Source organism: Flavobacterium sp. M31R6, from assembly GCF_013284035.1.
GTDB lineage: Bacteria > Bacteroidota > Bacteroidia > Flavobacteriales > Flavobacteriaceae > Flavobacterium.
The window spans coordinates 3,690,972-4,152,344 of sequence record NZ_CP054141.1; the positions used below are offsets into that span (position 1 = coordinate 3,690,972).

Below are 461,373 nucleotides of genomic sequence, written 5' to 3' on the forward strand. Positions count from 1 at the left end.
CCAAATTGTTTCATTGGAAAAAACAGGAAAAGAATATGTATTTGTAAAAGGAATTGGAACAGATGAATTGGAACGTGTTTTATTAGTGGCACATTCCGATAATACCCAAATTTACCTCAATGGCAATGCTACACCATTCAAAACACTTAACGAAGGAGAATACATTGCTCTCGATGGGAGCCAATTCATCAATGGAAATTTATATATTACCGCAACCGAAAATCTGTTTGCTTATCAGAGTATTGGAGGATCGGATTCTCCTGCCAATCAAAACTTATTTTTTGTTCCTCCCATAAATTGTTCTACACCCAATACCGTCGATAATATTCCTCAAATTCAATCTATAGGAAATACAACATTTAATGGAATCTTAAATATCGTAACCGAATCCGGAGCCACTGTTTTATTAAACAACGGCCCCATTACTTCTCCTCCAATTGCTATTACAGGAAATTCAAAATTCGTACGATACACTATATCAGGCTTATCTGGAAATATAGCGGTAAAATCAACCAAACAAGTATATGTATCCTATTTTGGAACAAATGGTGCGGCAACTTATGGAGGGTATTATTCTGGTTTTGATTTGAAACCAGAAATTGTATCCAGTAAAATAGCCGTTGCCAATTCCTCCTGTATTCCAAATGTATCTTTAAAAATAAATTCATTATCATCCTATGATACTTTTCAGTGGTATAAAGACGACCTCCTGATACCATCAGCTACCAACATCAGCTATACTCCTACAAATCCAGGTTATTACCAAGTACGAGGAAGTATATCCGGTTGTTTAAGTGATGTATATTCAGATAAAATACCTGTTAGTGACTGCCCGCTGGACTCTGACAATGATGGAGCCAATAATAATATAGATATTGATTGGGATAATGACGGAATTCTGAATACTGACGAAAGCAACTTTATTTTTGTAACTCAAGCAAATCCTTTATTGGGCAGCAACTTTAATGGATCAGTTACTGGAAACGGAACGGTAAGTGGTTATCCAACTTATGGTTTTGTTTCTACTATTCCCGAAGGAAAAAACAGTTCAAACACTTATACAGTCAACTTTACCAAACCTGAAAAAATATTTTTTCAGTATATTATAGATGGAAACGTACAAACTACACCAATTACTGACCTTGCCAATTCAGAAGGTGATTTTGTTGTATCTGTTCCTTCCAATGAGACATTAACAATAACCGACCCAAATAATCAACTACTCATCGATACTAATTTTGATGGGATTTATGAAAGTGGTGTCAAAGAATTTACTTCTTTTGAAATTCGTTTTCGTCTAAAAAGTACTGTCCCTGCACCAGCCGGTTCATTGACTTTTAAAATCGAGGGATATGACATCACTTCGTTAATTTTTAAACACAACAATCTTTCAGACACAACAACTAATAGTGCTTCATTCAGCATCAATACAAAAGATCCTTTTGATTCCGATTTAGACGGTATACCAGATGCCTTCGATATTGACAAAGACAACGATGGAATTCCTGACTATATTGAAGGACAAGGAAAAGGCTTTAAATCGCTTTCAGGTGTAGACAGCAATAAAGATGGATTGGACAATAATTTTGAACCTGGATTAAACCCAGTTAATTCTGATGCCGATCTTAATGGTAGCTATTATTATGTGAAAGATGTATTGGATTTAGATAGTGACAATGACGGCATTTATGATGTTGTCGAAGCAGGACACAACGCTTTGGATAGCAATAATGACGGAAGAGTTGATGGCAATGTTGGAACGAATGGCTTATTAGATATTTTGGAAAGCGCACCTGATAGCGGAGTATTAAAATACTCCATTGCCGATTCAGATGCTGATGGTGAATTAAATTATATTGAAAAAGACAGTGACAATGATGGCTGTAATGATGTAATTGAAGCTGGTTTTACTGATCCAGATTTTGACGGTCAATTAGGAAATACTCCAATTGTAGTGGATTCAAAAGGAATCGTAACCAGCAGAACAAACGGCTACACCGTTCCAAATACTAATTATATTGTAGCAACTCCAATTCTTGTTACAACACAACCTCAAAATCAATCTGTTTGTGAATTACAAAATGGCTCTTTTACAATTGAATCTAATGCCGATGGTTTTAAATGGCAATTATCTATAGATAGCGGAAATACTTGGAACACTCTCGTAAATGATCTTGTTTATTCAGGAACAAATACTAAATCATTAACTATTGCAAAAGTGATTCCTAGTATGAATGGGTATCAATATCGCGTTGTTTTAAGTAAAAACAATAATGTATGTGGACTAACTTCTGCAATAGCCGCTTTGGCTATTTACGCTTTACCCGTTTTAAATTCTCCAATTACCCTCGTGCAATGTGATGACGATACAGATGGGATTTCCAACTTTAATGTAACCGAAAAAAATAGCTTTATTTCGGCTAATTCTACCATCGAGACTTTCACCTATTACACCACGATGGCAGGAGCAAATACAAAAGATGCTTCGGTATTTATAACAAATCCTATTAGCTTTACTAGTGGCAATAAAAGTATTTGGGCAAGAGTCGAAAATTCAAATGGCTGTTTTAGTATAGCACAGTTGAATCTAATCGTTTCCACAACCCAGATCAATTCCAACTTCAAAAAAATCCTTGAAACCTGTGATGATTTTATTGATGCAACAAATGACGACAAAGATGGTATTTCATCCTTTGATTTCAGTAGTGTAATAACTGACATTCAAGCCTTGCTCCCATCTCCTAGTTCGAATTATATCATAAAGTTCTACCCTAATGGAGCTGATGCCTTGGCTGAAACTAATACCATTCCAAACCCTTCTAATTATAGAAACACAACACCGAACCAACAAGAAATTTGGGTACGAATAGACAGTAATCTCGACAATGCCTGTTTTGGATTAGGATCTTATGTTACACTTCAAGTAAACCCAAAACCAAATATTGATACCAACGACAATCAAAATGCCAATCAATTAGTCTGTTCCAATTTACCAAGCTTTTTTGTCAAACTTGATGCTGGAATAATTGACAATACACCAACCAGCGATTACAAATACATTTGGTCAAAAGACGGCAGTATCATTCCTAGCGAAAACAATTACACATTAAATGTCAATGAAGAAGGTATTTATACGGTAACCGTTGCTACAGCAAAAGGCTGTGAAAGAACCCGAAGTATAACAGTAACTGCTTCAGATATTGCACATCTTAACTCGATTGCGATCTCAGATTTATCAGACTCCAATACGGTCACTGCAAACATTTCAGGTCAAGGAAATTATGGATACAGCATAGATTTACCCAACGGTCCCTTCCAAGAATCTAATATATTGGAAAATGTGTCCCCAGGCATACATGAACTTTATGTCCATGACAAAAATGGATGTGGTACCCTTCAAAAAACCATCGCAGTTTTAGGAATTCCTAAATTTTTCACGCCTAATAATGATGGCTATAATGATTATTGGAATATTAAAGGAGCTAATGAGACATTCAATAGCGGAGCAAAAATTCTAATATTTGATCGTTATGGAAAACTAATCAAACAAGTTCTGGCCGCAACTGAAGGCTGGGATGGAACTTTCATCGGGAACCCAATGCCTGCAGATGATTATTGGTATACCATAAAACTGGAAGATGGCCGAGAAGCCAAAGGGCATTTTTCATTACAAAGATAAAAACAAGAGTTTGGGCATGCCCCCGTTGAGCAAAGTGGCTAAATATTGATACCGCCTATACAGCCACTTTACACAACGGGGTCGGGCTATCCGTGTTACTTCGGTAACTTACTCCTATCCCTCACGCAAAATGCATTGAACCAACAGAATATTTTTATTCAAAGATCTTTTTCCTAAACGCCTTGGGTGTCATCCCTTTTTTCTTCAAAAAAACACGATTAAAATAACTTAAATTTTCAAATCCACATTCAAAAGCAATACTATTTATAAGCTTATCTGTTTGCAACAGTAATTGACAGCTTCTGTTTATCCGAATAGCATTCAAATAATCTGAAAAGGTCTTTCCGGTAGCTTTTTTAAAAAAATTACAAAAATTATTTTCCGTCAATGGAATCAAATCGGCAACTTGCTTCAATGTTATGGATTCGGCAAAATGATTTTCCAAAAAATTACAAACTACATTGATTCTATTTTCACTTTCCGCAGAATTCACTGTTTGAAATGGATTCGAACACAATACCTTCTGTTCACAAACTGTCAATTGATTCAAAATTTTAATCAAATCAATGATCCGATTAAAACCATTAGAATCTACCAATTGTACCAAATCAGCTTTTAATTCCAAATTTTTTGCCGGAAAAAACAAACCTTTTTTGGACTTCTCTAGCAGCGACTTTAAGGCAATACTCTCTTCAAATCCTAAAAAAGAATCAATAAAAGTGGGTGAAAATTGTATTACAACAGCATCAAAATCTTCAAAATCATTTGATTTACCAACCCAAGTATGTGGCAAATAGGAACCTGACAAAACCAAATCACCGTCTCCAAAAGTCTCATGACTATTCCCAATCAATCGATATCCACTCCCTTTTATAATATACGTCAATTCAAATTCAGGATGATAGTGCCATTTAAATTCAAAATAAGGAATTTGAAATCGGTAAGCATAAAAACTAGCAATGCCTTGATGTGAATTTATGTCTTCATAAATGGGTTTCATACACTATACTTTCAATTTATAAGTAAAAATAATTAAAATAATTGAGTATAGTATCATAAATTAATAATTCCGAATTATAAAATCCAACGAAAAGGAATTAATTTTGAATAAAATAACTTAAAAATGAAACACTTAGCAATTACAATCTGTTTATTTACCTTTAGTTTTATGAATGCTCAAGAAAAAGTAGCCGAAAAATATCAATTATTACCTTTTGGCAGCATAAAACCAAATGGTTGGATTAAAGTACAAATGCAAAAAGATATAAACGGATTTGTGGGTAATTTGGATCAATTGGTGCCTGACTTAATTAATGATCCAATTTATGGCACAGGAAGGCTTCAAAAACATTCTAAAAACAAAGAGTTAGGAAATCTAAAAGAAGGTGATGCCGAAGGAAGCGAACAATATATGTGGTGGAACAGCGAAACACAATCCAATTGGTGGGATGGATATATTCGGAATGTAATACTGCTTGATGATAAAGCGGGTATAGAAAAAACAAAAAAATATGTTTATCGTATTTTGGCCACACAAGATGCTGATGGCTATCTCGGAATTTATGATCCCGAATTGCGTTATAAATTCAATTCAGAAAATGGAGAACTTTGGTCAAAAGCTACATTATACAGAGGGCTGCTCGCCTACTATGACTATTCTAAAGACCAAAAAGTTTGGAATGCATTGGTTAAAGCAGTCAATAATGTAATGGAAAATTATCCAATAAATGCATCGAGTCCATTTTCATCAGGTGAAAAATTCAACGGTGGTGTATCGCACGGACTAACATTTACAGATGTATTGGACAAAATGTATCAAATGACTGGAGACAAAAAATACGTGGATTATGCTTTGTTTCTGTATTTAGATTTTTCTAAAACCTATCAATCCGAAAAGGATGTTCAATTAGCCAATATTCTTAATCCAAATTACAAGTTACAATCTCATGGTGTTCATACTTTCGAACATTTACGTCCATTGATTGTGGCCACTTATGCAACTGAAAATCCAGAATTGAAAAAAGCCTTAGCCATTTATATACAAAGAATTGAAAATGCAACAACCCAAACCGGTGGAGCAATTGGCGATGAATGGATTGCAGAAAGAAATGCAAATGCAACGCATACCGGTTATGAATATTGCTCTTTGCACGAATTACTGGATAGTTATACGGTATTAATGCAAAAAGAAGGTCAAATAAAAACTGCCGATGAAATTGAGACCATTTTCTACAATGCCGCTCAAGGTAGTCGGGACCCCAAACATTCTTGTATTGCTTATCTCAAAACCGATAATTCGTATGAAATGTTAGGCACCAAAAATGGTGAAATAGAACCCGACCGCAAACAAACCCGCTATAAATATTCACCCGCGCATCAAGACGTAGCCGTTTGTTGCAATCCAAATGCAGGAAGAATTACACCTTATTTTTTAGAAAAATCATGGATGAAAGAAGGAAATAATACATTGGTCGCTACAGTACTTTCTCCAAATGATGTTGAAACAACGATAGACAATAATCCTATTCGAATTGAAGAAATCACTGAATATCCTTTTAAAAACAAGTTTACATTTAAAATTTACAATCCAAAAAACGGTAACTTTAAACTAAAAATTAGAAAACCCAGTTGGGCAACACAAGTTGAAACCAAAGAGAAATTTACACAAGAAAATGGATTTATTGTTCTAGACAGAAAATTCAACAAAGAAGACCAAGTACAAATTGAGTTCAAGGCTTCAATCATAGTGAAAGAAGATGCCAATCAAGAAAAATATTTCACTTATGGCGCACAAGTTTTTGCTAAACCAATTAAAGCAAACGAACTTAAGGGTAAAATATACAAGGGAGATTTTTATGATGTAACTTATAGTCCGATAGAAAATACAAAATATCAATTCATTGAAAATAACAATGCAAAATTTGAGAATGATACAATCAACGTAACCTTAAAAAACACCGCTACCGATCAATTAGAGAATGTTGTTTTAGTTCCTTTTGGACAAACGGTATTAAGACAGGCTTCTTTTTAATCTAAAATATTTTAAATCGACATTTACAATTTAAAAAATAAAGTAGATCAAATTATATCAACGAACAAATTCTAAATAAATGAAAAAATTTGCAATCCTATTTTTAATTATAGCAAATAGCCTAAACGCACAAATCAGTCGTATTGAACCCGGAAATTGGTGGGTTGGAATGAAACTAAATCAAATAACCCTTTTGGTTTACGGAACTAATATTCATAATTTAGAACCTGAAATAAAATACCAAGGAGTAAAAATTGTAAAAACTGAAAAGGTAGAAAACCCTAACTATTTATTTGTAACGATAAATATTAGCCCAGAAACTGTTGTTGGGACTGCCAAAATAAATTTCAAAAACAACAATAAAACCATAATCACTAAAGATTTTCCATTATTGCCGAGAGAAATCAATAGTGCAAACCGAGCTAGTTTCGCTCCAAAAGATGCTATTTTATTACTAATGCCCGACCGTTTTGCCAATGGAGACCCTAAAAATGACAATACAACTGGTAGTTTAGAAAAATCCAATCGCTCTGATGAAAGCGGCAGACACGGCGGTGATATTCAAGGAATCATAAATAATTTAGATTATATAAAAACCTTAGGCTATACTCAAATTTGGAACACACCTCTTGTAGAAAACAATATGCCAAAGTATTCCTATCACGGTTATGCTGCTACCGATTTTTACAAAATAGACAGCCGTTATGGTACTAATGAAGATTTCAAAAGACTGGTTAGTGAAGCAAAAAAAAGAAACATTGGTGTAATTTGGGACGTAGTTCTCAATCATTGTGGATCCGAATATTATTTTGTCAAAGATTTACCTATGAAAGACTGGCTTAATTTTCAGGAAACCAAGACAAGAACCAATCATATCAAATCAACTTTGTTAGACCCTTACGCAACCGAACAAGATAAAATTGGTTATACGGATGGCTGGTTTGATACTTCCATGCCCGATCTCAATCAGAGAAATCCTTTTATGGCGAGTTTCCTAATTCAAAATACGATTTGGTGGGTAGAATATGCAGGACTATCTGGCTTTAGAGAAGATACTTTTTCTTATGCCGATAAAGATTTTTTGGCTAAATGGACGAAGACTGTTTTGGACGAATATCCTAATTTTAATATAGTGGGAGAAGAAATGACCACAGTAACTGAGCTTTCGGCCTATTGGCAAAAAGATAAAGTGAATGTTGATGGTTATAAATGCTATTTACCAACTTTGATGGATTTTGCTTTAACAGAAAACTTAGTAAAATCCCTCACTACAAAAAATGATTGGGAATCTACTTGGAAAGAACACTATAAAGGAATGGGGCAAGATTATCTCTATCCAAATCCTAACAATTTATTGATTTTCCCGGACAATCATGACATGGATCGTATATTTTCTAGGCTGAATAAAGACCTTGATAACTGGAAAATCGCCATGGCACTATACACCACAATGAGAGGAATTCCTCAATTTTATTACGGAACCGAATTATTATTTACCAATGAAAAATCAGGAAATGACGGTCAAAGACGAGCTGATTTTTATGGAGGCTGGCCTGGAGACAGTAAAAATGCTGTTACAGGAAAAGGACTTGACACCAAAGAACTTGAAGCCCAAAAATACTTGAGTAATTTACTCAATTGGAGAAAAAATGCAGCTGTCATTCATAACGGTAAATTCATCCATTATGCTCCAGAAAAGAATGATGTTTACGTCTATTTCAGATACAATGACAAAGAAAAAGTAATGGTGATTTTGAATAAAAACAAAGAAAAAGTAAATCTCGATATGAATAAATACAATAAAATGGTACCTAATACATTCAATGCCAAAGAAATTATTAGCAATAACGACATCACCGTAAATAATACTTTAGAAATCGCTCCAAAAAGCGCCATAATTCTAGAAATAAAATAAACATAATAGTTTTAAAATGAAAAAATCTATAATCTTATTCATTGTAGGAATGCTTAGCTTCCCTTCAAACGCTCAAGAAGTCAAAGTTACTTCCGGAAAAGTACAACGCATGGCAAATTTTCAATCCAGACTAATTGATGCCCGAAACATCGATATTTGGTTACCAGACGGATATTCAAACAAAGAAAAATATGCCGTTTTATACATGAATGACGGTCAAGCCTTGTATGATGCCGAAAGTACTTGGAACAAACAAGCTTGGGAAGTTGACGAAGTTGCAGGAAAATTAATCGGAGAAGGCAAAACTCAAAAATTCATAGTTGTCGGAATTTGGAACAATGGCGCCAAACGACATCCCGAATATTTCCCCCAAAAACCTTATGAAAGTTTAACACAAATTCAAAAAGACACGGTCACTGCTCAATTACAAAAAGCAGGAAGAACCAAAGAAATCTTCACTCCCTATTCGGATTTGTATTTAAAATTTCTGGTAAACGAATTAAAACCATTTATTGATAAAAATTTCTCGACAAAGACCGATCAAAAGAACACATTTATAGCGGGATCCAGTATGGGAGGACTAATATCTATGTACGCCATTTGCGAATATCCAAAAATTTTCGGTGGTGCAGCCTGCCTGTCAACGCACTGGCCAGGGACATTTTCTGCTATCAATAATCCTATTCCAGATGCTTTTGCCAATTATTTAAAAGCAAATCTCCCAAACCCAAAAGACCATAAAATCTATTTTGACTATGGAGACCAGACCCTTGACGCCATGTATAAACCTTTGCAAGAAAAAATAGATATTGTAATGAAAGCCAAAGGTTTTACTAACAAAAACTGGGAAACTAAATCCTTCCCTGGAGAAAATCATTCAGAACAAGCATGGGCTAAGAGATTGGATATTCCACTGTTGTTTTTATTAAAAAAGTAAAATATGCAAAAATTATCAATCTTATTTTTTTTACTATTTCTTTCCTTAGAAAGTTGTTCAAGTAAAGAAGAATCTAAAGATTTTACCCAATTTGTCAATCCCTTTATAGGAACTGATGGAACAGGTCATACTTTTCCTGGTGCTTGTTTGCCTTTTGGAATGGTACAGCCCAGTCCAGACAATGTTGATATAGGTTGGGATTACACTTCGGGTTATCAATATAAGAATCCTGAAATTCTAGGCTTTTCCCAAACCCACTTGAGCGGAACCGGCATTAATGATTTAGGGGATGTTCTATTACTCCCGTTTGTAGAAAACAAAACTGAAAATTTCAAAACTAGTTATAACAAAAAAACTGAAAAAGCCAGTCCAGGTTTGTACTCGGTTACATTAAACGACAGTATAAAAGTAAATCTAACAGCAACTGAGAGAGTAGCCTTTAATCAATTTATCTATCCCACAAACAAAGCTAAATTATTGATTGACATTCAACACGGATTGCGTTTTTTAACGGACTCATTGGTATTGGACAGTAAAGTTAGCATTGAAAGCAACACAACTATTTCAGGCTATTGTCATAACAAAAACTGGGTAGAGCGAAAATATTTCTTTACATTGACATTTGATACTCCGTTTTCAAACGCAATAGAATTACCTAAAAAACCCAAAGAAAAAGCGCCTAGATATATTGTTAATTTCGAATTAAAAAACAAAACGTTACAAGCCAAAATTGCGTTTTCAACGGTAAGCATTGAAGGAGCTAAAAATAATTTAAAAATGGAATTGCCCCATTGGGATTTTGAACAAACGGTAGCCAATGCCAAAGCCAAATGGAACAGTTATTTAGCTAAAATCGAAATTGAAGCTCCTCAAAAACAAAAAGAAATATTTTATACTTCCCTGTACCATTTATTTACTCAACCCAGCAATATTGCCGATGTAGACGGAAAATACCGTGGTGCCGATGATAAAATTGCAACAGCACCCAACAGAGAATATTATTCGACACTTTCGCTTTGGGATACCTATAGAGCTGCAAATCCTTTATACACTATACTTGTTCCAGAACGTGTAAACGGTTTTATAAACACAATGCTCCTTCATCATAAGGCTGCGGGATATTTGCCTATTTGGACAGTTTGGGGACAAGAAAACAATTGCATGATTGGCAATCATGCAATTCCAATAATAACAGATGCTTACATCAAAGGATTCAAAGGTTTTGATGCTAATGAAGCTTTGCAAGCTATGATTGAAACTACTACCAAAAATCACCCCAATAGCGATTGGACTTTATACAGTAAATATGGGTATTATCCATTTGACAAAATAGATAACGAATCCGTTTCCAGAACATTAGAAAGTGGTTATGACGATTACTGTGTGGCGTTATTAGCCGAAAAGTTAGGCCGTAAAACGGTTGCCAAAACTTATTATAAAAGAGCCTCTTATTACAAAAACATATTCGACAAAGAAACGGGATTAATGAGAGGAAAAGATACTCAGGGTCATTGGAGAACGCCATTCGACCCTTTAAAACCGACCTCTCCTATGAATAATCCTGGAGATTATACTGAAGCCAACGCATGGCAATATTCCTGGGCTTCTACTCAACACGATATTACGGGAGTTACAAACTTATTAGGGGGAAAAGAACAATTCACCAAACAGTTGAATACTTTTTTTACACTAAATGGTGAAAAAGACAACAGACATCTTGGTCAAGAAGGAATGATTGGTCAATATGCCCATGGAAATGAACCTAGCCACCATATTTCCTATTTGTATGCCTACTCGAACGAACCTGAAAAAGGTAAAAAATTAATTACTCAAATCTATAATCAGTTTTACAATAATACCCCAAACGGAATTACAGGCAATGACGATTGTGGTCAAATGAGCGCATGGTATATTTTCACCACTTTAGGTTTTTATCCCATAAATCCTGCTACTGGTGCATTTGTTTTTGGAATGCCACAGGTCAAAAAAGCAACTATACATCTCGCTGAAAATATAACTTTAAGCATTATTTGTGATGAAAAATCTTATAAAAAAACTACCTTGAACGGAACCAAAATTAATGGAATCGAAATCAATTACAAACAAATTATGCAGGGTGGTGAGTTGAAATTTGAGTAAAATATAAAAAACAAGCTGCTTTTCAAAGTCTAAGAAAACTTCTAAAATGAAAAATCCCAAATTCCAGTACTTAGGAATTTGGGATTTTAAATATTGAAATTTAAATCTTTTAGATTTTAAATCTTTTTCTATCTGTTTCTGTCAAATAAATTTTTCTCAAACGAATAGATTTTGGAGTTACCTCAACATACTCATCTTTTTGAATATATTCTAAAGCTTCTTCAAGAGAGAAAATGATTGGAGGAATAATTCTCGCTTTTTCATCATTCCCAGAAGAACGAACGTTAGATTGTTTTTTCTCTTTAGTTACGTTTACACACATATCATCACCACGAGAGTTTTCTCCAATTACCTGACCTTCGTAAATTTCGGCATTTGGTTCAACAAAAAACTTACCACGATCTTGTAATTTATCGATAGAATAAGGAATAGCTTTTCCTTTTTCCATAGAAATCAATGAACCTTTGTTACGTCCAGCAATTTCTCCTTTGTAAGGTTCGTATCCTATAAAACGGTGTGCCATAATAGCCTCACCTGCAGTAGCAGTAAGCAATTGATTACGCAATCCAATAATTCCACGTGATGGAATATTAAATTTTACAATCATACGCTCCCCTTTAGTTTCCATACTCAGCATTTCACCTTTACGCATAGTAACGAACTCAACCGCTCTACCTGAAAGAGTTTCTGGTAAATCAATTGTCAATTCCTCAATTGGTTCACATTTTTTACCATCAATTTCTTTAATGATAACCTGTGGCTGACCAATTTGCAATTCGTAACCTTCTCTTCTCATTGTTTCAATAAGAACAGACAAGTGAAGTACACCACGACCAAAAACCATAAACTTATCAGCAGAATCAGTTTCACCCAATTTCATTGCTAAGTTTTTCTCTAATTCCTTTGTCAAACGCTCTCTAATATGACGAGAAGTTACAAATTTACCCTCTTTTCCAAAGAAAGGAGAATCGTTAATTGTAAACAACATACTCATTGTAGGCTCATCAATATCAATTGTTTTCAACGCTTCTGGATTTTCAAAATCAGCGATAGTATCTCCAATTTCAAATCCTTCAACTCCAACAATCGCACAGATATCTCCAGCAATTACTTCTAGTACTTTTTTACGTCCAAGACCTTCAAAAGTATGAAGCTCTTTAATTCTTGATTTTATTATTGTACCATCTCTTTTAACCAATGAGATTGGCATACCTTCTTTTAAAACTCCTCTTTCTAGACGACCAATAGCAATACGTCCTGTAAAAGCTGAGAAATCTAAAGATGTAATCAACATTTGTGGAGTTCCTTCGGAAACCTTAGGAGCAGGTACATTCTCAACAACCATATCCAACAATGCTTCAACATTATCAGTTACGTTTTCCCAGTGATCAGACATCCAGTTATTCTTAGCTGAACCATAAACGGTTGGGAAATCCAACTGCCATTCTTGAGCACCTAATTCGAACATTAAGTCAAAAACTTTTTCATGAACTTCTTCAGGAGTACAGTTTTCTTTATCTACTTTGTTGATTACAACACAAGGCTTAAGACCTAAATCAATAGCTTTTTGTAATACAAAACGAGTTTGTGGCATTGGACCTTCAAAAGCATCCACCAAAAGACAAACACCATCAGCCATGTTCAAAACACGCTCTACCTCACCACCAAAATCGGCGTGACCAGGAGTATCGATAATATTGATTTTGGTACCTTTATACTGAACCGAAACATTTTTAGAAGTAATAGTAATACCTCTTTCGCGCTCTAAGTCGTTGTTATCAAGGATTAAATCACCTGTGTTTTCGTTGTCACGAAATAATTGACAGTGATACATAATTTTATCAACCAAAGTTGTTTTACCGTGATCGACGTGGGCAATAATTGCAATGTTTCTAATAGCTTCCATCTGTGATTTTTAATGGGTGCAAAGGTACACTTTATTTTGATATAAAAAACCTTTACGCAATAGTTTGCTATTTTGTTAACACATAAGCACTTATTGTAAACTTAAAATTATGATGTCCGAATTTATTTAAATCGATGTTTTAAATTTTAACATTTATTAATTATATTTGATTAATGAAAAACAAAGCCAACCAAATAACCTTAATCTACACCCTTTTCGCATTATTTTTAGCTATCATTAGCTTTAAATTAGCCAAACAATATTCTTCGCATTTGGATTGCTATAATTTCAGTTTCATCAAAGACATATTTTTCATCACTATTACAGGAATTCTCTTTAGATACATCTTGTCCAAAAACGACAAAAGAAATACTGAAATCAATAAAAGTCTCAGACAAACTAATGATAAATTAAAAGAATCAAACGACAAATACGACATCGTTGCCAAAGCCACTAGCGACACTATTTGGGACTGGAAAATCCCAGAGGATCACATCACCTGGAATAAGGGAATCAAAGGAATATTTGGTTACAGCCAAGATCAAGTGGGAAAAAATTCCAAGTGGTGGTTTGATAATATTCATCCTGAAGACAGTATAAAAATGTCGGTTAAACTTTATTCTTTTTTGGAACAAAAAACAGAAAAATGGCAGGATCAATATCGCTTTAAATGTGCAGACGGCACATACAAATATGTATTGGACAGAGGTTTTATTCTAAAAGACGAAAATGGAAAAGCCGTCCGAATGATTGGTGCTATACAGGACATCACCAAACAAAAGGAAGAAGAAAATCGCTTAAAATTACTTGAAACCGTTTTTACCGAAGCCAAAGATTCTATCATCATCACCCAAGCATTCTCAGACGACAATCAAATTCCAAAAATAGTTTTTGCCAACCCTGCTTTTAGCAAAATGTCAGGTTATGAGCATTCCGAAATAATAGGCAAATCCCCTAATTTCTTTATGGGTAAAAATTCCGACTTGCAAGAAATTGAAAAACTGACAGACTCCATAAAAAACAAAACAGAATGTTTTCTGGAAATCATCCTTAATAAAAAAGACCAATCCGAATACTGGGTCAGACTATCCTTTATTCCAGTTTATAATCTTGAACACGATCTTTCCCACTGGATTTCCATACAAAGAGATATTACAGAAGAAAAAAAATTAGAAAAAGAAAAAGAAATACTCATAAGAGAATTAACCCAAAACAACAAAGACTTAAAACAGTTTTCTTATATCACCTCTCACAATTTAAGAGCCCCCCTATCCAACTTGACTGGATTATTGAATCTAATTGAAGACTTTACAATTGAAGACGAAGAATTAAAAGAAATCCTTAGAGGCTTTAAAATATCAACACACTTACTCAATGAAACCATTAATGATCTCGCCAAGGTAATTACCATAAAAGACAGCACATCCATACAAAACGAAGAATTACAGATACGAGACATTTTCAAAAACATTCTTAACCAACTCCATATACAGCTCGAGAGCATAAAACCACAATTAAATATCATTTACGGAAATGTTGTTAAAATAAACACAAACAAAGCCTATTTTGAAAGCATCTTTATCAATTTACTCACCAATTCTTTAAAATACAGATCAAAAAACCGAGACTTAGTAATTGACATTATAATAGCTGAAGAAGAAAACGACACTATAAAAATCCTTTTCAGAGACAATGGCATAGGCATCGATTTAGAAAGAAATAAAAATAAAATTTTCGGACTATACCAAAGATTTCACGATTACCCAGACAGCAAAGGATTAGGCTTATTCTTAGTCAAATCACAAATAGAAACCATGGGAGGCACTATTAGTATACAAAGCGAGGTTGAAAAAGGAACTGAATTCACACTAACATTTAAATCCTGATAAAATGTTGGAACTTATCATGTGCATTGATGACGACCCTATCACATTGATGCTATTCAAAAAAGTAGTACAAAAAGCTTCTTTTGCAAAAGAAATAACAAACACTTTTAATGGCCAGGAAGCTATTAATTTAATCAACACAATTAACAACAATCCCAATCAAGAAAAAAAGCCACAATTAATCTTTTTAGATTTAAATATGCCTGTCATGGGTGGATGGGAGTTTCTCGATTTGTTTAATGCTTCCAATTATTTTAACCTAAACAATACAAAAGTTATCATTTTAACGTCAACCATAGATCCAGAGGACATCAAAAAATCGAAATCATACCCCAATGTCATTGGATTTCTATCCAAACCCATCACTGTTGAAATGTTGGATTATTTAAATAGCAAACTTTAAAAATATTTCAAAATTTAAGAATTTGATTCACCAAGAATCAGACATAAAAAAAAGCCCCTTAAAAAGGAGCTTTTTTTTATATAAATTATATTACTTACAATTTAGCAACATGCTTAGTTAACTTAGACTTCAAGTTTGAAGCTTTATTATCATGAATGATGTTTTTCTTTGCTAATTTATCGATCATAGAGATTACACTTGACAATTTTGAAGTCGCATCAACTTTATCAGTTGCAATTCTTAATGCTTTAATAGCATTACGAGTCGTTTTGTGTTGGTATCTATTTAATACTCTTCTCTTTTCGTTACTTCTAATTCTTTTTAGAGCTGACTTATGATTTGCCATTTTGTTATCTTTTTATCTTAATTATTTCATTTTTTGTAGTCCGTAAGGGAATCGAACCCCTGTTACCAGAATGAAATTCTGGCGTCCTAACCCCTAGACGAACGGACCATTATCCCTCTAAGTTCTGGAACATTCTAGATCAAAAAAAATTGTAGTCCGTGGGGGAATCGAACCCCCCTTACCAGGATGAAAACCTGGCGTCCTAACCGATAGACGAACGGACCGTTGTTTTTTTATTCTCAGAAATTTTTCAATCTAAATACTTCTTGTAGTCCGTGGGGGAATCGAACCCCCCTTACCAGGATGAAAACCTGGCGTCCTAACCGATAGACGAACGGACCCTACTTCTGTAATGCGGATGCAAAAATACAACTATTTTTGAGAAGCGCAATAGTAGAGGCAAAAAAAATTTATTTTTTTTAATATGCCTTAGCAAACAGCACCCTTCCAACCGAACTTTTACCAGTAAACACACAGCTTCCCGCCTGTTCAACCCTATCCAAAGGAATGCATCTTATCGTTGCTTTTGTCAATTCTTTAATTTTCTCTTCGGTCTCCGCAGTACCATCCCAATGTGCTGAAACAAAGCCTCCTTCACCATCAAGAATAGCCTTAAACTCGTCAAAACTATTTACTTCTGTAATGTGAGTATTTCTATAATTTAATGCTTTTTCGAACAAATCTTTTTGAATTTGCTCCAATAAATCGCTTATATAAGTTGTGATTCCATCTTTTAAAACCACTTCTTTGGTCAAAGTATCTCTTCTAGCTACTTCAAAAGTTCCGTTTTCCAAATCTTTTGGACCTACAGCTATTCGCACAGGCACTCCTTTTAATTCCCATTCAGCAAATTTGAATCCTGGTTTTTGAGTTGTTCTATTATCGAATTTTACCGAGATATTTAATTTTCTTAACGCTTTAACCAAAACATCCACTTCGCTTGAAATAACTTCCAATTGTTCATCACTCTTATATATAGGAACAATAACAACTTGAATCGGAGCTAAATTAGGAGGCAACACCAATCCTTGGTCGTCAGAATGCGTCATTACCAGCGCTCCCATCAATCGGGTCGAAACACCCCATGAAGTTCCCCAAACGTGTTCTTGCTTACCTTCTGCATTAGCAAATTTAACATCAAAAGCTTTTGCGAAATTTTGACCCAAAAAGTGAGAAGTTCCAGCCTGCAAGGCTTTTCCATCCTGCATCAAGGCTTCGATACAGTAGGTTTCTTCAGCACCGGCAAAACGTTCTGTTTCTGTTTTCAATCCTTTTATAACTGGAATTGCCATAAAATTCTCGGCAAAATCAGCATACACATGCATCATTTTCTCTGATTCTTCTACAGCCTCAGCTTTCGTTGCATGTGCCGTATGTCCTTCTTGCCATAAAAACTCAGCAGTTCTCAAGAATAATCGGGTTCTCATTTCCCAACGCACCACATTGGCCCATTGGTTAATTAACAATGGTAAATCTCTGTAGGATTGTACCCATCCTTTATAGGTAGACCAAATAATAGCTTCACTAGTAGGACGGACAATTAATTCTTCTTCCAGTTTTGCATTGGGATCCACCATTAGTTTCCCAGGTTTATCCGGATCATTTTTCAATCTATAGTGAGTAACAATGGCACATTCCTTGGCAAATCCTTCAGCATTTTTCTCTTCGGCTTCAAACATGCTTTTAGGAACAAATAAAGGGAAATAGGCATTTTGATGTCCTGTTTCTTTAAACATTCTATCCAATTCTGCTTGCATTTTTTCCCATATAGCATACCCATATGGCTTAATCACCATACATCCTCTAACTCCTGAATTTTCAGCTAAATCGGCCTTAACAACCAACTCATTGTACCATTTTGAATAATCTTCTGCTCGTGTCGTAAGGTTCTTGCTCATTTTGAATAATTTGGCATAATATTTGTTTATATATAATTTAACTAAATAATTACGCAAAACTAACTAAATTTGTATTGTCCAACAATAAAATAATCTACCGAAATGAAAACAAATGCATTAATTACTCGGAAAACACCACTTTATTTCTTAATCGGCTTTTTGAGTTTAGTAGTAACCTCTTGTGGCTCTTACCAAAATAGTTCCTATTACGATAATGACGGAGTTTATAGCACAAATGGAGAGAAAATTGTGATAAAGGACAACCAACCCAATTCAGCTTCAATTCAATACAAACAATACTTCAGTTCATTACAAAGCACTGGAGGTTCTGGTGAAATATTTACAGATGTAAATAGTTATGGCAGTAACTATAATACCGAAAATGATTCTATACAAGCACCATCAACAGGCTATGCATCCTGGGGTAGTTCTCCTCAAGAAACAACTGTAGTTGTATATCCCGACAGTTATTGGTCAATAGGATTTGGTTGGGGTTACCCTTATTATGGTTATGGATATGGATACCCATATTATGGCTGGGGATATCCTTATTATGGTTGGGGATACCCGGGTTACGGATGGGGATATCCAGGATACGGATGCGGCTATCCCGGTTATGGTTATGGATATGCTCACGCAACACCTTATGCTTATAATTACAGTAGAAGAGGTTCCTCTTATGGCGGAAGTTATAACAATTCAATTTACAACAATAATAGAGTTAGCGCCTATAGCAGAAACGGTATTACAAGCAGAAATAGTACTTACAATAGAAACAGTACTAGCATAAGTAGACAGGCTCCTACTTTCACGAACCGAAATAGTAATACTTCATCGAGAAATTACACTCAAAATCAATCAAGAAGTTCTTACACACAAAGCCGATCCAACTCCTCCAGCAATTACCAACGATCAAGTTACTCTCCTAGTAGCAGTAATAGTTCATACAGAAGTAGTGGTAGCAGCAGCAGTATGTCTAGCGGTGGAGGTGCCAGAATGTCTAGCGGCGGCGGCGGTGGCGGTAGAATGGGTGGTGGCGGCAGAAGATAGAAAAATCACTGAACTAGAAATTAACCAACCCTAAGACCAACCAAATGAAAAAGAACCTATTGTTATTTTTAGTAGCAGGGCTAACGTTCTCTACAATACACTCACAGGAAATTAAAGATGCAATGCGTTATACACAAAGCGAATTGCACGGAACAGCTCGTTTTACAGCTATGAGCGGTGCTTTTGGAGCACTGGGAGGAGATTTATCATCCATCAATGTAAATCCAGCGGGTTCGGCGGTATTCAACAACAATCAATTTGCCACTACAATGGGGAGTTACAGCACCAAAAACAATTCTGATTATTTTGGTACTGGCACTTCGGCAAGTGATAGCAATTTCGACCTAAATCAAGCAGGAGGTGTTTTCGTTTTTAAAACCAGAAACCCTAATAACGATTGGAAAAAATTCTCGATGTCCATCAATTATGAAAATACTAATAATTATGACAATTCATTATTTTCAGCTGGAACAAGCCCTGTAAATTCAGTTGCAAATTATTTTATAAGTTATGCAAATGGAGTTCCTTTAGATTTACTCGAAAATGGTAATTATGCTAGTTTAGACAATGGAGCACAGCAAGCTTTTCTGGGCTATCAAGGCTATATCATCAACCCAGTAAGCAACACTCCCACTAATACATTATACACATCAAATGTTCGCTCAGGAGGCAATTACCATCAAGAAAACAGTACTTATTCCCATGGTTATAACGGGAAACTTATTTTTAACAGCGGATTACAATACAAAGATTTCTTGTATTTTGGTTTTAACCTGAATTCTCACTTTACTGATTACGTACAGAACACTAACTTCTATGAATCCAACAATAATCCTTTGGATGCAAATTATGAAGTTAAGAGCTTGAATTTTTCAAATAGTTTACATACTTATGGAGCAGGTTTTTCATTCCAAGTAGGAGCTATTGCAAAATTAACTAATGAAATGCGTTTGGGTTTTGCATATGAATCACCAACATGGTATAATTTACAAGACGAACTTTCGCAAAGATTAACAGCCATTAGCAGCAACATCGCAGAAACACTTCCTCCTGATGTGGTCGATCCATTTGTTATTAATTATTATGCTCCTTATGATTTACGCACTCCCGGAAGTTTAACCGGAAGTTTTGCCTATATTTTTGGAAAATCGGGGTTAATAAGTGTAGATTACAAATACAAAGACTATAGCTGTACAGAATTTAGCCCAACAAACGATCCTTATTACAGAGGTTTAAATAGTGCTATGCATAATGCCCTTGGTAGCAGCAATGAAGTAAGAGTGGGTGCCGAATATAAAATACAAAACTTCAGACTAAGAGGCGGATATCGTTTTGAAGGAAGTCCTTATAATAATTCGGCTACTGTAGGCGATTTAAACAGTTTTTCTGGTGGTTTAGGATATAGTTTTGGCTCCATAAAGCTTGATTTTTCGTATGTGAATGTTCATTCCACATCACAAAATCAGTTCTTTTCGCAAGGTTTTACAGAAAGCGCCAGAATCAATACGTACAAAAACAATTTCACTATGACTGTCATATTTGAAATGTAAAAAACACTCACTCCATATAACTGAACCACTTTTGAACATACTCAAAAGTGGTTTTCATTTTTTATGGTAAAAATGATTTAATATTGAATATAATAAGGAAGAGTTTTTGATTCATGTTATGAAAAACTAAATAACTAGTCAAGCCCCGATAGAAGTAAAAATCCTTATAAGCCGGGGTTCGGCTTATAAGATTGCAACGAATAGCGGGATTAATGGTCTTGAACACATCAAATGTGCTGCTCCAAATTATTTTTATGCTATCAAAAACAGGCATTTTGAGAGGAAACAGGCAGGGTTTGCCCAAAAAATTGTAATTTTGCAAATTCCTAAATTATCAAGGATATAATACTATGAGAACGAAGTCTTTAAAAAAGAACAAAATAAATGTGATCACGTTAGGGTGTTCCAAGAATGTGTATGACAGTGAAGTGCTAATGGGACAACTCCGTGCGAGCGGAAAAGAGGTAACCCACGAAGCCAAAGCAGAAGATGAAGGGAATATTATCGTGATTAACACTTGCGGTTTTATTGATAATGCAAAAGCCGAATCGGTAAACATGATTTTGGAATATGCCGATAAAAAAGAGAGAGGACTTGTAGATAAAGTTTTTGTTACGGGTTGTTTATCTGAAAGATACAGACCGGACTTAGAAAAAGAGATTCCAAATGTGGATCAGTATTTTGGAACTACTGAATTGCCTGCATTATTGAAGGCTTTGGGTGCCGATTACAAGCATGAATTATTGGGAGAACGTTTGACAACCACTCCAAAAAACTATGCTTATCTAAAAATTTCAGAAGGTTGTGACAGACCTTGCAGTTTTTGTGCTATCCCGTTAATGAGAGGAAAAAACGTTTCCCAAACCATTGAAAAACTGGTAAAAGAAGCCGAAGGACTTGCTAAAAACGGTGTGAAAGAATTGATTTTAATTGCTCAAGACTTAACTTATTATGGTCTTGATTTATATAAAAAAAGAGCGTTGGGCGAATTGCTTGAAGCCTTGGTAAAAGTCGAAGGAATTGAGTGGATTCGTTTGCATTACGCCTTCCCTACCGGTTTCCCAATGGATGTTCTTGAAATCATGAAACGCGAACCTAAGATTTGTAATTATATTGATATTCCGTTGCAACACATATCGGATTCAATTTTAAAATCAATGCGTCGCGGAACTACTCAAGAAAAAACCACACAATTATTGAAAGACTTTAGAGCAGCGGTTCCTGGAATGGCTATTCGTACGACTTTGATCGTTGGTTATCCTGGAGAGACTCAAGAAGATTTCAACATCCTGAAAGATTTTGTCCAAGAAATGAAATTTGACAGAATGGGTTGTTTTGCTTATTCCCATGAAGAAAACACGCATGCTTATTTACTTGAAGACGATGTTCCGGACAACGTAAAACAAGACCGTGCCAATGAAATAATGGAACTGCAGTCTCAGATTTCATGGGATTTGAACCAAGAGAAAGTGGGTAAGACTTTTAGATGCATTATTGACAGAAAAGAAGGAGGCCATTTTGTGGGAAGAACAGAATTTGACAGTCCAGATGTGGATAACGAAGTTTTAATTGACGCTACAAAACACTATGTTAAAACTGGTGAATTTGCAATGATTAAAATTATTGAAGCAACAGAGTTTGATTTATACGGAGAACCAGTTTAGTTTTTAGATTGCAGATTATTTGGTCAGTCCGCCCTTTGGGCTAATGTGCAGAATTTTAATTTTTTAAATTTTTATAATTATGAAAATATTTAAAACAGTACTTTTTATAGCTTTTTTATTCTTGTCAGCTAATACCATTTCGGCTCAATACGGAAATGGATACGGCGGAAACGGTTATGGCGGCGGCGGATACGGCGGCGGCGGATACGGTGGGAATGGTTATGGCAGATCCAACCAAATGTCACAAATGTCACAAAGCAATCAACAAAACAAACCTAAAGAGATTCCGGTGGAAGTAACTGCAGCCAAAATTGTAGATTATTACAAAAAGGAACTTAGTTTGGATGATCTTCAAGTAATAGTACTCAATAATATTTATACCAAATCACTCAAAAAACAAGAGGCTCTAATCAAAAAAGAGAGCAGTGACGAGGAGAAAGAAAAAGAATTTAAGGTTCTTGGCGAAATGACGGATTTGGAAGTAATGGAAATATTGAACAAAGACCAAAAAGCAAAATATCAAATCTTGAGTGAGGACCGAAAAAATAAAATAGAATCTAGAAAACACTAAGAGTTTAGTATAAAACTTTTTTGAAATGCCTACCTTATGAAAAAGCACTTTTACAATATCATTCTTCTTCTTTTTATTGCTTCCTGTGCAACAAAAAACCCTCATAAAGCAACCGAAAAGGAATACAATGCTCAAATAAAAAACTTAAAAGAAACTATATCCGCAAAAGAAGCTATTCCATTAAAAAGTGAACCCAATGTAGTAATTGACAGTGTTGCGTATCGATACAAAAATCAATTACTTAACTATAAGGATACACTTTCTAAAACTGATACCAATATTCTACAAAATGGCATTGCCTCAGAGTGGGTGGGTACAGTCAATTTTAATTTAAGAAAGCCTAATTTCATAATTCTCCATCACACAGCGCAGGATTCGATACAGCAAACTATAAAAACTTTTACTTTAAAAGACACTAAAGTGAGTGCACACTACGTGATTGCCAGAGATGGAAAAGTAGTTCATATGCTCAATGATTACCTAAGAGCTTGGCATGCCGGAAATGGATCCTGGGGAAAGGACACAGACATAAACTCCAGTTCCATCGGAATTGAATTAGACAATAATGGCTCTGAACCCTTTTCGGATTTACAGATAAATACTTTATTGGCACTTTTGACCAAATTGAAAAAAGACTACAATATCCCTACACAAAACATAATTGGTCATGCAGATATTGCGCCAACTAGAAAAAAAGATCCGAGCGCCTTATTTCCATGGAAGCTTCTAGCCTTGAATGGTTTTGGAGTTTGGCAAGACGACACTTTACCTTGTCCACCCAGTGACTTTAATGTGGAACAAGGTCTACAAGTAATAGGATACAATACCAAAAATCTTTCGGCTGCCATAATGGCCTTCAAACTTCATTACATCCAAACTGAAGTTAATGATATTTTGGACGAAAAAACGATTAGCACTATCTACTCGATTTACAAAAAATAAAATTTTCACTTAATCTATAAAAAACGCTTTTTGGTCGATTCAAAAGGCGTTTTTTTGTGTTTCTACGTCAACTTTCAACATTTTTTTATACATTTAATCAATAAGTATCAGATGTTTAGCCCAAATTCTACTTTTCAACTTCTCTATTTTGAACCTAAAAATGGGAGTTTGAAACGCGGAGCTATGAGATACAGTTCGTGAAATTTAAATAATCAAGACCTCAAAAATCATTAAAACTATTTTCCTTTTTAAAAAGCGTATTTGATGATAAAAAAGAAAAAAGTAGCTTTTATAATTCCCTCTCTAGAGGCTGGTGGTGCCGAACGGGTTGCAGTCACACTAGCCAATAAATTTATAAATGAAAATGAAGTTTTTCTCCTTGTTTTGAATAAAACAAAAACGATGTACACTGTTGATAACAGCATTCAAATTCATTTTTTAAAAGAAGCTTACATTCCAAGCGTAAATTGGTTCATAGCGCTAAAAAACAATTTCAGGTTTATCAAACAACTGATAAAAATAGTAAGGCACAATAAAATTGATATACTTATAAGTTTTACCACAACAGCTAATATCTTAGTTATTTTAAGTAATTTTTTTATAAAAAGTGCTTCTTATATTAGCGAGAGAAACAATCCCGAAGTATATCAACTTTCTTTGTTCCGAAAAATTTCCGTACGCATTCTTTATCATTTTACTGATGCACTTATTGTTCAGGCCTCTTTTTCAAAAAAATACTTTCAACATTTTTTGAAACCAAAAAAAATTCAAATTATTCCGAATCCAATTGATGAAAATCTTTTATCTAGACGGGAAGAATATGGAAAAAGAGACAATATTATTTTGACAGTAGGTCGATTGGATGCCAATAAAAATCAGAAACTACTTTTAGAAGCTTTTGCCAATTTGAACACAAAGAATTGGAGACTTGTACTTGTTGGAGATGGTGTTTTAAAAACGGAATACCAAATGTTAGCCAAAAGATTAGGCATTGCAAATAAAGTTGACTTTATTGGAACAGTAAGCAATATTGAGGATTATTACAATAGTGCTAAACTATTTGTTTTTACATCCCAATCCGAAGGTTTCCCAAATGCTTTATTGGAGGCCTTATCTTTTGGAATTCCATGCATCGCTTCAGATTGTAATTCTGGTCCATCCGAAATGATTAAACATACAGAAAATGGTTTTCTGTTTGAAAACAACAATCAAAAACAATTGGAAAAACAAATGTCTAAATTAATGGAAAATGAGGAGCTGCGTTTAAAATTTAGCTCGAATGCCATACAATCAACGGCTAAATATCATCCAGATGAGATATACAAACAATGGAAATCATTAGTATTTCAAGGAACCTAAAACATTATAAATGCAAAGTTTCATTTTGAAAAAAAAAAACATTTCCCACTTCATTAAAAACCCAATATTAATAAATGTTTTCACTGTTGGATTTATGACTCTAATAGTGAAAGGAATGGGTTTTTTTAAAGAGATGGAAGTCGGGAGTACTTTCGGCCTTTCCGAGATACTGGATACTTTCCTCATCGCGACATTGATACCAGGGTTTATAAACACTGTTTTCATGTCCTCTTTCCAAAACGTTTTTGTACCCAATTACATTGCCGAAATGAAAACTTCATCAACAGCTGCCTCTTTTCTTAGTGCCTGTGTTATCCTTACTTTTGGTTTGGGAATAGTCCTTATGCTTGTGTCCTATCTTTTTACCGATTTATTCCTGGAATCTGTTTTTAAAAATCATAGCTTACAGTATTATCATCTCATTCGGTCTCAATTTTATGTTGTATTGCCTTGCATTCTTTTTTGGTCCTTCTCTTCTTTATTCAGTTGTCTTTTAGAAATAAAGGGACTATTTGGTTTTTCTTCCATTTCGTCCGTTTTTACTTCAATCGTAATTTTGGGTTGCTTGTTTTTTTTCAAAAATCAAATGGGCTATACCCTTCTGGCAATCGGAATGCTCGTGGGAAGTTTTCTGGAATTGGCTTATGTTTTGATAGTATCGGTTTATAAAAAAACCTTACAATTTGCAAAGCCCAATTTCAATTCATCGAATATCAAAATGATTTACAAACAATTGCCTTCAAAAATAGGTTCTGGTTTTTTAACCGGCTCCACTGGTTTTGTCAATCAGTTTTTTGCAGCTCAGTTGGCAGTAGGTTCTATAGCCTCATTCAATTATGGTATGAAAATTCCATCCTTTCTGGCCACCGTTCTAGTGATCTCGATAGGAAATGTTATATTACCTTATTTTTCAAATCTAGTGCAGGATAACAGGCAAAAAGCCTATCGCGTTTTATACCAATCCATAACAACTGTTTTCTTTACCTCATTAATTATTGCTGCTTTTCTATTCATTTTTTCAGAAACCACTATTACACTCTTATTTGAAAGAGGGAATTTTACTGCCCAAAATACATTGGTAGTATCTCAAATTCAAAAAATAATTTTGATATACGTTCCATTTTATATTGCTACTATTATCATCATAAAATTCCTAACCAGCATCAACAAAAACATTCATATGTTTTATGCTTCAATAATCAATCTGGTTTTGAATGTAATACTCAATTATTATTTTGCCAAAAAGTATGGCATTTATGGACTCGCAATTGCCACCACTCTAGTATATAGTATCAATTTTATAGTTCTTTTTGTATTCGTTAGATACCAACAAAAAAAAGATCTTTCACTATGACATATTTAAAAATAGTCATTCTAACATTACTCTTTTGTAATCTGCCTAGCTTTTCCCTGGTACATCTGGATGCTACTACCGGAGCTTTTTTGAGTTATGGGACTTTCTTTCTTATTATTATTTATTTTCTCCATAAAAAGGAAATGCCAATTGTCCCTTTGGTTATTCTTGGACTATCGTATTTCTTAATTTCGATCCTCATCGATTCTCAGAATTCAGAAGGGTTCATGGCTACTTTTATCAAATATTTAATTTTTGTAACCATGGGGGCCAGTGTGATAAAAGATGTTACAAAAAATGAAATATTCACTTTGCTATTGATTGGCGCATTCAGTATCATATACGAATCAATCTTTGTAATAGATATCGGAGGCCGTTATAGTGGTTTTTACTTGAACCCAAATTTTGCCGGTTGTATCTGTATTCTTGGCTACTGTTTTAGTTTTTCAATTTCTGACAAAAAAATAAAAATTATTGGGCAAATCTTGTTTTCCTATGCAGGTTTTGTAACCTTTTCAAGAACTTTTTTATTGCTTTGGGTACTCGTTAATATTCTTTCCTTATCCATCAGTTATAAAAATTCCTACAAAATTATTTTAGGAATTGTATTGATTAGTTTTTTTGTTTCTTTTGGAAATAAATTTGATTTTAATACAAAACGTCTTGAGGCATTCGCCACTATACTCGATGGAAAAATTAGTCAGGATTTAGCCGAAAATTCAAGAACATTAACTTGGGCTAAATATTATGATCGGATTTTAGATCATCCATTTTTCGGAAATGGATATTTGAGTTTTAGTGGAAAAACATACGGAGAAGATGACAAAGCCTACGGAATAGAGGGTGTGCACAACACTCCGCTTTTAATAATTGGCGAAGCTGGGATATTTGTTTTTCTATATTTTTTATGGCTTTACGGAGGGTTCGTTTTGAGTGGCATTCATTATTTCAAACAAGACTTTTTACTTTTATTAGTCTCTTTTTCTCTATTTATTTATATGCTAACGACCCATAATTTTTTCAATAATTACATTTTGTTGTCCATATCCATATGGCTTTTTCAACAGATAGAAATAAAGAAAACAGAAGAATATACATGTTTGGAAACCCTACTTCATTAAAACCCCAAATAATATGTGTGGTATTTATGTAACTAATATTCCCTTTGTAGAAGAAGAGGTCAAAAACAAACTAGCATCCATACAATTTAGAGGCCCTGATAATACCGGAATCCAAAAAAAAGGTGATCTGACCTTTGGACATCTACGTTTAGCTATTGTCGATTTGGATGTTCGTTCCAATCAACCAATGCAATTTGAAGAATTTACAATCGTTTTTAATGGCGAGATATACAATTTTGCAGCAATAAAAGAGGAATTAATTGCACTTGGTCATACATTTCGCACCACTGGAGATACAGAGGTTTTATTGAAAGGGTACCGACAATGGGGAGAAAAAATAGTCCCAAAATTAAATGGAATGTTTGCATTTGCCGTCTACAATGCAACTTCAAATAAGCTATTTTGCTCGCGAGATCGTTTGGGTGTCAAACCTTTTTATTTTTCTTGGAGCAACGGAAAATTCGAAATTTGCAGTCAGTTACGTCCCATTTGCCAAAATAAAAAATTGAATGAAGCAGCTATTTCTATGTATTTGGATTGTACTTATATTCCAAGTCCATTTACCATTTTTCAAGATGTACACAAATTACCTCCAGGAAATAATTTAGAAATTGATTTAACAACAAAACGGTATTCCATATCAAAATATTGGGATTTAGAGCCTGTCAAAATATCGAAATTAACATACGACGAAGCCAAAGAAAAGCTACACGAGCTAATACAAGATGCAGTAAAAATTAGGTTGCAGGCTGATGTTCCTTTCGGGACTTTCCTTTCGGGTGGAATTGATTCCGCATTGGTTTCCAGTATTGCTTCAAAAATTTCAAAAGAACCGATTCATACTTTCACCATTGGCTTCAAAGACCCAAAATATGATGAAAGTAAAATTGCTAGTCAATTTGCAACAATTATCAAATCCCAACATTTTGAGACCATTTGTAAACCAGAAGATATCATGAAACTAATTCCTAAGTTAGTTTCCGTTTATGATGAACCTTTTGGAGACAGCTCGGCATTGCCTTCCCTATTATTGAATAAAATGGCCAAGCAACAGGTAACGATGGCTTTGTCCGGTGACGGGGGAGATGAAAGCTTTTTGGGTTACAATCATTTTGATTGGGTTTCCAAATTCAAGATGCTTCTTAAAATGCCTTATTACTTAAGAGTTTTGACAAGCCACCTGTTGATTTTTGATGTTTTAGGAAAAAGAACCGAACCCTTGAAACGAATTTTAAAAACAAAATCCAAACACGATTTTATAGCAGGAATATTTGTTGGTTATAATTCGCTTTTAAAAAATCGGAATTTAGATTGGCTTTCTTTTTATAATGGATTTAAAAAAAAATCCGAAGATTTACATCAAGCCACAGCCGACTTAAATATCAAATTATGGTTGGAGAACGACAGCAATGTAAAAGTGGATCGAGCCAGTATGGCCTATTCAGTCGAAATTCGCAGTCCCTTTTTAGACTATAGAATTATAGAATTGGCCAGAACATTGCCTGTTTCTTATCGGTACCAAAAAGGGAGAAAGAAACGAATTCTGAGAGATATTTTGAAGGAGTATATACCTGAAGATGTTTTTGAACAGCCCAAAAAAGGATTTTCAGTTCCAATGGATTCTTGGATCCGCAATGAATTAAAAGAAGAATTTCTTCAAAATTTACCTGATGCTTTTTTGGAGCAAGTTCCCAATTTGAATGTTCCAAAATTCAAAAAAATGCTTCAAAACCATCTTAACGGAAAACAGGATTACTCCTCCTATATCTGGCGGGTTTATGTGTTATCCAAATGGTATCAGGAATTTGGCTATTTTAAAAAATAATGGATAGAAAAAAAATACTATTTGTTGCTCCCACTTTGAAAGCAGGTGGAGCTGAACGCATAACTGCTTTTCTGGCTCAGAATATAAACACAACTTTATTTGAAGTAAAATTAATCGTTATTGGTTTTGAGAAAGATGCTATTTATGACATTCAAAACATCGAGACCCATTTCCTTAACAAATCCAGATATTTAAAAGCCATTCCTTTATTGTTACAAATGATAAAAAAAGAAAAACCAAATATTGTTTTTAGTTCCTCTGGTCATATCAACAGTACAATGGGGCTTTTTAGTTTATTTTTTTCCAAAATAAAATTCATCATCAGGGAAACCAATATCGTTTCTGTAGTGAATGAATTTCCGCAGGAAAAAAATCGTCTGTTGTTTTTTTTGATGCAACAATTGTATCCATATTTGGATGTCATCATTTGCCAAAGCCATGATATGAAAACTGATTTGGTTCAAAAACTGGCCATTGATTCATCCAAAATCACCGTTATAAACAACCCAATTATAAACGAAATCCAAACCGTAAAACCTAAAAATAAATCGGGTACCATACGCTTCATTACTGTTGGGAGAATGAGTTGGATCAAGGGACATTTGCGTATTTTAAAAATATTATCCCAACTAAAATATGATTTTCAATATACCATAATTGGAACTGGATTGGAAAACGAATGTCAGATTATTCAAGAAGAAGTCCTGAGACTAAAATTGGAAGAGAAAGTTCATTTTATTCCTTTTACATCTAATATTTTAAGTGAAATGCAACAGCATGATTTCTTTTTGCAAGGTTCCTATGTAGAAGGTTTTCCAAATGCATTACTCGAAAGTTGTTCTGTGGGAACTCCTGTTTTGGCCTTTGAAGCTCCTGGAGGAACAAGAGAAATTATCCAAAACGGTATCAATGGCTATTTGGCAAAAAATGAAACTGAAATGCTTTCGATTTTAAATAATTTGGAACTCATTCAAAAAATAAAAGCAGAAGACGTCATCCAGAGTGTCTCCAAAAAATTCGACAAATCAAGTATTCTAAATCAATACGAAACTTTGTTTTTATCTGCATGACGATGAAAGCATTAACCATTTTTACGGCCACTTACAACAGAGGATATTGTTTGTACCAACTTTATGAAAGTCTGGTAAGACAAACCCATTCTAGTTTTATTTGGATGGTTATTGATGATGGCTCAACCGATAACACAAGTTCATTAGTACAGTCGTGGATTAAAGAAAATAAAATAGAAATTCTGTATATCCATCAAGAAAACAAAGGGATGAATGGCGCTCACAATACCGCTTATGCCAATATAAGAACATCGTGGAATGTCAGTATTGACTCGGATGATTATATGCCAAATAATGCTGTGGAATTAATCTTGAAAAGCATTCCAAATTTAGATTCCAAATTCGCAGGAATTGTAGGATTGGACAGTGATTTCAAAGGAAATTTAATTGGTACCAAATTTCCGAAAAACATAATTCAAAGCACCCTTTCAGATTTATACCATAAACATGGTGTAAAAGGAGATAAAAAAATAGTCTATCGCACCGAAGTCATACAAAAATACGCACCATATCCAATCATTGAAGGAGAAAAATTCATTCCTCCTGGCTATTTGTATCGATTAATTGATCAAGACTATGTTCTCAAACCCATTAACGAAATATTTGTCATTGTTAATTATCAAAAAGATGGTTTTACAAAAAACCTATTTTCGCTGTATCGCAATAATCCGAGAGGTTTTGCTTTACATCGAATCCTTAAAATTAATTTAAGCACTAATATGAAAGAGCGATTTAAGAATATGGTTCATCTGATTTCTTGCTCCCTTTTTGCAAAAGATATCAACTATTTAAAACAAACCAAGAGTCCTTTTTTGATTGTATCTGCATTCCCATTTGGCCTGCTTTTGAATGGTTACATTAGATTAAAACAAAAATAATCTGATTTTATTAAATGAAAAAAATACTGATCATTTTACCCAACGACACTTTAGGAGGCGCCGAGCAAATCTTAAAGATGATCGCTCAGTATTATTCGGATGCATTGGTAGAAGTACAATTTTTGAAGCACAAAACGAATAAGGAATGGACAATAGACAATCGATTTATCCAATTAAAATATCAAAATACAGACTCAGAATATTGGGGTGCTTTATTTTATGCTTGGAATCTTTTGATAAAACCTAAAAAAAAGTACGATTATATATTTACCTCACACGTTTTTGTTACCGGTATGGTAGGAGTTTTTGTTCGTTTGGGACTCATTCAAAAAAAACATTTTATAGGGAGAGAATCTACTCGAATATTTGAGCGTTTTAATGGTTACAAACTCTTTTTATATGAAAAAATGTACCAATTGGGTTATCCGAGTCTTGACTTATTAGTTTGTCAAACCCAACAGATGAAAAAGGATTTGATTACCAATTTGCCTTGGATTGATCAAAAAATAAATATTAAAGTTATTCCCAATCCGGTTAATTTAATTCCAATAAAAACAGCCGAAGCTTTACATATCGAGTTTCCATTCATTGTAAGCGCCGGAAGATTAATACCAGAAAAGGGATTTGATATTTTGATTAATGCTTTCAAAGAAATCGCAAAAACACATCCTGATTTACTATTGATTATTTTGGGGGAAGGCAAAGAAAGACAAAATTTAGAACTTCAAATAAAAGAACTCCATTTAGAAAGCTCAGTAATTTTAAAAGGTCATGTTTCAAATGTTTATCCTTATTTTAAAGCAGCCAAAGTTTGTGTGGTTTCGTCAAGAATAGAAGGTTTTCCGAATGTTTTATTACAAATGATGTCACAAAATAATCATGTGGTTTCGACAAAATGCACAGATGAGATCGATTTGATCCCTGGAATTTCAACTGTCGAAACTGCAAATGATATAAATTTAAGCAAGGCAATATTAAAATCGTTGAGTGATGATCACTCCAAAAACAGCATTCTTTTTCAATCCTTTCTTCAGGAAAGATCCATAGAAAATTTCATTGTAACTATAGAAGTAGAACTTCAATAATGAAAAAACTCACCCGCATCACTACCGTTCCAATTTCTCTTGAAAAGCTGTTAAACAATCAACTGCTTTTTATGAAGGATTATTATGAAGTTACTGCAATTTCATCAGATAAAGAAACCTTAGAAAGAGTGGGAAAATCACAAAATGTTCCTGTTTATGTAGTAGAAATGACCAGAAAAATAACGCCTTGGCAAGACTTAAAAGCGTTGTGGCAACTGTATCGTTATCTCAAAAAAGAACAACCATTAATAGTTCATACACATACTCCTAAAGCCGGAACAATCGGGATGATTGCCTCAAAATTGGCCGGTGTTCCGCATCGTTTACATACTGTTGCAGGTCTGCCTTTACTGGAAACTAATGGTGGTAAACGAAAACTATTGAATTTTGTAGAGAAAATAACCTACTCCTGCGCTTCCAAAATTTATCCTAATTCCAAAGGGTTGAAAAATATTATTATTCAAGAAGGTTTTTGTAAACCTGAAAAAATAAAAATTATCGCGAACGGCAGTACCAATGGGATAGATACCCAATTTTTCAATCCAGAGAAAATATCAAATGAGGTTTTGTTCCAATTAAAAAAAACTTTAGGAATAAACCCCGATGATTTTGTTTTTGTGTATGTTGGTCGATTGACGGGTGATAAAGGCATAAATGAACTGGTGGTTGCTTTCCAAAAAATTATATCAGAATTTAATCATGCTAAACTGTTATTAGTTGGTTTTTTCGAATCAGAATTAGACCCACTCCATAATGACACATTATTTGAAATCAAAGATAATGAGCGAGTAATTTTTGTACCATTTCAAAAAGATATCCGTCCCTATTATGCAGTTTCAAATGTTTTGGTTTTTCCCAGTTATCGCGAAGGTTTTCCCAATGCCGTTTTGGAAGCAGGTGCAATGGGTTTGCCAAGCATTGTAACAAATATCAATGGTTGCAATGAAATAATTGAAGATTACAAAAATGGAATTTTAATTCCTCCCAAAGATACTGTTGCACTTTTTATGGCAATGAAAAAAGTAATCTCAGACACTAATCTGCGAAGTTATTTACACCAAAATGCAAGACCAATGGTTGTTTCTCGATTTGAACAAATTGTGGTTTGGAAAGCCCTTTTAGATGAATATCAAAAACTGGAAGGTCATGTATAATCCTTTTTTCAAAAGAATAATTGATATAATTCTAGCAAGCATAAACCTAGTGTTACTTGCACCATTATTTTTAATTATTACAATTGTGCTTTTTATTGCAAATGAAGGAGAACCTTTCTTCATTCAAAAAAGACCTGGAAAAAATGGCCAAATATTCCATATCATTAAATTCAAAACTATGACTAATAGAAAAGATGCTAATGGAAACTTACTTCCCGATTCCAGAAGAATGACCAAATTAGGCAACTTTGCCCGAAGAATGTCACTAGATGAAATCCCTCAACTCATCAATGTAATCCGAGGTGACATGAGTCTTGTGGGACCAAGGCCTTTATTACCCGAATATTTGCCTTTATATAATGAAACTCAAAAACGACGCCATGAAGTGAAACCTGGTATGACTGGATGGGCTCAAGTCAATAAAGAAAATATCACTTCTTGGCAAACAAAATTTGAATATGATTTATGGTATATTGAAAATAAAAGCTTTTTTTTGGATTTAAAAATTGTATTTTTAACTCTAAAAAAGGTACTTATACCACTGAAAACCAATACAACAACGACAGAATCGTTTAACGGTAAAAATTAACTATGAGTAACATCTTAATCACTTGTGCAGGAAAAAGAGTCTCCCTTGTTCGTTCGTTTAAAACTGAACTGAAACTTATTTTTTCGGATTCAAAAGTATATACCACTGATTCCTCACCTGAAAAATCAGCTGCTTGCAGAGTTTCTGATGGTTACTTTAAAGTATCCCCAGTTACCCATTACAATTATATTGACGATCTGCTTCAAATTGCAATTGACAATAACATTAAACTAATCATACCAACGATTGATCCTGAGTTACTTGTTTTATCTCAAAACATAGATCTATTCAAAAAACACCATATCGAAATCCTAATTTCGGATTATGAGAATATCGAAACATTAATAAACAAAAGGCTTACCAATGTTTTTTTTAAAAAATTAGGAATTAATTATGCCAAAGAATTTGACAAAGACAATTTCACTTTACCGCTTTATATAAAGCCAATCGACGGTAGTCGAAGTATTGATAATTATATTGTAAAAAAGGAATCAGAATTGACAGCTTATCATTTCTCAAATGAAAAATTATTATTTTTTGAGTATTTGGAGCATACCGATTTTACAGAATATACCATCGATATGTATTTTGACAAAACAAATAATCTAAAATGTTTGATTCCTAGGGAGAGACTGGAAATTCGCGCAGGTGAAGTCAATAAGGCCATAACAAGAAGAACTTGGTTTATTGATGAAATTGCCTCAAAGTTCAAACACATTTCAGGATTAAGAGGATGTATATCTTTACAGTTATTTGTCAATAATGAAACAGAAATACTTTATGGTATCGAAATTAACCCCCGGTTTAGCGGTGGATTTCCGTTAAGCTACCTTGCAGGAGGAAACTATCCAAAATGGATTATACAAGAATATATACTGGGAGAATCCCAATTAGCTTATCATGAAGATTGGGAGGAAAATCTAATGATGTTACGCTATGATGATGAAATTTTGATTCGAGATTATGATTCTGTTCGTGAAATAAAATTCAATACCAACAAATCCGAAAAAATAACAATTGATAAAAAAACCCTTTAACGTTACTAACTACCATCTTGTTTATTTTAGAATTTTAATGAATAAAATATCAACAAAAAATGGATATAATTAGAAGACTTTTTCTAAAAACACTTAAGGCTACAGCTATAAATACAACTATTACCCATCACTATACAAATAAAAAATTCCTCATAAACACCTATCATCATAAAGGCTATTGGTACTTTGGGAAAAAAAGAGAAGAAAACACTATCCGAATATTTCAAAAATGGATTAGAAAAGGTGACTATGTTTTGGAAATTGGTGGACATATTGGTTATTTCACTACTTTATATTCCATATTAGTTGGAGAAACAGGAAAAATTGATGTTTTTGAACCCAGTGAGCTTAATTTATTTTATTTAAAAAAAAACATTGGGTTTCTGAAAAAAAAAACACAACAAATCATAGCTGTAGAAAATGTCGGAGCCGGAAATGTCAATGGAACTTTTGATTTTTATATAGACCCCATATCTGGCCAAAATAATTCATTCATTAAGAACTTCGATGGGTTTTTATCCAGTCGAAAATTATCCGCCGAAACTTCTTCGGAGATGATTGTTACTCAAGCAAAAGTAATTACTTTAGACAGTTATTATGAAAAAGCTATTCGTTTACCCGATTTTGTGAAAATTGATGTTGAAGGATATGAATGGAATGTATTACAAGGATTTAAAAATACTATTGCTAATCATCGACCAAAAATAATGGTAGAGATCCAAAATGAAGCTAAAAATATTTTAACTTTTTTTAAAAAATATGATTATACGATCTACAACGACAAATTAGAAGAGATTATTGACTATAATGATTATCTAAATAAAAAAACCCCGAATATATTCTTCCAATATTACCATTAAAATGAACAACCAAAAAATATGGCTATCATCCCCACACATGGGAGGAACTGAACTCAATTACATTCATGAGGCCTTTGACACTAATTGGATTGCACCATTGGGAGCAAACATAACCGAATTTGAACATGATTTAGAAAAATATCTATCCCATGGTCTTTTTGTAACGGCTCTCAGCTCAGCAACTGCAGCTATCCATTTGGGTCTAATTCTCTTGGGAGTAAAGACAGGTGATGTTGTTATCTGCCAATCACTCACCTTTTCGGCATCGGCAAACCCTATTCTTTATCAAGGTGCAACTCCCGTATTTATCGACAGCGAGCTTGAAACTTGGAATCTTTGCCCGATTGCTTTAGAAAATGCTATTGTGGACTGTATTTACAAAGGACAAATACCAAAAGCAATCATTACTGTTCATTTATATGGTATTCCATATCAAATAGAAAAAATAAGAGCTGTTGCCGACAAATACAACATCCCTATTCTTGAAGACAGTGCAGAGGCTTTGGGCAGTAGCTACAAAGGAAATAAATGTGGCACTTTTGGAGACATCAGCGTTTTTTCATTCAATGGAAACAAAATCATAACCACTTCTGGAGGTGGCGCAATTGTTACCTCAAATCATCAATTAAAGAAAAAAGCTCAGTTTCTAGCCTCACAATCAAAGGATGAAGCTCCTCACTATCAACACAGCGAAGTAGGATATAATTACCAGATGAGCAATATTTGCGCAGGCATTGGTCGAGGACAGATGAGAGTATTGGATGAACATATTACTTTAAGGAGGGCAATGCATGATTTTTATGTATCCCTTTTTGAAAACATTCCCGGAATTACTGTTTATTCTACAACAAATCCAGATTACTTCGCCAATTACTGGTTGACTTCCATACTTGTAAATCCTAAGGAAACCAAAAATGGAATCGATCGGGAGACCATCCGATTGACGTTGTTGGATTCCAATATAGAATGCAGACCCTTATGGAAACCCATGCATCTGCAACCGCTCTATAAAAACTATCCTTTTTATGGAAATAAAATTGCCGAAACACTGTTTGAAAACGGACTGAGTTTACCCTCAGGTTCTAATCTAACTGATTTGGATAGAGATCGAATAGGCACTGTTTTGCAAAAATTATTGGGATAATTCGGTTAGAATTATTAAATATTGACTTCGAAAAATAGATCAACATATGGATTCAACTTTATCATTTAAAAAAATATCTTTATTATGTCTAACCCTACTCCTTTTTTCCTGTGCTTCTCGGAAAGATATAGTTTACTATCAAGATATTGATAAAACTTCTTTACAAGAAAAAACCAATTCATATGAAATAAAAATACAACCCGATGATTTGCTTATGATTATCGTTTCTGCAGAAGATTCCGAAATTGCAGCTCCTTTTAATTTAAAAACTTACACAACTGTAAATCCAAACAAACAAGATGTTGCCGGTGCTCAAACTACCCAATTGTATTTGGTCGATTCCAATGGATTTATTGATTTCCCAATTTTAGGACGATTAAAAGTAAGTGGAATGGCAAGGTCGCAAGTCATACAACTTTTGCAAGACAAAATTTCGGTCTATATCAAGAACCCCATCATCAATCTTCGCATCATGAATTTTAAAATTTCGGTACAGGGAGAGGTAACATTACCAGGCACATATACTATTTCATCGGAACGCGTGACCCTAATTGAAGCTTTATCGATGGCTAAAGATTTAACCATTTATGGAAAACGTGATAACATCTTAATTATACGAGAAATTGACGGCGTAAAAACCTATAACAGAATTGATATTACAAAAGCTGATTTCATGAATTCTCCTTTTTACTATTTGGCACAGAATGATGTTGTTTATGTAGAACCCAATAAAAATAAGATTAACGGATCGGCAGTAGGTCCAAACACAGGAGTCATAATTTCAATCACTTCCTTATTGATTACATTAATAACTTTGATCGTAACGACCTCAAAATAATCCTTCTATGGAAAGAAATCCTTCAAATGAAAATCAGAATAGAGAATTTCTATTACGAAACTTCATAGATCACTATTTAATTCACTGGAGATGGTTTTTAATTGGAACCCTTATAAGTTTTATTATAGCCTTTATTTACTTGCGCTATACAACACCTCAATTCAAAGCTACAGCCATAATTTTGGTAAAAGATGAAAAAAAAGGCGGTATGTTATCTGAACTTTCCGCTTTTTCGGATATGGGAATTGAAAGCGGTTTAAAAAACAACCTCGATAACGAAACTGAAATTTTAAAATCAAGAACGTTAATAGAAAATACAGTAAAAAAACTGCATCTGAATATTTCGATATTCATCAAAGGGAACATTATTTATTCTGAAATGTTTAAAGAAAAACCCATTAACATTCATTTTATCCCAAAGTCGGTTCAATTTTATGAGACCAATACAACGCTTCGCTTTATAGAAATTTCACCCACATCTTTTCAATTAGAAAACCAACTTGACAGTGAATCATCTAAAAATAGCTTATTAAATAAAAATGAATTTCAATATGGAGAACTTATAACAACTCAAAATTGGAATTTGGTCATAACTAAAAATCCAAGCAAATTATTTAAAGCAACCAATCGGGAAATTACCATACAAGTAAATCCAATGGATGAAGTTGTGGACGGTTTTAGGAATAGACTTACTATAAATCCGCTCAGTAAAACCAGTAGCGTCGTAGAATTATCATTGGTCGATCCCGTATATGAAAAAGCAGAAATTTTCTTGGATAATTTAATCCAAATTTACAATCAAGATGCCATTACCGATAAAAACCAAATTTCCGAAAACACCTCAAAATTCATAGCCGAAAGGCTGTCGTTAATCACACGAGAATTGGACGGTGTAGAACAGGATGTTGAAAGTTTTAAAAAGACTAATAACCTAACCGACATCGATTCGGAAGCCAAACTTTTTATAGAAGGATCAAATACTTATGACAAAAAAGCAGTAGAAACGGAAATACAACTTAATGTAGTCAACTCAATGCTAGACTACATCAAAAAAAGTAACACTACCGATTTGCTTCCTACCAACCTTATAGGCGGGGAAGAGGATGCCGCAAGCATAATCAATATGTATAATGAGTTGGTTTTGGACCGCAATAGAATCTTAAAATCGGCAACTCCTGCCAATCCAACCGTTTTGAAAATGGATCAACAAATTGTATCTTTAAAACAAAACCTTCTCGCGAGTCTAGACCGTTTAAAATCCAGTTTAATTATCCAAAAAAGAGATTTAGACAGCCATAAAGGAATTATGGATACCAAGATTGAAAAAATTCCAGTTCAAGAACGTCAATTTAAAGTCATTGCCAGGCAACAGAAAATAAAGGAGGAACTCTATTTATATCTCCTTCAAAAAAGAGAAGAAACAGCTATTTCTTTATCAGCTACAGAGCCTAACGCAAGAGTAATAGACGCTGCAAAAGCCTCCCATCTTCCTGTAGCACCCAAGAAAAAAATCATCTACTTGGTTGCTTTTTTAATTGGAATTCTAATTCCTTTTGGAATTATATACCTCATCGATTTATTGGATACCAAAATAAAAAGTCGCCTCGATTTAGAAGGAAAAACTACGATTCCATATCTCGGAGATATCCCAACATCCGATGCAAATACCCAAATCATAAAGTCAGAAAGCAGAACCAGCTCTGCCGAGGCCTTACGAATCATTAGGACCAATCTGGAATTCATGCTCAGTAAAGTTCCAGAAAATCAGGCCAAAACCCTGTTCCTAACCTCGACATTTTCAAAAGAAGGTAAAACGTTTGTATCAGTGAACCTAGCGGCAACCTTTGCATTATCCGGTAAAAAAGTATTGCTTATAGGAATGGATATTAGAAACCCAAAACTAGACGATTACATTTCCTTACCAGATCAAGGACTCACCAATTACCTCTCAAACAAAGACATACCCTTGGAAGATTTAATCATCAAACAAAAAGGTTACGAACACTTTTATATCTTACCGGCAGGTTTAATTCCGCCCAATCCGGCCGAATTATTATTGAGCCAAAAAGTCGATACCTTATTCAAAACCATCAAAGCCCAGTACGATTACATAATTGTTGATACCGCTCCCGTAAGTCTCGTAACTGATACCCTCTTAATAGCAAAACATGCCGATTGCTTCTTATTTGTCATTCGAGCCAATTTTCTGGAAAAACGAATGTTAAATATAGCCAATGATTTATATATGGAAAAAAAGTTGCCTAATATGTGCTTACTACTCAACGATACTGATTCAACAAAAGGTTATGGTTACGGTTACGGTTACGGCATAAAAGCCAAAAAAAGACCTTGGTACAAAAAATTATGGGCTAAATAAAAAACAAAAAATCAATAAAAACCTTTTACTTCCTCAGTTATTTAAGCTAGTGTGGGAGTGTCACCAATAAAAAAAGAGGCCAACTCGCCACACGTGCTAGTTGCCTCTTTTTTTATTGCTGTCGGGCTATCCGTGCTACTTCGGTAGCTTACTTTTATCCCTCACTCACAAATCAACAGCTTCATGTTTGGAAAGATATTTTGCTTTAAATTAAATAATTACAAAAAAAATAAACCCTACTACATTCTAAAAAACTGATTATTCGATATCACTTCTTTGAGTGCTGTCACATCTTTCAGTTTTACTTTTTCCTCAAAAGAAGCTATGTGCTTACTATGATGAACATCCGATCCCACAAAATCATACATACCTTTTTGCAGTAATTGTTCGGCCATTTTAGCGATTGATTCCCCATAATATCCCACAACCGCCAACAGATTTAGCTGAAACAAACAGCCGACCCGTTTCAATTTTACATATTCATCAAAATTATTATGATAAAAAGTATACCGTTCGGGATGAGCCAAAACAGGAATATAGCCCGCCACCTGCAAATCAAAAAGTATATTATACAATTGCATCGGTGCATTTATATATGACATCTCGACCAATACATAATTATCTTTCAAAGTCAACAACTCTCCTGTCTGAAAAAGTTTTACAAATTGAGTATCCATCAAATACTCTGAAGCCGCACGAAAAGGAACTCTTATTTCATTTTTTTCCAGCTTAAATATTGTTTGATCTTTAACTGCAAGAATACTTTCTTTTGTGTTGTCCCAAACTTGGTACATAATATGAGGAGTGGTAATAAACTGTGAAACTCCAAAACTTTGAAGTGCTTGAACCAACTCAAGTGTTTGCTCAAAAGTGCGAGCACCATCATCAATATCTGGCAGTAAATGAGAATGAATATCTACATGATTCGACGGAATCAAATCTTTTAGCACAGCTTTATTTTTGAAAAATAAAAACAATTGAACCTATTTAAAAATGAACTACAAAGGAAGTAAAAATTAAACAAACCATAACTAATAAGTCCTAAACAAAAAAAGCTGCCAAAACCACTAAGGATCTTGACAGCAAAAAAAAAATATTTTTTAATATTTATCAGTCTAAACTCACTTGAGAATAGCTTTCAATTAGAATCCGTAAACTACGGCCAAAAGTACTTGAGAAGCAGAACTAGTAGGAGCCAAATCCGAATTAACAAACATAACATCATCTGAATTGGTATCAATTCTAAACTCAGGAATAATAGTCAATCCACTTACTTTATAGTTACCTGATAAAGTAAAAGCTGTTACATCAGTATCTCCAGAACCTTCTTTGTATTTAAAATATTCAGCACGTATTCCCAAAGCGAAAGCATCACTAAACGCATAAGATGGGTATATCGCAGCTCCTGTGTAACCTACGTCGCCTTCGTTTGAAAAATCAGCTCCGTTTAAACCTAACTTGAATTTATCGGTAAGTTGGAATGTAGCTGTTAAATCAAAAATAGTGCCACTTACAGAACCATCCATAAAGTTAAGATAAACACTGCTTGCTCCAGAAGCATAAGACAATTGACCTCCTACAGCATTTAATCCTTTTGCTGGATTGGCTTTGTATGAATTCCAAGAGTCATTAAACACCCCTAACATTGCACCAAATTTGTCTGTTATCTTATAATTGGCTTTAACACCCGCATTTTGAAATGGTCCATTGGTAAACAAATATGAAGTTGAATAAGAGAAATTACCTACAGGTGAAATTACCTCATAACCAATATAAGTTCCCATATATCCAGCGGTAAAACTTAATTTATCCGAAACTGCATAAGAAGCATATAAATTTTGAATATGGAAGGAATTTGCATCGATTCCATCACCATTTGGGATTGATTGATATTGCCCTCTTGGACCGAAAGATATTTCTCCAACAAAAGACACTTTTTTTATGGTTTTCTTCAAAGCAATATCCAGCATTCCTAAAGAAACTGAATTTTGGTCTGTTCCAAAACTTGTTTTAATATTTGCTGTTTTTGCGAAATCATACTTGTAATACAAATCTCCAGAACCTGAAATTTGCAACGGAGTAGTTTCTGGAGCATCTTGTGCAAATGCAAAATTTGTAGTCAAGGCTAACACTAAAATAGTAATTACTTTTTTCATATTTAATCTGATTTTTAGTTAGTAATTCAATTAGGGTAATTGAATCGAATTTGGTTATTTTTTCTTTTTTCTTGGAACGAAATTATTAACTTTTCGTTAACAGAAAAATTTTTTTAAAACTTTCAGAGAAGAATTATCGATATCCAAAAATCATCTAAAAATAATATGTATTTCCTATTTTTTTTAAATTATATTATAAATTCAATAATCATGTTTTTGCAAAATACTACCAAAATTTAAAGTAGTTTTAAATTTTAAAGTTAAAAAAACATAGTTTTAGACTAAATTTTAAAACAAAAAAAATACAACCCCTATAAAAAATAGGGGTATAAATAAAAATGTATAAAAATAAAAATTAAGACTAATAGCAAAATAAAAGCATTCCTTTAAATCGATAAAACAAAAAAAACCTTAAACTCACACACTAATAATAAGTATGAGTTTAAGGTTTTTAAAATCGACAAAACAAAACTTCCTTGAAAATTTATTTCATTCCAAATATTCCTTTATTAGAAATAAAATAGTTTACTAATTTCTGTATTCATAAAAATCATTATTCAATAATCAATGACTTCATATTCATAAATTCTTTGATTCCAATCTCGGATAATTCCCTTCCGTATCCCGATTTTTTTATTCCTCCAAAAGGAATCCTAGAATCGGATCGAACCAAAGAATTAACAAAAACATTACCTGCTTCAATTCTTCTGGCGAAAGCATACGCCCGTTCTCTATCTTCGGTCCAAATCGCCGAAGCCAACCCATATCGGTGATTATTTGCTATTGCAATAGCATCATTTTCATCCCTGGCTCTAATAATAGTAGCCAAAGGACCAAAAGTTTCTTCTTTAAAAGCAATGTTATTAGTATCCACAAAATCAATTAGCGTAGGCTGAAAATTGCAATGATCACGCTCACCTCCCATTACCATTCTTGCCCCTTGCCTTAAAGAATTTTCTAGTTGATAGCTTAACTTCTCGGCCAAATCAATTCTCGCCAAAGGCCCCATATCAATTCCACTCTGCAATGGATTCCCTTGTTGCAGAGCAGTTATTTTATTAGCAAAAAGTGCAGTAAATTCATCAGCGACTTTTTCAGTAACGATAAAGCGTTTTGCACAAATACAAGCCTGTCCCGCATTTAGCATTCTGGATTTCGTAGCCACTGTAGCTGCTTTTTCTAAATCGGCATCATCCAAAACAATAAAAGCATCCGATCCTCCCAACTCCATCACTGATTTTTTGATATATTTCCCAGCCAATGCAGCAACCGAAGAACCTGCCATTTCGCTCCCCGTCAAAGTAATTCCAGAAACGATATCTGAAGCAATCACACTTTCCACTTGTGAAATATCAATGCTTATTTGTTGAAAGACACCTTCTGGAAAACCAGCTTCCAGAAACATATTCTCTATAGCTTTCGCACAACCAATAACATTTGGCGCATGTTTTAAAAGAGTGACATTCCCCGCCATAATTGCTGGTGCTGCATAACGTAATACTTGCCAAAAAGGATAATTCCATGGCATAATAGCAAACACAGCACCCATTGGATCATAAACCGACATGCTCTTGAAAGGCGTGTCATAATATTGATCTTTGAGCATTTTCTCTATATTTTCAGCATAGTAATCACAATTTCCAGCTGATTTTTCAACCTCAGCAATTGCTTCAGGAAGAATTTTACCCATTTCATTGGTAATAAGCAATCCCAATTCGTTTTTGTTCTCTCTAAGTATGCCAGCCAAATTTTTCATTTTATCAGCTCTTTCCATAAAAGTCGTATTTCGCCAACTCTTGAAAGCCAATTGAGACAATTCCAGTTTTTGAGCCAATTGAGAATTGGTTAAAACTTCATGCTCCCCTATAATGGATCCCGTAAACGGATTTATAGATTTAAATATTTTATTTGTATTATTCATTTTGTTAACTTGATAATTTTGTTAATTCCAAATCAGGTTGTGGTATTTTGTAAACCTTCATATACTTATTGCTTTTAGCATCAAAACATATATTTCACTTCCACTTATTACATTCAAATTTAGTCAATCATTTACACTAAACTATAATTATATAGTCATAACACCAATATTCAATTTTGTTTCTTTTACTCCAATTTTCAGGCAATCACAGTATCATTTTTTTCCAGAGATATTATTGCTTAAATGTTTTTTACCAAAAATCAGCTTATTACAAAATCACAGAACTTTCCGTATATTCAGGATTAATTGTTAAACCTCTTCCGGAAGATAGTAGATTTAGATTTTTTAGAAAATAAACAAACTAAAAAAAAATTCACAAATTAAGATTGGAAACTAAACTTCAATATCCTTAAAGTAAAGTTTTTTTTGTAAATTTAGTTTTCCAACCACTAAAAGCCAACACATTATGATACGAAAAGCTACTACTCAGGACTTAGATCAATTGACGAATCTCTTTGATCAATATGCTGTTTTCTATAAAAATCCATCCAATTACGAAAAACATTATGCCTATCTAAAGGAACGATTAGAAAACAATGAGGCTACCATTTTTGTCGCTTCCGATGAAACAAATGAAGATAAACTTATCGGTTTTGCTCTAATTTATGTAACTTTTTCTTCATTGGCACTCAATAGAATACTTATTCTTAATGACTTATTTGTGGACTCTTCTGCCCGAAAAAAAGGAATAGGTGAAAAATTAATTTTACAAACTGTTGAATTAGCCAAAGAGTTAGGCGCTCATGACATACGATTAAGAACTGCCAAAAACAACACTGTAGCTCAAGGATTGTACCATAAAATGGGCTTTATAAGGGAGGATTTTTTATATAGTTACGACCTTGCAGTGAATTAATAACAAAATGCAAAAATCAATTATTTAGCAAGTTTTGACTATTCCTGATGAACATTTGGTATAAAATTATAGAGTCAAAAAGAAAGAGGATTTCAACACGAAATCCTCTTTCTTTTTTCGAATAAGATCAAACTTAACAAATGGCCTTATTTTGAAATACTTGATTAATTAATTCGAATATTTTTTCTTTATCAAGAGGTTTGGTGATATAACCTGAAAAACCAGCCTTCATAATACTTTCTTTCACTTCGCCTGAAGAATGTGCTGTTTGAGCTATTACAATTCGATCTGGATTGTCTTTTTTTATCATTTCAAAAGCTTCATAACCGTCCAAAACAGGCATCTTTATATCCATGAAAATTAAATCAATATTCGAATCCGATGCGCTCATATCAACAACTTCCTGACCATTTTTAGCTCTCAAAACAATATGGTTTTTCTTTTCCAATATGGTTTTCAGCAACAGAAAATTAATATTATCATCTTCAGCCACCAAAATGGTTTTGCTTTCAGACTCATTATATGCTATTTCTGGCACGCTATCATTTTCCTCATGAACCGTTTCGTCATAACACAATGGAATAGTGAATTTAAAAACTGATCCACCCCCAAAAACCGATTCTACTGTAATTTCTCCACCGAGCATTTCTACATAGGCTTTGGAAATTGACAATCCCAATCCTAAACCACTAAGCGAAATAGAATAATCATCTTCAACCCTTCTGAAGCGGTCAAATATGACTTTCAAATCCTTTTTACCAATTCCAATCCCAGTATCTTCAACCCTAAATTCCAAATAATTATTATTTGGACAAATGCTATACCCAAATGCAACATGACCGCTATCCGTAAATTTTATGGCATTGGTCAATAAATTAACAATGACTTGTTTCAATTTAATTTCGTCAGTCAAAACATCATTCGGTAGTTTAACGCAATTTTCCAGTTGATAGAACTTTATGTTTTTATCATCTGGTATTGTAACTTTTAGCGTATTATATAATTCGTTTAAACATTTTTCGATGTTCAATCCTTTAAATTTTGGTGCAATTTGTTTGGCATCAATTTTGGACATCTCTATCAAATCTTCAATAATAGACACCAGACTTTTACCACTGGTATTTATGATTTTCAGATACTTATTTTTTAATTCATCACTTAATTTATCATCCATCAGTAAATCCGAAAAACCAATAATTGCATTCATGGGAGTTCTTATTTCATGTGATAAATTGGCCAAGAAAGTTGATTTGAGTTTATCGCTTTCTTCGGCTTTTTCTTTTGATTTTTCCAATTGAAATCGATTCTTTCTGTGATCTTCAAACAAATTACCAATATAACCAAATTCACCAGGCTCCTTTTTCAGGAGACTGATTGAAATTTCACGATCGCTTTCTAAAATAGTAGTAACCAATTTCAAAGGTTTATACACCCATTTTCTGGAATAATGAACAGCAGCAATAAGACTGATTAAGGTTACAATTACTATAATCAACAACAACTCTTTGGTTTTTTCAAAATTAAGATGAGAAGGTCTTTCAAACAATAATTTGGCTACTACCATATTATCTGCATTTCTCAATTTTACTACAGAAGTTACTTTTTTGTTCCCAATGGTATCCATATCTACTTTATCCAAAAGTTGAATTTTGGAACTGGAGATATCTTCTAAATTTTTAAAATATTTTTGATCCAGTAGACGCGCCATAAACATATAACCTGATGGCTTCGTTTTTACTTTTTTAGGATCATTTGAAGCGTGGATGGTTCCACCAAATACTTCAACCACCCCTTCGGGAACCCGCATATAAAACCGAGAAAACTTGGTTCTATACAAATGCATCATTGCTTGACTTGGTACAAAATCTTTGGATTTAAAATTAGATTTTGATGTATTGACAATAAATTTTTTATTTAAATTATAAACCCCAATATAATCCACTTCGTAAGTAGGAAATTCATTTACTATATACCTATTAAACCAAGTTGTATCTTTTGACTTTGTAAAATTGACCAAAGCATCCCAATACGTAAGATCATTTATGGTAACAATCTGTGTTTTTGAATTAAAATCAAATAACCGATTTACTTCCGTTCTATACTGATCAGAATTGGCTTTAAAGACGTCCTTTTCTTGCTGAACAGTGTATAAATAAAGAGATATAAACAGTAATAAAAATAACGAGCAAATCCCTATGATCAACAATACCAATTTAGAATAAGTCGTTAATTTTAATGTCAACTTCATTTATTTACAAGTAATTATGTCAAAAACAGTGTTGCAATATACTGTTTTATTTTACAACATAAAAAAAATCCAACATGTCGAAGAGTTGGATTTTTAAGTTAAACAAACTAATTCTTGCCATTGTATTTTCTTAAAAATTTACGTGTTTTCAACCCAGACTCTTTAAGGTCTTCATCCTTCCAATTTCCTTCTGAACTTGCAGATTTCTTTACCATCGAACAGGTTTCGTCTTTATCCGAAATGGACCAAGTAATCCAACTTAATTTTCTCGCTTCCATCCAATCGATGTATTCTTGCCAAGCTACATAATTCATTGGTCCATCACCAGAAGCTTCCATCCCAGCCGATTCAGAAACAAAAATTGGCAAGCCACTTTTTATTGCTTCGTCAGTTTTGTCTCTAAGTTCTTTTTTATGTGTCGCCGCATAGAAATGCATGGTATACATTAAATTAGTATAGCCTTTTATGGGATCCGCAGCTGGTAAATTGACGTCTTGATCCCATCTCGGACTTCCTACCAAAATAATATTGTCCGGATCATTGGCTCGAATCACTTTGATTACTTCCTCGGAATAGGCTTTTACTTCAGGCCACGTTTCATAGTCCGGTTCGTTAAAAACCTCATAGATTACATTTGGGTACTTTCCGTATTTCTTGGAGATTCCATCAAAATATTCCTTGGCTTCTTTCAAGTTAATATTATGGCTGTGCCAATCGATGATTACATAAATATCAGATTTGATGGCTCCTTTTATAACCGCTTCGATTTTATCTTTAGAAAAATCGGGTTCCTTCATATAAGGATGCTCCCCAATTTCGATTCCCATTGCAGCCCGAACAATCGTGCAATCGAAATCTTTTTTTAACCAAGCTACCGTTTTTTCATTATAAAACCTTGGCCAAATGCTATGCCAGCCAAGACTTACCCCTCTCAAAACAATTGGCATTTTATTTTTATCTACCAATTGAGTTCCTTTTACGCTAAGCTGCCCGTGCTTTTTGACGAATTGTGCGTTTGCTATGCTAAAACTTAATGCCAGCAGAAACAAGATAATTTTAGATTTTAATTTCATATCTCTAAATTAAGGAATTAGTCTTAGTGTAATTGCATCATGTGAAGCAATATCGGCAGTGAAATTCTTTTTGGTCGTTCCTACTTCTTTGTTTTTCCAAAGGTCTTTGATTTTGAAGTTTGTTTTATTGAAATCGGCTTCAAAACCAAAATCAGCATCTTTGATTGGATTTTTCTTCCAATCGTAGTTGATTTTTCTCGGTGCATCGGTTCTGTTTAAAAAGGTGATTGCCCAATTTCCATCGGATAAAGGTTTTACCCAAACTTCCAATCCGTCTTCGGCAGAAAGCTTGAATCCTTGTATTCCCAATTTATCCTGATTCACGGCAATCAACTCTTTATTGGTCAAAATAGCCAATGTTTCTTTGGACATTTTTCTGAAATCATTTCCGGCAATCAAAGGCGAAGCCATCATACACCACATCGAAAAATGGGTTTTATCTTCGGTATTGGTCATTCCGTCACCCACTTCCATCATATCAAAATCGTTCCAATGATCCGGCCCGGAAAATTTACGGATGTCTTTGCGCATTTCGGCAATTTTCATGAATCCCCAAGACGACCAATTCCCTTCCTCGTGATGGAACTCGCAATCAAAACATGGATAAATATCACCCGATATTCTCCAAAGGTTTCCTATTGGTTTTCCCCAATCCCAAGGTTTGTTGTCACCCCATTCGCAAAGACTGAAAACAATAGGTCGCCCTGCGGTTTTAAGAGCGTTACTCATCGTGGCATAAGCCTCGGGAGCGTTGATTCCTGCAGTATTACACCAATCGTATTTTAAGAAATCAATTCCCAAATTGGCATAAAAGCGTGCGTCTTGGTACTCATATCCTCGCGTGCCTGGGTAACCTGCGCAAGTGTGGGTTCCGGCACAATTGTACAGACCAAATTTTAGTCCTTTAGAATGTACATAATCGATTAAGGATTTCATTCCGCTTGGGAATTTGATTGGGTCTGGGACTAGATTTCCATCAGTATCACGCTCTTTTGTCATCCAACCATCGTCGAGAACAATATAATTGTAGCCTGCCGCAACCATTCCTGAGGCAACCATAATATCGGCGGTTTCTTTGACTAATTTTTCATCGATGTTCGTTTCGAAGGTGTTCCAAGAATTCCAACCCATTGGTGGTGTCATCGCAAGGCCTTCGAATTTTCCAGTGCCTTGTTTATAAACATTTCCTTGAGAGAATCCCTGAATTACGATGCTTCCTAAAAGAAAGCTGAGAAGTATTTTTTTCATTTTTATTTTTTTTAATTCTATTGTTTTAATCACTAAATTTCTTGTTCTGCAGAATTTGCGTGAGGGCTATCGGGATTGTGGTCACGCCCTAAATATTTTTATGGTTTTGTTGCATTTATTTTTATTTCGGCTTTTTTGAGCCCGTTGCTGGTCGCGGTCAACGTAATTTCGCCAGTTTCTCCAGTTGATTGCACAATGACTTGTGCCAAACCACTGAACAATGTGCGTTTCCATGCGGGCGCCGGCGTTAGGATTTGAATTGTTCCTGGATTGGTGTTGACAGTTCCCCACTTGTATCTGTAAATTAAAGGTACGGCAACAATCGCAATGGTGTTTTTCCCTGCACGGAGATTGGATTTGTCGAGTACGAAAGTGTCTCCTTTTTTGTTTTCAGGAATAGCATTTGCGATTAATTTTCCGTTGATGTAAATGGATTGCGATTGACCGATGCTATTATAAAACAGATTGATTTTGGTCTCTTTGTAGTTTTTGGGCAAATCAAAATCGGTCCGATACACCACGGCTTTAGTTTTCTTGCCAAAAATGGTGTCACGGCTGTCTTTGAAAGCCTTGTCCCAATTGGAAACATCGAGATTATCTACTGTCTCGGCAGTTTCTGAAATAGAATTGACGATTTTTTCTTTTAAGTTCGAAATATTGATAACCGCGTTAGTTTCCAAAAATTGGTCAGGTTCTACGGAAGTGGGCTTCCCGTTTCCAATACCGATTATTTTTCCCGGACCTGAAATGGTAAAGGCGATTTCGTTTTCGGAAATGAGTACTTGCAGGCCTGATTTGTCTTTGGTATCGACGGTAATCATCGCAATATCCACGTTATTTGCCTTAATAGTTTTTGTATTGGATTGCAGACCAATGGCGACTGCATCGGAAGTAGTTTTTACGGTTTCGGTTAGGGTTTTCTTTCCATTTTTAAAGCCAATCGCTTCCAAAGTTCCGGGTGCATAATTGACTTTCCATTCCAAGTGACCATTTTTTTCCATCGCCTTTTTTCCTAAACTTTTTTTGTTTAGAAAAAGTTCCACTTCATCGCAATTACTATAAGCCCAAACGTCAATGGGCTGTCCTTCTTTTCCGTTCCAGTTCCAATGCGGCAAAAGGTGCAAAACGGGTTCGGTTCCCCACCAAGATTTTAGGTACCATGCGTTGTCTTTGTAAAAACCACATTGATCAACCATTCCAAAATAGGAACCTGTCGCCGGCCACACATACGGAGTGGGTTCGCCACGGTAATCAAAGCCTGTCCAGATAAACATTCCGCCTAGATATGCTCTTGAATCATAGTGTTTCCAACCTTGTTCGATGCTATGCGCATTGGCCGATTGCGGAAAATCGTAGGCAGGTTTGTATTGTTTTTCGTTGTCTTCAAAATAAATGCCACGAGTTGCAAAGGTCGAGCCTTCCTCGGTTCCCCAACTGGCCAGATTAGGAAATTCGCGATGGTGTTTGTCGGTGGTCTCCTTGCCTCCGTGTTTGATGTAATTATAGCCTACTACATCAACAGCTGTGGCAATTCCGTTATCCCAATTACCACTAATTCCTGCCGTTATTCCTCTTGTAGTATCAATCGTTTTGGCAAAATCCTGCATGGTTCTGGCCATTCGGGTGCCAATGATATTTCCTTCTACGCCCCATTCTTCATTGGCGATGGACCAACTTATGATGGACGGATGGTTTCGGTCGCGGAGCATCATCCGTTTTAATTCACCCAACTGTACATTAGTAATTCCCATCAATCGGGTTTCGTCTATTACTACCATTCCCAAACGGTCGCAGGCATCTAGTAATTCGGGTGTTGGTGGATTGTGAGAACAGCGATAGGCATTGGAACCAAATGATTTTAAAATGGCGATTCTGAAATCCTGTAAACCATCGGGCATTGCCACTCCTACTCCCGCGTGGTCTTGATGGTTATTGGTTCCTTTTATTTTTAGGTGTTTACCGTTTAAGAAGAAGCCTTCGTTGGCATCAAAACGTAAGGTTCGGATTCCGAAAGTAGTTGTATGCGTATCGACTAATTCTGTTCCAACATAGATATTAGTCACCATTTTATGCAAATACGGATTATCTACCGACCACAATATCGGATTAGTCACCGCCAATTCTGCACTGAATTCTTTGGTTTCCATTGGTCTCAAATTCAGATTATCGATAGTTGCCGTGGCGATTGATTTTCCTGCACTATCGACAACAGTCTGAACTATTTTGAAATCTTGAAATTTATCTCCCTCATTGATTACCGAAACTTTAGAAGTCAGTTCGCCAGTATTTTCATTGAGTTTGGTTGTGCTCACAAAAGTTCCGTCTGCGGGTACGTGCAACGAACTGGTTTTGTTTAACCAAACGTGACGGTAAATTCCTGCGCCTTCGTAAAACCAACCTTCTTCCATCATGGCATCTACCCGAACGGCAATTGTATTTTCGCCCCCATAATTAACATAATCGGTAACATCGTATTCAAAACCCAAATAACCCGACGGATTATTTCCCAGATAATGCCCGTTGAACCAAACTGTCGAATTACGAAAAACGCCATCAAAAGCAATGTGTATTCTACGTCCCAAATCTTCTTCTGGAATCGTTATTTTTTTGCGATACCAACCAATGGTGGCTTCAGGAAATAATCTACCTATATTTTTGAATCCGTGGCTGTAACTCGCTTTTTCGCTAAATCCCTGCTCTATTGCCCAATCGTGCGGCAAATCTAATTTTCGCCAAGAGCGATCATCAAAATCGGTAGCAGCAGCTCCATCTCCATAAGTGGTTTTTGCCAAATAGGAGAAATAACCGGTTCCTGTATTAAAATCTTTGGCTGTATCGAAAGGATGACCAAAGGCAAATACCCAATTTTTATCTATGGAAATATGCTCCCGATTCCTGCTGTTTGAAGTCGATTGTGAAAAAACAGAAAAGGAAAAACTAAAGGATATAAAAAGCAGAAAAGGTATTGTATTGGGGTTTTTCATTTAATAATTTTTACAAAAAAAAGAAGAGTTCAACTTACAAGGATACTCAATAGAAACTAAAGATAGTGATACTTTTTTTTCAAAATATGCTTAAAAAACAGCAAAAAAAGAAAACACAAACTGTTCTAAAAAAAATATTCCCCAATTTTTCAATTAGGGAATATCTTAAACTAACTCAATAAACAAAAACCAAATTTTATTTTAATACAAAACCAATATTGTCAATATAGAATGTGTTCTCAACACCATCGCCTGCTGCATTTTTAGACATATTTTGGAATGTAATATTTTGAACATGATCTGCGTTGCCCAACTCCGCCCAGGTAAATACAAAAGTATTCCACCCAGTTGTAACAGCCATCATGTTTCTTTCAGACCAATCTCCATTAAAACATAACTTAAGTGTTCCTGGATTATCTGCTTTTATAGAAAGTCTAATTCCTTTATAATCGGATATTTGATCATACCAAGACCAGTTTCCTTGTACATTGTCCCAAGCGGCCATTTTCTTTTTGATATTAATTAAGCCTTGATCAGCTTTACCATCCGACTCATAGGTAAGATTATTCCAATCTGGAAAATCAAAACCATAATAAGCTATATCATCATAAATTGCGGTACCAATGGCATACTTAGAAGTTGCAGTACCCGAAATATTGGTTACTGAAATATACTTTTTATCAGCACCAGCAGGTAGCTTCACTTTAATTTCAGTTAAAGTAGAAGAAATTACAGGTACAGTTTCAGTTCCAATTTTAACAATCGGATTTAAGAAATAATTTCCATAAATTGTGATTAGGTCACCTTCTGCCGCATTAACTGGTTGAAAACTTCCAAAAGTTGGTGATGGCGGAGATACCACAAAATCGTAAACTATTGTACCCAATTTTGTAACAACTTTTAATTTATTACTTGCACCTGCATAAGGTGTTTTTTCATCTATTAATACAAATATTTCAGTATCTGTAACTAGTACAGGATTAAAATAAGTGTCAAAATCATTAAAGTAAATTTTTTCAACAGTCGTAAATCCAGAACCTCTAATAATATAGTAATTTTTTGGATCACCTTGTGTAACCGGAACTAAATCTCCTTCTTCGGCTTTGGCCACACTAGTAATTGCCAATGTCCCTGAACCTGAATTGGAACTATCATCACTACATGAAGAAAAAACACCCAGTACCAAAAGGGCCATTGAAACAATGGACAATAGGTATTTTATTTTTATATTTTTCATAATATCAATTTTAAATAATTATTTAAAGGTATATGGAACTGGTGGCTCTAGTAATTTTGGATTCTTTGCCACCTCATTATCTGGATAGTCCATATAAAAATCATTTGTTGCATGATCCTCGCTATATACCGGCGTATAGTAACGTGCTCCGTATCTGTCTCCTCTGTTTTGTGCTGACATAATTGCGATTGCTTTTGTTTTATCGATACGTCCTAAATCGAACCAATAGTCTCCTTCGAAACACAATTCTTTTCTTCTTTCAAGAAAAATATCATCAAAAGTTACACTTGTCAAATTACTCAATCCAGCTCTTCTTCTAACAGCGTTAATTGACTTCAAAGCTGCTGCATCAGTAGTGCTTCCTCCACCTGCCAAAACAGCTTCGGCATGAATTAACAATAACTCGGCATAACGCATTATATAAGTATTGTTGTCCATCATGGCCCAAGCATCTGCTGAACCTGTAGCAGCTCCGTTTACAACACCAATACAATATTTTTTGATTGCTCCACCAGATCCTTGCGCTAAATCTTTTCCGGTAGGCACTGTAAAACCAATTCCTTCGGTTGTTTTCATGTTTGGATAAGTATCTCCTGCAACCATGATCGTTTCATGTTTTCTTTTATCTGTAGCATCATATAAAGTAAAGATCTCTTGACCTGGCCCAAAAACTCCCGCATATGAAGCATTTGAAGTAGACAAATCTCCGTCTTTAAATCCAAATTGTGTATTACAGTTATTGGCAGAACCATAAGAACCATCACCTTTCCACTGAATGGCAAAAATAGATTCTTCGTTATTGTTGTTTGCATAAGTAAACAAGTCGGCAAAACTTTTTGATGGCAATTCATCACCACCTAGCAATTTAAATTCACCGCTATTAATAACTTCCTCAGCCATCGCTCTAGCATTAGCATAATCTTTTTTATACAAATATACTTTGGCTAACATTGCTTTTGCAGAACCTTTAGATACATGTCCGTTACTGGCATAATTAGCACCTCTAGTTTTGGCAACCAATAAATCAGCCGCTTTTAAGTAATCACTAGTTATCAATTTATATATGTCATCGACTGTATTTGTATTTACATAAGGATTACTTGTGAAATCTAAAGGGTTTTCAATAATTGGAACTGGCCCCCAAAGTCTTACTAAATCAAAATAAGCAGTAGCTCTCATAAAATAAGCTTCTCCAATAGCATTGTCCAATACATTTTTATCAACATCTGGCCCAACTCTACTGGCCAAAAAGTTAATAATCATATTAGATTGTTGCACATTGGCCCATAATGCCGACCAACCGTTTACCAATTCAGGATCACTTCCATTCAAAGCAAAAGTTCTTAATCCACTAACATCAGGAGATCCCGAGTACATGTTTCCTGAACCTACTTCAATAGCCCACCAAAATTTGTTATACATCTGAAACCAAGTTCTGCTGTACATCCCATTGGTTGCCGAACTTACTTGATCATTTGTGCTGTAATAAGAATCCAAACTTATCCCATCTTCTGAAGGTCTTTCTGTAAAATCTTCCTGACACGACCCAAACACAAGGAACGTTACCGCTACGAGCAGTAAACTATATCTATTTAAAAACAATTTCTTTTTCATTTTATCTTTTTTTAAAATTCTACGTTAAGTCCAATTGTAAATGTTCTGGCTACTGGGTATCTTCCATTATCAATTCCTGACAAAAGCACATTCTGATTAAATGAACCAATCTCTGGATCATAACCTGAATAATCAGTAAACGTAAGTAAGTTTTGAGCTGTACCGTATAATCTTAATCTTGTTACTTTAAATTTAGAAATAACGTCAGAAGGCAAAGAATACCCTAGTGTAACGTTTTGAATTCTTATATAAGAACCATCTTCAACATAACGATCTGAAATCAATAAGTTATTATTTGCTGAATCCGCAATAGGTCTTGGATTATTACTTCCTGTATTCGTAGCAGAATAATAATCCATAGCATCTACAAGCTGATTGTCATATAAAGACGCATTTGTTGTTCCCGCTCTTTTTGTCAAGTTCATTACATCATTACCGTACGATCCTTGCAAGAATATAGAACAATCAAAGTTTTTATATTTGAAATTATTTGTAAATCCAAAAGTCAAATCCGGATGAGGATTTCCAATAAATGTTTTATCATTTGCATCTATTTTACCATCTCCATTAATATCTTTGTATTTTACATCTCCCAAAGAAGTCTCTCCTGCCCCTGTTCCAACTGGCTGACCAAACTGAATTGGAGCACTGTTTAAAGTTGCTTGATCTTTGAATATTCCATCCGTTTTATATCCGTAAAACATTCCGATAGGATTATTAACCGTTGTATTGGTAACAACGACAGGTTGGTATCCATTAGTATTAACTTCTTGCGTCAAAATAATTCCGTTGGCAATTTCATCTAAATTATTTTTGTAATGTGATACAACCAAAGAGGTATCCCAATTAAAATTGCCTGAAGATTTAAGATTATATCCTAAAGTAATATCATATCCTTTATTACTCATCGTACCTAAATTAGAATAGGGTGCAGAAACCCCTCCGTATTGATTTCCACCTCCAGTTAAGTATAGAGGTAATGGCACTTGAAACAAAAATCCTTCTGATTTTTTATCGTAAAAATCGACGCTACCAAACAATTTAGATTCCAACATTGTAAAATCAATACCAAAGTTAGTTTGATTCAATGATTCCCAAACTAAATTAGGATTTGGATAATTCGCCGGTAAAAACCCGCTTCCCAATCCTGAGTTTTGAACATTCAACATCGCAGAATAGCTATTGTTTGGAATCTGTTGGTTACCAGTTTCTCCATAACCCAGTCTGAATTTAATATTATCCACATATTGACGCGTTCCCTCCATAAAAGACTCATTAGAAAGTTTCCAAGAACCAGAAATTGCGTTAAACACCCCTTTTTGGTTGTCTGTTGTAGGGTCAAATTTAGACGAAACGTCTTGTCTTGTAGAAGCTGTGATACTGTACTTGTCATTAAAGTCATAAATTACACGAGCAAAAAGAGACGAAAGAGAAGCGCTTCCTTTATATTGGGTTACTGTATTATTATCAACATCGGCCAAATTTAAGGTATGAATAGAATTTGTTTTAAAACCTTGCGCAGATGCTATTAATCCTTCCCAATGCGAATCATTTGCTTCTTGACCTAATAAAATTGTAAAATGATGTTTATCGAAAGTTTTATCATAAGTCAGTAAGTTTTTAATATTCGTAGAATACCAATTTTGTCTTCTAACATCTAGATCTGCTAATAAATTTTCTTGACTGCCCCATTTATAAGAAGGTCTAAAATCGTCATTTTCAGAAAATTCAGTATTTGCAGCAATCTCTATACGATATTTCAATCCTTTAAAAAGATCTGCCTCGGCATACATATTTCCTAAGAAATTTTTTCGAACCAAAGTATTTTCTCTAGTCAAAGCTTCTGCAACCGGGTTATAATAGGTAACACTTTGTTCTGATGACGGTGGTCCTGCAAATGTTCCATCAGCATTTCTAACTGGTATATCTGGAGATTGCAATAAAGTATTCGAAATTAATCCAGAAAAACTTTGGTTTACTGTAATATTCTCATTGGTAATACCTCCAGACATATTTCCTCCTACTCTTAACCAACTTTTAATTTTAGAGTCCAAATTTAATCTTACAGTATATCTTTTTAATCCAGAATTAATGATAGTTCCCTCATTATCCAAATAACTTCCAGATAAATAGTAACTAGTACCATCTTTAGCACCTGAAAAAGATAATTGGTGACTTTGTGAAATGGCTGTTCTATATACTTCATCTTGCCAATTTGTTCCAGGTCCTAATAATTCAGGATGTGAAAATTCCTGACGCGTTTGAAATCCCCATAATTTAGCCAAATCTGTTTTTAGAGTAGCATACTCCGGCAAAGTCAAAACATCTAATTTATTGGTAACATTACTAATTGAAGTGAAATTTTCATAAGCAACTCTACCTGTACCCTTTTTCCCTGATTTGGTAGTAATAATAATAACTCCATTAGCACCTCTTGAACCGTAAATTGCTGTTGCAGAAGCATCTTTCAAAATATCCATAGATTCAATATCACTAGGATTGATCATTGATAATGGGCTAACTGCATTGTTTCCGCTTCCTCCTGATGAAGAAAATCCATCTCTACCGGCCAAAGGACGACCACTTGTAGATTTTCCTGTAGCATCTCCAGAAACAGGAACACCGTCAATTACATATAAAGGTTCATTAGTTCCAGATATAGAAGTTGTCCCTCGAATCCTAACAGAAGCAGCACTTCCAGGAGCACCTGAGTTATTCGTTACACTTACCCCTGCAGCCTTACCTTGAAGCATCTGGTCAACACTTACTACTTTTAGGTTCTCAATATCTTTGGCTTTTACAGTAGAAACAGATCCATTAAGATTACCTCTTTTTTGAGTTCCATAACCAATTACAACGATTTCTTTCAAGTTTTCAGAAGCAGATGTCATAGTAACATTTAGCTTAGAACTTCCTTTTACCCCTACTTTTTTGCTGTCAAAACCAACAAACGTAAATGTCAATATAGCATTTGCAGGTACATCGATTGAGTATTTCCCGTCAAAATCAGAAGAAACTCCTTGTGCAGCACCTTCTGCTTTAATATTAACTCCAGATAACGGCAGATTATTAGCATCTGTAACAACACCTTGCACCTTAAGCTGTGCATTCATGATACCACAGGTAAATAGTAAGAACATCAATGGAACCTTTCTGTGGTTTACTTTCCAATGAATCAAGTCGGACAATAATTTTTTCATAATTAAAATTTGTTAGTTAAGTTTAATAATTTCCGAAAGGGTAATTCGGCTATTATTATTGGCATTAATAAATATGATTTATAATTAACAAATTTATAACAGTAGTTAACATCAAATTAATATTATTATATCATTTCATGATAATATATTTTCAAAATGAAAAATTTAATTACACATAACAAAATTATAATCAGAATTTTTTAAATTATTACTATTTAATACCTATAATATATGTCATATAATTAATTTTAAAATAAAAAATGCTTCCTGAAAGACTCTCTCAGGAAGCATTTTAACAAAAAAACTGAAGTGCGTTACAGGATTCTCTTTAATCCTGAAAAATCATCTCGGTATTGACTAGGGGTACATTTTTTAAAAGCCTTGAAACTTCTATTGAAATTGGCTATGTTATTAAAGCCCGACTTGAAGGCAACCTCCGAAACACTAAGGTCTTTCTCCACTAACCATCTGGCCGCATAACCGATCCGAATGTCATTAATATAATTGACAAATGTTTTTCCGGTGCGTTTTTTTATAAATCTATTAAAAGAAATCGTCGTCATGTTCGCCACGCCCGCTACTTCTTCCAGTGATAATTTTTCTGCAAAATTCTTTTGGATATAATCATAGATCAATTTCATTTTGTCATACTCTTCAAAAGTATCATTTTCAACGGTAAAAGTTGATAAAAGTCTTTGATTACGGGAGTTTGCGAGATCATATAATATGGAGATGATTTCCAAGAAATAATCCATCCCATCCAATTTGGATATCTTTATTAACCTCGGGGTGAGCATTTCGGCTACTTGATTTGAAAATAAAATACCATGTACCGAACGATTAAACATCTCCTTTATAGGTGTCATAATTCGCCTGGACAATAAAAATTCATGAAAAAGATCATTATGAAACTGGATTGTTATTTCGTGAATATCTTTGTTTTTACATTTATGCTGTTCCCAGCCATGATACAAATTAGGCCCAACCAATACCAACTCTATATCGTCAATCTCTTCTATATTGTCACCTACAACGCGTTTCACCCCTTTTCCGTTCAATATAAAATTGATTTCAAATTCGGGATGATAATGCACCGGATAATCAAATTCATCTTTAACTCTATCAAAAACCAAAAAACTATCTTGTGCTGCAAGTGGAACTATTTCTCTATGAAAATTTTTAAAAGCGCTCATAATTCATTTTTTTATTTGCAATAATAAGATATAAAATTGACAAAATAATATTAATCCAAAAGATGTTATTACTATATCTTTGAAAAATGGATTTATGTATTTTAAACTAAAAATATCATTAAAAAATACAAATCATTTTAAAGAGGTTATTTTTTTAATATTTTGACAAAAAATTAATAAAAACATAAAATTTTAACTTTAAAATTTTAATCATTTGATATTCAATTCGAATCGATCTTGATTATATTTTAAGCTAATAAAAACTCATTACAATAGATATGACAAAAACGAACTATATATTCTCACTTTTTTTAACTTTTAGTACATTTTACTCCTCTTACTCACAGAGCAGTGATACTAAATTATCATTATCTGACAAAAAAGCTACAAAAAATACCATACAGTTATATCAAAATTTATACAAAACAGCCAATAAAGGAATATTATTTGGTCATCAAGATGATTTGGCTTATGGTGTAAACTGGAAATACGAAGAAGGAAGAAGCGATGTAAAAGATGTTGTTGGAGACTATCCAGCAGTTTATGGATGGGATTTAGGAGGACTTGAAACTAAGTCAGATAAAAACATAGACGGTGTTCCTTTTGACAAAATGAGACAATACATCATTGACGGATACAACAGAGGAGGCATTATCACTATTAGTTGGCATTCTAATAATCCTTTAACAGATGGAAATGCTTGGGACACTACTCCAAAATCATTAGCTTCGGCTTTACCTGGAGGTCAAAGTCATGAAAAATACAAAGCTTGGTTAGACGAAGCTGCAAAATACATCTTAACTTTAAAGGATAAAAAAGGCAATTTAATTCCTTTGTTGTATCGCCCGTTTCATGAACTTACCGGAACTTGGTTTTGGTGGTGCAAAAACAATGGAAGTCCGGAAGAGTTTAAAAAACTTTGGAAATTCACTATTGATTATTTCCAAAAGAAAGGCGTTCATAATTTAATATATGTGTACAATACCGCCGATTTTAATTCTAGAGAAGATTTCTTGGAATACTATCCGGGTCCCGAATATGCTGATATTTTAAGTTTTGACAAATACATTTACAACGACCCTTTGAAGGATAATTCGTTTGTGGAAAATTGCCAAAGACAATTTGGAATAATAGACCAAATTGCCAAAGAGCAACATAAAATCATTGCTTTTGCAGAAACAGGTTATGAGGCCATTCCTTATGACAAATGGTGGACAGACACTTTGATGAAAGCAATGGGATCCTACAAAATATCCTATGTGTTAGTTTGGAGAAATCACGGCTGGCAAGAGAAAGAACAAAAAATGCATTATTATGCACCGTTCAAAGGACAAGTAAGTGAAAAAGATTTTATTCAATTTTACAATCTAGATAATACTCTTTTTGAAAAAGATGCCGCAAAAATAAACCTTTATAAAAAATAAAACCATGACAACAAACCCCAAGAAAGTAATGGATAGTAAAATCAGTTTAAAAGAAAAAGTTGGTTACGGATTAGGAGATGCCGCTTCCTCCATGTTTTGGAAAATTTTCAGCATGTATCTTATGTTTTTTTACACCGATGTCTTTGGGATAGCGCCTGCCGTGGTTGGAACCATGTTCTTGATTACCCGTATCTGGGATTCCTGCTTCGATCCATTGGTTGGAATTATTGCAGACCGTACCAAAAGCCGTTGGGGAAAATTCAGGCCTTATTTATTGTGGACGGCAATTCCATTTGCCATAATTGGAGTACTGACTTTTTACACTCCAGATTTTGACGAAAAAGGAAAAATAATATATGCATACGTTACTTATTCCTTAATGATGATGATCTATTCTATCATTAATGTGCCATACGCTTCCTTGCTGGGGGTAATGTCTGGTGACCGAAAAGAACGCACAACCCTTTCCTCCTATCGTATGGTTTTTGCCTTCGGCGGAAGTTTATTGGCTCTTTGGTTAATTGAACCATTAGTAAATCATTTTGGTGGAAGTTTAAGCTCCAAAACAGGCTGGTTATATACCATAATCGTTTTTGGAATCATTACTACGATATTCTTTTGGTCTTGTTTTTTCTTAACAAAAGAAAGAGTACTCCCTATAAATGATGAAAAACCAAATTTAAAAGAAGATTTAAACGATCTTCTTAAAAACAGACCTTGGTGGATTTTATTAGGTGCGGGAATTGGCGCTTTGGTATTCAATTCAATCCGTGATGGGGCTGCAGTTTATTATTTCAAATATTATGTAAGCAGTACCGTGAGTTATAGTTTCAACATTTTGGGAGAAAATTTTGCAATGACTCCAACCACACTTTATCTGGTATTGGGACAAGCCGCAAACATCATCGGTGTGATTGCAGCCACTCCGATTGCTAACAAAATTGGTAAAAAGAAAACTTTTTTTGGTGCTATGGCACTTGCTGCAATCTTAAGTATCTTTTTCTATTATATCGGAAAAGAGAACATCGTACTTATCATGGTTTTCCAAGTAATGATTAGTATTTGTGCAGGTTGCATCTTCCCATTAATCTGGTCTATGTATGCTGATAGTGCTGATTACTCCGAGTGGAAACAAGGAAGAAGAGCTACTGGTCTTATCTTTTCGGCTTCCTCAATGTCTCAAAAATTTGGTTGGACAATCGGTGGGGCTGCAACAGGATGGCTTTTAGGGTACTTTGGCTTCCAAGCAAACGTAGTGCAAACTATCACTGCACAAAACGGAATATTATTAATGCTGAGCATTCTTCCGGCAATTGCTGCAGCACTATCTGTACTTTTCATCCTATTCTACCCATTATCCGAAGAAAAACTGCAGACCATTGAAGACGAACTTAATCACAAAAGAAATTTAAACAAATAATACTTGATTTTAGAAAATTCAGTTATGAGCACTACAAAAATAAATGACGATTTAAAACATATAAAAATCGAACTCGACAAGCAATTCAATACTTTAATTCAAACAAAAAACGAACCACAAGACGGTATTGGAAACGGAATATACACTCGCTACAAAAACCCAGTTTTAACAGCCGCACACACACCGCTGGAATGGAGATTTGATTTTAATCCAAATACAAATCCATTGTTTTTGGAGAGAATTGCCATAAACGCCACATTCAATGCCGGAGCCATAAAATGGAATGACAAATACATCCTTGTTGCCCGCGTGGAAGGTGCCGACAGGAAATCATTCTTTGCTATTGCCGAAAGCCCAAATGGTGTTGACAATTTCAAATTTTGGGATAAACCTTGCGTGATTCCGCAAACGGAAGAACCAGACACCAATGTGTATGACATGCGCTTAATTGCCCATGAAGACGATTGGATTTATGGAATTTTCTGCACCGAAAGAAAAGATCCATCAGCGCCAAAAGGCGACACCAGTACTGCTATTGCCAATGCCGGAATTGTACGCACCAAAGATTTAATCAACTGGGAAAGATTACCCGATTTGATTTCGAATACAGGACAACAAAGAAATGTAGTTTTGCATCCAGAATATGTAAACGGAAAATATGCTTTATACACTCGTCCACAAGATGGTTTCATTGATGTAGGAAACGGTGGGGGAATTGGACTTGGCTTCGTGGAAGACATGACCAATCCTGTCGTAAATGAAGAAAAAATCATTTACGGAAAACAATATCATACTGTATATGAATTGAAAAATGGTCTTGGACCAGCTCCTATCAAAACTGAAAAAGGTTGGTTGCATTTAGCCCACGGTGTTCGTAATACTGCCGCCGGTTTGCGCTATACACTGTACATGTTCATGACGGATTTGAATGATATTGCAAAAGTAACACATGCTCCTGCCGGACACTTTATGGCACCAGAAGGCATTGAAAGAGTTGGAGATGTTTCCAATGTTTTATTTTCTAATGGATGGATTGAAGATAAAGATGGTACTGTTTATATCTATTATGCTTCTTCAGATACCAGAATGCACGTAGCGGTTTCATCTGTGGATAAACTGGTGGATTATGTTATCAATTCTCCAGAAGACACTTTTACATCTGCAGGTTCTGTCAATACAATTATCAAGCAAGTGAATAAAAACAAAGAAATTTCATAATTGTGCAAACCGATTTAAAAAATCTAAAAATAGAACTAAAGTTGGAGCTTCAAAGTATTCTTTCCTATTGGATGGAAAATACAATTGACACTAAAAATGGAGGTTTTATTGGTCAAATAGATTACAATAACACTAAAAATGAAGAAGCAGAAAAAGGGTCTGTATTAAATGCAAGATTGCTATGGACCTTTTCTGCTGCATATAAAATTTCAAATAACAAAGAACATTTAGAAATCGCAAAACGTGCTTTTGAATACATTTCGGAACACTTTTACGACACTGAATTTGGAGGCATTTTTTGGAGTATCAATTATGACGGGACTCCAAAAGACACCAAAAACCAAATTTATGCTTTGGCCTTTACCATTTATGGATTGAGCGAATATTATTCAATTTCCAAAGATGATAAAGCCTTGCAAATAGCCATTTCCTTGTATCAAAAAATTCAAAAACACAGTTACGACTCCTCAAAAGGCGGTTACCTTGAAGCTTTTACCCGTGACTGGCAACCTATTGAAGATTTACGCTTGAGCGAAAAAGACGCCAACGAAAAGAAAACAATGAATACCCATTTGCATATCGTTGAAGGATATGCTAATTTATATACGGTTTGGAAAGACGAATCGTTACGAAAGGTCATTATTGAATTATTGGAAACCATCGAAAAATATTTCATCAATACCGAAACAGGTCATTTACGATTGTTTTTTGATGAAAATTGGATAGAAAAGAAAGACGTTATCTCCTATGGTCACGACATTGAAGCAGCTTGGCTTTTATTGCAATGTGCCGAAATTTCAGGAGATTCAACATTAATTGCCAATTATAAAAAACATGCCATTCAAATTGCTGAAGTTACCAAAGAAGGAATTGACTCAGATGGCGGATTATGGTATGAATACAATCCAGAAACCAAAGAATTGATGGCCGAAAAACACTGGTGGCCACAAGCCGAATTGATGATTGGCTACTTTACTGTCTGGCAACTTTCCGGAGAACAAGAGTACCTGAACATTGTTTTCAAAAACTGGGACTTCACACAAAAGTATATTATTGACAAAGAAAAAGGAGAATGGTTTTGGGGAGTCTATGCTGATTATTCAACCATGGAAAAAGACAAAGCCGGATTCTGGAAATGCCCTTATCACAATAGCAGAGCATGCATTGAATTAATTCACAGAATTTAAAAGACAACATGAAAAACCTATTTCTTAAAAGCATAGTCTTCAGCACAATAATAGCATTAAGCAGTTGTTCCAAAGACGATCCGGCACCCGATCCGGTTGTGGTCATTCCACCAGTAGTGGTTACTGATGTGCTAACAACACAGAACGTAAAAACTTATATGGTCGACAAAAATGCGACTGCAGAAACTACTGCGTTATTTTACAACTTAAAGAAATTGGCTAAAACCAAATTTGCCATTGGTCAGCAAGATGCTTTTAATGGTTTTTACAATAATGGTTCTTCATCTGAATCAGACATAAAAAAAACAACAGGTTATGACCCCGCGCTCTTGGGTTCTGATTTTATGTTTATTACCGATAAAAGTAATAATAGTCAGGCCGATAATTGGTTTTACCAACAGGAAATTATTATAACGAATGATGTCAAAGAAGCCTATGCCAAAGGAATGATTAACACTTTTTCTTGGCACATAAGAGAACCTAATAAAGAGGATAGCTTTTATGCCGCCGATATGACCACGGAACAAAAAACTACAGCCTTCAAGAGTATTTTACCTGGTGGTGTAAATAATGCTTGGTATAAAACGAAACTGGATAAAGTAGCCAGTGTGGTATCCAATTTAAAAGGTTCCAAAGGAGAATTGATTCCGATTATTTTCAGGCCTTTTCATGAATTTGACGGAAGCTGGTTTTGGTGGGGAGCTGATTTCTGCTCGCAAGAAGATTACAAAGCTGCTTATCAATTTACCGTTGAATATTTAAGAGATACCAAAGGAGTTCATAACATTTTATATGCCTTTTCTCCTGATAACTCCTATGCTACCTCGACCAATTATTTGAACCGATATCCCGGTGATGCTTATGTAGATGTTTTGGGTATGGACAATTATGGCGATTTGAACAACCAAGGTCAAACAGGAGCTGACAAGGCTACTGCCAAGTTAAAAATGCTATCAGATTTAGCCACAACCAAAGTAAAAATTGCCGCAATGACCGAAACAGGTTATCGAGTTACAGCAACTATTGCACCTGTGACCAATTGGTTCTCAACTTATCTGTACAGTACGCTAACAGCAAATAGCATCCAAATAAGTTATGTTATGTTTTGGAATAATAATCTAGATGGTTATTATGTTCCTATTCCGACAGCATCGAATGCGGCAGATTTTAAAACTTTTGCAACCAAATCAAAATCGGCTTTGGTGAATACGTTACCAAGTATGTATGTTTTACCAAATTAATCCAAGCAACATATTTTAAAAAATTTGCAGTAAATAAGATCCAAAACGGAATGCCCTAGCCCTGATAGCAGTGAAAATCCTTTTTTGAGGTTTTTTCAACCGAGAAAAAGATTGCAACGAATAGCAGGAAACAGCTCCTAAAAATTAAATTAATTATGAAGAAATCGGCGTTAAAAATAGTTTTGGCTCTTTTATGTTTCGCGAGCTTTTCTTGTGAAGCTCAAAAACAACAAGCCAGAATCACTGTGAAAGGAACTCAATTTTACAAAGGTAACAAGCCGTATTCCTATATTGGAACCAATTATTGGTATGGAAGTTTGTTGGCTTCGAAGAAAGTGGGAGACCGAAAAAGACTGATTCGAGAACTGGATTTAATGCAGAAAAACGGTATTGATAATTTGAGAATTCTCGTTGGTGGTGATGGTGGAAAATACGATTATACTGTTCGCCCAGCTTTGCAATATGAACAAGGTAAATACGACCAAGATTTACTTGACGGCTTAGATTTCCTTATCGCCGAAATGGGAAAACGCAATATGTACGCGGTTTTATTTTTGACAAATAACTGGGAATGGTCCGGCGGAATGTCGCAATACCTGGAATGGAATGGAAAAGGTGCAATTCCGGTTCCTGCCATCCCACCAAATACTTGGCCACAATTCATGAGTTATACCGAGAAATTTCATAGTTGTGAACCGTGTATGGAAGCGTTGAACAATCACGTGAAATTTATTTTGGGCAGAACAAACGCCTACACCAAAAGAAAATATACCGAGGACAATACGATTATGGCGTGGCAAGTTGGAAATGAACCGAGGCTTTTTACTGTCGAAAATGAAGCAAAATTTACTGTTTGGCTCAACAACATTGTCAATTTGATTGATAGTTTGGATAAATACCATTTGATTTCAACTGGTTCTGAAGGAAAAAACAGTTCCAACGACGATATGGGAATTTTTGAAAGAACGCATCTGAATCCGAATATTGATTATTTAACGATGCACATTTGGCCAAAAAACTGGAATTGGTACAAAGCCGAAGATGCCGAAAAAACATTGCCAACAACGCTAGAAAATGCAGGGAAATATATTGATTTACACGTAAAGGTGGCCAATGATTTGAAAAGGCCAATCATCATCGAAGAATTTGGCTTACCAAGAGAAAACGAAGGTTTGGTTTCGACAACTTCTGTAGCCAACAGGGATGTTTTTTACAATTATATATTCCAAAGAGTCTCGGAGAGCCATAAAAATAACGGGGTGCTGCAAGCAGCCAATTTTTGGGGATTTGGTGGTGAAGGAAAAGGGGTTACCAAAGACGGAAAATGGAAACCAGGTGATCCTTTGACTACAGACCCACCGCAAGAACCACAGGGTTTAAATTCGGTTTTTTCGACTGACAAATCGACTTTGGAATTGGTGAAAAAGTATAATCTGGAATTAAAAAAATGATAGTCTGAAATAAAATAAAAACACAACATAAATTAACAAATTAAAGACAATGAAAAAGAAATATGCTGTGGGATTGGACATCGGCGGAACTCATATTACCGCCGGAGTCATCGATACTACCAATATGAAAGTCCTTAAATCTTCGATGCACAAAGAGTCTTTTGATTCTAATCTGCCGGTAGACCAGGTTTTGGATATCTGGGAAAAAACGATACGCACTTCATGGAATAATTCAGGTGCAAAAAGCCTGGCTGGCATAACGGTATGCATGCCTGGCCCATTTGATTATGAAAATGGCATTTGCTGGATAAAAGGCCAATCTAAATACGACCATTTCTATGGACTAAATATTGCTGATTTACTTCGGAAAAAACTCAATCTTTCGGATGATTTTAAGATTCTTTTTGAAAATGATGCCGTTTGTTTTGGCAAAGGTGAAGTCTATAAAGACAAAAATAACCTTTCGAAAAAAGTAATGGCCATTACACTAGGAACAGGATTAGGTTCTTGTTTTATCGACAAAGGAACCTCAGTTAGTTCCGGAAATCAAGTACCTACGGATGGTGAAATATGGAATCTTCCATTTAAAAATGGAATAGCCGAAGATTATGTGTCATTAAGAGGACTTATCGCCAAGTATTCCGACTTTAAAGAAACAACAGTAGAAAGCGGATTAGAGCTTTATAATCTTGCTATTTCCGGAGACAAAATAGCGGTTAAAGCATTTGAAAAAATGGGCGAAGATTTAGCTGAAATTGTGATTCCGTGCTTTAAAAATTTTGCTGTTGAACATTTTATAATAGGTGGCAAAATCGCCGATTCAAACGCACTATTTTTACCAGCTTTCAACAAAAAAATTAAAGATGCAGGTTTAGAGATTACCATACAAATCTCTGAGGACAACGAAAATGCAGCTTTATTGGGTGCAGCAAGTTTATTGTATCATAACACTAATTTAGAAACTACATTGATCGGGTAAAAAATTGTAGATCATGTACAGAGACCCACTGCAGTGCCTATCTGTACATGATCCAAAACAATTTATTTTAAAATAGTTTCTATCGCAACCAATTCTTCTTCCGAGAAATCCAGATTCTGCAACGAATCTATATTATTATTTAATTGTCCCACAGAACTGGCGCCAATCAAAACAGAAGTAACTCTGTTGTCTTTTAGTAACCAAGCCAAAGCCATTTGTGCCAAAGACTGATTTCTTTGTTTTGCAATATCATTCAGTTTAATTATTTTTTGGATTCTGTCCTCAGAAACCTCATCTTCCTTTAAATGCCCATTTGGATTGTGAGCACGAGAATTTTCTGGAATTCCTTTTAAGTATTTATCGGTTAAAAGTCCTTGTGCCAAAGGTGAAAAAGCAATACAGCCCAACCCTTTTTCTTCAAGAACATCAAGCAATCCCTCTTCGGGAGTTCTTACAAACATCGAATATTTTACTTGGTGAATCAAACAAGGTGTTCCCAATCGTTTCAGAATTTCAGTAGCTTCTCTCGTTTGCTCTGGATTGTAATTAGAAATTCCGGCATACAAGGCTTTTCCGCTGCGAACAGCATAATCCAATGCCATCATTGTTTCCTCCAAAGGTGTTTCTGGATCAAAACGATGCGAATAGAAAATATCTACATATTCCAAATTCATTCGTTTCAAACTTTGATCCAAACTCGATAGCAAATACTTGCGGGAACCCCAATCACCATAAGGTCCATCCCACATGGTGTAACCTGCTTTGGTTGTGATTACTATTTCATCGCGAAGATTTCCTTTAAAATTATTTTTAAGAATGGCACCAAAATTAGTCTCCGCCGAACCCGAAACTGGACCGTAATTGTTGGCCAAATCAAAATGAGTTATTCCCTTATCAAAAGCTGCTTTAGCAATGCTTTCCGCATTTTCAAAACTATCTACTGAACCGAAGTTGTGCCATAATCCCAAAGAAATTTGAGGCAATAACAAGCCGCTTTTTCCACATCTGTTGTATTTCATTTTTTATTTTTTTATACTAATAGTACAATTTAACTCTTAATTTATTTTAAAAATACCTACGTACTTTTTTTGTAAATTTGTATCAAACGATAAAAATATGAATAATAATTGGCAAAATTCAATTTCAATAGACTCCAATATTCGATTTGGCAAACCCACAATAACTGGGACTAGAATTTGTGTATCTGACATTTTATCCTGGCTTTCTCAAGGTATGTCCATTGAAGAAATTCTTTTGGACTTTCCAGAACTAAAAAAAGAAGACATTCTTGCTGCTTTAGCTTTTGCGGCTAATAGGGAAAATATCACCAAAATAATTGCAGCTTAATGAAACTACTTCTTGATGCCAATATTTCTTGGAGAATTATAAAAATCATTGAAAATGCATTCCCAAATTGTTTACATTCCAAAGACATAAATATTGAACAACCTGCAAAGGATAATGAGATTTGGAAATTTGCAAAAAAACACAATTTCACCATACTCACACACGATGAAGATTTTGAAAAACTATTACTTTTGAACGGTGTTCCTCCAAAAGTAATAATCTTAAAAACTTTCAATCAAAATACCAAACAACTTGCCCAAACATTAATAGATAAAAAAATAACTATTGAATCTTTCATTCTGAATAATGAACTAATGATTCTTGAAATTTATTAATTATTTCAGTTCAAAACCACTTTCCAAACCTGTGTCTGAGCTTCCTCCCACCCAAATTTTGAAAACTCCTGATTCTACCAAATAATTGCCTTCATTATCAAAAAAACCTAATTCCTTGTCAGTCAAAGTAAACGTTACGGTTTTGGTTTCACCCTTTTTCAGGACTACCATTTCAAAACCTTTTAATTCTTTTACAGGTCTGGCCAAACTTGCAGCAACATCCTGAATATACAATTGTGCCACTTCTTTACCGTCATAATTACCCGAGTTAGTAATATCCACAGTAACTACAACCGGCTCCCCTTTTGCAAAAGCGGTTTTATTAAGTTTTAAATTTTTATAATCGAAAGTAGTGTAACTTAACCCAAATCCGAAAGGATACAAAGGCGTTTTTTCTACATCGCTAAAATGCGACCAGAATACATTTTTATCACTATTTACAGGTCTTCCCGTATTGTAATTGTTGTAATAAATAGGCACTTGACCAACATTTCTTGGAAACGACATTGGCAATTTTCCACTTGGATTGTAATCACCGTACAACACTTGCGCCACAGCATTACCCGTTTGGGTTCCCAAATGCCAAGCCTCGACAATAACTGGAATATGTTCTGCTGCCCAAGGCAAAGCCAGTGGTCTTCCGTTGTTTAAAACCAAAACAATATTTGGATTCACTTTGTAGATTTCCTCCAATAATTCTTGTTGAACTCCTGGCAAATCAAGATTTGTTCTACTGCGTCCTTCTCCCGACTGAAAACCGTGTTCTCCCAAAACCATCACAACAACATCAGCATTTGAAGCTACTTTTTTGGCAGCATCAAATCCGCTTTTGTCTGTGGTATTAAAAACTAATTCATCCACAAACGCCGTTTTACCAATAGTCAAATCAGCTCCTTTTTCAAACATCAATTGATTGTCTTTGTACTGTTGCATTCCTTCCAGAACCGAAACTGCAGTATTATCATCAGAAGCAATTCTCCAACTTCCCAATGGGCTGTTTTTGTCATTTGCCAAAGCCCCGATCAAAGCAATTTTCTGTCCTGATTTTTTTAGCGGAAGCAAATTTTTATCATTCTTCAACAACACAATAGATTTTTTGGCCATATCCAAAACACCGTCATTGTTTGCTTTGTTACCTATCGTTGCTTTTTCTCTTTTCTCGTCACAATATTTGTATGGATCGTCAAATAATCCCAATTCAAATTTCACGCGCAATATTCTTCGAACGGCATCGTCAACCAAAGCTTCTTTTACTTTACCGTCTTTCACCAGTTTCACCAATTCGGAAACATACAAATGTGATTCCATATCCATATCAGAACCTGCAATAACTGCTTTGGCAGTCGCATCCGCACCATCTTTGGCAAAACCGTGGGCAATCATTTCTCGTACCGAAGCCCAGTCCGAAACCACAAAACCATCAAATTTCCATTTCCCTTTTAGAATATCTCTTTGCAAAAAAGAATTTCCGGTTGCAGGAACTCCATTCAAGATGTTGAACGAATTCATCATAGTACGAACGCCAGCATCAGTCGCCGCTTTAAACGGAGGCAAAACCGTATTGTACAATTTTGAATTACTAATATCCACCGTATTATAATCCCTTCCTGATTCTGCAAAACCGTATGCTGCAAAATGTTTGGCGCAGGCCGCAATCGTATTTACTTTTTGCAAATCGGCTCTCGTATCACCTTGAAAACCTGTAATTCTTGCCTTTGCAATTTTACTTCCCAAATAAGGATCTTCTCCCGCACCTTCCATCACACGACCCCAACGCGCATCCTGAGAAATATCGACATTTGGCCCAAAAGTCCAGTTGATTCCAGATGCCGAAGCCTCGTCTGCCGCGATCTGAGCCGATTTTTTAATCGCTTCCAAATCCCAACTCGCCGCTTCAGCCAGCGGAATCGGACTCAACGTTTTGTACCCGTGAATCACGTCAAAACCTATAATCAACGGAATTCCCAATCGGGTTTCCTCAACTGCAATTTTCTGAACTGCTTTTACTTCTTTCACTCCACGAACCGACAACATTGAACCTACCCAACCGTCACGCAAATGTTTGTATTTTAATTCGGCATTACCACCTTTTGGCGCTGGGCCGGTTACTTCCCAAAACCCATTGTATTGATTCATTTGCCCGACTTTCTCTTCCAGTGTCATTTGTTTCATCAACAAATCAATGCGTTCCTCAATCGGTTTTGTTTTTTCTAAATGTGGTAATTTTTGTGCAATCATATTTCCTGTGCTAATCAGGGCAAAAATCCCTGCAATAATTAATGTATTCTTTTTCATAATTTGTAATTTCTTTTTGGGCGTGCCTCTTGTCCTGAAGAAAAATCAGGACAAGAGTCGGGCTATACGGCTTTATCTCTCCGCTACGCTGCGAGGATACCGCCTACTATCCCTCACGCATAATATGATTTTTGAATAAAGATTAACGATTTTTGATTTCTGATTTTACGTTAGTAAATAAAAAAAATCGATTCTTTTTAAGATTTCACACATCTAAAATCTTCAATCTAAAATTTTCAAAATTATTCACTTATAAAACTCGAAGCGGGTAAATTCGCTTTATTGAAAAGAGTCGACTGATCAGTATTCTTCCAAGAATAACGCACTTTTACAGGCAATTTCACCTTATCCGATTGTAACACTATTGCATTGTTTTTGATGACAGCTGTCGCTTTATAAAACATATTGTCAGCTCCTGCAACTTCAAACAAATCAGCTTTCTTGTCTTTAAAATACAGCCCCTCAGCAAAATCAAAAATCACTGTCACTTTATTTTTATTAATGGCAATTCCTTTATAAAGCGGCCCGTTTACCAATGAAGTATTGGTTTTATAAGTATTCGCCAAAGCCAAATTTGCCAAACGAATTCCAACCGATTTTTTATCTTTTGGATGGATTTCTTCAACAGGCGAAATATCACTGGTCATCACCATTCCCGTGTTCGAAACTTCCTTCAATACTTTGCGTTGTGCATCACGAATAATGGCTCCTCCAAAATGGTCTTCCCCATATTTATAGGGCGCGATCTGAACAAAATAAAACGGGAAATCATAGCCCCATAATTTTCTCCACGAAGTGATGAGTGCCGAAAGGGTTTTGTCATAAACCGTCGAACCCACATTACTTTCTCCTTGATACCATAATGAGCCGGCAATTTTGAATTTAGTCAAGGGATAAATCATTGCATTAAAAGCACGCGCTGGTTGGTTTGGACCGTAGATTTCTTCTTTCCTCGTTTTCGCCGATTCCAATAAAACAGCATCGTTTTGAATCACTTCTTCCGGCATCCAAATCTCAGCCGGTGTTCCTCCCCAATTGGACGAAATCAAACCGATAGGCACATTTTTCAATTCTTCCTGCAAGCGCTTTCCAAAGAAATACCCCACGGCACTAAAATACTTCATCGTTTCAGGCGAGCATTCCGTCCAAGTTCCTGATATATTATTTTGAGGAGTAGTGGCGGTTAATTTTGGAACCAAAAACAATCTAATATTAGGATTTGTTGCATTTTTGACTGCTTCATCACCGTTTTCAATTCCCCAACTGGCATTCATTTCCATATTAGATTGCCCGGAACAAATCCAAACCTCACCAATCAGAATGTTTTTCAAGACAATTTCATTATACCCTTTTATCGTAATGGTATATGGCCCTCCTTCTTTTGGTGTTGGAATTGCAATTTCCCATTTCGCTTGATTGCTGGCTTTGATTTTGTACGTTTCATTATTCCAACTTGGCGTAATTACCACTTCTTCCTGTGGATTTGCCCAGCCCCAAATGGTAACTTCTGTATTTCGTTGCAAAATCATATTATCCGAAAACACATTCGGCAGCGTAACATTTGCGAAAGCGGCATTCGAAAGTATCAGGAAAAGAACAAAAACAATTATACTATTTTTCATTGAGTAACTTTTTAAAGAAAGGAATTAATTGTTCAGCCATCACTTTATCATCGGCAATATCGGGATGATAGCCACAACCTTTTGGACTCATCGGCTGGAATTCGAACAATTCAATTGGCTTATGAGCTTTATCACTTTTAAAATTATGAATCACTTTTTTCAGGCATTTTACCAAAGTCACATTTCTTTCTCCTGAAACCATCGGACTGTTCAACAAAACTATTTTGGTATTGGGTGCGTGTTTGTAAACTGTTTTAATGAAAGCAATATAATTCGTAACGTATTTATCTTCATTAAACGGCAATCTCGTTTTTTTACCATCACCATCTGAAAGGTCATTGGTCCCCAAACAAATACTCACTAAATCGGGTTGAAAAGCAAAATCATAGGGTTTGGAACTGTCTCTATTCAGATATAAATTTTCGTAAACATCGGGAATATTAGGCTCGTCAAGATGATCGTCATTCCAGTTGCGATACATTCCGTATCCAGAAACGGAACTCAATACAAAATCGATATTCAACGCTCTTGAAAGTATAGGCCCGTAAGCCCAATACCCATTATGCTGATCATACCAATCTCCGCTGCCACAAGGAATCGTGGACGCATCGTTTCCATAACCACAAGTTATCGAATCACCTATGAGTTCTATCTTCTTTCTGTTTTTGGGCGCAGTATTTTCAACTAACTTCGCTAAAGTTCCTGCAAATAAAACGCCTCCATTGGCAGCTTCTGTCGCTTTATAAATGGAAAGATGATGTGTTTTTTTGTTATTGGTGGCTACTATCGGAAAGGATTTTACATCTCCTTTTTCAATTCGAACTCTCCCAATATATTTACCGTCAAGTTCAAAAGAAACATAGTTTTGATGATTTTCAACACTTTGCAAAGAAATGAAACAGGAATTCCCTTTAAAATCGAATGACACTGAAGAAGCAGAACCTATGAGAACAACTTTATCGTCTTGCATTTTTTCAATTCTTCCTTGATACTCAAAAAGTGATTTGGCATCTGCCTTTTTTTGGGCAACCGAAACACACGAAATGGAAATCAGTAAAAATAAAAGGCATTTTTTTATATAATTCATAATCTTTTGGGGCTTTTCACAATAGTATAGATAGCAAATATAAAACGATTGCGATTCAGGATTAGATACTATTTTTTCAAACTATAATCAAAAATTTACATAGCTCTTAATACAAACAAAAAAACCACCTTTTCAGGTGGTTAAAGATCATTTAATGATTCTAAAATTAACTTTTTACTGCAGTAGATGCAGCAACAACAGTTCCTTTTATAGTTAAAACGTTAGGTGCAGTTTCAATATTCGTAGTTACCGATACTGTTTTGGTAAATGCTCCAACATTCGCTGCATTATAGGTCGCAGTAACTATACCTGATTTCCCAGGAGCAATTGGTGTTTTGGTATAATCTGTTGCCGTGCATCCGCAAGATCCCAGCACATTGGTAACTATGACAGCCGTTTTTCCGGTATTTTTGAATTCAAATACAATAGGTTTTGGAGTATTTTGAGGAATAGTCCCTACATCTATACTTTCACTTTTCCATACTATTGAAGAGGCAGTTGCAGCCAATTTTGATACTAAATTTTTCACGGGAGCAACAGCCGAAAATGACATTAATCCTAGAGTTAATGCCAACATTGAAATTTTAATCATTTTCATATTATTGTGTTTTAAAGGTTATCGTTTGAATAATCCAAAAGTAGATTAGAAACACACACCCCTTTGTTAAGCGGTATTCAATCTTTGTTAACGACTTGTTAATGCAAAAAAGACTGCTAAATTTTGATTAATATTACATACAGAAATTGTTTTTATGAAACTAACAAAACTCAATAGTTGCATCTTAATTGGATTAATCGCAATTATTGGAATCCTAATAGCACAATTGCTTTGGACTAAAGAAGCCTTTACTATTGAAGAAAAAAAGTTTAGCCAAAAAGCACACGTAGCCTTACTGGAAGTAGCAAAAAAACTATATAAAGGAAATAATCAAGAACTTCCTGGTAAAAACCCAGTCCGAAAAATATCCAATGATTATTATATTGTCAATATTGATAACGATTTTGAACCCGAAATTTTAGAATTTTATCTAATCTCCGAATTCAAAAAAATGAATATCACAACGGATTTTGAATATGCCATGTACAATTGCCAAAGCGATGAAATGGTATATGGCAACTACATATCGCTATCAGAAAAGAAACAAACCAAGCATTCCGTACATTTTCCAAAACATAAAAATTTGGTCTATTATTTTGCTATTCGATTTCCTAATGAAACTAGTTATTTATTCAGTTCATTACGATTTTGGTTTGTGCTTTCAATAGCTTTGATTATTATTTTACTGGTCTATGTGTATTCTATTTTTACGCTTTTACAGCAAAAGAAATACTCCGATTTGCAACGTGATTTTATTAATAATATGACCCACGAATTCAAAACTCCCTTGTCATCCATACTAATTGCTTCCAATTACCTCATCAAACAAAATCCAATTCTGCAAGATGAAAAACTGGAAAAGTACACCCATCTCATTATTGACCAAAGCAACAAATTAAATCAGCATATCGAGAAAATTTTAGCCGTTGCAAAATCTGACAATGCTCCTTTAGTGCTAAACAAAATTCAGCTGAATGTTTTACCTATTTTAGAGTCTGTAATTGAAAACAGTAAACTAAAACATCCCGAAACCCAAATCGAAATTAAGACCGATTTAGCGTCCATAATTATTGAAGCTGATGAATTTCATTTCACCAATTTGGTTTACAACTTGCTCGATAATGCGATAAAATATTGTGAAAACAAACCCGAAATCAGTATTGCTATTGGAAAAATTGGAAAGCATTTACAATTAAACTTTACTGACAACGGCATTGGAATTTCCTCCAAAAACATTCCCTTTGTATTTGATAAATTTTACAGAGTTCCGAGTCAAAAAAGTAATGAAGTCACTGGGTTTGGGCTGGGTTTGTATTATGTCAAGAAAATTTGTGATCTTCATCACTGGAAAATAACTTTAAAATGTAATCTAGAAAAAGGTTGTACCTTTTCACTACTAATTCCACAAAATTAATGAGTACTGTTCGAATATTATATACCGAAGATGATGCAACCTTAGCATTCCTGACCAAAGATAATTTGGAACAAAATCATTATGAAGTGACGCATTGCGAAGATGGAAAATCTGGTTTTGAAGCTTTCAAAAAAGGAACTTTTGATATTTGTATTTTGGATATAATGATGCCAAAAATGGATGGATTTGAATTGGCAACCGAAATCAGAAAACTCGATACCGATGTTCCCATAATATTCCTCTCTGCCAAAACCCTAAAAGAAGATCGTATTAAAGGTCTCCGATTGGGAGCCGATGATTATCTCATAAAGCCTTTTAGCATAGAAGAATTACTTCTTAAAATTGAAATATTTTTGAGGCGTTCCCTTAAGAATAAGGCAATTGAAAAATCAATTTACGAAATCGGAAAATACCAATTTGACACCAAGAATTTCATCCTTTTTAATGAAATCGAAAAGATAACCCTCACCCAACGTGAAGCCGATCTATTGAAATTATTTCTCGACAATAAAAATGTAGTTTTAAAACGGGAACAAATCCTAACCTCACTTTGGGGTGACGATGATTATTTTATGGGTCGCAGTCTCGATGTTTTTATTTCCCGCTTGCGAAAAATTTTGGCAAACGAAAAAGGAATTGCCATTGAAAATTTACACGGGATTGGGTTTCGTTTTACAATAGCATAAAAAAACTTCATCGAGTGTATCTAATTCTATTCGCCTAATAAGATTTCAACTTCTCTTTGCAAAATCGCCAGATTTATTATTACAATCCCCCAAATTACTTCATCAGAAACAGAATCATAACCATGTATTATTCTATTTCTAACATCAACAATTTTTCTTGAATTTGAGATTTCAATTTCGTTATTTTGTTTTAATATACGACTCATTGCTTCTCCAATAATTTCGATATTTCTTTCAACGGCTCTTTTTGTTCTTAAATCATTTTGATAGATTTCAAATATCTTTGGAGTATCAACAAAATAACTTTCAATTTCATTTATTGAACTTAAAATATCAAACAACCAAGTTTTGACATTGTTATCCATAAATCAATTTTTTATTTTGATTTATGGATTTTCTGAAGTAAGGATTTTTTATTGCTTTTTCTTCTAATAAGTCAATGTTCCTTTTTAAAATATTCTCCAATGAAAATTTTAAATCGTAGTAATTATCTCCGTAATCGAGGACATCCAATTGTTCAAAATCAACAATAAAGTCAACATCGCTTTCATTATTGAATTTATCTGTTAAAACTGAACCAAAAGCATACAAAGATTTTACTTTATGCGTTTTACACAAGTTTAATATATCTTTATTATTCCTTTCTATTATGTTCATTAGCTAATAAATTAGACTCAAAAATACATAAAATAAATTAGATTTCATTTTTCTAAAAAAATAGCTCTCGTCAATTATACATTAGCTCTAAACAGATAGTTTTCGATTTCATAAAACAACTACAAAGGAATATTCCCGTGTTTTCTATCAGGAGTTACACTCACTTTATTCTCTAGCATACTAAACGCTTTTATCAATTTGCGTCTCGTGTCTTGTGGTAAGATTACCTCATCCACAAAACCACGTTGGGCTGCGGTGTACGGATTCGCAAACAACTCAGCGTACTCAGCTTCTTTTTCCAAAAGTTTGGCTTCGTGATCTTCAGCATCGTGGATTTCTTTTTTAAAGATAATTTCAGATGCGCCTTTAGCTCCCATTACGGCAATTTCTGCAGTAGGCCAGGCAAAATTCATGTCGGCACCAATGTGTTTGGAGTTCATTACATCGTAAGCACCACCATAAGCTTTACGTGTGATTACAGTTACTCTTGGAACAGTAGCTTCGCTTAACGCATAAAGTAGTTTTGCACCGTGAACAATGATACCATTCCATTCTTGATCGGTTCCCGGCAAAAAGCCTGGTACGTCCACCAATACCAACAACGGAATATTAAACGCATCGCAAAAACGAGTAAAACGCGCCGCTTTTATCGAACTGTTTACATCCAAACAACCAGCCAAAAACATTGGTTGGTTCGCTACAATTCCTATGCTTCTACCTCCCAATCGGGCAAAACCCACAAGGATATTTTCGGCATAGTTTTTATGAATTTCAAAAAACGAATCTTCGTCAATAATCCCTCCAATCACGCTGTGCATGTCATAAGGTTTATTCGGATTATCCGGGATAATATCTGCTAATTGCAAACGCACTTCATCTTTAAGTTCATAAGGCAAATTGCGTGCTGTTTCTTTGTTGTTTTGAGGTAAATAACTCAACAATCGTTTCAGGTCTTCTAGACAAACCACATCATTTGTCGAAGTGCAATGGGCCACACCCGACTTGGTAGAATGTGTACTTGCCCCTCCTAATTCCTCCGAAGTAACGGATTCGTTGGTTACTGTTTTTACGACATTCGGACCTGTAACAAACATATAACTAGTGTCTTCAACCATCATCGTAAAATCGGTCATAGCAGGAGAATATACTGCTCCACCGGCGCAGGGTCCCATAATTGCTGAAATTTGAGGTATCACACCACTAGCTTGTACATTTCTGAAAAAAATATCGGCATAACCACCCAACGAACGAACGCCTTCCTGAATACGTGCTCCCCCCGAATCGTTCAGTCCAATCATAGGCGCACCCATTTTGACAGCCATATCCATAATTTTACAGATTTTCTCGGCATGTGTTTCGGAAAGCGAACCTCCAAAAACCGTGAAATCCTGAGCAAAAATATAAACCAATCTTCCGTTGATGGTTCCATATCCTGTGATGACTCCATCACCATAATACATTTCGTTTTCCATTCCAAAATCGGTGGTTCGGTGCGTCACCAACATCCCGATTTCTTCAAAAGAACCTTCATCCATCAAATAATTGATACGTTCCCTTGCAGTCAGTTTTTTGTTCGAATGCTGTTTCGCAATACGTTTTATTCCTCCACCCAAATGAGCTTCGGCAATTTTATCATTTAGTGTTTTTATTTTGTCTTGCATACTTTTTTAACCGCTAAGTTTTTTAGTAATCCTTTTCTTTTTTGGCTAAAGCCAAATTATTTTTTTAAACCATTAAGATATTAAGAAAATTAAGCTTTGTCTTTCTTAATAAAACTTAAATCCTTAATAGTTCAAATATTTTTCCCTTTTTGGCGAAAGTCAACTTAATTTTAAACCATTGAGAAATTAAGAAAATTAAGTTTTGTCTTTCTTAATGAAACTTTATTCCTTAATAGTTCAAATATTTTTAATTCGGTAATCGCACTATTTTTTGATCTTCAAAATACTGCTTAAATGCCACCAAAGCAGCAATTTCAGCTTCTTTACTAGCTTGCTCTTTTAAAATTTCGGGGCTGTAATATTGCTTCACAAAATGCGTGTCGAATTTCCCCGAGCGAAAGGCTTCATGCTCAAAAACAAACTTCCCGAAAGGCAAGGTCGTATGAACTCCTTCCACCTGATAACTTTCAATGGCTTTAATCATTAATTGAATCGCCTCTTCACGAGTTTGTCCGTAGGTGATTAATTTGGCCAACATCGGGTCATAATAAATCGGAATATCCATACCTTGCTCAAAACCGTTATCCACACGAATCCCTTCTCCAACCGGCAATTGATAGACATCCAAATGACCAACACTCGGCAAGAAATCATTCATCGGGTCTTCGGCATAGACACGTAATTCCAATGCGTGTCCCTTTATTTTCAAATCTTCTTGTTTGATTGTCAACTCTTCTCCCCTTGCCACTCTGATTTGCAATTCAACCAAATCAGTACCGGTAATCAATTCCGTAACCGGGTGTTCTACCTGCAAACGTGTATTCATTTCAAGGAAGTAGAAATTATTGTTTTCATCCAATAAAAACTCAACTGTTCCCGCTCCAAGATAATCACAAGATTTAGCAACTAGAACAGCTGCCTCACCCATTTTCTTACGCAATTCTGGCGTTAAAACTGCCGAAGGCGCTTCTTCAACCACTTTTTGGTGACGACGCTGAATACTGCATTCTCTTTCAAACAAATACAAAATATTTCCGTGACTGTCTGCCATAACCTGAATTTCAATATGTCGTGGAGAACCCACATATTTTTCGATAAAAACCGACCCATCGCCAAACGCAGCAACCGCTTCACTTATGGCGCGATTCATTTGAGATTCAAAATCGGCTTCGCTTTCTACCACACGCATACCTTTTCCTCCACCTCCAGCCGAAGCTTTAATCAAGATAGGGAAACCAATTGTTGTTGCAGCTTGCTTTGCTTTTTCGATATCGGTAATCGCTTCGTCAATACCGGGAACCATTGGAATATTATAGGCTTTAACGGCATCTTTGGCAGCCAATTTACTTCCCATAATTTTTATGGCATGTGATTTTGGACCAATAAATACAATACTGTTTTTTTCGCATTCCAGAGCAAAATCTGCATTTTCACTCAGGAATCCATATCCTGGATGAATTGCATCAACATTCAAAGATTTAGCTACTTCAATAATTTTACTTCCCAATAAATACGATTGGCTAGAAGGCGCTTCTCCAATCCAAACAGCCTCATCAGCAAATTTTACGTGCGGTGCATTTCTATCGACAGTAGAATATACTGCCACGGTTTTAATACCCATTTTCTGTGCGGTTTTCATCACCCTAATGGCAATTTCCCCTCTATTGGCAACTAATATTTTCTTCATATTTTAAAATAAATAAAAGAGGAAAGATCGCTTCGTTGCTAGAGTCAAGATAAAAGAATTCTAACATTCTTTATTGCTCTTGATTCTTGTCTCTTTCTTCTTGATTCTTACTTGTCCTCCTTATTCAAACTCAATTAACAACTGCCCTTTGTCTACTGCATCTCCCGTACTCACCGAAATGGATTTGATCACACCATCACGAGGCGAAAGAAAACTGTTCTCCATTTTCATAGCGCCCAAAATGATTAGATTATCATTCTCTTTCACGGTTTGCCCGACAACAACGCTAATTTCCAAAATTAATCCCGGCATAGGCGCTTTGATTGCGTTAACTTGTTTGGTCAACCCAACTTCAAACCCCATTTCCTTAATCAGAATATCCAGTGGATTTGAAATCTCCACCCTATAATTTGTATTGTTTACCTTAACCGTATAGCTTTTTTGATTGAAATCCGAAGTGGTGATTTCCGTTTTATAAGGTAAATTTTGATGCAGTATATGAAATTCATTTACTCCCGTAGGTATTGCATCCAGTTGAGAAATACTTTCCTTTTCAAAATCAAAATAGAAAGCATCGTTTACAGTTACTTTGTAATTATCACTCATTCTTGGTCTTTTTAGGGGAGTAAAAGTATGAAAAGAAAACGTTTTCGTAAACAAAAAAACAAATTCTAGACAAAATCGTCCGAAGTGGTATTACTAGGGCGTGCCTCCAGTAGAAAATGGGCCTACTTTACTTTGCGCATATACGGCCCATTCTCTACTGGAGTCGGGCTATCCATGCTACTTCGGCAGCTTATTTCTATCCCAATGTCATTAAGTTTAAGGAATTGCTATTTTTATTTTCACGCAGATTTCGCAGATTTCCGCAGAAAAATGAGTAAAAAAATCTGCCGAATCTGCCAAATCTGCGTGCTGTTTTTTTATTTTTTTCCTTAACTTAATGACATTGATTTCTATCCCTCACGCAAACCAATTGAAAAAGAAAATTAAGTGGTAAAATGGACTTTACTTTAAAAATAAAAGAATCCGTGCTAATCAGTTTCATCCGTATAATCTGTGGCCAATTCAAAGTATGCTACAACACCAACAACCCGAATTCCCTCAACGTATTCACAGGTTTTGAATACCAGAACAACTCAAAATCTTCTAGCTGCTGTTCAAAATCAGTTTTTACTTCCTGAAAAGAATAAGTTTTACTATTCGAAACTGACATTTTCTGAAGCATTTCAACAAGCCATTCTCCTTCTGTTTTATTGGTCTGAATAGTGAAGCTTTCCTTTTTGTCGTGAAAAGTCAAAGTCATCATTTCCCAAGAATTCCCTTTTTTGGATTTAGTAAAATGTTCTACAGTTGGTTTTCCACCTAGCCAAACTATTTTAGCAGTAGGTTTGGTATTAAAATTAGTTTCTTCCTGTAGCGCGTCAAAAATAAAATCAGCACCAATTTTTGTCTTCGGAATTTTGAAATCAAACCAATCCTGCAATTCATAGTCAAAACAAATTCCGTGCATAAAGTTGAACAGCGATTTCTTAAGTCCAAAACTAAATTTATCGTGATCGATTCCTGTTGAATCAACAAAATTAATATCATTATTGGCAAATGTCCCAATGGCTTCCGTTTCCTTTACGGCTCCAAATTGCTCTGGAAACATACCCACCGGACTGTGTGCCGTCATCGCAAATTGATGCCAAAACCCTGATTGCAACACTCCCGCTTCAAACAATTGACGCACCATTTCGAGACTGTCCACCGTTTCCTGAATTGTTTGTGTTGGGTAACCGTACATCAAATAGGCGTGTACCATAATCCCAGCTTCGGTAAAATTCCGAGTAACTTTCGCCACTTGTTCTACAGTTACGCCTTTGTCAATCAGTTTCAATAATCTGTCCGAAGCTACTTCTAGTCCACCTGAAACAGCAATACATCCCGAAGCTTTGAGCAACAAACACAAATCTTGCGTAAAACTTTTTTCGAATCGAATGTTTGTCCACCAAGTCACTGCCAATTTTCGACGAAGAATTTCAAGTGCCAAAGCCCTCATCAACGCTGGTGGCGCGGCTTCATCGACATAATGGAAACCGTTTTCTCCCGTTTGGGCAATCATTTCTTCCATTCGGTCGCACAACAAACTCGCCGCAACGGGTTCGTATACCTTGATATAATCTAGAGAAATATCACAAAATGTGCATTTACCCCAGTAACAACCGTGCGCCATCGTGAGCTTATTCCAACGTCCGTCGCTCCACAAGCGGTGCATCGGATTCACAATCTCGATAACCGAAATGTATTTATCCAAAAGCAAATCCGAATAATCCGGCGTTCCCACTTGGGATTGTTTGTAATCTGGTTTAGTGGAATTATTTTTGTAAACTACTTTTCCATCTTCAAGAAGAAATGTTCTTTTATAGGAATTGTGATGTGGATTTTCAATACTGGCGATTAATTCTTCAATTGGCGTTTCACCATCATCCAAAGTGATATAATCAAAAAACTCAAAAACCCGTTCATCCGAAAGCGAACGCAATTCGGTATTCGGGAAACCGCCACCCATCGAAATTTTGATATTCGGATAGTGTTTTTTCACCCATTGAGCAGAGCGAAAAGCAGAATATAAATTTCCGGGAAACGGAACCGAAATCAAGAATAAAGTTGGCTGAATCGTTTCTATTCTCTCTTTTAAAATCGAAAGCAAAATCTCGTCAATATAAGTAGGTTCTTGTTGCAAAGCTCCGTACAATTCATCAAAAGAATTGGCGCTTCTTCCCAGTCTTTCCGCATAACGGCTGAACCCAAAATTTTCATCTACACATTCCACTATAAAATCCGAAATATCCTCGAGATACAAAGTCGCCAAATGCTTAGCTTTGTCCTGCGTTCCCATGGTTCCAAAAGCCCAATCGAGTTCCTCCAATTGTGCAAATCGGGAAGCCTCCGGCAAAAAATCCTCTTGACATATTTGGAGCGCCAACGTTGGATTCTTTCCCTGCAAAAACGCAATAACAGAATTAATCGTTTTAATATATTCGTCTTGTAAAGCAAAAATTCTCTTGGAATTATCTGAAATATTTTGGTCAGAAACCTGAAACTTGAAACTTTGAACTTGAAACAAGTTTCCTAACCCTTCTTTCGAAAACAATTTCAAAATCACTTCAATCCCCAAATCCGCCTGAACCGATTCAATGTTTTTGGTATTAAGAAACCCTTTGATATAAGCCGTCGCTGGATAAGGCGTATTCAGTTGGGTAAACGGGGGCGTGATGAGGAAAAGTTTAGTTTTCAATGAATATTATTTTGTGCAAAAATAAGGGATATTTAACGACTTTGAAATTCTAAATCGAGTAAAACAAAAAAAGCCCAATAAAAGGGCTTTTCACGTGTAATATAAATTCAGTTTCACTTTACTTGAACCAAAATCCATTTGGATATTTCCTCTAATGCAATTGGAGAGAATGTTTGCTCAATCGCTGCGTACTCATCAGGAGAACCCGTTTTACATTCCTGAAAGAGATGATTTAGATTGGACAACTTCTTAGTGGTTACGTTTTTATTTCCTCCTTTGGCTAGTGCCACTTTGATAGCTTCCAGGTTAATATCGGGAGGCACTTGTAAATCTTTTTCTCCATTGAGTGCAAGAACTGGGCATTTCACTTTTTCTAAAGCTATTGCAGGATCTAATTTTAAAAAACTAACCAGCCAAGGGCTAGTAATTTGAGAGGAAAGTGCACTAATCTGGGTATCATTGGCAGTATCACCTAATTTTGATTTTAGATAACTGAATGCCTTGCTTTTTAGATTTATATCATTTGCTGAAGAAGCTACAATAATATCATAAGCTCCTTTAAAGATTTCCTGCCCTTTTTTAATTTCATTTTCTGAAATTCCCTTTTGACGTTCAATCATTTCTTTTTGCAAAAGCATTAATTGATCTCCTCGAAGTCCAGGTCCAGCCAATAATATAATGAATTTTACATCCTTCGAGTTCTGTGCAACAATAGGAGCAATTATTCCGCCCTCGCTGTGGCCGATTAATCCTATTTTATTTTTATCTATTTCTTTTCTGGTTTTCAAATAGTCGACTGCTGCTTGGACATCTTTGGCAAAATCCAAAGTAGTTGCCGTTTTATATTCTCCTGTAGATTTTGCAACACCGCGGTCATCAAATCGTAGAACCGCAATACCTTTTTTTGTCAAATAATCTGCTAAAACCAAAAACGGTTTATGTCCTAATATTTCTTCATCTCTGTTTTGTGGACCACTTCCGCTTATCAAAATCACAACTGGAAATTTGCCTTCTTTACTAGGTAAACTTAACGTTCCTGCCAAAACATTTTTATCTGTTTTATTTTCGAAAGTGACATCTTCTGTATAGTACGGAAACGGATTTTGTGGCTCTTGAGGTCTTATTACCGTCTCTTTTTTTAAAATTTCTCTAGACAAATTCAACGGAAAAGATTGACCGCTTTGAGTAAAAGTACCAACAATCACATTATACTGATTTAGCTCCCCCTCAAAAACTATCCGGGCACTTGGAATCTCTAATTTTAAAGTAGTATTCTCAAACTTGGTTGTTGTAACGGGAATTCCTTTTGCTCCTTGGTCTGGGCTATCCATCGTAGCACTGTATCCATTTTCACTTTTGCTTATATTAAAAACAAGTGCTAATTGTCCTCCGGGAACTTTTAAAAAACCATTCCATTGTCCCGTAATTTCTTGCCCGAACATTGTAAAAGACAACAAAATTGTCATTAAAAAAAATACTGCTTTGTTCATTTTATTTGATTCTATTTTTAAATTAAAATTGATGTGAAATACCTTGAAATCTTAGTTCGATTTTTCTTTTTTTAGATGATGGCAAAAAGGCAAAATCTCTCTCCTCTAGCCCCGATAGCAGTGAAAATCCTTTGTGGGCTGGGGTTCAGCCTACAAAGATTGCAACGGATTGCTTCGCCAGTTCGGCTTTCGCCTCGTGTGCGGGACGATACTGGCAAAAATGCCAAATATTTCTGCTTCAAATTAATGATCAAACTCGAGTTATACACTTTTTTTTCTATTTCCTTAAACTTCATGTAAGAATACACCATTGGGACGATTGCCAATACAACAACAAGTGAAATAAATACAATTGAGAAATAATTATTTTCAAAAATCAAACCTCCCAATACTATTACCAACCCACCAATAACCCAAAGTTTACCTGCAAAAACATGAGTCATTTTCCAAACTTCATTATTCTCTAAAGTCCAAGGAGTGCGTATCCCGATGAAATAATTGGGCTGAATCACTTTGAAATAATTACCCAGAACCAAAAATAAAATTCCGATTATGATATAAATTAAATTAGGACTCGAAAATGATTGATTCTTTGTAATGAAAATGATAAACAAAGCCAACATGGACATACATAAAACAAGGAAAAACTTCAATTGATAGTATTTACCACCCATTATGGAAATCCTTTTTTTAGGATCGATTTTTGGGACGACAAGCAGTAAAACATACACCAAAACTGGCAACATAAAAAGTAATCCAATCAAGGAAAATTTATCTCCCCAATGATCGACCTCACCTTTGTAATTCCAATGTGTTGGGACTTTTTCTGGTAATGTATTCCAGATAAAAGCTAAATAAATAAAAGGCATTAAAACAATTCCAATAATAGGAAGTTCTTTTCTGAAAGTTACATTCATCATTTTATTTTTTAAAAGTTAAAATCCACTGCAACACATCTTCCATTATGGTGGTGTTGATGGAATAGAAAATAAATTGTCCCGATTTTTCGGCTGTGATTAAATCGGCACGTTTCAAAATATCCAAATGATGGGAAATACTCGGCTTTGACATATTGAACTGATCGGCTATTTCTCCGGCTGACAAATTCTTTGTTTTTAAAAGCTCCAATATTTCTCTTCTCGTGGCATCATTCAATGCTTTAAATATGTCATTCATGATTTAAAGTATTTATATATTTAGGCAAATGTCTAAATACTTTTTCAAACTACCAAATAACTTTCAGATTTTTTTGTTAAAATATGGTAATACGAAAGCAAAATAGAAATCTATAAATCAAAAAAAAGAGTTGCAAAACGAATTTGCAACTCTTTAATAAACGGTATAACTATTTAATTTAAAATTTATGTTCCGTCTTACTAATCGCCAATAAAGAAAACAACGAAATACAAGCCGCAATAGTAAGATAGAATCCAACATAGGTCAAACTATAAGTTGATGCCAGCCAAATGGCAATCATTGGCGCAAAAGCAGCTCCAACAATTCCTGCCATATTAAAAGTCAATGAAGCTCCAGAATACCGAACGTTGGTAGGAAATAATTCTGATAAAAAAGTCCCCAAAGGTCCATACGTAAATCCCATCAAAGCCATTCCTGTACATAAAAAAAAAGTTACCATTACTGTACTGCCAGACTTTAAAAAATGAGAAAAGAAAAAACCAAAAAAAGCAATCGCAATTGTAGCAACAATCAACATTTTTCGACGCCCAATTTTATCAGCAACTACCGCAGAAATTGGAATAAACAAAGCAAAAAACAATACCGAAAACAATTGAATCAATAAAAAATCTCGTTTTTCGTAACCCAAATCAGATGTTGCCCAACTCAATGTAAAAACGGTCATTAAATAAAATACCAAGAAAGTAGTAATAGAGGCCAATGTTCCAAAAAGCAATTGATTTTTATACGATTTAACCAAAGTAAGAAAAGGAATTTTAACTTCTTTTTGTTCTTTTTTTGAGTTTTCGAAAGAAGGAGTTTCAGTAATTTTAGTTCGGATATAAAAACCAACTACAACCAAAAGAGAACTAGCAATAAAAGGAATTCTCCATCCATAATCCATAAATTCTTGATTACTCATAGAATCGGTTAACAACAAGAAAGTCCCTCCTGAAAGCAGTAAACCAATTGGGGCGCCTAGTTGGGGAAACATTCCATACCAAGCACGTTTATTGGGCGGCGCATTTTCTATAGCTAATAAAACAGCTCCCCCCCACTCGCCTCCTAAGCCAACTCCTTGACCAAATCGACACAACATCAATAACAAAGGAGCAGCAATACCAATACTGGAATAACTTGGCAAAAAACCAATGGTTACAGTAGAAATTCCCATAGTCAGTAAAGCAGCTACCAAAGTAAATTTACGACCAATTTTGTCTCCATAATGCCCAAAAAAAGCAGAACCCAATGGGCGGGATATAAAAGCTATTGAAAAAGTTGCCAACGATTGTAAGGTTGCCATCGTAGGGTCTGCACTTGGAAAAAACAATTGCGGGAAAACTAAAACGGCGGCATTGGCATAGATATAAAAATCAAAAAACTCAATCGTGGTACCTATTAAACTGCCAAAAAGTATGTGTTTCAAAGAATTTACTTTGGCTGGTTTGGTTATTTCTTGCATATGAATTTTATAATGTTAAACTAAATAGTTGTTTTTAATTTTCGAAAGTAACAAAGATTTTGTTCCAATATTTTTTGGTAATTTAGCATCAAATAAACTTAAATATGCCAACCGACTGCATCAGCTACCAAAATTCTGGATATTTCTCTCCTTTGATGAATGATTATTTAAACCAAAAAGAGCCAACGCATTCGCTTTACAATCGATTCCCAAATCTTGAAAATTTCGAAGAACAAATAAAGGAAAAAAAAGAAAATTTCAACGGTAACGGCAACAAGAATTTCAACACAAAAAGAGCCGTTTTAGTTACGGCTCTGAAAAACCAATATTCAAATATTCCCACATCGGATCTAACGAAACAAAATATTGAAGCTTTGGCCAGTGCCAATACTTTCACAGTTACCACTGGACACCAACTAAATCTATTCAGTGGTCCATTATACTTTTTATACAAAATCATTTCGACAATTAATTTGACAACCGAATTAAAAGCAAAATATCCTGACTATAATTTTGTTCCAGTATATTGGATGGCAACCGAAGATCACGATTTTGAAGAAATTAATTATTTCAGTTTCAAAGGAAAAAAATTTCACTGGAACAGGGAAAGTACTGGACCTGTCGGAAGATTATCCACCGAAGGATTAGACAATTTTCTTGAAATATTTGCACTTGAAATAGGTTCAAGCGCCAATGCCAAAACAATCAAAAAACTATTTGAAGATTCCTACATCAACCATGACAACTTAGCCGATGCAACGAGATATTTGGCCAATGCTCTTTTTGGAGCATCAGGTTTAGTTATTTTGGATGCAGATGACCAGAATTTGAAACGCAATTTTATACCGTACATAAAAGAGGAATTACTGTATCAAACATCTTTTAAGATGGTAACCGAAACCATCGAAAAATTAAAAAACTATTTCGTTCAGGTGAATCCGCGCGAAATCAATTTGTTCTATATTGAAGATAATTTGCGAGAACGAATTATTCTTGATAATGGAATTTACAAGGTCAATCACACCAAAATCGAATTTACAGAATCTGAAATTTTGAAATTATTAGAAAGTAATCCTGAAAAATTTAGTCCGAATGTCATCATGCGTCCGTTGTACCAAGAAGTCATTTTACCCAATTTATGCTACATTGGCGGCGGCGGGGAAATTGCTTATTGGTTGGAATTAAAATCTTTTTTCGCATCCGCTAAAGTAACTTTCCCAATATTGTTATTGAGAAACTCTGTTCTTTTGGCAACCGAAAAACAGAACAAAAAGGCCGACAGATTAAATCTGTCCTGGTCAGATTTATTTTCCAAACAAACTGCTTTAATCAATCATGTAACGCAAAAACTATCCGATTTCCCGATTGATTTTTCTGAGCAGAAAGAAGCATTAAAAAAACAATTTGAGGCAATTTTAGAATTAGCCAATCATACAGACAAATCTTTCTTAGGAGCTGTAAAAGCACAAGAAACAAAACAGACCAAAGGATTGGAAACTCTCGAGAAGAGATTACTTATTGCACAAAAAAGAAAATTTCATGATGAGCTACAACGCATCATTGACTTGCAAAACGAATTATTTCCTAACCAAAGTTTACAGGAACGTCAAGCTAATTTTTCTGAATTTTATTTGGAAAATGGTGAACGTTTGATTCCACAAATAATGAGCCAGCTCAAACCATTGGAGCAAAATTTCAATATAATATTTTTTTAAAGTTGCTGAGTTGCTTAGATTCTAAGCAACTTTGATTTGAATAACAACAGAAAAAAACTTAGAAACTTAGAGACTTAGAATCTCAGAAACTTTAAAAAAATGACCAAAAACCGCCTTATTTCGCTTGATGTATTTAGAGGATTAACTATTTTATTAATGACAATTGTAAACAATCCTGGTAGTTGGGCAACCGTTTATCCACCTTTACTTCACTCCGAATGGCACGGCTGTACTCCTACCGATTTGGTTTTTCCTTTCTTTATTTTCATCATGGGAGTCGCAATTTCTTTTGCAATGCCAACCAAAAATTATGACAGCGCAACATTCAACAAAATTCTAACGCGTTCGTTGCGTATGTTTTGCTTGGGTGTCTTTTTTAACTTTTTTGGAAAAATACAACTCTTCGGACTAGAAGGTATTCCATTGGTGATTGGACGTTTAGTTATAACTGCAGGAGTTGGATATGCGTTGATGGGGAATTTCAATGCTAAACTAAAAACTTACTTGGCCGTTTCAATTTTTGCAATTTATTTAATCCTAGCCTATAGTGGTATTGAGGCTTATAAAATAGTAAGACTTCCAGGTGTGTTGCAACGCATCGGAATTGTCTATTTCATTGCCTCCCTTTTGTATCTAAAAACGAATCAAAAAACACAATTACTGACAACTATCGGAATTCTACTGGGTTATTGGGCAATTATGACGCTTGTTCCGGCGCCTGGATTCGAAATCACAAACCTTGAAAAAGGAACCAATTTAGCCGCTTGGGTAGATAACGTTTTATTAAAAGGACATATGTGGGAAGTGACCAATACTTGGGATCCCGAAGGAATACTAAGCACGATTCCAGCTATTGCAACAGGAATTATTGGTTTATTAATTGGCCAATTGCTTAACAGTCCATTATTAAAAATGGAAAAGGCCAAAAAAATGGCTATAATAGGAATCATTCTTATCACATTGGGACAACTTTGGAATATTATTTTTCCAATAAACAAATCCCTTTGGACTAGTTCTTTCGTTTTATACACTGCTGGATTAGCCACACTGGTCTTGACCATTTTATACTATTGTATTGATATTGCCGATTATAAAAAAGGAATCAAATTATTCCTGATTTGGGGTGTGAATCCAATGATTGTATTCTTTTTATCCGAAATTATTCCACAAGCGTTTGTCGCGATTTCGTTTCCAAATCCAAAAATACCAACAGAACAAATCAACCTTTTGGACTATTTATATGCCTTTGGAGTACAACCTTTTTTCAATAATCCGATGACAGCTTCATTAGTGTTTGCTCTTCTTTATGTGGGTCTATGGTCCATTCTTTTGGCGTATTTCTACAAAAAGAAAATGTATTTCAAAGTTTAAAATAATAGTAATAACAGATTTCTGCCATTAAATTGACAATTTGCTAAAATCATTCGATAAAAAAAGTATATTTTTGCACAAAATTTTAAAACACAGAAAAAATGGCAACTAATAGAACTTTTACAATGATTAAGCCTGATGCAGTTCAAAACGGACACATCGGAAACATATTGGCAATGATTACAAACGGTGGTTTCAAAATCGTTTCTTTGAAATTAACTCAATTAACAGTTGCAGATGCTCAAGCATTTTACGCTGTACACGCTGCAAGACCTTTCTACGGAGAATTGGTAGAATTCATGTCTCGTGGTCCAATCGTTGCTGCTATTTTAGAAAAAGATAATGCGGTTGAAGATTTCAGAACTTTAATTGGTGCTACAAACCCAGCTGAAGCTGCTGAAGGAACTATCCGTAAAGCATACGCAACTTCTATTGGAGAAAATGCAGTTCACGGTTCTGATAGCGATGAAAATGCTGCTATCGAAGGGGCATTCCACTTTGCAGGAAGAGAGCAGTTCTAAATTTCAGATTTAAGAGCTTAGATTTTAGATTAACGATTTAAAAATCTGTATAAATAAAAATCCCGTCTCGTTTTTAAGAACGAGACGGGATTTTTTATATCAAACCGAAAAATCTGAAATCTAAAATCGTTAATCAACAATCTAAAATCCTTACCTCAAAACCACATCCCTCACCACATCTCTTCGCAATTCCTCATTAATCATTTTTATGATCTTGGATTTACCGTGACTCAATTCCTCACGCAAAACCGCAGATGTTAACTGAACATACAAAGTCGAACCCTTCAAAACCACATTATTGGTATAACTGTTCACACCGTTCCCCATCAAATTGCGCCAAGCATCTTTCACATCAATCTCATCCATTCCAGATTGTAATTTATTGACCTCGATAATTTGCTTCAAAACGTCCCCTATAGAACTTTGATTATTTAGTCTTTTTGCCATAGTCATCTAGATTTATTGGTCCCGTTTTTTTATAATGATATTCTTTTTTCTCTGCATTCAAAACAACCAACTCTTTATCTGTCAATGTTATTATTTCCTCGCTCCATTTCGTATATGGCGTGTTGTAATCCAAAAAAGTCTGGCCATCAGTAAACCTTATTTTTACATTCTCAAATGTATCATTCACCAAAAAAGTCCCATCCAATTGTGGCATCACTTTCTTACGAATCCCTAAATTATTTTTGTCAATTTTAAAATAATCAAAAGATTCATTCATTCCGTATTGCTTCTCATTTCCATCCTCTAAAACCACTTTTTCAATCTCCCAATAACCATTGATTTTAGCAACGTCAGCAGGAGTTATTTTTTGCTCACATCCAACAAAAAAAAGGGCAACCAGTAAAACACCAAAAACTTTTTTCATAAATAATTTTCTTTTTTTAGGAGCTATTTCCTGCTATCCGTTTCAATATTATGAGTCTTGTTAGAAAAAAACGAGACTCATAATGATTTCCACTACACACGAGCGAAGTGAACTGGCGAAGAAATCAGGGCTAGGGCATTCCGTTTATCAACATCTTTATCTAATACGACAAAGTTAAACTTTAAAAATCCAAAGAAAATAAAAATTTCACCTTCTCATTAAACTTATTTCGATATTTTTGGTCTTACCCAAAACCAAACTTCTTAACCATGTCAAAATCAATACTATTACTCATATTTTCGCTTTTCTGCATCAATTGCTCTTCTGATAATACAGAACCAGTACCTGCGCCAACTCCTACAGAAACACTATATTTCCCTCCCCTTTCCGGCAGCAATTGGGAAACCAAATCACTAGAAAGCCTTGGCTGGAAGCAATCGGCTGTCCAACCCTTATTGGATTATTTAGAACTCAAACATTCCAAAGGATTTATCATCCTTGTCAATGGCCGTATCGTAATGGAAAACTATTTCAACGGTCATGATGCCACAACCAACTGGTATTGGGCAAGCGCAGGCAAAACATTGACATCAACCATGACGGGAATTGCTCAACAGGAAAACCTTATTAACATCAACAACAAAGTGTCTCAATATATAGGAACCGGCTGGACAAGTGCGCCTCTTGCCAAAGAGAATCTCATTACCTGCAAACATTTATTAACTATGACTTCCGGCCTAGACGACACCACCGATGACGTTTCTCCATCAGCCCTAACCTATACCACCGATGCAGGCACGCGTTGGGCGTATCACAACGTATATGTAAAACTACAAGATGTCATTGCACAAGCCAGCGGACAATCCTGGAATAACTATTTCAATACCAAATTAAGGGACAAAATCGGGATGAACGGCGCTTGGTTTACATCTGGCAACAATATTGTTTACAGCAGTACCACAAGAAGTATGGCACGTTTTGGGCTATTGATGTTCAATAAGGGGAAATGGGAAAACAATGTAATTCTGAACGAAAGTTACTTCAACGAAGCAACTAACACATCACAAAACATCAACTTGGGTTATGGCTATTTATGGTGGTTAAATGGTAAAGCCAATTATCATTTGCCGCAATCGCAGGCTACTTTTCAAGGAAGTATAATCCCTACAGCGCCAAACGATATGTTTATGGCTTTGGGCAAAAATGACCAAAAAATCTATGTGATTCCCAGCAAAAAAATGGTAGTGATCCGTATGGGTGATGCCGCAGACAACGTAAACTTAGCTCTATCTGATTTTGATGAAATGCTTTGGACAAAAATAAGTGCTTTATATCAGTAGATAAAAATTACTTATCCAAAAATAGTCTTAAATAATTAGCGGTGTTTCGTAATTTCTTAATTACGAAACACCGCTAAACTTTTCATTATTGATAGCTATCGAAATATAGTAGTCTACTTTTTAATTCTTCTCATTAATCCTAAAAAGAAAAAGACCAAACCGACAATTAATAAACCATAATAAAAACCAACATTGGTTGTTCTAATAATATTTGCCAAAACAAAAGCGGCGATGCTTACTAAATATAAATATATAGGGTTAGCATTTTTTATTGAAGAAAAATTCATGAACTTATTTATTATTTAAAAAAACTATCTACAAACTCGTACTTATTGAAAACCTGCAAATCTTCAATTCCTTCTCCAACACCAATGTATTTAACAGGTATTTGAAATTGGTCTGAAATACCAATAACAACTCCACCTTTGGCAGTACCGTCTAATTTGGTAACGGCCAATGATGTAACTTCAGTCGCCGCAGTAAATTGTTTGGCCTGTTCAAATGCGTTTTGCCCTGTAGAACCGTCCAAAACAAGCATTACATCGTGAGGCGCATCGCCAACCACTTTTTGCATTACACGTTTTACTTTCGAAAGTTCGTTCATCAAGTTGATTTTATTATGCAAACGACCAGCAGTATCAATAATGACAACATCAGCATTTTGAGCCACCGCTGATTGCAACGTATCAAAAGCCACAGAAGCTGGATCACTTCCCATTTCTTGACGAACAATAGGCACACCTACTCTATCAGCCCAAATTTGTAATTGGTCAATAGCCGCTGCACGAAAAGTATCCGCAGCACCAAGAACTACTTTAAAACCAGCTTTTTTAAATTGGTAAGCTAATTTTCCAATTGTTGTAGTTTTACCCACGCCATTTACTCCAACTACCATCAAAACGTAAGGTTTTGTATTTGCCGGAATAACAAACTCAGTTGCTTCGCCAGTATTGGTTTCAGATAATAATCCCGCAATTTCGTCTCTCAAAATCTGATTAAGTTCGTCAGTTCCAAGATATTTATCAGCTTCTACCCTTTTCTCAATTCGGGTAATAATTTTAAGGGTTGTATTAACTCCCACATCCGAAGAAACGAGAATTTCCTCTAAATTATCCAAAACATCATCATCTACTTTTGATTTTCCGGCAACCGCTTTAGTTAATTTGGAAAAAAATGAAGTTTTTGTTTTTTCTAGACCTTTGTCTAATGATTCTTTTGCTTGCTCGCTTAAGCTCGAGTCTTTTTTCTCTGAGGAGAATATTTTTTTAAAAAAGCTCATGGAGTTTTATAATTTGGAATTTACATTTGTCAACTTAAACAAGAAAAATCAATAAAAACAATCAAATTTATCTTTAAAGAAATCCTCAAAAAAGTCTTTTAATTTCAAGGTGTAAATATAGAAAATAAAAAAGCTACTTCCGAATGAAAGTAGCTTTTCTATAAAATGTAATAGTTAATTATTTCTTTTTCAAGAATTCATCAACTTCTTCAGGAGCCATAATAGATTCAACGAATGTATATGCCCCAGTTACTGGAGATTTCACCATTTTGATGGCTTTTGATAATCTCTTAGAAGATGTTTGTAACGATGCTACGGTTTTCTTTGCCATGATTCAAATGTTATTTGAAATTTAATAAAATCCTCAAATGTTACCATTTGAGATTTTAAAAAAAATCTCTATTATTATTTAATTTCTTTGTGAACAGTAACTCTTTTCAAGATTGGATTAAATTTTTTAATCTCTAATCTGTCTGGAGTATTTTTTTTGTTCTTTGTAGTTATGTATCTTGAAGTACCTGCAACACCTGATGTTTTGTGTTCAGTACATTCTAAAATCACCTGGATTCTATTTCCTTTCTTTGCCATCTTGCTATTTTTTTATTTTGGAAAAGATTATTTAATAAATCCTTCTGACTGCGCTTTTTTCAAAACTGCAGCGATTCCATTTTTATTAATTGTTTTTATCGTAGATGCTGCTACTCTAAGAGTAATCCATCTATCTTCTTCTGGAAGATAAAAACGCTTTTTAACTAAGTTTACAGAAAATTTTCTCTTAGTTTTGTTCATAGCGTGAGAAACGTTATTTCCTACCATCGCTCTTTTACCTGTAAGGTCACAAACTCTTGACATTATACTTATCTTTTATCGTTATTCAAAATCAGGGTGCAAAGAAAAGAAAAATAAACCTATAAACCAAAATATTTATTGTTCTTTTTTTGAAATTTCTTTAAGCAACATTTCGAGTCCTTTAACCGAAGCTCTATCTATCACTTTTTCACGTGGTTGACCAAAATCAAACTCCTCAACGAGAATTTCATTTGGCGTAGCCAATGCTATAAATACCGTCCCAACTTCTGCCGTGGCCTCACCTTTCGCAGGACCGGCGTTTCCTGTTGTCGCAATTGCATAATCTGTTTTTAGCAATGCCTTCACACTCAAAGCCATTGCTTTTGCAACTTCCGCACTCACAACGCTATACTCATTTATTAAAGACTCAGAAACACCAAGTACATTTATTTTCACATCGGTCGCATAAGCCACAATGCTTCCTTTAAAATAATTGGAAGCTCCAGGGACCGAAGCAATCATTTCAGCTATTTTTCCTCCTGTACAACTTTCGGCTGTTGACAATGAAAGATTTCGTTCAGACAGCATTCTTCCCAAAATCACTTCTATCGTTTCATCTTCCTCAAAACCAACAATAATATCATGAATGATAGCATCCAACGAACTTACATATTCCGCTATTGTTTCTTCCAGCATTTTTTTATCCTTTCCTCGAGCTGTAAGTCTTAAACGAAGCTTTCCATAAGCAGGCAAATAGGCCAATTTTATAAAAGCAGGAAGACTATTTTCCCATTCTTCAATACGCTCGGCCACTAAACTTTCGCCTTGACCATAAGTCAATATTGTTTTATGCAAAATAAAAGGTCGCTCATATTCCTTTACCAGCTTTGGAATAATCTCATTTTCTATCAAATATTTCATTTCAAAAGGAACTCCAGGAAGCGACACAAAAACCGTATCTCCCTTTTTCATCCATAATCCTGGCGCTGTTCCGTATAGATTATGAAGCACTGTTGCTTTTGAAGGGACTAATGCCTGATCTTTATTAATCTGAGTTATTTTTCTCTTAAAATATCCTTCAATTAATTGGGTAACATGTTCCAAAACAGTTTTATCAACCACTAGTTCATCTTCAAAATAATCACAGAAAGTTTTCTTGGTAACATCATCCTTAGTTGGCCCCAAACCACCGGTTATTATAACGACATCTACTGTGTCTTGAAGTTTTGAAAAGGTATCTAATATGTGTTGCCGAGAATCACTTATAGACAACATCTCATGAACCTCAATCCCTATTCTGTCTAAAGATTTTGCTATAAAACCTGAATTTGTATCGACAATTTGACCAATTAAAATTTCATCCCCAATTGTTACTATGGTTGCTCTCATCTTTTGATAAATTTCCTTTTTAAATTAGATAAAAAAATAATCCAACCGCTGTATAAAGTGATACAACTGTTGGATTATTCAATATTCTTTTCTTGTTATTTTAAGTAAAAAATTAAAACAATAAATTAAAGATCAAAATCTTTTCTCAACTCTTTAATAGCGTCTTTGACCTGTGTCTTAACGCTTTTATAGGTCTCGATTATTTCTTTCTTTTTACCTTCTGTTTTTGTCCAAGCTTCTATTTGAAGAATCTCCTCGAATGCTACATTTAATCCCAACAAATCTAATGTTGGTTTCAATTTATGAGCAAAGGCATAAGTATGCTTGTGATCCTTTTTCTTAATTCCCTCTCCGATTTGCATCAAATCTTCAGGAACTTCAGTAACGAACAAATTCAAAATTTCATTCACAAACTCTGGATCATTATCCGAAAGTGCGTACACTTTTGCTAAATTGTATTTTAAAGCCATTATTTTACTTGTATTCTAAATAGTTTTTGTCCTTCTAAAAATCCTTCTAAAACATCATCTGGTTTTACTGCTGCAACTCCTTCTGGCGTTCCCGTAAAAATAATATCACCAATCTTTAAAGTAAAAAATTGAGAAACATAGGATATTAATTCATCAATATTCCACATCATCATCTCAGAATTACCCTTTTGTACTGTAACATTATTGTTCGTTAATTCAAAAGTAACATTTTCTAACGAAACAAACTGGCTTTTAGGCAAAAATTCTCCAATAACCGCCGAGCCATCAAATGCTTTGGCTTTTTCCCATGGAAGTCCTTTTGCTTTCAACTTCGCCTGTAAATCCCTTGCGGTGAAGTCAATCCCTACACTAATTTCATCATAATATTTATGAGCAAACTTAGGTTCGATATACTTCCCTACCTTACTTATCTTTACAATAAGTTCTATTTCATGATGAATATCCTCAGAGAATTCAGGAATTACAAAAGGATGTTGTTTTAATAAAATAGCCGAATCTGGTTTCATAAAAACAACTGGCTCCGAAGGGCGTTCATTCTTTAATTCCTCAATATGATTGGCATAATTTCTACCGATGCAGATTATTTTCATTTTTTTTTAAGTTTCTAAGATTCTAAGATTCTGAGTTCCTAAGACACTTAGCATCTTAGAAACTCAGAATCTTAAGAACTTTACTTCGTATTTAATTTTCTTAATTTTATGGCCGTCAAAACTTTCTTGGTATACAGCGGAAAATCTGCATTTTGAATCCAACTGAAATAACCCGGTTCTATCTCCAAAATTTTATCGACTTTGGCTCCTTTATGTTTTCCAAAGGTAAAAATCTCTTCATTATCGGCGTCAAAAGCTATCATTCCTGCAAAATCGGCTATTTTTTTTCTGGTACTAAACTCAGACAAAGATTTAATGTCGTTTTCTAATTCGGGATAACGATCCAATTGAGCCATTAGGATTTCATAGGTCGCCATCGTATCTGCTTCGGCTGAATGTGCATTTTCGAGCCCTTTTCCACAGTAAAATTTCAAAGCTGCGCTCAAAGTACGCTCTTCCATTTTATGAAAAATAGTTTGTACATCCACAGAAACTCTATTTTTCATATCAAAATCAACTCCAGCTCGCAATAATTCTTCTGCCAATAATGGAATATCAAAACGATCTGAATTAAATCCTGCCAAATCGCTATCCTTAATCATATTATATACTTGAGGAGCAAGTTCATTAAACGTAGGCTCATTGGCTACTTTTTCATCACTTATTCCGTGAATAGCCGTTGATTGCGGTGGAATTGGAATCGTTGGATTCACCAACCAAGTTTTACTTTCTTTATTTCCGTTTGGAAAAACTTTAAAAACTGATATTTCCACAATTCTATCTTTTCCGATGTCAATTCCTGTAGTTTCAAGATCGAAAAAACAAATTGGCTTATTGAGTTTTAGTTCCATTTTTTGTATTTGAATTGGTACAAATATAAAGATTTGGGATTGATTTCATTTAAAGTCAATGCTAAAAATGCTAAAAAAAGAAAACCCAACAAACTATAAAAATTTGTCGGGTTCATTTTCAATTTATACTGAATTAATAATCTCTATTTACATCAAATGCTTCAAGATATTCCGCTACTCTTTTCACAAACGCACCTCCCAGCGCACCATCAACCACTCGGTGATCGTAACTGTGTGACAAGAACATTTTTTGACGAATACCTATAAAATCCCCTTCTGGAGTTTCAATAACTGCAGGCACTTTACGGATAGCTCCCAATGCTAATATCCCTACTTGTGGCTGATTGATAATTGGAGTCCCAAAAACACTTCCGAAAGTCCCCACATTGGTAACCGTATAAGTTCCTCCTTGAGTATCGTCTGGTTTTAGTTTCCCCATTTTTGCACGGTTTCCTAAATCATTAACCGCCTTTGCCATACCAACCAGATTCAATTGGTCTGCATTTTTAATAACTGGAACAATTAAATTTCCATTTGGCAAAGCTGCTGCCATTCCAAGATTAATGTTTCTTTTTTTGATGATAAAATCACCCTCTACAGAAATATTCATACCTGGATAATCTTTCAGCGCCTTGGCAACCGCTTCCATAAATATAGGAGTATAGGTCAGTTTTTCGCCTTCTCTTTTTTCAAAAGCATTTTTAACTTTATCTCTCCATTTTACAATATTAGTAACATCCACTTCGATAAATGATTGTACGTGAGCCGAAGTTTGAACTGAAGCTACCATATAACCCGAAATCAACTTACGCATTCTATCCATTTCCACAATTTCATCACCGCCATTTACAGAAACAGGAGAAACTGTTTGCGAAGGAGTAACTCCTGGAGCTTTTGGAGCTTCAACCGCTTTAGCTGTTGTTCCCACTACAGCAGCAGGTTGCGTCCCTCTATTTTTTACGTAATTCAATATATCTTCTTTAGTAACACGTCCTTCTTTCCCAGAGCCGTTGATACTCACTAATTCACCTAAAGAAATCCCTTCTTCTTTTGCAATGTTTTTTACTAATGGAGAAAAGAATTTATCACTTTCAGAAAAATTCACCGGCGTCGCAACCAATTCTTTGGCTACCTCAACAGTTTTTTGAATTTCCTCAATAATTGCCGGAGCAACTTCTGAACTTACGGACACGGCATCTCCACCCTCTGTTTCAATAATAGCAATAGTTTGTCCCACCTGAACCAAATCGTCTTTTCCAAACAATTTTTCGACAAGAACACCTGAAACCTCCGATGGAACCTCAGAATCTACTTTGTCGGTCGCAATTTCCAAAACGGCTTCATCCGCTTCAATTTTATCGCCAACTTCTTTTAACCAATTTGTGATGGTTGCTTCTGCAACACTTTCTCCCATTTTAGGAAGCTTTAATTCAAATCTTGCCATATTGTTAATCTAAAAGGTGATTTTGATTTTCAGTTTGCGAAATTATTAAAAAATATCAATATAAATTCCACTAAATGTAATTTTTATTTGATTTTTACAATTTCTCCTCTATCATTAAAAGAATCACTTCCAATGATAAAATTTGTGTTTTTGGGAATAATTCTAAAGGTAATTCCTTTGTTTCTATGCTTTTTGTGAATATTTATGCATTCTTTGAAGGAAACAAACTCATTATCCAAAATAATCTGTACCCCATTTCTTATTGAAATTGATGACAAATTTACCTCTTTTTCTGTTTTCCAATCGAGAAAATCTACCTTTTTTTGGACAAGAAGAGCTATTATTTTTGTCAGTGTATCAGATGCCGATATCAGCAAATAATTTTTAGGGCGCATTTTGATTTTTGACCTGCCTTGAATTCTTTTTATTAAAGAAAAAAACACAATTCCAATTTTCATAAATACAGAAAAAAGATAAGAAACCTGAAAATGTTTTCTATAGAAAAACTCCATTGCTTCTTGAAAACGCTTCATGTAAGTACCATCTTTAATAGTGCTTTCTCCTTTATAGTGTATTACGGTTGTTTTGTGGAAATAATAATTAACTTTTCCTTTCTGCAACACCATATAAGACAAATCAATATCATCCGAATACATGAAACAATTTTCATCAAAACCACCTACTTCCTCATACAATTCTTTTTTCAGAAACATAAAAGCACCTACCAAAATTTCCACTTCCCCTGTCTGGTTTTCGGATAAATGCTGCGCATAATATTTATTGAAAAATGGAGACTTCGGAAATATTTTATATAAACTGGTGATTTTGGTGAAGGCTACCCAAGGCGTGGGGGTTCCCCTTTTGCTTTCGGGAAGGAAATTACCAGATCCGTCTATTAGCTTGACACCTACAACTCCTAAGTTTTTTTGTTTTTGGGCAAATGCCAACACTTTTTCAAAGGTGTCTTCGGCAACGACAGTATCCGGGTTTAGAATACAGATATATTCTCCTTTGGCTTGTGATACACCAATGTTATTCCCTTTTGGAAAACCTACATTTTGGCTATTTTGAATAAGTTTGACATTTGGGAAACGAGTTTTTATCATCTCGCAACTATCATCTAAGGAATTATTATCAACCACAATAATTTCAGAATCTATGTTTTTCAAGGCGCTTTCTACACTTAATACACATAGCTCCAAAAAATAGCGAACATTATAATTGAGGATAATGACGGATAGTTGCATTTTTCAAAGATATATTTTAAGCCTTAAAGTCACAAAGTTTACTAGCTACAAAGTCTATCATAGACACAAACTCCCATAAAAATCTTAAAAATTCTCCGAAAGAGCTACTCTAAAAGTCCAATCATCTTTACTAATGCCATAATCTAAGACTAAATTACAGTCATTGATCTTATTCCATTTTATCCTTAAACCGGTTCCTACTGCGGGGGTCCAATTATCAAAATGATAGGTATCCAAGTTGGACACTGACGATAGATTTCCATAAAACACAGCCCCGAGAAAACCGTTTCTGGTAATATCGGTACGGTATTCGGTCTCCAAATACAATAAAGAATTACTTCGATAACGGTTGCGAGTGAATCCCCTGCCTGTTTTTCCGTAACGGTCCCAACCGATGCTTGGCAAATCCAAGTAATGTGGCTTTCCGTCAAAAACTGCCCAATAAAACACTCGCGTGGCCAGAACCTTATGACGTATATTACTAAACGAATGATACTTTCTCGCATCTATATATATAGATTTCCATTCGGTGTGACTTCCAAAAGCTTTGGAATTGATACGATAATCTGCTTCAAAATAATAACCCTGCTTGGGATTCAAAATATTTTTACGGGAATCATACAAAGCTTGAAAAGCAATTCCTGATGAAAGTTCATCGGAGTAATCTCCATCTTGGTATATATTAAAATCTGTTGGTTCCGTTATTTTTGAATCTTCGGAAATATGCTGATAATTATCCAATTGAAAACCCAATCCCAAACCGAAATCCCCTTTTATTTTTCGTGTTACAAATTGATAAAACCGAATTTGTTGGTAATGAACCTCGGATTGTGGATCCTTGGAACTGTTCCCTCCCAAACCATACGTAAACTGCGGATAAATCATATACCTGTAATCACCTATAAAATTATATTTATTGTCCTTTGTATAAATATAAGACTGTATGGGAAAGGAATACTGCCCAGAAAAACTGGTTGTTGGGGTAAAATAAACTTCGGACATTTTGGTGGTTTCGTGATTCTCATCCAGAAAAAAAGTGGTCACAAATGAAACCACAAGACCTCCTTCGGAACTCTTCATATCGGGAGCTGGCATTAACGAAAAGGCAATTTTGCTTGGTTCTTTTTTCTTTGCAGTATCCTTTTTTACGAAAATGCTTTTCAGAATCTGTTTCATATCCAAACTATCACTTCTAAAATCTATTTTCTGTGAAAAGGAAGAAAATGAAGAAGTAACAACAAAAAACAGAATCAAATTTCGCCTAAGGAAACCCATAAATTTTGGTTGATTTTTTTAGAAAAGGAACTATTTTCAGCTTCCCAAATATAAATAAAAAATTACAATCCTAAACAACATACCAAGCTGATTTGTTTCGAATTACCAAGCTAATTGCGAAAATTTTTCTTCAACTAAAAAGAAAAAAATCTAAAAAACCATAAAACCTGACTAGCCCCGGTTGAAGTGAAAATCCTCCCGATTTTTCTCGGGAGATTGAAGCGAAAAACGGGAACGATCTTTCCCTAAAAAGCCCAATCATTCGCTCCAAATCCTTTTTATCTATCAAATCTAGGATTGTACGATTTTGTTTAATATCTTTCTTTTTATTTTCAATTGAATAGCGTTATGGAAAAAACTTTTATTCTTTTCTTTCTTTTTGTGTCTTTTTCCTACGCCCAAACCAAAGGATGTACAGATCGTCTTGCGGAAAATTACAATCCAAAAGCGACGGAAAATAATGGAAGCTGTAAATATGCTTCCGCAAAAATCAGAGTGAAATTCACCAAAGAATTAAGCGATTCCATTGCGGAAACTTCGGGCTTGATTGCTTCAGAAAATTTATTGTGGACGCACAATGACGACCAGAGCACTACGTTATTTGGACTGGACACAAAAGGAAAAATCAGAAAAAAAATCAATCTTGAAGGGGTAAAAAACATCGAATGGGAGGATATTTCTCAGGATAGTCTGTATCTCTACATAGGCGATTTTGGAAATAATGTCCTTGGAAACCGCAAAGATTTACACATTTTGAGGATTGATAAAAACTCTGTTAAGAATCCTGCCCCGGCTATTGACACCATCGCGTTTTCCTATGACAACCAAAAAAATTTTGAACCCAAAAAAAAAGCTAACATCACCGATTTTGACTGTGAGGCATTTGTGGTTTCAAGGGACAGCATTTATTTGTTTACCAAACAATGGGCATCTGAAAAAACGAGTGTGTACAGCTTACCAAAAAAACCAGGAACTCATATTGCAAAACTCAAAGAAACAATCAATGTGGAAGGTTTAATAACCGGCGCGACCACATTGCCGCAAGAAAAGGGGGTTGTTTTGTGTGGATATTCGCATTTTTTACACCCCTTTATTTATCTTTTGTACGACTATAAAAACAATGATTTTTCGACAGGAAATAAAAGAAAAATAAAACTTTCGCTGCTATTTCATCAGATAGAAGCAATTACTACCGAAGATGGATATCTGTTTTATGTGACAAATGAAGCCACGAAAAATACCTTTATCTTCAACCCACAAGAAATACATACCTTTGATTTGAGTCCGTATTTGAAAGAGTAAAAAGGCTAAATCGTTGAATCTTTAATCTGTTGAATCGTTAAATTGCTATAGATTAATTCACGTTTCAAAATAAACTATTCGTTAATAGTGTTATAATAGTTTACTTTTGCAAAAAAAATAGCCTTGTGAATTATTTATCAGTCGAAAATATATCTAAATCTTTTGGGGAGCGTACGCTTTTCAAAGACATTTCCTTTGGAATCAACAAAGACCAAAAAATTGCCTTTATAGCCAAAAATGGCTCGGGAAAAACCACTATTATGAACATCATTAATGGTTTTGATGAACCGGATACTGGACAAGTGGTACTTCGAAAAAGCATCCGAATGGCTTTTTTGTCACAGGACAATAAACTGCAGGATGAATTGACGATTGAAGAAAGCATTTTTGCATCGGATAATGAAAGTTTGAAGATCATTGAAGCTTATGAAAAAGCACTGGAGAATCCTGAAGATGAGGAAGCCTATCAAAAAGCTTTTGATGGAATGGATCAGCATAATGCTTGGGATTTTGAAACGCAATACAAACAAATTTTGTTCAAATTGAAGTTGGAAGACTTTAAACTGAAAGTAAAAAGCCTTTCGGGAGGACAGAAAAAAAGGTTGTCTCTTGCCATTATTTTGATTAACCGTCCCGACTTATTAATTCTGGATGAGCCAACGAATCACTTGGATCTAGAAATGATTGAGTGGTTAGAAAGTTATTTTGCAAAAGAAAATATCACGTTGTTTATGGTAACGCACGACCGTTTCTTTTTGGAGCGTGTTTGTAACGAAATCATTGAACTGGACAACGGAAAAATATACCAATACAAAGGAAATTATTCTTATTACCTAGAGAAAAAAGAAGAGCGAATCGCCTCAGAAAATGCGAGTGTCGATAAAGCCCAAAACTTGTTTGTCAAAGAATTGGAATGGATGCGCCGTCAACCCAAAGCGAGAACGACCAAGTCGAAATCACGTCAGGATGATTTTTATGACATAAAAGAAAAAGCCCAAAGTCGCAGAAAAGAAAACGTGGTGGAACTGGAGATTAATATGGAACGAATGGGAAGCAAAATCATTGAGCTTCACAAGATTTCCAAAAAATTCAAGGATCGCATAATTCTGGATAATTTCAGTTATGATTTCCAACGTGGCGAACGCATTGGAATTATTGGTAAAAATGGAACTGGAAAATCTACATTCTTGAATCTTTTGACAGGAACTTTACCTTTAGATTCTGGAAAAGTGGTTGTGGGAGAGACAATCAAAATTGGTTATTATACCCAAAGCGGGATTAACCCAAAACCGGGTCAACGTGTAATCGATGTCATCAAAGAATACGGAGAATTTATTCCGCTAACAAAAGGCAGATTAATTTCGGCTTCGCAATTGTTGGAACGTTTTCTTTTTGATGCCAAAAAACAATACGATTATGTAGAAAAACTGAGCGGTGGTGAATTGAAACGTTTATATTTATGTACCGTTTTGATTCAGAATCCAAACTTTTTGATTCTTGATGAGCCAACGAATGATTTGGATATTGTTACTTTAAATGTATTGGAAAGTTTCCTTTTGGACTATCCAGGATGTTTGGTAGTTGTTTCGCACGACCGTTATTTTATGGACAAAATCGTGGATCAGTTATTCATTTTTAGAGGTCAGGGAGAGATTGAAACGTTTCCAGGAAATTACTCGGATTTTAGAGCTTACGAAGACAGTACGGATGTCGCTCAGAAAGAAGACAATAAAACAGAGAAAAAAGAATGGAAGCAAAACAATCCAACCGGGAATTTGACTTTCAACGAGCAAAAGGAATTCCAGAAAATCGAGAGAGAAATCAAGGATCTTGAAATCGATAAAACCAAAATTGAACAGTTATTCTCGGATGGAAAAGTAGCCGATGCGGATATTGAAAAGAAAGCTAGAGAATTGGAAAACCTCATCAAGAAAATTGAAAGCAAAGAGGAAAGATGGTTTGAGCTTTCAGCGAAGATGGAAGGGTAGTTTTTTTAGTTTGCAGTATTCAGTATTCGGTTTGCAGCGTTAGACAATATTTAAAAACCACAACAAGATTTAATTTTGTTGTGGTTTTTGTTTAATATAAAACCAGCATTTTATAGAAAGATAATTACACTTCGATTACCTGAATTATAACTATTTTTACAACTCCAAAACCCCATCCATGAAAAAAGCAATACTCCTTGTTTTCACAGTTCTTTCGATGCAATCACAGGCGCAATCTAAAAACGATACCGATTCTTTACAAAAAAATCGAACTTCCAAATGGAATTTTGGACTGGAATTAGACGTTTTGCCTTATGCAACAGGAGGCTACTTTGGAGCAATTTGGGCGGGCAAAAATAAATGGCGAGGCAGAGCTCTTTTGGCCGATGTCAACAAACCCGACTTAACAACCAAAGACGGTTTCACAAACCATCACATAAAAGCTTATGCGGTTGTTTTGGATCGTTTTTTGAAAGACAATTGGAAAGGTTGGTGGATTGGTGGTGGGCCTGTTTACTGGAAAAGCAACATCCAAAGTGATAGCAGCAATGCCACAAAAAACTTCGAAAACTTCTTATTAAACGGCAGTTTGGGTTATAACTTCACTATTTACAAAAACATCTATATTTCGCCTTGGGCAGGTTTAAGCCTTAAAGTTGCAGGCAATGATGAATTCATTTTGGACAACAAAGAATACAATTTACCTTTGCTCAATCCGGAAGCTTCAGTCAAATTTGGGCTTTATTTTTAAAATCTTACTTCTAATTTAGAACCAATAGTTTCAAAAACAAGCAATAAAACAGTTTTATTACTTTAAATTAAAACCTCACAAAGAAATTTTGTTTAGTTTTATGTTTTGAACAGAAAAATGGATTAGAAAAATCTTTTAAAAATTTGATTAAAGCACAGGATCTTCATTATGAATTTTAAAACTATTTTGAAATCGAAAATCATATTTCTACTAATCCTTTTTTATTCCCAAACAATTCTTTCCCAAGGGGGAGAAAAAATAGAAGAAGAAAAGAAACGCCCACTGCGCTCCATTGTTGATTTATTTACAAAAGAAGATACTCTAAAAATAAGCAAACCGGATTCCAAAACAAATTTAATTGCATTTCCCACATTAGGTTATCAGCCCGCAAATGGTTTTACACTTGGGTTTATAAGCCAATTTAGTTTTAAATTAAAGCCAGAAAACAAAATTTCATTACTTTCGGGAGGAGCATCCTACAGCACCCAAAAACAAGTCCTGACTTATCTGAAAAACAATATGTACATCAGTAATGACAAGTTCTACTTTAGCGGTGATTTTCGTTATTATATATTCTCACAATCCAATTTTGGTCTAGGAACAGATATTATCCCTTGGGGCACAGAATTTAAAGATTTTAATTTTAGCTCTATAGAGCAGCCTATGAATTACAATTACTTTAAATTCCATGAAACAGTATCCTACAACATCTTTCCCTCTTTTTTTATTGGATTAGGAATACATTTTGACAGTTATTCCAACATCGATGACAAACTTTTGGATGTTGCCAACGAACAGTACACCTACCATTATAATTATTCAAAAAAATATGGATTTAGCGATAAGAATTATGCTGTCAATGGGATGAGTCTAAATTTGATATACGACACTAGGGATAACCTAATAAACACCAATAAAGGTTTGTTTCTGAATATGAATTACCGCTACAATCCGCAAACCGATCTTAACAGACACAGCAGTTCCACTTTATTACTTGAATCCAGATATTTTATACCTCTCAGCAAAATAAACAAACAATACGTTCTAGGTTTTTGGGCTTATGGCCAGTTTTTAGCTAGCGGTAAACTCCCCTATTTAAATCTTCCTGCCATTGGTTGGGATCAAAACAGCCGAAGCGGGAAAGGGTATACGCAAGGGCTTTTTAGAGGCACAAACCTTGTGTATTTTGAAAGCGAATATCGTTTCCCAATTACCAAAAATCAAATGATCAGCGGAACAGTATTTGCCAATGCCACAACAGCTAGTGATATTGACAAAAACCTCAACTTATTCGAATCTATTCAGCCCGCGATTGGAATAGGATTGCGAGTTCTGCTAGACAAAGACACGCTAACCAATTTTATCGTCAATTTTGGTCTCGGACGCGATTCACAAACATTCTATTTTAATGACGGAGAAGGATTTTAAATCTTAATTCTATTGCAAATTTTGAAGCAGAAAGATTTGGCTTTTTTAGGCAACATCGTCCCGCACACGAGGCGAAAGCCGAACTGGCGAAGCAATCCGTTGCAATCTTGTTTGCCTCCCGATAGCCATCGGGACCGGCAAACAAGGATTTTCATTACTATCGGGGCTAAAGAGAGAGATTTTGCTTTTTTGCCATCATTAAAGAAAGAAAAACAGTAATAATCGAATTCAGTTTTTAACAAAAAATAAGTATCGGTTTTTACTATATTTGCGCTTTAAAAAAAACAACCCATTTCTATGAAACATCTATTATCTGCCCTTGTGGCCTTGACTCTTCTTATCTCTTGTAACAAAAATAAAGAAGTAACAAACGAAGTAACAAAAGAAACACCAGTTGATTACGTTGCCAAAAACGACAAAGAAATCACAGATTACCTGGCTAAAAATAATTTAACAGCCGAAAAAAGCGAGTCTGGTTTGTACTATATAATTAAAGAACCTGGAACTGGAGCGCAACCTACCGCTACATCAAATGTAACTGTAGCTTACAAAGGTTATTTCACGAACGGAAATGTATTTGACGAAAGTAAACCAGAGGGAATTTCTTTTGGCTTGGATCAAGTGGTAAAAGGATGGACTGAAGGTATTCCTCATTTCAAAGCCGGAGGTAGCGGTATTCTTTTGGTACCAGCTCATTTAGGATATGGAAATGAAACGATGGGACCTATTCCTGGAGGTTCAGCACTTATATTTGATGTAAAATTAATTTCGGTAAACTAAATCAATTTTTCGCATAAAAGTAAATTGAATAACAATGCCCATTTCTATGAAACACTTATTATCTGCCCTTGTGGCCTTAACTCTTTTTATTTCTTGTTCTTCTTCCAATGACAAAGAAGAAAACATTGATTATGTTGCCAGAAACGACAAAGAAATCACAGATTATCTGGCCAAAAATAATTTAACTGCACAAAAAAGCGAGTCTGGTCTTTATTATATAATTAAAGAACCCGGAACAGGAACACAACCTAGTACAACTTCAAATGTAACAGTAGCCTACAAAGGATATTACACCAGCGGAACTATATTTGATCAAAGTTCAGACGCAGGGATTTCTTTTGGTCTAAACCAAGTGATTAAAGGCTGGACAGAAGGCATTCCTTATTTCAAAACTGGAGGCAGCGGTATTCTTTTGATACCCGCACATTTAGCATACGGGAATTATGATTATCGAGGTATTCCCGGAGGTTCGATACTTATTTTTGACGTTAAATTAATTTCGGTAAATTAAACACATTCATCCAAGAGAAATTAAATTTCGGTCACAATAAAAACAAAAACCACAACAGAATCCAATTCTGTTGTGGTTTTTGTTTTTGAGCTGAATAACACATTATTGATTAAAGTAAAATATAAAATTAATTGTCGCCTAAGCCAATGCTGATTGAACTATAGTAAAACAATTATTCTCCAAATTCTCTTGTCATTTACTACAAAAAACCAAAAATAACTACTTTTATGCAAAATCTTATTACTTTGAACGGCACATGCATTTACTGGTAAAAAAACAACAACTAAAAAAGGTTTGCTCAAAATAAAATCCTTAAATTTACTATTGATTCTTACAGATTCTATTGCAATTTGGAAAAGTAGCACTACGACAACAAAACCTGATATTCAATCAGTTAATTAACTTTATTTATTTTTTAATCATTCACACTTACTTATACGTGACTATTATGGAAAATTTTAGTTTAAGACCGAAAGGAAATTTCACTTGGACTGCCGAATACAGAGAATTATACATTCTCACCGAACATTGGCAGTCAGATTTGAAGTTCTATAAAGAGGATTTGAACTTTTTGTATCATCTTGTTGACAAATATTTTATTTCACTGATCAACAAAGAAAATCTGGGAGAAATGAGAATTCTATCATCCGGTTTGTCTGAAACAAACATAAACTGTGAAAGACTACTAGAGAAAACATCCAAACATTTGACCCATTTAACAGAACTAATTGATGATCCATTTAAATATGACTCTCATAAATTTAGAAGCGAGCACGAAGAATTAGAAAATGAGATTTCCTCTTTTATTAAAAAATTTCGAAAAATAAAACAAGAAACCTTCGCGGATATGGAACAAGTTATTCAAAAAGAAGTCAAAAAATTAACCCCTTAGAGCAATTGCAAAACCAACTGAACGAGTTATTCGAAATATAACACCATTTTATAAGTAAAATATTTTCTAAGCTAGTAAAATACAGCAATAAAAAACCACAGCAAAATCCAATTATGCTGTGGTTCTTTATTTATAAAATATCAAATTTTACCAAGCAATCGGTCGATAATCTTTCAAGAATTTTCCGCACCAGTGTTTTCCTGTATTGATTCCGTCAAATAAAGGATCCATAACCCGAGCCGCTCCATCCACAATATCCAATGGTGGTTGAAAATCCTGTTCTTCCTGTTTTCGTTTGGCCAGTTCAGCTGGATCTTCATCGGTTACCCAACCAGTATCTACCGCATTCATAAAAATTCCGTCTTTTGCAAGAGTTCCTGCGGCAGTGTGTGTGAGCATATTCAAGGCGGCTTTGGCCATATTGGTATGTGGATGGCGGTCTTCCTTGAAATCACGATAAAACTTCCCTTCCATAGCCGAAACATTAATGATATGTTTTTTGCCCGTATTGTCTTTCTTCATTACTTCCGATAGACGGTTACACAACACAAAAGGTGCAACTGAATTCACTAGTTGTACTTCAATCATTTCAGTAGTTTCTATTTGACCTAATTTCAATCGCCAACTATTTACTTTGCGCAAATCGACTTGTTGCAAATCAGCATCCAGTTCCCCTTCGGGAAAAACTTCTTGTGTGACCAATGCATTATCAAAAGAATATGGAATTTGTGATAATTTGGCAGAAGCCCTTAAACCAATTCCAGGTTCGGGTCCGTGCCAAGTTACCGGCATATTTTGATTCGAAGAAGCTCCTGCAGTCAATACTTTTAATTCTTCTAAACAATTGGCATGATCCAATAATAAATCTTGTGCTAGCTGTGGCAAAGAAGCAATTGGACACTCCTCATTTTCTATTAAATGAGTATAGAATCCTGCAGGTCTTCTCACGGTTTGTGCGGCATTGTTGATCAGAATATCCAATCGCCCGTATTTTTGTTCTATGAAATTGCAAAAAATCTCCACGCTCGGAATATGTCTTAAATCTAATCCGTGAATTTTCAATCGATGACCCCACTCCATAAAATCATCTTCCTTGGAAAAACGCAAAGCCGAATCCACTGGAAAGCGAGTCGTGGCAACAACAGTCGCTCCACCGCGCAAAAGCATCAAAGTAATATGGTAGCCAATTTTTAGGCGAGAACCCGTAATCACTGCAATTTGTCCTTTCACATCAGCCGTTTGAAAACGTTTGGCATAATTAAAATCGCCACAATCGGGACACATTGAGTCATAAAAATGGTGCATTTTGGTAAACTCCGTTTTGCACACATAACATTTTCTAGGCGTTTCAAGTTCCAACTGTTCTCTAGAAGCTAAATCATTTGATGCCAAAAATTTTGGAGCCACAAAAATACTTGCTTCACGGGCAGAACGAATTCCGGTTTCCTTACGAGCCGTTCTATCTTTCTTTTCCTGCTTGCGTTTGGCCAATGCTTTTCCGTCCTTTTTTCTTTTAGCAAACTCATCTCTATCAGGACGTGAAAATTGCCCAGCTGCTTTGATTAAAGCGGTTCGTTGCTCTTTTGGTATTTCAAAAATCTGATCGGTATCCGTATTCAATTGCGTCAAAATAGCGATGCATTGATTTATTTCTTCCAATGTTATTGTCTTCCTGTCCTCTATTATTTCCTCCATCATCATAAAAATTCTGTTTCTGTTCGTGGGTAAATTCCAAGGGCGCAAAGATAGTCTTTTTAAAGTCTTAAAGTTTCAAAGTCATAAAGTCAAAAGCTGGAAATCACACCAATATCTTTATTTTTTTGACTCTTTAATAATTTTCGACTTTATGATTTTGGACTTTGGACAATTATCTTAGTATCTTCGCCAATCGTTTATAAAACCTTGATTGAGCTTTTATGTTATTCCAAATCAAATCCTATATTAAATTTCTTTGGCATTCCAAAAACGAACACGCCGTTCATTCACCATTTGTATTTAGCTTATTGACCAACTGTTTTTATAACAAAAAATTCAAATCGGAATATGTTCTTTTACGACAGTACCGAAGCGAACTTCTGCAAAACAAAAACACCATTGAAGTTACTGATTTTGGAGCGGGTTCCCGTGTTTTTAAATCCAATACGAGACAGATTGCGCAGATTGCCAAAACAGCAGGGATTTCAACCAAACGAGCTCAATTATTGTTTCGGATTGTGAATTATTTTAAGCCATCCTCGATTTTAGAAATAGGAACATCTTTAGGATTAGCCACTTCTGCCCTATCTTTAGGATATCCAGAAGCAAAAATCACAACGCTAGAAGGTTGTCCGGAAACAGCAAAACAAGCTCAATTGCAATTGCAAAAATTCAATTTCAATAATGTAGAATGTGTCGTTACTGAATTTAAAAGCTACTTAGAAATCTGTAATCTAAAATCTGTAATCTATGATCTGATATACTTCGACGGCAACCATTCAAAAAAAGCTACCATAGAATATTTCGAATTACTATTACCTACGATAACCAACGAAACAGTATGGATATTCGATGATATTCACTGGTCAGCAGAAATGGAAGAAGCTTGGGAAATCATAAAAAATAATCCGAAAGTAACCGTAAGTATTGACACATTTCAATGGGGACTGGTTTTCTTCAGATACGAACAACCCAAACAGCATTTTATAATTAGAACTTAACTTTTAAAATTTAAAATCACACCATGGATATCAAACAAATTTTTGAGAACAATAAAAAATGGGTTGTCAAACAACTCGAAATGGACGAACATTATTTTGAAAAACTCTCAAAAGGACAAACTCCTGAATTTCTCTATATTGGCTGTTCAGATAGCCGAGTTTCTGCCGAAGAGCTTATGGGATTAGAACCTGGAGAGGTTTTTGTGCATCGCAATATTGCCAATATGGTCCCCAATACAGATCTAAATTCCATGTCGGTTATCAATTATGCGGTAGTGCAATTAAAAGTTAATCACATTGTAGTATGTGGACACTATGGCTGTGGCGGTGTACTTGCTGCCATGCAACAATCCGATTTGGGAATTTTAAATCCCTGGCTGAGAAACATTAGGGACGTTTACCGAATCCATCAAAAAACACTTGATGCAATAACTAACGAAGAGGAAAAATACAAAAGACTGGTCGAGTTGAATGTCCAGGAACAATGTATCAATGTCATAAAAACTGCCGAAGTTCAAAAAGCATTCAAAGAAAGAGGTTTAAGAGTATATGGTTGGATTTTTGATATACACAGTGGTAAATTAATTGATCTGAACATCAACTTTACAGAAATATTAAAGGACATCACTAAAATTTACAAAATTTCGAACTAGCAATCGGTCAATTCATTAAAATCTATTCAATTTATAACAAAAAAAAAGACAGTCACCCCCATGACTGTCAATTTTCATTTTGAATAACTAAATCTATAATAAATTATAGAACAAAAACTTTTCAAAATACAAAGTTAGAATAGATAACCTTAATCGTCCTTATAAACTTTTAATAAAGCAAACTTAAAGTATAAGAATCAAAACACAAAGAAAAAAATCGTTAAAATTCATATAAAATAGACAAAATACACTATTTTATTTTTTTAACAGTTATTTAGCTACTAAATTAACAAAACTTGAATTAATATTTTCTTAAAAAATGACAACCATTTCTGATTGCCATTTTCATTGAATCAATATTTAATTACCCTTTTGCTTTTGCCATTTCATCAGATTTAGCCCCCATTCTATTCAAAGTATACATTGGTGCAAATTTCAATTTCAATGCAGCAATTTTATGGTTATCGCTTGAAGTAAGACCTTCATTTTCCACAGTGTTTTTTCTGCTGTCCAATGCTTCATACATCAACTTCACTTCGTCCCAATCCTCACGAGTGTAACTATCTTTGTTTTTATGGGCTGTATCCACAAACATTTGATAAACACCAAGTATATTTTTGGCATTTACCCAGTTAAAATTCATATCATTCCCCACTTTTCCTTCTCCAAAAAGTGCATTTCTTAATCGTTGTTTTGGGCTATCAGCAATTTTAGCTTGATTTACAGCTTCTTCTTCAGCTATCATTTTAGCTTTCAATTCTTCATATTTCGCTCTACTAGCATTAATACGCTCTTGTGCTTTTATATCCTCTTTCAAATTCTGCAAAGCTGCTTCTGCTTCTGCATTTCGTAATTCATAAGTAGCTTGAATAGATTCCCAATTTTCTTTTGTCGCTACAGAGTCCATTTTTCCTAATGAATCAACATAGACAACATAAGTTTCTACTGACTTCTCAGCTTGTATTTTTTTTTCATCCTTACAAGATGAAAATCCCAAAGCAATTACTGCCATTCCCAATAATAATTTTCTAGTTTCCATAATATTTTATTTGTTTTACATTTCTTCATCAAATTTACCCCAAGTCATATCATATATAATTTATATGTGGTAATTATATAAACAATCAAAAAAATTCTGAAACAAATGAAAATCAGACAGTAATGATACATTTGGGCGTGACCCTCCGTAAAAACTACGGGTCGTGCTGTTCGTTCCCGCTTTTATTGAATTGCACCTTAAAAAGCGGTGCAATTCAATAAAGAGCTCCACTGCCATCACTCACGCAAAAAACTGCTATCAAACAAATTTGATTTAAATAAACACTTTAACATTAGAATTAATCTCAGCCACGATGATATTGCATCCAATAAGATTGTAACAAAAATCCAACTATAACTACTTATCATAAATTAAAAAGTCTTTTGTACTTTTAAAACCGAAAATCAACAATCTACACACGAGCCCAAAGGGCGAACTGGCCAAGCAATCCAATATTCTTATGAAAAATCCACTTATAAAAATTACCAACATCAAACGAGACTTTGTACTTGGAGACGAAATTGTATATGTATTAAAAGGTATTGATTTAGAAATTAATAAAGGAGAATATGTAGCCTTAATGGGGCCTTCGGGATCTGGTAAATCTACACTAATGAATTTATTAGGTTGTTTGGACACACCTACCTCCGGAACTTACATTCTAAACGGAAAAGATGTGAGTCACATGAAAGACGACGAATTGGCCGAAATTCGAAACAAAGAGATTGGTTTTGTTTTTCAAACGTTCAACCTTTTACCGAGAACAACTGCACTTGATAACGTGGCTTTACCCATGATTTATGCAGGCTATTCAAAAACAGAAAGGAATTTACGCGCGACCGAAGTACTGAATCAAGTAAATCTAGGCGACAGAATGGACCACCAACCCAATCAACTTTCAGGAGGGCAACGTCAACGTGTGGCAATCGCCAGAGCATTGGTCAACAAACCTTCTATTATTCTCGCCGATGAACCAACGGGAAATCTAGACAGTAAAACTTCTTTAGAAATAATGAAACTTTTTGGAGACATTCATGCCAATGGAAACACCGTAATCCTAGTAACTCACGAAGAAGAAATCGCTGCTTATGCTCATCGTGTTATTCGATTGAGAGACGGAATCATTGAGAGCGATAGTGTGAAAGAACAGTATCGCGAAGAAACAGTATATAAATAAATCAGCTTAACACTTTTAGAATTACCCTCTAAATAATTCCCCAAAACCTTAGAACCTAAACGCAAATGACAATTGGTTTACTTACCTGTGAAAAACTTCCTGATTTAACAATCTCAGATCAACAATTAATTCCAGAACTAGCCAAACACAACCTCATTGCTAAAGCGGTAATTTGGAATGACAAAAAAATCAATTGGACTGATTTTGATTATCTAATCTTTCGCAATACTTGGGATTATTTTGAGAAAGAAACCGAATTTAATTTGTGGCTCAACCAAATAGAACAATTGGGTATTAAAACGCTCAATCCAATTGAGATCATTAAACAAAACAAGCATAAATTTTATTTACGCGAAATGGAAAAGGAAGGAATTTCTATTCTTCCCACTATTTTCATTGACAAAACCGAACACCTAATTCTTGGCGAAATAATTCCAAAACATTGGGAAAAAGCAGTTTTAAAGCCGGCTTTTTCTGCAGGTTCCTATCAAACAACTGTTTTTGATGTATCAGATATTGAAAAAACTAATGACGAATACACAAAAATAGCTCAAGAAAAAGAATTGCTTTTACAGGAATTCATACCAGAAATCCAAACATTGGGAGAAACCTCTTTTATCTTTTTCAATAAAACATTCTCTCATGCCGTCAATAAAAAACCAATTGATGGTGATTTTAGAGTGCAATCCCAATTTGGAGGGAGATACACTTTAATACAACCAAGTCAAGAATTAATAGACAAAGCACAAAAAGTCGTAAATACTTTTCATCACAAATTATTATACGCCCGAGTTGATGGAATTGTAATTGGTACTGAATTGCATTTAATGGAAATAGAATGTATCGAACCTGATTTGTATTTCAACATCAGTGAAGGAGCACTAGAACGGTTTGTTTCTTCAATAATCGAATTAATAAAGTAATTTTGTTTTTCAGACGAACTGAAATCTAAATTCTAAATTCATAAATCTAAAATTAGAATGAAAGTATATACAAAAACCGGAGATGGTGGAACTACTGCTCTTTTTGGAGGAACCCGCGTACCAAAAGACCATGCCCGCATAGAAAGTTATGGAACTATAGACGAACTGAATTCCTATATTGGGCTTATTCGTGACCAGGAAATAAACAGTCACTACAAAGAAATCCTAATTGAAGTACAAGACCGCCTTTTTACCATAGGTGCAATTCTGGCAACTCCACCTGAGAAAGAGGTGATGAAAAATGGAGAACTTCGATTAAAAAAACTTGGAATAACGGAAACCGACATCGAATTATTGGAAAATGAAATAGACACTATGGAAGAAGCACTCCCACCAATGACTCATTTTGTTTTACCCGGCGGACACCAAACTGTGTCATATTGTCATATAACTAGATGTGTTTGTCGTCGCGCAGAGCGACTTGCCGTGCATTTAAGTCATAATGAACCAGTTGCCGAAATAGCCATTAAATACTTAAACCGACTTTCTGACTACCTTTTTGTATTGGCACGAAAGTTGTCTTTAGATTTGAAGGCTGATGAAGTGAAATGGATACCGAGGAAATAAGTATTCAGTTTGCAGATTGTAGTATACAGTATTTTAGAATAGATTTTCAGTTTTAAATTCTGGAATCTGTAACCTTAAATCTGTTGTCTGAAAATACGTTCTTAACTTTAAAAAAAATAAATCATTTTTTACTTGTCTTTTTCAGTAAAAAATTTATTTTTGCACAAACTAAATCGACAAATATGTATTGGACATTAGAATTAGCATCCTATCTAAGCGATGCACCGTGGCCTGCTAACAAAGACGAACTTATTGACTACGCTATTAGAGCAGGAGCTCCATTAGAAGTAGTAGAAAACCTTCAATCTATTGAGGATGAAGGCGAGATATATGAATCAATGGAAGAAATTTGGCCAGATTATCCTACGGACGAAGATTATCTTTGGAACGAGGATGAATATTAAAAAAAGTAAACCAAGAAAAAGTCTCAAAAGAGGCTTTTTTTTTGTTTAATTTTACACAGATATACAAGTTACATTAAATAGAAATAAAAATAAATCATGAGTTTCATAAACAGTATTATTAAAATCTTTGTTGGAGATAAATCTGAGAAAGATGTCAAAGCTTTACAACCGTATTTAAATAAAATAAAGACTTTTGAAAGTGCTTTGCAATCCTTGTCACATGACGAATTAAGAGCTAGAACAGCTTTTTTTAAAGAAAAAATAAAAGAAGCTCGTGCCGAAAAAGATGCCAAAATTGCCGCTCTTAAAGTGGAAGTAGAAGGTATTGAAGACATTGACAAACGCGAAGATATATATCTTGCTATTGATGCTCTTGAAAAAGAGGCTTACGATATATCTGAGAAAACACTAATGGAAATTCTTCCTGAAGCTTTTGCGGTTGTGAAAGAAACAGCAAGACGTTTCAAAGATAACTCACAAATAGTAGTTACCGCTACCCCAAAAGACAGAGAACTTTCTGCTACAAAAAGTTATATTACACTTGATGGTGATAACGCTATTTGGGCTAACACTTGGAATGCAGCCGGTAAAGAAATTACTTGGGACATGATTCACTATGACGTTCAATTAATTGGCGGAATGGTTTTGCACGAAGGTAAAGTTGCCGAAATGCAAACAGGGGAAGGTAAAACATTAGTGGCGACTTTGCCATTATACTTGAATGCCTTAACAGGAAACGGTGTGCATTTGGTAACTGTGAATGATTACTTGGCCAAACGTGATAGTACTTGGAAAGCACCTTTATTCGAATTCCACGGAATGACCGTTGATTGTATAGATAATCACCAACCAAGCACTGAAGCAAGAAAAAAAGCATATGAAGCCGACATTACTTATGGTACTAACAACGAATTTGGTTTTGACTACCTAAGAGATAATATGGCACATTCGCCAGAAGATTTGGTTCAAAGAAAACACAATTACGCTATTGTCGATGAGGTCGATTCTGTTTTAATTGATGATGCCCGTACTCCTCTTATCATTTCAGGACCAGTTCCTCAGGGAGACCGTCATGAATTCAATGAGTTGAAACCAAAAATTGAAAACTTGGTAGCGTTACAACGTCAATTGGCTAATGGTTTTCTTGCTGAAGCTAAAAAATTAATCAAAGAAGGAAATACCAAAGACGGTGGTTTCTTATTATTGAGGGCTTACAGAAGTTTACCTAAAAACAAAGCGTTGATCAAGTTTTTGAGTGAAGAAGGAATTAAACAATTGCTTCAAAAAACCGAAAACTCTTATATGCAAGACAACAATCGCGAAATGCCAAAAGTGGATGAAGCTTTGTATTTTGTAATTGAAGAAAAAAACAACCAAGTAAGTTTAACGGATAATGGTATCAAATTCCTTTCGGGAGATACTGAAGAGAACTTTTTTGTACTTCCAGACATTGGAACTGAAATTTCTATTATCGAAAAGAAAAAGTTAGATAAAGATGCCGAAGCAGAAGAAAAAGAAAGATTGTTCCAAGATTTTGGTGTAAAAAGTGAGCGTATTCACACTTTGACACAACTTTTGAAAGCATATAGTCTTTTTGAAAAAGATGTGGAATATGTAATCATGGACAACAAAATTATGATTGTCGATGAGCAAACAGGTCGTATCATGGATGGTCGTCGTTATTCTGACGGTTTACACCAAGCGATTGAAGCCAAAGAAAACGTAAAAATCGAAGCTGCTACACAAACATTTGCTACCATTACATTACAGAATTATTTCAGAATGTACAACAAATTGGGTGGTATGACTGGTACAGCTGTTACCGAAGCTGGTGAGTTATGGGAAATCTATAAACTGGATGTAGTGGAAATTCCAACCAACAGGCCAATGGCTCGTATAGACAAAGAAGATTTTATATACAAAACAACTCGTGAAAAATTCAATGCAGTTATTGAAGATGTAACAGAATTATCAAAAGCTGGAAGACCAGTTCTTATTGGTACCACTTCGGTTGAGATTTCAGAATTATTGAGCAGAATGTTGAAAATGCGTGGTGTAGCTCACAACGTATTGAATGCAAAAATGCACAAACAAGAAGCACAAATTGTTGAAGAAGCAGGAAAACCAGGAGTAGTGACTATTGCTACCAACATGGCTGGTCGTGGTACCGACATTAAATTATCTCCTGAAGTGAAAGCCGCTGGAGGTTTGGCAATTGTAGGTACAGAACGTCACGATTCTCGTCGTGTTGACCGTCAGTTACGTGGTCGTGCTGGTCGTCAAGGAGATGTGGGAAGTTCTCAATTTTATGTTTCTCTTGAAGATAACCTAATGCGTTTGTTTGGTTCTGAAAGAGTTGCCAAAGTAATGGACAGAATGGGATTGCAAGAAGGAGAAGTAATCCAACATTCGATGATGACAAAATCTATCGAACGTGCTCAGAAAAAAGTAGAAGAAAACAACTTTGGTGTTCGTAAACGTTTATTGGAATACGATGACGTAATGAATGCTCAACGTGAAGTAGTTTACAAACGTCGTCGTCACGCCTTGTTCGGTGAGCGCCTAAAATTGGATATCGCCAATATGCTTTATGATACTTGCGAACTAATTGTTGATGAAAACAAAGCTAAAAATAGTTTCAAAGATTTTGAATTTGAAATTATTCGTTATTTTTCATTTACATCACCAGTAACACAAGAGGATTTTTCCAAATTAACTGAAATTGAAATCACAGGTAAACTTTATAAAGCGACACTTGAATTTTATACTCAAAAAACAGAAAGAAGCGCTAGAGAAGCTTTCCCTATCATCAAGAATGTTTACGAGGACAAAAACAACCATTTTGAGCGCATTGTAGTTCCTTTTACAGATGGAATAAAAGTATTCAACGTTGTAACTGACTTAAAGAAAGCATACGAAACTGGAGGAGCTCAACTGATAGCCGATTTCGAAAAGAACATCACTTTATCTATTGTTGATGAAGCTTGGAAAAAACATTTACGTAAAATGGACGAATTGAAACAATCAGTTCAATTGGCAGTTCACGAACAAAAAGACCCATTGCTTATTTACAAATTAGAAGCGTTTAACTTGTTCCGCGGTATGCTTGATAATGTGAATAAAGATGTAATTTCGTTTTTATTCAAAGGTGATTTGCCTGCGCAAAATGCTCCTGTTATTGAAGAAGCAAGAATCGAGCGTAAGGTTGAAGATTACAAATTAAGCAAAGACGAAATTCCAAATAGTGAAAGTGCTAATCAAGAAGCTGGACAAACGCAACAAAGACAAGTAACTGAAACTATCGTTCGCGACCAACCAAAAATAAATCGTAACGATACGGTTACAATACAAAATGTAGCCAATGGTCAAACACAGGAAATGAAATACAAAAAAGCCGAAAGCTTAATAGCTAGCGGAGCTTGGGTTTTGGTTTCTTAATAAAACATAAATTTGATTTGAATCCCCAATTACGAAAGTAGTTGGGGATTTTTTTTATTCCTGCATATCGATTCAAAATTATAAATCATTAAAAAAATATAAAATAAGTTTAAATTTGAACTATAACAAAAAGTTACATACAAGACTAATCCCTTAAAAAAAATGATTTGGAGTGCTTATTGGATCTATCTTGAGTTACCTACAAGTTTTTAATACCCAAAACCATCTGAAAAATTATTTGATATAAAATGCCTAAAACATCCGATACTATCCGCTTCTATCGACCAGAACTCGATGCCTTAAGATTTTTCGCCTTTATGTGTGTTTTCTTTTTTCATTTTATGGACTATGTTCCTGTCGATCAAAAAACACAACCAATATTTTACACTTTTTGTACTGCTGGGGCATTTGGCGTTCCAATTTTTTTTCTTTTGAGTTCTTTTTTAATTGTGGAACTTTTGCTTCGGGAATTAAAAAAAACGGACACAATACATATAAAATCATTCTATACTCGCAGAATACTGCGCATTTGGCCACTCTATTTTGCGGTTTTTATTGGATTAATTATTCTTGGGCAATTCATACCTGGCGTGGCTACCAATAAAGTATCCGCCTGGTTGGCGTTTCTGTTTTTTTATGGAAACTGGTATATATTTCATTTTGGATGGATTGGCGGCCCAATAGATCCGCTTTGGAGCATTGCTGTAGAAGAACAGTTTTATATAGCTATTCCGTTATTAACGAAAATGGGAGGACGAAAACTGCTAACCAAAGTTAGTATTGCTTTACTAATAGTATCGTACGCCTTATGTGTTTATTATGCAAAATTGCAGTATAGCGGCGAAAGCGGACAATGGTTAAATAGTTTTTTCCAATTTCAATTTTTTGCTGGAGGAGCTTTGTTGGCAATTTTCCTTAAAGGACGAATTCCTAAATGGACAATATTAATTCGATTCATTCTTTTCATAATTGCTTTGTTTTGCTGGTTCTTTGCCGTTTATGGATTTGGTGTAAAAAGCTATGATGGGCATCCGACTGTTTCTGGGGCAATTCTTGGTTGGTTACTGGTTTTGGGAGGTTCAACTCTATTTTTCTTAACGACACTGGGTACACCTCAAAAATTTATTCCAAAGAGTTTAGTCTATTTAGGCCGTATTTCATTTGGGTTATATATATTTCATTCGCTCGTTTTTCATCTCGCTTTCAATAATTTTAAGACTTATTGGGAAAAATCACTTTTGGATTTGAATTTTTCTTCAATGACTATATCAGTAATCGGTACTATTCTCGTTTTTGTTTTTACAGTTGGTATGGCAGGTTTATCGTATCGCTATTTTGAGAGACCATTTTTAAAACTTAAGGAACGATTTGCAATAATAAATTCTCGTCCCGAGTGAAAACAAATTACAATAAACTGAATCCAAAAAGAGAATTCAAATGAATATACCATTTCAAACCATAGATTGGGATCAAATACAAACTACGGAGCACAAAGGAACGACTGGAACAGCCTATTGGCAAACAGTTCTATTTGATGGTCTTCGAATCCGTAAAGTAGTTTATTCTGAAAACTATTTGGCGGATCATTGGTGTCAAAAAGGCCATATTGTTCATTGTCTGGAAGGCGAATTCAGTAGCGAATTAGAAAATGGAGAAATTTATAAACTCACCCAAGGTATGACCTACATTGTTTCAGACGATTTGAGTTCGCATCGTTCTATAACAACAAAAAAAGTCACATTATTAATTATCGACGGTGCTTTTTTAAAACCAAAAGAGTGATTTTTTTTGATATAAAATCCTCATCTTTATAGTTCTTTTGCCTAATAGAAATAAGTATGAATAGATTAATTAACAAACTCATCAATTTCGTTGACCTTCATAAGGGAGAAGATGACAAGAAAAAGGTGCTTGAAAATATAATAGGTAACATATCTTTTCGTGGTTCCAATTTATGGATTTTAGCTTGTGCTATTGTTATTGCTTCTGTGGGACTCAATGTCAATTCAACTGCTGTAATTATTGGTGCAATGTTGATTTCGCCATTAATGGGACCTATCGTAGGAGCCGGTTTTGGATTGGGAATGTATGATTTTGAATTGGTCAAAAAATCAATCAAAAATCTTGCGATAGCAACAATTGTAAGTTTAATCGTTTCGACGCTTTACTTTTATATTAGCCCATTCAAAGAAGTTCAATCAGAACTTTTGGCTCGTACTTCACCAAATATATATGATGTTTTAATTGCATTTTTTGGGGGATTGGTTGGTGTTATTGCAGTTACCAGAGTTGAAAAAGGAAATCCTATTCCGGGAGTGGCTATTGCTACTGCTTTAATGCCTCCATTGTGTACTGCGGGTTATGGATTAGCGACCGGAAATTATTTATTTTTTGGAGGAGCGCTGTATTTGTACACTATAAATTGTGTTTTTATATGCATTGCCACTTTTATCATTGTCAAATTTTTAAAATACCCTATTGCCAAACAAATTGATTTGAAACATCAAAAGCAGGTGAAACAAGGAATTACAGCACTTCTTCTAATCATGATTATTCCAAGTGTATATTTTGCTTATCGATTATTTGACGAAAAAAAATACATACAGCGAACTGAAGAATTTATCGAAAAGGAATTTCCACAAAAAGAATACACTCTTATTTATAAAAAAACAGACTATAATACTAATCCAAAAATTATACAATTGGCTTTTTTATCCAAAAAATTCAGCCCTGTCGAAATTAAATCTTTCAATCAGAAATTAAAAGAATATGATTTAATGAATACACAACTCTTAATCAAACAGGACACTTTTGATTTAAAAAATGATATCCTAAATACCATTAATAGTCATAAAAAATCTGGAGCCGATAAAGACGAATTGATTAATGATTTACAAAAAAAGATATCAAATTATCAAGCCAACAATACAAAAGTCAGTAATGAAGTTATTATTTTATTCCCTGAAATTAAACCAATTGCTATCACACAATATGCTAGCAAAAACAAAACTATTCCAGTACTTTTATACAAAAGCAAAACTGAATTAAAATTGGATTCTAAAAAAAAATTAACGCGTTGGCTCAAGCAAAGATTGGAAAAAGATAGCGTAGAAGTTTACAGACAACGGTAATGATCTAATATCGAATCAAAAAAATGGGTACCTTTACTAAACTATATTCAATTATTAAAAAACAACTAAAAATATACTATTATGTCAAAAAGTCAAGACGCTAAGAAAACCGTCAAAAAAGAGCCTCTTAAAACCGCTAAAGAAAAAAAGGAAGAAAAGAGAGAAAAGAAAAATAGCCCAAAAAGGGATTAATTATTGATATTGAAAAACCCTCGCTTATTGCTAAACGAGGGTTTTGTATTTATTAATTTGCTTAATTATTTAACTGGAATATTTTTTAAAATTTCCAATACAAATTTCCAATATTTTTGGGCAGAAGAAATACTTGCTCTTTCATCGGGTGAATGTGCACCATGAATAGTTGGTCCAAAAGAAATCATATCCATATCAGGATAGTTTGTTCCTAAAATTCCACATTCTAATCCGGCGTGACAAGCCGCTACATTTGGTTTTTCACCGTTTTGTTTTTCATAAATGGAAACCAAAACATCTAATATTTCAGACTTAGGATTTGGTGACCAACCTGGATATGAACCAGAGAATTCAACTTCACAACCCATTAATTCAAATGCTGAACGCAAAGCATTGGCCATATCAAATTTGGACGATTCCACAGAAGAACGTGTCAAACATTGAACAGAAAGTTTTCCCTCTCCCAGCGTTACTTTTGCAATATTATTAGAAGTTTCAACTAGATTGTCAAAATCTGCACTCATTCTATAAACGCCATTGTGAGCGGTATACATCGCTCTAACGAAATAAAACTGCGCTATCGTTGGCATTACAGTTGCTGGTACAGTGTCTAATTTTTCGAAAACAACTTCCAAATTTGGTTCCGTTGTTTGAAATTCCGCTTTGATTTCGTTTACAATTTGTTGCATATCAAATACAAAAGCCTCGTCGTAAACAGCTGCGATAATTACTTTTGCTGTGCTTTCACGCGGAATCGCATTACGAAGACTCCCGCCATTGATTTCAGAAATTTGCAATCCAAAATTATCAAAACCATCAAATAATAAACGGTTCATAATTTTGTTGGCATTCCCCAAACCTTTGTGAATATCCATTCCTGAATGTCCTCCGTTTAATCCTTTTACTTTTATAGAATAAGCAACCGAACCTTCTGGCGTTTCCTCTTCATCATACTCTGCAGTGGCGGTAACATCGATTCCCCCGGCACACCCAATACCAATTTCATCATCCTCTTCGGTATCCAAATTCAATAAAATATCTCCTCTAAGAATTCCACCTTTTAGATTCAAAGCACCAGTCATTCCAGTTTCTTCGTCAATTGTAAACAAAGCTTCAATAGCAGGATGCGGAATATCTTTACTTTCTAAAATTGCCATAATAGTTGCAACACCAAGACCATTATCGGCGCCAAGTGTAGTTCCTCTAGCACGAACCCAATCCCCATCTACATACATATCGATTCCTTGAGTATCAAAATCAAAAACCGTATCGGAGTTTTTTTGGTGTACCATATCCAAATGTCCCTGTAATACAAGGGCTTTTCTGTTTTCCATTCCTGGAGTTGCAGGTTTGCGAATAATCACGTTTCGGATTTCATCTTCAAAAGTTTCTAGTCCCAAACTGGTACCGAAGTCTTTCATAAACTCAATTACACGTTCTTCTTTTTTGGAAGGACGAGGTACCGCATTCAAATCGGCAAATTTGTTCCAAAGTGCTTTTGGTTCTAGATTTCTTATCTCTTGACTCATTCTGTTGTATATTTTTTAATTAAAAACGTTTAAAATAATAAAACCTCAAAGTTACAAACTCCAAAGCTAGTTTTATAAAAGTTTTAATTTATTTTAAAATAAATAATCCACCAAAATTTGTTTCTTTACAATACAATTTATAAAAAATGAAACGAAGTTACATTCTCCCCTTATTCTTGTTGGTTCAAATCATAATTCTAAAAATCATTCGGTTTTCCCCAGAATGTGTAGAACGTTTTTACAGCAACGGATTGTATGTTTATCTATCAAAATTTTCGAGAATTGTTTTGGGAAAAATTCCTTTTTCAATAGGTGATTGTATTTATTTTATTCTGATTTTACTCGTTTTAAAATGGTTTTGGAAAAACAGAAAGTCTTGGAAAGAAGAATGGAAAAATAATCTCTTAACTATTTTGAGCGTTCTTTCTGTGTTTTATTTTTTCTTTCATTTCCTTTGGGCCTTGAATTATTATCGTGAACCGTTGTTCGAAAAAATGAACATTGAAAGGGATTATACCGATGCCGATTTATTGACTTTTACCAAAAAATTAATTGCAAAAACGAATGCAATCCAAAGTCAAATCACAAAAAACGACAGTCTGAAAGTAGTATTCCCGTATACTCAAAATCAGGTTTTTGAAATGAATCAAAATGGGTATAAGAACCTATCTAGAGAATATGATTTTTTCACCTATTCGCATTTGAGTATTAAGAAATCCCTTTTTAGTTTGCCCCTCACCTATATGGGTTTTGGAGGCTACCTAAATCCATTTACCAATGAAGCGCAGGTCAATTATTTAGGTCCAATGTACAGTTTCCCGATGACTACCAATCATGAAATGGCGCATCAGATGGGATATGCCAGCGAGAGTGAATGCAATTTTATTGGTTTTCTGTCTTCTATAAAAAATGATAATCTGTATTTTCAATATTCAGGATATTGTATGGCTTTGCGCTATTGTCTGGCTAATTGGCAAGTTCGAAATGAAGAAACATTAAAACAATTACTCAAAACCGTTCATCCTGGTATTTTGAAAAATTATCAAGAAAGTCAGGATTTTTGGGAGCAATACCAAACACCAATTGAAACGGGTTTTCATATTTTTTACGATCGTTTCCTAAAAATTAACCAACAAAAAGACGGTATGGACAGTTATAGCAAATTTGTGAATTTAATGGTGAATTATTATAAAACTAGGGCATTGTGAGTTGATAGTTGTTGGTTTTGTATTGTCAATTTTGGATGTTAAAGACATTTTTTTTCCTTTGAAAAGGTCTTATGAAAAACAAAATTTCTGGATTAGCCCCGATGGAAGGGAAAATCCTTTTTGAGAACTTTGTCAAAGTTTTGAACTTTGACAAAGTTCTCAAAAAGATTGGAATGACAGCGGGAGGAATGTTATTATGAATGATTGATTTGTGCTCCTAATTATTATGCTTATTTAAAATAAAAAAGTGACGTTTTGTAACAAAATGTGCGGGTGTCGTACTAATGGGATATGAGTGAAAATCTAGAACCTTCTTTTGTCAAGCAATTGCAAGAAAACCAGAATATAATCCACAAGATTTGTCGATTGTATACTGCTGGTGAGGATGCTCATAAGGATTTGTTCCAGGAAATCACGATTCAGTTGTGGAAAGCTTTTCCAAAATTTAGAGGGGAAAGTAAATTTTCGACTTGGGCTTATCGAGTCGCCTTGAATACGGCAATTACTTTGTATCGAAAGAGTAAGCGCAGCATTGCAACCGTTGAGTACGAAGGGAGACAACATTTTACGCATGACATAGAATATAATTATGAGGAAGAGGAGCAGTTGAAATTGATGTACCAAGCAGTTTATCAGCTCAATGATATTGAAAAAGCGTTAGTATTTATGTATTTGGAAGACAAGGATTATACCGAAATATCGGAAACTTTAGGGATTAGTGAAGTGAATGCAAGGGTAAAAATGAATCGAATAAAAGGGAAATTAAAAAAAATATTAAATCCATTAGGCGTATGAAAGAGTTGGATTTATTGAAAAAAGACTGGAAAAAGAACGCAGCTTCTTTTGAGCAGGTATCGGAAAATGAAATTTACAAAATGATTCATAAAAAATCATCTTCGGTAGTGAAGTGGATTTTTATAGTGAGTATCATAGAACTTGGATTAGGGTTGGTATTGGGATTGGCCTTATCGTTTACCAAATACGATGAGAAAAACGTGGAATTAATTAAACATTTGGGTGTTTATGGCTACTATATAGCCGCAACTGTCCTACTGTATGCTGTTATTCTGTATTTTATTTTCAAGTTTTATACTATGTATCGTAAAATTGCGGTTGATGACAATACCAAAAAACTTATTTCAACGATATTAAAAACGAGAAAAGTAGTGAAGCAATACATCGCGTTTAACTTATCGTTTTTTGCTGTGTTTTTTATTGTTTTTGGAGGCTATTTATTTTACGAAGGCTATTTGGAAGGAGCTTCAAAAAATGGCGTGATTCATCCCGAAATGCCTTTACACATTGCCTTGATATCCTTGATTGTATTAATTTTGGCTACAGCGATTTTTACCTTTGCATTCTGGTTGATTTACAAATTAATCTATGGTATTTTATTAAAGCGTTTGCAGAATAACTTCGAAGAATTGAAAAAAATTGATTTATAAAAAAAAGAGACAAATGTCTCTTTTTTTTTTAATATTCCCATTGTCTCTTTTTATTCAGCTCTTCTTGCTCCTGCAATTCTTCTAGTGGAATGACTTTCAGGAAAGATGGATGTTGCTCGATTGCGTATTCAACCATTTCAACAATTTCATCAATGGAATCATTATCATAATCAATAGCCAAAGGCTCTTTGATGACAAGTGACTGAAGAATACCCTTCTTTTTCATATACAATCCTTTCTTGCAAAACGAGCGTCGAAAACCATCAATTACAATTGGCACAACTATAGGTCTGTGTTGTTTTATGATGTGTGCAGTTCCTTTTCGAACTGGCTTAAAAGACTTGGTTGTTCCTTGCGGAAAAGTAATTACCCAACATCAGCCAATGCAATCTTAATATTCTCCGTGTCATTTGGATTTACATCCTTTTTTTCGGTTACATCTTGCCCTTTAGCTCGCCAAGTACGCTCAACGGTAATTGCACCTGCATAAGCCATAATCCTAGGCAATAAACCTGCATGCATTGTCTCTTTAGCTGCTACATAATAAATATTCAATTTTGGGTTCCACATATACCAAACATTTTTTATGGAATCTTCACGCCCGCTTAAACTGGCATTAAACACATGAAACATCGCTGTTACATCTGCAAAATAAGTTTGGTGATTAGAAATAAAAAGAACGTTTGTATCAGGAAGTTTTTTAATAATTTCAGAACCTTCAATTTGCAGTTCATTAAAACCACGATAACGTCTGTGGCTAATAAATCCGAAGATTCTAATTAACCATTTTTTTATAAATAGTATGTGTCCAAAAGGATTTCGTTTAAATAATCCCATAAGATTGATTGTTTGTTTTTAGATTTGGGATTGCAAAATTACGATTATTTTTCCTTTTTTAATATTAAAAGGCGATGCTTTTAACAAAACTAACCATTCAAAAATTGATTTTATTCAAAACAGAATTCAAAACAATTTTTAATTCGCTTAACATCATGGCTGTCGCTCCCCAAACAATGTGATCCTCAATTTTAAACGCAGGCACCTCAATGGATTTTGCATAAGATGTTGTCATTTCTGTATTGACTACAATGGAATCACTTAAAAAAGTAGTCAATGGCAATTCAATTATGTCTGCTACTTCGCTAGGATCAGGATAAAAAGCTATTTCATCCCTGCAAATTCCCAAAAAAGGGTAAACCATAAAATTACTCGGAGGTATGTATAAATGGGTAAACGCTTTTAGCACTTCAATTTTATCCTGATGAATTCCGATTTCCTCGTAGGTTTCTCTTAATGCTGTTTGCATAAAATTGGCATCTTCCTGTTCATACTTCCCTCCCGGAAAAGCTATTTGGGAAGAATGAACTCCTTTGTATGAATTTCGAACAATCAAAACCAAATGAGTTATACTGTCTTTAGGATAAAATAACATCATAACTGCAGCATTTCTTGGCTTTATTTCATTAAAATTTATTTTTTTTGTAATTTCAAGACGCTGTTGCGGTACCATAACATTATGGGCAGCCTCACCAGGAAGATTTACAGCATCCAAATGAGGAACAATTTGTAAAAAATCTTGAAAATCCATAATCAAAGGTTATTTTTGCAAATAAAATAATATCTAAATATACTTTAGAAATAAGTGCCAAACAAATTTTTAAACATCCAAAACCCAACAATATGTACAGCAAAGAAGAAAATCAAAAACTAAAACACGAATTTTGGGTCGAATTTGCACAAAAATATCCAAGAAAATGGGTCTTGTATGATACTAAAATCAAAGATTTCTCTTTTAAATTTTATGTCGAAAACACCAAAGCCCAAGTACATATCGATATCGAAATGAGAAATGCAGAATTGCGTATTCAATATTTTGAAAAACTCCAAGCATTAAAAAACATACTCGAGGAAGAATTTGTCAAAGATTTGGTTTTTGAAAAAAACCACACTCTAGAAAACGGAAAAACCATTAGCCGTGTTTGGGTCGAGAAACTAAATGTTAGTGTAAGCAACCGCAAGTATTGGGATGAGATATTTGATTTTTTCCATGAAAAAATGAATGCTCTGGAACTATTTTACTTCGAGTACGATGAATTTATAAAAGATATTGAGATCTAAGATTGCTGATTAACGAGTGCTGATTTGAGATTTAAAGCAGCAGAACGAAATCTACAATCAAAAATCGTTAATCCTAAATCAAAAATCAAAATGGATTTATTTAGAGAAACAAATGATTGGGAGACTAAATTAACCCCAATTCTAGAAAGATACAAAGACCGAAAACATCCACTAGATTACCAAAATCTATATCAACTGGTCGTTATGGTCGTCCTTTCGGCTCAAGATTCGGATGCCAACATTAACAAAATAGCCCCTTCCTTGTTTGAAATTTTTCCTAATATGGAAAGTCTGTCTGTTTCGAATGTTGATGCATTAATCCCGCATATTTCCAAAGTTAGAAATTTTGGCACCAAAGCCAACTGGTTAATCGAGATTGTACAAACAGTCCAAAAAGACGAAAATATTCCACTCACCATGGAGCATTTAACCGCTTTGAAAGGAATTGGACGAAAATCCGCTAACGTTATCATGCGAGAAGCAGGAGTTCCTGCAGAAGGTATCATTGCCGATTTACACGTTATTCGTGTCACTCCAAGAATTGGATTAATCTCGGAGACACAGGACGGTAATAAAGTCGAAAAACAACTTATGCAAATTTTGCCAAAAAACATTTGGAGAGAAATTGGTATGGCTATTTCATTTTTAGGTAGAGAAATTTGCAGACCACAGCCAAAATGTGAAATATGTCCAATTAATACAATTTGTTTGTATTATAAAACCAATAAAAAATAAAGAGTTATATTCTTCTTTAAAAACTTCCCAATTTTTATCCTTATTATTACGGCATGACCGCAAGGGTCGGGCTGTCCATTATATTCCCGATTAACAAAAACTACGGCAAAAAGCCTTGTTTTTCTAAATCGGGAGATGCCATTTCCATCCCTCATGCAATCACGTTTCCATAACCGTATTTAGTATTTAATGATTAAATTTAGTATTGTCCTATAAACAAAAAAAAAGCCCCAAAGAGGAGCTGTTTTTTGTGATTTCGAAGTAAGCACTTTTTTTAAAATAACCCAATTAATTCACCGTGGCCACATTTTGGTTTTTCATTTTCAGATCCCCTTTGTACACCTCGGCCACTGATTTTCTCGATAGTGTAGAAACCTCATTGTTGATCACAATCTCGTGCGTCACTTTCTTCAGATTGGTTTCCACTTCCAGGAAATAAACCCCGTCAGGAAACTCTTCAAGGCTATACGTTTTCATAATCCCTCCTTTGCCGGTGGCTATTTCAGAGTAGATTACATTATGAGATTTATCGTAGATTGTTACATTGGCTTTCTGAATCTCATTCACCGAAAAACTAATTTCTTTACCGGTTCCTTTTTTTACGTTAAGTAAAAAATCACCGTCGATTGCATAGCTACTCATCGTAGTCATCGCTACCAATACCACCAGACTAAGTTTTAAAATCGTTTTCATAATACTGTCGTTTTAAATTAGTAATAATTTCTATTGCTAAAGTAGTATCATAATTCTGTTTAAAACACAACTGCATTTTCCGATACAAATGCTATTTTAACATTACGAAAACGATATATTACATATTAAGACAATTTAGTATCTATCTAGGGTAATTTTGAATAGTTTTTAAAATTGCTATTTTTATAAAATCCACTAAAAACCTAAAACTTTTATAAAACAAAAAACCCCGTTTCTTTCGAAACAGGGTTTTGTAAAAAAAGGCAGCGACATACTCTCCCACATAACTGCAGTACCATCTGCGCAGGCGGGCTTAACTACTCTGTTCGGGATGGGAAGAGGTGAGCCCCGCCGCAATAACCACCTTAAGTCGTTAGTTGCTTTGGACAACTTTTTTAATTAATAATTAGCTTCGCTCCGTTCGGCTTTCGCCTCGGGTAATCATTAACCATTAATAATTAAAACTAATATCTTAACATACTGAGATAAAGAATATAAAAAGTATTAGAAAGTTTCTCCCCCCGACTTGCATCGGGGGAAAAGGTGTACATAAGCTTACGGGTTATTAGTACTACTCGACTATGACATTACTGCCTTTACATCTATAGCCTATCAACGTGGTCATCTCCCACGACCCTTAAAAGAAATCTCATCTTGTGGTGGGTTTCGCGCTTATATGCTTTCAGCGCTTATCCCTTCCCAACGTAGCTACTCTGCGGTGCCCCTGGCGGGACAACAGATACACTAGAGGTTAGTCCAATTCGGTCCTCTCGTACTAGAATCAGATCCACTCAAATTTCTTGCGCCCACAGTAGATAGAGACCGAACTGTCTCACGACGTTCTGAACCCAGCTCGCGTGCCACTTTAATGGGCGAACAGCCCAACCCTTGGGACCTTCTCCAGCCCCAGGATGTGACGAGCCGACATCGAGGTGCCAAACCCCCCCGTCGATATGAGCTCTTGGGGGAGATCAGCCTGTTATCCCCGGCGTACCTTTTATCCTTTGAGCGATGGCCCTTCCATGCGGAACCACCGGATCACTATGCTCTACTTTCGTACCTGATCGACCTGTATGTCTCTCAGTCAAGCTCCCTTATGCCATTGCACTCTACGCACGGTTACCAAGCGTACTGAGGGAACCTTTAGAAGCCTCCGTTACTCTTTTGGAGGCGACCACCCCAGTCAAACTACCCACCAAGCAATGTCCCCCGAATTTCGGGGTTAGGCCTCAGATAAACAAAGGGTTGTATTTCAACAATGACTCCACAACGCCTGGCGACGCCACTTCACAGTCTCCAACCTATCCTACACATCATTTATCCAAGGTCAATACTAAGCTATAGTAAAGGTGCACAGGGTCTTTTCGTCCCACTGCGGGTAAACGGCATCTTCACCGTTACTACAATTTCACCGAGCTCATGGCTGAGACAGTGTCCAGATCGTTACACCATTCGTGCAGGTCGGAACTTACCCGACAAGGAATTTCGCTACCTTAGGACCGTTATAGTTACGGCCGCCGTTTACTGGGGCTTCAATTCAATGCTTCTCCGAAGATAACATCTCCTCTTAACCTTCCAGCACCGGGCAGGTGTCAGGCCCTATACTTCATCTTACGATTTTGCAGAGCCCTGTGTTTTTGATAAACAGTCGCCTGGACCTCTTCACTGCGGCCTCTGATTACTCAGAGGCGACCCTTCTCCCGAAGTTACGGGTCTATTTTGCCTAATTCCTTAGCCATGAATCTCTCGAGCACCTTAGGATTCTCTCCTCGACTACCTGTGTCGGTTTGCGGTACGGGTACTAATTACCTGAAGTTTAGAGGTTTTTCTTGGAAGCCCTTAGGCGCACTATCTCTTTGTCCGAAGACTCCGAGTACTATCGTATTTCCCCAAGCCGCGTGGATTTGCCTGCGCAGCTTATAGGTAGGTACTTCAACGAACTATTCCGTCAGTTCGCGGCGCTTTCATCACTCCGTCACCCCATCACAGTAATCAGTAGTACGGGAATATTAACCCGTTGTCCATCGACTGTCCCTTTCGGGTTCGCCTTAGGTCCCGACTAACCCACAGCTGATTAGCATAGCTGTGGAAACCTTAGTCTTTCGGTGTGCGGGTTTCTCGCCCGCATTATCGTTACTTATGCCTACATTTTCTTTTCTAACCAGTCCAGCATACCTTACGATACACCTTCAACCCTGTTAGAATGCTCCCCTACCACTTAGAGTAAACTCTAAATCCATAGCTTCGGTAATATGTTTATGCCCGATTATTATCCATGCTCGTCCGCTCGACTAGTGAGCTGTTACGCACTCTTTAAATGAATGGCTGCTTCCAAGCCAACATCCTAGCTGTCTGGGCAGACAAACCTCGTTCTTTCAACTTAACATATATTTGGGGACCTTAGCTGATGGTCTGGGTTCTTTCCCTCTCGGACTTGGACCTTAGCACCCAAGCCCTCACTGCACGGAAACATTATATAGCATTCGGAGTTTGTCAGGAATTGGTAGGCGGTGAAGCCCCCGCATCCAATCAGTAGCTCTACCTCTATATAACTTTGCGCCGTGCGCTGCACCTAAATGCATTTCGGGGAGTACGAGCTATTTCCGAGTTTGATTGGCCTTTCACCCCTACCCACAGGTCATCCGAAGACTTTTCAACGTCAACCGGTTCGGACCTCCACACTGTGTTACCAGCGCTTCATCCTGCCCATGGGTAGATCACACGGTTTCGCGTCTAACACTACTGACTAAAGCGCCCTATTCAGACTCGCTTTCGCTACGGATCCGTGGCTTAACCACTTATCCTTGCCAGCAACGTTAACTCGTAGGCTCATTATGCAAAAGGCACGCCGTCACCCCACGAAAGGGCTCCGACCGCTTGTAAGCGTATGGTTTCAGGATCTATTTCACTCCGTTATTCACGGTTCTTTTCACCTTTCCCTCACGGTACTGGTTCACTATCGGTCTCTCAGGAGTATTTAGCCTTAGCGGATGGTCCCGCCAAATTCAGACAGGGTTTCACGTGCCCCGCCCTACTCAGGATACCACTATCAATATCTTCTATTACTTATACAGGGCTATCACCTTCTTTGGCTCTACTTTCCAGTAGATTCTAATTCTATCCGCATTAAATCTCGTGGTCCTACAACCCCAACATTGCCGTAACAACATTGGTTTGGGCTAATCCGCGTTCGCTCGCCACTACTTACGGAATCACTTTTGTTTTCTTCTCCTCCGCCTACTTAGATGTTTCAGTTCAGCGGGTTTGCCCACCTATCGGTGTACTATGTCTTCAACATAGTGGGTTGCCCCATTCAGGTATTTACGGATCATATCGTGTGTGCCAATCCCCGTAACTTTTCGCAGCTTATCACGCCTTTCATCGCCTCTGAGAGCCAAGGCATCCCCCATACGCCCTTATTTTGCTTATTGTACCAATCGTAAAATCAATTACGACCGTTTTTTTTCGCTTTCTCTAATAAATTAGAAAAAACTGCTTTCTACTTTTTATTATTTCTTATCTCAATATGTCAATGAACTTTTATCCTTTCGGATCTGTGGAGAATAACGGAGTCGAACCGTTGACCTCCTGCGTGCAAGGCAGGCGCTCTAGCCAGCTGAGCTAATCCCCCAATTTTTTGAGTTATTAGTTGTTAGTAATTAGTTATTAGTCTAACTCTTAACTTCTCAACTCTAGAATTTCCTTTTTTAAAGGTGAAAATAGTTGTCTCGGACAGACTCGAACTGTCGACCCCTACATTATCAGTGTAGTACTCTAACCAGCTGAGCTACGAGACACTCTTCATTCTTATTTTTGCGCTTTTTTTAATTTTACGCATGTTTTTTTTAAATTAACAGCAAGAGTAATATAATCTTTGTTTTTGTAACCAATAGTTCTTTTCGTCTTCTTTCCTCAGCGTGTATTACTACTAACACTAAGGCTCTAGAAAGGAGGTGTTCCAGCCGCACCTTCCGGTACGGCTACCTTGTTACGACTTAGCCCTAGTTACCAGTTTTACCCTAGGCAGCTCCTTGCGGTCACCGACTTCAGGCACCCCCAGCTTCCATGGCTTGACGGGCGGTGTGTACAAGGCCCGGGAACGTATTCACCGGATCATGGCTGATATCCGATTACTAGCGATTCCAGCTTCACGGAGTCGAGTTGCAGACTCCGATCCGAACTGTGACCGGTTTTGTAGATTCGCTCCTGGTCACCCAGTGGCTGCTCTCTGTACCGGCCATTGTAGCACGTGTGTAGCCCAAGGCGTAAGGGCCGTGATGATTTGACGTCATCCCCACCTTCCTCACAGTTTGCACTGGCAGTCTCGTTAGAGTTCCCGACATGACTCGCTGGCAACTAACAACAGGGGTTGCGCTCGTTATAGGACTTAACCTGACACCTCACGGCACGAGCTGACGACAACCATGCAGCACCTTGTAAATTGTCTTGCGAAAAGTCTGTTTCCAAACCGGTCAATCTACATTTAAGCCTTGGTAAGGTTCCTCGCGTATCATCGAATTAAACCACATGCTCCACCGCTTGTGCGGGCCCCCGTCAATTCCTTTGAGTTTCATTCTTGCGAACGTACTCCCCAGGTGGGATACTTATCACTTTCGCTTAGCCACTGAGATCGCTCCCAACAGCTAGTATCCATCGTTTACGGCGTGGACTACCAGGGTATCTAATCCTGTTCGCTACCCACGCTTTCGTCCATCAGCGTCAATCCATTAGTAGTAACCTGCCTTCGCAATTGGTATTCCATGTAATCTCTAAGCATTTCACCGCTACACTACATATTCTAGTTACTTCCTAATAATTCCAGTCTGGCAGTATCAATGGCCGTTCCACCGTTGAGCGATGGGCTTTCACCACTGACTTACCAAACCGCCTACGGACCCTTTAAACCCAATGATTCCGGATAACGCTTGGATCCTCCGTATTACCGCGGCTGCTGGCACGGAGTTAGCCGATCCTTATTCTTACGATACCGTCAAGCTCCTTCACGAAGGAGTGTTTCTTCTCGTACAAAAGCAGTTTACAATCCATAGGACCGTCATCCTGCACGCGGCATGGCTGGATCAGGCTTGCGCCCATTGTCCAATATTCCTCACTGCTGCCTCCCGTAGGAGTCTGGTCCGTGTCTCAGTACCAGTGTGGGGGATCTCCCTCTCAGGACCCCTACCCATCGTAGCCTTGGTAAGCCGTTACCTTACCAACTAGCTAATGGGACGCATGCTCATCTTTTACCGTTGTGACTTTAATGTGAAAATGATGCCATTCTCACATACTATGAGGTATTAATCCAAATTTCTCTGGGCTATCCCTCTGTAAAAGGTAGATTGCATACGCGTTACGCACCCGTGCGCCGGTCTCTAATTCCGAAGAACTATACCCCTCGACTTGCATGTGTTAAGCCTGCCGCTAGCGTTCATCCTGAGCCAGGATCAAACTCTTCATCGTATATTGCTTGCTTAATTGCTTAAGCTATTAATGTTTGACTGAAGTTCTAGTGGTTCTTTATTCAAATCTTCCGATTCTATTACTCTTATTCTTTTGTTCTGATTTTCATCAGAACGGCTGTCAATTCAATATGTCTAGGAACGTGTTCTTCTTGTTTTTTGTGCGCCAGTCTCTCGATTAGCGGGTGCAAAAGTACAAAGCTTTTTCTTCTCTCACAAGCTTTTTTAAATCTTTTTTAAAAATAAATTTTCAATCTCAATTCGTTTGCTTGCCAGTATGTAAAAGAACTTGTGCGTTGTTGCGGGTGCAAAAGTAGCTAGTTTATTCGTTTAAACAATGGCTTTTTGCAATTATTTTGCGTTTATTTTTTAACAGACTGATAACTTGAAATTTACATCAAGAGCTTTTTGAAGGATTTAGGAGTTTATCGAAGTTCAGCTTGGTTATTGGGCTTTATTTTGATTTTTAACCCTTGTGAGTTTCGCACGAAATGCCGTAAACAATGCTTTATTTTCTCGTAGAGACACTGAAAAGCAAACTTTAGAACCACTTCCTTTACGCTTTGACACCTTCGGGGCGGTACATCTAAGAGCATAATCCCAATCTTGACGGGATTGAGAGCATTTTGAGAATGATTTCCTCCTCTAATATTCTTCCTTATATATAAGGCGTAATTTTTTCAATTTGCATCTTATGAAAACTGATGCCCTAGCCCAGATGGAAGCGGCATCCTGTTGTCCCGGGGTTCGGGACAACAGATATAGTGTACAGCTGGAAATAGCTCCTGATCATTCGGATTCCTCTTTTACAACAACACCTATTTGGATTTTATACTTATATATAGAACAAACCTTATATATCTATTGTATGTGTTTTGCTAATACTTTATATTTGCAATCTTAAAATATAAAAAACAATGATTAAGATTACTTTGCCCGACGGGTCAGTTAGAGAGTTTGCTCCAGGAGTAACTCCGATGGATGTTGCAAAAAGCATTAGTGAAGGATTTGCCAGAAATGTAATTTCGGCATCTTTTAATGGTACAACTATTGAAACATCTACACCACTGACAACCGACGGCAGTCTTACATTATATACTTGGAATGATGCTGATGGTAAAAAGGCTTTTTGGCATTCGACTTCACACGTAATGGCTCAAGTTCTTGAAGAAATGTACCCTGGAGTTAAATTAACTCTAGGACCTGCTATTTCTAATGGTTTTTACTATGACGTTGACTTTGAAGATCAAAAGATCACTGAAGCTGATTTTAAGAAAATTGAAGACCGTGTACTTGAAATTTCGAGAGAAAAACACGAATTTAAAATGCGCCCTGTTACTAAAGCCGAAGCTTTGGAGATGTACAAAGACAATGTTTACAAAACAGAACTAATTTCTAATCTTGAAGACGGAACTATCACTTTTTGTGATCATTCAACTTTTACTGATTTATGCCGTGGTGGACATATTCCAAATACAGGAATCATCAAAGCAATGAAAGTAATGAGTGTTGCTGGAGCTTACTGGAGAGGTGATGAAAAAAACAAGCAATTAACTCGTGTTTATGGGACTTCATTCCCGAAACAGAAAGATTTAACTGAATACCTAGAATTACTTGAAGAAGCGAAACGTCGTGACCACAGAAAACTAGGAAAAGAATTGGAATTGTTTGCTTTTTCTCAAAAAGTAGGCCAAGGTTTGCCATTATGGCTACCTAAAGGAGCTGCATTGAGAGACAGATTGGAACAGTTTTTGAAGAAAGCACAGAAAAAAGCAGGTTACGAGCAAGTTGTAACTCCACATATTGGTCAAAAAGAGTTATATGTAACTTCTGGACATTATGCCAAATATGGAGCAGACAGCTTCCAACCAATCAACACTCCTGCTGAGGGAGAGGAGTTTTTATTGAAACCGATGAACTGCCCTCATCACTGTGAGATCTACAATGTAAGACCTTGGTCATACAAAGATCTACCAAAGCGTTATGCTGAATTTGGAACAGTTTATAGATATGAGCAAAGTGGTGAATTACACGGTTTAACTCGTGTACGTGGGTTTACTCAGGATGATGCTCACATATTTTGTACTCCAGAGCAATTGGACGAGGAGTTTAAAAAAGTAATTGACTTAGTACTTTATGTATTTGGTTCATTAGGCTTCGAAAACTTTACTGCTCAGATTTCATTGAGAGATAAAGAGAACAGAGATAAATACATAGGTTCTGATGAGAATTGGGAAAAAGCAGAAAATGCAATCATCAATGCGGCAGCAGACAAAGGACTGAATACCGTTGTTGAATACGGAGAGGCTGCTTTCTACGGTCCAAAACTGGATTTCATGGTAAAGGATGCTTTAGGCAGACAATGGCAATTAGGAACAATTCAAGTAGATTACAATTTACCTGAACGTTTTGAATTGACTTACAAAGGATCTGATAATGAATTACATAGACCTGTAATGATTCACAGAGCACCTTTTGGATCAATGGAACGTTTTATTGCTATTTTATTAGAACACACGGCAGGAAATTTCCCACTTTGGTTAATGCCTGAGCAGGCAATTATACTGTCTTTGAGTGAGAAATATGAAAATTATGCTAAAAAAGTTTTAAATCTGCTAGAAAATCACGAAATTCGCGCCCTAATTGATAACAGAAGCGAGACGATAGGAAAGAAAATTAGAGATGCAGAAATGCAGAAAATCCCGTTTATGCTGATTGTTGGTGAGGAAGAAGAGAAAAATGGAACCATTTCTATTCGTCGCCATGGTCAAGAAGGAAAAGGTAATATCAGCGTTACAATAGAAGAATTTGCTTCGATTGTTGACGAGGAAATCAAAAAAACATTAAAAGTATTTACAGTTTAACTTAAATTATAAAGTCATAGCAATAAGAAGCAACAGAGGTTACCAACCTCGCGTAGAAAAAAAGGATGCACACAGAATAAATAATTTTATTCGCGGTGTACAAGAAGTAAGACTTGTGGGTGAAAACATAGAGCCTGGAGTTTTTAAACTTGCAGAAGCTTTAAGATTAGCTGACCAATTTGAATTGGATTTAGTTGAGATTTCTCCAAACGCAGAGCCACCGGTTTGTAAAATCATGGATTACAAGAAATTTGTTTACGAACAAAAGAAACGTGATAAGGCTCTAAAAGCGAAATCTACTCAAGTAGTAGTAAAAGAAATACGTTTTGGTCCTCAAACTGATGAGCATGATTACGAATTTAAGAGAAAGAACGCTGAAAAATTCTTAAAAGAAGGAGCGAAATTAAAAGCTTTTGTATTCTTTAAAGGGCGTTCAATTATCTATAAAGACCAAGGGCAAATCTTATTATTGAGATTGGCTACTGACTTAGAAGAATTCGGAAAAGTTGAAGCAATGCCCGTCCTTGAAGGAAAGAGAATGATTATGTTTATTGCTCCTAAAAAGAAGAAGTAATCAGTTTGCAGAAAGCAGATAAAAAATAGTATTCAGTTTTCATTGTTCAGTTTTTAAACCTGAAGTCTGAAACTTTAAACAAAAGATTAAGTAAGTAATAATAAATTAAAACACTAGGAAAAAATGCCTAAAATGAAAACCAAATCTAGCGCCAAGAAACGTTTCAAAGTTACTGGTTCTGGAAAGATTAAAAGAAAGCATGCTTTCAAAAGTCACATCTTGACTAAAAAATCTAAAAAACGTAAATTAGCTTTGACTCACTCAGCGCTAGTTCACTCTACAGATATGAAAAGCATCAAACAACAATTAAGAATTATCTAATAAAAGTATTAAGTCTTGAGAATTAAGTATTAAGACAAAAACTTATAGATTTCTTTAGGTTAAAAACAATTTCAATAACCTTGGAGTATGGCCATAAGTTCCTTTGATTAAATTCAGGACGCCTGCTACAAAAAAACAATAAAATTATGCCAAGATCGGTAAATTCAGTTGCTAAAAGAGCAAGAAGAAAAAAAATAATGAAGCAAGCCAAAGGTTTCTTTGGTAGACGTAAAAACGTTTGGACAGTTGCAAAGAACGCGGTAGAAAAAGCAATGTGCTATGCATACCGTGACAGAAAAGTGAATAAAAGAAATTTCCGTTCATTATGGATTCAACGTATTAACGCTGGAGCTAGATTGGAAGGAATGTCTTATTCTCAATTCATGGGTAAAGTAAAATCTAACGGAATCGAATTGAACCGTAAAGTTCTTGCTGATTTAGCGATGAATCACCCTGAAGCTTTCAAAGCAGTACTTAATAAAGTAAAATAAACGTTATATAAACTCAATTTAGAATTACTTACTTATAAAAAAACCCAATCGGAAGATTGGGTTTTTTGTTTTTATTGTACTCAACAAATTACAGAACTAATAATGGAGCTATAAAACCAAAACCTAAAAGACCAGTTGTATAATCTTTGACCCCGAAAGCATTTTCAGCATAGTTTGTATATTCATATCTTCTAGCCGTATAGGCCACATAAAATTTTATATTGAAATCTTTGAAAGGCATATACTGTATAGTTGGGATAAGACCGTAACTGGTAGATAGTTTTGAACTACCATTTGGATCTGGATTGTCTTTCCATGAATGATTACTATTCATCACTGTTAAAAGTAAATTAATCTTAGGTGCCACCAAATATTCTGCTCTTACCCAGTTTTCTACATAAAGAGCATTTTGTGCTGCGTATTGATATTGACTGCTAATTATACTTGAGACAATTCCTTTGCGATCTAGCCCTTCATCACTGTATTGAAAATCATAATACAAAACGAAATTTTTTGCTTTAAATTTATTCCCAAGCGCAAAATAGTTCATATGGGCTCCTTGTGCTTCGTTGAAGAAACTATAGCTATAAGTGGTTTCAAATTTACCATCAAAAAAACTCCCTCTCCAGTTAGCAACCATTGCCAATGGATACTCAGAAGGATTTATGCTTGGTGGAGCCGTACTACCATATTGTTCTTCATAGGTTTTAGTTCTAGAATTTAATACTTGAAAAGAAATTGAGTTTTTACCATCGGCAAAATCATGAGATAGACCTGCACCTACCAAAAAGTTATCGGCGTTTTCAATAATATCATTATAGGTTAATATGTCAATAGGATTAAAATCAAATTCAAAACCTCCCCAATCGGCACATAATTTTCCAAAAGAAAGCTTTGTGCTTTTAGATAAATCAATTCTCAAAAAAGCAAGATCGACTGATCGACTTATATTATCCAAATTTCCGGGAATAGGTTCTCTAGTATATCTGTTACGGAATCTAAAATATACTTTATCATGAATTTTTCCTTTCATTTCAAAACGGAGCTGGTTCACATTAAATTCTGACAGTGTATGACTGCCATCCATAAAATTACTATTGTAAGCCATCCGTGAATTAAAAATCACATCAACATCTCTTAATAAAGATTGCTTCGTAATTGGTATCAAAGATTTTAGTGAATCTGGTATAAAAAAATCTCCCTCATTAGTTTGTTTTTCCGTCTGCTCTACTTGAGCAAAAGAAATAATTGGCAAAAGTCCAATCATTAAATAAATAAAATATTTTTTCATAATTATTAAATTTTATAATTTATAATAAAAACGATCCCAACAAGAATCCAACTGCGATCGCAACACCAATGGCAATCACACCTGGCACATTAAAACTGTGATTGATGACATAATTACCTATTTTAGTACTTCCAGTTCTATCGAAATTTATAGCTGCCAATAATGTTGGATATCCAGGTAAAACAAAATCACTGTTTACAGCTGGAAATATAGCTATCAATGCCGATGAAGGAAGTCCTAAAGCAATTCCCAACGGCATCATTGTTTTAGTAGTAGCCGCTTGACTAAACATCAAAACCCCCATAATAAAAACTGCAATAGCAAAAGTCCAAGGATATGCATTAACAATACCTCCTAAGGCTTCTTGTATTATATCATTATTGGCATGCATAAAAGTAGAACTCATCCAGACAACGCCAAACACGGACACTACAGCTGAAGCCATAGAGGTAAATAAAGAGGCTTTAGTAACATCTGAAGTACTTGTTTTAGTGATTAACATCATGGCCGCAGAAGCAGTAAGTGTTATTACGCTAATTATTGTAACCATAGATAAAGAACCATTAGCAGCAACTGCAAGAGTTTTGGCTCCAGGTTCAAAACTAGGTACTAAATTTGGGAACGCACCAGCAATTACAATGAGAATTATTGCAAATGTGAATATTAAAACCGAAGTTTTAGCTCCAGGTTTTAAACTTTTTACTTCACCTTCAACATCTGCTTGCATACTTTTTGCAAATTCAGGATCTTTCATTTTTTCAATAAAAACAGGATCATCATTCAATTCGATTCCCTTTTTAAAAACTGAAAAGCAACCAAGTAACAAACCTATGATACATGCTGGAATACAAATCATCATAATATCCACCAAAGCGCCAGGATAACCCAATATAACCACCAAAGCCGCTGTTGCCGCACTCATAGGACTTCCCGTAAGAGCCAAATGGGAAGCAATAACCGAAATACTCAATGGTCGTTCAGGTCGAATTCTTTTCTTAGCCGACACTTCAGAAATAATAGGCAATAAGGAATACACTATATGAGCAGTTCCTGCAAACAGACATAAAAAGTAAACCGTAAAAGGCGCTATAAATGTGATATTTGATGGGTTGCTTCGAATAATTTTTTCAGCCAAATTCACTAGATAATCTAATCCTCCCGATGCCTGTAAGGTTGCAGCCGTTGTTACAATTGCCATAATAATTAACATCACATCTAGCGGCGGATCTGTAGGTTTCATTTTGAAAACAAAAAGAAAAACGAATAGTCCTACCATGCCCATTACACCTAATCCAATTCCTTTCATTTGTGACCCTATAAGAATCATTCCGATAAGAACAGCAAATTCAATCCAAATCATATAGTTGTATTTAAGGTTATTACTATTATTCTATTTGAAACAAAAAAAGTGAATCTTATAAAAATTCACTTTTCAGCTAATCAATAATCAAAGAAAAACTGTTGTATCTTTTCTCTATCCGATGTAGTTGTCAAAGCTAGCATCAATAAAACTCTAGATTTTTGAGGATTTAAATCATCAGAAACCACAAAGCCAAGTTCTTTATCTTTCACTTCATTGTCTAAAGTAATTCTGCCGGAACCTGCTCTTGCAGAACGGCAAACCAAAATTCCTTTTTTGGCAGCATCTGCCAATGCTTTTCCTACTGGCTCTCCGAAATTACCATTTCCCATTCCTGCATAAACTATCCCTTTTACGCCTGAATTTGCTATTCCTGTTACTGACACGGGGCTAGCATCTGCATATCCATAAACAATTTCAACTTGAGGTAAAGAAGTCAAGCTTGTGACATCAAACTTTTTGGAAGGATTTCTTAATGATTGATAGTAGTAATTTACTTTACCATCATAAATTAATCCAATTGGACCAAAATTACGGGATTGAAAAGTTTCCAGATTCGTAGTACTGGTTTTAGTCACGTCTCTGGCATCATAAATTTTTTCATCCATAGCAACAATCACACCTTTTCCCTGGCTTTTTGGGCTAGCCGCAACCATTACTGCATCCAATAAATTTCGGTTACCATCTTGACTCATGGCTGTTGATGGTCGCATTGCTCCAACTAGAACAACTGGCTTATCCGACATAACAGTTAAATCCAAAAAATAGGCAGTTTCTTCTTGAGTATCCGTACCATGTGTAACCACTACCGCCTCGGCCTCATTGTTTTTGAAAATTTCATTTATTCTTTTTGATAATTTCAACCAAGTTACTACATTCATATCTTGGCTGCCAATTTGGGCAATTTGCTCTCCAGTTATTTTTCCATAATCATGGATTTGAGGTACTGCATTTAGCAAATCGTCAATAGGTACTTTTCCAGCTGTATAAGCCGCTTTAGTTGCTGATTCTCCGGAACCGGCGATGGTTCCGCCTGTTGCCAAAATAATTATTCTTGGCGAGGTTTTTGGTGCTTTATTTTGTGCTTGCACCGGTAAAACAAAAACTGAGATCATAAATAGTAAAACAATCTTTTTCATAATTTATCAAGTTATAGTTAATTTATTTTCGGTTTATATAATCTATAAGACTTCAAAGCATTATTTCTGCCCCGTCATGGTTGCTGGATCCAAAAGCTTTTTGATTTGATCCTCCGTTAATAATTTCTTTTCACGGATAAGTTCCAGTATTCCTTTATTTGTAGAAAGTGCCTCTTTTGCCAATTCTGTGGTTTTTTCGTAACCTAAAACAGGATTTAGTGCCGTAACTATACCTACACTCCTGTCAATATAATGTTTCAGGACTTCTTCATTGGCAGTAATACCATCAATACAATTTTTCCTAAATAAAGGCAATGTTTTATAAAAAAGAGCTTGAGATTCCATAATAGAAATGGCCACTACAGGTTCGTAGGCATTCAATTGAAGAAGTCCATTTGAGGAAGCCAATGTAACTGTCACATCATTTCCAATCACTTTGTAGCAAATCTGATTCATTAATTCTGGCATCACAGGATTTACTTTACCCGGCATAATAGACGATCCTGGTTGTAAGGCCGGCAGGTTGATTTCAAATAACCCTGTTCGTGGTCCCATAGCAAGAATAATTAAATCACTACTAATTTTTGAAATTGCCACGGATAAACTTTTCAAGGCTGATGAATACATCACAAATCCTTGCATACTAGAAGTGGCTGCAATCAAATCTGGACTTAATTTCATAGGCTTTCCTGTAATTTTTGCTAAATGTGTAGCGCATTTTTCTGCATAACCAGGGGTAGCCGTAATCCCTGTACCAATAGCGGTAGCTCCCATGTTTTCTTCATACAAATAAGCTTCACTTTTACGTAAGCCTTCAATTTCTGCATCAAGTTGGTAACCAAAAGCATGGAACTCCTGTCCTAAAGTCATTGGAACAGCATCCTGACCCTCGGTACGACCCATTTTTAGTATTTTATTAAATTCATCCCCTTTTTTATGAAAAGCATCCGAAAGTAACTTTACCTCTTTCATCAATTTATCATTGTGTAATAGCAATGCGACATGAATGGTCGTCGGATAGACGTCATTTGTAGATTGTCCCATGTTCAAGTCGTCATGAGGCTCTATAAATTTATACTCCCCTTTTTTATGACCGCTTAATTCAAGGGCAATATTCGCAAGTACTTCATTGGCATTCATATTGGCAGATGTTCCCGCTCCCCCTTGGTAAAGATCTACCAAAAACTGATCGTGGTACTTGCCGTCAATTACTGCTTGGCAAGCTTTTTCAATAGCGTCAAGTCTATCTTTTTTCATGCGACCAACATCTGCATTAGCTCTGGCAGCGGCTAATTTAACCATTGCATATGCCCTTACATAATCTGGATAAAAGCTTGTCTTTACACCACTTACCTGAAAATTCTCTAATGCTCTGGCCGTTTGCACACCATAATAAGCATCTGCAGGAATTTGTTTTTCACCTAGTAAATCTTTTTCAGTTCTAAACTGAGCAAACATCGAATAGCTTAGCAGAACTAGAGATACTATCATCAAAATTTTTAATTTATTTTTCATTAGTCTAATACTATAGTTAAAATAAAATCATGAGGTAATAAACCTAGGATTAATTAAATTCTCTATTGAATAGATTTCATCCCATTTATCTTGAGTAATAAGTTTGCGTTCCACAACTGCAATTTGATGTACGCTTTTTCCAGTTTTTAATGCTTCTCCTGCAATACTGGCACTTTCTTCGTATCCTAAAATTGGATTCAACTGAGTTACAATTCCAATACTATTCATTACCATATTGTAGCAATGTTGCTCATTTGCAGTAATACCAGTAATACATTTATCAATTAATGTTTGAATTGCATTTGACATATAATCTAATGAGGTAAACATTGCAAAAGCAATTACCGGCTCCATAACATTTAATTGTAATTGTCCAGCTTCAGCCGCCATAGTCACGGTTAAATCTTGCCCTATAACATAAAAACAGGTTTGATTCACAACTTCTGGAATTACAGGATTTACCTTTCCAGGCATAATTGATGAGCCAGGCTGACGAGGAGGCAGGTTAATTTCATTAAATCCTGTTCTTGGTCCTGAACTTAACAAACGTAAATCATTACATATTTTTGAAATTTTGACCGCTGTTCTTTTCATTGTACCCATTATTTGAACATAAGCCCCAGTATCCACAGTTGCTTCGATCAAATCTGGCGACAATGTCAATGGAATTCCAACCTCTTTAGCCAAATAATTGACACAAATTTCTGGATAACCTTCCGGAGCATTTACTTTAGTTCCAATGGCTGTTGCCCCCATGTTAATATCTAACACTAAACTTTGAGCCTCTCTTAACCTTAAAACATCTTCACCTATTGTAGTTGCATAGGAGTGGAATTCCTGTCCCAATGTCATTGGTACTGCATCCTGCAGTTGAGTTCTTCCCATTTTTAAAACTTTCTTGAACTCGCTACCTTTTGCTGCAAAAGCTTTTTCAAGATTTTCTACTGTTTTTATAAAATGATCCATCTTTAAATACAGTGCAATTCTAAAAGCAGAAGGATATGCGTCGTTTGTAGATTGAGAACAATTCACATGATTATTTGGATGCAAGAAATTATATTCTCCTTTTTTATGTCCCAAATACTCCAAACCAATGTTAGCAATAACCTCATTGGCATTCATATTTACGGATGTCCCAGCTCCTCCTTGTATTAAATCACTAACAAATTCCTTATCAAATTTTCCCGCAATTACTTGATCGCTTCCATAACAAATGGCCTCAGCAATTTTAGCATCCAAAGCACCACAATCTTTGTTAGCCATTGCAGCAGCTTTTTTCACATAGCCCAAAGCCTTAATGAACAATGGTTCTCTCGAAATTGGAATACCTGTTATATTAAAATTCTCGACTGCTCTAAATGTTTGAATCCCATAATATAGATGATTTGGAATTTCTAATTCACCTAAAAAATCATGTTCTCTTCTTGTTGCTTCCATAATAACATTAATTTATTAAATTTAATTTTTTTTATTTTATAATAAAAGTAATATAAATTTATATTTTTTATAAAGATTAATACTAATATTTGTTTTTAATAAAGAAATAAAAAAACATTTGAAAAAAAATAACGCTTTACATTTGATTCTATTTAAAATCCATATTTTTTGAGTTCAATATAAAATCAATTCATCATGGAAACCAAAATTGGTCCCCAAGCCGTTAACAGTATGTTCCCCAATGCATAAGGAATTGTATAACCTAAAACTGGAAATTTACTTGCCGAAGCATCTTGGATAGCCTTAAGTCCAATGGTTGAAGTTCCAGCACCCGTTTGAGCACCCAACAGAATTATTGGGTTCATTTTTAAAACATATTTTCCGAAAAATAGCCCAATTATGTGTGGCACGATTGACACAAAAAAACCAGCGATAACAATGCTAAAACCCATTTCTTGAAGTCCAGAAATAAAACTAGGCCCTGCTGCCATCCCTACCAATCCAATAAATGTTGCCAATCCAACATTGTCAAAAATCCACAAAGCAGGTTCTGGAATACTGCCAAATATTGGTGTTTGTGAATGCAACCAGCCAAAAACCAATCCCATTACCAATGCTCCACCACTGGCTGTCAGCGTAATTGAAATGCCAAAAACAGTTATTGAAAGCAATCCAAAAAGTCCGCCTAAAACAATTCCCAATCCTAAAAAAACAATATCAGTTGCAGTACTTAGTCTATCTAAATATCCAATTTCTTTGGCGGCCTTTTCCATTAGAACCATTTTGCCCGTAAGCTTCAAAACATCGCCTTTTTGTAAAACAGTATTTAAGTTAAAAGGAATCTCCTGATACTCTCTAGTAATCTTATCCAACATCAATCCATTCCCGAAACGATTACGTAACTCTTTAATTGTTTTTCCAGAAATTTCTTTATTTGTGATTGTTATATCCATGTGCGCCAATGGGAATTTCAACAATTCTTCATCTAAAACTTCTGGACCTATATTGGAGAGACTGTTCAAAATAATCCCATGTTGAGCCATTATTACCAATATATCATCTTTTTGAATAATTGTTTTGGGAGTAGGTTCTATTAATTCTTGATTGTGTCTCATTCGTTGAATGATTAACCTTAAATCTTTATTTTGCTCTTCAAATTCGGATATGGTAAGTCCGACCCATTTTTCATTGGTTATTTGATAAGCTCTTATGATCCATCTTTGATAGGCAGATTGTATACCTGGTTCATGTTCCGTTTCGCCAGTTAATTTTTGGCTGAGTTTTTCGCTCTCTTCAACTAAATTGATTCCTAATAACTTTGGAGCAATTGTTGTCAAAAAGAAAACAAAAGAAGTTGCCCCAATAAGATAGGTAAGTGAATAAGCAACAGGTATATGGTTAATTAATTTTATTTTCTCTACTTCAGAAATAGAAAGTTGATGTATCGCCTCAGAGGCAGTACCTATAAGTGTAGATTCTGAAAATGCTCCCGCCAAAAGTCCGGCAGCAGTACCTGTATCGTAACCTAAAATTTTGGAACTCCCGAAAGCAATTAGCAAACAGCTAACACAAATAACAATTGTAAGCATCAATTGAGGGAATGCATTTTTCTTTAAACCTTGAAAAAATTGTGGTCCTACTTTATAACCGGTGGCAAAAAGAAAAAAATCAAAGAAAATAGTTTTGACAATTGGGGGGATTTCGATGTTCAATTGGCCAATAAAGAACCCCTGTGAACAAAGTTCCCAAAACTACCCCAATTTTAAAAGTACCAATTTTTATATGCCCTAAAGCAAAACCTAGAGATAGTGTCAAAAAAACGGCTAACTCAGGATGATCCCGTAAAATATGTGCAAAACTTTCCATTAACTTCAGATTTAAAATCCATTAACAAAATACACTCTACTTTAAAAACAGGGGCAAGCTTTTAAATTAACAATAAAGTTAATACATAAATAAGTATAACAAAGAATATCACACTTTTTTTCATCAATTTATATTGAATATAATTAATATTAGCAATTATATTCAAACAATTAACAAACATTCATAATAACTTAACAATCACAATATTTTCAATTCTCCATAATTTATTATCTACATACATTCCAAAACTAATTAGACTATTTGTATTTCGGAATGTACATTTTGCTTTTGATAAAATCACTAATATTTTCAGGCCTTTCAACACCTGCTAAACCTGAATTAAAAATATCTTCCGCAACTTTTACAGCGACATTTACTGATACTTTCAAAATATCGGCAACATTGGGATAAATTAAACCTTTTTCAAAATCCGCTAAACATACTTGTTCTGCTACAGCTTCTGCGGCAGTCAATAATATATCATCTGTAACTCTCTTCGCTTCGGTTGCAAAAATAGCGAGTCCTAAAGCCGGAAAAATAAATACATTATTTCCTTGGCCTGGTGTAAAGATTTTACCTTGATATTCTACCGGGGCAAATGGACTTCCACTAGCAAAAATGGCTTTCCCTTTACTCCAATTATATGCCTGTTCAGCAGTACATTCAGAATGAGAAGTTGGGTTGGAGTAGGGAAAAATTATAGGCCGTTCATTTACAGCACTCATATTTTCGATTACCTGCTGATTAAATGCTCCTCCAACTGTACTAACACCTACAATGGCTGTCGGCTTAATTTTAAGGACTGCTTCGGCAAAATCGGTACAAGGATCTGAATCATGGGCAAAATCGAATTGATGCTCAACAAGATCCGTTCGGTTTTTTACCAACAATCCATTTACATCAAACATCCAAATTTGATTTAAAGCTTCTTCCCTAGTCAAACCATCTCTTTGGAATTTTTTAACAAGCATATCAGCGATACCGAAAGCTGCGGCACCTGCACCTAAAAATAAAAAGTGCTGATCAATAAATCTTTTTTCCATCAAGCGACTTATGGAAATAAATCCTGCAGTAGCGATAGCGGCCGTTCCTTGAATATCATCATTAAAAGTACAAACTTTCTCTTTGTAGGTATTTAAAATCTTGATGGCATCAACTCCTGGAAAGTCTTCCCATTGTATGCAAATTTTTGGAAAAACTTCGTTCATAGCCTCAACAAATGCGGCAACAAAATCATCAAATTCCTTACCTCTAATTCTTTTACATTTCAAACCTGGATATAGTGGGTCATTCAAAAACTCTTCATTATTGGTCCCAACATCCAACACAATTGGCAGCGTATATTCTGGAGGAACTCCTCCGCAACTGGTATATAAAACTAATTTCCCTATGGGTATTCCTAAACCAAAAATACCCAAATCCCCCAATCCTAGTATACGTCCGCCGTCTGTAACAACAGTAAATCGGACATCTTTTTCGGGCCAATTTCGCAGAATCTCTTTTATATGATCTTTTTGATTAATCGATAGATATAAACCTCTGGGTCTTCGTGTTACTTGTCCAAATTTTTGACAAGCTTCTCCAACTGTCGGAGTATATACAAGGGGCAAAAACTTGGCAGGATCACTGGTGATTGTTTTAAAAAACAAAGTTTCATTATTCTCCAACAACTGCATCAGGAAAATATATTGATTTATGGGTTTTTCAAAATTTTCCAGTTGTTCCTGAATACGTACTATTTGTGTTTCAATGGTTTCAACTGCTTCTGGCAACATTCCTTGCAAACCATATTTATCTCTTTCCTCCTGAGTAAAAGCTGATCCTTTATTTAATCGAGGATTCCGTAATATTGAATAACCAGTGCTATCTTCCATTTTAATCAGTTTAAAAATTATATATTTTTTAAAATCAACAAAATATCTATTATTACAATTCAGAAATGAATGTTCTTAAAATCATTTCGTCCTATAAAAGAAAACTTTAAAAAAATAACAATTCAAAAAGAGGATTCCTGCTTTTTGAATTTTACAACATAAACTTACTAAAATATTCAATACCAAATCGTTAAATATTACTTTCGGAATATCATTCTTTGATATTTAGCTACTAAAAAAAACAGATATGGTAATTATTCGTCTCCCGAATGATGCTCTGGAGCTTTAGGTGCGTTATGCTTTATTGCTGTATTCAGGTAAAAGAACAATCGAATAGTATGATTCATGTCGTATTGATAACCTGAATATTTTTCTTGATAAACATTCATATAACCAAAATCATAACTCAATTTGGGGTTGATATTTTGTTTGATTCCAATAAACAATCTGTTTTGATCAAATGTATTATAGACCACTTCTTTGCCGAAATGAATTAACAACTCATCCGATAAAACCAATGAAGGTAACTTTTTGTTACTGAATACCGGAATAGTGAAACTGGCTAAATAACGTATTCTATCGGTAAAACGAAGTTCGCCTGAGGGTTCATCATTCACCATTTTCTCTTGCCATCTTTGTTCGTTTCGCAATCTTTGAAGAATACTTACTTTTCCAACTTTGGTGATTAATTGTGCTTGTTGATATATTCTGTTTTCATCCGCGTAAGTTGACCATCCCTCTTTTGTTGGAGCTAACCACATATGGGCATAACCTGCCGTTAATGAAACCGATGCATTAGGTATATAAGAAACACCGCCTCTCAAAAAATAAAAATTATTACTTTCAAAGAAACCATTTTCACGAATATGGGCATCGGCAACAACTCCCCAGTGATCACTGAACTTTGTCACCGTGTTCAATGAAACCCAAGTTTGAACTTGCTGATTAACTTCTTTTTTTGTCGCCCCTTGACCGAAGATTAAAAAGGGGAAGAATAAAACTAAAATTTTAGATAAATTTTTCAAAATAGCATAGCGTTTAAATCGAAAATAAGTTTGTAATAAAATTAATTAAAATATCATTACTATTTTTTTTACAGTAAAATTACTTTCCCTTTCAATATTTAAACATGATATTTATCATTTGGAAGAAGAAAATGAGGCATTTATAATTAGAAAAAATAAGACCTTTAATAAATACTAAGTAATTCGAAAAATATATTCCTTGTGTTTTCAAACCCATTGCGAGTTTCATCAAATAAAAAGCAAACAGGGCTTCTGTACAATCGTCAATATAGAAAAAGGAAACTATCGACATTCAAGTTGAATGGATTGATTATGGCAAACTAAAAGACACTGACGAAGATGGAAATATTTATAAACTGGGAACAAATTGAAAACAACTCTTTGTGACTCCCAAGACTGATAATTCTTTTTACAATCTTTATATTTGGGCATTAATCCTAATCTATGAACAAAGTATTTTTTCTTTTCTTTTTACTTTTTTTCAATACTTTTTATTCCCAAACCAAACTCCTTTCCTGGAATCTGGAAAACTTTGGTAAATCCAAATCAGATCAGGAGATTGCATTTATTGTCAATACAGTAAAAGAATATGATATAATCACAATTCAAGAAGTAGTGGCTGGAAACGGTGGAGCACAGGCCGTGGTAAAACTAGCTGATGCACTCAACCAAAAAGGAAGTAAATGGGATTATCGGATAAGTGACCCCACTTCAAGCAGTAACTATAAAACAGAACGTTATGCTTTTATCTGGAAAACCAGTAGTCTAAAACTAAAAGGAAAACCTTGGCTGGAGCAAAAATATCATTTGGAAATAGATCGTGAACCTTATTTTGCTACTTTTGAAATCAAAGGAAAAAACATTACCATTGCTACTTTTCATGCTATCACAAAAAGTAAGCAACCCGAAACTGAGATTAAATATTTCAAGCTTCTGCCCCAAGAATATCCTACTTTGAATTTACTGTTTGCAGGAGATTTTAATTGTCCGCAATCGCATTCGGTTTTTACGCCTTTAAAGAAAATGGGCTTCGCTCCTGTTTTAGAAAATCAAAAGACATCACTAAAAACAAAACCTAAAGGTGACAATTACCTCGCGTCTGAATATGACAATATGTTTTATAAAACCAGTTCCATAAACTATATAAAATCGGATGTGATTATGTTTTATAAAAAATTCATTTCCTTAAAAGAAGCGCGGAAAATATCTGATCATATTCCTATTTGGTTTGAATTTTCCTTGAATTAATTATCAAAAAAAAATCCAAAATCCAATAGTTACAATTGGAATTTGGATTTTTCAGTTTGAGATTTATTTTTCTATGTTTTCTGCTTTTTCTTTCTGGCTGCAGGAAACAAAACGTTATTCAAAATTAATCGATAGCCTGGAGAATTGGGATGCAAATCCAAAACTGTAGCTGGATCGCCAACTTGATGCTGGTAATCCTCTGGATCATGTCCTCCATAAAAAGTAAACATTCCTTTTCCTTTTTCACCGTGTATGTATCGTGCTTCACCATTCAGCTCACAAGTTCCCATAACCAAAACATTCGATTTTATCAGTTCTGGATCAAATGAAGTCGTTTGCCCCATAAACCCTTTGATTAATTGTGTATGATTTTGACACAACATACTTGGTATGAAATCCCATTTGGCCGAATATTCCATCAAAGTAAAATAATCTTTATCCATAGGAACCTTTCTTTTTAAGGTCATATCAATATCCGAAAACTCATATTGCTCTGGTCTTCGCTCCAGAGTGAAATTCTTGAAAGCAAAAGTATTATTAAAATTCAGTTTGGACTGATAATTAGCTTCGCTGGGATCACCGTCAAACATGGATTCGCAAATATCAACACCATCTGCCGCCAAAGCAATATCAAAGCTATCGGTTGCAGAACACATTGCAAACAAAAATCCTCCTCCAATTACAAAATCTCTAATTTTTTTAGCAACTGCCCCTTTTTCCTGAGATACTTTTTCGTAACCTAATTTCTTCGCCAAAGCCTCAGCATCTCTCTTTTGATCTATGTACCAAGGAATATTTTTGTAAGCTGCATAAAACTTTCCATACTGTCCAGTATAATCCTCATGATGCAAGTGCAGCCAATCATAAAGCAATAATTGATCACTTAAAACTTCTTCATCGTAAATGGGTGTAAAAGGAATTTCAGCATACGTCAATACTAAAGTAACGGCGTCATCCCAAGGCTGCTTTCCTTTGGGGGTATAAACTGCAATTTTGGGAGCTTTTTCTAGTATAACAGCTTCCATATTCTGCGAAGGACTTGAAATCTCATTCAAAATAGATGTCTCCTCAGCATCCGAAATGACTTCAAAACTAACACCTCGTATTTGGCATTCTTTTCTAATTTCTTCAGCATCGGGCAATAAGAAAGAACCTCCACGGTAATTAAGCAACCAACTGGCCTTGTAGTTTTTGGCCAAACACCAATAGGTAATTCCATACGCTTTAAGATGATTTTGCTGCGTAGTTTCGTCCATTGGCAACAAAATAAAAGAAGCCCTAGAAGAAATCGATAATAGAAAAATAAATATAAAAAGAATTCTTTTGCACATCATTGAAAACTATTTTAAAGCAAAGATAATTGGAAGTAATTAAAGTACTCCTTTAATCTTTTATAATCATGTAAAAAACACTTTTTAACATTCATCTATTAAATATCCAAAGACACGATGGCATTTTGAATGGCATAAACAACCAATCCTGCAATGTTTTTGGATTCTGTTTTAAGCAACAAATTGTTTCTGTGACCTTCAACAGTTCTTGGACTAATAAATAGTTTTTCACCTATTTCGATTGTGCTTTTTTGTTTGCAGATAAGCTGCAATACTTCTAATTCACGAGAAGTTATAAATCCGGTATCAAAACTGCACTTGGTTTTTTTATTGGTAATCAAATCATTTTGAATGATGTCCATCACATATTCTGAATAATAAAATCCTTTTGTGGCTACTTCATTTATGGTTGCAAATAATTCCTGAGGAGTGGCATTTTTAACCAAATAAGAAACAGCTCCCACATCAATCATATTGGCTATAAACGATTTTGAATCATAACTCGTCAAGGCAATGATTTTTATATCCGAAAAATCTCTATGGATAATTTTAGTGGCTTCAATCCCATTAAGCAATGGCATTTTCAAATCCATAATCACAATATCGGGCTTAGGATTATCCCCTTTTAGAAAATCAATTAATTCAACACCATCCGAAGCTTCAAAAATCACTTCAATATTTTCTTCTCTAGATAATAAAAAAGAAATTCCTTTTCTGAATAGAACTTCATCATCAGCTAAAATTATTTTTATAGTTTCCTTCATAATTTAGAAATTAAAAATCACTGAAATTCCATTATTCATTTGCGATTCAATCGAGAGGCTTCCCTCTAAAATAGCTACTCTACTTACCACATTTTTCATTCCAAGACCCTTATGATTTTCCAATTGATTTAAATCAAAACCGATTCCGTTATCTGAATACTTACATGTTCTTTTTCCATCAATTTCCTCAAAAAAAACAGATATTGAAGTTGCCCTCCCATGTTCTATTGAATTAGTAAATAACTCCTGTAGAATTCTAAAAACATGAATATGATTATCGTTCTCTTTAAAATCAAACTTTAAATTATTCTCGTATTGAATATCAATAGCAATATCGTCAATTAACTGAGCACATAATTCTTCAATTCCAGCATGAAGACCAAATTTATCCAATACCGGTGGAAGCAAACTATGCGTCATTTTTTTTGAACTATTCAAAGCTTTTGAGGTGTATTCAATAATGTTTTTGGTGATTTCTTCAATCTCTTTTGCAGGTAAATTAGGAATCTTCAGAAGATGGCAATTCAACGAAATCACATTCAATTTTGAACATATATCGTCATGTAATTCCTGTGCAATTCGCTTTCTATCCGACTCTAGTGTACGAATTACCGCCGATAATTGCTTGTTTTTCAGGAAAATATCTAAATTATCAAATTTTAATTTCTTTTCCATCTTCTTTTTATTGTAAGTATGATTAACTTCCTTATGGCTTTGATGAAATTTTACACTATTTATCTTATTATAAATAAATAAACACGCACTTTATCTGTTTTTATATAACTTTAAACGACAAATATAACCATATTTAGCTATTTTCCTAATAAAATCAAATGTTTTTTATTAGCACAAACATAGTAAAAATTCTTATTTTAGAAGAATAAAAAAACTTAAATTACTGTAAACTAGAATCATATAAGCAAAAATTAAAGCATAAAAAAAAGAATATCTTATCTTCATAAAATATTCTCTTTTGTTGTGAAATACGATCTTTAAATTTTAAAAAGGAACATCACCATCATCATCGTCATCATTATTAAAATTGCTTCCGAAAGCCTCATTTGCCGATGGAAGATTTTTAGTTATAAATGAGTTTTCATCATGATTCATGCTGGATGGTAAATCATCGTAACCACCACTGTAATCTTCTAAATTGTCAAATCGACCTAAATGACCAATAAATTTCAAACGAACATTTTCAATACCACCATTTCTATGTTTGGCAATCATAATCTCTGCTTGACCAGCAGTTGGAGAGGCTTCTTCATCATCCCATTCATCAATTTTGTAATATTCAGGACGGTATAAAAATGAAACGATATCCGCATCCTGCTCAATCGCTCCAGATTCACGAAGATCCGAAAGCAAAGGTCTTTTGCTGGAACCACGCGTTTCTACAGCACGCGATAATTGCGAAAGTGCAATCACCGGAATATTCAACTCTTTCGCCAATGCCTTTAAATTTCGGGAGATTGTAGAAATTTCCTGCTCTCTGTTTCCTCCACCTTTTCCGTTTCCACCAGCAGTCATCAACTGCAAATAATCAATGATGATAATTTTTATACCATGTTGCGACACCAAACGTCGTGCTTTTGCACGTAAATCAAAAATGGATAAAGAAGGTGTATCATCTATATATAGCGGTGCTTTTTCTAAGTTCTTAACTTTGGTACTAAGCTGCTCCCACTCGTGCTTTTCTAACTTTCCAGTACGTAACTTCTCTGAAGACAGACCTGTTTCAGAAGAAATCAACCTGGTAATCAACTGTACCGATGCCATCTCCAGGGAGAACAAAGCAACTGGATGACCAAAATCGATAGCTATATTTCTAGCCATCGATAATACAAAAGCAGTTTTTCCCATCGCAGGTCTCGCCGCAATAATAATTAAATCACTTGGCTGCCAGCCCGAAGTTAGTTTATCCAACTTATCAAAACCAGTGGCAACACCACTTAGTCCTTCTTGACCTGCAATTTCTTCGATACGTTTCTTAGCTTGCAAAACTAAACTCTGAGCAGTTTCGGAACTACGCTTGATATTTCCTTGAGTTACTTCATAAAGTTTAGATTCGGCTTTATCCAACAAATCAAATACATCGGTAGTTTCATCATAGGAATCTTCAATAATTTCAGATGAAATGCGGATTAAACTACGTTGAATAAATTTTTGCAGAATAATTCTGGAGTGAAATTCAATATGTGCCGATGAGGAAATCTTTTGCGTAAGCTGGATTAAATAAAAATCACCTCCTGCAAGATCTAATTTAGCAGTTTTTCGAAGTTGGGCCGAAACGGTCAACAAATCGATTGGTTGTGTGTCATTGAATAATTGAACAATGGCCTCAAAAATATATTTGTGAGCATCTTTGTAAAATGCATCAGCTTGCAGAATATCAATTACATCATCTACCCCTTTTTTATCAATCATCATTGCCCCAAGCACTGCTTCTTCTAAATCTAATGCTTGTGGTGGTAATTTTCCTTTTTCTAGGTTAATAATTGTTGTTTTGTCCACTTTAACCGGACTTATATTTTTGAAATTTTCCATGTAGCGAAAGTAACTAAAATTAAAAAAAAATCACAATTGAGTTATTATAATTTATTGTTTATAAATACCTATTTTTTGTTTATAACCAAAAAAAAATCCGAAACTGTAAGGCTTCGGATTAAGGTCTTAAAAATGGCGGTTTATTCTTTGAACTCTCCCATTTTACAGTATTTATCCATTCTCTGAGCGATTAATTCCTCTGTTGATAAGTCTTTCAATTCATTATATCCTTTTATGATATATTGCTCAACTGTAGTAAAAGTAGTCGCTCTGTCATAATGAGCTCCACCTAATGGTTCTGGAATAATATCGTCAACTAATTTTTGTTTTTTCATGTCGGCAGAAGTCAATTTCAAGGCTTCGGCAGCTTGCTCTTTGAAATCCCAACTTTTCCATAAAATTGATGAACAAGATTCTGGTGAAATTACAGAATACCATGTGTTTTCCAACATATAAACACGGTCTCCAACACCAATTCCCAATGCTCCACCTGATGCTCCTTCACCAACTATAATAGTTATGATTGGCACTTTCAAACGAACCATTTCAAAAATATTTCTTGCGATAGCTTCACCTTGTCCGCGTTCTTCCGCTTCCAAACCTGGATAAGCACCCGGAGTGTCAATTAAAGTAACAACTGGGATATTAAATTTCTCTGCCATTTTCATCAAACGCAATGCTTTTCTATATCCTTCAGGATTGGCCATCCCAAAATTTCTATACTGACGCGTTTTGGTATTGAATCCTTTTTGCTGTCCAACAATCATAAAAGATTGTCCTCCAATTTTTCCTAAACCACCAATCATGGCTTTATCATCCTTAAAACCTCTATCCCCATGAAGTTCCAGAAAAGTATCTCCGCAAATCCCTTTGATATGATCCAAAGTATAAGGTCTGCTTGGATGTCTTGATAACTGCACACGTTGCCAAGCAGTTAAGTTTTTATAAATCTGTTTCTTGGTCTCCTCTAATTTTTTGTTGATTTGTTTACAAGTATTGGTAACATCAACATCCGATTCTAAACCAATAACAACACATTTATCTAATTGTTCCTCAAGTTCTTTTATTGGAAGCTCAAAATCTAAATATTCCATAGGATTTGTGCGTATTTATTATTGTTTTTAATTTTTCGATTTGGAACTGCAAATATAAAATTTAATATCGTTATACACTTATTTTTTTATTCAAGTAGAAAAAATAGGTGTTACGGCAATTAAAAATCTTACAATTCATCTTCTTTTCTATAATGTTTTATAATACCGTTTAAGAGCACCGTAATTACAATTACAACGGCTCCAATATAAAATTCCATACTCATTTTTTCTTTTCCGCCAATGATAAAGAAAGCCAATACAATACCGTAAACAGGCTCTAAATTAGTCGTTAACATAACCGTGTATGGTGATAATTGTCGCATTACTTTTACCGAAGCCGTAAAAGCATAAGCGGTGCAAATGGATGCCAAAATCAAAATCAAAATCCAGTTTTTGGCAGATAACACAAAAAAATCTGCATTGAAAGAACCTTGAAATAAAAAATAGATTGAAATAAAAATAAAACCGGCAAAGAATTCATAAAATGAAATCACCGATGGGTCATGATCTGCGATTAACTTTCCATTTATTAAAGTAAATAATACTCCCAATATTATGGAAACCAATGCCAATAACATACCGCTCCAGTAATTAATCTCCACCTGCATGATTAATCCTAAACCCGCAATGATAATCAGTCCAAAGAAAACCTCATACCAAAGTACTTTTCGACCGTAAAATAAAGGTTCCAACAAGGAGGCAAAAAATGCACCCAATGAAAAAACAGATAAGGTTATTGATACTGTTGAGACTTTTATCGCTCCAAAAAAGGTAATCCAATGCAGCGCTATCAAAAGACCAACAAATATGAACTTGACTAATGACTTTGGAGCAACTTTAAATGATTTCTTTTTGACAGCAAGAAAAACAGCAATAAAGATTGCCGCAAAAAACATTCTGTACCAAACCAAAAATTGAGACTGTATCGTAATTAATGCCCCTAAAATTGCTGTAAACCCCCAAATAAAAACAATTAAATGTAGATTAAGGTAACTTCTTAAATTATCGTTTCGCATTTCGTAATAAATAAACAGCTAATATTCCAAAAACAATGTTGGGTAACCAAACAGCCAGGAGTGGCGAAAATGCAGATTTTTCGGCCAAGACACCAAATATCTTATCAAAAAAGACAAATGAAAATGCCACGGCAATTCCAATGGCCAAATTGACTCCCATCCCTCCTCTTCGTTTCATCGAAGACACGGAAACAGCTATAATAGTCAATATAAATGCTGAAACAGGAACACTAAATTTTTTATACAAAACAACCAAATAAACATTGATATTGGACGATCCACGTTTTCTTTCCTTGTCGATAAAAGCTTTCAAATCCCCAAGACTTAGAGTCTCGGCGATATAAACCACCGGCGCCAAATCCTCCAGATCAAAACTGAACTTCATCTTCTTTTCCGGTGCTTTTTCGATCACATCCCCTTCTTTCCCAACGATTCTTTTGGTGTAATCAAATAAAGAATAATTCTTTTCTTTAGGATTCCATTTGATTCTGCTGGCCGTGATTTTATATTCTAATTTCTCTTTTTTAAATCGCTCCAATGAGAAATTATAAGCCATTTGAGATTCATTATTAAAGCTATTTACATAGATAAACTCATTATCGCTTATCTGTCTGTAAACATCTGTATTATCACCCCGCATGAGCGCCTTCCCATCATTCCGCAGATAGGTGTACCGGAAATTATTGTAACCCTCACTTGATACGGGAATAACCCAAAACCCCATAAGCAAAACGATAACAGATACGATGGAAGCCCCAATAATATAAGGCCTCATGAATCGAGTAAATGAAATTCCAGAGCTCAGAATGGCAATAATCTCTGTGTCATTTGCTAATTTTGAGGTAAACCAAATCACCGATATAAACAAAAATATCGGGAAGAGGTTATTCATAAAGTAAATCGTAAAATGATAGTAATAAATGGCGATTTTTAAAACCGGCACTTTATTCTCAATCATTTTATTGATCTTCTCGGATATATCAATAATCATCCCAATAGGAGCAAATAACAAAAGCATCACCGCAAAAGTGGCTAAATATCTTTTTAAAATGTATTTGTCTATTATTGTTAGCATTCTTTTGTGTTTAAAGGTTTAAATATGGTTTAAGAGTTTAAGATAGTTTAGGAGTTTCGAGAGAACTTTAAACTTTTAAACACTTAAACTTTTAAACTTCTTTTACAATCTTTGGCTCATATTTTTTACCATCATTTCTTTCCATGGTTTAAAATCGCCTGCTAAGATATGTTTTCTGGCCTCACGAACCAACCACATATAAAAACCTAGATTGTGGATTGTGGCAATTTGTTTCCCCAAATATTCATTGGCAGCAAACAAGTGACGCAAATACGCTTTGGTATATTCCGTATCTACAAATGTATATCCCATTTCATCCAATGGAGAAAAATCGGCTTCCCATTTTTTATTCTTGATATTGATCGTTCCGTTGGCCGTAAATAACATTCCGTTTCTGGCGTTACGCGTAGGCATCACACAGTCAAACATGTCGATTCCAAGAGCGATATTCTCCAGAATATTGATTGGCGTTCCCACTCCCATCAAATAACGAGGTTTGTCTTCAGGTAGAATTTCACAAACCACTTCGGTCATGGCATACATTTCTTCTGCAGGCTCCCCTACCGAAAGTCCACCAATCGCATTTCCTTGTTGGTTGGAATTGGCAATATATTCTGCCGATTGTCTTCTCAAATCCTTATAAGTACTTCCTTGAATAATTGGGAAAAAAGTTTGGTCATAACCATACTTTACTGGCACTTTTTCTAAATGGTTGATACAACGATCCAACCAACGGTGTGTCATGTGCATTGAGCGTTGAGCGTAACGATAATCACATGGATAAGGCGTACACTCATCAAAAGCCATAATAATATCTGCCCCAATGGTACGCTGAATTTCCATCACATTCTCTGGCGTAAAAAAGTGATACGAACCATCAATATGCGATTTAAACTTTACTCCTTCTTCCTTAATTTTACGATTTGCCGAAAGGGAATACACTTGGTATCCTCCTGAATCGGTCAAAATATTACGGTCCCAATTCATAAATTTATGCAATCCACCCGCTTTTTCAAGAATTTCGGTTTGTGGACGCAAATACAAATGATAGGTATTTCCAAGAATAATATCTGGGTTTATTTCTTCTTTCAATTCCCGTTGATGCACCCCTTTTACTGATGCAACCGTTCCAACAGGCATAAAAATAGGCGTTTCAATAACACCGTGATCGGTAGTAATACTTCCCGCACGAGCTTTCGATTGCGGATCTGTTTTTAGTAAATCAAACTTCATATAGGCTTTTTATCAGTCGGCAAAGATAGTCTAATTTAAAACCCGCATCAAAAAATTTTCCTTCCGATGAATGAAAACCGGATTCATGACAGTCAAAATTTAAATACTTATTAGGTAATTACGAAATTAAAAATGCTTTAGTATTTAATTTAGACAAAACGTATCTTTCCGACTCTTTTAACCAAAAACCACACTATCATGAAATTGAAATTAGTCCTGTATCTTATACCGAGTTTAATTTTACTGAGTTGTAATTCAAAAACAGATGATGCGCAAGCCATTAAAAGTCTCCTTGAGAAAGAATCTTCGAGTTGGAGATTGGGCGACAGTAAAACACATGCTGCATGCTGGCACATTCAGCCTTATAGCAAAATTTTGATTTCGACTGTTGATGGTAAAACGTTAGATATTCCTGCTGAAAACATTATCAAACCGATTGCAAACGCCAGTGGTGGCACCTCCATAAATACAAATTATAAAATGAGTATTCATGACGATAATGCTTGGGTCAGTCATGATGAAGTATCGATTGCGAAAGATGGTAAGAAAACCTTTTCGCATGAAATTCGATTACTTGAAAAAATAAATGGCGATTGGAAACTTGTAGGACAATCTATTCACGCCTATAAATAACATTTGAGACATCTAACCTGAAAATCTGATGAAAGATTGGATAAAAAAACTTGTGTAACAAAAGTTACTGTACATCCTTAATTTCTGTTGTATTTTTGCATTATAAAACAATACACTTTAAAGAAAATACAATGACATTAGAAAATATAATCAAAGAAAAACAATGCACGATTGTAGATGTACGAACGCGAGAGGAATACAGTGGAGGTCACGTTGTTGGGTCAATTAATATCCCACTGAATGAAGTTCAAGAGCGATTTGAAGAAATCCAGAACCTAAAATCACCCTTGGTTCTTTGTTGTGCCTCCGGAAACCGAAGCGGACAAGCGCAGCATTATCTTTCTCAAAAAGAAATCGACTGCTACAATGGAGGCTCATGGCTTGACGTCAATTATTATCAATCCAAATAAAAAATAAAATGCTAAATAAACTAAAAAAAATATTCGGTTTCGGGACAACTGTAGATTATGCAGATCTTGTGAAAAAAGGTGCCATTATCCTAGATGTACGAAGCAAAGGGGAATATGCTGGCGGTCACATCAAAGATTCCATAAACATTCCTGTTGATGTTTTAAAAAACAGTTTGACTCAATTGAAAGACAAAAATAAAACCATCATTACCTGTTGCGCATCGGGTATGCGAAGCGCATCAGCCAAAAGTATCCTGAAAACACACGGATATACTGATGTCCATAATGGCGGCGGATGGAGTGGCCTACAGAATAAAATATAAATCAATTCGTTTTTAATCACTAAATATCTGGCTTAACGATTGCGTGAGGGATAAAAGCTAGCTACCGAAGTAGCGCGGATAGCCCGACAGCATAAGAAAAAGGGGCGACTAATCGATACTGTTAGTCAGCCCCTTTTTCTTATGGTGGCACGCCCAGATGAAGTCGGATTACAGATTTTAGATTGTAGATTTTAAATTTTATCTCTTCGACTTCACACAAGGCAATAGTTGAAATTGTAATTAAAATTGCCTTTATCATTGAAATTGTACTTGAAATCATTTGTCTTACGCCAAAATAAAAATTACTTTTGCAGCAGTTTAACTTTTACACACAAAATGAAGCCTAACACACAACAATTAAACGATTTAACTATCCAAGTAAGAAGAGACATTCTTCGTATGGTTCACGCTGTTAATTCAGGTCACCCAGGAGGGTCTCTTGGATGTACCGAATTTTTAGTGGCCTTGTACCAAAACCTTATGGATCGCAAAAAAGGATTTGACATGGACGGAATTGGAGAAGATTTATTCTTCCTTTCAAACGGACATATTTCACCTGTATTTTACAGCGTTTTGGCAAGAAGCGGTTATTTCCCAATAAAGGAATTGGCTACTTTCAGATTATTGAACTCTCGTTTGCAAGGACACCCAACAACACATGAAGGTTTACCTGGTGTTCGTATGGCTTCTGGTTCATTAGGACAAGGATTATCTGTAGGAATTGGTGCTGCACAGGCTAAAAAGCTAAACGGTGATAACCATATTATTTACACACTACACGGTGATGGTGAATTACAGGAAGGTCAAAACTGGGAAGCAATTATGTATGCATCTGCAAAAAAAGTAGATAATCTTATTGCAACTATCGACCTTAACGGAAAACAAATTGATGGTACTACCGACGAAGTTTTATGTATGGGAAGTATCCGTGCTAAATTTGAAGCTTTTGATTGGGACGTTCTTGAAATTAAAGAAGGAAATGATCTTGAAGCAATTATTGCTGGTATGACAGATGCTAAATCTAGAACCGGAAAAGGAAAACCAGTTTGCGTATTATTACATACTGAAATGGGTAATGGTGTAGATTTTATGATGAACACTCACGCATGGCACGGAAAAGCGCCAAATGATGCTCAACTTGAAAATGCTCTAGCTCAAAACTATAATAGAGGTGGCGAACAAGACTATTAATAGTTTGCAGTATTCAGATTTCAGTATTCAGTAATGAATGCATTCAACTTTTTAAATTAAGAAATGAAAAAATATACAAATACAGGAAGTAAAGATACTCGTTCCGGTTTTGGAGCGGGAATGACTGAATTGGGTCAAAAGAATGAAAACGTAGTGGCACTTTGTGCTGATTTAATTGGATCATTGAAATTTGATGATTTCAAGAAAAATCACCCAGAGCGTTTTTTCCAAATTGGAATTGCAGAAGCAAACATGATCGGAATTGCAGCAGGATTAACTATTGGAGGGAAAATTCCTTTCACAGGAACTTTTGCTAACTTTTCTACTGGAAGAGTTTATGACCAAATTCGTCAATCTGTTGCTTATTCAGATAAAAATGTGAAAATCTGTGCTTCTCACGCAGGATTGACTCTTGGAGAAGATGGAGCTACACACCAAATCTTGGAAGACATTGGATTAATGAAAATGTTACCAGGAATGACTGTAATCAACACTTGTGATTACAACCAAACAAAAGCGGCTACATTAGCCCTTGCTGATCATCATGGTCCAGCATATTTGCGTTTTGGTCGTCCGGTCGTGCCTAATTTCATGCCTGCTGACGAACCATTCGTAATTGGAAAAGCAATTCTTTTAAACGAAGGTACCGATGTAACGATTGTTGCTACAGGACATTTAGTTTGGGAAGCTTTAATCGCTGCTGAAGCTTTGGAAGCAAAAGGTATTTCTGCCGAAGTAATCAACATCCACACCATTAAACCTTTGGACGAAGAAGCGATTCTAAAATCATTGGCCAAAACCAAATGTATCGTTACTGCTGAAGAGCATAATATCCTTGGAGGTCTTGGAGAAAGCGTTTCTAGAGTACTAGCATTACACCACCCAGCTCCACAAGAGTTTGTAGCGGTTAATGACAGCTTTGGAGAGTCTGGTACGCCAGAGCAATTAATGGAGAAATACAAATTAAACAATCAAGCGATTGTTGAAGCTGTAGAAAGAGTGATCAAAAGAAAGTAATTCTTTCTCTACAAATATAAAATCCCATCTCGTTGTAAAAAATGAGATGGGATTTTTTTGTGGGTGTTATATTGAGCTTTATTTCGATAATTATTAAAACAAAGTAATCACGATTTACAAAGTGCATTTTTATTTTCTATGATTAACCAAATATTTCCACTATATCAAAAAAAAATCCCATTCATTAAGGAATGGGATTAATATATTATTGATTCATTTTGATACAATTTTTATCCAAATGTCTTTTTAACCTGTTCGGGTTAGTCTGATCCCCTGAACAATCAGGAATACTTTCAAACGGGTAATTTATTCCTTTAGCATCTTTAATTTCTCCTTTTGTTGCGTAACCATCACCATCATCATCAGAATCATAATAATTAGGAATTCCATCTCCGTCCGTATCATCAGGATTATAAACTCCGCTTGCAAAAGTATATATATACCTGTCCCCATCCAAATCTTCCTGAAAAGAAAAAATACCATCTGGATCACGATACGAACCACTAGGAGGAGAATTAATCTCATGATCGTACCTTTTCAAAGCATATAATTTCACACTAAACACCAACGGAGAATAAGCTGGAATATCACCCTGAACGGTATTGTAATACCCTAAACCAGAAGGAAGAAACATTACCCCAACCCCAAAATCATTATATTGTATTGTCCCGGTCCCGTCAGGATTTGAAGAAACCCAGCCTGTCATAAATTGAGGAAACCCCTCAGACCAGCCACGAATAACTCCAGTACCACCATCGAATTTAGAACCATCAAGATTATACAATACCTGCCCATTATTAGAAGAGTCAAATACAGTTCCATTTAATAAAGTTCCTTTGTAACCTGCATAAACGCCATCAACATTGCAAGGATATTCTCCCCCAGAATTAACAGTACTATTTTTAACTCCTTCCCTAATTAACAAAGTGTATATTTTATAAGTAACACCCCCCAGAGGCGAACCTAATTCTTTACTAGTATCTACATTTCTACTGGTTAATCTTGGAAGTGTAGGACTATTCAAATAAGACCATAAGGAAGGCTGAGTTGCAGCGTTAGTTATTTTTTCAATTGTTACATCTTGATCATCAGGAAAACCTGGATGATTTACTATTTTGCTAATATAATTTGTTTTTAAATAATCTTCTATAGCAGCGATATCTTTAGGATATTGTTCCGCATAAGGTATTGGTGGGGTAACTTCTACATTATTATCGTCCTTATTGCAAGAAATCACTGTAATTGTCGCAATCAATAAAATAAAATAAAATTTAATTTTGCTCATTATTTTAGGTATAGTTTAAGTCGCAAATATACATTAATGATTTACTTTTGTAAAGTATTTAACTCCGATTTTAGAAAATTCATGAGAATAGACAAATATTTATGGTGTGTTCGGTATTACAAAACCAGAAATATGGTAACCGAGGCTTGCAAAAAAAATCACATTACTGTAAATGGCATTATTGCCAAGCCATCAAAAGAGGTTTTCCCTACCGATAAAATTACTTTTAGAAAAGATCAAATAACACAAATAATTACCGTTCTTGACATCCCCGATAATCGTGTGGGTGCAAAACTCGTTGATATCTATCGAAAAAATGAAACTCCAGCCGAAGTCTATGCACACTTAGAATTATTAAAACTTTCAAAAGAGCATTATAGAAAAACTGGAACTGGAAGACCCACCAAAAAAGACCGAAGAGATATTGATGAATTTGGAAATGAAATAAACGATGAAGACGAAATAGATTAAAAAAACCAGTTTCAATTTTCAGTTTTGAAACTAGATTTAATCATATAAAATTCGCCGAACTTTTTTATCTTTGAAAAAAATAACAATACGCCATGAGCAAAAATATTATTCTTACCAATCAACAAATTGAACACACTACCAAAAGAATAGCTTACCAAATCTATGAAACTTTTGTAGAGGAAGAAGAAATCGTGATTGCTGGAATTACAACAAATGGCTTTATTTTTGCCGAAAAAATTGCTCAAGAATTGACAACTATTTCGCCTATCAAAATTTCGCTTTGCGAAGTTAATGTCAGCAAACAAAATCCAGAATTACCCATAACTACTTCCTTAACAAAAGAACAATACAGCAATAAAGGCTTAATACTAGTAGATGATGTATTGAGCTCTGGAACTACATTAATATATGCGGTAAAGCATTTTTTGGATGTTCCTTTAAAAAAGTTCAAAACCGTTGTCCTTGTTGACAGAAATCACAAAAAATTCCCGATTAAAGCCGATTTTAAAGGAATATCACTTTCTACTTCCCTATTAGAACACGTAGATGTTGTTTTCGACAAGAATGGCGATAGTTATGCCAGTTTAAGCTAATAGATTTAAAATATCATTTACCGTTTCCTCGATTGATTTATCATCAACATTCACTTTATATTGTGCATGGTTGTAATAAAAGCTTCTATCAAAAAGGTGTTTGGCTATAAACTCTTTCATTTCTTCTTCGCTTTTATCCGCAATAAGCGGCCTTTTGCTTTTATTAGACACCAATCTATTAAATAACGTATCTATCGATGCCTTCAAATAAATAGAAGTCACCTCATCCCCTATTAACAATTCATGATTATTAGCATAGCAAGGTGTCCCTCCTCCTAGTCCAATGATAATTTCCTCTGGAGTATTCAATAATTCGACAAAATAAGTATGTTCCAATTTTCTAAAATGGATTTCTCCATGATCTTCAAAAATCTGTTTGATTGACATTTTTTCGTTTTTTTCGATATATTCATCGAGATCAACATACGGAATTGAGACGATTCCAGAAAGTTTTTGAGCGATTGTAGACTTCCCACAACCCATATACCCTAATAATATAATTTTTTTCATTTGAATAAGCCCTTACAAATTAAGGCATTAAGATTATTTGTTTAAAAAAGACAAATTTATAATAAAATTGCTTGGAAACTTCAAAAAAAAGTCCCTATATTTGCACCCGCATTCAAGGAAAGAATATGACTCGATAGCTCAGTTGGTAGAGCACATCACTTTTAATGATGGGGTCCTGGGTTCGAGCCCCAGTCGGGTCACAATTTTAGTGATCAACACATATTTTCCTTGAAGCAATGACTCGATAGCTCAGTTGGTAGAGCACATCACTTTTAATGATGGGGTCCTGGGTTCGAGCCCCAGTCGGGTCACAAAAGGTCGAGTAATTTATTACTTGACCTTTTATTTTTTAAGGCCACGTGGAGAAACGGTAGACTTGCCATCTTGAGGGGGTGGTGCTCGTAAGGGCGTGTGGGTTCAAATCCCACCGTGGTCACAAAATCAAAAAGAGTATTAAAAAAGTAGGCTTATATAGCCCTTTTTTAATACTCTTTTTGGTTTCAAAGCGGAATTTTATGGAAGCGCAAATCAATATTATTGTTAATTTTTAATTATTTTTTTTATTCTAATGCAATATACAGCAAATAAAAACGTTAATTTACTCAAATTAAACACATTAGTAATCCCTTTCTACCAAAACAAATTTAGTCCATGAAAAAAACTGCAAAATCATCAAAATACAATTTATCCCTATTTTTAAGCTTTGCCTTTATACTTTTGGCTACAATAACTGCTAATTCGCAAACCGTTCGATATGATAGTGTAAGTAAACAAAAATATGTACTTGTAGATGTCCAAAAAACCTATGAACGAATTGCCGACAAGGGCTATGAATCGGTTGAAATCTATGAGTCTCTTGGAAATTACTATTATGAAAATAAAAATTACCTAAAATCAAAATTATATTTTGACAAGCTATTTGGTAAATACAGTTTATCTCAAATTTCCTCCAAAAGCAAAGAACGATATCAATTAATAAGGAAATCGATTTATTAGAAATCATTTAATACTCAGCGTAAAACAGTAGCTATATCAAAACTTTATAGCTGCTGTTTTTTTTTACATTAAACCCAAACTCGTATCTTCTTTAAAAAATTTAAACACAAATTTTAAAAAAAGTCATAACTTTCAACTTCCTAATTGCAAAATTAAAATCCAAATGACGACACTACTCATAAATAAGAAGAAATACACTATCGATGTTGACCCTGAAATGCCTTTGCTTTGGGCTATTAGAGACAGTATCGGTCTTACTGGGACCAAATTTGGCTGCGGTATTGGTGCTTGCGGCGCTTGCAAAGTATTAGTTGACAATGTCGCTACCTATTCATGCTTGACTCCTGTTTCAACGGTTGTCGGCAAAAACATTACAACTATTGAGGGTACAGCGGAAAATTTGCAATTATTACAAAAATCATGGGAAGAATTCAACGTGCCCCAATGCGGCTATTGCCAACCTGGACAATTAATAACGGCCACTTCTCTACTCAATTCTAATAAAAACCCTTCGGATACTGATATTGACGATGCCATGAGTGGTAATATTTGCCGCTGTGGCACTTACCAGCGTATCAAAAATGCCATTAAACATACCGTAGAACTTAAAAAACAACGCTAGTCATGAATGAAATTCAAAACATAAGTCGCAGGGCTTTTATCAAGAACATGGGATTAGCGTCTGGTGGATTAATCTTAGCATGTAATTATACTTTATTCTCCCAAAATACCGAATCGGGAACTGTAACTGAATTTAATCCTAATCTGTTTGTACAATTAAATTCGGACGGAAGTCTTATTATAATTGCTGCTCGCTCCGAAATGGGTAATGGAGTAAGAACTTCCTTGACCTCTGTAGTTGCTGATGAAATGGAAGCCGATTGGAATAGAGTCTCAGTAAAACAAGCCACAGGAGACGCCAAATATGGTGACCAAAACACCGATGGCTCCAGAAGTGTAGCCGATTTTTACGACACCATGCGAACAATGGGTGCCATGACTCGAATGATGCTTATAACCGCTGCCGCAAAAAAATGGCAAGTTCCCGAAAGTGAATGTACGGCCAAGAACCATTTTATTATTCATTCCAGCGGAAAAAAAATAGGCTTTGGAGAATTGGTAGATATAGTAAAAACATTACCCGTTCCAACAGCCATTAGTTATAAAAATCCTAAAGATTTCAAATATATTGGTAAAACGCTAAAAAGTGTTGATGTTAAAGATTTTGCAAACGGAAGTGCCATTTACGGCATTGACAAACGCTTACCCAACATGAAAATAGTTGCCATAGCAAGATGCCCCGTTACTTTTGGAACTGTCAAATCTTTTAACAAAACAGCAGCCATGAAAATTCGTGGTGTACAAGATGTAATCGAAATTCCAAGAATCGAAAAACCTTTCGGTCCACTTGGTGGCGTTGCGGTTATTGCTTCGAATACTTGGGCCGCATTTAAAGGAAAAGAAGCTCTTGAAATACAATGGAATTATGGCAAAAACGAAGGTTATGATTCCGAGAAATATATGACCGAGTTAACTGAAAGAGTTCATAAAGCAGGCAAAGTTGAAAAAGAAATTGGTGATGTAAACAAAGCTTTTAGCGAAGCTGCTAAAGTTATCGAAAGTACTTTTCAATTACCTCACTTGGCGCATGCCCCGATGGAAGTTCCCAATGCGGTAGCTTGGGTTCAAGGGGACACTTGTGAAGTTTGGGCACCCACTCAATCTCCACAATCTGCCAGAGAGGAAGTCTCTAATTATTTGGGAACCGCGCTAGATAAAGTTACTATAAATGTCACTTTCCTTGGTGGTGGTTTTGGACGAAAATCAAAACCCGACTATATTGTAGAAGCGGCTATGGTTTCCAAAGCCATCAATGCACCTGTACAAGTGGTTTGGTCAAGGGAAGACGACATAAAACATGGTTATTATCATACCGTAAGTTCACAATACATGAAAGCTTCGCTGGATCCGCAAGGCAATGTTACAGGTTGGTTGCACCGCTCTGCATTTCCCTCAATAATGTCCACCTTTAAACCAGGCACCGATTATCCTGCCGGATGGGAAGCCTCCAGTGCTGCTGACGTTCCTTTTGCCATAAAAAATTTCAAAGTTGAATCAGGTCAAGCCCCTGCAATGGTTAGAATTGGATGGATGCGTTCGGTGATTAATATTCTACATGGATTTTCCATCAATGTTTTTGCCGATGAATTGGCACATGCCGCCAAACAGGATCCATTAGAATTCAGGCTAAAATTAATTGGTGACGATCGAATAGAAGACACCAAAGACCCCATAAAATACAATACAGCTCGCCTCAAAAATGTTTTGAAAATGGCAGCAAAAAATGCCAATTGGGGGAAACCATTACCCAAAGGGCATGTGCACGGAATAGCGGTTCATTATAGTTTTTATTCCTATGTAGCTTCCGTTGTCGAAGTTTCAATGGTTGATGACAAAGTAAAAGTACATAATGTTCATACTGTTATTGATTGCGGAATAGCAGTTAATAAGGACACCATAAAATCTCAATTGGAAGGTGCTGCTGTTTTCGGAATGTCATTGGCCTATTACGGAAAAATAACGGCTAAGGATGGAGCAATTGAACAAAACAGCTACAGTGACTACCGAATGATTCGAATGAATGAAATTCCAAAGGTTCACGTAGAAATTGTGGAAAGTTCAGAAAGACCGACCGGAGTTGGAGAACCTGGCGTTCCGGTAATTGCCCCGGCCATAATCAATGCCATCTTCAAACTAACAGGAAAGCGGTATTACAACTTGCCTTTAAGTGATTACGATCTTGTATAACTGATTGACAAATTAAAATCCCAAACGAATACTTATTTTTAATGAACAATTGGATTGAACTATTACAAGATTTTAAAAACAAAAAGAAACCTGTTGCACTTGTTACCGTTACTAAAATTCTTGGTTCGGCTCCATGTAAAGTAGCTTCAAAAATGATTGTCACGCCACAAAAAGAAATATACGGAACGATCGGTGGCGGAAAATTGGAATTTCAGGTAATCGACGAAGCTGTTCGGGCTATTCGAGAAAACAAAATTTTAGAATGCACTTATACTTTAGGCCCCGAATTTGAACAATGTTGCGGAGGAAAAGTAGAATTAATTATTGAGCCCATGAATCAATCCCCAGAATTATACCTTTTTGGAGCTGGACATATAGGTGTTGCCATATGCGAGGTTTTAAAAGACACACCTTTCGCTATTACTCTTCTTGACACTCGGGAAGATTGGAGAGAAACTATCGAAATTGACCAAACGGTTACTTACAGTGCCATTCCTTTTGACCTTTATAAACAAACCATAAACTGGGGACCGAATTGTTACGTAGTAATTTTGACTCACGACCACAAATTGGATTTTGAAATTACCGCTTTGGCATTACACGAACAAACCAAATATATTGGATTGATTGGAAGTAAAACCAAGAAAAACAAATTCAATAACTTATTGATAAACGAATTGAATTTTAAACCCGGAATTTCTCCCGTTCATTGCCCGATTGGATTGGATTTGGGTGGTAATTCCCCTAAAGAAATTGCCATAAGCGTCGCTTCTGAATTACTGAAAGTCTATTATGGAAAATAATACCGTATTCGTATTATTGGCCGGTGGCAAATCCGAAAGAATGGGTGTTGCAAAAGGCTTACTTGAATACCAAAATACCTATTGGATTTTGGAGCAATTGAACCGAATTTCAACTTCAACAATAACCGAAGTTTATATCGGATTAGGTTATCGTTACGACGAATATTTAAATAAAATTGCTTGGTTTACAGAAGCACAATTACATTTTGTTTCATATAAAAATTTAAAGGTAAGAGTTCTCATAAACCAAAATCCTGAACTTGGATCTTTCTCGACACTTCAAACCGTTTTGAGGCAAATTTCCAAAAACAAATCGGTATTAATTAATCCCATTGACATTCCGATATTGAACACAACAGAATTGCAGAACATTATTGCAGAACAAAACCAAATTGTACTTCCAAATTTCGAAGGTAAAAATGGTCATCCGATAAAGCTAGATTCTGAATTTTGGAACACCTTGCTTTTACTTAATCCATCCGATGAAAAAAGTCGATTGGATTTAGAAATCAAAAAAATAATTCCTTCCAAAATAACAACAATAACAGTAACCGATTCCTGCATCCTAAAAAACTTAAACACACATAACGATTGGGCAACGTATTTAGCCCAAAGTAGGCATTAGATTTTATTTCACAGAGAAACGCGAAGAATTCATAGAGATTCACAAAGGTTTTAAACACAATTTAAATAATCCTTTTTTTCTTTTCGAACCTTTGTGCCTCCTTTGAGTATCTTCGCGAAATTTAATTGTGGAATATTAATTCAAATTCCAATCAGAAATAAACATAAAAAAAGCGTCTCGAAATCTATCGAAACGCTTTTTTAAAATTAAATTCAACCTTATTTCTTGATTAATTCCTGCAATGGTTTTAATTGCTCCAAATCCAATTTGGATTCTTTCAAAACCGAAATCATATTCATAATGTTCGTTGGATTCATATCTTTTCCCAAAACTCGGATAACTGCAAAACCAGCATCGTTTTTATTGGCAAAAAACACAAATTCATTGATATGCTCGTCTGTCCCCACATAACTTACCGAAGCCCCTTCCTTGCCTGAACCAAACTTCATCAGCTGTTGATAGTTCGGGTTTTTCAGAATCAAGTTAACCTTGGCTCGTTCTGCTTCAAACTGCGCTTTGTTTTTATCGTTCAATTTGAAAGCCAAAATATTCATTTTATCAAAAGAATGCAATGCTTCACTTTGAGCAACAGTCAATTTTGTTTTATCAACATTCAAAATGTTTGATGAAATATCCAAGGCGATAAAATCTTTGTTCTCGGTATTTTCAACAAAGTATTTTTGTAAAGTAGGCTCTGAGTTACAGCTTCCAAAAACCAAACTGACAAGCAACGTGATTATAAATAATATGACTTTCATTTTACTTTTTACCTTTAGTTGCTTTTTTCAAATCATCACCTCCAGGAATTTTCATTTTATCAGTCAAGACCGAAATCTCATTCAAATCAAAGTCTCCTGTCAATGACATCAAAACAGTGTCTTCATCTTTTCCTCCTTCAACAAACATTAACAACTCTTTAATTTGACTGTCTTTGGCTCCAGATTTCACCATTATTTTAATGTTTCTTCCTTTGTCATTTACACGCATCAATTCTTCCAAACCTGCAGTTTTTATATACTTGTCTGCTGCAGTTTTCATTTCGCCTTCTACCCTTGTACTTTGAGTGGTAAACACTTTCAAATTATCCAATTTCTTTATCAGATTCATATATTGCTGTGCCTCTTTATCGGAGGTATCCACTTTTACTTTACTCATCAATTCAAACATCTTCTTATTGACAACAATCGATGTTACATCGTCTTGACCGTCAAATTTATCGAATGCTCCTTGCGCAAAAAACGGACTTGATACTAATACTACTACTAATGTGATTATTAACTTCTTCATTTTATTTTGATTTAATGATTATTTTTAAAATTCAATTCAACTAATGGGCTTGAATGCTCTAGAATCACTCTCGCTTTATTTTTATTATTTTTATTTTCTTCAACTAATTTTTTAAAATCTTTTGGGCGTGTCCCTACGGGTCGTGCTGTACGTTCCCGCTTTTTTTTATCCCGTAAAAAACGGGATCAAAAAAAGAGCTCCACTGCCATCACTCACGCAAAACAAAATCTGATTTATTCTGACATTTATTCCTTTTATTCAACAAATACTTTCTCTTTGGTCACTTGATATACCTGAAGATATTGCACCCCTTCAACACCGACATTCACATTATCGGATAACATCGCCAATGCTTTCTGCGTTGCTTCAAAAGCTTCCTTAGGATCATCATAGGTTCCCAGCTCCTTGTTTTCATTTACTGCATTTTCATTGAAATAACTGTATGTTCCTACTCCCATCAAAACCACAATAGATGCTGCTATAGACAACCATGCTATTTTTCTTTTTTTAGAAACTAGTAATACCTCATTTGTAAACTTTTGTTCTTTTGCTTCAGTAAAATACCCAAATAGTGGTCGGTATTGTTCTAAATGTGGCGCTACATTTGAAGAAGAAAAATAGTTTTTCAACACATTTTCTTCGGCAATACTTGTCTCTCCTTCAAAGTATTTTTCTAAAAGTGCTTCCATTTTATTGAACTCCATAACTGTGTGTTTTAAACATATATTCTCTAATCGTTTTTCTTGCTCTTGAAAGTGCCACTCTCACGGCAGTTTCATTCATCTCTACTATTTTTGCGATTTCCGAAAATTCGCATTGTTCTATATCCCGTAACTGAATGATCAGTCGTTGTTGTTCCGGCAATTGGTCTATAATTTTTTCAACCCAATTTAAACTATCGTTATCTTCTACTTTTTTATCTAAGCTTGGTTCTCTATCTGTAAAATTATTATGTACAATTTTAAGATTACCCGCTCTTTTCGATTTTAACTGATCCAAACAATAATTTTTGGTCATTGTCATTGCCACTGCCTCGACACTATTATACGATTCTAAACTTCCATTTTTACTCCATAATTTTACCAAAATTTCTTGAGTAGCATCTTCTGCTTCCTCTGTGCTCACGAGTAATCGCTTGGCCAATCGAAAGAGTTTATCTTTGAATGGATTGATTAAAAGCACAAATTCATTTTGGTTCATAAAACGGCTATATTAATTCGGTTATATAATCAAGACGATTCACAATTATATTTGTTACAAAAAAAGTTTAATTTAAACTAAAGTTAGTATTTTTGCGTTCTATACCTACAAATAAATTCTTAACATGAAGGCATCTTTCAAAATTACACTTTTATTATTCATAGCCCTTTTTACTTTTCAGAGTTGCGAAGACATGGACGATGTTGCAGCTCCAGAGTACTTGGAGGTAAATGATTTTATCTGGAAAGGCCTCAATTTATATTATTTATGGCAAGCCGATGTTCCTAATTTAGCAGATACCCGATTTGCCAATCAAGCCGATTTAAATACATTCTTAAAAGGATATCCAGAACCAGAAGCTTTATTTGATGCGCTAAGAGTTGATAAATCGATCGATCGATTCAGTTGGATTGTAAGCGATTATCGAGAATTGGAAGGAATGCTACAAGGAACTACCAAAAATGACGGTGTAGATTTTGGTCTTTACCGTAAAGCTTCAGATTCTAATGATATATTTGGTTGGGTACGTTATATCATACCCAATTCTGATGCTTCAACAAAAGACATTAAACGTGGTGCCATTTTTTATGGTGTAAATGGAACTCAACTTACAGTAAGCAATTACCAAACCTTATTATTAAATGCAGAAAACTACACTTTAAATTTAGCTGATTATAATAATGGTCAAATTACGCCTAACGGAAAATCGGTAACATTAACAAAAACAGAACTTTCCGAGAATCCAATTTTAATAAACAATGTAATTGAAACTGGAGGCCATAAAATTGGATATCTTATGTATAACGGATTTTATCCAAACTATGATTCGCAATTGAATGAGGCTTTTGGTTCATTAAAATCACAAGGTATTACCGATTTAGTTTTAGATTTAAGATACAATGGTGGCGGCTCTGTACAAACAGCAACACGTTTGGCCAGCATGATAACAGGGCAATTTACCGATAAAGTATTTTCTAAACAAAGATGGAATGACAAAATCAATGCTTATTTCGAATCCGAAGACCCAAGCGCATTGAATAATTTATTTACAAGCAGTATTGAAGGCACAGCGGTAAACAGCTTAAACCTTACCAAGGTTTACATCTTAACAACAAAAAGCACTGCTTCTGCAAGCGAACTGGTAATCAATGGTTTAAAACCTTATATCGATGTGGTTCAGATTGGAGATATAACTACAGGAAAAAATGTAGGATCTATAACCATTTATGACTCACCTACTTTTGGAAAAGAAAACAGAAATCCACATCATCGTTATGCAATGCAGCCTATTGTTCTAAAAATTGTAAACGCTGATGATTTTGGTGATTATTTTAATGGCTTAACACCAACATATTCTTTAAAAGAAAACATAATCAATTTGGGTGTTTTAGGTACTTCTTCAGAACCTCTTTTGAGTACTGCCATTGGAAAAATTACTGGAACTGCCAAAATGGTTAAAAAAACTACAGGAAAACAATTCCCTTATTTTGAAGATTCAAAATCAATTAATGGAGTACAAAACCAAATGTATGTTGACAAAGTACCAGCGGGATTGTTAAGATCTTTAGAATAATAAAGCATTGTTAGAAACGATAAATTATTTTCATTTCTAACCAAATTAAAACAAACAAACTCAATCAAAAAAAGGCTTTCATCACTGAAAGCCTTCTTTTTTCAAAAAACAATTACCTAATACGTTAATTAAGCCAATAGAAATACCACAAACTATTAAACCCACAACCGTATTATAATAAAAACTATTAGACTAAAAAAATTGACTAAGAGTATAAATTAATCATTAAAATAGAAACCCGCTGGAATAACTCCAACTGAGAATGTTTTTTCTAATGTACCAATTGATGGTGAGGTCAATGCATAAACATAAACTTTTCCATTGTGGGTGTAATCTCCTGCATCACCAACGTAGATATGGTTTCCGTGTACTGCAAAACTATACACTCCGTAAACTCCTTGAGCCGTAGTACTAAATGCTGAAGTTGTCGGCAATGCTGTTTCCGTTGCACTCATTTTATAGATATCAGAATCGATAGTGTAATAAACATCACTTCCGTTCAATACCAAATTCGATAAATGCTTAGTAGCATCCGAATAAGCAATTGTGCTTGTCACTGCATTCGTAGCTAAACTTACTTTTACAATTTTACCTGCAGTTTCTGTCAAAGGTGCACTCACATAACTTGGATTTCCAGCACATGATACCCACAAAGTTCCGTCTTTTATCTCCATATTTTCTGGAACATCCCCAACAGTTATTTTAGTCGAAACAACATTTGAAGTTGCATCAATAACCGAAATTTTGTTTCCATAACTATATCCTCCTTTATGGGCCACGTATAATTTTCCAGAGTTTGCTATAATTCTTTCAGGTCCTTCCACAACTGGAATTGAAGTTGATACTTTATTTGTAGTTAAATCGATTACAGCCACATAATCGTCAGTAGCAACACTTCCATCACCCCAATTGGTAACATATCCTTTACCATTTGCAAAAGCAATATATCTTGGATTCTTCAATCCAGAGTTTATCGTTGCAACACTCTTTAAGGTATAACGATTTACGATTTCTATTTTGTTGCTTGCATTCAAAACGATATAAGCAAATTCATTATTGAAACCAACATCTTGTCCTGTGTCACCCAATGTTATTGAAGGATTTACTACCGAAAAAATATCATTTTGGGCAATTGAAAAATCTGAGGAAACATAAGAAACCGAAGCATCATTATGACCAAATCCTCCTTGGTTCAAAATCAAGAATCCATTGTCATAACTTCCCAATGGAGTGTCTTCATTCGTGTCATCATTGGTACACGAAACAAAAAACAACGAAAAAATTAACGCTATTAAAACTAGTTTACTGAAATTCATTTTATTAAAATTTAAAGGTTAGGTTGATTATAAAATTTCTTCCCGGCATATAATGTTGGGAAATGCTTTGATAATTTTGATTAAAAAGGTTCAATGCCTGCAAACCGATTTTACACGTTGATTTCTTTCCTAAATCATAATAGACACCCAGATTGGAAACCCAATATTCTTTGACTAAATGATATTTTTGGGAAGGTGTTGTGACTGCTCCATTAAATAAAAACTGGTACGTCACAGCTATTTTTTTATACGAATACGAAACATTCGAATTGAATTTATGATATGGAACATAGATTAATTGTTCTCCAGTTTCTACGTTTTCGGAAACGGTATAAGCATAACTTGCATTTAGTGCCAAATTATTTTTCCCATACGTATTGGACCAACCCAAATTCGTTTCGGAACCATAGCTATTTACCCTATCAATATTTTCGGGTGTCCAATTACTTCCATCCAAAGGAGCCCAACGAATCAGGTCGCTTATTTTTATGAAATAAATTGTTTCGGACAAAGTGATTTTTTTATATGTAAAAACATTTCCAACCTCAGCCTGATAAGAACTCTCCGGTTTTAAATTAGGATTTCCCCCCGTTTCCCAATACAAATCATTGAAAGTCGGAATCCTGAAATTTTTGGAAAGATTGATTTTTAAATTATAAAAGGAATTGAAAACATAAGAGGAACCCAATGAGAATAAAAATGGGCTATCATAATCTGAACTCGCCTCTTTACGGAAACCTAACTCATTTTGCCATTTTTCATTATGTTGTTCAACTGCTTTGATCGCAATCGCACCAATTTGTCTGGTATTATCTCCAAAACTAGTACCAAAACCCTTTGTCCGATTGTAATCTAAAATTCCATTAAGCTTTATAGATTCTAATAATTGGTAACCAAAATCCATTTTGGCAATAAGCGATTCTGATTTTCCAAAACTAAAATCATCGCTGTCGATATTCTCAAAATATTGATATTGTTCTGTGAGATACGCCACTTTATAATTACTACTGAAACTATTTTTGGTCGTTGAATATTCTAAAAGGTTTCGGCTAAAAGTATTCACGTATTTTGTTTTCGAATCCGATTCGGATATCAAAGAAAGATTCCTGTCCGTGTTTGAGGATTGACTGTAAAAGGTAATGATAGAATTGGGATTTACTTTGTAACCTACATTGGCATACAAATTAGTCGTTGCATATTGCCCGTTTTCATTTTTTCGCTGAGTTCCATCCCAAGTATATTGGTTTATGTACGGATAATCATTATCCGAACTGTTTCTGGAAAACCCGACTTGAGTACTCCATTTTTTGTTGGAAAGAATCATTTTATAATTGACCCCAATGGTATTGAAACTACCATAATCCAATCGCAAATCATTTTCGAATTTATTTTTAAAAACCAAATCATTACTTAAATGGACGGTTCCTCCAATGGCGCCACTTCCATAACTCACACTTCCTCCACCCGCTTTTATGCTAATGGTATTAAAATCGGGAGCGGTGAATGTATTGAAATCGGCACTACCGTTGAGTTGGGAATTAACATTTATACCATTCCAAATTACGGCCGTTTGCGAAGCTGTAGTCCCCCTAAAAGAAACGGTTGAAAGCATTCCACGTCCGTATTCCTTGAAATACAACACACTGTTATAATTCAATAAATTGGAAAGTGAAGATTGGTTTTTATTAATAACCGAATCATTAAGAATCTGGATGGATTGTGACTTATTGCCTGAATACAACGTACGGTCAGAAACAATAACTTCTTTTAAATTGGTTATAGAGTCATTTTGCGCCGAAATCAATTGGCACATTAACAAAGAAAGGGCAAATATTAGTTTTCTTAAAGTCATAATTTCTGAACCTTTTTTCCCGAAAGTTCGATATTCGTTAAGAAAAAAGGCAGGTCTCCTGGCTTGCGTCTTGTTGTTCACCTTCCCATCTCGTTTTTAGAACGAGACAGTGGCATTGTAGATAACAACAAGCTTGATAGCTTACAGTTGCGGGAACAGCGCAAGATTTTTGAATTTTGATGTCTGATACTTGATTTCAGAAGTTAAATTCTGAAATCAAAAATCGTTAATCAGCAATCTTCAATCACTTGCTTCCCTTTTAATGTGTTTTCGTAAAAAGTAAAACACAACCTTAATTCGGGTGCAAATATTGCAAAAATGAATTTAAAAATCCTAGAGTTTTATTTTTTATATTTGTACTAAACAATTTCATTATGGAAACTTTTATCATACATCCAAAGAACAATGAGGAGAAAAAAGTGGTCAAAGCTTTTCTTGAAGCATTGAAAATAAAGTTTGAAAACCAAACGACTGATTCAGCAGAAAGTCCTTATGATCCAGATTTTGTTGCTATGGTTGAAGAAAACAGAGAAGATTATAAAGCTGGAAAAGGTATTAAGGTTGATTTAGATGATATATGGAAATAATTTTCGTTCCAAAATCTAAATCCCATTTAGACTATTTCAAAAAGACAAATAACCAAATCGTTTTAAAGAAAATCAAACAGATTTTGGTATCCATTCAGGAAACCCCATACGAAGGAATTGGAAAACCTGAACCATTAAAACATAATTTATCAGGGTTATGGAGTAGAAGAATTAATCTGGAACACAGATTAGTTTATGAAATATTCGAAGATGATTCTATTATTTTAATCCATTCTTTAAAAGGGCATTACTAAAAATCACTATCTTTTTTAAATCTCAATTTTAATCACAGCACCGTAATCCAATGACGTTTTAAAAGCTTCCTGCAGAGGGAGATTATTTATTTTGCACAAAATACTTCGAATAACTCCAGAATGCGCAACAATAATAATCGGCTTTGAATGTCCTTTCGAAATATCATTATCCAAAAATTCGCGAACCCTATAATCCAAATCCACGAATGATTCTCCATTAGGCACATTTACGGTGACAAAATCTTCCATCCAAGGATCTAAAACTTCACGAGGGATATCATCCCAACTTTTTAGCTCCCAATCCCCAAAATGCATTTCCATCAATCTTGAATCCTCAATAATGGAATCGATTTGAGTATTTTCTTTGATATGCTTGGCCAAAATAGCACATCGATGCAACGGACTGGAATACAAAATAGCATCTTGTGGTAATTGACTTAGAATCGATTCAAAAATAGCATCGAAAGGTTCGCGAATCCCAACATCACTCTGACCGTAGCAAATTCCTTTTTCACAAACCGTCTCGGTATGACGGACTAAATAAACTTCCATATTCCAATAATTGACAGATAAAAAATCACTTCACAAACCTGTTGTGTTGCTCCTAGGCAATCTCCTGTATAGCCGTCAATCCATTTTTGGAAATAACGAGCAAGGAAGAAACGGGCAATAAAAACGGGAATTAAAGCCAATACTAATTGCCATTGAAAAAACGACAAAACCACAAGAGGCAACAAGCCAAAAAACGCAGCTCCAATTACTTCTTTCCAAGTGAAATTCTGAGCAATTGGTTTGCTTTTGCTCGACGCATCTTCTCTTGAATATTGATGTGTAAAAACTATGGAGATTGCCGCTAATCGACTTATCGAATGAGCAGAAATAAAGAGGAGAAGATTGCAGACGGCAGATTGCAGATTAATAATTTCTGATTTGGAAACTAGACTAAAAACAGCTTCAAATTTCAATAAAAAAAGTAACACTAAACCAATAGCTCCATACGCTCCAATGGTACTATCTTTCATTATCATAAGGATCTTTTCTTTGGTCCAGCCACCTCCAAAACCGTCGCAAACATCAGCAAAACCATCTTCGTGAAATGCTCCCGTAGTCAAAATTCCAGCAATTATGGATAGTATCAAAGCTATTTCTACTGAAAACACAATCGATGCTAAATAATAAACTCCGAAACAAATTCCGCCAACTATCCAACCAATTAAAGGAAAATAGCGAGATGCTTTGTTTAAATAATCAGGATTGTGGTCGATGTTTTTGGGACACGGAATTCGGGTGTAAAACATTAGAGCCGTGAAAAATATATGTAATTGTTTCTTCATATTTAAAATTAAATTTATGAACCGCTAATTCCTGCAGATTCAAAACTGGCCATTTCATTCAGAAAACAAACAGCGGATTGAATAATTGGAAATGCCACAGCACAACCAGTTCCTTCACCCAATCGCAAATCAAGTTGCAACAATGGCTGAACGTTTAAATAATTCAATATTGCTTGATGTCCTTTCTCAGCTGATGAATGACAAAATATAGCGTTTTCTTTCACTGATGGATTCATTTTATAGGCAATTAAAAAAGCAACCGTGCAAATAAAACCATCTACCAAAATGAGCATAGTGTTTTGTTTAGCCTGAAGCATTCCTCCTGCCATTTGCATAATTTCGAATCCTCCAAAATAGGCTAACTTACTTTCTAAATCATTTGGGCCGTTATAATTTTCAAGAGCTTTTTTGAGAATATTTTGTTTTTGAATTAGCTTTTCGTCAACAACACCCGTTCCGTTTCCGACACAATCCTCGATAGGTAATTCAAGAAGAATGCTCATCAAAACCGAAGCAGTGGAAGTATTCCCAATTCCCATTTCGCCAAAACCAATACAATTAGAACCTGTTTCAAAAACCGAATTCACAATTGCTCCTCCTTTGATAAAACACAAATCCAATTCAGTTTGACTCATTGCCGGACTATGTAAAAACGATTGTGTTCCCTTTCCGATTTTGGCAGAAACCAAATTGGCATTTGTTGGAAAATCATAATTTACTCCGGCATCCACAATGGTTAACTCAATGTCATTTTGTTTACAAAACACATTGATGGCAGCTCCGCCTTCCAAAAAATTAGTTACCATTTGTCTAGTAACATCTTGTGGATAGGCACTTACGCCGTGATTGCCAATTCCGTGGTCAGCGGCAAAAACAACTATATTGGGTTTTGTTATTTTGGGTTCTAATGTTTGGAAAACGGTCCCTATTTGTTTCGCTAAGGTTTCTAATACACCTAGTGAACCTGTGGGTTTGGTTTTATTGTCAATTTTTTGTTGAAGTGTCTCGCTTAATGTTGAATCACTGGAATGTGATTGTTTCGTTCCTCGCAAAGACTTAGGAATCGAAACTGGGGCTAAAATTTCTTCAACACAAGGTTTTTCAGCTTTTTGTTTCCAATTCAATTGTTGCAGCATCGGCTGGTTATTATAATTGGTCGCGGGTTTACCTACGCAGAAATATCCCAAAGGCTCTATGATTTCGGGTAATCCCAAAAGCTGTTTGAATTGATAGTAATTTAGAATTGAAACCCAGCCCATCGAATAGCCTTGTTCCGTCAATGAAAGCCAAATATTTTGGGCTGCACAAACTGCACTAAATTTTATGGCTTCATTGCTGCCAACTGTTCCAATCGTAAAATTATTCAAAACGGAACGGTCGTAACAAATCACCAATCCAAGTGGTGCTTCCTCAATCGCTTCTAGTTTTAAAGCTTTATATTGTGCTTTTTGAAGTTCATCATCGGTTAAGTTTGATGCTTTTATGTCGTAATCCAAAAACAAATCTTTTACAGCTTTTTTGATTTCAGCTGATTTGATTAGATAGTATTTTGTAGCATCGGTCAAACCTACTGAAGGTGCGTGATGCCCTGCCTGCAAAGCTCTTTGAATCACTTCATCCGGAATTACATCATTTGTAAAATGACGTGTGTCGCGACGAGATTTTATAATATCATCTAAATTGGACATCTTTCAAATTATTTGATTTTTAGAGGAATTCCCGAAACCATTAATACAACGTTTTCAGCTTTTTGGGCGATGTATTGATTCATCCAACCTTGAAGTTCTGTGAATTTTCTGCCGATATGTGTATCGGCGTGGACTCCCATTCCGATTTCATTGGTAACTATAATGATTGTTGTATTTTCCTGTTGTGCAATCGCATCTAATTCGGCTTTGGCCTGTTCCAAACTTAAGGCAACGTCATTTTTTGTATCCACAAAAAAATTAGTCAGCCAAAGCGTCACACAATCAACAACGGCCACTTTTCCAGAGAAATCAATTTCGCTTAAATGTTTTTCCTTTTCTATGTTAATCCAACGTTCATCTCGATCTTTTTGGTGTCGGTCAACTCTTTTTTGAAAATCATCGTCCCATTTTCTAGCCGTTGCCACATACATTGGGTTTTCGGACAAACCTTTGGCTAAATTTTCGGCATAACTGCTTTTTCCGGAACGTTCTCCGCCTGTAATTAAATAGATCATTTTACTTTTCTTCTCTTTAATATTTTATAAATTCTATCAAAACTGAGTTTTATTTTTTTTAGATGATGGCCAAAAAGCAAAATCTCACCCTTTAGCCCCGATAGAAGTGGAAATCCTTATGTGCCGGGGTTCGGCACATAAGATTGTAGCGAATAGCGGGACGATCTTTCCAAAAATGCCAAATCTTTTTGCTCCTAAATCAATTAATTTTTCAATCAATAAGGACAATGCGTGCAATCGCTTTTACAGCAATATCCTCGTTTGAGATGAAACCAAGGCTTAAAAACATAGTTACCATCTTCAAAATAATAATCAATTCCTTCGATTATGTTTGCGGTTTCTGGCAAAAGCGATGCCTTGTTTCCTAACGCCGTTTCGGGAGTTATGGTCGCAACAAATTCGTCTATTTTTTCGGAACAAGCCGTTTTAAAACAATTAGGACAAAGACAACCTGCTATATCAAAAGGATTGAAAATGGGAGGAAAATCATTGCACCAACATTCCTTTCCTTCGACTGAATCTCCACAGCTAAAAGGCATTTTACAAGCCGAACAATGTTTCACTTTTAATGTATTCATTTGGTAAAGATAGCGTTTGTCTTAATTTTTTACTTCAAAAACTAAACAGGAAATTTATAATTTAATATACCTTTGCTCTTATTGTAAAAAATATAATATGAAATTTTCGTTCTACAAAGTTATTTTATTCGTCATTCTTTTTTCATTTATTGGATGTAAAAAAAATGAAAAAAATGACACTCAAACTCATGTCAACACTCCAAATAGTATTCAGTATGCCAAAAGTTTAGCCATTCACAAACACGAAGGTTATACAGTGGTAACGGTTTCAAATCCTTGGCCGGATGCGGTTAAAGATTTCACTTATATTTTAAAAGAAAAAAACGGAATTGTTCCAGACAGCTTAAAGAAATACACTGAAATTTCAGTTCCATTGCAATCTATTGTAGTGACTTCGACCACAAATATTCCGTTTCTTGAAATGCTCGGTGTCGAAAAATCGCTTGTTGGTTTCCCTCATACAGATTATATCTCATCCGAAAAAACAAGAGCCTTAATTGATGCTGGTTCAGTTAAAAATGTTGGACAAAACGAGAAACTCAATATTGAACAACTGATAGAATTGTCACCGGAACTCATCGTCACTTTTGGGATTGACAATAACAATCCCTCTATTGAAAATTTACAAAAAAGTGGCTTAAAAGTATTAATTCAAGCCGATTGGATGGAGCAATCCCCTCTTGGAAAAGCAGAATGGTTAAAACTTTACGGAGCTTTATTTGGAAAGGAAAAAGAAGCTGACGTTCTGTTTGAAAACATTGTAAAAGAATACAACAACGCTCTAGCTTTGGTTGCTGATAAAAAACCAACTTCGACTGTTTTGTATGGTTCTATGTACCAAGACCAATGGTTTGTGGCCAAAGGAAGCAGCTGGGTTGCCCAATTTATGAAAGATGCCAAAGCCGATTATCTTTGGAAAGACCTCGAAGGTACCGGAAGTCTTGGGTTGTCTTTTGAAAACATATTGGACAAAGCAAAAACTGCTAATTTTTGGATTGCAACTGGTTCGTTCAAATCATTGTCTGAACTGGAAAAAGCCAATCCTCATTACAGCCAATTTGATGCTTTTACAAATAAAACCATTTATACTTTCGAAGGAAAAATGGGAGCTACTGGAGGTACTATTTTTTATGAATTATCACCATCGAGACCTGATTTAGTATTGAAAGATTACATTAAAATTTTTCATCCTGAATTGCTTCCCGATTATGCTTTTACTTTTGCCACTAAACTGAATTAGATACAAATTGAACAATCAAAAAAGAAATACAATCTTATTCTCATTCCTTTTTTTAGGACTCATTGTGCTGTTTTTTGTAAACATCAGTTTGGGGTCAATTACAATACCTTTCAAGGAAATTTACACCAGTTTGACAGGAGGCCAATCCAGTAAATCGACTTGGGAATACATCATCATCAACTATCGTTTACCCAAAGCGATTACGGCAGTTTTGGTCGGAATGGGATTGTCTGTCAGTGGATTATTAATGCAAACTTTATTTCGGAATCCACTCGCTGGTCCTTATGTTTTGGGACTCAGTTCGGGAGCTAGTTTGGGAGTTGCTTTTGTAATATTGGGAGCCAGTGTATTACCTTCCTTTTTGAGTGGTATTTTATTGTCACCTTATGGAATTGTATTGGCTTCAACACTGGGCAGTACTTCTGTTTTATTATTGGTTTTATTGGTTTCGCAACGCTTGCGCGACACTATGGCTATTTTGATAGTTGGACTTATGTTTGGTAGCTTTACCAGTGCAGTTGTAGGCGTTTTAACTTATTTCAGTTCAGCAGAACAACTGCAAAAATTTACTTTTTGGTCGATGGGTAATTTGGGTAATTTGTCTTGGACATCCATCCTTATTTTAACGATTTGTGTCTTATTTGGATTATTTATCAGTTTACTAAGCATCAAGCCCTTAAATGCACTTTTACTGGGTGAAAATTACGCCAAAAGTATGGGTTTAAATTTCAACAAAGCCCGGCTTATAATCATATTGGCGACGAGTATTTTGGCAGGAAGTATAACGGCCTATGCAGGTCCAATTGCTTTTATCGGATTGGCAGTACCTCATATCGCCAAATTAGTGTTCCAAACCAGTAACCATACTGTTTTATTCTGGAGTACTTTACTTTTTGGAGCGGCAATTATGTTGGTTTGCGATGTGGTTTCCCAAATGCCGGGAATGGAAATTACTTTGCCTATAAATGCTATTACTTCGATATTGGGCGCGCCAGTAGTCATTTGGTTGTTGGTTCGAAAGAGGAATTTTAAGTAATGGTGCAGGATTCAATTATAACCACATAGATTCTGTGTTGATTTCAAAATTTAATCTATGTGGTTAAAAAAAAATAAAACTATAAATAAAAAATATTATGCCACATTTTGTAATTGATTGTTCCGAAAACATACTGAATCTAAAATCCCCCCAAGAAATTATGCAAGCTGTTTATGACACTGCAGAATCCACTGGCCTTTTTAGCCCCGGTGACATCAAAGTTCGCATCAATCCTTTTCAATATTACAATGTTGGAAATACTACCGATGATTTTATTCATATTTTTGCAAACATCATGGAAGGCCGGACAATAACTCAAAAAAGCAATCTCTCGAACAAAATAGTTAGTCAGTTGAAACTAATGTTTCCCGAGGTTCCAATTTTATCTATCAATATTAGGGATTTTGAAAAAGCAACCTATTGTAATAAATCTATGGTTTAAATTTTCGTTTTTCAGTAAAGTAACTACCTAAGAATTTAGAACATCTCAAAAATGAGTAATATCCTAACCACAGAAAATTTAAGCATTGGATACACTTCCAAAAAAGAAACTGTGACCATTGCCGAAAACCTCAACTTGAACTTACAGGCAGGAAAACTGATTGCTTTGATTGGGGCAAACGGTATCGGAAAATCTACTTTGCTGCGAACTATTACAGGAATTCAAAAGCCTTTACAGGGAACTGTTTTTTTAAACGATAAGAAAATAACCAGCTATGAACCTTTAGCACTCGCCCAAAATTTAAGCATGGTTTTAACCGAAAAATTACCTCCCAGTAATTTAACTGTTTTTGAATTGGTTGCCTTGGGGCGTCAACCGTACACTAATTGGATTGGAACTTTATCGGATGCGGATATTCAAATTGTACAAGACGCAATTGAGCTAACTCAAATTGGCCATTTGGCACAAAAAAAACATTACGAAATAAGTGATGGCCAACTACAAAAGGTTTTGATTGCAAGAGCTTTGGCACAAGATACTCCTTTGATTATTCTAGACGAACCCACAACTCATTTGGATTTATTACACAAAGTCTCGTTGCTAAAACTCCTTAAAAAACTAACGCATGAAACTGGAAAGTGTATTCTATTTTCGACTCACGATATTGATATGGCCATACAATTAAGTGACGAAATGATTATCATGACTCCCGAAACTGTGGTGCAGGACGAACCCTGCAACTTGATTACCAAAGGAAGTTTTAATACTTTATTCAAAGACGAACATATCGTTTTTGACAGCGAAAAAGGGAAGTTTGTTATTACTTAGAAAGTTGTCGGTTGTCGGTTGTCAGTTATCCCAACGCGACTGAAAACTGATAACTGATAACTACTCTCCTTTCAATAAATTAATACTCACAGTAGCAATTTCTGAATCTGGGAATTTTTTAAAATAATTGGGATCTGGAAACAATCCTGCTTCGGCAGCTATTTTATGAAGCACTTCAACCTCAACTATAAATTGATCCGAAAAACCGTGTGTAGCGTCATAAGCCGTGGCTGCTGTTTTACCTAAATTTTCTGATGTTAAATGAGGTGAAACAGTATGCAATTCAATAATGAGCAACCCAAATTTATGAACATAAGGTGACCATTTTTTGAAGTGTTCCAATAAATTATCTTCAACTAAATTATTGTTTATTCGAACTCCTCTGTGTGCAAATGCTCCAGTCGAGGTACTTATCCTTCCTTCTGTGATTTCTTTTGGCAGTTCCCAAATTCGGTTGTGATCCAGAAAAGTTCTCACATTCAGCAAATCTTTCAAATCAATATTATAATTCTCTCGTAAATCTTCTGCCAGCAAATCCGGACGACCAATATCTCCCCAAATCACTTTGGCCCAAATATCGGCTTTGATTAAATTGGCTCTTGTTACTTTGAGAGCAGCTTGATTATAATCTGCACCAACCAAAAATAAAGGATGCGTATCCAACATTTTTCCTCTCAAAGTTTGACGTTCAATTACATCAAAAATATGTTCCAAGAATGCACCATTTCCGCAGCCCATATCCAGAATTCCTTTGGGTTGTTCAGCAATGGGCAAATTAAACAACTTGATGATAATCTCGTCCACCACTTTAAAATAAGCGTCATGAGCTCCACCACTTCCCCATACGTTCATTTCTCTATCCACGTGAATTTCATCTTCCCCATCTCCAACAATTCGTAAAACAGAAGGATTACCAAAAATTAATTCATCCATTTTACTAAAAGTAGGCAGATACGAAACCGTTACACCATATGCAGAAGCTCTTTTGGCAAAAAACAAACCAGTTTCTGTAAACTGATAATTGCCATTTTTCTGGGTAAACCATTCTAAATAAACCAGAAAATCAAGAATGATTTTGAAATTATCAGGTGATTTATGAAACTCCTCAGGTCGAAAAGATATTTCCATAAAATATTTATGAAACATACCACTCATACCAAGACGCACTACAGTTGGGCCAACCAAAAAACCTTCAATATGCTTTAAAATTTGATGCTGAATGGTATTGGTCAAAGAATCTTCAGAGAATGAGATTCCATAATTGTTTTTATACTTTTCGAAAATAGATTTTAAGCGTTCAAAGGGAGCTTCTTCAAATAATCTGGGATGAAAATCCATCGAATAATGCAATAAATCAACAGCATCTTTGTACAATGGAAAAAGGGAAAAAGCGATTTCACTTTTTTCATTACCACTGATGGTAATTAGGTCAGTATTCGTATCAATCTGATAATTGAGGAAACCTTGAGAAGCCAAAACCCGCAAACCCACATTGAGATAGCCTTCATTGGCTTTAAATTTATCGGTGAGTTCAGAAAGGCTTACTTCCTTTTTGTCAAAAATATAAGCTAACACTCCTTTTTTATACAAACAAAAAGCTACCGGAGCAGTTACCAAACCGTCGAGATGTCTAAAAATAGTACTTCGTAAGGATACGTTATCTATCATAAAAAGAGATTTAAGACCTAATATTGTCTATCTCAAATATATGAAATTTCCTTTAAAAAACTGATATCCATTACAATCAATAGATTTTAAACTCCTCATCCTAAATACATAATCAAATCTATCTCGTTGTCTCTGCTAACTGAATTAGCAAGATTAAACTTGCGATTAATTACAACATTAGGTCTGGTCAATAGTTTTTGATCTCATATTCAGGGACGAAAATGAATTTTCCAAAGGGAAAAAGGAAAATTTACTTTCAAAAACCTACAATAAGTTGTTTATCTTTGTAAAAGCCATAAATACTTATAAATGAAATACTTATTTAAAATAGTCTTACTTTTTTGGATTATCGTAAGTTCGGCACAGACAAAATTGGAATTAACACCTAAAGGCTTTGCTCCTCTTGTAATAGATATACCCAATCAACCCATTCATAAGTTAATAGAACAATCTAAAGAATGGGCATCGTATTACAATGCAAAGGGTTCTGATGTTTTTGATGTGACCGAAAATTCCTTAACAATAGAGGCTCGCTACGAAAATGCATATTACTATTGGAATTTAGCTGTACAATATAATTTAGACATCAAATACAGTCTTAAAATTGTGTTTGGAGAAAATCAAAAATATACCCTTACTTTTACTGTAGAAGAAATTTATATTGATAAGGTTCCTCTGAAAACTAAAGTGGCTAATTTTTTTACTCCTGAAGGTAAACTCAAGGAAGATTTCAAAGATGCAAAACCTTCATTGGAAAGCACCGCAAATAGAATTGTAAATTCCTATATTAATTTCATTGCCCGATAATCTGCCTCTTCGCTTCACCCACCACAAAAGCAACCGAATTGGCAATATTAAAACTTCTAATTAACGGAGACATAGGGATAGTCAGGTGGTTTTCGAATAAAGCTAAAACTTCGGCGCTCAAGCCCACACTTTCCTTGCCAAAAACCAACCAATCCCCGTCTTGGAATTTTGCGTCATAAATTGATGTTGAAGCATGGGAACTCATCAGAAAAACTCTTGATTGATCTGCAATTTGCGACATCCATTCTGCTACATTTTGATATTCAGTGACATCAAGATGTACCCAATAATCAAGTCCGGAACGTTTTAGGTTTTTGTCATTGATGACAAATCCAAAAGGATGAATAAGGTGCAAACGGCTTTCGGTGCCAACGCACAAACGACCAATATTTCCGGTATTATTAGGTATTTCAGGTTCTACGAGAACAATGTTTAGCATATTTATTTGTTTAATCGGTAATTTTTTAATCGTTTAATTGGAAATTAGAAACCTCCAAAACCTCACCCGCTTTCAAGTCATTCAAAAGTACGTTTCCTATCCTGACTCTCACCAATCTCAAGGTTGGAAAACCAACAGCTGCCGTCATTTTGCGTACTTGTCGAAACTTCCCTTCATTCACAGTTATAGAAGCCCAAGAAGTAGGACCATGGCGCTCGTCCCGGATCTTTTTTCCTCTTGCCCCAAAATTAGGAATTTCATTTACAATAAAAGCCTCACAGGGTTTGGTGATGTATTTTGTGCCATTAAAACCAATTTCGACACCACTTTTCAATTGCTCAATGGCTTCGGGAGTAATAATACCGTCAACTTGCACATAGTATTCTTTATCAACTTTTTTGCTCCGAATGATTTCACTCATTTTTCCATCGGTTGTCAATAAAAGTAGTCCTTCGGAATCTTCATCAAGCCGACCAATAGCCATTGTTCCGATAGGAAAATCGTGTAATTCTCCCAAGAGTTTCTTCTTACGCTTCAATTCGTAAATAAATTGACTTAAATAACCATAAGGTTTGTGAAGGACGAAATGATGGTGGGACATTCTAGATTTGTTTTGTGAGCACAAAGATAGATTTGTTTTTGCAGTATTAAAAAAAGACTACTGCACATTTCATTCTTCAAACCCAATGCTATGTTAATTGATTGAATTACTGCAGATAAAAAGCGTATCATTATAGTAATTTATAGTATTAACATAAAATTCAACGATATGGAAAGTAATAATTTAGGTTCTAAAAAAACCAATAACAAGCAAAATTCGGACACTGAATCCATCGGCAAAAACTTGAATCCAGAAATATCACAACTTAAGGAAGAAATAGAAATTGATAGCCATGGAAATAAAAAAATAGTTCAAAGAGCTCGCAATATTGAAGGAACTACTCCAGATCTTCCTGAAGAAATCGATAAAGATCAACTAGAGAAAGAAGGCTTGAACCGTGGAGTTTTAACGGAAAAAGACACGGAAAAAACACTAGAAAATAGAGATCGAAATTCTGATATAACCCCCAATCGATATCCAAACTCAAATCCAGACAGTCATATAGACAGAGGGAACCAAAAATTGGATGAGTGAAATTAATTTAAAATACAAAATGCTAGATTTTCGCAAGAATATCTAGCATTTTATATTAATCGTATTAAGAATTAAATAATAGTATAGAATTAATATTTCTAATTAAAAAGTAACATTTAAACCCACATTAAACATCCATTGAAATTGATTGAAGGATTGATTTTCTAAAGGATTGATGTAATAATTCATTCCTGGCTCAATGAAAAATTTGGTCTTTTTAAAGAGTTCATATTGCAGCGTACTGCTCAATAAAGTTCCGTAAACAAATTCATTTACATTTTTATTTTCCCCTATTGAACTACCATTCAAAGCAATATCATTAGAAATTAATTTCCCGACAAAACCTCCTGTGTTCATGCTAATATTGGTTTTCTTTTTACTCAAAATAGCATACGAAACCTCCAATGGCATTTCGAAATATTTCAAGTTTTGTGTTACATCCCCTTTTTCAAAACCGTTATCAGCTTTAGAATTAGACGCAAACATATAATCTTGATTGTTTGATATTAAAACTATCTGATAGCTGTTTTTGGCAGAACTAGGTTGATAGGTATCACTTGCTATTGGTAAACTTCCAGATACCATTCCTGAATAATTTTGCTGTTTATAATAAGAAACTCCAGCTATTTTTTGCCCTAGTTCGTTAATTTTGAAACCGGAACTTACACCCCATTTTTCGTTCAGTTTATAATTCGTCTTCACACCATAACCATTAGACTGTTTTGAAGCCACAGTATTTCCCAGCGCTTTTTCATTGTTATAATTTTGAGAACTCATAACACCAGCAAAAACTTGAAGCGACCATTTATCTATACTTTCTGAAATCGTTTTTTTCTCTGTTTTGTCTTTATCCAATTGCACTAAAGCCTTCTCTAATTGTTCAACTTCTGATTTTATTTTGCTTAAAGAATCTTTTGAACTTGTTTTTTCTGTAATTCCTTTATCATTGTTTAATCCCGAAATATCATTATTTTGATTACTTACAATAGATTTGTTATTGGCATATGTTTGGTTTACTTGAACCGATTTACTAATTACAATCTCTGATTTTGAAATGGTATTTTCTGCAATTCCTTTATCCTTATTTGCTTTTGAAACGTCACTGTTTTTATTACTAACTATTGCATTTTTATTTGAATTTGAATTTTCGCCATGAGCAGATTTGGCAATTGCCAAGTCAGATTTTAGAATAGTAGAAGTTGAATTTTGATTTGAAACTATTGCATTTGATTGTGATTCATTCTTAGCAATTTGAATCTTTCCCTTCTTTCTGCACTGATTCAAATTATTAAATTTTGCAGAATCTTTTGCTTTAGAAAAAATACTCGAAACAGTTGTTGTGACAACTTGATTGTTATTTAAATCATCATTTTTAATTCCTTTATCATTGAGATTACTACTTCCCCTTTGGTTTTTATTTCCATCCTGAGCACTCTTGCTTTTCAAATTCGAATCCTTTTGCAAAACAACTTCATTCGCATTATTTTCCATATTCATTTCAAGACCATTTCCTTGACTGGCATTAAAATACAAAATAGTTGGAACAGAAAGTCCAACTACTAAACTAGCAGCAATCGACCACCAAATAATGGCGCGTTTCTTCTTTTTAGGTTCATCTAGTTGCGCTTCAATTTTATCCCATAATTCGGGAGGCGGAATACTGGAGAAGTTTTCCAATGAAGAAAAAATAGATTTTGCTTCTTTATTTTTCATGCCTTGTTTCTATTTACTTTTATGGTATTTTATCATGCTATTTTACAATTTAATACAGCCAAAATTCTTTTTTTCAAAATACTCTTGGCTCTATTCAGATTCGATTTCGACGTTCCTTCTGAAATTTCAAGCAACTTTGCAATCTCCTTGTGCTTCATTTTTTCGAAGACAAACAAATTGAAAACCATTCGGTATTGGTCGGGTAATTCTTGAATGTATTCCAATAACTTTTCTTGATCAATTGAAGCCAGTTCTAACTCTTCTTCCTCAATTACATCGGTATCAAAAACATCCAGAAAGAGTACATCTTTTTTCTTTTTCTTTAGTGTTTCCAGTAATTTATTGATGAAAATTCGTTTAATCCAACCTTCAAAACTGCCTTCAAATTTGTATTGTCCCATTTTTTGAAAAGCAATTACAAAAGCCTCCTGAAAAACATCTTTTGCATCATCTTCATTTCGCATGTATTTAAGACATAGCCCATATAAAACAGGAGAAAACAACTGATAAATTTTCAGTTGTGCTTCCCGGTCGTTTTCGACACATTTTTTTATATATAGTTCTATGTTTTCTTTCAAGAAATAAGTTTTAAACTCGTTATTATTTTCTTTTAGCTAAATTTAAATTGGCAAAAACAATTGGAGCATTGGATACTTCTTTTTGATTATTCAAAAACAAATCGTCATTGCTATAAATTCCCAAAACATCTTCTACAAAAATAGGGCTTACTTTTGTAGTATTATCAAATTTATTTTTGACCGTCTCAACAGGTGTAAATTCTCCTTCATCTGTAAAAATAAAAATTTTCCAGGCCCAACTCTCCATTATTTCTTTTTTGGAATTTGAATCAAAACCAGCATCGTCATTAGCACATGAACAAAAAGTAAGAGCAATAAAAATTATAAAAATTAATTTTTCCATTTCGCAAGTATTAAATATTGATACTGGTTTTCATCTTCAATTCCGATTTACTATCCGCAAATCATCGTTTGTCTTGATAACTAACCCTCTTTTATGATTTTGTTTTTAACTCAGTTATTTTGTCTTGAATTACTTTCTTAAAAAGGATAATGTTTTGCGTTTGATCTGCTGAATTATCGGCATCTAAATATATTTTAGTTACAGTGCCAGCTTGACTCCATTCAAAATATACGCCGCCTTGATCATGGGAATCAGGTGAGCCAAATGTTTTTGTTTTCCCTTTCAAATCTTTAATTTCAGTTGGGATTTTCAAAAGAAAAGCTGCAAAATCATCTTTAAAACCTAACGTTTTGTAACTGTATTGATTAAAATCATAAGAACCATAATTCACTTTTAGATAATGAAGAACTTTTGCGTTTTCTATTCTAAAAAATTGTTGGCAATCATTCCCAGTACAGTTACCAAAATAAGTTCCCATAACTACATAATCATTAATTTGATTCGCTTTCTTAAATAAAATGGGTTTGTTTGATTTTGGAAGTATAACATAGTCTGCTGGGTAAGTTATAACAGTAGTTACAACCTCATCCTTTGTTGGTTCTTTTTCAAAATACTCAACAACTATTTGGCAATCATCTTCAACCACTGATTGAATTTTTATGGCATACCCACTTGTTGGTTTTGGTCCAGCATAAATCCCCAATATTCTTTTCTGAGTAAAATCCGGTAGCGCGACATTGACAGTTTGACAAGTTGTAAATATTTTTTGTACATCTTCACTTGAGTTTAAAATCACAAAAGAATATTGTTTTGGGTTTTCTTTCAAAACACCGCAATAACTAAAACTCTCATAAACTACGTTGGTAATACTGCCGCAATTTTGCGCATTATCATCAGATATATCATTACACGAATAAAAGCTTAAGGCAACAAACAAGATTGAAATTAAATTCTTCATATTATATTTTAATTGGTTTTATAATAAAGATGGCTTTATTATAAAAAGGTTGCGTTGCAATCTTAAAAAAAATAAAATTGTTCGTTTAGTATTAGATTTAGAATAATTCGTGAAATTTCATTTTTTAAAATTAAGTACTACGTATTAATGCGTACTTTTACTTTTTTTAAAATGAAATTCTATGTTAACAACTCTTCCTTTATTATTGGTTTTTATTATTGCTCTTGCAATCGGTATCTTTATTGGCAAACTCATTTTTTCGGCACGATTCCAGTCGGAAAAAGTAAGCCTGGAAGAGAAATTAATCGCACTGAATTCGCAATTAAACCAACAAAAAGAACAATTTTTATTGGATAAAAACACTTTCGAAAAACAACTGGAATTATCCAATTCCGAAAAGGAAAACATTCGAAACGAGAAAGACAGTCTGGCCATTCAACTTTCTAAAAAAGAAGTTGACTTTGAAAATCTTTGGGAACGCAACAAGGAACAAAAAGAGGAAGTCGAAAAACTTCAGGAAAAATTCACCAAAGAATTTGAGAATCTTGCCAATAAAATATTGGAAGAAAAATCAAATAAGTTTACCGAGCAAAACAAGGAAAACATGAAAAATATCCTGTCGCCGTTACAAGATAAAATTCAGTTATTCGAAAAGAAAGTCGAAGACACACACAAGGAAAGTATTGATTACCATGCTGCTTTACGCCAACAAATATTGGGTTTACGCGAAATGAATATTCAAATGAGCAAGGAAACCATCAACTTGACCAAAGCCTTGAAAGGTGACAGCAAAATGCAAGGTAACTGGGGCGAACTAGTGCTGGAACGCGTACTGGAAAAATCAGGATTGGAAAAAGGACGCGAATACGAAGTACAGCAAAGCCATATCACCGAAGATGGAAATCGAGTATTTCCGGATGTTGTCATCAATTTGCCTGATGGCAAAAAAATGGTTGTCGATTCTAAAGTTTCTCTGGTTGCCTATGAAAAATACATCAACGAAGATGACGATGAAACGACAAAAAATCGTTATTTAAAAGAGCATGTCAATTCGATAAAACTTCACGTAGAACAATTAGGAAATAAAAATTATCAGGATTTATACCAAATAGAAAGCCCCGATTTTGTTTTGTTATTTATCCCTATGGAACCTGCTTTTGCTATAGCCCTAAATGAAGACACCACCTTATACAACAAAGCATTCGAAAAAAACATCGTAATTGTTACCCCATCTACTTTATTGGCTACTTTACGCACCATTGACAGTATGTGGACCAACCAAAAACAACAGGAAAACGCTTTCGAAATTGCAAGACAAGCGGGTGCATTGTATGATAAATTTGAAGGTTTTGTCGCCGATTTGATAAAAATTGGAAAAAAGATAGACGAGAGCAAAGTAGAATACCAAGGCGCCATGAACAAACTGGTAGACGGAAAAGGAAACCTGATCACCAGCGTTGAAAAACTTAAAAAAATGGGAGCCAAAGCCAAAAAAGCACTTCCCGACAATATTTTGAAAAGAGCGGAAACAGACGAGAATTCACTTTTAAATTAAGACAAAATGAAAAAAGTCCTTGCCTTTATTATAGTTGCAATTACGGTTGGTTTTCTAAGCTATTTTGCTTTCATCTATTATGTTCCTGTCAGCGAAGGAATTCGATCAGGAGAATTGATTCGATTGAGCCACAAAGGCATTGTCATAAAAACTTGGGAAGGTGAATTGAGCCAAGGAATTTCCGGTGCACAAATTTTCAAATTTTCTGTTTTGGATAGTGACAAAGAAGTGATTGAACAAATGAAGATCTTACAAGGACATTACGTCAAACTTACTTATGTAGAAAAATACAGAACCTTTTTCTGGTGGGGAGAAACCAGATACTTTATCAAAACAATACAAAAAGAAAAATCCCCTTTTAACCAAAACTAAACCTATGGAGAAAATATACAAAACAGTTGCTTCATCGCATGTCAGCATTTCGGTATTAATGCTGCCTTCACATACCAATTTTAGCGGAAAAATTCACGGTGGTTATATATTATCCCTATTGGATCAAATAGCCTTTGCGTGTGGATCCAAATTTTCCGGAAATTATTGTGTTACAGCCTCCGTAGATACTGTCAATTTCCTGAAACCTATTGAAGTCGGTGAACTCGTAACAATGAAAGCCTCTGTTAATTATGTGGGAAAAAGCTCTATGATTGTTGGGATTCGAGTAGAAGCCGAGAACATTCAGACTGGTTATAAAAAACATTGTAACTCTTCGTATTTCACTATGGTTGCCAAAGATAATGAAGGCAATAGTGTGGCAGTTCCGGGCTTAATACTATCGAATTTTGAAGATGTAAAACGTTTTTGCAATTCATTAAAACAAATAGCCCTAAAAAAAGAACGCGAATTGCACGAAGAAGAATTCAATTACACCTCAAAAGAAACATTGGAGGGACTAAAAAAATACAATATTCAAATCAATTTGGATTAATTTTTTCTTAAAAACAATAAGTCCCTAATTTACTAAGCTTCTGAGTAGAACACTCACTGAAAATATTTTTTTTAGACACTAAAATCTATTTAAAGAAGCCAATAACAAAAGATCGATCTTTTGATATTGGCTTCTTTTTTGGCGTAATTTTAAGAGTATTGTCACAAAAAAAAACGTAACTTTAGATTAAACCTATAATAGAAATAATTATGAAAAAATTTACTCTATTAGCCTTGTTGTTTGTCTTATACCCCCTTAGTGCCCAAAAAAAACTAAGCACCTCAAAATGCACCATTTACTTCGAAGCTTCTGTACCATTATTTGAAGCCGTTGAAGCAAAAAACGATGCAGTTGACTGTACATTGATTCCAGACAAAAGCCAAATCACCTTTACTGCTGTCATTAAAAATTTTCAATTCAAAAGAGATTTAATGAAAGAACATTTCAATAGCAATTACATGGAAAGTGACCGCTATTCGAAAGCTATTTTTAAAGGAGTTATCGAAAAATTTGATTTGAAAATTGTAACTGAAACTGAAAAAGATTTTCAGATAAAAGGAAAACTAACACTCCATGGTCAAACCAGGTTGATTACTGTAAATGCTAAAATTAAAAAAGTAGATAATGGAATCCAGATAAACTCCCATTTCACATTAAATACAGACGACTTCAATATTGAAATCCCAAGTATTGTAATTGCCAAAATTTCAAAAAGTGTAAATACTCAAATCGATTGTATTTTAAACTAATCTTATTTCAAACAATCTTTCAGTGCCTTTTTGAGGTTTTTGAATTGGAATCTAAAGCCCAGTTTTTTTATTTTATCCGAAGAGACTCTCCTTCCGGTCAAAACAATATCGGCCATTTCCCCCATTCCTATTCGGATTAAAAAAGCTGGAACTTTCGGTAACCAAATTGTCTTACCAAGAGAATTCGCCAATGCTCTGGAGAAGGATAAATTAGTAGTACTGTCGTTAATCGTGGCATTGTACGCCCCAGACATCTTATCGTTTTCAATCGCTTCGATATACATCATACATAAATCGTATATGTGAATCCAAGGCATATATTGCTTCCCTGACCCTAAAGCACTACCTAAACCTCGTTTAAAAATTGGAGTAAGTTTTTTTAATATTCCTTCATCTTTACCTAAAACCAAACCGGTTCGAATTTTTACGGTTCGAATACCCAAACCTGCCATCAAATCGGCCGATTTTTCCCATTCTTGACAAGTCACTCCAATAAAGTCATTGGCTGGCAATGTGTTTTCGGTACAAATGCCTTCCCCATTAATGGCTCCGTAAAAACCGATTCCTGAAGCCGAAACAAAAGCTTCAATCCGTTTATTGTGTTTTTTCAAAACGTTATAAATTAATTGAGCTGATTGTGTTCTGCTGTCCCTGATTTCAGTTTTTCTCGTGGCAGTCCACTTTTTTTCGGCAATATTCTCTCCTGCCAAATGAATAATATAATTGGCATTGAGCACAGCAGCTTCTTCAATATTTTGACTAGATACATCCCAAATATAATAGGTAACTCCCTCTATATTTGGTTTACTATTTCTTGTAAGTATTGAAACAGAAAAGCCTCTTTCCAACAATATTTCGGTCAATTTTTTACCAATAAATCCAGTACCTCCAGTTATTAAAACATTTTGCTTCATTACTTTATAAATTAGGGGCAATCAATTAAAACTATACAAATATAAGTTAATGTTTTGTTTAACATTATTAACAATACGTTAAACATTACTACCTTTATACACAAATAAAACTTAAAACATGGCAACTAAAAAAATAAATTTATCCAAAGACCTCATTGTCTCAATGTATATGAACTATACTTTAGAACATAATGAAAAACCAAAGTCTGTATTTCATTTTTCAAAAGTGAATGGTTTTACAGAGGCTGAATTCTATACATTTTTTGGCACATTGGAAAGTATTGAAAAGGAAATATTCAATATCCTTTTTGACAAAACAATCGAGCTATTGCAGAAAGATGATAATTACGAAAGTTACGATATGAAAACCAAACTCTTGAGTTTTTATTTTACTTTCTTTGAATTGATAACCGCCAATAGAAGTTATATAGTCATGACTTTGAAACAACATCAAAATCAACTAAAAAACCTAATGATCCTATCCGAATTTAGAAATAAATTCAAAGATTATATCTCCGAGATAATAACTGATGATTTCCGAATCAAAATTGAAAAGCTACAGCAATACCAAGAAAAAGTATTAGCGGAATCATTTTGGATTCAATTTCTATTAACCTTAAAATTTTGGATGGAAGACTCATCTCCTTCGTTTGAGAAAACGGATATCTACATCGAAAAATCGATAAAAGTTTCTTTCGAATTAATAGACATTACACCAATAGACAGCTTAATAGATTTTGGAAAATTCATTTTCAAAGAAAAAATAAACAACAAATAATGAAAACGATAGACTACATACCAACTTCCAAAATAGAAAGAGCTTCAAAACTAGTACAAACCGGTGCCAAAGTAGGCGTGAATTATTTGAAATATTACGGAGAAAAAATGGTCAATTCTGATTTGACCCGCGACAAACTCAATGAAAACAATGCCGAGGATATTTACGATGGTCTAAAGAGTCTCAAAGGCAGTGCTCTAAAAGTGGCGCAAATGCTAAGTATGGACAAAAGTTTCTTGCCACAGGCGTATGTGGAAAAATTTTCATTGTCACAATTTTCAGTACCGCCTCTGTCGGCGCCTTTGGTTTTGAAAACCTTTAAAACCAACTTAGGAAAAACGCCTTTTGAAGTTTTTGACGAATTCAATGCCAATTCGGTTAATGCGGCTAGTATTGGACAAGTACATATTGCCACGAAAAATGGTAAAAAACTGGCCGTAAAAATTCAATATCCTGGCGTTGCCAATAGCATTTCTTCTGATTTGGCTTTGGTAAAACCCATTGCTATTCGAATGTTTAATTTGCAAGGAAAAGACTCCGATAAGTATTTTAAAGAAGTCGAAGACAAATTGATTGAAGAAACCAATTATATACTCGAACTCCAACAAAGTCAAGAGGTCGTTGCCGCCTGCAAAAAAATAGAGCATTTAGTTTTCCCCGAATATTATCCTGAGTTCTCTTCCGAGAAAATCATCACGATGGACTGGATGACAGGAATTCACCTTTCTGAATTCACCGCCAAAAACAAAAATAAGGAATTAGGAAACCAGCTGGGGCAAGCGTTATGGGACTTTTATATGTACCAAATTCATATTTTGAAGAAAGTACATGCAGACCCGCATCCCGGTAATTTTTTGGTTAACGATAATAATCAATTGGTTGCTTTGGATTTTGGCTGCATGAAGAAAATTCCAAATGATTTTTACGTTCCGTATTTTGAATTGGTCGATCCAAAAATTCTCGACAACCCACAATTGTTCAAAAAGAAACTTTTTGAATTAGAAATCCTAAGAACGGATGATTCTGCAGAAGAGATTGTCTATTTCACTCAAATGTTTTATGATTTATTGTCTCTCTTCACCCAGCCTTTTCAGGGAGAAACCTTTGATTTTTCGGATCCGGAATTTTTTGGAAATATTGCACAACTCGGAGAACGATTTTCGAAAGACACCAACTTAAAAAAAATGAACGGTAATCGTGGTTCGAAGCATTTCATTTATATGAACCGAACCTTTTTTGGTTTGTACAATTTGCTGTTTGATTTGAAAGCTAATATTGTGGTGAATCAGTATAAAAAATACGAATAAAGGTTTGAAAAAATCAGGGTTGCCGTCAAAAATTTGTGTGGTATGTAAACGTCCTTTTAATTGGCGTAAAAAATGGAAACATATTTGGGATGACGTAAAATACTGTAGCGAAAAATGCAGGAGAAACAAAATCATTAGCAAAAAAAATGAGCACAAATAAAAGTCATATCAATGTAGTTTGGTTCAAAAGAGACCTCCGCTTGCAAGATAACGAAGCTCTATTCAATGCCATTCAGTCCAATAAACCTACTTTGTTATTGTATGTTTTTGAAAATTCATTACAAAATGATGGCCATTATAGCGAGAGACATTGGAACTTTATCAAACAATCCATTAAAGACATCAATCAACAGCTTGTTACTTTTAATACTAAAATTTTAAGCGTTTCGGGCGAAGTGATTTCAATTATCAATTCCATCCAGGAAATTTACAAAATTGACAGTGTTTTTTCTCATCAAGAAACAGGTATCAAAACTACTTATGAAAGAGACAAATCCTTTAAACGGTTTTGCAAAAACAATATCATCCATTGGAAAGAAAATATCAATAATGGAATCTTTAGAGGATTAGAAAACAGAAAAAAATGGGTAATCCTTTGGGAAGAATATATGAATTCCAAACAATTTTCTTTTGAAGCAACTTCTCAAAATTTCTTATCTCTCGAAAGTATCCAATTTTTAGAAAACAATTTCGAAACCGTTTCGCTGGAAACCATTCCAAATGATGTTTTTCAAAAAGGAGGAACTACGATTGGCAATAAATATTTAGAAAGTTTTTTTTCTAATCGGTATTTGGATTATAATCGCAATATTTCGAAGCCTTTATTGGCCAGAAAAAGCTGCAGCCGTTTATCGCCTTACATCGCTTGGGGAAATTTATCCTCAAGACAGGTTTTACAAAAGGCCGCCAATTTTCGATTTATCAGTACTGACAAAAAACAAATTGACTCTTTTGTCTCCAGATTAACATGGCAAGCTCATTTCATACAAAAATTTGAAATGGAAGAAATCATGGAATTTGAAAGCGTAAACAAGGGATATCATACTTTAAAAAAGAAAATAAACGATTCTTATATCCAAGCTTGGCAAACAGGACAAACAGGATTTCCAATAATAGACGCTTGTATGCGATGTCTGAACGAAACGGGCTACTTGAATTTCAGAATGCGAGCTATGGTCGTTTCCTTTTTTACCCATAATCTTTGGCAACCCTGGCAAGAAGCAACCCAACATTTATCCCAAATGTTTCTGGATTTTGAGCCCGGAATTCATTTTCCGCAATTACAAATGCAAGCGGGAGAAACGGGAATCAATATGCTGCGCATTTACAATCCTTTAAAAAACAGTTTAGAACACGATCCTAATGGAGAATTTATAAAAAAGTGGGTTCCGGAATTACAAAATCTGCCTATTCCTTTTGTACACAATCCATCAAAAATGACTTTTTTGGATCAGAAGTTTTGCAATTTTGATTTAGGAGTTGACTATCCAAAACCAATTGTTAATATAGACAGAACCAGAAAACACGCTAGCGATTTTTTGTGGGAAATGAAAAAAAATCCTCTTGTGAAAGAAGAAAACAACAGAATCTTAAAACTACACACTATGGCTGATATCGGAGATAGTGACTAATCCCAAAATTGTATAGGATGAATTTACAAATTAAACTAACACCAATAGAAATAGACCGAATCATAGAAATGGCTTGGGAAGACCGAACCACTTTTGATGCAATTCAGATACAATTTGGTCTAAAAGAACAAGAAGTAATCAACCTTATGCGTGCCGAAATGAAGCCTTCCAGTTTCAAAATGTGGCGCGAGCGAGTGCAAGGCCGAAAGACAAAACACGAAAAATTAAGAAACTTTCAAGAAGGCCGATTCAAATGTTCCAGACAAAGACAAATCAATAACAATAAAATATCAAAAAGATAATTTTTAGAAAAATATGCGAAACATAGTAATCATTGGCGGTAGCAAAGGAATTGGAAGCGCTATCCTATTGCAACAATTAGAAAACAATAAAGTATATAATATCAGCAGGACGACTCCTGACATCACACACCCTAACTTAATTCATTATCCAATTTCGATTCTTGAAGATGATTTACCCGAAATTGAAGCCGTAGATGTTCTTATATATTGTCCCGGTTCAATTACACTAAAACCCATTTTGAGTTTGAATCTTGACGATTTTAGAAATGATTTTGAAATCAACGTAATTGGTGCTGTAAAAGCGATTCAAAAATATTTGCCTGCTCTAAAAAAAGGAAATAATCCTTCGATTGTATTATTTAGTACGGTTGCGGCAAAACTAGGAATGCCTTTTCACGCCAGTATTGCTGCTGCAAAAGCTGGAATTGAAGGTTTGGTAAAATCCCTCGGTGCCGAATTGGCTTCGGTGGTTCGCATAAATGCAATCGCTCCGACGATAACCGAAACTTCGCTTTCGGCAAATATTCTTAGAAACGACCGTATGAAAGAAAACATGGTGGAACGCCACCCGATGAAAAATTATCTAAAACCCAGTGAAGTTGCCGAAATGGCAAATTACCTAATTTCAGAAAATGCAAAATCCATTTCTGGACAAGTTTTTGAAATGGATTATGGAATCGTAAGTTTTAAAATTTAATAAAAAAAAGCAAAAAAAAGATGATCAAAGAAATGAGAAGTTACGAGAAAATCGAACAATACGACACCGAAATAACAGAACAACTAGCCCAAAACTACAAAAAAATTATTGGTGATTTAGGTGAAGATGTAACAAGAGAAGGACTCGAAAAAACTCCCGAAAGAGTAGCAAAAGCAATGCAGTATTTAACACACGGCTATGAATTAGATCCGTTAAACATATTAAAATCGGCATTGTTTTCTGAAGACCACAAACAAATGATTGTAGTAAAAGATATAGAAGTATATTCGATGTGCGAACATCACATGCTGCCTTTTTTTGGCAAAGCACATATTGCTTACATTCCCAACGGAAAAATTGTTGGCTTAAGTAAAATTCCCAGAATTGTCGATGCTTTTGCCAGAAGAATGCAAGTACAAGAACGATTGACTGACCAGATTAAAAACTGCATACAAGAAGCATTGAACCCTCTTGGCGTAGCTGTTGTCATCGAAGCACAACATATGTGCATGCAAATGCGTGGAATTCAAAAACAAAATTCGGTAACAACAACTTCTTCCTTTACAGGTGCGTTCGAAAAAGACAAAACCAGAAAAGAATTTATAAGTCTCGTTTCAAACAAATTGAGCTAAATCATAAAACAAAACCAATAAGAAATAATTTATCTGCCACGAATATTACTCCTAATTCGTAAAATTCGTGGCTTTTTTTAGAAGTCATTCTTAAGAGTAAAGTTCTAATAAAATTAACATCAATATAATATGAAAATTCTTTTAACAGGCGCAACAGGATACGTAGGCAAACGACTTTTACCAATTTTGGTAGAACAAGGCCATGACGTAATTTGTTGCGTGCGGGACAAACAGCGTTTTTTTTGTCCAAAAGAATATGAAAATAAAGTAAAAGTAATCGAAGTTGATTTCTTAAAAAAAGACTCTTTAGAAAACATACCAAAAGACATAGATGCCGCTTATTATTTAATCCATTCCATGTCAGGTTCAGCTAATAATTATGATGAATTGGAACATACTTCGGCTTTAAATTTTGTAGAACATATCAATCTGACGAATGCCAAACAAGTCATTTATTTAAGTGGAATTGTCAACGACCAATCACTTTCCAAACACTTATCCTCACGAAAAGCAGTAGAACAGGTTTTGAATACGGGAACCTTTGCCACGACCACATTGCGAGCCGGAATCATAGTAGGTTCCGGTAGTGCATCCTTTGAAATTATTCGGGATTTAGTTCAAAAATTACCCATAATGGTTACCCCGAAATGGCTCAATACCAAATGCCAACCCATAGCTATTGCAGATGTTTTGGAATTTTTGACAAAATCACTTTTAAACCCATCAACGTATAATCAAAGCTTTGATATCGGCGGCCCAGACATCCTCACTTACAAAGAAATGCTTTTAGGCTTCGCCAAAGCCATTCACCTCAAAAGATACATTTATACCATACCTGTAATGACTCCAAAATTATCTTCTTATTGGCTGTATTTTGTAACCTCGACCTCCTATAAATTAGCATCGGCATTGGTAAGCAGTATGAAAGTCGAAGTCATTTGCCGAGACAACAGCATCAATTCCATTTTGAATGTTACGCCTATGCCTTATGAACTGGCATTGTCCAAAGCCTTAGTCAAAATTGACAATGACACTATTGCTTCGAGTTGGAAAGATGCCATGATTAGCGGTCAATTTGTAGGCAACGTAAGTGATTATCTAAAAGTCCCCAAGAAAGACTGTTTTATCGACCGTAGAAAAATGGAAATCCAAGATAGAGCCTTTACTATTAACCAAATTTGGTCCATTGGTGGTGAAACCGGCTGGTATTACGGAGATTGGCTTTGGGAGTTACGTGGATTTATCGATAAACTTTTTGGAGGTGTAGGTTCTCGAAGAGGACGCACCAACAAACACGACATTCATGCCGGTGATGCATTAGACTTTTGGCGGGTTTTGTATGCTAACAAAGACGAGGGCAAACTCATTCTCTATGCCGAAATGAAACTACCTGGAGAAGCCTGGCTCGAATTCAAAATCATCAACAATACTTTGTACCAATCGGCAACTTTTAGACCCGAGGGTATTTGGGGAAAATTGTACTGGTATTCCGTTTTGCCTTTTCACGGTTTTATTTTTAAGGGAATGCTCAATAAGTTGATTCAATAATCACTTCAAAATCCCCGATTTATAGACAGCAATCGCTCGGTCTCTCGCAAAAGCATGTTCTACCATTGGCTGTCCGTAACCTAAATCAAATTCAGGAATCCATTTGCGGATATAAATTCCTTTTTCATCAAATTTTTTCAGCTGAATGTCGGGATTAAAAACCCTAAAATAAGGTGCCGCATCACAGCCCGTTCCTGACGCCCATTGCCAGTTGCCGACATTAGCCGACAAATCATAATCCAATAATTTTTCGGCAAAATAAGCTTCGCCCCATTGCCAGTTAATCAGTAAATGTTTGCATAGAAAACTCGCCACCACCATACGTACTCTATTGTGCATATAACCTGTTGCATTGAGCTGACGCATTCCTGCATCCACCATAGGATAACCTGTAGTTCCTGTACACCAGCGCTTGAAGTCTTCCTCATTATTGCGCCATTGAATTCCATCATAAGCAGATTTGAAATTATGGCTGACTACTTTTGGGAAGCTAAACAGAATTTGCATAAAAAATTCTCTCCATATCAATTCACTCAAAAAAACATCGTTTTTATGAACCGCCCAATTCACTAATCTTCGGATACTCACTGTTCCAAAACGCAAATGGGGTGATAAATACGAAGTGCTGTCTATAGCAGGAAAATCTCTGGTTTCATGGTAATTACTTATTTGTGTGAGATTATGTGGCTGTACTTTTATGTTACTTTCCTCGAAACCTATTTGTTGTAAAGTGGGAAAATCAAAATTGCTTTTGTGAAAATTATAGAAATAACTTTGGGTATCGTATTCAACAAGCGGCGCGATGGATTTGTATTTTTCCAACCATTTATTTTTGTATGGTGTATAAATAGTATAGGGTAATCCATCCGCTTTCGTGATTTCTTTTTCTTCAAAAATGACTTGATCTTTGAACGAAAAACAAACCGCATTATTCGCTTTTGCCAATTCTGAAATGGCTAAATCTCTTTTAATAGCATAGGGTTCATAATCTTTATTGAAGAAAACTTTCGAAATAGCAAACTCTTGAAAAAGAGATTCCCAAACTTCAGTTGTTGTTCCTTTTTTGATTAAAATTGAACTACCTATGGCTTTCAATTTTATATTTATTTTACTGAGTGACTCGTGTATAAAACCAACACGGGCATCGTTTTTTGGCAAACTATTCAGAATATCAGTGTCGAAAATAAATAGAGGAATGACAGGATAATCGGATTCCAAAGCATAATACAGCGCTACATTATCTTCAAGACGCAAATCGCGTCGGAACCAAAAAATAGATACTTCTTGTTTTTGCATTATTTTGAATTGAAAATTTGATCAACTTTTACAAAACGGTACTCAAAGATCTCTTTCAGTTTGTTTTTGACAATTAAAGCATTCATGATTCGCCCCAAAAACCCCAAAGGCAATGCATAATGTACAACATCGGTCATTTTGACTCCATTTTCAGTTGCCTCAAAAAAATGCTTGTGGTGCCAAAAACTATAGGGTCCAAAACGTTGTTCGTCTATAAAATAGGATTTGCCTTTTACTTTGGTAATCTCGGTGACCCAATTTAATTTTAATCCCAAAAGGGGAGAAATTTTGTATTGAATAATTTGTCCAGCATACATCAATTGGTTATCAAAATCGGTGATTTCAAATCCCATAGACACTGGAGTTATTTTTTGCAAATTTCCTGGACTGGAGAAAAAAGCCCAACATTCATCCAAAGTTGCATTGACATGTTGAACACTTTCTTTTTTATATACTTTCATTTTTCTCTATCAATTATTTTCATCAAAACTAAACTCATCAACAACATTGTAAAAGCATAACCAATATCTTCAACAGGAATTGTTCCCAATCGAATGCCCAAATTCTCGTTATCATTGTAAAAAACAACCGGTTCTTCTATAAAACTCCCCGTAAGAATTCCATTTACAAGTAAAAAAGGAATCAAGATGATTAAAAAAGTAATGAAATAGGTTTTTAAAATTGTAGAAAACTTAAAAACGGCTATTGTTAAAACAATTACAAACAAACTAAGATTTACAAAAGTGTACCATCTATCATAATTTAACACTGTCACTGGAACAATGAGAAGCATCAAAAACCAATAAATCTTTTTTACGACAGTATCGCTCAAAGCCACATTGGGCAAGAAATACTGAAAAGAGAAATGAATAAATATACTGGCGTAAGGGATGCAAATAAAAAAAAGCCACTCCTCTATTGGCAAACCAAAAAATTCTATTCCGGAATGGTATCGTGGATTAAATCTCCAAACTCCCATTTGGGTAAAAATAATATCCCAAATAATAAAAAATAGCGCCGTTATAATCAAAGAAGGAAAAATGACTTTCCAACGCTTACTGTATTTCATTCTCTTTTCAAAACTATACAGAAACGGAATTAAGAACGAAGCAATATTCAAAAAAAGATATAATGACATATTAAATTTTATAATATTTGAAAGGCACAAACAACATTCCAAAACATTCACCATCCTGTTTCCCTAAATGTTTGTGATGCATTTTGTGGGCCTTACGCAAACCAACTAAATATTTGTTTTTAGTTTTCTTGAACCACTTAAAACGTTGATGAATCAATACGTCGTGAATCATAAAATAGCAAAAACCGTAAGTTGTTATTCCTAGAGCAATGAAAAATAAATAATTCATTCCGCCCTGTACTCCAAAATAAAAAAGCACAATACTGGGTATGGCAAAAATCAGAAAGAATATATCATTTCGCTCGAATGTATGCTCATATTTTGGCTGATGATGATCGGCATGAAAATACCACATAAGCCCATGCATAATATACTTATGAGTGAGCCATGTAATACATTCCATAAATAAAAAAACACTCAAAAAAATAAAAAAGGAAATCATATTCTTTTTATTAAATTAAAAATTTACGCATTTTTTTTACACCAATTTCAGCTTGTAAGATACGAACGATTGCGCCAACAATCCTGCTTTGGAATAATTGGAAACTCGAATTCTTGTATTTCCAATTTCATTACAAGGCGTGTGCTCCAGTTTTTTGAGCAGTTTTTTGTAATAAACATAAGCTGTGTAAACACCAAATTTGGCTTCCAAAGGTAATTTTACGATTCCTAGGTAGGCAATTCTAAAATCTTCCTCGATTTCCTCGATAATTGCTTTTTTTGACTTTTCACTAAAGGATTTTAAATCGACTCCCGGAAAATAATTACGGTTCAATACTAAATTATCATCTTTTAAATCACGAAGGAAATTTACTTTTTGGAAAGCCGAACCCAATCGCATGGCTTGGTCTTTAAGCTGATTGTATTTGATTTCATCACCTTTGACAAAAACTTTCAGACACATTAGCCCCACTACATCGGCAGAACCATAAATGTATTCGTTGTATTCCTCTTTGCTGTGATAATCAGATTTGATTAAATCGAGTTTCATGCTTTTGAGGAACGATTGAATCATTTCGTCCGTAATATTGTATTGCTTAACAGTCTGCTGAAAGGAATTCAAAATCGGATTCAAACTGATACCCAATTTCATCGCTTTGTAATACTCCGCTTCAAAATCATTAATTAGATTTTCTTTGTCGTAACCGTGAAAAGAATCTACAATTTCATCTGCAAAACGCACAAATCCATAGATGCTATAAATGGCATCACGAATGCTGGGCGCCAACATATAAACCGCCATAGAAAACGAAGTACTGTAATTTTTAGTAACCAATTTACTACACTTGAAAGATACATCATCAAATAATTGTTTCATATGCTTAAATTTATTGTTTTTTATAGGTCCTATGTAATTGCTTCACCTATTGGCTAAAGCTCGGGTCGCATACCATTATTGGAGTTAATAACCAATTTACGTTATGCTCACTTCATATCTAATGATTTAAAAGTTGTTTATCTATTAACTCCGACACTAATTTCCCCGAAATCAATGCGGGAGGAACTCCAGGTCCGGGAACGGTTAATTGCCCCGTAAAATATAAGTTCTTCACTTTGGAACTTTTGAGTTTTGGTCTCAAAAAAGCGGTTTGCAAAAGTGTATTGGCCATCCCATAAGCATTCCCTTTGTATGAATTGTACTCTGAAACAAAGTCATTTTTACAAAATGATTGCTTAAATATAATACTATTTTTAATTTTTTGTTGTGTTAAAAGTTCGAAACGCTCCATTATTTTATCGAAATATTCATTTCTTAAGTCCTCTGTATCAACAATTCCAGGAGCAAGTGGCACCAGAAAAAAACCGGATTCCATGCCTTCTGGAGCCGCTGTTTTATCTGTTAATGATGGAAAATTGGCATAAAACAACGGTTCTTTTGGCCATTGTGGCTCGTCATAAATAGCTGCGGCATGTTGCTCAAAATCGACATCAAAAAACAAAGCGTGATGCGAAATATTTTTTATTTTTTTATTGAACCCCACATAAAACAATAACGACGATGGAGCAAAAACCCGACTATCCCAATACTTTTCAGAATACGCCCGGTGTTCTTTATCCAATAAAGTTTCAGTATGGTGATAATCAGCACCGCTTAAAATAATATTGGATGGAATCATTTTCCCATTGACTGTAATCGAACGGGCTACTTTACTTTCAACATTAATTTTTTCAATATTGGCATTGGTTACAAAAGTTACACCCAGTTCTCTAGCCAGACTTTCCATTGCTCGAACGACATCGAACATACCCGTTTTAGGATGCCAAGTTCCCAGACCAAAATCGGCATAATTCATGAAACTATAAAAAGAAGGAGTATCAGATGGTTTGGCGCCAAGGAACAAAACGGGGAATTCCAATATATGAATGAGTCGTTCGTTTTTGAATTTCTTTCTAATGTCTTTACTGATGTTACTGAAAAACTGACCGACTTTCTTAGCGGTTTCGACCGTTACCAATTCCAATGGAGAAACACCCGGGCGATACACCAATTCTTTTATTGCGATATCATAATTGCTTTTGGCCTCAAACATAAATTCTTTTAAGACTTGGCCACTTCCTTTTTCGATAGCTTCAAAATCAGCTATTATCTGAGGTAAATTATCTGCAATTGCAATAAAATCATCAATATCATAATAAACTCGGTACGCTGGAGAGAGTTTTATTAGTTCATAATAATCAGTTGTTTTCTTGCCAAAATCAGCAAAAAAACGTTCAAAAACATCAGGCATCCAATACCAACTGGGCCCCATGTCAAACGTAAACCCTTCAGCTTTCAATTGACGGGCCCGGCCTCCTATCGAAGCATTTTTTTCATAAACCGACACTTTATGACCACTTTTTGCTAAATAGCATGCGGCAGACATTGCCGAAAACCCAGAACCTATTATTGAGATTGATTTTTTCATTTGTTTAGCAAATATACAAAAAGATTAAACAAAAAATCAAATCTTTTCTATTAAATCCAAAATGGAACTAAAAACTTTAACATCAATAGGAATTAAATCCTGATCTATGTACTGAGTCATTTTTCCAATCAACCAGATTTGAGTGCCGTCACCTAAGAGTTCAGTACCCATATTACCTACATAATCATTGACATAATCTCGTTCGGGCTGTATCGTAAAATAAGAAAGAAAAACAATTGAACTGTAATGTTTCTTCAAATCTTTCAAATTACTTATTGGCATACTCTCACCCAAATAAACAACTTTATACCCCTTAGAAACAATTTCATAATGCAAATACATCAATCCCAATTCATGAATTTCATTAAGAGGAAGCGACAATACAAAAACTTTGCTTTTATTTATCGACTTACTGGCTTCCACTTTTTCAATATTTACCAATATTTTCTTCAATATCAAACAACTGATAAAATGCTCGTGCGCTGGTGTAATCGTATCGGTTTGCCACAATAAACCAATTTCCTCCATCAATGGAATAAATACTTGATGAAAGATTTCCTTAAAAGATTTTTCTTCTAGCAACCAATTGTACGTATTAGAAAAAAGTTCTTGATCAAAATTCATCATAGCCATCTTGAAAGCATTGACAGCATGATTTTTTGCATTTTTATTCGAAATAACATCACGAATCATTTCCGTTATTTTTTCATCGCTAAAGGTTGAAATTTTGGAAATTTTATATCCATAATCATGCAGCAAAGTGATATTCAATAATTTTTGAAGGCTCTCCAGTGAGTACAACCGTATATTAGTATCCGTTCGCATAGGCTGTAAAACATCATATCGTTTTTCCCAAATTCGGATTGTATGCGCTTTTATACCTGAAAGATTTTCAAGATCCTTAATACTGAAAGTATTTTTTATATTGTTCATATATATTACATATTTATTAAACAAATATAGCTTTATTTTAAATTAAATTTAAAATAAAACAACTACTTAATTTTGAAATCTTTAAATTTCACTGAACAGTTCTATTTTTTATAACTAAATTCTTTGTCAAACCTTAAATTTCGTAACCCCTAATCCCTAAATTCTCTTTATATTTGTGCCTTTCGAAAAAACAACAAAAAATGACTACTCTAAACGAATTGAATGCTATATCACCAATCGACGGTCGTTATAGAAATAAGACATTATCACTAGCTCCTTTTTTCTCTGAAGAAGCTTTAATCAAATATCGCGTATTAATTGAAATCGAATATTTCATTGCTTTATGCGAAGTTCCTTTACCACAACTAAAAAACGTAAATCCTAATCTTTTCGATAGTTTACGTACCATTTATAAAAATTTCTCTACCGAAGATGCACTTTGGATAAAAGAAACTGAAAAAGTAACCAACCACGACGTAAAAGCTGTTGAGTATTTTATCAAAGACGCTTTTGAAAAACTGGGTTTATCAGCATACAAAGAATTTATTCACTTCGGATTAACTTCTCAAGACATTAACAATACAGCGATTCCGCTTTCGACAAAAGATGCTTTTGAAAAAGTTTATATGCCATCGTTAATTACCTTGACATCCAAATTAAAAGAATTGAGCCAAGAGTGGAAAGACATTCCAATGCTTGCCCGTACACACGGACAACCTGCTTCACCTACTCGTTTGGGTAAAGAAATAGCTGTTTTTGTGGAGCGTCTGGAAGAGCAAATGCGCTTGTTGTTCAACATTCCGTTTGCAGCCAAATTTGGTGGAGCAACTGGAAATTACAATGCCCATCATGTTGCGTATCCGCAAATTGACTGGAAACAGTTCGGCACTAAATTTGTTCAGGAAAACTTGGGATTACACCATTCTTTTCCAACAACACAAATAGAGCATTACGACCATTTTGCGGCCTTTTTTGATGCTTTAAAAAGAATCAACACTATCATTATTGATTTGGACCGTGACATTTGGACGTATGTTTCAATGGAATATTTCAAACAAAAAATTAAAGCGGGAGAGATTGGATCATCGGCTATGCCACACAAAGTAAATCCAATTGATTTTGAAAACTCCGAAGGAAACTTAGGAATAGCCAATGCAATTTTTGAACATTTATCGGCAAAATTACCGGTTTCAAGATTACAACGCGATTTGACAGACAGTACTGTTTTAAGAAACATTGGAGTACCAATTGGACATACTCTAATCGCTTTTGAAGCTACTTTGAAAGGTTTAAACAAATTATTGTTGAACGAATCCAAATTCCACGAAGATTTAGAGAAAAACTGGGCTGTTGTAGCCGAAGCAATTCAAACTATTTTAAGACGCGAAGCCTATCCAAATCCATACGAAGCATTAAAAGGATTGACTAGAACCAACGAAGCCATTGATAAAAATGCAATTCATGGTTTTATCGCAACGCTTGATGTTTCTGAAGAAATAAAAGCCGAATTGATGCAAATCACTCCAAGTAATTTCTTGGGGATTTAATAAACAGAAAAATATTTTTATATTGAAAGCTATCCTTTTGGGTAGCTTTTTTTTTTTGTGGATAAAAATTAAATTATAAGAATACGTAAAGCGTGTCAAGAATATTTTCCACCACTGATTACACAGATTTTCACAGATTTTATTCCCATTATTTGAAAATCTGTGTAAATCTTTTTAATCTGTGGCTAATTTTATTGGTTTGGTATTAGTCACGGATATGCGTAAAAATAAATATCAAAAAAACCAAACCACAAAGAATTTTCTTTTTTCGTAAATTAGCCATAAATCGTTTTTACCCAAAAACCTTTCAATAATAAACAGCAATACCAATTTATGAGTCAATTTACAGAAGTAACAGAAACCACAAGCCATTTAAACCCTTTGATCAGTGATTTAGGACTCATCTTAATAACTGCGACTGTTGCTGTTTTGATATTTAGAAAACTAAAACAGCCCTTAGTACTTGGATATTTGATTGCCGGTTTTTTGGCGGGTAACCATTTTGATTTTTTCCCTTCTGTCAAAGAGATTAAAAGTGTGGAAGTTTGGGCTGAAATTGGTGTTATCTTTTTGCTTTTTAGTCTCGGACTGGAATTTAGTTTCAAAAAATTAATGAAAGTAGGCGGAACGGCTTCTATCACTGCAGGAATTCAAATTGTAAGCATGTGCCTTTTGGGATATGCCGTTGGTCAATGGTTGGGATGGCCCAAAATGGATAGCATCTTTTTGGGGGTAATTCTCTCCATATCATCGACCACGATTATTTTAAAATCATTTGATGAATTAGGCGTTAAGACGCAAAAATTTGCTGGAATTGTTATTGGCTCTTTAATTGTCCAAGACATACTCGCCATATTAATGATGGTTTTATTGTCAACGGTTGCCGTGAGTAATCAGTTTTCTGGAGGCGACCTTTTAATGTCGGTATTAAAACTGCTCTTCTTTCTCGTCCTTTGGTTTCTGGGAGGGATTTTTATCATTCCAACAGTACTCAAAAAAACCAAACATTTACTCACCGATGAAATGTTACTCATCATTTCGCTCGCCTTGTGTCTGATGATGGTTGTTCTTGCTGCAAATGCCGGTTTTTCGCCTGCACTAGGCGCTTTTATAATGGGCTCTATCATTGCCGAAACTACTCAGGCCGAACATATCGAACATTTGGTAAAGCCCGTAAAAGACTTATTTGGCGCCGTATTTTTTGTATCGGTTGGTATGTTAATCAATCCCGATGCATTGTACCAACACGCCATTCCTGTAATCATTCTTTCTATTGTCGTTATTTTTGGCCAATCCATCAGTTCTACAATTGGCGCCATATTTTCAGGACAACCACTTAAAGATTCAATCCGAACCGGAATGAGTTTATCCCAAATTGGGGAATTCTCGTTCATCATTGCGACTTTGGGAGTAACCTTGAAAGCAACAAATTCTTTTTTGTATCCAATAGTGGTTGCCGTTTCGGCGGTAACGGTATTTACAACTCCTTTTATGATTAAATATTCGCTTCCTTTTTCTGAATATTTGGCACATAACTTACCCCGAAAATGGACCAAACGAATTGAACGTTATTCGGCGAGTACGCAAGCTATAAAAACGGTTAGTTTGTGGCAAACGGTGATTAATGCTTTTTTGATTCAGGTGATTGTGCTTGTCGTAATTATTCTTGCAGTTATATTGCTTTCGTCCCGTTTTATATTGCCCTTAGTCGAAGATTATCATTTGGGAAATACAATGGGAGCCTTAATCACATTGGGGATAGTAGCACCATTTTTGTGGGCGCTTGCTTTTCGAAGAGTCGCCACTAATGAAGTTGAACAATTAATGCTGGACCGCAAATCCCGTGGACCGCTAACGATGCTATTTTTTATACGCATTCTGCTGTCCATTTTCTTTATTGGTTTATTGCTAAATATTTTCTTCTCTCCAAAAATCGCCTTGATTGCATTCATAATAGCAGTGGTAATTTATTTGATTTTTCAAAGAAAACTTCACATCCAATACCATAAAATTGAAAATCATTTTCTCGCCAATTTGAACGACCGCGAAATTGCGAGAGCCAAAAGAAGTCGCAGTGATTTAACGCCTTGGGACGGCCACATGGCAATATTTGACATTGCAGCAGAATCCAATATAGCCGGCGAATCATTGAAGAACCTTCAAATGAGGGAAAATCTAGGAATTAATATTGTTTCGATAAAACGGGGTGATATAACTATACATATTCCGAGTAGGAACGAACGTATTTTCCCAGGTGATGAAATTTGTGTTATCGGAACCGATGCCCAAGTACAGCAATTTAAAAAATATTTAGATCAGCATGAAATGGACGTTTCTCCGGAAACTGTGGAACCTGATATTGTTTTGCGCCAAATCGAACTAAAAAATCACACCTTTATTGGAAAAAGCATCAAAGAATCCAAACTCCGCGAGAAAACACAAGGTTTGATTGTAGGTATCGAAAAAAGAGGAAACCGAACGCTAAATCCAGAGTCTAATGTCATTCTGGAAAAAGATGATATTTTGTGGATTGTTGGCAACAAAAAACTGTTGGCGGATTTGGTGCATGATTAGACTTTTGCTTATCTTATTATAAAACACTGGTCGAAAGGCTAGTTTTTTTTAGGAGCAGAACAATAGTTATTCATAACAGCTTCACTCCCGCTGTACGCAATATCTTTTGGGCTGAACCCCAGCCCCAAAGGATATTTGCTTCCATCGGGGCTAGAGAATACATTTATCATTCGTAAGAAATACTATTAAAAAACTCATTTTCAATACTTTACCTTATTACAAAAGTAAAAACTATTAAAAGTTGTAATTCATTTTTTATACATTTGAAAATAAATAAATACTGATTTTTGCAAGACATAGCACCTTAATTTAGGAGTGATAAGTAGAACTTTGTCAGACCTATAAACGAGTTGGCAGTAATACTATGGGAAAACTAGAAATAATATTTACATTAATAATTTCTTTTACAATTTTTAGTTGTGAAAAGAAAAATTCTAATTTAGAATTTGAGAAAGAAATTATAAACAATTTATTTGTGGAAATGGTTGATTCAATTCACAAAGACCCCAGAATTTATCTAACATTCCCTCCATTTCCAGATATCATTTATGACCAAAAAGGAAATGAAATTGGAGTTGATTCAACAGAATACAAAATTGAAATTGTCAAATATAATCATAAGGAAGAATTAAGAAAAAAGGACACTACTAAATTAGTAATTGGTGTTAGTGAAAAAATATACAAACCTTCAAAATATGAATATGAAAGTATACAATCATATTTTAAAACATTAAAATTGCAAATTGACACAACTAGCAACTCTATCGAAAATAAAATTGATTTAGAGAATTTTAAAAATAATAATAAATTTAGATTTAGATATTTATCTGAATTTCCTGAAGGTGCAAATAATCTAAATAATGACGGAACTTTTAAATTTTCTGGAGGAATTGCATTTTCTAAAATAATATTTGACAAAAGAAAACAACTTGGAATTTTGTGTGGAAATTATCTTTGTGCGCCAAGGTGTGGAATTGGATATTTAATTATAATTGAGAAGATAAATAATAAATGGAAAATTAAACAAATTGAACAAACTTGGCAATCGTAAAAGTACTACTGCCAACAGCCACTACAACGGATTTGGGCATTTGGCTTAATGGAAAGATGGTTTTGTATTTGGAATGATTTGGCAAATCCGAAAATAGGGCTTAATTTAGTGCCAAACCCGGTATTGCCAGAACGTTAGCGGCTATTATTGTAGCGACCACCAAGTATGAAATGGACAAACAACATAACCCGAATACTAAACATTGAATACCCAATTATTCAAGCACCAATGTTTGGAGTAACGACCCCTGAAATGGTTGCAGCGACTTCAAACATAAATTGTTTAGGTTCATTGGCTTTGGCCGACCTTAACCCTGAAAAATGCGTTGAAGCAATTCGCTTAACAAAGCAACTCACAAAAAATCCTTTTGCTGTAAATATTTTCGTTCACGATATACCCGAAATTACTGACAAGCTAAGAGCGGACTATGCAAAAGCAAAAACATTTATTGAACACTTAGCGGAACAAAACAATTTGGACATAAACATTCCAACCATTGACCAACTAAAAATCAATAGCTACCACGAACAAATTGACGCTATCATTTCCGAAAACTGTAAAGTTTTAAGTTTTACGTTTGGCAACCTTGACAAATACAGCATTGACAAACTGAAAAGCAACGAAACGATTTTAATTGGCACTTGCACTTCTGTAAGTGAAGCAAAAATCTTAGAGAATTCAGGAATTGACATTATTTGCGTCCAAGGATTGGAAGCAGGCGGTCACAGAGGAAGTTTTATTTCAGAGGACATTCCTAAAATTGGTGGTTTATCATTATTGGCACAAGTAAGTGAAGCTGTAAAAGTGCCAATCATTTACGCAGGTGGAATTTACAATGCAAAAACATTGTTAGCATCAAAAACTTTAGGTGCAAGTGGTTTTCAAATTGGAAGTTTACTTTTGGGTTCAACAGAAAGTGCGTTGAAAGATTTTGAAAAAGACCGACTGAGAAAGGTAGACGAAGCCGACATTATTTTGACAAAAAGTTTTTCGGGACGTTTTGCAAGAGGCATAAGAAACACATTCATTAACTCAACCGAACAGACAGAATTTATTTTACCTTATCCCTATCAAAACAAATTGACAAACGAATTAAGAAGAGTGTCTAAACTCAATAAAAATGTAGAGTTTGTAAACATTTGGGTCGGACAATCTATCAACGAGTTTAGCGGACAATCAACGGCAGAAATTATTAAGAATTTAATTGAACAAACATCTCAGTAACAATAAAAATCTTTTAAAATTTACACAGCAATGCAAACCGACAATTTATTAAAACAAGTAAGTTTCATAAAAGAGATTGACAAGTTGAAATACATTCAACGCAAAACTAAATTATTCAACAGCGACAGAAACGAAAATGACCCCGCTACGCAAAGTCTCATGACTTTGCGTTTCTTAAAAAAGCTCTTAAAAACAAAAAACTGTCAAAAGTCTCCCGACTTTTTCCGTGAATATTTTTAGAACTGTTTGCATTTCAATAATTACAAAAAAACTACAAAGTAACAAAACTGTTATTTTGTAGTTTTTCGTTTTTGTTTAATGTGGAAGTGCTTCGATGTGCAAGTAAACGTTTTGAATTTACAAGATGCTTACGGGAAAAGTCGGGAGACTTTTATTAGATTTAAGACTTTTAAGTAACATTCAAAAAAAGCACAAAGTCGGGAGACTTTGAGGAGCGGGTATTCATACCTACAAGGTTGAAAAAAAAAACTTGCAGGATTATTGAACAACCTAATGTATTTGAAAACAACTTGAATTCGATTAGTGCTTTTTTTCCTTTTTTTGAGGATAATAACAAAAAAGTAAAATATCTCCCTTTAGCCCAATGTCATTAAGTTAAGGAATTACTATTTTTATTTTCACGCAGATTTCGCAGATTTACGCAGAAAAAAAGTAAAAAATCTGCTGAATCTGCGTGCTGCTTTTTTAATTTCTCCCTTAACTTAATGACATTACCCTTTAGCCCCGATAGGAGTGAAATCCTTTTTGTGAACTTTGTCAAAGTTTAAAACTTTGACAAAGTTCACAAAAAGATTGTAACGGATAGCGGGACTAATGCCACCTGAAAAAGCCTAATCTTTCTGCTCCAAAAAAAATTAATCGAACCTAAGTTTAAAATAAAAAAAAGGTGCAAGAAATAAATCTTACACCTTTTGACTTTAAGACATTCGTCTTTAATACTATATTATCTCGAATAATTCGGAGCTTCTTTTGTAATGGTCACATTGTGTGGGTGACTTTCGTTGATACCACTAGCAGTAATACGAACAAAACGACCTGTTTCCTGTAAAGTCGCAATGTCTTTTGAACCGCAATAACCCATACCAGCTCGAAGACCACCAATGAATTGTTGCATACTTTCGTTCAACTCCCCTTTGTAAGGCACACGCCCCACGATTCCTTCTGGAACAAGTTTCTTAACATCGTCTTCCACGTCTTGGAAATAACGATCTTTTGAACCTTCTTGCATCGCTTCAACAGAACCCATTCCGCGGTATGATTTGAATTTTCTTCCTTCAAAAATAATGGTTTCACCTGGAGATTCCATAGTACCGGCCAATAATGAACCTAGCATTACGCAATCTGCACCAGCGGCAATCGCTTTAGGAATGTCTCCTGTGTAACGAATTCCACCATCAGCAATTACAGGAACTCCTGTTCCTTTTATGGCAGCGGCAACTTCAAGCACTGCAGAAAATTGAGGAAAACCAACACCTGCAACGATTCTAGTTGTACAAATAGAACCAGGTCCTATTCCAACTTTTACACCATCGGCACCATTTTCAACCAAATACAAAGCAGCTTCTGGAGTGGCAATATTACCAACGATTACATCAAGATTTGGAAATTTAGCTTTAACCGCTTTCAACACATCCACCACACCTTTTGTATGTCCGTGAGCAGTATCGATAATTACGGCATCTACTCCTGCATTTACCAAAGCAGTTGCTCTTTCAACAGCATCGGCAGTAACACCCAAAGCGGCTGCTACTCTCAAACGTCCAAATTTATCTTTATTGGCATTTGGTTTTTGAGTCAATTTGGTAATATCTCTAAAAGTGATCAAACCAACTAACTCCTTTTTATCATTTACTACAGGTAATTTTTCAATTTTATGACCTTGTAAAACTACCTCAGCTTGTTCTAATGAAGTCCCTTCGGCAACAGTTACCAGATTTTGGCTTGTCATAACCTCAACAATAGGTCTTGAACCGTTTTTTTCAAAACGTAAATCTCTATTGGTAACAATTCCTTTTAGGATTTTATTTTCATCCACAATTGGAATACCACCAATACCATATTCTCTCATGGCACTTTTAGCATCGGCAACTGTAGCTGTCATTAATAAAGTAACTGGATCGATAATCATACCAGACTCTGCACGTTTTACTTTACGCACTTTGGCTGCTTGTTGCTCGATTGTCATGTTTTTATGCAAAACACCTATTCCACCTTCTTGAGCCATAGCGATTGCCATAGAACTTTCGGTTACAGTATCCATAGCTGCAGATACAATAGGAACATTAAGTGTAATATTTCTTGAAAATTTTGATTGGATACTCACTTCGCGCGGAAGAACATTCGAGTAATTGGGAACTAATAATACATCATCGTAGGTTAAACCCTCGCCGACAATCTTAGAGATATGTGCTTTCATGTTGCAATTTGTAGTTGAATTGCGTGCAAATATAGACAATCTTAAGCTAAAAAACACTTAAGTCCGCCGTTTTATTTTTAAATTGCATGGTAAAAATAAGTTAAAGCCTTATTTTATTTATAACCACACCTCGCAATTATGTCAGCAACAAACGGCTCTATTTCAGGATTAAACAAAGTTGAAGTTGAACAATCCAGAATCAAAAACGGCTTAAATTCCACCGAACACCAAAAAAAAAACAACTTACTTTCTTCCATAATAGAAATGGTTAAAGAACCAATGTTTTTATTACTCTTAACTGCAACCAGTATTTATTTTATCACTGCCGATTTTGGTAACGGAATTTTTATGACAGTAGCAATTTTACTGGTTTCTACCATTTCACTTTATCAAGAATCCAAGAGCCGGAATGCTATTGAAGCCCTGCATAAATTAACGCAACCCAAAAGCAAAGTCATTCGAGATAGTGAACTGATGGAAATACCCTCCGAAGAAATTGTTTTGGGTGATTGTATCCAATGCGAAGAAGGTACCTTTATTCCTGCAGATGGAATCATCATTCAATCGAACGATTTTTCGGTAAACGAATCGATAATTACGGGAGAATCATTAGCGGTTTTTAAAAGCGAAAAAAGTGAAAATAATCAAGTCTTCCAGGGAACAATTGTCGCCTCTGGATTGGCAATCTGCAAAGTAATCGCAATAGGAAGCCAAACAGAATTGGGTAAAATCGGAAAAAGTCTGGATGATATTACCGAAGAGAAAACACCTTTGCAAATTCAGATTGGAAATTTTGTCACCAAAATGTCTCTTGTCGGATTAGTCGTATTCCTATTGGTTTGGGGAATCAATTATTACAATTCAAAAATTATTTTAGACAGTTTATTAAAAGCATTAACCTTGGCGATGAGCATTATACCCGAAGAAATTCCGGTAGCATTTGCCACATTCATGGCTTTGGGCGCTTGGCGATTGATGAAAAGAGGAATCATTGTCAAACAAACAAAAACAGTGGAAACCCTTGGAAGCGCAACCGTGATATGCACAGACAAGACTGGAACTATCACCGAAAACAAAATGAGCCTGGCACAATGGTATTTATTGGAAGAGGACAATTTCAATGGTAATGACAATGGTAATGACAATGGCAATGACAATGGCAATGACAATGGCAATGACAATGGCAATTTCAATGACAATAAAAAAAATAAAATTCAATTAACTACAAACGAAGAAGAATTACTAAGCCTATCCATGTGGGCCAGTGAACCGATTCCTTTTGATGCGATGGAAATTGCTTTACACGATGCTTACGCAAAAATAGGAATCAAAGATGAGCGTCCTAATTACAAAATGGTACATGAATATCCTTTAAGCGGAAAACCGCCAATGATGACCCATCTTTTTGAAAACACAAACGGAGACCGAATCATAGCAGCCAAAGGTGCTCCCGAAGCCTTAATCGCTTGTTCTTCATTATCCGAAAATCAAACCAATCAAATTCTAGATGCAGTCCGATCTATGTCCGAAAAAGGGTATCGAGTTTTGGGAGTTGGCGTAACCCATTTTACGGGAACTGATTATCCAAAAACACAACAAGAATTTTTATTTGATTTTAAAGGGCTTGTCGCCTTTTATGACCCGCCAAAAGCCAATATAAAAGAAGTTTTCGAAACTTTTTATAAGGCCGGAATTCAAGTAAAAATAGTCACGGGAGACAATGCCTTGACGACAGCAACCATTGCTAATCAAATTGGTTTTAAAAACTCTGCAAAAATTTTAAACGGAGACGAACTTATGACGATGGACGATGCTACCTTGAAAGAGAAAGTCATGGAAACTAATATTTTTACTAGAATGTTTCCCGAAGCCAAATTAAAAATCATAAAAGCTTTAAAAGACAACAACCAAATTGTAGCCATGACAGGTGATGGAGTCAATGACGGTCCGGCTTTAAAATCGGCTCATATTGGTATTGCCATGGGAAAAAAAGGAACCGAGATTGCCAAACAAGCAGCGAATTTAATTTTGATCGATGACGATTTTTCCAAAATGACAGAGGCCATAGCCATGGGAAGGAAAATATACATCAATCTAAAAAAAGCCATCCAATACATTATATCCATTCATATTCCTATTATTATGATTGTCTTCATTCCTTTGGTTTTAGGATGGATATATCCCAATATTTTTTCACCCGTTCATATTATTTTCCTGGAAATTATTATGGGACCAACCTGCTCCATAATTTATGAAAACGAACCTATGGAACCCAACCTGATGAATCAAAAGCCGCGTCCTTTTACCAATACTTTTTTCAATCTAAAAGAAATTACAATTAGCATTATTCAAGGACTTGTAATTACGCTTGGACTTCTATTCATTTACCAATACAGCACAAAAAATGGATTATCAGAAGATCTCACCCGAACTATGGTTTTCCTCACATTGATATCAGCTAATATTTTTCTGACACTTGCCAATCGGTCTTTTTATTATTCCGTCTTGACCACTTTAAAATACAAAAACAATTTGGTTATACTTATTATTGGAACAACACTGTTGATAACTGGTTCACTATTAATCATACCAGCATTCAGAACATTTTTCAAATTTGAAAGCATTACGCTTTTACAAATTGGCTTTAGTGTTTTAATTGGATTCGTTTCTGTAGTTTGGATTGAAATTTTTAAGTTTTTCAGAAGAAGAAAAAAAAAGAAATCTATTGACTGACTCCTTGTTATTTACTGCTTCCTCCTGAGATTATATTAAATCCTATTTGAAATGTGAGTGCATTCGCCTTCGAAACATCCCTGTAAGCCAGAAGATTATCAGCCATTGCATAAAAATTAACTACCCCAATCTTGGTCGTCAACCCCAAACCGACGTTTGAATAGGAATACGAGTCGATAGTGTAAGTAGCTTTCATTTGCAATCCTTGAAGAAGCCTTCTTCTATAATAAGCCGTCAACGCCATCATAGGAGCTCTAGGGGTTGACATTGCAAAAAACTGCGCTCCAACCGCACTTCGATACCAAGAATCTTCATCAGTTTCACAATTGCATTCTGTTTGCCTTTCTTCTTCAAATGAATATTGAAATGAGGAATAAAATTTCAAAGGCCTTTGAGTCTTGAACTTATTATATATAGTATCAAAAGGAATGGCGTCTTTGAAATCCTGGTAAGCATTATCAACTGTTCCGTCTTGATTAAAATTGGTAAGAACTCCCTTAAAAGTATAATCACCTTTGAATGTGTAATCGACAACATCTTTTGTGTGACTTATAAAACCAATATCCACTAAACTTGCTGTTATCTGGATGTTTTTTTCAGGATAATAAGTAAGTCCTAAATCTAAACCCAAACCTAAATTTCCGCCCAGAAAAGCTTTTTTAGGAATATCATCCCTTAAATCAGTTGCTAAATCACCTTCATAATTTTCATCCAAATACTTGGCCCCACCTGAAGTATTAAGCTGTAAATTGGATTTTATGACTTGATTATAAATTAAATTAGAACCTTGTGCTGTATAAAAATAGCCAGAATTATGGGTTGAAGTTGCATTAAAAATACTGGAATAAATTTTCCCTCGAATTCCAAGTATGAGTTTCTCATTAAGCTGTTTATTAAACCCTACATGAAAGACAGAGAGCACTTCCGCTTTTGCACTCAAATCTCCTAGATCAAAAGACTTACCTATATAATCTTTATTACCATACAAAGACAAAATGGCCAAATCTTTTGGAATATAAATAAAGGAATCGAATTCTTGATACATTCCAAAAGAAACATACGACTTGCTTTCTTCGCCCCCTACCCTAAAACCGGCAGTAAATATTTCCAGTTGTTGATTGGCAGTCACATAATCGTTTCTGCTGGTTGAGGCTAAAACATTTTTGACTTTGGTAGTAAAATCCACTCCATCATTTGCGAATAAACTATAGGCATCAAATCCTGTTGAACCCACATTTGCAGATATTCCAGATAATAATGGGACTCCAACGAACCATTTATATTTTACATCAGCTCCCGGATTAAGTAATAAACTTTGAGGTTGAGGAGTGAAATTATATAAAACTTCTTTATTTTGGGAAAAACAATAAAAAGAAACTGTCAGACATAAAAGGATTGTTATTTTTCTCATTTTACATCAAAATAAGCAGTTATACTTGAACTCAACTCAACTCTTCCTGGGCTGCTAGCAGTTAATGGTGGTCCTGGCAGCATAGCAATTGAAAAAACCATTTTGGTTGTTCTCTTTAAAATATCCACATTTGCAGCGGTAAATATTTCTGTTTTTTCCACTAACACTTCTTTACCGCTGTAGGCAGGAACATTCATTGTTATAGTATAAATGGGAGAATTATTTTGATCTAGAAAAGTAACATTATAAAAATAGGCTCTAGCTATTGTATTTTTAATTCTGAAATACAATTCGGTTTTTACCAAGTCCTCTTGCACAAAGGAAGTGTTCAAAAAATCAACATTAGATACATAAGAAAACAATGGCTGCTCCGACCCATTTATAATAAAATCTGGAGCTTTTGCTTCTAAATAAGCAAGATTTGTAGTAAAAACTGGCTGAGTATTAAAATTATTAGCTTGATTGAAATCTAAATCACTACTACACGAAAAAGCACATAATGCTAATGCAATTAGTAAAATAACTCTATTGTAAAATCTATTTTTCATATCATTACTCTTTACAATTATTGCCAAACTTTTAATAGTCAACTAAACAAAATTAAAGAAACAACAAAAATTTTAAATTATTTAAATTTACGCCTTTTTATTGCAAGACTATTTTCAATGAAATTCACCAAATAATTTAGAAGCTTCATTATAAGCACTTTCAAAACTCATTGGACTGCAATTGGTGTTTTCTTTTTGAACCGTAAAATAAGAGAGTAATTTCTCAGTAGGCATATTGCCCGTCAAATTATCTGTAGCCATGGGACATCCACCAAAACCTTGAATTGCACCATCAAAACGACGACAGCCTCCCTTATAGGCAGCATCAATTTTCTCAAGCCATTTATCGGGTGTGGTATGGAGATGGGCGCCAAATTCAATTTGAGGATATTGAGGAATCAAATTAGAAAACAAATAATCAATTACTTCGGGCGTAGAACTACCTACAGTATCGGAAAGTGATAAAATTTTCACTCCCATTGAAGCCAATTTTTCAGTCCATTGCGCCACAATTTCGACACTCCAAGGATCTCCATAAGGATTTCCAAAACCCATAGAGAGATAGGCTACAGTTTCTTTATTAGTCTTATCTGCTAGATTTAAAATCTCATCTAAGGTCACCAAAGATTCTGCGATTGTTTTATGCGTATTTCGCATTTGAAAATTCTCGGAAATCGAAAAAGGAAACCCTAAATATTGAATAGCGGCATGCTCAGAAGCTAGTGTTGCTCCTTGCAAATTGGCAACAATAGCCAATAATTTACTTGTTGTTTTGGATAAATCAAGTTGCGCTAAAACTTCGGCAGTATCTTGCATTTGAGGTATGGCTTTCGCCGAAACAAAACTCCCAAAATCAATGGTATCAAAACCTACACGCAATAAAGATTGTAAATAAGCTACCTTTCTTTCGGTAGGAATAAAAGCTTTTATGCCTTGCATCGCGTCTCGTGGACACTCAATAATTTTTATTGCCTTCATAACGTTCAAATATATAAAAAGGTTTTGAGTTACAAAGAAAGAAAAATCGTTATCCTACTATTTTTTTGACAAAATTGCTTTGTTTATTTTCTTCACCAATGCCGGGCCTTCATAGATAAAACCCGTATATAATTGTATTAAACTGGCACCAGCTTCTAATTTTTCTAAAGCATCCTCTGCAGTATGTATTCCTCCAACTCCTATAATCGGGAATGCCTTATTGCTTTTTTGAGACAGAAAACGAATCACTTCAGTAGAACGTGAAGTCAATGGTTTTCCGGATAACCCACCAGTTTCCGTTTGATTGCAAGATTTTAATCCACTTCGGGAAATTGTAGTATTGGTTGCGATTACACCTGCAATCTTAGTTTCTTTTACAATATCAATAATGTCGAGTAATTGCTCATCGGTAAGATCCGGAGCAATTTTAAGCAGTATTGGTTTAGCTCCGCTCGATTCGGCTCCGCCTCGGGTTTGCTTTGGCTTCGCCAAATTTTTATTCTGTAAAGTTTGAAGTAATTGAGTAAGCGGTTCTTTTTCCTGTAATGCTCTAAGATTTGGCGTGTTAGGAGAACTCACATTGACTACAAAATAATCCACATAATCGTATAAGGCGTCAAAACAAATCTCATAATCTGAAGTAGCATCTTCGTTTAAAGTCACTTTATTTTTTCCGATATTTCCTCCGATAAGAACACCGTTATTTTCTTTTAACCGTTCAACCGCTTCCAGAACACCTCCATTATTAAAACCCATTCTATTAATAATTGCCGAATCTTCGACCAAACGAAATATTCTTTTTTTATCATTTCCGGGTTGTCCTTTTGGAGTAAGTGTCCCAATTTCGATAAACCCAAAACCGAAATTAGACAGTTCTTTATATAAAACAGCATTTTTATCAAAACCAGCAGCTAACCCTACAGGGTTTTTAAACTTTAAACCAAAAACTTCGGTTTCTAATCTTTTGTCATTTACTTGATATAAAAATCTAAAAAGTGAAGGAACTCCTGGAATTTTTGAGACTATTCTAATTAATGAAAAAGTAAAGTGATGCACTTTTTCAGGGTCAAAACAAAAAAGAATAGGACGTATAAAAATCTTGTACATAGTTCAAATATTGGTTGGCACAAAAGTAAAGAAATGTTTTTAGTTTTAAGGCATAGAAATGCGTTTAAAGCCGTTCATTTGTTAAATTCCCGAACAAAATTCACATTACATTAAATTCATTTAGACACAAAAAAAAATAAAAAACGACACGAAAGCATCGTTTTTTATTTTCACCAACCAATTAACAATTAAATTTTACTTTGGAAGAGCTGCATTTACAGCAGCTTTATCTATATATTGAATAACTCGATCCACCTTATCATGCGAATCAAAATGATAATCCGTATGTATCCACTGAGTCATTTCTTTTCCTTTTCTATATTTTGCCGTTGTTTTGTACCAAGCTAGCAACCAAACTCCTTTGGCCTCCACGCTTTGAGGTCTATTTACCATAATAGGCAAAAATATGGCATCACTGAATTTAATGGTTTCAATTACATTGGCTCTTCTTTGTTTCCAATAAGATGCTATTGCTGGTTTCCCTACCAAACTATCTCCACTATTCCATACGTAAACCGCACTATCGGCATATATTTCCATCCAGCTATCCATGTCTCCTTTTTCCATAGCTACTAGCGTTTTCTTGCCTATTTCAGCATATTTAGGATCGGCAAATTCAGCAGGTTTTGCAACTGTGTCATCAGTCGCAACTGTCTTATCCATTCCTTTGGATTCTTCTTTTTTACAACTTACAATTAGGAAAAAACAACAAACAATCAATAGGATTTTTTTCATAGCTTAAATATTTAAAGTATCAAAATATTTAGATTAAGCTATCTCTAGAAAGGGTACGTAAATTTAACTAAAAAACTAATAGGTTTACTTAAAATTTAAAAATAAATTAACTGATTATCAATTTTTTACATTAAAAAGTTTAACACTAACATAAACCATCATTATTCTTATTTTAAGACAAAAATTGAATCTTTTTTTTAAAACCTCACAATTTAAACAAGAATAAATTTGATGTGTTTTTGATGGGATTTTTCAAACCTGAAGTGAAGCAGTGTTAAACTATATTTGGAATTCATAGTTTGAACCAAATAAAGAACCCTTTTATGTTTAAAATAATAACCTTTATCATTATATGGATTAGCTCCTTGTTTTGCAGTTGCCTTTTTGCACAAGTAAGTCCCAAAAGAGGAGTTGCTTATGGGAACCATTCCGTTTCAGATTTGAACACCTTAAAACCAGGAATTTCTTGGTGGTATAATTGGTCTTCCGAACCCGAATCTGATGTAAATGCTAGCTACGAGAGTTTGGGAGTAGAATTTGTACCAATGGCTTGGGGAAAAGTGAACAATCCCGATGCTTTTATTGCAACGATAAAACCCGGAGCTAAATATTTATTGGCCTTTAACGAACCTAACTTCAATGATGGCTCACGATTAACACCCCAAGAAGCAGTTGATGCTTGGCCAAATATTGAAAAGATCGCTTCCGCAAAAGGCTTGGAAATCGTGAGTGCCTCTCCAGCCTACAATGGCCCTTCCAATTATGGCGGATACCAAAGTCCAATTGCCTGGCACGATGAATTCTTTCGCCTTTGCCCAACTTGCAAAGTAGACTATATTGCTTTTCATACTTATGATGCCACATCGAGTTCGGTAATTGGGGTTACTGATGGATTAAAGAAATACAACATCCCTATTTGGGTAACCGAATTTGCCAACAGAGTAGTACAATCAGCTACAGAGAAAACCAATTTCATGAAAGAGATTACAACTGCTTTTGAAAATGACCCTGATATTTATCGCTATTCTTGGTTTACCTGCAGGGTTCCTTCGGATTGGACGGATATGCTGGAAGGGCAATTACTTGCTGCCAATAGTGGAGAAATAAGACCAATAGGAACGGCCTATCTGAATGTCCCATATACTTCCAAAAAAATGAATGTGCCTGGCAGAATTACAGCCAACAAACATTACCGCCGTAGAGGGACTGGTCTGCAAAACACCACCGATGGAGGCACAACCCAAAATGTATGTTTTACGGATGCTGGAGACTGGGGAGAATACATGATAAATGTTAGCCAAAGCAGTTCTTACAAAATGACTTTTCGGGTAGCTTCTTTAATTCAGGGAAAATTTGACATCAGCGTAAATGGCGTGATTGTAAAAACGGACGAAACTTTTGAACCTACTGGAGGATTACAAACCTACACTGACAAAATAGTTTCCGGAATCAACTTGCCACAAGGAGAAAACTACATCAAGATCCTCTATAAATCGAAATTTAATTTTAATTATATTGATGTAGTTGACGAAAACAATCTTGGAATTCATGATGAAATCTTAGAAAACAAATCGGATGTTTTTTATCCAAATCCTTTCACAAACGAAGCCACATTCCAAATTAAAAGTAAAACTACCGAACCACTTTTTCTTAAGATAATTGACATGAAAGGTACGGTTTGTTTTTCCAGCAATGATTTTCATACCAATCAAAAAATAACGATTGGTAACCATTTAGCAAATGGCATTTACGCCGTTACTGCTATTTATGGAGATACACAGAAAACATTCAAAGTAATTAAGAATTAAAGCTTAATTCCATAATTTATAACTTTTGATTTATATCTAATTTTGTTGGTTGCAGTTGCTCGCGTGAGGGATTATAGTGGAGCTCTTTTTTCTTTTCAATTGCCACGGGTTTAAACCCGTGGCAATTGAAAAGAAAAAAAGCGGGAACGGAAAGCCCGACCCGTAGTTTTTCACGAAGGGTCACGCCCAAATAATACCTGCCATTTTAATACAGTCTATTTTAATTTTTTTTAGTTTTACAAATTTACGCAGGCAGAGAGTGCAAAACACGTAATACATTTCAACTGTTTTCCTTTCAAAAACAAAATAACCCAATAAAACAGTAAGTAAAACCAGATTACCCACTTAACGGTATTTAATAGCGTACATTAGACAAAAAATAATGTCTATAGAACATAAAGTTCAACTGATTGAAGAATTATTTGACCGCCTAGAGAATGAAATAACTAATTTCAAATCAGAAACAAATTTACATTGTCTTACAGGTTGTGGTCAGTGCTGTTCAAAACCAAATATAGACGCTTCGCCTTTAGAATTTTTACCATGGGCCTTTTACTTATTTTTAAATGGAAAAGCCGAAACTGTTTTAGAAGAACTAAATACCAAAACCAGTACTTTTTGTCATTTATACCAATCGCTTTCAACTACAGACAACAAAAACGGCAGATGCACGGACTATAAATACCGTGGATTAATTTGCAGACTTTTTGGCTATGCCGCCAGTAGAGATAAATATGGCGAGCTACGATTAAATACCTGTAAAATCATAAAAGAGAACCAACAGGAAAACTACAACAATACCGAAGAAGCAATTAGCAAAGGATTGTATGTTCCTATTTTTTCGGACTATTATATGCGATTAACGCAAATTGACCAGAGACTTGGAATTACTTTACTTCCCATCAATGAAGCCTTAAAAATGGCTATTGAAGAAGTCCTGCATTATTACGCTTATAGGCCTTTTCCAGGAGGACTTGAAAATATTGCCTAGAATTAAAAATTCACTTATACGCAATTATCAATAATACAAAAACAATCGCTTTTTTTTCTAAATTAGTTGGGCCAAATAAAAAACCCATGAAAAAACTAACCAAGGAAGATATCAGTCAGGAAATTTTTGATCTATATGATGACTATGCCCATAATAAAATTGAGAGAAGGCAATTTATCGAAAAACTGTCCCTGTTTGCAATAGGAAGCATAACTGTACCGTCTCTCCTTAGCTTTATGACTCCCAATTATGTGGATTCTATCACAATCAAACCCAATGATCCAAGAATAAAATCAGAATACATAACCTATCAATCTCCAAAAGGCGGTGGGGCAATCAAAGGACTTTTATCACAACCAACGGAAACCAAAAAAAAATTACCCGGAATCATTGTCGTACACGAGAATCGAGGATTGAATCCCTATATTGAAGATGTAGGAAGAAGAGCGGCTCTGGAAGGCTTCATTACTTTGGCTCCCGATGCACTATCTCCACTGGGAGGTTATCCCGGAAATGATGATGCGGGAAGGGAACTTCAAAAGAAACGCACCCGAGAAGAAATGCTCAAAGACTTTATTGCAGCCTACGGATATCTAAAATCCCATAAAGACTGTAATGGTTATGTAGGTGTTGTTGGATTTTGTTTTGGAGGCTGGATTGCCAATATGATGGCGGTAAAAATCCCGACTTTATCCGCAGCAATTCCGTATTACGGTGGACAACCCACAGCGGAAGAAGCCGAAAAAATAACGACTCCAATTATGCTTCACTATGCCGGTTTAGACACCCGCGTCAATGAGGGATGGCCTGCTTATGAAGCCATTCTCAAAAAGAATAAAGTCGAAAATAATGCTTATTTCTATCCAGGAGTAAACCACGGTTTTCACAACAATACCACTCCTCGATATGATGAAGCCGCTGCTACTTTATCATGGACCCGAACCATTGATTTTTTTAAGGAGAAACTCAAAAAAAAATAATTACAAAATTTCAATATCATGAACCTGATAGCCAAAGCAACAATACAAATACAAAAACCGATTGAAGAAGTTTTTGAAGGAATTGTAAATCCCGAAAAGATGACGAATTATTTCATATCTGAAAGTAGCGGACGAATGGAAACTGGAAAAGAATTGATTTGGAAATTTCCCGAATTCCCAGTTGAAGTTACCATAAAAGACATCCAAATTGAAATCAATCGTTCAGTTTCATATGTTTGGGATCCGAAAACCGTCGTGAAAATCATATTGGAAGAACAACCCGACAAAAGCACCGTTATAAAAGTAACAGAAGACGGAAAAACATACAACGAAGCCAACCTGAAATGGGCTCTAGGAAACACAGAAGGCTGGGCAAATTTTCTTGCCTGCATGAAAGCCTATCTCGAATATGGAATACAACTTCGCAAGGGAGCATTTGACTTTATGCGCGAAAATTAAAGAAAACAATTTATTTGAAATCCTGATTCCATTAAAAAGTTCCATTTGAAGAGTCTTAAAAAGTTAAATCCTATTTTGAGGCTTTTTCCACAACACTACACGAAAGATTATACTTAATAATTTATTGTCTTTTATTTTGATAAGATGTTAATTTATTTATTTTTGTATCTTAACAATAAGATCATATTTAAAAATTATAAACTGACATCATTGAAAAAAGCATTAAAAATTACTCTCAAAATATTTTTGGCATTCTTTGGATTTATATTTCTATACATAATAGCTGTATTTTCCCTTTCTAAAATTACGGTAAATCAAGAGCCGGATACAAAACCTGAAGTAGAAGTTTACATTTTGACAAATGGCGTCCATACTGACATTGTAGTACCTATAAGAAACGAACAAATTGACTGGAGCAAACAAATAAAATTTGAAAACACAAAAATAGCAGATTCTACATACAAATATTTGGCAATGGGCTGGGGCGACAAAGGTTTTTATTTAGAAACTCCCGAATGGTCAGACTTAAAAACTTCGGTTGCATTTAAAGCCGCCACCGGTTTAAGTACTACTGCAATTCATGCAACCTATTACAAAAAAATGACTGAAGGTGATGATTGCAAAAAAATGATGATAAGTAAGGAGCAATACGATCGTTTAATAAAATACATCGCCGAAAGTTTTCAAAAGGATGCCTCAGGTAATTTTTTAAACATAAAAACAGATGCAAATTACGGAAAAACAGATGCCTTCTATGAAGCTAATGGAAGCTATAGCTTATTTCATACTTGCAATACCTGGGCAAATAGTGGCCTAAAGGCCAGTGGTCAAAAATGTTGTTTTTGGACAGCTTTAGATTCAGGGATTTTTTCAAAATATAAATAAAAACAAATTAAACATGGTACAAAAAACATCTAATGCCTTTATAGCGGCATCTTGGGTAGCTCTTGGAGCTGGAACAGTTGGATATATAGCTGGGCTTGCCAGAGCTGAAATGCTTTTAAATGAAAAAGGGTATTATTTTACAGTCTTAATGTTTGGCCTTTTTGCTGTGGTTTCATTGCAAAAAAGTGTTAGAGACAGACTTGAAAAACTTCCGGTAACCGATATTTATTACAGTATTTGTTGGTTCGGAACTATTCTATCAATCGTATTATTAACAGTTGGACTTTGGAATGCGACAATTTTACCAAGCGAAAAAGGCTTTTATGCTTTTGCTTTTTTATTAGCCTTGTTTGGTGCTATTTCTGTTCAGAAAAACACTAGAGACAATATGGCTTTCTCAAACGAGTAAAACTTAAAAAAAATCAACAAAAAAGCCCCAAAAATTGGGGCTTTTTCAATATCTAAACTCGAGCTTATTTACTCAAATACATTTTTCTTCTAGAGTACAATTCGTAGAATTGATCATCTTTCAAATCATCAATAAACAAGATACTTTCTCCTGTTGATTTCATCTCTGGCCCTAATGCTTTGTTCACATTTTGGAATTTACTGAAAGAGAAAACCGGTTGTTTGATAGCATACCCTTTTAATTTTGGATTAAAATCAAAATCAGTTACTTTATTGTGTCCCAACATTACTTTTGTAGCGTAGTTAACATAAGGTTCACCATAAGCCTTTGCAATAAATGGAACTGTTCTCGAAGCTCTAGGATTTGCTTCAATAATATAAACGGTATCGTCTTTTATCGCAAACTGTATATTGATTAAACCTACTGTTTTTAAAGCTTTGGCAATTTTATGAGTGTGATCTTTTATCTGTTGCATTACAAATTCACCCAAGTTGAAAGGTGGCAAAGTAGCATTACTGTCACCAGAGTGTACTCCACAAGGCTCGATATGCTCCATTATACCTATAATATAAACATTACCATCAGCATCACAAATCGCATCCGCTTCGGCTTCGATTGCTCCAGCCAAATAATGGTCTAAAAGCAATTTGTTTCCTGGAATTGTTTTCAATAAATTGATTACATGCTCCTCTAATTCTTGCTTGTTGATTACAATTTTCATTCCTTGACCTCCTAATACATAAGAAGGACGAATCAATAAAGGAAAGTCTAAAGTATCTGCTAATGCCGAAGCCTCGTCTGCAGTTTCTGCAATTCCAAATTGCGGGAATGGAATTTTTAATTCGGTCAACAATTCAGAGAAACGTCCTCTGTCTTCTGCTAAATCAAGAGCATCAAAACTAGTTCCGATGATTTTTACTCCGTATTTAGATAATTTTTCAGCCAATTTCAAGGCAGTTTGTCCTCCTAATTGCACAATTACTCCTTCCGGTTTTTCGTGTTGGATAATATCATAAATATGTTCCCAGAATACAGGCTCAAAATACAATTTATCGGCTGTGTCAAAATCAGTCGAAACCGTTTCTGGATTACAGTTAATCATGATAGTTTCATATCCGCATTCTTTGGCGGCAAGAACTCCGTGTACACAAGAGTAATCAAACTCGATTCCTTGCCCAATTCGGTTTGGTCCTGAACCCAAAACAACAATTTTCTTTTTGTCGGTTACAACACTTTCGTTGTCAACATAACGTTCACCATTGGCTTTTTCAATTTCAGCCTCAAAAGTAGAGTAATAATAAGGTGTTTTAGCTTGAAACTCGGCTGCGCAAGTATCAACCAATTTGAATACACGGTTGATGTCCATTGTCATACGCAAAGCATGAACTTCGCTTTCCAGACAATTCATCATGTGAGCGATTTGTCTGTCGGCAAATCCTTTTTGCTTTGCTTCAAGTAAAAGTTCTTTTGGTAAATTAGAAACCTTATAGTTTGAAATTTCTTTTTCTAAAGTATATAGTTCTTCGTATTGTTTCAAGAACCACATATCGATTTTTGTGATTTCGTGAATACGGCTCAATGGAATTCCCATTGCAATAGCATCATAAATTACGAAAACACGATCCCAGCTTGCAAAAGTGAGTTTCTCAATAATTTGCTCGTAGTTTGTATATCCTTTTCCGTCGGCACCAAGACCGTTTCTTTTTATTTCTAATGATTGAGTGGCTTTGTGAAGAGCTTCTTGGAACGAACGTCCAATTCCCATCACCTCTCCTACCGATTTCATTTGAAGTCCCAAAGTTCTGTCAGCCCCTTCAAATTTATCAAAGTTCCAACGTGGTATTTTTACAATTACATAATCTAAAGTTGGTTCAAAAAGAGCCGAAGTAGATTTGGTAATTTGATTTTGCAATTCATCTAAGTTGTATCCTAAAGCCAGTTTAGAAGCAATTTTTGCAATTGGGTAACCTGTCGCTTTTGAAGCCAAAGCAGATGAACGAGATACACGAGGATTGATTTCAATCGCAACGATATCCTCTTTTTCATCTGGCGAAACGGCAAACTGCACGTTACATCCTCCTGCAAAGTTTCCGATGCTACGCATCATCAAGATAGCATAATCACGTAATTTTTGGAATGTCGTATCCGACAACGTCATAGCTGGCGCCACAGTAATTGAATCTCCAGTATGAATTCCCATTGGATCCATATTTTCGATAGAACAGATAATCACAACATTGTCGTTTTTATCTCTCAATAACTCTAATTCGTATTCTTTCCATCCTATCAAAGCCTTGTCAATCAAAACTTCGTGAATAGGTGACATCTCCAATCCGTAAGTCAGTTTTTCGTCAAATTCTTCTTTAGTATGTACAAATGCTGCTCCAGTTCCTCCAAGAGTAAAAGAAGGACGAATTACTAATGGAAAACCAAATTCCTGTGCAATTTCTTTTCCTTCCAGAAAAGAAGTAGCTGTTTTTGCTGGTGCAGTAGGAACATTTATTTTTTGAAGCAATTGTTTGAACTGCTCTCTATCTTCAGTAATATTGATGGCATTTACATCTACACCAATCATTCGAACTCCAAAATCTTGCCAAATTCCTTTTTCGTCTGCTTCCAAACATAAGTTCAAAGCTGTTTGTCCTCCCATAGTTGGAAGTACCGCATCAATCTGCGGGTGTGCTTTAAGAATCTCAATAATAGACTTAGTCGTCAATGGCTTCAAATAAACATGATCCGCCATAGATGGGTCGGTCATAATTGTTGCTGGATTGGAATTGATTAAGATTACTTCAATCCCTTCTTCACGAATGGAACGGGCTGACTGTGAACCTGCATAATCAAATTCACATGCTTGACCAATAACTATCGGACCTGAACCTATTATTAAAACTGATTTTATAGATGTATCTTTTGGCATTTTATTATGTGTTGTAGTTGTTGTTTTTTTATCACTTAAAATTTAAAATTTGTTAGAAAAACTCAAATTTCAAACTTAATACAGCAGTACCGCTTGGGTATAAAAAAAGGCGATACTAAAAAAAGTAACGCCTTATAGATGTTTATACAAACATTATTTTTTGTGTCTTGGTTCGCTAGAAACAGTCAACTTATGTCTTCCTTTAGCTCTTCTACGCGCTAGAACTTTTCTTCCATTAGCAGAAGCCATTCTATCCATAAATCCGTGTTTATTTCTTCTTTTTCTTTTCGATGGTTGAAACGTTCTTTTGCTCATTGCTTTGTATGTTTAAAAATCTTAATTAAGTATCTATTTATTTTTGAATAACCATTATTCTAAAACCGAGTGCAAATATACAAAGACTTTTTTTTCTGGCAAGTAGTTTTTAAAAAATATTTTTAAATCCTTTTACTATCTTTGTAACCACAAATCTTTACATATTATGTTTCATAAAAATATCAAACTTATTCTCGCTGGACTTATTATAATCACTAGCATTTGGCAATTTACAGAAAGCAATATAGGAAACGGAATTTTCCTTATCATATTGTCCGGAATCCCAGTTTTTTTATATTTCAAAAACGAACTTATTCTACTTGCCTTCTTAAAACTAAGAAAACAAGACTTTGAAGGAGCCAAAAAATGGTTAGCTTACATCAAAAATCCTGAAACAGCTTTGGTTAGAAAGCAACAAGGATATTTCAATTACCTACATGGAATTATGCTTTCGCAAACGAATATCAACCAAGCTGAAAAATATTTCAAAAAGGCAATCGAACTAGGATTATCAATGGACATGGATTTGGCAGTTGCCAAATTAAACTTAGCTGGTGTCGCAATGACTCGCAGAAGAAAATTAGAAGCTACCTCTTTATTGAATGAAGCAAAAAAATTAGACAAGCAAAACATGCTTAAAGATCAGATTGCTATGATGAAAGAGCAAATGAAAAAAATATAAACTTCAAGTTTAAAACACTTATTCTCATTATATTATAAAAGTCATCCTTGTTTTAGGATGACTTTTTTTACATCGTAAGTATTACATCGGATTAATATGTTGTTCAACGTTATTTTTGTGTTATTAAATACAAACAAGATATTTTAGCCAACCGTTTCATACCTACTGATTTATGCGCAGATTTTTACTTACACTAATTGTATCTTTATTCTTTACGGCATCATATTGCCAAGACACAATTACATACCTAACTGACGCTATAAAAGAAAACATAAATCCTTATAAAAGAGCAAGCAATAACGCTTACGAAAAAAGAAACATTGAGGAAGGCAAAAACCTTTTTGACTCCTTAGTAAAAAACAAACTCATCGGAACAAAATTTGATGATTTCAGTTTAAAAGTTTACAAAGAAAAAAACGTAAAAATTAACCGAATCTCCAAGCCTATTTTCATCATCACTTACGCTTCTTGGTGCGTAATTCCAAAAGGAGAGATTCCCGCTTTAAATATATTAGCTAAAGAACATCGTGATGACATGCAATTTATTGTAGTGTTTTGGGATAAAAAAAGTGATCTAAAAAATATCGCCTATAAATTTAGTGACAATATTAAAGTATGTTACGCCAATGAATACTATTCAAAAGACACTCATATTGTGGCAACCATTAAGCACACTTTAGGTTTTCCAACCTCAATTTTTGTTGATGAAAATAAATATGTTGTCAACATTAAACATTTTGAAAGTAAAACAAAAATAAAAACTCCTATTAAAGAAGCCATTATCACCAGCTATAATTACTTCAGCAAAGACATTAATGAAAATCTCATGAAAGCTTTAACCAGTAAAAAAAGCTTCACCACTAATTAATTATTTCTTTTCACTTCGTTTTATTATTATATTGTTTAACTATAATTCTTCACCACTATATTGATCCAGAATAATTTTAGGCAAATTTGCATTCAACCATTTACATTTCATTAAAATCATGACGTGAGTACCACCTTTAACGACTATACAATTAGTAATATTTTTAATTGGAAAAACATCGTCTGCATCTCCATGAATATGTATCACATTTTGATCAACAACAGACCTATCCCACAAAATAACTTGCTCAATAGCCCAATCCAGATATCGCTTATCTCGTACCGAAAGAAATTTTTCATATAATTTAAGTCTTTCACTTACTTTTTTGCCAAAAGAAAATTTGGCTAGACTTTCAATATTTTGAACTAAACCAACTGGAATTAATTTATAAGCTTTCGTGCTTTTTGCAATTAGCATTCTTTTGGGAAACTCCAAATTACTTTTTACACTGGAAATAATTATAACTTTACGTACCGAAATAAATCGTGCCATTTCCTGAACCAAAATACCGCCAAAAGAAACACCTATCAAAACTGGATTTTGATGTTTAATCTTTTCCGTCATTCGTTTGGCATAGTCCTGTAAAGATTCTTTCTCTAATGGAATTTCCCATTCCAAAAAAAACATTTCAAATTCTGATTCAGGGAGTTTTATCCTTTCAAAAATAGAAACACTCGCCGCCAAACCAGGCATAAAATAAACCGGAACTTTATTCATAACTAATTAACCATTAATCAATATTAGTTTTTACCATACCATTTTTTAAAATTAAATATTTTATTCCCATTTACAGGTTACTTGAAGATATATTTCACATTTAAAACAAGAACCAAAAAACAATCCGCATCAACTAATGCACGCTTTTTAAAAATTCAGTTTCGTAAGTTAATCACAAAAACTTTTGCGACTGATTATCAAATCATTACCTTTGCACTTTATATAACAAATTCAGTGCACAAAAATTACTTCAACACTAATTTAAATTTATAATATAGAAGATAAAGCTTACTTAAAATGTAGTTTTAATGTTTTATGTACTACTTAAAAAACAAACAACAACTCATTATTTGCATCAATAAAACCCAAAAATGGAAACTACAACAAAATTAGAGATTAAAGACAATGCTTTTGCCCGACAATTTGAAACAAAAGTAGAAACCGGAATTGTTTCTGTTGAGTATTCTTTTCAGGAGAAAAAAATATTTTTAACCAAGATTAACGTTCCTGAAAATTACAATGACGAAGAACTAATTTCTAATTTCCTAAAGAACATCATGGAAACTGCTATTGAAAAAAAATTAAAAGTAGTGCCTATTCTTCCTAAAATTGTTGCTTTCTTTAAAAAAAACCCAATCTACAAAGAATTGCTTCCACCTGGAATACGGATATAATAAAAAAGAGCCAGTTTATTAATAAACTGGCTCTTTTTGTAAATCCTAAACTTTGCAATTCTATTTATTCCTTTGAGAAGATTGCCTTGTAGTTGAATTATGTGTAGAAGTTCGAGTATTTTCCGGTCTTGCAGACGGAGACACAGGACGTGTTGTCGAAGGTGACGTAGGTCGAGTTGATGGTGATATCGGACGAGTCGCAGGACGTGTTGTTGATGGTGACGTAGGCCTAGTTGATGGCGATGTCGGATGTGTCACAGGACGTGTTGTTGATGGTGACGTAGGCCTAGTTGATGGCGTTGTTGGTCGAGTCGTCGATGGTGAAGTAGGTCGAGTTGCAGGCGTTGTTGGACGAGTTGACGGACGATTATTAGTTGTAGTTGACGGTCTTGTTGTTGGATTATTTGGCCTTCTATAATTATTCCCATTATAAGTCCTTTTATAATTGCCGTTTCTCGTATTGTTCACCACTATAACAGATGTACTTCTTCTGGAATAATAATTATTATAATGAGATGGATAATGATAATAAGGTGGTCTATAATAATGATTGTGGTAATGGTAATGATTATGATAATAGACACTAAAATACAATGGCGCCCATGGTCTAAAATAATGGGGGTAATATCCATAATAATAAGGCGGATAATATGGCACGTAAACTGGTGAATACAAATAAACCACTACAGGACTTGTAACCACATTAACTGTTGTTGTCACAACCTTTTCTGTTCCTGTATAACCCGGATTTATCGTAGTGGTAGTGTTTTTTGAATCAAGAGGTTCTACCACATAATTTTTACCATATAAATTTTCATCTCCAACTATTTGAACTGAAATATTCTTATTTTTGTCTTTGTTTACAAAAACTACAGCTACATCTTGTATGTCATTTTTATTGGGTTCAACTTGAAGAATAAACATAAAATTGTCGCCCTCTTTTTCGGTTTTCACTTTAATAAAATCAACTTTTCCATCATTATCCAAATCCAAATTGTTGATTTTAGAGTTTTCATCATTTAATGATTCCTCAAATTTCTCAATAGTGGTTGAATTCTGAAAAACATCCAAAACGGCATATAAATTTAGATCGTCACCAGGCAAACCCAAAGCTTCCGGCTCTTCATTGGATTGCGAATATCCCGCATAACCAATAAAAATAATCAAGATTATAGATAAATAATACTTTCCTTTTTTCATAATAAAGTCTTTACGTAAAAAATTAAAATCGTTAACTTTTGTTATTTGACCAATTAAAGCAACAAAGGTTTAATCATCTTCAATACTTTATAACTTAACCCCCATAAAATTCGTTTTTACTTTTTAAAAATTTCTAATAAAGCGGTTGTTCCGAGAGTAACACCTAGTGGAATTGAGCTTAAATCTACTTCAAAGTTACTATTGTGATTAAAAAACGGAAACATCTTACCCTCTTTAGCCGCCTTTTCTGAAGCTTCTTTATTAGCTACACCAACCAGCATATAGTCATAAACTGGCTTCGGATTATGAATTACTAAATGATGAAAATCTTCAGACCCCATAACGGCAGGAATGTTTTTGATATTTTTATCAGGCGCAATAACCGCTTCTAACGCTTTATTTACTTTGTCTACCATAACTTCATTATTTACCAGTGGATATGCCATTCCTTTCATGGTTAATGTTGGATACAATTCTTTGGGTAAATCATAGGCAAAGGCAATACTTTCATTTATACGTTTAATTCCGTTTAGCATTAGGATACGATCTTGTTCATTAAACCAGCGCAAATTAAGTTTGAGTAGTGCCGAACCAGGGATTACATTATTATCTATACCCGATTGAAAAGAACCTACAGTGATCACAGCAGCGTTTTGTGGGTCAATGGCCCGACTTATTATGGCTTGATATTCAATTACGGCAGCTGCTCCCATCAAAATTGGGTCTTTTGCAACCTGAGGAGAAGATCCATGACCTCCAATTCCATAAAATGTGACATCCAGCACATCCATACCTGCCATTCTTTTTCCACTACCATTTGAAATATAACCAACTGGGAATGGAGCTGTGTGCATGCCAAATAAATAATCGGGTACAGGGACTCCTTTTTCATACATTTTATCATTAATCATAGCTTCTGCTCCTTCACCCAACTCTTCAGCTGGCTGCCCCACCATTACCAAAGTTCCACTCCAGGACTTTTTTAAAGCTACCATGGCTTTAGCAATACCTAACATCCAAATTGTATGTGCATCATGTCCGCAGGCGTGCATCGCAGGCACATCCTCTCCTGCCCTATTTTTTACTAATTTATTGTTTGCGTATGCAACTCCAGTCGTTTCTTGAACTGAATTACAATCCATATCGGCGCGATACATTACAACAGGGCCAATACCGTTTTTCAAAATACCTACTACACCTGTTTTACCAATTCCAGTTTTAACCTCAAATCCTAAAGCTTTTAATTCTTTGGCAACAATAGCGGCAGTTCGTACCTCCATGAAACCTAATTCCGGATTTGCATGTATGTCTTTAAACATATCTATCCATCTTTTAGTATCAGTATCTACTACTTTATTTAATTCTGGGTTTGATGTATTTGATTGCGCAACTATTACATTTTCGATGAGCAATAATAAAAGTATTGATAAAAAAAATGTCTTATTGTTTTTCATGATTTTATTATTTAATCGTTATTCTACAAACTTATTCACCTTCATTTACTCCTTAAAAGTCTTTAATTTTATAGTGATAAAAACGAATTGCAATTAAATACAAAACCAATCTAAGGTACTATTGTTGTAAATAAATAGATCGAAAATATAACCAACAAAACCACTCCTTGAATAGAAGTTGTTTTACCTGTTCGTAATGAAAGTGACAATATAAAAAGTGAAAGAATAAATAAAACTGTAGATTTTGAATCAATCCCTAAAGTAAGAGGCAAACCATAATATAAGGAAACAAAAGCAACAGCAGGAATTGTCAATCCTATACTGGCAAGAGCAGAACCTAATGCTAAATTCAAACTGGACTGCAATCGGTTTTTTCGGGCAGCATGTAAAGCAGATAACCCTTCGGGCAATAAAACTACCATTGCTATGATAATCCCAACCACAGATTTTGGAGCACCTACCGCATCTATTCCTACTTCTACACTTGGCGAAAGAGCTTTAGCAGATAGTACAACTGCCACCAAACCAATTAAGAGCAATATCGAGCTTATTATACTTACTTTTTTAGAAGGGGGAGCTTTATGTAGTTCTTGTTTAACCTCTGTATTTTCAGGTAAAAAATAATCACGATGTTTTACAGTTTGCATCAGTAAGAATGAGCAATAAAGTATTAGTGATATGATTGCTACAAAAAACAACTGATTTGAATTATACAAAGGACCAGAAATACTAGTGGTATAATTAGGCAGTATAAGTGTTAGAACAGATATTGCTGTGAATACTGTCAATGTAGCACTTACTCCATCCAATCGGTATTTTTGTTCCTTAAATTTAATTCCTCCTATCAATAAACATCCACCGACAATCCCATTTATGATAATCATTTCGGAGGCAAATATGGTATCTCTAGCCAAAACTGCTGTGTCTTTTCCACCAGCCAACATTAAAGAAACTATTAATGCAACCTCGATTGTTGTTATAGCTATAGCCAAAACTAAAGTTCCCAGCGGTTCACCAACACTTAGCGCAATAACTTCCGAATGATGAACTGCAGCTAAAATACACACTATTAGACTTACAGTTAAAAGCATTAAGTACCAACCTCCAAAGTTTAATTGCAATCCTGCATAAATAATACAAGTTAAAATTGGTGCTATAACACTCCAAAAGGGTAGATTATCAGTAAGATCTTTTTCCATACCAGCTTCATTATTTTAATAATCAACCACAATAGTAAAAAACAACAACCTTAGCTATAAAATTTTGATAACAATAATTATTTGACTAATTGTTTAATCAAGACGCTAATCAAATATAAACAACATTAATTGAATGCAAATGAGCATTTCGTTTTTTAACAAGTGTTTTTATGTAAATGAATAAAAAAATTCAAAACATAATTTTCTTGATTCATTTAAATTTTATAGCATTTTAAAACATTATTTAATTAAAAAAACACACAATATTTTAAAATATTATATTTTTTTAAATGATTTTAAAACGCAATTCTTATTCTAAAATTAAAATTTGCACACAGACTATTACAATTAAACAAAAACATTAAAATTTAACATTTGTTCAATATTAATAGCAAAACATTAATATAACTTTATGATTACTAGTAAATTAAAAAAATAATATTATGGAAAAAATTATTCATGTGGTATCAATTTTTCTTAGCTTATTAATTTTGAACGAAGTTTTTAGACGATCCAAATGGCTTTCAATTATTGTTTTTGTAGGTCTTGCTGGTGTATTAACATTTACAATATGGCCGACAGCAGCAGATCATCCAGATGCTACCATAAACACTTGGTTCTACACAGCCAAATTGTATTCAGCAATTGCTGGAGCTCTTATTTTTATAGTTATTCGATATACAAAATGGGGCGAAAATAATAACTTACTTATTTTTCCCGCATTAATCCTTGCCATAAACATACTAGAAGCTTCTGCAAGAGATTTTGAACTTGGCGGACAAAATGGCGGAATATGGCATTATCTCAATGGTGCGGCTGGTATACTTTCTATTATAACCATATCTGGATGGTTGGGTATGAATGTTACAAAAGACAATATAAAAGACATGATTTGGCCTGACATGCTTGTATTTTGGATAATTGCTTATGACATTTGGAATTTTGCTTACATTTATTTCTGTGTACCACAACACACTTTTTTCAATGTTGCCGTATTATTTTCTTGTACCGTTCCTGCTTTATTTATCAAAAAAAGTACTTGGCTTCAGGCTCGCGTCATTACCTTAAGTGCTTGGATGATGTATCTTTTCACATTCAATTACTATGCTGAGACAATTCAAAAACCTATATAATGCCAGAATAAAATGAAACTATGTTATTAATTGTAGGTTTTATTAGTTTTGGTGTCAATGCTGCGTTTGCCTATATACATTTCTCTAAAATGATTGAAGACAAACGATTTGGTTTTGGTCAAGAAGTACACGTGAATTAACAAAAAAGAATATTAAATAAAAAACAGAATAATAGTACAACAATTCTCTTTTTTACTTAAATTTATACTATTAAGCATTGTACATTTTCTAAAGTTTATAAAATTATAAAAATCAATTTTAATGAATAAGAAAATTATTTACCTATCCATTTTTTGTTTATTCCTAACAAATTTATATTCTCAGATAATAGTTTCTACAAGTCTTGAAGAAGCTATTAACAAAGCTATAGATAAAAACATTTCGCTTAAAAATTCGACAATAGAAATTGAGAAATTAAACCTTCAGGAAAAAGGGATTCGCAATAAATATATCCCAACTGTAGAAGCCTACGCACTATACTCTTATTTTGACAGCAACTTAACGCTAGACCTTCCCACATCAACTATTCCAATTGTAAATATCCCGCTGTTCAACGACAAAGCAACTTATGATAACTCGGGTAATTTTTTTATAGGCAGTGTTATGGCAAAAAGCGTATTATTTAGCGGAATGCAAATACCCAATGGAGCCAATGCGGTCAAACAAAAAGCCATAGGAACAGCTTACCTAAAAGACTCCGAGAAAGACGCCATCATCAAAGATGTAATTAACACTTTTGATCAATTGCGATTAATCAACGAAACCGAAAAACTAATTAATGATAGTGACAAAAGGTTGAATACCGAAACCAAAAGAGTTTCAAAGGCCATTGAACTGGGGCTAGCCATTCCTTATGACAGGGATAAAATAAAACTAGCACTGTTAGAATTAGAATCTAAAAGAATAGAATTAAATGGAAAACGAGCATTACTCTATAAAAAACTCGAGTACCTAACCGGTTATTCCAACACAGAAATTAATACTGTACAATACGAAATTGTACCCTATGTTCTTTTTGATACCAATTTAGCCACTGACAATAAACAAGAAATCAAAGCTTTAGAATCATTTAAATTGGCAAGTGAGTATTTATTAAAAAAAGAAAAAGGCACTTATCTACCTACCGTTGGCGCTTTTGGAGGCATTACTTATTCCAGTATATTTGATTTGAAAGGAACTACTTCAACAGTTCCTATTATAAATCAACCACTAAGTCTTGGAGTAAATGAATTTTCACTAAACCCATTGTTAATGGTTGGAGCTGCTATGAAATGGGAAATTTTCGCAGGCTTTGAAAGAGAACACAAAATACACGAAGCCAAGCTAAATATCGAAAAAGTTCAAAATCAAATTGATGATACCAAACAAAAACTGCAATTGCTGTTAGAAAACAACATTGTAAACTATCAGGTATTATTGAAAAAAATTGAAATTTCAAATCAGCAAGAAAAAGTAGCTAAAAACAATTTAAACTTAGCTTCCAAACAATACAAAGAAGGCCTTATCAATGTTTCGGAACTATTAGAAGCCGAAAATGATTCCTTTAAAGTATCCACCACCAAATTAAACACCTTAATAGAAGAGCGATTAGCAGCTATTGAAACTATTATAACTACTGGAGAATTGTCTAAAAAATTATCTAAATAAACATTATTTATGAAAAGAGCTATCACCATACTGTTCCTGATATTGATTGCATTAAGCTGTAATAAACCTAAAAACAATACCCTATTACAAGGAAAAGTAGAGAATGAACAACTTGCAGTAGTAAGTAAGATTCCTGGTAAAATAATTAAAATATTGGTAAAAGAAGGTGACTTTGTAAAAAAAGGCGACACCTTAGCCATCCTTGATATCCCCGAAGTAGACGCCAAAAAAAGTCAAGCCGAAGGTGCTGTAATAAGTGCAAAAGCACAATATTCGATGGCACTAAAGGGTGCTACAGACAACCAAATCAAACAACTTGAAGCCAAAAAAATGGGACTGAAAGAGCAATATGAGTTTGCCCAAAAATCAATAAACAGATTAAGCAATATGCTCAAAGATTCCTTAGTTTCCCAACAAACTTTTGATGAAACATTTGCAAAATATCAAGGAGCACAAGCTCAATATAATGCTGTATTAGCCGAAATTGACGAAGCCAAAAAAGGGGCTAGAATCGAACAACAAACAATGGCTTTGGGTCAACAAGACAGAGCATACGGCGCTTTGCAGGAAGTAGAATCTGCCAACAAAGAGCGCTTTGTAATAGCACCTCAAGATATGAGTATTGAAACCATAACACTTAACTTGGGAGAACTAGCCTTGCCAGGTTATACTTTATTTAATGGTTACATAAGTAATAGCACCTACTTCCGATTTACAGTACAGGAGAGCCAACTTTCCGGATTCAAAAAAGGACAAGAAATAACCATCAATATCCCCAATTCAGACAGAAAAATAAACGGAAAAATCACAATCATTAAACAATTGGGTTCATACGGTAACATTGCAACCGCTTATCCCGATTATGAATTGCAAGAAAGCCTGTTTGAAGTAAAAATTACCCCTGTTAATATTAGCGAAGCAAAAGATTTAATTACCAAAACAACTGTAACTTTATCATTATAATTATGCAAAATTTCTTTTCCCTCTTAAAAAGAGAATTTCAATTATTTTGGCAAAATAAAATCTTACGAATGCTCTTTATAGGGGCACCTTTATTGTATGCCGTTTTATTAGGATATGTGTACAGCAAAGGAAAAGCAACTGATTTACCCATAATCGTGGTAGATATGGATCAATCCGAAATGAGTTCGAAAGCTATTGAAATGTTTAATGATGACGAAGTTATAACTATCAAAGCACTTTTATTCGACAAGAATAATCTTTCAAAAATTGCGATTGACAATGAAGCCAATTGTATCGTAATTATTCCAAAAGATTTTCAAAAAATGGTGCTCACCAAACGGTATCCAGAAATAATAACTATTGTCAATACTGCAAATATTCTAACGGCAAATTTTTCATCAAATGCTATACAGGTTTGTTTAGGAACCTTAAAAGTAGGCGTTCAAATGGAAACCTTAAGAAAGCAAGGCGTTCCGGAAAAACTATTAGCATCACAAAATGAGCCTTTCAAAACCACTTTTGTTAAAAAAAACAACCGCAGCAGCAATTACTTATATTACTTATGGCCAGGTGTTTTGGCAGCTGTTTTACAACAAGTCATATTATTGGCTCTAGCCTTATCTTTTGCCTCGGAATTTGAGAATGGAACTTTTAAAATTTTAGTTGAACAATGCCCTTCGGTTTTAAAAATGATGAGCATAAAAATCGCTCCTTACCTTATTATGAGCTTTGGGGTTTGGTTACTGTATTGGATGTTTACCTTTTATTTCCGAATACCTTTTTTCGACAATTTACTCCAACTCACATTTGTGGCAGGAATATTCGTTCTATCTGTATCTTTCATCGGAATATTAGTGAGTATATTAATTCCAAATCAGCTTAAAGCTACCGAAATTTTAATGGTTATTGCAACTCCTAGCTTTATATTAAGTGGATTCAGTTGGCCATTAAGCCAAATGCCCAATTGGGTACAAGGCGTTGCCAATGTAATTCCTTTGACACATTTTTTGAAAGCTTTCAGAATATTAATTATTGAGAATGGTACGCTCTCACAAACTTGGGATTCCATTAAAAACATGATTATCATAGGAAGTGTTTGTGCGGTTTGGGCTTACATCGCTTTGTATTTTAAGAAAAAATCAGTTCTAAAAAGTGACCTATAAAAAACAAAGGCAAGAGAAATGAAACTCTTGCCTTTTGTTATCTTATGAAAAAAATTATTTTTCGATCTCTTTCATGCTGTCCATTTTCTTGTGAGCCAAGAAACCGGTTATATCTTCAAAATGTTCTACAACACGTTTATTACCAAATTCGAAAACTTTTGTAGCCAATCCGTCAAGGAAATCACGATCGTGAGAAACTAAAATTAAAGTACCGTCAAAATCACGCAAAGCATCCTTGATAATATCTTTAGTTTTCATGTCCAAGTGATTTGAAGGCTCATCCAGAATTAATAAATTCACAGGCTCAAGCAACAATTTGATCATTGCCAAACGAGTTTTCTCTCCTCCAGAAAGTACTTTTACTTTCTTAGTAATATCATCTCCATGAAACATAAAAGCTCCAAGAATATTCTTGATTTGTGTTCTTACGTCACCAACAGCAATATCATCTATAGTTTCAAAAATAGTCGCATTTTCATCCAATAAGGCCGCTTGATTTTGAGCAAAATATCCAATTTGAGAATTATGGCCAATTTCAACAGAACCGCTATCTGGACCAAACTCCTTCATTATCGCTTTAATCATTGTTGATTTTCCTTCTCCATTTTTCCCTACAAAAGCTACTTTTTGCCCTCTCTCTATAACAATATTAGCATCTTTGAAAACCACATGATCTCCATAAGATTTAGACATGTCTTTTACAATAACAGGATATTGTCCAGAACGGGCAGCAGGAGGAAATTTCAATCGCAAAGCCGAGGTATCTACTTCATCAACTTGCACAATAACTAACTTTTCCAACATTTTTACTCTTGACTGAACTGCATCTGTTTTAGAAAATGTTCCTTTGAAGCGATCGATAAAAGCTCTGTTATCAGCAATCATTTTTTGTTGCTCGTCATACGCTTTTTGCTGATGCAAACGACGGTCTTTTCTTAACTCCAAATAATGAGTATATTTTGCTTTGTAATCATAAATACGCCCCATCGTCACTTCGATAGTACGATTGGTAATGTTATCCACAAAAGCTCTATCGTGTGAAATCACTACAACTGCCTTAGCCGAATTAATCAAGAAATCTTCTAACCATTGAATACTTTCGATATCCATGTGATTGGTAGGCTCATCCAGTAAAATTAAATCCGGTTTTTGCAAAAGGATTTTAGCCAATTCGATTCTCATTCTCCATCCTCCAGAAAACTCCGAAGTTTTACGTGTAAAATCTTCACGAACAAAACCTAGACCTATTAAAATTTTCTCTACTTCGGCTTCATAATTCACCTCTTCAATCGCGTAGAATTTCTCACTTAAGTCCGAAACTCTTTCGATCAATTTCATATACGCATCACTCTCGTAATCGGTACGAATAGTCAATTGTTCGTTGATTTCATCGATTTCGGCTTTCATACTGAAAATTTCACCAAAAGCTTTTGAAGCCTCTTCCATTACCGTAGCTCCATCAGTAGTCAATAAATGCTGTGGCAAATAAGCAACAACAGCTTCTTTTGGAACAGAAACATTACCCGTGGAAGGCTTTCCTTGTCCAGCAATAATCTTTAAAAGTGTTGATTTACCAGCACCATTTTTACCCATAAGGGCAATTTTATCATTTTCATTTATTGCAAAAGAAACATCACTAAAAAGGGTTGTACCACCAAATTGAACCGAAATATCGTTAATTGTAATCATTATTTTTGTTTAAAGTTTAATGTTCAAAAGTTTAAAGTTGTGAATATTAAACTGAACATTTTTTTGAAGGCGCAAAGATAGGTTAATTAAAGAATGTGTCAATTAGATAATTAGATAATTTTCGCTACATCCAAAAATCTATTTTTAAAAAAAAAGCTTCGTAAAAGCACAAAACCTTTACGAAGCAATTCATTTTAATTATCTCTTTGCCAAATTGAAAAATTATCTCATTCCTTTAATCTTTTCTCCATTTTTTTGATTCCTCAAAAATATGTTCCAAAATAGCAGCTTCAGTTTCATCAAACTCAACGTTTCTGCGGCTCATCACCAACCTTGCCGTTTCAAAAGCTTTTTTGGTAACATAAGTAGTGAATCCTGCTGCTCCTCCCCAAGAAAAACTCGGCACGAAATTACGTGGAAAACCACTTCCAAAAATATTGGCACTTACTCCTACCACAGTTCCTGTATTGAACATGGTGTTGATACCACATTTACTATGATCTCCCATCATCAGTCCACAAAACTGAAGACCTGTTTTGGCAAACCCTTCGGTTTCATAACTCCACAATTTAACTTCTTCGTAATTATTTTTGAGATTGGAATTATTACTGTCTGCTCCAATATTACACCATTCGCCTAAGACTGAATCCCCAAGAAATCCGTCGTGTCCCTTATTGGAATAAGCAAAAAGCACAGAATTTTTAACCTCACCACCAATTCTTGAATATGGTCCAACTGTTGTTGCGCCATAAACTTTGGCTCCCATTTTTACTTGTGCATTTTCGCATAAAGCAAAAGGCCCGCGAATGATTGACCCTTCCATTATTTCAGAATCTTTACCTATATATATAGGACCAGCCGAAGCATTCAAGGTAACAAACTCTAATTTAGCTCCTTCTTCAATAAAAACATTTTCTGGTGCAATTACATTTACACTTTTTGGTATTGGTTGTGATTTCCTATCGGCTGTCAAAAACTCAAAATCTTCACGGATGGCAGTATCATTCTTGGAAAAAATATCCCAAGTATTTTCGATAATAATACAATTCTCATTGTATTCCAAAATCTCATAAGTATCAAAATCCACAGACTCCTGTTCGTCATTTGTATAAAAAGCGATAACATCATCTCCTTTGAAAATAGCCTGATTAGGTTCAAGATTACTAACCATTTCCGCCAAAACAGTATTTGGTAAGAAAGAAGCATTAATCATTACATTTTCCTCCAACTCTACCATTGGAAATTTCTCTGACAAATATTCCTCAGTTACGGTTGTAGTTGTAGACCCCAAATATGCCTCCCATTTTTGACGAATCGTCATAATACCAACAAGAATATCGGCAACAGGACGGGTAAAAGTAAAGGGCAACAAAGCATTTCGAGCGGGACCGTCAAAAAGTATGTAGTTCATAAATTAAATTGTAAATTGTTAAAATGTGATTTGGTTATCACCGCAAAGTTACAACTATTTTTAAATGTTTGCAGAAGTAAGGAATGCCATACGAAAAGAATATGAAACAAATTTCCATAAAAAAGCCTCGCAAATTGCGAGGCTTTTAATGTATTTGAAAAACAGTTAAAATTATTTAACGTGTTTAGCGTATTTAGTTTTGAATTTATCAATACGTCCTGCAGTATCGATAAGTTTAGATTTACCTGTGTAAAAAGGGTGAGAAGTTCTAGAAATCTCCATTTTTACAACTGGATATTCAACACCTTCGTGAATAATAGTTTCTCTAGTATCAGCAGTAGATTTAGTGATAAAAACATCTTCATTTGACATGTCTTTAAAAGCAACTAATCTGTAATTTTCTGGGTGTACACCTTTTTTCATCTTGAATCTTTTTTATTTGTTAATTATAACTTGTCTTGAAGCTTTTCTTCTAACAGAAAAGGTATAAACACGCTATAACTTTTTGTTTTACAATATTATTTTGAGTCTGCAAATTTACACTTATTTTTCAATATACAAACCTTTGTGTAACTTTTTTTATATGGCTGTAAAAATCATTTTTTACACGCCATTATATTGGGAATTGCTATATTTGTAGATTAATAAAAACAGTCTCTATGGAAAATAATGTATCACCAGCAAAATCTGGTGTTTTGTATGGTGTTTTATTCGGTGTCATAATGGTTTTGGAATTCGTAATTATGTACCTAGTTGGAATGAAATCATTAATCAACACGAGTGTCGGAACAATTGTAAACATTTCCAATTACATGTTATTACCTATCTTATTTATATATATAGGTTGTACAAATTACAAGAAAAACATCAACAGCGGCTTTATAACGCTTAGTGAAAGTCTCAAAACAGGAATTTCCATAACTTTTATCGCTGCGCTTATATATGCAGTTTTTAATGTTATTTTCAATTTCATTTTTCCCGAATTCATAGATGAAATGATAGCTATTACCAAAGAAGGTATGCTAGCAAAAAATCCAAACATGACAGGTGAACAAATTGAAATGGGACTTTCAATGGTGAAAAAATTCATGAATCCTTTAATTGTTTTACCTGTAACATTAGCCATGTATTCTTTCTTTGGCTTAATTTACTCCCTAATTGTAGGCGCAGTATTAAAAAACGAAAAACCGCAAAGCATCTAATTAATGAATTTATCAATACTCATACCGCTTCTTAACGAAGAGGAATCTCTACAAGAATTGTACACTTGGATCATTTCTATAATGAAATCTAACAATTATAGTTATGAAATCATTTTCTTGGATGACGGAAGTACTGACGAATCCTGGAATATTATTGAAAGTTTTGCCGCTGAGAATTCAAATGTAAAAGGGATTCGATTTATGAAAAACTTTGGAAAATCCCAAGCATTGCACGCAGGTTTTGCCAAAGCAAAAGGCGATGTGATTATCACGATGGATGCCGATTTACAGGACAGTCCGGATGAAATTCCTGGTTTGTATGAAATGATTACCAAAGAAAAATACGATTTGGTTTCGGGATGGAAAAAGAAACGCTATGACTCTGTTGTGGCCAAAAATCTTCCATCGAAATTATTCAATTGGGCTGCCAGAAAAACATCTGGGGTCGAATTGAATGATTTTAACTGTGGACTGAAAGCCTACAAGAATGTAGTAGTCAAAAATATTGAAGTATCTGGTGAAATGCACCGATATATTCCGGTTTTGGCCAAAAATGCAGGTTTTGGAAAAATTGGCGAGAAAATTGTGCAGCATCAAGCTAGAAAATATGGCGAAACCAAATTTGGAATGGAACGTTTCATTAATGGTTTTTTGGATTTGATAACGATTTGGTTTCTTTCCCGATTTGGAAAAAGACCGATGCACTTATTTGGAGCAATTGGTTCCTTTATGTTTATTCTTGGTTTTCTATTAGCTGGATATATTGGAGTTTCAAAACTATATCATATGTATATGGGAATGAAATATAACTTAGTTACTAGCAATCCTTGGTTTTTCATTGCATTGACAACAATGGTTTTGGGAACGCAATTATTTTTGGCAGGGTTTCTGGGAGAAATTATTTTGAGAACCAAGAACAACGAGGAACGTTACAAGGTCTCAACTGAAGTGAATTTTTAATTTTTTTTTGATTTATAAAAGCAATTTCTGAACTAAACATAAAATTAAAATAAGTTATAAGAACTGAATTTCTCGCTTTACGGGTCTAGCCCTGATAGAAGCGGCATCCTTTTCTTTTCTCGTTTTTTTTTGACGAGAAAAGAAAAGATATAGCGGATAGCAGGAAATAGCTCCTAAAAAAACTGATACCCTTGCTTTCATAAAATAGATTAACAACTTAAACTAAATATAAAATGCATATAGCACAAAACATTTTAGACGCAGTAAACGAATGGTTGACCCCAACATTCGACAATGAAACACAAGTGGCCATTAAAGAATTAATGACTACCTCGCCAAAAGAACTGGAGGAGAGTTTTTATAAAAACTTAGAGTTTGGAACTGGTGGTATGCGTGGTGTAATGGGAGTTGGAAACAACCGCATCAACAAATACACACTTGGAAAAAACACTCAAGGACTTTCTAATTATTTACATACTGTTTTTCCTGAACAGGCTTTGAAGGTTGTAATTGCCTATGATTGCCGTCATAACAGTCAATCTTTGGCCAAAGTGGTTGCTGATGTTTTCTCTGCAAACGGGATTCAGGTTTATTTGTTTTCGGACTTGAGACCTACTCCAGAATTGTCTTTTGCACTTAAATATTTGGGTTGTCAATGTGGTATTGTACTTACTGCATCGCATAATCCACCGGAATATAATGGTTACAAAGTGTATTGGGAAGATGGTGGACAAATTGTTCCTCCACAAGATGCAGCCATTATCGATGTTATTGAAAATTTAAATTACAATGAAATCAAATTTTCGGCAGATGAAACTTTGATTAAATATATAGACACCGAAATTGACGAAGCTTTTGTGAAATCGTCTGTTGAAAATGCAAGTTTCAACACTCCAAAAGAAGCCAAAGACAACTTGAACATTGTATTTACTTCATTGCACGGAACTTCTATTACGGCTGTACCTGCGACTTTGGAAAAAGCGGGTTATACTAATGTTAACATCGTTCCTGAACAAGCCAAACCAGATGGAAATTTCCCAACGGTTAAATCTCCAAATCCGGAAGAGCCAGAAGCATTGACAATGGCCCTTGCCTTGGCAGATAAACTAAATGCTGATATCGTTGTGGGAACTGACCCGGATTGTGATCGTTTGGGAGTTGCCGTTCGAAATAACGAAGGCAAAATGATTTTGTTGAACGGAAACCAAACCATGATTTTGATGACCGCTTTCCTATTGGAACAATGGAAAAAAGCAGGCAAAATAAACGGAAAACAATTTGTGGGTTCTACCATAGTTTCTACTCCAATGATTATGGAACTGGCAACAGCTTATGGTGTAGAATGCAAAGTGGGATTAACAGGCTTTAAATGGATTGCCAAAATGATTAAAGATTTCCCTGAACTGCAGTTTATTGGAGGTGGAGAAGAAAGTTTTGGATACATGGTTGGTGATGCTGTTCGTGATAAAGATGCTGTTGCTGCTACTTTATTGATTTGCGAAGTTGCGGCACAGGCCAAAGCTAAAGGCAGTTCTGTTTACAACACTTTACTACAATATTATGTCGATTTTGGTTTCTACAAAGAGCATTTGGTTTCACTTACCAAAAAAGGAATGGAAGGATTGGCAGAAATTAATCAGATGATGGTTTCATTGCGTGAAAATCCATTGAAAGAAATCAATGGTCAAAGAGTGGTAATGGTCGAAGACTACAAGTCATCGATTGCTAAAAACTTATTTTCAGGCGAAGAAGAAACTATAGACATGCCAAAATCTGACGTGTTGATTTATTATACGGAAGATGGTTCTAAAATTTGCGCCAGACCAAGCGGAACTGAACCTAAAATTAAATTTTACATCAGCGTAAAAACCGAATTAGACAACGTTGCTAATTTTACTAAAGTAGAAGAAGTGTTAAACGAAAAGATTAAAAACATAATTACTGCAATGCAGTTGAGCTAATGAACAACTTTAAAAGAATATTCCCTTTTGTAATTCCGTATAAAAAATATGCTTATATGAACATTTTTTTCAATGTTCTATACGCCCTTTTTAGCACCCTTTCTTTCGTATCCTTGATTCCGATGATGCAAGTATTATTCGATCAAACCAAAAGAAATACGGTAATGCCAGTTTATAAAGGAATATGGGAACTCAAAAAATATGGCGAGGATTATTTAAGTTATTACATTACTCACACCACTGATACATTTGGCGTAGGGCGTACTTTAACCATAATGGTCGTTATAATCATATCAATCTTTTTATTAAAAAATTTATGTGATTACCTAGCGATGTTTTTCATCACCTTTTTACGAAATGGAATTTTGAGAGACATGCGAAATGCCATGTATAAAAAGACAATTGAATTGCCATTGGCTTTCTATTCTGAGAAAAGAAAAGGCGATGTTATTTCTAGAATTTCGGGAGATGTCAATGAAGTTCAAACTTCCTTTTTGTCTATTCTGGAACTTATTGTAAAAGAGCCTCTGACTATTGTTTTTACATTAATAACAATGGTTACCATCAGTACCCAATTAACACTTTTTGTATTTATTTTCATTCCCATTTCAGGTTATGTAATTTCCCTTATTGGAAAACAATTAAAAAAGAAATCAACCAGAGCACAAGAAGAACAAGGAATCTTTTTATCGACTATTGAAGAAACAATGGGAGGATTGAAAGTTGTAAAAGGATATAATTCTGAAAATTACTTCAACCGTGTTTTTCAAGAATCAACTCAACGTTTTTTTCTTTTATCAAATAGTATTGGTAATCGTCAAAACCTAGCTTCCCCAGCCAGTGAATTCATGGGAATTATGGTTATTGCCATTTTGCTTTGGTATGGTGGACATATGGTTTTGATTGACAAAACATTAAATGGCGCTTCTTTCATCGCTTATATGGGATTGGCTTACAACATCCTGACTCCTGCAAAATCTATTTCGAAAGCATCCTATGCCATCAAAAGAGGAAATGCAGCCGCAGAGCGTGTTTTGGAAATCTTAGATCAAGAAAATCCTATCACCAGTAAAATTAATGCTGTAGAAAAATCAACTTTCGATTCTGAAATTGAGATTCAAAACATCAACTTTAAATACGAAGATGAAAATGTATTAAAGCATTTTTCACTTACCGTAAAAAAAGGACAAACTGTTGCGCTTGTCGGGCAATCAGGAAGCGGAAAAAGTACTATTGCCAATTTGCTAACCCGCTTTTACGATGTAAATGAAGGGAGCATAGCTATCGACGGTGTTGCCATAAAAGATTTGAATTTGCAATCACTTCGTGGATTAATGGGATTGGTGACACAAGACAGCATTCTATTTAATGACACCATAAAAGCAAATATATCCTTAGGAAAACTTGATGCAACTGATGAAGAAATCATAGAAGCTCTAAAAATAGCCAATGCTTACGAATTTGTACAAGACCTACCAAAAGGAATTTACACCAACATCGGCGATAGCGGAAACAAACTTTCCGGAGGTCAAAAACAACGTTTATCTATTGCCCGCGCTGTGTTGAAAAACCCTCCAATCATGATTTTGGATGAAGCTACATCCGCTTTAGACACGGAAAGTGAAAAATTTGTACAAGTGGCACTAGAAAATATGATGCAAAACAGAACTTCCATTGTAATTGCGCATCGCCTTTCGACCATACAAAAGGCAGATGTTATTGTGGTTATGAAAAAAGGAAAAATAGTAGAGCAAGGAAAACACGAAGAACTTATCGCTTTAGATGGTACTTATAACAAATTGGTAACGATGCAAAGTTTTGAATCATAATTTAGATTAGCAATTTAGATTTCTACTGACTAACTTATATAATTCTAATTATGTATCTAAACAATCCTAACATAAAACTTCCACAAGATTCAGATACCATTGTATGGAAGTATCTGGACTTGTCGAAGTTTTTGGATTTATTGCTTTCGCAAAAATTATTCATGTCACGCTCCGATAAATTTGAAGATCAATACGAAGGCACTTTTAGCGAACCAACGTTTGAGGAAATCAAAAAACTTTCTATAAACAATCCTGATTTCTTAAATTACTACAAAACACATCGGGAGAAAGTGGCTATCAGTAGTTGGCACATCAATGAATACGAATCATTTGCCATGTGGCAAATTTTTACCCAAAATAGTGAAGGATTAGCAATACAATCTACAGTAAAAAGACTTCAGGATGCTTTGGTTCCCGAAAAAAATTACAAACAATATATTGGAGAAGTCAATTATATCGATTATAAAAAAGAATACATTCCGTTTGATGATTTGTTTTTTCCTTTTTTGTTCAAACGAAAAAGCTTTCAATATGAACGTGAGGTTCGTATCATTACCGATGTGACTGAGAACACTGTAAAACTAAATGATGGCCTAAAAATAAATGTAGACATTACCCAATTAATCGAAAAAATATACATTCATCCCAAATCTGAGAATTGGTACAAAAATCTAGTAATTCAATTGGTAAAACAGCTAGGATTTGATTTTGAAATAGAAAAATCCGATTTAGAAAGCGATATTTTGATTTAGGTTTTTATATTGGATTATAGCTCTCTACTTTCCAATCTTTATCTGCCAAATTGATGTAATTATAATGCACTACATCTTTACTGTCAAATTTTCCATTCTTATTTGTGTCTTCAACCGTTCTAAAATACAAACGATTTTGAGATTCGATTAAGTTCCAATCAATCAATTCTTGGAAATCTGCTGAAACTTTGGTCAATTTTTCTCCACTAATTTTACTTAAATATAATGTTGTAATATCACTTACATCGAGTTTTCCGTCTTTATTGGTATCCAAATCCATCATCGAATACACCATAATTTGATTTTTAGTTTTATCGGCAACTGTTTTTAAGTAAGTAGCAGTTTGGATCAAAACAGGTTTATCAGTTAATGCTTTTATAGAATCTGATCCTATTTTTTGAAATTTAAGATTCTGCAAAAATCCCGTAATTTCATACTCGGATGCATTTGATATAGTAAAACTCAAATCATTCACACTCGACGAACCATATCTGTTTTTGGTTCCTTTTTCATAAACACTCAAGTCACCTACTGGATGGATCAAATAATCTGTTCCTTGCATTTGAATTGGTAAATCGGCAATTTTTATTTGGGTAGAATCAGTTTTAGTGAGTTCTCTCCCAACTTTCGAAGCATCGTAAGTCACTTTCGGCTTTTCAATTTCTTCTTTACAGCTTGCTAAAAGCAAAAGCGAAATCCCAATATAGACAAAATGTGATGTTCTCATAATAATTTTAATATTAAAAAATAAACTCAAATGTAATCATTTTTAAAAATGGAAAGGAAATATACAACAGATTTATTAATTCTGGCAATCCCAAGAAACAGGCTACAATCTCATATTTAACTTCAAATTAAAAACTCGGGTGGTCATATAGTTTGGAATCGCATATTCTGTTTTGGTATATACATCACGAACCCATGTATTGGTAATCGCATTTTGATTATTAAAAAGGTTAAAAATTTCAAAGCCTAAAGAAAGCTCTTTAAAGTCCTTGAAAAATTTCTTACTGGACATCCCTACTTTTTGATCAATAAACACTTTAGAAAAACCAACATCAACCCGGCGATAATCATTCAATCGGTTTTGGTACAAATAGGGATCAGCGTAAGCGGGCGAACCACCGGGCAATCCAGTATTATAAACCATATTAAGATACAGTTTCAAACTTGGGATTTTTGGCATATAATCTTGGAACAAAAGCCCAAATTTCAATCGTTGATCCGTTGGTCTAGCAATATATCCTTTGTTATCAATATTCTCTTCTGTTTTTAAATATCCAAAACTAATCCAAGAATCTGTTCCGGGAACAAATTCTCCGTTGAGCCTAAGGTCAAGTCCTTGTGCATAGGCAACAGCATTATTATCCGCAGCATAACGTATCCTTACATTATCAACCGTATAAGGATTTACATCCGTCATTTTTTTATAATAGGCTTCGGTGACCAACTTAAAAGGGCGCTCCCACATTTTGAAACTATAATCATTACCCAAAACAAAATTTATGGATTTCTGGGCTTTCGTATTGGGCTGGACAACTCCATCATAATCACGCAGTTCCCTATAAAATGGAGGTTGACTATAAACACCAGCAGTAAACCTGAAAAGTATATCTTTTTTCCAATCTGGTTTTATCGCAAATTGTGCTCTCGGGCTAAAAATAGTCTGAAGATTACTGGCTAAATTATCACCCGATACTTCCCAACTTTGCATTCGTACACCCAAATTATACCAGATCTCGTTTGTCCCCAAATTGTCTTTTCGTCCCCATTGTCCATAAGCCGAAAATCTATCTATATTCGTAAAATTAGTTGCATATACATATTGATACGGAATCAACAGTCCTGAATAAGGCTGATATGGCTCATCGTTTTTTGGTAATATCTTTGGAGGTCTTATTGAAAATCCTGCTGAATCAATGACTTCCCATTCTGAAACTCGGTCGCGAATGGACTCTCGGGTATATTTAACTCCCAATTCGATTTGATTTTGTTTCCAATTTTTAAATCCTTTTACCTCTAAATTGGCAATTAAAGCATCCAAATCATTTCGGGCGTGATTGAGTTGGGAACCAACTCCTCTCGAAAAGGCAATATCGCCATAGGTATCCGATCCTATATTTGTATCCACTTCCCCTAGACGATATTGAGCATAAATATCAAAATATTCTTGCTCTATCGTATGAAATACAGATCCGATAAATTTTAATGCAAAACTATCACTTACTTGATAAGTGCTTTTTAAAGCCCCAAAATAAGTATCGTATTTATCTTTCTCCTTGCCTTCGTAATAAACAGCAAGAGCCATTGGTGCATCTGCAGTACCAAAATTGGTTTGGCGAGTTAGCGGTTGGTACAAATATTTGTTCTGAGAAATATTCCCCAGAAAACTCCATTGCCATTTTGGTGAAGCCTGATAATTGATGTTCGTTTGAATATCTGCAAAAGTAGGAGTATAATTCGTTTGGGTTTCCTGGCTATTGACAAGAAGACTATTATTTCTATATCTTATTCCTGTAATTGTTGACCATTTTTTATCTTTAGAAACTGCATCAATAGCAAGGCTTCCGCCTAAAAAACTCATTTCCAGGATGGCACCAAATTGCGTCGGATTCCGATAAGTAATATCCAAAACTGAAGACATTTTATCACCGTACTTTGCCTGAAAACCTCCTGCCGAAAATTCAATATTTTGTACTAAATCAGTATTAACAAAACTCAATCCTTCCTGCTGTCCAGATCGAATCAAAAAGGGACGATACACTTCGACTTCATTAACATAAACCAAATTTTCGTCATAATTTCCTCCGCGAACCGAATATTGGGTACTGAGTTCATTATTCGAATTGACTCCAGGCAATGTTTTCAAAACATTTTCGATACCTGCATTGGCGCCAGGAATAAAGCGAATGTCTTTTGCTTCAAAAGTAACGATTCCCTGAACTGTTTTCTTATTATTGCTGTTGATGATGACCTCGCCCATTTGTTCCTCTTGATCATTCATGTGCATATTAAACACATAAATTTCATTTGGCTTTAAAGTGACTTTTAAACTTGCTTTTTTTAATGAAATGTGGGTGAATTCTATTGTGATTTTTTGATTGGAAGGAATCGCGATTTGATAAAATCCCTTTTCATTTGTCTGAGTGGTATTATTAGGACAAGATACATTTACACCCTCGACAGGAAGATTCTTTTCATTCAAAACGATACCTTTTACAAAAGCCGTTTGAGCAAATGAATTCATTCCCATCCATAAAAAAATAAAACAACACAAGGATTTAAAAATATTCAATTGATTTTACTTTTACTGTTTTTGATTTCTTAGAAAATGAGTTTCAAAGATAGAAGAATTCCCTACATTATCAACTACAACAACTTTTAATTCATTGTCCCCATCAGCAACAATTCCATCACTAAAATCATGAGTCAATAGTCCAGTTTTGTTATCATACTCCATCAAAATCCATTTTCCGTTAAGGTACCCATTATACGATTTGATCCCCGACAAACCATCCGAAATACTTACTTGAAGTAATTTTTGATTGTCCAATTTTTTCCCCTCAATAGATTTTGCAATCTTAATTACGGGAACAATAGTATCTAAAGCCAATTTATACTGTCCTAAAGTTTTCACTCTGGTCTCATAAACATTGTTTTTTTCGCGAGTCGTATTATAACTCACTCTTCCTCCTTCTATTCGACCAATAAATACTTTATCTTTTAGATCCGCTGGATAACTATCGCTTTCCATAGTAATTGTAAAATTTGTGTGTGCAGGAACAGTATCATCATGTACCGTCAAAACATTATTTTTTACATCAAAATTCAAATTAAAGTCATTATAAAATGTGCCGGCCGGAAAGAAAACAGAACATTTATCTTTTTCAAAAAAGCAATCCTTAGACGCTTTTACAACATAATTAGCAACAATAGGTTCTTTTTCGATTATGGTTGAAAGTAAGTCATATTCTACTGGAATCGAAATTGCGGTTTTATTTCCATAAAAATCAGAAACATTCAAACTACAAACCGAAGTCAAATTGGGAAGCACTGTAATAATTCCATTTGTTTCGTCTGTTTTTATAATGCTCAAATTATAAGGTGGATTCATAAACAGTTTTTGGATTCTTTGCCCCGATTTTTTATAAAGCGAATAATCAATCAAAGCATTTACATATCTCATTTCATCAAAAGAATAGGTATTAAATTGATAACCAAAGATAGATTTTCCGTTACAGGACAAATTCACATCAAAAACTCCATTTTTATTGAAAGACACATCATCATAATCATAAGCTATAATACCAAAACCAATTTTCCCATTGGCAATAACCTTATCAGCCATATAAGTTCCGTCCTTTTGCAAGGATAAATTAATTGGAATAGGCCGTTTTGAATGATTTACTGTTGTTTTTGAATCTAAAGGATAAGCATACAAATTCGAGACTATTGGCTTTTTGGTATCTTTCATTAAAGCATCAAATCCAAAAAACATTGGGTTAATGATTTTCTCTGTTTTAGTATCTCGAAATTCAAAATGTAAATGTGGTCCTTCCGAAGCACCAGTATTTCCGGAAACCGCAATTAATTGTCCTTTTTTGACAGGCATTTCATTGGGTTTAAAATACATTTCAATTTCAAACGACTTTTCTTTATAATGCGTTTTCTTTATGAAACTCTCAATAGAATCAGTCGCTTTTTGCAAATGTCCATACACTGAAGTAAAACCGTTGGGATGATCGATATAAATTGTCTTTCCGTTTCCAAAAGTGGAAATCTTGATTCTGGAAACATATCCATCGGCTACAGCATAGACATTTAAGCCTTCTTTTTGAAGTGTTTTCAAATCAAAACCCGCGTGAAAGTGATTCGGTCTCAATTCACCAAAATTTCCGGATAATTGCAGCGGAATATCAAGTGGAGGACAAAAATAATTTTTAGGATAATCTGTTTGAGCAAAAAGTGTCGTAGTGAATACTAGCAAAAAAAAAGAAAATTTCATATGTGGATAATATTTTTTTCATTGGAATATGGAATTCGCATAACTTCATTGGTGTTTGCGACCAATTTACAATCATGCTCATTTCATGGAATACATTTTTGCTAAGATAAAAAAAGCAACTAATACCCACAAGACAAAACAAAACCAAAATACAATAAACTGATTTTTAAATAATTGATTATTTTAACGTAAAAAAATCGATAAAATATTGCAATAATAAAAAGGAATACTAACTTTGTAAGATTAAGTAATGAATAGGAATTATAATGAGTGTGATTGCAGAAATAATTGATACTCTTGAAAATAAGATTGGAAAACTTTTTTTGAAAATAAAAAGTTTAGAAAAAAACAATCAAGAATTATATCTAGAGTTAAAGAACGCTGCAGTGTTAATACAAACTCAATCCAAAGAGATTGAAGCGTTAAAAACACAATTAGAAACACTCAAAATAGCCAATGCATTATTAGGCAGTGACGATAACAAAAGAGATACAAAGCTTAAAATAAATTCAATAATTCGTGAAATTGATTACTGTATAGCCCAGCTATCAGATTAGTAAAAAATATGGACGAAAAGCTTAAAATTAAAATATCAATTGCTGACAGAGTTTACCCGCTAACGGTAGATTTCGCTCAGGAAGAAGGACTTAGAAGTGCTTCAAAAAAAATTGATGCGATGATTAAGCAGTTTGAAGAAAATTATGCTGTGCGAGATAAACAAGATGTATTGGCTATGTGTGCCTTACAATTTGCTTCTCAAGCAGAACAAAAACAGATTGATAATGCTATAAATGGAGAAGAAACCATTGAAAGATTAAACAAAATCAATTTGCTTTTGGACGAATATCTCGAAAATTAAACGTTCTTTACAAAGACTAAGATACTGCCTACATTAGTTCATATTGGTAAACTCAACACTAACAATTTAGAATGAGCAAATCATCACTACTAAAGCATGCCACGCTTCGGCGAGGAAACTTGAACAGTGAGTTAGCTCAAAACTTGTCTTTTCGAGTTTATACAACTTCTAATGTAGGCTTTTTTTATATATAAATTTTTAACAAACATGGACATCATAACAATAATTATTTCAGGAATTACAGGTATTGCATTAGGATTTGGTATTGCCAAAATCATCGAAAAAAGCAATATCTCTAATTTAATTAAAAGTGCCAAAAAAGAAGCAGCCTCAATACTAAAAGACGCTAATCTTGAAGCCGAAAACATCAAAAAAGATAAAATCCTTCAAGCAAAAGAAAAATTCATTGAATTAAAATCGGAGCATGAACAAGTAATTCTAGCCAGAGACAAAAAAGTTGCTGAAGTAGAAAAAAGAGTTCGTGACAAAGAATCCCAAATTTCAAATGAATTATCAAAAGCTAAAAAAGTAAATGATGATTTTGAAGCAAAAACTGCAGAATACGAGTCTAAAATTGAAAATTTAGAGAAAAAACAACTAGAGGTTGACAGACTACACAAAAGTCAATTGCAACAGCTGGAAGTTATTTCTGGACTATCTGCCGATGAAGCCAAAGAACAACTTATTGAAGGCCTTAAAGGTGAAGCGAAGAGCAAGGCAATGTCTCATATTCAAGACACTATTGAAGAGGCTAAATTAACAGCACAACAGGAAGCCAAAAAAATCATCATCAACACTATCCAACGAGTTGGTACCGAAGAAGCTGTAGAAAACTGTGTATCTGTTTTCAACATTGAATCGGATGATGTAAAAGGTAGAATCATTGGACGTGAAGGTAGAAACATCAGGGCGCTTGAAGCAGCAACCGGAGTTGAAATTATCGTTGACGATACACCAGAGGCGATTATTCTTTCTTGTTTCGACCCTGTGCGTAGAGAAATTGCCCGTTTGGCATTACACAAATTAGTAACAGACGGACGTATCCACCCAGCACGTATTGAAGAAGTAGTTGCCAAAACAACTAAACAAATTGATGATGAAATTATCGAAGTAGGTAAACGTACCGTGATTGATTTAGGAATCCACGGTTTACATCCAGAATTGATAAAAGTAGTTGGTAGAATGAAATACCGTTCTTCTTACGGACAAAACTTATTACAACACTCCCGTGAAGTTTCTAAACTTTGTGGAATCATGGCAGCCGAATTAGGATTAAATGTTAAACTTGCCAAAAGAGCTGGTTTACTTCACGATATTGGTAAAGTGCCGGATGCGGAAAGTGATTTACCACACGCATTATTGGGTATGCAATGGGCTGAAAAATATGGTGAGAAAGAAGAAGTTTGTAATGCAATTGGAGCCCACCACGACGAAATAGAAATGAAATCGTTACTATCTCCAATTATTCAGGTTTGTGATGCTATTTCGGGTGCAAGACCAGGCGCAAGAAGACAAGTTTTGGATTCTTACATTCAACGTTTAAAAGATCTTGAAGAAGTGGCTTACGGATTTAATGGCGTTAAAAATGCTTATGCTATCCAAGCCGGTAGAGAACTTCGTGTAATTGTAGAAAGCGAAAAAGTATCTGATGAAAATGCGGCTAATTTATCATTTGAAATCTCTCAAAAAATACAAACTGAAATGACTTATCCAGGTCAAGTAAAAGTTACCGTGATCAGAGAAACCAGAGCTGTTAATATCGCAAAATAAAGCCACTATACGTTGCCAAAGCAACAGAGAGTAAAATACCAAAAAAATCCAAATCCCAATTTATCAATAATTGGAATTTGGATTTTTTTATTTTAAAGTCAGATGATGTTTCCAAAAACACACTATTGCTGGCTCTTTAGTCCTGATGGAAGCGGCATCTCCCGATTTAGAAAAACAAGGCTTTTTTGCCGTAGTTTTTGTTAATCGGGAAATATAGCGAACAGCAGGAACTATATTTACCGATAATACCTATTGTTTCGCTCCTTATTGTTTTTTTAGCCTTTCTTGAAATAAATTTTAAAGGTGGATCCAAAATTAAGAGTACTTTCAACCTCGATTTTACCTCCCATGTTTTCAATTTGGTTTTTGGTAAGATATAAACCAACTCCCCTCGCATCGTTGTTTCTGTGGAACGTTTTATACAATCCAAAAATAGAGTCTTTATGCTTTTCGAGATCAATTCCCAAACCATTGTCTTTTACATTCAAGACAACAAAATCATCATTTGCCTCAGCTGTAAAAATGATTTTGGGTTCTTTGTTAGGATCGGAATATTTGATTGCATTGGTAACCAAGTTCAACATGATGCTTTCCAGATAGGCCGGCACGCAAAATACTTTTACTCCGCCAGGAACATAATTCATAACCTGAATTCCTTTTAGCTTAATTGACTCATTCAAAACGTCCAAAACTTTATCAATAAAACTATTGACTTTCAACAATTGCATATTGTTTTCCCGCTCGGTGTATATACTAACCAAATCGTTTAAATTTTCGATTGTAGAGAACAATTCATCCGAAACGATCTGAATATTACTAAACGTATCTTCATTCGAGAGAAGCCCTTCCTGGTGCAAATCCAGCAGTGATTTTATATTACCGCTATGAGTTCTTAAATTGTGGGATACAATATGAGCAAAATTCAGCAACTTATTGTTTTGGGTATTTACAATTTCGAGCATTTTGGCCAGCTCAATTTCTTTTTCTTTTTGGGCAGATATGTCGGTATGTGTACCTACGATTCGCATTGGCTTGTCATCATCGTCTCTTTCTATGACTTTACCCCTGTCCAAAATCCATTTGTATTTACCATTACAGAGAACGCGGTGACAGGTCTCATAAAAAGGAATTTTATTGTCAAAATGCAGATTTATGTTGCCATAATATTCATCTCTATCGTCTGGATGTACTCTTTCGTCCCATTCTTCGGGAGCGGCAACCAAATCTGATTCTGTCAATTCCAAAATTTTCATCGACTCTGAGGAATAATAGACTTTATTGGTTATCAAATCCCAGTCCCAGACTCCCCTATCCGATGCTTGTACCGCAAAATGATACCTTTCGTCCGCTACCTTTAATCTGATTTCCTGTTCTTTTACAACCGTTATGTCTGAAATCAGGCCGTAAAAAACCACCTCTTCATTATCACTTTTCTTCGGCGTGGCATCAATACGAATCCATTTATAACCGCTTTCTGGCATTAGCAGTCTGAAATCAATCTCCCACTTTTCATTGCTTGTAATAGCCTTTTCGTAAGAATCCAAAAAGACTTTTAAATCTGGTTCATAAATTTTATAATTCGATAATTTGTATGAGTCTTCCAGAAATTCATTTATGGAAAACTCATTCAAAAACTCAATAGGTTTACTCAAAAAATCAACTGAAATTTGTTTTTGGGAATTCACCCTTATCTGAAAAATAATATTCGGAAGCTGCTTAATTAAACTTTCGTATAATTTATTTAAGTCTTCTGGGTTTTTATTGGCTGTAAAAATCATAACTTATGATACTTCATTGATGTACTAACAAAAATATTGAATCCAAAACAGATATTAACATAAAATACTAGATTTAATACAAAAATTACTTCCTAGGATGATAAGCATTCATTACTTCTGTTAAAAATTTTCTATCCAAATGCACATAAATTTCTGTCGTAGTAATGGATTCGTGACCAAGCATCAATTGAATCGAGCGCAAATCGGCACCATTTTCCAACAGATGGGTGGCAAAAGAATGCCTGAAAGTATGCGGACTTATTTTTTTATTCAGATTGATTTTTACCGCCAAATCCTTGATAATAGTAAAAATCATAGCCCGCGTCAATTGTCGCCCTCTTCGGTTCAAAAACAAAGTATCTTCAAAACCTTTTTGAATATTTAAATGAACGCGCACTTCATTTCTATAAATTCCAATGTATTTTTGGGTCAAATCCCCCACTGGAACAAAACGTTGTTTATTCCCTTTTCCGGTAATTTTGATAAATCCTTCCTCAAAAAACAGATCGGATATTTTTAAGGCTACCAATTCGGAAACCCGAAGTCCGCAACCGTATAAAGTTTCCAGCAATGCCCTATTACGCTCCCCTTCATTGGAACTCAAATCGATTGCCGAAATAATGGCGTCAATTTCCTCGACTGCCAAGGTATCAGGCAGTTTGCGTCCTGTTTTCGGAGACTCTATCAATTCCAAAGGATTGTCATTTCTAAAATCTTCAAATATTAAATATGAGAAAAAGCTTTTCAAACCCGAAATTATTCGGGCCTGTGATCTAGGATTTACTTCTTTGGAAACAGCATAAATGAATTGCTGCACTGTTTCTTCATTAATGGTTATAGGCGAAACTTGAATCGAATTTTGATTCAAAAACAAACACAACCGCTCAATATCGAAAGAATAATTATCAATGGTGTTTTTTGATAAACCTCTTTCAATCTTAAGATAGGACTGATAACTCTTTAGATACGATTCCCAATTCATTTGAACAAAGTAAGAACTTTTTTAGGTAAAAAAAAACCTCTCGAGTTGAGAGGTTTTGATAAATCGAAATAATTAAACTACCATTTGTATAATAGTCCAAATTTAGGTTGAGCAAAGACATTGTTGAATAAATTCACATTAATCACTAAGTCGCTAGTACTTGAACCATTTTCAGGGTTTGCATTATTATAACTTAAAATCTCAGCTAGCGTAAATGTTGCAGCCCATTTTGGAGTGAAAAAATAATTGATTCCCAAATCAATATTGGCTTTGATACCATTATTCATATTAGTAGAACCATTAATATACTCTAATTTTGTATGGTTATAACCCAATCCCGCTTCTCCAAATGCCTTGAAATTTCCTAAATTCAAAAAATAATATCTTGCAAATACTCCGATTCCATACGAGCTTGATTTGTCAAGATTATTACTGTTAGGCAAATAAGACACTGTTGAGATATTAAAATCAGCACCTACAGCCCATTTTTCATCCAAAAAATAACCAAATTTAGGTGTTAACGCAAAATAATCGTTACTGCTGTCTCCAGTAGTTAAAGTAATTCCGCCTTCAAGCCACATATCTCCTTTTGAAAAAGTAGCCTTAGTCATTCCCGATTCTTGAGCATTTGCAAAACTAAAAGCAAAAACTGCTACCAATAATAAAATAATTTTTTTCATATTTTTTTGTTTTGTTTGTTAATACGTGAATAAATGTACGAAATACCGACTAACATTAATCAACCAAAACTTAATTTAATCTTAAAATAACTTCTTAAACTTCTATTTCTTAAAATAAAACAAAAAATTAAATAACTAAACAAAAACAGTTTAAGAAAAACTAAAAGAACAAATCACATTGTAGAATCCAAAAAGAGACTTTTATTCCTAACAAAACAACGATACTTCGTTTTATTAAAAAAAACAATGGCTTTTTGACAAAAAATACATCTTTAATCTATAGGGATTATTTATTTTTACAAAAACAAAAAAATTAAGAAATGAGCATGACTCTAAATTGGTCACTAGTACCAATTATGATATGCGAAACGTAGTTCGATGGCTCCAATAAAATAATAGCTCCCATCAATTACATATGACCTATAAAAAACAATAAATATCAACATATGAAAATAGCCATCCTTAATGGTCCAAATTTAAATTTACTGGGAAAAAGAGAACCTGAAGTTTATGGAACCCAAACTTTCGAAGATTATTTTGAACTTTTAAAAAATAAGTTTCCCAAAATAGAATTAACTTACTATCAAAGCAACATCGAAGGAGAATTAATTGGTAAAATACAGGAACTAGGCTTTAATTATGATGGTATTATCCTTAATGCTGGCGCTTATACTCATACTTCAATAGGAATTGGAGACGCCATAAAAGCAGTAACCACCCCAGTAATTGAAGTTCATATTTCAAATACTTATGCGCGTGAAAGTTTCAGACATCAATCTTATATTTCTGGAAATGCCAAAGGTGTAATTCTAGGGTTCGGTTTAAAAAGTTATGATTTGGCTATTCAGTCATTTTTATAGTATTTTTTTAACAAATCTTTACAATAAACCAGCTCTATTTACATGTAACAATCTTACAAAAAAGCGTCCAACATTAAAACTACAATTTATGAAAAATGCTTTTTTGTTCTTTTTTTTAGTTAATGGCCTTTTCAGTTTTGCCCAAATTAAAGGCAAAATAACTGACGATAAAGGAAATCCTTTGCCATCCGTTACCATTTATGAAGACAACACCTATAATGGAACAACTTCCAACGAGCAAGGCTTCTATGAATTAAGCACAAAAAAGCTCGGAAAACACACAATTGTATTTCAATTTTTAGGATTCAAAACTCAAAAACTAGATTTGGACATTACCTCTTTTCCTTATAATTTGGATGTAAAATTGGTAGAGGAAAGTTTTACTTTAAATGAAGTTGTGATTAATCCTAAAGACAATCCCGCCAATCAAATTATAAAGAATGCCATTGCCAGTAAAAAAGTAAACATTGAAAAAACAGCTAAATACAAGGCCGATTTTTATTCTCGAGGTATTTTCCGAATCAAAGACGCCCCGAAAAAGATTCTAGGGAAGAAATTAGACATGTTTGATGAAGTACTGGATTCCACCCGCAGTGGTATACTCTATTTATCGGAAACCGTTTCAAAAATCGCTTTCCAGAAGCCAGACAAAATGAAAGAGACCATTATCGCATCCAAAGTAAGCGGCAACGATAGTGGATTCAGTTTTAACAATGCTGCATCAGCCAATTTTGATTTTTATGATAATTATTTGCCATTTGATGTAAATGTAGTTTCTCCAATTGCTGACAATGCTTTTAACTACTATAAATACAAACTGGAAGGTTCCTTTTACAACGAAAACAACCAACAAATCAATAAAATAAAAGTCACTCCAAAAAGAGAATCAGAACCCGTCATGGAAGGCTACATTTATATTGTAGATGACAGTTGGGCAATATATGCAGTTGATGTTAACATTAAAGGAGAACAAATGCAAAATCCCGCGTTGAACTTATTGACTTTAAAACAAAACTTCAGTTACAATTCAGAAAGCAAAATTTGGGTAAAGAATACTCAAACTATCGATTTCATCTTCGGAATATTAAGTATTAATGTTTCGGGAAAATTCACTTATGTCTTTTCAAATTTTGAATTTGAACCAACATTCACAAAAAAAACCTTCACAAAAGAAGTTCTGACTTTTGAAGAAAATGCCAACAAAAAAGGAGACGAATATTGGAATACCATTCGTCCAATCCCTCTAACCATCGAAGAAAGTACCGATTACACCAAGAAAGATATTTTGCAGACCAAAAAGAAATCACAGGTATACCTAGATTCTATCGACAAAAAGAATAATAAATTCCACTTTTTAGATCCAATTACTGGCTATACTTATAAAAATTCCTTTCAAAAATGGTCTGCAAACTATGCTGGAATACTAACAGGTGTTAATTTCAACACGGTTCAGGGCTGGAAAATTGCTACTGGATTGTCCTATACAAAAAACGATCGTGAAAACGGGAAATACACTCGATTTGGAGCTGATTTTGATTATGGTTTCTCCGAAGACAAATTTAGGTCAACGGGAAGCTTTATCCATAAATTCAATAATACGAACAAAAGTGAAATTCAAATTTCAGGCGGAAATCGTGTAGCCCAGTTCAATGAAGAAAAGCCTATAAAAGAATTATTAAACTCCGTTACCACTTTGTTTTTCGAAGAAAATTTCATGAAGATTTATGAAAATAATTTTATCTCATTTTTATATCAACGAGAAGTAACTAATGGGATTTTCATGAAAGCCAAAGTCGATTATCTTGAAAACAAACCGTTATCAAACACCACAGACCAAACCTTTTTTCCAAAAGAAAAAAACTACACATCCAATAATCCTTGGGCACCGAAAGATTATACAATTCCTGCATTCGAAAAATACAATTTGGTAAAAGCCAAAGTGGAAGCTACAATCAATTTTGACCAAGATTATATCACACGTCCAGACGGAAAGTATAATTTTTCAAACGGAAATTATCCTATTCTGACATTGGGTTATGAAAAAGGATTTGCTGGGAGCAAAAAAAACTATGAATTTGATCATCTTAAAGCCAAGATCGAGTATAACGCAACTCTTGGAAACAAAGGCATTTTATCCTTGAATGCAAAAGGAGGCAAATTCTTTAATGCCGATCAAATTTCATTCGTAGATTACAAACATTTTAATGGCAATCAAACCTATATCGGGTTCTCTGAAAGTTATTTGAACGTATTCAATTTGATGCCTTATTACACCAACAGCACCAACGACAGCTATTTTGAACTGCATACCGAACACAATGACAAAGGCTATCTCATGAATAAAATCCCGTTGTTAAATCTGCTAAAATCAAACTTAGTTTTAGGTTATCACCTGCTAGCTATACCCAATAGAAATCCGTATGCCGAATACAGTATAGGCTTGGATAATCTCGGTTTTGGAAAATTCAAAATGTTCCGACTGGATTATGTTCGTTCTTATCAAAATGGATTTCAAAAAGACGGTGTAATTGTTGGAATAAAATTCTTGAATTAAATTTAATTCCAAATAGCAATAAAAAAACCAATACTTTTTGAACAGTATTGGTATTGCTTTTTATAATTATTTCTAATCCGGCTCAATATGAATCAAGACATGACCCAATTCCGGTATTTTCTCCCGTAGTGTGTCTTTTAGCAAATGGGACAAATCATGTCCTTCTTTTACCGTAATTGAACCTTTTACTCTAGCATGAAGATCAACATGGTATTTCATCCCCGCTTTTCTGATAAAACATTTTTCAGTATCAATAATTCCATCCACTTGATGAGATACTTCCCTAATTTCCTCAACCAAATCATCATACAAATGTTCATCCATGATTTCGCCAAGGGCGGGCCTAAAAATTAAATAGCTATTATACAAAATAAAAACTGAAGCAAACAATGCCGCCCAATCATCGGCTGCTTCATATCCTTTCCCTAAAAACAAAGCGATCGAAATCCCTATAAATGCAGCAATTGAAGTTAAAGCGTCGCTTCTGTGATGCCATGCATCGGCTTTGAGAGAAGAACTGTTGGTTTCTTTACTTCTTTTCATCACCAATCGAAACGAATACTCTTTCCAAAGAATGATGGCGCCAAGTACATAAAGCGTCCAAGATTTTGGTAATTCATGGGGAGTTTGAATATTTATGATACTCTCATAACCAATAATCGTAGCCGATGTAATCAAAAAACCAACTACCAAAAAGGTAATCAATGGCTCGGCTCTACCGTGCCCGTAGGGATGATTGTCATCAGCTGGTCTATTGGAATATTTTATCCCAAATAAAACCAAAAGAGAAGCAAAAATATCTGTTGTAGACTCTATTGCATCAGCCACTAAAGCATAGGAATTTCCGAAAAAGCCAGCCAATCCTTTTATAAGAGCGAGGGAAGTGTTCCCAATTATACTAAAATAGGTCGCTTTTATGGCTTTTTGCTCATTAGTCTTATCCCTCATATTCCAATTTATAATGCTAAAAATCGCTTAAACAAACTAATTTCAAATGAAAATTAAATTTATTTAAGCGATTTTAAATTGTTATTTCTTATTGTTTTTCTCGAACTATTTTTGCTCCTATTGCTCTTAAACGCTCATCTATGCGCTCATATCCTCTATCAATTTGTTCAATATTTTGGATTGTGCTGGTTCCTTTTGCAGATAATGCCGCAATCAATAATGAGATTCCTGCACGAATATCAGGAGAAGACATTGTTGTTGCTTTTAGAACGGATTTAAAATCATGACCTATAACCACAGCTCTATGTGGATCACACAACATGATTTTGGCTCCCATATCAATCAATTTGTCGACAAAGAACAAACGACTTTCGAACATTTTTTGGTGAATCAAAACATCACCTTTGGCTTGTGTTGCCACTACCAATACGATACTCAGCAAATCGGGTGTGAATCCTGGCCAAGGTGCATCGGCGATAGTAAGGATTGAACCATCGATATCGGTTTTTACTTCGTATCCATCTTTATGTTCTGGAATAAAAATATCATCTCCACGTTTCTCTAATGTAATTCCTAGTTTTCTGAATACATTTGGAATCACACCTAGATTCTCCCAACTTACATCTTTGATTGTAATTTCACTTCTTGTCATAGCCGCAAGACCAATCCAAGAACCAATTTCGATCATATCCGGTAAAATTCTATGAACACAACCACCTAATTTTTCAACTCCTTCAATAGTCAATAAATTAGAACCAACTCCTGTAATCTTAGCTCCCATAGAGTTCAACATTTTACAAAGTTGTTGCAAATATGGCTCACAGGCAGCATTGTAAACAGTTGTTTTTCCTTTGGCCAAAACGGCAGCCATAACAATATTGGCAGTTCCGGTTACAGATGCTTCATCCAATAACATATCGGCACCAACAAGTCCGTCCGGAGCTTCTACTCCATAAAAATGGTCTTCTCTGTTATATCTAAATTTTGCTCCTAAATTGATGAATCCTTCAAAATGGGTATCCAATCTTCTTCGCCCAATTTTGTCACCACCCGGTTTCGGGATATACCCTTTTCCAAAACGTGCCAAAAGCGGTCCAACAATCATAATGGAACCACGAAGAGATCCTCCTTCTTTCTTGAAAGCTTCGGTTTCCAGATATTCAACATTTACCTCATCGGATTGAAAAGTATAAGAACCATGTCCTAGTTTCTCAATTTTAACTCCCAAATTCCCTAAAAGTTTTATCAATTTGTTAATGTCGATAATATCAGGAATATTGTTGATTGTTATTTTTTCTGGCGTTAAAAGTACAGCACACAAAATTTGTAACGCTTCGTTTTTCGCTCCTTGCGGTATTACTTCCCCTTTTAGATGAACTCCTCCTTCTATTTTGAAAACTTCCATGTTTTTGATTTAAGATTCTTTGACTTAAAGATTCTAAGTTTCTAAGGCCCTAAGTTTCTAAGATTTCAGTGAACTTTCATTCAATATCTCAGAAACTTAGGGTCTCAGTTTCTTAGCATCTCTTTTTTATTTGTTTTTTTGGAACGGTTTTGGTTTTCCCGTTTTATTATTCTTGTTGCTTTGAATTTTTGGTTGTCCAGCCGGACCAATTTTATTAGAAACCCTCTTGTTGGTTCTTAATAAATCGGTGGTGTTTAATAATTCCTCTGAACTTTGCAGCAAATTCAGTTTCCCGTCTGATAATTCATAAAGATGCTCAAAAATCACGTCATCTTTTACAGTATCTTTATTCCAACTCAAATAGGACTTTTTCATGTGATTGGCAATTACTTTGACCAATGCGCTTTTCATTTCTCCTTCTTCCCATTTGTTGGCCACATCAATCATGTATTTGATGTTATTACCATAATACCTGTATTTTGGGTAATTTTGCGGGTATTTTAAAACATCAGGTTTCAATTGTAGCACTTCCCTTGACGGAATCGGATAAGGTGAATCGGCTACTAACTTAAAATCAGACATGATGAAAAGCTGATCCCAAAGTTTGTGCTGAAAATCCGGTACGTCTCTCAAGTGAGGATTCAAACTTCCCATTACCTGAATGATATATTTTGCAGCTTTGTTGCGTTCTGCATCATCTTCTATAATAGTAGCCTGCTCAATCAATTTTTGCAAATGACGACCATATTCAGGAATGATTAAATGCTTTCTTTCGGAATTGTATTCCAAATTGAAAACAACATCGTTCGCGTTTTCTTTTTTATATTTTTCGATCATAATTATAAGGAAACTATACCTTCTATTGTGGATAATTCTTGGTACTTGTCAATTATTTCTTGCGAATCCTTAACCATTAAATCCACCGAAATACTGGTAAATTTCCCTGTTCTGGATTTTGTTGTTTTGATTACTGCCCCCATGCAATTGAATGCATCTTCTACTTTCAGGATATTTTCCTCGGTTGTGGGAACTATAAATTTAAACAAATATTCTGCAGGCCAAGAATTACTTAGATCTAACTCGGCCTTCAGTCTTTCATAAAACTCTGCAGTCTCTTTTTCTTTATCGTTGTCCATTCTTAAATTAAAAATAAAGGCAAATATACGTTTTAGATTTTAGATTTTAGATTTTAGATTTAGGAATTATAAGTATCGTTTTAAGATTTTCAAAATAAGAAGTGCCTTTCTAACATTTTTCTTTTATTTTAAGATAAATTTCAATCAAAATTATGTTTACAAAAACACACTATGCCTCTCCTTTAGCCCTGATGGAAGTGGCATCTCCCGATTTAGAAAAACAAGGCTTTTTGCCGTAGTTTTTGTTAATCGGGAGATATAGCGGACAGCAGGAACTATTTTTCCTGAAAAAGCCCCATCTTTCGCTCCAAAATATTCGGCTGCAATTAGCAATCAATAAACTTTTTAATTTCCAATAAGTTTGAGTATTTTTGCCGCTTAATTACAGAAAGTGCAGAAAGAAATTATTGTTATCATTGGCGGCCCTGGTACTGGGAAAAGCTCTATTATTAAAGGCCTCGAAACGAAAGGCTATTGCTGTTATCCCGAAATTTCTCGTGAAGTTACACTGGAAGCACAGAAAAGAGGTATTGAACAATTGTTTCTGGAAGACCCTTTATTGTTTAGCCAAATGTTGCTTGACGGCAGAATAAAACAATTTAACAACGCCCAAAATGAACCTCATAAATGGGTATTTATTGACCGTGGAATCCCTGACGTTCTTGCTTACCTAGATTATATTGGTGATGATTTTCCAGAGCATTTTGATAATGCTTGTCGCGAAAATGTATATACCAAAATTTTTATGCTTCCGCCTTGGGAGGAGATTTATGAAAGTGACAGTGAGCGTTATGAAAACTTTGAACAGGCAAAAACAATCTACAAACACCTTACTAAAACGTACACAGATTATGGATATAATCTAATTGAAGTGCCAAAAGATAGTGTGGATAACAGAATTCTTTTTATATTAGATAAAATTTAGCAATTTCTTGAAAATCAAGATTGTAAATTATTAAAAATCTAAACCAGAAATAATGCCAGAAGCATTAGCAATTCTTCAAAAATATTGGCAACATACTACCTTTAGATCGCTACAAAAAGAAATTATTGATTCTGTTTTGAGTAGCGAAGATACTTTTGCCTTAATGCCCACAGGTGGCGGGAAATCGATTTGCTTTCAAGTGCCGGGTATGATGAATGAAGGGATCTGCTTGGTTATTTCTCCGCTGGTTGCCTTGATGAAAGACCAAGTTGCCAATTTGCAAAATCGAGGAATTAAAGCCATTGCTTTAACTGGAGGTATACGATCTGAAGAAATGATTGACTTGTTGGACAATTGTCAATTTGGAAATTATAAGTTTCTGTACGTATCTCCAGAGCGTTTGCAATCAGATTGGATTTTGGAACGCATAAAAAATCTTCCCATAAACTTGATAACTATTGACGAAGCGCATTGTGTTTCGCAATGGGGACATGATTTTCGACCGGCATATCTGAAGATTTCGGCGTTGAAAACCTATTTCCCAAAAGTTCCATTTTTAGCTTTGACAGCAACTGCCACGCCCAGAGTAAAAGAAGACATCATTACCGAACTGGGGATGCACAATCCCAAGCAGTTTGAAAAGTCTTTTGCCCGAAAAAATATTGCCTACATGGTTTTTGAAGTGGAAGACAAACTTTTTCGAATACAGCAAATTCTTAAAAAAAATCCCCAGCCTTCCATCATCTATGTTCGAAACCGAAAATCGTGTCTAGACATTTCTACCCAATTACAAACGTTAGGGTTTCAAGCCACTTATTATCATGGAGGACTTACATCCAGAGAAAAAGACAAAAACATGCAACTCTGGATGGAAGAAAAAGCACACGTTATTGTTGCCACAAATGCCTTTGGAATGGGAATTGACAAGCCTAATGTCAAAACCGTTGTTCACATTCAGTTACCCGAGAATATGGAAAATTACTATCAGGAAGCGGGACGTGCCGGAAGAAATGGCGAAAAAGCGTATGCCGTTTTATTGACTAGCCCATCGGATATTATCCAAACCGAAAGTCAGTTCATAAACGTTTTGCCGGACAAAGCCTTTTTGAACACCATGTATGTCAAACTCTGCAATTATTTTCGCATAGCCTATGGAGAGGGGATAAACGAGGAATTCTCTTTTAATTTGCATCATTTTTGTTTAAAATACGGATTTCCAACACAGAAAACATTCAATGCAATGCGTTTTTTGGACGGACAGGGCGTTCTGACTTTGTCCCAGGAATTTTCGGAAAAAATCACATTACAATTTTTAATTCCATCCAAAGAAGTCATTCGTTATACGAGTTTGAATCCCAATGACGAGGAAATCATTTTGACTATACTCAGGAATTATCCTGGAGTTTATGAAATGCAAACCGCATTCAATTTACCAATGATTGCCAAGAAGTCCCATCATTCCGAAGTCGAAGTACTAGCCGTATTGCACAAACTAAAAGACAAAGAAATTATAGAATACCATTCTAAAAATAATGACGCTACATTAATTTTCAATGAAATTCGGGAAGACGAAAGAACGATTAATAAAGTTTCTAAATATTTATCAAGACAAAACGAACTCAAAAAAGAACAATTGCAATCGGTACTTAATTATGTAAAGGAAAAGAATGTTTGCAAGAGCAAAATGATTTTGGATTATTTTGGCGAAAAAGCAACTACCAATTGCGGCATTTGTTCCTACTGCATAACACTGGTTAAACCTAAAAAAGATTACAATGCTCTTTCTAAAAAAATTATGACTTTATTGCAAGGCGAAGATTTAAATTCAAGAGAAATTCAAGAGAAGACAAAAAACACTTCAGACGATGTTACCTTTGTATTGCAACAATTACTGGAAGACGATCTTTTAATAATTCAAAAAAATAATAAATACACTTTAAAAGCCTAATGGAAAAATTAAGAATTATATTTATGGGAACTCCCGAATTTGCCGTTGGCATTCTGGACACCATAATCAAAAACAACTATGAAGTGGTAGGTGTAATAACAGCCGCTGACAAACCTGCAGGAAGAGGACAAAAACTAAAATACTCGGCGGTAAAGGAATATGCACTGGAAAATAATTTAAACTTATTGCAACCTACTAATCTAAAAGACGAGAGCTTCCTTGAAGAATTAAAATCATTAAACGCTAATCTGCAAATTGTTGTTGCTTTTAGAATGTTGCCAAAAGTAGTATGGGAAATGCCATCATTGGGAACATTCAACCTGCATGCTTCATTGCTTCCTAATTATAGAGGAGCAGCGCCGATTAACTGGGCAATTATCAATGGAGAAACCAAAACTGGTGTGACTACTTTTTTTATCGATGATAAAATAGACACCGGAGCGATGATTTTAAGTTCCGAAACAGCAATCGATGACACTGAAAATGCTGGGCAATTGCACGATAGATTAATGCATTTAGGATGTGATACTGTAATAGACACATTGAAAGTAATTGAAAGCGGAAATGCAACAACTACAATTCAGAATGATTCTTCAGACATCAAAACGGCATACAAACTAAATAAAGAAAATTGCAAAATTGATTGGTCAAAATCGATTACAGAAATTTACAATTTGATTCGAGGCTTAAGTCCATACCCCGCTGCTTGGTGTTTTTTTGGCGACAAAGGCGAAGAATGGAATGTAAAAATTTACGAATCTAAAGCTATTACAGAAGAACATAATCACACTATTGGCAGCTTATTTTGCACCAAAAAAGAAATGAAAGTTGCAGTAAATAAAGGTTATATTCAAATAGTATCCCTTCAATTCCCAGGAAAAAAGAAAATGACTACTGCTGAATTATTAAACGGTATTACTTTTTCAGAAAGCGCAAAAGTCTATTAATGTCAATAAAAACAGGAGTTAAGTGCTATTTTTTTCAGAATTTTAGCCAACTTTATGAACAAAGATTGTAAGTTATTAACAAAATACACTAAAAATGTATAAAACACTTGCAAAGACCGTATTTCCTGTTAATTTTGTTCTAATTAACAATTATTTTAACCAACAATTAACATCAAATTATTATGAACAAATCAGAATTAATCGACGCTATCGCTGCTGATGCAGGAATCACAAAAGCTGCTGCAAAATTAGCATTAGAATCATTTTTAGGAAATGTAGGTGGAACTTTGAAAAAAGGTGGTAAAGTATCTTTAGTTGGATTCGGATCATGGTCAGTATCTTCAAGAGCTGCAAGAGACGGAAGAAATCCTCAAACTGGAAAAACTATTCAAATCGCTGCAAAAAATGTTGTGAAATTCAAAGCTGGAGCAGATTTAGAAGGAGCAGTAAACTAACTATAGTTTATCTTATATAATTAAACCTTCCGATTGGAAGGTTTTTTTTTGCTTTTAAACGATTAAAATCGAAAAAATTTGGTTAGTCAATTTAAATTTTCTTAAATTTAATTAAAAATATCGCCTTATGATTTCAGAAAAATTAAACAAAGGATATTTACTTATTGCTGAACCATCAATAATTGGAGACTTATCATTTAATCGATCAGTAATCCTCTTGGCAGATCATAATGCGGATGGCTCTGTAGGCTTTATCATGAACAAACCATTGAAATACACCATCAATGATTTGATTCCTGAAATTAATGCCAATTTTAAGATTTTTAATGGTGGACCTGTAGAACAGGATAATCTTTACTTCATTCATAACATCCCCGAATTAATACCGAATAGTATCGAGATTTCCAACGGAATTTATTGGGGAGGTGATTTTGAATCAACAAAAGAACTCATTAATAAAGGCCAAATAAAAAAAGAGAACATTCGTTTCTTTTTGGGATACACAGGATGGGAAGAGCACCAACTTGAAAAAGAAATGGAAGCCAATTCTTGGATTATCACCAGAAACAATTACGAGAATAAAATAATCGGAAAATCAACTGCTCATTTCTGGAAAGAACAAATCATAGAACTGGGAGGTGAATACCTTATTTGGTCCAACGCTCCCGAAAACCCTTATCTAAACTAAACCAAGTTTAAAGATTCATTCAGTTTTGCAACTAAAGTTTTAGAAACTTCAATCGAAAATTCTCTTTTTCTGTATTTTGTAATTGGTTGTACACCTTTAATAACATTTGTCACAAACAATTCATCCGCTTTTTGAAGATCAAAAGGCGAAATAATTCCCTCTATTACTTCAATAGCAGTCATTTTTTTTGCCAATTCTAAAATTTGTTTCCTCATAACCCCATTCAAACAACCTTCTGAAACTGGAGGAGTGATTAGCTTATTGTCTTTTAGCATAAAAATATTACCCTGTAAAGCCTCAACAACATTTTTCGCATCATTTAATAGAATACAATTATCTAATCCGTTTTCACTAGCATAAATACTTCCTGTCACGTTTATCAGACGGTTTGTCGTTTTAATTGAGGACAATAATTGCTTAGTGACGTAAAAATCTTTGTACAAATCAACTTCATATTCATTTTCATTAAACAAATATGCTGTATTTTCAAGGTGAATAGCATGTATCAAAAAAGAAACCGTATTGTTTTGTGGTAAATAATATCCTCCATCATTTCTATAAACCGTAATTCTAGCTCTTGAAGACGATTCTATATTATTATTTTTAACCAAAGTAAGAATTTGTTCTTCTAGGTATTCCATCGTAAAATTCATTGGAATTTCCATTCGAATCACACGCATTGATGACATAAGCCTGAAGTAATGATCTTCTAAAAAGAGAATTTTCCCACTTACAATTTTCACAGTCTCAAAAACTGCATCACCATACAAAAAGCCTCTATTTTGCACCAATATATTTGCATCCTCAGACACTATCGAACCATTAAAATTTATCATACTATTTTTCAAAAAAAAGTCACGCTAAAAAGCGTGACAAATATAAGTTATAATATACAATTCTACTACACCGAACCTATAACATGTTTTAGATCTGAAATTTGATTTTCCCAGAGCTGGGTCGCTTCTTCAAGTTCCTCTTTATGAGCAAAATCAACCACCATCAAAGAAACATCTTTGGTCAATTCATCGACCAAGATATTCAACTCAAAAAAATATTCGGTATCCTTATTGTTGTCATCAACCCATTTAAACTTCACTTTCTCCCCTGATTTTTTGGAAGCCAATCTTGCTTTCTCTTGGGAGTCATTCCAGATAAAAGTAAAAAACTCACCACGAGAATTTACATTATCGGCAAACCATTCAGACAAACCCGAAGGTGTCGAAATGTATTGATACAACAATTGAGGAGAAGAATTTATGGGGAATTCTATTTCGTAACGCACTTTTAAATCCATGAATCTGTCTAATTTTGTCTAATATTCTGGAAATATATAGATTATTACCTCAAAAAAAAAACGTTTTCAAAAAAAATTTTTTTTTGTTGTTTTTCGCTTGCAAACTCTAATTATTGTTTTATATTTGCACCCGCATTCAGGGATAGGATATATCCCAAATATGGCGAGGTAGCTCAGTCGGTTAGAGCGCAGGATTCATAACCCTGAGGTCACGGGTTCAACTCCCGTCTTCGCTACAAAAAACAAACCCTTAAACATCAATTGTTTGAGGGTTTTTTATTTGTACAATGTCTTAAAATTTCATTTGTTGTATACTCGGAGTGAGAAACTGAAGTGAGGAATTTTATAAATTGAGATATAAATATTAAACAAAAATAAAGATATAAATGAAATCGAGCTTTTTGTCTATATCTTTAATTTCCTAAGCTGACAGAGCTTTTCGAGCTAAACAATACTCTTTTATAGAAGAATTTGTGTTTACATCAAATCAAAATAGTATTTTCGGCAAAAATATAATAGAAAGCAGAACTCGAAAAGAGAATGTCAAATCCCTAAAAAGAGCAATAGAACAATATGGATATAGTCAAATTTAAAATCACGTCAAAAACGATAAAAGTAGAAGTTCGCAATTCGAATAATTATGTTTTTAATTTCAATACTGCTTTAGAGATTGAGGCAGCCGATCGAGACGTTTTATTAAGACTGTACAATGCGTTAGATCTTCTATTCAAGAAAGAAAATACCAGCGAAGTGAAAAATTATATTTCCCCCAATCAAACGAATATACTTGACCAGATTAATGAAGTTATCGATTTAGAAAAGAAGGAATAAAAAAATTACCGGTTAAGTTATTTTTTGGACAAAACCTTTTAAACAAAAAAAAGACAGGAACTTAAATCCCTGTCTTTTTAAACTCTAAAAGAGTACTACCAACCAAATTTATTTATTTTTATTTTGCTGCAGGAATAATGTCAATTATCACGGTACGGTTATAAAAACGTTCTTCAGGAAGTTTATTTTCAAAAGGAGACATACTTTCGTCTTCTCCAAAACCATGCACTTCGAATTTTACATCACTTCTGCCTGAATTCGACAATGCGTTTTCCATAATACCTTTTACTTCATTGGCTCTATCCAAAGATAAATTCAAATTATAAGACTCTTCACCAATGATGTCCGTGTGACCATGAATGATGACAACACCGTTTTTAGGTATTTTAGGCGTAACAACCTCTCTCAAATATTTCTCATACATGGCAATTGCTTTTGATTTATTAAATTCAAAAATTATGCTATATCTAAGACCTTCTTCTGTTTTAGACGGTGTCCAAAGCACCATATGAGTAGTGGTTACTTTTTCTTCAATTTTACCACTTTTGGTTTTCCCAATCATTTTTACTCTATAATCCCCCTCAGAACGAGTTCCCATGATACTTTTACCCGGAATGCTTACTTTTTCTTGCGTATAAGGACCAAAAGTTTTCATTTGCCCGTCTATATCAGTAGTTTCCAAAGACCATGACGAATACGCTTGTCCTGCACCAGTTGCATCAATGGTAACATAACTGTCTATAGGTGCTTCTTGAACAGTGACAAACTCTAATGGTTTTAATACAGCATCAGGACCGCTTTGAAATTCCATCAATAATTCAGGCGAATTACTTTCGATGGAAACTCTACGGTCGCCCTCGCGAAGCAATTCCAATTCTTTTGTCCCTCCAGGTTGTTCAGATGGAATATTAGGTTTTAACTGCCCTCTAGTAGTTATTCTTGTCGAATTTATTCCGAAAACATTAACTAAGTATGTTTTGATAGATTCGGCCATCACAACACCATCTTCGGATCCTTTTTCTGAAGAACCAACAAGTGTAATAGTTGTTGAAGGATTTTTTACCATTCGATTCCCCAAAATATTGATTACATTATAATAAACCGTCATTTGTCGTGCAGAACGACCCGATGGATTCACAGAAGCCGTAACTCCTCCTATCTGATCTTCATTGAAATCTTTTACGTTTTCTTTTTGCAATAATTTGTAACGACTTGGTATTTTATTTGATTCAAGATCATAAAAAACATAATTACGTAAAGGGAATACCTCTCTTACGTTACGTTCTTCCGGAATATTCTTAGGCGCATGGACCGAAAACTGAACCGAAGATTCTACCACTTCTGGAGTTTCCGCTTTACTTCCTTGTCCAAATTTAAGCGCCATACCTACCCTAAGAGTGCTTAAACTCCAAGTCTCGGTTGAACGTGGATGTTGTCCAAAATAAGGCTGAAAATTCACAAACGGAGACAAAAGAAATTGTGTTTTATGTTTTTGTGAAGATAACGGAATGTCAAACCCTGCTCCAACTTGCATAGAAATAAGTGTTTCGTCAATATTGTCAAAATCACCTCTTACCTCAGGCGATGCTTCTTGATTGGGATAAGCAGGATTAATTCCTAACTGATATTTAAATGATTTATCCACATTGAAAGCCAAACGCGGACCTCCGTATATATAAAAATTAGATTTAAAAGGCGCAATACGAATGCTTGGCTCTACAGTGATATAACTTAATTCAGTAGATAAATCTGCGGGGCAATTACAAGGAGTGGCTTTCTGATCAAAAGAACCTTTTCTACTGTCATAACCTGCCTGAAACATAAATCCCAATATTGTATTCGGTTTATAAAATTCAATAAGCGGTGCCAAATAAAGCCCTGCTCCTTCTCCATTATGAAAAGTCACCGGGGGAGTTAAACTCGAATTAAGCTGATGTGTCGAACCACGGTAAAAACTATAGTTGGTGGCAGCTGCAACACCAAAGTACCAAGAAGGTTTTGTGTAACTAACCTCTTGTGCCTGAAGCTTTGTTTGAGCACTTAAGCACAACAACGTCAATAAGAAAAGGCTGTTTAAGAGAATATTCTCTGAAATCCACGTTGTATATGATTCCGTTTTAAAACTAATTTTAGTTTTCATTTTATGTCTATTTAGATGTTATTTTTTTATTGAGAAGAATCCCGTCCGAAAACGGGATATACTGTTTAGAAATGTTATTATGGCACATTAATAGTTGTATTTACCATAGTCACAGATGAGACTAAAGATATTGCTCTACCATTGAGTACGGTTTGGCTTGCATTTCCAGCAGTAGAAAAAGTAACACCTGAATTAGCGATTATGGTTCCAACCATTGTTCCCCCACCTGCACCATTAATAGTTGCATCACTACCTACGTACCAAAACACATTTTGGGCTAATGCACCATTTTTCATTATTATACTTTTAGCTCCTGTAGGCCCTGCAATTCCAACAGTAAGTGATGATGCAGTTTGAAAAATCCAAGTTGCATTTGGGTCACCTTGTGCGTCAAGCGTAAGGTCGCCATTACTGATTTTGAAAGTACCACTGGCTGATTTATAAACACCCGGAGCTAATGTCAATCCACCTAATTCACCTGCATTTGGATCAGAACCACCTGGTTTTGAAGCTGGCGAAATACTTAAATAAGCTGCATTTGCATCAAGCAATGCTTTTTGTGCTGTTGCAAATGAAGTAGCATTTCCGGGCGCTGGAGGCGCAGAAAAAATACTGCCTTTCACGTTTCCGACATTAAGAGGGGTCTCCGTATAAATTGCAACACTATCGTGAAATCCTGTAATTAGAGTCGAAGCAGCAGTTGTTCCTATACTTCCATTATTGATTACTGTATTCAATCCTTGATTTGTTATTCCAGCGTTTCCACCAAAAGCACCAAATACAGAGGCTGTACCTAGATCTATTACTATAGCGGCAGGAGGAGTCGATATTGTTGTAAAATTCCAAACATAATCACTGGCCAATGCCGTTCCTGCAACATTTTTGGCACCACTTGTAATTGTAGCGGTATAAACTGTTCCTAACACAAGTGAATTGGTTGGATTAAACGATGCTGTAGTACCTGAATAAGAAACTGTTCCTGGAATTGTTGTTGCTCCCTGTTTCAAAGTAAACGTAGTCCCATTGATTGTAGCAGCGTCCATTATGGTACTGAAATTTGCAGTTACTGTTTGATTTAAGGCAACATTAATGGCATTATTAACTGGATCTGTTGCGGTTACTGTTGGCACAATATCTGTTGTGAAATTCCAGATATAATCTGCAACCATTGCGGTACCCAATGAATTTTTAACACCATTCGTTATAGTTACTGTATAGATTTTATTTGCCAATAAAGGATTTGTTGGAACAAAAGACACCGTTGAACCTGTATAGGAAATTGCTCCTGCCACAACATTAACGCCTTGATTAACTTTAAAAGTTGTCCCACTGAATGTTGATGGATTCATCGCCATATTGAATGTCGCCGATATTGTTTTATCAAATTTCACAGCAATGGCATTATTAATTGGATCTGTTGTAATCACTACAGGTCTTAAAACTGTACCTGTTGAAAATACCCACACATATTCTGCCTGCAAAAAATTACCCATCACGTCTTTTGCTTTTGTGCTAATTCTAGCTGTATAAGTGGTGTTTTCTGCCAACGGAACTGCTGGTGTGAATGAAGCAGTGTTGTCTGTATAAGTAACCGTTCCCGCTATGGGTGCAGCTCCAACTACCATAAATGAAGTCGAAGTAATTGAACTTGGATCCATTTCCTCATTGAATGTTGCGGTAATGACTTGCCCCAAAGGAACATTTAATGCATTACTCAAAGGAGTAGTCGACGCGACAATAGGGCATACACCAACAACTTCTTTAAAATCGTCATTTTCGCATCCGGTAATTAATGCAATACATAGTATCGCAAAGGTGAATAGTAAAATTTTAGCTTTCATTTTATTTTGTTTTAGGAATTAAATAATTTCATTCAACAAAGGTGATTTTATTATCCTCAAAAAATATTATACAATTCACAACAAGACTTGCATTATTCACACTATTTTGTTTTTTAAAACCAAATAAATGATTTATCGTCAACAATTTAAAGACAAGATCACTATCCGTAGTTCACACCAGTTACATTCAATTATATTTTTTTGGAGCAGAAAGATTTGCTTCGCCCGTTCGCTATCGCTCGGGTGGCATTTTAGAAAATATCGTCCCGCACACGAGGCTGAAAGCCGAACTGGCGAAGCAATCCATTGCAATCTTGCGAGCCGAACCCCGGCTCACAAGGATTTCCATTACTATTGGGGCTAAAGAACAATATCATTAAGTTAAGGATTCAAATAATAAAATGATTGCTGATGTTTGATTAACGATTTTTGATTTAAGATGTAACAGACTTCGTAAATCGACAATCTAATATTTAGCAACAACAAATCTGAAATCAAAAATCTGAAATCTCTTAACTTAATGACATTGGGCTAAAGGAAGAAATTTTGCTTTTTTGTTTTTATCCGTAAAAAGTTGCCTCCTTAAATTATAAAAGGTAATTTGCGACCCCATTTCAAAACATTACCCCCAAACTAATGCGATTTTATATTTTACTTTACCTACTTATGCTTTGTGGCATTCCTACTGCACAAGCGCAACTAAAAGCAATTACAGACCAAACCGAATACCCTTTCTGGATCAATCTGCCTAATCAGGAGGTGTTGGACAAAAAAGCGCCTATCATTTTATTTCTTCACGGAAAAAGCCTGTCTGGAACCAATTTGGACCGAGTAAAACGTTACGGTGTGATTCGGGCCATCGAAAGAGGAAAAGAAATACCGGCAATAGTTATTGCGCCTCAGGTAGCTCACGGTGCTTGGGATCCAGACAAGCTCTTAAAACTTTTGGAATATGTGCAAAACAATTACAACACCGATTTATCGAGAGTTTATGTATGCGGAATGAGTTTAGGCGGATATGGTACTTTTGATTTTGCGGGCAAATATCCCGATAAAATCACTGCAGCAGTAGCCATTTGTGGAGGCGGAAACACAAAAGACGCCTGCAACCTGGCAACAGTTCCTTTGTGGGTTATTCACGGAAACAAAGATTATATCGTACCATTATCTGAATCCAGAAAAATGGTCAAAGCCATACAGACTTGCAATCCCGATGCCAATCTTACTTTTACCATTGTTAAGGGCGGGAATCACGGCAGTGTAGAACGTTATTTTAGAGAAGACAAAATCTACAACTGGATGTTAAGCCAAATTAAATTTATTCCATAAAAAAAGGCTATCTTATTTGATAGCCAATTAACAGTCAATTTTGAACACGAATTGCACGAATTAACACGAACCTTGAGGTTGACTTAATTTGTGAAATTAATTCCACAAACTAATTCGTGCCAATTAGTGCAATTAGTGTCTAACTCTTTATTATTTTAAAATCACTTTCAGCTCTTCCAAGCTTACTTTTTTCTGTTCTCCAGAAACTAAGTCTTTTAAACTATATTGATTATCATTCATTTCTTCTTCGCCCACGATTACCGCATAAGGGATAAATCGTTTATCGGCGTGTTGGAATTGTTTGGCGACTTTGGCATTATCAGGAAACAATTCCACTTTTATTCCCGAAGCGCGCAATTCTTTGATTGCTTTCATAGAATAGAAAGCTTCTTTCTCACCGTAGTTGATAAACAAAGCTCTTGAAGTAGATGTTACCGCTTCCGGGAACAATCCTAACTCTTCGACCACCAAATAAATTCGGTCCAATCCAAAAGAGATTCCTACTCCACTCATATTTTTTAATCCAAAGATACCGGTCAAATCATCATAACGACCACCACCACCGATGGAACCCATAGCAACGGTTTTGGGAGCAGCTACTTCAAAAATAGCGCCTGTATAATAATTCAGACCTCTTGCCAATGTCACATCCAAATCCAAACTAGCCGTTGACAATCCTAAATTGATCACATTGTCACAAATGAAACGCAGTTCTTCAACACCTTTCATCCCCTCGGCGGACGAAGAAAGTAAAATCGATAATTTTTCAATTTTCTCCGAGATTGTTCCCGTGAAATTGAATAACGGCTGTACTTTGGCAATCGCTTCTTCGGCAATTCCTTTTTCAATCATTTCTTTCTTTACGCCGTCCTCTCCTATTTTGTCCAATTTGTCCAAGGCTACTGTAAAGTCAATCAACTTATCTGATGCACCAATCACTTCGGCAATTCCGGAAAGTATTTTTCGGTTATTGATTTTTATCGTAACACCTGCTAATCCCAAAGCAGTAAAAACAGAATCGTACAATTGTACCAACTCTACTTCCTGCCAAAGTGATTTGGACCCAACCACATCGGCATCACATTGAAAAAATTCTCTGAAACGCCCTTTCTGCGGACGATCGGCACGCCAAACAGGTTGGATTTGGTATCTTTTAAACGGAAATTCGATTTCGTTTTGGTGTTGCACCACATAACGTGCAAACGGAACAGTTAAGTCATAACGCAAGGCTTTCTCCGAAATACTTGACGTTAATCGTGTACTGTCTTTGGCTTCCAAGTGAGTCTCATTGGCCTTTGCCAAAAAATCTCCCGAGTTTAATATCTTAAAAATTAATCGGTCGCCTTCTTCTCCGTATTTCCCCATTAAGGTTTCGGAGTTTTCGAATGAAGGAGTTTCTATAGGTTGGAATCCAAATTTCTCGAAATTGCTTTTTATGATTTGGATAATGTATTGTCTTTTTGCCACCTCAGCAGGTGAAAAATCTCTGGTTCCTTTTGGAATACTCGGTTTTGAAGCCATTTATTTTAGATTATTAGATTTTTGGATTTATAGATCATTAGATTCAAGTAAAACTTTCTTAATCGAAAACGGAATCCTCTATATCACTCTGCAAATATCTTACTTTTAAAATAATTCCTTTTGAAAAATTTGTGATTTAATTTTAAAGCTCTTTAACAACGAAATGTCCTAGCCCAGATAGAAGCGGTATCCTTTTATGCCGGGGTTCGGCATAAAAGATATAGCGGATAGCTGGAACAGCTCCTTACAACTATTTATGCTAATTTCTCAAATGGTATTTGTAACAAAAATTGTATTTTCGTGTCAAACGACTATGATGCTAAAATTATTCAAAGAAAATATCCGAATCGCTTTTGGTTCCATCCGAACTCAATTGTTGCGAACCATTTTGACGGTAATGATTATTGCCATTGGTATAACTGCCTTAGTTGGAATTCTGACCGTTGTTGCGGCGCTGGAGAATACGCTGTCCTCCGATTTTGCCTCGATGGGAGCCAATACTTTCAACATTAATCAATACGAAAACACCTCTCGAAGACGCGGTGGCGGGGAACGCGAAATCATAAATCCTATCATTTCCTATCCCGAGGCGGTGGCTTTCAAGAATAAATACAATTACCCATTGACCGAAACGTCGCTGTCATTTACCGCGACATCGACCGCCGAAGTAAAATACGAAGCCTTGAAAACGGATCCCGAAATAAATGTTTTGGGTGTTGACGAGCATTTTTTGACCAACTCGGGACTCGAAACCGATATGGGGCGAAATTTTACCAATTTTGACATTTCCAACAATACCTATACTTGCGTGGTAGGTTCCGATTTTAAAAAAGGAATTCTGAAAGACGTAAACCCCATTGGCAAAACCCTTTCGATAAGAGGCGCTAAATTTAAAGTAATCGGCGTGCTAAAAGAAAAAGGTTCCACCTTTGGAAAGAGCCAAGATTTAAGGGTATTAATCCCAATACAAGTTGCCCGTTCCTTGTTTACGGCTCCCAATATCAACTATACTTTGAGTGTTATGGTAGGCAAAAAGGAATTATTGGACCAAGCTATTGACAACGCCAACAGCACGATGCGCAGAGTCCGAAAATTGAGCCCCATAAAAGACAATAATTTTGCCATAGTGCGAAGTGATGATTTGATTAACCGAATCCTGAGCATCACCCAATATCTTGGGCTTGCATCGTGGCTCATCGGGATTATTACCATACTTGGGTCGTCTATCGCCTTGATGAACATTATGATTGTTTCGGTAACCGAACGTACCCGTGAAATTGGTGTCCGAAAAGCTTTGGGTGCCAAAAAAACTACTATCGCCTTTCAGTTTTTTATAGAAACTCTACTGATTGGGCAAATAGGCGGTTTGGTCGGAATTATTTTTGGAATATTAATTGGGTTTGGTCTTTCGACCGCAATGAACTTTGTTTTTGTAATTCCGTGGGGAGCAATGATAGCGGCGTTTATCGTAAGCTTTATCGTGGCACTTGTTTCTGGTTTGTATCCTGCCATAAAATCGGCAAATCTGGATCCTATTGAGGCTCTTCGTTATGAGTAGGTTTTTGTTTTCAGTAACAATACTTTTTAAAATAATCATTTGGGCGTGACCACATTAAAAAAACTATCGCGTGGACACAAGCCAAAAATTTAAACATTGGTTAAATTGTTTTTAGTCATCCAATTGACCCCATTTTGATTATGCCATAGCCAACGGTTTCAACCGTTGGAGACAAAATAGGAGAAATTCAATGTCAAAAAATATATTACCCACGGTTAAAACCGCGGGCTATGGCAGAAATGCCGATAAAAATAGAATCTTAATAGCATAAATAAAGATGCTACTGACGAATTCCCAACATCATTCTGTCGTTTTCATAAATATCCTTGCGAAGTTCTATGTCTTTAAAACCCATTTCTTCAAGTAAACCAATCATTTCTTTCCCTAAATATTGATTGATTTCAAAATATAATTGTCCTGAATCCGAAAGGTTTTTTTGGGCCAATTCGGCTATTTTTCTATAAAAAATTAAGGCATCGTTATCTTCCACAAAAAGTGCCAAATGAGGTTCGTTGTCCAAAACATTTTTCTTGATTTCCTGTTTTTCCAAATTCCGCACATACGGCGGATTCGAAACAATAATATCAAACTCTTGACCTAAATCCAGCGTTTCAAGAATATTTTGGGAAATAAAAGTTACTTCCACTTCATTGCGTTCTGCATTTTTTTTGGCGGTTGCCAACGCTTTCTCTGAAACATCAATTGCAAAAACTTCTGCATTCGGGAGATTCTTAGCTAGCGAAATAGCGATACATCCGCTTCCCGTCCCAATGTCGAGAATTTTTAGACTCTTAGACCTTCCGTTTTTAAGAACATTAGAAACAATCCAATCCACCAATTCCTCCGTCTCCGGCCTCGGAATCAAAACATTCTCATTGACTTCAAAATCCAATCCATAAAAACTCGTTTTCCCTAACAAATACTGAATCGGAATTTCCAATTTCAATTGTTCTAAAATCGAATTCCAAACTGAAATTTCCTCCTCCGAAATTTCCAAATCGGGATGTAAAGCCAAATCAATTCTTTTCAGTTGTTGCTTTTCTTCCAATATCAAATAGAAAAAACTTTCTGCTTCGCCTTCTCCATACATCGAAGTAAGCGCTTGAATAAATTGTGTTCTGTATTCTTTTATTTTCATTTTTTTATTTCAAATTAGAGGTGATTCCTAACTAAAGTGTTTACTACAATACTAAACAAAAAAGTAGCCACAGATTAAATGGATTTTCACAGATTTCTTTAGCATGATGCGCAAAAATCTGTGCAAATCTGTGTTATCAGTGGCAGAAAAACACAATACACATAACACAATTAAATCTTAAGCATAAAATCTAAAATCATAACTCCTTCAGCATCCAAACCGGACAACTTGTATGACCAGTGCTTCCCATTGGCGAACAGATATATTCGAAACCAACTTTTTTATACAACTTTTGGGCATCCAACATAAAAGGCATTGTCTCCAGATAACAATTTTCGAAACCAAATTCACGGGCGCTTTGCAAACATTTTTCCATCATTTGGCTTCCAATTCCATTTCCTCGAGTTTCTGGAAGGAAATACATTTTTTGCAATTCACAATAAACGGCCGCTTCGTTTGTCAATGGTGCCACTCCTGCTCCGCCAACGATTCGGCCATCACTTTCTACCACATAATAAACAGATCTTGGCTTATTGTATTCTTCAAACATCAAATCAAGATAGGGATCTTCATAAGCCGTTCCTACTTTGGGGATATCCAATTCGTCAAAAACATCTCTTATCAATTGAGCAACCGCTTGATTGTCTTCTTTTTGTATTTTTCTAATAATCCAATTGTCCATATAAATGCTCTATTATTAATTTGATGCACAAAAATAGCCATTGTAAATGGGAAAACATCAAAAGCAATACACTCACTTCTAAAAAAATATTCATTAAAGACTGATAGTTATATTATTCAAAATTCCCTCTTATAAATCTGCGTAAATCTGCCAAATCTGCGTGAAAAAATTAGCATGCAGATTTGGCAGATTTAGGCAGATTCTAAAAAATCCAAATATGATTAATATCTATATTTTTCAAACGAATACACTACATCTTATATGTCGAAGCAAATTCCTAATTCCAAAATTAGTATTTTTGCTAAGTGAAAATACATGAGAAATATATAAACCGTTGCATAGCCTTGGCCAAAAACGGAATGGGAACGACCTATCCCAATCCTATGGTTGGAAGCGTCATTGTTTATGAAGGCAAAATCATAGGCGAAGGTTGGCACAAAAAAGCAGGTGAACCCCACGCCGAAGTCAATGCAGTAAATTCGGTACAGGATAAATCGTTACTAAAAAAAGCCACTATCTACGTGAGCTTGGAACCGTGTAGCCATTTTGGAAAAACACCACCTTGCTGCGATTTGATTATAAAAAATAAAATCCCAAATGTCGTTGTTGGAACCGTAGATCCAAATATCAAAGTCGCCGGAAATGGCATCAAAAAATTAATGGAAGCAGGTGTTCATGTCACTATTGGAATACTCGAAGATGAATGCAACGAACTCAACAAGCGCTTTTTTACTTTTCATCAAAAGAAAAGACCTTACATAATATTGAAATGGGCCCAAAGTCAAGACGGATTTATTGCCCCGAGTGAAAAATTGGAGAAAAAACCAGTTTGGATTACCAACACCTATTCCAGACAATTGGTTCACAAATGGAGAACCGAGGAACAAGCCATTCTGGTGGGAACACAAACCGTTATTGACGACAACCCAAAACTGAATGCAAGAGATTGGCACGGAAACAATCCAGTTCGAATAATATTGGACCAAAATAATCGTATCCCAGAAGAGAATGCTGTTTTTGACAATCAAGTCAAAACAATTGTCTTTAGCAATTCTGAAAAGGCTATTTCCAAAGAAAACACTATCTTTGAAGTAATTGATTTTAAACAAAATATAGCCCAACAAATCGTTGATTCGCTTTACAAACACAACATTCAATCGGTTATAATTGAAGGTGGACTCCAAACCTTACAGACCTTTATCGATGAGAATCTTTGGGACGAAGCTAGAATTTTTGCAGGAAAAACTTTTTTGAAAAAAGGAATCAAAGCGCCTTTTATACCAAAAACAAATTCCGAAAAACACACAATTGACACCGATGAATTTTTAATAATCAGAAACCATGATTGATGCTATTATTTTTGATTTTGGAGATGTGTTTATCAATTTAGATAAACAAGCCACTACGGATGGTTTAAAAAATCTTGGCATTTCCCAATGGAACGAAGATTTGGACCAATTGAACATACAATTTGAACTAGGCGCTATTTCGAACGAAGATTTCTTGAACGGAATTCAAAAACACACCAACAATGCTTCAATTGAAGACATTCGTGAAGCTTGGAATTCTATATTAGTAGACTTTCCATTGTATCGATTGGAATTTCTTCAAATGCTTTCCAGCAAGTATCGTTTATTTTTGTTGAGCAATACCGATGCCATTCACATCGACACTTTTGAACAAAAATCAGGAACTTCATTTTATAGTGATTTTTATCAATGTTTTGAAAAAATATATTTTTCATTTGAAATTGGAATGAGAAAGCCCAGTCCAGAAGTTTACAACTTCGTATTGGATCAAAACGGATTGCAGGCCAAGCATACTTTATTCATTGATGACAAAAAAGAAAACACAGATGCTGCATTGGCACTTGGACTTCCCGTTTGGAATTTACAAGTGGGCGAAGAAGATGTAGTCGATTTGTTTGATAAAAAAATTATACAATAGCAATAGCAATTGCAATGACAATTGCAAAAATCAATTACAATGGCAATTGCAAAAAATCAATGTCAATAGCAATAAAAAAAAAACAATAACCTCTTTAATATATTCAAACGCCAGTAGTTAAATTTTGATATTGAATTTTGACATTGACATTGCTATTGACATTGATTTTTGCCATTGAACATGAAAGACACCTACAATACCATTGCATTTCCCTCTGAAGAATCCCTATTCAAGGAAAAAAGCAGCAAATTCTTCGGCTATGCTTTTCCGATAGAGTCAGAGGAAGAGGTAAAACCCATTATAGAAATCTTAAAAAAACAACATCCGCACGCGGTTCATTACTGCTACGCCTATCAAATAGGAACTGAAACCATTCAATACAGAGCCAATGATGATGGAGAACCAAGCAATACTGCGGGAGCTCCTATTTATGGACAAATACAATCTTTCGGACTTACAAATGTACTTGTAGTGGTAGTTCGAATTTATGGCGGAATTAAGTTAGGAGTTGGCGGATTAATTTCAGCCTACAAAACTTCGGCACAAATCACTTTGGAATCTTGTGAAATTATCGAAAGAACGATTGACATTCCTTTTCAAATTTCATTTGACTATAAAAATATGAATAAAGTGATGCGAGTGATTAAAGAAAAAAAACTGGAGATTACTTCTCAAGAAATGGAGATAGATGAAGAAACAAATTTACCAATTGGAAAAATTGTAGTAAAAACCAGAAAAAAAAATGCCGAAATGGTATTCGACACTTTTAATTCTTTGTTTGAAATTGACATAAAAAAACTATAAATTCTCATTTAAAAGAACTCATTTTGACTATTATTCAAAAGTTTTTAGTAGTTCCAAAATGTAATCTGGCGGAGCCATTGGCCTACCCGTTTTTAAGGACACAAAAACCAACATAAATTGGGCAGTTGTTAATAACTCCTTCGATTCATTGTATATCGCACAATCAAATTCTATCTTCACGGACGTCTGACTTTTGAAAACCGTATGCACGGTCAATAACTCATCATAAACCGCTGACTTTTTATAGTTGATATTCATATTTACAATAGGGAGCCCAATACCGCTTTCTTCCATCACTTTATATGAAATCCCTTTGTTTCTAAGCCATTCGACCCTTCCTATCTCAAAATAGGGTATGTAATTTCCATGATAAACAACCCCCATTTGGTCTGTTTCTGAATAACGAACACGAACTTGAATTTGATGATCTTTCATTAATTATGAATTAAAATTTTAAATTTAAAACACCTCCTTACAACATTTTTTTTTAAAAATTATAAGCTAAATATTTTTTTTTACAGATAATTGTTCACATATTTGTTATCCCGATAAAAGAATCTATTTCACATTCTTTTTGTAAGATAATAAGTACCCAAATAAAAAAATTTAACTAGATATATGAACAAGACTGCACAATCAGTATGGGAAAACTGTTTGTCCTTCATAAAGGACAACATCCAAGATCAAGCCTATAAAACTTGGTTTGAACCAATTAAATCAGTTGAACTTACCGATAACGCATTATATATTCAAGTACCAAGTAAATTTTTCTACGAATGGCTAGAGGAACACTACGTGAAATTATTAAAAGTGGCCCTAACCAAAGAACTTGGAAAAAACGCAAAGTTACTCTATAAAATCAAAATGGAAAACACTTACGGCAATAAACAACCGTTCACGGAACAGTTGCCAAGTGCCAATAGAGCTCCAATGAAAGCTCAAGAAGTGGATGCCCCATTTAAAAACCTGAATCCAGAATTAAAAAACCCATTTGTTATTCCTGGTATTCGAAATTTAAAAATCGAATCCCAACTGAATCCGAATTATAGTTTTGACAACTTTCTGGAAGGGGATTCTAACAGGCTAGCCCGTTCTGCAGGTATGGCTGTTGCCAATAAACCAGGCGGAACATCTTTCAACCCATTATTAATTTTTGGTGGTGTTGGATTGGGAAAAACACACTTAGCTCACGCTATCGGTGTTGAAATCAAAGATAAATATCCTGAAAAAACGGTTTTATATATTTCTGCTGAAATTTTCACCCAACAATATATTGATTCGGTAAAGAAAAACAACAGAAACGATTTTATTCATTTCTATCAATTAATTGATGTATTAATCATTGACGATGTTCAATTCCTTTCTGGAAAATCAGGAACACAAGATGTATTTTTCCATATTTTCAATTACTTGCACCAAAACGGAAAACAGGTTATCTTGACTTCGGACAAGGCTCCTGTTGACATGCAAGACATTGAGCAACGCTTATTATCCCGTTTCAAATGGGGATTATCTGCCGAGTTACACCAGCCGGATTACGAAACGAGAATTTCAATACTAAAAAATATCCTATATCGTGATGGTGTTGAAATGCCAGACGACATTATAGAATATGTGGCACGTAACATTAAATCAAATGTTCGTGAACTAGAAGGAGCTATCATTTCATTGATTGCGCAATCTTCTTTCAACAAAAAAGAAGTAACCATCGAACTTGCCAAAAGTGTCGTGGAAAAATTTGTAAAAAATGTAAAGAGAGAAATATCAATCGATTACATTCAAAAAATTGTCTCCGATTATTTCCAATTGGATTTGGAAACTTTACAATCCAAAACGAGAAAAAGGCACGTGGTGCAAGCAAGACAACTGGCAATGTTTTTTGCCAAAAAGTTCACTAAAGCTTCATTGGCCAATATCGGTTCCCAAATAGGTGACCGTGATCACGCCACTGTATTGCATGCTTGCAAAACAGTAGACAACTTAGTAGCAACCGATAAACAATTCAAAAAGTATGTCGAGGATATTAATTCAAAATTAACGCTATAAAAAGCAATATGCCTGTTAAAATTTTAATGGTTTGTTTGGGTAATATCTGCCGTTCTCCATTGGCAGAAGGTATATTAGCCTCCAAACTTCCCAGTGATAAATTCCATGTAGATTCCGCAGGAACAGGTTCTTGGCACATTGGTCGTGCTCCAGACAATCGCTCTATAGCCACTGCCAAAAAAAATGGTTTAAATATTGCCAATCAACAAGGAAGACAATTTCAAAAAACCGATTTCGATGCTTTTGATTACATTTTTGTAATGGATAACTCAAACTACAACGATGTGATCCATCTCGCCCAAAGCGAATCCCAAAAAGAAAAAGTCCAACTTATTTTGGACGCTATCTTTCCGAACGAAAATGTTGATGTCCCAGACCCATACTACGGAGTAGCAAATGGTTTTGACATGGTTTATCAAATGCTCGACGAAGCTTGCGAAGTAATTGCCCAAAAGCTGATTACCAAACACTCCTAAAACTAAATAAGTTTTTATAACTTTGCCCACAATGGCAAATACATTAGCCCAAAACCATTATTAGAAGACTACAAAATCGTATTTCTAATAACAGAAAGTCACATCTATGAAATCAGCACCTCTTTTTGGTAAACTATACTTAATCCCAACTACTATGGGCGATTGCGACCCGATGGACGTATTACCACAAACTATAAAAAGATGCGTTGATTTAATTGACCACTATGTGGTTGAGAACGACAAAACAGCTCGAAAATCAATAAAACTGACCAATCCAGAGAAAAAACAATCAGAGCTAAAACTTTTTATCCTCAACAAATACACCGAAGCCAAAGACCACCAAGAGTTTATCAAACCGCTTTTGGAAGGTAAAGACATGGGACTTATGAGCGAAGCAGGATGTCCAGGTGTAGCAGATCCTGGTGCTGTAATCGTAAAACTAGCTCACGACAAAGGAATTCAGGTTGTCCCACTTGTTGGCCCATCCTCCATATTATTAGCCATGATGGCATCCGGAATGAACGGTCAAAGTTTTACTTTCCATGGTTATTTACCCATTGAAAAAGACGAAAAAAGAGCCAGCTTCAAGAGCCTAGAACGCATATCTTTTGAAAAAAATCAGTCTCAGATCTTCATCGAAACACCGTACCGCAACAATAAACTGCTCGAAGATTTAATCCAGACATTACATCCCGATACGTATTTATGTATTGCTGCCGATATTACTTTGCCAACTGAATACATCAAAACAAAGAAAATTTCAGCCTGGAAAAAAGAAACTGTCGATTTACACAAACGCCCCACCATTTTCATCATCCATAAAATGTAATTGACAAAGCTCTTTTGGGCGTGCCACCATAAAAAAAATGGGCCTACTCATCGCACCGGTGAGTCGGCCCATTTCTTTTATGCTGTCGGGCTATCCAGGCTACTTCGGTAGCTTCTTCCTATCCCTCACGCAGCTCGCAGGAAAATTAGTATTACACCAGATATTAATTTTACCGAACATCATCCCTTAAAAAAAGAAAAAATCAGCTTAAAAAAACTACTTTTATACTCCTAAATAAATTCATTTATTACATGAGTAAATTACCAAATGTAACAACCAGCATCTTTACGGTAATGTCCAAAATGGCAGCAGAACATAATGCAATCAATCTTTCTCAAGGATTTCCAAACTTCCCAGTTGACGAAAGATTAACCAAAATTGTTTCTCGATTGGCACACGAAGACGTTCACCAATACACGCCTATGTCAGGTTACCCTCCATTGTTGGCAAAAATTGCAACATTGGTAAAATCATCTTACAATCGCAACATCCTTCCCGAAACCGAAATACTCGTTACAGTTGGCGCAACCCAAGCCATATTCACAACATTACTGGCCTTGCTAAAGCCAAATGATGAAGTAATTATTCTCGATCCAAGTTACGATTGTTACGAAGCTCCTATATTATTAAGCCAAGCAAAACCAATACGAGTATCACTCAATGATGATTACACTCCAAACTGGAATACTATCGCCAGTGCCTTTTCGGAAAAAACCAAAATGATTATCATTAATAATCCGCACAATCCTACAGGGAAAATTTTAAATGAATCCGACTTTGAGAATCTGGAATCACTTTTGGAAAAACACCCTAATGTACTTTTGCTTTCCGATGAAGTTTACGAATACATCACTTTTGAACAAAAACACATTTCTACTCATACTCGAACAAAACTGCTCGATCGTTGCATTACGGTTTCTTCATTTGGAAAATCATTTCACGTAACGGGTTGGAAAATAGGTTACCTTGTAGCTCCTGACTATTTGATGAAAGAAATCAAAAAAGTGCATCAGTTTTTGGTTTTTAGCGTCAATAGCATTTGCCAGATAGCAGTTTCAGAATATCTTGATTTAGTCGATCTAAATGAAATTAGTCAATTCTACCAAGAAAAAAGAGATTATTTCAGATCATTATTAAAAAATAGCCGATTCCAGTTAATGCCCTGTGAAGGAACTTATTTTCAAGTAGCCTCCTATGCTAATATTTCCAACGAAAGTGATGTTGATTTTTGCAAACGATTAATTACAGAATATGGTGTTGCTGCAATTCCAATATCTACTTTTTACGAAAACGGAAAAGATTTAAAGTTAATCCGTTTTTGCTTCGCCAAAGACAATCACACTTTGGAAGAAGCGGCAAAAAGATTGTGTGGAATTTAACACAGCTACTAAGATTCTAAGTATCTAAGTTGCTTAGAATCTTAGTAACTTAGAAACTATTGAATTAAAAAAATATTTTATTATGCATGCATACTATTTTATTTTACTACATTTACAATACAAAAAAAAATAAATTATGAGTTATACCGATAAAATGTTGAGAGACGATGCTTTAAAAGGCAAAGTAATAGTAGTTACAGGAGGCGGAAGTGGCTTAGGAAAAGCTATGACCAAATATTTCTTAGAATTAGGAGCTCAAGTAGCTATTACTTCAAGAGATTTAGAAAAACTAAAAAACACTGCTCAAGAACTTGAAGCCGAAACAGGCGGAACTTGTTTACCGTTACAATGTGATGTTCGTCATTATGAAGAAGTCGAAAACATGCTTCAAGCAGTATTGAAAGCTTTTGGTAAAGTTGATGTATTATTGAATAATGCCGCAGGAAATTTCATTTCTCCAACTGAGCGTTTATCTGCCAACGCCTTTGACACTATTATTGATATTGTTTTAAAAGGGACAAAAAACTGCACTCTAGCCTTTGGAAAACACTGGATAGACACCAAACAAAATTCATCAACTATTTTGAATATTGTCACTACTTATGCTTGGACAGGTTCCGCTTATGTAGTTCCGAGTGCCACTGCAAAAGCAGGAGTTCTGGCTATGACAAGAAGTCTTGCAGTGGAATGGGCTAAATACGGTATTCGTACCAATGCAATTGCCCCCGGACCGTTTCCTACCAAAGGTGCTTGGGACCGCTTATTACCTGGAGACCTTGCCGAGAAATTTGACATGGCCAAAAAAGTGCCATTAAAAAGAGTTGGTGACCATCAAGAATTGGCCAATTTAGCCGCTTATTTAGTTTCTGACTTTTCTGCCTATGTCAATGGCGAAGTAGTGGTTATTGATGGGGGTGAATGGCTGAAAGGCGCAGGACAATTCAATTTATTGGAAGCAATTCCCGAAGAACTTTGGGATCAATTGGAAATGATGATTAAAGCAAAGAAAAGGAGTTAACCACTTGCGCTAATCACCGATTAACATCAATAACTATTGAAAATAATCAGAAATAACACCTAAATAATAAAACAAAAAAGAGAACTATTTATACAGTTCTCTTTTTTCAGATATAATAATTACTAAAAAAGCAGAGAATACACAGTATTGTCAAGATAAATTGGGGACAGTGAAAACTATTTGTTTTTGTTAACAAAATAGATTTTCAAAACCCATAAATAATTGTATTTTTACCGTTCAAAATTTAGAAAATAAATGGGCAAAATCATAGCGATTGCGAATCAGAAAGGTGGAGTTGGAAAGACAACTACTTCTATTAACCTAGCTGCTTCATTGGGTGTTTTAGAAAAAAAAGTATTACTAATAGACGCTGATCCTCAGGCAAATGCCACTTCAGGTTTAGGAATTGATGTAGAAAGCGTTGAAATTGGAACCTATCAAATTCTAGAACATAGTCACACTCCATCGGAGGCCATCATAAAATGTTCGTCGCCAAATGTTGATATAATTCCTGCACATATTGATCTTGTTGCGATTGAAATTGAACTTGTCGACAAAGAAAATAGAGAATACATGCTTAAAAAAGCATTGGAAAGTGTAAAAGATCAATACGATTATATCTTAATTGATTGTGCGCCATCTCTTGGACTTTTGACATTAAATGCCTTAACTGCTGCGGATTCTGTAGTAATTCCGATTCAATGTGAGTATTTTGCATTAGAAGGTTTGGGTAAATTATTGAATACCATAAAAAGTATCCAAAAAATCCACAATCCTGATTTGGATATTGAAGGTCTATTATTGACAATGTTTGATTCTAGATTGCGTTTATCAAACCAAGTTGTAGAAGAAGTTCAAAAACATTTTAACGATATGGTTTTTGAAACTGTGATACAAAGAAATGTAAAATTGAGTGAGGCACCTAGTTTTGGAGAAAGCATTATCAACTATGATGCGACCAGCAAAGGAGCGGTAAATTATATTCATTTAGCTCAAGAAATTATAAAGAAAAACAGTAAATAGTTGTATGTCAAAAGCAATAAAAAAACAAGCCTTAGGTAGAGGTTTATCGGCATTATTAAAAGATCCTGAAAACGATATTCAATCGGTAGAAGATAAAAATGCAGATAAAGTAGTAGGGAATATTATAGAGCTTGAAATTGATGCTATAGAAATAAATCCATTTCAGCCCCGAAGTAATTTCAACGAAGAGTCATTGCGCGAATTGGCCACTTCCATCAAGGAATTAGGCGTTATTCAACCTATCACTGTTCGTAAATTAGACTTCAATAAATACCAATTAATTTCTGGGGAACGTCGTTTACGCGCTTCCACATTAATTGGACTTACAACTGTCCCTGCTTACATTCGTATTGCAAACGATAACGAGTCTCTAGTAATGGCCTTGGTTGAAAACATCCAACGTCATGACTTGGATCCAATAGAGATTGCGCTTTCTTACCAACGTTTGATTGATGAAATTCAATTAACTCAAGAGCAAATGAGTGAAAGAGTTGGTAAAAAGCGTTCTACTATTGCCAATTATTTAAGACTTTTAAAATTAGATCCAATCATTCAAACCGGAATTCGTGATGGTTTTATCAGTATGGGTCACGGTCGTGCTATCATCAACATTGAAGATCATGATGTTCAGACTGATATTTACCAAAAAATTGTAAGTCAGAATCTTTCGGTTAGAGAGACGGAGACTTTGGTTAAAAACTACCACGAAAGTTTAAAACCGAAACCAGTTATTCCAACAAAGTCCTCTTCTTTTGAAATTAATGACGAAGATGTAAGTACTTTCAACAAGTATTTCGGAACAAAAATCGATGTAAAAGTTGCCGGAAACGGGAAAGGAAAAATCACAATTCCTTTTCATTCTGAAGAAGACTTCAACAGAATTATAAAATTAATAGAAGGGTAGTGAGCAAAATCATTTCCATAGGGCTATTGCTTTTTCTTTTAGGAAACGCTTCGGTTTTTGCACAAGCAAAAACCGAAGCTGTTTTAAAGCCAAAAGACACTTTAAAACCAACAGAGATAGACCCTTTGACACCTGCAAAAGCGGCTTTCTATTCGGCTATATTACCTGGTTTAGGCCAAGCATACAATAAAAAATACTGGAAGATTCCTTTAGTTTATGGAGCTATGGGAACCAGTTTATATTTATATGTTGACAACAAGAAAAAATACAATGAATATAGAGATGCTTACAAAAGTCGTTTGGCAGGTAATCCCGATCCTAATTACGACTATCTCTCTGACAAACAGTTAATTTCAGCTCAAGAGTTTTACCAAAGAAACGCTTCGTTATCAGGGCTTTTTGTGATTGGTTTTTATGTACTAAACATCATTGATGCCAATGTTGATGCTGCCTTAATACAGTTTAATGTCAATCAGAGTTTATCTTTTCAGCCAGAAATCACCCCAGATCCTGTAACATTAAAATCAAATTTAGGACTAACACTTAATTATCGTTTTTAGATTCGAACAATCTTCGTTTCTTTTTAAAAAATCAAAAATATATACAAATGAAAATTGCGCTTTTAGGATACGGAAAAATGGGGCATGTAATCGAAAGAATTGCTTTAGAAAGAGGACATGAAATTGTTTTGAGAAAAGACGAATTTAACACCTATGATGGACTTTCCTCTGCCGATGTTGCCATCGATTTCAGTGTTCCATCAGCTGCAGTAAATAACATTTCCAGTTGTTTCAATGCCAATGTTCCCGTGGTTTCCGGAACAACAGGTTGGTTGGAACATTATGATGAAATGATTGCCCTTTGCAAAGCCAAAAACGGAGGATTTATCTCTAGTTCCAACTTTAGTCTTGGCGTGAATTTATTTTTTGAATTCAACGAATATTTAGCCAAAATCATGTCTCAATTCGACCATTACAAAGTAGAAATGGAAGAAATTCATCATGATCAAAAACTAGATGCACCAAGCGGAACCGCTATTTCATTGGCCAAAGGTGTCATTGAAAACAGCAATTATACTAATTGGACATTAGACACTCCAAAAGAAAAAGAGATTCATATTGAAGCTGTAAGAGTAGGAACAGTTCCAGGAACCCACACTGTAACCTATAACTCTGAGGTGGATTCCATCGAAATAAAACACACCGCTCATAATCGTGAGGGTTTTGCTCTTGGCGCTGTAATTGCTGCCGAATGGCTTGCCGGAAAACACGGTATTTATACTATGAAAGACGTATTGAATTTAAATTCTAAATAGAAAAGAATTAAGTTCCAAACAATAAAATTCCAAAATTCTAATAGAAATTTGATCTAAAAATCTAAAGTTTAAAATCTAAAATTATGACACTATATCTCTGGTTTGTATTCTTTTTGGCCGTTCAGGTTATTCATTTCTTAGGAACTTGGAAAATATATGAAAGCGCAGGAAGAAAACGTTGGGAAGCAGCAATTCCAGTTTACAATGCAATTGTTTTAATGAAAATTATCGGTCGACCAACTTGGTGGACACTTTTACTTTTTATTCCAATCATTAACCTGATTATGTTTCCCGTTATTTGGGTAGAGACTATTCGTAGTTTTGGAAAAAAATCTTTTATAGACACAGTACTTGTAATTGGAACTTTAGGATTTTACATCTATTACCTTAATTACACTCAGACTTTAAATTACGAAGCAGATAGAGATTTAAGTCCAGACCATAAAGCCGCTGACACTATTAGCTCATTACTTTTTGCCGTAATTGTGGCCACTATTGTTCACACCTATTTTATCCAGCCTTATACTATTCCCACTTCTTCATTAGAGAAATCATTATTGGTTGGTGACTTTTTGTTTGTGAGTAAAATGAATTATGGGGCGAGAGTTCCAATGACTACAGTAGCCATGCCAATGGTACATGATACTATTCCATTGACCAAAAGAAAATCTTATTTGACTTGGCCTCAATTACCTTATTTTAGACTTCCTGGCTTTCAAACTATCAATCGTACAGATATAGTTGTTTTTAACTGGCCAGCAGATACCGTATACAAATTCAGGGATCGATCTGGACTAAGAGTAGACAAACCAATCGACAAAAAATCAAATTATGTAAAACGTTGTGTTGGTATTCCTGGCGATAGCTTATCCATAAAAGATGGATTAGTTTACATCAATGGAAAAGAATTGATTTTACCAGAACGTGCTAAACCACAGTTCTCTTACAATGTCGTTTTGGATGGTAAAACACCTATTGACTTTGAATATCTTTTCAAAGACATGGACATCACCGATGGAGCTGGTTTCTTAAACCAACAAACAAGAGACACTTTATTCATCAGTGCTTTAACTGCTGCCAATGCAGAGAGATTCAAAAATATCCCAGGAATCAAAGCTGTAAACAGAATTATTTCCAAAAATGTTGAAGATGGTATTTTTCCACACATCAACAAATGGAACCGAGATAATTTTGGTCCAATCTATATCCCACAAAAAGGAAAAACTGTTGCCTTAAACCTAGAAACTTTGCCTTTCTACAAAACTATCATAAGCGATTATGAGAAAAAGGACTTGAAAGTAAATGGCAATGAAATTAGAATTGATGGAAAAGTGGCCACGACCTACACTTTTGACCAAAATTATTACTGGATGATGGGAGATAACCGTCATAACTCTGAAGACAGTCGTTACTGGGGTTATGTTCCTGAAAATCATATCGTAGGAAAGCCAATTTTTATTTGGATGAGTATCGATGGTATTAATGGGCCTAAGAGTAATTGGAAAGTTCGTTGGGACAGGGTATTCACAACTGTTAGCGGTGAAGGACAACCTCAATCTTATTTTAAATACTTCCTGATTGCCCTAGCTGCCTTTTTTGTTGGTGAGTATTTCTGGAAAAAAAGAAAAGTGAAAAAAGAATTATAAAACAAGGCTAGTATGTCAATATACCAATGGTTTCTTTTTTTTCTGTTCATACAAATAGTCCATTTTTTAGGAACATGGAAACTATATGAAATTGCAGGAAGAAAACGCTGGGAGGCTTTAATTCCAGTTTACAATGCAATCATTTTGATGAAAATCATTGGCAGACCTACTTGGTGGACTATTCTCCTATTTATTCCAATCATCAATCTTATCATGTTTCCCGTTATTTGGGTCGAAACAATAAGAAGCTTCGGAAAGAATTCAAGTTTAGACACCTTTTTGGTAATTATCACTTTAGGTTTTTATATTTATTACCTCAATTACACACAAAAATTAAATTACAAAGCAGATCGAAACTTAAAGCCCGAAAATAAAACATCCGATACAGTTAGTTCTCTACTTTTTGCTGTTATTGTTGCCACTTTGGTTCACACTTATATTATACAGCCATTTACGATTCCGTCTTCTTCATTAGAAAAGACATTATACATTGGTGATTTTTTATTTGTAAGCAAATTAAATTTTGGAGCACGGGCTCCTATGACAGCAATTGCATTGCCTATGGTGCATGATTCAATCCCACTTTTAGGCGTTAAATCGTACCTGTTCAATGATGATATTACAAAAAAAGAAACTTCGATTTTGAACAAGTTTCAACTACCCTATTTTAGGTTCCCTGCTATTGAAACGATTAAACGCAATGAAATTGTAGTGTTTAATCAGCCCGCGGATACTTTATTGGATATGGATAATTTTAAACCTGCAAGAAATTATTACAAACCAATTGATAAAAAGACAAATTTAGTAAAACGGTGTGTTGCTATACCCGGAGATTCTTTGGAGATTCGTGAAGGAGACGTTTACATCAATGGAAAACTAAGCAAATTACCAGAAAGTGCAAAACTCCAATATAACTTTTTTGTAAATACTCAAGGGACAAGTATGGATCAAAACTCTCTAGTAAAAATGTATGGAGCTAGAGATGGTTTGAAGGATGGGAATGGAAATTTTGGATTGACCAATAATGGAGAATATGTATTGACTTTAACCGATAACGAAGCACTAAGAATAGCGAACAATCCAGTAGTTAAAAGTGTCAAAAAGTATTTACTCCCAAAAGGAGAAGATGGCGATGTATTTCCACACATTCATATGTTAGGATGGAACATAGACAATTTTGGACCTATTTATATTCCTAAAAAAGGAGTGACAATTAAATTAGACAAAACAACACTTCCATTTTACAAACGCATTATTCAGGAATACGAAAAAAATACATTGCAGATTGACGGTGATAAAATTATAATAAACGGAAAACCAGTTAACAGCTATACTTTTAAACAAGATTATTATTGGATGATGGGAGATAATCGCCAAAACTCTTTAGATGCAAGATTTTGGGGATATGTTCCTTTTGATCATGTAGTTGGCAAACCTGTCTTCATTTGGTTTAGCTGGGATAAAGATGGAAAAGGAATTCAGAAAGTAAGATGGAATCGAGTTTTCTCTTTTGTAAATAATGGGGAACCTAAATCTTATTTAATTCATTTCTTAATCGCTCTAGCAGCCTTTTTCGTTGGTGAGTATTTTTGGAAAAAAAGAAAAGAAAAAAAAGTTTAGAAGTATATATTATTTAGGAGCCTTAGATTACATCACTAAACCTTCTAAACTCCTAATCTCAAAACCTTAAAAGCAATGAATATTCTAATACATCCCTCCTATTTTCCGTCGGTAAGCCATTTTGTTGCTATGGCTCAATCGGAAAGTATTACGTTCGAAATGGAGGATAATTTTCAGAAACAAACCAATCGCAACAGAGCTTACATTTATAGTCCAAATGGGATTCAGTTATTAAATATCCCCATAAAGCATTCTAATCTAGCACATCAAAAGACAAAAGACATTAAAATAGAACCAGAATTTGACTGGCAAAAACAACATTTCAAATCGTTGGAAGCTGCTTACAGAAGTTCTCCTTTTTTTGAGTATTTTGAAGATGACTTACTTCCTATTTTTCAAAAGAAACATACGTTTTTGATGGATCTGAATTTTGAAGCATTAGAAATAACATGCAAGTGTTTGCGAATGAAATTAGAGTTTGAAACCACTACCGAATATTTCCACGAAATAGATAACACTCGAACGAGCGATTTTCGCTATTTGGTAAACGGGAAAAAAGACCATTCCGTTTTTGAGAACTACACTCAAGTATTCGATGACAAATTCGGATTTATGAACAATCTAAGCGTGCTTGATTTATTATTTAATGAGGGGAAATTTGCAATGGATTATTTAAAAAATCAAGTAATCATCAAATAAAATTTAATACTCATTAACTAGTTTAAAATTACAAACCCTTCCTAAATATGTTTTAATTTAGGAAGGGTTTATAATTTTTCTAAAAGGAAATTAAAACTATTTCATAGATAACTTTGCCATAATGGGATAGTGATCTGAGTTTTGAAATTCGGGGAAGCTCTCAAATTGTTTTACTTCCATAGTTTCGTCGGCAAAAATATAATCTATTCGAGCCGGATAATATTTGAACTTATAGGTAGCACCAAAACCTACTCCAGCTTCTTCAAAACTATCTTTAAGCTTTCCTTTTATATTCCGATACACATAGGAAAAAGCGCTGTTATTCATATCACCACAAATAATAATTGGGTATTGGCAATTCTTTTCATGCTCCTTAAAAATAGCGGCCTGCTCTTGTTGTTGCTTAAACGCTTTACTAATTCGAATAAAAAGAAACTTGGATTTTTGTTGGTCAATTACATCTATATTTTCGGAAATTTCATTGACATCCGGAGAAATTTTTATGGACTGCAAATGCATATTATAAACTCGTATAATATCTTTTCCCTTTTTAATATCGGCATAAACCACATTATTATTGGAATTCGGAAATACAATATTCCCATGTTCAATGATAGGGAATTTAGAAAATATTGCCTGGCCCGTTTTAATTTGTTTTCCTTCCATCAAAACAAATTTATAGGGATATACTTTTAGATCAATATTTGCGGAATTAGAAAACTCCTGAATGCACAATATGTCTGGGTTTTCTGTGTTGATAAATTCTAAAATCACGTCCGGAATATCGTCACGATCCAACCATTTAAAAACATTAAACAATCTTACGTTATAACTCATAACCGTAAAATCTTTATCGCTTTCCTCAAATTCTTTGGCAGAAAATTTATAAAACTTATTAAAAAAAGTAATCCCAACCAAAAGGACAAGGCCGGATAAAATCATGCGTTTTTTAAATTGAATTCCCCAATACAAGAAGAACAATCCATTTGCTAAAAAAAACAAAGGCATGAATAAAGTGAAAACCGACAAAAGGGGAAAAATTTTTGGCGCCAAAAACGGGAGTAAATAGGCGATGAATGTTAGCACAATAAGTACTAAATTCAAAAAAAACATTCCTTTATTAAACCATGAAAGGTTCTTCATTTTTAATGCGTTTTAAACTTTAAGATCAAAAAGCTCACGATTTACAATTCTATAATTAGATAAAAATAGGTTATTTTCCGGCTTGAAACAAGAATTCTTTTTCTTCTTGACTTAAACTTTCATAACCAGACTGACTAATTTTATCCAAAATCTCGTCTATTTGCTGTTGCTTTTTATCTTTTACGACTATTTTTGAAATTGGTTTTTCAACTGGTTTTCTATAATTTTTATGTACTTTTTTGAAAGGTGTAGAAGGCTTTTTGAACAAATTGGTAAAGAAATCCAAAACAGTACTCACAACCTTACTCAAATCAGTTCCGTTTTGAAGCAATTTAATATATACAAACCCAAAAAAAGCGCCCGCCAAATGAGAAATATGACCACCCGAATTTTCCAATCGGAATTGCATTAAATCCAAAATAATAATTACCGCTGTAATATGCCATAATTTCACATTTCCTATGAGTAAGAATCGCACATTCATCAAAGGACTATAAGTTGTTACGGCCACCAAAACAGCCATTATTGCCGCCGATGCCCCAATTATGGCTCCACTGTAATGCATCAGATTAAAACCCAGAGCAAAAATCAACCCCGAAAAAATGGCGCTTAAAAAATATAATCCCAGATACTGTTTTGAGGAAAAAAAAGTCAAAAATAAATAGCTCGAAAAATTCAGTACCAACATATTAAAAAGCAAATGAAAAAAACCATCATGAAAAAAAGCATAAGACAGAAAAGTCCATGGTTTTAATATAAAAATGGTTGGCTCTGATGACAAAGCAATCCAATTGGGAAAATCAAAAGCCCCAATCTTAAATTGATAGAAAAAAACTAGGGATACCAAAAAGCAACCTACATTCCAATAGATCATTTTTAAGGCGATACCACCTAATTTATATTGCATTTTCAAATCGTCTAAGATATTCATATTTGATAGAATCAGTTATGGGTTATCATTTCCTCTTTTAGTTTATCTTTTTTGGCTTAAGAGCATTAATTCCAACGATGGCTATCGAACTGATTTTTCTTCCAATACCACATTATCAAATAACCAACCAATGCGCCTCCAAGGTGTGCAAAATGGGCAATTCCACTAGATCCACCAAATAAGGAGCCTCCAGAAACACCCAAATATAAATCAATTAATAACAGTCCTGGAACAAAATATTTTGCTTTGATTGGAATTGGAATAAACATCAAGGCCAATTCAGCATTAGGAAACATAAAAGCAAAAGCCACCAATAAACCATAAATAGCACCAGAAGCTCCTACCACATTACCTAAATAAGCGCCCATGAATGCCTGAAAATCGGAAGGAGTTAATAATTCCTGCCATTTGGTATCAAATTTCCCTTCACTTAAGATTTTTAATATTTCAACTTTTTGGTAACCATTCTCCACTAAAAGAGTGATTCCATTTTCAAAAAAATAATAATTCACGGCAGTGTGCAATAAAGCAGCTCCTAAACCGCAGGAAATGTAAAAGAATATAAATTTTTTACCACCCCAAAAATGTTCTAACGCAGAACCAAAAGAATACAAAGCAAACATATTAAAAGCAATATGCATGATATTTGGCAATGGTGCATGCATAAACATATGCGTGAAGAGTTGCCAAAAATGAAAATCGGGACTCTCGAAAAAATACATCGAAAGTAATTTATAGGCAGGCTCCCCAACAATCATCGAGCCTATATAAAACAATATATTTATAATTAACAACTGTTTTACTGTAGGTGTAATATTCATCATAATGCAAATTTTTTATCTAAGTCTTCCACACGCATGGTGATGAAAGTCGGTTTTTGAAATGGGGAAACATTTGGATCCTTACATGCAAAAAGTCCATTTACTAAATTTTCCTGTTCTTTTTCGGTCAAATAAGCACCCGTTTTGACAGCCAAACTTTTAGCCATCGATTTGGCAATAGTATCATTCTGACTGAAACTATTCTCCGGAATTCCGTTATGCAAATCACTCAATAACTGATCTAAAACAGCTGCAACTTCGCTCTCGGTAATATTCACAGGAATTCCCGAAATCACGACATGGTCAGAGTTAGACTCCTCAAAAACAAAACCCGTATTGACTAACGACTGTTGAAGTTCCGCAATAAGTTCCATTTCGGTTGCTGAATAAAACAAATTAATAGGAAATAACAATTGCTGACTTGATGCATGCTGAACTGTCATATTCACTAGAAATTGTTCGTACAAAACACGCTGATGAGCTCTACTTTGATCCACAATCACCATTCCGGATTTTATAGGAGAAACTATGTATTTTTTATGTATTTGATACGTTTTATGGACCGTTTGTTCCACTTCCTCATCATCGAATAACGATGAAGTTACCTCTTCGTTTTCAAAAGTAAATTCATTGTTCTCAAAAGAATAATCGTTGTTGCTGGAAGCAAATTCGCTACCGCCTGAAACAACAGCTGTATCGTGTTTCACTCCCACATACAAACTCTCCCAACTGGCTGTTGGTTCCGCTTTTTTATATGTCGAAAAAAGCTTATTGGGTTTATCTTCTGCAAAAGGATTAAAATTTGTGTCTATTTGGATAGTTGGCACCTCCGCGTCTAGATTTTTATAATGGTAAGGCGTGTCCAAATTAGCATCCCTTTCAAAATCCAAAACAGGAGCCACATTAAACTGCCCCAAACTATGTTTTATCGAAGCTCTTAGAATAGCATACATTGCACTTTCATTATCAAACTTGATTTCGGTTTTTGTGGGATGTATATTGATATCGATTGTATTTGGCGGAACCGTTAAATACAAATAATAACTGGGTTGTGAACCATCTTTCAAAATCCCTTCATAAGCAGCCATAACAGCATGATGCAAATAGGGACTTTTTATGAAACGGTCATTGACAAAGAAAAACTGCTCTCCCCTATTCTTTTTGGCAAATTCAGGTTTACTTACAAAACCCTGAATATTCATCATCTCTGTATCTTCTACAACAGGAACTAATTTTTCATTGGTTTTTCCACCAAAAAAGTTAACAATTCGCTGCCTTAAACTCGACGGTGGCAAATTGTACATATCACTACCATTGTGGTAAAACGTAAAATGAATTTTAGGATGCGCCAAAGCAACGCGTTGAAATTCATCAATTATATGGCGATATTCAACCGTATCCGATTTCAGGAAATTACGTCTTGCGGGGATATTAAAAAATAAGTTTTTGACAGCAAATGAAGTTCCTTTTGGCAAAACCGCCACATCTTGGGACATGAATTTACTTCCTTCAATAACGATGTGAGTTCCTAATTCTTCCTGCTCCAATTTGGTTTTCATTTCCATGTGGGCAATCGCCGCAATAGAGGCCAATGCTTCTCCACGAAACCCTTTGGTATGCAATGAAAATAAATCTTCGGCTTGGCGAATCTTGGAAGTAGCATGACGCTCAAAGCACATACGTGCATCAGTAACATTCATCCCCGAGCCATTATCAATAACTTGTACCAATGACTTCCCGGCATCTTTAATAATCAACTTAATGTCTGTTGCTTTTGCATCCACTGCATTTTCCAGTAGTTCTTTTACTACTGAAGCAGGTCTTTGCACCACTTCACCAGCGGCAATTTGGTTGGCAACATGATCAGGAAGCAATTGAATTATACTCGACATTGAAAAATTTTAGATTTAGGATTGTAAATTTCAGATTTTAAATAATAATTAAAATCAAGGAGGACAAATTTAATGAATTTCTGTTGGGTTTTAGCTCTTTGACACTCATAAAAAAAAGCAAATTTAAATCGAAAGCTAACCCTTTTAAAACCAACAATAATGCTATTATTCTTTTATTGTTAATTGCTTTATTTCAGCAAGTGTATAGCGTTTATATTCTACTCCCATGCTTTTTGCATACTCTTCAACAGTGTTGGTAAACCCCGCTTCTTTCCTTAATTCATTTACGGATTCCGCGTTTAAAATAGGCCAAACACAATACCAAAACTCCTTCTTCCCTGTTGCTGCGTTTAGAATATACTGTCCCGACACTTGCGTTCCATAAAGCTGTTCCTTCCCTTCCTGCATCAGCATTCTGTCGTGCATCATGGCCACTTTGGTAAAAGGTATTTCGTTGCTTGCTCCCGCTTCCTGAATCATTGGGAAATAATCTGCTATTTTTTTACTGTGCTGAATTACATACCAAGCCGCTTCATTTGTTGGTTCTCCAACCAATGTTTTTCCAGGATAACCAAACTTTGCAATAATTTCCTCAATCCGAATAAGATTAATGGAATCTCGCTTATTCAGTATCATATATACCTTGCCATTTGCCAAATCGTCATTGGAGTAACCAGTTTCGTTAAGAATCTGCAACTTTCTGCTATCGGTAGTTTCTGAATCGATATATTCTCGAAGAATTTGGTCCGATTTGTAAATCCCGTCCAACTCTTTTTTCAAGCCTTCATCAATAATTCCTTGTGCATGACAGAATACAAATACAAACAACAAAAGAACCAGTGAATATCTATTTACAATCGAAATTATCATTTTCAGTTTTAAAACGTTTAGCATCAAATATAACAATTAAGAAGATTCCGTAAATTTTCGGAAATCACAAAAAAAGCATAAAAAAAATGGCTCCTCATCACTCAAAAAATGTGTTTTAATATTGCAATACAATTTATAAAAAAATCAGTAGCAGATGTGACAGTCGCATATAGTCATAAAAAAAACCTATACAATTCAACGAAAAGTATAGGTCATTAGAAATTTTATTTTATTTTTTATTCTTCTATCTGCAAAGGTTGATTTTCAATTCGCAAAGCACCTGCAGATAATAAATGTTGATTATCAATTTGGTGAGACAACGAAGCTTGCTGACGAATATAAGCCATTTTAATGGCCGCTATTGCTGCTTCTGTTCCTTTGTTTCCGTGAATACCACCACTTCTGTCAATAGATTGTTGCATAGTATCATCTGTCAATACACAGAAAATAACAGGAACATCGGTTTGAACATTCAAATCTTTAATCCCTTGAGTTACTCCTTCGCATACAAAATCAAAATGTTTGGTTTGCCCTTGAATCACACATCCAATGGCAATTACAGCATCTACATTTTGAGTTTGCAACATTTTTTTAGAACCATATATCAACTCAAAACTCCCAGGAACATTCCAACGGATAATGTGATGCGGAGGCACTTCATTTTCCAACAAAGCAGTAAGCGCTCCATTATAAAGCCCTTCTGTGATAGTATCATTCCATTCTGAAACAACAATCCCAAAGCGAAAGTCTTTCGCGTTTGGGACTGTGTTTTTATCGTAATCCGATAAATTTTTATTTACGGTTGCCATTTAATTTTAGAATTTAGATTTCAGATATTAAAGATAGAGTTTTGTAATCAAAAATCAAACAATCTTAAATCTTTCTATTATTGTGCTAAACCTATCAAACCATCCACTGTTGCAGCTTCAGGTGCGTTTTCGTAGTTTTCTTTAATATCAGTGAAGTATTTCAAAGCATCCGCTTTATTTCCTAATGCCAAAGCAACTTTACCTGCTTTCATCAAGAAACGTGGAGTAGTGAAGTCATTTTTGCTAGCTTCAACTGCTTTAATATAGTTTTCCAAAGCTTCTTTTGGTTGATTTTTTTGAGAGTAAGCATCTCCGATTGCTCCTTTTGCCAAAGCACTCAACATCAAATCATTTGAACTGAATTTACCTAAATAAGTAATCGCTTCATCATATTTACCTGTATTCAAGTAAGCAATTCCAGCATAATAGTTAGCCAAGTTTCCAGCAGCTGTTCCAGAATATTCATCAGCGATTTTTACAAATCCAAATTTACCTTCAGACCCGTTCAATGCCAATTTGTACAATGAATCACTTGCAACACCGTTAGTCGCTTTTTCAAAGTTAGATTGAGCAACAAACATTTCGTTGGCAGCATCGTCCTCTTTAGGATTAGCGATAAATTTTTGATAAGCAAAATATCCAACAGTTACCAATGTAATAGCACCAACAACCCCAATTATAATTTTTTGATTCTTAGCAACCCAGTCTTCTGTTTTAGAAGCTGTTTCGTCTAATTTCGAAAAAACCTCAGCCGTAGCGCTGTCTTTTTCGTCAATCAATACATTTTCAACTGCATCGTCTTTTACTTCCTTTTCTTTTGGTGTTTTATATCCTCTTTTACTGTAAGTAGCCATTTAAAATTTAATTTAGTGAACGGCAAAAATAAAATTTTTATTCTAATGCACGTAAAAAAAATGAATTTTATATTAAAATTTAGAAAAATATTTTTAATCCCTTATTTTTACTGAAAAAACACCCCCTAATATCCGAATAATCAGGGCGTGCCACCAACTAGAAAAAAGGGCTATTCACTTTGTCGTCAGCGCCCTTTTTCCTAGCTGCTGTCGGGCCATCCGCGCTACTTCGGTAGCTTGCTCCTGTCCCTCACGCAAGCGAACGGTCGTAGTAAAAAAATGAAAACACAATTTCCCATCTTTTATATCGATATTTTTCAATAATTTGCACCCTCTTAGAAACCGTCCAAAAAAAGGCTTCAAAGTCAACAATTCCAGCAAGAACTTCAGATGTATTTAAAAAAAATATCGTTATTCAATTACAAAAACTTTTCCGAAGCCAATTTCGAATTTGACAGCAAAATAAATTGTTTTGTTGGCAAAAACGGCATCGGAAAAACCAATGTACTGGATGCCATCTATCATTTGTCGTATGGAAAAAGTTATTTCAATCCTTTAGCAGTTCAAAACATCAAACACGGCGAAGAGTTTTTTGTAATTGACGCCGAATTTGAAAAGAACGAAAGAACCGAACAAATTGTCTGCAGTCTCAAAAAAGGCCAAAAAAAAATACTCAAACGCAACGGAAAAGCCTACGATAAATTCTCAGACCACATCGGGTTCATTCCGTTGGTCATTATTTCGCCAGCCGACAGAGATTTAATTGTAGAAGGAAGCGAAACCCGAAGAAAGTTTATGGACAGCGTGATTTCCCAATTGGATCCACACTATCTGCAGCAACTCATCCAATATCAAAAAGTAATGAGTCAGCGCAATGCTTTGCTGAAGTATTTTGCACTGAACCATACTTATGACAACGATACCTTATCAATATATAATGAACAGCTAACCGAATTTGGCCAATCCATTTTCGAAAAAAGAAAAGCTTTCATCGCTGAGTTCATTCCTATTTTCAACTTTCATCATCACAACATAACAGGTTCGCAGGAATCGGTACAATTGATTTATGAAAGCCATTTATTCGAAAATGATTTACTGACGCTCTTACAGCAAAGCATCAACAAAGACCGAATGCTGCAATACACCAGCACGGGAATTCATAAAGACGACCTCTCTTTTGAAATCGACAATTATCCAATCAAGAAATTTGGTTCACAAGGACAGCAAAAATCATTTTTGATTGCCTTAAAACTTGCACAATTTGAATTCCTAAAAAAACAAAGTGGTGTAAAACCCATTCTGCTTTTTGACGATATCTTCGATAAATTAGACGAAAATCGAGTGTCTAAAATCATCGAAATGGTCAACAACGACACCTTTGGACAACTTTTTATATCAGACACACATCCCGAACGCACAGAAGTAATCGTAAAATCGACGCTTCAGAGTTATACTATTTTCAATTTGTAACTTTTATTTAAGATTACTTAAAGATTCAAAAAAGCAAAAAATGCTTAATTTTACACAAATATTAATACTTACACCCCGATGAAAATTAATCACCTATATTTATTCGTTATCTGTTTTCTGGTATTTTCCTGCAACGCACAAACATCACCAGCCGTCAAAACCGTTGATGTCGCTTCGTATTCAGAAAAAATAAAAGCAACTCCTAATGCCCAAATCCTAGATGTTCGCACACCCGAGGAATATGCAACGGGACATATCGAAAACTCAGACAATGTAAACTGGCTTAGTGATAGTTTTGTTTTAAGAACAGACAAATACGACAAAACAAAACCCGTTTTTGTATATTGCAAAAGTGGAGGGAGAAGCATCAAAGCATCCGAAAAATTAGCCGAATTGGGCTTTACAACTGTATACAATCTTGATGGAGGAATGCTCAAATGGGAGGCTGCAGGATTAGCAAAACCGGACACAAAAATCATTGGTGTTTGCCCTCAGGAATATGCGGAATTATTAAAATCCGACAAGAAAGTGTTAGTGAATTTTTACGCACCTTGGTGTGCTCCCTGCAAAAAAATGGAGCCTTATATCCTAAAAATGCAAAAAGAAATGGCAGACAAAGTTGTTGTCATACGACTAAATGCCGACGAAAATAAAACTATTATGCAAGAATTGAAAATCAGTGAACTTCCTACGTTAGTATTGTATGAAAATAAAGTAATCAAATGGCAAAAATCAGGATTCGTTAGTGAAGAAGATTTAAAAAACCAATTGCAATAATCCGGCCTATGCTCTCAAAAGACACTTTACAATTTCTCGAAGATTTAAAAGCCAACAACAATCGTGATTGGTTCCTTGAAAACAAAAAACGCTATGAAGCCGTAAAGAAAGATTACCATCAATTGGTCGCTTCTTTTCTTGACACACTAAAACCACTTGACCCTTCATTGGAAATGTTGGAAGTCAAAAACTGCACCTTTAGAATCAACAGGGACGTCAGGTTTGCCAAAGACAAATCTCCCTACAAAACGAATTTAGGTGTTTGGATATCCGCAGGAGCCAAAAATGCAGAAGCCTCAGGATATTATCTACATATAGAAAATGGAAAATGCTTTGTAGGCGGTGGATTGTATTGCCCACAGCCTGACCAACTCCAAAAAATCAGAAAAGAAATTCACTTTTTCTATGATGATTTACAGGAAATTTTAAGTGACAAAAAGTTTAAATCCATTTATCAAAATCTGAACAGGGACGAGAATTCGACCTTAAAAAATCCGCCAAAAGGCTACGATAAAGAAGATCCAGCCATTGAATTTTTGAAATTGAAAAGCTTTACAGCCACTCAACCTTTCGATACAAAACTGGTTACTCAAAAAGATTTCGTGTCCATAATGACAGAAAAAATGCTAGTATTGAAACCTTTCAATAATTTTATCGACAGAGCTTTATATTCAGAATAAATCCAAAGGTAAACACTACTTAACTACAATTCTTTATGGAGATTTTAAATAATTTTTCTTTAAAAAACTACAATACATTTGGCATTGAAGCCAAAGCCGAACAATTTGTTGCCGTTCACAGCGTATCTGAATTGAAATGCATTTTGGAACAAAACAAAAACCAAAAGAAATTCGTTCTTGGAGGAGGAAGCAATATGCTTTTGACAAAAAATATCGAAGCTCTAGTGATCCATATTGACTTAAAAGGAAAAAAAATACTGAAAGAAGATGCCGATTATGTTTGGGTAGAAAGTCAAGCAGGTGAAAATTGGCATCAATTTGTGCTTTGGGCAATAGATCAAAACTTTGGCGGGCTCGAAAACATGTCTCTCATTCCGGGCAATGTTGGCACAACGCCAGTACAAAACATTGGTGCTTATGGCACTGAAATCAAAGATACTTTTGTTTCCTGCGACGCGATAAATATCGAAAATCAGGAAATAAGAACTTTCACTAAGGAAGAATGTAATTTTGGATACCGGGAAAGTGTTTTCAAAAACGAGGTAAAAGACCAATACATCATTACTTCTGTAGTTTTCAAACTCACGAAACAAAATCATAAAATAAATACTTCGTACGGAGATATCACCGCCGAATTAGCAAAAAACAATATTACAACTCCTGGCTTAAAAGACGTGAGCAATGCGGTAATAGCCATTAGAAAAAGTAAATTACCTGATCCTGCCGAATTAGGAAACAGTGGCAGTTTTTTCAAAAACCCAATACTTTTAAAAACTGATTTTGAGAAAATCCATCAAAATTTTCCAGAAATGAGATTCTTTGATATTTCAGAAACAGAAGTTAAAGTCCCTGCAGGTTGGTTGATTGAACAAGCCGGTTTGAAAGGAAAACGTTTTGGAGATGCCGGAGTCCATAAAAATCAAGCATTAGTTTTAGTGAATTACGGAGGAGCAACAGGACAAGAAATTTTGGATGTTTCCAAAACTGTCCAAGACACTGTTTTCAATACATTTGGCATACACATTGAAGCCGAAGTTAATATAATATAGATTGCAGAATTCAGATTGCAGAATTCAGAAAATAGAAAACACAGCTAGCAACACTCAATTAACTATTATCTACTTTCTATCTAAAATCAAAAATCGTTAATCCTCAATCTAAAATTACAAATATGTACATTCCTGATTTATATAAAAATGAAGATAAAGAAGCCATCAGAACCTTTCTAAAAGCAAATGCTTTTGGTATTCTAATCAATCAAACCAATGGAAAATTATGGGCAACCCATATTCCATTGGAACTGGAAATCAATATAGCAGGAGAAGAAGTTTTAATGGGACATATATCAAAAGAGAACCCGCAGTGGACAGCATTTGAATCGGATAACCAGGTTTTGGCTGTATTTACAGGGCCTCACTCCTATATTTCTCCATCTTGGTACGATCATGAGAATGTTCCCACTTGGAATTACACAGCAGTTCATGTTTATGGAAAGATAAAAATCATTGAAGGAGATGCCGTTATTAATTCATTGACCAAATTAGTGGACAAATACGAACAAAACTCCAAATGTCCCGTTCGAGTCGCTGATTTATCAAAGAAAACGATGATGCAGACCCGTGGAATTGTAGCTTTTGAAATTAAAATAGAAGAAATACAAGCGCAAAATAAAATGTCACAAAACCGAGATGACAAAAATTATTCGAATATTATTTCCGAATTAGAAAAAACAGAAAACCCTCAATCTATGGCTGTAGCAAAAGAAATGGCTAAATATAGAAAGTAATTACTGATTTTATATTGATAATTGACAATTGCTATTCAGTAAATGTTTCAAAATAAACCATACAACTTCCCTCGTTCTTTTGCCCTTTTTCTTCGTTAAAAAATCTTTCAATAGCCCTGCTATTCAAATATTTTTTGCCTTGAAAAATACCAAAATAACTTCGTCAAATTTTGCATGCTTTATTTCAAAACCTTTACTTACATTTGCAATCGTTTTTAAAAGCCAAAAAAATACAATGATGCTAACCTTTACTTTATATTTTTTTATTGCAATAGTTGTCATTCAACTTTTTTACTATCTAATTGTTTTTGGTAAATTTTCTTTTGCCAGAGCACAGGAAATTGAAGCCAAAAACATTCCAATTTCTGTAATTGTTTGTGCCAAAAACGAAGAAGAAAACGTTATTAAATACGTCCCTTTATTGGCTGAACAAAATTATCCAGATTTTGAAATCGTTTTGATTGATGATGCTTCCAGAGATAATACTTTAGAGATTTTTGAAGAATTTGAGAAACAATACCCTAATATTCGCTTGGTTAAAGTAAAAAATAACGAGGCTTTTTGGGGAAATAAAAAATATGCTTTAACGCTAGGTATCAAAGCCGCAAAAAAAGAATATCTGTTATTTACTGATGCTGATTGTTACCCTACTTCCAAAGATTGGATAACAGCTATGAGCTCCCAGTTTACAAAACAAAGAACCATTGTTTTAGGTTATGGAGGTTATGAAAAAATAGCCAATTCTTTTTTGAACAAAATAATCCGATACGAAACTTTACTTACCGCCACGCAATATTTTTCTTGGGCAAAAATGGGTAAGCCTTATATGGGCGTGGGTCGTAATTTAGCCTACAAAAAAGAAGAATTTTTCAATGTAAACGGCTTTATCGATCATATCCAAGTACGCTCTGGAGATGATGATTTATTCATCAATCAAGCAGCAGATTCAGACAATACAACAATTGCTTATTCTCCCGAAAGCTTCACGTATTCAGCTCCAAAAACCACTTTTAAAGATTGGTTTACTCAAAAAAGGAGACATGTTGCCACTGCCAAACATTACAAAGCATTTGACAAAATACAACTAGGGGTTTTCTTCAGCTCCCAATTGTTGTTTCTGTTATTACCGATAGTCTTGTTAGCTTTTCAGTTTCAATGGATATTGGTATTAAGCCTTATTGGTTCTCGATATTTAATTACTTGGATTGTTATTGGATTTGCCGCAGGAAAATTAAAAGAAAAAGATGTGATGTATTGGTATCCTATTATAGAAATTATACTTATATTCACTCAAATTAATATCTTTATAACCAATATCTTCTCAAAACCTGCGAATTGGAAATAAGCAAACAAATAGAAAAAGCGAAAAAAGGAAATCAAGTTGCCTTTACTTTTCTATTGGATTACTATTGGAATGAGGTGTACGGTTTCATGCTAAAACGCACTGAAAACGAAACCACGGCGGAAGATATTACCATTGAAACTTTTTCTAAGGCATTTGACAAAATAGCCACATACAACTCGGAATTTCAATTCAATACTTGGTTGATTTCGATTGCCAAGAATGTTCATATCGATTTAATCCGCAAAAAAAAATCAAGCCTTTTTATTGAAATTACAGATGAGCAAGACCAAACGGCCTATAATGTAGCCGACACTACTCCATCAGCTGAAGACGTTTTAATTACCGAACAAAATCTTTCGCAACTATTACAATTCATCAAAGAATTGAAACCTCATTATCAGGAAGTGATTCAGCTACGTTATTTTCAGGAAATGAGTTACCAGGAAATCGCCAATAAAATAGACGAGCCACTAAGCAATGTAAAGATCAAATTACTTCGTGCCAAAAAATTACTTTCTGAAATTATCCAAAACAGAAGATAATTTCATCAAAAGATCTTATTAAACAATACTCGGAAAAACACACTCCCCAACTGCATTAGAATCTTTAAAAGTCACTTGCATTAACAGAACTTAATTTGTTAAATAATCATAGTTATATTCAATAAATATTTTTATATTTACCTTTAACAATATCTATTTAACAATTCTGTTAAAAAATAACCACATTCATACATAATAAATTTCCTGTTATTTGCGTTAGAAACTAAAACCACTTTAGCTTATGATTTAATTATTACTTAACCATTAAATCCATGAATTATGTCTAAATCAAACATCTTCGAAACTAGCTGGATTAACCTTGTATTCGAAAACAGAAACAAAGAGTATGGCGCGTATCATTTACGCCAAGAAAACACCAAGACATCCTTTTTTGCGCTCTTTATGGGAGTATCACTTTTGACTGCGGCCATTAGTATACCAATGGTTTATAATTATCTAAATCCGGAACATCGGATTCCATCATTAGTCCCAGACTTACCTCCAGTTGTAGTCGCGGATTTCACCCCTTATGTACCGCCTCAAGCAAAAGTTGAAGAACCTATGCCTCAAGCTAAAAAACCAATTACACAGAACACCAACACCGATGCACAACTTATAAATCCACAAATCGTTCATCCTGATGCAGCAACCCCAAAGGATATTGCATCCAACATCGATCTAAAAACCAATCCTAGCGATAACACATCGGGAGTAGCTGGTTCAGGAGTAGGAACAACCCCTTCAACAGGCACAGCTGTTGCAAGCAGCCCCGGCATTACTGAGAACACGATCCTAACAAGCAATATGGTTGATAAAATGCCCGAATTTCCGGGCGGAATCAAAAAGTTCTACACTTATGTGGGTAATAATTTTGAAAAACCCGAAATAGACAGCGAAAACGCAATCCGAGTAAGTGTTTCTTTTGTTATTGAAAAAGACGGAAGCATGACAGACATAAAAGTTTTAAAAGACCCCGGTTATGGCCTTGGAGCTGAAGCCATTCGTGTTTTAAAATCTTTAAAAACCAAATGGTCACCAGGCATGTTTGAAGGCAAAGCAGTTAGAACTTCTTATAATTTACCTATCACAATTCAACCAAATTAATTTCACTTATTATAAAAAAAAAGAGAAAGCTGAACTTTTGAGGTTCAGCTTTCTCTTTTTATAGACTCGACAATAAAGAAAATTTATTATTTCTTTTTAGTTGTGGTCTTCTTTTTTGTCGTTGTAGTTTTCTTTACAGGAGTTGTCACTGCTGGCTTTTTCACATAAGGCTTATACAAACCATCCTTTTCAGCCCTAGCTTTGGCTTCATCCGCTCTTAAATTGGAATCAGGATGTGAGCTCATCATTTGATCTATAAACGAACTTTGAGCACCTTCACTCATTTTTGCTAATATTCTAAAAGCAGATTCCTCAGCATTTACATCGTACCCATTTTTTTTCATAAATTCATACGCAAACAAATCGGCTTCAGATTCTTGCTTACGGCTGTATTTACTATCAATCATTGCACTACCAATTTTAGCCAGTTGGCTATCTGTAACAGCAGCAACTTTAGTAGATTGAGAAGCTGCAGCATCAATCAAAGCTTCTTTTTGATACAAAGCTTTCATAGCATCTCTGGAATCATGGTTATTAACATGTCCGATTTCATGACCAATTACCGCTATTAATTCGTTGTCATCCATTACATCCATCAAACCTGAAAAAACACGTACACTGCCATCAGCCGTTGCAAAAGCATTGACGTCCTTAGTAAGGTACACTTTATAATTCAACGTATAAAACTCCCCTTTTGTATATTTTCCAAAAACTTTAGCCAAACGGATAGCATAAGGATCAGTCGGTCCTGCCACTTTGTTTTCGGCATCCATTTTGTCAACGGCCGGTTTTGACAATGCGGCAGCATCCGCATCGGTAAAAGTAAATCCTGTCATTCCTTTTTGAACAGCACTCAATGCTCTCTCTCCAAAATTAATTTGTGCTTGGGCTGCAGACAACCCAAACAATATTGAAAAAGCACCCAATAATAATGATTTTCTATTCATCTTTTATTTTATTTTTTTTAAAGCGCAAATATAGTACAACTTTAAAAATTACAGAATCCTGTTTTATTTAATATTCAAAATTTAACACTATAAACCCCTAAATTATATTTCTCTAAAAAAACTCTTTTAATGCGAAAATCGAAAAATTGACTTGATTACCAAACAAGTTTTATCAAAATTCGCAAATAGTGAGTTCGAATTCTAAAACTACATTGCTTATCTTTGTACTCTGAAAATTGAAATATGGAAACTGTTTTAGATAATACATTACCCGTTGGAACTCGAGGCGGAGCCGAATCGAGCGTAGCTAAACCAAAATGGTTGAAGGTAAAACTTCCAATAGGACAAAAATACACTGAGCTTCGCGGTTTGGTAGATAAATATAGCCTAAATACAATTTGTACTTCCGGAAGCTGCCCAAATATGGGTGAATGCTGGGGAGAAGGAACTGCAACATTTATGATTTTAGGAAATGTATGTACGCGTTCTTGTGGTTTTTGCGGTGTAAAAACCGGAAGACCGGAAACCGTAGATTGGGATGAACCTGAAAAAGTTGCTCGTTCTATAAAAATCATGAATATTAAACATGCAGTAATCACAAGTGTTGATAGAGATGATTTGAAAGATGGCGGTTCAATTATATGGATTGAAACTGTAAAAGCCATTCGCAGAATGAATCCAAACACAACGCTAGAAACATTAATTCCTGATTTCCAAGGGATCGAAAGAAACATTGACCGTATCGTAGAAGCCAATCCTGAAGTGGTTTCACATAACGTGGAAACCGTTAGAAGACTAACTCGCGAAGTACGTATACAGGCCAAATACGACCGAAGTCTCGAAGTTTTGAGATACCTAAAAGAAAAAGGAATCAACCGAACTAAGTCTGGAATTATGCTGGGTCTTGGCGAACAAGAAGAAGAAGTTTTTCAAACTATGCGTGATTTACGTGCAGCCAATGTTGACATTGTTACTATTGGTCAATATTTACAACCTAGTAAAAAACATCTTCCCGTAAAAGAATTCATAACACCAGATCAATTCGAGAAATATGAAAAATACGGTTTGGAGTTAGGATTCCGCCATGTAGAAAGTGGTCCATTGGTTAGATCTTCTTACAAGGCACAAAAACATATTTTATAAAAAAGTTTAATCGTTTAATTGTCAAACCGGTTAAACGATTAAACGGTTAAACAAATCAACGAGAAATTGAAAACAAGAATCGCGATTAATGGATTTGGAAGAATTGGGCGAAATTTATTCCGCTTGCTTTTAAACCATCCCACTATAGAAGTAGTTGCCATAAATGACATTGCAGATAAAAAAACAATGGCTCATTTAGTAAAATACGATAGCATTCATGGTGTTTTACCCGTTGCAGTAAGCCATGATGAAAAAGGAATTGTGGTTGATGGAAAACACTTTTTATTTTTCCACGAAAAAAGCATCCCAAATCTTGATTGGAAAAGCATTAACATTGATTTTGTTGTAGAGTCTACCGGTAAATACAAAACTTTTGAGGAGATAAATGCTCATATTTTAGCAGGCGCCAAAAGAGTAATTCTTTCAGCCCCATCAGAAGTGGACAATATAAAAACTGTAGTCTTAGGGGTTAATGAATCCATTCTTGACGGAACAGAAACCATTATTTCCAATGCCAGTTGCACCACCAACAATGCGGCACCAATGATTAAAGTGATTGAAGAGCTTTGCGGAATTGAACAAGCCTACATTACTACTATTCACTCTTTCACTACCGATCAAAGTTTACATGATCAACCTCATAAAGATTTACGCAGGGCAAGAGGAGCAAGTCAATCCATTGTCCCAACAACAACTGGAGCAGCAAAAGCGTTAACTAAAATTTTCACATCTCTGGATGGCAAAATGGGCGGCTGCGGAATTCGAGTACCTGTTCCCGATGGTTCATTGACTGATATTACTTTTAATGTAAAACAACCGGTTACCATACAAGAGATAAACAACGCTTTTAAGTTGGCCTCACAAACCAATTTGAAAGGAATTCTAGAATATACAGATGACCCTATTGTATCAGTAGATGTAATTGGTAATAAAAATTCATGTATATTTGATTCACAACTTACATCCGTAATCGATAAAATGGTAAAAGTAGTTGGTTGGTATGATAATGAAATTGGGTATTCCTCCAGAATCATTGATTTGATTTTATTGTTAAATAATAATAAAAATTTCCATCAAACATGAAACACTTTTTATTATTTACTGTTTTTTTTCATTCACTGCTCTATTCTCAAATAGAGAATAAAGTAGACAGCGTTACTTATTACTCTAAATTAGCGAGCGAGAATATTAAAAACAATAATTATAAAGAGGGTTTATCATACACTCAAAAATCAATCGATTATTGCAAAAAAAATAAAAATATTGAGGCACAAGCTTCGCAAACATTCAACTTAGGTAAAATATATTTTGACCTAAACCTCCATAATGATGCTATCGAATTATTAAGCAAAAGTATTGTATTATTTAACAGTATTTCCAAAAAGCCCAACGATAAAGTCGCTCTTGCCTATTACTATATAAGCTTGTCCTGCGTAGAGAGAAAAAACTACATCCTTGCTGAAAGTTCTATTCTCAAAACCGAAGAAATTCAAAAAAAATTAAAAATAAAGGATAAGGCGGATCTGATCAGACTACAAAAAGGAGTACTTTCAAAATTAAGGGGCGACACTGCATTGGCCTCAATCCTTTTTAACGATATTATTGCAAAACCAGACAGTCCTGACTTAACAAATTCAAAAGCCGAAGCCTTTTATCAAATGGGAACAATTGAAGCTGCCAACAATAGATATAACCTGGCTCTGAATTACTTCAACCGAGCTTTAGAATTAAATAAGGAAACTAAAAACCTAAATCAAAAGTCTAATATTTTATTGGCCTTAAGCTTGGTTTATGACAAATTACTGGACAAATCTACCGCCTATACCTACTTAAAAAAACACCTGAATCTAAAGGAAAGCATAGTGCTTGCAAATGAAGAAAAACTTGGCACTAACGACTATGAAACTTTTAAAGAATCTCAACGAAAAAAAGAAGAATTATTAATTGAAAAAGAAAATAGAGAAAAGGAAAAAGCAGATAAATTTTCCAAGCTCATCAGTATTTTGGCTATTGCAATTATTTCAATTTTATCACTTTTGAGTTTATCACTTTATAAGAACAACATCATTCGTAATCAAACCAATTCATTATTGAAAGAAAAAAACAATGAATTAATTGCGGCCAAGAACAAAGCCGAAGAGGCTTCAAAAGCAAGATCTGAATTTCTATCTACAGTGAGTCACGAGCTCCGAACACCATTAAATGCAATCAATGGAATTACGCACCTATTATTGGAAGAACATCCAAAAAAATCACAGATGCATTATTTGTCTTCATTAAAATTTTCAGGCAACTACTTAACTAACTTTATCAATGATATCTTAGAAATAAATAAAATTGAATCCAATAAATTAGAAATAGAATACATTAATTTTAATCTCAAACAATTATTGGGAGATATCCAAAACTCGCTCAAAGAAATTGCCACTATAAACAACAATAAATTCATTCTCAAAATAGATTCTGCTATACCTGAAAATTTAATAGGCGACCCCACAAAACTGTCTCAAATTTTCATGAATTTAATCAATAATGCACTGAAATTTACCAATAATGGAACAGTCAGTGTATTTGCCCGGTTAAGAAATTATCAAAATGAAAATGCTACTATCTTTTTCCAAATCATTGATACGGGTATTGGAATTCCGGAAGATAAATTAAAAACAGTCTTCGAAAGTTTCTCACAAGGATCCGTAGAAATCAATAGAAAATTTGGAGGTACGGGATTAGGATTAACCATTGTGAAAAAATTGGTTCGTATCTTAGGAGGTCGAATAAGGCTGAAAAGCATTGTTGGTGAAGGCTCTACTTTTTCTTTTGAATTGAATTTCAAAGTAGACAGCAAACCTTTGCTAAATAAAGTTGTAATCAAAAATTACAATCCAGAAATCTTCAAAGACAAAAAAATATTGGTGGTTGAAGACAACAAAATCAACCAAATGATTACCAAAAAAATGTTGACAAATAAAGCGATGAAATGTACCATTTTAGACAATGGTGAAGAGGCTATTCAAATACTAAAAAGCAAAGCATTCGACATGGTCTTAATGGATGTTCATTTGTTGGGAATCAACGGTACAATCGCAACACAACAAATTAGGGAGTTTGACACCAAAACCCCTATACTTGCCCTTACAGCTATTTCATTAAATGAAAACAGGGAAATGTTACTTTCTTTTGGCATGACAGATGTAATCACAAAACCATTTGTAGCCGAAGATTTTTACTCCATTATTGCCCAAAACATAACCAATTCCTAATCCCTTACAATCAATTCTTTGATAAGCTTACGCAATTGGGGTTCTGCATTTTTCGCTGCCGCCAAAACCTCATCATGCGAAATAGTCAGTATACTTTCGGCATCTCCCATATCAGTGATAATAGAAACACCAAACGTTTCCAATTCCATATGACGAGCCACAATTACCTCCGGAACCGTTGACATTCCTACACAATCGGCACCCATAATCTTAACCATTCTATATTCAGATAAGGTTTCAAATGTTGGTCCTTGCAGTCCAAAATAAATCCCATCATGAACTTCAATACTTAATTCTTGTGCTATTTCTTTTGCCTTAGCAATCATTTCAACAGAATACGGTTGGCTCATATTCACAAACCTTGGCCCAAAACGTTCATCGTTTTTCCCTCGCAAAGGATGCTCTGGCATAAAATTGATATGATCTTTAATAATCACAATCGAACCCACTTTGTAATTCGGATTTACACCTCCAGAGGCATTGGAAACTATTAACTTTTCAATACCCAAATACTTCATCACACGAACCGGAAAAGTCACCTCTTTCATGGAATATCCTTCGTAAAAATGAAAACGCCCTTGCATGGCCACCACTTTTTTACCACCAATAGTTCCAAAAACTAAAGCCCCTTTATGTCCTTGAACAGTCGAAATGGGAAAATTTGGAATTTCCTCATACGGCAATGTATATTCAATTATAATGTCATCCGTAAATCCGCCCAATCCAGACCCCAAAATCACACCAAATTCAGGCGTGAAATTTATTTTAGCTTTTATATAACTAACGGTTTCTTGTACTTTCTCCCACATACTTCAAAATATTTTTATCAAAATTATCACCATCTGAAAGAAACGAACTTTTTATAGGTAAAAAATATAGCTGTTTACTTAAAATACTTCCTTTCAAACGCACATAATCTTTTTCGGTTGTTACAATAATCTTATCTCCTGCTTTTTTCTTAATTTCCTGCAATTCGCTTTCGCTAAAATGATGATGATCTGCAAAAGTCAAACATTCGTCATTTTCTTTTTTCAAATGGGCAAAAAACGATTCGGGCTTCGCTATCCCCGCCAAAAGTATTTTATCCATACTTTTTACTTCTGTAACTTTTATCGTTTTTTCGTCGGAATAAACTACATCATCATAGTCAATAAAGGTAAAGAACAAACTTTGATTTGAAGAGAGATTCAGTTGTTTTTTTATTGCTTTTTGATCTTTCAAAGAAAGATTTGATGGGCATTTTGTGACAATAACAATATTGGCTCTTTGCACTCCACTTCTACTCTCTCTTAAATTTCCGGTGGGCAACATAAAATCATTGCAGTACAAATCACCATAAGAAGTAAGCATGATATAAAACCCTGCTTTCACCTTTCTGTGCTGAAAAGCATCATCCAATAAAATAACCTCTGGAGAATTCGAATTGGAAAGCAAATGCTCGATTCCATTCTTTCTGTTGGCATCAACTGCTACCTGAATGTTTTTGAATTTTTGATAAAACTGAAACGGTTCATCACCCAATTCTAAAGCATTTGAATTTGAATTAGCCAAAACAAATCCTTCGGATTGTCTTTTATAACCCCTGCTTAATGTTGCGACTTTATACTTATCCGAGAGCAACCGAATCAAGTATTCAATTTGAGGAGTCTTTCCCGTTCCACCCACACTTAGATTTCCCACTGCTATAACGGGCAAATCAAAAGAATAGGATTTTAAAATTCCTGTATCGAAAAGAAAATTCCGAACACTGGTGATAAAGCCATACAAAATGGCAAATGGGAACAATATTTTTCGCAGTAAATTCATTTTACGAAAGTAAAACATTTTGTGATAATGCCGAAAGTAATTACAAGTCTAAAATATTCAAAAAATAAGAATATTCATTTTGTAAGAATTTAAAACTACATTAAAGAACACACAAAAAAAGCTTTTTTTTTCATATTCGTTTTTAATAAAAAATGATACCCGAGATTAAGATAAACACAAATTAGCATACCATTTTTTAACTAATTATGAAATCGATTTTACTACACTATTTTTTTTCTAAAAAAGAGCTATCAATTAAATTTTAATTGTATTTTTGTTAAAAATCAAACAATTACACATTATTTACACTAAAAACATAGATATAATCAAAATTTAAAATGTAATAAAAGTCTCAAATTTGCCTAACCTACAATCTTCACAACATGAAAAAAAACTACATTATTGGTATTACATTGTTATTGTTTGCAGGAACTATTCAAGCTCAAAAAGATAAAATAAAAGCAGCTGAAAAAGAAATGAATAGTGGGAATCTTCAGAATGCCGTTATTATCCTTAAAAGTATCGAATATCAAATCTATAATTCGAATGATGAAGACAAAACCTTATTTTATTTTGTTCAAGGAAGTTCTTATTTAGGATTGGCCGATAAAAATATTGAAGAGGGAAAAAATTTAGCTTTGGCTGCAAAATCTTTCCAAGAATTAATCAAAGCCGAATCCGAATCAGGAAAAATAAAATATTCCAGTCAGGTGCAAGTTTCCTTTAAAAGTATTAAAGGACGATTAGTAAATAGTGCAATAAAAGATTCCAAAGCAGACAAATTTATTGAATGTGGCTCAAAACTCTACGAAGCCTATTTAATGGACAAGAAAGACACAATTAACTTATATTATGCAGCATCGGCCTTTGTAAGTGGAAAAGATTTTACTTCCGCACTTAAACACTACGAAACACTTAAAACCATCAATTATTCTGGAATTGGAACAAATTATTATGCATATAATAAAACAACACAAGTAGACGATAGCTTCCCGACAGCTAATGAAAGAGACATTTTTGTTAAAGCTGGCACCCATGAAAAACCAAGAACCGAAAAAGGATTATCAAAAAGAGGCGAAATTTATAAAAACATTGCCTTGATTTATGTTCAAAACGGGGAAACAGAAAAGGCTAAAAAAGCAATTTCGGATGCACGGAAAAAAAATCCAGAGGACTATTCATTGGCTTTAACAGAAGCAGACTTATATTTAGAATCAAAAGACTATGATTTGTACAAAAAAATGGTAGCTGCTATTTTGGAAAAGAACCCAAATGATGTGAATTTAGTTTTCAATCTAGGAGTACTAAGCGCAAAAGCAAATAATCCAACCGAAGCCGAAACTTTTTACTTGAAAGCAATTTCTATTGACCCGCAATACATTAAAGCTTACATTAATTTATCTGTTTTAAAACTGGAAGGACTAAAAACAATAAATGATGAAATGGATAAATTAGGAGCTTCTGCAAAAGACATGAAAAAATACAATGTCTTAAAAACAAAAAAAGAAGAAATTTATAAAGGCGTAATTCCTTACCTCAAAAAAGCAGTCGAAATAGACCCGAAAGACAAAGAGATTTTACAAAGTCTTTTGAGCGTGTACAATGCTTTGGATATGACAGCCGAATATAAAGACTTAAAAGCTAAAGCTGTTTATTAATACATCAATTCTTCTAATCAAAATAACATCGTTTGATTAGAAGAATTTTTTTTACAACTAACTAATCCCTACCAACAAATTACAAGCTTATCAATACGTTTTGGACAAATGTTCCAATACAGATATTTTTCCATATATCGAACTCTAAATTAACCCATAGTATAGCAAATTTAGCTCTACAAAAAACGTTATACAAAATAAAAAACAGAAGCAATATTTTTCGAAATAAATTCATTTTTCGAAAATATAATATTTTATCTTTGAGCGGAAATTATTAAAAACAAACTAATAGTAACTTCTACAAATTAATTTCAAATAATTTACGTTATTAATTTATAAAATACAGATTAATAAATACCCCGAAAAGATTAAACAAATGATTACAATAAAAGAAATTCTTTCTGTTCTTGAAGAAATGGCTCCATTGGCTTATGCCGAAGATTTTGACAATGTAGGTTTAATAATAGGAAATGAAAATACCGAAGCAACAGGCGTTTTAGTTTGCCATGATGCTTTAGAAAATGTAATTGACGAGGCAGTTGCCAAAAAATGCAATTTGATTGTTTGTTTTCATCCTATTTTATTCAATGGTATAAAGAAAATAACCGGGAAAAATTATGTAGAACGCGCGATTCTCAAAGCTATAAAAAATGATATTGCCATTTATGCTGTCCATACCGCATTAGACAACCATCCAGAAGGCGTAAACAAAATATTTTGTGACACTTTAGAACTTATAAACACTCAAATCTTAATCCCAAAACAAAATCACATCCGAAAATTAGTTACCTACACCATCAGAGACAATGCCGAAAAAGTTCGAAATGCATTATTTGAAGCTGGAGCAGGAAGCATCGGAAATTATGACAAATGTAGTTTCAACTCTGAAGGGACTTTCACGTATCAAGGAAATGAAAAAAGCGAACCAACCATTGGCGAAAGAGGCGTGATGTCCAGAGGAACAGAGGTTAAAATCGAAGTTGTTTATGCCAAACATTTGGAAGCAGGAATTATAAAAGCACTGAGAGAAAATCACATCTATGAAGAGGTTGCTACCGAAATTTACAATATGAAAAACACCTTTAATCATATTGGTTTGGGAATGATTGGCGAACTGGAAGAAGCAATGGATGAAAAAGATTTTCTTTTGTATGCCAAAGACAAAATGGGAGCCAACGGAATTCGTCATTCGGCCTTTACAGGAAAAAAAATAAAAAAAGTGGCAGTCTTGGGTGGTTCAGGAAGTTTCGCCATAAAAAATGCCATTCAAGCCGGTGCTGATGTGTTTTTGACTGCTGATTTGAAATATCATCAGTATTACGAAGCCGAAAATCAACTTTTATTAGCCGATATTGGACATTTTGAAAGTGAACGCTATACAAAAGAGTATATTGTTGATTATCTTAGAAAAAAAATCCTTAATTTTGCAATCATTTTATCGGAAGAAAATACAAATCCAGTTAAGTACTTATAGAATATGGCGAATACGAAAGAATTAAGTGTTGAGGACAAGTTAAGAGCAATTTACGATTTACAGCTAATTGACTCTAGAATTGACGAAATCAGAAACGTTAGAGGAGAACTTCCTTTAGAGGTTGAGGATTTAGAAGATGAAGTTGCAGGTTTAAGCACTCGTTCAGAGAAATTGAAAGGGGAATTAGAAGTTATCGAAAACCTTATCAAAGAAAAAAAGAATGCAATTGACGAACACAAAGAAGCTGTCAAAAAATACACTAAACAACAAGAAAGCGTTCGTAATAACCGCGAATTCAACTCTTTGACTAAAGAAATCGAATTTCAAGAATTAGAAATTCAATTGGCTGAAAAGCAAATCAAAGAAATGAAAGCTTCTATCGAGCATAAAAAAGAAGTGATTTCTTCTTCAAAAGAGAGATTGGAGTCTAAATCATCTCACTTGAAACATAAAAAATCAGAATTGGATGCTATCATGGCCGAAACTCAAAAAGAAGAAATCTTCTTGACTGAGAAATCTGCAGAATATGAAGCATTAATTGAAGAACGTTTATTAGTAGCCTACAAAAGAATCAGAAGCAGTGTTCGTAACGGACTAGCAGTTGTTTCTATCGAAAGAGGCGCATCAGCAGGATCATTCTTCACGATTCCACCACAAACACAAGTAGAAATTGCTTCAAGAAAGAAAATCTTAATCGATGAGCACTCCGGAAGAATCTTAGTCGACAGTGTTTTGGCTGAAGAAGAAAGAGAGAAAATGGAACAATTGTTTTCTAAATTCTAAAAAAATCTAAGCCTCGAATTTCGAGGCTTTTTTTATACCCCTACATTTTGAGTCTAAAAAAAAGCATCCGATTTCTAACAGTCAAATCCGTTGGTCTTTACATCAACCTACTCAGTTTGATTCAACCAAAAAAGGCGTTGCATTTATCCTATACACTGTTTACAAATCCCAGAATTGGAAAAATAGCCAATGACCAACTTCCAAAAATCCTGCAAAACACAATCAAAGAAACCTTCCTGCACAACGAACACCAGTTTCAAACCTATACGTGGGAAGGAAATAACACCAGAATCCTTTTAGTTCATGGCTGGGAAAGCAATTCGGCCCGTTGGGAGAAAACGCTACCCTATCTACAAAAATCCGGAAGCACCATCATTGCTATAGACGCTCCCGCTCACGGACAAAGCAGTGGTAAGGAATTCAACGTACCCCGTTATGCCGAGTTCATTAACAAAGCGGTCGAAAAATACAACCCAAGCATCATAATTGGTCACTCCATAGGTGGCGCGGCCTGTATCTATCATCAATATTTACACCCCGAAACTAGCATTGAAAAAATGGTGATTCTCGGTGCTCCCTCCGATTTAAAAACGTTGATCGACAATTATATCCAAATGTTGAGTCTCAATCGCAAAATGTTCAGCCTTTTAGAAAAACGCTATTTAGAAAATTTTAATTTTAAATTAGAAGATTTCTCCGGTGGCACATTTGCAAAACATATTAAAATCGCAGGAATCATTGCCCACGACACCACCGACACAGTAGTCGCATTTGAAGAAGGCCAAAAAATCGCAAGTGGCTGGAAAAAAGGAAAATTCATCACAACCCAAGATTTAGGCCATTCGATGCACGACGATGATTTGTACCAAGAAATATATCGCTTTTTATTTGAAGCCGAAGAATAGGCTTTTTTGTAATTATGGTTCCCGCTATCCGTTACAATCTTATGTGCCGAACCCCGACACATAAGGATTTTCACTTCTATCGGGGCTAAAGGGTTTCAATTTTTTAGTTTCAGGAAATATCCAAACATTTTCTAATAATCTAAAAATCCAAAGAGTCTAAAAAAAGACTATTTTTGCAGTATGGAAGAAAATCTAAAACGCCTCAATAAATTCATAGGAGAAACGGGCTATTGTTCCCGCCGAGAAGCCGATAAGTTTATAGAAGAAGGTCGAGTAACCATCAATGGAGTGGTACCAGAACTGGGAACCAAAGTTTCACCGGATGATGAAGTACGCATAGACGGAAAACTAATCCGTGAGAAAAACGAAAAACCAGTTTATCTGGCTTTCTACAAACCCGTAGGAATAGAATGCACCACCAATCTGGAGGTTCGCAATAACATTGTAGATTACATCAATTATCCAAAACGTATTTTCCCAATTGGCCGATTGGACAAAGCCAGTGAAGGTTTGATTTTTATGACCAATGACGGAGATATAGTCAACAAAATATTGCGTGCCAGAAACAATCACGAAAAAGAATATACTGTAACGGTAAACAAACCCATAACCGACCGTTTTATTGAGCGAATGGGGAATGGCGTACCTATTTTGGATACTGTTACCCGTAAATGTAAAGTAGAGCAGATCAGTAAATACATTTTCAAAATCATTTTAACACAAGGTCTGAATCGTCAAATTCGTAGAATGTGTGAATATTTAGGCTACGAAGTTACAGCCTTAAAACGTATCCGAATTATCAATATTTCACTAGACGTCCCAGTAGGTCGCTACCGCGATTTAACCGATGCTGAAATAAAAGAACTCAATGCTCTTATTGAGCCTTCTAGTAAAACCGAAGAAGCCAGCTTACCTAAAACAGAAGCTCCAAAACGAAGAACCGAATTCATCAAAAGAGACGACCCTCGATTTAAGAAAAGAGGAGATTATTAAATACTAAAAAGCCGTTTCAATTAAATGAAACGGCTTTTCGTTTATATCAAAACCATCGTTTTCTTTTGAATAAGAAAACACCAAACATAGATAGTAAAACAGAGACAAGTATAACAATAGGCATACCATAATTATTGTCTTCAAGGTTATTCGGCACATTCATTCCATACAAACTAGCGATTACCGTAGGAATCATCAAAATGATCGAAATAGAAGTCATTTGCTTCATAATGGCATTCAAATTATTGGAAATAACTGAGGCATAAGCATCCATCATACCTGTTAGAATGTCACTGTAAATATTTGTTGTTTCCTGTGCTTGACGCAACTCAATCTCAACATCTTCCAACAAATCAGGGTCATAATAATCCCTTTGTGATTTGACATTCTTGATTCTATGAAGCAATATATCATTACCTTTCAAGGAAGTCATAAAGAACACCAAACATTTTTCTATTTGGAGTAAAGCCTGTAATTCTTCATTCTTAATAGACTCTTCCAGATTATCCTCGGCTAATTTTATCTTTTGATTAACCTGTTTCAAATATTTTAAATACCAAACACTTGATGATAAGAGTAACTTTAAAACCAAATCAAAATAATCTTTGATATCTTTATTTTTACGTTGAGTATAGATAACAAAATCCGTTAGCATTTCTGTTTTATGAAAACTAATGGTAACGCAAATTTCTCCTTTAAAAACGACTCCAACCGGAATCGTATTAAAAGGCAATTTCACATTATCTGTACTTACCGGGATTCTAATAATTATCAATGTCCAACCGTTCTCAACTTCTATACGGGGTCTTTCATCAATATCCTCAATATCATTGTAGAATTCTTCAGGAATTTGCAATTCTTCCAGGAGGTATTTTTTCTCTATTGGAGATGGGCATTGAATATTGATCCAGCAATTTGGAGTCCATTCATTAGACTCGATTAATCCGTTATTGTTTTTGTAAAAAGCTTTCATTTCAAAATTCTATAGGTTAAGTTATAGCATCTTGAATGTTTTTCAAGTGCTTTATTCTTTCAATTTTTCCGAATAATAATCGTCCATTGGGGTTGTTTATTTTAAGTTTTGCAAAAGTATTCTTTATATTTTTAAAAAATCAGGAAGTAATGATAATTATGGTAGTCTTAAGACAAAAAAACCTCAAACTTTCGCTTGAGGTCTAATTTATTACAGTTTAAATATTTTTCTATTTTCTACTTCTGATTTCTCTTGCCAAAAGCGTATTTTTCAACAACATTGCGATAGTCATTGGCCCTACTCCTCCTGGAACTGGAGTTATAAAAGAAGATTTTTTACTTACTCCATCAAAATCAACATCACCTGTTATTACGTATCCTTTTGGATGTGAAGCGTCTTCTACTCTAGTAATACCAACATCGATTACTACAACTCCATCTTTCACCATATCGGCTTTCAAGTAATTTGGAACACCAAGAGCTGTGATGATGATATCGGCACTTTTAGTATATTCTTCAATATTTTTAGTTCTACTGTGAGTAAGTGTTACTGTAGAATCCCCAGGATAACCTTTGCGACTCATCAAGATACTCATAGGTCTTCCCACAATGTGGCTACGACCAATAACTACGGTATGTTTACCTGCAGTTTCTACTTTATATCGCTCTAACAATTCCATTATTCCAAACGGTGTTGCAGGCAAAAATGTTTCCATATCCAAAGCCATTTTTCCAAAATTAGCAGGATGAAAACCATCCACATCTTTTTCAGGATCAATTGCCATAAGTATTTTTTGCTCGTCGATATGTTTTGGCAATGGCAATTGAACAATATAACCATCCAAATTATCGTCTTCGTTTAATTCTTTAATCTTGGCAAGTAATGCATCTTCGGTAATATCGGCAGGTAGACTTACCAATGTAGATTCGAAGCCAATCTGTTCACAAGAACGTACTTTGCTTCCCACATAAGTTAAACTTGCTCCATCAGTTCCGACAATTACAGCAGCCAAATGAGGTACTTTTTCCCCATTGTCTTTCATTGTTTTTACTTTAGCAGCAATTTCATTTTTAATATCCTGCGATGTTTTTTTTCCGTCTAGTATTTGCATTTTTTAAAAAGTTAAATGTTTGATGTTTAAAGTTTTATTCTCTATTTATCTTAAAAAATTTAAGGTCTAAAATTTCAATCTATTTGAAACTTTAAACCTTAAACATTCTTATTTTATCTCGGCATTCCGCCTGGCATTCCTTTCATTCCACCCATCATTTTCATTAGGTTTTTTCCGCCTGGGCCTTGCATCATCTTCATCATTTTGCTCATTTGTTCAAACTGTTTCATCAATTGGTTTACTTGCTCAATTTTTGTACCGGAACCTTTGGCAATTCTTGCTTTTCTTTTTACGTCAATTATTGCGGGTTTGCTTCTTTCAACTGGCGTCATTGAATGGATAATTGCTTCAATATGTTTGAAAGCATCGTCTTCAATTTCGATATCTTTCATCGCTTTGGAAGCACCTGGTATCATTCCTACCAAATCTTTCATATTACCCATTTTCTTGACTTGTTGAATTTGGGACAAGAAATCATCAAAACCAAATTCGTTTTTAGCAATTTTCTTTTGGATTTTTCTGGCTTCGTCCTCGTCATATTGCTCTTGTGCTCTTTCTACCAACGACACAACATCCCCCATACCAAGGATACGTTCTGCCATACGATTTGGATAGAAAACATCAATCGCATCCATTTTCTCACCGGTACCGACAAACTTAATTGGCTTGTTCACTACCGACTTAATTGAGATCGCTGCTCCACCACGAGTATCCCCGTCCAATTTGGTTAAAATAACCCCATCAAAATTCAAGATATCGTTGAACGCTTTTGCTGTATTCACGGCATCCTGACCTGTCATGGCATCCACAACAAATAAAGTTTCTTGTGGTTGGATGGCTTTATGCACTTTGGCAATTTCATCCATCATTTCTTTATCGACAGCCAAACGACCGGCAGTATCGACAATCACCACATTGAATCCATTTGCTTTTGCATGCTTAATTGCATTTTGTGCAATCTCAACCGGATTTTTATTTTCTGGTTCAGAGTATACTTCAACAGCTATAGAATCTCCTACAACATACAATTGCTGAATAGCCGCTGGACGGTAAATATCACAGGCAACCAAAAGCACTTTTTTATTCTTTTTTGTTTGAAGATAATTAGCCAATTTACCGGAAAAAGTAGTTTTCCCAGATCCTTGCAATCCTGACATTAATATAACCGATGGAGTTCCAGAAAGATTGATTCCTGCAACATCTCCACCCATCAATTCAGTAAGCTCATCTTTGACTAACTTTACCAATAATTGTCCAGGTTGCAATGTCGTTAATACATCTTGACCTATTGCTTTCTCTTTTACTTTGGTAGTAAAATCTTTGGCAATTTTAAAATTGACATCGGCATCAAGTAAAGCACGACGTACTTCTTTCAAAGTTTCGGCTACGTTTACTTCAGTGATTTTTCCGTGTCCTTTTAATATATGAAAGGCTTTGTCTAGTTTATCGCTTAAATTATCGAACATAATTGTATTTCTCTTTAATTAAGGCGCAAATTTAATGATTTGATATTGAAGTTTAAATAGTATTAGAAATAAAAAAGCAATTGTTTTAAAATAAAATTCAAAACAATAAAAAGAGGCCAGATAAATACAGCCTCCTTTCTCCAAAAACAGTAAAACCAACTAAAAATGATTATACATATTATTTGCTGTCAATTCCTTTTTTACAAACAAATATTTTATTTTTAATTAAATAATGCACCGATAACATTCAATGACTTTTTTTCAATTGAAAATTGACTAATGAAACCAACAAAAATCAGGTTTCTTTACTCATAAAATAATTAAGAATTTCGCTTATGTGCAATCTAAAAGTATTAAACCGAACCTCTAATGGAATTCTCTTGTATTGCCAACATAGAAACATGTATCAATTGCTGTTTAACAATTTGACATTTGATTTGAGCAGTATAAAAATGACGAGTTTTGCCAATTATTTGGACCAAATAGATATTGATTATTGGGAAAGGGAATATAAAAATTCAATTTATGAAAAGAAGATTCCGATTCCAACTTTACAGTCTAATTTTATTATTCTGCTTAACAGAAAAGAACTGGAGGAATTACGCTTTTTGGTAGATTGTGTCAGCGAAGACAGAATACTGAAACCGATAGAAATCAATTATCTTATTGTTTCAAATTGATAAACAGACATAGAGACAGCACATAAAAAAATCCGTCCCGCTTATAGACTGCCCCCAAAAAGTTAGACACTATTTGGGGGCATTTTTTATGGAAAGAAAGGTTAAATATGATTATGCATTCAAACTTGAATGTGTAAATTTAGTTTTAAAAAAGCATCATTTTTTTATACAATTTAAGACTAGTTTTTCATGTCTTCTGATTGATAATTAAGTCGGATTTTACGCTTTTAGCATTAATTTCTATCAAACGTTTTCATTTGTTTTACAGTTTGCCAAAAGAAGCTTTTTAAATAATGTCTTAGTGTTAAAAAATAAAGAATAATTAAATTTAAAATTAAAATAAACACATAAAATTGTTGTATTTGCAAAAAAATATTTGTTTTTTTGAAAAATTAATAAAAAAATATTTTTACTATTTCAAAAATAAATGTACTTTTATACTATAAAAAAACATAAAAATCATTAAAAAAACAATATAAAAAAAATACAAGATCATGAGAACAATTATCACCTTTGCCCTTTGCTTAAGCTTCTTTTCTGCGACGTATTCGCAAGACCAAAAAACAGCTGATAAAAAAGCAGAAACTTTAAAAATGGAAGTATTACCAGAAGTATTAGTTTCACACACTAAAAATGTTTCAAAATACATTCCAGACAACAATCCTGATGCAGTTATCAGAAACACTCAAAACGAATTCATTTCGTACAATGTAGATAATGAAGAGTGCAGAAATTTCGACGAGTATTTAGTGACTTTAGAAAATGAAAAAGGCTTCTTGGTGGCAACTTACAATCAACACGGAGTATTAGTAAGAGTTAACGAAAAATATGCAAATGCAGAATTACCAAGAGAAATAATGCGTTTTATCTTTATGTGGTACCCTGAATGGACAATTACAAAAAGTAAGTTTGAATATTCTCAACAAAAAGGAGCAATATTAAAAAAAACATACCATTTGAAACTTAAAAAAGATAATCAAACTCAAAATATACAAATTAGTTCAACAGGCGAAATTGTTAAAACAAACAATGAATTAGCAATGAATTAAAATTGCAATGATTCTCAATTAAACCAAAATCCCCCCTGTCCCTAAAAACTAAAAAAGAGGCTGTCTAAAAACATAGACAGCCTCTCCTTAAATTTTATTTATAAAATTACATTCTTTCTGGAACATTAATCCCTAATAAACTAAAGGAATCTGCAATAACATCTGCCACTTTTTTGGACAATTGCACTCTGAATGTTTTTTTAGCCAAATCAGTTTCTCCAAGAATGGAAACGGCTTGATAAAAAGAATTGTATTCACGAACCAAATCATATGTATAATTAGCAATCAAAGCAGGGCTATGATTATGGGCCGCATTCTGAATCACCTCTGGGAACAATTCTAATTGTTTTACCAATTCTTTTTCTTTTTCGTGAAGTTCTTCAATTCCTGCATTGGATGCAAAATCAAAATCGGCTTTACGGATAATTGATTGAATTCTGGCGTAAGTATATTGAATGAAAGGCCCTGTGTTACCAGCAAAATCAACAGATTCCTCTGGATTAAACAGAATTCGTTTTTTTGGATCTACTTTCAAAATATAATATTTAAGCGCTCCAAGACCTATTGTATTGTATAATTTTGACTTTTCTTCAGCAGAATAACCTTCTAGTTTCCCTAAATCTTCGGCAATTTTTTGAGCTGTATCGGTCATCTCCTGCATCAAATCATCAGCATCCACTACAGTACCTTCACGGCTTTTCATTTTTCCAGAAGGCAAATCTACCATTCCGTACGATAAATGAAATAAACTTGAGGCCCAGTCAAATCCTAATTTTTTCAGAATCAAAAACAATACTTTAAAGTGATAATCCTGTTCGTTACCAACAGTGTATACCATTCCTCCAACATCTGGCATGTCTTTTACACGTTGAATCGCAGTACCAATATCTTGAGTCATATAAACTGCAGTCCCATCTGAACGCAATACAATTTTACGATCTAATCCTTCATCGGTTAAATCAATCCAAACAGAACCGTCAGGATCTTTTTCAAAAATTCCTTTGTCCAATCCTACTTGAACTACATCTTTCCCCAATAAATAGGTATTGCTTTCGTAGTAATAGCTGTCAAAATTTACACCTAGATTTTTATAGGTAGTGGCAAAACCATTATAAACCCATTGGTTCATAGTTTTCCAAAGTTCGATAACTTCTGGTTTTCCATTCTCCCAATCCAAAAGCATTTGTTGCGCTTCGAGAATAATTGGAGCTATTTTTTTTGCTTCCTCCTCAGTTTTTCCGGTTTCCATCAATTCGGTAATTTCTGCTTTGTAAGCTTTATCAAAAGCCACATAATAGTTACCAACCAATTTATCGCCTTTCAATCCAGTAGATTCAGGAGTTTCTCCATTTCCAAACTTTTGCCAAGCCAACATTGACTTGCAAATATGGATTCCTCTATCGTTGATGATTTGTGTTTTATATACTTTTTTCCCAGAAGCTTTTATAATCTCAGCTACCGAATAACCCAATAAATTATTACGAACGTGTCCTAAGTGCAAAGGCTTGTTAGTGTTTGGCGAAGAATATTCTACCATTACCGCTTTGTCATTTGCCGAAGGCGTCACAAATCCAAATTTTTCAGCACTTCTTATTTCGTTGAAGAAATTCAAATAATATTGATCTGCAATCACAATATTCAAAAACCCGGAAACCACGTTAAAACGAGCGACTTCCGGAACATTTTCAACCAAATAATTTCCAATTTTATTTCCTAATTCAATAGGGTTGCTTTTTACCAATTTTAGCAATGGAAAAATAACCATCGTAATATCGCCTTCAAACTCTTTTCTTGTGGTTTGAAACTCTATTTTATCAATTGTTACATCAAACAAAGTTTGGATAGCTTTCTCTATAGATGGGGTAAGAATATTGGATAATGACATGTATACTTGATTTTTTTAAGTGTGCAAATATAAGGCTTATTCGCCAAATATAGAAAGTGAAAAATAACATTCTAGTTGGTAGTTCTTATAAAAAGAAAGTGTCCTAAAATATTACTTCCATTCAATAGGAATATTAACTCTCGACATAATCTAATTTATATAGAATACTACTCCTAAAAAATCAAAAAAAAGCATTTTAAAACTACTTAAGCCCAAAAAATATCAAAAAAAAATTTAGTCACAAAATGCTAAAAATCAAAGTTTCCCAATATTTTTTGGAAAGATCTATCAATTTTTTCATGAAATAGTGTTACAAAAAGAAAACAAAACAGTCTTACTTGCAATCATCAATCAAAACAATCAATCAAAAAACAAATTATGAAAATTAAACTATTAGTGTTTTTCCTATTGAGTTTTATAGGAATTGCACAAGCCGAAAACCCTGGAATTATTTCGGGAAAAGTAACAAATAAAGCAACAAACCAACCCGTACAGTATGCTTCAATAGTAATAAAAGATGCCGGAAAAGTAATTACCGGAATTGTTGCTGACGAAAATGGCTCTTTTTTGATAAAAAACTTAGAACTGAAAAAATTCACTTTAGAAGTAGAGTTCATTGGGTACAAAAAATACACTACTTCGTTTGAATTGAGTTCTTCAAAAAAAAGTTCCACTATAGAAATCCTTTTGGAAGAAGAAGCTACAGAACTCCAATCAGTTGATATTATCAAAGAGCATTCCTTAATCGAACAAAAAACAGATCGAAAAATCATCAACGTCGGGAAAGATTTACTGAGCGCAGGAGCAACTGCCGCCGAAATCATGAACAACATTCCTTCGGTAAGTGTCGATCCACAAACCAACGCAGTGAGCCTTAGAGGAAATTCGAACGTTAGGGTATTTGTAGACGGTAAACCAAGTACTGTTGATGCGGCTCAGTTATTGCAGCAAATTCCATCCACTTCAATCAAACAAATTGAATTAATTACCAACCCTTCTGCTAAATACAATCCCGAAGGAATGAGTGGAATTATCAATATCGTTTTAAACAAAAATGCTAAAATAGGTTTTAACGGAAGCATAAACAGCGGAGTAACTTTTGGTGAAACCCCAAAAACAAACTCTTCTTTTGACATGAATTACCGTAATGGTAAAGTGAACATGTATGCCAATTATGGCTTAACGACAGGTAAACATCATAATCATGGACAAGTAGAAACATTTGATGACAATGGAGCTATAGAAAATACTCAAAAATTTGATTTTTCAAATGAGAACACCTCTCACTTAGCCAAAGTGGGACTAGACTTTTATTTGAATGACACCAATACTATTTCTGTTTACACAACCCAAAACATTAATGACGAAAATGGAAAATCTAAAGTAAATGTAGATTTTTCAGACCCTACAGAACCAAGTATCAATCAATTATTAGACACTAAAAACGACAATTATACGCAAACCTATAATCTAGATTATAAGAAAAAATTCAAAAAAGAAGGACATACTCTTGAGTTTGAAGGTAATTACAGTAACAACGACAATACCGAAAACAGTGTATTCAACACTCCTAAAACGAATGACATTACCAATAAAGGGGAAAATGTTTTACTCAATTTGGATTACACCAATCCTTTGACGGAAACCATCAAGCTTGAAGCTGGATTAGAAACGAGAATTGAAAACACCAAAAACAACTTCCTTTTGGATGGTGCCTATAACTCAAATTTCAATTACGAAAGAAAAATTTATTCAGCCTATACCACTTTTTCAAAACAGTGGAATAAATGGAATGCACAAGTTGGAGCCCGTTTTGAAAAATACAACGCTGATGCTTTATTCAAAAAAGTAAATGAAGCCGATGGTACTTTTAATGATAATTTGTTCACGGTGTACCCATCCGGATTTTTAAATTATGCTCCAAATGACAATGATTCCTTTAATCTTAGTGTTTCAAAACGTGTGGACAGACCGAGTATCGACCAAGTAAATCCAATACGTGAATGGAGTACTCCTTTGATAGACTCGGAAGGTAATCCAGAATTACGTCCTCAATTCACCAATTCGGTTGAATTAAATTATACTCGAAAAACCAAAATAGGTTCCATAACATCAGGAGTATTTTACCGTCAAATCAATGACGAGATTTCACGAACCATTTTTGAGAATCCAAATGATCCAGAAAGACAAATTTTATCTTATGCCAATTTGGGCGACAACAATGCTTTTGGAGTGGAACTTTCAGGAAATCTTGATTTTACAAAATGGTATACTGCAAATATTAGTTTTGATGTTTATAACAAAAAAACAAAAGGTTACGTAGAAACGGATTACGTGGAAGTGGATGTCACTACTTTTAACTCTCGCATAAGCAACACTTTTAAAGCCAGTAAAAATTTACGCTTTCAATTGACAGGAATGTACCGTGGTGAAGATTTAGGATTGCAATTCCTAAGAAAACCAATGTGGAGAGTCGATTTAGGTTCAAGCCTTACAGTCCTTAAAGGTAGCGGAACCATAACTGCCAGAGTAAGCGATTTATTTGATAGTATGCATTTTGCTTTTGATGCCACAAAACCCAAAGTACAAACTGGTGAATTCCATTGGGAAAGTCAAACTGCCTATGTAGGATTCAATTATCGTTTTGGAACTGGAAAAAACAAAGCGATTCAAAGAAAAGAAAGAGATAAAAATGAAACCCAAGGAAGTGGCGGGTTCTAAAGATTAGTTTTAATAATTAGGTTGCAAAAAAGAAACCCCAGAGAATGCCAACTCTGGGGTTTCTTATGTTTAAAAAGAATGTTATTGTGAGTTTTTATTTCGACAGTTATAGAATTCTTTAATCAATAACAGAATATATTACCATTTTATAATAGCGCTTGCCCAAGTAAATCCACTACCAAAAGCAGCTAAAACCACAGTATCTCCTGATTTTATTTTTCCTTGTTCCCAAGCTTCGGTCAAAGCAATTGGAATAGAAGCTGCAGTTGTGTTTCCGTACTTTTGGATATTGTTGAATACCTGATCATCATTCAATCCAAATTTCTTTTGTATGTATTGTGAAATTCTCAGATTGGCCTGATGCGGAATCAACATATCAATATCCGAAACCTGCAAATTATTAGCTTCCAAACCTTCGTTGATTACTTCTGCAAAACGGACCACAGCATTTTTAAATACAAATTGTCCGTTCATATGAGGATAATAACTTTCGTCATCCGGATTATTGTCAGCCAAAATATCTGTTACCCAACGACCTCCCATACCCGGAGCTGTCACAACCAATTCTTCGGCGTGAACTCCTTCGGAATGCAAATGTGTCGATAAAATTCCTTTAGTCAAATCTTCTTCTCTACTCAAAATAGCCGCTCCCGCTCCATCTCCAAAAATCACAGAAACGCCTCTTCCACGTGTTGTCATATCCAATCCTGTTGATTGAACTTCGGAACCTATCACAAGAATATTTTTATACATCCCTGTCTTAATATATTGATCCGCCACAGAAAGAGCATACACAAAACCAGAACATTGATTACGTACATCTAATGCCCCAACGGTTCTCAAACCTAAATCACGTTGCACCAAAACCCCAGGTCCTGGAAAATAATAATCGGGACTTAGTGTTGCAAAAACAACAAAATCAATAGCTGAAGCAGCAACACCCGAGCGCTCCATAGCAATTTTTGCGGCTTTTACACCCATTGAAGTCGTCGTATCCTCTCCACGAATGATATGTCTTCTTTCCTGAATCCCTGTTCTTTCTTGAATCCATTCGTCATTAGTATCGATGATTTTAGACAAATCATCATTAGTCACTACATTTTCTGGGACATAATATCCCAATCCCGTTATTTTTGAATGGTACATATTTTTATTATTTTATTAAAACCAAGGGTACAAATTTAAATATCTTTTAAAAAACAAGAGCACAATATAGTGTTTTTTTAGACATTAGTAGTTTTGCCTTATTATTTATAAATCTAAGAGTAATTTAAGATCTTACTATTTAGATAATTTTCAACAACACTTCTTGATTGAATTCTAGGGCAGTTTCATGTTCAAAGAAAATAGCTTTCCTGTCAAAAGCAGCTTTTATTAGATAGCGACTTCCCTTAAAAAAAGATTGTTTTACCACTGCTTGCAAAGTACCGCTTGGATCAACTTTTAACTGATGTGGATACAATAAAATAATTTCGTCTTCTCCTTCTATTGGCATCAATTGGGATAATCTCAATTCGTTTACTTCTCCAAAAAGAGAGGCAACATACTTATTCAAAGGATAATTATAGACATCTGCAGACGGCCCTTTTTCCATAATTCTTCCCTGATGCAAAACTATCGTTTCGTCAGAAAAAGAAAGAGCATCAACACTGTCATGGGTTGCAATAAAACAGGTGATTCCTTTTTTCTTCAGATAGGCAAATAGATTTCTGCGTAATGCATTTTTTCTAAAATTATCGATATGGCTAAAAGGTTCATCCAGCAGCAACACTTCGGGTTCCAACGCCAAAACTCTCGCTAATGCAACACGTTGCTGTTGTCCTCCACTCAATAATTTGGCTTTCACATTGGAAAATTCGGTCATTTCAACCATTTCCAGTAATTCTTGAATGCGCAGTTTTTTTAAGGGCAAAAAACCATTGGAAAGAAACTTACCTACATTTTCGGCAACCGTTTCATAGGGCATCAAATCAAAATCCTGAGCCAAATATTTCATAAATGGCATCCCCGGAATCAAATTATATTTAGGTCCTCGAATCTCCGTTTCATTATAAAAAATGTGTCCTTCATTTAGGTCATACATGCCATAAATAAGTTTTAAAAGGGTGCTTTTTCCACAACCACTTTCTCCAAGAATAGCAATATTCTGTCCTTTGGCGACGGTGAAATCCACATTTTGAATAATGATTTTTTCGGTATATCCGAATGAAATATTTTGAACTTGAAGCATTCTATAACATTAAAATTTAAGAGAACAAATATAGTTTCTTTAGCAAAAAGAATATGCTATATACTCTTAGAATTTACTGTTAAATAAAATAGCCATTTTTTTCTTTATTTAAAAAAGAAAAATCAAGCATAACAGAGCTACGGTTTATTTTTATTTTGAAGAAGAAAGGAAAAAAGAATGTTTTATTACGGTAAATTCTAGAGGTATATAGTATTCGTTGATAATTGATTTATGACTATCCTTAATTCGTACCATGTCTTTTTTTTGCCACGGATTTCACAGATTAGCACAGATTCTATCGATGTTATAGATGCTATTTAAGAAATCTGTGAAAATCTTTTTAATCTGTGGCCAATTTTATCGTTTTGGTACTAGTCACGGACAGTCATATTTGATTTAAATCCAAAAAAAAACTGCTTCATAATAAAGCAGTTTTTTTTCATCATTCTAAGATGTTACTATTGTTTACTTTTGGCTTCCTCAACCATTTTTTGGTTGGCAGTAATTGCAAATTCTACACGACGGTTTTGACTTTGACCTTCTTTAGTATCATTTGAAGCAATTGGATCTGCAATACCAAATCCTGATGTTTTGAAACGGCTAGCCACCAATCCTTTTGAAACTAAATACAATTTTACTGATTCAGCTCTTTTTTGGGAAAGTGTTAAGTTATAATCTGCTTTTCCTGTATTGTCAGTATAACCAAAAATTTCAATATTAGTATCTGCATAAGAATTAAACACAGGAACTAATTTATCCAAATTAGCTTTAGCCTGAGGTGTCAAAGACGATTTGTTCACATCAAAACGAACTGCATTTTCATTCAAAACCAAATGAATTCCCTCTCCTACACGTTCAACATCGGCACCTGGCAAAGCTTGATCAATCTCTCTTGCCTGTTTGTCCATGCTGTTTCCAATCAAAGCTCCGGTTCCACCACCAACAACTGCTCCAATAGCAGCTCCTAATGCAGCGTTTCCACCTTTTCCAATATTATTTCCTAACACAGCACCCAGAACTCCTCCTGCAACTGCTCCAATTCCTGCTCCTTTTTGTGTGTTATTAGCATTCTTTACAGAATCACAACCTGTAAAAAGAAAACTCAACACCAATAAACTACTTAATCCTAAAATCGTTATTTTTTTCATCTTATTTTTTATATTATAAATTAGTTAACTTTTTGAAATTGGTAAACAACAGCAGTTGGATTATTCCCTACGTTTATTTTGTCAATCAATTCAAATGAAGTTTCTGTTTGATTTCTAACCCCAAGAACGAAACCAGTTTTTACTTTTTTAGACTTCAGTCCTTCGTCTAAAATCTTTAGAACAAACTGTCCTTCTTTATTCACATACCAAGTGATATCAGATGTAAAAGCAGTACAACTAGGGCTGTTCAAAGTCATATTCCCTTTATTGTTGTTTGAAATAAACTTCCATGTACTTCCCACAAAACATTTTGAATCAGCAAGATTAAAAGAGTTTACTTTAATATAATCCGAACCTGGATAACTAACATTCGTAATCTGCCAATTTCCTTTTATTGCGACCTGAGAAGTCTTGTCTAATTTTGTTATAGGAGCGTTAGAAACTGGCTCCGGTGTTGCAGGCGCAGTAGACGCAGATTTACATGCAAAAACCAAAATGGCCATAGTGCATATTAAAAGAATTTTCCTCATTTTTTTTCAATTTTAAATTAATGTAAGCACAAAGGTACATATGAAAATTATTAAAATTTATTTTTTTGTTTATATAATTTACTTACGACAATTTGTCACTTTCAAAGTAATTGGTACTCTATTTGAAAGTTACTTTTACCAATTGTAAAACCATTAATACATATAAAAACATGACAACAGGTAAAATTAATGTTTCGGTTGAAAACATCTTTCCCTTAATCAAGAAGTTTCTTTATAGTGATCACGAAATTTTCTTGCGTGAATTGATTTCAAACGGAACCGATGCAACTTTAAAACTAAAACACCTTACCAGTATTGGTGAAGCTAAAGTTGAATATGGTTCTCCGATTATTGAAATTAAAATTGACAAAGAAGGCAAAAAACTCCACATCATTGATCAAGGATTGGGAATGACTGCCGATGAAGTAGAAAAATACATCAATCAGGTTGCTTTTTCTGGAGCTGAAGAGTTCTTGGACAAATACAAAGATTCTGCCAAAGATTCAGGAATCATTGGTCATTTTGGTCTTGGCTTTTACTCTGCTTTTATGGTAGCGGAAAAAGTGGAAATCATTACCAAATCATACAAAGACGAACCAGCTGCACACTGGACCTGTGACGGAAGTCCAGAGTTCACATTGGAACCAGCTGACAAAACGACTAGAGGTACTGAAATTATTTTGCACATCGCAGAAGATTCTCTTGAATTCTTGGAAGAATTTAAAATCTCTGGATTGTTAAACAAGTACAATAAGTTCATGCCTATTCCAATTAAATTTGGAACAAAAAAAGAAAAAATAGAACAAAAGAAAGGCGAGTTTGTTGAATCTGAAGACAAAGAAAATACTTTTACAGAAGTAGAAGTTGACAATATCATCAACAATCCTAATCCAGCTTGGACAAAACAACCAACTGATTTATCGGATGCTGATTACAAAGATTTTTACCGCGAAATGTATCCAATGCAATTTGAGGAGCCTTTATTCCATATTCATCTGAATGTAGATTATCCTTTTAATTTAACGGGTATTTTGTACTTTCCAAAACTAGGTTCTGATTTACAAATTCAGAAAGACAAAATTCAATTGTATCAAAACCAAGTGTATGTAACGGATAATGTAGAAGGAATTGTACCTGAATTCTTGATGATGCTTCGCGGTGTTGTTGATTCTCCAGATATTCCTTTGAATGTTTCCCGTTCAGGATTACAAGCTGATGGCGCTGTTAAGAAAATATCAAACTATATCACTCGTAAAGTTGCCGATAAATTGAAATCTTTATTCAATGAAAACAGAGCAGATTTTGAGCAAAAATGGAATGACATCAAAATTGTTCTGGAATATGGAATGCTATCTGAGGATAAATTCTACGAAAAAGCTGGAGCTTTTGTTTTATACCCAACAGTAGATGACAAATACTTCACTCTTGAAGAATTAAAAGAAACCCTAAAAGAAAAACAAACCGACAAAGACGGAAAATTGGTTGTTTTATATGCAGGAAACAAAGAAGCGCAACACTCTTATATCGAAATTGCAAAAGATAAAGGATATGAAGTATTGCTTTTGGACTCTCCAATTATCTCACATTTAATTCAAAAAATTGAAGGTGATAATAGTGGATTGCATTTTGTTCGTGTCGATTCTGACCATATTGATAACTTAATCAAGAAAGAAGACGCTGCAATTTCTAAATTATCTGAAGAAGAAAAAGAAAGTTTAAAAACTTCATTAGAAACTTATATTCCAAAAGCATATACCGTACAATTGGAAGCGTTAGACAGCAATGCAGCTCCATTTATCATTACGCAACCTGAATTTATGCGTAGAATGAAGGAAATGAGCCAGTCTGGTGGTGGTGGAATGTTTGGAATGAGTAATATGCCGGAAATGTATAATTTGGTTGTAAATACCAATTCAGATTTGGCTACAAGCATTTTGAATAACAAAGACAAATCGGCACAAGAAAGTTTGGTAAAGCAAGCTTTGGACTTGGCCAAATTATCTCAAAACCTATTGAAAGGCGAAGAACTTACGGCTTTCGTAAAGAGAAGTTTTGATTTGATCAAATAATTTTACTTTCCTTTTTAAAAGGGAAAATCCACACCTGCAAGCTCAAACTTGCAGGTTTTTTTATGCCCCAAGATCATTGCTTTTTTTGCTTAATTTTTTCAAAAAACAAAGCTAATTTATTTAAAATAAGCACTTATGCTTCCATTTTGTTATTTTTTTGCTTAATTTTAAGAATTGAAAGAAATAAACGAATCGTTTATTTGGCTTCTTAGAATCTAGCAGTCTTCATTTCTTTCTTTAAAAAACATCCCTCCTTTTCGGGAAATGAGTTCATTTCTTTATTTAAAAAATTAAGCTTCACAAACCAATTTAAAACTGATTTGATTTAGAACCTAATTAAAACCTACACTTATGGCAAATAACGAAACCAAAAGTTTAAATGAAACGGAATTAGAGAAAGAAAAAAATACAGGAAAAGAAGCTGAAACTTCGGTTTTACTCACATTATATATGGGTCTTTTTTTGGGAATGGTTCCTCTTATTGGTTTTCCCATCACAATTCCAGAAATGGGCGGAAAAATTCTTTTTATAGGTTTAACACTAGGAATAGCAGCTTTTATTAGTTCATTTTTTTTGGGCACTTTATTTGGAATGCCTAGGCGAGGCAATAAAACAGGAAAAGATTATGCACTCAACAATGGCTTAATCGGAATCTCAGACTGGTTAACTAAAATAATTGTCGGTTTTATTTTAATCAATTTAAAAGAAATTCCTGGATATATCAATTCCTTTGCAGAATATATAAGAATAGCTGCAAAATATAATGACCAATTATTGAATATCTACACAATTGGCATCCTTTTCTATTTCAGCTTTTTAGGTTTATTTATCGGATACAATTATATGAGATTGGTTTTATCCAACAAATACAAATATGCTGACGACAATTTGATCCGCAGAGAACTGGAAATTACAAAGGAAAAGCTGCTTGAAGCAAAAGAAGAGAATAAACAAAAAGATAAAAAGATTATCGAGTTTCAAAGTTTGGTTCATGAAAAAGAGCAATTGGTCAAAGCGTTAATCGACAAGGTAAACGCACCAACTATGTCTAATTCCAACATTAAAGCTGTTGTTAAAAAACTAGTCGATTCTGACGAATTCAAAAAAGGGAACGGAAATATAGAATTGCATGTGGATAAAATGATTGATGAAGCCAAAATGAAACTGCATAAAGGCCTTATCACCCATCATGATGATCCTCAAAAAGGACAATGGAAATCAAGTGCCATAAATAATGAGCGAGAATTAAAAGCAACTGTTATTGAAGAAACCAAAGGATTGTATAAAATAAACCTCCAGATAGTTTCTACAAATCCCAAAAATAATCCATTAACAAACGGCGACCTAGTTTTATTCGCTTTGCATAATACGTTTGACGACCCACCTTTCAAGCTCGTAAAAGTAGACAAACAATCAGCCGAACTTAATTTTTATGCTTATGGTTCCTTTACTGTAGGGGCATTTGTTGATGATGGTACTACTGAACTGGAACTTGATTTGGCTGAATTACCAAATGTTTCCAGTCATTTCAAATTCCATTAATTGATTGTTTTTACTACAAAAAAACAAAATATTAACATTTAATTCAATATTTAACAGTCACAACCATTGATACTTCACATAAAATAATAAATTTGCCTACCCAAATTAAATAAACCTAACCTAAAAATTATTTTTTATGAAGAAAAACTTTTATTTATCAGCAGCATTTACCCTTACTTGTTTTCTATTTATTTCATGTACAAAAGAAGATTCTTTGAGTGCTACCGACAATAGTTCAGTAGTAGCATCAGCTTCTATTGATGCGGTAAATGAAATGGATATTCAAACAGGAACTCAAGTATCATTCGACAAATTAACTGCTAAAAAAACAGGAAAATCTTTGACCAGTTCATGTGGAACCGTGACAATGGATCCAATAACATCAACTTTTCCTAAAACATTCTATGTAGATTTTGGAACAACAGGATGCGTAACTAATGGCATCACCAGAAAAGGAAAATTGAAAATCACTTTTTCTAATTATATTACGGAGACAGGCAGCACCATGACTGTTGAAAGGGTAGACTACTCTGTAAATGGCAATAAAGTAGCAGGAAAAATTGTGTACAAAAACACAACTACAACTGTACCTCAATGGACAAGAACAGTTACCGATGGTATATTTACAGATACTAAAGGGGATGTATATCAAAACGCAGGCTCTTATACAATAAAACAAACTGCGGGCGTTTCTACACTTACTTTAACTGACAATACATACGAAATGATTGAAGGAACTCATACTGTTACTAAACAGAATGGTGCCAAAATCACTTTAACGGTTTTAGAACCTTTAGTTAAAAATTTCTCTTGTGATTATGTATCCAAAGGAAAACTAAAAGTAGAAAGTACTCTTTTAAACGGAACAATTAATTATGGCAATGGAGATTGTGACAATAAAGGCACTTATACTCAAAACGGAATTGAATTTCCTATTACAATGTAATTCCAATTTTATTTAAAAATATATTATGAGGTTGTCTGAAAAGGCAGCCTCTATTTTTTTGGTTAAATCATAAATATACACTGCTAGATAAATTTCGGGACACTAATTACACAAAACGAATAGTAAAGTTTTGTACAAAAATAAGTTGTAGAAACACTTTTTAAGTCATTAAAGAAAATACAATTAAAAATTAAATACTAAATTTGCTACATTAGCTTTCTGAATTTCAATAGAGTAAAAAAAATCCATTAATTATGTACAAGTTAGATGCAAACGATTATTACACGCCTTTTTTTTTAAAATCTTCAACATTTAAAATTATTTTGGTTGCATTTATCTTCAATGTACTTGCTTTTTTGAGCTTCAGAATAACTGTCTCCCCAGACAATCTATCTCCAATTTTCCCCGACGTAGGATTTGCACTTGCTGCTGTATTAATTATAGGACGCAAAGCAATAGTTGGAGTTTGGATAGGATCATTTGTCGCAAATATGTTTTCTTTTTGGGATGTTTGCAAAATGCTGGACAAATCATTACTCGAAACCATACTCTCTTCAGCATCAGTAGCTACAGGAGTAGCAATCGCAGTAATAATAAGTACTTACTTAATTAATTCAATCAACAAAGGCGAATATCCATTAAAATCAGGATCTTCAGTTATATCCTTTTTAGGAATCAGCGTTTTATATTGTGGTATTTGTTCTTTGTTATGCGTTTCAGCTATTTCGTTTTGGGGTCTAAGTGTACCAAACCACTTTATTTCCAATTGGACAACTCTATGGAAAGGTGATTTAATTGGTACAATACTTATAACTCCTTTTCTAATATCTTGGTTCTATCGTCATCACATAAAAATTATCTCCACTTCACTTCTAGAAGCTATTTTCTTAGGATTAGCAACAGTATTAGTATGTTTACTAATTGCTTATGATCATCCAAATGATCAATATCTATTCATCATAATATTACTATGGGCCACGTTTCGTTTTAGAATTAGAGGTGTATCTATCTTGGCCTCCATGTTCGCCCTTTTATCATCAATATACGGATATCTCGGCTACGGTTCATTTGTAGTAGTCAATTCTGAAGATTCACTGATTAATATTAATCCCTTTTTTGGATTAACCACAGTCATTGCCTTAATATTGTCAGGATACTATTCTGATTACCTACATAGAAAACTAGAAGCGTAAAACATAATGATGGTAAACTTTTAATACCACAAAAACCCTAGTTAAATTCTCGATTTCTTTTATGGCATGTCCCTGCGGGTCGGGCTGTCCATTATATTCCCGATTAACAAAAACTACGGCAGAAAAGCCTTGTTTTTCTAAATCGGGAGATGGCATTTCCATCCCTCATGCGATCGCGTTTCCATAACCGTATTTAGTATTTAATGATTAAATTTAGTATTGTCCTATAAACAAAAAAAAGCCCCAAAGAGGAGCTGTTTTTTGTGATTTCGAAGTAAGCACTTTTTTTTATAAAATAACCCAATTAATTCACCGTGGCCACATTTTGGTTCTTCATTTTCAGATCCCCTTTGTACACCTCGGCCACTGATTTTCTAGATAGTGTAGAAACCTCATTGGTGATCACAATCTCGTGCGTCACTTTCTTGAGATTGGTTTCCACTTCCAGGAAATAAACCCCGTCAGGAAACTCTTCAAGGCTATACGTTTTCATAATCCCTCCTTTGCCGGTGGCTATTTCAGAGTAGATTACATTATGAGACTTATCGTAGATCGTTACATTGGCTTTCTGAATCTCATTTACCGAAAAACTAATTTCTTTACCCGTTCCTTTTTTTACGTTAAGTAAAAAATCACCATCGATTGCATAAGTACTCATCGTGGTCATTGCAACCAATACTACCAGACTAAGTTTTAAAATCGTTTTCATAATACTGTCGTTTTAAATTAGTAATAATTTCTATTGCTAAAGTAGTATCATAATTCTGTTTAAAACACAACTGCATTTTCCGATACAAATGCTATTTTAACCTTACGAAAACGATATATTACATATTAAGACAATTTAGTATCTATCTAGGGTAATTTTGAATAGTTTTTAAAATTGCTATTTTTATAAAATCCACTAAAAACCTAAAACTTTTATAAAAGAAAAAACCCCGTTTCTTTCGAAACAGGGTTTTGTAAAAAAAGGCAGCGACATACTCTCCCACATAACTGCAGTACCATCTGCGCAGGCGGGCTTAACTACTCTGTTCGGGATGGGAAGAGGTGAGCCCCGCCGCAATAACCACCTTAAGTCGTTAGTTGCTTTGGACAACTTTTTTAATTAATAATTAGCTTCGCTCCGTTCGGCTTTCGCCTCGGGTAATCATTAACCATTAATAATTAAAACTAATATCTTAACATACTGAGATAAAGAATATAAAAAGTATTAGAAAGTTTCTCCCCCCGACTTGCATCGGGGGAAAAGGTGTACATAAGCTTACGGGTTATTAGTACTACTCGACTATGACATTACTGCCTTTACATCTATAGCCTATCAACGTGGTCATCTCCCACGACCCTTAAAAGAAATCTCATCTTGTGGTGGGTTTCGCGCTTATATGCTTTCAGCGCTTATCCCTTCCCAACGTAGCTACTCTGCGGTGCCCCTGGCGGGACAACAGATACACTAGAGGTTAGTCCAATTCGGTCCTCTCGTACTAGAATCAGATCCACTCAAATTTCTTGCGCCCACAGTAGATAGAGACCGAACTGTCTCACGACGTTCTGAACCCAGCTCGCGTGCCACTTTAATGGGCGAACAGCCCAACCCTTGGGACCTTCTCCAGCCCCAGGATGTGACGAGCCGACATCGAGGTGCCAAACCCCCCCGTCGATATGAGCTCTTGGGGGAGATCAGCCTGTTATCCCCGGCGTACCTTTTATCCTTTGAGCGATGGCCCTTCCATGCGGAACCACCGGATCACTATGCTCTACTTTCGTACCTGATCGACCTGTATGTCTCTCAGTCAAGCTCCCTTATGCCATTGCACTCTACGCACGGTTACCAAGCGTACTGAGGGAACCTTTAGAAGCCTCCGTTACTCTTTTGGAGGCGACCACCCCAGTCAAACTACCCACCAAGCAATGTCCCCCGAATTTCGGGGTTAGGCCTCAGATAAACAAAGGGTTGTATTTCAACAATGACTCCACAACGCCTGGCGACGCCACTTCACAGTCTCCAACCTATCCTACACATCATTTATCCAAGGTCAATACTAAGCTATAGTAAAGGTGCACAGGGTCTTTTCGTCCCACTGCGGGTAAACGGCATCTTCACCGTTACTACAATTTCACCGAGCTCATGGCTGAGACAGTGTCCAGATCGTTACACCATTCGTGCAGGTCGGAACTTACCCGACAAGGAATTTCGCTACCTTAGGACCGTTATAGTTACGGCCGCCGTTTACTGGGGCTTCAATTCAATGCTTCTCCGAAGATAACATCTCCTCTTAACCTTCCAGCACCGGGCAGGTGTCAGGCCCTATACTTCATCTTACGATTTTGCAGAGCCCTGTGTTTTTGATAAACAGTCGCCTGGACCTCTTCACTGCGGCCTCTGATTACTCAGAGGCGACCCTTCTCCCGAAGTTACGGGTCTATTTTGCCTAATTCCTTAGCCATGAATCTCTCGAGCACCTTAGGATTCTCTCCTCGACTACCTGTGTCGGTTTGCGGTACGGGTACTAATTACCTGAAGTTTAGAGGTTTTTCTTGGAAGCCCTTAGGCGCACTATCTCTTTGTCCGAAGACTCCGAGTACTATCGTATTTCCCCAAGCCGCGTGGATTTGCCTGCGCAGCTTATAGGTAGGTACTTCAACGAACTATTCCGTCAGTTCGCGGCGCTTTCATCACTCCGTCACCCCATCACAGTAATCAGTAGTACGGGAATATTAACCCGTTGTCCATCGACTGTCCCTTTCGGGTTCGCCTTAGGTCCCGACTAACCCACAGCTGATTAGCATAGCTGTGGAAACCTTAGTCTTTCGGTGTGCGGGTTTCTCGCCCGCATTATCGTTACTTATGCCTACATTTTCTTTTCTAACCAGTCCAGCATACCTTACGATACACCTTCAACCCTGTTAGAATGCTCCCCTACCACTTAGAGTAAACTCTAAATCCATAGCTTCGGTAATATGTTTATGCCCGATTATTATCCATGCTCGTCCGCTCGACTAGTGAGCTGTTACGCACTCTTTAAATGAATGGCTGCTTCCAAGCCAACATCCTAGCTGTCTGGGCAGACAAACCTCGTTCTTTCAACTTAACATATATTTGGGGACCTTAGCTGATGGTCTGGGTTCTTTCCCTCTCGGACTTGGACCTTAGCACCCAAGCCCTCACTGCACGGAAACATTATATAGCATTCGGAGTTTGTCAGGAATTGGTAGGCGGTGAAGCCCCCGCATCCAATCAGTAGCTCTACCTCTATATAACTTTGCGCCGTGCGCTGCACCTAAATGCATTTCGGGGAGTACGAGCTATTTCCGAGTTTGATTGGCCTTTCACCCCTACCCACAGGTCATCCGAAGACTTTTCAACGTCAACCGGTTCGGACCTCCACACTGTGTTACCAGCGCTTCATCCTGCCCATGGGTAGATCACACGGTTTCGCGTCTAACACTACTGACTAAAGCGCCCTATTCAGACTCGCTTTCGCTACGGATCCGTGGCTTAACCACTTATCCTTGCCAGCAACGTTAACTCGTAGGCTCATTATGCAAAAGGCACGCCGTCACCCCACAAAAGGGCTCCGACCGCTTGTAAGCGTATGGTTTCAGGATCTATTTCACTCCGTTATTCACGGTTCTTTTCACCTTTCCCTCACGGTACTGGTTCACTATCGGTCTCTCAGGAGTATTTAGCCTTAGCGGATGGTCCCGCCAAATTCAGACAGGGTTTCACGTGCCCCGCCCTACTCAGGATACCACTATCAATATCTTCTATTACTTATACAGGGCTATCACCTTCTTTGGCTCTACTTTCCAGTAGATTCTAATTCTATCCGCATTAAATCTCGTGGTCCTACAACCCCAACATTGCCGTAACAACATTGGTTTGGGCTAATCCGCGTTCGCTCGCCACTACTTACGGAATCACTTTTGTTTTCTTCTCCTCCGCCTACTTAGATGTTTCAGTTCAGCGGGTTTGCCCACCTATCGGTGTACTATGTCTTCAACATAGTGGGTTGCCCCATTCAGGTATTTACGGATCATATCGTGTGTGCCAATCCCCGTAACTTTTCGCAGCTTATCACGCCTTTCATCGCCTCTGAGAGCCAAGGCATCCCCCATACGCCCTTATTTTGCTTATTGTACCAATCGTAAAATCAATTACGACCGTTTTTTTTCGTTTTCTCTAATAAATTAGAAAAAACTGCTTTCTACTTTTTATTATTTCTTATCTCAATATGTCAATGAACTTTTATCCTTTCGGATCTGTGGAGAATAACGGAGTCGAACCGTTGACCTCCTGCGTGCAAGGCAGGCGCTCTAGCCAGCTGAGCTAATCCCCCAATTTTTTGAGTTATTAGTTGTTAGTAATTAGTTATTAGTCTAACTCTTAACTTCTCAACTCTAGAATTTCCTTTTTTTTAAAGGTGAAAATAGTTGTCTCGGACAGACTCGAACTGTCGACCCCTACATTATCAGTGTAGTACTCTAACCAGCTGAGCTACGAGACACTCTTCATTCTTATTTTTGCGCTTTTTTTAATTTTACGCATGTTTTTTAAATTAACAGCAAGAGTAATATAATCTTTGTTTTTGTAACCAATAGTTCTTTTCGTCTTCTTTCCTCAGCGTGTATTGCTACTAACACTAAGGCTCTAGAAAGGAGGTGTTCCAGCCGCACCTTCCGGTACGGCTACCTTGTTACGACTTAGCCCTAGTTACCAGTTTTACCCTAGGCAGCTCCTTGCGGTCACCGACTTCAGGCACCCCCAGCTTCCATGGCTTGACGGGCGGTGTGTACAAGGCCCGGGAACGTATTCACCGGATCATGGCTGATATCCGATTACTAGCGATTCCAGCTTCACGGAGTCGAGTTGCAGACTCCGATCCGAACTGTGACCGGTTTTGTAGATTCGCTCCTGGTCACCCAGTGGCTGCTCTCTGTACCGGCCATTGTAGCACGTGTGTAGCCCAAGGCGTAAGGGCCGTGATGATTTGACGTCATCCCCACCTTCCTCACAGTTTGCACTGGCAGTCTCGTTAGAGTTCCCGACATGACTCGCTGGCAACTAACAACAGGGGTTGCGCTCGTTATAGGACTTAACCTGACACCTCACGGCACGAGCTGACGACAACCATGCAGCACCTTGTAAATTGTCTTGCGAAAGATCTGTTTCCAAACCGGTCAATCTACATTTAAGCCTTGGTAAGGTTCCTCGCGTATCATCGAATTAAACCACATGCTCCACCGCTTGTGCGGGCCCCCGTCAATTCCTTTGAGTTTCATTCTTGCGAACGTACTCCCCAGGTGGGATACTTATCACTTTCGCTTAGCCACTGAGATCGCTCCCAACAGCTAGTATCCATCGTTTACGGCGTGGACTACCAGGGTATCTAATCCTGTTCGCTACCCACGCTTTCGTCCATCAGCGTCAATCCATTAGTAGTAACCTGCCTTCGCAATTGGTATTCCATGTAATCTCTAAGCATTTCACCGCTACACTACATATTCTAGTTACTTCCTAATAATTCAAGTCTGGCAGTATCAATGGCCGTTCCACCGTTGAGCGATGGGCTTTCACCACTGACTTACCAAACCGCCTACGGACCCTTTAAACCCAATGATTCCGGATAACGCTTGGATCCTCCGTATTACCGCGGCTGCTGGCACGGAGTTAGCCGATCCTTATTCTTACGATACCGTCAAGCTCCTTCACGAAGGAGTGTTTCTTCTCGTACAAAAGCAGTTTACAATCCATAGGACCGTCATCCTGCACGCGGCATGGCTGGATCAGGCTTGCGCCCATTGTCCAATATTCCTCACTGCTGCCTCCCGTAGGAGTCTGGTCCGTGTCTCAGTACCAGTGTGGGGGATCTCCCTCTCAGGACCCCTACCCATCGTAGCCTTGGTAAGCCGTTACCTTACCAACTAGCTAATGGGACGCATGCTCATCTTTTACCGTTGTGACTTTAATGTGAAAATGATGCCATTCTCACATACTATGAGGTATTAATCCAAATTTCTCTGGGCTATCCCTCTGTAAAAGGTAGATTGCATACGCGTTACGCACCCGTGCGCCGGTCTCTAATTCCGAAGAACTATACCCCTCGACTTGCATGTGTTAAGCCTGCCGCTAGCGTTCATCCTGAGCCAGGATCAAACTCTTCATCGTATATTGCTTGCTTAATTGCTTAAGCTATTAATGTTTGACTGAAGTTCTAGTGGTTCTTTATTCAAATCTTCCGATTCTATTACTCTTATTCTTTTGTTCTGATTTTCATCAGAACGGCTGTCAATTCAATATGTCTAGGAACGTGTTCTTCTTGTTTTTTGTGCGCCAGTCTCTCGATTAGCGGGTGCAAAAGTACAAAGCTTTTTCTTCTCTCACAAGCTTTTTTGAATATTTTTTGAAAATAAATTTTCAGTTTCAATTCGTTTGCTTGCCAGTATGTAAAAGAACTTGTGCGTTGTTGCGGGTGCAAAAGTAGCTAGTTTATTCGTTTAAACAATGGCTTTTTGCAATTATTTTACTTTAATTTTACAATTAATTTTTAATGCATTGATATATTGAAATTTACAGATAACCTTTTTTGTGGATATCAAAATTTCAATAGGCCGTTTCTGATAATTTAATCGCTTTTGATCCTTTTGGGTTTGTTTTGGGACTGGGGAGGCATGAATAAAATATAGAGAAAACACATTTCCACGAATCTTTCCTTTTCAAACCTCGTATTCTATATATAAAGGTGCTGATTTCCTTCTGTAAAGGTATCTCCTATATACATGATATGAATCTTTCACTTTCTTTCTTATGAAAAACCTGGACCCCTAGCCCCGATAAAAGCGGAAATCCTTATAAGCCGGGGTTCGGCTTATAAGATTGTAGCGGATAGCGGGAAAGAGCTCCCGAGTATTTGGATTTTGGCTACCTTCATATATTATCCTTCCTTTTGACCTTCTATAAACTATACTTGCGGTTTTTATTACTGCTTAAAAAAAGCGAACTTTGCAATCTAAAAAATACATTAATGACACTTCATATAGAAACTCCCGCTTTACTGTTTTCGGCAACTTCATTAATCTTGTTGGCTTACACTAATCGGTTTTTGACACTCGCGACCATTATACGCGGCCTGAAGAAAGCCTATAAAGAAAAGGAGAATCGATTGATTTTGCTGGAAATAAAAAACCTCAACCTGCGATTGACTCTTATTCGCTTTATGCAGATGGCAGGTGTGTTGAGTTTATTCCTGTCTGTTTTTACAATGCTGGTATTATTCTTAGATTATCAATTGACTGGGATTTACTTATTTGGTTTCAGTTTGCTTGCTCTGTTAATCTCTTTGGCACTTTGCTTTTGGGAGATTAACATTTCGGTTGATGCACTGCGTTTGCATTTGAGTGATCTGACTCATAAAGAGCTTGAAAAAGAACAACAGCCGACTATTTAAGCAAAATAGATTTCTTCTTATTATCTAAAAACAAAAAAACACACACATTCAAATATGTTTAAAAACAATACACTCAAAGGAGTCTTTTTGGTAGGATTTGGCGCGACTAGTTACGGAATGCTGGCCACTTTTGTAAAAATGGCTTATAACGAAGGATATACTACCGCCGAAGTCACTATTTCACAATTCGTATTAGGAATTCTCGGAATTCTTATCATTAATTGGTTTCAAAAAGCCAAAAGCGAAAATGAGGTTATCAAAGCCACAAAGAAAAACATATTCCAGTTGATGATCGCTGGGACTTCTATGGGTTTGACCAGTGTCTTTTATTATATGGCCGTTAAATATATTCCTGTTTCTATAGCCATTGTATTGTTGATGCAAACGGTGTGGATTGGCTTAATACTGGAAATGATTTTGGAGAAAAAAATTCCTTCAACACAAAAAATCGTAGCGGCTCTTGTCGTTTTAATAGGAACACTTTTGGCCACCAACATCTTTAAGAATGAAATTCAGTTGGATTGGCGAGGACTTGTTATGGGAATGTTAGCTGCCTGTTCGTTCACAACCACTATGTTTACTGCCAATCGAGTTGCCTTAGGAATTTCTTCGGCACAACGTAGCTTGTATATGCTTTTGGGAGGAGCCGTAATTGTTTTTGCTTTTGGAATCGCAACACAAAATACTGCATTTCATTATGCTATATTTCTTAAATGGGGAATCATTTTATCTCTTTTTGGCACAATTATTCCACCAATGCTTATGAATGCAGGATTTCCGCTAACAGGGATTGGATTAGGAAGTATAGTTTCGGCACTTGAACTTCCTGTTTCGGTTTTAATGGCTTATTTTCTTTTACATGAAAATGTTGTTTTGTTACAATGGGTAGGTATACTCCTCATTATATTGGCTATCATTATAATGAACATCAACTTCAAAAAAGAGTAATCTCACTGATTATCAGTATTAAAAAAACGCAGTTATAGTTATTATTTGTTAATTTTTTTATAAATTCGTAATCCATACAATTCTTATTAAATTACAAAGACATTGTATTGAAAACTATTTTAAACATTTTCACCTATTAGCTATTAACTTAATTTTTTTATCATGAAAAAACTTTTTGCAGAATTTTTCGGAACGTATTGGTTGGTTTTTGGAGGTTGTGGTAGCGCATTATTTGCAGCAGGCATACCTGATTTAGGAATTGGATTTGTGGGAGTTTCATTGGCCTTTGGTTTAACTGTTTTGACTATGGCTTATGCTGTCGGACATATTTCAGGAGGACATTTTAATCCAGCTGTCTCTTTTGGATTATGGGCCGGCGGAAGATTTTCAGCCAAAGAATTGCTTCCTTATATAATAGCACAATGCGTAGGTGCTGTTGCAGCTGCCGGAACACTTTTCACTATTGCTTCTGGAAAAGCTGGATTTATGATAGACAATACTAAGGCTGGTGCTTTTGCATCAAATGGGTACGGTGCTTTTTCTCCAGATGGTTATTCTATGCAAGCCGCTTTTATTGCCGAATTTGTACTAACATTATTTTTCCTTTTAATTATACTTGGCGCCACAGATAAATTTGCCAATGGAAGATTTGCTGGAATTGCTATTGGACTTGGACTTACTCTTATTCACTTAATCAGTATTCCAATTACAAACACTTCTGTAAATCCTGCAAGATCATTATCTCAGGCTATTTTCGTAGGCGGTGAACCACTATCGCAACTTTGGTTATTTTGGGTTGCCCCTATTTTAGGTGCTATTGTCGCTGGTTTTATTTATAAAAATTTATTGCAGGACCATTCCGAAGCTTAGATTTTACAACATAAAAATAATTATAAAGAGAAAAACGAAATACAAGATTTTGTTTTTCTCTTTATTTTTGTAATATGAATTCACTTTTTCAATCCGAGCCCATAGTTTTTAATTTACCAGATGCAGAAATCATCTACTTCCCAGCTTTTCTTTCAAAAGAGGAGGCCGACTCTCTTTTTCAGGAATTGATTGAAAATATTCCTTGGCAACAGGACGAAATTACGGTTTATGGCAAAAAACATTTGCAACCGCGATTGACTGCTTTATATGGAAATGAAGGAAAACCTTACTCCTACTCTAACATCATTATGCAACCTCATCATTGGACATTGACTTTACAAAAAATTAAATCTCTTGCAGAAAGTATTTTAGACACTAATTTCACTACCGTTTTATTGAATTATTATAGAGATGGTAGTGATAGTAATGGTTGGCATGCCGATAACGAAAAAGAATTAGGTGTAAATCCCGTAATCGCTTCATTAAGTTTAGGAGCAGAACGCAACTTCCAATTAAAACACAACTTTGATGCCTCTCAAAAAAAGACTATTATTTTAGAAAACGGGAGTCTGTTATTAATGAAAGGTACTACACAGCATTTTTGGAAACATCAAGTTCCAAAAACGAGCAAACCTATTGAACCAAGAATAAATCTAACCTTTCGGGTCATTAAATAAAATAAATAGTCAATGAAAATTGACATAATTCCAAAATAAGCTTACAAACAAAATAATGTAAAATTTGAATGTACATATCTATAAAAAAGAAAACAATCAACTGGGAATTTAATTAAAACTTCTTTTTAAAAACGTGATATACTTAAAAGAATTAAAAATTCAAATATTTTTTTAATTAAAATAAAAAGTGATAATTATTTTTATTAATATTGGTATAAGATTTAAAATCAGATTTATTAATCATTAATACCAAATAGAATTAATTTTCACGTGATGAAAAAGAGTAACCGCAAAGAATTAAACTGGGAACAAACAGAAAGACTGATTGCATTGGCCCAAGAGGAGAGAAATCCATTTGAAATTATTAAAAAAGAATTTGGATTAGCAGAGAAAGAGGTACTTGAAATTATGAAAAAGAAAATGCCCGCAGAGAAATATGAAATGTGGAAAAAGAAAGCTATTGCAAGTAAACCTAAACCAAAACCTCTTAAAATCGATGATTTTGATGAAGATTTAGACGGAAAATATTATATAAAAAACAAACTTGACTAACCAAACCTCTTAAACTCCTGACTTTCAGGAGTTTTTTTATTGCTTTATTTTTTCAAAATCTTAATCAACTCATAAACGTATTGATTCTTGCTCGAATCTACATTTCAAATAATAAAAAATTCTTCACAACAAATATCAAGCCCTTTTTTTAGTTATTTTTTTTCAACAAATCCTTTAATTAAAACATTTTTGTAACATTTTTAGATTTTACAATACTAATGCACAAAACAAACACTTACAAAATGAAAAAAATAATCTTTGCATTTGCTTTTTCTTCTCTAATTTGGACAAGTAAAGCTAATATTAAACATCCTGTAGATTCAAAAAAAGAAGAAATTGAGGTCAACATCAATCTTACTGATGTAAAAGACGATCAAGTTTTGGTTACGGTAAAAGCTCCAAAAATCAAAACTGATGAAATCACCTATAGTCTTCCAAAAACAGTTCCTGGCACCTATTCCGTAGATGATTATGGAAAATACGTTGCCGATTTTAAAGCCTATGACAGCAAAGGAAACTTGTTGACTGTTACAAAAACTGATGATAATACTTGGTCAATCAAAAAAGCAAAATCATTAGTAAAAATTACTTATTTAGTAAACGACACTTTCGACAGTGAAAAAGGAAGAGGTTTTGGAAAAGATGATGTATTCTCTCCTGCTGGGACAAACATCGATGCCAATAAAAACTTTATGCTTAATTTACATGGATTTGTTGGTTATTTTCAAGACAAAAAAGAAACACCTTATAAAGTTACCATTACTCATCCTGAAACGCTTTGGGGAGCTACCTCAATGATTGACAAAGATAGTTCCAAAACAGTAGATCTTTTTGAAATGCCACTTTATTCAGAATTATTGGAAAACCCAATCATGTACTCCAAACCTGACTACACTACTTTTAATGTAGATGGTATGGATATTCAAATTGCAGTATACTCACCATCAGGAAAATTCACAGCAGAGAGTATTACTCCCGAAATGAAGACAATGATGACTGCACAAAAAACATTTTTAGGAAAAATTAATTCCACAAAAAAATACACTGTAATTCTTTATCTTTCTACAATGTCTCCAACCGATGCAAAAGGTTTTGGAGCACTGGAACATCCAACTGCAACTACTGTAGTTATGCCAGAAATGATGCCAAAAGACGAATTGGTAAAACAAATGAAAGATGTTGTTTCACATGAATTTTTTCATATTGTAACTCCATTAACAATCCACTCAAAAGAAATCCAATATTTTGATTATAACGCTCCAAAAATGTCTCAACATTTATGGATGTATGAAGGAGTAACTGAATATTTTGCCAATCTTTTCCAAATCAATCAAGGGTTAATTAATGAAAACGAATTCTATTCTCGTATATCCGAAAAAATAGAAGGCGCAAACGCTTTGAATGACACAATGCCATTTACAACTATGAGTGCTAATGTACTAACTGAGCCTTATAAAGATCAGTACTTAAATGTATATCAAAAAGGAGCATTAATTGGAATGTGCTTAGACATACAAATCAGAGAAAGTAGCGGAGGAAAAAGAGGAATATTAGATTTAATGCATCAATTATCTAATGAATATGGAGTTTCAAAACCATTTAATGATGCTGATTTATTTGCAAAAATAACGTCATTAACCTATCCTGAAGTTGGTACTTTTTTAACCACATATGTATCTGGCCCAACACCTATTCCTTATTATGATTATTTAGCAAAAGTTGGAGTAACAAAAGTTACAAAAAAAACACCAGAAGGGATATTCCTAAAAGGTCAGGTTCCATACATCGCTGTCAATCATGAAAACAAAGAGATTTTCGTGGCTCCTAACAAAGAATTGAATATTTTCTACACTACATTAGACCTAAAAGGAGGCGACATAATTCTTGCCATCAATGATAAGCCTTATTCGCTAGACAATATTTACGACATGATTTCGGAAAGTCAAAAATGGAAAGAGAATGATGCAATTTCTATAAAAATTAAACGTGACGGAAAAGAACAAGTATTAAAAGGAGTTGTAAAATTCCCATATATAGATACCGACGGTCTTGAAGCAACCGATGCCTCAAAAGCAGCTTTGAGAGAAGCCTGGCTGAAAGGATAATCTTAACAAGCCTACACAAAATCCCAATCTAAAACTAGATTGGGATTTTTTTTTGAAATTCACTCTCATTAAACTGATTCATTCCAACAATTTTCTTTATTTTGCGCCAAAAATAAACAAAACTAAAATCTTCATAATTCATTAATGAAGATTAGTGTTTTTATGTTCCCAAAAAAATAAATATAATTTACACATGAAAAATTCAATTATTGCTTTTGTTACCCTAATTCTTTTGGTCGCCTGTAACAAAAATGAATCCAAAACAAATCTGCATATCACAGGAAATATCAAAGGATTAAAAGAAGGAACTTTGTACATTCAAAGATATGCTGACTCTTCCCTTGTGGCGATCGACAGCATCAAGATTGATGGAAATTCTGCTTTTGAAAGTAACATTGACTTAAAATCTCCCGAAATGTTGTACCTATATCTTGACAGAGGTGTAACCAACTCACTTGACAACAACATCATGTTTTTTGCAGAACCTGGAACAATCAATATTGACACTAACTTAGATTCATTTATTTCAAGTGCAAAAATCACTGGGTCAAAAAACCAAGAATTATATGAGGAATACAAAAAAATAAATTCTCGTTTCAGTGACGAAAATCTAAGCTTGATTGAGCAAAAATTTAAAGCCATAAAAAGCAATAATGCAAAAGCAATAGATAGTATAAACGCTTTACAAGACAACAACATCAAACGTAAATATCTTTATGCAACCAATTTTGCAGTAAATAATAAGGATCATGAAGTATCTCCGTATATTGCTTTGGCCGAAATTTATGATATCAACATCAAATATTTGGATACCATTCAAAAATCAATGACTCCAAAAGTAGCCAACTCTCTTTATGGTAAAAAATTAACTAAATACGTTAATGCTATAAAAGAAACTGAAGCTAAATAATTCAACTTATTCTATAAATCGAAACCGCCTATCAAGGCGGTTTTTTTTGTATCCATAATTCAACAGAGGTTTACTTCATCAGTTCATCAAAATTCATTTGGGCGAGACCCCATTTTCGGAAAGGGCCAAATCATCTATTGCGCTTATACGGCCCTTCCCAAAAATGCGGTCGGGTTATACGCGCTACTTCGGTAGCCAGCTTCTATCCCTCTCGCGAACCAATAGAAATCAACAACAATAGTGAAAGAAATCAAATTCTATTTAAAACAAAAAAGGATATTTGTTTATTGCAACAAATATCCTTTTTGGAATAAAACATTCAACCTTTAAATATACTATCTAGTTAATTTCAAGGCATCGTTCAATCGCAATGCCACATTATCCCAATTGATAATATTAAAAAGTGCATCAACAAAATCAGTACGTTTATTTTTATACTTTAAATAATAAGCGTGTTCCCAAACATCAATAACCAATATTGGAATCGCCCCCCACTGTGTTAGCTTTTCGTGGTTTTCGCATTGCAAGATTACTAAACTATCACTGTAAGGCTGGTAGGCTAATATTCCCCAACCATTACCATCTACATTTTTGGCAGTTGCAGCAATCAATACTTTAAGTCGGTCGAAACTTCCAAAACTTTTCTCAATTCGCTTTAATAAATCTCCTTGTGGCAAAGTGCTTTTATTAGTTAGATTTGTCCAAAATATAGAATGCAAGATATGAGATGAAAAATGATAGGATAGTTTTTTTGTCCAAAAATCAACCGTTTCCAAATTGTTTTCATCTAATGCCTTTTTTATCATTTGCAAATCCTTGTTCGCTCCTTTTACTGCTCCACCATGATGAAAAGTATAATGCAGATGCAAGGTTTCAGCATCCATATAGGGTTCTAGAAAACTTTCGCTATAAGGCAATGTCTGTTGGATATAATTACCATTGGCATCTACCAATTTATCAATTGAATTATCAGCTAAATTTTTCGCAAACGCATTGGTAGTAGGAAGCACCAATGCTGCTGCACCAAACAATGTACCTGATTTTAAAAAATCTTTTCTGTTCATAGCATTAATTTTATAACAACCCCTAAAACTGCTGCAACGGCAATTATGTAGGGCTCCTGAATTTTCTTGATATAAAGTAAAGCAAAAATGGTCGCAATAGCTATTAGAGTTGTTGGAATATCCAAAATACTTCTGGAAGCAATTACACCAACGGCTCCAACTAATGCTCCAACAACAGCTGCAGTAATACCATCTACAAAAGATTTTATTGATTGATTTTGTGCGATTTTTTTAAAGGATGGAGCCAAAGCAATCGTAAATAAATAACAGGGCAAAAATGTGGCTAAAGCAGCAACCAAGGCTCCAGAAAACCCTGCAACTAAATAACCGACAAAACCAACAGTAATAACAACTGGACCAGGAGTAATCATTGCAACGGCAACGGCATCAACAAATTGATGTTCCGTCAACCATTGATTCTCTATCACAACTCCGGAGTGTAAAAATGGGACAATTGCCAAACCGCTCCCAAATACAAATGCTCCCGCTTCCGCAAAAAAGATACCAATTTTCATCAGAGTAGAATTATCATAGCTCCAAAAACCCATTTGCAATAGGACAATAGAATTGGCAGTTTTATTATTAAACCATTTTGGAGGAGCTTTGACAAACATATATAAAAGCCCGGCAAATACAAATAGTAAAACTTGTTCCTGCTGTGTAACTAATGTTATAACCACTGCGACTAGAAAAAACAGCCACAACAACCAATTCGTTTTAAAAGAGGTTAAATTGAATTTACCGATAGATTTTATCGTCAGCTTATAAGAACTCATTACAATAATACCTATAACAGCTGCACCTACACCATAAAAAACCGCTTGTATCCAAAACAATCCTCCGTATAATTTATAAACGATTCCCAATAATACCACCATTATAAACGAAGGCAAAACAAAGGCAAATCCTATCAAAGTTGCTCCCAAAAAACTGTAATGCACAAACCCAAGGTAAATTGCTAATTGTGCTGCTAGTGGGCCAGGCGCTAATTGTGCTAAAGCTAGACCTTCTTTATATTCTTCTTCTGAAATCCATTTTCTGTCTTCGACTAAATCTCTGTGCATATAGCCAACCAATGCTACTGGACCGCCAAAACCTATTGTTCCTAATTTCAGGAAATATAATGCTAACTCTTTTAAAGTGTATGTTGGGTTCTCTTTCATAATTTTAGATGTTTTTAAAATGCTATGCCAAATTGGAAACCTATACCAAATGTTGTAGGATGTTCATTCCCAAACCGTACAGGCAATGGAATAGCAACATAATAACTACTATTGGCATTTTTAATTACTGTTTTATTGAATACTGGAGTGAAGCCATACCTGCCATTAGTCTCGAAGGCTGCTCGACCTGCAAACGTATAACCGTTTCCTAAAGCTACCAATACACCTGGATGAAACAATAAACTATTCATTTTGCTAACACCATTTTCGGCTTTTATATTAGGAACTACTTCAAAGGAAAACCCAATTTTAGCGCTTTTCCAAATATTAATTCCAGTTGGAAACCCTACAGCATAATAATCTCTAAAGTTAACATTAGTTTCATTTCCGCTGAAAGTTACTATAGGATGTAGTATTCCAAAATATCCCGTTATTTTCGGATAGGCATTCTGAGAAAAAACAGAGACGTTTAATGCCAACAAAACAAAAATAATTGCAAATCTAACTTGTCTCATAATTGTTCAAATTTATGACAACAAATTTAATACTACTAAAAAGGTAGAAATAGTATATTATTTACCTTTTGTATCTGAATTACTTTTTTGTGCAATTTTTCGGTACGAAGAAGGATTTTTCCCTGTACTCTGCTTAAATATTCTCGTAAAATGACTTTGATCTGAAAAGCCAGTCATATAAGCTATCTCCGTAAGTGGGTAGCTTGAATTCTGAATTAGATTAATTGCTTTTTCAATTCGTAATTTTCGAACGTAATCTCCAAAATTAAGATCTTCAAAATACTTGGAAAACTCCCTTGATAAATAGGAAGGATTAAGTTCTAAATCATTAGAAATCTTCTTTAGGTCAAAAGTAAATTGGGTATCTATTTGATCTTGAATTATTGCTTTTAAATCTTTAACCCAAACAGGTGGTTTCTTCTTATTTGCTTTTTCTTTCTTCAAAAATTTGCGATACACTTCGTGCAATAAATTTTCAAAAGGACTATTCTGTAAATGATTCTGTTTGTATAAATGCGTTGCCCAACTGTATAGCGCATCATAAATAACCATTCCGCTTTCTAATAATTTGTAATCGTCTGTAATATTATAGGAAAGTCCCGCTGAAATTGCCCAAAGTCCTGCTGATTCCTTTGCAATATCGTGTCTATCGGTGTCGGCTCCACGAACAATATCAGCAATAATTAGAATTGCAGAATCTTTAATTTCATATTTTTTTACTATGTAGTCAAAGGTACTTTGCTCTTCGTAGTGCGTGAATTCTACATTAGGAATATCAAATGGAATAGCATCCAATTCTTTTGCTTTATCTAAAACTTCGCTGAAAGGAACATATATAAATTCAGCTTCTTTGTCTACAAAATTTTTTATCAACCAAGGGGAAGCTATTCTATCAATTTTAGGGCGTTCTCTAGTAATCCATTTCATCTATTAGTAATTATTCCTTTTTGAAGTTTATGCTAAATTACATTTTTATTACAAAATATGTTATACGCTACTAGCAGCATTTCTTGAAATATGAGTCTGATTTTTTTATTTTTTTTGGATGAAAGAAAAGAAGCAATATCACTCTCTTTAGCCCCGATAGGAGTGGAAATCCTTATAAGCTGGGGTTCGGCTTATAAGATTGTAACGGATAGCGGGACTAATGTCTGCTAAAAACACCTAATCTTCCTGCTCCATAAATTTACAAAACGGCCTAAAACAAAAAACCACCTAACAAGAGTTAGATGGTTTTACTAAAGAGCCGGCGGAGGGACTCGAACCCACGACCTGCTGATTACAAATCAGCTGCTCTAGCCAACTGAGCTACGCTGGCGGACTCAATATGTTTTGTAATGTGTCAACTTAAATAAAAAACCATCTAAATGAATAGATGGTTTTTTTTTAAAAGAGCCGGCGGAGGGACTCGAACCCACGACCTGCTGATTACAAATCAGCTGCTCTAGCCAACTGAGCTACGCTGGCGACTCATTACGGGTGCAAAGATAAGCTTGAATTTCTTTTTTCCAAAATAAATTCAAACTTTTTTTGACCTTTTTTTTACTGCAAATCGTTGATTTTACCAATCAATTGATTAGCAGTTTGTTCCAATTCTACATTTATTTGTTTGAAATGTGCTTTTTTGTTTTCAACATTTTTAGCATTCACTTTAGTGATCAAAACATCAAAAGCAGCGATAGCTTCGTCAATCAATGCATTCGTTTCTTCAGTAGGTTTTCCTGTTGTAGAAATTTCAAACAAGTAAACTGCTTCAATAATATCTCCTAAAACGTAGTTGATGTCTTTCTTTAAATTCTTAACGTTTGCCATTTTATTTTTTATTTAATTTGCGTTTGCAAAAGTACACATAATCTTTCTATTCCCAACTATGAAATGTAAATTTCTAAAATAGAAGCTTTTCCCTTTAGATTATAGCTCTTCATTGCAGCAGGAATAAGCACTGTATCTCCTTTTATATATTTATAAGTTACTCCATCGTAGGCTATTTCAAAAGAACCTTCCGTGCACATATACACTACAAAGGTTAATCCTGAATTCACAACCTCTTTTTTATTCTCCAACGGAATAAAATTAGTCGTAAAGTATGGACAGTCAACAACTGTATTTGACTTATTTACTTCTTTGGCGTATTCTTTATAGGTATCAACTTTTTTGTAATTTATGGCATCCAAAGCCAAATCAACATGAAGTTCTCTAGTATTTCCCTGGGCATCTTTACGGTCAAAATCGTATAAACGATATGTGATATCCGAGGTTTGTTGTATTTCGGCTATAACCAATCCGGCTCCAATGGCATGAACTGTTCCTGTCTCCAAGAAAAACACATCCCCAGGCTTTGCTTTTACAGTATCCAATATATCAATCAGCGTGTTGTCATTTAGATGCTCTACATATTCTTTCGAACTTGAATCCTTCTTGAAACCAACAATAATTCTGGCATCTTCATCAGCTTGCATAACGTACCACATTTCGGTTTTTCCAAAAGAATTATGGCGCTTTTTAGCCAATTCATCATTAGGATGTACTTGAATTGATAAATCTTCACGAGCATCCAAGTATTTAAAAAGCAATGGAAATTGATTTCCAAATCTTTTGTAAACAGCAGTTCCTAAAATTTCGTTTGGCAATTCATTGATTAACTCTGTCAATGCTTTTCCTTTATAATCACCGTTTGCAATAACACTTACATCTCCTTCAACAGTGGATAACTCCCAACTTTCACCAGTAATGCTAGAGGTAATTGGTTTATTCAAAATTGTTTTTAATTTTTCTCCACCCCAAATTCTTTCTTTGAGGATTGCATCAAACTGTAACGGATATATTTTTGAATTCATGTTTTTATTTTTTTTACAAATTTCTACATTTTAATAATCAAACCACAATACTATTTTGTCAATTTATTGCTTTAATTCTCTGATCGCTTCAAGCGCTTTTGGAATATGGCGTTTTGCCATCATACTGTCAAATACCATAATTATTGTTCCGGTTTTGTCCGCAACATAAGTAACTCTGCCAGGCAATATTCCGAACAAACCTGAAGGCACTCCAAAAAGCTTTCTTATTTTCTTGTCCGAATCCGACAAAAGTATAAAAGGCAGATTATATTGCTGGGTAAACTTTTGATGCGACGCAATGTTATCACTACTGATTCCAATTACTTCGGCACCCAAATCTTTAAAATCTTCGTATTGATCTCTAAAACTACAGGCTTGGACCGTACATCCCGGTGTGCTGTCTTTTGGATAAAAATAAATAACCAATGGTTTTTGTCCAACTATTCCTTGGCTGTCAAAGTCATTTCCATTAGTATCTTTTGCTTTAAAATTTGGAATTTTATCTCCTATTTTCAGTTCCATTATTCTCCTTTATAGGTTACAAAATTGCGTGGTGTTTCATAAAGAACCACTTCAAGATCCAAATCTAATTTTACTTTTTTCCTAATCTTATTCCAAATCACCACTACAATATTCTCTGCTGTAGGGTTTAAATCTTGAAATTCGGGTACATCCAGATTTAAATTTTTATGATCAAATTTATCCTCTACTTCTTCCTTGATAATATCGGTTAGAAACTTCACATCCAAAACATAGCCTGTTTCTTTGTCTATCTCACCTGTAACGCTTACTATTAATTCATAATTGTGTCCGTGAAAATTAGGATTATTGCATTTGCCAAAGACAGCATCATTTTGTTCGAAAGTCCAATCTTTTCTATACAAACGATGAGCTGCGTTAAAATGGGCTTTTCTGGATAAGGTTACTCTCATAGGGAAAATTTTAGATTTTAGATTGCAGATTTTAGATTGCAGACTTCAGCTTATTGATTTTTAATTTTAGATTTCTGTATTCTAAAATCTCTAATATCTGCTTTCTGACTTCTAACTTCTGCCTTCTTATAATGTATGTTCTTCTAAGAAATGGTAAAATTCATCGAAAATAATTTTGAACCAAACGGTGTAAATTTCTGGATTTAAAAGCATATCCTTTTGAATATCTTCAATTTTCATCCATTTCCAGTCTTCAACTTCTTCGGGGTTAATCATCGGCTCATCATTATAATAGCCAATCATTACGTGATCAAGCTCATGCTCAGTCAAACCGTTATCGAAGGGAGCTTTGTAAATAAAATTAAAAAGCTCTTTTAACTCCGTTTTAAAACCCATTTCCTCATACAATCTGCGGCTACCGGCTTGAATATTTGTTTCACCGTCTCGCTGATGACTGCAGCAGGTATTCGTCCATAATAAAGGGGAGTGGTATTTTTGGTGCGCTCGTTGTTGGAGCATAATTTCATTTTTATCATTTAAAACAAAAACAGAAAAAGCACGATGCAAAATGGCTTTTTCATGTGCTTCCAATTTGGCCATTAAACCAATTTGTTGATCCAATTCATTTACTAATATTACTTGTTCTTCTTCCATATAATCTATTAATGACACAAAAGTACAAAAAAGATATGCTTTCTTAAGGCCTTAACATTTTTTTGCTTTTTGTGGAAGTTATTTCTCTTGATAAATCTTAAAACCGTAGCTACAGAAATTCTACATTCCCTTTTGTATATTTGATGTAATAAAATTCACGACAATCACAATGATTTATACGCGAAATGCAACCTTAGACGACCTAGCCATACTCCTGGAATTTGAGCAAGGGATTATTGCCGCCGAGCGTCCATTTGACCCAACATTGAAAGAGGAAAAAATAAGTTATTATGACATAGGAAAAATGATTTTGGCCCTAGATGTTGAAGTCGTTGTTGCCGTTTTGGATGACCAAATTATAGGCTCCGGATATGCCAGAATTGAGAATGCAAAACCCTATTTGAATCACAAATTATATGCCTATTTGGGTTTTATGTACACGCACTCGGATCACCGCGGAAAAGGAGTAAATACCCAAATTATTGAAGCGCTAAGCAAGTGGGTTCACTCACAAGGTATATTTGAAATGCGATTGGATGTTTATAGTGACAATTCTTCGGCAATAAGAGCATACGAAAAGGCAGGCTTCAAAAAGCATTTAATCAATATGCGTATTGGTTTATAGCAAAATATCTTATTCATTACTTTTTTTTAAAACCAAAAAGTCTTTTTTAACGTAAGTAACAATAGTTAAAAATTGTATAAATAGAAATCGAATTGTAAAATACCCGACATTTTGATTGTAATTTGTCCTTTACTTTTGGGAATAAAAACAAACACCATGAAAACAACATCATTCTTTTTTACTTTATTATTACTCCCCTTATTTGTTTTTCAAGCTTGCGGGCAGAGTAAAGAAACGAATAGTAACAAAATGGTTCCAGTTGAAACTTATCAAAGTAAACCTGGAAATCCATATTACTCTCATACCGATACTACAAAACTGAATTTGACCGATGCCGAGTGGAAAAAAATTCTCCCGGAAGATGTTTATCTAGTTTCTCGCAAAGCCGATACCGAAAGGCCTTTTACCGGTAAATATTGGAATACCGACGTAAAAGGAACCTATTATTGTGCAGCTTGTGGTAATCTCCTTTTTCGTTCCGGAGCCAAGTTTGCGAGCAGTTGTGGATGGCCAAGTTTTTTTGAACAAGAAAACAAAAAAAGTATTGTATTTAAAAACGATAATTCTATTGGAATGGAACGAATTGAAGCTCTTTGTGGCAGATGTGGCGGACATTTAGGACATTTGTTTGACGATGGACCTGCACCAACAGGCAAAAGATATTGCATGAATTCCATAGCTCTTGATTTTGTCCCAGATGCTAAATAAAACTCAAATTATATCAAAATGAAAACAATAATTTTAGCCTGTTTGCTATTTACCGGAACACTATTTTCACAAAACAATAATACAACTAAAAAAATGACACAATCTAATTTTGAAACCATAACACTTGGCGGAGGATGCTACTGGTGTGTAGAGGCTGTTTACGAAAACTTAAAAGGAGTAAAATCTGTTGTTTCAGGTTTTTCGGGAGGAAAAATAGCCAATCCCAGTTATGAAGAAGTTTGTTCCGGAACTACAGGTCATGCCGAAGTAGTCCAAATTACTTTTGACAAAAACGTGACCAATCTTGATGAAATTTTCAAAGTATTCTTTACCGTTCACGACCCAACAACCCTTAATAGACAAGGTGCCGATAGAGGAACACAGTACCGTTCTGTAATTTTTTACAATAATGAAGAACAAAAACAAGAAGCACAATCCATAATAGCCGAATTAAAAAAAGCTAAAGCGTATGATGCCCCTATCGTGACTACAATAGAACCTTTCACCAAGTTTTACAAAGCCGAAGATTATCATCAAAACTATTATGCAAATAATAAAAACCAGCCGTATTGCCAAATGGTCATACAGCCTAAGCTTGAAAAATTTGAGAAAGTATTCAAAGATAAATTGAAAACTAAAAAGTAGTTTCCAATTTATAAAAGCCGAAATCCATTTTCGGCTTTTTTATTTCACAAACATTAAATTTCCCAAATGAACATACAAAAACCTTGGATTACTTCAGAAGGTATTCCGAAAGATTTAATTTCAATCCAAAAAATATTTTTTGACAATTGTAATTTCGAATTCACCCAACCCATTCTTGAATCCGAAAGCTCTGAATATGGAGCCTGTACTTTTGCCTTAAATAATTTAAATATACTGTTTCGAACAGCAAAAATTACCCCTACCAAAACGGGGCAATTCGTTACGCTATGGAAAAGAATAAATCAAGGCCCTATTCAGCCTTTTGATTCAACTGATCCAATTGATTTATTTATTGTCAGTACTCGAACAGACAATTACTTCGGGATGTTTGTTTTTCCAAAATCAATTTTGATAACCAAAGAAATAGTTTCAGATAAAAAAGAAGGGAAACGCGCTATTCGAGTTTATCCACCTTGGGATATAACGACAAGTAAACAAGCGCAAAAAACACAGAAATGGCAATTGGATTATTTCTTGGAAATACAAAAAGACCAAACAATAGATCTAAAACGAGCAAAATTACTATTCCTTACAGAAGACTAAAAAAAGTTGCGATTATTAAAATCTAATATTCTTTTCCTATCTTTAAAAACAATACAAATCTAAATTTCAACAACTTATTTCTTAATATTTAAAACGATGAGAAAAAAAGCATTCAAATTTCAACCATTTTATTTGTTATTTCTATTGATTATAGGTCAAAATTTTGCTCAAGCCCAAGAAAAAAAAGTGGCTCCAACTTCGCAAGAATTATATAATGAAATTGCAACAATGGATACCAATCTTTTTGACGCATTTAATGCAAAAGATATGGTAAAATTCAAACCGATGTTTACAGAAGATTTGGAATGGTACCAAGACAATGGCGGACTACTTTCTTATGAAACCGTTTTTTCCAATTTTGAAAAAATGTTTAAAAACGAAAACAAATTGACTCGACAATTAGTAAAAGGCAGCCTTGAGGTACATCCTATAAAAGATTTTGGAGCTATAGAAATTGCCACTCATCAATTCCGACACATGGAAAACGGAAAAGAGGAAATAGGTACATTTAAATTTCTTGCAATCTGGAAAAAAGTAGATAACCAATGGAAAATTTCTAGAATGATAAGCTATGACCATTAACCTCTCTTTTCGCATTCCTAACTTTCATTAAATCCTAAAATTTAGCTTTCTTTGCAGGCTAAAAAAACAAACAATGAAAGCACTTACCTTCTCTACATTCGGAAATTCCGATGTACTTGAATATATAGAAATCCCTTCGCCAATATTAAAATCAGGTGAAATATTGGTCGAAATGAAAGCAATCGGCCTCAACTTTGCTGATGTGTACAGACGCAAAGGAAATTACCATCTCAAAGGAAACCCACCATTTATTGCGGGTTATGAAGGTGCCGGAATTGTGGTGGAAACCAACGAAAATTCAGAATTTAAAATTGGTGACAGAGTAGCATTTACCGATGTTCCTTTTGCTAATGCTGAGTTGGTCGCTGTCCCTCTTGACCACGTAATCCCTATGCCTGAGAGTATCTCTTTCGAAACTGCAGCCACCATTTTATTACAGGGTTTGACCGCACATTATTTGGCAACCGACAGTCATAAAACTCAAAAAGGAGAAACCGTATTGGTTCATGCTTCGGCTGGTGGAGTCGGACAATTCTTGACACAAATCAGCAAACTTTTAGGCGCTAAAGTTATTGGACTAACCTCTTCTTCTGAAAAGGCTGAAGTCTCTAAACAAAATGGAGCCGACACAGTTTTTCTATATTCTGAAGATTGGAAAAAACAAGTATTCGCTTTTTGTCCAAATGGTGTCGATGCCGTTTACGATAGTATCGGCAGCACTTTGAGCGATAGTTTTGAGGTAACCAAAATGTGCGGACAAGTAGTTTTCTTTGGAATGGCAGGAGGAGATCCTGAATTTGTAAACCCGCGAATGTTGATGGATACCTCCAAAACATTGACTGGTGGCGATTTATGGAGCTATTTGATTTCTAAAGAAGAACGTATCAAAAGAGCCCATCAATTATTTGATTGGATTGCCAATGGCGATATAACTATTGCAGCACCCACAATCTTCAAGCTATCCGAAGGGAAATTAGCCCACGATTACCTGGAAAGCCGAAAAAGTACTGGAAAAATAATCTTGATTCCTTAAAAAATTTATTATGACTGCCCGCAAAGTGGACCAAATATTTTTTTAGCCACTGATTAAAAAGATTCTCACAGATTTTATACGCATTATTAAAGAAATCTGTGTAAATCTTTTTAAACTGTGGCCAGTTTTATTGGTTTGGTTCACGGATTCTCATAAAATTTACTTAGGCGTGCCTATATAAGAAGCTTTAATTTTTCAACGCCTCAGCAATTTTCAAAGCACATTTTTCTCCATCGATGGCGGCAGAAATAATTCCACCTGCATAACCTGCTCCCTCTCCGCAAGGATACAATCCTTTTATTTGCAAATGCTCATAGGAAATACCATCTCTAGGAATACGAACTGGTGAGGAAGTTCTGGATTCTGGCGCATGCAAAATGGCTTCGTTTGTCAAATAGCCACGCATGGATTTACCGAATTCAGTAAATCCTTCTCTTAATATTTGTGATAGAAACCCCGGAAAAACCTGTCCCATTTCTACCGAAGTAGTTCCTGGAACATAGGATGTTTTTGGAATGCTAGATGAAACTTTATTTTGTGTAAAATCGACCATTCGTTGTGCTGGGACTTTTTGGGTTTGTCCAGCCAAATGCCATGCTTTTTGTTCGATACTTTTTTGAAATTCCATTCCGGCCAAAGCTCCAAATTTTGCAAAAGGCTTGAAATCTTCCAATTTCAATTCGATTACAATTCCCGAATTGGCTGTTGCCTGATCTCGTTTGGATGGCGACCAGCCATTGGTAACCACTTCACCTGGACTCGTCGCGCAGGGTGCGATTACTCCTCCCGGACACATACAAAACGAATACATTCCGCGACCATTAACCTGTTTCACTATAGAATACGGTGCAGGCGGTAAATGCTCTCCGCGATAATCACAACTGTACTGAATGCTGTCAATCAATGATTGTGGATGCTCGGCTCTTACACCCAACGCAAAAGGTTTTGCTTCAATAAGCACTTTCTTTTTATCCAACAATTCAAATATATCACGAGCTGAATGTCCTGTCGCCAAGATTAATTTATTCGCTAAAATCGTATCTCCGTTTTGGGTTACAATTCCCTGTACTTCATTATTTTTTATTAAAATATCGGTCAAACGGGTTTCAAACAAAACTTGCCCGCCACATTCGATAATTTTCTCTCTAATATCTTGTATAATTTGAGGCAATTTGTTTGTCCCAATATGCGGATGAGCATCTACCAATATATCTCCTGTAGCCCCAAAAGCAACAAGCAATTCTAATATTCGAGTAACATCTCCTCTTTTTTTGGAACGGGTATATAATTTTCCGTCAGAATAAGTCCCTGCTCCTCCTTCACCAAAACAATAATTGGAATCTTCGTCAACAATATGATCTCTATTAATAGCTTTCAAATCGCGACGACGAGCACGAACATCTTTTCCGCGTTCAATTACTATTGGTTTCAAACCCAATTCTACTAGTTGCAAAGCGGCAAAAAGCCCCGCTGGTCCTGCTCCAACAACGATAACTTCTTGGGCAGATGAAACGTTTTTATAATCGGGTAGTTCTATTTTATGTTCCTGAAAAGGTTCTCCTTTCAAATAAATCGAAACTTTCAAATTGATTTTGATTGCTTTTTGGCGTGCATCAATGGATCGTTTCAAAATAGCAACATGCTGAATCTCATTTGCAGAAACTTTTATCTGTTTAGACAAATAGTCGCGCAACAACATTTCGTTTGAAGCTATTTCTGGTGTTACTTGAAGTAAAAGTTCTCTTGGCATTGTATCTTATTTATTCTATTAGCTTTTCTTTTTATGAAAAGAACATGCAAAAATAACATTTTGAAATGAAATTAGTTCTTTAATATAAAATCCATTTTCAAAATAGACTTTGTACCTTTGTTACTTTGAAACTTTGCACCTATAAAATAATGTCTAGAAAAATAAAACTAATATGGGATTTTCGTGGTCCTGCTTCTGCAAAAACAGCCGAACACCACGAAATTCATTTGAAAGAATACATCACCATTGAAAAATTATCGATAAATAGTACCGGATTCCAAATCTTAGATGAAATGTATGCGATTGCTTATATGGTCGTAAACGAAGAAAACATGATTCAAGTACGCGATGCACTGAAACCGCATCGAGGGGAAGTTTACCAGTAATCAGATTTCAGATTTCAGATTTCAGATTTCAGATTTCAGATTTCAGACATACTGAAAACAAAAAAAAATCCCAAATGGGATTTTTTTTAGATCTGCTTTCTGCTAACTAATTAGCCACTTCGCTAATGAATTTTATTCGCATTAAACGCAATTCATCCAAATCATAATCTCCATCAAATTCTTTGAGGGCTTTTTCGATATTGTCAGATTCGGATTCCATAAAATACTCATGAATCTCTTCTTGTTGATCATCATCGAGCATTTCGTCTATCCAATATTTGATATTCAATTTGGTTCCAGAATAAACAATTTGTTCCATTTCTTTAATCAAATCGTCCATCTTCAACCCTTTTGCGGAAGCGATATCAGTCAAAGCTAACTTTCTGTCGATGTTTTGAATAATATATAACTTATTGATTGAGTTGACTCCAGTAGATTTCACAACCAAATCATCAGGACGTATAATATCGTTCTCCTCAACATAACGATTTATTAATTCAATAAATTCTTTACCGTATTTTTTGGCTTTTCCTTCTCCAACACCGTGAATATTAATCAACTCAGCTTGAGATATTGGGTATTTCAAAGCCATATCTTCCAAAGAAGGGTCTTGAAAAACCACAAACGGAGGAACCCCTAATTTTTTGGCCACTTTTTTACGCAACTCGCGCAACATCGACATCAATAATTCATCAGCAGTACCAGATGATTTTGCGGCGGTTACTATGGCTTCATCTTCAGACTCATTGTATTCATGATCTTCGGACATCATAAAAGATTCTGGATTTTTCATGAAAGCCAATCCTTCCTTAGTAATCTCTATAATACCATAGGTTTCTATATCTTTAGACAATAAACCTGCAACAAGTACTTGTCGCAATAATGCCATCCAAAATTTCTCGTCATGATTGGAACCTGATCCAAAAAAGGACTGAGAATCTGTTTTATGGGCATTGATAACGGCGTTCACACGGCCAATTAAGGTAAAGACAATCTCTTTTGATTTGTATATGTGTTTGGTTTTCTTGACAACTTCCAACAGTTTAAGCACTTCGTCTTTAGCTTCCACTTTTGTTTTTGGATTTCGAACATTGTCATCCATATCGGCACCTTCACCGGTTTCACTGTCAAATTCTTCACCAAAATAGTGCAATAAGAATTTACGTCTGGACATAGACGTTTCGGCGTAAGCAACAACTTCATGTAATAAAGCAAAGCCTATTTCTTGCTCGGCAACCGGTTTTCCAGACAGAAATTTTTCTAATTTCTCAACATCTTTATAAGAGTAATAGGCTAGACAATGTCCCTCGCCACCGTCTCGACCGGCTCTCCCTGTTTCTTGATAATAACTTTCTAATGATTTTGGTATATCGTGATGAATCACAAAACGCACATCGGGCTTATCGATTCCCATTCCGAAAGCAATCGTCGCCACAACGACTTCTACATCTTCCATCAAAAACATATCCTGATGTTTGGCGCGTGTTTTGGCATCTAAACCTGCATGATATGGGACGGCGCTGATTCCGTTTACCTGTAAAACTTCAGCGATTGACTCGACCTTTTTACGACTCAAACAGTAAATAATTCCTGACTTCCCCTTATGTTGCTTTATAAACCGAATAATATCCGATTCAATATTTTTTGTTTTTGTACGAACTTCATAAAATAAATTGGGTCTATTAAATGAAGCCTTAAATGTTGTGGCGTTGGCCATCTCCAAATTCTTCAAAATATCTTCCTGTACTTTTGGAGTAGCCGTAGCAGTAAGTCCAATAATAGGAACTTCTCCCAACTGCTTAATGATATTTTTTAGATTTCGATATTCTGGTCTAAAATCGTGTCCCCATTCTGAAATACAATGCGCTTCATCAATTGCCACAAATGAGATAGGCACAGTTTGAAGAAAGGCAACATATTCTTCTTTTGTTAAGGATTCAGGAGCTACATATAACAATTTAGTTATACCCGCTGAAATATCGGATTTTACTTGAGCAATTTCAGTTTTGGTAAGTGAGGAATTTAAAACATGGGCAATTCCATTTTCGGAAGAAAGACTTCTAATAGCATCTACTTGATTTTTCATTAATGCTATCAAAGGAGAGACAACAATCGCAGTACCATCTTGGACTAAAGCAGGCAATTGATAACATAGTGATTTGCCTCCTCCAGTTGGCATAATAACAAATGTATTTTGTTTATTAAGCAAAGTCGTTATTACTTTTTCTTGCAGGCCTTTGAATTGGCTAAAGCCAAAATATTTCTTTAATTCTTTGTGTATGTCAATTTCGTTTGAATTCATTCTTTAATATGTGGTATTTTATATAAATTTGCGGAACATAAAGATACAACTTTCTTTTACACATACAAATTTAAAATTCTCAGTTTTGATTACAAAGGAAAATATACTGGCCAATGCCAAGAAAACTATTGAATCCGAAAGCCAATCTATTGCAAGATTAATTGATTTCATTGACGAAACTTTTGCGGAAGCGGTACAGTGTATCTACAACTCCAAAGGAAGATTGGTCGTGACAGGAATTGGTAAAAGCGCTATTATTGCTCAAAAAATGGTGGCCTCATTCAATTCAACCGGGACGCCCTCTTTATTCTTGCATGCTTCCGAAGCCATTCATGGGGATTTAGGGATGATTCAAAAAGACGATGTTATCATTTGCATTTCAAAAAGCGGTAACAGCCCAGAAATTAAATCATTGGTACCACTTTTGACTCGTTTTGGTAATAAATTAATTGGAATGACCGGAAATATGACTTCCTTTTTGGCCAAAGGTTCACATTATGTTTTAAATACAACCGTTGATTCTGAATCTTGCCCATTGAATCTTGCGCCTACAAATAGCACAACAGCACAATTAGTAATGGGAGATGCTATTGTAGTATGCCTAATGGAAATGAGAGATTTTAAAGCCGAAGATTTTGCCGTCTATCATCCCGGTGGTGCTTTAGGCAAAAAATTATTGCTTCGCGTGAAAGACATGCTTGAACACACACTGAAACCAGAAGTTGGTCCTGAGACTCCAATTAAAAAAGCAATTTTTGAAATTTCAGAAAAACGTTTAGGAGTAACAGCCGTAGTAGAAAACAACAAAGTAATCGGAATAATTACCGACGGAGATATTCGAAGAATGCTAAATGACAGAGATACTTTTGCTGAATTGACCGCTAAAGACATTATGACCAAAAACCCAAAAACAGTACAATCCACAGATATGGTAGTGGATGCCTTTAACATTATGGAAGACTTCTCTATCACGCAATTAATCGTTGTCGACAATGGAGAATACAAAGGCGTATTGCATTTACATGACATTTTAAAAGAAGGAATCGTATAATGGCAAAGAAAAACCTAGGCGAAATGTCCTTTTTAGACCATCTTGAAGAGTTAAGATGGCTTTTAGTGAGAAGTACAACAGCTGTGATTATCATGGCATGTGTAACTTATTTTATCAGTGATTACTTGTTTGACACCATTATATTTGGCCCAACAAGAGCTACCTTTTTTACCTACCGCTATTTTTGTGAATTATCACATCAATTGGGTTTTGCCGATAGCATTTGTATAACCGAAATGCCTTTTATCATTCAAAACACTGAAATGGAAGGACAGGTGAATATTTTTGTCTGGATGTGTATCCTGGCGGGTTTCATTTTGAGTTTCCCCTATATTTTATGGGAAGTTTGGAAATTTATCAGCCCTGCTTTGTATGAAAAAGAAAAGAAAAATGCTAGAGTATTTATATTTACGTCTTCACTGCTTTTCTTTTTAGGAGTCCTATTTGGGTATTATGTTGTCATCCCAATGTCCGTGAATTTTGTAGCCACTTTTTCAGTAAGTGACATGGTAAAAAACCAATTTACGTTGGACTCGTATATTGGAATGGTAAAAACCAGTATTTTGGCTAGTGGATTGTTCTTTGAACTTCCTATAATTATTTATTTTTTAACCAAATTAGGCTTAGTAACTCCGGAATTTTTAAGAAAATATTGGAAATATGCCGTTGTAATAATCTTGATTGTTGCCGCAATTGTTACACCACCCGATGTGGTGAGCCAAACCATTGTTGCTATTCCAATGCTGATTATTTATGAAGTAAGTATCTTGATTTCAAAAATTGTAACACTAAATAAAAAGAAAGAAAATGTCTGATATCGTACAAGAATTCAATGAATACCGTTCTAAAATGAACGAAAAATTATTGGCAGACAATAATAAAATAGTAAAACGTATTTTTAACCTAGACACTAATGCGTATGCTGCAGGGGCTTTAGATGTAAAGACCAAAGAACTTTTAGGATTAGTGGCTTCAACGGTTTTGCGCTGTGATGATTGCGTAAAATACCACTTGGAAACCAGCTATAAAGAAGGTGTAACCAAAGAAGAAATGATGGAAGCTATGGGAATTGCAACCCTTGTAGGTGGTACAATCGTAGTGCCTCACTTGCGTAGAGCATACGAGTTTTGGGAAGCGTTAGAAGGAACTGAGGCTAAATAATTGTTAATAGGCTTATTTGTTGATTCGTTTATTCGTTAATTTGGACGAATAAACGAATCAAACGTTTAAATTAAAATAAGAAAATGAAGTTAAGAGCAGAGAATTTAATAAAAACCTACAAAGGAAGAAGTGTTGTAAAAGGCATTTCGGTAGAAGTAAACCAAGGTGAAATCGTTGGTCTTTTGGGACCTAATGGTGCTGGAAAAACGACTTCATTTTATATGATTGTAGGATTGGTAAAACCAAATTCAGGAAATATTTATCTTGACGATTTGAATATTACCGATTATCCAATGTACAAAAGAGCCCAACATGGAATTGGGTACTTGGCACAAGAAGCTTCAGTTTTTAGAAAATTAAGCATCGAAGACAATATTTTGAGTGTACTACAATTGACTAAACTTTCCAAAGAAGAGCAAGTAGCCAAAATGGAAAGCTTGATTGCCGAATTTAGTTTGGAACACATTCGTACCAATCGTGGAGATTTACTCTCAGGAGGAGAACGTCGTCGTACCGAAATTGCTCGTTGTTTGGCTACAGATCCAAAATTCATCTTACTTGACGAACCTTTTGCGGGTGTAGATCCTGTTGCCGTAGAAGACATTCAGAGAATTGTTGCTCAATTGAAAAATAAAAATATCGGAATCTTAATAACTGACCACAACGTACAAGAAACGTTGGCTATTACCGATAAAACTTATCTTATGTTTGAAGGAGGTATTCTAAAAGCGGGTATTCCAGAAGAATTGGTTGAAGACGAAATGGTGCGTCGTGTATATCTAGGTCAAAATTTCGAATTGAGAAAGAAGAAGCTAGAATTTTAGTTCCATATAATGAAAAATCAAGAAACCCCAAACGAAGAAACATTAGAGAAGTGGAACAAAGATTCTAAAAATTGGATTTGGGGAATTTTTTATTATAACAAAGAAGACAAACGCATTTTTCCTCCTAAGAAAATTGAAGGAATGGGTATCACCATAAATTTTGCAAACCCAAAATCGGTATTGGCTTTACTAGTTGCTTTGGCTTTTTTTGGAATGGTTACTTTTTTTATTTTGAATAAATAATCAAGCTGTTTAACATTCTTAATCTGAAACCTTAACACTACTCCACAGTAATATATTGCAACTGTTGTAAATCCCCATTGTAAATATTAACATCAACATTACAGTCGATACCCGGAACGGTGGCTTTCTCGGTAAATTGCCAAAAGAGCCAATCTTCTTGAATTTCTTCTCGATAAAAGTTATAGTTGGCTATCCAAAAAAGATAATCGCTAAACTCCTCTTTCAGGAAATCGTCATAATATTTCTCACCCGTATAAATTATGGGCCTTACTCCATAATGCAATTCAACAGCTTTCAGCCAACGCCTTAACCCTATTTTTAATCGCTCAATAGACTGTTCTTTTGGTAGTTTTTCAATATCCAAAACGGGGGGAAGATCTCCTTTTTTTAGTTTAACGGTTTTAATAAAAAGTTCCGCTTGCTCAAGAGAATTTTCATTTGGACGATAATAATGATAAGCGCCTCGTATCATTTTATTTTCTTTGGCGCCAAGCCAATTTCTTTTAAACTGATTATCTACTCTGTCCTTTCCAACAGTTGCCCGAATAAAAACATAACGCAAAGGATATTTTTCTTCAATGGTATCAACATAAGACCAACGGATTTTCCCTTGATATTCGGAAACATCCAAACCAATAGTTTTTCCTTCATTTTTTTCCAAAACTTTTAAATTTCGAGCTTCAGAAAAAACATTTGTGCCGCTATTATAATGTGATTTAAAGCCTAAGTAATTAATAATGCCGGAGCGGTAATGATAGGCTATTGAAAAAATAAAAAGAATCGCAATCCCAATAAAAAAGAAATCAATCCACCTTCCTGAAAAACCGGTTCTTTTCTTTCTTGGTTTACGCCTTGGCACAGTTCTGCTGTTTTTTTTCATCCAAAAAAATTACTTTTTCAGAAACTTATTATTAATCACCGAAAGTAAAACATAGAAAATAATCACCAATGGGATAGCTAAATAGTCTAGAAAAACCAGAAACAAAAGGGAACTGATCAGAAAAATTACCTGAAGTGCATTGTCCTTGAAATTAAACTTTTTTATTTTTAAGGAAAATAAAGGAATTTCTGCATTCAAAATATAAGCACTAAACAAGGATATCAAAAGTAAAACCCATTTCTCTGTCAAAATTTCAAGTACCATCAATGATTCTCCAGAATAATATTCCTTAACCAAAGGAAGACTCAATATAAAAAGAGCATTCGCTGGAGTTGGCAAACCTATAAACGAATCGGTTTGACGAGTATCAATATTGAATTTTGCCAAACGAAAACACGAGCCCAAAGTAATGATAAACCCTAAATAAGGGAAAAACTGAAGGTATCCCTCGCTCATATAAACTGAGCTACTTTGCATCATTTTAAACATCACAAATCCAGGAACAACACCGCTTGTCACCATATCCGCCAAAGAATCCAATTGTAAACCCAAAGGACCTGATACTTTAAACAAACGGGCAAAAAAACCATCAAAAAAATCTAAAAAAATTCCGAGGCAAACAAAAAAGAATGCCATTTCAAATTGGTCTTTACTTACAAATACCACAGCGATACAGCCACAAAAAAGATTTAATAAAGTAATTGTATTCGGAATGTGTTTTTTGATGTTCATGGTTTTTAAATTGAATTATAAGCTCGACAAATTTAATACAATAAGTGAAAGTGATACTTGTTTTATTAAGAGATTTTAGTTGCTTGCTAACAAAAATTATTAATTCATTGAATTGAAGTAGCTACATCATCAAAAAACTTTATTTTTGGTAAAAATTAAAAACTCATTCAGTCTCCAAATAATATCTTTTGAAAAAAATACAGCTCATTTTCTTCCTTTTTATTGTGCACACAATCTGTAGTCAAACTGTTCGAAAATATTCGAATGAGTTTATGAATATAGGTGTAGATGCAGCAGCTTTAGGAATGTCAAACGCTGTAGTTGCTTCTACTTCTGATGTTAATTCAACCTATTGGAACCCTGCAGGACTGCTTCATCTAGAAGACAATCAAATCTCCTTGATGCATTCCAATTACTTCGCTAATATTGCCAAATATGATTATGCTGCCTATGCCAGTCCTATTGATGACCGAACGGCTTGGGGAATTTCATTGATCCGCTTTGGTGTAGATGATATTTTGAACACGACCGATTTAATAGACAATGAAGGCAACATAGATTACAACCGAATTAAACTTTTTTCAACGGCCGACTATGGTTTTACTTTTTCGTATGCCGTAAAATTACCAATCGAAGGATTTCAATATGGAGTAAATGCTAAAATTATACGCAGAATTATTGGAGATTTTGCAACTTCTTGGGGATTTGGTTTTGATTTTGGATTGCAATTTGAAAAGAATGATTGGCAATTTGGGTTAATGCTTCGTGACATCACCACTACATACAATATTTGGAACATCAACGAAGAAGCTTATCAAAAAATAGCTGATGCCATTCCGGGACAGAATCAAGAAATGCCTGAAAGCACTGAAATTACCCTTCCTAAAGCGCAACTGGGAGTGGCCAAAAAAATTCTTTTTCATGAAGATTACAGTCTTTTGGCTACTGCCAATATGAATATGCAATTTACCCAGACCAACGATTTAATTTCAAGTAGCTTTGTGAGTATCGATCCAGCCATTGGTTTGGAATTCGGTTATACTAATCTGGCCTTTTTGAGAGCAGGCCTTGGTAATTTCCAGCACGTAACACAATTAGATAATGGCGAAAAAATAGGATTTCAACCCAATATTGGTTTGGGATTCAAATACAAAGGAATCGCTATTGATTATGCATTAACCTCATTGGGTAATCAAAGTACAGCTTTGTATTCCAATGTATTTTCTTTAAAAATTGATTTATCCCTTTTTAGAGGTTAACTTTGAATGTTGAAAAAATTACATCTTTATTTATATTTAAAAATTGTCAAAATGAAAGCTCCCTTATTAAAAAAAATATTTGTTTGTATTCTTTTATTGGGTTCCATTTATAACTCATACGGCCAAGATGTTCAATTATCCAAAAATGCTCATGTTAGCGTGCTCACTTGTGGAACTGGTAATGAATCCTATTCTTTATTTGGTCACACCGCCATAAGAGTTAGCGACATTGACAACAATCTGGATGTGGTGTATAACTATGGTGCTTTTGACTTTGACACACCCAACTTTGTAATGAAGTTTACCAAGGGGGATTTAAATTATTTTATAGTAAACAATCGTTATGTTGATTTTATCAATCAATACAATTATGAAAAAAGGGATGTTTATGAACAAGATTTAGATATTCCACTTGCGCTTAAACAAAAATTATTTGACAATCTATCCCAATCACTATTGTCTGAGGAACGCTTATACCAATATAAATTCATTGACAATAATTGCACTTCTAAGGTTGTGGATGTCATCAATAAGACATTAAATGGGAAAGTAATAACAAAAAAAACAGATACTGATCAAACTTACAGATCCATTTTATTTCCTTATTTCGATAATCATTTTTATGAAAAACTAGGAACGAGTATTGTTTTTGGAACAAAAGTAGATCAAATGGGGACTAAAATATTTTTACCGTTTGAGCTTCAAAAAAGTTTAAAACTTATTCAGTATCAAAATCATCCTTTATGCAAAGAGAATAAAACATTGATTGATTTTGAAGAGGAAATTCCAAGCTCGTGGTGGAATAACTGCTATAGCTATCTTTTACTTTTAGGATTTGTAATTTTGATAAACAAGAAAAGAATTGATTATATTTATCTAGTGATTATAGCTTTATTGGGTTTGCTATTTGTGTTTTTAGGATTTTATTCTTCCCATCAGGAATTGGGATACAATTACAACATCCTATTATTTAATCCTATCCTTTTTGTGGTATTGTATTTTTGGAGTACAAGAAACGCCAAATGGACTTACAAACTTGCTGTTTTCAATATTCTTTTGCTGATTGTATACTTCTTTTTCATCATCACAAAAGTTCACTTATTTATTGTTTCACCAATACTAATAACCAATTTGGTTGTTCTAACTCGATTGGCTATTAAACACAAAAAGCGAATTCCTATAATTATTTAAACTACTGCCCCCTATAAAATAAAACCGTTGAAATAGTTTTGAAAGCAATACTCAAATCAAGATAAATACTGCGGTGTTTGATATAATACAAATCATACTGTAATTTTATCAAGCTATCTTCTAGATTTTCACCATAGGAATAATTAACTTGAGCCCAACCCGTAAGACCTGGTTTAATAATATGGCGCGTTTCGTAAAATGGCATCATCTGAGCAATTTCTTTCACAAATACCGGCCGTTCTGGTCTTGGACCAATCACCGCCATATCTCCTTTAAGAATATTAATAAACTGAGGAAACTCATCTATTCTAGTTTTCCTCAAAAATTTTCCAAACTTAGTAATCCGGGAATCATTGAGTTTGGCAAAAACAGCTCCTGATTTTTCGGCGTTTTTCACCATTGTGCGGAATTTAATAATTTTAAAAACAACACCGTCTTTTCCAACTCTTTTTTGGGTATAAAATAATTTTCCATTGTTCCAAAAAACATTGCATATCAATATAAAAGGAACTAAAACCAAACCGATTCCTAAACCGATCAATGAAAAAACAACCTCAAATATTCTGATAAAATACAAGTATAATTTATTCTGATTACTGCGGCTGAAAGGAAAAAAACGATAGAAATCCCGCGAAATATATTGAACCGGAATACGTTGTGTTTTACTTTCATATACATGCGTATATTCTCTAATACTCTTGCCCGATTCTAGTAAACGAAGTAATTGTTGGTATAAATCTGCCGTAATTCCGTCCGTTTGTTGAGAAGCTATCACTATTTCCGATATCCCATTTTCGACAACAAATAAATATAAATCTTCACTTTTTATGTGTTTTACGTACTGATATTCAAATTTATTTTTTGAATGATAATCGGAATTTACATATCCAATTATTTTATAATGAGGATCGACACTCTCCAATCCCAGGACAAGTTCTTGCACCTGCTCACTATCACATATCAAAACTGCATTTTGAACAAATCTGTTGGATGCTAAAAACCGAACATAAATCATTCTCCATGTATAGAGTGACACAAAGACAGTTATATAAAAAACCAATAATTGCCAACGATTTTTGGGCAATTGTGGTGAAAAAACAGGAGTCAATAAATAAAATATTACTGTAGTGGAAGTCGTTAGAATCGTGCTTCGTAACACTTGAAAGTGATTACTGGCTACTTGAAGATTATACATTTCAAAAATAGCTCCAAACATATTAATATAAAGGGCCAAAACAATAGCCCAATAGATAACAATAGTAGAAAATTTAAAATAATTGAAGCTAAAAACAAGACCTACAAAATACAAACCAAATAATACAAAAACCACATCAAAAACCCGTAAAAGAATTTTACGCTCGGAAATTTCGAAGTGTATACTTTTTTGATTATCCATTGATTTCAAAATTGGATTACGTTGCAAGTTACTTATTATATAAAAATTAAACCCTCTTTATTTTAAAATAGTGACCCACTTAAGCTTAATAATCTGCCAATCAAACTCTTCTGACTTCCTCCTTGCATTAGCAGTAATTTCACCAAACAAATCAGTGTCTTTAATTAATCTATCGATTTCCTCAACCATTTTTTCGACATCATTATCTGGTATTAACAAACCCTCTTTTTGATTCTCAATCAAAAATGGAATACCACCAACATTGGTAGAAACTATGGCTAAACCCAAGGACATTGCTTCAATCAAGCTCACAGGCATGTTGTCAAAATGGGTCGTATTTATGAAAATATCATACTCTTTAGACTTATTTATCCAATCCTGTTTGGATAATTTTCCCATAAAAAGTATATCTAATTTTAAATCTTTGGCTTTCAGTTTGGCGTCTAATAAACTCCCATCTTTTTCAGGACCAACCATGCAAAGCGTTGCTTCAGGATATTTCTTTTTTATGGCAGCAAATACTTCAACTGCCATCATGGGATTGTATATTTTTGCGAAAGAACGCACCCACAATAGATTGGGTTTCGCTTTTTCACGTTCCAAAAAAGGATAGTTTTCAAGTTCAATAGCATTCGGAATGTATATAACATTTTCATAACCTTCTGCTCTGAAGTGTTTTATTAAAAAAAGAGAAGGTGACACATTCTGGAAAGAATATTTGAAAATCATTTGGCTAATTTTCGGGTTATTCTTCAATCTAAAAGCTAAATTCCCTCCGTGTAAAATTGGAATGTATTTTAGTCTCAAAAATCGACACAACTGAGAAGTGGCAAGTGCATACCAAAAATTAGTCGTACTATAAGTGTCTATCAGTACATAATCTGCATTTCGATATTGAAACACACTCCATACCATAGCTATGAATCTTAAGACCTTATTTTTCAAAGAAGAACTATATGATACGGTAAAACCTTCTTGCTCCAAAAGCGGACCAAGAATTTCGATGGTAGTTGGGGTAACACCATGCTTGGATAAGTTATTACCTATGTACAGTAGTTTTCTCAACAGTATAAACTTTTAACAATGAAAGTGCATAAACAAAAGCAGGAGCAGCAAGTCGCATAGCGGCATGATTGATGGTCAACAGCCAAAAAACTAAAAAGGAGAGTGCAAATATATTTTGGCGATTGTTTACAAATAAGAACAATGGAGTAAAAAATAAAAGCATTAAATCAATCAGACCAAGAGAACCGTGTTCCGCCAACATTCTGGTAATTTCATTATGGGAAGCCGCTACAATTCCAGTTTCCTTTTCCCGAATTTCTTTATTTCTTCCAACACCAACCCCTAAAATAGGATTATCCACAAACATTTGCAATTCAGAAGCAATAAGAGTTTCTCTTCCAGACAATTGGCTTTTTTTCTCTCTTCCTCTGGCATCTTGATTCGCATAGCGTTTATTAATCAATCCACCAGTTTGTATGGAACTGTATCCCCAAACCCCCATTCCAGCCAAAAAAGACAGTATAATAATCAATCCTATTTTAGGTTTCGTATTAAAATTAGCCTGAAAATACATTACTATCAAAAGTAGAAAAATCATCACAACTGCCGTCAATACACCTCCTCTTGAAAAAGTTACTATTCCTCTAAAAGCAAAAACCAAAACAAATCCAGCATTTATCGATTGTAAGATTCTGCTTTTAGAATTCAATAACAATTGGACAAAAAAAACAAAAATCCCTAAGCCTAGTATAGTTGATACTTGATTGGGCCCAAATCCACCTGATGTTTCAAAACTGGATTGCGTTCCTGTAACCACATCCCTCACACTGGGAGTGTACAAATACAAGTAAACAACTATTGCAACCAAAGGCAACGAGAATGCTGTAATCACTCCTTTTAATCGATCAAAGGTGATTTTTCTTTGGTAACAATATATGGAAGAAATTCCCAAACAAACGGGTCCAGAAATATTAAATGCAATAGCCTTTCGAATATCTGTTTCAAAATTTAAGGTAATAGCAGATAAAATAATCCCTGGAATCAGTAGAACTAAGAACAACCAATATATAAGAGCTTTATTTGAAAATCCAGAATAAATCATTCCGAGAAACATAAAAATCAAAATTGAGTATTTTCCAAACTCATTTAATAACATCCCATCTGTCATTCTCAAAAGAACCTCAACGCTTATTACATAGGCTGATATAACAAGAGCTTCATTATTTTTATTCCTGTTTTTTACAATATAATAAATACCGAAAACAAATATCACTAAAGTGTATATTTTTGAAATAAAAGGCAAAACAAATATCAAACCTCCTAGAAAAGCATGAGATAGCAATAAATAAATATACGACAATTCTTCTTTCTTCATTTTAATTTATTTGCAACCAATTTAAATATTTTTTCATCACACTTTCAGCAGTATAATTAGCTTGAACCGTGGCATAAAGTGCCTTTCCAAAATCAGAACGCAATGTCTCATTAGTAATCAAATCGACTACAGATTGATAAAAAGAATTCGGATCATCAGAATCTACGATAAAGCCATTCTGTTTATGCTGAACTATTAGAGGTATTTCACCGACATTAGTAACCACAACAGCTTTTTTATATAATCCATATTCTAAAAGTGCTACGGGCAACCCCTCCGATTTTGAAGTCAAAACAGCAATTTGTGCTTGATTGAGTATGTATTCCACATCTTGCCTTGAACCATAAAGGAATACATTACTTTCTAAATCATATTCCTTGATTCGTTTTATAATTTGTTTGGAATAGTCGTCTTCAAAGTCTTTTCCAATCAAATGAAAAGTCCAATCTGGATATTTTTTTTTTAGCTTTTGTGCTACTTCCAACAGTAAAAAATGATTTTTTTGCTCCCTTAAATTAGCCAAAGATACAATTCGCTTTCCCTCAGCTCCCTTTAGGATTGTATGCTCATCAATACCTATCTCTTTCGTTGGAAAGTTAGGCAAATAAATAACATTTTTTGCTTTTAGTTGTACTTCTGACCAATTTTTAAGTTTTTGGTTTACAGCAATAACTCCATTAAAAAAAGATGCAGTTTGCTTCAAAACAAAATAAGGTCTCGTTGCTAAAAACTCATTATTACCATAATGATCATGTCTAAGGATTTTTAAGTTAGGGCAAATGCATTTTAATAAAACCGCTAAAAAAAAGGAAGTACTATGAGCGTGAATATGAGTTACCTTATTTTTTAAAACAAAAGAACGCAATCTGAAAAGTGCTCCAAAATCAAGCTGCCTTTTTTTATTCAAAAACAAATAGGAAACTTTCAGATTGATTTGATTACGCAAAGCACCCTCTTTTCTAGTAGTAACCAGTCCTGAAAAATCAATTTCATCGACCAAAGTATTCGCATAATTAACAGCCATACGCTCTGCACCACCAGCTTCTAGTGAATCGATTATTTGAATAATTCTCATTGTTCAAGCATTTTTTTTATTGCTGATTCAAAAACTTCAAGTGTGTATTTCCGTGACCAATCCGACGCTTTCCTTCTTTTAGTGTCATAATCCACTTTATCATTTATAAGCTCTTCTACTTTACAAACATCTTGTTCCAAATTACTACGCCAGTTCGAGCAAAGCTCTCGGGTCATTTGCAGCAATACACCTCTTTCTCCAAAATCCAACATAAAAGGCACACAAGAAACAGGAGTTGCGATTGGAACACAACCCCAAAACATTCCCTCGGCCAGTGCTTTCGGCCAACCTTCACTTTGAGAAGGTAAAATCACAAAATGACTGTTTTGATAAGCTTCAGTAACAACTTTTTGGCTTTGGTTTCCTTTTAATTGTACAATCTTTTCTAAACCATTAGAAGCAATATAACTCTCTAAATTTTTCCTTTCTATACCTTCACCATAAAAATTTAAAGATACATTATATCCCTTTTTATATAATGTTTCTAACAATTGCATAGCATACATCGGATTTTTACCCGATGCCAATGCTCCGACAAAAACAAAATTTATTTTTTCTTTTAGATCCAATGCTTTAATCGGCATTTTATCTTCTTCGGAATAGGTTGCGGTAAAAAATGGTTTTATATTTTTGGTACTACCCTCCCATTCACCATAAACCAAAACTTGCATATTTCTAGTCAAAAACGTATTGCTCAAAATCCATTTTTGCAAACGGTAACTCCAAGGTTGTTTTGCCTTAGGATCCCAATTACCGGCATACTTCGCCGTTTTGGGTTTATTTGGAAATAAAACTTGAATCAAACAACCCAACAAACCAATATTTCCAGGGCAACGTAAATGTATATGGTCTGCTTTCCACATGGCTTTAAAAATTTGCCAACTTATTTTTGGAATTTTTAAAATTGCGTTAAAAATGGATTTAAAACCTAATAAATTAATACTATCAATCTGGGAAAACTTAATATTTTCGTGATTATATGGAATGTCGATTGCCGTACTTGAAGCTCGAAGAAGGGGTGCAACAATAATAAACTCACCAACATATTTTGACCAAACATTCATTTCGCGAACATAAGGTGCGTAAGCAAAATAGTTTCCCTTTTGAAAGACATGAGACACTTGAGTTATAATGGCAAATTTCATGAAATTATTTTGGAAAAAACATTACAATAATTTTCAATACTAAAAAGAGATAAAAAAGTATTCCTTGCATTTATACCCATTTGCTCCTGTCTATCAATATTTTTTTCAACTTTTTTAAATATTGAAACCATTGAATCAACATCTGAATCGAACTTAAAACATTCGCAACCATCCTTTAAGTATTTTGTAAGACCGGTTTCATTCGAAATTAACAATGGTGTGTTATTCATCATTGATTCCAAACCGACTGTTGGTAAATTATCACATTTTGAGGGAATTATTGCAAAATGGCTTTTATTTAAATACTCGTCAATTTTTTCATAAGACAATCTTCCAAAATAATGTATTGAAGCATTATTTCTTATCAATTCTTTTATTTCAGATTCTTGACTACCGCTTCCTGAAATGTTTAAAATCATTTTAGAATCTTTTGATTCATTTCTATAAATTATGAACGCTTTAATTAAATCTATAACCCCTTTTGAAGAATCTAGCCTGCCCAGATATGAAACAACAATGTCTTCATCAGATATTCTTATTTTATTTTCAAATCTGTCGTTGATAGGATTTAACACAACACTCCCTTTTTTAATTGAAAAAAAAGCTTTTAAATCTTTTTTTGCTTTTGCAGAAGGACATATAACTACATCACAAAATAATTTATAGAATATTTTTTTTCTTAAAAACAATAGATTTTGCTTTTTTGAACCATATTTTTTATCGGCCAAAAGTTGGTCAGACAATGTATGATAATAACAAAAAGTCTTAACTTTTCCTAGAGACATTAACTTCGAAACCAAAATTGAAATATTACTGCCTACAAAATGTCCTATTACTACATCTGGTTTATATTTTAAATGAATTTTAGAAAACCAAACTAAATCTTTTGTCGAAGTAGGTCTGTTTTCTGTTGGCCATGAACAAACAATAATTTCACCAGTACCCTTTTCAATTATTTGATTTATCCTAAAATAGGGTTTGTGCGAAATAAAAACAACTCTATTTCCCAAATCAGCCAGATGATGTGCTAAATGAAAACTCATACCTGCAAATGAAATTTCGGAAAAATTATGGGCTATTATAATTGTTTTCATCCTTAAAAAATTTACTTTTTTATTGCTTCCAAATAAATGGTTGATCCTTGATAACTATTCAATAATGCTTTAAAGGAATTCAAATAAAATCTTTTCTTGGTCAATTCTACATAAGGAAATTTCTTAACCATAATTCTACAATTAGCAAAATGATGAAATTCAAAAATATTTTTTATGTTCTCTGCAGTGAAATAATTGAGATGAATTGGAGGTTCATCCTGAAACAATTGGTCTTTTTCTCTATCCGGATAATTCAGGATTTTATTGTAATTGGGGGTTGAGAGTATTATTTTACCATTATAATTTAGTTTTTTATAAGCCAAATCAAGAAACAATTTCAAATCCTGAAGATGTTCAATAACCTCCCAGAGCATTATTACATCAAACTGACCTTTTATTTTTTCCATTTCTTTAAAATCACCATTAATCGTATTTAATTTTAATTGTTGTGATTTGCGAAATGCTTCTTCATCCAATTCAATTCCTGTGTACAGTATTTGTTCATTTTTTAACCGTATGTGAGCCCCAATCAAACCTATTCCACTCCCAATCTCAAGTACCGATTGACAATTTGTATTCAAAATATTTTTCTTTATCAATCTAGAACGATTCAAACCGATATTAATGACTTGCTCTTTTACAATTTGATCAAACTCAATTTTAGAATGCCTTTGATATTTACTATTCTCTTTATTATACAATTCATCATAAACGGTTACAAATTGTTCTTGAGAATATGCAGTTAAACAAAATATCAATTTGCATTTAACACATTGACCTAAATTAAACTTGCTATTTATTAATTCAATTCTATTGTGACAAATTTTACAGGCATTGAATTGATCCATCTTATTTTAAATTAAGCTGTGTTTTTGGTTTATTCAAAATCAAACTCCACCATCCAACAGTCCGACCAAGTGCTTCTGTAAAAGCGGCGGCCCTTTTTTTTGTGTTAAAGATATTACTAAATCGAATGATTGTCAATAGTATTGTAATCGAATGCCATTTTAGTCTATCAATAAATACCGGTTTTGGATTTTTTACCCGCCACACATACCAACCGTTTCTAACTACCATTTTACCATATTGGTATTGATTAGGGCGACCAGAAGGATTGTGAAAATGACATAATTGCACTTTTGTATTAATCACATTTTTTCCAAAGGATAGAGCTCTAACGCTAAAATCGGCATCTTCATAGAGTCCGTAGCCTTCAAAATAAGGTGAAAATTGAATTTGATCGACAACTATTTTTCTAAATGCCATAGACATCCCAATTAATAAATCGACCTCATAAATTTTATTATTCAACGGAAAGCCACAAGTCCTACCATGAGAATAATTAGGCATTTTTCCAGGCCCTAGATTAGATTGCAAGCCCAAATAATTCCGAACCACATTGCGAAGCCCTTCTTTATAAACAAAACCGTCAAAAGAAAAATACTTGTTTTTATTGTACCCCTTATTTGTTAGTATCTCCTCCCATTTATTTTCGTTGATTGCAACTCCACCAACTCCTGTAATAATAGCATTTTGCCTGAAAGTATTAATTAATTCCTCAAAATAATCCTTCTCCAAAACGGTGTCATCATCCACAAAACAAACCACTTCCATATTTGACCCAACACGTGCAATCCCAAAATTGCGTTGTTTGGTCAGACCTCGATGCTCCTTTGGAACTAGATAATAGTGAAGATTCTCAAAATGATTTTCATTTAAAATAAGCTGTGTTTCATTATTGATAGATCCGTCAATAACGAGAATTTCATCGGGGTATAACGTTTGTTCCCTTAATGATTGCAATAATTGGAGCAAAGGTTTAGGACGCATATAGGTGCAGATGATGAGGGAGAATTGCGGTAAGTTTTTCATAAAGAGTTTATCCATTTTTTAAGTACTGCTAACTTTTTAGAATAACCAAAATATTTCCTGCAGTTAATTCTTCAGTACTATATTTAATATAATCTTCGTGCAAGTTTACTTTTTTAAACAAATCATACTGCTTTGAACCCACTTTTGTACTTTCATATTCCAAATGCACTAACTCAAAACCACAAGTATTAAAAATTTCAAGAAATTGCGGCAATCGTAATCGATTATGATAATCAAATTTAGTGCGTATATTTTCCCATTCCAGCTTACTATATTTCAAAAATTCCTGTTGCGAAATAGTATTATCACTATGTTGCCTCAAATCACTTGGCGAAATAAAATGAATAACATAAGTTCCTTTTTTAAATTGATTTATTATTTTATTATGAAACCCAATCACATCCATTTCTTTCATATGAGACAATACATATCTAGAGAAGACAACATCCACCACGGGAATATCTTGTGTAACTATATTATAATTTGGAAAATATTCTATCCCTTTTGGCAATCCATATTTATTGTTTGCTTGATCTTTTATATTGCAATCATACTTTTTTGAAAATATAGCATTCAATTCTAAAACCGTTTTTCTTTGAAAATGTTCATTAATATCAAAGGTCATTACGTTTCTTGTCATAAACTTATATTTAAAAAAATAAGGCATAGCGGGAAACCAACCAGATCCAAACTCAAAAACAGTTCTGTCTTTTAAATCAATTTCTAATTTATCTAGAATAGCATTCAGTCTTAAATAAGTGGATTCTACACTTTTTAGTCTATCTTCCAATGTCGTTTTATCAAAAAACATTTGAATTTTATGGTAAAAATAATCATCCACTTTGTTCGGTAATAAAGTCAGTGATTTAAACAAGAATGTTTTTAATTTATGATTCATCTCTTATTTTGAATTCAGATTATTTTATTTTTTAAATAAGAATTACAGCACTTTACGATAAACAATATTCGTCTCATTTTTTACAACTATATTCCCTAGTTCATCAACATCAAGAAGTATATCCTCAAAACCTGACCAATAACCAACCAATTCTTTTAAAGTAGGATTCCAAATTTCATTATTTAGAACCTTCAATCCTAAATAATTAAAATTTTTCTCTACAATAAAATTAATTTCATTCTTACTATAAAACAATCTTCCTTTGTGATACTTCATAGGGACAGAAAAATAAGTATGAGCAACAAAAACCCCTTTCTCTTTTATAAGTGAATCAATGTTAAGTTGGCATAATGCTTTTTCAAAATTATCGATTTTTAAGGTCTGAAAAATATAAAATTCTTTCTCAAAAATAGTATGCTTAAATAGAATAGGACTATATTTTGCTAATTTATAAGGAGTGTTTTTATTGCTATTCCAAAAAGCTAGAACTGAGACAATACTGGAAATCAAACCAAAACCATCCTTAAGTAAGGCATAAAATTTACTTTTATCCTTTTGATGAAATACTTTTTTAAAATTCCCTGCGATACTTTTGTATTTCAAAATTAACTCCTGATCCCCATAAAAATGAAACATCATATTTTTAGTCATCAATTGCAATTGTTTGGAAAAACGCAATCCTTTATTTCCTTTCAAGAAACTTGACAGTGTAAATTGTTTCGTATTCAATTGATTTATTACCCCAACGGTTGCTTTACCAGAGTCAATATAATTCCACAGAATTTTAATGTTTTTAGTAATTAAATTGACTTCATAATCTTGCTCATTTATTTTTTCATTTTTAAAAAGAGAAAAATTATACGGCTGAAAACCATGATCAATCCATGTACAAAGACCAGAAAAAGGAGCATTGAAATTATAAAAATCATCAAAACTATCCGGAATAGTTTTTAAAGATTGCGAAAGAGAATGATAGGCTAACTCATGGCCGTCATTCTGCCAAAGCGACAATTCTTCGGCATCATTTTCAAAAGAAGCATTATCCGATCGTTTTGAAAAATGATTCAGAAAAAAACCTTTAGTGATTTTTACATTGTTTCTCTTAAAAAAATCTCTCTGAATCTTTAAATTTTCCGGAGTATCAAAATCACAATGATCTGTAAAACAAGCTATCGCTGTAAATGGAATTTTTGAACGGCTAAATTCGATCGCATTCTTTTCAGAGAATAAAATCGCTAGATTTTGTTTCCAATTAAAATTCTGATTTGCTGATTGAATTGTAACTTCGTTCTGATCTTTAATATAGCTTGTCAATGAAGAGGCGCACTCGGGATTAAAACGCCACAACAATACCGTTTTCAATTTTTTATTAACTTCCCAAATCCCGATATTTCTATTGGCTTGTACAAGAGTCCCATCTTTCAATTTTATAATCTTAGGACAAAATTCATTCGCAATTCTATCACTATTACAATTTACCCATTGATAATCATGGTTTCTAAATTCGATTATGGGTTGAGAAAAGCGTATTACAATATCAAAAGAATTAATTTTTGGAGACAAAAATTTTGAAATATCTATTTCAGTTTTATTCTTTTGACTCTTATCAAAAGGAACCGCACTTTTCCCTGAAGGAGTACAAATTAAAATAGATTGTATCAAAATAAAATGTTTATTAATAAGTACTTATTGTAAAAACAGTTTGTTCAGCACTAAAGATAGCTCTTATCCAAGCGATATTCATAGAAATTTTCACGATCATTTTCTTAATTCATTAGCCCAAAAAATACTTTTCTGCCACTGCTTATTAAAATAAATTAAATAACTTATTGGGTTTTTAATATTTTGATGTTTATGATACTTAAAAAATAATGTCGTTCTGTATCTGCCTATTTGTTCCTTACAATTATACTTGAGTTTCACATACATAATCGTAGGGGAAGGCTTGGGTTGTATCTCTTCTTTACTCCATGCAAATGTTGGTTTTATTCTAAATCCGCCTATTGAAGCTTTTAGATGTAAAATAGATATCTCTGGAAAAGAAATGACATCTACTCCTAAATTTCGCAATTGTAATCCAAAATCAGTATCCTCTCCGTATCCAAATTCTAAACATTTATCAAACGATACTTCCTTTAGTAAATCTGCTTTCAAAAAACTATACCCAGACCCAAAAATACTAGACTGGTGGATATGTAAATTATGTTTATGCTCATTTACTTGCAAGCAAGTTGTCGTTAAGCATAAAACTCCATATTGCTCAATACCTTTAACTACATTCTCTATCAAATCCGATCCAAATCTAATATCATCATCACTAAAGAATACCCATTCACTTTCTACTTGGCTCATCGCCAAATTTCTTGCATTACAAGCACCTGCTTGATGCGTAAAGGTATGTTTTATGACAAAAGGCCAAATTTCATTATGTATATAATCCAATTCTGAAACACTGTTCACTTTAGGATTTTGCTCCACTATAATTACATTAATTGGCAAATGAGTTTGCTGAGCTAAATCCTTCAACACATCATACAAATGATCTTTTCTCCCAATAGTTGGAATAATAACATCCATAGTTGGGTTAACTATAACTTTAAGAGATGAATTAACTTTAATCGCGTCTAAATCAGTTGTGTTCTTTTTCCTATTCTTAAAAAAATAAGCATATAAAAAGGCGCCCAAAGGGAATTGACGCTCATAAATGATTAAATTTAAAAACATCATCACTATCCATCTCTTTTTATAATGCTGTTTTATAAATCTAAAAAGGGTAAAAACAGAAGCTTTGGGAGAAGAAACTAAAAAGTGTTTTTTTAATAATCTAGGTTCGGAATAGCACAACAAACCCTGCGGTTTACAAACTTTGGCAATTGAATTTAAATAATAATCAAAACTCGAATCCCGTTTTATCGTTTCCTTAGTGGCTCTCAATATTGAAGCATGAACACATCCCACCAAACTACTCATTTGCCAGGTAGGGTACGTTACATTTTTATTTACTCTAATAAACAACGATTCCTCTACATAGCCAATTTTCGGACCTAAATAATTGCTGCTACTTGGATTATAGGAAAGCATCATTTTATTGTGATGCATTATAAAATTAAGTTCCTCTACATTGAGTACTTCTTGATAGTCTACATGACACCAAACTAGTTTTGATTCTGGAAATTGCTCAGCCAATTGCAGTAAACCAAAAGCAATAGATTTATTTTTGTCAAAAGATATTTCACTTTTATCAACGGAAATAACTTTACTAATCCTATTATTTTTATGATATACTACAATCAAAATGAATCTATTATTGATTTATAAAAATCTACATTTTGAGCTACTATTTTTTCAATGTCGAAAAAAGTTTCTACTCTTATTCTTGCTGCTTTTCCTATAGTTGAGCACAAATTATCGTCTTGTAACAACCCAACTATTTTTTCGGCAAAGACATCGTGATCTTTTGGGTGGACCAAATACCCGCTTTCCCCATCAACAAGTAATTCTTGAGACCATCCAATGTTGCTATTCACAACTGGTTTTTGCAACGCCATAGATTCAATTGTCACCATTCCTAAAGTTTCTGCAAAAGTTGGAAAAACACAAACATTTGCTTTTTTAATGAATTCCTTCACTTCATTGTAAGGAATTTTACCTAAATAAGAAATAGCACTTAAATCTTCATCACTGCATTCTTGTTGCATTAATTCCCAAGTCGATTTGGATTTGGTTTGAATATCAAAAGAATCACTTCCTATTAAAACCAACTTAGCTTCTGGATATTTACTTCTGACTTTCTTAAAAATATCTGGTAATTCCAGCAGTCCCTTTTTTCGAATAATAGTGCCTATATATAAAATCAACCCTTTCTCATAAACCAATGGGCTAGCATTCTGGAACAGATTAAGCTCCAATCCGTGGTGAATGGTTTGAATTGCTTTATTTTTAATGCCGAAAAGTCTCTTTGATAGTTCACCTGCAAAACGGGTAGGAGCAATAAAAGCTTGGGCTTTATTAATTGCTCGCTTTTCAAACCAAAAATTTTTTGCTTTTTGTTTTCTTTGTTCCAAATAGCAAAAATAGGTATCACTTCCATGAAAACGAATTACAACTGGTCCTTTTAAATTCATAAAAGCGGTAATTCCTGTCCAATCTGGAGCTTCGACTAAATCAATCCCTTCTAAAACAATGTGTTTATTGAGATAATTTTGAATATATTTTCGATGAAAATACCAACCAAACGTTTTATACTTTTGAGCTTTTATCAAATGTATTTTCACACCATCTTCTTGGAAAATAGCACTTTCTGATTGTCCATAAACAAAAACGGAAACAGTTACCTTTTTTTTAACCAAAGCCACCACCAAGTTCTTGATACTCGTCCCAATTCCTGCTGCATATTGTACACGCTCATGAGGGTATTCTGGGGTTAAAAAAGCAATGTGCATATTTTTATTTATTAAAAAAATCTTTCAAAATTCGAGCGGTAAACAATCTGGCGCCGGTATCATTCAAATGTCCACAGGATGAAAAATATTTATCCTCAACCACTACATTTTCATAATTGTGAATTTCAGGATATAACTTTTGTACTTTGTTAAAATACTCAATTCCCTTTGTGTTTTCACACATTGGTGTCATTACCGCTATGAAATTAATATTGTTGTCTTTGCAAATTTGCTTGATTTCTTCGTAGTATTTGTTATGTTTTAAAGGCTTTAAATTGACAATATTATTCTTCATATTGGCATTTGGTTTCTTGCCTAAAGGATGATAACCCAAATTATCTAAATTTGAAGTTCTTTTATGAATCAAATTAAAAAACATTTCACGAAAACCGATACGTTCATCAAATTTAATATAGCGATAAAAAGGGATATAATACAACTCCGTAAAATCTTCCTCTTGCTCAAAATGTTTTTTAATTATTTCTGAATTATGCAAATAAGGTAAAAACTGAGATGAAATCCCTTCTGCTTGATGCTCATTTGATAAATTCAAATCGGCTTCTAGAATTACATTTTTAATTTTATAATGTCGCTCCACCATCAATTTTAAAAGCATCGAAGCTTCAAACAAATGACCACCGCTCATGCCATAATTGAATGTTTTCAGTCCTTGATCTTCAAACATTTTGGCTACGAAATGATTATTGGCTCTGGAAGATCCCAGAACAACCACATCATATTTTTGATTTTTTGAGTTATAAATATTATCTATTTTACTTCGATTACTCGCTTGCAAAAAAATAGCGGTGTATATAAAATCCAAAGCAACAGCAATTACTATTGCAAAGATTAATGATTTTAAAGTGAATAATAAAAACTTCTTCATTAGAATTGAAAATATATAAATTCTTTATAATCGGAGTACGTTCCAAAAGCGAGAATGGCTGTTATAGCCAAAGCCAGTTTCACTGTATTATATTTTCCTGAAATAGGCTCTACTCTGGTTCTATTATTCCATTCAACCAAAACAAACAGACCAATCATCAACAATATTTCATAATTGTAACGCTCATTTACAAGATACTGAGAAGTAAATTCTCTATTTACGACTATTCGTTTCAAATACAAGCAGGCATCGGTTATCGTTTTCGCTCTAAAAAACACCCAGGCAATCGTGCTTAAGCAAAAAGTCATTACAATACTGGCTATTGTCCTTACCGAATCCCAATTCCAGTTCAGTTTAATTTCATCTATATTGCTCCGATTTCGATTCAACAATAAAAGGGGCAAAAAATATACCGCATTGACAAACCCCCAGGCCAGATAGGTCCAATTGGCACCATGCCAAAAACCGCTTACGACAAAAATGATAAAGACGTTCCGAACCTGCATAACTTTGGAACCTTTGCTTCCTCCCAACGGTATGTAGAGATAATCACGAAACCAAGAAGAAAGTGAAATGTGCCAACGACGCCAAAACTCGGCTATATCTCTTGAAAAATATGGGTAATTGAAATTACGCAATAATTCCAACCCAAACAATTTTGACATTCCCAATGCCATATCTGAGTATCCTGAAAAATCACCATAAATTTGGAACGCAAAATATACCCCTCCCAAAATAAGGGACAAGGAATTCATTGAAGTGTAATTGTCAAAAATGGCATTAGCATAAGTCGCACAGGTATCAGCAATAACAACTTTTTTGACCAGTCCCCAAATTATTTGGCAGACTCCTTCTTTGGCTTGATTATAATCAAAGGTTCTTTTGACTTTTACTTCGGGCAATAAATGGGTAGCCCGTTCAATTGGACCTGCCACCAGAAGTGGAAAATAACTCACGAAAAGTGAATAATCCACAAAATTATATTCTGCCTTAATTCTTTTAAAATAAATATCGATCACATAGGATAATCCATGAAACGTATAAAAAGAAATTCCAACCGGTAAAACTACATCTAACAAAAGAGGACTTGCTTTAAAACCAACAGTAGTCAACATTTGTGCGAACGATGCCGAGAAAAAATTATAGTATTTAAAAATGCCTAAAAATCCCAAATTAACACCGATGCTCAACCAGAACCAAAACTTTCGTCCTTTATCATTGCTGCTTTTTTCAATTCTAATTCCGGTATAATAGTCCAAAAACGTTGAGAAAACCAACAGAAACAAAAAACGCCAATCCCAACAGGAATAGAAATAATAACTGGCAACGATTAGGAGTGCATTTTGGCTGCTTTTTGTTTTGTTAAAAACAAACCAATACAGAAAAAATACGATGGGTAAAAAAATGGCAAAAGCCAAGGAGTTAAAAAACATAATTTATTTTAAAAATTGCATGCTAATTTTGAAAGTGCAAAGAAAAGGATTATTCTTTAGAAATGATAGTTTTAATTCCTTGCCAAATACGTCTGGAAGCTTCTTGTGGAGGATGTTGGTTAATGATTTCAAACCAGTTCTTTGCATCTTCTATTACAGAAGAATTCTTTGCCATACCGTTCTCGATTATTGAAGCAATAGCATCTGGGCTATTTATCCACAAAACCGTTTCTTTATTAGGCATCGAACGGAAATGCACATATTGATAACATTTAAAAAGATCCCAATTTTTATCTAATTGTATTTTTTGATTATAATGAAAATAAGCACATACTTTTTTATGACAAATAAAATCAAACACCATGGAGGAACCTAAATTAAGAACCATTTCACAATGCTCCCCCAAATTTGACAATAAAGAATCGTCTTCTTTTGTTGGCAATATAGTATTCCACACAGAAGATAAAGGCTTCCAAATAGGGTCTATTGAAACAATAGTGCTCGAATACTTTTCCAGAATAGTATCATATCGATTCGAAAAATCAACAGGGCATCTTCTAAAGATTATTCCAAGATTATATCCTTTACTATTTAACTCTATTACGGCTTTTGCAGCATCTTCTAAATAGGCCGGATCATCGGGACTTGTTGTAATATCATCTCCAGAAAAACAAATATATTTTTTATTTGCATCTAAATTATTCTGTTTAAAAAATTCTTCTTTTGAACTTAATTTATTTTGATTAAAATGAGCTTCAAATTGTGGAGTTCCAGACACAAAAACCTGTTCTTCTTGAACATAAGGATAATAAAAAAGCAATTCCTTTTTCATTAAATCACTCCATACAAAATAATAATCCGTTTCAACTACCATTGTTGCTTTTGGCAAATTATCCCAGGAGAAAATAAAAGTTGCTGTAGGAATTCCTAAATCTTGAGCCGCCAATAACGGTGCAATTGCCGTCATCGGCCGTTGATTGGTGCAAAAAACCATGCCTGGCTGTTCTTTTTGCAAAGTTTCTAAACATTGATGGTAGTACAGCGTTTTTCTTTCTTCCTGTTTAATTTTTTTTCGAATGCGATTTAATCCATATTTTGAAGAATGAGTAAATGACACTAGTCGAGTCAACAAACTTTTTACTGCTTTTGTAGTTGTTGCATACGAAAAAGGAAAACGATACGTATCATAAACAGTGTCTTTGGTTCTTCGAATATTAAGATTCAACTCTATTTGTTTACGAGCATTTTTGTAGATCTCCGTAAGTGGATGTGATTTAGAGTTTTTAATTTTTATCTCTTTAAAACCCAATTCGGTTAAATCAAAAGGTGTATTATTCCAAAAAATAATATCAAAATCTTCTTTTTTTCCAATCTTATAAAAATCTGAATACGCAAAGTTGCGAAGTCCAATACCGTCAGGTAAGAGTATAAATATTTTATTATTTTTCATCACACTAAATTACTAAACTACCTATTCTGCCGTGATCTGAAAAAGACCTATGAACTATAAACTCTCGATCTAAAGGTTCCTCCGAAAGAAATGTAATATCGCAAAAACGATTTTCTTCAACTGGATTCAAGCGCCATGGTATTATCGCTTTATAATCCAAAACCCATCCGTTTTTTTCTAAATCTTTTGTCTTTAAATCATTCCAGGATGTAATATAATCCATCCATAAGTACCCTAATTCCCAAGACTGTTCTTCTAATTGATGAAGATTTTCTATATCCACAATTCTCAATCCCCCTACGTTTTCTTGACTTACTGCTCTGGAACCATCTTTCAAAAGGATTCCTTTTATCATTGGTTGTTGAAAATAATGACTGTCTTTATTTATAAAATCATCAATAGAAACTCGAATAGGAGAACAAACATTTGCAAAGCTTTTATCCTTAATATTAGGATTTATTTTCACATAACGAACTAAATCATGATATCTATACCACCTCATATTTTTGTACAATCCAAGCCCTGCTTCATTTGCAGCTGTAGCGGCTAGCGGATAATAGTCCCTAGCTAAAGCATAAAGACTACCTAAGACTCCTTTTCCACGACATTCTTCATTAAGATAAACATTAATTATCCAAGCCATTCCACCACCAAAATTAGCTCCCACATGACCTACTATCTCTCCTTTTTCATTTATGCATATAAAAGAGCGCCCTTCATTTTTGTTACCAAATTGCCAATTCCAAAATTCTTTACTATGTAATGGATGATTATCTCTATAAATAATTTTAAAAAAGGATTGCAATATTCCCCAATCCTTTATTGTCGCCTCTCTTGTTATCATATCTCTTCTTTATAATTTTTACCTCCTGGCATGTCATTACAGTCAAAACGATTCAGCAATAAAGGATTTTCAAAACTCGTATTGGTTCCTCGAGTAGTTGTAAAACCAAATTTGAACCCTGCCTTTTTTGCAATTTCCCCAACAGAATCAGTACATGCTTCTTTAGTTCCAAAAGGATATGCAATTAATTCAATTTTTGAATTTGTACTTTTTTCCAGTATTTTTTTTGAATTTTCTATTTCAACCTTTATAGATTCTAAATCTAATAGCCCTAAAGGATAATGGTTATGTGAATGACTTCCTAGACACCCTCTTTTTGCTAATTCCTTTAAGGATTGCTCATTCATGTAAAGATTTTCTAAAACATACTCTTCTTCAAAATAATGACTGAATAGCTGTTTTATTACCTCCTCTTGCTCCTTAAAAGTCATTTTAAAATTCAAAACATATTTCAAAATTGCACTTTTTTCATCGTCATACTGATAAATATTTTTCGCTCTTTTCAATTCTAAATCCGAAAGTTCAATAGAATCAAAATTAAATAAATACTGAACAAATTCATTTGGAGAAATAATTGATCTTAACAGATGAATTTTATGAACAGTGCTTACTTTTTTTTGAAAAAAATTACTTGAATTAACAAAAAAAATAGCAGGAATCTCTAACTCATCTAATATTGGCAATGCATAATCAAATTGTTCTTTTAAACCATCATCAAAAGTTATCAAATAAAATTTTTCTTTTGATTCTAATATTTGCTTTGAATTATTTAGTAAATCTAAAGAATTGACAAATGTTCCTTTATTTACCAATAACAATAATTGCTGTCTAAATTCAGCTGGTGTTACACCAAATATACTAGGATATTTAGCATTATACTCCGGACGAATGTAATGATAATTACTTACTATTAACATTTATCTATCTCTAAACTGTTTTTGATGATTCATTTGCCAAAATTCCTTTTTTTGGAGGGACTCCAAAAATAATTCGGCACTATTGCCTTCACCAAAATCGGCATCTGTTTGTTGTACCTGATGGGAATCAATAGTTCTCAGTGCTTCATAAATATTTTTTTTATTATAATCTACATTTATAATATCGGCATGAACTGCTCTATTTTGCTGACGAGTACCAATATTGATAATCGGAATTCCGTAATAAGGAGCTTCCCGTATTCCGGCACTGCTATTTCCTATAATAAATTGAGAATTTTTTAATAATGTCAAAAAATATTCAAATCGCAATGAGGGAAAAATCCGGAAACGTGGATTCCCTTTTAAGCGTTCATAAGCATTAAGAATTATTTGACTACCCAAATCATTATTAGGAAAAACAACAATGTAATTATGTGTGTCTGCCAATAATGCCTCTACAAAATCAGATGCATATTGTTCAATATCCTTTATTTCAGTGGTTACGGGATGAAACATGACTATAGCGTAGGATTCAAAAAACAGCTGATAATATTCTTTGGCAACAGCTAAATCAGGAAGTTTATCTGAAAACATAACATCAATATCAGGTGAACCGATCGTGAAAATAGATTCTTTTACCTCTCCCATTTGCTCCAATCTTTTAGCTGCTTCTGCATTAGAAACAAAATGAATATGGCTCAGTTTACTTACGCTATGACGAATCAATTCATCTACCGTACCCGATATTTCACCCCCCTCAATATGGGCTACCAAAATATTATTTAAGGAACCTACAATGGCTCCAGCAAGAGTTTCCACTCGATCTCCATGAACAAGGATTAAATCAGGTTGAACATTTTTTATATAACTCGATAGTCCTTCGATGGTTTTGGCCAGTGTCAAATCCATGGTGGTTTCATGGGTATGATTCTGAAAAGTATGTATGTTTTTATACCCGCAACGTTGAATTTCCAACAAGGTATATCCGTATTCTTCCTGTAAGTGCATGCCGGTAACCGCCACAAAAACTTCAAATTCGGGCTGTTGTTCGAGAATCGAAATCAATGATTTTATTTTGCCAAAATCGGCACGGGTTCCTGTCAGGAATAGTATTTTTTTCATTTTATTCAAAATCAATAAAATCTAATTGCTCATCATTAGCAATATCCCGCTTAGCTTTTTTACCTAAAATAGAATTAAAATGTTCCGCTAGAATTTTCCCTGTGCCAGGACGTTTCACCCAAATATTTTCTTTGGAGAATACTTCACCTTTTTTTATGGCAGCGATGGCACAAACGGTTGCAAAAGCAAAATCAATTGTAACTTGTTCCTCTTGTGCTGGTTCTTTGACACCACCTCGCATTTGCCAAATTTCATTGGAACTTATAAGTAATTGTGAAGTAGTTTGCTCATCCATACTACATACAATATCTGGACCTGTGCGTTGCATATGATCTGTAAAATGGCGTTCCAAAATACTGGCTCCCAAAGCCACCGCTCCCAAACAAGCATTATTATTCAATGTATGATCACTTAACCCAAATACTTTATCTGGAAAAGCTTCATGCATTTGAGTCATGGCTCCAAAACGAACCAAATGTATTGGTGTTGGGTACAAATTAGTCGTATGCAATAATGCTACAGGGACTTTATGCCTATCAAAAATAGTAACCGCTTTGCGAACACTTTCAATAGTATTCATTCCCGTGCTCAAAATAACGGGTTTGCCAAAGGAAGCAATATGTTCTAATAGCGGATAATTATTGCATTCGCCAGAACCAATTTTATAAGCGGGAATATCAAATTTTTTCAATCGTTCAGCCGCAGCGCGAGAGAATGGAGTCGAAATAAAAATCATCCCTTTACTTTCTACATACTTTTTTAATTCCAATTCGTCGGCTTCGTTCAACGAACAACGTTCCATAATTTCGTATATGGATACGTCGGAATTACCAGGAATTACTTTTTTGGCCGCTCCAGACATTTCGTCTTCGACAATATGGGTTTGATGTTTTACAACCTCAACACCCGCTCTATGAGCAGCATCAACCATTTCTTTGGCTACTTGCAATGAGCCTTCGTGATTGATACCAATTTCGGCAATGACTAATGGTGGATAATCAGGACCAATTCTTCGTCCTGCTATTTCTATATATGGGTTCATTTTTTTGTTTTAAGTTATCGATTTTCAAATATCAGTTTTCTAAAAAAGCACTTCAGACTTTGAAATTTTCAACTAAGAATTAATCACTAGTCACTAATTGTTAATTTTATTTCAGTCCCATTAAATAAGCGGCATAATCAAAATCAGCTTGAGTGTCAATATCAACTTCTGAGAAAGGATTATCAACAATAAAAGGGAAAGAGTGGTCTCCTATAATTTTTCCATTTTTCACCAAATCGGATTTAAGTAGATATAAAAGCCCATTTTCAAAATACAAAGGTTCCAAATCTTGGCTACGTTGTCCAATTTCATAATTATAAGGAACAAATTGATCATCAATAATTTTACCTAATTTTTGATGGTTTCTACTTACAGTAAACAAACTATCAAAATTGCCTGTTAGGTAGCGTTGCATCGCTTCGGGCAACAAAGTTTCTGGTCGTAACGGATTGGTAGGTTGCAATAAAACTACGTGTTCCACCGTTTCAGAAACATTTTCCAACACATGTTTCAAGACCGAAATAGTTGTAGCGAAATCGTCCGACAAAGCTTCGGGACGGTCAATAACCAATGCTCCATATTCTTGTGCCACTCGCTTAATTGCACTATCATTCGTACTTACATAAATGGCATCAATTAACTCTGGATGTTGTTGTGCATAACGAATACTGTGCACCAATAAAGGCAATCCATTCAGCACTTTGATGTTTTTATCTTTTAATCGTTTTGAACCGCCTCTGGCGGGAATAATAGCTATGGTTTTCATTGGGCAAGTCTGTTTTTTGCCTCGATTATAATTTTGTTCATTCCCAGGTTCCACATTTCTGTTGAATATAATTCATTAGATAATTCAGGTATTTCAAATTTACCTTCTAAAAATTCATTTATGGCTTTTTCCCATGCCGAAACAAAATGCGGATTTTCAATTAATTTACCCAATTTCCCATATTGAAGTACCTCTGGAACTCCGCCTATAGCCGATGCAATACAGTAATTACCGCAATGCAATGCTTCTATTAAGCTCATGCCAAAACCTTCATGACAAAGTGTAGGAAACAAATAACAATCAGAACTTTGGAAATAAACAGGAAGTTCATCATTAGGAATTCGACCTAAATACATCACTCCATCTTGGGGCGTTTTGGGCTCGCAACCAATAACCCATAACACTATGTCTTGCCTAGTTTTATACACTCGCTTCCAAGCCTCCAGTAAAATACTCAACCCTTTTTTCGGACGATCCTGTGAACACCATACAAAAACAGTTTTATCGTTTGTATTTTTTGTTTGCTTAATCGCTTGCTTCTCTTTTAGCGAAAGTGGAAAAAACTTTTTGGTATCAATACCATTATGCAAAACCGAAAATCGAGTAGGCAATACTGTATAATAATTTTTATGTGCCAAATACGAATCATTCGTTAATAACACCATTTCATCTATAGACTCAAAAAACCATCTGCCATTATAATTTTCATAAAAAGGTGGAAAACCATGATAAAAAAACTGAAGACAAGAATTGGATCGCAGCCCTTTTGAAACCAAAAAAGCAGTAAGTGGCTTTACAATTCCAAAATTATCTATGATTTGAATAATGTATTTTTCGTTTGGTTTCAGAATTTTATCCAAAGCTTCAAAATAGCCTAAGTACTTATTTTTTTTGACTTTTCTTCTTATTTTAAAAAGTAAACCATTAGCAATCAAACTGTACGCAACATTCTCAAACTGTTTTTCAGGTGGCTCGCATACTATAAAATCTACTTGATGCTCCTTTTGCAAATAATTTTTATACAGCGTAGTCCAACTTCCTATTTTTGAAAAAGGGAGCGGAACTTGTGATAGTAGAATTACTTTGGTCATACACAAAAATTTTATGGCTTAGTAAAGATAGAAAAAGTTGTTTAACCTGTCGGGTGTAATTATTAATAACGTCAGTTCGAGTGTTTTTTGTGAAGTAAAACGCAACAATAAATGTATCGAGAACCATTTGCATCCAACTGCTTAATTTACTCTTTTTTAATTTTTAATTGAATCGATTTTAAGTCATTCCCAATGATATAAAAATAATTGCAGTCTTTGTAAAAACTAATAAGATGCAACAAGACTTTGTCGTTTATTTCTTTCAAAGAGTAATATTCCGGAACTGTTTTGCCAAACCTTTTTTTAACATAGTATTTCAAACTATTTTGAAAATCATCTTTTTGAAAAATAACATTTAGCACTCCTCCCTTAAAATTAGGCAATATCACAAAAAGAAAATGACTAATACTTTCTTTTCTGTTTGCTATAAAAAAAGGGGTTCTGCTATTTTCTAACTCATCAAATTCCCTTTTGGAAATACTTTGCCCCCATTGTTTCAAATTAACAATTGCTCGCTTTTGTTTTTTATTATCTAACAAATGCGCCTGATTAATTCTACTGATGTTTGTCAATTGCAAATCACGATTTAATCCTTTTGACTCGGCTTTTCTGTAGGTAACATGCCATTGATGCAGCATTAAAATCTCTTGATCATAAAATAGGGATTGGTATCCTGCATTTTCCAATCGATTATGAACATCTTCGTCTTCGGCTCCCCAAAAATGCAAAAACTCGTCAAAACCATGTATTTCATGCAATGCGTTAAGAGGAAATAACGACAAGCCTTTGGCTCCACCTTGACTAAAAAAACTTACTTTATATTGATCAAAAGGTTTTACCTGAATACTTTCTTTATGATCCAGAAAACCAACTTTAAAAAATACTGCTTGATTAGGATTTTGAATAGTTATCAGTTTTTCTATAAAATCGTGACTGAAAATCATATCTACATCGGCTACAAAAACAAAAGGAGTTGTTACGTTTTGCAACCCAATATTAATTGCCTTGGCTCTCGACCAGGGTTGATAAGAATGATAGGAATAGAGATAGGTTACAAAATCATAATTCTGAGTAAGTATCTTAATTGTTGCTGCCTTGTCAAATACAGAGCCATAATCCACAAAAACAACTTTAAAATCCTGATTGCTTTGTTGTGCCAATGAGTCTAGCGAACGTTTGACTCTACTTTCTTCCCGATTACGGTAAGGGTATAGTATGGTGATCATATTAAGTATTTTTTGGCCTCTTCTTTGCTCAATCCTTTCCAAATTAAGTAATACTTCATTATTTTTTTATTCAAAATCAATTTGCCAAACAATTTACTCTTTACAAAATAAGCCAATTTAGAACTTGGCTGAATGGGTTTCAATTCAAAGTTGCTTTCTTTATCATTTTGCATTAATTTAGATACCTCAACCTGCATCCAATCTTCCAAGACATTCCCCATGTGATAGGCATAATTATCCGCAGTTGATAATCGCCAAAAACCTTTTTTTACAACAGGAATATCCAAAAATTGTCCTTCGCTATCGCCTCCCAATTTGAATGTTGCAAATCTACTTTCTAAATTATCGAAGACTTGTGCTCTATAAGTGGTAGCAAAATGTCCTGCACCTACAACCGCTTTTTTATCTTCATTAGTTACAGTCAAATATTTTTTTAATTGAACCGGATTGTAAAAATTAGCATCCCCTACACTTAATCCAAACATTTTTAAAGCATCAGGATTTACTACTGGCGAACATTTTACCTTATTCGAGAAAAATAAATCCCAATACACATTGGCTGTATAGGTTCTCAAAGAACGTGAAGAAGGTGTAGGGCAAACAGCTCCCGTTTTTGGAAACGCTTCAAAAACAGAATAACTTGCCTCTTGCCAACCATTCAAGAAAAGTACATCGGCATCCGAAACTGTAATTAAAGGAAAATTATTTCCCGAAATCCCTTTTAAAACGGCATTAAGCTTTCCAATATTTGAAGTATGAATTACCTCCTGTATTTTATTTTTTTGAAATAAATCATTCAGATAAGCTACAACTCCTAGACAGCTTCCATTATTGACAATAGTTACAGATGTTTTATTATGAATAGTTTTAAATAATGAATCAAGACATAGTTTTAATATCTTAAAACTATCTTCAAAATACCCTTCTTCATTGGGAATATAAACCGGAATAATCACCTGATGAAAATAATCAGATTCAATTTGAATTTTGTCTTTATGGGGGTTGAAACCTACTCGCATAACTAATTTATAATTTCCTCTCTAATATTCAAATCCCCTTTAAGGAAACTATATCCTTTACCTAAAAACAAAAGTAAAACAAAGCCAATACATAAATTGATTCTTGACACAGTTTCAATTTTTTTTTGAAAAATTAAATCTACTATTTTCCTTTTATTTTTTTTCAGAATCTCTAATCTAGAATTAAATATACATAATTCATAAATTGCATTTGAAATTCTAAAAGTCAAATACTTATTTATTAAATCTTTATCTTCAACATGTTGTTCATTAATTAATTTTCTAGCTTTAGAAAAAAAAATGATTTTTGAATCTAGACTTGATTTTTTATTTTCAATATTTTGAGTAATGCTTTCATTTCCCCTTCTAATAGAAAAAAGAAAATCATTGGTGTAAATATACTTGGGAAAGTAAAGCAACATTCTGAAATGAAAATCTGACTCATGTGAATCACTTAAGTTTTCATCAAAAAGATCTTTTTGATGAAAATATTCTTTTCTCCACAAAGGAGCTCCTGTAAAAAAATAATGGTTTTTAACAAGGTAACTCAGTATAAGACTATGTTTTGGATTCCTATTAGCTCCATTTTTTGTTCGAATTTCTGAATCTTTATGAAATGTCAAAGATTGACTTGCGCAAAAATTCAGTTCATTATTATTCTCTAAAACCTCAACCTGTTTTTCCAGAAAATCAGGATGCATAATATCATCACTGTCAAACCATTTTACATATTCGCCTTTGCTCAATTCGAAACCATAATTTCTACAAGCATTAGCCCCTTTTTTTCTGTCTACTGGTCTTTGATGGTATTGAAACCGATTGTCTTTTTTTATGTAATTAGCAATAAGGGTAGCTGTGTCATCAGTACTCCCGTCATCTACAATAAGACATTCCCAATTTTTATGGTTTTGTGCTATTATGCTTTCTAGTGTCTCAGCAATTAGGTAGGCACGATTATAAGTAGGGATAATTATGGAGATTAATGGATTCACTTTTTACTTAAAATTTTATTTATTCAATTCTTTTTTTACCATTCTAACAGATTCCAACCACTGTAACCCATATTTATTATCCGGTTCTAAATAATTTCCTTCAGCCCATTCATTCCATGATTTAATCATAATAATTTGGGGATTTTCAGGGTTTTGCAATAATTTATTAACCGTTTTTCCTAAATGATTTTTCCAAGCATTAGGTGTCGCATTTTTAAAAATAAGTGATTTTTTTCCACTTCTTGCTGTATTATCCCAATTTGGAAAAACACAAGGAATATACTTTTTATGAGGAAAATCAATGTCGAATTTTGAAACTCCTTTTGTATAATCAAAAATTAAAGGCCTAGTCCTTTTATTAACTTCATGAGTACTATTCAACATCTTTTTTATTTTTCTTTCTATCCTACCTGCAATACTACTTTCATTTAAAAACAAATACTCTTTACCATACCTCATTCTGTGAAATACATCTATGCCAACTTTTCCATAAACAAATTTGTGTTCTGCAATTTCGTGTGGCCCGAGAGTTGAAATAAAATAAACCCCGTCAAAACCATTCTTAATCGCTAATGTATTAAATAAGTTTAAAAAAGAATCCAATTCAGGAATGTCATGCATTCTGTAGATATGAAACATCGGTTTATTGTCAACTTTTATATACCTTGAATCCTTAAAAAAAGGTAACAGATAATTAAAATAATCAATATAATCCTGCTCTCCATTATAAGTTTGTTCAATTAATACACTAGGATTATCCAGACCATGCCATATCCCTTTCCAAGTTTCATTTGCCCAACAAAAACAAAAAGGCAAATCTATATTTTCATCCTTAAGCATAGCTTCTGCTGGCTTTTCCAAAAGCATTTTCCCATTGCCAAACCAATATTGATAATAAATAAACCCATCAATACCATATTCTTTTGCCAAATTAGCCTGTTGCAATTGTACCTCTGGCATTCGCAAATCATAGAACCCTAAATCTCCTGGCAAAACAGGCTGATAATGTCCCTTAAACAATGGTTTTGCTTTTGCAACATTGGTCCATTCTGTAAAACCTTTGCCCCACCATAAATCATTTTCATCAATAGGATGATACTGAGGTAGATAATAGGCAAAAAACTTTATATTCTGTGGCATAATTTTATAAAAGAGTTTTTTATTTTTTTCAAAAATGACATTCTTGTTTTTTGGGGAATATATAATTTTAAACTTGGATATTTTAATCTAATTTTTTTATAAAATAAAAACCTGTTAATCATTCTTGGATTCGATTTATTTACAATTTCGCTACTCAACACAGTTGAAACACCAACTTGCTGATCATCGTGAATCCTATAATCAATTAGTACATCTTCTATAAACATTAGACCTTCAATAGCTGAAGCATGTATTCCAAACCAAGCATCATGCCAATATCCATAGGGTAAATCAATTGGAAGAATATTTTCTTTTAAAGATTTGTGAAAACATATTGTAGCTCCAGTTATTTTATTTTTATTAATAATTAAATCTTTGAAAGCTAAAACATTGTTTTTCCACAATCCTCTTAACTCTTCATTAAAACCCCATTTTCCCCAAAGTGTGGAATTAAGACCAATACCTTCTCCATCAATAAGAGTTGCATCAGTAAACAATAATTTGCATTTCTTGTTATTTTCAAAAAAACTTTGCATTATATCAACTTTATTGGAATGCCATACATCATCTTGATCTGCAAGAAATATTAAATCTCCAGTTGTTATTGAAATTGCTTTTTCAAAATTTTTAATCGTTCCTAATGATTTTTTATTTTGATATAAATGGATTAATCCTGGATATTTGTCTTGATAAAAATGAATTAGTTCTATAGTATTATCAACAGAACAGTCGTCACAGATGATTATTTCATCAACCGAAAGTGATTGTGATAAAATGCTTTTTAGTTGCTCACTAAGAAACTTCCCTCCGTTGTATGTACATAAAGCTACGGATAATGTCATTTCAATAAATTATATAACTTTCGAATAATTTTTTTAAACGCTAACTTTCTTCGCTCAATATGCAAAGCTTTGTATTTACTTATTTGATTCTTAATAATACCCTGAACTTCTGAATTAAAATTTGGTTTAATATTTTTTAAAAAATGAATCCAAATTTTTTCTCTTTTACTGTTATCTTGTGAAGACCATACCGAACTGTCATGCAATCTATAAACTCCCATAAATTCATCTAGGTGTTTAATTTTACCATAACGTGCGTTCAACATGTGCAGAAAATAATCTCCAACAGGAGATTTCTCAAAATATTTAGGAAATTTTTCAAATAAATTATTTTTAAAAACAACACTGCATGTATGTATATAGTTGCCTTTGGCTAAATCATTAATGGTGGTAGTTTCAGGAACTTTAACAGTTATGATGTCTTCTTTAACAATTCCTTCTTGCAAAATATTAACCTTATGAAAACAAATTGTATACTCAGGATTAACCTCTAGAAAATCAACTTGTTTTTGAAGTTTTAATGAATCTGTCCAGTAATCATCACCTTCACAAAGAGCAACGTATTTTCCCTCACTTTTTTTAAATGCATCAATAAAATTAGGCATCATCCCTATATTTTTTTCATGGTTAAAATACTTAATCCACGATTTTCTTGGATGATTCTTTAAGATATCTTGAATGACTTCATCTGTTGAATCTGGAGAACAATCGTTCGCCAAAATAAGTTCAATCTCAAAATCACATTCTTGCATCAAAACTCCTTCGATAGCCTCCCGAATGTATTTTTCGTGACCATAAGTAATCATACAAACACTAATAGTAGGCCTTAACATCCGTTTAATTTTTGCCTTATTATTCCAATACCAAAACAAGATAAAATAAATTTTAGCAAAATAGCAAAATTCATTTTTCTCTTAAATATTCCCCACGTACAATATTGAAACGTATCTAAAATCAATAGATTTTTCATCAATTTATATACATCTGAATAGCTTTGGGAAACAAATGCTCTATTGATTAATCCTCTATTAGTATTACAAATAGAATCTGATAACCAAGTTTTGTTAAAATTATTTCTTTTTACAAATTCTTTTCTACAATGATAAGAATCTAATAGTGCAAAAACAAACTTTTCTAAATCTATAGGATGACTTGCGCTTCCATCAATAATCCTGTACACTGTTGTTGTTTCATTTAAAAAATAAAGTGATGAGTTATGCAGAGTTTCAAGTAAAATTCTTGTATCACCTATAACTTTATTTTCAAGTTCTTTCTCAAGTATAGTTAAGACTTTATCTAAAATTGCCTTTCTAAAAACAGTAGTTGCGAACTCAATGAATTTGCTTTTTAACATCATAGGAATAACTTCGGATTGTTCAGCTGCAAATCTTGCAGGAATATCAACAAATTGTTCCTTATTCTGAATAAAATACTTAACATTGGTATAAACCAATCCTACCTTTTTATTTTCTTCTAAAATATCTACTTGTTTTTGGAGTTTATCTTTAGTAATCCAATAATCATCTCCTTCACACATGGCAACATAATTCCCCGAACATTGACCCAAAGCAAAAATAAAATTAGGCATCATCCCTAAATTTTCTTTATGATTAAAATACTTAATCCACGATCTTTTGGGATGATTCTCCAAAATATTTTGAATGACTTTATCCGTTGAATCCGGAGAACAATCGTTTGCCAAAATAAGCTCAACCTCAAAATCACATTCTTGCATCAAAATCCCCTCAATAGCTTCACGAATATATTTTTCGTGGCCATAAGTAATCATACAAACACTAACTTTCAAATTTTCCTTCATCCTTAGAATTCTAATGGCTCTAATTCTTTTATTACTTTTGCAGGTGTCCCAACTGCAACACAATTATCAGGCAGGTCTTTTGTAACTACTGATCCTGCCCCAATTATAACGTTTTTACCAATTGTTAGCTTTGGTAATACACATGCATTTGTTCCTAAAACTGTATAGTCCCCTATTATACAATTCCCTGAGATATGAACACCAGGAGACAATTCTACAAACTTGCCAATTATAGAATCATGTCCTATTGTGCAATTTAAATTAATTAAAGTTCCTCTTTCAATATTGACATCACTTGTTATTACAGTCCCTGCCATAATATTAGACCCTATTCCAATGTGATTCCCATAGTGCCCAATACTTGCCAAAGGGCTGATGGTTGAAGTAAAAATGCCTCCAAGTGAAATAAATTTATGATATAGTTTTTTTCTCAAGATAGGATTACCTATCCCGATTGTGAATCGATTGTCGATTGTATTAAAATAATTCGAGACCTCTTCTGTTGTTTTTAAAATTGGAAATTTTTCATATAGACTACCTTTAATATCATCATTGACATCATCAAAAAAAACCAAATTTTCTAATTGATTCATTTGGTGAATTACCTCTAAAACTTCTTTTGCGAATCCTTTGGCTCCAACTATTAGCATAAATTTTCATTTATTAAAGTAACAATTTTTGTCATATCTACTGCTGATAACCCAACATACAAAGGCAAACATAAAATTCGAGATGCAATGCTCTCAGAAATTGACATTGGCATCCCTTTTGTATATTCAATAGTATTCAAAGACGGGTAAAAATAACGTCTTGGAAAAATTTCATTTTCATTTAAATCTCTTTCTACTCTTAAAAGTTGATCTTCAGTTTCAAAAATAACGGCGTAATAACTGTAATTCCAATCCGTATTATTCCGCATTTTTAAACCTCTCAGTTTTGAAAAATCAAGTTTGTCATTATAAAAGGCAACTACTTTTTTTCTCTCATTAATTATCATCTCCATATAAGGCAAAACAGTCAAACCCATTGCTGCTTGCAATTCAGACATTTTACCATTTATCCCCAAACCATGAAAAGCCAAAACTCCTTTATGCCCAAAATTATGACTGTAAAACAATTGGTGTTGCAAATCTATATCTTTTGCAAACATGGCACCACCTTCACCTGTATGGAATAATTTAGTAGCATGAAAACTACAAGTGCTTATATCTCCATAATCAAATATTGATTTACCATTGTATTTCACTCCAAAACAATGTGCAGCATCATAAATAACTTTTAAATTATACCTTTTTGCAATAGCCTCAATTTCTATCACATTACAGGGATTACCGAAAACATGAGTAGCTAAAATAGCAGTTGTTTTATCGGTAATGGCGGCCTCAATTTTAGTTTCATCAATCGTTAAATACTCAGGATGAATGTCTACAAAAACGGGAGTACAGTTTTCCCACACTATTGCCGCAGTAGTCGCCACATAAGAAAATGGAGTTGTAATGATTTCTCCTTTCCTCCCTAGTAATTTTAGTGCGATTTGTAATGGTATCGTCCCGTTATTGGTTATAATAATATTAGAAATAGATAAATAATCTTTCAATTTCTCTTCTAGTTCCAAAACTAACTCACCTCTATTCGTAAGCCATTGATTATCCCAAGCTCTTTGTACTTGCTTGTTGTAATCATCTATTGGAGGTAAAAAAGTCTTGGTTACGTTTATCATTATACTATAACTTGTGAGTCAATAAATCCATTCTTTTTTACAAACACTAATTCGACCAGCCATAAAACACTTGGGCTAAATGGTCTGTTTAAATCTGTTATTTCAAATAATCGATAGTTATTTTCATCCATGAAATTAATTAATTTCAAAAAACTATTATCAAACATTTTATTAACCACGCCAGCCTCAACCATAAATATCTCTGTTTTTCCAAAAAAGTCACTTGCTCCTTTCAAAACCTCAATATCCAATCCTTCGGCATCAATCTTGATAATGTCTGGAATTGGCCATTCACTATTCGACAATAAACCGTTTAATGTAACCACTGGAATTTCTACTTGTTTGAATCCTGCCGCTTTTGCCTCTTCATGCGAATATCTAAAAGAACAACTATCATCTCTGTCAACAATCGTAAATTGAAAAGAACCTTCTTTATCTCCTGCACCAACTGGATAAAACTGAACTTTGGAATTGGCATCTAAAATATCTTGAAAAGAATCTTTTAACCAGTTCTGTGGCTCCAACAAAGTGTAATATGCATTGGAAAAATGATGCAAAGCTTCTCTTGTCCATGTTCCGTGATTAGCTCCAATATCTACAATATGCTTGGGAGTAAAACCCATTTTTTTTAATGTGTCATAAAAATTAACCAATAAAGAACCTTTACTGTTTGCGTTTAATATCGTTGCTTCTGTATTCACTTTTTTCAAAGTGTAGCCCAGTTTATGAATAATTTTTTTTACTATTTTTTTCATTCTTTTCTTATATTATTCTATCAACCAATCAAACTTGGGTTTTATGAAACCTGGTTCCCTTCCCATCCAAGATCCCAGAGGTCTTTCCCCTTCTTGAATAGTAAAAACCATAATGTCTTTTTCTACAAAGAGAGAGGTTTTAGCATCCTCTATAACATAAAAAGATAAATAATAAGTTCCTACATTTAAAAATCCTTCTGGCAAAGTACACTTTATTTTATTTAAACCTTCTTTTAAATTTAAATTATTACTGGTATGCGAAATGGTAAAAAGCGGTTCTCCGTTATCATTATTTAAAACAAAGGTCACATGCAGTTTTCTTGAAATGTCTTTTAAGGTAAAGGAGGTATTGATTTCAATTTTTTGATATTCGTCTAATACCTCATCTGAAGATTTACCTGTAGGGTTTAAACTAATTTCGTGAAGCGTGAATTCTTTTTTATCATAATTTGATGAAAATGTCTTTCTGTTTTCTGATTCTGAATCACCACTTAGATAATAACTTACGGCATTTTCAACTGTATCAATTTTTGTTACAACTCCGTTTTCCAAAACAATCGCTTTAGTACACAAACTCTTCACAGCTGCCATATTATGACTCACAAACAAAACAGTTCTACCTCCCTCACGGGATATATCCTGCATCTTTCCAATGGCTTTTTTCTGGAACTCGGCATCACCAACGGCCAATACCTCATCAATCACCAAAATTTCGGGCTCCAAAAAAGCAGCTACGGCAAAAGCCAAACGTACAGTCATACCGCTGCTGTAACGTTTGACAGGAGTATCTATGTAGCGCTCACAACCTGAAAACTCTACAATCTCATCAAGCTTGGAGGCTATTTCTTTTTTGGTCATTCCCAGAATCGCACCATTCAGGAATATGTTTTCTTTACCGGTTAACTCTGGATTAAATCCGGTTCCCACTTCAAGCAGTGAAGCGATACGCCCACGAGACTTAATGCTTCCAGTAGTAGGAGCTGTAACCTTAGATAATATTTTCAATAAGGTGGATTTTCCGGCTCCGTTCTTGCCAATGATTCCTAAAACTTCACCACGCTCAACCTCAAAATTAATATCTTGCAAAGCCCAAACATACTCGCTGGTTCCTTTAGTACTGCGGTCATTGGCCTCCCCAATTTTTAAATACGGATCTTCCTTCCCTCGCATTTGATGCCACCAGCGGTTTAGGTCATGGCTGAGGGTGCCAGTACCTACCTGCCCAAGGCGGTATTGCTTAGAAATATTTTCGGCTTTTAATATAATGTCTTTCACAATTTTCAATTATTGGCATCTTTGCTCTTTCTTCTTTCTTCTCTACACCGTATCTATAAAACTTTTCTCCGTCTTATTAAAAATCAATAGTCCCACAAAAAAAACTCCTACTGTTACCAAAAAAGTATATCCCAATCCCAAAATCGAAATTTCTCCCACATTAAGCAACATATAACGAGCAGTTTCTATAATATACGCCAAAGGATTATATTGTATTAACCAACTGTATTTTGGCATTTTTTCCTGTAGTAAAGCCATAGGGTACATCACCGCCGAGAGATACATTAACAACTGCACACCAAAACCTATCAAATGATTAAAATCTCTATACTTTGTTACTAATGAAGAAATAAGCATTCCTAGTCCAAGTCCTAGAACACCCATTATTACAATCAATACTGGAAATAACAAAACACTTGGATTTAAACTAATATCAGCACCATTAAAAAAATAAAACAGGTAAAAAACAATAAAGATCCCACATTGTATACCAAACTTTAATAAATTGGAAATCACTATGGAAATCGGAACTATGATTCTGGGAAAATAAACCTTCCCAAATATACTGGCATTACTCCTGAATGTATCCGAAGTCCCCGTGAGGCAGGCAGTGAAATAATTCCAAACGGTAATTCCTGCCAAATTAAACAAAAACGGTGGTACAGTTCCGGTACCGATTCCTGCCACAGTATTAAAAATAATCGTAAACGTAATAGAAGTAAACAACGGCTGAATCAAGTACCAAAGTGGCCCCAAGACAGTTTGCTTATAGACGGTAACAATATCTCTTTTAACAAATAAAAATAGTAAATCACGGTATTGCCAAACCTCTTTGAGATTCAAAGAGAAGAATTTATTCTTGGGTGTTATTTCAAACAGCCAATCTTTATTTGTGGTATTTCTAGTGTTCATTATTTCGGGTTAAAAACGAAAATAGGCAAATTATGTTGGTTGCATACTTAAGTAAATCACAAAGGTAATAATTTAAAAAGAGCATATGATTTTTAATAGTACCTCTAAAAAACTACCGTAATCAAAAAAGGTTTACAAGAACATCTCTTGTAAACCTTTTCTATATTTATTTTAGTTATACTTACTTATCCAAAATTTCAAAAGTTGAATTCATACTCTTAAACTCTGGAACAATCACTTTCATCTTGGCAACAATATCATCATTGTCAAAGAAATTAGCAATTCCTATCAATTCATTAATATCAACATGCAAATTTTCAAATTCATCTTGAATCTCTTCAGCAATCATGATTTTTTCATGGTAAGTAGGTATTGTCTTTGCGGTATCGTTTAACAACTCCTCATATAATTTTTCTCCAGGTCGTAATCCTACTATCTCTATCTTAATATCTCTATCAGGTATAAATCCAGCCAATTTTATCATCTTTTTGGCTAAATCCAAAATCCTAACAGGTTTACCCATGTCAAAAATATAAATCTCCCCTCCATTCCCCATGGCACCGGCTTCTAGAACCAACTGACAGGCTTCTGGTATGGTCATAAAATAACGAATAATATCAGGATGGGTAATGGTAACAGGGCCACCGTTGGCAATTTGCTTGGTAAACAATGGAACCACAGATCCATTTGAACCCAAAACATTTCCAAAACGAGTGGTAATGAATTTAGTGGCGTTAGGCCTATTCTCTCTTTGGTTTTTTATTTGCAAAGATTGCACGTATTTTTCCGCAATTCTTTTGCTGGCTCCCATAACATTACTCGGATTAACTGCCTTGTCGGTAGAGACCATAACAAATTTTATTACTTCATGTTCACAAGCCAAATCTGCCAAATGCTTTGTACCTTCTATATTGGTCAAAATTGCTTGCGATGGATTTTCCTCCATTAAGGGCACATGCTTATAAGCTGCAGCATGATATACTACTTGGGGTTTGTATAATTTAAAAACCCTATTCATTGCTTCCTTATTCCTAACATCGGCAATAACATTGTGAATTTTTGATTTCGAATGTATTTTTTCTAATTCAAGACTTAAATGATGCAAAGGTGTTTCTGCTTGATCTAAAATAATCACTCTTTTAGGATTGAATGTCAAAACCTGTCTTACAATTTCACTCCCTATTGAACCCGCTGCTCCTGAGATTAAAACCGTTTTATCTTTCAACTGTTTTGAAATGGATTTATTATCCAAGACTATCGGTTTTCTTTCCAATAAATCTTCAATTTGAATATTCTTTACCTTTTGTGAAATCTCCTTCTGATTTTCCCAGTCAGTAATCAAAGGCACGGTATAAACTCTATAATTAAATTCCAAACATTGATCTACAATAATCAATTGTTCTTCTTTTCCCAAACTTTTATCGGCCATAATTACAGCCTCAGCCCCTACAGAACGCATCAGGGAAGGTAGTTTTTTCTTCTGAACCAATATGGGTAAATCCAACATCCTTTTGGAAGCATTTTGATTGTTTCTGTCAACAAAACCAACAATTTTAAAACGAGTAGGAGTTTCAAACTTCAAGGCATTGGCCACCGAAATGGCATTGGCATCGGTTCCATAAATGATGGTTCGTATTAATTTGGTTGCACTTTTCTCGGAAAGATACATTTCAAAAGTTTGCTTGACTACAACACGGTATAAAAACAATCCGCAAAAAGAAAGCACCACATTGATGAAAAGAGCAGTAGTTAAGAATATTCTTTCATTATATAATAATTCGTAAGCAAAATTAAAAACCAAAAACACAACCAAAACTGCCATTTGTGAAAACAAAAGTTTTACTGCATCTATGTAAGAAGAGTGTCTAATAATTCCTGAATAGGTTCTAAACAACCAAAAAAAGAAAATATTAAATCCAAAAAAAGAACATATAAACAATACATCATGCGTAGTGTTGATATATTTCAAACCTGTACCTCTAAAAATAAGGAGGGTAAAGAAAAAGGCAACAATTAAAACTGAAAAATCAATCATAATAATAATCCATCTTGGAAGATAGCTTAAATTACGAATGCTTAATTTTAAATTGTCTCTTGAAAAAAATCCAGAATATAGAGAATTTTCATTCATTTTTACGGTATTTAAATTTCTAAAGAAACGAAGATTGTTAACAAAAATACAAAATATTATCTGTATGGAAATGAATTAACAGGACATAAAAAATGGTTTACAAATAAAAACAAAAAAACAAGGTATTAAAGAATTGTTTTTGAGTTTACTATCTTTTGTTCTTCAAACATTTTTTTATCTGAAAAATTGCTTTTCTTATGATTATTCGTAGTTCTGCTTTATCTGTAAAACATTAATTTAAAAGTAGCCAAGATAACTTTCAAGTCACCTGAAAAACTTTGATTATAATAATACTCTAAATTCAGTTTCACTTTATCGGGAAAAATAATTTTATCATTATATTCTAAAGGAGAAACTTGCTTTTCCAATAACTCATCTTCATTATAATATTTCAAAGAAGCCAAACTTGTTAAACCTGGTTTTAATTCGAGAATCTTTCGATTTTCGCCTTCCAATAAATCATAATAGCCTACAATGTCAGGCCTAGGTCCAACGACACTCATCTCCCCTTTAAAAACATTAATAAGTTGTGGTAACTCATCCAGCTTATAATTTCGAAGGAATCTGCCAATTCTGGAAATTTGAAGCGTCCCGGTATTGGTAGCAATTTGAATAGTTCGTAATTTGTAAATTTTAAACCCTTTTCCAAATTGACCTATTCGCTCTTGAGTAAAAATACCATTACTGCGGGTATCTATCATTGCTAAAAACCAAGTCAAAAAGATTAACCAAAAAAACAATAAAAGTGTAAAAAACGAAAATGAGATATCGAAAAGTCGCTTAATAATTGGTTTCAAGTGAATAGTATTTTAGGCAAAAGAATATACTCTTTTTTACTTACAAGTAATTGTAGTTTTTTCAAAATTAATGTTTTGAACAACCCTATTTCTAATCCATAAATAAACCATGATTTGAAGGAATAAAAAAGAAAAAACAACCGGAAGTGACAATTCCCCTATTCTTTCCAAATAAATTAGCCCTGCATTTATAAACAATTGAATCCCTGCATACCATAATGATACTACAATATGAGAATAACCTAATTCATTGGCCAAATACTGATACAAATGGGATCGATGCGGTTCCAGAATATTTTCTTTCTTTTTGATCCGGTTAAAAATAGTGAGAACCGCATCAATGCCATAAACCGACAAAAAAAGCAGATACCCAATTTGACAGTCAACAAAATCGTTTTGATCATAAAATAGCCCAAAAACAAAGCCATACTGATACTTCCAACATCACCTGCAAATGTTTTGGCTTTTTTTCTGACATTGAAAATTCCAAAAGCACAACAGGACAATCCCATAGTGATTAATAATGGGAGACTCGCTTTATTTATGTCTAAAAAAGAAAAACTAACGATAGCGACAAACGCATACAACACAGTTATGCCGTTGATACCATCCATAAAATTAAACGCATTAACCCAACCGATCAGCAAAACAAAAACAATCGGCAAAATCCAAATGGCTTGAGTAAACAAATTCAAATCATAAAAAACTAACCCAATCGCTATGGCATGTGAAGCAAATCTAGGCAACTGTGACAAGGGCTTTATATCGTCTATAAAACTAATAGTAGCGACTAAAACTACCGCTAAAGCAACTGGCTAAGAAACATATCCAAGCAAACTTGCAATAAAATAGCGATTGGAAAAATAATCCCCCCTCCACGTAAAGTAATTGATGTGTGTGAAGAACGACTATTGGGCTTGTCGATAATATTGTAATGATCGGCAATCTTGAAATAAATCAATTCAATACCGATGAATAAAAAAAATAATGCAATGTAAATCATATAGGGAGTTATGAGTTGTGGGTTATGGGTTGTCTGTCTTGCGTTTTTCTGTTCTCTGCTCTCTGTTTTCTATTTTCTGTTTTCTATTTTCTGTTCTCTGCCTTCTGTTCTCTGCCTTCTGCTGTCGGTTCACCATTCACCATTCTCTATTCTCAACTGGCTCACAACCGAAAACTCAAAACCCACAACCGAAAAAACTACAATTTATGTTTCAAAAGTCCCAACAGATATTCGCCATAACCGGATTTCTTCAATGGCTCTGCTAAATCTCTCAACTGCTTTTCAGTGATAAAACCTTGTCTCCACGCAATTTCTTCGATACAACCCACTTTCAATCCTTGACGTTCTTCCAAAACCTGAACAAACTGCCCTGCTTGCATAAGACTGTTAAAAGTTCCTGTATCCAACCAAGCGGTGCCTCTGCTTAAAATTCCAACTTTTAATTTGCCTTGCTCCAAATACACTTTATTCACATCGGTAATTTCATATTCACCTCTGGCACTTGGTTTGATATTCTTGGCAATTTCTACCACCGAATTATCATAAAAGTACAATCCGGGAACTGCATAATTTGATTTGGGTTCCAAAGGCTTCTCTTCAATAGAAAGCGCTTTCAATTCTTTATCAAACTCAACAACACCATAGCGTTCCGGATCCGAAACATGATAAGCAAAAACGACTCCACCTTCAGGATTGGTATTCGATTGCAATAATTCATGCATATTCGCTCCAAAGAAAATATTATCCCCCAAAACCAGCGCCACAGAATCCGAACCAATAAATTCCTCTCCAATCACAAAAGCCTGTGCCAACCCATTCGGAATCGCTTGCTCCGCATAACTGAACTGACAACCAATTGCCGACCCATCTCCCAATAGTTTTTTAAAGTTAGGTAAATCGTGTGGAGTTGAGATAATCAATATTTCATGAATTCCCGCCATCATCAATGTAGATAATGGATAATAAATCATCGGCTTATCATATACAGGCATCATTTGCTTGCTCATTGCAAGTGTCAATGGGTGCAATCGGGTACCAGATCCTCCGGCTAGTATAATTCCTTTCATAGTTATTCTAATTTCACGAATTAATCCAAATTTTTCAAATTAATTATTCTTTTATAATTTAATGATGGCAAACCAAAATTGATTAGCATACCCAATTCCATAGTCGTACATTTTAAATAATTTCTCAACTGTGCATAGAACGTATCTGGAATATACTGCACCGCTTTTATTTCTAAAATAATACTATCATAGCAAACAAAGTCTGCTCTATAGTGTTTATTCAATTTCTCCTTTTCATAATATAAATCCAATTTTAGCTGTCTTTTAAAAGGAATATTTTGTATTAAAAATTATTTCTCCAACGCTTCCTCATAAACTGCCTCCAAAAATCCTGCTCCTAATGAACGATGTACTTTCATACAAGCTCCAATAATTTTAAAGCTTTCTTCCTTATAAAGTATTTTATCCATTAGTAGAATTCGTCAAATTCGTTTCAAATTCGTATTAATTAGTTGTTCCATACATTTCACCAAACTCTCCCTATATTCGGGAACAACAACACCAAAAGTTTCTTTTATCTTGCTTTTATCCAATAAAGAATACTGAGGACGTTTTGCTGGTGTTGGATATGCTGAAGATGGAATTCCGCTAATAGCACAATCAAAACCACCAATTTGCTGAATTGCCAAAGCAAATTCGCACCAACTGATTTCCCCTTCATTCGAAAAATGATAGATTCCGGCTTGCCATTGCTCATGAGTAATAATAGTCATGATGGCTTGAGCCAAATCGGCTGCATAGGTTGGGCTTCCAATTTGATCGTTGACTACACTTAAAGAATCTCTTTCTTGCATCAATCGGGACATGGTCTTTACAAAATTAGCCCCAAAACTCGAATACACCCAAGAGGTTCTGATGATTATAGAAGATGGATTTTCTTCGATGCAGGCTTTTTCTCCAGCCAATTTAGTTTGTCCATATACATTAATAGGAGCAGTTGGTGCCGATTCGGTTAATGCCGTAGCGGCAGTACCGTCAAAAACATAATCGGTGGAAATATGGATCAATTTGCAATCGTTATCATTGCTCCATTTCGCCATCACAGCAACAGCTTTATGATTCAAAACATCCGACAATTCAAATTCTGATTCAGCTCGATCCACAGCAGTATGAGCAGCACAATTAATAATAATTTGTGGATTGATTCTGGATATTTCAGAAACTAAATTATCTAAATTGCACAAATCCAGCTCATCTCTATCTGTAAAAACCCATTCGAATTGTCTATAGTTTTTTGACAAAACATTCAACTCCGAACCCAACTGTCCACTGGCACCCGTAACTAGTATTTTTTTCATTAAAATAAACTATTGCATTTGTCAATAAATGGAAGAACTTGGTCTTTTTCTGAAACTATAGCCTCATTTAAATCCATTCCCCAATCGATATTCAATGAAGGATCATCATATTTAATTCCACCTTCGGAAGCCTTATTATAAAATTGATCACATTTGTACATTACCGATGCAGTTTCGCTAATAACCGAAAATCCATGAGCAAATCCTTGCGGAACCAATAATTGCTTTTTATTTTCAGCAGATAACAAAACACTAAATGCTTTTCCGTAGGTAGCCGAATCTTTTCTTAAATCTACGGCGACATCAATTATTTCACCTTCTAAAACACGAACCAATTTAGTCTGTGCAAAAGGAGGATTCTGATAATGTAAGCCTCTCAAAGTTCCTTTCCTAGAAAAAGATTGATTATCTTGAACGAATTCAATATCTATACCTAAATCTTCAAATTTGGTTTTGCTATAGGATTCAAAAAAATAGCCTCTTTCGTCTCCAAAAACAGTTGGCTCAACAACTACTAAATCTTTAATAAATGTTTGTTCTATATTCATATTGTATTTTATATGTTGAAAAGGGGAAATCTAAAATTCCTAAACTCTCAAACTTTTCAATCTTTAATAACTTAAACCTTTAATTTACGCCATCTCTAGTACAATCCAAAAGCTACATATCACTCTCAAATCTCTCATTATCTTCCTAAATACAATCAAGTAGGTAAAGTTAAAAACGAAATCAATTTACCCCCTTCAAAAGAATCTATGACATCAACGCAACCTTCAAAATATGAATAATATTCTTTATTTGCACTTAGATCCTCACTTTCAACTTTTAAAACATTTGAAAGATATTTCCATTTATCTATTTTTACATAATGCTCTTTTAAAATACCTTAAATAAATACAATAAAATATCTGTTTTCTATTTTATGTCTTAATAAGTCTTCAAAGCATTATCAGCAGAATTATTGATGAAACACATAAGGCTTCTACCGTTTATTTACAAAAACATGTTTTCTGCAATTTATATTTTTTAATCATTAATTTCTTATTGGTAGTTAATTTCTTACGATAATTTTTTATTTAGTAGAATGAACCTTTTCACGACTTAATCCATCTTAAAAAACAGGAACACCAACATTATTTATCCATCCCACACAATTCTAGACAATTAATCTTTTTGACATTTCCTCTTTTTACAGGAAATAACAATTACTTTAAATACTATTTTGCGAATCACAATAAAACTTAAAAATAATATTCCAAGGAAATCTTAACTTGCATATTGAGTTTATTATTTTCCAATTGCCATTGGTAATTACGCATTAAAGCAGCATTAAATTTAGCTTGTATCCCTATATTACCAAAACGATGGTAAGTATAAGCATTAAAATTCAAATCTACCCATTTATGATTATAGTCGGTATAAGCATCATAATAGAAATCCATGTTATGTGCATAGCGTTCCAACTGTACTCCCCAAACCTTTTCTTTATTCCAAAGACTAAAATCCAATGTTTGAGAATTACCTCCAGGTCCAATACCTGCACCTATCACTTGACTTTCATTTGTATAACCTTGACGAACTTTCCCATGTCGATACCATGCCCCAGCAGGTCTCACGAGTTGATCAGCAGTCTGCTGCATTTGAGTGTTTTCAAAATTAAATTTTAAATAACTACCTTTTTGTGAATCTATAATAAATATTTTGCTAAATCCTACTAAATAAGCCCTAGAATGCTCAGGAGACTCAAATAAATCCCAAAGAGTTGAAGAATGATCATTCCAACCATTTTCAATATACACTTCTGCTTTCGATTCTTTCAAAACCCACCTAAGAAATAAAGAAGCTATTTGATCTCGATTTTTTTCTTCCTCATTTTTTACATTTTTCTTTTGAAATGGACTTAGTACAGGAAAATAATCATTAAAACTATTACCCATCTCATTATGATACACCTGAAATACACGATTCATTCCTACAAACAAACCAGGTATCCATTTAGGCTGGTAATTAACTGATAAACCATTAATATAACGCCATTCCTCCACTTTTGGCCATTTATTATTTACCCCATCAACTATATATTCTTCCTCAGGAAAATCAAAACCTGAGTCTTGTAACTTTCCTGATATCACTTGTCCTTCAAAACTGCCTAAAAAAGTTTTTATAGGCTTTCTCGTATTCAATGTAAAATGTAAAAAACCAAGAGCATTATTGCTCATAATAAGAGAATTACGCTGACCTGGACCCCACCAAAGATTTTCTGTAGACAAGCCAATTGATATTTTTTTTATTGCTAAACTAACATTACTCTGCCCCCAACCTAAATATTGATAATTCTTATTACCAAATCGTTCTAAAATGTTGTGATGGTTCAGATATTCAACATGAACTAATCTAACATCGTCTGATTCTGTTAACGGAAAAGTTTCAAAATTAGGATTAGCTGCATAAACATACTCTGGTTTAAGCTTAATACTCAAAGGACCATAACTGGCATATAACCCGGCACTGAATAACATTTGATAACCTTTGGCAGGAATCATAGCTCCATCGTTCCATCCCATAGGAGCTAAACTATTGTATTGTTGAGTCAAACTCATCGGCAATCCAGTAATATAAAATTTACGGGGCAATTCTTTATCCGAATAAGTTTTATTTTCATGAATTAAACTTTGCGGTAGGGGGCGTAATGTAAAAGAAAATAACGAATCAATTTTCCCCAACAATTGTTCATTTCTCAACCTGTCTTCAATCATGTCTAAAGAACCAACTGAGATGTTTTGTGCATTTATAGTAACTCCAATTGTAAAAAAAAAGACTGCAAAAAATTGTAATTTCATTTAAAATATTATTTTAATTAGATTTAATTAGATTTATATTCTAATATTTCAAATTCTAATGAAATATCTTTATCAGTTTGCATTAACCAAGTAAAAAATTAACTAGAATCTCGAAGCGAAGCGATTTGTTACCTTGTCTTCATTTCTAAATCAATTTACAAAACCAAATAGAATATGAAAATTTGCAGCTCTTTTATATATTGAAATGAGAAAATTATTAAAATACTATGATTCAGCAAAATCTGTAATTCTCAAAATTCTACACACCTGTAAGGTTGATTTCCAAAGCAGGAGAATTTACATTTTAAAACAAAATTTGAATCACTATGTCTTAATAAAATTCAATTTTAACAAAAATAAAAGTGGAGATTAATCTAAAAAAAGAAGTAGTATAGATATTATTTATTTCAAATGACAAATGAATGATAGATTTCAAAAAATAAATAGTAATAATAAATCAAACTTCAAAAGAGACATCATTTATTCACTAATAAAAAACTTTTTTTTTATTAATTGCATTTCATTCTATGAATATTTATTCAAAAGTATATGTTAGTTATTTAAACAATACCAGTAATTACAACAAAAAAAGTATTCTCTTATCAATTATAATACAAGCATTACTTGACTAAAATCAAACTTTATTCTATTGTTTCAATTTTTAAAGGCACTTCTCATCAGAGAATTCTAATAAACATCCTTTTTTAAAAAGGAGTAATTCATAATAATTAATTTAAAAATTATTTAACAGCAATCCCATAAACAATATATTTCCACTTTTCAGGGCAAACTCTATTCAATAATAAGTCATCAATCTTTGACAAACAATGTCTTTGAAATTCATTTCTACCAAATGTACCGAGTACACCTGTAGTTTTCATTTCGTATTTAGAAAAATCACTCAAAAAAAAATTCATTTCATTTATTGAAATATATCTCCAATAATTCGCCCAATTAACAAATCTTTTACGAATAGTTTGATGTATAGGAGAAGCTGACAGATTTTCTGCAAATAGTAACTTCCCTCCGGGCTTTAACGCCTTAAATATCTCTTCAAAAACTTTTTTTTGCATATCTAAATTATTCCCTCTTCCGATTCCTCCTATTATTGATTTAAATACAATTATATCAAAATAATTCTCATAAGGAATATTAGTTGCATCAATATCTTGATAACAAATTGTTGAAAATAAATCATACTTCAAATGCAAACTTTGAGCTGTATTTTTAACATCTTTCAAATCTGAACAGATAACTTTATTTCCCTTTAAACTAAGCCAAAGTGAAAGTCCTCCTTCTCTCCCCCCCAATTCCAGACACGTTAGGCCATTATTCAAATCTATTTTACTTTCCCAAAAATCAAGGGCTTTTATCCAAGAATTCACGTCCCACTGAATTATATCTTTATTTATTTTATCCATTTTTATAACATTTGATATTTTATTTAAATTCAATAAATATATTAAAAAACAGAATAGAAAAGGGATAAAAGAAAGAATATTAGGATTTAATTTTTGTTATTGTATAAAATACTCAAAAAAGTCAAAAATATAATTTTAAAATATTCTTTTAAATTTTTATTTTGAATATATTTCATATTCAAACAAATCTTATTCGGCATAATCTGTTCTATGTATACTTGTTCAGGATTAGTAACAGACCCCAATATAACATTCTCATCAACATATTCGATAGAAGAATAATCTGTAATTCCAGGTCGTACACTCAAAACTTTAAACTGATCAGAATTATACAAATCAACATATTTACGCACCTCAGGTCTTGGACCGACCAAACTCATATCCCCTACTAACACATTAAATAATTGAGGAAGTTCATCGATTTTATATTTTCGAATAAAAAGCCCCATTTGCGTAATACGAGAATCATTACCCCCAATTGTTATCAGTCCTTTTTTATCCGAACCAGTAGCCATTGAACGAAATTTATACAATTTAAAATCTTCTCCATTTAAGCCTACCCTGATCTGAATATAAAAGCCTCCTCCTTTACTTTCTAATACTATTAAAAAATAAATAATCAAAAACAAAGGAGAAAGTAATAGAATACCAAAAAAAGAAAATGTTATATCAAAAAAACGTATCATTTAGCTTGAATTACTGTTTCATATGATTCTTTAACGGTATTGATAACAAAATGAACCTCATCATCTGTAAGTTGCGGATAAATAGGCAAAGATATTTCACAAGCATAGTTTTTATAGGCCTGTGGATAATCCTTAATATCATAACCTAGCTCTCTAAAAAAGGTAAGCATTGGCATTGGAATAAAATGAACATTTACAGACACATCCTTCTTCGCAATTACATCTATAATATCATCTCTTTGTGCTTCGGTAATATCTTTTATTCTAAGTGCATAAAGATGATATGAGCTCTCCTTGCCATCTTTTACAGAAGGAGGTGTTATAGCCCAAGTATATTTGGAAAAAGCTTTGTCATAAGCATTAAATACTCTTTTCCTATCAATTAATAATGTAGGATACTGACGCATTTGTGCCAAACCAATAGCCGCATTTACATCTGCCATATTAATTTTCATACCTAACCCAACAATATCATATCGCCATCCCCCAGCTTTACTCTTTGAAAAAGCATCTTTGGTTTGACAGTTCAAACTCATTTGACGTAAGGTTGTATAAAGACTTTCATTATCAAAAGGAGCAGGCAAATTTAAACAGATTGCACCTCCTTCGGCCGTAGTAACATTTTTCACTGCATGTAATGAAAAAATAGCTACATCCGTCTCACTACCGGTACGGACATCTCTTTTATAAAAAGCCCCCAAAGAGTGCGCCGCATCATTCATTACTAAAATTCTACCCAACTTTTGTTGAACATCAGAAGTAGGGATAAATAATGACCTCATTTCATTAGACTTAACAATGTCCATAATAGCATCATAATCACAAGGGAACCCGGCAATATCCACTGGAATTATTGCTTTCGTTTTAGATGTAATCGCTCCCCTAATAGCGTCAACTGAGATATTAAAATCATCACAAACATCGACCATTATGGGTATAGCTCCGGCATGCAGCACAGCAAGAGCAGTTGCGCTATACGTATAGGCAGGAACAATAACTTCGTCTCCTGTTTGCACTCCCAGCCATCTGAGCATCATTATAGCTCCAGAAGTCCAGGAATTAACACACAATACTTCTTTTGCATTAGAAAAATTTTTAATTTCTTCCTCTAATGCTTTTACTTTAGGACCTGTTGTGATCCATCCTGAATTTAATGAATCTAAGACTTCTTCAATAACTTCTTTATCTATAAAAGGAGGGGAAAACGGTATTTTCATATTTTTTATCTTGAGAGTGTTTCGTTTTTATTGCTGTTTTTTTTATTTAAAATTAAAAAATCAAGTATTCCTTCTAGATAACCAAAACCATAACTAAAATGTAGTACAAAACAGGTATACATTTGCTTGGAAACATGAATTAAATTAAATTTATTTGTTTGAAAAGCAAAAAAGAAATTTAATAATAAGTAACTAAAAATTTCCAATAAGAAAACATAAACAAATTTTATATTTAGTAAAATCAATAAAGCAAATATCGGAAATGACAATAAAAATAATACAGGAAATAATTGCCTTATTGTCGTTACCGTTTTATGCTTTTTATTTACATAAACTTTCCAATAGCCATATTGCCTATACTGTTTGAATAATTTATCAAAACTAGCTCTTACATAATATTTAAATGAAATATTTGACTTTAAAAGTATTTTATAACCTGCTTTTATCAATCTAAAGCTAAAATCGTCATCCTGGTTCCTAGTTAAATATTCATCAAAATAACCCAATTCTTCAAAAATTGATTTTCGAAATGATGGAGGAGTTACAGTATCTACATAAACATCCGTATTAATAGTCCTAAAATTATTAAATCCAACTCCAAATTTTGAAGCCATTGCTTTTGAAATAATCTCACTTGTTGCATTTTCATAAACATTAATAATTTTTCCCCCTACACAACCTATTTCATCGTGATTACTCAAAACATCAACAATTTCATTTAAGTAATTTTTAGACAATAAAAATCTAGCCCCACATATCATGACTATATTACCTTTAGCCTGTTTAATTCCTAAATTAAAGGCAAAAGGAGTTCTTTGATTATGATTATCAATAATTGAAATCTGATTGTATTTCCTTTTAATTTCTGGAAATAACTCTCTTGTTCCGTCATTGCTAATTCCATCTACTATAATTACTTCAATTAAATCTGAAGGATACTCATTTTCATAAATACATTTAAGGGTTTCTTCGATATGATCTATTTCATTCCTACAAGGAATAATAATCGAAACTAAACATTTATTATTAAAATTATTATTCAATTTTAAATACATACATTAACTATTCATACTGTTTAAATTAACTTTAGAGTATATCCCAATTACCAAATCTACATTATCTTCCCAATCATAAAGTTTTTTTACACGTTCTCTACCTGCTTTTCCCATTGTAATTCTCAAACTTTTATCTAATATTAATTTTTCAATAGTATATGCTGCTTCTTGAGGATTCTTTGACTCAACAACGAATCCAGTTTCATTATTAGCAACAACTTCAGGCAAACCACCAACATTTGAAACCACAACCGGTTTTTCGCAAGCAGAAGCTTCGATTATGGCAACTCCAAAACTTTCACTATTAGATAATGCTACATAAATGTCCATCATATTTATATAATTCGGGACTAAATAATTCTCAACTTTACCTACAAAATTAACATCATTTAAAATATCAAGATTCTCACATAAATTTACGAGCTTTGTTTTATCTTCTCCTTCTCCAACAATCATTAGCTTTAACTGCAAACTAGGGTTGTCCTCTTTAACGATTTTAAAAGCTTTAATAAGATAATCAATCCCATATTTTGACGACAAAGTCTTAACAGTGCCTATTACTATTGCTTCGGAAGAAAAAAAACTATTAGTTTCTATTTTTCTAAATTTTGACAAATCAATTCCAAATGGAGTTATATGGATTCTCTTTTTTGTATATTTATTAGTTTCCAATGCCATTACATGGCTTGTTGATAAAATTTCATCAGCTCTATATAGATTAAACTTTATCATCAATTTATGAATAAATGATATTTTAGGAAAATCATAAATATCACTTCCCCAAACAGATAAAATAAATGGTTTAAAACCACACAGGGCTCCCAACAAACCATAACTAGTGGCATAATGAGCATGTACTATGTCTGGTTTAAAATTCTTTATAACTTTTAATAATTTTGGTAAATATTGAATTAAAGTAATTTTTGATATCTCCCCATCTTTTGAAGAATTGTTTTGAAATCCACCATCAATAATTATTATATTAGAAAACTTTTCATATTCCATATCCTCATTTTTTTCTAGTGAAAATAGACAAATTTCAATATTTCTTTGAGCTAAGGAAGTTGCCCATCTTTTAGTATGAATGGAATTGGCATTAGAAAGTAAAAGAATTTTCATTATGAGTTTTTTATTTTAAACAAAAAATGTAACAAAAGTACCCAAAATGGTATTTCGTAAAGTGACAAATGAATAACATAACTGTCAAACCAGCCCATAAATAATAAACCGAGCATAAATACATACAATGATGTAACAAAAGGAGTGCTTTGAGAGTTTAAAGAATAACAAAAAACCAACAAATAGCTATAAAACATTATCCCGAGTAAAAAAGAAGTTAGTATATAAGAAAGTCCTCCATATATATACAGCGTGCCAAAAAAAGTTTTAACATTTGGCTCAAAACCAGTAGAAATTGTAACGTAATAATTAGAAATTGGACTCAAAGGTTTTTCTCCTATTAAAAAACGAAAAATATTAATTAACGGTGTAAAAGCATATCCTGGCTCAGTACCAATTGGTAAATTTTGATTAAGATGTTCAGAAAAAGCAATGGGACCTGATAAAAGATAATCAATCATATGTTGAAAAATAAATTCATCATTTGAAGATTCAAAACCAAGTGAAATTTTATAAATCAACCAAAAAATCAAAAAGGGAGAGATAAAAACAATTAAATGACTAAACTTTAATTTTGTCTTTTTTAATAATAATCTACCAATAAAAGAAGATATAAGAGGAATAATAATCCATGATTTTACTGCATAAAGTACTGAAAAAATTAATGTTATGACAATAATACCTATTTGTAATGCTTTATAGTAACTTTTATTAAAAAAAATAATTAAAAATATAGAGATCAGTATTAGTAATAAAATTGAATGTGCAATAAATCCTTTACCTAGATTATCCTGAAAATTGTCATCCCCAAAATTAAAACCAAAACTAGAGGCGATAGTATAAATCTTAAAAATACATATGAAAATTAAAGGATATGAAATATAAAATAAAAGACAAAGTTTGGATTTAGATATCGTAATATTATTACCATATGTCTCCAACTGTAACTTACTTACTTTAATATCTTTGAAGGATAATTTAACTAAAAGTCCTGCTACCCAAAAAACAAGTATTCCGAAAAACCAAATTAAAATCACATTTTGATTTAATCTAAAATAGGTAAAATTTGATTTAAGATAAAAAGAATCAATAATTAGTAGAATAAGAAAGGGCCATACTAATACAATAGCTGGCGTATATATTGTACCCCATAATTTTTTATCCAAATATGTTAATAAAACAACTAATGTTATAAAAGAGATAAAAAATAAAAATATCATAACTGACTGTTAATAACCCTCATAAATTCTACAGAGTCAACCTTAGTATTCTCCACAACATAAGAGTTTATATTTTTTATTAACTTCACACTTTTTAGTAGATTTATTTTATTCATCTTTAACAAAACTGGCAGATATAAATAGGCTAATAATCGAGTTATTTCCCATCTAGTTCTTGAATAATAATTACGTGTATTAATTAATCTATTTATGTAATACAAGTAAATATTATTAACTGCATTATTATTCTTTTTAATTGTAGAACCAACTTTATGGTAAATAATGGATTCAAAAACACATGCTATTTTTAATTTATTATTTTTAAGCCTTAAAGAAAACTCATAATCCTCTTCACCAAAAAAGAAATCCTCAGTTAACAAACCTGTTTTCTTATGCTGAAAAAGCAAAGCACAACCTGTAATAAATGTTATCAATGAAAAACCGTCTTTAGGAACTACATTAATATTTTGATCCGCAAATAAATACTTTCGACTACCAAAATAAGTTAATTGTCCTCCACAATTCCAAATTTTATTATTAGGATCAAACAATCGGATTTGAGGCGTTACAGCAACTATATCTTTATTTATTGCAATAAAATTATCTAAGACAGTTAAAGTGTTCTTAACTATTTCTGTATCATTATTTAACAACATTACCCAATCAGAATCTATAATCTGTGCTATTTTTGCGCCTATATTATTCCCTTTGGCAAAACCATAATTTTCAAAATTTTCAATAAAAAAAAGAATATCCTTAATTGGATTATTACAAATCATTTCTTTTATCAAACCTTCTGAATCATCTATTTGATCTTCTTTTAAATAAACAATTACCTTAAAAATTTCCGAACAACCTTCCTTTAATTTGTTTAGTGATTCAGCTTCTGAACCATTATCAACTACTATTGGTAAATATCTTATATTTTCACTTTCTTTAAACGATGTTAAGCAAGCTAAAGTATCTTTTTCACCATTCCAATTCAAAATAATAATTGGTATTATACTTTTTAACTGGTTTGCTTTTTGATCCATGGATAAATTTTAAATAAAATTAAAAATAATAAAACAAATTCGCCTGTTGACATTGCAATTGCAGCACCAATTACTCCAAAGAAACGTGAGACAAAATAGCATAATGAAACGCTCGTAACTCCTGAAATAAAAACAGCTTTTAAAAAATACCTATTAAATCCTAAATTAATTAAGCCGATAATACCTAAATAATAATTAAGTCCACCAAGAAAAATAACCGGAAGTAAAACCTGAAAAATAATTATAGCTGTTTGAAATGATTTTCCTAAATACCAAATTAAAAGATAGGGTCCAATAAAATATAGGGTGATTGTAAGTACCAACAACAATGATCCATATATTTTTGCAAATCTTCCAAAACTAGGGTCAATTCCTGCTGTGCTGTTCAGTTTTCTGCCAAAAAAAGGAAATAAAGCTTTTGAAAGAGGTTCCATCAATGATTGCATTGCTTTAATCACCTTTTCCATAGCTGCATACTGACCTACCATTGCATAGTTTGTGGTTAATCCTAAAATAATAATATTTGCTTCCCTATAAAAACTCATAGAAACTGTTGACAAAAAAATATGCCAAGAATCTAATAAATAGAATTTCATTCTACTAAAAGATGGTTTTGAAAATTGAACTTTTAGGTAATAATTTATTAAAAATAAACTAGCAAAACCACTTATTAAAAATCCAATTGACTGAAAGAGGTTAATTAAATAATAATCTAAAGGTCTCCGAATAAATACGAATATTAATACCGTAGAAACAATTCTAGTCAGAAGATTAATAATTGTAATATATCCCATTTTTTCTACTCCTTGAAAAAGCCAAAATGGTGTAATCGCTTGTCCCCATAAAATACCAAAACCAAACAGATACAATAATTTATTACTCGATAAATTAGGAAAAAAAATAAAACTTAACCACAACAATATACTTGCTAATAACGCAAATATCAATCTGATAACGGTAACATTCGTTAAAACATCCGAAACCATATCTTTATCATCTCTATTTACAGAAATCAATTTAGTAGCTGAATAATCAAACCCAAAATTAATTAGCAGTAAACAATATTGGAAAATTGAAAATGAAAAGATATATTCCCCATAATACTCAACTCCGATAGTTCTAGTTAAATATGGAATTAATAAAAGTGGAAAAATAAAACTTAATAAATTTAAAGATGAAAGTGAAATGAAATTTATAATTACAGTTTTTATTTCCTCGTTCTTAAGTTTTTTTGAAACTACGGATAAATATTTAGAAATCATAAAAAATATATCAAAAAAGCATTTTCAAAAAAACTTATACCCAATTTAATCATTAAATCTATTATATTAAAACATTATTGTTGCTATATATTCTCTCAATAATATCTACCACTTTCATACCCTCCAGTGCATTTGTAGAGATACTATCCTTACCTGCGATTACATTTGAAATATTCTCATATACATAATGATGATTGGCAGCTGATCCTTTATACTGTCCATAATCATTTGGCGGATTACTTTCGGCAAGAACTGGCATAACATAATCTTTGATATGACAATATTCCACTTCATTCATATATTGACCACCAACTTTTACAGAACCATTTTCGGCTACAATGGTAATTGAGCTTTCTAAATTTTTATCCCAAACAGCAGTAGAATAGTTCAAATTACCCATGCCTCCTTCTACAAAATCAAAAGAAACAAACCCTGAATCTTCAAAATCCGTACTCTTTTCATGCATAAAATCATTTAACCTTGCATTAATATTAGTTACATCACCAAAATACCAATACATCAAATCGATAAAATGAGAAAATTGTGTAAACAAGGTCCCTCCATCAAGATCTTTTGTACCATGCCAACTTGTTGGTTTTCCGGTTTTAGTATCAGGTTTATAATAACGATTATCGCGATTCCAATAACAATTAATTTGAACCATAAAAATTTTACCTAAAATACGCGCTTCAAGCACTTCTTTAAGCCAAACTGATGGCGGAGAATAACGGTTTTGCATTACACAAAACACTTGTTTGTGTTTTTGAAGTGCCTTAAATATAATTTGCTCACAACCTGCTTTTGTCAATGCCATAGGTTTTTCTATTACAACGTGGCAATTGTTCTCTAAAACTTGCAAACCTTGCTCTTGGTGAAACCCATTAGGTGTTGCTATTGCTACAGCATCAACTTCTAAGCCAGAATCAAATAAAGCATCCAGAGAATTGAAAAACTTTGCATTTGGGTAATTTTCTAACCCTAACTCTTCTCTTTTTTTGATATCACACAGAGCTACCAATTCAAAATCGGAATTCCCTAGAATCATACTCGCATGTCTTTTACCGATATGACCACAACCTATCACTGCAAATTTTATTTTACTCATCTTCAATTAACTTATTTTGATTACTGAATTATTTTCTAATTTATATTCTTGTTTACTTTCATCGCAAACAGCAACACCTTCTTTATTAAATTCCAAACGATGCCCATACTCTCCTACCCATCCAATTTGTCTGGCTGGATTTCCTACAAACAGAGCAAATGAGGGAACATTTTTGGTAACTACCGCACCGGCTCCTATAAAAGCATATTCGCCAATATCATGTCCACAAACAATAGTTGCATTTGCCCCTATACTAGCCCCTTTACCCACATGGGTTTTAGCATACTGATCACGTCTGTTTATGGCACTACGAGGATTAATAACATTTGTAAAAACCATTGAAGGACCCAAAAAAACGTCATCATCACAAGTTACGCCAGTGTATATGGAAACATTATTTTGCACCTTGACATTATTACCTAATACGACTTGTGGTGAAATCACTACATTTTGTCCAATATTACATTTTTCTCCCATTATACAATTTGACATAATGTGTGAAAAATGCCATATTTTAGTACCATTGCCAATTGTACAGCCAGCATCAACAATCGATGTTTCGTGTGCGAAAAAATTTTCCATATTTTAGCTTTTAAAGAAAGAAATTACCTGACTACATACATATTCCATTGATTCTAGTTCCATTTCGGTATGAACAGGCAATGAAATTACTTCGTTGCATAAAATTTCTGTTACGTCTAATTTAAAATCTGAATTGACAAATTGTTGAAATGCTTCTTGCTTGTATAATGGAAGTGGATAATATATCATACTAGGGATTCCCTTCTCAGATAGAAATTTTTGCAATTCATCTCTTTTACCATTTTTAATTCTCAAGGTATATTGATGGAAAACATGTGTACTGTTTGATTGTCTTTTGGGAACTTGAATTTCTTCAATAGCTGCAAAAGCAGTATCATAAAAAGAAGCCATTTGATTACGCGCCTGACTGTAATTATCTAAATGCCTTAATTTAATATTAAGAATAGTCGCTTGTATAGTATCCAATCTGGAATTACATCCCAAAACCTTATGATAATATTTTTTTTCTTGTCCATGATTGGCAATCATCCGCATCTTTTGAGCTAATTCATCTTCATTAGTCATTAACGCTCCTCCATCACCATAACAGCCTAAATTTTTTGAAGGAAAAAAAGAAGTACTCCCGATATGTCCTATCGTTCCTGTTTTTGCAGTACGCCCATCGGAGAAAGTATAAGTAGCTCCAATCGCTTGAGCATTGTCTTCAATAACAAACAAATTGTATTTATTAGCCAACTTCATAATTGGTTCCATATCACACGATTGACCGTATAAATGAACTGGCACAATTACTTTAGTTCTCAGCGTAATTGCTTTTTCAATAATTTCAGCAGTAATATTAAAAGTGTTTTCATCTACTTCAACCATCACTGGAATTAAACCAAGTAATCCGATAACTTCTGCAGTTGCTACATATGTAAAAGAAGGACAAATTACTTCATCACCTCTTTCAAGTCCAAGTGCCATCATGGCTATTTGCAACGAATCTGTACCATTAGCACAAGGAATAACATGCTTTACATTAAGATACTTTTCCAAACTTGTTTGAAATTCTTTTACGGCAGGACCGTTGATGAAAGCAGTACTACCAATACAATCAATTACGGCATTATCGATTTCTTCTTTTATGTGGTGGTATTGCGTTTTTAAATCCACCATTTGAATGGGTTTCTTCATAATTTATTTATATTTTTTTAAAGCTAAAGTAGCTATACTTTCACCTATCGCTAACGATGATGTTGCAGCAGGCGATGGAGCATTACATACATTAATTATATTGCTATCTTCAAAAATCAAAAAATCATCAGAGAGATTTCCTTTGCTATCACAGGCTTGTGCACGAACTCCAGCATTACCTACTTCTAAATCCTCTTTTTGAATTTCTGGAATTAATCTTTGTAATGCCTTTGTAAATGCTGTTTTTGAATAGGAACGGTACATCTCATACATACCATCTTTCCAATATTTTAAAGCAACTTTTTGAAAACCAGAATGCCCCAAAGTTTCAAAAAGCTCTTTCCAATTAACCATTTTGTTAGTATATCCCTCTCTAGCAAAAGCCAATACCGCGTTAGGACCTGCTTCAACACCTCCATGAACCATTCGTGTAAAATGAACACCTAAAAAAGGGAAATTAGGATTGGGCACCGGATAAATTAAATTCTTAACTAAATATTCTTTTTCTTTTTTAATGTTAAAATATTCTCCTCTAAAAGGCAAAATTTGAACATCAAGACTTTTATTGGTCATTTTTGCTATTTTATCAGAATAGAGTCCTGCACAATTAATAACAGTTTGACAAAAATATTCAGTTTGACTTGTTTCAACTATATTTTTACCATCAATATTATTTGAAAAAAAACCTTTGATCTCTTGATTGTAAAATATAAGACCACCTAATTCTATAAATAAATCTAAATATTTTTGTGAAACTTCTTTATAATCTATAATCCCAGTTTGGGGAACCCAAATTCCCGAGATACCACTGCAGTGGGGCTCAATTTCTTTAATTTCTTGAGCGTTTATTTTTTTAATTCCCAGAAGTCCATTGGCAATACCCCTATCATAAATACCTGACATAATTGACAATTCCTCTTTCTCTGTTGCCACAATTATTTTACCACAAAGATCATATTTAATTTCATTTTCATTACAAAACTGAATCAATTGATCATATCCTTTTTTACAATTTATAGCTTTTAAACTCCCTGGGTTATAATAAATTCCAGAATGAATAACTCCACTATTATGACCTGTTTGGTGCAAAGCGATTTTAGGTTCTTTTTCTAAAATAATAACTTTTAATAGAGGATTTTGTTTCTTTAGTTGATATGCAGTTGAAAGTCCTACAATCCCCCCTCCTATAATAATAAAATCTGTTTTCAAATCAATTCCTTTAGATTATAATCTCCAATAATTTTTAAATTCTTTAGGATTCATCACTCCTTTTATATCAAACATAAAAAGTTCATCCTTGGATAACTTTTGAAAATCCAAAACATTCATTTTAACATATTTATTATGTCCAACAGCTAAAACGATAACATCATATAATCCGACTGGTTCATCAATTAGGGTTACTCCATATTCATGAGCCAATTCATTTGGACATCCATGGGGATCTATAACATGCACATGAATCGAATAATCCATTAACTCTTTTATCAAATCAACCACTTTTGAATTTCTAATGTCTGCTACATCTTCCTTAAATGTAACTCCCATAACAAGAACTTTAGATTTACCAGGATTTTTATCTTGTTCAATTAAAGCTTGTACAATTCTTTTAGCAATAAAACTAGGTATGAAATCATTCACTCTCCTTCCGGCTGCAATAACTTGTGGATCAACACCTAATTGTTTGGCTTTATGCATCAAATAAAATGGATCAACACTAATACAATGTCCTCCCACTAGACCTGGTTGGTATTTATGAAAATTCCATTTCGTTCCCGCCGCTTCAATTACCGCTTTGGTATCAATCCCCATTTTATCAAAAATAATTGCCAATTCATTCATCAAAGAAATATTTATATCCCGTTGGGTGTTTTCTATAACTTTTGCAGCTTCCGCAACCTTTATTGACTCGGCTTTATGTAATCCGGCTTTAATAATACTTCCATATACATCAGAAATCATTTCTAAAGCCTCTTCATCATTCCCTGAAACAATTTTTAATATATTGGTTAAAGTTTTAACTTTATCACCAGGAACAATACGTTCTGGACTATATCCAAATTTAAAATCTATTCCCCCTTTAAGTCCTGAAATTTCTTCCAATATGGGAACACAATCCTCTTCAGTACAGCCCGGATAGACAGTAGATTCATAAACAACATAATCCCCTTTTTTAAGGGCAGAAGCAACGCTTCTAGAGGCACCTAATAATGGATTCAAATTTGGCACTTTATTCTCATCTATATCTGTTGGCACTCCGACTATATGAAAATGGGCTTTTTTCAAATCCTCCACATCAGAAGTAAACACAATATCGCAGTCTTCAAAAGCATTAGTATCTAATTCTTTCGAAGGGTCTATTCCTTTTTTCATCAATTCTACTCTGGATACATTGATATCAAAACCTATCACTTTGAAATGCTTAGCAAATTCCAAAGCGAGAGGCAAACCAACATAACCTAAACCAGTTACTGAAATAATTTTTTCTTTATTAAGAAATGAATCTATTAGTTTTGACATATTAATTTTATAGTGATTTATTTAAAAAATTCTCTAATGCAATTTTCTCTTTCAGCATTAAAAAACAGACATTGTATCATAAAAATTTGATTTTCCAACTTTGGTTAAATTCCAACATATCACTTAGTCCATTCTTTATTAAAAAAAACCAATATGAAATAAGTCAAAATAATTAATTTAAAATATTGGCTACATTAATTTAACTGTTTAATTTTCAATTGTAAAATCAGCTACAAATTCAAATTTTTCAGTAATCTCCTTACGATCAGGAACAACATTATTAGAAACCACCCTAAAAACCATCCCATTATTAAGCCTTTAGCTTTTCCAAAACGTTCTTTTGATAATGGTAAAATAGGACGATCAATTACTTGTATTAAAGGCGTTTCCTTACGCAAAGTAACTTTAGCCATTTCGGATTGTTTGACCAATTCGGTCAATATAGCCGTATTCGCCTGTACATCAACTTGTCTGCGAGCAGAAGGAGTGCGTCGTACATTGAGTGCTGGATTCAACATAAAAGTATTGTCATTGGCTACGGCTACTCCAGTAATGGCACCGTTGAGTTCCGAACGAATAGAGTCAGTTTGACGTTCCAAAATTTCCATATTCATACGAGCTTTTTTGCTTTTAGTAGTCACATAGAATTTACCTACTTGCTTAGCTAATGCTTCACAAAAATAAAAGGAAAATAATTCATTATTCGAAGCCACATCCATAGAAATAATGGCTATTTTTTTATCTTTTTGAGCAACAGAAAGTCCTTCTTTTGATAATTCTTTATACATCTCACCTAAAATACTATCATGTACCCGAGTGAAATACTTACGCTTGGTTTCAGGTATAAACTGTACATTCTTAAACTTTGGTTCGTCCTCCCAATCTTCTCTCCATCCGTTAATTTGTATGTACATCTCGGCCAAGGAAATTACTTTTCCATTTACCGTAACTGGAGTCATCAAGGTCTGTTCCACCATAGTACGGGATTTGAATAACTCGGTTAGATTCGATCCTGTAAAGATACTCCCTCCACCTCCGCCAAGGTCTATCCCTAACGAACTGGCTAATCCAAGTGCTCCTCCCAATCCACCTCCACCACTTTTCTCATCTTCCAGAGCAAAAGACAATGTTGCAGTATAAACTGGTTTTTTAATGAAAGAATACGTTAACCCCAAAGCAGCTCCTAACACACTGACCAATAGTATGATTTTCCATTGCGATAGCAAATAAGCATACCATTCCTTTCCTTTCTCAATAAGCTCTTTTAACGAAATCTCATCATTAGGGATTTGTTTCTCCATATTTCTGTTTTCTATTTTTTGATTTCCGAAATTTGTTTTCTGAAAACCGCTATCTGCTTTCTTTATTCTTTATTCTGAAATCTTTAAACAATTTAAACTTTTAAACTCAAAACCTACTACAACTTTATTTAAAAGCAGTAACCATAAGTGTTCCCAAAGTAGTAATTATAGCCCCAATACTAACCCATTCTCCAGTTGACATTCTCTTGGTTAATGGTTTTTCGGGCACTACTATTTGTGACCCTGGCAATACTTTTGGATAGGTTCTGAAAAACAATAAAAAGGAATTGGAAACCGCCGCTTTACCATTTGGATAAATCACATACGCTTTTTTCTTCCACCCTCTGGCATCCAATCCTCCTACCGCATCCAAATAATAATTAAAACTTCTCCCTTTGGTGTAAGGTATCTCAGAAGTCAA

412 protein-coding genes, 13 tRNA genes, 6 rRNA genes, 3 pseudogenes and 1 riboswitch (2 of these 435 running past the window's edge) are annotated in these 461,373 nt (G+C 34.4%); of the genes and pseudogenes, 204 read left to right on the top strand and 230 right to left on the bottom strand.

The genetic code is table 11. The features are described 5' to 3' along the window. Positions 1 to 3,679, top strand: partial view of a T9SS type B sorting domain-containing protein gene (locus HQN62_RS15255; RefSeq protein WP_173505025.1) — the 3' portion only. It extends 797 nt beyond the left edge of the window; the window shows 3,679 of its 4,476 coding nt (coding positions 798–4,476); its start codon lies off the left edge, out of view; it ends in the stop codon at positions 3,677 to 3,679. 154 nt (positions 3,680 to 3,833) lie between these two features. Here HQN62_RS15255 and HQN62_RS15260 read toward each other — a convergent pair whose 3' ends face one another. After that, positions 3,834 to 4,679, bottom strand: a complete 846-nt coding sequence (locus HQN62_RS15260; RefSeq protein WP_173505026.1) for an AraC family transcriptional regulator — start codon at positions 4,677 to 4,679, stop codon at positions 3,834 to 3,836. Positions 4,680 to 4,802: 123 nt separating this feature from the next. On the opposite strand from HQN62_RS15260, the gene HQN62_RS15265 reads away from it, so the two are divergent. The 4 genes from HQN62_RS15265 (at position 4,803) to HQN62_RS15280 (ending at position 11,701) form a co-directional block, all read left to right on the top strand. Further along, positions 4,803 to 6,710 (top strand): beta-L-arabinofuranosidase domain-containing protein, encoded by a 1,908-nt coding sequence (locus tag HQN62_RS15265; RefSeq protein ID WP_173505027.1) that lies wholly within the window; start codon positions 4,803 to 4,805, stop codon positions 6,708 to 6,710. 79 nt (positions 6,711 to 6,789) lie between these two features. Then, positions 6,790 to 8,625, top strand: coding sequence for a glycoside hydrolase family 13 protein (locus HQN62_RS15270; RefSeq protein WP_173505028.1), 1,836 nt, complete (start codon positions 6,790 to 6,792; stop codon positions 8,623 to 8,625). A gap of 16 nt (positions 8,626 to 8,641) precedes the next feature. Beyond that, complete coding sequence (locus tag HQN62_RS15275; RefSeq protein WP_173505029.1) at positions 8,642 to 9,562, top strand: alpha/beta hydrolase; 921 nt, start codon at positions 8,642 to 8,644, stop codon at positions 9,560 to 9,562. A 3-nt stretch (positions 9,563 to 9,565) separates the two neighbouring features. Then, complete coding sequence (locus HQN62_RS15280; protein ID WP_173505030.1) at positions 9,566 to 11,701, top strand: GH92 family glycosyl hydrolase; 2,136 nt, start codon at positions 9,566 to 9,568, stop codon at positions 11,699 to 11,701. Between the two features lie 109 nt (positions 11,702 to 11,810). On the opposite strand, the gene typA is transcribed toward HQN62_RS15280, so the two are convergent. Continuing rightward, on the bottom strand, positions 11,811 to 13,607 hold the full coding sequence (gene typA, locus HQN62_RS15285; protein ID WP_173505031.1) for a translational GTPase TypA: 1,797 nt from the start codon (positions 13,605 to 13,607) through the stop codon (positions 11,811 to 11,813). Between the two features lie 173 nt (positions 13,608 to 13,780). Here typA and HQN62_RS15290 point away from each other — a divergent pair, with 173 nt between their 5' ends. After that, complete coding sequence (locus tag HQN62_RS15290) at positions 13,781 to 15,493, top strand: PAS domain-containing sensor histidine kinase (protein WP_173505032.1); 1,713 nt, start codon at positions 13,781 to 13,783, stop codon at positions 15,491 to 15,493. 4 nt (positions 15,494 to 15,497) lie between these two features. Continuing rightward, positions 15,498 to 15,896, top strand: coding sequence for a response regulator (locus HQN62_RS15295; protein WP_116797598.1), 399 nt, complete (start codon positions 15,498 to 15,500; stop codon positions 15,894 to 15,896). Between the two features lie 94 nt (positions 15,897 to 15,990). Here the strand turns inward: HQN62_RS15295 and rpsT are convergent, their stop codons facing one another. From rpsT to proS, 5 genes are all read right to left on the bottom strand, one after another. After that, a complete protein-coding gene (rpsT, locus tag HQN62_RS15300) occupies positions 15,991 to 16,242 on the bottom strand; it encodes a 30S ribosomal protein S20 (RefSeq protein WP_039109573.1) in 252 nt (83 codons plus the stop codon). Between the two features lie 36 nt (positions 16,243 to 16,278). Then, positions 16,279 to 16,350 (bottom strand) — tRNA-Glu (locus tag HQN62_RS15305). A gap of 44 nt (positions 16,351 to 16,394) precedes the next feature. Beyond that, positions 16,395 to 16,466: transfer RNA gene (locus HQN62_RS15310), tRNA-Glu, on the bottom strand. Between the two features lie 45 nt (positions 16,467 to 16,511). Then, positions 16,512 to 16,583: transfer RNA gene (locus HQN62_RS15315), tRNA-Glu, on the bottom strand. Positions 16,584 to 16,661: 78 nt separating this feature from the next. Next, the gene (proS, locus tag HQN62_RS15320) at positions 16,662 to 18,140 is read right to left on the bottom strand and encodes a proline--tRNA ligase (RefSeq protein ID WP_173505033.1); all 1,479 of its coding nucleotides are present in this window, start codon (positions 18,138 to 18,140) and stop codon (positions 16,662 to 16,664) included. A gap of 102 nt (positions 18,141 to 18,242) precedes the next feature. Between proS and HQN62_RS15325 the strand changes: the two genes are divergently transcribed. From HQN62_RS15325 to HQN62_RS15415, 19 genes are all read left to right on the top strand, one after another. Continuing rightward, positions 18,243 to 19,190 carry a hypothetical protein gene (locus HQN62_RS15325; RefSeq protein WP_173505034.1) on the top strand — a complete coding sequence of 316 codons (948 nt, stop codon included), beginning with the start codon at positions 18,243 to 18,245 and terminating at the stop codon, positions 19,188 to 19,190. Between the two features lie 44 nt (positions 19,191 to 19,234). Further along, complete coding sequence (locus HQN62_RS15330) at positions 19,235 to 20,740, top strand: OmpP1/FadL family transporter (RefSeq protein ID WP_173505035.1); 1,506 nt, start codon at positions 19,235 to 19,237, stop codon at positions 20,738 to 20,740. 350 nt (positions 20,741 to 21,090) lie between these two features. Further along, positions 21,091 to 22,404 carry a 30S ribosomal protein S12 methylthiotransferase RimO gene (gene rimO, locus HQN62_RS15335; protein ID WP_116797595.1) on the top strand — a complete coding sequence of 438 codons (1,314 nt, stop codon included), beginning with the start codon at positions 21,091 to 21,093 and terminating at the stop codon, positions 22,402 to 22,404. 79 nt (positions 22,405 to 22,483) lie between these two features. Continuing rightward, positions 22,484 to 22,975 carry a hypothetical protein gene (locus HQN62_RS15340; RefSeq protein ID WP_116797594.1) on the top strand — a complete coding sequence of 164 codons (492 nt, stop codon included), beginning with the start codon at positions 22,484 to 22,486 and terminating at the stop codon, positions 22,973 to 22,975. Positions 22,976 to 23,011: 36 nt separating this feature from the next. Then, positions 23,012 to 23,917, top strand: coding sequence for an N-acetylmuramoyl-L-alanine amidase (locus HQN62_RS15345; protein WP_116797593.1), 906 nt, complete (start codon positions 23,012 to 23,014; stop codon positions 23,915 to 23,917). Positions 23,918 to 24,181: 264 nt separating this feature from the next. Then, a complete protein-coding gene (locus HQN62_RS15350) occupies positions 24,182 to 25,276 on the top strand; it encodes a glycosyltransferase family 4 protein (protein ID WP_173505036.1) in 1,095 nt (364 codons plus the stop codon). A 10-nt stretch (positions 25,277 to 25,286) separates the two neighbouring features. After that, the gene (murJ, locus tag HQN62_RS15355; protein ID WP_173505037.1) at positions 25,287 to 26,630 is read left to right on the top strand and encodes a murein biosynthesis integral membrane protein MurJ; all 1,344 of its coding nucleotides are present in this window, start codon (positions 25,287 to 25,289) and stop codon (positions 26,628 to 26,630) included. Beyond that, positions 26,627 to 27,751, top strand: coding sequence for an O-antigen ligase family protein (locus HQN62_RS15360; RefSeq protein WP_173505038.1), 1,125 nt, complete (start codon positions 26,627 to 26,629; stop codon positions 27,749 to 27,751). The genes murJ and HQN62_RS15360 overlap by 4 nt, the downstream gene beginning before the upstream one ends. 13 nt (positions 27,752 to 27,764) lie before the next feature. After that, a complete protein-coding gene (asnB, locus tag HQN62_RS15365; protein WP_173505039.1) occupies positions 27,765 to 29,576 on the top strand; it encodes an asparagine synthase (glutamine-hydrolyzing) in 1,812 nt (603 codons plus the stop codon). After that, entirely contained in the window at positions 29,576 to 30,646 is a 1,071-nt protein-coding gene (locus tag HQN62_RS15370) for a glycosyltransferase (protein ID WP_173505040.1), read from the top strand. Before asnB ends, HQN62_RS15370 begins: the two co-directional genes overlap by 1 nt. Before the next feature lie 2 nt (positions 30,647 to 30,648). Then, entirely contained in the window at positions 30,649 to 31,524 is an 876-nt protein-coding gene (locus HQN62_RS15375; protein ID WP_173505041.1) for a glycosyltransferase family 2 protein, read from the top strand. Positions 31,525 to 31,538: 14 nt separating this feature from the next. Next, positions 31,539 to 32,609 carry a glycosyltransferase gene (locus tag HQN62_RS15380; protein WP_116797586.1) on the top strand — a complete coding sequence of 357 codons (1,071 nt, stop codon included), beginning with the start codon at positions 31,539 to 31,541 and terminating at the stop codon, positions 32,607 to 32,609. After that, positions 32,609 to 33,763 carry a glycosyltransferase family 4 protein gene (locus tag HQN62_RS15385; protein WP_173505042.1) on the top strand — a complete coding sequence of 385 codons (1,155 nt, stop codon included), beginning with the start codon at positions 32,609 to 32,611 and terminating at the stop codon, positions 33,761 to 33,763. Before HQN62_RS15380 ends, HQN62_RS15385 begins: the two co-directional genes overlap by 1 nt. Beyond that, positions 33,756 to 34,352, top strand: a complete 597-nt coding sequence (locus tag HQN62_RS15390; RefSeq protein ID WP_116798492.1) for a sugar transferase — start codon at positions 33,756 to 33,758, stop codon at positions 34,350 to 34,352. The genes HQN62_RS15385 and HQN62_RS15390 overlap by 8 nt, the downstream gene beginning before the upstream one ends. 2 nt (positions 34,353 to 34,354) lie before the next feature. Next, positions 34,355 to 35,389, top strand: coding sequence for an ATP-grasp domain-containing protein (locus tag HQN62_RS15395; RefSeq protein WP_116797584.1), 1,035 nt, complete (start codon positions 34,355 to 34,357; stop codon positions 35,387 to 35,389). Between the two features lie 59 nt (positions 35,390 to 35,448). Beyond that, the gene (locus HQN62_RS15400; protein WP_173505043.1) at positions 35,449 to 36,249 is read left to right on the top strand and encodes an FkbM family methyltransferase; all 801 of its coding nucleotides are present in this window, start codon (positions 35,449 to 35,451) and stop codon (positions 36,247 to 36,249) included. Between the two features lies 1 nt (position 36,250). Further along, positions 36,251 to 37,393, top strand: a complete 1,143-nt coding sequence (locus tag HQN62_RS15405) for a DegT/DnrJ/EryC1/StrS family aminotransferase (RefSeq protein WP_173505044.1) — start codon at positions 36,251 to 36,253, stop codon at positions 37,391 to 37,393. A 46-nt stretch (positions 37,394 to 37,439) separates the two neighbouring features. After that, a complete protein-coding gene (locus HQN62_RS15410) occupies positions 37,440 to 38,231 on the top strand; it encodes a polysaccharide biosynthesis/export family protein (protein WP_116797581.1) in 792 nt (263 codons plus the stop codon). 7 nt (positions 38,232 to 38,238) lie between these two features. Beyond that, positions 38,239 to 40,608: a GumC family protein gene (locus HQN62_RS15415; RefSeq protein WP_116797580.1), complete on the top strand. Its 2,370-nt coding sequence runs from the start codon at positions 38,239 to 38,241 to the stop codon at positions 40,606 to 40,608. A gap of 239 nt (positions 40,609 to 40,847) precedes the next feature. On the opposite strand, the gene HQN62_RS15420 is transcribed toward HQN62_RS15415, so the two are convergent. The 3 genes from HQN62_RS15420 to HQN62_RS15430 form a co-directional block, all read right to left on the bottom strand. Further along, positions 40,848 to 41,585: a tyrosine-protein phosphatase gene (locus HQN62_RS15420; protein WP_116797579.1), complete on the bottom strand. Its 738-nt coding sequence runs from the start codon at positions 41,583 to 41,585 to the stop codon at positions 40,848 to 40,850. Between the two features lie 165 nt (positions 41,586 to 41,750). Beyond that, positions 41,751 to 42,764, bottom strand: a complete 1,014-nt coding sequence (locus HQN62_RS15425; protein ID WP_173505045.1) for an outer membrane beta-barrel protein — start codon at positions 42,762 to 42,764, stop codon at positions 41,751 to 41,753. A 553-nt stretch (positions 42,765 to 43,317) separates the two neighbouring features. Continuing rightward, the gene (locus tag HQN62_RS15430) at positions 43,318 to 44,685 is read right to left on the bottom strand and encodes an NAD-dependent succinate-semialdehyde dehydrogenase (RefSeq protein WP_173505046.1); all 1,368 of its coding nucleotides are present in this window, start codon (positions 44,683 to 44,685) and stop codon (positions 43,318 to 43,320) included. A 466-nt stretch (positions 44,686 to 45,151) separates the two neighbouring features. On the opposite strand from HQN62_RS15430, the gene HQN62_RS15435 reads away from it, so the two are divergent. Next, positions 45,152 to 45,601 (top strand): GNAT family N-acetyltransferase, encoded by a 450-nt coding sequence (locus tag HQN62_RS15435; protein ID WP_116797576.1) that lies wholly within the window; start codon positions 45,152 to 45,154, stop codon positions 45,599 to 45,601. 133 nt (positions 45,602 to 45,734) lie between these two features. Here the strand turns inward: HQN62_RS15435 and HQN62_RS15440 are convergent, their stop codons facing one another. The 8 genes from HQN62_RS15440 to HQN62_RS15475 form a co-directional block, all read right to left on the bottom strand. After that, complete coding sequence (locus HQN62_RS15440; RefSeq protein WP_173505047.1) at positions 45,735 to 47,849, bottom strand: ATP-binding protein; 2,115 nt, start codon at positions 47,847 to 47,849, stop codon at positions 45,735 to 45,737. Between the two features lie 107 nt (positions 47,850 to 47,956). Further along, on the bottom strand, positions 47,957 to 48,922 hold the full coding sequence (locus tag HQN62_RS15445; RefSeq protein WP_173505048.1) for a glycoside hydrolase family 5 protein: 966 nt from the start codon (positions 48,920 to 48,922) through the stop codon (positions 47,957 to 47,959). Positions 48,923 to 48,931: 9 nt separating this feature from the next. Further along, positions 48,932 to 50,170, bottom strand: a complete 1,239-nt coding sequence (locus tag HQN62_RS15450; protein WP_173505049.1) for a glycoside hydrolase family 27 protein — start codon at positions 50,168 to 50,170, stop codon at positions 48,932 to 48,934. Positions 50,171 to 50,268: 98 nt separating this feature from the next. After that, entirely contained in the window at positions 50,269 to 53,154 is a 2,886-nt protein-coding gene (galA, locus tag HQN62_RS15455) for a beta-galactosidase GalA (protein ID WP_173505050.1), read from the bottom strand. A gap of 196 nt (positions 53,155 to 53,350) precedes the next feature. Continuing rightward, positions 53,351 to 54,391: an IPT/TIG domain-containing protein gene (locus tag HQN62_RS15460; RefSeq protein WP_116797572.1), complete on the bottom strand. Its 1,041-nt coding sequence runs from the start codon at positions 54,389 to 54,391 to the stop codon at positions 53,351 to 53,353. An 18-nt stretch (positions 54,392 to 54,409) separates the two neighbouring features. After that, positions 54,410 to 56,005 carry a RagB/SusD family nutrient uptake outer membrane protein gene (locus HQN62_RS15465; RefSeq protein WP_173505051.1) on the bottom strand — a complete coding sequence of 532 codons (1,596 nt, stop codon included), beginning with the start codon at positions 56,003 to 56,005 and terminating at the stop codon, positions 54,410 to 54,412. A gap of 11 nt (positions 56,006 to 56,016) precedes the next feature. Beyond that, positions 56,017 to 59,205 carry a SusC/RagA family TonB-linked outer membrane protein gene (locus tag HQN62_RS15470; RefSeq protein WP_173505052.1) on the bottom strand — a complete coding sequence of 1,063 codons (3,189 nt, stop codon included), beginning with the start codon at positions 59,203 to 59,205 and terminating at the stop codon, positions 56,017 to 56,019. Positions 59,206 to 59,519: 314 nt separating this feature from the next. Further along, entirely contained in the window at positions 59,520 to 60,398 is an 879-nt protein-coding gene (locus HQN62_RS15475) for a helix-turn-helix domain-containing protein (RefSeq protein ID WP_116797569.1), read from the bottom strand. Between the two features lie 278 nt (positions 60,399 to 60,676). On the opposite strand from HQN62_RS15475, the gene HQN62_RS15480 reads away from it, so the two are divergent. From HQN62_RS15480 to HQN62_RS15510, 7 genes are all read left to right on the top strand, one after another. Beyond that, positions 60,677 to 61,822, top strand: coding sequence for a glycoside hydrolase family 26 protein (locus HQN62_RS15480; RefSeq protein WP_173505053.1), 1,146 nt, complete (start codon positions 60,677 to 60,679; stop codon positions 61,820 to 61,822). Positions 61,823 to 61,826: 4 nt separating this feature from the next. Beyond that, entirely contained in the window at positions 61,827 to 63,242 is a 1,416-nt protein-coding gene (locus HQN62_RS15485) for an MFS transporter (protein WP_254454446.1), read from the top strand. 24 nt (positions 63,243 to 63,266) lie between these two features. Next, positions 63,267 to 64,460, top strand: coding sequence for a glycoside hydrolase family 130 protein (locus HQN62_RS15490; RefSeq protein WP_173505054.1), 1,194 nt, complete (start codon positions 63,267 to 63,269; stop codon positions 64,458 to 64,460). A gap of 2 nt (positions 64,461 to 64,462) precedes the next feature. Then, a complete protein-coding gene (locus HQN62_RS15495) occupies positions 64,463 to 65,647 on the top strand; it encodes an AGE family epimerase/isomerase (protein ID WP_173505055.1) in 1,185 nt (394 codons plus the stop codon). Positions 65,648 to 65,655: 8 nt separating this feature from the next. Continuing rightward, entirely contained in the window at positions 65,656 to 66,888 is a 1,233-nt protein-coding gene (locus tag HQN62_RS15500; RefSeq protein WP_173505056.1) for a glycoside hydrolase family 26 protein, read from the top strand. 155 nt (positions 66,889 to 67,043) lie between these two features. Beyond that, positions 67,044 to 68,339 (top strand): glycoside hydrolase 5 family protein, encoded by a 1,296-nt coding sequence (locus HQN62_RS15505; protein WP_173505057.1) that lies wholly within the window; start codon positions 67,044 to 67,046, stop codon positions 68,337 to 68,339. Between the two features lie 49 nt (positions 68,340 to 68,388). Next, complete coding sequence (locus HQN62_RS15510; RefSeq protein ID WP_173505058.1) at positions 68,389 to 69,318, top strand: ROK family protein; 930 nt, start codon at positions 68,389 to 68,391, stop codon at positions 69,316 to 69,318. Positions 69,319 to 69,380: 62 nt separating this feature from the next. On the opposite strand, the gene HQN62_RS15515 is transcribed toward HQN62_RS15510, so the two are convergent. Then, positions 69,381 to 70,337 carry an aldo/keto reductase gene (locus tag HQN62_RS15515; RefSeq protein WP_173505059.1) on the bottom strand — a complete coding sequence of 319 codons (957 nt, stop codon included), beginning with the start codon at positions 70,335 to 70,337 and terminating at the stop codon, positions 69,381 to 69,383. A gap of 97 nt (positions 70,338 to 70,434) precedes the next feature. Between HQN62_RS15515 and HQN62_RS15520 the strand changes: the two genes are divergently transcribed. Both HQN62_RS15520 and HQN62_RS15525 read left to right on the top strand, forming a co-directional pair. Then, entirely contained in the window at positions 70,435 to 70,665 is a 231-nt protein-coding gene (locus HQN62_RS15520) for a DUF433 domain-containing protein (RefSeq protein ID WP_173505060.1), read from the top strand. Next, a complete protein-coding gene (locus HQN62_RS15525) occupies positions 70,665 to 71,000 on the top strand; it encodes a DUF5615 family PIN-like protein (protein ID WP_116797560.1) in 336 nt (111 codons plus the stop codon). Before HQN62_RS15520 ends, HQN62_RS15525 begins: the two co-directional genes overlap by 1 nt. On the opposite strand, the gene bglX is transcribed toward HQN62_RS15525, so the two are convergent. From bglX to HQN62_RS15545, 4 genes are all read right to left on the bottom strand, one after another. Further along, the gene (bglX, locus tag HQN62_RS15530) at positions 71,001 to 73,295 is read right to left on the bottom strand and encodes a beta-glucosidase BglX (protein WP_173505061.1); all 2,295 of its coding nucleotides are present in this window, start codon (positions 73,293 to 73,295) and stop codon (positions 71,001 to 71,003) included. Positions 73,296 to 73,537: 242 nt separating this feature from the next. Continuing rightward, complete coding sequence (locus HQN62_RS15535) at positions 73,538 to 74,917, bottom strand: sialate O-acetylesterase (RefSeq protein WP_173505062.1); 1,380 nt, start codon at positions 74,915 to 74,917, stop codon at positions 73,538 to 73,540. Beyond that, positions 74,907 to 76,004, bottom strand: a complete 1,098-nt coding sequence (locus HQN62_RS15540) for an SGNH/GDSL hydrolase family protein (protein ID WP_173505063.1) — start codon at positions 76,002 to 76,004, stop codon at positions 74,907 to 74,909. Before HQN62_RS15540 ends, HQN62_RS15535 begins: the two co-directional genes overlap by 11 nt. 166 nt (positions 76,005 to 76,170) lie before the next feature. Beyond that, complete coding sequence (locus HQN62_RS15545) at positions 76,171 to 76,602, bottom strand: DUF1573 domain-containing protein (protein ID WP_173505064.1); 432 nt, start codon at positions 76,600 to 76,602, stop codon at positions 76,171 to 76,173. A 154-nt stretch (positions 76,603 to 76,756) separates the two neighbouring features. Between HQN62_RS15545 and HQN62_RS15550 the strand changes: the two genes are divergently transcribed. Both HQN62_RS15550 and HQN62_RS15555 read left to right on the top strand, forming a co-directional pair. Beyond that, a complete protein-coding gene (locus HQN62_RS15550) occupies positions 76,757 to 78,016 on the top strand; it encodes a sensor histidine kinase (RefSeq protein ID WP_173505065.1) in 1,260 nt (419 codons plus the stop codon). After that, the gene (locus HQN62_RS15555; protein ID WP_173505066.1) at positions 78,016 to 78,702 is read left to right on the top strand and encodes a response regulator transcription factor; all 687 of its coding nucleotides are present in this window, start codon (positions 78,016 to 78,018) and stop codon (positions 78,700 to 78,702) included. The genes HQN62_RS15550 and HQN62_RS15555 overlap by 1 nt, the downstream gene beginning before the upstream one ends. A gap of 26 nt (positions 78,703 to 78,728) precedes the next feature. Here the strand turns inward: HQN62_RS15555 and HQN62_RS15560 are convergent, their stop codons facing one another. The 10 genes from HQN62_RS15560 to HQN62_RS15605 form a co-directional block, all read right to left on the bottom strand. Continuing rightward, positions 78,729 to 79,067: a HepT-like ribonuclease domain-containing protein gene (locus tag HQN62_RS15560; RefSeq protein ID WP_173505067.1), complete on the bottom strand. Its 339-nt coding sequence runs from the start codon at positions 79,065 to 79,067 to the stop codon at positions 78,729 to 78,731. Further along, entirely contained in the window at positions 79,060 to 79,359 is a 300-nt protein-coding gene (locus tag HQN62_RS15565; protein ID WP_173505068.1) for a nucleotidyltransferase family protein, read from the bottom strand. Before HQN62_RS15565 ends, HQN62_RS15560 begins: the two co-directional genes overlap by 8 nt. 119 nt (positions 79,360 to 79,478) lie before the next feature. Continuing rightward, positions 79,479 to 81,020 (bottom strand): acyl-CoA carboxylase subunit beta, encoded by a 1,542-nt coding sequence (locus tag HQN62_RS15570; protein ID WP_116797556.1) that lies wholly within the window; start codon positions 81,018 to 81,020, stop codon positions 79,479 to 79,481. 247 nt (positions 81,021 to 81,267) lie between these two features. Beyond that, positions 81,268 to 82,707: an acetyl-CoA carboxylase biotin carboxylase subunit gene (gene accC, locus HQN62_RS15575; protein WP_173505069.1), complete on the bottom strand. Its 1,440-nt coding sequence runs from the start codon at positions 82,705 to 82,707 to the stop codon at positions 81,268 to 81,270. A 120-nt stretch (positions 82,708 to 82,827) separates the two neighbouring features. Continuing rightward, complete coding sequence (locus tag HQN62_RS15580; protein ID WP_173505070.1) at positions 82,828 to 83,313, bottom strand: acyl-CoA carboxylase biotin carboxyl carrier protein subunit; 486 nt, start codon at positions 83,311 to 83,313, stop codon at positions 82,828 to 82,830. A 472-nt stretch (positions 83,314 to 83,785) separates the two neighbouring features. Further along, positions 83,786 to 85,990 (bottom strand): B12-binding domain-containing radical SAM protein, encoded by a 2,205-nt coding sequence (locus HQN62_RS15585; protein WP_173505071.1) that lies wholly within the window; start codon positions 85,988 to 85,990, stop codon positions 83,786 to 83,788. Positions 85,991 to 86,103: 113 nt separating this feature from the next. Beyond that, positions 86,104 to 87,480 (bottom strand): alpha/beta hydrolase family protein, encoded by a 1,377-nt coding sequence (locus HQN62_RS15590; protein WP_173505072.1) that lies wholly within the window; start codon positions 87,478 to 87,480, stop codon positions 86,104 to 86,106. Between the two features lie 71 nt (positions 87,481 to 87,551). Next, positions 87,552 to 88,400 carry an SdpI family protein gene (locus HQN62_RS15595; RefSeq protein ID WP_254454447.1) on the bottom strand — a complete coding sequence of 283 codons (849 nt, stop codon included), beginning with the start codon at positions 88,398 to 88,400 and terminating at the stop codon, positions 87,552 to 87,554. Position 88,401: 1 nt separating this feature from the next. After that, a complete protein-coding gene (locus HQN62_RS15600; protein WP_116797550.1) occupies positions 88,402 to 88,656 on the bottom strand; it encodes an autorepressor SdpR family transcription factor in 255 nt (84 codons plus the stop codon). Between the two features lie 178 nt (positions 88,657 to 88,834). After that, entirely contained in the window at positions 88,835 to 90,118 is a 1,284-nt protein-coding gene (locus HQN62_RS15605) for an MFS transporter (protein WP_173505073.1), read from the bottom strand. Positions 90,119 to 90,222: 104 nt separating this feature from the next. On the opposite strand from HQN62_RS15605, the gene bshC reads away from it, so the two are divergent. The 3 genes from bshC to HQN62_RS15620 all read left to right on the top strand — a co-directional run bounded on the left by bshC (position 90,223) and on the right by HQN62_RS15620 (position 93,725). Then, the gene (gene bshC, locus HQN62_RS15610) at positions 90,223 to 91,833 is read left to right on the top strand and encodes a bacillithiol biosynthesis cysteine-adding enzyme BshC (RefSeq protein WP_173505074.1); all 1,611 of its coding nucleotides are present in this window, start codon (positions 90,223 to 90,225) and stop codon (positions 91,831 to 91,833) included. Between the two features lie 99 nt (positions 91,834 to 91,932). Next, positions 91,933 to 93,204, top strand: coding sequence for an acyltransferase family protein (locus HQN62_RS15615; protein ID WP_173505075.1), 1,272 nt, complete (start codon positions 91,933 to 91,935; stop codon positions 93,202 to 93,204). Between the two features lie 101 nt (positions 93,205 to 93,305). After that, complete coding sequence (locus HQN62_RS15620; RefSeq protein ID WP_035625955.1) at positions 93,306 to 93,725, top strand: nucleoside-diphosphate kinase; 420 nt, start codon at positions 93,306 to 93,308, stop codon at positions 93,723 to 93,725. 150 nt (positions 93,726 to 93,875) lie between these two features. Here the strand turns inward: HQN62_RS15620 and HQN62_RS15625 are convergent, their stop codons facing one another. After that, on the bottom strand, positions 93,876 to 94,172 hold the full coding sequence (locus HQN62_RS15625) for a DciA family protein (protein ID WP_077376378.1): 297 nt from the start codon (positions 94,170 to 94,172) through the stop codon (positions 93,876 to 93,878). Then, a complete protein-coding gene (locus tag HQN62_RS15630; RefSeq protein ID WP_173505076.1) occupies positions 94,153 to 94,596 on the bottom strand; it encodes a hypothetical protein in 444 nt (147 codons plus the stop codon). Before HQN62_RS15630 ends, HQN62_RS15625 begins: the two co-directional genes overlap by 20 nt. Before the next feature lie 269 nt (positions 94,597 to 94,865). Between HQN62_RS15630 and HQN62_RS15635 the strand changes: the two genes are divergently transcribed. After that, on the top strand, positions 94,866 to 95,936 hold the full coding sequence (locus HQN62_RS15635) for a serine hydrolase domain-containing protein (RefSeq protein WP_173505077.1): 1,071 nt from the start codon (positions 94,866 to 94,868) through the stop codon (positions 95,934 to 95,936). A 298-nt stretch (positions 95,937 to 96,234) separates the two neighbouring features. Here the strand turns inward: HQN62_RS15635 and ftsY are convergent, their stop codons facing one another. The 11 genes from ftsY to HQN62_RS15690 all read right to left on the bottom strand — a co-directional run bounded on the left by ftsY (position 96,235) and on the right by HQN62_RS15690 (position 105,291). Continuing rightward, positions 96,235 to 97,215 (bottom strand): signal recognition particle-docking protein FtsY, encoded by a 981-nt coding sequence (ftsY, locus tag HQN62_RS15640; RefSeq protein ID WP_173505078.1) that lies wholly within the window; start codon positions 97,213 to 97,215, stop codon positions 96,235 to 96,237. 178 nt (positions 97,216 to 97,393) lie between these two features. Beyond that, positions 97,394 to 97,546 carry a DUF4295 domain-containing protein gene (locus tag HQN62_RS15645; RefSeq protein ID WP_100429907.1) on the bottom strand — a complete coding sequence of 51 codons (153 nt, stop codon included), beginning with the start codon at positions 97,544 to 97,546 and terminating at the stop codon, positions 97,394 to 97,396. 74 nt (positions 97,547 to 97,620) lie between these two features. Next, positions 97,621 to 97,803, bottom strand: coding sequence for a 50S ribosomal protein L33 (gene rpmG / locus HQN62_RS15650; protein ID WP_017495179.1), 183 nt, complete (start codon positions 97,801 to 97,803; stop codon positions 97,621 to 97,623). A 27-nt stretch (positions 97,804 to 97,830) separates the two neighbouring features. Then, positions 97,831 to 98,067: a 50S ribosomal protein L28 gene (rpmB, locus tag HQN62_RS15655; RefSeq protein ID WP_024980263.1), complete on the bottom strand. Its 237-nt coding sequence runs from the start codon at positions 98,065 to 98,067 to the stop codon at positions 97,831 to 97,833. 72 nt (positions 98,068 to 98,139) lie between these two features. After that, positions 98,140 to 99,393, bottom strand: coding sequence for a CinA family nicotinamide mononucleotide deamidase-related protein (locus HQN62_RS15660; protein ID WP_173505079.1), 1,254 nt, complete (start codon positions 99,391 to 99,393; stop codon positions 98,140 to 98,142). Between the two features lie 125 nt (positions 99,394 to 99,518). Further along, on the bottom strand, positions 99,519 to 99,863 hold the full coding sequence (locus HQN62_RS15665; protein ID WP_116797542.1) for an Hpt domain-containing protein: 345 nt from the start codon (positions 99,861 to 99,863) through the stop codon (positions 99,519 to 99,521). Beyond that, the gene (locus HQN62_RS15670) at positions 99,863 to 100,474 is read right to left on the bottom strand and encodes a fumarylacetoacetate hydrolase family protein (RefSeq protein WP_116797541.1); all 612 of its coding nucleotides are present in this window, start codon (positions 100,472 to 100,474) and stop codon (positions 99,863 to 99,865) included. Before HQN62_RS15670 ends, HQN62_RS15665 begins: the two co-directional genes overlap by 1 nt. A gap of 80 nt (positions 100,475 to 100,554) precedes the next feature. Further along, positions 100,555 to 101,325, bottom strand: coding sequence for a 3'-5' exonuclease (locus HQN62_RS15675; protein ID WP_116797540.1), 771 nt, complete (start codon positions 101,323 to 101,325; stop codon positions 100,555 to 100,557). Between the two features lie 133 nt (positions 101,326 to 101,458). Beyond that, positions 101,459 to 102,769: a dihydrolipoamide acetyltransferase family protein gene (locus HQN62_RS15680; RefSeq protein WP_173505080.1), complete on the bottom strand. Its 1,311-nt coding sequence runs from the start codon at positions 102,767 to 102,769 to the stop codon at positions 101,459 to 101,461. An 83-nt stretch (positions 102,770 to 102,852) separates the two neighbouring features. Then, a complete protein-coding gene (locus tag HQN62_RS15685; RefSeq protein WP_173505081.1) occupies positions 102,853 to 104,016 on the bottom strand; it encodes a glycosyltransferase family 2 protein in 1,164 nt (387 codons plus the stop codon). A gap of 84 nt (positions 104,017 to 104,100) precedes the next feature. Then, on the bottom strand, positions 104,101 to 105,291 hold the full coding sequence (locus HQN62_RS15690) for a BamA/TamA family outer membrane protein (RefSeq protein ID WP_173505082.1): 1,191 nt from the start codon (positions 105,289 to 105,291) through the stop codon (positions 104,101 to 104,103). Between the two features lie 348 nt (positions 105,292 to 105,639). Between HQN62_RS15690 and HQN62_RS15695 the strand changes: the two genes are divergently transcribed. From HQN62_RS15695 to HQN62_RS15725, 7 genes are all read left to right on the top strand, one after another. Next, positions 105,640 to 106,593, top strand: a complete 954-nt coding sequence (locus tag HQN62_RS15695) for a T9SS C-terminal target domain-containing protein (RefSeq protein ID WP_173505083.1) — start codon at positions 105,640 to 105,642, stop codon at positions 106,591 to 106,593. Between the two features lie 125 nt (positions 106,594 to 106,718). Continuing rightward, positions 106,719 to 108,581, top strand: coding sequence for an ABC-F family ATP-binding cassette domain-containing protein (locus tag HQN62_RS15700; protein ID WP_173505084.1), 1,863 nt, complete (start codon positions 106,719 to 106,721; stop codon positions 108,579 to 108,581). A 178-nt stretch (positions 108,582 to 108,759) separates the two neighbouring features. Next, positions 108,760 to 109,332, top strand: coding sequence for a hypothetical protein (locus HQN62_RS15705; RefSeq protein ID WP_173505085.1), 573 nt, complete (start codon positions 108,760 to 108,762; stop codon positions 109,330 to 109,332). 186 nt (positions 109,333 to 109,518) lie between these two features. Continuing rightward, a complete protein-coding gene (locus HQN62_RS15710; RefSeq protein ID WP_173505086.1) occupies positions 109,519 to 110,760 on the top strand; it encodes a BamA/TamA family outer membrane protein in 1,242 nt (413 codons plus the stop codon). A gap of 297 nt (positions 110,761 to 111,057) precedes the next feature. Beyond that, positions 111,058 to 111,540: an FKBP-type peptidyl-prolyl cis-trans isomerase gene (locus tag HQN62_RS15715; protein ID WP_116797532.1), complete on the top strand. Its 483-nt coding sequence runs from the start codon at positions 111,058 to 111,060 to the stop codon at positions 111,538 to 111,540. Between the two features lie 46 nt (positions 111,541 to 111,586). Next, on the top strand, positions 111,587 to 112,051 hold the full coding sequence (locus HQN62_RS15720; RefSeq protein WP_173505087.1) for an FKBP-type peptidyl-prolyl cis-trans isomerase: 465 nt from the start codon (positions 111,587 to 111,589) through the stop codon (positions 112,049 to 112,051). Positions 112,052 to 112,499: 448 nt separating this feature from the next. After that, positions 112,500 to 112,943, top strand: coding sequence for a hypothetical protein (locus HQN62_RS15725; RefSeq protein ID WP_173505088.1), 444 nt, complete (start codon positions 112,500 to 112,502; stop codon positions 112,941 to 112,943). Between the two features lie 147 nt (positions 112,944 to 113,090). Here the strand turns inward: HQN62_RS15725 and HQN62_RS15730 are convergent, their stop codons facing one another. Next, a complete protein-coding gene (locus HQN62_RS15730; RefSeq protein ID WP_173505589.1) occupies positions 113,091 to 114,644 on the bottom strand; it encodes an SDR family NAD(P)-dependent oxidoreductase in 1,554 nt (517 codons plus the stop codon). A 215-nt stretch (positions 114,645 to 114,859) separates the two neighbouring features. Here HQN62_RS15730 and HQN62_RS15735 point away from each other — a divergent pair, with 215 nt between their 5' ends. Together HQN62_RS15735 and HQN62_RS15740 are read left to right on the top strand one after the other, a co-directional pair. After that, entirely contained in the window at positions 114,860 to 115,639 is a 780-nt protein-coding gene (locus tag HQN62_RS15735; protein WP_173505089.1) for an O-methyltransferase, read from the top strand. A gap of 23 nt (positions 115,640 to 115,662) precedes the next feature. Then, complete coding sequence (locus HQN62_RS15740) at positions 115,663 to 116,292, top strand: carbonic anhydrase (RefSeq protein ID WP_116797527.1); 630 nt, start codon at positions 115,663 to 115,665, stop codon at positions 116,290 to 116,292. 364 nt (positions 116,293 to 116,656) lie between these two features. Here the strand turns inward: HQN62_RS15740 and HQN62_RS15745 are convergent, their stop codons facing one another. Further along, the gene (locus HQN62_RS15745; protein ID WP_116797526.1) at positions 116,657 to 117,331 is read right to left on the bottom strand and encodes a hypothetical protein; all 675 of its coding nucleotides are present in this window, start codon (positions 117,329 to 117,331) and stop codon (positions 116,657 to 116,659) included. Positions 117,332 to 117,791: 460 nt separating this feature from the next. On the opposite strand from HQN62_RS15745, the gene HQN62_RS15750 reads away from it, so the two are divergent. The 8 genes from HQN62_RS15750 to HQN62_RS15785 all read left to right on the top strand — a co-directional run bounded on the left by HQN62_RS15750 (position 117,792) and on the right by HQN62_RS15785 (position 127,031). After that, positions 117,792 to 118,508, top strand: a complete 717-nt coding sequence (locus HQN62_RS15750; protein WP_173505090.1) for an ABC transporter ATP-binding protein — start codon at positions 117,792 to 117,794, stop codon at positions 118,506 to 118,508. Between the two features lie 65 nt (positions 118,509 to 118,573). Next, positions 118,574 to 119,431, top strand: a complete 858-nt coding sequence (locus HQN62_RS15755; RefSeq protein ID WP_173505091.1) for an ATP-grasp domain-containing protein — start codon at positions 118,574 to 118,576, stop codon at positions 119,429 to 119,431. Between the two features lie 57 nt (positions 119,432 to 119,488). Further along, a complete protein-coding gene (locus tag HQN62_RS15760; protein WP_116797523.1) occupies positions 119,489 to 120,058 on the top strand; it encodes a cob(I)yrinic acid a,c-diamide adenosyltransferase in 570 nt (189 codons plus the stop codon). 182 nt (positions 120,059 to 120,240) lie between these two features. Next, on the top strand, positions 120,241 to 120,462 hold the full coding sequence (locus HQN62_RS15765; RefSeq protein ID WP_007138072.1) for a DUF2795 domain-containing protein: 222 nt from the start codon (positions 120,241 to 120,243) through the stop codon (positions 120,460 to 120,462). A 96-nt stretch (positions 120,463 to 120,558) separates the two neighbouring features. Further along, complete coding sequence (gene secA / locus HQN62_RS15770; RefSeq protein ID WP_173505092.1) at positions 120,559 to 123,900, top strand: preprotein translocase subunit SecA; 3,342 nt, start codon at positions 120,559 to 120,561, stop codon at positions 123,898 to 123,900. 248 nt (positions 123,901 to 124,148) lie between these two features. Continuing rightward, positions 124,149 to 125,297: an acyltransferase family protein gene (locus tag HQN62_RS15775; RefSeq protein WP_173505093.1), complete on the top strand. Its 1,149-nt coding sequence runs from the start codon at positions 124,149 to 124,151 to the stop codon at positions 125,295 to 125,297. Between the two features lie 40 nt (positions 125,298 to 125,337). Then, positions 125,338 to 125,682, top strand: a complete 345-nt coding sequence (locus HQN62_RS15780) for a DHCW motif cupin fold protein (protein ID WP_173505094.1) — start codon at positions 125,338 to 125,340, stop codon at positions 125,680 to 125,682. A gap of 56 nt (positions 125,683 to 125,738) precedes the next feature. Further along, positions 125,739 to 127,031: a DUF389 domain-containing protein gene (locus HQN62_RS15785; RefSeq protein WP_173505095.1), complete on the top strand. Its 1,293-nt coding sequence runs from the start codon at positions 125,739 to 125,741 to the stop codon at positions 127,029 to 127,031. A gap of 257 nt (positions 127,032 to 127,288) precedes the next feature. On the opposite strand, the gene HQN62_RS15790 is transcribed toward HQN62_RS15785, so the two are convergent. Continuing rightward, entirely contained in the window at positions 127,289 to 128,752 is a 1,464-nt protein-coding gene (locus tag HQN62_RS15790) for an aminoacyl-histidine dipeptidase (RefSeq protein WP_173505096.1), read from the bottom strand. 146 nt (positions 128,753 to 128,898) lie between these two features. Between HQN62_RS15790 and HQN62_RS15795 the strand changes: the two genes are divergently transcribed. From HQN62_RS15795 to HQN62_RS15805, 4 genes are all read left to right on the top strand, one after another. After that, a complete protein-coding gene (locus HQN62_RS15795; RefSeq protein ID WP_173505097.1) occupies positions 128,899 to 129,960 on the top strand; it encodes a DUF3810 domain-containing protein in 1,062 nt (353 codons plus the stop codon). Between the two features lie 71 nt (positions 129,961 to 130,031). Then, positions 130,032 to 130,160 carry a hypothetical protein gene (locus tag HQN62_RS19045; protein ID WP_256412294.1) on the top strand — a complete coding sequence of 43 codons (129 nt, stop codon included), beginning with the start codon at positions 130,032 to 130,034 and terminating at the stop codon, positions 130,158 to 130,160. Between the two features lie 91 nt (positions 130,161 to 130,251). Then, positions 130,252 to 130,755, top strand: coding sequence for an RNA polymerase sigma factor (locus tag HQN62_RS15800; protein ID WP_111409049.1), 504 nt, complete (start codon positions 130,252 to 130,254; stop codon positions 130,753 to 130,755). Next, a complete protein-coding gene (locus HQN62_RS15805; protein ID WP_173505098.1) occupies positions 130,752 to 131,405 on the top strand; it encodes a hypothetical protein in 654 nt (217 codons plus the stop codon). The genes HQN62_RS15800 and HQN62_RS15805 overlap by 4 nt, the downstream gene beginning before the upstream one ends. A gap of 28 nt (positions 131,406 to 131,433) precedes the next feature. Here the strand turns inward: HQN62_RS15805 and HQN62_RS15810 are convergent. Together HQN62_RS15810 and HQN62_RS15815 are read right to left on the bottom strand one after the other, a co-directional pair. Beyond that, positions 131,434 to 132,242: pseudogene (locus HQN62_RS15810) on the bottom strand (lysophospholipid acyltransferase family protein). A gap of 97 nt (positions 132,243 to 132,339) precedes the next feature. Continuing rightward, on the bottom strand, positions 132,340 to 132,993 hold the full coding sequence (locus HQN62_RS15815) for an NUDIX hydrolase (protein WP_116797514.1): 654 nt from the start codon (positions 132,991 to 132,993) through the stop codon (positions 132,340 to 132,342). A gap of 92 nt (positions 132,994 to 133,085) precedes the next feature. On the opposite strand from HQN62_RS15815, the gene HQN62_RS15820 reads away from it, so the two are divergent. Next, positions 133,086 to 133,523: a DUF4268 domain-containing protein gene (locus HQN62_RS15820; protein ID WP_173505099.1), complete on the top strand. Its 438-nt coding sequence runs from the start codon at positions 133,086 to 133,088 to the stop codon at positions 133,521 to 133,523. 90 nt (positions 133,524 to 133,613) lie between these two features. Further along, a complete protein-coding gene (locus tag HQN62_RS15825) occupies positions 133,614 to 134,258 on the top strand; it encodes an endonuclease III domain-containing protein (protein WP_173505100.1) in 645 nt (214 codons plus the stop codon). 288 nt (positions 134,259 to 134,546) lie between these two features. Here the strand turns inward: HQN62_RS15825 and HQN62_RS15830 are convergent, their stop codons facing one another. The 6 genes from HQN62_RS15830 to HQN62_RS15855 form a co-directional block, all read right to left on the bottom strand. Next, complete coding sequence (locus tag HQN62_RS15830) at positions 134,547 to 134,951, bottom strand: T9SS type A sorting domain-containing protein (protein WP_173502900.1); 405 nt, start codon at positions 134,949 to 134,951, stop codon at positions 134,547 to 134,549. A gap of 258 nt (positions 134,952 to 135,209) precedes the next feature. After that, a 5S ribosomal RNA gene (gene rrf, locus HQN62_RS15835) occupies positions 135,210 to 135,319 on the bottom strand. A 177-nt stretch (positions 135,320 to 135,496) separates the two neighbouring features. Further along, positions 135,497 to 138,382 (bottom strand): 23S ribosomal RNA (locus HQN62_RS15840). 126 nt (positions 138,383 to 138,508) lie between these two features. Continuing rightward, positions 138,509 to 138,582, bottom strand: a tRNA-Ala gene (locus HQN62_RS15845). Between the two features lie 92 nt (positions 138,583 to 138,674). After that, positions 138,675 to 138,748 (bottom strand) — tRNA-Ile (locus HQN62_RS15850). Between the two features lie 149 nt (positions 138,749 to 138,897). Next, positions 138,898 to 140,411, bottom strand: a 16S ribosomal RNA gene (locus tag HQN62_RS15855). The 16S, 23S and 5S rRNA genes sit together here with 2 tRNA genes alongside, the layout of an rRNA operon. 693 nt (positions 140,412 to 141,104) lie before the next feature. On the opposite strand from HQN62_RS15855, the gene HQN62_RS15860 reads away from it, so the two are divergent. The 5 genes from HQN62_RS15860 to rplT all read left to right on the top strand — a co-directional run bounded on the left by HQN62_RS15860 (position 141,105) and on the right by rplT (position 144,660). Next, positions 141,105 to 141,314 carry a hypothetical protein gene (locus HQN62_RS15860; protein ID WP_133243388.1) on the top strand — a complete coding sequence of 70 codons (210 nt, stop codon included), beginning with the start codon at positions 141,105 to 141,107 and terminating at the stop codon, positions 141,312 to 141,314. Between the two features lie 13 nt (positions 141,315 to 141,327). Next, entirely contained in the window at positions 141,328 to 143,274 is a 1,947-nt protein-coding gene (gene thrS, locus HQN62_RS15865; protein ID WP_116797511.1) for a threonine--tRNA ligase, read from the top strand. A gap of 76 nt (positions 143,275 to 143,350) precedes the next feature. Next, entirely contained in the window at positions 143,351 to 143,848 is a 498-nt protein-coding gene (gene infC / locus HQN62_RS15870; RefSeq protein ID WP_217341293.1) for a translation initiation factor IF-3, read from the top strand. A gap of 123 nt (positions 143,849 to 143,971) precedes the next feature. Further along, entirely contained in the window at positions 143,972 to 144,169 is a 198-nt protein-coding gene (gene rpmI, locus HQN62_RS15875) for a 50S ribosomal protein L35 (protein WP_007810722.1), read from the top strand. 146 nt (positions 144,170 to 144,315) lie between these two features. Beyond that, positions 144,316 to 144,660 (top strand): 50S ribosomal protein L20, encoded by a 345-nt coding sequence (rplT, locus tag HQN62_RS15880; RefSeq protein ID WP_077371129.1) that lies wholly within the window; start codon positions 144,316 to 144,318, stop codon positions 144,658 to 144,660. A gap of 88 nt (positions 144,661 to 144,748) precedes the next feature. Here rplT and HQN62_RS15885 read toward each other — a convergent pair whose 3' ends face one another. The 8 genes from HQN62_RS15885 to HQN62_RS15920 form a co-directional block, all read right to left on the bottom strand. Further along, positions 144,749 to 145,951, bottom strand: coding sequence for a porin (locus tag HQN62_RS15885; protein ID WP_173505101.1), 1,203 nt, complete (start codon positions 145,949 to 145,951; stop codon positions 144,749 to 144,751). 19 nt (positions 145,952 to 145,970) lie between these two features. After that, complete coding sequence (locus HQN62_RS15890) at positions 145,971 to 147,311, bottom strand: anaerobic C4-dicarboxylate transporter family protein (protein WP_173505102.1); 1,341 nt, start codon at positions 147,309 to 147,311, stop codon at positions 145,971 to 145,973. An 80-nt stretch (positions 147,312 to 147,391) separates the two neighbouring features. Beyond that, complete coding sequence (locus HQN62_RS15895; protein ID WP_173505103.1) at positions 147,392 to 148,450, bottom strand: type II asparaginase; 1,059 nt, start codon at positions 148,448 to 148,450, stop codon at positions 147,392 to 147,394. A 60-nt stretch (positions 148,451 to 148,510) separates the two neighbouring features. Next, complete coding sequence (locus tag HQN62_RS15900) at positions 148,511 to 149,941, bottom strand: aspartate ammonia-lyase (RefSeq protein WP_243412110.1); 1,431 nt, start codon at positions 149,939 to 149,941, stop codon at positions 148,511 to 148,513. A 51-nt stretch (positions 149,942 to 149,992) separates the two neighbouring features. Next, positions 149,993 to 151,402 carry an aspartate ammonia-lyase gene (aspA, locus tag HQN62_RS15905; protein WP_116797506.1) on the bottom strand — a complete coding sequence of 470 codons (1,410 nt, stop codon included), beginning with the start codon at positions 151,400 to 151,402 and terminating at the stop codon, positions 149,993 to 149,995. 185 nt (positions 151,403 to 151,587) lie between these two features. After that, positions 151,588 to 153,114 (bottom strand): aspartate-alanine antiporter-like transporter, encoded by a 1,527-nt coding sequence (locus tag HQN62_RS15910; RefSeq protein ID WP_173505104.1) that lies wholly within the window; start codon positions 153,112 to 153,114, stop codon positions 151,588 to 151,590. 411 nt (positions 153,115 to 153,525) lie between these two features. Beyond that, positions 153,526 to 155,142: an NAD-dependent malic enzyme gene (locus tag HQN62_RS15915; RefSeq protein ID WP_173505105.1), complete on the bottom strand. Its 1,617-nt coding sequence runs from the start codon at positions 155,140 to 155,142 to the stop codon at positions 153,526 to 153,528. A gap of 254 nt (positions 155,143 to 155,396) precedes the next feature. Beyond that, positions 155,397 to 156,167: a DUF2490 domain-containing protein gene (locus HQN62_RS15920; RefSeq protein ID WP_173505106.1), complete on the bottom strand. Its 771-nt coding sequence runs from the start codon at positions 156,165 to 156,167 to the stop codon at positions 155,397 to 155,399. Between the two features lie 444 nt (positions 156,168 to 156,611). Between HQN62_RS15920 and HQN62_RS15925 the strand changes: the two genes are divergently transcribed. Beyond that, positions 156,612 to 157,415, top strand: a complete 804-nt coding sequence (locus tag HQN62_RS15925; RefSeq protein ID WP_173505107.1) for an endonuclease/exonuclease/phosphatase family protein — start codon at positions 156,612 to 156,614, stop codon at positions 157,413 to 157,415. Positions 157,416 to 157,486: 71 nt separating this feature from the next. On the opposite strand, the gene HQN62_RS15930 is transcribed toward HQN62_RS15925, so the two are convergent. The 8 genes from HQN62_RS15930 to tgt all read right to left on the bottom strand — a co-directional run bounded on the left by HQN62_RS15930 (position 157,487) and on the right by tgt (position 166,475). After that, positions 157,487 to 158,746 carry an asparagine synthetase B gene (locus HQN62_RS15930; protein WP_116797501.1) on the bottom strand — a complete coding sequence of 420 codons (1,260 nt, stop codon included), beginning with the start codon at positions 158,744 to 158,746 and terminating at the stop codon, positions 157,487 to 157,489. A gap of 98 nt (positions 158,747 to 158,844) precedes the next feature. Beyond that, positions 158,845 to 159,510, bottom strand: coding sequence for a response regulator transcription factor (locus tag HQN62_RS15935; RefSeq protein WP_173505108.1), 666 nt, complete (start codon positions 159,508 to 159,510; stop codon positions 158,845 to 158,847). Positions 159,511 to 159,513: 3 nt separating this feature from the next. Then, a complete protein-coding gene (locus HQN62_RS15940; RefSeq protein ID WP_173505109.1) occupies positions 159,514 to 160,185 on the bottom strand; it encodes a sensor histidine kinase in 672 nt (223 codons plus the stop codon). Between the two features lie 324 nt (positions 160,186 to 160,509). Further along, the gene (dnaB, locus tag HQN62_RS15945; RefSeq protein ID WP_116797498.1) at positions 160,510 to 162,057 is read right to left on the bottom strand and encodes a replicative DNA helicase; all 1,548 of its coding nucleotides are present in this window, start codon (positions 162,055 to 162,057) and stop codon (positions 160,510 to 160,512) included. A gap of 140 nt (positions 162,058 to 162,197) precedes the next feature. Then, positions 162,198 to 163,151 (bottom strand): acetyl-CoA carboxylase carboxyltransferase subunit alpha, encoded by a 954-nt coding sequence (locus HQN62_RS15950; RefSeq protein WP_173505110.1) that lies wholly within the window; start codon positions 163,149 to 163,151, stop codon positions 162,198 to 162,200. A gap of 128 nt (positions 163,152 to 163,279) precedes the next feature. Further along, positions 163,280 to 164,167, bottom strand: coding sequence for a DMT family transporter (locus tag HQN62_RS15955; protein ID WP_173505111.1), 888 nt, complete (start codon positions 164,165 to 164,167; stop codon positions 163,280 to 163,282). Beyond that, on the bottom strand, positions 164,154 to 165,242 hold the full coding sequence (locus HQN62_RS15960; RefSeq protein WP_116797495.1) for an LptF/LptG family permease: 1,089 nt from the start codon (positions 165,240 to 165,242) through the stop codon (positions 164,154 to 164,156). The genes HQN62_RS15955 and HQN62_RS15960 overlap by 14 nt, the downstream gene beginning before the upstream one ends. 102 nt (positions 165,243 to 165,344) lie before the next feature. Beyond that, a complete protein-coding gene (gene tgt / locus HQN62_RS15965) occupies positions 165,345 to 166,475 on the bottom strand; it encodes a tRNA guanosine(34) transglycosylase Tgt (RefSeq protein WP_116797494.1) in 1,131 nt (376 codons plus the stop codon). Positions 166,476 to 166,673: 198 nt separating this feature from the next. On the opposite strand from tgt, the gene HQN62_RS15970 reads away from it, so the two are divergent. The 5 genes from HQN62_RS15970 to HQN62_RS15990 all read left to right on the top strand — a co-directional run bounded on the left by HQN62_RS15970 (position 166,674) and on the right by HQN62_RS15990 (position 170,049). Beyond that, positions 166,674 to 167,108, top strand: coding sequence for an endo-arabinase (locus HQN62_RS15970; RefSeq protein ID WP_173505112.1), 435 nt, complete (start codon positions 166,674 to 166,676; stop codon positions 167,106 to 167,108). A 131-nt stretch (positions 167,109 to 167,239) separates the two neighbouring features. After that, on the top strand, positions 167,240 to 167,518 hold the full coding sequence (locus tag HQN62_RS15975; RefSeq protein WP_173505113.1) for a rhodanese-like domain-containing protein: 279 nt from the start codon (positions 167,240 to 167,242) through the stop codon (positions 167,516 to 167,518). A gap of 8 nt (positions 167,519 to 167,526) precedes the next feature. Then, positions 167,527 to 167,841: a rhodanese-like domain-containing protein gene (locus HQN62_RS15980; protein ID WP_116797491.1), complete on the top strand. Its 315-nt coding sequence runs from the start codon at positions 167,527 to 167,529 to the stop codon at positions 167,839 to 167,841. 336 nt (positions 167,842 to 168,177) lie between these two features. Further along, positions 168,178 to 169,032 (top strand): transketolase, encoded by an 855-nt coding sequence (locus tag HQN62_RS15985; RefSeq protein ID WP_173505114.1) that lies wholly within the window; start codon positions 168,178 to 168,180, stop codon positions 169,030 to 169,032. Between the two features lie 63 nt (positions 169,033 to 169,095). Next, positions 169,096 to 170,049, top strand: a complete 954-nt coding sequence (locus HQN62_RS15990) for a transketolase family protein (RefSeq protein WP_173505115.1) — start codon at positions 169,096 to 169,098, stop codon at positions 170,047 to 170,049. 205 nt (positions 170,050 to 170,254) lie between these two features. Here the strand turns inward: HQN62_RS15990 and bamM are convergent, their stop codons facing one another. Continuing rightward, positions 170,255 to 171,334 (bottom strand): BamM family beta-barrel-assembly machinery protein, encoded by a 1,080-nt coding sequence (gene bamM / locus HQN62_RS15995; RefSeq protein ID WP_173505116.1) that lies wholly within the window; start codon positions 171,332 to 171,334, stop codon positions 170,255 to 170,257. Between the two features lie 81 nt (positions 171,335 to 171,415). Between bamM and HQN62_RS16000 the strand changes: the two genes are divergently transcribed. After that, positions 171,416 to 171,805 (top strand): RNA-binding S4 domain-containing protein, encoded by a 390-nt coding sequence (locus HQN62_RS16000; protein WP_173505117.1) that lies wholly within the window; start codon positions 171,416 to 171,418, stop codon positions 171,803 to 171,805. A gap of 92 nt (positions 171,806 to 171,897) precedes the next feature. Further along, positions 171,898 to 172,398 (top strand): phosphoribosyltransferase family protein, encoded by a 501-nt coding sequence (locus tag HQN62_RS16005; protein WP_173505118.1) that lies wholly within the window; start codon positions 171,898 to 171,900, stop codon positions 172,396 to 172,398. Here the strand turns inward: HQN62_RS16005 and HQN62_RS16010 are convergent. Next, the gene (locus HQN62_RS16010) at positions 172,390 to 172,908 is read right to left on the bottom strand and encodes a shikimate kinase (RefSeq protein ID WP_116797484.1); all 519 of its coding nucleotides are present in this window, start codon (positions 172,906 to 172,908) and stop codon (positions 172,390 to 172,392) included. The genes HQN62_RS16005 and HQN62_RS16010 overlap by 9 nt on opposite strands. Before the next feature lie 127 nt (positions 172,909 to 173,035). Here HQN62_RS16010 and HQN62_RS16015 point away from each other — a divergent pair. From HQN62_RS16015 to HQN62_RS16050, 8 genes are all read left to right on the top strand, one after another. Then, positions 173,036 to 173,108 (top strand) — tRNA-Lys (locus HQN62_RS16015). Positions 173,109 to 173,146: 38 nt separating this feature from the next. Further along, positions 173,147 to 173,219, top strand: a tRNA-Lys gene (locus HQN62_RS16020). A 42-nt stretch (positions 173,220 to 173,261) separates the two neighbouring features. Further along, a tRNA-Leu gene (locus HQN62_RS16025) sits at positions 173,262 to 173,344 on the top strand. 215 nt (positions 173,345 to 173,559) lie between these two features. Further along, positions 173,560 to 173,904 carry a hypothetical protein gene (locus tag HQN62_RS16030; protein WP_116797483.1) on the top strand — a complete coding sequence of 115 codons (345 nt, stop codon included), beginning with the start codon at positions 173,560 to 173,562 and terminating at the stop codon, positions 173,902 to 173,904. A 163-nt stretch (positions 173,905 to 174,067) separates the two neighbouring features. After that, a complete protein-coding gene (locus HQN62_RS16035) occupies positions 174,068 to 174,526 on the top strand; it encodes a (2Fe-2S)-binding protein (RefSeq protein WP_173505119.1) in 459 nt (152 codons plus the stop codon). Positions 174,527 to 174,528: 2 nt separating this feature from the next. Next, positions 174,529 to 176,712 (top strand): xanthine dehydrogenase family protein molybdopterin-binding subunit, encoded by a 2,184-nt coding sequence (locus tag HQN62_RS16040; RefSeq protein ID WP_173505120.1) that lies wholly within the window; start codon positions 174,529 to 174,531, stop codon positions 176,710 to 176,712. A 41-nt stretch (positions 176,713 to 176,753) separates the two neighbouring features. After that, the gene (gene xdhC, locus HQN62_RS16045) at positions 176,754 to 177,515 is read left to right on the top strand and encodes a xanthine dehydrogenase accessory protein XdhC (RefSeq protein ID WP_173505121.1); all 762 of its coding nucleotides are present in this window, start codon (positions 176,754 to 176,756) and stop codon (positions 177,513 to 177,515) included. Next, positions 177,505 to 178,140, top strand: coding sequence for a nucleotidyltransferase family protein (locus HQN62_RS16050; RefSeq protein WP_173505122.1), 636 nt, complete (start codon positions 177,505 to 177,507; stop codon positions 178,138 to 178,140). Before xdhC ends, HQN62_RS16050 begins: the two co-directional genes overlap by 11 nt. Positions 178,141 to 178,358: 218 nt before the next feature. Here the strand turns inward: HQN62_RS16050 and HQN62_RS16055 are convergent, their stop codons facing one another. The 4 genes from HQN62_RS16055 to HQN62_RS16070 all read right to left on the bottom strand — a co-directional run bounded on the left by HQN62_RS16055 (position 178,359) and on the right by HQN62_RS16070 (position 180,627). Next, positions 178,359 to 178,898 (bottom strand): DUF4252 domain-containing protein, encoded by a 540-nt coding sequence (locus HQN62_RS16055; RefSeq protein ID WP_173505123.1) that lies wholly within the window; start codon positions 178,896 to 178,898, stop codon positions 178,359 to 178,361. Position 178,899: 1 nt separating this feature from the next. Next, positions 178,900 to 179,427, bottom strand: coding sequence for a DUF4252 domain-containing protein (locus tag HQN62_RS16060; RefSeq protein ID WP_173505124.1), 528 nt, complete (start codon positions 179,425 to 179,427; stop codon positions 178,900 to 178,902). A gap of 254 nt (positions 179,428 to 179,681) precedes the next feature. Next, positions 179,682 to 180,131 (bottom strand): hypothetical protein, encoded by a 450-nt coding sequence (locus tag HQN62_RS16065; RefSeq protein ID WP_173505125.1) that lies wholly within the window; start codon positions 180,129 to 180,131, stop codon positions 179,682 to 179,684. Then, complete coding sequence (locus HQN62_RS16070; protein WP_173505126.1) at positions 180,118 to 180,627, bottom strand: RNA polymerase sigma factor; 510 nt, start codon at positions 180,625 to 180,627, stop codon at positions 180,118 to 180,120. Before HQN62_RS16070 ends, HQN62_RS16065 begins: the two co-directional genes overlap by 14 nt. A 124-nt stretch (positions 180,628 to 180,751) precedes the next feature. Here HQN62_RS16070 and HQN62_RS16075 point away from each other — a divergent pair, with 124 nt between their 5' ends. Further along, entirely contained in the window at positions 180,752 to 182,200 is a 1,449-nt protein-coding gene (locus HQN62_RS16075) for a S41 family peptidase (protein ID WP_173505127.1), read from the top strand. Between the two features lie 218 nt (positions 182,201 to 182,418). On the opposite strand, the gene HQN62_RS16080 is transcribed toward HQN62_RS16075, so the two are convergent. Both HQN62_RS16080 and HQN62_RS16085 read right to left on the bottom strand, forming a co-directional pair. Further along, positions 182,419 to 183,516, bottom strand: a complete 1,098-nt coding sequence (locus HQN62_RS16080; protein ID WP_173505128.1) for a YncE family protein — start codon at positions 183,514 to 183,516, stop codon at positions 182,419 to 182,421. A 4-nt stretch (positions 183,517 to 183,520) separates the two neighbouring features. Further along, positions 183,521 to 185,368, bottom strand: a complete 1,848-nt coding sequence (locus HQN62_RS16085; protein WP_173505129.1) for a TonB-dependent receptor plug domain-containing protein — start codon at positions 185,366 to 185,368, stop codon at positions 183,521 to 183,523. 31 nt (positions 185,369 to 185,399) lie between these two features. Beyond that, positions 185,400 to 185,678: riboswitch (cobalamin riboswitch) on the bottom strand. 64 nt (positions 185,679 to 185,742) lie between these two features. Between HQN62_RS16085 and HQN62_RS16090 the strand changes: the two genes are divergently transcribed. Together HQN62_RS16090 and HQN62_RS16095 are read left to right on the top strand one after the other, a co-directional pair. Further along, positions 185,743 to 185,955 carry a DUF2683 family protein gene (locus HQN62_RS16090; protein ID WP_173505130.1) on the top strand — a complete coding sequence of 71 codons (213 nt, stop codon included), beginning with the start codon at positions 185,743 to 185,745 and terminating at the stop codon, positions 185,953 to 185,955. Further along, positions 185,946 to 186,209, top strand: a complete 264-nt coding sequence (locus HQN62_RS16095) for a Txe/YoeB family addiction module toxin (RefSeq protein WP_116797471.1) — start codon at positions 185,946 to 185,948, stop codon at positions 186,207 to 186,209. Before HQN62_RS16090 ends, HQN62_RS16095 begins: the two co-directional genes overlap by 10 nt. Before the next feature lie 15 nt (positions 186,210 to 186,224). Here HQN62_RS16095 and cobC read toward each other — a convergent pair whose 3' ends face one another. From cobC to HQN62_RS16120, 5 genes are all read right to left on the bottom strand, one after another. Then, positions 186,225 to 186,761, bottom strand: a complete 537-nt coding sequence (cobC, locus tag HQN62_RS16100) for an alpha-ribazole phosphatase (protein ID WP_173505131.1) — start codon at positions 186,759 to 186,761, stop codon at positions 186,225 to 186,227. After that, positions 186,746 to 187,543, bottom strand: a complete 798-nt coding sequence (locus HQN62_RS16105) for an adenosylcobinamide-GDP ribazoletransferase (RefSeq protein WP_173505132.1) — start codon at positions 187,541 to 187,543, stop codon at positions 186,746 to 186,748. The genes cobC and HQN62_RS16105 overlap by 16 nt, the downstream gene beginning before the upstream one ends. 14 nt (positions 187,544 to 187,557) lie before the next feature. Beyond that, on the bottom strand, positions 187,558 to 189,231 hold the full coding sequence (gene cobT / locus HQN62_RS16110; RefSeq protein WP_173505133.1) for a nicotinate-nucleotide--dimethylbenzimidazole phosphoribosyltransferase: 1,674 nt from the start codon (positions 189,229 to 189,231) through the stop codon (positions 187,558 to 187,560). An 8-nt stretch (positions 189,232 to 189,239) separates the two neighbouring features. Further along, entirely contained in the window at positions 189,240 to 189,746 is a 507-nt protein-coding gene (gene cobU / locus HQN62_RS16115; RefSeq protein ID WP_173505134.1) for a bifunctional adenosylcobinamide kinase/adenosylcobinamide-phosphate guanylyltransferase, read from the bottom strand. Positions 189,747 to 189,961: 215 nt separating this feature from the next. Next, positions 189,962 to 190,324, bottom strand: coding sequence for a DUF5522 domain-containing protein (locus HQN62_RS16120; protein ID WP_173505135.1), 363 nt, complete (start codon positions 190,322 to 190,324; stop codon positions 189,962 to 189,964). Positions 190,325 to 190,421: 97 nt separating this feature from the next. On the opposite strand from HQN62_RS16120, the gene HQN62_RS16125 reads away from it, so the two are divergent. The 4 genes from HQN62_RS16125 to HQN62_RS16140 all read left to right on the top strand — a co-directional run bounded on the left by HQN62_RS16125 (position 190,422) and on the right by HQN62_RS16140 (position 193,870). Beyond that, positions 190,422 to 191,564 (top strand): ABC transporter substrate-binding protein, encoded by a 1,143-nt coding sequence (locus HQN62_RS16125; protein ID WP_173505136.1) that lies wholly within the window; start codon positions 190,422 to 190,424, stop codon positions 191,562 to 191,564. Positions 191,565 to 191,571: 7 nt separating this feature from the next. Further along, entirely contained in the window at positions 191,572 to 192,600 is a 1,029-nt protein-coding gene (locus HQN62_RS16130) for an iron ABC transporter permease (protein WP_173505137.1), read from the top strand. 97 nt (positions 192,601 to 192,697) lie between these two features. Further along, positions 192,698 to 193,042 carry a 5-carboxymethyl-2-hydroxymuconate Delta-isomerase gene (locus HQN62_RS16135; protein WP_173505138.1) on the top strand — a complete coding sequence of 115 codons (345 nt, stop codon included), beginning with the start codon at positions 192,698 to 192,700 and terminating at the stop codon, positions 193,040 to 193,042. A 51-nt stretch (positions 193,043 to 193,093) separates the two neighbouring features. Next, on the top strand, positions 193,094 to 193,870 hold the full coding sequence (locus HQN62_RS16140) for an ABC transporter ATP-binding protein (protein WP_173505139.1): 777 nt from the start codon (positions 193,094 to 193,096) through the stop codon (positions 193,868 to 193,870). Between the two features lie 60 nt (positions 193,871 to 193,930). Here the strand turns inward: HQN62_RS16140 and HQN62_RS16145 are convergent, their stop codons facing one another. After that, positions 193,931 to 195,538, bottom strand: a complete 1,608-nt coding sequence (locus HQN62_RS16145) for a class I SAM-dependent methyltransferase (protein WP_173505140.1) — start codon at positions 195,536 to 195,538, stop codon at positions 193,931 to 193,933. Between the two features lie 309 nt (positions 195,539 to 195,847). On the opposite strand from HQN62_RS16145, the gene HQN62_RS16150 reads away from it, so the two are divergent. Further along, positions 195,848 to 196,345: a hypothetical protein gene (locus tag HQN62_RS16150; protein WP_116797459.1), complete on the top strand. Its 498-nt coding sequence runs from the start codon at positions 195,848 to 195,850 to the stop codon at positions 196,343 to 196,345. On the opposite strand, the gene HQN62_RS16155 is transcribed toward HQN62_RS16150, so the two are convergent. Both HQN62_RS16155 and HQN62_RS16160 read right to left on the bottom strand, forming a co-directional pair. Then, entirely contained in the window at positions 196,332 to 196,784 is a 453-nt protein-coding gene (locus HQN62_RS16155) for a tRNA (cytidine(34)-2'-O)-methyltransferase (protein ID WP_173505141.1), read from the bottom strand. The genes HQN62_RS16150 and HQN62_RS16155 overlap by 14 nt on opposite strands. 25 nt (positions 196,785 to 196,809) lie before the next feature. Next, positions 196,810 to 197,385 carry a pseudouridine synthase gene (locus tag HQN62_RS16160; protein ID WP_173505142.1) on the bottom strand — a complete coding sequence of 192 codons (576 nt, stop codon included), beginning with the start codon at positions 197,383 to 197,385 and terminating at the stop codon, positions 196,810 to 196,812. A gap of 168 nt (positions 197,386 to 197,553) precedes the next feature. On the opposite strand from HQN62_RS16160, the gene HQN62_RS16165 reads away from it, so the two are divergent. After that, positions 197,554 to 197,919: a hypothetical protein gene (locus HQN62_RS16165; protein ID WP_173505143.1), complete on the top strand. Its 366-nt coding sequence runs from the start codon at positions 197,554 to 197,556 to the stop codon at positions 197,917 to 197,919. 102 nt (positions 197,920 to 198,021) lie between these two features. On the opposite strand, the gene HQN62_RS16170 is transcribed toward HQN62_RS16165, so the two are convergent. The 4 genes from HQN62_RS16170 to HQN62_RS16185 form a co-directional block, all read right to left on the bottom strand. Beyond that, on the bottom strand, positions 198,022 to 199,632 hold the full coding sequence (locus HQN62_RS16170; RefSeq protein WP_173505144.1) for a hypothetical protein: 1,611 nt from the start codon (positions 199,630 to 199,632) through the stop codon (positions 198,022 to 198,024). 32 nt (positions 199,633 to 199,664) lie between these two features. Then, on the bottom strand, positions 199,665 to 200,210 hold the full coding sequence (locus HQN62_RS16175; RefSeq protein WP_116797453.1) for an RNA polymerase sigma factor: 546 nt from the start codon (positions 200,208 to 200,210) through the stop codon (positions 199,665 to 199,667). Between the two features lie 22 nt (positions 200,211 to 200,232). Next, positions 200,233 to 200,553, bottom strand: a complete 321-nt coding sequence (locus HQN62_RS16180; RefSeq protein WP_173505145.1) for a hypothetical protein — start codon at positions 200,551 to 200,553, stop codon at positions 200,233 to 200,235. Positions 200,554 to 200,644: 91 nt separating this feature from the next. Beyond that, positions 200,645 to 201,511: a protease complex subunit PrcB family protein gene (locus HQN62_RS16185; RefSeq protein ID WP_116797451.1), complete on the bottom strand. Its 867-nt coding sequence runs from the start codon at positions 201,509 to 201,511 to the stop codon at positions 200,645 to 200,647. A 181-nt stretch (positions 201,512 to 201,692) separates the two neighbouring features. On the opposite strand from HQN62_RS16185, the gene HQN62_RS16190 reads away from it, so the two are divergent. The 4 genes from HQN62_RS16190 to HQN62_RS16205 all read left to right on the top strand — a co-directional run bounded on the left by HQN62_RS16190 (position 201,693) and on the right by HQN62_RS16205 (position 204,740). Beyond that, the gene (locus HQN62_RS16190; protein ID WP_173505146.1) at positions 201,693 to 203,066 is read left to right on the top strand and encodes a DNA recombination protein RmuC; all 1,374 of its coding nucleotides are present in this window, start codon (positions 201,693 to 201,695) and stop codon (positions 203,064 to 203,066) included. A gap of 6 nt (positions 203,067 to 203,072) precedes the next feature. Beyond that, on the top strand, positions 203,073 to 203,438 hold the full coding sequence (locus HQN62_RS16195) for a 6-phosphogluconate dehydrogenase (RefSeq protein ID WP_116797449.1): 366 nt from the start codon (positions 203,073 to 203,075) through the stop codon (positions 203,436 to 203,438). Positions 203,439 to 203,442: 4 nt separating this feature from the next. Next, positions 203,443 to 203,991 carry an acyl-CoA thioesterase gene (locus tag HQN62_RS16200; RefSeq protein ID WP_116797448.1) on the top strand — a complete coding sequence of 183 codons (549 nt, stop codon included), beginning with the start codon at positions 203,443 to 203,445 and terminating at the stop codon, positions 203,989 to 203,991. A gap of 209 nt (positions 203,992 to 204,200) precedes the next feature. Continuing rightward, entirely contained in the window at positions 204,201 to 204,740 is a 540-nt protein-coding gene (locus HQN62_RS16205; RefSeq protein ID WP_116797447.1) for a YceI family protein, read from the top strand. Positions 204,741 to 204,742: 2 nt separating this feature from the next. Here HQN62_RS16205 and HQN62_RS16210 read toward each other — a convergent pair whose 3' ends face one another. After that, positions 204,743 to 205,654, bottom strand: a complete 912-nt coding sequence (locus HQN62_RS16210) for a TIGR01777 family oxidoreductase (protein WP_173505147.1) — start codon at positions 205,652 to 205,654, stop codon at positions 204,743 to 204,745. 118 nt (positions 205,655 to 205,772) lie between these two features. On the opposite strand from HQN62_RS16210, the gene HQN62_RS16215 reads away from it, so the two are divergent. The 8 genes from HQN62_RS16215 to HQN62_RS16250 all read left to right on the top strand — a co-directional run bounded on the left by HQN62_RS16215 (position 205,773) and on the right by HQN62_RS16250 (position 212,549). Next, positions 205,773 to 206,432 (top strand): TetR family transcriptional regulator C-terminal domain-containing protein, encoded by a 660-nt coding sequence (locus HQN62_RS16215; RefSeq protein ID WP_173505148.1) that lies wholly within the window; start codon positions 205,773 to 205,775, stop codon positions 206,430 to 206,432. After that, the gene (locus tag HQN62_RS16220) at positions 206,432 to 207,739 is read left to right on the top strand and encodes an ABC1 kinase family protein (protein ID WP_116797444.1); all 1,308 of its coding nucleotides are present in this window, start codon (positions 206,432 to 206,434) and stop codon (positions 207,737 to 207,739) included. Before HQN62_RS16215 ends, HQN62_RS16220 begins: the two co-directional genes overlap by 1 nt. A gap of 4 nt (positions 207,740 to 207,743) precedes the next feature. After that, complete coding sequence (locus tag HQN62_RS16225; protein WP_116797443.1) at positions 207,744 to 207,899, top strand: DUF2256 domain-containing protein; 156 nt, start codon at positions 207,744 to 207,746, stop codon at positions 207,897 to 207,899. After that, on the top strand, positions 207,886 to 209,370 hold the full coding sequence (locus HQN62_RS16230) for a cryptochrome/deoxyribodipyrimidine photo-lyase family protein (protein WP_173505149.1): 1,485 nt from the start codon (positions 207,886 to 207,888) through the stop codon (positions 209,368 to 209,370). The genes HQN62_RS16225 and HQN62_RS16230 overlap by 14 nt, the downstream gene beginning before the upstream one ends. Before the next feature lie 17 nt (positions 209,371 to 209,387). Continuing rightward, positions 209,388 to 209,672 carry a TIGR03643 family protein gene (locus HQN62_RS16235; RefSeq protein ID WP_116797441.1) on the top strand — a complete coding sequence of 95 codons (285 nt, stop codon included), beginning with the start codon at positions 209,388 to 209,390 and terminating at the stop codon, positions 209,670 to 209,672. Between the two features lie 13 nt (positions 209,673 to 209,685). Next, positions 209,686 to 210,369 carry an SDR family NAD(P)-dependent oxidoreductase gene (locus HQN62_RS16240; protein WP_173505150.1) on the top strand — a complete coding sequence of 228 codons (684 nt, stop codon included), beginning with the start codon at positions 209,686 to 209,688 and terminating at the stop codon, positions 210,367 to 210,369. A 20-nt stretch (positions 210,370 to 210,389) separates the two neighbouring features. Next, positions 210,390 to 211,001, top strand: a complete 612-nt coding sequence (gene folE / locus HQN62_RS16245) for a GTP cyclohydrolase I FolE (protein WP_243412109.1) — start codon at positions 210,390 to 210,392, stop codon at positions 210,999 to 211,001. A gap of 129 nt (positions 211,002 to 211,130) precedes the next feature. Beyond that, positions 211,131 to 212,549: an SDR family oxidoreductase gene (locus HQN62_RS16250; protein ID WP_116797439.1), complete on the top strand. Its 1,419-nt coding sequence runs from the start codon at positions 211,131 to 211,133 to the stop codon at positions 212,547 to 212,549. Here the strand turns inward: HQN62_RS16250 and HQN62_RS16255 are convergent, their stop codons facing one another. From HQN62_RS16255 to HQN62_RS16285, 7 genes are all read right to left on the bottom strand, one after another. Next, positions 212,550 to 213,845, bottom strand: a complete 1,296-nt coding sequence (locus HQN62_RS16255; protein WP_173505151.1) for a cryptochrome/photolyase family protein — start codon at positions 213,843 to 213,845, stop codon at positions 212,550 to 212,552. It lies immediately after the preceding gene. Next, positions 213,845 to 214,306 carry an SRPBCC family protein gene (locus HQN62_RS16260; RefSeq protein ID WP_173505152.1) on the bottom strand — a complete coding sequence of 154 codons (462 nt, stop codon included), beginning with the start codon at positions 214,304 to 214,306 and terminating at the stop codon, positions 213,845 to 213,847. The genes HQN62_RS16255 and HQN62_RS16260 overlap by 1 nt, the downstream gene beginning before the upstream one ends. Then, the gene (locus HQN62_RS16265; protein WP_217362497.1) at positions 214,303 to 214,983 is read right to left on the bottom strand and encodes a lycopene cyclase domain-containing protein; all 681 of its coding nucleotides are present in this window, start codon (positions 214,981 to 214,983) and stop codon (positions 214,303 to 214,305) included. The genes HQN62_RS16260 and HQN62_RS16265 overlap by 4 nt, the downstream gene beginning before the upstream one ends. A gap of 1 nt (position 214,984) precedes the next feature. Next, positions 214,985 to 215,425 (bottom strand): sterol desaturase family protein, encoded by a 441-nt coding sequence (locus tag HQN62_RS16270; RefSeq protein WP_116797434.1) that lies wholly within the window; start codon positions 215,423 to 215,425, stop codon positions 214,985 to 214,987. A 36-nt stretch (positions 215,426 to 215,461) separates the two neighbouring features. After that, positions 215,462 to 216,301, bottom strand: a complete 840-nt coding sequence (locus HQN62_RS16275; RefSeq protein ID WP_173505153.1) for a phytoene/squalene synthase family protein — start codon at positions 216,299 to 216,301, stop codon at positions 215,462 to 215,464. A gap of 118 nt (positions 216,302 to 216,419) precedes the next feature. Further along, on the bottom strand, positions 216,420 to 217,889 hold the full coding sequence (locus tag HQN62_RS16280; protein ID WP_116797432.1) for a phytoene desaturase family protein: 1,470 nt from the start codon (positions 217,887 to 217,889) through the stop codon (positions 216,420 to 216,422). A gap of 36 nt (positions 217,890 to 217,925) precedes the next feature. Next, positions 217,926 to 218,822: a MerR family transcriptional regulator gene (locus HQN62_RS16285; RefSeq protein ID WP_173505154.1), complete on the bottom strand. Its 897-nt coding sequence runs from the start codon at positions 218,820 to 218,822 to the stop codon at positions 217,926 to 217,928. Between the two features lie 200 nt (positions 218,823 to 219,022). On the opposite strand from HQN62_RS16285, the gene purB reads away from it, so the two are divergent. The 5 genes and pseudogenes from purB to HQN62_RS18980 all read left to right on the top strand — a co-directional run. Continuing rightward, positions 219,023 to 220,369 carry an adenylosuccinate lyase gene (purB, locus tag HQN62_RS16290; RefSeq protein ID WP_173505155.1) on the top strand — a complete coding sequence of 449 codons (1,347 nt, stop codon included), beginning with the start codon at positions 219,023 to 219,025 and terminating at the stop codon, positions 220,367 to 220,369. A gap of 333 nt (positions 220,370 to 220,702) precedes the next feature. Further along, entirely contained in the window at positions 220,703 to 222,943 is a 2,241-nt protein-coding gene (locus HQN62_RS16295) for a cation:proton antiporter domain-containing protein (protein ID WP_173505156.1), read from the top strand. Positions 222,944 to 223,307: 364 nt separating this feature from the next. Continuing rightward, a complete protein-coding gene (locus HQN62_RS16300; RefSeq protein WP_173505157.1) occupies positions 223,308 to 223,994 on the top strand; it encodes a hypothetical protein in 687 nt (228 codons plus the stop codon). 165 nt (positions 223,995 to 224,159) lie between these two features. Next, positions 224,160 to 225,218: an NAD(P)H-dependent flavin oxidoreductase gene (locus HQN62_RS16305; RefSeq protein WP_173505158.1), complete on the top strand. Its 1,059-nt coding sequence runs from the start codon at positions 224,160 to 224,162 to the stop codon at positions 225,216 to 225,218. Between the two features lie 30 nt (positions 225,219 to 225,248). After that, positions 225,249 to 225,359: pseudogene (locus tag HQN62_RS18980) on the top strand (HD domain-containing protein); the annotation flags it as partial. 823 nt (positions 225,360 to 226,182) lie between these two features. On the opposite strand, the gene guaB reads toward HQN62_RS18980, so the two are convergent. After that, positions 226,183 to 227,655, bottom strand: coding sequence for an IMP dehydrogenase (guaB, locus tag HQN62_RS16310; RefSeq protein ID WP_173505159.1), 1,473 nt, complete (start codon positions 227,653 to 227,655; stop codon positions 226,183 to 226,185). 138 nt (positions 227,656 to 227,793) lie between these two features. Between guaB and HQN62_RS16315 the strand changes: the two genes are divergently transcribed. Further along, positions 227,794 to 230,388 carry a cation-translocating P-type ATPase gene (locus HQN62_RS16315; RefSeq protein ID WP_173505160.1) on the top strand — a complete coding sequence of 865 codons (2,595 nt, stop codon included), beginning with the start codon at positions 227,794 to 227,796 and terminating at the stop codon, positions 230,386 to 230,388. A gap of 7 nt (positions 230,389 to 230,395) precedes the next feature. Here the strand turns inward: HQN62_RS16315 and HQN62_RS16320 are convergent, their stop codons facing one another. The 5 genes from HQN62_RS16320 to HQN62_RS16340 form a co-directional block, all read right to left on the bottom strand. Continuing rightward, complete coding sequence (locus tag HQN62_RS16320; RefSeq protein ID WP_173505161.1) at positions 230,396 to 231,799, bottom strand: DUF5723 family protein; 1,404 nt, start codon at positions 231,797 to 231,799, stop codon at positions 230,396 to 230,398. Beyond that, positions 231,796 to 232,347, bottom strand: coding sequence for a hypothetical protein (locus HQN62_RS16325; RefSeq protein WP_173505162.1), 552 nt, complete (start codon positions 232,345 to 232,347; stop codon positions 231,796 to 231,798). The genes HQN62_RS16320 and HQN62_RS16325 overlap by 4 nt, the downstream gene beginning before the upstream one ends. A gap of 114 nt (positions 232,348 to 232,461) precedes the next feature. Beyond that, positions 232,462 to 233,325 carry a hydroxymethylglutaryl-CoA lyase gene (locus HQN62_RS16330; RefSeq protein ID WP_173505163.1) on the bottom strand — a complete coding sequence of 288 codons (864 nt, stop codon included), beginning with the start codon at positions 233,323 to 233,325 and terminating at the stop codon, positions 232,462 to 232,464. A gap of 57 nt (positions 233,326 to 233,382) precedes the next feature. Further along, positions 233,383 to 234,432, bottom strand: coding sequence for a quinone-dependent dihydroorotate dehydrogenase (locus HQN62_RS16335; protein ID WP_173505164.1), 1,050 nt, complete (start codon positions 234,430 to 234,432; stop codon positions 233,383 to 233,385). A gap of 195 nt (positions 234,433 to 234,627) precedes the next feature. Beyond that, entirely contained in the window at positions 234,628 to 235,167 is a 540-nt protein-coding gene (locus tag HQN62_RS16340; RefSeq protein WP_173505165.1) for a nuclear transport factor 2 family protein, read from the bottom strand. Positions 235,168 to 235,490: 323 nt separating this feature from the next. On the opposite strand from HQN62_RS16340, the gene HQN62_RS16345 reads away from it, so the two are divergent. From HQN62_RS16345 to yiaA, 6 genes are all read left to right on the top strand, one after another. Further along, positions 235,491 to 236,975 (top strand): glycosyl hydrolase, encoded by a 1,485-nt coding sequence (locus HQN62_RS16345; protein ID WP_173505166.1) that lies wholly within the window; start codon positions 235,491 to 235,493, stop codon positions 236,973 to 236,975. A 382-nt stretch (positions 236,976 to 237,357) separates the two neighbouring features. Further along, entirely contained in the window at positions 237,358 to 237,966 is a 609-nt protein-coding gene (locus HQN62_RS16350; RefSeq protein ID WP_173505167.1) for a YkgJ family cysteine cluster protein, read from the top strand. An 86-nt stretch (positions 237,967 to 238,052) separates the two neighbouring features. After that, on the top strand, positions 238,053 to 238,946 hold the full coding sequence (locus HQN62_RS16355) for a dienelactone hydrolase family protein (RefSeq protein ID WP_173505168.1): 894 nt from the start codon (positions 238,053 to 238,055) through the stop codon (positions 238,944 to 238,946). 18 nt (positions 238,947 to 238,964) lie between these two features. Next, entirely contained in the window at positions 238,965 to 239,405 is a 441-nt protein-coding gene (locus HQN62_RS16360; RefSeq protein ID WP_116797413.1) for an SRPBCC domain-containing protein, read from the top strand. Positions 239,406 to 239,615: 210 nt separating this feature from the next. Then, positions 239,616 to 240,290 carry a TIGR02117 family protein gene (locus HQN62_RS16365; RefSeq protein ID WP_254454448.1) on the top strand — a complete coding sequence of 225 codons (675 nt, stop codon included), beginning with the start codon at positions 239,616 to 239,618 and terminating at the stop codon, positions 240,288 to 240,290. A 13-nt stretch (positions 240,291 to 240,303) separates the two neighbouring features. Continuing rightward, complete coding sequence (yiaA, locus tag HQN62_RS16370) at positions 240,304 to 240,699, top strand: inner membrane protein YiaA (RefSeq protein ID WP_116797411.1); 396 nt, start codon at positions 240,304 to 240,306, stop codon at positions 240,697 to 240,699. 64 nt (positions 240,700 to 240,763) lie between these two features. Here the strand turns inward: yiaA and carB are convergent, their stop codons facing one another. Both carB and rpmH read right to left on the bottom strand, forming a co-directional pair. Next, entirely contained in the window at positions 240,764 to 243,619 is a 2,856-nt protein-coding gene (carB, locus tag HQN62_RS16375) for a carbamoyl-phosphate synthase large subunit (RefSeq protein ID WP_116797410.1), read from the bottom strand. A gap of 153 nt (positions 243,620 to 243,772) precedes the next feature. Continuing rightward, a complete protein-coding gene (rpmH, locus tag HQN62_RS16380; RefSeq protein WP_008464848.1) occupies positions 243,773 to 243,934 on the bottom strand; it encodes a 50S ribosomal protein L34 in 162 nt (53 codons plus the stop codon). Positions 243,935 to 244,100: 166 nt separating this feature from the next. On the opposite strand from rpmH, the gene HQN62_RS16385 reads away from it, so the two are divergent. Both HQN62_RS16385 and HQN62_RS16390 read left to right on the top strand, forming a co-directional pair. Then, positions 244,101 to 244,616 carry a DUF2892 domain-containing protein gene (locus HQN62_RS16385; RefSeq protein ID WP_173505170.1) on the top strand — a complete coding sequence of 172 codons (516 nt, stop codon included), beginning with the start codon at positions 244,101 to 244,103 and terminating at the stop codon, positions 244,614 to 244,616. Positions 244,617 to 244,788: 172 nt separating this feature from the next. Beyond that, positions 244,789 to 245,484, top strand: a complete 696-nt coding sequence (locus HQN62_RS16390; RefSeq protein WP_116797408.1) for a TlpA family protein disulfide reductase — start codon at positions 244,789 to 244,791, stop codon at positions 245,482 to 245,484. 39 nt (positions 245,485 to 245,523) lie between these two features. Here HQN62_RS16390 and HQN62_RS16395 read toward each other — a convergent pair whose 3' ends face one another. Further along, complete coding sequence (locus tag HQN62_RS16395) at positions 245,524 to 246,201, bottom strand: alpha/beta hydrolase (protein ID WP_116797407.1); 678 nt, start codon at positions 246,199 to 246,201, stop codon at positions 245,524 to 245,526. Between the two features lie 371 nt (positions 246,202 to 246,572). Between HQN62_RS16395 and HQN62_RS16400 the strand changes: the two genes are divergently transcribed. Beyond that, positions 246,573 to 246,875, top strand: a complete 303-nt coding sequence (locus HQN62_RS16400) for a GNAT family N-acetyltransferase (protein WP_116797406.1) — start codon at positions 246,573 to 246,575, stop codon at positions 246,873 to 246,875. Between the two features lie 60 nt (positions 246,876 to 246,935). Here the strand turns inward: HQN62_RS16400 and HQN62_RS16405 are convergent, their stop codons facing one another. The 3 genes from HQN62_RS16405 to HQN62_RS16415 form a co-directional block, all read right to left on the bottom strand. Next, positions 246,936 to 248,075: a hypothetical protein gene (locus HQN62_RS16405; RefSeq protein WP_173505171.1), complete on the bottom strand. Its 1,140-nt coding sequence runs from the start codon at positions 248,073 to 248,075 to the stop codon at positions 246,936 to 246,938. Positions 248,076 to 248,191: 116 nt separating this feature from the next. Continuing rightward, positions 248,192 to 249,529 carry an amidohydrolase gene (locus tag HQN62_RS16410; protein WP_217362498.1) on the bottom strand — a complete coding sequence of 446 codons (1,338 nt, stop codon included), beginning with the start codon at positions 249,527 to 249,529 and terminating at the stop codon, positions 248,192 to 248,194. A gap of 110 nt (positions 249,530 to 249,639) precedes the next feature. Then, on the bottom strand, positions 249,640 to 250,728 hold the full coding sequence (locus tag HQN62_RS16415) for a calcium:cation antiporter (RefSeq protein ID WP_173505172.1): 1,089 nt from the start codon (positions 250,726 to 250,728) through the stop codon (positions 249,640 to 249,642). A 443-nt stretch (positions 250,729 to 251,171) separates the two neighbouring features. Here HQN62_RS16415 and HQN62_RS16420 point away from each other — a divergent pair, with 443 nt between their 5' ends. The 4 genes from HQN62_RS16420 to HQN62_RS16435 all read left to right on the top strand — a co-directional run bounded on the left by HQN62_RS16420 (position 251,172) and on the right by HQN62_RS16435 (position 255,634). Then, positions 251,172 to 251,861 (top strand): DUF5692 family protein, encoded by a 690-nt coding sequence (locus tag HQN62_RS16420; protein WP_173505173.1) that lies wholly within the window; start codon positions 251,172 to 251,174, stop codon positions 251,859 to 251,861. A 261-nt stretch (positions 251,862 to 252,122) separates the two neighbouring features. Then, positions 252,123 to 253,508, top strand: a complete 1,386-nt coding sequence (locus tag HQN62_RS16425; protein WP_116797402.1) for a TolC family protein — start codon at positions 252,123 to 252,125, stop codon at positions 253,506 to 253,508. Positions 253,509 to 253,517: 9 nt separating this feature from the next. Beyond that, entirely contained in the window at positions 253,518 to 254,471 is a 954-nt protein-coding gene (locus HQN62_RS16430; protein ID WP_173505174.1) for an HlyD family secretion protein, read from the top strand. Positions 254,472 to 254,539: 68 nt separating this feature from the next. Continuing rightward, positions 254,540 to 255,634, top strand: coding sequence for an ABC transporter permease (locus tag HQN62_RS16435; RefSeq protein WP_371811614.1), 1,095 nt, complete (start codon positions 254,540 to 254,542; stop codon positions 255,632 to 255,634). A 54-nt stretch (positions 255,635 to 255,688) separates the two neighbouring features. Here HQN62_RS16435 and HQN62_RS16440 read toward each other — a convergent pair whose 3' ends face one another. From HQN62_RS16440 to HQN62_RS16450, 3 genes are all read right to left on the bottom strand, one after another. Then, positions 255,689 to 257,323, bottom strand: coding sequence for an ABC-F family ATP-binding cassette domain-containing protein (locus tag HQN62_RS16440; protein ID WP_173505176.1), 1,635 nt, complete (start codon positions 257,321 to 257,323; stop codon positions 255,689 to 255,691). A gap of 235 nt (positions 257,324 to 257,558) precedes the next feature. Continuing rightward, positions 257,559 to 258,734 carry a GlmU family protein gene (locus tag HQN62_RS16445; RefSeq protein WP_173505177.1) on the bottom strand — a complete coding sequence of 392 codons (1,176 nt, stop codon included), beginning with the start codon at positions 258,732 to 258,734 and terminating at the stop codon, positions 257,559 to 257,561. A 171-nt stretch (positions 258,735 to 258,905) separates the two neighbouring features. Beyond that, a complete protein-coding gene (locus HQN62_RS16450; RefSeq protein ID WP_116797397.1) occupies positions 258,906 to 259,157 on the bottom strand; it encodes a type B 50S ribosomal protein L31 in 252 nt (83 codons plus the stop codon). 236 nt (positions 259,158 to 259,393) lie between these two features. Here HQN62_RS16450 and HQN62_RS16455 point away from each other — a divergent pair, with 236 nt between their 5' ends. The 5 genes from HQN62_RS16455 to HQN62_RS16475 all read left to right on the top strand — a co-directional run bounded on the left by HQN62_RS16455 (position 259,394) and on the right by HQN62_RS16475 (position 265,438). Further along, entirely contained in the window at positions 259,394 to 259,936 is a 543-nt protein-coding gene (locus HQN62_RS16455; RefSeq protein WP_173505178.1) for a DUF4199 domain-containing protein, read from the top strand. Positions 259,937 to 259,939: 3 nt separating this feature from the next. Next, positions 259,940 to 260,896, top strand: a complete 957-nt coding sequence (locus tag HQN62_RS16460; protein ID WP_173505179.1) for a glycosyltransferase family 2 protein — start codon at positions 259,940 to 259,942, stop codon at positions 260,894 to 260,896. A gap of 233 nt (positions 260,897 to 261,129) precedes the next feature. Continuing rightward, positions 261,130 to 262,857: a phospho-sugar mutase gene (locus HQN62_RS16465; RefSeq protein ID WP_173505180.1), complete on the top strand. Its 1,728-nt coding sequence runs from the start codon at positions 261,130 to 261,132 to the stop codon at positions 262,855 to 262,857. After that, positions 262,857 to 264,686 carry an ABC transporter ATP-binding protein gene (locus HQN62_RS16470; protein WP_116797393.1) on the top strand — a complete coding sequence of 610 codons (1,830 nt, stop codon included), beginning with the start codon at positions 262,857 to 262,859 and terminating at the stop codon, positions 264,684 to 264,686. The genes HQN62_RS16465 and HQN62_RS16470 overlap by 1 nt, the downstream gene beginning before the upstream one ends. A gap of 50 nt (positions 264,687 to 264,736) precedes the next feature. Then, positions 264,737 to 265,438 (top strand): DUF2971 domain-containing protein, encoded by a 702-nt coding sequence (locus tag HQN62_RS16475; RefSeq protein ID WP_173505181.1) that lies wholly within the window; start codon positions 264,737 to 264,739, stop codon positions 265,436 to 265,438. Positions 265,439 to 265,442: 4 nt separating this feature from the next. Here HQN62_RS16475 and HQN62_RS16480 read toward each other — a convergent pair whose 3' ends face one another. The 3 genes from HQN62_RS16480 to HQN62_RS16490 all read right to left on the bottom strand — a co-directional run bounded on the left by HQN62_RS16480 (position 265,443) and on the right by HQN62_RS16490 (position 270,443). Next, a complete protein-coding gene (locus HQN62_RS16480) occupies positions 265,443 to 266,165 on the bottom strand; it encodes a hypothetical protein (protein WP_116797391.1) in 723 nt (240 codons plus the stop codon). A 102-nt stretch (positions 266,166 to 266,267) separates the two neighbouring features. After that, complete coding sequence (locus tag HQN62_RS16485) at positions 266,268 to 268,691, bottom strand: TonB-dependent receptor (protein ID WP_173505182.1); 2,424 nt, start codon at positions 268,689 to 268,691, stop codon at positions 266,268 to 266,270. A 54-nt stretch (positions 268,692 to 268,745) separates the two neighbouring features. Further along, on the bottom strand, positions 268,746 to 270,443 hold the full coding sequence (locus HQN62_RS16490) for a M23 family metallopeptidase (protein WP_173505183.1): 1,698 nt from the start codon (positions 270,441 to 270,443) through the stop codon (positions 268,746 to 268,748). A 266-nt stretch (positions 270,444 to 270,709) separates the two neighbouring features. Between HQN62_RS16490 and HQN62_RS16495 the strand changes: the two genes are divergently transcribed. The 3 genes from HQN62_RS16495 (at position 270,710) to rny (ending at position 273,072) form a co-directional block, all read left to right on the top strand. Further along, positions 270,710 to 271,000, top strand: coding sequence for a hypothetical protein (locus HQN62_RS16495; RefSeq protein WP_116797388.1), 291 nt, complete (start codon positions 270,710 to 270,712; stop codon positions 270,998 to 271,000). 8 nt (positions 271,001 to 271,008) lie between these two features. Further along, the gene (locus tag HQN62_RS16500) at positions 271,009 to 271,302 is read left to right on the top strand and encodes a cell division protein ZapA (protein ID WP_111410667.1); all 294 of its coding nucleotides are present in this window, start codon (positions 271,009 to 271,011) and stop codon (positions 271,300 to 271,302) included. Positions 271,303 to 271,509: 207 nt separating this feature from the next. Next, positions 271,510 to 273,072 (top strand): ribonuclease Y, encoded by a 1,563-nt coding sequence (gene rny / locus HQN62_RS16505; RefSeq protein ID WP_116797386.1) that lies wholly within the window; start codon positions 271,510 to 271,512, stop codon positions 273,070 to 273,072. A gap of 275 nt (positions 273,073 to 273,347) precedes the next feature. On the opposite strand, the gene HQN62_RS16510 is transcribed toward rny, so the two are convergent. From HQN62_RS16510 to HQN62_RS16520, 3 genes are all read right to left on the bottom strand, one after another. Next, a complete protein-coding gene (locus HQN62_RS16510; protein WP_173505184.1) occupies positions 273,348 to 274,850 on the bottom strand; it encodes a PAS domain-containing sensor histidine kinase in 1,503 nt (500 codons plus the stop codon). Between the two features lie 85 nt (positions 274,851 to 274,935). Further along, positions 274,936 to 275,832, bottom strand: a complete 897-nt coding sequence (locus HQN62_RS16515) for a site-specific tyrosine recombinase (protein WP_116797384.1) — start codon at positions 275,830 to 275,832, stop codon at positions 274,936 to 274,938. A 77-nt stretch (positions 275,833 to 275,909) separates the two neighbouring features. After that, a complete protein-coding gene (locus HQN62_RS16520; RefSeq protein WP_116797383.1) occupies positions 275,910 to 276,512 on the bottom strand; it encodes an outer membrane beta-barrel protein in 603 nt (200 codons plus the stop codon). Between the two features lie 446 nt (positions 276,513 to 276,958). On the opposite strand from HQN62_RS16520, the gene aroQ reads away from it, so the two are divergent. Both aroQ and HQN62_RS16530 read left to right on the top strand, forming a co-directional pair. After that, complete coding sequence (gene aroQ, locus HQN62_RS16525) at positions 276,959 to 277,372, top strand: type II 3-dehydroquinate dehydratase (protein WP_116797382.1); 414 nt, start codon at positions 276,959 to 276,961, stop codon at positions 277,370 to 277,372. 88 nt (positions 277,373 to 277,460) lie between these two features. Further along, entirely contained in the window at positions 277,461 to 279,926 is a 2,466-nt protein-coding gene (locus HQN62_RS16530; RefSeq protein ID WP_173505185.1) for a DUF5686 and carboxypeptidase regulatory-like domain-containing protein, read from the top strand. 72 nt (positions 279,927 to 279,998) lie between these two features. On the opposite strand, the gene HQN62_RS16535 is transcribed toward HQN62_RS16530, so the two are convergent. From HQN62_RS16535 to HQN62_RS16550, 4 genes are all read right to left on the bottom strand, one after another. Continuing rightward, positions 279,999 to 280,874 (bottom strand): cation diffusion facilitator family transporter, encoded by an 876-nt coding sequence (locus HQN62_RS16535; protein WP_173505186.1) that lies wholly within the window; start codon positions 280,872 to 280,874, stop codon positions 279,999 to 280,001. Positions 280,875 to 280,962: 88 nt separating this feature from the next. Beyond that, a complete protein-coding gene (gene murA / locus HQN62_RS16540) occupies positions 280,963 to 282,279 on the bottom strand; it encodes a UDP-N-acetylglucosamine 1-carboxyvinyltransferase (RefSeq protein ID WP_116797380.1) in 1,317 nt (438 codons plus the stop codon). Between the two features lie 126 nt (positions 282,280 to 282,405). Further along, positions 282,406 to 283,116: a DUF4290 domain-containing protein gene (locus tag HQN62_RS16545; protein ID WP_116797379.1), complete on the bottom strand. Its 711-nt coding sequence runs from the start codon at positions 283,114 to 283,116 to the stop codon at positions 282,406 to 282,408. Positions 283,117 to 283,118: 2 nt separating this feature from the next. Then, positions 283,119 to 283,415, bottom strand: a complete 297-nt coding sequence (locus tag HQN62_RS16550) for a DUF493 family protein (protein WP_111410678.1) — start codon at positions 283,413 to 283,415, stop codon at positions 283,119 to 283,121. A gap of 391 nt (positions 283,416 to 283,806) precedes the next feature. Here HQN62_RS16550 and HQN62_RS16555 point away from each other — a divergent pair, with 391 nt between their 5' ends. The 5 genes from HQN62_RS16555 to HQN62_RS16575 all read left to right on the top strand — a co-directional run bounded on the left by HQN62_RS16555 (position 283,807) and on the right by HQN62_RS16575 (position 288,378). Further along, entirely contained in the window at positions 283,807 to 284,340 is a 534-nt protein-coding gene (locus HQN62_RS16555; protein ID WP_173505187.1) for an AAA family ATPase, read from the top strand. 52 nt (positions 284,341 to 284,392) lie between these two features. Beyond that, positions 284,393 to 286,288 (top strand): RecQ family ATP-dependent DNA helicase, encoded by a 1,896-nt coding sequence (locus HQN62_RS16560; RefSeq protein WP_173505188.1) that lies wholly within the window; start codon positions 284,393 to 284,395, stop codon positions 286,286 to 286,288. Then, entirely contained in the window at positions 286,288 to 287,235 is a 948-nt protein-coding gene (fmt, locus tag HQN62_RS16565) for a methionyl-tRNA formyltransferase (RefSeq protein ID WP_116797376.1), read from the top strand. The genes HQN62_RS16560 and fmt overlap by 1 nt, the downstream gene beginning before the upstream one ends. Positions 287,236 to 287,417: 182 nt before the next feature. Next, the gene (locus tag HQN62_RS16570) at positions 287,418 to 287,690 is read left to right on the top strand and encodes an HU family DNA-binding protein (RefSeq protein WP_077375548.1); all 273 of its coding nucleotides are present in this window, start codon (positions 287,418 to 287,420) and stop codon (positions 287,688 to 287,690) included. Between the two features lie 127 nt (positions 287,691 to 287,817). Then, complete coding sequence (locus tag HQN62_RS16575; protein ID WP_173505189.1) at positions 287,818 to 288,378, top strand: YqgE/AlgH family protein; 561 nt, start codon at positions 287,818 to 287,820, stop codon at positions 288,376 to 288,378. Here the strand turns inward: HQN62_RS16575 and HQN62_RS16580 are convergent. Together HQN62_RS16580 and HQN62_RS16585 are read right to left on the bottom strand one after the other, a co-directional pair. Next, positions 288,375 to 289,214 (bottom strand): aminotransferase class IV, encoded by an 840-nt coding sequence (locus tag HQN62_RS16580; RefSeq protein WP_173505190.1) that lies wholly within the window; start codon positions 289,212 to 289,214, stop codon positions 288,375 to 288,377. The genes HQN62_RS16575 and HQN62_RS16580 overlap by 4 nt on opposite strands. Positions 289,215 to 289,279: 65 nt before the next feature. Next, positions 289,280 to 289,672 carry an START-like domain-containing protein gene (locus HQN62_RS16585; protein WP_116797373.1) on the bottom strand — a complete coding sequence of 131 codons (393 nt, stop codon included), beginning with the start codon at positions 289,670 to 289,672 and terminating at the stop codon, positions 289,280 to 289,282. Between the two features lie 162 nt (positions 289,673 to 289,834). Here HQN62_RS16585 and HQN62_RS16590 point away from each other — a divergent pair. Further along, positions 289,835 to 289,908, top strand: a tRNA-Met gene (locus HQN62_RS16590). Positions 289,909 to 290,245: 337 nt separating this feature from the next. Further along, the gene (locus HQN62_RS16595) at positions 290,246 to 290,503 is read left to right on the top strand and encodes a hypothetical protein (RefSeq protein ID WP_116797356.1); all 258 of its coding nucleotides are present in this window, start codon (positions 290,246 to 290,248) and stop codon (positions 290,501 to 290,503) included. Between the two features lie 118 nt (positions 290,504 to 290,621). Here HQN62_RS16595 and HQN62_RS16600 read toward each other — a convergent pair whose 3' ends face one another. Then, positions 290,622 to 292,643 carry an OmpA family protein gene (locus tag HQN62_RS16600; RefSeq protein ID WP_173505191.1) on the bottom strand — a complete coding sequence of 674 codons (2,022 nt, stop codon included), beginning with the start codon at positions 292,641 to 292,643 and terminating at the stop codon, positions 290,622 to 290,624. Positions 292,644 to 292,720: 77 nt separating this feature from the next. Next, positions 292,721 to 294,484, bottom strand: a complete 1,764-nt coding sequence (locus HQN62_RS16605) for an Ig-like domain-containing protein (RefSeq protein ID WP_173505192.1) — start codon at positions 294,482 to 294,484, stop codon at positions 292,721 to 292,723. 636 nt (positions 294,485 to 295,120) lie between these two features. On the opposite strand from HQN62_RS16605, the gene HQN62_RS16610 reads away from it, so the two are divergent. Further along, positions 295,121 to 295,813, top strand: coding sequence for a carboxylesterase family protein (locus tag HQN62_RS16610; RefSeq protein WP_173505193.1), 693 nt, complete (start codon positions 295,121 to 295,123; stop codon positions 295,811 to 295,813). Positions 295,814 to 295,963: 150 nt separating this feature from the next. On the opposite strand, the gene hisS is transcribed toward HQN62_RS16610, so the two are convergent. Beyond that, positions 295,964 to 297,334: a histidine--tRNA ligase gene (hisS, locus tag HQN62_RS16615; protein ID WP_173505194.1), complete on the bottom strand. Its 1,371-nt coding sequence runs from the start codon at positions 297,332 to 297,334 to the stop codon at positions 295,964 to 295,966. Positions 297,335 to 297,647: 313 nt separating this feature from the next. Between hisS and HQN62_RS16620 the strand changes: the two genes are divergently transcribed. After that, the gene (locus HQN62_RS16620; protein WP_165818120.1) at positions 297,648 to 298,892 is read left to right on the top strand and encodes an ABC transporter permease; all 1,245 of its coding nucleotides are present in this window, start codon (positions 297,648 to 297,650) and stop codon (positions 298,890 to 298,892) included. A gap of 280 nt (positions 298,893 to 299,172) precedes the next feature. On the opposite strand, the gene prmC is transcribed toward HQN62_RS16620, so the two are convergent. Continuing rightward, positions 299,173 to 300,030 carry a peptide chain release factor N(5)-glutamine methyltransferase gene (gene prmC, locus HQN62_RS16625; RefSeq protein ID WP_173505195.1) on the bottom strand — a complete coding sequence of 286 codons (858 nt, stop codon included), beginning with the start codon at positions 300,028 to 300,030 and terminating at the stop codon, positions 299,173 to 299,175. Positions 300,031 to 300,226: 196 nt separating this feature from the next. Beyond that, positions 300,227 to 300,712, bottom strand: a complete 486-nt coding sequence (locus HQN62_RS16630; protein WP_173505196.1) for a GNAT family N-acetyltransferase — start codon at positions 300,710 to 300,712, stop codon at positions 300,227 to 300,229. Between the two features lie 305 nt (positions 300,713 to 301,017). Between HQN62_RS16630 and ribD the strand changes: the two genes are divergently transcribed. The 3 genes from ribD (at position 301,018) to HQN62_RS16645 (ending at position 303,463) form a co-directional block, all read left to right on the top strand. After that, a complete protein-coding gene (ribD, locus tag HQN62_RS16635) occupies positions 301,018 to 302,061 on the top strand; it encodes a bifunctional diaminohydroxyphosphoribosylaminopyrimidine deaminase/5-amino-6-(5-phosphoribosylamino)uracil reductase RibD (RefSeq protein WP_173505197.1) in 1,044 nt (347 codons plus the stop codon). Then, positions 302,054 to 302,659, top strand: coding sequence for an HAD family hydrolase (locus HQN62_RS16640; RefSeq protein WP_173505198.1), 606 nt, complete (start codon positions 302,054 to 302,056; stop codon positions 302,657 to 302,659). The genes ribD and HQN62_RS16640 overlap by 8 nt, the downstream gene beginning before the upstream one ends. A gap of 174 nt (positions 302,660 to 302,833) precedes the next feature. Next, the gene (locus HQN62_RS16645) at positions 302,834 to 303,463 is read left to right on the top strand and encodes an IMPACT family protein (protein WP_173505199.1); all 630 of its coding nucleotides are present in this window, start codon (positions 302,834 to 302,836) and stop codon (positions 303,461 to 303,463) included. A gap of 30 nt (positions 303,464 to 303,493) precedes the next feature. Here HQN62_RS16645 and HQN62_RS16650 read toward each other — a convergent pair whose 3' ends face one another. Continuing rightward, complete coding sequence (locus HQN62_RS16650) at positions 303,494 to 303,898, bottom strand: acyl-CoA thioesterase (protein ID WP_173505200.1); 405 nt, start codon at positions 303,896 to 303,898, stop codon at positions 303,494 to 303,496. A 183-nt stretch (positions 303,899 to 304,081) separates the two neighbouring features. Between HQN62_RS16650 and dnaA the strand changes: the two genes are divergently transcribed. From dnaA to HQN62_RS16710, 12 genes are all read left to right on the top strand, one after another. Then, positions 304,082 to 305,509 (top strand): chromosomal replication initiator protein DnaA, encoded by a 1,428-nt coding sequence (gene dnaA / locus HQN62_RS16655; protein ID WP_116797344.1) that lies wholly within the window; start codon positions 304,082 to 304,084, stop codon positions 305,507 to 305,509. An 8-nt stretch (positions 305,510 to 305,517) separates the two neighbouring features. Continuing rightward, on the top strand, positions 305,518 to 305,985 hold the full coding sequence (locus HQN62_RS16660; protein ID WP_173505201.1) for a low molecular weight protein-tyrosine-phosphatase: 468 nt from the start codon (positions 305,518 to 305,520) through the stop codon (positions 305,983 to 305,985). A gap of 106 nt (positions 305,986 to 306,091) precedes the next feature. Then, positions 306,092 to 306,814 carry an SAM-dependent methyltransferase gene (locus HQN62_RS16665; RefSeq protein ID WP_173505202.1) on the top strand — a complete coding sequence of 241 codons (723 nt, stop codon included), beginning with the start codon at positions 306,092 to 306,094 and terminating at the stop codon, positions 306,812 to 306,814. Between the two features lie 251 nt (positions 306,815 to 307,065). After that, positions 307,066 to 308,193: a methionine aminotransferase gene (locus tag HQN62_RS16670; protein WP_173505203.1), complete on the top strand. Its 1,128-nt coding sequence runs from the start codon at positions 307,066 to 307,068 to the stop codon at positions 308,191 to 308,193. 136 nt (positions 308,194 to 308,329) lie between these two features. Further along, entirely contained in the window at positions 308,330 to 309,211 is an 882-nt protein-coding gene (locus tag HQN62_RS16675) for an SDR family oxidoreductase (RefSeq protein WP_173505204.1), read from the top strand. Between the two features lie 255 nt (positions 309,212 to 309,466). Continuing rightward, positions 309,467 to 310,234: a ParA family protein gene (locus tag HQN62_RS16680; RefSeq protein ID WP_116797341.1), complete on the top strand. Its 768-nt coding sequence runs from the start codon at positions 309,467 to 309,469 to the stop codon at positions 310,232 to 310,234. A gap of 4 nt (positions 310,235 to 310,238) precedes the next feature. Continuing rightward, positions 310,239 to 311,138 (top strand): ParB/RepB/Spo0J family partition protein, encoded by a 900-nt coding sequence (locus tag HQN62_RS16685; protein WP_116797340.1) that lies wholly within the window; start codon positions 310,239 to 310,241, stop codon positions 311,136 to 311,138. After that, a complete protein-coding gene (locus HQN62_RS16690; protein ID WP_116797339.1) occupies positions 311,138 to 311,698 on the top strand; it encodes a DUF5683 domain-containing protein in 561 nt (186 codons plus the stop codon). The genes HQN62_RS16685 and HQN62_RS16690 overlap by 1 nt, the downstream gene beginning before the upstream one ends. A gap of 47 nt (positions 311,699 to 311,745) precedes the next feature. Continuing rightward, positions 311,746 to 312,453: a 4-hydroxy-tetrahydrodipicolinate reductase gene (gene dapB / locus HQN62_RS16695; protein WP_173505205.1), complete on the top strand. Its 708-nt coding sequence runs from the start codon at positions 311,746 to 311,748 to the stop codon at positions 312,451 to 312,453. Between the two features lie 83 nt (positions 312,454 to 312,536). Continuing rightward, complete coding sequence (gene lepB / locus HQN62_RS16700) at positions 312,537 to 314,099, top strand: signal peptidase I (protein ID WP_173505206.1); 1,563 nt, start codon at positions 312,537 to 312,539, stop codon at positions 314,097 to 314,099. 12 nt (positions 314,100 to 314,111) lie between these two features. After that, on the top strand, positions 314,112 to 315,719 hold the full coding sequence (lepB, locus tag HQN62_RS16705; protein ID WP_173505207.1) for a signal peptidase I: 1,608 nt from the start codon (positions 314,112 to 314,114) through the stop codon (positions 315,717 to 315,719). A 75-nt stretch (positions 315,720 to 315,794) separates the two neighbouring features. Further along, complete coding sequence (locus HQN62_RS16710) at positions 315,795 to 316,418, top strand: WbqC family protein (RefSeq protein WP_116797335.1); 624 nt, start codon at positions 315,795 to 315,797, stop codon at positions 316,416 to 316,418. 96 nt (positions 316,419 to 316,514) lie between these two features. On the opposite strand, the gene HQN62_RS16715 is transcribed toward HQN62_RS16710, so the two are convergent. From HQN62_RS16715 to HQN62_RS16745, 7 genes are all read right to left on the bottom strand, one after another. After that, complete coding sequence (locus HQN62_RS16715; RefSeq protein ID WP_116797334.1) at positions 316,515 to 317,561, bottom strand: endonuclease/exonuclease/phosphatase family protein; 1,047 nt, start codon at positions 317,559 to 317,561, stop codon at positions 316,515 to 316,517. A 70-nt stretch (positions 317,562 to 317,631) separates the two neighbouring features. Next, complete coding sequence (locus HQN62_RS16720) at positions 317,632 to 318,492, bottom strand: rhomboid family intramembrane serine protease (RefSeq protein ID WP_173505208.1); 861 nt, start codon at positions 318,490 to 318,492, stop codon at positions 317,632 to 317,634. A 65-nt stretch (positions 318,493 to 318,557) separates the two neighbouring features. After that, positions 318,558 to 319,316 carry a rhomboid family intramembrane serine protease gene (locus tag HQN62_RS16725; protein WP_173505209.1) on the bottom strand — a complete coding sequence of 253 codons (759 nt, stop codon included), beginning with the start codon at positions 319,314 to 319,316 and terminating at the stop codon, positions 318,558 to 318,560. After that, positions 319,313 to 321,205 carry a DNA mismatch repair endonuclease MutL gene (mutL, locus tag HQN62_RS16730; RefSeq protein ID WP_116797331.1) on the bottom strand — a complete coding sequence of 631 codons (1,893 nt, stop codon included), beginning with the start codon at positions 321,203 to 321,205 and terminating at the stop codon, positions 319,313 to 319,315. Before mutL ends, HQN62_RS16725 begins: the two co-directional genes overlap by 4 nt. 165 nt (positions 321,206 to 321,370) lie before the next feature. Continuing rightward, positions 321,371 to 322,075: a DUF6624 domain-containing protein gene (locus tag HQN62_RS16735; protein ID WP_173505210.1), complete on the bottom strand. Its 705-nt coding sequence runs from the start codon at positions 322,073 to 322,075 to the stop codon at positions 321,371 to 321,373. 236 nt (positions 322,076 to 322,311) lie between these two features. Further along, positions 322,312 to 322,884 (bottom strand): 6,7-dimethyl-8-ribityllumazine synthase, encoded by a 573-nt coding sequence (gene ribH / locus HQN62_RS16740; protein ID WP_116797329.1) that lies wholly within the window; start codon positions 322,882 to 322,884, stop codon positions 322,312 to 322,314. Between the two features lie 77 nt (positions 322,885 to 322,961). Further along, positions 322,962 to 323,738 (bottom strand): tetratricopeptide repeat protein, encoded by a 777-nt coding sequence (locus tag HQN62_RS16745; RefSeq protein WP_116797328.1) that lies wholly within the window; start codon positions 323,736 to 323,738, stop codon positions 322,962 to 322,964. 390 nt (positions 323,739 to 324,128) lie between these two features. Between HQN62_RS16745 and recF the strand changes: the two genes are divergently transcribed. From recF to HQN62_RS16785, 8 genes are all read left to right on the top strand, one after another. Continuing rightward, complete coding sequence (gene recF, locus HQN62_RS16750; RefSeq protein WP_173505211.1) at positions 324,129 to 325,208, top strand: DNA replication/repair protein RecF; 1,080 nt, start codon at positions 324,129 to 324,131, stop codon at positions 325,206 to 325,208. A 78-nt stretch (positions 325,209 to 325,286) separates the two neighbouring features. After that, a complete protein-coding gene (locus HQN62_RS16755; RefSeq protein WP_173505212.1) occupies positions 325,287 to 325,985 on the top strand; it encodes a thioredoxin domain-containing protein in 699 nt (232 codons plus the stop codon). Between the two features lie 8 nt (positions 325,986 to 325,993). After that, entirely contained in the window at positions 325,994 to 326,665 is a 672-nt protein-coding gene (locus tag HQN62_RS16760; protein ID WP_173505213.1) for a DUF2461 domain-containing protein, read from the top strand. Between the two features lie 35 nt (positions 326,666 to 326,700). Beyond that, positions 326,701 to 327,714, top strand: coding sequence for a UDP-N-acetylmuramate dehydrogenase (gene murB, locus HQN62_RS16765; RefSeq protein ID WP_173505214.1), 1,014 nt, complete (start codon positions 326,701 to 326,703; stop codon positions 327,712 to 327,714). 122 nt (positions 327,715 to 327,836) lie between these two features. Continuing rightward, complete coding sequence (locus HQN62_RS16770; protein WP_173505215.1) at positions 327,837 to 328,451, top strand: FMN-binding negative transcriptional regulator; 615 nt, start codon at positions 327,837 to 327,839, stop codon at positions 328,449 to 328,451. Positions 328,452 to 328,689: 238 nt separating this feature from the next. Beyond that, entirely contained in the window at positions 328,690 to 329,796 is a 1,107-nt protein-coding gene (locus tag HQN62_RS16775; RefSeq protein WP_173505592.1) for a glycosyltransferase, read from the top strand. Then, positions 329,787 to 330,338, top strand: coding sequence for an RNA polymerase sigma factor (locus tag HQN62_RS16780; protein WP_116797322.1), 552 nt, complete (start codon positions 329,787 to 329,789; stop codon positions 330,336 to 330,338). Before HQN62_RS16775 ends, HQN62_RS16780 begins: the two co-directional genes overlap by 10 nt. Positions 330,339 to 330,617: 279 nt before the next feature. Then, on the top strand, positions 330,618 to 331,442 hold the full coding sequence (locus HQN62_RS16785) for an energy transducer TonB (protein ID WP_116797321.1): 825 nt from the start codon (positions 330,618 to 330,620) through the stop codon (positions 331,440 to 331,442). Positions 331,443 to 331,528: 86 nt separating this feature from the next. Here HQN62_RS16785 and HQN62_RS16790 read toward each other — a convergent pair whose 3' ends face one another. Beyond that, positions 331,529 to 332,389, bottom strand: coding sequence for a M48 family metalloprotease (locus HQN62_RS16790; protein ID WP_173505216.1), 861 nt, complete (start codon positions 332,387 to 332,389; stop codon positions 331,529 to 331,531). A 243-nt stretch (positions 332,390 to 332,632) separates the two neighbouring features. Here HQN62_RS16790 and lipA point away from each other — a divergent pair, with 243 nt between their 5' ends. From lipA to HQN62_RS16805, 3 genes are all read left to right on the top strand, one after another. Then, positions 332,633 to 333,532 (top strand): lipoyl synthase, encoded by a 900-nt coding sequence (gene lipA, locus HQN62_RS16795; RefSeq protein ID WP_116797319.1) that lies wholly within the window; start codon positions 332,633 to 332,635, stop codon positions 333,530 to 333,532. Between the two features lie 66 nt (positions 333,533 to 333,598). Next, positions 333,599 to 334,615, top strand: a complete 1,017-nt coding sequence (gene gap, locus HQN62_RS16800; protein ID WP_173505217.1) for a type I glyceraldehyde-3-phosphate dehydrogenase — start codon at positions 333,599 to 333,601, stop codon at positions 334,613 to 334,615. Continuing rightward, positions 334,612 to 336,792 (top strand): tetratricopeptide repeat-containing hybrid sensor histidine kinase/response regulator, encoded by a 2,181-nt coding sequence (locus tag HQN62_RS16805; RefSeq protein ID WP_173505218.1) that lies wholly within the window; start codon positions 334,612 to 334,614, stop codon positions 336,790 to 336,792. The genes gap and HQN62_RS16805 overlap by 4 nt, the downstream gene beginning before the upstream one ends. On the opposite strand, the gene HQN62_RS16810 is transcribed toward HQN62_RS16805, so the two are convergent. Both HQN62_RS16810 and lpxK read right to left on the bottom strand, forming a co-directional pair. Further along, positions 336,789 to 337,601 carry a purine-nucleoside phosphorylase gene (locus HQN62_RS16810; RefSeq protein WP_173505219.1) on the bottom strand — a complete coding sequence of 271 codons (813 nt, stop codon included), beginning with the start codon at positions 337,599 to 337,601 and terminating at the stop codon, positions 336,789 to 336,791. The genes HQN62_RS16805 and HQN62_RS16810 overlap by 4 nt on opposite strands. Continuing rightward, complete coding sequence (gene lpxK, locus HQN62_RS16815; protein WP_173505220.1) at positions 337,573 to 338,598, bottom strand: tetraacyldisaccharide 4'-kinase; 1,026 nt, start codon at positions 338,596 to 338,598, stop codon at positions 337,573 to 337,575. Before lpxK ends, HQN62_RS16810 begins: the two co-directional genes overlap by 29 nt. A gap of 383 nt (positions 338,599 to 338,981) precedes the next feature. On the opposite strand from lpxK, the gene HQN62_RS16820 reads away from it, so the two are divergent. The 5 genes from HQN62_RS16820 to rluF all read left to right on the top strand — a co-directional run bounded on the left by HQN62_RS16820 (position 338,982) and on the right by rluF (position 344,411). Beyond that, complete coding sequence (locus tag HQN62_RS16820; protein WP_116797314.1) at positions 338,982 to 340,256, top strand: tetratricopeptide repeat protein; 1,275 nt, start codon at positions 338,982 to 338,984, stop codon at positions 340,254 to 340,256. A gap of 379 nt (positions 340,257 to 340,635) precedes the next feature. Further along, the gene (locus HQN62_RS16825) at positions 340,636 to 341,730 is read left to right on the top strand and encodes a Nif3-like dinuclear metal center hexameric protein (RefSeq protein WP_173505593.1); all 1,095 of its coding nucleotides are present in this window, start codon (positions 340,636 to 340,638) and stop codon (positions 341,728 to 341,730) included. 3 nt (positions 341,731 to 341,733) lie between these two features. Next, positions 341,734 to 342,513: a zinc ribbon domain-containing protein gene (locus HQN62_RS16830; RefSeq protein ID WP_173505221.1), complete on the top strand. Its 780-nt coding sequence runs from the start codon at positions 341,734 to 341,736 to the stop codon at positions 342,511 to 342,513. Between the two features lie 47 nt (positions 342,514 to 342,560). Continuing rightward, on the top strand, positions 342,561 to 343,418 hold the full coding sequence (locus tag HQN62_RS16835) for an alpha/beta fold hydrolase (protein WP_173505222.1): 858 nt from the start codon (positions 342,561 to 342,563) through the stop codon (positions 343,416 to 343,418). 180 nt (positions 343,419 to 343,598) lie between these two features. Then, positions 343,599 to 344,411, top strand: a complete 813-nt coding sequence (gene rluF / locus HQN62_RS16840; protein ID WP_116797311.1) for a 23S rRNA pseudouridine(2604) synthase RluF — start codon at positions 343,599 to 343,601, stop codon at positions 344,409 to 344,411. A gap of 46 nt (positions 344,412 to 344,457) precedes the next feature. Here the strand turns inward: rluF and HQN62_RS16845 are convergent, their stop codons facing one another. The 3 genes from HQN62_RS16845 to ffh all read right to left on the bottom strand — a co-directional run bounded on the left by HQN62_RS16845 (position 344,458) and on the right by ffh (position 347,961). After that, a complete protein-coding gene (locus HQN62_RS16845; protein WP_173505223.1) occupies positions 344,458 to 345,384 on the bottom strand; it encodes a magnesium transporter CorA family protein in 927 nt (308 codons plus the stop codon). 229 nt (positions 345,385 to 345,613) lie between these two features. Beyond that, a complete protein-coding gene (locus tag HQN62_RS16850) occupies positions 345,614 to 346,495 on the bottom strand; it encodes a bifunctional 5,10-methylenetetrahydrofolate dehydrogenase/5,10-methenyltetrahydrofolate cyclohydrolase (protein WP_116797309.1) in 882 nt (293 codons plus the stop codon). A gap of 113 nt (positions 346,496 to 346,608) precedes the next feature. Then, entirely contained in the window at positions 346,609 to 347,961 is a 1,353-nt protein-coding gene (ffh, locus tag HQN62_RS16855; protein WP_173505224.1) for a signal recognition particle protein, read from the bottom strand. 335 nt (positions 347,962 to 348,296) lie between these two features. Here ffh and HQN62_RS16860 point away from each other — a divergent pair, with 335 nt between their 5' ends. Next, on the top strand, positions 348,297 to 348,641 hold the full coding sequence (locus HQN62_RS16860) for a DUF6686 family protein (RefSeq protein ID WP_173505225.1): 345 nt from the start codon (positions 348,297 to 348,299) through the stop codon (positions 348,639 to 348,641). Positions 348,642 to 349,135: 494 nt separating this feature from the next. Next, a complete protein-coding gene (locus HQN62_RS16865; RefSeq protein ID WP_173505226.1) occupies positions 349,136 to 349,690 on the top strand; it encodes a hypothetical protein in 555 nt (184 codons plus the stop codon). A gap of 106 nt (positions 349,691 to 349,796) precedes the next feature. Here the strand turns inward: HQN62_RS16865 and argS are convergent, their stop codons facing one another. Continuing rightward, the gene (gene argS / locus HQN62_RS16870) at positions 349,797 to 351,575 is read right to left on the bottom strand and encodes an arginine--tRNA ligase (RefSeq protein ID WP_173505227.1); all 1,779 of its coding nucleotides are present in this window, start codon (positions 351,573 to 351,575) and stop codon (positions 349,797 to 349,799) included. 378 nt (positions 351,576 to 351,953) lie between these two features. On the opposite strand from argS, the gene HQN62_RS16875 reads away from it, so the two are divergent. Then, the gene (locus tag HQN62_RS16875) at positions 351,954 to 354,296 is read left to right on the top strand and encodes a TonB-dependent receptor (protein ID WP_173505228.1); all 2,343 of its coding nucleotides are present in this window, start codon (positions 351,954 to 351,956) and stop codon (positions 354,294 to 354,296) included. A gap of 138 nt (positions 354,297 to 354,434) precedes the next feature. On the opposite strand, the gene HQN62_RS16880 is transcribed toward HQN62_RS16875, so the two are convergent. The 4 genes from HQN62_RS16880 to HQN62_RS16895 all read right to left on the bottom strand — a co-directional run bounded on the left by HQN62_RS16880 (position 354,435) and on the right by HQN62_RS16895 (position 358,204). Then, on the bottom strand, positions 354,435 to 355,442 hold the full coding sequence (locus HQN62_RS16880) for a 3-oxoacyl-ACP synthase III family protein (RefSeq protein WP_116797304.1): 1,008 nt from the start codon (positions 355,440 to 355,442) through the stop codon (positions 354,435 to 354,437). Between the two features lie 139 nt (positions 355,443 to 355,581). After that, positions 355,582 to 356,526 (bottom strand): ABC transporter ATP-binding protein, encoded by a 945-nt coding sequence (locus tag HQN62_RS16885; protein WP_116797303.1) that lies wholly within the window; start codon positions 356,524 to 356,526, stop codon positions 355,582 to 355,584. A 458-nt stretch (positions 356,527 to 356,984) separates the two neighbouring features. Beyond that, on the bottom strand, positions 356,985 to 357,674 hold the full coding sequence (locus HQN62_RS16890; RefSeq protein ID WP_116797302.1) for a YiaD family glycine zipper/OmpA-like lipoprotein: 690 nt from the start codon (positions 357,672 to 357,674) through the stop codon (positions 356,985 to 356,987). Positions 357,675 to 357,694: 20 nt separating this feature from the next. Then, entirely contained in the window at positions 357,695 to 358,204 is a 510-nt protein-coding gene (locus HQN62_RS16895; protein ID WP_173505229.1) for a lipocalin family protein, read from the bottom strand. A 170-nt stretch (positions 358,205 to 358,374) separates the two neighbouring features. On the opposite strand from HQN62_RS16895, the gene htpG reads away from it, so the two are divergent. From htpG to HQN62_RS16915, 4 genes are all read left to right on the top strand, one after another. Then, positions 358,375 to 360,273 carry a molecular chaperone HtpG gene (gene htpG / locus HQN62_RS16900; RefSeq protein ID WP_173505230.1) on the top strand — a complete coding sequence of 633 codons (1,899 nt, stop codon included), beginning with the start codon at positions 358,375 to 358,377 and terminating at the stop codon, positions 360,271 to 360,273. A 351-nt stretch (positions 360,274 to 360,624) separates the two neighbouring features. Continuing rightward, a complete protein-coding gene (locus HQN62_RS16905; RefSeq protein ID WP_173505231.1) occupies positions 360,625 to 361,815 on the top strand; it encodes a pYEATS domain-containing protein in 1,191 nt (396 codons plus the stop codon). A 136-nt stretch (positions 361,816 to 361,951) separates the two neighbouring features. Beyond that, on the top strand, positions 361,952 to 362,761 hold the full coding sequence (locus HQN62_RS16910) for a hypothetical protein (RefSeq protein WP_173505232.1): 810 nt from the start codon (positions 361,952 to 361,954) through the stop codon (positions 362,759 to 362,761). A 356-nt stretch (positions 362,762 to 363,117) separates the two neighbouring features. Next, positions 363,118 to 363,954 (top strand): MASE1 domain-containing protein, encoded by an 837-nt coding sequence (locus HQN62_RS16915; RefSeq protein WP_173505233.1) that lies wholly within the window; start codon positions 363,118 to 363,120, stop codon positions 363,952 to 363,954. 304 nt (positions 363,955 to 364,258) lie between these two features. Here the strand turns inward: HQN62_RS16915 and HQN62_RS16920 are convergent, their stop codons facing one another. The 6 genes from HQN62_RS16920 to HQN62_RS16945 form a co-directional block, all read right to left on the bottom strand. Then, complete coding sequence (locus HQN62_RS16920) at positions 364,259 to 364,663, bottom strand: T9SS type A sorting domain-containing protein (protein WP_173505234.1); 405 nt, start codon at positions 364,661 to 364,663, stop codon at positions 364,259 to 364,261. Positions 364,664 to 364,921: 258 nt separating this feature from the next. Beyond that, positions 364,922 to 365,031: ribosomal RNA gene (gene rrf, locus HQN62_RS16925) — 5S ribosomal RNA — on the bottom strand. Between the two features lie 177 nt (positions 365,032 to 365,208). Beyond that, a 23S ribosomal RNA gene (locus HQN62_RS16930) occupies positions 365,209 to 368,094 on the bottom strand. A 126-nt stretch (positions 368,095 to 368,220) separates the two neighbouring features. Continuing rightward, positions 368,221 to 368,294, bottom strand: a tRNA-Ala gene (locus HQN62_RS16935). A 94-nt stretch (positions 368,295 to 368,388) separates the two neighbouring features. After that, positions 368,389 to 368,462 (bottom strand) — tRNA-Ile (locus HQN62_RS16940). A gap of 147 nt (positions 368,463 to 368,609) precedes the next feature. Further along, positions 368,610 to 370,123, bottom strand: a 16S ribosomal RNA gene (locus HQN62_RS16945). A gap of 856 nt (positions 370,124 to 370,979) precedes the next feature. Between HQN62_RS16945 and HQN62_RS16950 the strand changes: the two genes are divergently transcribed. From HQN62_RS16950 to HQN62_RS16980, 7 genes are all read left to right on the top strand, one after another. Then, a complete protein-coding gene (locus HQN62_RS16950; protein WP_116797295.1) occupies positions 370,980 to 371,402 on the top strand; it encodes a DUF2721 domain-containing protein in 423 nt (140 codons plus the stop codon). Between the two features lie 54 nt (positions 371,403 to 371,456). Beyond that, complete coding sequence (locus HQN62_RS16955) at positions 371,457 to 372,350, top strand: EamA family transporter (RefSeq protein ID WP_173505235.1); 894 nt, start codon at positions 371,457 to 371,459, stop codon at positions 372,348 to 372,350. 162 nt (positions 372,351 to 372,512) lie between these two features. Beyond that, on the top strand, positions 372,513 to 373,220 hold the full coding sequence (aqpZ, locus tag HQN62_RS16960) for an aquaporin Z (protein WP_173505236.1): 708 nt from the start codon (positions 372,513 to 372,515) through the stop codon (positions 373,218 to 373,220). Between the two features lie 74 nt (positions 373,221 to 373,294). Continuing rightward, entirely contained in the window at positions 373,295 to 373,897 is a 603-nt protein-coding gene (locus HQN62_RS16965) for an alpha-ketoglutarate-dependent dioxygenase AlkB family protein (RefSeq protein ID WP_173505237.1), read from the top strand. A 273-nt stretch (positions 373,898 to 374,170) separates the two neighbouring features. Beyond that, positions 374,171 to 374,449 (top strand): DUF2805 domain-containing protein, encoded by a 279-nt coding sequence (locus HQN62_RS16970; protein ID WP_111410921.1) that lies wholly within the window; start codon positions 374,171 to 374,173, stop codon positions 374,447 to 374,449. Between the two features lie 242 nt (positions 374,450 to 374,691). Continuing rightward, positions 374,692 to 376,554: a M61 family metallopeptidase gene (locus tag HQN62_RS16975; RefSeq protein ID WP_173505238.1), complete on the top strand. Its 1,863-nt coding sequence runs from the start codon at positions 374,692 to 374,694 to the stop codon at positions 376,552 to 376,554. Between the two features lie 193 nt (positions 376,555 to 376,747). Next, positions 376,748 to 377,464: a DUF4369 domain-containing protein gene (locus HQN62_RS16980; protein ID WP_116797291.1), complete on the top strand. Its 717-nt coding sequence runs from the start codon at positions 376,748 to 376,750 to the stop codon at positions 377,462 to 377,464. Between the two features lie 335 nt (positions 377,465 to 377,799). On the opposite strand, the gene HQN62_RS16985 is transcribed toward HQN62_RS16980, so the two are convergent. From HQN62_RS16985 to idi, 11 genes are all read right to left on the bottom strand, one after another. After that, the gene (locus tag HQN62_RS16985) at positions 377,800 to 378,528 is read right to left on the bottom strand and encodes a superoxide dismutase (RefSeq protein WP_173505239.1); all 729 of its coding nucleotides are present in this window, start codon (positions 378,526 to 378,528) and stop codon (positions 377,800 to 377,802) included. Continuing rightward, positions 378,525 to 379,691, bottom strand: a complete 1,167-nt coding sequence (locus HQN62_RS16990) for a chromate transporter (protein ID WP_173505240.1) — start codon at positions 379,689 to 379,691, stop codon at positions 378,525 to 378,527. The genes HQN62_RS16985 and HQN62_RS16990 overlap by 4 nt, the downstream gene beginning before the upstream one ends. Before the next feature lie 14 nt (positions 379,692 to 379,705). Next, complete coding sequence (locus HQN62_RS16995; RefSeq protein ID WP_173505241.1) at positions 379,706 to 380,206, bottom strand: hypothetical protein; 501 nt, start codon at positions 380,204 to 380,206, stop codon at positions 379,706 to 379,708. A gap of 57 nt (positions 380,207 to 380,263) precedes the next feature. Continuing rightward, the gene (locus HQN62_RS17000) at positions 380,264 to 381,133 is read right to left on the bottom strand and encodes a chromate resistance protein ChrB domain-containing protein (RefSeq protein ID WP_173505242.1); all 870 of its coding nucleotides are present in this window, start codon (positions 381,131 to 381,133) and stop codon (positions 380,264 to 380,266) included. A 317-nt stretch (positions 381,134 to 381,450) separates the two neighbouring features. Continuing rightward, positions 381,451 to 381,524 (bottom strand) — tRNA-Thr (locus HQN62_RS17005). A 75-nt stretch (positions 381,525 to 381,599) separates the two neighbouring features. Continuing rightward, positions 381,600 to 381,673: transfer RNA gene (locus HQN62_RS17010), tRNA-Thr, on the bottom strand. A gap of 75 nt (positions 381,674 to 381,748) precedes the next feature. Next, positions 381,749 to 382,018, bottom strand: a complete 270-nt coding sequence (locus HQN62_RS17015) for a hypothetical protein (RefSeq protein ID WP_111410923.1) — start codon at positions 382,016 to 382,018, stop codon at positions 381,749 to 381,751. A 56-nt stretch (positions 382,019 to 382,074) separates the two neighbouring features. Beyond that, positions 382,075 to 383,043, bottom strand: a complete 969-nt coding sequence (locus HQN62_RS17020) for a type I phosphomannose isomerase catalytic subunit (RefSeq protein ID WP_173505243.1) — start codon at positions 383,041 to 383,043, stop codon at positions 382,075 to 382,077. A gap of 63 nt (positions 383,044 to 383,106) precedes the next feature. Further along, a complete protein-coding gene (locus tag HQN62_RS17025) occupies positions 383,107 to 383,565 on the bottom strand; it encodes a peroxiredoxin (RefSeq protein WP_173505244.1) in 459 nt (152 codons plus the stop codon). Continuing rightward, the gene (locus tag HQN62_RS17030; protein ID WP_173505245.1) at positions 383,565 to 383,975 is read right to left on the bottom strand and encodes a 6-pyruvoyl trahydropterin synthase family protein; all 411 of its coding nucleotides are present in this window, start codon (positions 383,973 to 383,975) and stop codon (positions 383,565 to 383,567) included. Before HQN62_RS17030 ends, HQN62_RS17025 begins: the two co-directional genes overlap by 1 nt. 126 nt (positions 383,976 to 384,101) lie before the next feature. Next, entirely contained in the window at positions 384,102 to 384,629 is a 528-nt protein-coding gene (gene idi, locus HQN62_RS17035; RefSeq protein ID WP_116797283.1) for an isopentenyl-diphosphate Delta-isomerase, read from the bottom strand. Positions 384,630 to 384,798: 169 nt separating this feature from the next. Here idi and HQN62_RS17040 point away from each other — a divergent pair, with 169 nt between their 5' ends. The 6 genes from HQN62_RS17040 (at position 384,799) to HQN62_RS17065 (ending at position 388,825) form a co-directional block, all read left to right on the top strand. Continuing rightward, the gene (locus tag HQN62_RS17040; RefSeq protein ID WP_173505246.1) at positions 384,799 to 385,254 is read left to right on the top strand and encodes a GNAT family N-acetyltransferase; all 456 of its coding nucleotides are present in this window, start codon (positions 384,799 to 384,801) and stop codon (positions 385,252 to 385,254) included. Positions 385,255 to 385,410: 156 nt separating this feature from the next. Continuing rightward, positions 385,411 to 385,962, top strand: coding sequence for a peptide-methionine (R)-S-oxide reductase MsrB (gene msrB / locus HQN62_RS17045; RefSeq protein ID WP_173505247.1), 552 nt, complete (start codon positions 385,411 to 385,413; stop codon positions 385,960 to 385,962). Positions 385,963 to 385,980: 18 nt separating this feature from the next. After that, the gene (gene msrA, locus HQN62_RS17050) at positions 385,981 to 386,607 is read left to right on the top strand and encodes a peptide-methionine (S)-S-oxide reductase MsrA (protein WP_173505248.1); all 627 of its coding nucleotides are present in this window, start codon (positions 385,981 to 385,983) and stop codon (positions 386,605 to 386,607) included. Between the two features lie 66 nt (positions 386,608 to 386,673). After that, entirely contained in the window at positions 386,674 to 387,210 is a 537-nt protein-coding gene (locus HQN62_RS17055; RefSeq protein WP_173505249.1) for a MepB family protein, read from the top strand. A gap of 96 nt (positions 387,211 to 387,306) precedes the next feature. Further along, complete coding sequence (locus tag HQN62_RS17060; RefSeq protein ID WP_173505250.1) at positions 387,307 to 387,792, top strand: nuclear transport factor 2 family protein; 486 nt, start codon at positions 387,307 to 387,309, stop codon at positions 387,790 to 387,792. A 73-nt stretch (positions 387,793 to 387,865) separates the two neighbouring features. Next, complete coding sequence (locus tag HQN62_RS17065) at positions 387,866 to 388,825, top strand: quinone oxidoreductase family protein (RefSeq protein ID WP_173505251.1); 960 nt, start codon at positions 387,866 to 387,868, stop codon at positions 388,823 to 388,825. 187 nt (positions 388,826 to 389,012) lie between these two features. On the opposite strand, the gene HQN62_RS17070 is transcribed toward HQN62_RS17065, so the two are convergent. Continuing rightward, positions 389,013 to 390,575, bottom strand: coding sequence for an NAD(P)/FAD-dependent oxidoreductase (locus HQN62_RS17070; protein ID WP_173505252.1), 1,563 nt, complete (start codon positions 390,573 to 390,575; stop codon positions 389,013 to 389,015). 149 nt (positions 390,576 to 390,724) lie between these two features. On the opposite strand from HQN62_RS17070, the gene HQN62_RS17075 reads away from it, so the two are divergent. Continuing rightward, positions 390,725 to 390,961 carry a hypothetical protein gene (locus HQN62_RS17075; protein WP_173505253.1) on the top strand — a complete coding sequence of 79 codons (237 nt, stop codon included), beginning with the start codon at positions 390,725 to 390,727 and terminating at the stop codon, positions 390,959 to 390,961. 106 nt (positions 390,962 to 391,067) lie between these two features. Here the strand turns inward: HQN62_RS17075 and recQ are convergent, their stop codons facing one another. Then, a complete protein-coding gene (gene recQ / locus HQN62_RS17080) occupies positions 391,068 to 393,263 on the bottom strand; it encodes a DNA helicase RecQ (RefSeq protein WP_173505254.1) in 2,196 nt (731 codons plus the stop codon). Positions 393,264 to 393,348: 85 nt separating this feature from the next. Here recQ and HQN62_RS17085 point away from each other — a divergent pair, with 85 nt between their 5' ends. The 5 genes from HQN62_RS17085 (at position 393,349) to HQN62_RS17105 (ending at position 396,542) form a co-directional block, all read left to right on the top strand. Next, a complete protein-coding gene (locus HQN62_RS17085) occupies positions 393,349 to 394,314 on the top strand; it encodes a KpsF/GutQ family sugar-phosphate isomerase (RefSeq protein WP_173505255.1) in 966 nt (321 codons plus the stop codon). Continuing rightward, on the top strand, positions 394,314 to 395,129 hold the full coding sequence (tatC, locus tag HQN62_RS17090; RefSeq protein ID WP_116797273.1) for a twin-arginine translocase subunit TatC: 816 nt from the start codon (positions 394,314 to 394,316) through the stop codon (positions 395,127 to 395,129). The genes HQN62_RS17085 and tatC overlap by 1 nt, the downstream gene beginning before the upstream one ends. Then, the gene (locus HQN62_RS17095) at positions 395,122 to 395,475 is read left to right on the top strand and encodes a carboxymuconolactone decarboxylase family protein (RefSeq protein WP_173505256.1); all 354 of its coding nucleotides are present in this window, start codon (positions 395,122 to 395,124) and stop codon (positions 395,473 to 395,475) included. The genes tatC and HQN62_RS17095 overlap by 8 nt, the downstream gene beginning before the upstream one ends. A gap of 83 nt (positions 395,476 to 395,558) precedes the next feature. Beyond that, positions 395,559 to 396,299: an LPS export ABC transporter ATP-binding protein gene (gene lptB / locus HQN62_RS17100; RefSeq protein ID WP_173505257.1), complete on the top strand. Its 741-nt coding sequence runs from the start codon at positions 395,559 to 395,561 to the stop codon at positions 396,297 to 396,299. A gap of 9 nt (positions 396,300 to 396,308) precedes the next feature. Further along, positions 396,309 to 396,542 carry a DUF5808 domain-containing protein gene (locus HQN62_RS17105; protein ID WP_173505258.1) on the top strand — a complete coding sequence of 78 codons (234 nt, stop codon included), beginning with the start codon at positions 396,309 to 396,311 and terminating at the stop codon, positions 396,540 to 396,542. Positions 396,543 to 396,579: 37 nt separating this feature from the next. Here HQN62_RS17105 and HQN62_RS17110 read toward each other — a convergent pair whose 3' ends face one another. Continuing rightward, positions 396,580 to 397,422, bottom strand: coding sequence for a glycoside hydrolase family 25 protein (locus tag HQN62_RS17110; RefSeq protein ID WP_116797270.1), 843 nt, complete (start codon positions 397,420 to 397,422; stop codon positions 396,580 to 396,582). 9 nt (positions 397,423 to 397,431) lie between these two features. Continuing rightward, complete coding sequence (locus HQN62_RS17115) at positions 397,432 to 398,154, bottom strand: CDP-alcohol phosphatidyltransferase family protein (RefSeq protein WP_173505259.1); 723 nt, start codon at positions 398,152 to 398,154, stop codon at positions 397,432 to 397,434. A gap of 188 nt (positions 398,155 to 398,342) precedes the next feature. Here HQN62_RS17115 and HQN62_RS17120 point away from each other — a divergent pair, with 188 nt between their 5' ends. Both HQN62_RS17120 and HQN62_RS17125 read left to right on the top strand, forming a co-directional pair. Continuing rightward, positions 398,343 to 399,413, top strand: a complete 1,071-nt coding sequence (locus HQN62_RS17120) for a putative type IX sorting system protein PorV2 (RefSeq protein WP_483299256.1) — start codon at positions 398,343 to 398,345, stop codon at positions 399,411 to 399,413. A gap of 51 nt (positions 399,414 to 399,464) precedes the next feature. Next, on the top strand, positions 399,465 to 400,604 hold the full coding sequence (locus HQN62_RS17125; protein WP_173505260.1) for a lipoprotein N-acyltransferase Lnb domain-containing protein: 1,140 nt from the start codon (positions 399,465 to 399,467) through the stop codon (positions 400,602 to 400,604). 1 nt (position 400,605) lies between these two features. Here HQN62_RS17125 and HQN62_RS17130 read toward each other — a convergent pair whose 3' ends face one another. From HQN62_RS17130 to HQN62_RS17405, 57 genes and pseudogenes are all read right to left on the bottom strand, one after another. Then, positions 400,606 to 402,000, bottom strand: coding sequence for an exopolysaccharide biosynthesis polyprenyl glycosylphosphotransferase (locus HQN62_RS17130; RefSeq protein ID WP_116797267.1), 1,395 nt, complete (start codon positions 401,998 to 402,000; stop codon positions 400,606 to 400,608). Positions 402,001 to 402,057: 57 nt separating this feature from the next. After that, the gene (locus tag HQN62_RS17135; protein WP_173505261.1) at positions 402,058 to 403,065 is read right to left on the bottom strand and encodes a glycosyltransferase family 4 protein; all 1,008 of its coding nucleotides are present in this window, start codon (positions 403,063 to 403,065) and stop codon (positions 402,058 to 402,060) included. Beyond that, entirely contained in the window at positions 403,040 to 404,380 is a 1,341-nt protein-coding gene (locus HQN62_RS17140; protein WP_173505262.1) for an O-antigen ligase family protein, read from the bottom strand. Before HQN62_RS17140 ends, HQN62_RS17135 begins: the two co-directional genes overlap by 26 nt. A 1-nt stretch (position 404,381) precedes the next feature. Next, positions 404,382 to 405,455: a glycosyltransferase family 4 protein gene (locus tag HQN62_RS17145; RefSeq protein WP_173505263.1), complete on the bottom strand. Its 1,074-nt coding sequence runs from the start codon at positions 405,453 to 405,455 to the stop codon at positions 404,382 to 404,384. Then, entirely contained in the window at positions 405,452 to 406,600 is a 1,149-nt protein-coding gene (locus HQN62_RS17150; RefSeq protein WP_173505264.1) for a glycosyltransferase, read from the bottom strand. Before HQN62_RS17150 ends, HQN62_RS17145 begins: the two co-directional genes overlap by 4 nt. After that, positions 406,597 to 407,694 carry a glycosyltransferase family 4 protein gene (locus HQN62_RS17155; RefSeq protein WP_173505265.1) on the bottom strand — a complete coding sequence of 366 codons (1,098 nt, stop codon included), beginning with the start codon at positions 407,692 to 407,694 and terminating at the stop codon, positions 406,597 to 406,599. Before HQN62_RS17155 ends, HQN62_RS17150 begins: the two co-directional genes overlap by 4 nt. An 11-nt stretch (positions 407,695 to 407,705) precedes the next feature. Further along, positions 407,706 to 408,452, bottom strand: coding sequence for a class I SAM-dependent methyltransferase (locus tag HQN62_RS17160; RefSeq protein ID WP_173505266.1), 747 nt, complete (start codon positions 408,450 to 408,452; stop codon positions 407,706 to 407,708). A gap of 91 nt (positions 408,453 to 408,543) precedes the next feature. Continuing rightward, positions 408,544 to 409,581 carry a glycosyltransferase family 2 protein gene (locus HQN62_RS17165; protein ID WP_254454449.1) on the bottom strand — a complete coding sequence of 346 codons (1,038 nt, stop codon included), beginning with the start codon at positions 409,579 to 409,581 and terminating at the stop codon, positions 408,544 to 408,546. Between the two features lie 13 nt (positions 409,582 to 409,594). Further along, a complete protein-coding gene (locus tag HQN62_RS17170) occupies positions 409,595 to 410,464 on the bottom strand; it encodes a hypothetical protein (RefSeq protein WP_173505267.1) in 870 nt (289 codons plus the stop codon). A gap of 42 nt (positions 410,465 to 410,506) precedes the next feature. Then, positions 410,507 to 412,126: a hypothetical protein gene (locus tag HQN62_RS17175; RefSeq protein WP_173505268.1), complete on the bottom strand. Its 1,620-nt coding sequence runs from the start codon at positions 412,124 to 412,126 to the stop codon at positions 410,507 to 410,509. A gap of 96 nt (positions 412,127 to 412,222) precedes the next feature. Then, positions 412,223 to 413,758 (bottom strand): glycosyltransferase family 2 protein, encoded by a 1,536-nt coding sequence (locus HQN62_RS17180; protein ID WP_173505269.1) that lies wholly within the window; start codon positions 413,756 to 413,758, stop codon positions 412,223 to 412,225. Beyond that, the gene (locus HQN62_RS17185) at positions 413,755 to 414,906 is read right to left on the bottom strand and encodes a glycosyltransferase family 4 protein (RefSeq protein WP_173505270.1); all 1,152 of its coding nucleotides are present in this window, start codon (positions 414,904 to 414,906) and stop codon (positions 413,755 to 413,757) included. The genes HQN62_RS17180 and HQN62_RS17185 overlap by 4 nt, the downstream gene beginning before the upstream one ends. A 4-nt stretch (positions 414,907 to 414,910) precedes the next feature. Next, positions 414,911 to 415,792, bottom strand: a complete 882-nt coding sequence (locus HQN62_RS17190; protein ID WP_173505271.1) for a hypothetical protein — start codon at positions 415,790 to 415,792, stop codon at positions 414,911 to 414,913. Next, positions 415,792 to 417,225 carry an MBOAT family O-acyltransferase gene (locus tag HQN62_RS17195; protein ID WP_173505272.1) on the bottom strand — a complete coding sequence of 478 codons (1,434 nt, stop codon included), beginning with the start codon at positions 417,223 to 417,225 and terminating at the stop codon, positions 415,792 to 415,794. The genes HQN62_RS17190 and HQN62_RS17195 overlap by 1 nt, the downstream gene beginning before the upstream one ends. Before the next feature lie 49 nt (positions 417,226 to 417,274). After that, entirely contained in the window at positions 417,275 to 418,675 is a 1,401-nt protein-coding gene (locus HQN62_RS17200; protein ID WP_173505273.1) for a glycosyltransferase family protein, read from the bottom strand. 4 nt (positions 418,676 to 418,679) lie between these two features. After that, positions 418,680 to 419,519 (bottom strand): GNAT family N-acetyltransferase, encoded by an 840-nt coding sequence (locus HQN62_RS17205; RefSeq protein WP_173505274.1) that lies wholly within the window; start codon positions 419,517 to 419,519, stop codon positions 418,680 to 418,682. Further along, positions 419,516 to 420,436 carry a polysaccharide deacetylase family protein gene (locus tag HQN62_RS17210; RefSeq protein ID WP_116797253.1) on the bottom strand — a complete coding sequence of 307 codons (921 nt, stop codon included), beginning with the start codon at positions 420,434 to 420,436 and terminating at the stop codon, positions 419,516 to 419,518. Before HQN62_RS17210 ends, HQN62_RS17205 begins: the two co-directional genes overlap by 4 nt. Further along, positions 420,437 to 421,558, bottom strand: coding sequence for a UDP-N-acetylglucosamine 2-epimerase (neuC, locus tag HQN62_RS17215; protein WP_173505275.1), 1,122 nt, complete (start codon positions 421,556 to 421,558; stop codon positions 420,437 to 420,439). A gap of 1 nt (position 421,559) precedes the next feature. Further along, on the bottom strand, positions 421,560 to 422,600 hold the full coding sequence (gene neuB, locus HQN62_RS17220; RefSeq protein ID WP_173505276.1) for an N-acetylneuraminate synthase: 1,041 nt from the start codon (positions 422,598 to 422,600) through the stop codon (positions 421,560 to 421,562). A gap of 106 nt (positions 422,601 to 422,706) precedes the next feature. Further along, a complete protein-coding gene (locus tag HQN62_RS17225) occupies positions 422,707 to 423,366 on the bottom strand; it encodes an acylneuraminate cytidylyltransferase family protein (RefSeq protein WP_116797250.1) in 660 nt (219 codons plus the stop codon). Continuing rightward, positions 423,363 to 424,457 (bottom strand): glycosyltransferase family 4 protein, encoded by a 1,095-nt coding sequence (locus HQN62_RS17230; RefSeq protein ID WP_116797249.1) that lies wholly within the window; start codon positions 424,455 to 424,457, stop codon positions 423,363 to 423,365. The genes HQN62_RS17225 and HQN62_RS17230 overlap by 4 nt, the downstream gene beginning before the upstream one ends. A 146-nt stretch (positions 424,458 to 424,603) precedes the next feature. Further along, on the bottom strand, positions 424,604 to 425,683 hold the full coding sequence (locus HQN62_RS17235; RefSeq protein WP_173505277.1) for a glycosyltransferase family 2 protein: 1,080 nt from the start codon (positions 425,681 to 425,683) through the stop codon (positions 424,604 to 424,606). Beyond that, the gene (locus tag HQN62_RS17240; protein ID WP_173505278.1) at positions 425,680 to 426,702 is read right to left on the bottom strand and encodes a glycosyltransferase family A protein; all 1,023 of its coding nucleotides are present in this window, start codon (positions 426,700 to 426,702) and stop codon (positions 425,680 to 425,682) included. The genes HQN62_RS17235 and HQN62_RS17240 overlap by 4 nt, the downstream gene beginning before the upstream one ends. A gap of 2 nt (positions 426,703 to 426,704) precedes the next feature. Beyond that, positions 426,705 to 427,694, bottom strand: a complete 990-nt coding sequence (locus HQN62_RS17245) for a glycosyltransferase family 2 protein (RefSeq protein ID WP_173505279.1) — start codon at positions 427,692 to 427,694, stop codon at positions 426,705 to 426,707. A 15-nt stretch (positions 427,695 to 427,709) separates the two neighbouring features. Further along, on the bottom strand, positions 427,710 to 428,834 hold the full coding sequence (locus HQN62_RS17250) for a glycosyltransferase WbsX family protein (protein WP_173505280.1): 1,125 nt from the start codon (positions 428,832 to 428,834) through the stop codon (positions 427,710 to 427,712). Beyond that, a complete protein-coding gene (locus HQN62_RS17255; protein WP_173505281.1) occupies positions 428,819 to 429,676 on the bottom strand; it encodes a glycosyltransferase family 2 protein in 858 nt (285 codons plus the stop codon). The genes HQN62_RS17250 and HQN62_RS17255 overlap by 16 nt, the downstream gene beginning before the upstream one ends. Beyond that, positions 429,673 to 430,509 (bottom strand): glycosyltransferase family 2 protein, encoded by an 837-nt coding sequence (locus tag HQN62_RS17260; protein WP_173505282.1) that lies wholly within the window; start codon positions 430,507 to 430,509, stop codon positions 429,673 to 429,675. The genes HQN62_RS17255 and HQN62_RS17260 overlap by 4 nt, the downstream gene beginning before the upstream one ends. After that, the gene (locus HQN62_RS17265) at positions 430,503 to 431,495 is read right to left on the bottom strand and encodes a glycosyltransferase (RefSeq protein ID WP_173505283.1); all 993 of its coding nucleotides are present in this window, start codon (positions 431,493 to 431,495) and stop codon (positions 430,503 to 430,505) included. Before HQN62_RS17265 ends, HQN62_RS17260 begins: the two co-directional genes overlap by 7 nt. Before the next feature lie 2 nt (positions 431,496 to 431,497). Continuing rightward, positions 431,498 to 432,145 carry an acetyltransferase gene (locus tag HQN62_RS17270; protein ID WP_173505284.1) on the bottom strand — a complete coding sequence of 216 codons (648 nt, stop codon included), beginning with the start codon at positions 432,143 to 432,145 and terminating at the stop codon, positions 431,498 to 431,500. After that, a complete protein-coding gene (locus HQN62_RS17275; RefSeq protein ID WP_173505285.1) occupies positions 432,139 to 433,215 on the bottom strand; it encodes a DegT/DnrJ/EryC1/StrS family aminotransferase in 1,077 nt (358 codons plus the stop codon). Before HQN62_RS17275 ends, HQN62_RS17270 begins: the two co-directional genes overlap by 7 nt. Beyond that, on the bottom strand, positions 433,215 to 433,970 hold the full coding sequence (locus HQN62_RS17280) for an FkbM family methyltransferase (RefSeq protein ID WP_173505286.1): 756 nt from the start codon (positions 433,968 to 433,970) through the stop codon (positions 433,215 to 433,217). Before HQN62_RS17280 ends, HQN62_RS17275 begins: the two co-directional genes overlap by 1 nt. A 12-nt stretch (positions 433,971 to 433,982) precedes the next feature. Next, on the bottom strand, positions 433,983 to 435,245 hold the full coding sequence (locus HQN62_RS17285) for an ABC transporter ATP-binding protein (protein WP_173505287.1): 1,263 nt from the start codon (positions 435,243 to 435,245) through the stop codon (positions 433,983 to 433,985). Positions 435,246 to 435,287: 42 nt separating this feature from the next. Next, a complete protein-coding gene (locus HQN62_RS17290; RefSeq protein WP_173505288.1) occupies positions 435,288 to 436,157 on the bottom strand; it encodes an ABC transporter permease in 870 nt (289 codons plus the stop codon). Between the two features lie 181 nt (positions 436,158 to 436,338). Beyond that, complete coding sequence (locus tag HQN62_RS17295; protein ID WP_173505289.1) at positions 436,339 to 438,288, bottom strand: polysaccharide biosynthesis protein; 1,950 nt, start codon at positions 438,286 to 438,288, stop codon at positions 436,339 to 436,341. Positions 438,289 to 438,506: 218 nt separating this feature from the next. After that, complete coding sequence (locus tag HQN62_RS17300; RefSeq protein ID WP_371811617.1) at positions 438,507 to 439,085, bottom strand: sugar transferase; 579 nt, start codon at positions 439,083 to 439,085, stop codon at positions 438,507 to 438,509. Between the two features lie 242 nt (positions 439,086 to 439,327). Beyond that, a complete protein-coding gene (locus HQN62_RS18985; RefSeq protein ID WP_254454450.1) occupies positions 439,328 to 439,840 on the bottom strand; it encodes an MraY family glycosyltransferase in 513 nt (170 codons plus the stop codon). A 47-nt stretch (positions 439,841 to 439,887) separates the two neighbouring features. Further along, the gene (locus HQN62_RS18990) at positions 439,888 to 440,088 is read right to left on the bottom strand and encodes an MraY family glycosyltransferase (protein ID WP_254454451.1); all 201 of its coding nucleotides are present in this window, start codon (positions 440,086 to 440,088) and stop codon (positions 439,888 to 439,890) included. A 197-nt stretch (positions 440,089 to 440,285) separates the two neighbouring features. Further along, positions 440,286 to 441,155: a glucose-1-phosphate thymidylyltransferase RfbA gene (rfbA, locus tag HQN62_RS17310; protein WP_173505290.1), complete on the bottom strand. Its 870-nt coding sequence runs from the start codon at positions 441,153 to 441,155 to the stop codon at positions 440,286 to 440,288. Between the two features lie 20 nt (positions 441,156 to 441,175). Beyond that, positions 441,176 to 441,565, bottom strand: a pseudogene (locus HQN62_RS18865) (GxxExxY protein). A 12-nt stretch (positions 441,566 to 441,577) separates the two neighbouring features. Further along, entirely contained in the window at positions 441,578 to 442,453 is an 876-nt protein-coding gene (gene rfbD / locus HQN62_RS17320; RefSeq protein WP_173505291.1) for a dTDP-4-dehydrorhamnose reductase, read from the bottom strand. Beyond that, positions 442,453 to 443,001, bottom strand: a complete 549-nt coding sequence (gene rfbC / locus HQN62_RS17325; protein WP_173505292.1) for a dTDP-4-dehydrorhamnose 3,5-epimerase — start codon at positions 442,999 to 443,001, stop codon at positions 442,453 to 442,455. The genes rfbD and rfbC overlap by 1 nt, the downstream gene beginning before the upstream one ends. 693 nt (positions 443,002 to 443,694) lie before the next feature. After that, positions 443,695 to 445,293 (bottom strand): capsule assembly Wzi family protein, encoded by a 1,599-nt coding sequence (locus tag HQN62_RS17330; protein WP_173505293.1) that lies wholly within the window; start codon positions 445,291 to 445,293, stop codon positions 443,695 to 443,697. Positions 445,294 to 446,033: 740 nt separating this feature from the next. After that, a complete protein-coding gene (locus HQN62_RS17335; protein ID WP_173505294.1) occupies positions 446,034 to 446,714 on the bottom strand; it encodes a class I SAM-dependent methyltransferase in 681 nt (226 codons plus the stop codon). Between the two features lie 86 nt (positions 446,715 to 446,800). Next, positions 446,801 to 447,400 carry a sugar transferase gene (locus HQN62_RS17340; RefSeq protein ID WP_173505295.1) on the bottom strand — a complete coding sequence of 200 codons (600 nt, stop codon included), beginning with the start codon at positions 447,398 to 447,400 and terminating at the stop codon, positions 446,801 to 446,803. Beyond that, positions 447,397 to 448,617 carry a DegT/DnrJ/EryC1/StrS family aminotransferase gene (locus tag HQN62_RS17345; protein ID WP_173505296.1) on the bottom strand — a complete coding sequence of 407 codons (1,221 nt, stop codon included), beginning with the start codon at positions 448,615 to 448,617 and terminating at the stop codon, positions 447,397 to 447,399. The genes HQN62_RS17340 and HQN62_RS17345 overlap by 4 nt, the downstream gene beginning before the upstream one ends. A gap of 5 nt (positions 448,618 to 448,622) precedes the next feature. After that, entirely contained in the window at positions 448,623 to 449,660 is a 1,038-nt protein-coding gene (locus HQN62_RS17350) for a glycosyltransferase family 2 protein (protein ID WP_173505297.1), read from the bottom strand. A gap of 15 nt (positions 449,661 to 449,675) precedes the next feature. Beyond that, positions 449,676 to 450,791, bottom strand: a complete 1,116-nt coding sequence (locus HQN62_RS17355) for a glycosyltransferase (RefSeq protein ID WP_173505298.1) — start codon at positions 450,789 to 450,791, stop codon at positions 449,676 to 449,678. Next, complete coding sequence (locus tag HQN62_RS17360; RefSeq protein WP_173505299.1) at positions 450,791 to 452,011, bottom strand: DUF6337 family protein; 1,221 nt, start codon at positions 452,009 to 452,011, stop codon at positions 450,791 to 450,793. Before HQN62_RS17360 ends, HQN62_RS17355 begins: the two co-directional genes overlap by 1 nt. Beyond that, positions 452,008 to 453,045 (bottom strand): glycosyltransferase family protein, encoded by a 1,038-nt coding sequence (locus HQN62_RS17365; RefSeq protein ID WP_173505300.1) that lies wholly within the window; start codon positions 453,043 to 453,045, stop codon positions 452,008 to 452,010. The genes HQN62_RS17360 and HQN62_RS17365 overlap by 4 nt, the downstream gene beginning before the upstream one ends. Further along, on the bottom strand, positions 453,021 to 454,307 hold the full coding sequence (locus HQN62_RS17370; protein WP_173505301.1) for an oligosaccharide flippase family protein: 1,287 nt from the start codon (positions 454,305 to 454,307) through the stop codon (positions 453,021 to 453,023). The genes HQN62_RS17365 and HQN62_RS17370 overlap by 25 nt, the downstream gene beginning before the upstream one ends. 61 nt (positions 454,308 to 454,368) lie before the next feature. After that, positions 454,369 to 455,412, bottom strand: coding sequence for a Gfo/Idh/MocA family protein (locus HQN62_RS17375; RefSeq protein ID WP_173505302.1), 1,044 nt, complete (start codon positions 455,410 to 455,412; stop codon positions 454,369 to 454,371). A gap of 6 nt (positions 455,413 to 455,418) precedes the next feature. Then, positions 455,419 to 455,994, bottom strand: coding sequence for an acyltransferase (locus HQN62_RS17380; protein WP_173505303.1), 576 nt, complete (start codon positions 455,992 to 455,994; stop codon positions 455,419 to 455,421). A gap of 3 nt (positions 455,995 to 455,997) precedes the next feature. Further along, the gene (locus HQN62_RS17385; RefSeq protein WP_173505304.1) at positions 455,998 to 457,131 is read right to left on the bottom strand and encodes a DegT/DnrJ/EryC1/StrS family aminotransferase; all 1,134 of its coding nucleotides are present in this window, start codon (positions 457,129 to 457,131) and stop codon (positions 455,998 to 456,000) included. Positions 457,132 to 457,134: 3 nt separating this feature from the next. Further along, complete coding sequence (gene lhgO, locus HQN62_RS17390) at positions 457,135 to 458,340, bottom strand: L-2-hydroxyglutarate oxidase (protein WP_173505305.1); 1,206 nt, start codon at positions 458,338 to 458,340, stop codon at positions 457,135 to 457,137. A gap of 15 nt (positions 458,341 to 458,355) precedes the next feature. Next, positions 458,356 to 459,651, bottom strand: coding sequence for a nucleotide sugar dehydrogenase (locus tag HQN62_RS17395; protein WP_173505306.1), 1,296 nt, complete (start codon positions 459,649 to 459,651; stop codon positions 458,356 to 458,358). Between the two features lie 230 nt (positions 459,652 to 459,881). Then, entirely contained in the window at positions 459,882 to 460,952 is a 1,071-nt protein-coding gene (locus HQN62_RS17400) for a Wzz/FepE/Etk N-terminal domain-containing protein (protein ID WP_173505307.1), read from the bottom strand. A 124-nt stretch (positions 460,953 to 461,076) separates the two neighbouring features. Then, positions 461,077 to 461,373, bottom strand: partial view of an SLBB domain-containing protein gene (locus HQN62_RS17405; protein ID WP_173505308.1) — the 3' portion only. 2,229 nt of this gene lie beyond the right edge of the window; 297 of the gene's 2,526 nt are visible here — the last part of the coding sequence; its start codon lies beyond the right edge, outside the window; its stop codon occupies positions 461,077 to 461,079.

Bases quoted from the DNA above. Each gene is read 5' to 3' on its own strand.
- HQN62_RS15260 (WP_173505026.1), bottom strand. From the start codon at position 4,679: ATGAAACCCATTTATGAAGACATAAATTCACATCAAGGCATTGCTAGT.
- HQN62_RS15265 (WP_173505027.1), top strand. From the start codon at position 4,803: ATGAAACACTTAGCAATTACAATCTGTTTATTTACCTTTAGTTTTATG.
- HQN62_RS15270 (WP_173505028.1), top strand. From the start codon at position 6,790: ATGAAAAAATTTGCAATCCTATTTTTAATTATAGCAAATAGCCTAAAC.
- HQN62_RS15275 (WP_173505029.1), top strand. From the start codon at position 8,642: ATGAAAAAATCTATAATCTTATTCATTGTAGGAATGCTTAGCTTCCCT.
- HQN62_RS15280 (WP_173505030.1), top strand. From the start codon at position 9,566: ATGCAAAAATTATCAATCTTATTTTTTTTACTATTTCTTTCCTTAGAA.
- typA (WP_173505031.1), bottom strand. From the start codon at position 13,607: ATGGAAGCTATTAGAAACATTGCAATTATTGCCCACGTCGATCACGGT.
- HQN62_RS15290 (WP_173505032.1), top strand. From the start codon at position 13,781: ATGAAAAACAAAGCCAACCAAATAACCTTAATCTACACCCTTTTCGCA.
- HQN62_RS15295 (WP_116797598.1), top strand. From the start codon at position 15,498: ATGTTGGAACTTATCATGTGCATTGATGACGACCCTATCACATTGATG.
- rpsT (WP_039109573.1), bottom strand. From the start codon at position 16,242: ATGGCAAATCATAAGTCAGCTCTAAAAAGAATTAGAAGTAACGAAAAG.
- proS (WP_173505033.1), bottom strand. From the start codon at position 18,140: ATGAGCAAGAACCTTACGACACGAGCAGAAGATTATTCAAAATGGTAC.
- HQN62_RS15325 (WP_173505034.1), top strand. From the start codon at position 18,243: ATGAAAACAAATGCATTAATTACTCGGAAAACACCACTTTATTTCTTA.
- HQN62_RS15330 (WP_173505035.1), top strand. From the start codon at position 19,235: ATGAAAAAGAACCTATTGTTATTTTTAGTAGCAGGGCTAACGTTCTCT.
- rimO (WP_116797595.1), top strand. From the start codon at position 21,091: ATGAGAACGAAGTCTTTAAAAAAGAACAAAATAAATGTGATCACGTTA.
- HQN62_RS15340 (WP_116797594.1), top strand. From the start codon at position 22,484: ATGAAAATATTTAAAACAGTACTTTTTATAGCTTTTTTATTCTTGTCA.
- HQN62_RS15345 (WP_116797593.1), top strand. From the start codon at position 23,012: ATGAAAAAGCACTTTTACAATATCATTCTTCTTCTTTTTATTGCTTCC.
- HQN62_RS15350 (WP_173505036.1), top strand. From the start codon at position 24,182: ATGATAAAAAAGAAAAAAGTAGCTTTTATAATTCCCTCTCTAGAGGCT.
- murJ (WP_173505037.1), top strand. From the start codon at position 25,287: ATGCAAAGTTTCATTTTGAAAAAAAAAAACATTTCCCACTTCATTAAA.
- HQN62_RS15360 (WP_173505038.1), top strand. From the start codon at position 26,627: ATGACATATTTAAAAATAGTCATTCTAACATTACTCTTTTGTAATCTG.
- asnB (WP_173505039.1), top strand. From the start codon at position 27,765: ATGTGTGGTATTTATGTAACTAATATTCCCTTTGTAGAAGAAGAGGTC.
- HQN62_RS15370 (WP_173505040.1), top strand. From the start codon at position 29,576: ATGGATAGAAAAAAAATACTATTTGTTGCTCCCACTTTGAAAGCAGGT.
- HQN62_RS15375 (WP_173505041.1), top strand. From the start codon at position 30,649: ATGAAAGCATTAACCATTTTTACGGCCACTTACAACAGAGGATATTGT.
- HQN62_RS15380 (WP_116797586.1), top strand. From the start codon at position 31,539: ATGAAAAAAATACTGATCATTTTACCCAACGACACTTTAGGAGGCGCC.
- HQN62_RS15385 (WP_173505042.1), top strand. From the start codon at position 32,609: ATGAAAAAACTCACCCGCATCACTACCGTTCCAATTTCTCTTGAAAAG.
- HQN62_RS15390 (WP_116798492.1), top strand. From the start codon at position 33,756: ATGTATAATCCTTTTTTCAAAAGAATAATTGATATAATTCTAGCAAGC.
- HQN62_RS15395 (WP_116797584.1), top strand. From the start codon at position 34,355: ATGAGTAACATCTTAATCACTTGTGCAGGAAAAAGAGTCTCCCTTGTT.
- HQN62_RS15400 (WP_173505043.1), top strand. From the start codon at position 35,449: ATGGATATAATTAGAAGACTTTTTCTAAAAACACTTAAGGCTACAGCT.
- HQN62_RS15405 (WP_173505044.1), top strand. From the start codon at position 36,251: ATGAACAACCAAAAAATATGGCTATCATCCCCACACATGGGAGGAACT.
- HQN62_RS15410 (WP_116797581.1), top strand. From the start codon at position 37,440: ATGGATTCAACTTTATCATTTAAAAAAATATCTTTATTATGTCTAACC.
- HQN62_RS15415 (WP_116797580.1), top strand. From the start codon at position 38,239: ATGGAAAGAAATCCTTCAAATGAAAATCAGAATAGAGAATTTCTATTA.
- HQN62_RS15425 (WP_173505045.1), bottom strand. From the start codon at position 42,764: ATGAAAAAAGTAATTACTATTTTAGTGTTAGCCTTGACTACAAATTTT.
- HQN62_RS15430 (WP_173505046.1), bottom strand. From the start codon at position 44,685: ATGAATAATACAAATAAAATATTTAAATCTATAAATCCGTTTACGGGA.
- HQN62_RS15435 (WP_116797576.1), top strand. From the start codon at position 45,152: ATGATACGAAAAGCTACTACTCAGGACTTAGATCAATTGACGAATCTC.
- HQN62_RS15440 (WP_173505047.1), bottom strand. From the start codon at position 47,849: ATGAAGTTGACATTAAAATTAACGACTTATTCTAAATTGGTATTGTTG.
- HQN62_RS15445 (WP_173505048.1), bottom strand. From the start codon at position 48,922: ATGAAATTAAAATCTAAAATTATCTTGTTTCTGCTGGCATTAAGTTTT.
- HQN62_RS15450 (WP_173505049.1), bottom strand. From the start codon at position 50,170: ATGAAAAAAATACTTCTCAGCTTTCTTTTAGGAAGCATCGTAATTCAG.
- galA (WP_173505050.1), bottom strand. From the start codon at position 53,154: ATGAAAAACCCCAATACAATACCTTTTCTGCTTTTTATATCCTTTAGT.
- HQN62_RS15460 (WP_116797572.1), bottom strand. From the start codon at position 54,391: ATGAAAAATATAAAAATAAAATACCTATTGTCCATTGTTTCAATGGCC.
- HQN62_RS15465 (WP_173505051.1), bottom strand. From the start codon at position 56,005: ATGAAAAAGAAATTGTTTTTAAATAGATATAGTTTACTGCTCGTAGCG.
- HQN62_RS15470 (WP_173505052.1), bottom strand. From the start codon at position 59,205: ATGAAAAAATTATTGTCCGACTTGATTCATTGGAAAGTAAACCACAGA.
- HQN62_RS15475 (WP_116797569.1), bottom strand. From the start codon at position 60,398: ATGAGCGCTTTTAAAAATTTTCATAGAGAAATAGTTCCACTTGCAGCA.
- HQN62_RS15480 (WP_173505053.1), top strand. From the start codon at position 60,677: ATGACAAAAACGAACTATATATTCTCACTTTTTTTAACTTTTAGTACA.
- HQN62_RS15485 (WP_254454446.1), top strand. From the start codon at position 61,827: ATGACAACAAACCCCAAGAAAGTAATGGATAGTAAAATCAGTTTAAAA.
- HQN62_RS15490 (WP_173505054.1), top strand. From the start codon at position 63,267: ATGAGCACTACAAAAATAAATGACGATTTAAAACATATAAAAATCGAA.
- HQN62_RS15500 (WP_173505056.1), top strand. From the start codon at position 65,656: ATGAAAAACCTATTTCTTAAAAGCATAGTCTTCAGCACAATAATAGCA.
- HQN62_RS15505 (WP_173505057.1), top strand. From the start codon at position 67,044: ATGAAGAAATCGGCGTTAAAAATAGTTTTGGCTCTTTTATGTTTCGCG.
- HQN62_RS15510 (WP_173505058.1), top strand. From the start codon at position 68,389: ATGAAAAAGAAATATGCTGTGGGATTGGACATCGGCGGAACTCATATT.
- HQN62_RS15515 (WP_173505059.1), bottom strand. From the start codon at position 70,337: ATGAAATACAACAGATGTGGAAAAAGCGGCTTGTTATTGCCTCAAATT.
- HQN62_RS15520 (WP_173505060.1), top strand. From the start codon at position 70,435: ATGAATAATAATTGGCAAAATTCAATTTCAATAGACTCCAATATTCGA.
- HQN62_RS15525 (WP_116797560.1), top strand. From the start codon at position 70,665: ATGAAACTACTTCTTGATGCCAATATTTCTTGGAGAATTATAAAAATC.
- bglX (WP_173505061.1), bottom strand. From the start codon at position 73,295: ATGAAAAAGAATACATTAATTATTGCAGGGATTTTTGCCCTGATTAGC.
- HQN62_RS15535 (WP_173505062.1), bottom strand. From the start codon at position 74,917: ATGAAAAATAGTATAATTGTTTTTGTTCTTTTCCTGATACTTTCGAAT.
- HQN62_RS15540 (WP_173505063.1), bottom strand. From the start codon at position 76,004: ATGAATTATATAAAAAAATGCCTTTTATTTTTACTGATTTCCATTTCG.
- HQN62_RS15545 (WP_173505064.1), bottom strand. From the start codon at position 76,602: ATGAAAATGATTAAAATTTCAATGTTGGCATTAACTCTAGGATTAATG.
- HQN62_RS15550 (WP_173505065.1), top strand. From the start codon at position 76,757: ATGAAACTAACAAAACTCAATAGTTGCATCTTAATTGGATTAATCGCA.
- HQN62_RS15555 (WP_173505066.1), top strand. From the start codon at position 78,016: ATGAGTACTGTTCGAATATTATATACCGAAGATGATGCAACCTTAGCA.
- HQN62_RS15560 (WP_173505067.1), bottom strand. From the start codon at position 79,067: ATGGATAACAATGTCAAAACTTGGTTGTTTGATATTTTAAGTTCAATA.
- HQN62_RS15565 (WP_173505068.1), bottom strand. From the start codon at position 79,359: ATGAACATAATAGAAAGGAATAATAAAGATATATTAAACTTGTGTAAA.
- HQN62_RS15570 (WP_116797556.1), bottom strand. From the start codon at position 81,020: ATGCAAGACAAAATAAAAACACTAAATGATAAAATTGCCGAAGCTCAT.
- accC (WP_173505069.1), bottom strand. From the start codon at position 82,707: ATGAAGAAAATATTAGTTGCCAATAGAGGGGAAATTGCCATTAGGGTG.
- HQN62_RS15580 (WP_173505070.1), bottom strand. From the start codon at position 83,313: ATGAGTGATAATTACAAAGTAACTGTAAACGATGCTTTCTATTTTGAT.
- HQN62_RS15590 (WP_173505072.1), bottom strand. From the start codon at position 87,480: ATGAACAAAGCAGTATTTTTTTTAATGACAATTTTGTTGTCTTTTACA.
- HQN62_RS15595 (WP_254454447.1), bottom strand. From the start codon at position 88,400: ATGATGAATGTAACTTTCAGAAAAGAACTTCCTATTATTGGAATTGTT.
- HQN62_RS15600 (WP_116797550.1), bottom strand. From the start codon at position 88,656: ATGAATGACATATTTAAAGCATTGAATGATGCCACGAGAAGAGAAATA.
- HQN62_RS15605 (WP_173505073.1), bottom strand. From the start codon at position 90,118: ATGCAAGAAATAACCAAACCAGCCAAAGTAAATTCTTTGAAACACATA.
- bshC (WP_173505074.1), top strand. From the start codon at position 90,223: ATGCCAACCGACTGCATCAGCTACCAAAATTCTGGATATTTCTCTCCT.
- HQN62_RS15615 (WP_173505075.1), top strand. From the start codon at position 91,933: ATGACCAAAAACCGCCTTATTTCGCTTGATGTATTTAGAGGATTAACT.
- HQN62_RS15620 (WP_035625955.1), top strand. From the start codon at position 93,306: ATGGCAACTAATAGAACTTTTACAATGATTAAGCCTGATGCAGTTCAA.
- HQN62_RS15625 (WP_077376378.1), bottom strand. From the start codon at position 94,172: ATGGCAAAAAGACTAAATAATCAAAGTTCTATAGGGGACGTTTTGAAG.
- HQN62_RS15630 (WP_173505076.1), bottom strand. From the start codon at position 94,596: ATGAAAAAAGTTTTTGGTGTTTTACTGGTTGCCCTTTTTTTTGTTGGA.
- HQN62_RS15635 (WP_173505077.1), top strand. From the start codon at position 94,866: ATGTCAAAATCAATACTATTACTCATATTTTCGCTTTTCTGCATCAAT.
- ftsY (WP_173505078.1), bottom strand. From the start codon at position 97,215: ATGAGCTTTTTTAAAAAAATATTCTCCTCAGAGAAAAAAGACTCGAGC.
- HQN62_RS15645 (WP_100429907.1), bottom strand. From the start codon at position 97,546: ATGGCAAAGAAAACCGTAGCATCGTTACAAACATCTTCTAAGAGATTA.
- rpmG (WP_017495179.1), bottom strand. From the start codon at position 97,803: ATGGCAAAGAAAGGAAATAGAATCCAGGTGATTTTAGAATGTACTGAA.
- rpmB (WP_024980263.1), bottom strand. From the start codon at position 98,067: ATGTCAAGAGTTTGTGACCTTACAGGTAAAAGAGCGATGGTAGGAAAT.
- HQN62_RS15660 (WP_173505079.1), bottom strand. From the start codon at position 99,393: ATGAGAGCAACCATAGTAACAATTGGGGATGAAATTTTAATTGGTCAA.
- HQN62_RS15665 (WP_116797542.1), bottom strand. From the start codon at position 99,863: ATGGCTTTAAAATACAATTTAGCAAAAGTGTACGCACTTTCGGATAAT.
- HQN62_RS15670 (WP_116797541.1), bottom strand. From the start codon at position 100,474: ATGAAAATAATCTGCATCGGTAGAAATTATGCCAATCATATTGAGGAA.
- HQN62_RS15675 (WP_116797540.1), bottom strand. From the start codon at position 101,325: ATGGAACTAAAACTCAATAAGCCAATTTGTTTTTTCGATCTTGAAACT.
- HQN62_RS15680 (WP_173505080.1), bottom strand. From the start codon at position 102,769: ATGGCAAGATTTGAATTAAAGCTTCCTAAAATGGGAGAAAGTGTTGCA.
- HQN62_RS15685 (WP_173505081.1), bottom strand. From the start codon at position 104,016: ATGCAACTATCCGTCATTATCCTCAATTATAATGTTCGCTATTTTTTG.
- HQN62_RS15690 (WP_173505082.1), bottom strand. From the start codon at position 105,291: ATGGGTTTCCTTAGGCGAAATTTGATTCTGTTTTTTGTTGTTACTTCT.
- HQN62_RS15695 (WP_173505083.1), top strand. From the start codon at position 105,640: ATGGAAAAAACTTTTATTCTTTTCTTTCTTTTTGTGTCTTTTTCCTAC.
- HQN62_RS15705 (WP_173505085.1), top strand. From the start codon at position 108,760: ATGAAAAAAGCAATACTCCTTGTTTTCACAGTTCTTTCGATGCAATCA.
- HQN62_RS15715 (WP_116797532.1), top strand. From the start codon at position 111,058: ATGAAACATCTATTATCTGCCCTTGTGGCCTTGACTCTTCTTATCTCT.
- HQN62_RS15720 (WP_173505087.1), top strand. From the start codon at position 111,587: ATGAAACACTTATTATCTGCCCTTGTGGCCTTAACTCTTTTTATTTCT.
- HQN62_RS15725 (WP_173505088.1), top strand. From the start codon at position 112,500: ATGGAAAATTTTAGTTTAAGACCGAAAGGAAATTTCACTTGGACTGCC.
- HQN62_RS15730 (WP_173505589.1), bottom strand. From the start codon at position 114,644: ATGATGATGGAGGAAATAATAGAGGACAGGAAGACAATAACATTGGAA.
- HQN62_RS15735 (WP_173505089.1), top strand. From the start codon at position 114,860: ATGTTATTCCAAATCAAATCCTATATTAAATTTCTTTGGCATTCCAAA.
- HQN62_RS15740 (WP_116797527.1), top strand. From the start codon at position 115,663: ATGGATATCAAACAAATTTTTGAGAACAATAAAAAATGGGTTGTCAAA.
- HQN62_RS15745 (WP_116797526.1), bottom strand. From the start codon at position 117,331: ATGGAAACTAGAAAATTATTATTGGGAATGGCAGTAATTGCTTTGGGA.
- HQN62_RS15750 (WP_173505090.1), top strand. From the start codon at position 117,792: ATGAAAAATCCACTTATAAAAATTACCAACATCAAACGAGACTTTGTA.
- HQN62_RS15755 (WP_173505091.1), top strand. From the start codon at position 118,574: ATGACAATTGGTTTACTTACCTGTGAAAAACTTCCTGATTTAACAATC.
- HQN62_RS15760 (WP_116797523.1), top strand. From the start codon at position 119,489: ATGAAAGTATATACAAAAACCGGAGATGGTGGAACTACTGCTCTTTTT.
- HQN62_RS15765 (WP_007138072.1), top strand. From the start codon at position 120,241: ATGTATTGGACATTAGAATTAGCATCCTATCTAAGCGATGCACCGTGG.
- secA (WP_173505092.1), top strand. From the start codon at position 120,559: ATGAGTTTCATAAACAGTATTATTAAAATCTTTGTTGGAGATAAATCT.
- HQN62_RS15775 (WP_173505093.1), top strand. From the start codon at position 124,149: ATGCCTAAAACATCCGATACTATCCGCTTCTATCGACCAGAACTCGAT.
- HQN62_RS15780 (WP_173505094.1), top strand. From the start codon at position 125,338: ATGAATATACCATTTCAAACCATAGATTGGGATCAAATACAAACTACG.
- HQN62_RS15785 (WP_173505095.1), top strand. From the start codon at position 125,739: ATGAATAGATTAATTAACAAACTCATCAATTTCGTTGACCTTCATAAG.
- HQN62_RS15790 (WP_173505096.1), bottom strand. From the start codon at position 128,752: ATGAGTCAAGAGATAAGAAATCTAGAACCAAAAGCACTTTGGAACAAA.
- HQN62_RS15795 (WP_173505097.1), top strand. From the start codon at position 128,899: ATGAAACGAAGTTACATTCTCCCCTTATTCTTGTTGGTTCAAATCATA.
- HQN62_RS19045 (WP_256412294.1), top strand. From the start codon at position 130,032: ATGAAAAACAAAATTTCTGGATTAGCCCCGATGGAAGGGAAAATCCTT.
- HQN62_RS15800 (WP_111409049.1), top strand. From the start codon at position 130,252: ATGAGTGAAAATCTAGAACCTTCTTTTGTCAAGCAATTGCAAGAAAAC.
- HQN62_RS15805 (WP_173505098.1), top strand. From the start codon at position 130,752: ATGAAAGAGTTGGATTTATTGAAAAAAGACTGGAAAAAGAACGCAGCT.
- HQN62_RS15815 (WP_116797514.1), bottom strand. From the start codon at position 132,993: ATGGATTTTCAAGATTTTTTACAAATTGTTCCTCATTTGGATGCTGTA.
- HQN62_RS15820 (WP_173505099.1), top strand. From the start codon at position 133,086: ATGTACAGCAAAGAAGAAAATCAAAAACTAAAACACGAATTTTGGGTC.
- HQN62_RS15825 (WP_173505100.1), top strand. From the start codon at position 133,614: ATGGATTTATTTAGAGAAACAAATGATTGGGAGACTAAATTAACCCCA.
- HQN62_RS15830 (WP_173502900.1), bottom strand. From the start codon at position 134,951: ATGAAAACGATTTTAAAACTTAGTCTGGTGGTATTGGTAGCGATGACT.
- HQN62_RS15860 (WP_133243388.1), top strand. From the start codon at position 141,105: ATGAAAACTGATGCCCTAGCCCAGATGGAAGCGGCATCCTGTTGTCCC.
- thrS (WP_116797511.1), top strand. From the start codon at position 141,328: ATGATTAAGATTACTTTGCCCGACGGGTCAGTTAGAGAGTTTGCTCCA.
- rpmI (WP_007810722.1), top strand. From the start codon at position 143,972: ATGCCTAAAATGAAAACCAAATCTAGCGCCAAGAAACGTTTCAAAGTT.
- rplT (WP_077371129.1), top strand. From the start codon at position 144,316: ATGCCAAGATCGGTAAATTCAGTTGCTAAAAGAGCAAGAAGAAAAAAA.
- HQN62_RS15885 (WP_173505101.1), bottom strand. From the start codon at position 145,951: ATGAAAAAATATTTTATTTATTTAATGATTGGACTTTTGCCAATTATT.
- HQN62_RS15890 (WP_173505102.1), bottom strand. From the start codon at position 147,311: ATGATTTGGATTGAATTTGCTGTTCTTATCGGAATGATTCTTATAGGG.
- HQN62_RS15895 (WP_173505103.1), bottom strand. From the start codon at position 148,450: ATGAAAAAGATTGTTTTACTATTTATGATCTCAGTTTTTGTTTTACCG.
- HQN62_RS15900 (WP_243412110.1), bottom strand. From the start codon at position 149,941: ATGATAGTATCTCTAGTTCTGCTAAGCTATTCGATGTTTGCTCAGTTT.
- aspA (WP_116797506.1), bottom strand. From the start codon at position 151,402: ATGGAAGCAACAAGAAGAGAACATGATTTTTTAGGTGAATTAGAAATT.
- HQN62_RS15915 (WP_173505105.1), bottom strand. From the start codon at position 155,142: ATGGAAGATAGCACTGGTTATTCAATATTACGGAATCCTCGATTAAAT.
- HQN62_RS15925 (WP_173505107.1), top strand. From the start codon at position 156,612: ATGAACAAAGTATTTTTTCTTTTCTTTTTACTTTTTTTCAATACTTTT.
- HQN62_RS15930 (WP_116797501.1), bottom strand. From the start codon at position 158,746: ATGTGCAAAAGAATTCTTTTTATATTTATTTTTCTATTATCGATTTCT.
- HQN62_RS15935 (WP_173505108.1), bottom strand. From the start codon at position 159,510: ATGAAGGAAACTATAAAAATAATTTTAGCTGATGATGAAGTTCTATTC.
- HQN62_RS15940 (WP_173505109.1), bottom strand. From the start codon at position 160,185: ATGGAAAAGAAATTAAAATTTGATAATTTAGATATTTTCCTGAAAAAC.
- dnaB (WP_116797498.1), bottom strand. From the start codon at position 162,057: ATGGAAAATTTCAAAAATATAAGTCCGGTTAAAGTGGACAAAACAACA.
- HQN62_RS15950 (WP_173505110.1), bottom strand. From the start codon at position 163,151: ATGGAATATTTAGATTTTGAGCTTCCAATAAAAGAACTTGAGGAACAA.
- HQN62_RS15955 (WP_173505111.1), bottom strand. From the start codon at position 164,167: ATGCGAAACGATAATTTAAGAAGTTACCTTAATCTACATTTAATTGTT.
- HQN62_RS15960 (WP_116797495.1), bottom strand. From the start codon at position 165,242: ATGCTAACAATAATAGACAAATACATTTTAAAAAGATATTTAGCCACT.
- tgt (WP_116797494.1), bottom strand. From the start codon at position 166,475: ATGAAGTTTGATTTACTAAAAACAGATCCGCAATCGAAAGCTCGTGCG.
- HQN62_RS15970 (WP_173505112.1), top strand. From the start codon at position 166,674: ATGAAATTGAAATTAGTCCTGTATCTTATACCGAGTTTAATTTTACTG.
- HQN62_RS15975 (WP_173505113.1), top strand. From the start codon at position 167,240: ATGACATTAGAAAATATAATCAAAGAAAAACAATGCACGATTGTAGAT.
- HQN62_RS15980 (WP_116797491.1), top strand. From the start codon at position 167,527: ATGCTAAATAAACTAAAAAAAATATTCGGTTTCGGGACAACTGTAGAT.
- HQN62_RS15985 (WP_173505114.1), top strand. From the start codon at position 168,178: ATGAAGCCTAACACACAACAATTAAACGATTTAACTATCCAAGTAAGA.
- HQN62_RS15990 (WP_173505115.1), top strand. From the start codon at position 169,096: ATGAAAAAATATACAAATACAGGAAGTAAAGATACTCGTTCCGGTTTT.
- bamM (WP_173505116.1), bottom strand. From the start codon at position 171,334: ATGAGCAAAATTAAATTTTATTTTATTTTATTGATTGCGACAATTACA.
- HQN62_RS16000 (WP_173505117.1), top strand. From the start codon at position 171,416: ATGAGAATAGACAAATATTTATGGTGTGTTCGGTATTACAAAACCAGA.
- HQN62_RS16005 (WP_173505118.1), top strand. From the start codon at position 171,898: ATGAGCAAAAATATTATTCTTACCAATCAACAAATTGAACACACTACC.
- HQN62_RS16010 (WP_116797484.1), bottom strand. From the start codon at position 172,908: ATGAAAAAAATTATATTATTAGGGTATATGGGTTGTGGGAAGTCTACA.
- HQN62_RS16030 (WP_116797483.1), top strand. From the start codon at position 173,560: ATGAAAAAAACTGCAAAATCATCAAAATACAATTTATCCCTATTTTTA.
- HQN62_RS16035 (WP_173505119.1), top strand. From the start codon at position 174,068: ATGACGACACTACTCATAAATAAGAAGAAATACACTATCGATGTTGAC.
- HQN62_RS16040 (WP_173505120.1), top strand. From the start codon at position 174,529: ATGAATGAAATTCAAAACATAAGTCGCAGGGCTTTTATCAAGAACATG.
- xdhC (WP_173505121.1), top strand. From the start codon at position 176,754: ATGAACAATTGGATTGAACTATTACAAGATTTTAAAAACAAAAAGAAA.
- HQN62_RS16050 (WP_173505122.1), top strand. From the start codon at position 177,505: ATGGAAAATAATACCGTATTCGTATTATTGGCCGGTGGCAAATCCGAA.
- HQN62_RS16055 (WP_173505123.1), bottom strand. From the start codon at position 178,898: ATGAAAGTCATATTATTTATAATCACGTTGCTTGTCAGTTTGGTTTTT.
- HQN62_RS16060 (WP_173505124.1), bottom strand. From the start codon at position 179,427: ATGAAGAAGTTAATAATCACATTAGTAGTAGTATTAGTATCAAGTCCG.
- HQN62_RS16065 (WP_173505125.1), bottom strand. From the start codon at position 180,131: ATGGAGTTCAATAAAATGGAAGCACTTTTAGAAAAATACTTTGAAGGA.
- HQN62_RS16070 (WP_173505126.1), bottom strand. From the start codon at position 180,627: ATGAACCAAAATGAATTTGTGCTTTTAATCAATCCATTCAAAGATAAA.
- HQN62_RS16075 (WP_173505127.1), top strand. From the start codon at position 180,752: ATGAAGGCATCTTTCAAAATTACACTTTTATTATTCATAGCCCTTTTT.
- HQN62_RS16080 (WP_173505128.1), bottom strand. From the start codon at position 183,516: ATGAATTTCAGTAAACTAGTTTTAATAGCGTTAATTTTTTCGTTGTTT.
- HQN62_RS16085 (WP_173505129.1), bottom strand. From the start codon at position 185,368: ATGACTTTAAGAAAACTAATATTTGCCCTTTCTTTGTTAATGTGCCAA.
- HQN62_RS16090 (WP_173505130.1), top strand. From the start codon at position 185,743: ATGGAAACTTTTATCATACATCCAAAGAACAATGAGGAGAAAAAAGTG.
- HQN62_RS16095 (WP_116797471.1), top strand. From the start codon at position 185,946: ATGGAAATAATTTTCGTTCCAAAATCTAAATCCCATTTAGACTATTTC.
- cobC (WP_173505131.1), bottom strand. From the start codon at position 186,761: ATGGAAGTTTATTTAGTCCGTCATACCGAGACGGTTTGTGAAAAAGGA.
- HQN62_RS16105 (WP_173505132.1), bottom strand. From the start codon at position 187,543: ATGAAGAAACAATTACATATATTTTTCACGGCTCTAATGTTTTACACC.
- cobT (WP_173505133.1), bottom strand. From the start codon at position 189,231: ATGTCCAATTTAGATGATATTATAAAATCTCGTCGCGACACACGTCAT.
- cobU (WP_173505134.1), bottom strand. From the start codon at position 189,746: ATGATCTATTTAATTACAGGCGGAGAACGTTCCGGAAAAAGCAGTTAT.
- HQN62_RS16120 (WP_173505135.1), bottom strand. From the start codon at position 190,324: ATGAATACATTAAAAGTGAAACATTGTTCGGCTTGTAAAATGCCTTTT.
- HQN62_RS16125 (WP_173505136.1), top strand. From the start codon at position 190,422: ATGAAATTTTCGTTCTACAAAGTTATTTTATTCGTCATTCTTTTTTCA.
- HQN62_RS16135 (WP_173505138.1), top strand. From the start codon at position 192,698: ATGCCACATTTTGTAATTGATTGTTCCGAAAACATACTGAATCTAAAA.
- HQN62_RS16140 (WP_173505139.1), top strand. From the start codon at position 193,094: ATGAGTAATATCCTAACCACAGAAAATTTAAGCATTGGATACACTTCC.
- HQN62_RS16145 (WP_173505140.1), bottom strand. From the start codon at position 195,538: ATGATAGATAACGTATCCTTACGAAGTACTATTTTTAGACATCTCGAC.
- HQN62_RS16150 (WP_116797459.1), top strand. From the start codon at position 195,848: ATGAAATACTTATTTAAAATAGTCTTACTTTTTTGGATTATCGTAAGT.
- HQN62_RS16155 (WP_173505141.1), bottom strand. From the start codon at position 196,784: ATGCTAAACATTGTTCTCGTAGAACCTGAAATACCTAATAATACCGGA.
- HQN62_RS16160 (WP_173505142.1), bottom strand. From the start codon at position 197,385: ATGTCCCACCATCATTTCGTCCTTCACAAACCTTATGGTTATTTAAGT.
- HQN62_RS16165 (WP_173505143.1), top strand. From the start codon at position 197,554: ATGGAAAGTAATAATTTAGGTTCTAAAAAAACCAATAACAAGCAAAAT.
- HQN62_RS16170 (WP_173505144.1), bottom strand. From the start codon at position 199,632: ATGAAAAATAAAGAAGCAAAATCTATTTTTTCTTCATTGGAAAACTTC.
- HQN62_RS16180 (WP_173505145.1), bottom strand. From the start codon at position 200,553: ATGGAAAAATTAATTTTTATAATTTTTATTGCTCTTACTTTTTGTTCA.
- HQN62_RS16185 (WP_116797451.1), bottom strand. From the start codon at position 201,511: ATGAAGAATTTAATTTCAATCTTGTTTGTTGCCTTAAGCTTTTATTCG.
- HQN62_RS16190 (WP_173505146.1), top strand. From the start codon at position 201,693: ATGTTAACAACTCTTCCTTTATTATTGGTTTTTATTATTGCTCTTGCA.
- HQN62_RS16195 (WP_116797449.1), top strand. From the start codon at position 203,073: ATGAAAAAAGTCCTTGCCTTTATTATAGTTGCAATTACGGTTGGTTTT.
- HQN62_RS16200 (WP_116797448.1), top strand. From the start codon at position 203,443: ATGGAGAAAATATACAAAACAGTTGCTTCATCGCATGTCAGCATTTCG.
- HQN62_RS16205 (WP_116797447.1), top strand. From the start codon at position 204,201: ATGAAAAAATTTACTCTATTAGCCTTGTTGTTTGTCTTATACCCCCTT.
- HQN62_RS16210 (WP_173505147.1), bottom strand. From the start codon at position 205,654: ATGAAGCAAAATGTTTTAATAACTGGAGGTACTGGATTTATTGGTAAA.
- HQN62_RS16215 (WP_173505148.1), top strand. From the start codon at position 205,773: ATGGCAACTAAAAAAATAAATTTATCCAAAGACCTCATTGTCTCAATG.
- HQN62_RS16220 (WP_116797444.1), top strand. From the start codon at position 206,432: ATGAAAACGATAGACTACATACCAACTTCCAAAATAGAAAGAGCTTCA.
- HQN62_RS16230 (WP_173505149.1), top strand. From the start codon at position 207,886: ATGAGCACAAATAAAAGTCATATCAATGTAGTTTGGTTCAAAAGAGAC.
- HQN62_RS16235 (WP_116797441.1), top strand. From the start codon at position 209,388: ATGAATTTACAAATTAAACTAACACCAATAGAAATAGACCGAATCATA.
- HQN62_RS16240 (WP_173505150.1), top strand. From the start codon at position 209,686: ATGCGAAACATAGTAATCATTGGCGGTAGCAAAGGAATTGGAAGCGCT.
- folE (WP_243412109.1), top strand. From the start codon at position 210,390: ATGATCAAAGAAATGAGAAGTTACGAGAAAATCGAACAATACGACACC.
- HQN62_RS16250 (WP_116797439.1), top strand. From the start codon at position 211,131: ATGAAAATTCTTTTAACAGGCGCAACAGGATACGTAGGCAAACGACTT.
- HQN62_RS16255 (WP_173505151.1), bottom strand. From the start codon at position 213,845: ATGCAAAAACAAGAAGTATCTATTTTTTGGTTCCGACGCGATTTGCGT.
- HQN62_RS16260 (WP_173505152.1), bottom strand. From the start codon at position 214,306: ATGAAAGTATATAAAAAAGAAAGTGTTCAACATGTCAATGCAACTTTG.
- HQN62_RS16265 (WP_217362497.1), bottom strand. From the start codon at position 214,983: ATGTCATTATATCTTTTTTTGAATATTGCTTCGTTCTTAATTCCGTTT.
- HQN62_RS16270 (WP_116797434.1), bottom strand. From the start codon at position 215,425: ATGATTTCCTTTTTTATTTTTTTGAGTGTTTTTTTATTTATGGAATGT.
- HQN62_RS16275 (WP_173505153.1), bottom strand. From the start codon at position 216,301: ATGAAACAATTATTTGATGATGTATCTTTCAAGTGTAGTAAATTGGTT.
- HQN62_RS16280 (WP_116797432.1), bottom strand. From the start codon at position 217,889: ATGAAAAAATCAATCTCAATAATAGGTTCTGGGTTTTCGGCAATGTCT.
- HQN62_RS16285 (WP_173505154.1), bottom strand. From the start codon at position 218,822: ATGAACAATATAAAAAATACTTTCAGTATTAAGGATCTTGAAAATCTT.
- purB (WP_173505155.1), top strand. From the start codon at position 219,023: ATGACTACTCTAAACGAATTGAATGCTATATCACCAATCGACGGTCGT.
- HQN62_RS16295 (WP_173505156.1), top strand. From the start codon at position 220,703: ATGAGTCAATTTACAGAAGTAACAGAAACCACAAGCCATTTAAACCCT.
- HQN62_RS16300 (WP_173505157.1), top strand. From the start codon at position 223,308: ATGGGAAAACTAGAAATAATATTTACATTAATAATTTCTTTTACAATT.
- HQN62_RS16305 (WP_173505158.1), top strand. From the start codon at position 224,160: ATGAAATGGACAAACAACATAACCCGAATACTAAACATTGAATACCCA.
- guaB (WP_173505159.1), bottom strand. From the start codon at position 227,655: ATGAAAGCACATATCTCTAAGATTGTCGGCGAGGGTTTAACCTACGAT.
- HQN62_RS16315 (WP_173505160.1), top strand. From the start codon at position 227,794: ATGTCAGCAACAAACGGCTCTATTTCAGGATTAAACAAAGTTGAAGTT.
- HQN62_RS16320 (WP_173505161.1), bottom strand. From the start codon at position 231,799: ATGAGAAAAATAACAATCCTTTTATGTCTGACAGTTTCTTTTTATTGT.
- HQN62_RS16325 (WP_173505162.1), bottom strand. From the start codon at position 232,347: ATGAAAAATAGATTTTACAATAGAGTTATTTTACTAATTGCATTAGCA.
- HQN62_RS16330 (WP_173505163.1), bottom strand. From the start codon at position 233,325: ATGAAGGCAATAAAAATTATTGAGTGTCCACGAGACGCGATGCAAGGC.
- HQN62_RS16335 (WP_173505164.1), bottom strand. From the start codon at position 234,432: ATGTACAAGATTTTTATACGTCCTATTCTTTTTTGTTTTGACCCTGAA.
- HQN62_RS16340 (WP_173505165.1), bottom strand. From the start codon at position 235,167: ATGAAAAAAATCCTATTGATTGTTTGTTGTTTTTTCCTAATTGTAAGT.
- HQN62_RS16345 (WP_173505166.1), top strand. From the start codon at position 235,491: ATGTTTAAAATAATAACCTTTATCATTATATGGATTAGCTCCTTGTTT.
- HQN62_RS16350 (WP_173505167.1), top strand. From the start codon at position 237,358: ATGTCTATAGAACATAAAGTTCAACTGATTGAAGAATTATTTGACCGC.
- HQN62_RS16355 (WP_173505168.1), top strand. From the start codon at position 238,053: ATGAAAAAACTAACCAAGGAAGATATCAGTCAGGAAATTTTTGATCTA.
- HQN62_RS16360 (WP_116797413.1), top strand. From the start codon at position 238,965: ATGAACCTGATAGCCAAAGCAACAATACAAATACAAAAACCGATTGAA.
- yiaA (WP_116797411.1), top strand. From the start codon at position 240,304: ATGGTACAAAAAACATCTAATGCCTTTATAGCGGCATCTTGGGTAGCT.
- carB (WP_116797410.1), bottom strand. From the start codon at position 243,619: ATGCCAAAAGATACATCTATAAAATCAGTTTTAATAATAGGTTCAGGT.
- rpmH (WP_008464848.1), bottom strand. From the start codon at position 243,934: ATGAGCAAAAGAACGTTTCAACCATCGAAAAGAAAAAGAAGAAATAAA.
- HQN62_RS16385 (WP_173505170.1), top strand. From the start codon at position 244,101: ATGTTTCATAAAAATATCAAACTTATTCTCGCTGGACTTATTATAATC.
- HQN62_RS16390 (WP_116797408.1), top strand. From the start codon at position 244,789: ATGCGCAGATTTTTACTTACACTAATTGTATCTTTATTCTTTACGGCA.
- HQN62_RS16395 (WP_116797407.1), bottom strand. From the start codon at position 246,201: ATGAATAAAGTTCCGGTTTATTTTATGCCTGGTTTGGCGGCGAGTGTT.
- HQN62_RS16400 (WP_116797406.1), top strand. From the start codon at position 246,573: ATGGAAACTACAACAAAATTAGAGATTAAAGACAATGCTTTTGCCCGA.
- HQN62_RS16405 (WP_173505171.1), bottom strand. From the start codon at position 248,075: ATGAAAAAAGGAAAGTATTATTTATCTATAATCTTGATTATTTTTATT.
- HQN62_RS16410 (WP_217362498.1), bottom strand. From the start codon at position 249,529: ATGAAAAACAATAAGACATTTTTTTTATCAATACTTTTATTATTGCTC.
- HQN62_RS16415 (WP_173505172.1), bottom strand. From the start codon at position 250,728: ATGGAAAAAGATCTTACTGATAATCTACCCTTTTGGAGTGTTATAGCA.
- HQN62_RS16420 (WP_173505173.1), top strand. From the start codon at position 251,172: ATGGAAAAAATTATTCATGTGGTATCAATTTTTCTTAGCTTATTAATT.
- HQN62_RS16425 (WP_116797402.1), top strand. From the start codon at position 252,123: ATGAATAAGAAAATTATTTACCTATCCATTTTTTGTTTATTCCTAACA.
- HQN62_RS16430 (WP_173505174.1), top strand. From the start codon at position 253,518: ATGAAAAGAGCTATCACCATACTGTTCCTGATATTGATTGCATTAAGC.
- HQN62_RS16435 (WP_371811614.1), top strand. From the start codon at position 254,540: ATGCTCTTTATAGGGGCACCTTTATTGTATGCCGTTTTATTAGGATAT.
- HQN62_RS16440 (WP_173505176.1), bottom strand. From the start codon at position 257,323: ATGATTACAATTAACGATATTTCGGTTCAATTTGGTGGTACAACCCTT.
- HQN62_RS16445 (WP_173505177.1), bottom strand. From the start codon at position 258,734: ATGAACTACATACTTTTTGACGGTCCCGCTCGAAATGCTTTGTTGCCC.
- HQN62_RS16450 (WP_116797397.1), bottom strand. From the start codon at position 259,157: ATGAAAAAAGGTGTACACCCAGAAAATTACAGATTAGTTGCTTTTAAA.
- HQN62_RS16455 (WP_173505178.1), top strand. From the start codon at position 259,394: ATGGAAAATAATGTATCACCAGCAAAATCTGGTGTTTTGTATGGTGTT.
- HQN62_RS16460 (WP_173505179.1), top strand. From the start codon at position 259,940: ATGAATTTATCAATACTCATACCGCTTCTTAACGAAGAGGAATCTCTA.
- HQN62_RS16465 (WP_173505180.1), top strand. From the start codon at position 261,130: ATGCATATAGCACAAAACATTTTAGACGCAGTAAACGAATGGTTGACC.
- HQN62_RS16470 (WP_116797393.1), top strand. From the start codon at position 262,857: ATGAACAACTTTAAAAGAATATTCCCTTTTGTAATTCCGTATAAAAAA.
- HQN62_RS16475 (WP_173505181.1), top strand. From the start codon at position 264,737: ATGTATCTAAACAATCCTAACATAAAACTTCCACAAGATTCAGATACC.
- HQN62_RS16480 (WP_116797391.1), bottom strand. From the start codon at position 266,165: ATGAGAACATCACATTTTGTCTATATTGGGATTTCGCTTTTGCTTTTA.
- HQN62_RS16485 (WP_173505182.1), bottom strand. From the start codon at position 268,691: ATGGGAATGAATTCATTTGCTCAAACGGCTTTTGTAAAAGGTATCGTT.
- HQN62_RS16490 (WP_173505183.1), bottom strand. From the start codon at position 270,443: ATGAAATTTTCTTTTTTTTTGCTAGTATTCACTACGACACTTTTTGCT.
- HQN62_RS16495 (WP_116797388.1), top strand. From the start codon at position 270,710: ATGAGTGTGATTGCAGAAATAATTGATACTCTTGAAAATAAGATTGGA.
- HQN62_RS16500 (WP_111410667.1), top strand. From the start codon at position 271,009: ATGGACGAAAAGCTTAAAATTAAAATATCAATTGCTGACAGAGTTTAC.
- rny (WP_116797386.1), top strand. From the start codon at position 271,510: ATGGACATCATAACAATAATTATTTCAGGAATTACAGGTATTGCATTA.
- HQN62_RS16510 (WP_173505184.1), bottom strand. From the start codon at position 274,850: ATGATTTTTACAGCCAATAAAAACCCAGAAGACTTAAATAAATTATAC.
- HQN62_RS16515 (WP_116797384.1), bottom strand. From the start codon at position 275,832: ATGAATTGGGAATCGTATCTAAAGAGTTATCAGTCCTATCTTAAGATT.
- HQN62_RS16520 (WP_116797383.1), bottom strand. From the start codon at position 276,512: ATGAAAAAAATTATTTTATTATTGGTAGCAGTTTTTGCTTTTAGTTTT.
- aroQ (WP_116797382.1), top strand. From the start codon at position 276,959: ATGAAAATAGCCATCCTTAATGGTCCAAATTTAAATTTACTGGGAAAA.
- HQN62_RS16530 (WP_173505185.1), top strand. From the start codon at position 277,461: ATGAAAAATGCTTTTTTGTTCTTTTTTTTAGTTAATGGCCTTTTCAGT.
- HQN62_RS16535 (WP_173505186.1), bottom strand. From the start codon at position 280,874: ATGAGGGATAAGACTAATGAGCAAAAAGCCATAAAAGCGACCTATTTT.
- murA (WP_116797380.1), bottom strand. From the start codon at position 282,279: ATGGAAGTTTTCAAAATAGAAGGAGGAGTTCATCTAAAAGGGGAAGTA.
- HQN62_RS16545 (WP_116797379.1), bottom strand. From the start codon at position 283,116: ATGATCGAAAAATATAAAAAAGAAAACGCGAACGATGTTGTTTTCAAT.
- HQN62_RS16550 (WP_111410678.1), bottom strand. From the start codon at position 283,415: ATGGACAACGATAAAGAAAAAGAGACTGCAGAGTTTTATGAAAGACTG.
- HQN62_RS16560 (WP_173505188.1), top strand. From the start codon at position 284,393: ATGCCAGAAGCATTAGCAATTCTTCAAAAATATTGGCAACATACTACC.
- fmt (WP_116797376.1), top strand. From the start codon at position 286,288: ATGGAAAAATTAAGAATTATATTTATGGGAACTCCCGAATTTGCCGTT.
- HQN62_RS16570 (WP_077375548.1), top strand. From the start codon at position 287,418: ATGAACAAATCAGAATTAATCGACGCTATCGCTGCTGATGCAGGAATC.
- HQN62_RS16575 (WP_173505189.1), top strand. From the start codon at position 287,818: ATGATTTCAGAAAAATTAAACAAAGGATATTTACTTATTGCTGAACCA.
- HQN62_RS16580 (WP_173505190.1), bottom strand. From the start codon at position 289,214: ATGATAAATTTTAATGGTTCGATAGTGTCTGAGGATGCAAATATATTG.
- HQN62_RS16585 (WP_116797373.1), bottom strand. From the start codon at position 289,672: ATGGATTTAAAAGTGCGTTACGAAATAGAATTCCCCATAAATTCTTCT.
- HQN62_RS16595 (WP_116797356.1), top strand. From the start codon at position 290,246: ATGGATATAGTCAAATTTAAAATCACGTCAAAAACGATAAAAGTAGAA.
- HQN62_RS16600 (WP_173505191.1), bottom strand. From the start codon at position 292,643: ATGAAAACTAAAATTAGTTTTAAAACGGAATCATATACAACGTGGATT.
- HQN62_RS16605 (WP_173505192.1), bottom strand. From the start codon at position 294,484: ATGAAAGCTAAAATTTTACTATTCACCTTTGCGATACTATGTATTGCA.
- HQN62_RS16610 (WP_173505193.1), top strand. From the start codon at position 295,121: ATGCGATTTTATATTTTACTTTACCTACTTATGCTTTGTGGCATTCCT.
- hisS (WP_173505194.1), bottom strand. From the start codon at position 297,334: ATGGCTTCAAAACCGAGTATTCCAAAAGGAACCAGAGATTTTTCACCT.
- HQN62_RS16620 (WP_165818120.1), top strand. From the start codon at position 297,648: ATGATGCTAAAATTATTCAAAGAAAATATCCGAATCGCTTTTGGTTCC.
- prmC (WP_173505195.1), bottom strand. From the start codon at position 300,030: ATGAAAATAAAAGAATACAGAACACAATTTATTCAAGCGCTTACTTCG.
- HQN62_RS16630 (WP_173505196.1), bottom strand. From the start codon at position 300,712: ATGGACAATTGGATTATTAGAAAAATACAAAAAGAAGACAATCAAGCG.
- HQN62_RS16640 (WP_173505198.1), top strand. From the start codon at position 302,054: ATGATTGATGCTATTATTTTTGATTTTGGAGATGTGTTTATCAATTTA.
- HQN62_RS16650 (WP_173505200.1), bottom strand. From the start codon at position 303,898: ATGAAAGATCATCAAATTCAAGTTCGTGTTCGTTATTCAGAAACAGAC.
- dnaA (WP_116797344.1), top strand. From the start codon at position 304,082: ATGAACAAGACTGCACAATCAGTATGGGAAAACTGTTTGTCCTTCATA.
- HQN62_RS16660 (WP_173505201.1), top strand. From the start codon at position 305,518: ATGCCTGTTAAAATTTTAATGGTTTGTTTGGGTAATATCTGCCGTTCT.
- HQN62_RS16665 (WP_173505202.1), top strand. From the start codon at position 306,092: ATGAAATCAGCACCTCTTTTTGGTAAACTATACTTAATCCCAACTACT.
- HQN62_RS16670 (WP_173505203.1), top strand. From the start codon at position 307,066: ATGAGTAAATTACCAAATGTAACAACCAGCATCTTTACGGTAATGTCC.
- HQN62_RS16675 (WP_173505204.1), top strand. From the start codon at position 308,330: ATGAGTTATACCGATAAAATGTTGAGAGACGATGCTTTAAAAGGCAAA.
- HQN62_RS16680 (WP_116797341.1), top strand. From the start codon at position 309,467: ATGGGCAAAATCATAGCGATTGCGAATCAGAAAGGTGGAGTTGGAAAG.
- HQN62_RS16685 (WP_116797340.1), top strand. From the start codon at position 310,239: ATGTCAAAAGCAATAAAAAAACAAGCCTTAGGTAGAGGTTTATCGGCA.
- dapB (WP_173505205.1), top strand. From the start codon at position 311,746: ATGAAAATTGCGCTTTTAGGATACGGAAAAATGGGGCATGTAATCGAA.
- lepB (WP_173505206.1), top strand. From the start codon at position 312,537: ATGACACTATATCTCTGGTTTGTATTCTTTTTGGCCGTTCAGGTTATT.
- lepB (WP_173505207.1), top strand. From the start codon at position 314,112: ATGTCAATATACCAATGGTTTCTTTTTTTTCTGTTCATACAAATAGTC.
- HQN62_RS16710 (WP_116797335.1), top strand. From the start codon at position 315,795: ATGAATATTCTAATACATCCCTCCTATTTTCCGTCGGTAAGCCATTTT.
- HQN62_RS16715 (WP_116797334.1), bottom strand. From the start codon at position 317,561: ATGAAGAACCTTTCATGGTTTAATAAAGGAATGTTTTTTTTGAATTTA.
- HQN62_RS16720 (WP_173505208.1), bottom strand. From the start codon at position 318,492: ATGAATATCTTAGACGATTTGAAAATGCAATATAAATTAGGTGGTATC.
- HQN62_RS16725 (WP_173505209.1), bottom strand. From the start codon at position 319,316: ATGATGAATATTACACCTACAGTAAAACAGTTGTTAATTATAAATATA.
- mutL (WP_116797331.1), bottom strand. From the start codon at position 321,205: ATGTCGAGTATAATTCAATTGCTTCCTGATCATGTTGCCAACCAAATT.
- HQN62_RS16735 (WP_173505210.1), bottom strand. From the start codon at position 322,075: ATGATAATTTCGATTGTAAATAGATATTCACTGGTTCTTTTGTTGTTT.
- ribH (WP_116797329.1), bottom strand. From the start codon at position 322,884: ATGGCAACCGTAAATAAAAATTTATCGGATTACGATAAAAACACAGTC.
- HQN62_RS16745 (WP_116797328.1), bottom strand. From the start codon at position 323,738: ATGGCTACTTACAGTAAAAGAGGATATAAAACACCAAAAGAAAAGGAA.
- recF (WP_173505211.1), top strand. From the start codon at position 324,129: ATGTATTTAAAAAAAATATCGTTATTCAATTACAAAAACTTTTCCGAA.
- HQN62_RS16755 (WP_173505212.1), top strand. From the start codon at position 325,287: ATGAAAATTAATCACCTATATTTATTCGTTATCTGTTTTCTGGTATTT.
- HQN62_RS16760 (WP_173505213.1), top strand. From the start codon at position 325,994: ATGCTCTCAAAAGACACTTTACAATTTCTCGAAGATTTAAAAGCCAAC.
- murB (WP_173505214.1), top strand. From the start codon at position 326,701: ATGGAGATTTTAAATAATTTTTCTTTAAAAAACTACAATACATTTGGC.
- HQN62_RS16770 (WP_173505215.1), top strand. From the start codon at position 327,837: ATGTACATTCCTGATTTATATAAAAATGAAGATAAAGAAGCCATCAGA.
- HQN62_RS16775 (WP_173505592.1), top strand. From the start codon at position 328,690: ATGCTAACCTTTACTTTATATTTTTTTATTGCAATAGTTGTCATTCAA.
- HQN62_RS16785 (WP_116797321.1), top strand. From the start codon at position 330,618: ATGTCTAAATCAAACATCTTCGAAACTAGCTGGATTAACCTTGTATTC.
- HQN62_RS16790 (WP_173505216.1), bottom strand. From the start codon at position 332,389: ATGAATAGAAAATCATTATTATTGGGTGCTTTTTCAATATTGTTTGGG.
- lipA (WP_116797319.1), top strand. From the start codon at position 332,633: ATGGAAACTGTTTTAGATAATACATTACCCGTTGGAACTCGAGGCGGA.
- HQN62_RS16805 (WP_173505218.1), top strand. From the start codon at position 334,612: ATGAAACACTTTTTATTATTTACTGTTTTTTTTCATTCACTGCTCTAT.
- HQN62_RS16810 (WP_173505219.1), bottom strand. From the start codon at position 337,601: ATGTGGGAGAAAGTACAAGAAACCGTTAGTTATATAAAAGCTAAAATA.
- lpxK (WP_173505220.1), bottom strand. From the start codon at position 338,598: ATGAATTTACTGCGAAAAATATTGTTCCCATTTGCCATTTTGTATGGC.
- HQN62_RS16820 (WP_116797314.1), top strand. From the start codon at position 338,982: ATGAAAAAAAACTACATTATTGGTATTACATTGTTATTGTTTGCAGGA.
- HQN62_RS16830 (WP_173505221.1), top strand. From the start codon at position 341,734: ATGGCGAATACGAAAGAATTAAGTGTTGAGGACAAGTTAAGAGCAATT.
- rluF (WP_116797311.1), top strand. From the start codon at position 343,599: ATGGAAGAAAATCTAAAACGCCTCAATAAATTCATAGGAGAAACGGGC.
- HQN62_RS16845 (WP_173505223.1), bottom strand. From the start codon at position 345,384: ATGAAAGCTTTTTACAAAAACAATAACGGATTAATCGAGTCTAATGAA.
- HQN62_RS16850 (WP_116797309.1), bottom strand. From the start codon at position 346,495: ATGCAAATACTAGACGGAAAAAAAACATCGCAGGATATTAAAAATGAA.
- ffh (WP_173505224.1), bottom strand. From the start codon at position 347,961: ATGTTCGATAATTTAAGCGATAAACTAGACAAAGCCTTTCATATATTA.
- HQN62_RS16860 (WP_173505225.1), top strand. From the start codon at position 348,297: ATGTGCAATCTAAAAGTATTAAACCGAACCTCTAATGGAATTCTCTTG.
- HQN62_RS16865 (WP_173505226.1), top strand. From the start codon at position 349,136: ATGAGAACAATTATCACCTTTGCCCTTTGCTTAAGCTTCTTTTCTGCG.
- argS (WP_173505227.1), bottom strand. From the start codon at position 351,575: ATGTCATTATCCAATATTCTTACCCCATCTATAGAGAAAGCTATCCAA.
- HQN62_RS16875 (WP_173505228.1), top strand. From the start codon at position 351,954: ATGAAAATTAAACTATTAGTGTTTTTCCTATTGAGTTTTATAGGAATT.
- HQN62_RS16880 (WP_116797304.1), bottom strand. From the start codon at position 355,442: ATGTACCATTCAAAAATAACGGGATTGGGATATTATGTCCCAGAAAAT.
- HQN62_RS16885 (WP_116797303.1), bottom strand. From the start codon at position 356,526: ATGCTTCAAGTTCAAAATATTTCATTCGGATATACCGAAAAAATCATT.
- HQN62_RS16890 (WP_116797302.1), bottom strand. From the start codon at position 357,674: ATGAAAAAAATAACGATTTTAGGATTAAGTAGTTTATTGGTGTTGAGT.
- HQN62_RS16895 (WP_173505229.1), bottom strand. From the start codon at position 358,204: ATGAGGAAAATTCTTTTAATATGCACTATGGCCATTTTGGTTTTTGCA.
- htpG (WP_173505230.1), top strand. From the start codon at position 358,375: ATGACAACAGGTAAAATTAATGTTTCGGTTGAAAACATCTTTCCCTTA.
- HQN62_RS16905 (WP_173505231.1), top strand. From the start codon at position 360,625: ATGGCAAATAACGAAACCAAAAGTTTAAATGAAACGGAATTAGAGAAA.
- HQN62_RS16910 (WP_173505232.1), top strand. From the start codon at position 361,952: ATGAAGAAAAACTTTTATTTATCAGCAGCATTTACCCTTACTTGTTTT.
- HQN62_RS16920 (WP_173505234.1), bottom strand. From the start codon at position 364,663: ATGAAAACGATTTTAAAACTTAGTCTGGTAGTATTGGTTGCAATGACC.
- HQN62_RS16950 (WP_116797295.1), top strand. From the start codon at position 370,980: ATGACACTTCATATAGAAACTCCCGCTTTACTGTTTTCGGCAACTTCA.
- HQN62_RS16955 (WP_173505235.1), top strand. From the start codon at position 371,457: ATGTTTAAAAACAATACACTCAAAGGAGTCTTTTTGGTAGGATTTGGC.
- aqpZ (WP_173505236.1), top strand. From the start codon at position 372,513: ATGAAAAAACTTTTTGCAGAATTTTTCGGAACGTATTGGTTGGTTTTT.
- HQN62_RS16965 (WP_173505237.1), top strand. From the start codon at position 373,295: ATGAATTCACTTTTTCAATCCGAGCCCATAGTTTTTAATTTACCAGAT.
- HQN62_RS16970 (WP_111410921.1), top strand. From the start codon at position 374,171: ATGAAAAAGAGTAACCGCAAAGAATTAAACTGGGAACAAACAGAAAGA.
- HQN62_RS16975 (WP_173505238.1), top strand. From the start codon at position 374,692: ATGAAAAAAATAATCTTTGCATTTGCTTTTTCTTCTCTAATTTGGACA.
- HQN62_RS16980 (WP_116797291.1), top strand. From the start codon at position 376,748: ATGAAAAATTCAATTATTGCTTTTGTTACCCTAATTCTTTTGGTCGCC.
- HQN62_RS16985 (WP_173505239.1), bottom strand. From the start codon at position 378,528: ATGAACAGAAAAGATTTTTTAAAATCAGGTACATTGTTTGGTGCAGCA.
- HQN62_RS16990 (WP_173505240.1), bottom strand. From the start codon at position 379,691: ATGAAAGAGAACCCAACATACACTTTAAAAGAGTTAGCATTATATTTC.
- HQN62_RS16995 (WP_173505241.1), bottom strand. From the start codon at position 380,206: ATGAGACAAGTTAGATTTGCAATTATTTTTGTTTTGTTGGCATTAAAC.
- HQN62_RS17000 (WP_173505242.1), bottom strand. From the start codon at position 381,133: ATGAAATGGATTACTAGAGAACGCCCTAAAATTGATAGAATAGCTTCC.
- HQN62_RS17015 (WP_111410923.1), bottom strand. From the start codon at position 382,018: ATGGCAAACGTTAAGAATTTAAAGAAAGACATCAACTACGTTTTAGGA.
- HQN62_RS17020 (WP_173505243.1), bottom strand. From the start codon at position 383,043: ATGAATTCAAAAATATATCCGTTACAGTTTGATGCAATCCTCAAAGAA.
- HQN62_RS17025 (WP_173505244.1), bottom strand. From the start codon at position 383,565: ATGGAACTGAAAATAGGAGATAAAATTCCAAATTTTAAAGCAAAAGAT.
- HQN62_RS17030 (WP_173505245.1), bottom strand. From the start codon at position 383,975: ATGAGAGTAACCTTATCCAGAAAAGCCCATTTTAACGCAGCTCATCGT.
- idi (WP_116797283.1), bottom strand. From the start codon at position 384,629: ATGGAAGAAGAACAAGTAATATTAGTAAATGAATTGGATCAACAAATT.
- HQN62_RS17040 (WP_173505246.1), top strand. From the start codon at position 384,799: ATGATTTATACGCGAAATGCAACCTTAGACGACCTAGCCATACTCCTG.
- msrB (WP_173505247.1), top strand. From the start codon at position 385,411: ATGAAAACAACATCATTCTTTTTTACTTTATTATTACTCCCCTTATTT.
- msrA (WP_173505248.1), top strand. From the start codon at position 385,981: ATGAAAACAATAATTTTAGCCTGTTTGCTATTTACCGGAACACTATTT.
- HQN62_RS17055 (WP_173505249.1), top strand. From the start codon at position 386,674: ATGAACATACAAAAACCTTGGATTACTTCAGAAGGTATTCCGAAAGAT.
- HQN62_RS17060 (WP_173505250.1), top strand. From the start codon at position 387,307: ATGAGAAAAAAAGCATTCAAATTTCAACCATTTTATTTGTTATTTCTA.
- HQN62_RS17065 (WP_173505251.1), top strand. From the start codon at position 387,866: ATGAAAGCACTTACCTTCTCTACATTCGGAAATTCCGATGTACTTGAA.
- HQN62_RS17070 (WP_173505252.1), bottom strand. From the start codon at position 390,575: ATGCCAAGAGAACTTTTACTTCAAGTAACACCAGAAATAGCTTCAAAC.
- HQN62_RS17075 (WP_173505253.1), top strand. From the start codon at position 390,725: ATGTCTAGAAAAATAAAACTAATATGGGATTTTCGTGGTCCTGCTTCT.
- recQ (WP_173505254.1), bottom strand. From the start codon at position 393,263: ATGAATTCAAACGAAATTGACATACACAAAGAATTAAAGAAATATTTT.
- tatC (WP_116797273.1), top strand. From the start codon at position 394,314: ATGGCAAAGAAAAACCTAGGCGAAATGTCCTTTTTAGACCATCTTGAA.
- HQN62_RS17095 (WP_173505256.1), top strand. From the start codon at position 395,122: ATGTCTGATATCGTACAAGAATTCAATGAATACCGTTCTAAAATGAAC.
- lptB (WP_173505257.1), top strand. From the start codon at position 395,559: ATGAAGTTAAGAGCAGAGAATTTAATAAAAACCTACAAAGGAAGAAGT.
- HQN62_RS17105 (WP_173505258.1), top strand. From the start codon at position 396,309: ATGAAAAATCAAGAAACCCCAAACGAAGAAACATTAGAGAAGTGGAAC.
- HQN62_RS17110 (WP_116797270.1), bottom strand. From the start codon at position 397,422: ATGAAAAAAAACAGCAGAACTGTGCCAAGGCGTAAACCAAGAAAGAAA.
- HQN62_RS17115 (WP_173505259.1), bottom strand. From the start codon at position 398,154: ATGAACATCAAAAAACACATTCCGAATACAATTACTTTATTAAATCTT.
- HQN62_RS17125 (WP_173505260.1), top strand. From the start codon at position 399,465: ATGAAAGCTCCCTTATTAAAAAAAATATTTGTTTGTATTCTTTTATTG.
- HQN62_RS17130 (WP_116797267.1), bottom strand. From the start codon at position 402,000: ATGGATAATCAAAAAAGTATACACTTCGAAATTTCCGAGCGTAAAATT.
- HQN62_RS17140 (WP_173505262.1), bottom strand. From the start codon at position 404,380: ATGAAGAAAGAAGAATTGTCGTATATTTATTTATTGCTATCTCATGCT.
- HQN62_RS17145 (WP_173505263.1), bottom strand. From the start codon at position 405,455: ATGAGAATTATTCAAATAATCGATTCACTAGAAGCTGGTGGTGCAGAG.
- HQN62_RS17150 (WP_173505264.1), bottom strand. From the start codon at position 406,600: ATGAAATTTGCCATTATAACTCAAGTGTCTCATGTCTTTCAAAAGGGA.
- HQN62_RS17155 (WP_173505265.1), bottom strand. From the start codon at position 407,694: ATGAAAACAATTATAATAGCCCATAATTTTTCCGAAATTTCATTTGCA.
- HQN62_RS17165 (WP_254454449.1), bottom strand. From the start codon at position 409,581: ATGGATAAACTCTTTATGAAAAACTTACCGCAATTCTCCCTCATCATC.
- HQN62_RS17170 (WP_173505267.1), bottom strand. From the start codon at position 410,464: ATGAATCATAAATTAAAAACATTCTTGTTTAAATCACTGACTTTATTA.
- HQN62_RS17185 (WP_173505270.1), bottom strand. From the start codon at position 414,906: ATGCACATTGCTTTTTTAACCCCAGAATACCCTCATGAGCGTGTACAA.
- HQN62_RS17190 (WP_173505271.1), bottom strand. From the start codon at position 415,792: ATGAAGAAGTTTTTATTATTCACTTTAAAATCATTAATCTTTGCAATA.
- HQN62_RS17195 (WP_173505272.1), bottom strand. From the start codon at position 417,225: ATGTTTTTTAACTCCTTGGCTTTTGCCATTTTTTTACCCATCGTATTT.
- HQN62_RS17200 (WP_173505273.1), bottom strand. From the start codon at position 418,675: ATGAAAAATAATAAAATATTTATACTCTTACCTGACGGTATTGGACTT.
- HQN62_RS17205 (WP_173505274.1), bottom strand. From the start codon at position 419,519: ATGATAACAAGAGAGGCGACAATAAAGGATTGGGGAATATTGCAATCC.
- HQN62_RS17210 (WP_116797253.1), bottom strand. From the start codon at position 420,436: ATGTTAATAGTAAGTAATTATCATTACATTCGTCCGGAGTATAATGCT.
- neuC (WP_173505275.1), bottom strand. From the start codon at position 421,558: ATGAAAAAAATACTATTCCTGACAGGAACCCGTGCCGATTTTGGCAAA.
- neuB (WP_173505276.1), bottom strand. From the start codon at position 422,600: ATGAACCCATATATAGAAATAGCAGGACGAAGAATTGGTCCTGATTAT.
- HQN62_RS17225 (WP_116797250.1), bottom strand. From the start codon at position 423,366: ATGAAAACCATAGCTATTATTCCCGCCAGAGGCGGTTCAAAACGATTA.
- HQN62_RS17230 (WP_116797249.1), bottom strand. From the start codon at position 424,457: ATGACCAAAGTAATTCTACTATCACAAGTTCCGCTCCCTTTTTCAAAA.
- HQN62_RS17235 (WP_173505277.1), bottom strand. From the start codon at position 425,683: ATGATCACCATACTATACCCTTACCGTAATCGGGAAGAAAGTAGAGTC.
- HQN62_RS17240 (WP_173505278.1), bottom strand. From the start codon at position 426,702: ATGCGAGTAGGTTTCAACCCCCATAAAGACAAAATTCAAATTGAATCT.
- HQN62_RS17250 (WP_173505280.1), bottom strand. From the start codon at position 428,834: ATGCCACAGAATATAAAGTTTTTTGCCTATTATCTACCTCAGTATCAT.
- HQN62_RS17255 (WP_173505281.1), bottom strand. From the start codon at position 429,676: ATGACATTATCCGTAGCTTTATGTACATACAACGGAGGGAAGTTTCTT.
- HQN62_RS17260 (WP_173505282.1), bottom strand. From the start codon at position 430,509: ATGTTAAGGCCTACTATTAGTGTTTGTATGATTACTTATGGTCACGAA.
- HQN62_RS17265 (WP_173505283.1), bottom strand. From the start codon at position 431,495: ATGAAGGAAAATTTGAAAGTTAGTGTTTGTATGATTACTTATGGCCAC.
- HQN62_RS17270 (WP_173505284.1), bottom strand. From the start codon at position 432,145: ATGCTAATAGTTGGAGCCAAAGGATTCGCAAAAGAAGTTTTAGAGGTA.
- HQN62_RS17275 (WP_173505285.1), bottom strand. From the start codon at position 433,215: ATGATAAACGTAACCAAGACTTTTTTACCTCCAATAGATGATTACAAC.
- HQN62_RS17280 (WP_173505286.1), bottom strand. From the start codon at position 433,970: ATGAAAAAAATAGTAAAAAAAATTATTCATAAACTGGGCTACACTTTG.
- HQN62_RS17290 (WP_173505288.1), bottom strand. From the start codon at position 436,157: ATGAACACTAGAAATACCACAAATAAAGATTGGCTGTTTGAAATAACA.
- HQN62_RS17295 (WP_173505289.1), bottom strand. From the start codon at position 438,288: ATGAATGAAAATTCTCTATATTCTGGATTTTTTTCAAGAGACAATTTA.
- HQN62_RS18990 (WP_254454451.1), bottom strand. From the start codon at position 440,088: ATGATTTACATTGCATTATTTTTTTTATTCATCGGTATTGAATTGATT.
- rfbA (WP_173505290.1), bottom strand. From the start codon at position 441,155: ATGAAAGGAATTATACTAGCCGGAGGATCTGGTACCCGATTGCACCCA.
- rfbD (WP_173505291.1), bottom strand. From the start codon at position 442,453: ATGAAAAAAATACTAGTTACGGGTGCCAGTGGACAGTTGGGTTCGGAG.
- rfbC (WP_173505292.1), bottom strand. From the start codon at position 443,001: ATGAATATAGAACAAACATTTATTAAAGATTTAGTAGTTGTTGAGCCA.
- HQN62_RS17330 (WP_173505293.1), bottom strand. From the start codon at position 445,293: ATGAAATTACAATTTTTTGCAGTCTTTTTTTTTACAATTGGAGTTACT.
- HQN62_RS17335 (WP_173505294.1), bottom strand. From the start codon at position 446,714: ATGGATAAAATAAATAAAGATATAATTCAGTGGGACGTGAATTCTTGG.
- HQN62_RS17340 (WP_173505295.1), bottom strand. From the start codon at position 447,400: ATGATACGTTTTTTTGATATAACATTTTCTTTTTTTGGTATTCTATTA.
- HQN62_RS17345 (WP_173505296.1), bottom strand. From the start codon at position 448,617: ATGAAAATACCGTTTTCCCCTCCTTTTATAGATAAAGAAGTTATTGAA.
- HQN62_RS17355 (WP_173505298.1), bottom strand. From the start codon at position 450,791: ATGAAAATTCTTTTACTTTCTAATGCCAATTCCATTCATACTAAAAGA.
- HQN62_RS17360 (WP_173505299.1), bottom strand. From the start codon at position 452,011: ATGATATTTTTATTTTTTATCTCTTTTATAACATTAGTTGTTTTATTA.
- HQN62_RS17365 (WP_173505300.1), bottom strand. From the start codon at position 453,045: ATGGATCAAAAAGCAAACCAGTTAAAAAGTATAATACCAATTATTATT.
- HQN62_RS17370 (WP_173505301.1), bottom strand. From the start codon at position 454,307: ATGATTTCTAAATATTTATCCGTAGTTTCAAAAAAACTTAAGAACGAG.
- HQN62_RS17375 (WP_173505302.1), bottom strand. From the start codon at position 455,412: ATGAGTAAAATAAAATTTGCAGTGATAGGTTGTGGTCATATCGGTAAA.
- HQN62_RS17380 (WP_173505303.1), bottom strand. From the start codon at position 455,994: ATGGAAAATTTTTTCGCACACGAAACATCGATTGTTGATGCTGGCTGT.
- HQN62_RS17385 (WP_173505304.1), bottom strand. From the start codon at position 457,131: ATGAAGAAACCCATTCAAATGGTGGATTTAAAAACGCAATACCACCAC.
- HQN62_RS17395 (WP_173505306.1), bottom strand. From the start codon at position 459,651: ATGTCAAAACTAATAGATTCATTTCTTAATAAAGAAAAAATTATTTCA.
- HQN62_RS17400 (WP_173505307.1), bottom strand. From the start codon at position 460,952: ATGGAGAAACAAATCCCTAATGATGAGATTTCGTTAAAAGAGCTTATT.